This is a genomic window from Chromobacterium sp. IIBBL 290-4 (assembly GCF_024207115.1).
Lineage (GTDB): Bacteria > Pseudomonadota > Gammaproteobacteria > Burkholderiales > Chromobacteriaceae > Chromobacterium.
On sequence record NZ_CP100128.1, the window covers coordinates 2444788 to 2890127 of the forward strand.

441 protein-coding genes, 7 tRNA genes, 3 rRNA genes and 1 pseudogene (2 of these 452 only partly in view) are annotated in these 445340 nt (G+C 62.3%); 267 read left to right on the forward strand and 185 right to left on the reverse strand.

The features are described 5' to 3' along the window. The 4 genes from NKT35_RS11225 to NKT35_RS11240 all read left to right on the forward strand — a co-directional run. A protein-coding gene (locus NKT35_RS11225; protein ID WP_254293804.1) for an IS256 family transposase crosses the window boundary here: on the forward strand, positions 1 to 75 show its end. It extends 1152 nt beyond the left edge of the window; the window shows 75 of its 1227 coding nt (coding positions 1153–1227); its start codon lies off the left edge, out of view; the stop codon is at positions 73 to 75. 256 nt (positions 76 to 331) lie between these two features. Continuing rightward, on the forward strand, positions 332 to 787 hold the full coding sequence (locus tag NKT35_RS11230) for a hypothetical protein (RefSeq protein WP_254301188.1): 456 nt from the start codon (positions 332 to 334) through the stop codon (positions 785 to 787). Between the two features lie 247 nt (positions 788 to 1034). After that, positions 1035 to 2525, forward strand: a complete 1491-nt coding sequence (locus NKT35_RS11235) for an MFS transporter (RefSeq protein ID WP_371926484.1) — start codon at positions 1035 to 1037, stop codon at positions 2523 to 2525. 88 nt (positions 2526 to 2613) lie between these two features. Then, positions 2614 to 3483, forward strand: coding sequence for a GNAT family N-acetyltransferase (locus tag NKT35_RS11240; protein WP_254301190.1), 870 nt, complete (start codon positions 2614 to 2616; stop codon positions 3481 to 3483). 181 nt (positions 3484 to 3664) lie between these two features. On the opposite strand, the gene NKT35_RS11245 is transcribed toward NKT35_RS11240, so the two are convergent. Next, a complete protein-coding gene (locus NKT35_RS11245; RefSeq protein WP_254301191.1) occupies positions 3665 to 4282 on the reverse strand; it encodes a LysE family translocator in 618 nt (205 codons plus the stop codon). Positions 4283 to 4407: 125 nt separating this feature from the next. Between NKT35_RS11245 and NKT35_RS11250 the strand changes: the two genes are divergently transcribed. Next, a complete protein-coding gene (locus tag NKT35_RS11250) occupies positions 4408 to 4887 on the forward strand; it encodes an Lrp/AsnC family transcriptional regulator (protein ID WP_254301192.1) in 480 nt (159 codons plus the stop codon). A 108-nt stretch (positions 4888 to 4995) separates the two neighbouring features. Here NKT35_RS11250 and NKT35_RS11255 read toward each other — a convergent pair whose 3' ends face one another. Then, positions 4996 to 5229, reverse strand: coding sequence for a hypothetical protein (locus NKT35_RS11255; RefSeq protein ID WP_254301193.1), 234 nt, complete (start codon positions 5227 to 5229; stop codon positions 4996 to 4998). Here NKT35_RS11255 and NKT35_RS24175 point away from each other — a divergent pair. Continuing rightward, the gene (locus NKT35_RS24175) at positions 5204 to 5662 is read left to right on the forward strand and encodes a MerR family DNA-binding protein (RefSeq protein ID WP_371926485.1); all 459 of its coding nucleotides are present in this window, start codon (positions 5204 to 5206) and stop codon (positions 5660 to 5662) included. The two genes, NKT35_RS11255 and NKT35_RS24175, sit on opposite strands and share 26 nt — an antisense overlap. On the opposite strand, the gene NKT35_RS11265 is transcribed toward NKT35_RS24175, so the two are convergent. Then, positions 5609 to 6523, reverse strand: coding sequence for a LysR substrate-binding domain-containing protein (locus NKT35_RS11265; RefSeq protein WP_254301195.1), 915 nt, complete (start codon positions 6521 to 6523; stop codon positions 5609 to 5611). The genes NKT35_RS24175 and NKT35_RS11265 overlap by 54 nt on opposite strands. 149 nt (positions 6524 to 6672) lie before the next feature. On the opposite strand from NKT35_RS11265, the gene NKT35_RS11270 reads away from it, so the two are divergent. The 9 genes from NKT35_RS11270 to NKT35_RS11310 all read left to right on the forward strand — a co-directional run bounded on the left by NKT35_RS11270 (position 6673) and on the right by NKT35_RS11310 (position 13877). Beyond that, on the forward strand, positions 6673 to 7236 hold the full coding sequence (locus tag NKT35_RS11270) for a DUF4286 family protein (RefSeq protein ID WP_254301196.1): 564 nt from the start codon (positions 6673 to 6675) through the stop codon (positions 7234 to 7236). A 10-nt stretch (positions 7237 to 7246) separates the two neighbouring features. After that, positions 7247 to 8122, forward strand: a complete 876-nt coding sequence (locus NKT35_RS11275; RefSeq protein ID WP_254301197.1) for an MBL fold metallo-hydrolase — start codon at positions 7247 to 7249, stop codon at positions 8120 to 8122. Between the two features lie 103 nt (positions 8123 to 8225). Further along, complete coding sequence (gene chrA / locus NKT35_RS11280) at positions 8226 to 9410, forward strand: chromate efflux transporter (RefSeq protein ID WP_254301198.1); 1185 nt, start codon at positions 8226 to 8228, stop codon at positions 9408 to 9410. A gap of 186 nt (positions 9411 to 9596) precedes the next feature. After that, positions 9597 to 9968, forward strand: a complete 372-nt coding sequence (locus tag NKT35_RS11285; RefSeq protein ID WP_254301199.1) for a cytochrome b562 — start codon at positions 9597 to 9599, stop codon at positions 9966 to 9968. 12 nt (positions 9969 to 9980) lie between these two features. Then, positions 9981 to 10523 (forward strand): cytochrome b, encoded by a 543-nt coding sequence (locus NKT35_RS11290; protein WP_254301200.1) that lies wholly within the window; start codon positions 9981 to 9983, stop codon positions 10521 to 10523. A gap of 10 nt (positions 10524 to 10533) precedes the next feature. Then, on the forward strand, positions 10534 to 11133 hold the full coding sequence (locus NKT35_RS11295) for an undecaprenyl-diphosphatase (RefSeq protein ID WP_254301201.1): 600 nt from the start codon (positions 10534 to 10536) through the stop codon (positions 11131 to 11133). A gap of 112 nt (positions 11134 to 11245) precedes the next feature. Continuing rightward, positions 11246 to 11464, forward strand: coding sequence for a hypothetical protein (locus NKT35_RS11300; RefSeq protein ID WP_254301202.1), 219 nt, complete (start codon positions 11246 to 11248; stop codon positions 11462 to 11464). Positions 11465 to 11892: 428 nt separating this feature from the next. Continuing rightward, a complete protein-coding gene (locus NKT35_RS11305; protein WP_254301203.1) occupies positions 11893 to 12558 on the forward strand; it encodes a response regulator in 666 nt (221 codons plus the stop codon). Then, positions 12534 to 13877, forward strand: a complete 1344-nt coding sequence (locus NKT35_RS11310; RefSeq protein WP_254301204.1) for an ATP-binding protein — start codon at positions 12534 to 12536, stop codon at positions 13875 to 13877. Before NKT35_RS11305 ends, NKT35_RS11310 begins: the two co-directional genes overlap by 25 nt. Before the next feature lie 83 nt (positions 13878 to 13960). Here the strand turns inward: NKT35_RS11310 and NKT35_RS11315 are convergent, their stop codons facing one another. After that, entirely contained in the window at positions 13961 to 14563 is a 603-nt protein-coding gene (locus tag NKT35_RS11315; RefSeq protein WP_254301206.1) for a c-type cytochrome, read from the reverse strand. Positions 14564 to 14575: 12 nt separating this feature from the next. Further along, complete coding sequence (locus NKT35_RS11320) at positions 14576 to 15898, reverse strand: hypothetical protein (protein WP_254301207.1); 1323 nt, start codon at positions 15896 to 15898, stop codon at positions 14576 to 14578. Between the two features lie 297 nt (positions 15899 to 16195). Between NKT35_RS11320 and NKT35_RS11325 the strand changes: the two genes are divergently transcribed. Both NKT35_RS11325 and cysS read left to right on the forward strand, forming a co-directional pair. After that, entirely contained in the window at positions 16196 to 17227 is a 1032-nt protein-coding gene (locus tag NKT35_RS11325; protein WP_254301209.1) for a patatin-like phospholipase family protein, read from the forward strand. A 189-nt stretch (positions 17228 to 17416) separates the two neighbouring features. Beyond that, entirely contained in the window at positions 17417 to 18799 is a 1383-nt protein-coding gene (gene cysS, locus NKT35_RS11330) for a cysteine--tRNA ligase (protein WP_254301210.1), read from the forward strand. Positions 18800 to 18840: 41 nt separating this feature from the next. Here the strand turns inward: cysS and NKT35_RS11335 are convergent, their stop codons facing one another. Continuing rightward, on the reverse strand, positions 18841 to 19794 hold the full coding sequence (locus tag NKT35_RS11335) for an amidohydrolase family protein (RefSeq protein WP_254301212.1): 954 nt from the start codon (positions 19792 to 19794) through the stop codon (positions 18841 to 18843). A gap of 123 nt (positions 19795 to 19917) precedes the next feature. Between NKT35_RS11335 and NKT35_RS11340 the strand changes: the two genes are divergently transcribed. Further along, a complete protein-coding gene (locus NKT35_RS11340) occupies positions 19918 to 20796 on the forward strand; it encodes a LysR substrate-binding domain-containing protein (RefSeq protein WP_254301214.1) in 879 nt (292 codons plus the stop codon). Here NKT35_RS11340 and NKT35_RS11345 read toward each other — a convergent pair. Together NKT35_RS11345 and NKT35_RS11350 are read right to left on the reverse strand one after the other, a co-directional pair. Then, positions 20793 to 21092 (reverse strand): hypothetical protein, encoded by a 300-nt coding sequence (locus NKT35_RS11345; protein WP_254301215.1) that lies wholly within the window; start codon positions 21090 to 21092, stop codon positions 20793 to 20795. The two genes, NKT35_RS11340 and NKT35_RS11345, sit on opposite strands and share 4 nt — an antisense overlap. A gap of 34 nt (positions 21093 to 21126) precedes the next feature. Continuing rightward, positions 21127 to 21405 carry a hypothetical protein gene (locus NKT35_RS11350; protein WP_254301217.1) on the reverse strand — a complete coding sequence of 93 codons (279 nt, stop codon included), beginning with the start codon at positions 21403 to 21405 and terminating at the stop codon, positions 21127 to 21129. Between the two features lie 316 nt (positions 21406 to 21721). Here NKT35_RS11350 and NKT35_RS11355 point away from each other — a divergent pair, with 316 nt between their 5' ends. After that, positions 21722 to 22870 carry an acyltransferase family protein gene (locus tag NKT35_RS11355; RefSeq protein ID WP_254301219.1) on the forward strand — a complete coding sequence of 383 codons (1149 nt, stop codon included), beginning with the start codon at positions 21722 to 21724 and terminating at the stop codon, positions 22868 to 22870. Here NKT35_RS11355 and nadB read toward each other — a convergent pair. Further along, positions 22867 to 24459: an L-aspartate oxidase gene (gene nadB, locus NKT35_RS11360; RefSeq protein ID WP_254301221.1), complete on the reverse strand. Its 1593-nt coding sequence runs from the start codon at positions 24457 to 24459 to the stop codon at positions 22867 to 22869. The two genes, NKT35_RS11355 and nadB, sit on opposite strands and share 4 nt — an antisense overlap. Positions 24460 to 24893: 434 nt before the next feature. On the opposite strand from nadB, the gene NKT35_RS11365 reads away from it, so the two are divergent. The 6 genes from NKT35_RS11365 (at position 24894) to NKT35_RS11390 (ending at position 30905) form a co-directional block, all read left to right on the forward strand. Then, a 16S ribosomal RNA gene (locus NKT35_RS11365) occupies positions 24894 to 26429 on the forward strand. A gap of 92 nt (positions 26430 to 26521) precedes the next feature. Then, a tRNA-Ile gene (locus NKT35_RS11370) sits at positions 26522 to 26598 on the forward strand. Positions 26599 to 26610: 12 nt separating this feature from the next. Then, positions 26611 to 26686, forward strand: a tRNA-Ala gene (locus NKT35_RS11375). A gap of 258 nt (positions 26687 to 26944) precedes the next feature. Then, a 23S ribosomal RNA gene (locus NKT35_RS11380) occupies positions 26945 to 29836 on the forward strand. Between the two features lie 146 nt (positions 29837 to 29982). Further along, positions 29983 to 30097, forward strand: a 5S ribosomal RNA gene (gene rrf, locus NKT35_RS11385). The 16S, 23S and 5S rRNA genes sit together here with 2 tRNA genes alongside, the layout of an rRNA operon. A 322-nt stretch (positions 30098 to 30419) precedes the next feature. Continuing rightward, positions 30420 to 30905, forward strand: a complete 486-nt coding sequence (locus tag NKT35_RS11390) for a hypothetical protein (RefSeq protein WP_254301224.1) — start codon at positions 30420 to 30422, stop codon at positions 30903 to 30905. 251 nt (positions 30906 to 31156) lie between these two features. Here the strand turns inward: NKT35_RS11390 and NKT35_RS11395 are convergent, their stop codons facing one another. The 7 genes from NKT35_RS11395 to NKT35_RS11425 form a co-directional block, all read right to left on the reverse strand. After that, positions 31157 to 32458, reverse strand: a complete 1302-nt coding sequence (locus NKT35_RS11395) for a UDP-N-acetylglucosamine 1-carboxyvinyltransferase (RefSeq protein WP_254301227.1) — start codon at positions 32456 to 32458, stop codon at positions 31157 to 31159. Between the two features lie 147 nt (positions 32459 to 32605). Beyond that, positions 32606 to 34066 carry an NADP-dependent succinate-semialdehyde dehydrogenase gene (gene gabD / locus NKT35_RS11400; RefSeq protein WP_254301228.1) on the reverse strand — a complete coding sequence of 487 codons (1461 nt, stop codon included), beginning with the start codon at positions 34064 to 34066 and terminating at the stop codon, positions 32606 to 32608. Positions 34067 to 34182: 116 nt separating this feature from the next. Continuing rightward, a complete protein-coding gene (gene gabT, locus NKT35_RS11405) occupies positions 34183 to 35445 on the reverse strand; it encodes a 4-aminobutyrate--2-oxoglutarate transaminase (protein ID WP_254301230.1) in 1263 nt (420 codons plus the stop codon). Between the two features lie 229 nt (positions 35446 to 35674). Further along, entirely contained in the window at positions 35675 to 37021 is a 1347-nt protein-coding gene (locus NKT35_RS11410) for a TolC family outer membrane protein (protein WP_254301231.1), read from the reverse strand. Continuing rightward, a complete protein-coding gene (locus NKT35_RS11415) occupies positions 37021 to 40110 on the reverse strand; it encodes an efflux RND transporter permease subunit (RefSeq protein WP_254301233.1) in 3090 nt (1029 codons plus the stop codon). The genes NKT35_RS11410 and NKT35_RS11415 overlap by 1 nt, the downstream gene beginning before the upstream one ends. Positions 40111 to 40120: 10 nt before the next feature. Beyond that, positions 40121 to 41188 carry an efflux RND transporter periplasmic adaptor subunit gene (locus NKT35_RS11420; protein WP_254301234.1) on the reverse strand — a complete coding sequence of 356 codons (1068 nt, stop codon included), beginning with the start codon at positions 41186 to 41188 and terminating at the stop codon, positions 40121 to 40123. Continuing rightward, positions 41185 to 41847: a TetR/AcrR family transcriptional regulator gene (locus NKT35_RS11425; protein ID WP_254301236.1), complete on the reverse strand. Its 663-nt coding sequence runs from the start codon at positions 41845 to 41847 to the stop codon at positions 41185 to 41187. The genes NKT35_RS11420 and NKT35_RS11425 overlap by 4 nt, the downstream gene beginning before the upstream one ends. Positions 41848 to 42022: 175 nt before the next feature. Here NKT35_RS11425 and argB point away from each other — a divergent pair, with 175 nt between their 5' ends. Beyond that, entirely contained in the window at positions 42023 to 42892 is an 870-nt protein-coding gene (gene argB, locus NKT35_RS11430) for an acetylglutamate kinase (protein ID WP_254301237.1), read from the forward strand. Positions 42893 to 42997: 105 nt separating this feature from the next. Next, positions 42998 to 43432 carry a CBS domain-containing protein gene (locus NKT35_RS11435; protein WP_254301240.1) on the forward strand — a complete coding sequence of 145 codons (435 nt, stop codon included), beginning with the start codon at positions 42998 to 43000 and terminating at the stop codon, positions 43430 to 43432. Between the two features lie 48 nt (positions 43433 to 43480). Here NKT35_RS11435 and NKT35_RS11440 read toward each other — a convergent pair whose 3' ends face one another. Then, the gene (locus NKT35_RS11440; protein WP_254301241.1) at positions 43481 to 44245 is read right to left on the reverse strand and encodes an IclR family transcriptional regulator; all 765 of its coding nucleotides are present in this window, start codon (positions 44243 to 44245) and stop codon (positions 43481 to 43483) included. 132 nt (positions 44246 to 44377) lie between these two features. Here NKT35_RS11440 and NKT35_RS11445 point away from each other — a divergent pair, with 132 nt between their 5' ends. From NKT35_RS11445 to ylqF, 7 genes are all read left to right on the forward strand, one after another. Continuing rightward, on the forward strand, positions 44378 to 45565 hold the full coding sequence (locus NKT35_RS11445; RefSeq protein ID WP_254301243.1) for an acyl-CoA dehydrogenase: 1188 nt from the start codon (positions 44378 to 44380) through the stop codon (positions 45563 to 45565). A gap of 138 nt (positions 45566 to 45703) precedes the next feature. After that, positions 45704 to 46894, forward strand: coding sequence for a CaiB/BaiF CoA transferase family protein (locus NKT35_RS11450; RefSeq protein WP_254301245.1), 1191 nt, complete (start codon positions 45704 to 45706; stop codon positions 46892 to 46894). A gap of 101 nt (positions 46895 to 46995) precedes the next feature. Beyond that, a complete protein-coding gene (locus NKT35_RS11455) occupies positions 46996 to 48615 on the forward strand; it encodes an electron transfer flavoprotein-ubiquinone oxidoreductase (RefSeq protein ID WP_254301377.1) in 1620 nt (539 codons plus the stop codon). Between the two features lie 331 nt (positions 48616 to 48946). Further along, the gene (locus NKT35_RS11460) at positions 48947 to 49486 is read left to right on the forward strand and encodes a hypothetical protein (RefSeq protein ID WP_254301247.1); all 540 of its coding nucleotides are present in this window, start codon (positions 48947 to 48949) and stop codon (positions 49484 to 49486) included. 20 nt (positions 49487 to 49506) lie between these two features. Beyond that, entirely contained in the window at positions 49507 to 49851 is a 345-nt protein-coding gene (locus NKT35_RS11465) for a DUF4870 family protein (protein WP_254301248.1), read from the forward strand. A 208-nt stretch (positions 49852 to 50059) separates the two neighbouring features. Beyond that, a complete protein-coding gene (locus NKT35_RS11470) occupies positions 50060 to 50272 on the forward strand; it encodes a DUF3820 family protein (protein ID WP_103902068.1) in 213 nt (70 codons plus the stop codon). Between the two features lie 2 nt (positions 50273 to 50274). After that, on the forward strand, positions 50275 to 51213 hold the full coding sequence (gene ylqF / locus NKT35_RS11475; protein ID WP_254301249.1) for a ribosome biogenesis GTPase YlqF: 939 nt from the start codon (positions 50275 to 50277) through the stop codon (positions 51211 to 51213). A 73-nt stretch (positions 51214 to 51286) separates the two neighbouring features. Here the strand turns inward: ylqF and NKT35_RS11480 are convergent, their stop codons facing one another. The 3 genes from NKT35_RS11480 to NKT35_RS11490 all read right to left on the reverse strand — a co-directional run bounded on the left by NKT35_RS11480 (position 51287) and on the right by NKT35_RS11490 (position 52827). Continuing rightward, positions 51287 to 51727, reverse strand: coding sequence for a hypothetical protein (locus NKT35_RS11480; protein WP_254301251.1), 441 nt, complete (start codon positions 51725 to 51727; stop codon positions 51287 to 51289). A gap of 115 nt (positions 51728 to 51842) precedes the next feature. Then, positions 51843 to 52283, reverse strand: coding sequence for a Holliday junction resolvase RuvX (gene ruvX, locus NKT35_RS11485; protein WP_254301252.1), 441 nt, complete (start codon positions 52281 to 52283; stop codon positions 51843 to 51845). After that, positions 52267 to 52827 carry a YqgE/AlgH family protein gene (locus NKT35_RS11490; RefSeq protein WP_254301254.1) on the reverse strand — a complete coding sequence of 187 codons (561 nt, stop codon included), beginning with the start codon at positions 52825 to 52827 and terminating at the stop codon, positions 52267 to 52269. The genes ruvX and NKT35_RS11490 overlap by 17 nt, the downstream gene beginning before the upstream one ends. A 138-nt stretch (positions 52828 to 52965) precedes the next feature. On the opposite strand from NKT35_RS11490, the gene smc reads away from it, so the two are divergent. Beyond that, complete coding sequence (gene smc / locus NKT35_RS11495) at positions 52966 to 56454, forward strand: chromosome segregation protein SMC (protein WP_254301256.1); 3489 nt, start codon at positions 52966 to 52968, stop codon at positions 56452 to 56454. A gap of 325 nt (positions 56455 to 56779) precedes the next feature. Further along, positions 56780 to 58159, forward strand: a complete 1380-nt coding sequence (locus NKT35_RS11500) for an MFS transporter (RefSeq protein WP_254301257.1) — start codon at positions 56780 to 56782, stop codon at positions 58157 to 58159. Positions 58160 to 58336: 177 nt separating this feature from the next. Here the strand turns inward: NKT35_RS11500 and NKT35_RS11505 are convergent, their stop codons facing one another. Beyond that, positions 58337 to 58804 (reverse strand): MarR family winged helix-turn-helix transcriptional regulator, encoded by a 468-nt coding sequence (locus NKT35_RS11505; RefSeq protein WP_254301259.1) that lies wholly within the window; start codon positions 58802 to 58804, stop codon positions 58337 to 58339. A gap of 439 nt (positions 58805 to 59243) precedes the next feature. Between NKT35_RS11505 and NKT35_RS11510 the strand changes: the two genes are divergently transcribed. The 5 genes from NKT35_RS11510 (at position 59244) to NKT35_RS11530 (ending at position 65886) form a co-directional block, all read left to right on the forward strand. Next, positions 59244 to 60428, forward strand: coding sequence for a cell division protein ZipA C-terminal FtsZ-binding domain-containing protein (locus NKT35_RS11510; protein ID WP_254301260.1), 1185 nt, complete (start codon positions 59244 to 59246; stop codon positions 60426 to 60428). Between the two features lie 60 nt (positions 60429 to 60488). Continuing rightward, positions 60489 to 62897 carry an NAD-dependent DNA ligase LigA gene (gene ligA / locus NKT35_RS11515; RefSeq protein WP_254301262.1) on the forward strand — a complete coding sequence of 803 codons (2409 nt, stop codon included), beginning with the start codon at positions 60489 to 60491 and terminating at the stop codon, positions 62895 to 62897. 11 nt (positions 62898 to 62908) lie between these two features. Further along, a complete protein-coding gene (locus NKT35_RS11520) occupies positions 62909 to 64342 on the forward strand; it encodes a tetratricopeptide repeat-containing glycosyltransferase family protein (protein WP_254301263.1) in 1434 nt (477 codons plus the stop codon). Positions 64343 to 64411: 69 nt separating this feature from the next. Beyond that, positions 64412 to 65284 carry a UTP--glucose-1-phosphate uridylyltransferase GalU gene (gene galU / locus NKT35_RS11525; RefSeq protein ID WP_254301265.1) on the forward strand — a complete coding sequence of 291 codons (873 nt, stop codon included), beginning with the start codon at positions 64412 to 64414 and terminating at the stop codon, positions 65282 to 65284. Positions 65285 to 65343: 59 nt separating this feature from the next. Beyond that, positions 65344 to 65886, forward strand: a complete 543-nt coding sequence (locus tag NKT35_RS11530) for a hypoxanthine-guanine phosphoribosyltransferase (RefSeq protein WP_254301267.1) — start codon at positions 65344 to 65346, stop codon at positions 65884 to 65886. Between the two features lie 82 nt (positions 65887 to 65968). On the opposite strand, the gene NKT35_RS11535 is transcribed toward NKT35_RS11530, so the two are convergent. From NKT35_RS11535 to NKT35_RS11595, 13 genes are all read right to left on the reverse strand, one after another. Next, entirely contained in the window at positions 65969 to 67117 is a 1149-nt protein-coding gene (locus NKT35_RS11535; protein WP_254301268.1) for a response regulator transcription factor, read from the reverse strand. A 54-nt stretch (positions 67118 to 67171) separates the two neighbouring features. Then, entirely contained in the window at positions 67172 to 70546 is a 3375-nt protein-coding gene (locus NKT35_RS11540) for a PAS domain S-box protein (RefSeq protein ID WP_254301270.1), read from the reverse strand. Between the two features lie 109 nt (positions 70547 to 70655). After that, on the reverse strand, positions 70656 to 71411 hold the full coding sequence (locus NKT35_RS11545) for an ABC transporter ATP-binding protein (RefSeq protein WP_254301272.1): 756 nt from the start codon (positions 71409 to 71411) through the stop codon (positions 70656 to 70658). Position 71412: 1 nt separating this feature from the next. Beyond that, positions 71413 to 72363, reverse strand: a complete 951-nt coding sequence (locus NKT35_RS11550; RefSeq protein WP_254301274.1) for a FecCD family ABC transporter permease — start codon at positions 72361 to 72363, stop codon at positions 71413 to 71415. Continuing rightward, on the reverse strand, positions 72360 to 73151 hold the full coding sequence (locus tag NKT35_RS11555) for a heme/hemin ABC transporter substrate-binding protein (RefSeq protein WP_254301275.1): 792 nt from the start codon (positions 73149 to 73151) through the stop codon (positions 72360 to 72362). The genes NKT35_RS11550 and NKT35_RS11555 overlap by 4 nt, the downstream gene beginning before the upstream one ends. Beyond that, positions 73141 to 74175 carry a hemin-degrading factor gene (locus tag NKT35_RS11560; RefSeq protein WP_254301277.1) on the reverse strand — a complete coding sequence of 345 codons (1035 nt, stop codon included), beginning with the start codon at positions 74173 to 74175 and terminating at the stop codon, positions 73141 to 73143. Before NKT35_RS11560 ends, NKT35_RS11555 begins: the two co-directional genes overlap by 11 nt. A gap of 51 nt (positions 74176 to 74226) precedes the next feature. Further along, positions 74227 to 76356, reverse strand: a complete 2130-nt coding sequence (locus tag NKT35_RS11565; protein WP_254301279.1) for a TonB-dependent hemoglobin/transferrin/lactoferrin family receptor — start codon at positions 76354 to 76356, stop codon at positions 74227 to 74229. Positions 76357 to 76408: 52 nt separating this feature from the next. After that, on the reverse strand, positions 76409 to 76567 hold the full coding sequence (hemP, locus tag NKT35_RS11570; RefSeq protein ID WP_254301281.1) for a hemin uptake protein HemP: 159 nt from the start codon (positions 76565 to 76567) through the stop codon (positions 76409 to 76411). A 292-nt stretch (positions 76568 to 76859) separates the two neighbouring features. After that, on the reverse strand, positions 76860 to 77627 hold the full coding sequence (locus NKT35_RS11575) for an ABC transporter ATP-binding protein (RefSeq protein ID WP_254301287.1): 768 nt from the start codon (positions 77625 to 77627) through the stop codon (positions 76860 to 76862). Continuing rightward, positions 77624 to 78682, reverse strand: a complete 1059-nt coding sequence (locus NKT35_RS11580) for a FecCD family ABC transporter permease (RefSeq protein WP_254301290.1) — start codon at positions 78680 to 78682, stop codon at positions 77624 to 77626. Before NKT35_RS11580 ends, NKT35_RS11575 begins: the two co-directional genes overlap by 4 nt. Continuing rightward, positions 78679 to 79785 carry an ABC transporter substrate-binding protein gene (locus NKT35_RS11585; protein ID WP_254301293.1) on the reverse strand — a complete coding sequence of 369 codons (1107 nt, stop codon included), beginning with the start codon at positions 79783 to 79785 and terminating at the stop codon, positions 78679 to 78681. The genes NKT35_RS11580 and NKT35_RS11585 overlap by 4 nt, the downstream gene beginning before the upstream one ends. A gap of 12 nt (positions 79786 to 79797) precedes the next feature. Beyond that, a complete protein-coding gene (locus tag NKT35_RS11590; RefSeq protein ID WP_254301294.1) occupies positions 79798 to 80085 on the reverse strand; it encodes a DUF2218 domain-containing protein in 288 nt (95 codons plus the stop codon). Between the two features lie 116 nt (positions 80086 to 80201). Beyond that, entirely contained in the window at positions 80202 to 82304 is a 2103-nt protein-coding gene (locus NKT35_RS11595; RefSeq protein WP_254301296.1) for a TonB-dependent receptor domain-containing protein, read from the reverse strand. A gap of 318 nt (positions 82305 to 82622) precedes the next feature. Here NKT35_RS11595 and NKT35_RS11600 point away from each other — a divergent pair, with 318 nt between their 5' ends. From NKT35_RS11600 to NKT35_RS11720, 24 genes are all read left to right on the forward strand, one after another. Continuing rightward, positions 82623 to 83351, forward strand: coding sequence for an S-methyl-5'-thioinosine phosphorylase (locus tag NKT35_RS11600; RefSeq protein WP_254301303.1), 729 nt, complete (start codon positions 82623 to 82625; stop codon positions 83349 to 83351). A 248-nt stretch (positions 83352 to 83599) separates the two neighbouring features. Beyond that, positions 83600 to 84370: a glucose-1-phosphate cytidylyltransferase gene (rfbF, locus tag NKT35_RS11605; protein WP_254301304.1), complete on the forward strand. Its 771-nt coding sequence runs from the start codon at positions 83600 to 83602 to the stop codon at positions 84368 to 84370. Continuing rightward, the gene (gene rfbG / locus NKT35_RS11610; protein WP_254301305.1) at positions 84355 to 85425 is read left to right on the forward strand and encodes a CDP-glucose 4,6-dehydratase; all 1071 of its coding nucleotides are present in this window, start codon (positions 84355 to 84357) and stop codon (positions 85423 to 85425) included. Before rfbF ends, rfbG begins: the two co-directional genes overlap by 16 nt. A gap of 4 nt (positions 85426 to 85429) precedes the next feature. After that, entirely contained in the window at positions 85430 to 86743 is a 1314-nt protein-coding gene (gene rfbH / locus NKT35_RS11615; RefSeq protein WP_254301306.1) for a lipopolysaccharide biosynthesis protein RfbH, read from the forward strand. A 13-nt stretch (positions 86744 to 86756) separates the two neighbouring features. Next, entirely contained in the window at positions 86757 to 88244 is a 1488-nt protein-coding gene (locus NKT35_RS11620; protein WP_254301307.1) for an N-acetylneuraminate synthase family protein, read from the forward strand. A gap of 2 nt (positions 88245 to 88246) precedes the next feature. Then, positions 88247 to 90076, forward strand: coding sequence for a thiamine pyrophosphate-binding protein (locus tag NKT35_RS11625; RefSeq protein ID WP_254301308.1), 1830 nt, complete (start codon positions 88247 to 88249; stop codon positions 90074 to 90076). 3 nt (positions 90077 to 90079) lie between these two features. After that, a complete protein-coding gene (locus tag NKT35_RS11630) occupies positions 90080 to 91234 on the forward strand; it encodes a class I SAM-dependent methyltransferase (RefSeq protein ID WP_254301309.1) in 1155 nt (384 codons plus the stop codon). Further along, complete coding sequence (locus NKT35_RS11635) at positions 91228 to 91821, forward strand: NUDIX hydrolase (RefSeq protein WP_254301310.1); 594 nt, start codon at positions 91228 to 91230, stop codon at positions 91819 to 91821. The genes NKT35_RS11630 and NKT35_RS11635 overlap by 7 nt, the downstream gene beginning before the upstream one ends. 117 nt (positions 91822 to 91938) lie before the next feature. Next, entirely contained in the window at positions 91939 to 93051 is a 1113-nt protein-coding gene (locus tag NKT35_RS11640) for a radical SAM/SPASM domain-containing protein (protein ID WP_254301311.1), read from the forward strand. 39 nt (positions 93052 to 93090) lie between these two features. Then, positions 93091 to 93891 (forward strand): hypothetical protein, encoded by an 801-nt coding sequence (locus NKT35_RS11645; protein WP_254301312.1) that lies wholly within the window; start codon positions 93091 to 93093, stop codon positions 93889 to 93891. 26 nt (positions 93892 to 93917) lie between these two features. Beyond that, positions 93918 to 94970 (forward strand): NAD-dependent epimerase/dehydratase family protein, encoded by a 1053-nt coding sequence (locus NKT35_RS11650; RefSeq protein WP_505190916.1) that lies wholly within the window; start codon positions 93918 to 93920, stop codon positions 94968 to 94970. 75 nt (positions 94971 to 95045) lie between these two features. Further along, positions 95046 to 98588, forward strand: a complete 3543-nt coding sequence (locus tag NKT35_RS11655) for a glycosyltransferase (protein ID WP_254301314.1) — start codon at positions 95046 to 95048, stop codon at positions 98586 to 98588. Positions 98589 to 98744: 156 nt separating this feature from the next. After that, on the forward strand, positions 98745 to 100499 hold the full coding sequence (locus NKT35_RS11660) for a B12-binding domain-containing radical SAM protein (protein WP_254301315.1): 1755 nt from the start codon (positions 98745 to 98747) through the stop codon (positions 100497 to 100499). A 209-nt stretch (positions 100500 to 100708) separates the two neighbouring features. Next, the gene (locus NKT35_RS11665; protein WP_254301316.1) at positions 100709 to 104566 is read left to right on the forward strand and encodes a glycosyltransferase; all 3858 of its coding nucleotides are present in this window, start codon (positions 100709 to 100711) and stop codon (positions 104564 to 104566) included. A 173-nt stretch (positions 104567 to 104739) separates the two neighbouring features. Beyond that, positions 104740 to 105969: a flagellin N-terminal helical domain-containing protein gene (locus tag NKT35_RS24105; RefSeq protein ID WP_305883478.1), complete on the forward strand. Its 1230-nt coding sequence runs from the start codon at positions 104740 to 104742 to the stop codon at positions 105967 to 105969. A gap of 219 nt (positions 105970 to 106188) precedes the next feature. After that, positions 106189 to 107037 (forward strand): flagellin N-terminal helical domain-containing protein, encoded by an 849-nt coding sequence (locus NKT35_RS11680; protein WP_254301317.1) that lies wholly within the window; start codon positions 106189 to 106191, stop codon positions 107035 to 107037. Positions 107038 to 107111: 74 nt separating this feature from the next. Then, positions 107112 to 107537: a flagellar protein FlaG gene (locus NKT35_RS11685; RefSeq protein ID WP_254301318.1), complete on the forward strand. Its 426-nt coding sequence runs from the start codon at positions 107112 to 107114 to the stop codon at positions 107535 to 107537. A gap of 37 nt (positions 107538 to 107574) precedes the next feature. Then, positions 107575 to 108963: a flagellar filament capping protein FliD gene (gene fliD, locus NKT35_RS11690; RefSeq protein ID WP_254301319.1), complete on the forward strand. Its 1389-nt coding sequence runs from the start codon at positions 107575 to 107577 to the stop codon at positions 108961 to 108963. Between the two features lie 86 nt (positions 108964 to 109049). After that, positions 109050 to 109460, forward strand: a complete 411-nt coding sequence (fliS, locus tag NKT35_RS11695) for a flagellar export chaperone FliS (RefSeq protein WP_254301320.1) — start codon at positions 109050 to 109052, stop codon at positions 109458 to 109460. Positions 109461 to 109504: 44 nt separating this feature from the next. After that, a complete protein-coding gene (gene fliT / locus NKT35_RS11700) occupies positions 109505 to 109810 on the forward strand; it encodes a flagellar protein FliT (RefSeq protein ID WP_254301321.1) in 306 nt (101 codons plus the stop codon). A 126-nt stretch (positions 109811 to 109936) separates the two neighbouring features. Beyond that, positions 109937 to 110290 (forward strand): DUF2802 domain-containing protein, encoded by a 354-nt coding sequence (locus NKT35_RS11705; protein ID WP_254301322.1) that lies wholly within the window; start codon positions 109937 to 109939, stop codon positions 110288 to 110290. Further along, positions 110287 to 111327, forward strand: a complete 1041-nt coding sequence (gene fliK / locus NKT35_RS11710; protein WP_254301323.1) for a flagellar hook-length control protein FliK — start codon at positions 110287 to 110289, stop codon at positions 111325 to 111327. Before NKT35_RS11705 ends, fliK begins: the two co-directional genes overlap by 4 nt. Further along, the gene (locus NKT35_RS11715) at positions 111308 to 111646 is read left to right on the forward strand and encodes an EscU/YscU/HrcU family type III secretion system export apparatus switch protein (protein ID WP_254301324.1); all 339 of its coding nucleotides are present in this window, start codon (positions 111308 to 111310) and stop codon (positions 111644 to 111646) included. Before fliK ends, NKT35_RS11715 begins: the two co-directional genes overlap by 20 nt. Positions 111647 to 111716: 70 nt before the next feature. Beyond that, positions 111717 to 112583: an NAD(P)-dependent oxidoreductase gene (locus tag NKT35_RS11720; protein ID WP_254301325.1), complete on the forward strand. Its 867-nt coding sequence runs from the start codon at positions 111717 to 111719 to the stop codon at positions 112581 to 112583. A gap of 56 nt (positions 112584 to 112639) precedes the next feature. Here NKT35_RS11720 and NKT35_RS11725 read toward each other — a convergent pair whose 3' ends face one another. Beyond that, on the reverse strand, positions 112640 to 112909 hold the full coding sequence (locus NKT35_RS11725; RefSeq protein WP_254301326.1) for an HU family DNA-binding protein: 270 nt from the start codon (positions 112907 to 112909) through the stop codon (positions 112640 to 112642). Between the two features lie 289 nt (positions 112910 to 113198). Between NKT35_RS11725 and NKT35_RS24180 the strand changes: the two genes are divergently transcribed. After that, the gene (locus NKT35_RS24180) at positions 113199 to 113405 is read left to right on the forward strand and encodes a DUF3761 domain-containing protein (RefSeq protein WP_505190942.1); all 207 of its coding nucleotides are present in this window, start codon (positions 113199 to 113201) and stop codon (positions 113403 to 113405) included. A 51-nt stretch (positions 113406 to 113456) separates the two neighbouring features. On the opposite strand, the gene NKT35_RS11730 is transcribed toward NKT35_RS24180, so the two are convergent. Beyond that, positions 113457 to 113864 (reverse strand): hypothetical protein, encoded by a 408-nt coding sequence (locus NKT35_RS11730; protein WP_254301327.1) that lies wholly within the window; start codon positions 113862 to 113864, stop codon positions 113457 to 113459. Between the two features lie 355 nt (positions 113865 to 114219). On the opposite strand from NKT35_RS11730, the gene NKT35_RS11735 reads away from it, so the two are divergent. Together NKT35_RS11735 and NKT35_RS11740 are read left to right on the forward strand one after the other, a co-directional pair. Then, entirely contained in the window at positions 114220 to 114510 is a 291-nt protein-coding gene (locus tag NKT35_RS11735; RefSeq protein WP_254293107.1) for a GFA family protein, read from the forward strand. A gap of 400 nt (positions 114511 to 114910) precedes the next feature. Beyond that, positions 114911 to 116575 (forward strand): B12-binding domain-containing radical SAM protein, encoded by a 1665-nt coding sequence (locus NKT35_RS11740; protein WP_254293109.1) that lies wholly within the window; start codon positions 114911 to 114913, stop codon positions 116573 to 116575. Positions 116576 to 117454: 879 nt separating this feature from the next. Here the strand turns inward: NKT35_RS11740 and NKT35_RS11745 are convergent. The 5 genes from NKT35_RS11745 to NKT35_RS11765 all read right to left on the reverse strand — a co-directional run bounded on the left by NKT35_RS11745 (position 117455) and on the right by NKT35_RS11765 (position 119473). Further along, positions 117455 to 117757 carry a BrnA antitoxin family protein gene (locus tag NKT35_RS11745; RefSeq protein WP_254293111.1) on the reverse strand — a complete coding sequence of 101 codons (303 nt, stop codon included), beginning with the start codon at positions 117755 to 117757 and terminating at the stop codon, positions 117455 to 117457. A gap of 10 nt (positions 117758 to 117767) precedes the next feature. Further along, complete coding sequence (locus NKT35_RS11750) at positions 117768 to 118076, reverse strand: BrnT family toxin (protein WP_254293113.1); 309 nt, start codon at positions 118074 to 118076, stop codon at positions 117768 to 117770. A gap of 205 nt (positions 118077 to 118281) precedes the next feature. Further along, positions 118282 to 118623, reverse strand: coding sequence for a hypothetical protein (locus NKT35_RS11755; protein WP_254293115.1), 342 nt, complete (start codon positions 118621 to 118623; stop codon positions 118282 to 118284). Beyond that, on the reverse strand, positions 118620 to 119102 hold the full coding sequence (locus NKT35_RS11760; protein ID WP_254293117.1) for a hypothetical protein: 483 nt from the start codon (positions 119100 to 119102) through the stop codon (positions 118620 to 118622). The genes NKT35_RS11755 and NKT35_RS11760 overlap by 4 nt, the downstream gene beginning before the upstream one ends. Then, complete coding sequence (locus NKT35_RS11765; RefSeq protein ID WP_254293119.1) at positions 119099 to 119473, reverse strand: hypothetical protein; 375 nt, start codon at positions 119471 to 119473, stop codon at positions 119099 to 119101. The genes NKT35_RS11760 and NKT35_RS11765 overlap by 4 nt, the downstream gene beginning before the upstream one ends. Before the next feature lie 491 nt (positions 119474 to 119964). Between NKT35_RS11765 and NKT35_RS24045 the strand changes: the two genes are divergently transcribed. Further along, on the forward strand, positions 119965 to 120243 hold the full coding sequence (locus NKT35_RS24045; protein ID WP_256493448.1) for a type II toxin-antitoxin system RelE/ParE family toxin: 279 nt from the start codon (positions 119965 to 119967) through the stop codon (positions 120241 to 120243). A gap of 12 nt (positions 120244 to 120255) precedes the next feature. Next, on the forward strand, positions 120256 to 120558 hold the full coding sequence (locus NKT35_RS11775; protein ID WP_254293123.1) for a HigA family addiction module antitoxin: 303 nt from the start codon (positions 120256 to 120258) through the stop codon (positions 120556 to 120558). Between the two features lie 1203 nt (positions 120559 to 121761). On the opposite strand, the gene NKT35_RS11780 is transcribed toward NKT35_RS11775, so the two are convergent. The 7 genes from NKT35_RS11780 to NKT35_RS11810 all read right to left on the reverse strand — a co-directional run bounded on the left by NKT35_RS11780 (position 121762) and on the right by NKT35_RS11810 (position 127078). After that, positions 121762 to 122508 carry a plasmid recombination protein gene (locus tag NKT35_RS11780; RefSeq protein WP_254293125.1) on the reverse strand — a complete coding sequence of 249 codons (747 nt, stop codon included), beginning with the start codon at positions 122506 to 122508 and terminating at the stop codon, positions 121762 to 121764. A gap of 103 nt (positions 122509 to 122611) precedes the next feature. After that, positions 122612 to 123325, reverse strand: a complete 714-nt coding sequence (locus tag NKT35_RS11785) for a phage antirepressor N-terminal domain-containing protein (RefSeq protein WP_254293127.1) — start codon at positions 123323 to 123325, stop codon at positions 122612 to 122614. Beyond that, positions 123322 to 123630, reverse strand: a complete 309-nt coding sequence (locus tag NKT35_RS11790) for a helix-turn-helix domain-containing protein (RefSeq protein WP_254293129.1) — start codon at positions 123628 to 123630, stop codon at positions 123322 to 123324. Before NKT35_RS11790 ends, NKT35_RS11785 begins: the two co-directional genes overlap by 4 nt. An 11-nt stretch (positions 123631 to 123641) precedes the next feature. After that, positions 123642 to 123863 (reverse strand): helix-turn-helix transcriptional regulator, encoded by a 222-nt coding sequence (locus NKT35_RS11795; protein ID WP_254293131.1) that lies wholly within the window; start codon positions 123861 to 123863, stop codon positions 123642 to 123644. Positions 123864 to 123945: 82 nt separating this feature from the next. Beyond that, a complete protein-coding gene (locus tag NKT35_RS11800; RefSeq protein WP_254293132.1) occupies positions 123946 to 124599 on the reverse strand; it encodes a hypothetical protein in 654 nt (217 codons plus the stop codon). Between the two features lie 98 nt (positions 124600 to 124697). Then, positions 124698 to 125969, reverse strand: coding sequence for a tyrosine-type recombinase/integrase (locus tag NKT35_RS11805; protein ID WP_254293135.1), 1272 nt, complete (start codon positions 125967 to 125969; stop codon positions 124698 to 124700). 242 nt (positions 125970 to 126211) lie between these two features. Continuing rightward, positions 126212 to 127078 (reverse strand): YicC/YloC family endoribonuclease, encoded by an 867-nt coding sequence (locus NKT35_RS11810; RefSeq protein ID WP_254293137.1) that lies wholly within the window; start codon positions 127076 to 127078, stop codon positions 126212 to 126214. A 97-nt stretch (positions 127079 to 127175) separates the two neighbouring features. Here NKT35_RS11810 and NKT35_RS11815 point away from each other — a divergent pair, with 97 nt between their 5' ends. From NKT35_RS11815 to rph, 3 genes are read left to right on the forward strand one after another with little or no spacing between them, the layout of a single operon-like run. After that, the gene (locus NKT35_RS11815) at positions 127176 to 128150 is read left to right on the forward strand and encodes a serine/threonine protein kinase (protein ID WP_254293139.1); all 975 of its coding nucleotides are present in this window, start codon (positions 127176 to 127178) and stop codon (positions 128148 to 128150) included. After that, entirely contained in the window at positions 128147 to 129028 is an 882-nt protein-coding gene (locus tag NKT35_RS11820; protein WP_254293141.1) for a PP2C family protein-serine/threonine phosphatase, read from the forward strand. Before NKT35_RS11815 ends, NKT35_RS11820 begins: the two co-directional genes overlap by 4 nt. Positions 129029 to 129077: 49 nt before the next feature. Continuing rightward, positions 129078 to 129794, forward strand: a complete 717-nt coding sequence (gene rph / locus NKT35_RS11825) for a ribonuclease PH (RefSeq protein WP_305883427.1) — start codon at positions 129078 to 129080, stop codon at positions 129792 to 129794. A gap of 57 nt (positions 129795 to 129851) precedes the next feature. Here the strand turns inward: rph and NKT35_RS11830 are convergent, their stop codons facing one another. From NKT35_RS11830 to ffh, 14 genes are all read right to left on the reverse strand, one after another. Further along, positions 129852 to 130670, reverse strand: a complete 819-nt coding sequence (locus tag NKT35_RS11830; protein ID WP_254293143.1) for a trypsin-like serine peptidase — start codon at positions 130668 to 130670, stop codon at positions 129852 to 129854. Between the two features lie 91 nt (positions 130671 to 130761). Beyond that, entirely contained in the window at positions 130762 to 131694 is a 933-nt protein-coding gene (locus tag NKT35_RS11835; RefSeq protein WP_254293145.1) for a hypothetical protein, read from the reverse strand. 133 nt (positions 131695 to 131827) lie between these two features. Next, complete coding sequence (gene rstB, locus NKT35_RS11840) at positions 131828 to 133102, reverse strand: two-component system sensor histidine kinase RstB (RefSeq protein ID WP_254293147.1); 1275 nt, start codon at positions 133100 to 133102, stop codon at positions 131828 to 131830. A gap of 6 nt (positions 133103 to 133108) precedes the next feature. After that, entirely contained in the window at positions 133109 to 133825 is a 717-nt protein-coding gene (rstA, locus tag NKT35_RS11845; protein WP_254293149.1) for a two-component system response regulator RstA, read from the reverse strand. A 73-nt stretch (positions 133826 to 133898) separates the two neighbouring features. Next, positions 133899 to 134783 carry a formate dehydrogenase accessory protein FdhE domain-containing protein gene (gene fdhE / locus NKT35_RS11850; protein WP_254293151.1) on the reverse strand — a complete coding sequence of 295 codons (885 nt, stop codon included), beginning with the start codon at positions 134781 to 134783 and terminating at the stop codon, positions 133899 to 133901. Positions 134784 to 135168: 385 nt separating this feature from the next. After that, the gene (locus NKT35_RS11855) at positions 135169 to 135786 is read right to left on the reverse strand and encodes a formate dehydrogenase subunit gamma (RefSeq protein WP_254293153.1); all 618 of its coding nucleotides are present in this window, start codon (positions 135784 to 135786) and stop codon (positions 135169 to 135171) included. Then, a complete protein-coding gene (fdxH, locus tag NKT35_RS11860) occupies positions 135783 to 136673 on the reverse strand; it encodes a formate dehydrogenase subunit beta (protein WP_254293155.1) in 891 nt (296 codons plus the stop codon). Before fdxH ends, NKT35_RS11855 begins: the two co-directional genes overlap by 4 nt. Positions 136674 to 136685: 12 nt before the next feature. After that, positions 136686 to 139742, reverse strand: a complete 3057-nt coding sequence (gene fdnG / locus NKT35_RS11865; protein ID WP_254293157.1) for a formate dehydrogenase-N subunit alpha — start codon at positions 139740 to 139742, stop codon at positions 136686 to 136688. 290 nt (positions 139743 to 140032) lie between these two features. Continuing rightward, positions 140033 to 141457, reverse strand: a complete 1425-nt coding sequence (locus NKT35_RS11870; RefSeq protein WP_254293159.1) for an efflux transporter outer membrane subunit — start codon at positions 141455 to 141457, stop codon at positions 140033 to 140035. A gap of 4 nt (positions 141458 to 141461) precedes the next feature. Beyond that, positions 141462 to 142622, reverse strand: a complete 1161-nt coding sequence (locus NKT35_RS11875; RefSeq protein WP_254293161.1) for an efflux RND transporter periplasmic adaptor subunit — start codon at positions 142620 to 142622, stop codon at positions 141462 to 141464. A 1-nt stretch (position 142623) separates the two neighbouring features. After that, positions 142624 to 145809 carry an efflux RND transporter permease subunit gene (locus tag NKT35_RS11880; RefSeq protein ID WP_254293163.1) on the reverse strand — a complete coding sequence of 1062 codons (3186 nt, stop codon included), beginning with the start codon at positions 145807 to 145809 and terminating at the stop codon, positions 142624 to 142626. A gap of 356 nt (positions 145810 to 146165) precedes the next feature. After that, entirely contained in the window at positions 146166 to 148325 is a 2160-nt protein-coding gene (locus tag NKT35_RS11885) for a hypothetical protein (protein ID WP_505190917.1), read from the reverse strand. 263 nt (positions 148326 to 148588) lie between these two features. Continuing rightward, positions 148589 to 149959 carry an adenylosuccinate lyase gene (purB, locus tag NKT35_RS11890; RefSeq protein WP_254293168.1) on the reverse strand — a complete coding sequence of 457 codons (1371 nt, stop codon included), beginning with the start codon at positions 149957 to 149959 and terminating at the stop codon, positions 148589 to 148591. A gap of 169 nt (positions 149960 to 150128) precedes the next feature. Beyond that, positions 150129 to 151484: a signal recognition particle protein gene (gene ffh, locus NKT35_RS11895; RefSeq protein WP_254293170.1), complete on the reverse strand. Its 1356-nt coding sequence runs from the start codon at positions 151482 to 151484 to the stop codon at positions 150129 to 150131. A 110-nt stretch (positions 151485 to 151594) separates the two neighbouring features. Between ffh and NKT35_RS11900 the strand changes: the two genes are divergently transcribed. The 9 genes from NKT35_RS11900 to yacG all read left to right on the forward strand — a co-directional run bounded on the left by NKT35_RS11900 (position 151595) and on the right by yacG (position 159978). After that, positions 151595 to 152413 carry a cytochrome C assembly family protein gene (locus NKT35_RS11900; RefSeq protein ID WP_254293172.1) on the forward strand — a complete coding sequence of 273 codons (819 nt, stop codon included), beginning with the start codon at positions 151595 to 151597 and terminating at the stop codon, positions 152411 to 152413. Between the two features lie 95 nt (positions 152414 to 152508). Continuing rightward, positions 152509 to 152787 (forward strand): ComEA family DNA-binding protein, encoded by a 279-nt coding sequence (locus NKT35_RS11905; RefSeq protein WP_371926504.1) that lies wholly within the window; start codon positions 152509 to 152511, stop codon positions 152785 to 152787. Positions 152788 to 153169: 382 nt separating this feature from the next. Then, positions 153170 to 154312: a porin gene (locus NKT35_RS11910; RefSeq protein WP_254293176.1), complete on the forward strand. Its 1143-nt coding sequence runs from the start codon at positions 153170 to 153172 to the stop codon at positions 154310 to 154312. 181 nt (positions 154313 to 154493) lie between these two features. After that, entirely contained in the window at positions 154494 to 156200 is a 1707-nt protein-coding gene (pilB, locus tag NKT35_RS11915) for a type IV-A pilus assembly ATPase PilB (protein ID WP_254293178.1), read from the forward strand. Positions 156201 to 156243: 43 nt separating this feature from the next. Beyond that, the gene (locus NKT35_RS11920) at positions 156244 to 157467 is read left to right on the forward strand and encodes a type II secretion system F family protein (RefSeq protein WP_254293180.1); all 1224 of its coding nucleotides are present in this window, start codon (positions 156244 to 156246) and stop codon (positions 157465 to 157467) included. Further along, positions 157467 to 158387: a prepilin peptidase gene (locus NKT35_RS11925; RefSeq protein ID WP_254293182.1), complete on the forward strand. Its 921-nt coding sequence runs from the start codon at positions 157467 to 157469 to the stop codon at positions 158385 to 158387. The genes NKT35_RS11920 and NKT35_RS11925 overlap by 1 nt, the downstream gene beginning before the upstream one ends. After that, a complete protein-coding gene (coaE, locus tag NKT35_RS11930) occupies positions 158372 to 158986 on the forward strand; it encodes a dephospho-CoA kinase (protein ID WP_254293184.1) in 615 nt (204 codons plus the stop codon). The genes NKT35_RS11925 and coaE overlap by 16 nt, the downstream gene beginning before the upstream one ends. Positions 158987 to 159022: 36 nt before the next feature. Beyond that, positions 159023 to 159781 carry a cell division protein ZapD gene (zapD, locus tag NKT35_RS11935; RefSeq protein ID WP_254293186.1) on the forward strand — a complete coding sequence of 253 codons (759 nt, stop codon included), beginning with the start codon at positions 159023 to 159025 and terminating at the stop codon, positions 159779 to 159781. Between the two features lie 5 nt (positions 159782 to 159786). After that, on the forward strand, positions 159787 to 159978 hold the full coding sequence (gene yacG, locus NKT35_RS11940) for a DNA gyrase inhibitor YacG (RefSeq protein ID WP_254293188.1): 192 nt from the start codon (positions 159787 to 159789) through the stop codon (positions 159976 to 159978). Positions 159979 to 160046: 68 nt separating this feature from the next. Here the strand turns inward: yacG and NKT35_RS11945 are convergent, their stop codons facing one another. Then, on the reverse strand, positions 160047 to 161288 hold the full coding sequence (locus tag NKT35_RS11945; protein WP_254293190.1) for an N-acetylmuramoyl-L-alanine amidase: 1242 nt from the start codon (positions 161286 to 161288) through the stop codon (positions 160047 to 160049). Further along, complete coding sequence (gene tsaE / locus NKT35_RS11950) at positions 161246 to 161740, reverse strand: tRNA (adenosine(37)-N6)-threonylcarbamoyltransferase complex ATPase subunit type 1 TsaE (protein WP_254293192.1); 495 nt, start codon at positions 161738 to 161740, stop codon at positions 161246 to 161248. Before tsaE ends, NKT35_RS11945 begins: the two co-directional genes overlap by 43 nt. Between tsaE and queG the strand changes: the two genes are divergently transcribed. Continuing rightward, positions 161739 to 162815 carry a tRNA epoxyqueuosine(34) reductase QueG gene (gene queG, locus NKT35_RS11955; protein WP_254293194.1) on the forward strand — a complete coding sequence of 359 codons (1077 nt, stop codon included), beginning with the start codon at positions 161739 to 161741 and terminating at the stop codon, positions 162813 to 162815. The two genes, tsaE and queG, sit on opposite strands and share 2 nt — an antisense overlap. A gap of 1 nt (position 162816) precedes the next feature. Here queG and NKT35_RS11960 read toward each other — a convergent pair whose 3' ends face one another. Then, positions 162817 to 163233 (reverse strand): MaoC family dehydratase, encoded by a 417-nt coding sequence (locus NKT35_RS11960; protein WP_254293196.1) that lies wholly within the window; start codon positions 163231 to 163233, stop codon positions 162817 to 162819. A 235-nt stretch (positions 163234 to 163468) separates the two neighbouring features. Between NKT35_RS11960 and NKT35_RS11965 the strand changes: the two genes are divergently transcribed. From NKT35_RS11965 to NKT35_RS12060, 20 genes are all read left to right on the forward strand, one after another. After that, positions 163469 to 164218, forward strand: coding sequence for an electron transfer flavoprotein subunit beta/FixA family protein (locus NKT35_RS11965; protein WP_254293198.1), 750 nt, complete (start codon positions 163469 to 163471; stop codon positions 164216 to 164218). 3 nt (positions 164219 to 164221) lie between these two features. After that, on the forward strand, positions 164222 to 165154 hold the full coding sequence (locus tag NKT35_RS11970) for an electron transfer flavoprotein subunit alpha/FixB family protein (RefSeq protein ID WP_254293200.1): 933 nt from the start codon (positions 164222 to 164224) through the stop codon (positions 165152 to 165154). A gap of 153 nt (positions 165155 to 165307) precedes the next feature. Next, complete coding sequence (locus tag NKT35_RS11975; RefSeq protein WP_254293202.1) at positions 165308 to 167089, forward strand: acyl-CoA dehydrogenase; 1782 nt, start codon at positions 165308 to 165310, stop codon at positions 167087 to 167089. A gap of 368 nt (positions 167090 to 167457) precedes the next feature. Next, positions 167458 to 168009: a type II secretion system protein N gene (locus NKT35_RS11980; RefSeq protein ID WP_254293204.1), complete on the forward strand. Its 552-nt coding sequence runs from the start codon at positions 167458 to 167460 to the stop codon at positions 168007 to 168009. A 9-nt stretch (positions 168010 to 168018) separates the two neighbouring features. Continuing rightward, positions 168019 to 170124: a type II secretion system secretin GspD gene (gspD, locus tag NKT35_RS11985; RefSeq protein WP_254293206.1), complete on the forward strand. Its 2106-nt coding sequence runs from the start codon at positions 168019 to 168021 to the stop codon at positions 170122 to 170124. Beyond that, positions 170121 to 171581, forward strand: a complete 1461-nt coding sequence (gene gspE, locus NKT35_RS11990; RefSeq protein ID WP_254293209.1) for a type II secretion system ATPase GspE — start codon at positions 170121 to 170123, stop codon at positions 171579 to 171581. Before gspD ends, gspE begins: the two co-directional genes overlap by 4 nt. Beyond that, complete coding sequence (gene gspF, locus NKT35_RS11995; protein WP_254293211.1) at positions 171581 to 172792, forward strand: type II secretion system inner membrane protein GspF; 1212 nt, start codon at positions 171581 to 171583, stop codon at positions 172790 to 172792. Before gspE ends, gspF begins: the two co-directional genes overlap by 1 nt. A 59-nt stretch (positions 172793 to 172851) precedes the next feature. Continuing rightward, positions 172852 to 173295: a type II secretion system major pseudopilin GspG gene (gspG, locus tag NKT35_RS12000; RefSeq protein WP_254293214.1), complete on the forward strand. Its 444-nt coding sequence runs from the start codon at positions 172852 to 172854 to the stop codon at positions 173293 to 173295. A gap of 18 nt (positions 173296 to 173313) precedes the next feature. Next, entirely contained in the window at positions 173314 to 173790 is a 477-nt protein-coding gene (locus tag NKT35_RS12005) for a prepilin-type N-terminal cleavage/methylation domain-containing protein (protein WP_254293216.1), read from the forward strand. Next, positions 173787 to 174167, forward strand: a complete 381-nt coding sequence (gspI, locus tag NKT35_RS12010) for a type II secretion system minor pseudopilin GspI (RefSeq protein ID WP_254293218.1) — start codon at positions 173787 to 173789, stop codon at positions 174165 to 174167. The genes NKT35_RS12005 and gspI overlap by 4 nt, the downstream gene beginning before the upstream one ends. Beyond that, positions 174164 to 174754, forward strand: a complete 591-nt coding sequence (locus NKT35_RS12015; protein WP_254293220.1) for a type II secretion system protein GspJ — start codon at positions 174164 to 174166, stop codon at positions 174752 to 174754. Before gspI ends, NKT35_RS12015 begins: the two co-directional genes overlap by 4 nt. Continuing rightward, on the forward strand, positions 174751 to 175743 hold the full coding sequence (gspK, locus tag NKT35_RS12020) for a type II secretion system minor pseudopilin GspK (protein ID WP_254293222.1): 993 nt from the start codon (positions 174751 to 174753) through the stop codon (positions 175741 to 175743). Before NKT35_RS12015 ends, gspK begins: the two co-directional genes overlap by 4 nt. A 126-nt stretch (positions 175744 to 175869) precedes the next feature. Next, a complete protein-coding gene (gene gspL, locus NKT35_RS12025) occupies positions 175870 to 177060 on the forward strand; it encodes a type II secretion system protein GspL (RefSeq protein ID WP_254293224.1) in 1191 nt (396 codons plus the stop codon). A 1-nt stretch (position 177061) separates the two neighbouring features. Continuing rightward, positions 177062 to 177571, forward strand: coding sequence for a type II secretion system protein M (locus NKT35_RS12030; protein WP_254293226.1), 510 nt, complete (start codon positions 177062 to 177064; stop codon positions 177569 to 177571). Then, the gene (locus NKT35_RS12035) at positions 177568 to 178317 is read left to right on the forward strand and encodes a type II secretion system protein N (protein WP_254293228.1); all 750 of its coding nucleotides are present in this window, start codon (positions 177568 to 177570) and stop codon (positions 178315 to 178317) included. Before NKT35_RS12030 ends, NKT35_RS12035 begins: the two co-directional genes overlap by 4 nt. Before the next feature lie 203 nt (positions 178318 to 178520). Continuing rightward, positions 178521 to 179648 carry a glutamine-hydrolyzing carbamoyl-phosphate synthase small subunit gene (gene carA / locus NKT35_RS12040; protein ID WP_254293230.1) on the forward strand — a complete coding sequence of 376 codons (1128 nt, stop codon included), beginning with the start codon at positions 178521 to 178523 and terminating at the stop codon, positions 179646 to 179648. Positions 179649 to 179665: 17 nt separating this feature from the next. Then, a complete protein-coding gene (gene leuE, locus NKT35_RS12045) occupies positions 179666 to 180319 on the forward strand; it encodes a leucine efflux protein LeuE (RefSeq protein ID WP_254293232.1) in 654 nt (217 codons plus the stop codon). A 72-nt stretch (positions 180320 to 180391) separates the two neighbouring features. Further along, on the forward strand, positions 180392 to 183601 hold the full coding sequence (gene carB, locus NKT35_RS12050) for a carbamoyl-phosphate synthase large subunit (RefSeq protein WP_254293234.1): 3210 nt from the start codon (positions 180392 to 180394) through the stop codon (positions 183599 to 183601). Positions 183602 to 183744: 143 nt separating this feature from the next. Further along, positions 183745 to 184221, forward strand: a complete 477-nt coding sequence (gene greA, locus NKT35_RS12055; RefSeq protein WP_254293236.1) for a transcription elongation factor GreA — start codon at positions 183745 to 183747, stop codon at positions 184219 to 184221. A gap of 72 nt (positions 184222 to 184293) precedes the next feature. Next, a complete protein-coding gene (locus NKT35_RS12060; RefSeq protein ID WP_254293238.1) occupies positions 184294 to 184722 on the forward strand; it encodes a DUF4149 domain-containing protein in 429 nt (142 codons plus the stop codon). A gap of 238 nt (positions 184723 to 184960) precedes the next feature. On the opposite strand, the gene yhbY is transcribed toward NKT35_RS12060, so the two are convergent. Further along, positions 184961 to 185281: a ribosome assembly RNA-binding protein YhbY gene (gene yhbY, locus NKT35_RS12065; protein ID WP_254293240.1), complete on the reverse strand. Its 321-nt coding sequence runs from the start codon at positions 185279 to 185281 to the stop codon at positions 184961 to 184963. 157 nt (positions 185282 to 185438) lie between these two features. Here yhbY and rlmE point away from each other — a divergent pair, with 157 nt between their 5' ends. The 7 genes from rlmE (at position 185439) to NKT35_RS12100 (ending at position 193721) form a co-directional block, all read left to right on the forward strand. Beyond that, positions 185439 to 186056 carry a 23S rRNA (uridine(2552)-2'-O)-methyltransferase RlmE gene (gene rlmE / locus NKT35_RS12070; protein WP_254293242.1) on the forward strand — a complete coding sequence of 206 codons (618 nt, stop codon included), beginning with the start codon at positions 185439 to 185441 and terminating at the stop codon, positions 186054 to 186056. Positions 186057 to 186136: 80 nt separating this feature from the next. After that, on the forward strand, positions 186137 to 188074 hold the full coding sequence (gene ftsH / locus NKT35_RS12075; RefSeq protein WP_254293244.1) for an ATP-dependent zinc metalloprotease FtsH: 1938 nt from the start codon (positions 186137 to 186139) through the stop codon (positions 188072 to 188074). A gap of 173 nt (positions 188075 to 188247) precedes the next feature. Further along, complete coding sequence (locus NKT35_RS12080) at positions 188248 to 188748, forward strand: DJ-1/PfpI family protein (protein WP_256493449.1); 501 nt, start codon at positions 188248 to 188250, stop codon at positions 188746 to 188748. Beyond that, positions 188745 to 189581: a dihydropteroate synthase gene (folP, locus tag NKT35_RS12085; protein ID WP_254293245.1), complete on the forward strand. Its 837-nt coding sequence runs from the start codon at positions 188745 to 188747 to the stop codon at positions 189579 to 189581. Before NKT35_RS12080 ends, folP begins: the two co-directional genes overlap by 4 nt. A gap of 95 nt (positions 189582 to 189676) precedes the next feature. After that, the gene (gene glmM, locus NKT35_RS12090; protein ID WP_254293246.1) at positions 189677 to 191011 is read left to right on the forward strand and encodes a phosphoglucosamine mutase; all 1335 of its coding nucleotides are present in this window, start codon (positions 189677 to 189679) and stop codon (positions 191009 to 191011) included. Between the two features lie 146 nt (positions 191012 to 191157). Next, entirely contained in the window at positions 191158 to 193152 is a 1995-nt protein-coding gene (locus NKT35_RS12095; protein ID WP_254293247.1) for an ExeM/NucH family extracellular endonuclease, read from the forward strand. After that, complete coding sequence (locus NKT35_RS12100) at positions 193125 to 193721, forward strand: rhomboid family intramembrane serine protease (protein WP_254293249.1); 597 nt, start codon at positions 193125 to 193127, stop codon at positions 193719 to 193721. Before NKT35_RS12095 ends, NKT35_RS12100 begins: the two co-directional genes overlap by 28 nt. On the opposite strand, the gene alr is transcribed toward NKT35_RS12100, so the two are convergent. Beyond that, positions 193663 to 194736 carry an alanine racemase gene (gene alr, locus NKT35_RS12105; RefSeq protein WP_254293251.1) on the reverse strand — a complete coding sequence of 358 codons (1074 nt, stop codon included), beginning with the start codon at positions 194734 to 194736 and terminating at the stop codon, positions 193663 to 193665. The two genes, NKT35_RS12100 and alr, sit on opposite strands and share 59 nt — an antisense overlap. A 113-nt stretch (positions 194737 to 194849) precedes the next feature. Here alr and NKT35_RS12110 point away from each other — a divergent pair, with 113 nt between their 5' ends. After that, complete coding sequence (locus NKT35_RS12110) at positions 194850 to 195467, forward strand: DedA family protein (RefSeq protein WP_254293253.1); 618 nt, start codon at positions 194850 to 194852, stop codon at positions 195465 to 195467. 66 nt (positions 195468 to 195533) lie between these two features. On the opposite strand, the gene NKT35_RS12115 is transcribed toward NKT35_RS12110, so the two are convergent. Next, on the reverse strand, positions 195534 to 195860 hold the full coding sequence (locus NKT35_RS12115) for an FKBP-type peptidyl-prolyl cis-trans isomerase (RefSeq protein WP_254293255.1): 327 nt from the start codon (positions 195858 to 195860) through the stop codon (positions 195534 to 195536). A gap of 139 nt (positions 195861 to 195999) precedes the next feature. Here NKT35_RS12115 and NKT35_RS12120 point away from each other — a divergent pair, with 139 nt between their 5' ends. Together NKT35_RS12120 and NKT35_RS12125 are read left to right on the forward strand one after the other, a co-directional pair. Beyond that, complete coding sequence (locus NKT35_RS12120) at positions 196000 to 196797, forward strand: DUF2189 domain-containing protein (RefSeq protein WP_254293257.1); 798 nt, start codon at positions 196000 to 196002, stop codon at positions 196795 to 196797. Between the two features lie 10 nt (positions 196798 to 196807). Then, positions 196808 to 197758 carry a D-2-hydroxyacid dehydrogenase gene (locus NKT35_RS12125; RefSeq protein WP_254293259.1) on the forward strand — a complete coding sequence of 317 codons (951 nt, stop codon included), beginning with the start codon at positions 196808 to 196810 and terminating at the stop codon, positions 197756 to 197758. 177 nt (positions 197759 to 197935) lie between these two features. Here NKT35_RS12125 and NKT35_RS12130 read toward each other — a convergent pair whose 3' ends face one another. Further along, on the reverse strand, positions 197936 to 198415 hold the full coding sequence (locus NKT35_RS12130; protein WP_254293261.1) for a DUF1841 family protein: 480 nt from the start codon (positions 198413 to 198415) through the stop codon (positions 197936 to 197938). Between the two features lie 122 nt (positions 198416 to 198537). On the opposite strand from NKT35_RS12130, the gene NKT35_RS12135 reads away from it, so the two are divergent. Next, positions 198538 to 199017 (forward strand): glutathione peroxidase, encoded by a 480-nt coding sequence (locus NKT35_RS12135; protein ID WP_254293262.1) that lies wholly within the window; start codon positions 198538 to 198540, stop codon positions 199015 to 199017. A gap of 44 nt (positions 199018 to 199061) precedes the next feature. Here the strand turns inward: NKT35_RS12135 and trmB are convergent, their stop codons facing one another. Further along, complete coding sequence (gene trmB, locus NKT35_RS12140; protein ID WP_254293264.1) at positions 199062 to 199742, reverse strand: tRNA (guanosine(46)-N7)-methyltransferase TrmB; 681 nt, start codon at positions 199740 to 199742, stop codon at positions 199062 to 199064. 37 nt (positions 199743 to 199779) lie between these two features. Continuing rightward, the gene (locus NKT35_RS12145; protein WP_254293266.1) at positions 199780 to 200697 is read right to left on the reverse strand and encodes an SDR family oxidoreductase; all 918 of its coding nucleotides are present in this window, start codon (positions 200695 to 200697) and stop codon (positions 199780 to 199782) included. Positions 200698 to 200735: 38 nt separating this feature from the next. Between NKT35_RS12145 and NKT35_RS12150 the strand changes: the two genes are divergently transcribed. The 6 genes from NKT35_RS12150 to arcC all read left to right on the forward strand — a co-directional run bounded on the left by NKT35_RS12150 (position 200736) and on the right by arcC (position 207570). Then, the gene (locus NKT35_RS12150; RefSeq protein ID WP_254293267.1) at positions 200736 to 201767 is read left to right on the forward strand and encodes a CDP-6-deoxy-delta-3,4-glucoseen reductase; all 1032 of its coding nucleotides are present in this window, start codon (positions 200736 to 200738) and stop codon (positions 201765 to 201767) included. A 173-nt stretch (positions 201768 to 201940) separates the two neighbouring features. After that, positions 201941 to 202072, forward strand: a complete 132-nt coding sequence (locus tag NKT35_RS12155) for a DUF3149 domain-containing protein (RefSeq protein WP_254293269.1) — start codon at positions 201941 to 201943, stop codon at positions 202070 to 202072. Positions 202073 to 202599: 527 nt separating this feature from the next. After that, entirely contained in the window at positions 202600 to 204051 is a 1452-nt protein-coding gene (gene arcD / locus NKT35_RS12160) for an arginine-ornithine antiporter (protein WP_254293271.1), read from the forward strand. Between the two features lie 75 nt (positions 204052 to 204126). After that, a complete protein-coding gene (locus NKT35_RS12165) occupies positions 204127 to 205359 on the forward strand; it encodes an arginine deiminase (protein ID WP_254293273.1) in 1233 nt (410 codons plus the stop codon). A gap of 136 nt (positions 205360 to 205495) precedes the next feature. Next, complete coding sequence (locus tag NKT35_RS12170; RefSeq protein WP_254293275.1) at positions 205496 to 206506, forward strand: ornithine carbamoyltransferase; 1011 nt, start codon at positions 205496 to 205498, stop codon at positions 206504 to 206506. Positions 206507 to 206625: 119 nt separating this feature from the next. Further along, on the forward strand, positions 206626 to 207570 hold the full coding sequence (gene arcC / locus NKT35_RS12175; RefSeq protein WP_254293277.1) for a carbamate kinase: 945 nt from the start codon (positions 206626 to 206628) through the stop codon (positions 207568 to 207570). Between the two features lie 66 nt (positions 207571 to 207636). Here arcC and NKT35_RS12180 read toward each other — a convergent pair whose 3' ends face one another. Both NKT35_RS12180 and NKT35_RS12185 read right to left on the reverse strand, forming a co-directional pair. Continuing rightward, on the reverse strand, positions 207637 to 207843 hold the full coding sequence (locus tag NKT35_RS12180) for a hypothetical protein (RefSeq protein ID WP_254293279.1): 207 nt from the start codon (positions 207841 to 207843) through the stop codon (positions 207637 to 207639). Positions 207844 to 207890: 47 nt separating this feature from the next. Continuing rightward, positions 207891 to 208955, reverse strand: a complete 1065-nt coding sequence (locus tag NKT35_RS12185) for a patatin-like phospholipase family protein (protein ID WP_254293285.1) — start codon at positions 208953 to 208955, stop codon at positions 207891 to 207893. A gap of 271 nt (positions 208956 to 209226) precedes the next feature. Between NKT35_RS12185 and NKT35_RS12190 the strand changes: the two genes are divergently transcribed. From NKT35_RS12190 to NKT35_RS12205, 4 genes are read left to right on the forward strand one after another with little or no spacing between them, the layout of a single operon-like run. Then, positions 209227 to 209568, forward strand: coding sequence for a PadR family transcriptional regulator (locus NKT35_RS12190; protein ID WP_254293287.1), 342 nt, complete (start codon positions 209227 to 209229; stop codon positions 209566 to 209568). Next, positions 209565 to 210671 (forward strand): HAAS signaling domain-containing protein, encoded by a 1107-nt coding sequence (locus NKT35_RS12195; protein ID WP_254293289.1) that lies wholly within the window; start codon positions 209565 to 209567, stop codon positions 210669 to 210671. The genes NKT35_RS12190 and NKT35_RS12195 overlap by 4 nt, the downstream gene beginning before the upstream one ends. A gap of 32 nt (positions 210672 to 210703) precedes the next feature. Continuing rightward, complete coding sequence (locus tag NKT35_RS12200) at positions 210704 to 210997, forward strand: hypothetical protein (protein ID WP_254293291.1); 294 nt, start codon at positions 210704 to 210706, stop codon at positions 210995 to 210997. Between the two features lie 16 nt (positions 210998 to 211013). Then, positions 211014 to 211769 carry a hypothetical protein gene (locus tag NKT35_RS12205; RefSeq protein WP_254293293.1) on the forward strand — a complete coding sequence of 252 codons (756 nt, stop codon included), beginning with the start codon at positions 211014 to 211016 and terminating at the stop codon, positions 211767 to 211769. Positions 211770 to 211885: 116 nt separating this feature from the next. On the opposite strand, the gene NKT35_RS12210 is transcribed toward NKT35_RS12205, so the two are convergent. Both NKT35_RS12210 and NKT35_RS12215 read right to left on the reverse strand, forming a co-directional pair. After that, positions 211886 to 212443 carry an adenine phosphoribosyltransferase gene (locus NKT35_RS12210; RefSeq protein WP_254293295.1) on the reverse strand — a complete coding sequence of 186 codons (558 nt, stop codon included), beginning with the start codon at positions 212441 to 212443 and terminating at the stop codon, positions 211886 to 211888. Positions 212444 to 212557: 114 nt separating this feature from the next. Then, positions 212558 to 213856 carry an NCS2 family permease gene (locus NKT35_RS12215; protein WP_254293297.1) on the reverse strand — a complete coding sequence of 433 codons (1299 nt, stop codon included), beginning with the start codon at positions 213854 to 213856 and terminating at the stop codon, positions 212558 to 212560. A gap of 162 nt (positions 213857 to 214018) precedes the next feature. Between NKT35_RS12215 and gmk the strand changes: the two genes are divergently transcribed. The 12 genes from gmk (at position 214019) to NKT35_RS12275 (ending at position 224305) form a co-directional block, all read left to right on the forward strand. Then, a complete protein-coding gene (gene gmk, locus NKT35_RS12220) occupies positions 214019 to 214654 on the forward strand; it encodes a guanylate kinase (protein ID WP_254293298.1) in 636 nt (211 codons plus the stop codon). Between the two features lie 81 nt (positions 214655 to 214735). Further along, entirely contained in the window at positions 214736 to 214942 is a 207-nt protein-coding gene (gene rpoZ, locus NKT35_RS12225; protein ID WP_071113167.1) for a DNA-directed RNA polymerase subunit omega, read from the forward strand. 19 nt (positions 214943 to 214961) lie between these two features. Continuing rightward, positions 214962 to 217118, forward strand: coding sequence for a RelA/SpoT family protein (locus NKT35_RS12230; protein ID WP_254293300.1), 2157 nt, complete (start codon positions 214962 to 214964; stop codon positions 217116 to 217118). Continuing rightward, entirely contained in the window at positions 217115 to 217324 is a 210-nt protein-coding gene (gene thiS, locus NKT35_RS12235; protein WP_254293302.1) for a sulfur carrier protein ThiS, read from the forward strand. Before NKT35_RS12230 ends, thiS begins: the two co-directional genes overlap by 4 nt. A gap of 46 nt (positions 217325 to 217370) precedes the next feature. Beyond that, positions 217371 to 218165: a thiazole synthase gene (locus NKT35_RS12240; RefSeq protein WP_254301380.1), complete on the forward strand. Its 795-nt coding sequence runs from the start codon at positions 217371 to 217373 to the stop codon at positions 218163 to 218165. Between the two features lie 163 nt (positions 218166 to 218328). Beyond that, on the forward strand, positions 218329 to 218541 hold the full coding sequence (gene rpsU / locus NKT35_RS12245) for a 30S ribosomal protein S21 (RefSeq protein ID WP_043578765.1): 213 nt from the start codon (positions 218329 to 218331) through the stop codon (positions 218539 to 218541). Positions 218542 to 218655: 114 nt separating this feature from the next. Beyond that, a complete protein-coding gene (locus NKT35_RS12250; protein ID WP_254293303.1) occupies positions 218656 to 219102 on the forward strand; it encodes a GatB/YqeY domain-containing protein in 447 nt (148 codons plus the stop codon). 17 nt (positions 219103 to 219119) lie between these two features. Continuing rightward, entirely contained in the window at positions 219120 to 220919 is a 1800-nt protein-coding gene (dnaG, locus tag NKT35_RS12255; protein WP_254293305.1) for a DNA primase, read from the forward strand. Between the two features lie 77 nt (positions 220920 to 220996). Beyond that, positions 220997 to 222922 (forward strand): RNA polymerase sigma factor RpoD, encoded by a 1926-nt coding sequence (gene rpoD / locus NKT35_RS12260; protein ID WP_254293307.1) that lies wholly within the window; start codon positions 220997 to 220999, stop codon positions 222920 to 222922. Positions 222923 to 223014: 92 nt separating this feature from the next. After that, positions 223015 to 223093, forward strand: a tRNA-Ile gene (locus tag NKT35_RS12265). Positions 223094 to 223304: 211 nt separating this feature from the next. Continuing rightward, entirely contained in the window at positions 223305 to 223826 is a 522-nt protein-coding gene (locus NKT35_RS12270; RefSeq protein WP_254293309.1) for an Xre family toxin-antitoxin system antitoxin, read from the forward strand. Next, a complete protein-coding gene (locus tag NKT35_RS12275; protein ID WP_254293311.1) occupies positions 223823 to 224305 on the forward strand; it encodes an RES family NAD+ phosphorylase in 483 nt (160 codons plus the stop codon). The genes NKT35_RS12270 and NKT35_RS12275 overlap by 4 nt, the downstream gene beginning before the upstream one ends. Positions 224306 to 224385: 80 nt before the next feature. Here NKT35_RS12275 and NKT35_RS12280 read toward each other — a convergent pair whose 3' ends face one another. After that, a complete protein-coding gene (locus NKT35_RS12280) occupies positions 224386 to 225372 on the reverse strand; it encodes a zinc-binding dehydrogenase (protein WP_254293313.1) in 987 nt (328 codons plus the stop codon). 104 nt (positions 225373 to 225476) lie between these two features. Between NKT35_RS12280 and NKT35_RS12285 the strand changes: the two genes are divergently transcribed. The 5 genes from NKT35_RS12285 to NKT35_RS12305 all read left to right on the forward strand — a co-directional run bounded on the left by NKT35_RS12285 (position 225477) and on the right by NKT35_RS12305 (position 229554). Beyond that, positions 225477 to 226358: a LysR family transcriptional regulator gene (locus tag NKT35_RS12285; RefSeq protein WP_254293315.1), complete on the forward strand. Its 882-nt coding sequence runs from the start codon at positions 225477 to 225479 to the stop codon at positions 226356 to 226358. A gap of 86 nt (positions 226359 to 226444) precedes the next feature. After that, positions 226445 to 227209, forward strand: a complete 765-nt coding sequence (locus tag NKT35_RS12290) for a DUF1223 domain-containing protein (protein WP_254293317.1) — start codon at positions 226445 to 226447, stop codon at positions 227207 to 227209. A 73-nt stretch (positions 227210 to 227282) separates the two neighbouring features. Beyond that, positions 227283 to 227627, forward strand: coding sequence for a hypothetical protein (locus NKT35_RS12295; protein ID WP_254293319.1), 345 nt, complete (start codon positions 227283 to 227285; stop codon positions 227625 to 227627). 84 nt (positions 227628 to 227711) lie between these two features. After that, positions 227712 to 228632 (forward strand): DUF3667 domain-containing protein, encoded by a 921-nt coding sequence (locus tag NKT35_RS12300; protein ID WP_254293321.1) that lies wholly within the window; start codon positions 227712 to 227714, stop codon positions 228630 to 228632. Positions 228633 to 228837: 205 nt separating this feature from the next. After that, positions 228838 to 229554: a GntR family transcriptional regulator gene (locus tag NKT35_RS12305; RefSeq protein WP_254293323.1), complete on the forward strand. Its 717-nt coding sequence runs from the start codon at positions 228838 to 228840 to the stop codon at positions 229552 to 229554. A gap of 81 nt (positions 229555 to 229635) precedes the next feature. Here the strand turns inward: NKT35_RS12305 and tyrS are convergent, their stop codons facing one another. From tyrS to mltA, 5 genes are all read right to left on the reverse strand, one after another. Next, positions 229636 to 230886 (reverse strand): tyrosine--tRNA ligase, encoded by a 1251-nt coding sequence (gene tyrS / locus NKT35_RS12310; protein ID WP_254293325.1) that lies wholly within the window; start codon positions 230884 to 230886, stop codon positions 229636 to 229638. 141 nt (positions 230887 to 231027) lie between these two features. Continuing rightward, on the reverse strand, positions 231028 to 232257 hold the full coding sequence (locus tag NKT35_RS12315; protein ID WP_254293327.1) for an amino acid permease: 1230 nt from the start codon (positions 232255 to 232257) through the stop codon (positions 231028 to 231030). 125 nt (positions 232258 to 232382) lie between these two features. Then, positions 232383 to 234317: a pyridoxal phosphate-dependent decarboxylase family protein gene (locus tag NKT35_RS12320; protein ID WP_254293329.1), complete on the reverse strand. Its 1935-nt coding sequence runs from the start codon at positions 234315 to 234317 to the stop codon at positions 232383 to 232385. Between the two features lie 45 nt (positions 234318 to 234362). After that, positions 234363 to 235832, reverse strand: coding sequence for an amino acid permease (locus NKT35_RS12325; RefSeq protein ID WP_254293331.1), 1470 nt, complete (start codon positions 235830 to 235832; stop codon positions 234363 to 234365). A gap of 1049 nt (positions 235833 to 236881) precedes the next feature. After that, entirely contained in the window at positions 236882 to 238141 is a 1260-nt protein-coding gene (gene mltA / locus NKT35_RS12330) for a murein transglycosylase A (RefSeq protein WP_254293333.1), read from the reverse strand. Between the two features lie 201 nt (positions 238142 to 238342). Here mltA and NKT35_RS12335 point away from each other — a divergent pair, with 201 nt between their 5' ends. Continuing rightward, on the forward strand, positions 238343 to 238657 hold the full coding sequence (locus tag NKT35_RS12335; RefSeq protein WP_254293335.1) for a BON domain-containing protein: 315 nt from the start codon (positions 238343 to 238345) through the stop codon (positions 238655 to 238657). An 83-nt stretch (positions 238658 to 238740) separates the two neighbouring features. Here the strand turns inward: NKT35_RS12335 and lysA are convergent, their stop codons facing one another. Beyond that, entirely contained in the window at positions 238741 to 240000 is a 1260-nt protein-coding gene (gene lysA / locus NKT35_RS12340) for a diaminopimelate decarboxylase (RefSeq protein ID WP_254293338.1), read from the reverse strand. Between the two features lie 93 nt (positions 240001 to 240093). On the opposite strand from lysA, the gene NKT35_RS12345 reads away from it, so the two are divergent. Continuing rightward, on the forward strand, positions 240094 to 241014 hold the full coding sequence (locus NKT35_RS12345) for a LysR family transcriptional regulator (RefSeq protein ID WP_254293339.1): 921 nt from the start codon (positions 240094 to 240096) through the stop codon (positions 241012 to 241014). A 415-nt stretch (positions 241015 to 241429) separates the two neighbouring features. Next, complete coding sequence (dtpA, locus tag NKT35_RS12350; protein WP_254293341.1) at positions 241430 to 242917, forward strand: dipeptide/tripeptide permease DtpA; 1488 nt, start codon at positions 241430 to 241432, stop codon at positions 242915 to 242917. 46 nt (positions 242918 to 242963) lie between these two features. On the opposite strand, the gene NKT35_RS12355 is transcribed toward dtpA, so the two are convergent. Continuing rightward, complete coding sequence (locus NKT35_RS12355) at positions 242964 to 243656, reverse strand: MOSC domain-containing protein (RefSeq protein ID WP_254293343.1); 693 nt, start codon at positions 243654 to 243656, stop codon at positions 242964 to 242966. After that, the gene (locus tag NKT35_RS12360; RefSeq protein WP_254293345.1) at positions 243653 to 244357 is read right to left on the reverse strand and encodes an alanyl-tRNA editing protein; all 705 of its coding nucleotides are present in this window, start codon (positions 244355 to 244357) and stop codon (positions 243653 to 243655) included. The genes NKT35_RS12355 and NKT35_RS12360 overlap by 4 nt, the downstream gene beginning before the upstream one ends. 154 nt (positions 244358 to 244511) lie before the next feature. Between NKT35_RS12360 and NKT35_RS12365 the strand changes: the two genes are divergently transcribed. Next, positions 244512 to 245189, forward strand: coding sequence for a pseudouridine synthase (locus tag NKT35_RS12365; protein ID WP_254293347.1), 678 nt, complete (start codon positions 244512 to 244514; stop codon positions 245187 to 245189). A 52-nt stretch (positions 245190 to 245241) separates the two neighbouring features. Here NKT35_RS12365 and NKT35_RS12370 read toward each other — a convergent pair whose 3' ends face one another. The 4 genes from NKT35_RS12370 to murJ form a co-directional block, all read right to left on the reverse strand. Beyond that, the gene (locus tag NKT35_RS12370; RefSeq protein WP_254293349.1) at positions 245242 to 245766 is read right to left on the reverse strand and encodes a DUF2165 family protein; all 525 of its coding nucleotides are present in this window, start codon (positions 245764 to 245766) and stop codon (positions 245242 to 245244) included. An 80-nt stretch (positions 245767 to 245846) separates the two neighbouring features. Continuing rightward, the gene (gene queF, locus NKT35_RS12375; protein WP_254293352.1) at positions 245847 to 246686 is read right to left on the reverse strand and encodes an NADPH-dependent 7-cyano-7-deazaguanine reductase QueF; all 840 of its coding nucleotides are present in this window, start codon (positions 246684 to 246686) and stop codon (positions 245847 to 245849) included. Between the two features lie 11 nt (positions 246687 to 246697). Further along, a complete protein-coding gene (locus tag NKT35_RS12380; RefSeq protein WP_254293354.1) occupies positions 246698 to 247456 on the reverse strand; it encodes a CPBP family glutamic-type intramembrane protease in 759 nt (252 codons plus the stop codon). Between the two features lie 2 nt (positions 247457 to 247458). Then, entirely contained in the window at positions 247459 to 248994 is a 1536-nt protein-coding gene (gene murJ, locus NKT35_RS12385; RefSeq protein ID WP_254293356.1) for a murein biosynthesis integral membrane protein MurJ, read from the reverse strand. A gap of 123 nt (positions 248995 to 249117) precedes the next feature. On the opposite strand from murJ, the gene rpsT reads away from it, so the two are divergent. After that, on the forward strand, positions 249118 to 249381 hold the full coding sequence (gene rpsT, locus NKT35_RS12390) for a 30S ribosomal protein S20 (RefSeq protein WP_011137294.1): 264 nt from the start codon (positions 249118 to 249120) through the stop codon (positions 249379 to 249381). A gap of 263 nt (positions 249382 to 249644) precedes the next feature. Here the strand turns inward: rpsT and NKT35_RS12395 are convergent, their stop codons facing one another. The 3 genes from NKT35_RS12395 to fabI are packed head-to-tail and all read right to left on the reverse strand — an operon-like array spanning position 249645 to position 252536. After that, positions 249645 to 250796: an acetate/propionate family kinase gene (locus NKT35_RS12395; protein ID WP_254293358.1), complete on the reverse strand. Its 1152-nt coding sequence runs from the start codon at positions 250794 to 250796 to the stop codon at positions 249645 to 249647. After that, positions 250793 to 251728, reverse strand: coding sequence for a phosphate acetyltransferase (locus NKT35_RS12400; RefSeq protein WP_254293360.1), 936 nt, complete (start codon positions 251726 to 251728; stop codon positions 250793 to 250795). The genes NKT35_RS12395 and NKT35_RS12400 overlap by 4 nt, the downstream gene beginning before the upstream one ends. Before the next feature lie 10 nt (positions 251729 to 251738). Then, a complete protein-coding gene (gene fabI / locus NKT35_RS12405; protein ID WP_254293362.1) occupies positions 251739 to 252536 on the reverse strand; it encodes an enoyl-ACP reductase FabI in 798 nt (265 codons plus the stop codon). A gap of 233 nt (positions 252537 to 252769) precedes the next feature. On the opposite strand from fabI, the gene NKT35_RS12410 reads away from it, so the two are divergent. The 5 genes from NKT35_RS12410 to NKT35_RS12430 all read left to right on the forward strand — a co-directional run bounded on the left by NKT35_RS12410 (position 252770) and on the right by NKT35_RS12430 (position 256919). Then, positions 252770 to 253039 carry an FmdB family zinc ribbon protein gene (locus NKT35_RS12410; protein WP_254293364.1) on the forward strand — a complete coding sequence of 90 codons (270 nt, stop codon included), beginning with the start codon at positions 252770 to 252772 and terminating at the stop codon, positions 253037 to 253039. Then, entirely contained in the window at positions 253039 to 253716 is a 678-nt protein-coding gene (locus tag NKT35_RS12415) for a DUF502 domain-containing protein (protein ID WP_254293365.1), read from the forward strand. The genes NKT35_RS12410 and NKT35_RS12415 overlap by 1 nt, the downstream gene beginning before the upstream one ends. 76 nt (positions 253717 to 253792) lie before the next feature. Then, on the forward strand, positions 253793 to 255586 hold the full coding sequence (aspS, locus tag NKT35_RS12420) for an aspartate--tRNA ligase (protein WP_254293367.1): 1794 nt from the start codon (positions 253793 to 253795) through the stop codon (positions 255584 to 255586). Between the two features lie 220 nt (positions 255587 to 255806). Then, entirely contained in the window at positions 255807 to 256076 is a 270-nt protein-coding gene (locus NKT35_RS12425) for a hypothetical protein (protein ID WP_254293369.1), read from the forward strand. 228 nt (positions 256077 to 256304) lie between these two features. After that, the gene (locus NKT35_RS12430) at positions 256305 to 256919 is read left to right on the forward strand and encodes a peroxiredoxin (protein ID WP_254293371.1); all 615 of its coding nucleotides are present in this window, start codon (positions 256305 to 256307) and stop codon (positions 256917 to 256919) included. Between the two features lie 137 nt (positions 256920 to 257056). Here the strand turns inward: NKT35_RS12430 and NKT35_RS12435 are convergent, their stop codons facing one another. Continuing rightward, complete coding sequence (locus NKT35_RS12435) at positions 257057 to 258316, reverse strand: MFS transporter (protein WP_254293373.1); 1260 nt, start codon at positions 258314 to 258316, stop codon at positions 257057 to 257059. Between the two features lie 100 nt (positions 258317 to 258416). Then, complete coding sequence (locus NKT35_RS12440) at positions 258417 to 259013, reverse strand: arylesterase (protein WP_254293376.1); 597 nt, start codon at positions 259011 to 259013, stop codon at positions 258417 to 258419. Between NKT35_RS12440 and NKT35_RS12445 the strand changes: the two genes are divergently transcribed. The 3 genes from NKT35_RS12445 to NKT35_RS12455 are packed head-to-tail and all read left to right on the forward strand — an operon-like array spanning position 259012 to position 262764. After that, on the forward strand, positions 259012 to 259710 hold the full coding sequence (locus NKT35_RS12445; protein ID WP_254293378.1) for an ABC transporter ATP-binding protein: 699 nt from the start codon (positions 259012 to 259014) through the stop codon (positions 259708 to 259710). The two genes, NKT35_RS12440 and NKT35_RS12445, sit on opposite strands and share 2 nt — an antisense overlap. Continuing rightward, entirely contained in the window at positions 259707 to 262202 is a 2496-nt protein-coding gene (locus tag NKT35_RS12450; RefSeq protein ID WP_254293380.1) for an ABC transporter permease, read from the forward strand. The genes NKT35_RS12445 and NKT35_RS12450 overlap by 4 nt, the downstream gene beginning before the upstream one ends. 37 nt (positions 262203 to 262239) lie before the next feature. Continuing rightward, positions 262240 to 262764 carry a DUF2946 family protein gene (locus tag NKT35_RS12455; protein ID WP_254293382.1) on the forward strand — a complete coding sequence of 175 codons (525 nt, stop codon included), beginning with the start codon at positions 262240 to 262242 and terminating at the stop codon, positions 262762 to 262764. Positions 262765 to 262839: 75 nt separating this feature from the next. Here NKT35_RS12455 and NKT35_RS12460 read toward each other — a convergent pair whose 3' ends face one another. The 7 genes from NKT35_RS12460 to NKT35_RS12490 form a co-directional block, all read right to left on the reverse strand. Continuing rightward, the gene (locus NKT35_RS12460; protein WP_254293384.1) at positions 262840 to 264099 is read right to left on the reverse strand and encodes a CynX/NimT family MFS transporter; all 1260 of its coding nucleotides are present in this window, start codon (positions 264097 to 264099) and stop codon (positions 262840 to 262842) included. Positions 264100 to 264112: 13 nt separating this feature from the next. Then, complete coding sequence (locus NKT35_RS12465) at positions 264113 to 264802, reverse strand: FadR/GntR family transcriptional regulator (protein WP_254293387.1); 690 nt, start codon at positions 264800 to 264802, stop codon at positions 264113 to 264115. Positions 264803 to 264880: 78 nt separating this feature from the next. Then, on the reverse strand, positions 264881 to 266419 hold the full coding sequence (gene fliD, locus NKT35_RS12470; RefSeq protein WP_254293389.1) for a flagellar filament capping protein FliD: 1539 nt from the start codon (positions 266417 to 266419) through the stop codon (positions 264881 to 264883). A 164-nt stretch (positions 266420 to 266583) separates the two neighbouring features. Further along, complete coding sequence (locus NKT35_RS12475) at positions 266584 to 266838, reverse strand: hypothetical protein (protein ID WP_254293391.1); 255 nt, start codon at positions 266836 to 266838, stop codon at positions 266584 to 266586. 38 nt (positions 266839 to 266876) lie between these two features. Beyond that, positions 266877 to 267551, reverse strand: a complete 675-nt coding sequence (gene modB / locus NKT35_RS12480) for a molybdate ABC transporter permease subunit (protein ID WP_254293393.1) — start codon at positions 267549 to 267551, stop codon at positions 266877 to 266879. Further along, positions 267548 to 268303 (reverse strand): molybdate ABC transporter substrate-binding protein, encoded by a 756-nt coding sequence (modA, locus tag NKT35_RS12485; RefSeq protein ID WP_254293395.1) that lies wholly within the window; start codon positions 268301 to 268303, stop codon positions 267548 to 267550. Before modA ends, modB begins: the two co-directional genes overlap by 4 nt. 21 nt (positions 268304 to 268324) lie before the next feature. After that, positions 268325 to 268933: a DUF3313 family protein gene (locus tag NKT35_RS12490; RefSeq protein ID WP_254293397.1), complete on the reverse strand. Its 609-nt coding sequence runs from the start codon at positions 268931 to 268933 to the stop codon at positions 268325 to 268327. 271 nt (positions 268934 to 269204) lie between these two features. On the opposite strand from NKT35_RS12490, the gene mltG reads away from it, so the two are divergent. From mltG to NKT35_RS12525, 7 genes are read left to right on the forward strand one after another with little or no spacing between them, the layout of a single operon-like run. After that, positions 269205 to 270197, forward strand: coding sequence for an endolytic transglycosylase MltG (gene mltG, locus NKT35_RS12495; protein WP_254293399.1), 993 nt, complete (start codon positions 269205 to 269207; stop codon positions 270195 to 270197). Further along, a complete protein-coding gene (tmk, locus tag NKT35_RS12500; protein WP_254293401.1) occupies positions 270194 to 270832 on the forward strand; it encodes a dTMP kinase in 639 nt (212 codons plus the stop codon). The genes mltG and tmk overlap by 4 nt, the downstream gene beginning before the upstream one ends. Beyond that, positions 270832 to 271830 carry a DNA polymerase III subunit delta' gene (locus tag NKT35_RS12505; protein WP_254293403.1) on the forward strand — a complete coding sequence of 333 codons (999 nt, stop codon included), beginning with the start codon at positions 270832 to 270834 and terminating at the stop codon, positions 271828 to 271830. The genes tmk and NKT35_RS12505 overlap by 1 nt, the downstream gene beginning before the upstream one ends. A gap of 60 nt (positions 271831 to 271890) precedes the next feature. Then, positions 271891 to 272268, forward strand: coding sequence for a PilZ domain-containing protein (locus tag NKT35_RS12510; protein WP_254293405.1), 378 nt, complete (start codon positions 271891 to 271893; stop codon positions 272266 to 272268). Between the two features lie 60 nt (positions 272269 to 272328). Beyond that, positions 272329 to 273099 (forward strand): TatD family hydrolase, encoded by a 771-nt coding sequence (locus NKT35_RS12515; protein ID WP_254293407.1) that lies wholly within the window; start codon positions 272329 to 272331, stop codon positions 273097 to 273099. A gap of 13 nt (positions 273100 to 273112) precedes the next feature. Continuing rightward, entirely contained in the window at positions 273113 to 273493 is a 381-nt protein-coding gene (locus tag NKT35_RS12520) for a hypothetical protein (protein ID WP_254293409.1), read from the forward strand. Positions 273494 to 273509: 16 nt separating this feature from the next. Then, positions 273510 to 274286, forward strand: coding sequence for an MBL fold metallo-hydrolase (locus tag NKT35_RS12525; RefSeq protein ID WP_254293411.1), 777 nt, complete (start codon positions 273510 to 273512; stop codon positions 274284 to 274286). A 47-nt stretch (positions 274287 to 274333) separates the two neighbouring features. On the opposite strand, the gene NKT35_RS12530 is transcribed toward NKT35_RS12525, so the two are convergent. From NKT35_RS12530 to NKT35_RS12545, 4 genes are all read right to left on the reverse strand, one after another. Continuing rightward, positions 274334 to 274801 carry a CreA family protein gene (locus NKT35_RS12530; RefSeq protein WP_254293412.1) on the reverse strand — a complete coding sequence of 156 codons (468 nt, stop codon included), beginning with the start codon at positions 274799 to 274801 and terminating at the stop codon, positions 274334 to 274336. 78 nt (positions 274802 to 274879) lie between these two features. Beyond that, a complete protein-coding gene (locus NKT35_RS12535) occupies positions 274880 to 275188 on the reverse strand; it encodes a chorismate mutase (RefSeq protein ID WP_254293414.1) in 309 nt (102 codons plus the stop codon). Positions 275189 to 275201: 13 nt separating this feature from the next. Further along, positions 275202 to 276224 carry a tryptophan--tRNA ligase gene (gene trpS / locus NKT35_RS12540; protein ID WP_254293417.1) on the reverse strand — a complete coding sequence of 341 codons (1023 nt, stop codon included), beginning with the start codon at positions 276222 to 276224 and terminating at the stop codon, positions 275202 to 275204. 225 nt (positions 276225 to 276449) lie between these two features. After that, a complete protein-coding gene (locus NKT35_RS12545) occupies positions 276450 to 276851 on the reverse strand; it encodes a nuclear transport factor 2 family protein (RefSeq protein WP_254293419.1) in 402 nt (133 codons plus the stop codon). 116 nt (positions 276852 to 276967) lie between these two features. Here NKT35_RS12545 and NKT35_RS12550 point away from each other — a divergent pair, with 116 nt between their 5' ends. The 3 genes from NKT35_RS12550 to NKT35_RS12560 all read left to right on the forward strand — a co-directional run bounded on the left by NKT35_RS12550 (position 276968) and on the right by NKT35_RS12560 (position 278424). Beyond that, positions 276968 to 277714, forward strand: coding sequence for an AraC family transcriptional regulator (locus NKT35_RS12550; RefSeq protein WP_254293420.1), 747 nt, complete (start codon positions 276968 to 276970; stop codon positions 277712 to 277714). Next, complete coding sequence (locus NKT35_RS12555; RefSeq protein ID WP_254293422.1) at positions 277715 to 277969, forward strand: hypothetical protein; 255 nt, start codon at positions 277715 to 277717, stop codon at positions 277967 to 277969. It begins immediately after the preceding gene. 107 nt (positions 277970 to 278076) lie between these two features. After that, entirely contained in the window at positions 278077 to 278424 is a 348-nt protein-coding gene (locus NKT35_RS12560; protein ID WP_254301381.1) for a translation initiation factor Sui1, read from the forward strand. On the opposite strand, the gene NKT35_RS12565 is transcribed toward NKT35_RS12560, so the two are convergent. Together NKT35_RS12565 and ppsR are read right to left on the reverse strand one after the other, a co-directional pair. Next, entirely contained in the window at positions 278421 to 279164 is a 744-nt protein-coding gene (locus tag NKT35_RS12565; RefSeq protein ID WP_254293424.1) for a nucleotidyltransferase domain-containing protein, read from the reverse strand. The genes NKT35_RS12560 and NKT35_RS12565 overlap by 4 nt on opposite strands. A gap of 60 nt (positions 279165 to 279224) precedes the next feature. Next, the gene (gene ppsR / locus NKT35_RS12570) at positions 279225 to 280046 is read right to left on the reverse strand and encodes a posphoenolpyruvate synthetase regulatory kinase/phosphorylase PpsR (RefSeq protein ID WP_254293426.1); all 822 of its coding nucleotides are present in this window, start codon (positions 280044 to 280046) and stop codon (positions 279225 to 279227) included. A 283-nt stretch (positions 280047 to 280329) separates the two neighbouring features. Between ppsR and ppsA the strand changes: the two genes are divergently transcribed. Continuing rightward, positions 280330 to 282717, forward strand: a complete 2388-nt coding sequence (ppsA, locus tag NKT35_RS12575; protein ID WP_254293428.1) for a phosphoenolpyruvate synthase — start codon at positions 280330 to 280332, stop codon at positions 282715 to 282717. Positions 282718 to 282793: 76 nt separating this feature from the next. Here the strand turns inward: ppsA and NKT35_RS12580 are convergent, their stop codons facing one another. The 4 genes from NKT35_RS12580 to NKT35_RS24185 all read right to left on the reverse strand — a co-directional run bounded on the left by NKT35_RS12580 (position 282794) and on the right by NKT35_RS24185 (position 288554). Then, entirely contained in the window at positions 282794 to 283468 is a 675-nt protein-coding gene (locus tag NKT35_RS12580) for a thioredoxin domain-containing protein (RefSeq protein WP_254293430.1), read from the reverse strand. Between the two features lie 119 nt (positions 283469 to 283587). Beyond that, positions 283588 to 284913 carry a dicarboxylate/amino acid:cation symporter gene (locus tag NKT35_RS12585; RefSeq protein WP_254293432.1) on the reverse strand — a complete coding sequence of 442 codons (1326 nt, stop codon included), beginning with the start codon at positions 284911 to 284913 and terminating at the stop codon, positions 283588 to 283590. A gap of 143 nt (positions 284914 to 285056) precedes the next feature. Then, positions 285057 to 285659, reverse strand: a complete 603-nt coding sequence (locus tag NKT35_RS12590) for a MarC family protein (RefSeq protein WP_254293433.1) — start codon at positions 285657 to 285659, stop codon at positions 285057 to 285059. Positions 285660 to 285827: 168 nt separating this feature from the next. Continuing rightward, positions 285828 to 288554, reverse strand: coding sequence for a THUMP domain-containing protein (locus NKT35_RS24185; protein ID WP_371926334.1), 2727 nt, complete (start codon positions 288552 to 288554; stop codon positions 285828 to 285830). A gap of 126 nt (positions 288555 to 288680) precedes the next feature. On the opposite strand from NKT35_RS24185, the gene mutY reads away from it, so the two are divergent. The 14 genes from mutY to NKT35_RS12665 all read left to right on the forward strand — a co-directional run bounded on the left by mutY (position 288681) and on the right by NKT35_RS12665 (position 302537). Continuing rightward, the gene (gene mutY / locus NKT35_RS12600) at positions 288681 to 289727 is read left to right on the forward strand and encodes an A/G-specific adenine glycosylase (protein WP_371926336.1); all 1047 of its coding nucleotides are present in this window, start codon (positions 288681 to 288683) and stop codon (positions 289725 to 289727) included. 92 nt (positions 289728 to 289819) lie between these two features. Further along, positions 289820 to 292024 carry a RelA/SpoT family protein gene (locus NKT35_RS12605; protein ID WP_254293435.1) on the forward strand — a complete coding sequence of 735 codons (2205 nt, stop codon included), beginning with the start codon at positions 289820 to 289822 and terminating at the stop codon, positions 292022 to 292024. A gap of 228 nt (positions 292025 to 292252) precedes the next feature. Further along, positions 292253 to 293020 carry a deoxyribose-phosphate aldolase gene (gene deoC, locus NKT35_RS12610; protein ID WP_254293437.1) on the forward strand — a complete coding sequence of 256 codons (768 nt, stop codon included), beginning with the start codon at positions 292253 to 292255 and terminating at the stop codon, positions 293018 to 293020. A gap of 113 nt (positions 293021 to 293133) precedes the next feature. Next, positions 293134 to 294459 carry a thymidine phosphorylase gene (gene deoA / locus NKT35_RS12615; RefSeq protein WP_254293440.1) on the forward strand — a complete coding sequence of 442 codons (1326 nt, stop codon included), beginning with the start codon at positions 293134 to 293136 and terminating at the stop codon, positions 294457 to 294459. Positions 294460 to 294473: 14 nt separating this feature from the next. Then, the gene (locus NKT35_RS12620; protein WP_254293441.1) at positions 294474 to 295691 is read left to right on the forward strand and encodes a phosphopentomutase; all 1218 of its coding nucleotides are present in this window, start codon (positions 294474 to 294476) and stop codon (positions 295689 to 295691) included. 92 nt (positions 295692 to 295783) lie between these two features. Then, positions 295784 to 296494, forward strand: coding sequence for a purine-nucleoside phosphorylase (gene deoD, locus NKT35_RS12625; protein ID WP_254293443.1), 711 nt, complete (start codon positions 295784 to 295786; stop codon positions 296492 to 296494). 386 nt (positions 296495 to 296880) lie between these two features. Continuing rightward, complete coding sequence (gene rplM / locus NKT35_RS12630) at positions 296881 to 297309, forward strand: 50S ribosomal protein L13 (protein ID WP_149297067.1); 429 nt, start codon at positions 296881 to 296883, stop codon at positions 297307 to 297309. Between the two features lie 15 nt (positions 297310 to 297324). Next, positions 297325 to 297717 (forward strand): 30S ribosomal protein S9, encoded by a 393-nt coding sequence (rpsI, locus tag NKT35_RS12635; RefSeq protein WP_254293445.1) that lies wholly within the window; start codon positions 297325 to 297327, stop codon positions 297715 to 297717. Between the two features lie 130 nt (positions 297718 to 297847). Next, complete coding sequence (argC, locus tag NKT35_RS12640; protein ID WP_254293448.1) at positions 297848 to 298876, forward strand: N-acetyl-gamma-glutamyl-phosphate reductase; 1029 nt, start codon at positions 297848 to 297850, stop codon at positions 298874 to 298876. Positions 298877 to 299120: 244 nt separating this feature from the next. Continuing rightward, positions 299121 to 299453, forward strand: a complete 333-nt coding sequence (gene erpA, locus NKT35_RS12645) for an iron-sulfur cluster insertion protein ErpA (protein WP_369816066.1) — start codon at positions 299121 to 299123, stop codon at positions 299451 to 299453. 64 nt (positions 299454 to 299517) lie between these two features. Beyond that, the gene (locus NKT35_RS12650) at positions 299518 to 300375 is read left to right on the forward strand and encodes a CheR family methyltransferase (protein WP_254293450.1); all 858 of its coding nucleotides are present in this window, start codon (positions 299518 to 299520) and stop codon (positions 300373 to 300375) included. 104 nt (positions 300376 to 300479) lie between these two features. Next, positions 300480 to 301736 carry a D-amino acid dehydrogenase gene (locus NKT35_RS12655; RefSeq protein WP_254301384.1) on the forward strand — a complete coding sequence of 419 codons (1257 nt, stop codon included), beginning with the start codon at positions 300480 to 300482 and terminating at the stop codon, positions 301734 to 301736. Between the two features lie 70 nt (positions 301737 to 301806). Then, positions 301807 to 302187, forward strand: a complete 381-nt coding sequence (locus tag NKT35_RS12660; RefSeq protein WP_254301385.1) for a group II truncated hemoglobin — start codon at positions 301807 to 301809, stop codon at positions 302185 to 302187. Positions 302188 to 302255: 68 nt separating this feature from the next. After that, positions 302256 to 302537, forward strand: coding sequence for a hypothetical protein (locus tag NKT35_RS12665; protein ID WP_254293452.1), 282 nt, complete (start codon positions 302256 to 302258; stop codon positions 302535 to 302537). Positions 302538 to 302549: 12 nt separating this feature from the next. Here the strand turns inward: NKT35_RS12665 and folB are convergent, their stop codons facing one another. Next, on the reverse strand, positions 302550 to 302909 hold the full coding sequence (folB, locus tag NKT35_RS12670; RefSeq protein WP_254293454.1) for a dihydroneopterin aldolase: 360 nt from the start codon (positions 302907 to 302909) through the stop codon (positions 302550 to 302552). 84 nt (positions 302910 to 302993) lie between these two features. Here folB and plsY point away from each other — a divergent pair, with 84 nt between their 5' ends. Next, positions 302994 to 303614 carry a glycerol-3-phosphate 1-O-acyltransferase PlsY gene (gene plsY / locus NKT35_RS12675; RefSeq protein ID WP_254293456.1) on the forward strand — a complete coding sequence of 207 codons (621 nt, stop codon included), beginning with the start codon at positions 302994 to 302996 and terminating at the stop codon, positions 303612 to 303614. Positions 303615 to 303682: 68 nt separating this feature from the next. Here plsY and lepB read toward each other — a convergent pair whose 3' ends face one another. After that, positions 303683 to 304351 (reverse strand): signal peptidase I, encoded by a 669-nt coding sequence (lepB, locus tag NKT35_RS12680; protein ID WP_254293458.1) that lies wholly within the window; start codon positions 304349 to 304351, stop codon positions 303683 to 303685. Positions 304352 to 304375: 24 nt separating this feature from the next. Beyond that, positions 304376 to 305335 (reverse strand): histone deacetylase family protein, encoded by a 960-nt coding sequence (locus NKT35_RS12685; RefSeq protein WP_254293461.1) that lies wholly within the window; start codon positions 305333 to 305335, stop codon positions 304376 to 304378. 73 nt (positions 305336 to 305408) lie between these two features. Between NKT35_RS12685 and NKT35_RS12690 the strand changes: the two genes are divergently transcribed. The 3 genes from NKT35_RS12690 to NKT35_RS12700 are packed head-to-tail and all read left to right on the forward strand — an operon-like array spanning position 305409 to position 309161. Beyond that, positions 305409 to 306314: an AAA family ATPase gene (locus NKT35_RS12690; protein ID WP_254293463.1), complete on the forward strand. Its 906-nt coding sequence runs from the start codon at positions 305409 to 305411 to the stop codon at positions 306312 to 306314. Beyond that, a complete protein-coding gene (locus NKT35_RS12695) occupies positions 306298 to 307248 on the forward strand; it encodes a DUF58 domain-containing protein (RefSeq protein ID WP_254293465.1) in 951 nt (316 codons plus the stop codon). The genes NKT35_RS12690 and NKT35_RS12695 overlap by 17 nt, the downstream gene beginning before the upstream one ends. Further along, complete coding sequence (locus NKT35_RS12700; protein ID WP_254293467.1) at positions 307245 to 309161, forward strand: transglutaminase TgpA family protein; 1917 nt, start codon at positions 307245 to 307247, stop codon at positions 309159 to 309161. The genes NKT35_RS12695 and NKT35_RS12700 overlap by 4 nt, the downstream gene beginning before the upstream one ends. Positions 309162 to 309207: 46 nt before the next feature. On the opposite strand, the gene rpoS is transcribed toward NKT35_RS12700, so the two are convergent. From rpoS to nadA, 5 genes are all read right to left on the reverse strand, one after another. Beyond that, entirely contained in the window at positions 309208 to 310161 is a 954-nt protein-coding gene (gene rpoS / locus NKT35_RS12705; protein WP_254293470.1) for an RNA polymerase sigma factor RpoS, read from the reverse strand. A gap of 51 nt (positions 310162 to 310212) precedes the next feature. Continuing rightward, entirely contained in the window at positions 310213 to 311304 is a 1092-nt protein-coding gene (locus NKT35_RS12710; RefSeq protein WP_254293472.1) for a peptidoglycan DD-metalloendopeptidase family protein, read from the reverse strand. A 74-nt stretch (positions 311305 to 311378) separates the two neighbouring features. After that, complete coding sequence (locus NKT35_RS12715; protein WP_254293474.1) at positions 311379 to 312047, reverse strand: protein-L-isoaspartate(D-aspartate) O-methyltransferase; 669 nt, start codon at positions 312045 to 312047, stop codon at positions 311379 to 311381. Then, positions 312032 to 312775 (reverse strand): 5'/3'-nucleotidase SurE, encoded by a 744-nt coding sequence (gene surE, locus NKT35_RS12720; protein ID WP_254293476.1) that lies wholly within the window; start codon positions 312773 to 312775, stop codon positions 312032 to 312034. Before surE ends, NKT35_RS12715 begins: the two co-directional genes overlap by 16 nt. Before the next feature lie 116 nt (positions 312776 to 312891). Further along, positions 312892 to 313809: a quinolinate synthase NadA gene (nadA, locus tag NKT35_RS12725; protein ID WP_254293479.1), complete on the reverse strand. Its 918-nt coding sequence runs from the start codon at positions 313807 to 313809 to the stop codon at positions 312892 to 312894. Positions 313810 to 314005: 196 nt separating this feature from the next. On the opposite strand from nadA, the gene NKT35_RS12730 reads away from it, so the two are divergent. The 8 genes from NKT35_RS12730 (at position 314006) to xerD (ending at position 321143) form a co-directional block, all read left to right on the forward strand. After that, entirely contained in the window at positions 314006 to 315019 is a 1014-nt protein-coding gene (locus NKT35_RS12730; RefSeq protein ID WP_254293481.1) for a cation diffusion facilitator family transporter, read from the forward strand. Next, positions 315016 to 317691: a bifunctional acetate--CoA ligase family protein/GNAT family N-acetyltransferase gene (locus NKT35_RS12735; protein WP_254293483.1), complete on the forward strand. Its 2676-nt coding sequence runs from the start codon at positions 315016 to 315018 to the stop codon at positions 317689 to 317691. Before NKT35_RS12730 ends, NKT35_RS12735 begins: the two co-directional genes overlap by 4 nt. 106 nt (positions 317692 to 317797) lie before the next feature. Next, positions 317798 to 318049 (forward strand): 30S ribosomal protein S16, encoded by a 252-nt coding sequence (gene rpsP, locus NKT35_RS12740; protein WP_254293485.1) that lies wholly within the window; start codon positions 317798 to 317800, stop codon positions 318047 to 318049. 34 nt (positions 318050 to 318083) lie between these two features. Beyond that, complete coding sequence (gene rimM, locus NKT35_RS12745) at positions 318084 to 318593, forward strand: ribosome maturation factor RimM (protein ID WP_254293487.1); 510 nt, start codon at positions 318084 to 318086, stop codon at positions 318591 to 318593. Next, the gene (gene trmD / locus NKT35_RS12750; protein ID WP_254293489.1) at positions 318593 to 319360 is read left to right on the forward strand and encodes a tRNA (guanosine(37)-N1)-methyltransferase TrmD; all 768 of its coding nucleotides are present in this window, start codon (positions 318593 to 318595) and stop codon (positions 319358 to 319360) included. Before rimM ends, trmD begins: the two co-directional genes overlap by 1 nt. Positions 319361 to 319362: 2 nt before the next feature. After that, positions 319363 to 319731, forward strand: a complete 369-nt coding sequence (rplS, locus tag NKT35_RS12755) for a 50S ribosomal protein L19 (protein WP_149297030.1) — start codon at positions 319363 to 319365, stop codon at positions 319729 to 319731. 73 nt (positions 319732 to 319804) lie between these two features. After that, positions 319805 to 320269 (forward strand): methylated-DNA--[protein]-cysteine S-methyltransferase, encoded by a 465-nt coding sequence (locus NKT35_RS12760; protein WP_254293491.1) that lies wholly within the window; start codon positions 319805 to 319807, stop codon positions 320267 to 320269. Beyond that, a complete protein-coding gene (gene xerD, locus NKT35_RS12765; protein WP_254293492.1) occupies positions 320256 to 321143 on the forward strand; it encodes a site-specific tyrosine recombinase XerD in 888 nt (295 codons plus the stop codon). The genes NKT35_RS12760 and xerD overlap by 14 nt, the downstream gene beginning before the upstream one ends. 53 nt (positions 321144 to 321196) lie before the next feature. On the opposite strand, the gene clpA is transcribed toward xerD, so the two are convergent. Together clpA and clpS are read right to left on the reverse strand one after the other, a co-directional pair. Next, positions 321197 to 323476, reverse strand: coding sequence for an ATP-dependent Clp protease ATP-binding subunit ClpA (clpA, locus tag NKT35_RS12770; protein ID WP_254293494.1), 2280 nt, complete (start codon positions 323474 to 323476; stop codon positions 321197 to 321199). After that, positions 323476 to 323784, reverse strand: a complete 309-nt coding sequence (gene clpS / locus NKT35_RS12775) for an ATP-dependent Clp protease adapter ClpS (RefSeq protein WP_043576531.1) — start codon at positions 323782 to 323784, stop codon at positions 323476 to 323478. Before clpS ends, clpA begins: the two co-directional genes overlap by 1 nt. Positions 323785 to 324010: 226 nt before the next feature. Here clpS and NKT35_RS12780 point away from each other — a divergent pair, with 226 nt between their 5' ends. Continuing rightward, the gene (locus NKT35_RS12780) at positions 324011 to 324217 is read left to right on the forward strand and encodes a cold-shock protein (protein ID WP_043576527.1); all 207 of its coding nucleotides are present in this window, start codon (positions 324011 to 324013) and stop codon (positions 324215 to 324217) included. An 89-nt stretch (positions 324218 to 324306) separates the two neighbouring features. On the opposite strand, the gene NKT35_RS12785 is transcribed toward NKT35_RS12780, so the two are convergent. From NKT35_RS12785 to NKT35_RS12795, 3 genes are read right to left on the reverse strand one after another with little or no spacing between them, the layout of a single operon-like run. Then, complete coding sequence (locus NKT35_RS12785) at positions 324307 to 324843, reverse strand: GNAT family N-acetyltransferase (protein WP_254293496.1); 537 nt, start codon at positions 324841 to 324843, stop codon at positions 324307 to 324309. Between the two features lie 9 nt (positions 324844 to 324852). Next, positions 324853 to 325572 carry an MFS transporter gene (locus tag NKT35_RS12790; RefSeq protein WP_254293498.1) on the reverse strand — a complete coding sequence of 240 codons (720 nt, stop codon included), beginning with the start codon at positions 325570 to 325572 and terminating at the stop codon, positions 324853 to 324855. A 6-nt stretch (positions 325573 to 325578) separates the two neighbouring features. Then, positions 325579 to 326073, reverse strand: a complete 495-nt coding sequence (locus tag NKT35_RS12795) for an MFS transporter (RefSeq protein WP_254293500.1) — start codon at positions 326071 to 326073, stop codon at positions 325579 to 325581. Positions 326074 to 326157: 84 nt separating this feature from the next. Between NKT35_RS12795 and NKT35_RS12800 the strand changes: the two genes are divergently transcribed. Further along, the gene (locus NKT35_RS12800; RefSeq protein WP_254293502.1) at positions 326158 to 327045 is read left to right on the forward strand and encodes a LysR family transcriptional regulator; all 888 of its coding nucleotides are present in this window, start codon (positions 326158 to 326160) and stop codon (positions 327043 to 327045) included. An 81-nt stretch (positions 327046 to 327126) separates the two neighbouring features. Here NKT35_RS12800 and NKT35_RS12805 read toward each other — a convergent pair whose 3' ends face one another. Then, the gene (locus NKT35_RS12805; RefSeq protein ID WP_254293504.1) at positions 327127 to 329364 is read right to left on the reverse strand and encodes an NADP-dependent isocitrate dehydrogenase; all 2238 of its coding nucleotides are present in this window, start codon (positions 329362 to 329364) and stop codon (positions 327127 to 327129) included. A 468-nt stretch (positions 329365 to 329832) separates the two neighbouring features. On the opposite strand from NKT35_RS12805, the gene NKT35_RS12810 reads away from it, so the two are divergent. Beyond that, a complete protein-coding gene (locus NKT35_RS12810) occupies positions 329833 to 330510 on the forward strand; it encodes a pseudouridine synthase (protein ID WP_254293506.1) in 678 nt (225 codons plus the stop codon). Positions 330511 to 330604: 94 nt separating this feature from the next. Here NKT35_RS12810 and NKT35_RS12815 read toward each other — a convergent pair whose 3' ends face one another. After that, positions 330605 to 331024 (reverse strand): hypothetical protein, encoded by a 420-nt coding sequence (locus tag NKT35_RS12815; RefSeq protein ID WP_505190918.1) that lies wholly within the window; start codon positions 331022 to 331024, stop codon positions 330605 to 330607. A 63-nt stretch (positions 331025 to 331087) separates the two neighbouring features. Next, positions 331088 to 333628, reverse strand: a complete 2541-nt coding sequence (gene mutS, locus NKT35_RS12820) for a DNA mismatch repair protein MutS (RefSeq protein WP_254293509.1) — start codon at positions 333626 to 333628, stop codon at positions 331088 to 331090. 154 nt (positions 333629 to 333782) lie between these two features. On the opposite strand from mutS, the gene NKT35_RS12825 reads away from it, so the two are divergent. From NKT35_RS12825 to NKT35_RS12870, 10 genes are all read left to right on the forward strand, one after another. Beyond that, positions 333783 to 335045, forward strand: coding sequence for a glycerate kinase type-2 family protein (locus tag NKT35_RS12825; RefSeq protein WP_254293511.1), 1263 nt, complete (start codon positions 333783 to 333785; stop codon positions 335043 to 335045). A gap of 176 nt (positions 335046 to 335221) precedes the next feature. Then, positions 335222 to 335788 carry a GbsR/MarR family transcriptional regulator gene (locus NKT35_RS12830; RefSeq protein ID WP_254293513.1) on the forward strand — a complete coding sequence of 189 codons (567 nt, stop codon included), beginning with the start codon at positions 335222 to 335224 and terminating at the stop codon, positions 335786 to 335788. Positions 335789 to 335791: 3 nt separating this feature from the next. Next, positions 335792 to 337132 carry a cytochrome ubiquinol oxidase subunit I gene (locus NKT35_RS12835; RefSeq protein ID WP_254293515.1) on the forward strand — a complete coding sequence of 447 codons (1341 nt, stop codon included), beginning with the start codon at positions 335792 to 335794 and terminating at the stop codon, positions 337130 to 337132. Next, positions 337129 to 338139, forward strand: coding sequence for a cytochrome d ubiquinol oxidase subunit II (locus NKT35_RS12840; protein ID WP_254293517.1), 1011 nt, complete (start codon positions 337129 to 337131; stop codon positions 338137 to 338139). Before NKT35_RS12835 ends, NKT35_RS12840 begins: the two co-directional genes overlap by 4 nt. 174 nt (positions 338140 to 338313) lie before the next feature. Next, positions 338314 to 339642, forward strand: a complete 1329-nt coding sequence (gene ugpB, locus NKT35_RS12845; RefSeq protein ID WP_254293519.1) for a sn-glycerol-3-phosphate ABC transporter substrate-binding protein UgpB — start codon at positions 338314 to 338316, stop codon at positions 339640 to 339642. 232 nt (positions 339643 to 339874) lie between these two features. Beyond that, positions 339875 to 340756 carry a sn-glycerol-3-phosphate ABC transporter permease UgpA gene (gene ugpA, locus NKT35_RS12850; protein WP_254293521.1) on the forward strand — a complete coding sequence of 294 codons (882 nt, stop codon included), beginning with the start codon at positions 339875 to 339877 and terminating at the stop codon, positions 340754 to 340756. Then, complete coding sequence (gene ugpE / locus NKT35_RS12855; RefSeq protein ID WP_254293523.1) at positions 340756 to 341595, forward strand: sn-glycerol-3-phosphate ABC transporter permease UgpE; 840 nt, start codon at positions 340756 to 340758, stop codon at positions 341593 to 341595. The genes ugpA and ugpE overlap by 1 nt, the downstream gene beginning before the upstream one ends. A gap of 13 nt (positions 341596 to 341608) precedes the next feature. Further along, positions 341609 to 342700 carry a sn-glycerol-3-phosphate import ATP-binding protein UgpC gene (locus NKT35_RS12860; RefSeq protein ID WP_254293525.1) on the forward strand — a complete coding sequence of 364 codons (1092 nt, stop codon included), beginning with the start codon at positions 341609 to 341611 and terminating at the stop codon, positions 342698 to 342700. Beyond that, positions 342684 to 343451 (forward strand): glycerophosphodiester phosphodiesterase, encoded by a 768-nt coding sequence (ugpQ, locus tag NKT35_RS12865; RefSeq protein ID WP_254293527.1) that lies wholly within the window; start codon positions 342684 to 342686, stop codon positions 343449 to 343451. The genes NKT35_RS12860 and ugpQ overlap by 17 nt, the downstream gene beginning before the upstream one ends. Before the next feature lie 22 nt (positions 343452 to 343473). After that, on the forward strand, positions 343474 to 343731 hold the full coding sequence (locus tag NKT35_RS12870) for a SemiSWEET transporter (protein WP_254293528.1): 258 nt from the start codon (positions 343474 to 343476) through the stop codon (positions 343729 to 343731). Between the two features lie 66 nt (positions 343732 to 343797). Here the strand turns inward: NKT35_RS12870 and NKT35_RS12875 are convergent, their stop codons facing one another. Further along, positions 343798 to 345813, reverse strand: a complete 2016-nt coding sequence (locus tag NKT35_RS12875) for a methyl-accepting chemotaxis protein (RefSeq protein ID WP_254293530.1) — start codon at positions 345811 to 345813, stop codon at positions 343798 to 343800. Between the two features lie 221 nt (positions 345814 to 346034). Beyond that, on the reverse strand, positions 346035 to 347441 hold the full coding sequence (gene hemN, locus NKT35_RS12880) for an oxygen-independent coproporphyrinogen III oxidase (RefSeq protein WP_254293532.1): 1407 nt from the start codon (positions 347439 to 347441) through the stop codon (positions 346035 to 346037). Positions 347442 to 347547: 106 nt separating this feature from the next. Here hemN and fnr point away from each other — a divergent pair, with 106 nt between their 5' ends. Continuing rightward, on the forward strand, positions 347548 to 348294 hold the full coding sequence (fnr, locus tag NKT35_RS12885; protein ID WP_254293534.1) for a fumarate/nitrate reduction transcriptional regulator Fnr: 747 nt from the start codon (positions 347548 to 347550) through the stop codon (positions 348292 to 348294). Positions 348295 to 348357: 63 nt separating this feature from the next. On the opposite strand, the gene NKT35_RS12890 is transcribed toward fnr, so the two are convergent. Further along, complete coding sequence (locus NKT35_RS12890; RefSeq protein ID WP_254293536.1) at positions 348358 to 349266, reverse strand: DUF1853 family protein; 909 nt, start codon at positions 349264 to 349266, stop codon at positions 348358 to 348360. Beyond that, positions 349256 to 350020, reverse strand: a complete 765-nt coding sequence (locus NKT35_RS12895) for an RNA methyltransferase (protein ID WP_254293538.1) — start codon at positions 350018 to 350020, stop codon at positions 349256 to 349258. Before NKT35_RS12895 ends, NKT35_RS12890 begins: the two co-directional genes overlap by 11 nt. 145 nt (positions 350021 to 350165) lie before the next feature. Between NKT35_RS12895 and NKT35_RS12900 the strand changes: the two genes are divergently transcribed. The 10 genes from NKT35_RS12900 (at position 350166) to NKT35_RS12945 (ending at position 357470) form a co-directional block, all read left to right on the forward strand. Further along, positions 350166 to 350957, forward strand: a complete 792-nt coding sequence (locus tag NKT35_RS12900) for an inositol monophosphatase family protein (RefSeq protein WP_254293540.1) — start codon at positions 350166 to 350168, stop codon at positions 350955 to 350957. A gap of 140 nt (positions 350958 to 351097) precedes the next feature. Beyond that, a complete protein-coding gene (locus tag NKT35_RS12905) occupies positions 351098 to 352570 on the forward strand; it encodes a multicopper oxidase family protein (protein WP_254293542.1) in 1473 nt (490 codons plus the stop codon). A gap of 48 nt (positions 352571 to 352618) precedes the next feature. Then, the gene (locus NKT35_RS12910) at positions 352619 to 352945 is read left to right on the forward strand and encodes a metal-sensitive transcriptional regulator (RefSeq protein WP_254293544.1); all 327 of its coding nucleotides are present in this window, start codon (positions 352619 to 352621) and stop codon (positions 352943 to 352945) included. Between the two features lie 2 nt (positions 352946 to 352947). Continuing rightward, a complete protein-coding gene (locus NKT35_RS12915; RefSeq protein WP_254293546.1) occupies positions 352948 to 353259 on the forward strand; it encodes a DUF2845 domain-containing protein in 312 nt (103 codons plus the stop codon). 155 nt (positions 353260 to 353414) lie between these two features. Continuing rightward, positions 353415 to 353789 carry a 30S ribosomal protein S6 gene (gene rpsF / locus NKT35_RS12920; RefSeq protein ID WP_254293547.1) on the forward strand — a complete coding sequence of 125 codons (375 nt, stop codon included), beginning with the start codon at positions 353415 to 353417 and terminating at the stop codon, positions 353787 to 353789. 17 nt (positions 353790 to 353806) lie between these two features. Then, positions 353807 to 354106: a primosomal replication protein N gene (gene priB / locus NKT35_RS12925; protein WP_254293549.1), complete on the forward strand. Its 300-nt coding sequence runs from the start codon at positions 353807 to 353809 to the stop codon at positions 354104 to 354106. Between the two features lie 5 nt (positions 354107 to 354111). Beyond that, positions 354112 to 354339, forward strand: coding sequence for a 30S ribosomal protein S18 (gene rpsR / locus NKT35_RS12930; protein WP_011137185.1), 228 nt, complete (start codon positions 354112 to 354114; stop codon positions 354337 to 354339). Positions 354340 to 354358: 19 nt separating this feature from the next. Continuing rightward, entirely contained in the window at positions 354359 to 354808 is a 450-nt protein-coding gene (rplI, locus tag NKT35_RS12935; RefSeq protein ID WP_254293551.1) for a 50S ribosomal protein L9, read from the forward strand. A gap of 305 nt (positions 354809 to 355113) precedes the next feature. Next, on the forward strand, positions 355114 to 356019 hold the full coding sequence (locus NKT35_RS12940; RefSeq protein WP_254293553.1) for a bifunctional helix-turn-helix transcriptional regulator/GNAT family N-acetyltransferase: 906 nt from the start codon (positions 355114 to 355116) through the stop codon (positions 356017 to 356019). A 140-nt stretch (positions 356020 to 356159) separates the two neighbouring features. Next, complete coding sequence (locus NKT35_RS12945; RefSeq protein WP_254293555.1) at positions 356160 to 357470, forward strand: anaerobic C4-dicarboxylate transporter family protein; 1311 nt, start codon at positions 356160 to 356162, stop codon at positions 357468 to 357470. 2 nt (positions 357471 to 357472) lie between these two features. Here NKT35_RS12945 and NKT35_RS12950 read toward each other — a convergent pair whose 3' ends face one another. Next, positions 357473 to 357802 carry a DUF2322 family protein gene (locus NKT35_RS12950; protein ID WP_254293557.1) on the reverse strand — a complete coding sequence of 110 codons (330 nt, stop codon included), beginning with the start codon at positions 357800 to 357802 and terminating at the stop codon, positions 357473 to 357475. Between the two features lie 368 nt (positions 357803 to 358170). Then, positions 358171 to 358722, reverse strand: a complete 552-nt coding sequence (locus NKT35_RS12955; protein WP_254293559.1) for a hydrolase — start codon at positions 358720 to 358722, stop codon at positions 358171 to 358173. A gap of 218 nt (positions 358723 to 358940) precedes the next feature. Here NKT35_RS12955 and NKT35_RS12960 point away from each other — a divergent pair, with 218 nt between their 5' ends. Genes NKT35_RS12960 through NKT35_RS12985 form a run of 6 tightly spaced genes read left to right on the forward strand, consistent with a single transcriptional unit; the run spans position 358941 to position 361986 of the window. Further along, complete coding sequence (locus tag NKT35_RS12960) at positions 358941 to 359465, forward strand: GNAT family N-acetyltransferase (protein ID WP_254293560.1); 525 nt, start codon at positions 358941 to 358943, stop codon at positions 359463 to 359465. Beyond that, positions 359462 to 359974, forward strand: a complete 513-nt coding sequence (locus NKT35_RS12965) for a GNAT family N-acetyltransferase (protein WP_254293562.1) — start codon at positions 359462 to 359464, stop codon at positions 359972 to 359974. The genes NKT35_RS12960 and NKT35_RS12965 overlap by 4 nt, the downstream gene beginning before the upstream one ends. Next, positions 359971 to 360480, forward strand: a complete 510-nt coding sequence (locus tag NKT35_RS12970; protein ID WP_254293564.1) for a GNAT family N-acetyltransferase — start codon at positions 359971 to 359973, stop codon at positions 360478 to 360480. Before NKT35_RS12965 ends, NKT35_RS12970 begins: the two co-directional genes overlap by 4 nt. Further along, a complete protein-coding gene (locus NKT35_RS12975) occupies positions 360477 to 360986 on the forward strand; it encodes a GNAT family N-acetyltransferase (protein ID WP_254293566.1) in 510 nt (169 codons plus the stop codon). Before NKT35_RS12970 ends, NKT35_RS12975 begins: the two co-directional genes overlap by 4 nt. After that, complete coding sequence (locus NKT35_RS12980; RefSeq protein ID WP_254293568.1) at positions 360983 to 361486, forward strand: GNAT family N-acetyltransferase; 504 nt, start codon at positions 360983 to 360985, stop codon at positions 361484 to 361486. Before NKT35_RS12975 ends, NKT35_RS12980 begins: the two co-directional genes overlap by 4 nt. Further along, on the forward strand, positions 361483 to 361986 hold the full coding sequence (locus tag NKT35_RS12985; protein WP_254293570.1) for a GNAT family N-acetyltransferase: 504 nt from the start codon (positions 361483 to 361485) through the stop codon (positions 361984 to 361986). Before NKT35_RS12980 ends, NKT35_RS12985 begins: the two co-directional genes overlap by 4 nt. A gap of 118 nt (positions 361987 to 362104) precedes the next feature. Here NKT35_RS12985 and NKT35_RS12990 read toward each other — a convergent pair whose 3' ends face one another. Continuing rightward, positions 362105 to 362254, reverse strand: a complete 150-nt coding sequence (locus NKT35_RS12990) for a hypothetical protein (protein WP_254293572.1) — start codon at positions 362252 to 362254, stop codon at positions 362105 to 362107. 162 nt (positions 362255 to 362416) lie between these two features. Here NKT35_RS12990 and NKT35_RS12995 point away from each other — a divergent pair, with 162 nt between their 5' ends. Beyond that, positions 362417 to 363316 (forward strand): LysR family transcriptional regulator, encoded by a 900-nt coding sequence (locus NKT35_RS12995; RefSeq protein WP_254293574.1) that lies wholly within the window; start codon positions 362417 to 362419, stop codon positions 363314 to 363316. Positions 363317 to 363360: 44 nt separating this feature from the next. Here NKT35_RS12995 and NKT35_RS13000 read toward each other — a convergent pair whose 3' ends face one another. From NKT35_RS13000 to purM, 12 genes are all read right to left on the reverse strand, one after another. Then, positions 363361 to 363534, reverse strand: a complete 174-nt coding sequence (locus NKT35_RS13000) for a hypothetical protein (RefSeq protein ID WP_254293576.1) — start codon at positions 363532 to 363534, stop codon at positions 363361 to 363363. A 198-nt stretch (positions 363535 to 363732) separates the two neighbouring features. Beyond that, on the reverse strand, positions 363733 to 364974 hold the full coding sequence (locus NKT35_RS13005; RefSeq protein ID WP_254301386.1) for a uracil-xanthine permease family protein: 1242 nt from the start codon (positions 364972 to 364974) through the stop codon (positions 363733 to 363735). Positions 364975 to 365142: 168 nt separating this feature from the next. Next, positions 365143 to 365313 (reverse strand): hypothetical protein, encoded by a 171-nt coding sequence (locus NKT35_RS13010; protein ID WP_254293578.1) that lies wholly within the window; start codon positions 365311 to 365313, stop codon positions 365143 to 365145. A 228-nt stretch (positions 365314 to 365541) separates the two neighbouring features. After that, positions 365542 to 366180 carry a hypothetical protein gene (locus tag NKT35_RS13015; RefSeq protein ID WP_254293580.1) on the reverse strand — a complete coding sequence of 213 codons (639 nt, stop codon included), beginning with the start codon at positions 366178 to 366180 and terminating at the stop codon, positions 365542 to 365544. Further along, positions 366180 to 366665 (reverse strand): GNAT family N-acetyltransferase, encoded by a 486-nt coding sequence (locus NKT35_RS13020; protein ID WP_254293582.1) that lies wholly within the window; start codon positions 366663 to 366665, stop codon positions 366180 to 366182. Before NKT35_RS13020 ends, NKT35_RS13015 begins: the two co-directional genes overlap by 1 nt. 72 nt (positions 366666 to 366737) lie before the next feature. Further along, complete coding sequence (gene upp, locus NKT35_RS13025; RefSeq protein ID WP_254293584.1) at positions 366738 to 367370, reverse strand: uracil phosphoribosyltransferase; 633 nt, start codon at positions 367368 to 367370, stop codon at positions 366738 to 366740. A gap of 238 nt (positions 367371 to 367608) precedes the next feature. After that, entirely contained in the window at positions 367609 to 367920 is a 312-nt protein-coding gene (gene grxD, locus NKT35_RS13030; RefSeq protein ID WP_254293586.1) for a Grx4 family monothiol glutaredoxin, read from the reverse strand. Between the two features lie 69 nt (positions 367921 to 367989). Continuing rightward, complete coding sequence (locus NKT35_RS13035) at positions 367990 to 369357, reverse strand: chloride channel protein (protein ID WP_254293588.1); 1368 nt, start codon at positions 369355 to 369357, stop codon at positions 367990 to 367992. Positions 369358 to 369491: 134 nt separating this feature from the next. After that, positions 369492 to 370745 carry an RsmB/NOP family class I SAM-dependent RNA methyltransferase gene (locus NKT35_RS13040; RefSeq protein ID WP_254301387.1) on the reverse strand — a complete coding sequence of 418 codons (1254 nt, stop codon included), beginning with the start codon at positions 370743 to 370745 and terminating at the stop codon, positions 369492 to 369494. After that, positions 370741 to 371883: a DUF3108 domain-containing protein gene (locus NKT35_RS13045; RefSeq protein WP_254293590.1), complete on the reverse strand. Its 1143-nt coding sequence runs from the start codon at positions 371881 to 371883 to the stop codon at positions 370741 to 370743. Before NKT35_RS13045 ends, NKT35_RS13040 begins: the two co-directional genes overlap by 5 nt. Beyond that, the gene (purN, locus tag NKT35_RS13050; protein ID WP_254293592.1) at positions 371884 to 372525 is read right to left on the reverse strand and encodes a phosphoribosylglycinamide formyltransferase; all 642 of its coding nucleotides are present in this window, start codon (positions 372523 to 372525) and stop codon (positions 371884 to 371886) included. A gap of 94 nt (positions 372526 to 372619) precedes the next feature. Beyond that, positions 372620 to 373657 (reverse strand): phosphoribosylformylglycinamidine cyclo-ligase, encoded by a 1038-nt coding sequence (gene purM / locus NKT35_RS13055; protein WP_254293594.1) that lies wholly within the window; start codon positions 373655 to 373657, stop codon positions 372620 to 372622. A 238-nt stretch (positions 373658 to 373895) separates the two neighbouring features. Here purM and hda point away from each other — a divergent pair, with 238 nt between their 5' ends. The 6 genes and pseudogenes from hda to NKT35_RS13085 all read left to right on the forward strand — a co-directional run bounded on the left by hda (position 373896) and on the right by NKT35_RS13085 (position 378525). Then, the gene (hda, locus tag NKT35_RS13060; protein ID WP_254293596.1) at positions 373896 to 374570 is read left to right on the forward strand and encodes a DnaA regulatory inactivator Hda; all 675 of its coding nucleotides are present in this window, start codon (positions 373896 to 373898) and stop codon (positions 374568 to 374570) included. After that, positions 374567 to 375256: a histidinol-phosphatase gene (locus tag NKT35_RS13065; RefSeq protein WP_254293598.1), complete on the forward strand. Its 690-nt coding sequence runs from the start codon at positions 374567 to 374569 to the stop codon at positions 375254 to 375256. The genes hda and NKT35_RS13065 overlap by 4 nt, the downstream gene beginning before the upstream one ends. A gap of 166 nt (positions 375257 to 375422) precedes the next feature. Beyond that, a pseudogene (locus NKT35_RS13070) lies at positions 375423 to 376298 on the forward strand (ATP-binding protein). A 132-nt stretch (positions 376299 to 376430) separates the two neighbouring features. Then, positions 376431 to 377093, forward strand: a complete 663-nt coding sequence (locus NKT35_RS13075) for a DUF6624 domain-containing protein (RefSeq protein ID WP_254293600.1) — start codon at positions 376431 to 376433, stop codon at positions 377091 to 377093. 68 nt (positions 377094 to 377161) lie between these two features. Then, complete coding sequence (locus NKT35_RS13080; RefSeq protein ID WP_254293602.1) at positions 377162 to 378094, forward strand: Nudix family hydrolase; 933 nt, start codon at positions 377162 to 377164, stop codon at positions 378092 to 378094. Continuing rightward, positions 378091 to 378525: a hypothetical protein gene (locus NKT35_RS13085; protein WP_254293603.1), complete on the forward strand. Its 435-nt coding sequence runs from the start codon at positions 378091 to 378093 to the stop codon at positions 378523 to 378525. Before NKT35_RS13080 ends, NKT35_RS13085 begins: the two co-directional genes overlap by 4 nt. Positions 378526 to 378584: 59 nt before the next feature. Here NKT35_RS13085 and NKT35_RS13090 read toward each other — a convergent pair whose 3' ends face one another. The 3 genes from NKT35_RS13090 to NKT35_RS13100 form a co-directional block, all read right to left on the reverse strand. Next, positions 378585 to 378794, reverse strand: coding sequence for a hypothetical protein (locus NKT35_RS13090; protein WP_254293604.1), 210 nt, complete (start codon positions 378792 to 378794; stop codon positions 378585 to 378587). Between the two features lie 151 nt (positions 378795 to 378945). Continuing rightward, complete coding sequence (ubiA, locus tag NKT35_RS13095) at positions 378946 to 379818, reverse strand: 4-hydroxybenzoate octaprenyltransferase (RefSeq protein ID WP_371926343.1); 873 nt, start codon at positions 379816 to 379818, stop codon at positions 378946 to 378948. Further along, a complete protein-coding gene (locus NKT35_RS13100) occupies positions 379815 to 380339 on the reverse strand; it encodes a chorismate--pyruvate lyase family protein (RefSeq protein ID WP_254293605.1) in 525 nt (174 codons plus the stop codon). The genes ubiA and NKT35_RS13100 overlap by 4 nt, the downstream gene beginning before the upstream one ends. 72 nt (positions 380340 to 380411) lie before the next feature. On the opposite strand from NKT35_RS13100, the gene NKT35_RS13105 reads away from it, so the two are divergent. The 3 genes from NKT35_RS13105 to NKT35_RS13115 all read left to right on the forward strand — a co-directional run bounded on the left by NKT35_RS13105 (position 380412) and on the right by NKT35_RS13115 (position 382021). After that, a complete protein-coding gene (locus tag NKT35_RS13105) occupies positions 380412 to 380786 on the forward strand; it encodes a CidA/LrgA family protein (RefSeq protein ID WP_254293607.1) in 375 nt (124 codons plus the stop codon). Then, positions 380783 to 381499: an LrgB family protein gene (locus NKT35_RS13110; protein ID WP_254293609.1), complete on the forward strand. Its 717-nt coding sequence runs from the start codon at positions 380783 to 380785 to the stop codon at positions 381497 to 381499. The genes NKT35_RS13105 and NKT35_RS13110 overlap by 4 nt, the downstream gene beginning before the upstream one ends. Before the next feature lie 63 nt (positions 381500 to 381562). Continuing rightward, entirely contained in the window at positions 381563 to 382021 is a 459-nt protein-coding gene (locus NKT35_RS13115; RefSeq protein WP_254293611.1) for a SixA phosphatase family protein, read from the forward strand. A gap of 101 nt (positions 382022 to 382122) precedes the next feature. Here the strand turns inward: NKT35_RS13115 and NKT35_RS13120 are convergent, their stop codons facing one another. Then, a complete protein-coding gene (locus NKT35_RS13120) occupies positions 382123 to 383355 on the reverse strand; it encodes a hypothetical protein (RefSeq protein WP_254293613.1) in 1233 nt (410 codons plus the stop codon). Positions 383356 to 383451: 96 nt separating this feature from the next. Here NKT35_RS13120 and NKT35_RS13125 point away from each other — a divergent pair, with 96 nt between their 5' ends. The 3 genes from NKT35_RS13125 to NKT35_RS13135 all read left to right on the forward strand — a co-directional run bounded on the left by NKT35_RS13125 (position 383452) and on the right by NKT35_RS13135 (position 385671). Beyond that, on the forward strand, positions 383452 to 384378 hold the full coding sequence (locus NKT35_RS13125) for a LysR family transcriptional regulator (RefSeq protein WP_254293615.1): 927 nt from the start codon (positions 383452 to 383454) through the stop codon (positions 384376 to 384378). Positions 384379 to 384440: 62 nt separating this feature from the next. Continuing rightward, a complete protein-coding gene (locus tag NKT35_RS13130; protein ID WP_254293617.1) occupies positions 384441 to 385124 on the forward strand; it encodes a transglutaminase-like domain-containing protein in 684 nt (227 codons plus the stop codon). Between the two features lie 34 nt (positions 385125 to 385158). Then, a complete protein-coding gene (locus tag NKT35_RS13135; protein ID WP_254293619.1) occupies positions 385159 to 385671 on the forward strand; it encodes a VOC family protein in 513 nt (170 codons plus the stop codon). Here NKT35_RS13135 and NKT35_RS13140 read toward each other — a convergent pair. The 21 genes from NKT35_RS13140 to glnA all read right to left on the reverse strand — a co-directional run bounded on the left by NKT35_RS13140 (position 385663) and on the right by glnA (position 402509). Then, complete coding sequence (locus NKT35_RS13140) at positions 385663 to 386454, reverse strand: substrate-binding periplasmic protein (protein WP_254293621.1); 792 nt, start codon at positions 386452 to 386454, stop codon at positions 385663 to 385665. The two genes, NKT35_RS13135 and NKT35_RS13140, sit on opposite strands and share 9 nt — an antisense overlap. Before the next feature lie 47 nt (positions 386455 to 386501). Further along, positions 386502 to 387923, reverse strand: a complete 1422-nt coding sequence (gene ntrC, locus NKT35_RS13145) for a nitrogen regulation protein NR(I) (protein ID WP_254293623.1) — start codon at positions 387921 to 387923, stop codon at positions 386502 to 386504. Positions 387924 to 387966: 43 nt separating this feature from the next. Further along, entirely contained in the window at positions 387967 to 389076 is a 1110-nt protein-coding gene (gene glnL / locus NKT35_RS13150) for a nitrogen regulation protein NR(II) (RefSeq protein ID WP_254293626.1), read from the reverse strand. Between the two features lie 93 nt (positions 389077 to 389169). After that, entirely contained in the window at positions 389170 to 389628 is a 459-nt protein-coding gene (locus tag NKT35_RS13155) for a DUF4124 domain-containing protein (protein ID WP_254293627.1), read from the reverse strand. Positions 389629 to 390086: 458 nt separating this feature from the next. Further along, positions 390087 to 390419 carry a hypothetical protein gene (locus NKT35_RS13160; protein ID WP_254293629.1) on the reverse strand — a complete coding sequence of 111 codons (333 nt, stop codon included), beginning with the start codon at positions 390417 to 390419 and terminating at the stop codon, positions 390087 to 390089. A gap of 164 nt (positions 390420 to 390583) precedes the next feature. Then, entirely contained in the window at positions 390584 to 390844 is a 261-nt protein-coding gene (locus NKT35_RS13165; protein WP_254293631.1) for a hypothetical protein, read from the reverse strand. Positions 390845 to 391125: 281 nt separating this feature from the next. After that, positions 391126 to 391491: an HGGxSTG domain-containing protein gene (locus NKT35_RS13170; protein WP_254293633.1), complete on the reverse strand. Its 366-nt coding sequence runs from the start codon at positions 391489 to 391491 to the stop codon at positions 391126 to 391128. Between the two features lie 195 nt (positions 391492 to 391686). Further along, positions 391687 to 391908, reverse strand: a complete 222-nt coding sequence (locus NKT35_RS13175) for a hypothetical protein (protein ID WP_254293635.1) — start codon at positions 391906 to 391908, stop codon at positions 391687 to 391689. A 69-nt stretch (positions 391909 to 391977) separates the two neighbouring features. After that, entirely contained in the window at positions 391978 to 392181 is a 204-nt protein-coding gene (locus NKT35_RS13180) for a hypothetical protein (RefSeq protein ID WP_254293637.1), read from the reverse strand. Positions 392182 to 392721: 540 nt separating this feature from the next. Beyond that, on the reverse strand, positions 392722 to 393063 hold the full coding sequence (locus NKT35_RS13185) for a hypothetical protein (RefSeq protein WP_254293639.1): 342 nt from the start codon (positions 393061 to 393063) through the stop codon (positions 392722 to 392724). A 353-nt stretch (positions 393064 to 393416) separates the two neighbouring features. Next, positions 393417 to 395195 carry a DUF927 domain-containing protein gene (locus NKT35_RS13190; protein ID WP_254293640.1) on the reverse strand — a complete coding sequence of 593 codons (1779 nt, stop codon included), beginning with the start codon at positions 395193 to 395195 and terminating at the stop codon, positions 393417 to 393419. Then, positions 395192 to 396211 (reverse strand): DUF7146 domain-containing protein, encoded by a 1020-nt coding sequence (locus NKT35_RS13195; protein WP_254293642.1) that lies wholly within the window; start codon positions 396209 to 396211, stop codon positions 395192 to 395194. The genes NKT35_RS13190 and NKT35_RS13195 overlap by 4 nt, the downstream gene beginning before the upstream one ends. A 96-nt stretch (positions 396212 to 396307) precedes the next feature. After that, positions 396308 to 396499, reverse strand: a complete 192-nt coding sequence (locus NKT35_RS13200) for a hypothetical protein (RefSeq protein WP_254293644.1) — start codon at positions 396497 to 396499, stop codon at positions 396308 to 396310. Continuing rightward, positions 396496 to 396822, reverse strand: a complete 327-nt coding sequence (locus NKT35_RS13205) for a hypothetical protein (protein WP_254293646.1) — start codon at positions 396820 to 396822, stop codon at positions 396496 to 396498. The genes NKT35_RS13200 and NKT35_RS13205 overlap by 4 nt, the downstream gene beginning before the upstream one ends. 2 nt (positions 396823 to 396824) lie before the next feature. Next, on the reverse strand, positions 396825 to 397277 hold the full coding sequence (locus tag NKT35_RS13210; RefSeq protein ID WP_254293649.1) for a hypothetical protein: 453 nt from the start codon (positions 397275 to 397277) through the stop codon (positions 396825 to 396827). Further along, positions 397274 to 397966, reverse strand: coding sequence for a KilA-N domain-containing protein (locus NKT35_RS13215; RefSeq protein ID WP_254293650.1), 693 nt, complete (start codon positions 397964 to 397966; stop codon positions 397274 to 397276). The genes NKT35_RS13210 and NKT35_RS13215 overlap by 4 nt, the downstream gene beginning before the upstream one ends. Beyond that, positions 397963 to 398268 (reverse strand): helix-turn-helix domain-containing protein, encoded by a 306-nt coding sequence (locus tag NKT35_RS13220; RefSeq protein WP_254293652.1) that lies wholly within the window; start codon positions 398266 to 398268, stop codon positions 397963 to 397965. Before NKT35_RS13220 ends, NKT35_RS13215 begins: the two co-directional genes overlap by 4 nt. Beyond that, positions 398268 to 398498, reverse strand: a complete 231-nt coding sequence (locus NKT35_RS13225) for a helix-turn-helix transcriptional regulator (protein ID WP_254293654.1) — start codon at positions 398496 to 398498, stop codon at positions 398268 to 398270. Before NKT35_RS13225 ends, NKT35_RS13220 begins: the two co-directional genes overlap by 1 nt. Before the next feature lie 391 nt (positions 398499 to 398889). Further along, positions 398890 to 399474 carry a hypothetical protein gene (locus NKT35_RS13230; protein WP_254293656.1) on the reverse strand — a complete coding sequence of 195 codons (585 nt, stop codon included), beginning with the start codon at positions 399472 to 399474 and terminating at the stop codon, positions 398890 to 398892. 97 nt (positions 399475 to 399571) lie between these two features. Then, the gene (locus NKT35_RS13235; protein ID WP_254293658.1) at positions 399572 to 400876 is read right to left on the reverse strand and encodes a tyrosine-type recombinase/integrase; all 1305 of its coding nucleotides are present in this window, start codon (positions 400874 to 400876) and stop codon (positions 399572 to 399574) included. A gap of 214 nt (positions 400877 to 401090) precedes the next feature. Then, a complete protein-coding gene (glnA, locus tag NKT35_RS13240) occupies positions 401091 to 402509 on the reverse strand; it encodes a type I glutamate--ammonia ligase (protein WP_254293659.1) in 1419 nt (472 codons plus the stop codon). Between the two features lie 273 nt (positions 402510 to 402782). Between glnA and NKT35_RS13245 the strand changes: the two genes are divergently transcribed. The 6 genes from NKT35_RS13245 (at position 402783) to NKT35_RS13270 (ending at position 408127) form a co-directional block, all read left to right on the forward strand. Further along, the gene (locus NKT35_RS13245; RefSeq protein WP_254293661.1) at positions 402783 to 403235 is read left to right on the forward strand and encodes a rhodanese-like domain-containing protein; all 453 of its coding nucleotides are present in this window, start codon (positions 402783 to 402785) and stop codon (positions 403233 to 403235) included. Between the two features lie 96 nt (positions 403236 to 403331). Then, positions 403332 to 404153, forward strand: coding sequence for a shikimate dehydrogenase (gene aroE / locus NKT35_RS13250; protein WP_254293663.1), 822 nt, complete (start codon positions 403332 to 403334; stop codon positions 404151 to 404153). Between the two features lie 2 nt (positions 404154 to 404155). Beyond that, positions 404156 to 404842, forward strand: a complete 687-nt coding sequence (gene mtgA, locus NKT35_RS13255; protein ID WP_254293665.1) for a monofunctional biosynthetic peptidoglycan transglycosylase — start codon at positions 404156 to 404158, stop codon at positions 404840 to 404842. 270 nt (positions 404843 to 405112) lie between these two features. Beyond that, positions 405113 to 406546: a magnesium transporter gene (mgtE, locus tag NKT35_RS13260; protein WP_254293667.1), complete on the forward strand. Its 1434-nt coding sequence runs from the start codon at positions 405113 to 405115 to the stop codon at positions 406544 to 406546. A 10-nt stretch (positions 406547 to 406556) separates the two neighbouring features. After that, the gene (prmC, locus tag NKT35_RS13265) at positions 406557 to 407375 is read left to right on the forward strand and encodes a peptide chain release factor N(5)-glutamine methyltransferase (RefSeq protein WP_371926506.1); all 819 of its coding nucleotides are present in this window, start codon (positions 406557 to 406559) and stop codon (positions 407373 to 407375) included. A gap of 5 nt (positions 407376 to 407380) precedes the next feature. After that, a complete protein-coding gene (locus tag NKT35_RS13270) occupies positions 407381 to 408127 on the forward strand; it encodes a phosphatase PAP2 family protein (RefSeq protein WP_254293671.1) in 747 nt (248 codons plus the stop codon). A gap of 64 nt (positions 408128 to 408191) precedes the next feature. Here the strand turns inward: NKT35_RS13270 and NKT35_RS13275 are convergent, their stop codons facing one another. Further along, positions 408192 to 408671, reverse strand: a complete 480-nt coding sequence (locus tag NKT35_RS13275) for an FKBP-type peptidyl-prolyl cis-trans isomerase (protein WP_254293673.1) — start codon at positions 408669 to 408671, stop codon at positions 408192 to 408194. A 141-nt stretch (positions 408672 to 408812) separates the two neighbouring features. Here NKT35_RS13275 and NKT35_RS13280 point away from each other — a divergent pair, with 141 nt between their 5' ends. Beyond that, positions 408813 to 409946, forward strand: coding sequence for a cupin domain-containing protein (locus NKT35_RS13280; RefSeq protein WP_254293674.1), 1134 nt, complete (start codon positions 408813 to 408815; stop codon positions 409944 to 409946). Between the two features lie 719 nt (positions 409947 to 410665). Here the strand turns inward: NKT35_RS13280 and bamC are convergent. Both bamC and dapA read right to left on the reverse strand, forming a co-directional pair. After that, positions 410666 to 411784 (reverse strand): NlpB/DapX family lipoprotein, encoded by a 1119-nt coding sequence (gene bamC / locus NKT35_RS13285; RefSeq protein WP_254293677.1) that lies wholly within the window; start codon positions 411782 to 411784, stop codon positions 410666 to 410668. A 25-nt stretch (positions 411785 to 411809) separates the two neighbouring features. Beyond that, positions 411810 to 412685 carry a 4-hydroxy-tetrahydrodipicolinate synthase gene (gene dapA / locus NKT35_RS13290; protein WP_254293679.1) on the reverse strand — a complete coding sequence of 292 codons (876 nt, stop codon included), beginning with the start codon at positions 412683 to 412685 and terminating at the stop codon, positions 411810 to 411812. A gap of 173 nt (positions 412686 to 412858) precedes the next feature. Between dapA and NKT35_RS13295 the strand changes: the two genes are divergently transcribed. After that, positions 412859 to 414490 carry an ABC-F family ATPase gene (locus NKT35_RS13295; RefSeq protein ID WP_254293681.1) on the forward strand — a complete coding sequence of 544 codons (1632 nt, stop codon included), beginning with the start codon at positions 412859 to 412861 and terminating at the stop codon, positions 414488 to 414490. A gap of 209 nt (positions 414491 to 414699) precedes the next feature. Further along, on the forward strand, positions 414700 to 415440 hold the full coding sequence (fabG, locus tag NKT35_RS13300; RefSeq protein ID WP_254293684.1) for a 3-oxoacyl-ACP reductase FabG: 741 nt from the start codon (positions 414700 to 414702) through the stop codon (positions 415438 to 415440). Between the two features lie 207 nt (positions 415441 to 415647). Here fabG and cysB read toward each other — a convergent pair whose 3' ends face one another. After that, positions 415648 to 416592, reverse strand: a complete 945-nt coding sequence (gene cysB / locus NKT35_RS13305) for an HTH-type transcriptional regulator CysB (protein ID WP_254293686.1) — start codon at positions 416590 to 416592, stop codon at positions 415648 to 415650. 112 nt (positions 416593 to 416704) lie between these two features. On the opposite strand from cysB, the gene NKT35_RS13310 reads away from it, so the two are divergent. The 9 genes from NKT35_RS13310 (at position 416705) to NKT35_RS13350 (ending at position 426372) form a co-directional block, all read left to right on the forward strand. Continuing rightward, complete coding sequence (locus NKT35_RS13310; protein ID WP_254293688.1) at positions 416705 to 417409, forward strand: phosphoadenylyl-sulfate reductase; 705 nt, start codon at positions 416705 to 416707, stop codon at positions 417407 to 417409. 34 nt (positions 417410 to 417443) lie between these two features. Further along, positions 417444 to 419102: a nitrite/sulfite reductase gene (locus NKT35_RS13315; RefSeq protein WP_254293689.1), complete on the forward strand. Its 1659-nt coding sequence runs from the start codon at positions 417444 to 417446 to the stop codon at positions 419100 to 419102. After that, positions 419086 to 419589, forward strand: coding sequence for a DUF934 domain-containing protein (locus NKT35_RS13320; RefSeq protein WP_254293691.1), 504 nt, complete (start codon positions 419086 to 419088; stop codon positions 419587 to 419589). Before NKT35_RS13315 ends, NKT35_RS13320 begins: the two co-directional genes overlap by 17 nt. Before the next feature lie 245 nt (positions 419590 to 419834). Next, positions 419835 to 420521 carry an OmpA family protein gene (locus tag NKT35_RS13325; RefSeq protein ID WP_254293694.1) on the forward strand — a complete coding sequence of 229 codons (687 nt, stop codon included), beginning with the start codon at positions 419835 to 419837 and terminating at the stop codon, positions 420519 to 420521. 131 nt (positions 420522 to 420652) lie between these two features. Then, positions 420653 to 421588: a bifunctional riboflavin kinase/FAD synthetase gene (locus tag NKT35_RS13330; protein WP_254293696.1), complete on the forward strand. Its 936-nt coding sequence runs from the start codon at positions 420653 to 420655 to the stop codon at positions 421586 to 421588. Next, entirely contained in the window at positions 421585 to 424362 is a 2778-nt protein-coding gene (gene ileS, locus NKT35_RS13335; protein ID WP_254293698.1) for an isoleucine--tRNA ligase, read from the forward strand. Before NKT35_RS13330 ends, ileS begins: the two co-directional genes overlap by 4 nt. Before the next feature lie 48 nt (positions 424363 to 424410). Beyond that, positions 424411 to 424911, forward strand: a complete 501-nt coding sequence (gene lspA / locus NKT35_RS13340; protein WP_254293700.1) for a signal peptidase II — start codon at positions 424411 to 424413, stop codon at positions 424909 to 424911. Between the two features lie 92 nt (positions 424912 to 425003). Further along, positions 425004 to 425933 (forward strand): 4-hydroxy-3-methylbut-2-enyl diphosphate reductase, encoded by a 930-nt coding sequence (gene ispH, locus NKT35_RS13345; RefSeq protein ID WP_254293703.1) that lies wholly within the window; start codon positions 425004 to 425006, stop codon positions 425931 to 425933. A gap of 202 nt (positions 425934 to 426135) precedes the next feature. Continuing rightward, positions 426136 to 426372, forward strand: a complete 237-nt coding sequence (locus NKT35_RS13350; protein WP_254293705.1) for a hypothetical protein — start codon at positions 426136 to 426138, stop codon at positions 426370 to 426372. A gap of 264 nt (positions 426373 to 426636) precedes the next feature. On the opposite strand, the gene NKT35_RS13355 is transcribed toward NKT35_RS13350, so the two are convergent. From NKT35_RS13355 to xseA, 4 genes are all read right to left on the reverse strand, one after another. Next, complete coding sequence (locus NKT35_RS13355; protein ID WP_254293707.1) at positions 426637 to 427857, reverse strand: MFS transporter; 1221 nt, start codon at positions 427855 to 427857, stop codon at positions 426637 to 426639. A 364-nt stretch (positions 427858 to 428221) separates the two neighbouring features. After that, positions 428222 to 428416, reverse strand: a complete 195-nt coding sequence (locus NKT35_RS13360; RefSeq protein ID WP_254293709.1) for a hypothetical protein — start codon at positions 428414 to 428416, stop codon at positions 428222 to 428224. 56 nt (positions 428417 to 428472) lie between these two features. Further along, positions 428473 to 428916, reverse strand: a complete 444-nt coding sequence (locus NKT35_RS13365; RefSeq protein WP_254293711.1) for a hypothetical protein — start codon at positions 428914 to 428916, stop codon at positions 428473 to 428475. 343 nt (positions 428917 to 429259) lie between these two features. After that, positions 429260 to 430615, reverse strand: a complete 1356-nt coding sequence (gene xseA / locus NKT35_RS13370) for an exodeoxyribonuclease VII large subunit (RefSeq protein ID WP_254293713.1) — start codon at positions 430613 to 430615, stop codon at positions 429260 to 429262. Between the two features lie 468 nt (positions 430616 to 431083). On the opposite strand from xseA, the gene NKT35_RS13375 reads away from it, so the two are divergent. Further along, the gene (locus NKT35_RS13375; RefSeq protein WP_254293717.1) at positions 431084 to 431587 is read left to right on the forward strand and encodes an O-acetyl-ADP-ribose deacetylase; all 504 of its coding nucleotides are present in this window, start codon (positions 431084 to 431086) and stop codon (positions 431585 to 431587) included. Here the strand turns inward: NKT35_RS13375 and NKT35_RS13380 are convergent. After that, positions 431580 to 432449 carry an ion transporter gene (locus NKT35_RS13380; protein ID WP_254293720.1) on the reverse strand — a complete coding sequence of 290 codons (870 nt, stop codon included), beginning with the start codon at positions 432447 to 432449 and terminating at the stop codon, positions 431580 to 431582. The genes NKT35_RS13375 and NKT35_RS13380 overlap by 8 nt on opposite strands. 167 nt (positions 432450 to 432616) lie before the next feature. Between NKT35_RS13380 and cysK the strand changes: the two genes are divergently transcribed. The 6 genes from cysK to NKT35_RS13410 all read left to right on the forward strand — a co-directional run bounded on the left by cysK (position 432617) and on the right by NKT35_RS13410 (position 436389). Further along, positions 432617 to 433549, forward strand: coding sequence for a cysteine synthase A (gene cysK / locus NKT35_RS13385; protein WP_254293722.1), 933 nt, complete (start codon positions 432617 to 432619; stop codon positions 433547 to 433549). A 122-nt stretch (positions 433550 to 433671) separates the two neighbouring features. Continuing rightward, positions 433672 to 434142 carry a hypothetical protein gene (locus NKT35_RS13390; RefSeq protein WP_254293725.1) on the forward strand — a complete coding sequence of 157 codons (471 nt, stop codon included), beginning with the start codon at positions 433672 to 433674 and terminating at the stop codon, positions 434140 to 434142. Continuing rightward, positions 434143 to 434550: a YchJ family protein gene (locus NKT35_RS13395; protein WP_254293727.1), complete on the forward strand. Its 408-nt coding sequence runs from the start codon at positions 434143 to 434145 to the stop codon at positions 434548 to 434550. It abuts the gene before it with no gap. Positions 434551 to 434644: 94 nt separating this feature from the next. Next, entirely contained in the window at positions 434645 to 435676 is a 1032-nt protein-coding gene (locus tag NKT35_RS13400) for a histone deacetylase family protein (RefSeq protein WP_254293730.1), read from the forward strand. Positions 435677 to 435757: 81 nt separating this feature from the next. Beyond that, entirely contained in the window at positions 435758 to 436039 is a 282-nt protein-coding gene (locus NKT35_RS13405) for a hypothetical protein (RefSeq protein WP_254293732.1), read from the forward strand. Between the two features lie 65 nt (positions 436040 to 436104). Continuing rightward, positions 436105 to 436389, forward strand: coding sequence for a hypothetical protein (locus NKT35_RS13410; RefSeq protein WP_254293735.1), 285 nt, complete (start codon positions 436105 to 436107; stop codon positions 436387 to 436389). A gap of 67 nt (positions 436390 to 436456) precedes the next feature. Here NKT35_RS13410 and NKT35_RS13415 read toward each other — a convergent pair whose 3' ends face one another. Then, positions 436457 to 436939, reverse strand: a complete 483-nt coding sequence (locus NKT35_RS13415) for a glutathione peroxidase (RefSeq protein WP_254293737.1) — start codon at positions 436937 to 436939, stop codon at positions 436457 to 436459. Between the two features lie 362 nt (positions 436940 to 437301). Beyond that, positions 437302 to 437874 carry a dCTP deaminase gene (dcd, locus tag NKT35_RS13420; protein WP_103902941.1) on the reverse strand — a complete coding sequence of 191 codons (573 nt, stop codon included), beginning with the start codon at positions 437872 to 437874 and terminating at the stop codon, positions 437302 to 437304. Between the two features lie 241 nt (positions 437875 to 438115). On the opposite strand from dcd, the gene NKT35_RS13425 reads away from it, so the two are divergent. The 4 genes from NKT35_RS13425 to NKT35_RS13440 all read left to right on the forward strand — a co-directional run bounded on the left by NKT35_RS13425 (position 438116) and on the right by NKT35_RS13440 (position 441756). Beyond that, positions 438116 to 438346: a FeoA family protein gene (locus NKT35_RS13425; protein WP_254293739.1), complete on the forward strand. Its 231-nt coding sequence runs from the start codon at positions 438116 to 438118 to the stop codon at positions 438344 to 438346. Beyond that, positions 438343 to 440112: a ferrous iron transport protein B gene (feoB, locus tag NKT35_RS13430; protein WP_254293741.1), complete on the forward strand. Its 1770-nt coding sequence runs from the start codon at positions 438343 to 438345 to the stop codon at positions 440110 to 440112. Before NKT35_RS13425 ends, feoB begins: the two co-directional genes overlap by 4 nt. A gap of 45 nt (positions 440113 to 440157) precedes the next feature. Next, positions 440158 to 440625 (forward strand): bacterioferritin, encoded by a 468-nt coding sequence (gene bfr, locus NKT35_RS13435; protein WP_254293744.1) that lies wholly within the window; start codon positions 440158 to 440160, stop codon positions 440623 to 440625. Between the two features lie 183 nt (positions 440626 to 440808). Then, complete coding sequence (locus NKT35_RS13440) at positions 440809 to 441756, forward strand: dihydroorotate oxidase (RefSeq protein ID WP_254293746.1); 948 nt, start codon at positions 440809 to 440811, stop codon at positions 441754 to 441756. Positions 441757 to 441759: 3 nt separating this feature from the next. Here the strand turns inward: NKT35_RS13440 and NKT35_RS13445 are convergent, their stop codons facing one another. From NKT35_RS13445 to NKT35_RS13450, 3 genes are all read right to left on the reverse strand, one after another. Next, a complete protein-coding gene (locus NKT35_RS13445) occupies positions 441760 to 442539 on the reverse strand; it encodes a DODA-type extradiol aromatic ring-opening family dioxygenase (protein ID WP_254293750.1) in 780 nt (259 codons plus the stop codon). Between the two features lie 118 nt (positions 442540 to 442657). Beyond that, positions 442658 to 442792: a hypothetical protein gene (locus NKT35_RS24050; protein WP_256493406.1), complete on the reverse strand. Its 135-nt coding sequence runs from the start codon at positions 442790 to 442792 to the stop codon at positions 442658 to 442660. 408 nt (positions 442793 to 443200) lie between these two features. Beyond that, on the reverse strand, positions 443201 to 444190 hold the full coding sequence (locus NKT35_RS13450) for a recombination-associated protein RdgC (RefSeq protein ID WP_254293752.1): 990 nt from the start codon (positions 444188 to 444190) through the stop codon (positions 443201 to 443203). A gap of 93 nt (positions 444191 to 444283) precedes the next feature. Here NKT35_RS13450 and NKT35_RS13455 point away from each other — a divergent pair. From NKT35_RS13455 to NKT35_RS13470, 4 genes are all read left to right on the forward strand, one after another. Then, a tRNA-Pro gene (locus NKT35_RS13455) sits at positions 444284 to 444360 on the forward strand. Positions 444361 to 444428: 68 nt separating this feature from the next. Beyond that, positions 444429 to 444505 (forward strand) — tRNA-Pro (locus tag NKT35_RS13460). Between the two features lie 60 nt (positions 444506 to 444565). Continuing rightward, a tRNA-Thr gene (locus tag NKT35_RS13465) sits at positions 444566 to 444641 on the forward strand. 94 nt (positions 444642 to 444735) lie between these two features. Further along, a tRNA-Pro gene (locus NKT35_RS13470) sits at positions 444736 to 444812 on the forward strand. 361 nt (positions 444813 to 445173) lie between these two features. On the opposite strand, the gene NKT35_RS13475 is transcribed toward NKT35_RS13470, so the two are convergent. Further along, positions 445174 to 445340, reverse strand: partial view of an SPOR domain-containing protein gene (locus NKT35_RS13475; protein WP_254293755.1) — the 3' end only. It continues 661 nt past the right edge of the window; the window shows 167 of its 828 coding nt (coding positions 662–828); its start codon lies off the right edge, out of view; it ends in the stop codon at positions 445174 to 445176.

The following is a 445340-nucleotide window of genomic DNA, read 5'->3' on the forward strand; positions in this document are numbered from 1 at the left end:
ATGCCGATTCGGGATTGGAAGGCAGCGCTGACTCGCTTTACCATTCAGTTCGAGGAACGCATTCCACAGGCGTAACCCAAACCCCGTTTACACAAAAATTCGGACACGCCCCTCACCACCCTTTGCAATACGTGAAATAGATTTTCAGACAGCCGTCCACCATCTTCCCGTATCATCCCAGCTGTTCCCGATTATCACGTGACTACATGGTGGGTTTATCTCTCCCCCCCTCAGGAGCCCCTTCCGCACCCGCATCCAGGCGCAGCGCCGCGGCATCCCGCTGACCCCGGCCTACGCCGGCACGGATCGCGCCAAGCCGACCAGCCTGGGCGTGCAAACCGCCACCGTGGTCGGCCCGGCTGCTCCCGCACCGCGGGCGCAGACCAGACAAAGGGGGGATGGGCTGGAGGATATCCTTTTCACCCGCCGCGACCCGGCCAGCGGCGTATACCAAATCCCCTTCGCCGCTGCGTTGCGCGATGCCCAGACCCGCATGGAAGGCGGCAAGCGGCATTTGCGCGTCAGCGCCGCCGACCTGCAGAATCAGGAATGGATATTGGCCCGCGACAGCCAGGGCGCGTTGCGCGCCTGGTCCGGCATGGCGCTGACCCAGGCCCTGCTGGCCAACCGCCACGATGGCCTGGATAAGGCCTATCTGCAGCCGCAGGACAGCGCTTATTTCTTCTTCGGCTACGCCCGCTTGCAGCTGGATCCCGCCGCCGGCGGATACCGGCCCAGCGTGTACGGCCCCGCCGGCCGGCAAGACGCCGCCTGGCCGCCGCGCTGACGGGTAGCCGGAAGGGCAATGGATATCTGCATCGCTCTTGGCTGGGACACTCATGCAACAGCGCCATGCCCATGGAAGATCACGATATCCCGCTTCAGAATGTCGATGAACATTCTTCTGGAGCCTCGCTCTGCGCATGCGGGCGCTTGCGCGTTTCGAGGATTGCTTGTTTGAGATTTCCGCGGGGAAAAGCATATCTAGTTGACATACTTAATGAGTTTGATTAATCATTCAATAAATCAATTGAATGATATTGGGCGTGCGCCAGGAGGCCTGGCGCCGCTTGGCGGTGAGTCGAACCTATGGAGAAGGAGTCTCTGTGCAAGCGGAAAGTAGCGTGGAACGTAAGTCATTAGCCCTCCGGCAGCAAAGGGCTTTCTTGGCCTTGGCCTGTGTCCAGGCGACCTTGATCTTCACTATCACCTTGATCGCCGTGCCTTTGCCGAGCATAGGGCGCGAGTTCGCTTTGGATACCGCCTCTTTGATCTTGGTGAACGCCGCCTATGGCTTGGCGTTCAGCGGCTTATTGCTGCTTGGCGGTCGTTTGAGCGATCGGTTTGGCGGACGGCGGGTCTTTCGCGCCGGGCTTTTGGCATTCGGCGCGGCCTCGGCAGCGGCTGGGCTGGCATCGGGTCTGGAGATGCTGCTGGCGATGCGCTTCTTGCAAGGCGCGGGCGCGGCCTTGGTTGCGCCCGCGGCCCTATCGCTATTGCGCGGCGTGTTCCCTGAGCCGGCGGATTTCGGACGCGCGATGGCGAGTTGGGGCGGCGTGTCGGTATTGGGCGCTACGGCCGGCACGGTGATTTCCGGCGTGTTGACCAGTTGGTTGTCATGGCGTTGGATGTTTGGCGTGCCGTTTGCGGTGTGTGTCGCGGCGCTGCTGAGCCTGAGAGTTTGGCTGCCCTTTTTCGATGAGGCGCGTAGCGGCGACAGTCTGGACCTGGGCGGCGCGGCCTTGGCCACCGCCGGTATTTCCCTTGCCAGCTATGGCTTGATTTTAAGCGGGGAGGCAGGGTGGCAATCTCCCGGCGTGCTGTCACCGTTGTTGGCGGGCGGGGCGTTTCTGTTCTGCTTTTTCCAGCTTGAGCGTCGCATCGCGTCGCCTTTATTGCCGCCGGGTTTTCTCGCGGAGCCAGGCCGTTTGGCGGGGTTGATCGGCATCTTGCTGGCGGCGGCGAGCATGGGCCTGGTGACATTCCTGCTGTCTTTGTATCTGCAACAGATTAAGGGCTGGACGCCTTTGTGGACGGCGTGGGGGTTTATTCCCTATTTGGCGGCGCTGATTGCAGTCAGCCAGATCGCGGCGCCATGGGCGGCGCGGTTTGGGGCGGCCCGTTTGCTGATCGCGGGCTTGCTGCTCGGCGCTTTGGGCTTGGCATGGCTGGCCGGTTTGGATCGTCAATCTTCCTATGCGGCGGGCGTGTTGCCGGGCCTGCTGCTGTTGCCGGCGGGAACGGCTTTGATGTTCTCCGCTTCCGCGGTGATGGCGACCCGCGATGTGCCGCCAAAGCAGGCGGGCTTGGCGGGCGGTGTGATGAATACGGCGATGGAGTTGGGGCCAACGGCAGGGCTGGCTGCTTTCATGTCGGTTGCCGCAGCCGCGACGGATGCTGTGACGGGTTATGCCTGGGCTTTCGCCGCTGCGGCGGGGACGTTTATCGCGGCGGCTGCGGCGATCGCTCTCTTGCTGAAGGCAAGTCGCGACCAAGCGCGGCGGCTGGCGGCGGAAAACCGTTGATTTGTTGAGAACCGCGATGGCCTGCGGCATGCATGGCTATCGGTCTGCAAGCGGGCGGATGCGCCTGCGGATACTTGTGGAGAACGAGATGATGATGGAAGACAAGCCGTTGACGGCTTGGCATGGCCGACCGGCCAGCCGGGAAGAGTGGCGAATGGCGATGCGTTGGGCGGAGGCCGAGGGTTGGGATTTGGGCCTGGGCGATGCGGACTGCTTTTTCGATGCCGATCCGCATGGTTTCTATCTTGGTTTTGCGGAGGGCAGGGCGGTGGCTTCGGCATCGGCTGTCAATTTGGACGCGGGCTATTGCCATATCGGCCATTACTTGGCGGATCCTGCCTGCCGCGGCAAGGGCTGGGCGAGGCAAACCTGGGCGCTGGCGATGCGGCATGCCGGCGACAGGACTGCGGGTTGCGATGGCATGCCGGCGCAGATCGGCAATTACCAAAAGTGGGGCATGGAGGCGCAGTATCGCACTTTGCGGCTAAGCGGCGTTCCGATTGCCCTTCCTCAGGCTGAGCCAGAGCTGGAGAGCGTCACGGCAGCTGTGCTGGAGTCGGTCGCTGCGTATGACCGGCAATGCGGCGGCGTGCAGCGCCATGCCTTATTGCGGCGCTGGTTTTTGGGGGAGGGGCGGCGCGGATGGCTGAGCCGCGCGGCGGATGGGCGCATCAATGGCCTGTTGGGCTTGCGCGCCTCCAGCGCGGGATACCGGCTGGGGCCGTTCTATGCCGATGAGGATGGGGTCAGGCAAAAGCTGTTTCGCCAGGCGCTGGCCTGCTTGCCCCCTGGCGCGATGCTGACGCTGGATGCGCCTGAAACTGCGGGGGAATTGATAAGGGAGGCCCAGGAGCGCGGGCTGCGCGAAATCTTCCATACCTACCGCATGTATCGGGGCGCCGCGCCGCAGGCCAGGATGGATCGAATCCATGCGATAGCCTCGCTCGAACTGGGCTGAATATTGGCGATGTCCGGCTATCGCGCGATGAAAAATGCGTGCCCGGAATGTGCCTCGCGGCAGTTTGCAGTGCTTGGCTGCCGTCATGGCTGCGAGGGCTTTATCCACGGATAGGGCTGGTGCTCCAGACCATTCGGATGGTGGCCGGTTGTGCGGGCGGCATCGAGTAATCGATCCGGCCTTAGCCGAAGATCAGCCGGCCGGCCATGAGGACGAACACGCCGCCGAGCAAGCTTTTCTGCAATTTGGCGGCAGGGCCGCGGCCCTTCAGGCGGCGGGCCAGGCCGCTGGCGGCGAAAGCGTAAGCGGTGTCGAAGGCCAGCCCCACCGCCACCAGAATCAGGCCAAGCAGCGCGAACTGCGGCAGCATCGCGCCGTGCGCCGGCGAGACGAATTGCGGCAGGAATAGCGCGCAGAACATCAGCGCCTTGGGGTTGAGCAGATTGGTGAGGAAGCCGCGGGCGATCGCGGCGCGGCCGGACTCCGCCGCCGCGGGCGCGTCTTCGGCGGCGGGTTTGGCGCGAATCACCTTCCACGCCAGCCAGAGCAGATAGGCCGCGCCTATCCAGCGCACGGCGTTGAACAGCTGCAGATGGGTCGCCATCAAGGCGGCCAGTCCCAGGCCGGACATCATCACATGCAGAAAGCGCGAGGCGGCGATGCCCAGCGCCGTCAACAAGCCGGTTCCGGCGCCGCGGCTGGCCGAAGTGGCCATCACCAAGGCCATGTCCGGCCCCGGCAAGACGTAAACGGCGACCAAGGCGGCAAGGTATAGCGACAGCACAGATAGGGACAGCATGTCGGGCTCCGGCAAAGGGAAAGGATGCGGCTAGTGTGCTATCGATTAGGTGAAATTGCTTTGCTTTCTTTTATATAAACCGGCTAAATTTTAGAAGACTCTTTTCCAATAAAAGCTATTTGAAAATGAATTCTTCTAAATTAGCGCTGGATGATGTGGATATCGCCCTGATGGACTTGCTGCAGCGGGACGGGCGGCTGTCCAACGCCAAGCTGGCCGAACAGGTGGCGCTGAGCGAAACGCCGTGCTGGCGCCGGCTCAAGCGGCTGGAAGCCGACGGTTATATCGAGGGCTATCAGGCGGTGTTGAGCCGCAAGAAGCTAGGCTATGGCGTATTGGCCTTTGTGCAGGTCAGCCTGGGCAGCCATACCGGTGACGCGCCGCTGGATTTCGAGGACCGGGTGCAGGCCATACCGGAGGTGCTGTCCTGCCATAACCTGACCGGCGAAAGCGATTATCTGCTGCAAGTGGTGGCGGAGGATCTGGAGGCGTTCGGCGTCTTCGTCCGCGATGTGCTGCGCGATCTGCCGGGCGTAGCGTCGATACGCTCCAGTTTGTCGCTGCGCGAGGTGAAGATGTCGGGCCGGCTGCCGCTGGGGGCTTAGGCCCGCTGAATGGCGAATCCTGTCCGCTCCCGCGTCAGGCCGGATCGGCTTGGCTGCGCTGCGCATCCAGCTGCGGTACTGGCGGCTTCGGACCTTGGTGCCCCATTGCTAATGCAGCAGGGCGAGGGCGGGCGCGATGTCGGGCTGCGGGGCCAGGCCCCGGCTGAGGCGGCGCAATTGATGCTTCACCATCGCCATATAGCCTACCGACGCCAGCACCTTGTTTTTCGATGGGATGGCGCGCAGCCGCGGGGCGGCCGCCGCGTCGCCGCGCCAAATGTTGGGCAGCTGCGGGTCTAGCGCCAGCGCGGTGGCCATGCCGGCGACGGCGCTGCGCATCATCCGCGATGCGCAGCGGGCGGGGGTTTCTCTTGATGAGATCAAACAAATCCAGCCGGCGGATATCCGCTCCTGGCAACATGCCGAGTTATTGGCGATGCTTGGCCGCAAGGTGGCGGAGATTGAATCGCAGCAGGCGAGGCTGGCGCACAACAAGGCGCACCTTCAAGACCTTGATCCAATTGATCGAATCCAAACCAGAAGACATGGACTGCGCAGACAACGCCGCCAGGGTGATGGCGAGCATGCGCGGCGCCGACAAACCATAAGTCCGCTCCATATCCGCGTCCTTTGGGGGCTAGCCAGCTCAAGCCTGCTTCCCGCTTGCTGGGTGCTGAAATGTTTTAGCCCGGCGATGGCGGGATGGTCTGGCGCAGCCCGCTTATCCGGACATCGTCATCTTCGTTTCAGCATCCCTCTCGGCCTCCGACCTTAACCAGTCCGCGAAAGCTTGCGCGGGCGCGTCGCACAGCTCGACCGGGCGAGGCAGGACCAGGCAGAACTGTTTGGCCACGCTGGGCGCGGCGGGCCATGGCGCCAGCAGCCGCCCTTGCGCCAACTCCGCCTCCACATACAAGCGCGGCACCAGCGCCACGCCCAGGCCGGCCAAGGCCGCCTCGATCAACATCGCGTGCAGATCGTAACGGGCGCCGGCGGCGGCTTGCGTCAGCGGAATGCCGGTCTCTTGCGCATAGCGCGCCCAGGCCTCGGGGTTTTGCCGGCGGTGCAGGCGCGGCAAGTCATCCAGCGCCCGCTTCGGCGCAGTCTCGGCCAGCCAGTCCGGGTGGCAAACCGGGATGAGGACTTCCTGCACCAGTCTATAGGTGTGCATGCCGGCCCAGGCGGGGTGTTCGAAATGGATGGCGGCGTCGAAGCCGCTGCCGGCCAAGGCGAAGGGCTCCATTCGTTCGGCCAGATTTACCGTGATGTTGGGATGGCGATCATGGAAGCGTTTCAAGCGCGGGATCAGCCAGCGGCTGGCGAAGGTCGGCAGCGCGGCGATATCGATGCTGCCCGCGGCGGCGGCTTGTCCCATCAGGTATTGGCTGTCGCGCTCCAGCCGTTCCAGCGTTTCGCGAACCTGGGCGGCGTAACGCATGCCGTGCGGGGCGAGCCGGACGCGGTTGCCTATGCGCTCGAACAGCGGCAGGCCGAGAAAATCTTCCAGCCGCGCAATCTGGCGGCTGATCGCGCCTTCCGTCAACGCCAGCTCCTCGGCGGCGCGGGCAAAGCTGCCGTGCCGCGCCGCCGCCTCGAAAGCCAGCAGCGCGGCGCTGCTGGGTATTTTGCGCCTCATGGCCGCAGCCTGGCGGTTAGGCCGTTGTCAGCTTGATAAAAAGTCATGAAATCTTGATTTTATATCGTTTTTAATCCATCCAGCATTGCCTCAGCATGAGTGAATGTCAATTGCGGCCGAGCGATGGCCGATCATGAAAGGGCTATGCCATGCTTTATTTTGTCGAATGCAGCTATGCCGACCCCGGCAGCGAGGCGGAATGGAATCGTTTTTACAACGAAGACAAACTGCCCGCGCTGTTGGCGGTGCCTGGTTTTTTGAACTCGCAGCGTTTCCAGGCGGTGGGCCATGATGGCCCGGCCTATCTCGCCATCCATACGCTCGCCGGGCCCGAAACGCTGGATTCGGACGCTTATCGGCGCAATGGCGGCGGCAACTTCGCCAGCTGGCAAACGCATATCTTCGACTGGCGTCGCAATCTTTATCTTGGCGCGCAGGCGCCAGCCATAGGCGAGCGCGATTATCTGGCCATCAGCGAGCAGGGGCCGGAGGCCTTGCTGGCGATGGGTGCGCAGCCGGATGAAATCCAGGCGGCGGGTTTGGAGCGGTCTACGGCATCGCGCTGGCTGGCGGCATGGCGTCCGGTCGAGGGGCAGGGCGCGGCTGACTTGGCGGCGGACCTTAGATTGTACGCGCCGCTCACCGCGCGCTTGTTCCCTGGCCAGTCCCTGGCCCGGCAGACCGGCCTGGCTGCCGACATTTCCGCTGACTGAGGAGAGCGCCATGGGTCTTCCTTGCCGCCAGATTGGCGACTATGCGGTCACCGCGCTCAGCGATGGATATTTGGATTGCGGCTTGGAGTTGCTGAGCCCCATCGATATGGAGGAGGCGGCCAGGATGCAAAGGGCGGCGAATGTGCTTGCCCCCGCCGCCATCCATATCAATTGCTATCTGATTCGCGGCCGAGGCCGTGCCGTGCTGATCGATGCCGGCGCGGGCGGGCGCAAAGGCTGGGGCGGCGAGCTGCCGGTGCGTTTGCGGCAATTGGGCGTTTCTGCGGTGGATATCGACGCGATTTTGCTGACGCATGCGCATCCCGACCATATCGGCGGCTTGCTGGATAGCGCCGGCCAGGCGGCGTTTCCGAACGCCGAGTTGCTGTTGAGCCAGCGCGAGCTTCAGTTCTGGCAGGATGATGGGCAGATGAGCCGCGCCAGCGAGCGGGCGCGCGGCAATTTCCTGATTGCCCGGCAGACATTTGACCGTTACCGGGCCGGGTTGCGAACCTTTCACTCCGGCGAGGTTTGGCCCGGCATTCTGGCGATGCCGCTGGCGGGCCATACCGTGGGCCATACCGGTTTTCTATTGGCTTCCGGCGCGGAAAGCCTGCTGATATGGGGGGGTGTGGTGCATTTCCCCCATATCCAGATCGCCCGCCCCGAGGTTTCCATCGCCTTCGATCAAGATGCCGCCATCGCCGCCGCGATGCGGGCCAAACTGCTGGAGCAAGCCTGCGCGGAGAGTCTGCTGATTGCCGGCATGCATCTGGGCGAGGCCGGGTTCGCCCGCATTCTGCGCGATGGAGGCGGGTTTCGCATCGACTATGAAAACGAGCGGGGCCCGAAGGCGGCAAGCAAGGGGCCGAGCTGGGCGATGTGAGCCATGCAGGGCCTCGCCGCAGTCTGCGAGGCCGCGCCACTGTCGCCGGCTTGGCGGGCGAATTATGATATTCGCCATCAATTAGGATGAGCGAAGCGGAACCATGGCGCATCGGCAAACGGCGGAGCCGTCTGACACCACCTCGATACTTGGCATTTTTTGGATTTTCCTGCGGCTGGGCTGCACCAGCTTTGGCGGTCCGGTCGCCCATCTGGGCTATTTCCGCGAGGCTTTCGTCAACCGCCGCCGCTGGCTGGATGACCAGGCTTATGGCGATCTGGTGTCCTTGAGCCAGTTTTTGCCCGGGCCCGCCAGCAGCCAGGTCGGCATCGGTCTGGGGCTGCTGCGCGGCGGCGTGCCTGGCGCGCTGGCCGCTTGGCTGGGTTTTACCTTGCCTTCGGCTCTGGCGCTGGCGGCGTTCGGCATGGCGGTGACGCATGCCGGGCAAGGCATAGGCGGAATGTGGCTGCATGGTCTCAAGGTGGTGGCGGTCGCCGTGGTGGCGCAGGCTTTGTGGGGGATGGGCAAGAGCTTGTGCCCGGACCAGGAACGGGCCAGCCTGTCGGTAGCCGCGGCCGCCGCCGCGGTTTTCTGGCCTGGCGTCTGGACTCAGATCGCCGTGATTGTCGCCAGCGGCTTGCTGGGTTTTGCCTGGTTTCGCTCGGCGGGCAGCCCATTTCCGGTGCGCTTGAGCAAACGATGGGGGATGGCCGCGCTGGCGCTGTTCGCTTTGATCCTGGCGCTGTCGCCGCTGGCGGCGGCGCGCGGCGGCTATGGCTTGCAGCTGTTCGACAGCTTTTATCGCTCGGGCGCGCTGGTGTTCGGCGGCGGCCATGTGGTGCTGCCCGTTTTGCAGGCCGAGGTGGTGCCGCGCGGCTGGGTCAGCAACGACGCCTTCCTGGCCGGCTACGGCGCGGCGCAGGCGGCGCCGGGGCCGCTGTTCACTTTCGCCGCTTATCTGGGCGCGGTGTCTGGCGGCTGGCTGGGCGCGGCGGCGGCGCTGACGGCGATTTTCCTGCCGGGCTTCTTGTTGATGATAGGCGCCCTGCCTTTGTGGGAGGGCTTGCGCAGGCGCGCCGGCATGCAGCGCGCCATGTTGGGCGTGAACGCCGCGGTGGTGGGGCTGTTGTTGGCCGCTTTTTACCATCCGGTGTGGACCAGCGCCATTTTGTCGTCCGCGGATTTCGCCCTGGCCGCCGCCGCGTTTCTGCTGTTGGCGCTTTGGAAGCTGCCGCCTTGGCTGGTGGTGGCCCTGTGCGCCTTGGCGGCGGGCTTGGGCGTGCATTGAGTCCCGGCCCGTCTTCTGGCGCGCTGCTCTAGCGCCCCTTCATCTTCTTCGCCTATTTCCTCGCTGAGCGTGGATAGCCGCCCGAGCTAAGTCTTCTCTAAGTCAATTTGATTATTCTTTGGTCCAAAGTCTCGCCCTCGCCGCGCATGAATCGTTGGCGGGCGCGAGTCATCCAAGGAGATCGATATGTTTTCATTTGAAAAGCCATGGTGGATTCCAGGCGCGGCGTTATTGATGTTGGCGCTGACCGGGGCGGCACAGGCCGGCGAACTGAAAAGCCTGATGAAGGACATGAAGACGGCGATGAACGGCGCGATGGGCAGCGCGGGGGACGCCGAGTTTTCCAGCTATTTGCAGCGCTTGCGCCTGGATGCGGACCGCGCCGCCAAGCTGCCTTATCCCGACAATCAGACGGATTACCGAGAGGGCATGCGCGCCCTGAGCGCCGATCTGGACAAGGCGGAGCAGTTCGCCAAGGCCGGCGATCTGGCGGCGGCCAAGCGCTCGCTGCAGGCGGCCAACCAGACCAAGAAGCGCTACCACCATCTGCTTAACTGAGTGGAGGACATCATGTCGGAACATGCTCGCTATCCGCTTTCTATGCGTTTGCTGCATTGGCTGCTGGCCTTGCTGGTGTTCTCCAACTTCGCGCTTGCTTGGTTGCTGGAGGATGAAGAGTCGCTGCTGGCCGCGCACAAAATGATAGGCGCCTGGATTTTGCTGCTGGCGGCGGCCAGGCTGGCGAATAAGCTGCGCTTGCGCAAGCGGCTGCCGGCTTCGGTCAATCCGGCCGGATCTTGGTCGTATTGGGCGGAAAAGCTGGCGCACGGCCTGTTGTATCTGTGCTTGCTGGCGGAACCGTTGCTGGGCTGGCTGAAAACCAATGCCGCCGGACACGGCGCGACGCTGTTTCCCGGCTTCGACTTGCCTGCGCTGATGGAGAAGAACCGCCATCTGTCGCATTGGCTTGGCGGCATGCATGAGGTCATGGCCAGCTTGTTGGCCTTGCTGATCGCGCTGCATGTCGCGGCCGCCTTTTGGCATTGGATCAACGGGTCGGGACTGGGCTTGGCCAGGATGCTGCCTATGCCTGGATCAAAACGCGAGATTTGAAAGCGTCTGGATGGATGAGATTAATTACACGATTTTTTTATGGCTCAACGCGCCGGCGGCGCCTTCCGCGTTAGCGGTGGCCTTGGCCAAGTTTTCCGGCGAATACTTGATCTTTCTGCTCCCGCCGCTGTTGCTGGGCTATTGGTTCTGGGGCGGGGCAGGGCCGCGCAAGGCCGTGTTGGAGGCCTTGGCGGCCGCGCTTCTGGCGCTGACGCTCAATCAGTTGATAGGCTGGCTCTGGCCGCAGCCGCGGCCTTTCATGCTGGGCCTGGGGCATTGTTTTCTCGATCATGCCGCCGACGCCTCGTTTCCCAGCGATCATCTGACTTTGTGGTGGTCGGTCGCTTTCAGCTTCTGGCTGGGGCGGACCATGCGCGCGCAGGGCCGCGCGCTCGTCTTGCTGGGTCTGCCGATGGCGTGGGCCAGAATCTATCTGGGCGTGCATTTTCCTCTGGATATGCTGGGCGCGGCGGCTGCGGCTGGATTCAGCGCTTGGATGGCCTATCGACTGGCCTGGCGCTATCTTCCGCCGGTTTATTGCGCCGCTTTGGCGATGGAGCGCCAGTTGCGCAACCGTTTCTCCGCGCTTTCGCGCGCCGCGAAAGAATAGGCTGCGGGCTAAGCTGGCGCTAAGTTTGAGGGGCTAATCTGTAATCAGCCCCAATGGGTTGGGCCGGCCTGGCCGGCATGTCGGACGATGCAGTTTCAATGGAGACAGAACCATGTCTATCGCTCCCATCGCGGCAACGGGGCCGCAAGCTTTGTCCCCCGTGACTTTCCACAATGCGCGGGCCGCCGCGGCCTCTCAAACCGTCTCTGCCGCTAGCGCCCCGGTTCAGGATCAGGTCAGCATCAGCAGCGCAGGGCGAGCCAGGCAGCAGGAGGAGGCGGCCGAGTCCGCCGCCCAAGCCGCGCAAGAGGCTGCCAGCGGGCAAAGCTGAGCGCAGAGTGTCTTGACCTGGCGCGTGCATGCCAGCGCGCGCCGCCGTGGATTCGCGATCGCCGTCTCTCGCCGTTTTCGTCGCGCCATTGCCGGCACCAGGGGGAGCGTCATGTCCTTGTTTCATGGACTGCCCTTGTTTTGGCCGCATCTTCCATTTGCGTCCTGCCTTTCGCGCGGCTGTTTGCGCGGGCATGAGGCGCATCGTTGTTTCTCTGGCTTGCCCTGCTGTTTGCTGCTGATTCTTTTGATCGGCCTGGCTTGCATGGGCGCGACGCTGCTGCGGGCGAGAAATCCTTAATCTTGGCGGAAAGGCGCGTGCCGCGGTCTTGCCTTGCGGGCTGGACGTCAGGATGGCGCTATGCTGTAGGAATAGGCATTGGAACGATGGCGTGGATTGGGCGGCATGCGCCGCCGCAAGGGGATGGCATGAGGGTATTGCTGATAGAAGACGATCCTATGATAGGCGAGGCGGTGGTGTCGGCGCTGCGAGACGCCAGTTACGCGGCCGACTGGGTGCGCGACGGCAAGCGCGCCCTGCTGGCTTTGGAGAATCATGTTTATGACTTGTTATTGCTGGATCTGGGTCTGCCTGGCCGAGATGGCATGGATGTATTGGCTGCCGTGCGTCGAGACGGCAATCCGGTGCCCGTGCTGATCGTCAGCGCCCGCGACGGTTTGGAAGATAGGTTGAAAGGCCTGGATGGCGGCGCGGACGACTATTTGCTCAAGCCTTTTGACATGGCCGAACTGCTGGCGCGGATGCGCGCGGTGGCGCGGCGGAAAGGCGGCCAGAGCGCGGTCTGCATGGGCAACGGCGTGGTGACACTGGACCCGTCCAGCCGCGAAGCCTCGACCACGGAAAGCGGAGCGGTGTTGCTTTCCAATCGCGAGTTCGCCTTGTTGCAGGCGCTGTTGACGCGGCCTGGGGCGATTTTGTCGCGCGGCGAGCTGGAGGAACGCATTTACGGCTGGGGCGAAGAGGTGGAAAGCAATGCGGTGGAGTTTCTGATCCATTCCCTGCGCCGCAAGCTGGGCAGCGCCGTCATCAAGAATGTCCGGGGAATGGGATGGATGGTATCCAAAAACGCTTGAGAGACTCGCTGCAGCTGCGGCTGCTGGTTTCGCTGATCGCCATGATCCTGTTCCTGACCCTGGCGGTGTGCGGCGTGTCGTATTGGTCGGCTTTCAAAGAGGCCAATGATATGCAGGACGGCTTGCTGAATCAGGCGGCCTGGCTGCTGGATCAGGAGCGGGTGCCGCCGGTCGAGACGGCGGCCATGCACCCTGTGGTGGTGGAGAACGAATCCAGAGTGCTGATCCAGTTTCTGGCCGCGCGCCAGGCGTCGGCTGGCCGGCTGCCGTTGTCTCCCGCCTTGCCGGATGGCTTGCAAACTTTGCAATTGAATGGAGAGCCATACCGCGTGCTGATCCGAACGCTGTCCAGCGGGGTGCGGGTAGCGGTGGCGCAAGAGCGGCATATCCGGGACGACATCGCGGCGGACGTGGCGAAGCGCACCGCCTTGCCGCCGTTTTTGCTGCTGCCCTTCATGATCTGGCTGGTGTCGCGGCTGATCAAAAATATGCTGCGGCCGATCAAGGAATTATCCCGGGAGATCGATCTGCGCCAGGTGACGGAGCTGCACTCCGTCGAGGCGCAGCGCTTGCCATTGGAGATCCGTCCCTTCGCGGTGGCGATCAACCGCCTGCTGGATAGGGTGGCGCAGAGTGTGGACAGTCAGCGGCGGTTTCTGGCCGACGCCGCGCATGAGCTGCGTTCGCCGATGACGGCCCTGTCTTTGCAGGCCGAACGCTTGGCGGCTACCGAGCTGCCGGACAATGCGCGCGAACGTTTGACGATTTTGCGCAGCGGCATCGAGCGCAGCCGCCGCTTGTTGAACCAGTTGCTGACGATGGCCAGGGTGCAGACCGGGGGCGCTCGGCAGGACGGCGCGCCGCCGACGGTGTCCATTCAGGCCGTTTTTCGCGGCGTGCTGGAGGATTTGATGCCTTTGGCGGAGGCCAAGGGCATCGATATCGGCGTCGAGGACGGGCGGGATGTGTTGGCCGGCGCTTCGGAGCTGGACTTGACGACCGTGGTGAAGAACCTGGTGGACAACGCCATCCGCTACACGCCGGCGGGCGGCAAAGTCGATTTATCCGCTGGCGTGTCGCCTGATGGCGTTTTTTTTGCCATCGCAGACAATGGCCCGGGCATTCCGGAGAGCGAGCGGGAAAGGGTATTCGATCCTTTCTACCGGATGTTGGGCACCGAACAGCAAGGATCGGGTTTGGGGCTGGCCATTGTCCGGGAGGTGGCGGACCGGCTGGGCGGCAAAGTCGAGCTGGATTGGGCGGAGGCCGCAGCAAGAAAAGGCCTGAGGGTCGAGGTTCGATTCCCGCGCCTTGCATGATGGGCGACGTCGCCGCGTTGTCTGGATAGAGAGGGCGAGACGCCCCGCGGTCGTTGGGCCGCGAGGCGATTGCGCAACAGGGATCAGAGGCTTTGCAGATAGGCGGCCAGGCTGTTCAAGTCGTCTTCGCTGAGGTCATGCACGATGGCCTGCATCGCCACCGCTGCGGGCCGCTGGCTGGTGGAGAACACATGCAGCTGTTTCAGCAGATAGGCCGCATGCTGGCCTGCCAGCCTGGGCGCTTGCTCGGTGCCCTCCGCCTGCGCGCCATGGCAGGCGAAGCAGGCGGGCACGCTGTCGCCCTTGCCTTGCAGAAAGATGGCCTTGCCGGCGGCCAGCTTGGCGGCTTCGCCCGGAGCGGCCGGGTTGGGCTTGGCTTTCTGTGTCGAGAAATAAGCGGCGACGCCGGCGATTTCCGCATCATTCAAGCCGCCCGCCACGCCCCACATATAGTCGTGGGCGGCCTGATCGCTGCGGCTTTGCTCGCGGAACACTTTCAGCTGCTGCTGCAGATAGGCGGCTTGCTGGCCGGCTAAACGCGGAAACAAGGGCGAGACGCTGTTGCCGTCGGCGCCGTGGCAATTGGCGCACCAGCTGCGCGCCAGCGTTTCCGGGTCTCTATCCGCCTGGGCGGCGCTCGTCAGCAGCAGCGCGCCGAATAATCCGATCATCCATAGCGTTTTCATGGCGTTCCCCTGTCAGAAGGCGATCCAGGTGTAGAGGTAGGTGATGTTGTTGTTGCGGGCGTTGCGGCCATTGCCGTCGTAATTGCCGCTGGCGCCCTGGTATTTCAGAAACGCGGTGTATTGCAGGCCCACCCGCCAATTAGGCCGGATCATGTAGTTGAATTCGGCGATGCAGCCATTGGTGTCGGGTTTGCCGGTGACCGGGTAGACGATGTTGTCCGCCGAGCCGTTCTCGGCGAAATACCCCAGCGTCAGCCCGTATTTGCGCTGATACCAGTAGCTGCCCTTGATGCGGAAGGAATTGAGGTCGCTGCTGGGGTTCTGCACATTGACGCCGACTAGGGAGGGATCCCAATCGGTCTTTTCATGGATGTAGGAGGCCTGGGCCGTGAAGACATGGGGATCGGACAGATACTGATACTGCGCGTCCAGCCCGCTATCTCGATAGTGATTAGTCGGGGAGCCTGGGTCGGTCGGGTCGGTGTTGACTTGTGCAGCCAGGCCGAAAGTGCCGATTTCGATTGAATGTTCGCCCCAGTCATGGCTATAGGCGAAGCGCCAGTATGGATTGGTGCCATCCAGCCGGTTGCTCAGCGTCACGCCGTTTTTGAACAACGAGGTGCCGCCCTTGGCGACGCGATAGCCGCCGAGCTCGGCATACCAGGTTTTATTCAAAAATGCGTAGGCGCTGAGACCGGCCACCTGCTGCGCCAGACCGCCTTCGATCAAGGTGGTCGGCGGCGAAATGCCCCAAGCGCCGGTCAGGTGGCTGCTTTGATAGGGGTAGCCGAAGGCCGGTATCGTATTCCAGGCATCTTGCACCGTGGGGTTGTTGTTGAGCGATAGGCCGTAGATCAGGTCCAGATCGCTTTTGGCGATGTGGTCGGTCAGCCGCCAGTCGTTGTTGTCCGCCACGGTGTGGCCGGAAAAGTCCTGCGTGCCGGGATTCTGGTTCAGCGCGTTGAAGGTCCATTGCGAGAACATGCCGACATGGTCGCCGATCTTGCCCGCCACAAACAGGCTACCGCCTTCTATCACCCCGTCGTTTTGCCGCGGATACGCGCCGTCATTGCCCTGGGTGTTGCCGACGTGGGAAACCGAGGCTTGGGCCATGGCCGCCAAGGGAAACAACTTGGTGGTGCCCAGCGTGTAGCCGGACAGCTTGAACAGCCTGCCGTAAGGCGTTAGCTCCGGAAAGCTGACATGGCAGGCGATGCAGGCTTCCCCAGTTTGTCGGGCATAGCTGGGCAGCGCGTGCGCGGCGGTGGACCATAAACCGACCATCAGGGCGGCGAGCCAGCCTGCTGCTTGCAAGATCATTGCGCGTCCTCTCATGACACTCTCCCAAACTGTTCTTGCGACGTTCTTGTTATAGGAAGCGCGGTTTGTTTTGCGCGCATGCGCATGCGAATGCTTGATCCATGCCAAGCCTTGGCTTGTCTGGCGCGCTTTTCCGGCATGGGCGACGATTCTTCATCGACGATGCAAGGCTTGGGCGCATGGACGCTTATCTCGAAACATAGCGGCGGAAACTTAGCCCAGACTGAGCGCCTCGTGATGGCTGGCCTGGCTTCTTGAGATCGTAATGGGGTCGTGACATGATTTGTGCGATGCAGCAATCAAGGAGCGGCCATGCGTAAAACCGATGGACAACAGCCTGTCATCAGCCTGGCTTTGCAGGGCGGCGGCGCGCACGGCGCGTTTACCTGGGGCGTGCTGGACGCTTTGCTGGAGGCGGGAGCGTATCGCTTCGACGGCCTCAGCGGCACCAGCGCGGGCGCGATGAACGCGGTGGCGCTGGCGCATGGCTTGTGTCTGGGCGGCCCGGAGCGGGCGCGCGAGTCGCTGGCGGCTTTCTGGGAGAAAGTGGGCGAGAGCTTGCCGGAAGAAATGATGCGGCCTTTGCCGCTGGGCGCGGACTCCGCCGCGCCGCCCGGTTTGAAGATGGCTTTGCAACTGAGCCAGTGGCTGTCGCCTTATCAGCTCAACCCGCTGGATTACAATCCACTGCGCCGCATCATCGAGTCGCAGTTCGATTTCGAGCGCCTGCGCCGCGCTTCGCCGGTGCAACTGTTCGTGGCGGCCACGCATGCCAACAGCGGGCAGTTGAAGTTGTTCCGCAACGCCGAGCTCAGCGCCGACGCGCTCTTGGCCTCCTCCTGTCTGCCCACGCTGCGGCAGGCGGTGATGATAGACGGCGAGCCGTATTGGGATGGCGGCTTCGCCGCCAATCCCGCGGTGTTTCCTTTGTTCAAGTTCTGCCGCAGCGCGGACATCTTGCTGGTGCTGCTGGCGCCGATGTCGCATGGCGAGACGCCGCGCAGCGCCGAGGAGATACAGAAGCGGGCAACCTTGCTGGGTTTCAACAGCGCTTTTTTGCGCGAGATGCGTTTGTTCGCGCTATTGCAGCAGATGGCGGACGAGCCGGCCTGGTGGCGCGGCGGTTTGGAGCGGCGTTTGCAGGCGACGCGCTTCCATCTGATAGAGGGGCATGATTTGCTGTCCAGCCTGGATGCCTCCAGCCGCGCCTTGGCCTATGGGCCGTTCTTGCTCTGGCTGCGCGACGAGGGAAGGGCGACGGCCAAGCAGTGGCTGGCCGAGCACGGCGGCAAAGTGGGCCGCGCGGCCAGCGCCGACATCCAGCGCTTGTTTTTGCCGGGCTAGGGGTGCGGGATTGACGCTGGCTAGCGCAATCCCTAATATCGTTAGCATGAATAGGAATGAGATGTCCGCCGCCCGCCTGCAACCGTGTTGTCCGACATGGCCGGGGAGCGCGCGCGTCTAGCATCCGCATTCCATCCCTCGGCCGCCGCGTGTTTTCACCCGGCGGCCTTTTTCATGTCCGGAGAAACCATGCAACTGCAACTGTACGATACCTGGCACCGCGCCGTGCGGCCCTTCGCGCCACTCAACGACGACCATGTGGGTTTGTACTGTTGCGGCCCCACGGTGTATGACTACGCCCATATCGGCAATCTGCGCACCTATCTGTTCGAAGACACGCTGCGCCGCGCGCTGGAGCTCAATGGCTACCGGGTGCGGCATGTGGTCAATATCACCGATGTCGGCCATCTGGTGTCGGACGGCGATGACGGAGAGGATAAGATGGAGGCGGGCAGCCGTCGCGCCGGCGGCGAGTCGGCCTGGGATATCGCCGAGCGCTTCACTGCCGCCTTCCAGCAAGATCTGGCCGCGCTGAACGCGCTGCCGCCGACGATCTGGAGCCGGGCGACCGACCATATCGCGGAGCAGATCGAATACGTGGCAGCGCTGGAGCGCAAGGGCTATGTCTACCGCACTTCGGACGGCATGTATTTCGACACCGCGCGGCTGGACGATTACGGCCATCTGGCGCGGCTGGACGCCGCCGGCCTGCAGGCCGGCAACCGGGTGGAGATGGGCGAGAAGCGCAACCCGACCGATTTCTCGCTATGGAAATTCAGCCCTGCCGAACAAAAACGGCAGATGGAATGGGACAGCCCCTGGGGGCGCGGTTTTCCCGGCTGGCATATCGAGTGCTCGGCGATGTCGGCCAAGCACCTGGGGCCGTGGTTCGATATCCATTGCGGCGGCGAAGATCACATCCCGGTCCACCACAGCAACGAGATCGCTCAGAGCCAGGGCTGCCACGGCACCCGCGCCGCCAACTTCTGGATGCATGGTTACTTCCTGCAATTGGACGACGCCAAGATGTCCAAGTCCAGCGGCGACTTCCTGCGGCTGCAGACCTTGATCGACCGCGGTTACGATCCGCTGGCCTACCGTTATCTGAATCTGACCGCGCATTACCGCAAGCAGATGAGCTTCAGCTGGACGGCGCTGGACGGCGCGGCGCAGGCGCTGGACAAGTTGCGGCAGCGCTATGCCGCCTGGCCGGAGGGCGGGGCGGTGCTGGCCGATGTCGCCGCGGCCTTCCGCGCCGAGATCAACCAGGACCTGAACACGCCCAAGGCCTTGGCGCTGGTGTGGGGGCTGGTCAAGGACGAAACGGCCGCCGACGCGGACAAGAAGGCCACTTTGCGCGATTGCGATCGGCTGCTGGGTCTGGATTTGGATAGCTGGCAGCCGCGCGAGGAGGAAACGCCGGCCCAGGTGCGCGAGCTGCTGGCCCGGCGCGAAGCCGCGCGGGCGGCGCGGGACTGGGCCGAGTCAGACGCCCTGCGTGGGGAAATCCTGGCGCTGGGCTATGTGGTGGAAGACGGCCGCGACGGCGCAGCGGCCAAGCTGGCGCGTTGAAGCGGCGCCCGCCGCGAATGGCGAGCGCCGCCGAGCGATATTCAGCCGCGTCGCGCCGCCAGCCGCGGAAACAGCGCCAGCGCGTTGCCGTGATTGATGGCAGAGTGTTCCGCCGGGGCCAGTTCGCTGTAAGCATCCAGCTTGGCGGTGAACGATGCGCCAACCGATGCCGGCGCGTAGGGGTAATCGCTGCCGTACAGGATGCGGCCGACGCCGGCGAAGGCGGTCAGGCTGGGCAGGGCAGCGGGGCCGGAGGACAGCGCGGTGTCGAAGTAGAAGCGCTGGAACAGGCGCAGCAATGCCTCGGTCGATGGAACATCGTTGCGGACGCCTGGGGCCAGTTCGGCGAAACGGTGCGAGGCATAAGGCAGAAAGCCGCCGGCATGGGACAAGATGACATTCACGTCCGGGTGACGAGTCAGCACGCCGTTCAGCACCATCTGCACCGCGGTGCGGGTGGTGTCGAAAGGATAGTCGACCAGCGGTCCGGGCATGCCGGGGATGGTGTCGATGGCGGGCTTGCCCGGATGGATGAATACGGTGGCGCGGCGGCGGTTCAGTTCGGCCCACATTGGCTCGAACGCCGGGTCGCCCAGGTATTGGCCGCCGTAATTGCTGAGCAGCACCACGCCATCCGCTTTCAGCGCGTCGAAGGCATATTCTATTTCCCGCAGCGAGCCCTCAATATCCGGCAACGGCACGGTGGCGAAATTGCCGAAGCGGTCAGGATGCCGCGCCACCAGGCCGGCAGTGTATTCGTTGACGCGGCGGGCCATGTCCAGTTTGGACTGGCCGGGCCAGCCCTGCACGCCGGGCGCGGTCAGCGACAGCACGCCGGTGGCGATGCCCTGGCTGTCCATGAAGTCGATGGCGCTTTGCGGGCTCCACTCCGGGCTTTTCCAGCCGGACGGGTCGCCGCCGTGGGCGGGCAGGGCTTCTGCCCAGAAGGGCGGAACGACGTGTTGGTGGACATCGATGCGTTGGGTGGCGTTCATGGTCTTTCTCCAGATTCATGGCGCCGCGGCGCGGCGTCTGATGCTCAGAGTAGGCGCGCTTGAAAAATCACTCCAATAGATTAAATTTCAAGATTGATCATTTTAAGTGATGAGTTTGAGCGCATGGAACTACGCCATTTACGCTATTTTCTGGCCGTCGCCGACGAGGGGCATTTCGGCCGCGCGGCTGAGAAGCTGCATATCGTCCAGCCGGCGCTGAGCGCCCAGATCCGGGCGCTGGAGGACGAGCTGGGCGTCACCCTGTTCGACCGCAGCACGCGCAAGGTGGAGTTGTCGGACGCCGGACGGATTCTGCTGATCGAGGCGAGGCGCACGGTGGAGCAGGCCGAGCGGGCCAAGAGCGTGATGCGGCGCGCCGTGCGCGGCGAAACCGGCGTGGTGAGGATAGGCTTTGTCGGCAATGCCGTCGTGGCGGGGCGTCTGTCCGATGATTTGCTGGCATTCCATGCGGCCTGGCCGGATGTGGCGGTGGATATGCATGAAATGGCGCCGGCGGCGCAGTTGGAAGCGCTGCTGGCGGGGCGGCTGGATGTCGGCTATTGCCCGCAATTGGGCTATCCGCTGCCCGCCGGCTTGAAGGCTCGCTCAGCGGGCAGCTGGCACTGGGAGGTGGCGATGGGCGGCCAGCACCCTTTGGCCGCGCGCCGCGCCCTGCGGGTGGCCGATTTGCGGGAGCAGCCGTTCATCGTTTATGCCGCCGACAGCGACGATGAAGGCCAGTTGCGGATGTTGCGCCAGTTGCTGGGCTGTGAGCCGCGCATCGCTTATAAGGTGGGCAGCACCATGTCAGTGCTGGCCCTGGCGGCGGCGGGTTTGGGCCTGGCCCTGGTGCCCGCGCCGGTGCGTAAAATAGCGGCGCCTAATCTGGCATACCGCAAATTGGCGGAGCGTTCGCCGCTGGTGTCGGAATTATCGGCGATCAGCCGGGCCGGCGGCGAATGGGGCGCGGCGCGGCGTTATCTGGACATGTTGGATGGCTAAGGCGCGGTTCGCGCTTTGGCTTCGCCCTTTTCTATCACTTGCTGAACATTGAGTCCGCTGGCCAGGGTGAAGAAAGTATGCCAGTTGGTGTGCTTGTCCGAGGTGAAGCGGCTGATAGCGGCGCGCTCGTCATCGCTCAGCAGCACCAGGGTTGAGGCTTTCCAGAAGCCGCTCTTGTTCATGTCGGCGATGTCCATGCCCAGCAGCGAGCTGCGCATGCCCTTGTAAGTTGTGCCGCAGGCCAGGAGCAGCAGCACCATGCCGATGGCGATTTTTTTCCAGATTGTCTTATTCATGGATGTCCCCGTGTTTTTAGCTATATGAATGTAGTTAACGGCCGAGCCCGGCGGAGGATGACTTGGCGCCGGACGCGTCGCCGCTCTTGCCTTGGCGCTTGTCGTTCCAGCGGCGAATGGCGGCGATGCCGATAGGCTTCTTATCCACAGCCCGGCCTATGGCCTGATTTTCCAGGACGCGGCGGCCACGCTTGGTTTCCTCGCCTTGGGCCTGCGAGGCGTCCCGCGTCGACGCGAGCGCGCCTTGCGCAAGCAAAATGGCCATCAGCGCGGCGAGGGCGCTTGATCGTTTCAAGTGGCTGAGTTTCATCATCGGTGTGTTTCCATTTCTTGCGCTTGGGACAAGCCGGCAGGATGCGCGCGGTCGACGCCTGCTGTTTCATTCTAGATGCGTATTTGCCATCTCTCGCCAATACGACGCCTACGCTGCGGAGCGGTTCTGCGGGCTTCACATATCTTTGCAAGCGGGGAGGACTTTGCGAAAAAGCCAGCTGTCGCTTTGCAAAGAGAATGGAGATAGGGGAAGGCCTGGCGCGATGCGGGTTTTGAGCGGCAGGCGAACGGGATGCTGGACGGAGTGGATAATTTTTATTTAAATGGTATTTTTGGTAACTAAGGCCTATCCATTCATGCGAGATTTTCGACGCGACGCCAAGATAGACGTGATACGCGGCGTTTCCATCTTGTTGGTGCTATTCCATCATTTCAATATTGCGTATCGGTTGAAAGACACTTCTCTGGCGGCGGGGCTGGGGTGGGACGCGGTCAAGGCGGTGGCGCGCAACGGCAACTACGGCGTCACCATGTTTTTTGTGGTATCGGGTTTTCTGATCACACGCAACGCCTTGCGGCGCTGGGGCAGCCTGGAGCGCGTCGATGCCGCGATGTTCTATGGCTTGCGCGTCGCTCGCATCCTGCCTTGTTTGGCGCTGCTGTTGGTTTTGGTCAATGGCTTGGCGGCGGCGGGCGTGCCCATTTTTCAAAGCCATACCGAAGCCGGCGCGCCGTTTCCTTACTGGGTAGTGAATCTGGCCAGCCTGACGTTCTGGATGAATGTCTTGATCGCGGCCCAGGGTTGGGTGAATTATCCATTGGGGGTGCTGTGGTCGCTGTCGGTGGAGGAGGTGTTCTACCTGGCCTTCCCCTTGTTGTGCCTGCTGTTGAAGCGGGAATCGCGGCTACTGGTCTTTTGGCTGCTGATCGCGTTGATAGGACCGGCATACCGCTGGATGCATGCGGGGGACGAGGGCGGCTATCTTTATGCTTATTTCGCCAGTTTCGACGGCATCGCGATCGGCTGCCTGACGGCGGTTTTGGCTGAGCGCGGATATCTGCGCCGGCTGGCGCATCCGGCGATTCAAACCATGGTCGTGGCCGCCATGGCGCTGCTCTATTTGAAATGGCCGATCCACGACAGCCATATTTGGGGCGTCAGCCTGATGGCTTTGGGCACGGCTGGCTTATTGGCGGGCGTGGGCGAAGAGCGCAGCGGGGGGCGATGGGGCGCGCCTATGGCCTGGTTGGGGCGGCATAGCTATGAGCTCTATCTGTTCCATTTGATCACGCTGGGTCTGCTGCGCACGGCGTACCCGCCCAAGCTGACTTTGGGCGACGACAAGCTGATTTTGCTGGCGGCGTATTTGGCGCTGTCGATCTTGACGGCGGTGATCGTGGCGCGAGGCTATGCGGAGCCATTGAATCGGCTGGTCCGCCGCGCCTGGGCGCGGCGGTTGGGGGAGAGGCCGGCTCGTCTGGCCGGAGCGGATGCCGTCGATTAAGCTTGCGCGGCGGGAGCGGCCGGCGTCAGCACGGTGTCTTCCGCTTGCGGCAACTGGGCGGGGTAGTCGCGGCTATAGTGCAAGCCGCGGCTTTCCTTGCGCAGCATCGCCGAGCGCACGATCAGCTCCGCGGTCTGCACCAGGTTGCGCAGCTCGATCAGGTCATTGCTGACGTGGAAGTGGCTGTAGTACTCGTCGATCTCGCCTTTGAGCAAGTCTATGCGGTGCAGCGCGCGTTCCAGCCGCTTGCTGGTGCGGACGATGCCGACGTAGTCCCACATCGCGCGGCGCAGTTCATCCCAGTTATGGGAGATCACCACCTCTTCGTCCGGATCGGTTACCCGGCTGTCGTCCCACGCGGGAATCGTCGGCAGCTTGATGGTTTCGGCGGCTTGAATGTCTTCAGCTGCCGCCTTGCCTATCACCAGGCATTCCAGCAGCGAGTTGCTGGCCAAGCGGTTGGCGCCGTGCAAACCGGTATGCGCCACTTCGCCCACCGCGTATAAAGCTTCCACATCGGTGCGGCCGGCCAGGTCGGTGACGATGCCGCCGCAGGTGAAGTGCACCGCCGGCACCACCGGAATCGGCTGCTGGGTGATGTCTATGCCCAGTTCCAGGCAATGGGCGTAGATATTGGGGAAGTGTTCCTTGATGAATTGCGCCGGCTTGTAGGAAATGTCCAGGTAGACGCAGTCCAGCCCGTGCTTCTTCATTTCAAAGTCGATGGCGCGGGCCACCACGTCGCGCGGAGCCAGTTCGCCGCGCGGATCGTGTTGCGGCATGAAGCGGGTGCCGTCCGGCAGCTTCAGAATGCCGCCTTCGCCGCGGACCGCCTCGGTGATCAGGAAAGATTTGGCATGCGGGTGGTACAGGCAGGTCGGATGGAACTGCATGAATTCCATATTGCCGACGCGGCAGCCGGCGCGCCAGCCCATGGCGATGCCGTCGCCGGTGGCGGTATCCGGATTGGTGGTATAGAGGTAAACCTTGCCGGCGCCGCCGGAGGCCAGAATGGTGTGCTGGGCGGCGATGGTGACGATTTCGTCCTTGTTCTTATCCAAGGCGTACACGCCATAAGCGCGCTTGCCGGGCAGGCCGAGCTTCTGCGAAGTGATCAGATCGATCGCTATATAGTGTTCCAGCTCGGTGATGTTCGGATGCGCCTTGATCTTTTGCCCCAAGGTGCTGGTCACCGCCGCGCCGGTGGCATCGGCGGCATGGATGATGCGGCGATGGCTGTGGCCGCCTTCGCGCGTCAGGTGGTAGCCGGTCTGGTGCTCGTCATCGCGGGTGAAGGGCACGCCAAGTTTGATCAGCCAATCGATGGCTTCTTTGGAGTGCTCGACGATGAAGCGGGTGGTGTCTTCGTTGCACAGGCCCGCGCCGGCGATCAGCGTGTCGCGGATGTGATCTTCCACCGAGTCCTCGGTATCCAGCACCGCGGCGATGCCGCCCTGCGCATAGGTGGAGCTGCCTTCCAATAGATCGCGCTTGGTGATCAGGCCGACTTTGCGGGTTTCCGCCAGATGCAGCGCCAGCGTCATCCCCGCCAAGCCGCTGCCGATAATCAAAACATCGAATTTGAGCATATATAGAGTGTCCACGGCAGGCACGTCGCGTGCCAAATGCATGCCAGCGTAGCAGAATCGGCTGGGTGAGCGTAGCGGGGCTTACCGTTGGATGACGAAATTCAAAATACCCCTTGTTCATATATTTAATTGAATCATCGGCTTGCTGCTAGATGGCCGCTGTTTGGCTGGATTTTTGCAATATTTCTCGCAAAAGGTATTGACGACCCCAAGGCTCGGGCGTATAGTTCGCCTCCTCAGCTGACGCAGCGAACGAAACAGCGGAAACGAAACGGTTTCCGAGGTGACGAAAACTGCACCGGCACTGCTCTTTAACAGAACGAATAACCGATAGGTGTAAGTGCTTGGTGAAAGCCAAATACTTGCACTGCAAGAGACAAGAGATACTTGTTTATTTCTTTGAACTTGCGTGCCAGAAAATTTGCTATGAGATTGAACTGAAGAGTTTGATCCTGGCTCAGATTGAACGCTGGCGGCATGCTTTACACATGCAAGTCGAACGGTAACAGGGTGCTTGCACCGCTGACGAGTGGCGAACGGGTGAGTAATGCATCGGAATGTACCGTGTAATGGGGGATAGCTCGGCGAAAGCCGGATTAATACCGCATACGCCCTGAGGGGGAAAGCGGGGGATCGAAAGACCTCGCGTTATACGAGCAGCCGATGTCTGATTAGCTAGTTGGTGAGGTAAGAGCTCACCAAGGCGACGATCAGTAGCGGGTCTGAGAGGATGATCCGCCACACTGGGACTGAGACACGGCCCAGACTCCTACGGGAGGCAGCAGTGGGGAATTTTGGACAATGGGCGCAAGCCTGATCCAGCCATGCCGCGTGTCTGAAGAAGGCCTTCGGGTTGTAAAGGACTTTTGTCAGGGAGGAAATCCCGCTGGTTAATACCTGGCGGGGATGACAGTACCTGAAGAATAAGCACCGGCTAACTACGTGCCAGCAGCCGCGGTAATACGTAGGGTGCAAGCGTTAATCGGAATTACTGGGCGTAAAGCGTGCGCAGGCGGTTGTGCAAGTCTGATGTGAAAGCCCCGGGCTCAACCTGGGAACGGCATTGGAGACTGCACGACTAGAGTGCGTCAGAGGGGGGTAGAATTCCACGTGTAGCAGTGAAATGCGTAGAGATGTGGAGGAATACCGATGGCGAAGGCAGCCCCCTGGGATGACACTGACGCTCATGCACGAAAGCGTGGGGAGCAAACAGGATTAGATACCCTGGTAGTCCACGCCCTAAACGATGTCAACTAGCTGTTGGGGGTTTGAATCCTTGGTAGCGTAGCTAACGCGTGAAGTTGACCGCCTGGGGAGTACGGCCGCAAGGTTAAAACTCAAAGGAATTGACGGGGACCCGCACAAGCGGTGGATGATGTGGATTAATTCGATGCAACGCGAAAAACCTTACCTGCTCTTGACATGTAACGAACTTGGTAGAGATATCTTGGTGCCCGAAAGGGAGCGTTAACACAGGTGCTGCATGGCTGTCGTCAGCTCGTGTCGTGAGATGTTGGGTTAAGTCCCGCAACGAGCGCAACCCTTGTCATTAGTTGCCATCATTTAGTTGGGCACTCTAATGAGACTGCCGGTGACAAACCGGAGGAAGGTGGGGATGACGTCAAGTCCTCATGGCCCTTATGAGCAGGGCTTCACACGTCATACAATGGTCGGTACAGAGGGTTGCCAAGCCGCGAGGTGGAGCTAATCTCAGAAAACCGATCGTAGTCCGGATCGCACTCTGCAACTCGAGTGCGTGAAGTCGGAATCGCTAGTAATCGCAGATCAGCATGCTGCGGTGAATACGTTCCCGGGTCTTGTACACACCGCCCGTCACACCATGGGAGTGAGTTTCACCAGAAGTGGGTAGGCTAACCGTAAGGAGGCCGCTTACCACGGTGGGATTCATGACTGGGGTGAAGTCGTAACAAGGTAGCCGTAGGGGAACCTGCGGCTGGATCACCTCCTTTCTAGAGAAGGCGATTGCCAAGTACTTACAGCCTATCGGTTATTTGTGTTAAGGGCATTGAGGTTGTGGAGTCCACGATCTCTAAAGTCAACTGGGTTTGTAGCTCAGCTGGTTAGAGCACTGTGTTGATAACGCAGGGGTCGTAGGTTCGAGTCCTACCAGACCCACCATTTGACCTGTTTGGGGGATTAGCTCAGTTGGGAGAGCACCTGCTTTGCAAGCAGGGGGTCGTCGGTTCGATCCCGTCATCCTCCACCACTCCAGTGCAAACATAATCACTCTTGAGAGAGTGTGATTTTGTTTGCGTTGAAAATACGCCCGATCTTTAACAAACTGAAGAAGCCGAATATATATAGACGGCGAGATGAAAACATGGAGTTAACTCTTCATGTCGACAGATCGTCATCTTGGGTATTTGATTGTATCTAAGGCTGCGTCGCCATATCAAAAGGGGCGGTGCAGTCGTCGCACAAACACTCTCTATTGTCGCAGTAATTTAGGTTACTGAAATGATAGGGTCAAGCGACTAAGTGCATCTGGTGGATGCCTTGGCGATCATAGGCGATGAAGGACGTGTAAGCCTGCGAAAAGCGCGGGGGAGCTGGCAATAGAGCTTTGATCCCGCGATGTCCGAATGGGGAAACCCACCGTTTAGGCGGTATCCCAGACTGAATACATAGGTCTGCGGAGGCGAACTCAGCGAACTGAAACATCTAAGTAGCTGAAGGAAAAGAAATCAACCGAGATTCCGTAAGTAGTGGCGAGCGAACGCGGAACAGCCTGTATGTGTTATGAGTTGCGTTAGTGGAAGGTTCATGGAAAGGACCGCCGTAGTGGGTGATAGCCCCGTACACGAAAACGCATCGCAAGAACTAGGCATACGACAAGTAGGGCGGGACACGAGAAATCCTGTCTGAAGATGGGGGGACCATCCTCCAAGGCTAAATACTCATGATCGACCGATAGTGAACCAGTACCGTGAGGGAAAGGCGAAAAGAACCCCGGGAGGGGAGTGAAATAGAACCTGAAACCGGATGCATACAAACAGTGGGAGCGGACTTGTTCCGTGACTGCGTACCTTTTGTATAATGGGTCAGCGACTTACATTCAGTGGCAAGCTTAACCGAATAGGGGAGGCGTAGGGAAACCGAGTCCGAATAGGGCGTCTTAGTCGCTGGGTGTAGACCCGAAACCGAGTGATCTATCCATGGCCAGGATGAAGGTGCGGTAACACGCACTGGAGGTCCGAACCCACTAGTGTTGCAAAACTAGGGGATGAGCTGTGGATAGGGGTGAAAGGCTAAACAAACTCGGAGATAGCTGGTTCTCCCCGAAAACTATTTAGGTAGTGCGTCAAGTATCACTTCCGGGGGTAAAGCACTGTTATGGCTAGGGGGTCATTGCGATTTACCAAACCATGGCAAACTCTGAATACCGGAAAGTGCGAGCTTGGCAGACAGACAGTGGGTGCTAACGTCCATTGTCAAGAGGGAAACAACCCAGACCGCCAGCTAAGGTCCCAAATGATCAGTTAAGTGGTAAACGAAGTGGGAAGGCCTAGACAGCCAGGATGTTGGCTTAGAAGCAGCCATCATTTAAAGAAAGCGTAATAGCTCACTGGTCGAGTCGTCCTGCGCGGAAGATGTAACGGGGCTCAAACTGATAACCGAAGCTGCGGATGGGCGCGTAAGCGTCCGTGGTAGGGGAGCGTTCTGTAGGTCTGTGAAGGTGTGTCGAGAGGCATGCTGGAGATATCAGAAGTGCGAATGCTGACATGAGTAGCGATAAAGCGGGTGAAAAGCCCGCTCGCCGAAAGCCCAAGGTTTCCTACGCAACGTTCATCGGCGTAGGGTGAGTCGGCCCCTAAGGCGAGGCTGAAAAGCGTAGTCGATGGGAAACGGGTTAAAATTCCCGTACTTTTGTGTAGTGCGATGTGGGGACGGAGAAGGTTAGGTCAGCAGACTGTTGGAATAGTCTGTTCAAGCCGGTAGGCGTGAGGGGTAGGCAAATCCGCCCTTCTTTAACGCCGAGAAGTGATAACGAGGGTCTACGGACCTGAAGTGACTGATACCACGCTTCCAGGAAAAGCCACTAAGCTTCAGCTACACAAGAACCGTACCGCAAACCGACACAGGTGGGCAGGATGAGAATTCTAAGGCGCTTGAGAGAACTCAGGAGAAGGAACTCGGCAAATTGATACCGTAACTTCGGGAGAAGGTATGCCTGTTGGGGTGTAGTGATTTACTCACGAAGCTTTGACAGGTCGCAGAGAATAGGTGGCTGCGACTGTTTAACAAAAACACAGCACTGTGCCAACACGAAAGTGGACGTATACGGTGTGACGCCTGCCCGGTGCCGGAAGGTTAAGTGATGGGGTGCAAGCTCTTGATCGAAGCCCCGGTAAACGGCGGCCGTAACTATAACGGTCCTAAGGTAGCGAAATTCCTTGTCGGGTAAGTTCCGACCCGCACGAATGGCGTAACGATGGCCACACTGTCTCCTCCTGAGACTCAGCGAAGTTGAAGTGTTTGTGAAGATGCAATCTCCCCGCTGCTAGACGGAAAGACCCCGTGAACCTTTACTGTAGCTTTGCATTGGACTTTGAACAGACTTGTGTAGGATAGGTGGGAGGCTTTGAAGCCAGGACGCTAGTTCTGGTGGAGCCGTCCTTGAAATACCACCCTGGTGTGTTTGAGGTTCTAACCTTGGTCCGTGATCCGGATTGGGGACAGTGCATGGTAGGCAGTTTGACTGGGGCGGTCTCCTCCCAAAGTGTAACGGAGGAGTTCGAAGGTTACCTAGGTACGGTCGGAAATCGTGCTGATAGTGCAATGGCAAAAGGTAGCTTAACTGCGAGACCGACAAGTCGAGCAGGTGCGAAAGCAGGACATAGTGATCCGGTGGTTCTGAATGGAAGGGCCATCGCTCAACGGATAAAAGGTACTCCGGGGATAACAGGCTGATACCGCCCAAGAGTTCACATCGACGGCGGTGTTTGGCACCTCGATGTCGGCTCATCACATCCTGGGGCTGTAGCCGGTCCCAAGGGTATGGCTGTTCGCCATTTAAAGTGGTACGTGAGCTGGGTTCAAAACGTCGTGAGACAGTTTGGTCCCTATCTGCAGTGGGCGTTGGAAGTTTGACGGGGGCTGCTCCTAGTACGAGAGGACCGGAGTGGACGCACCTCTGGTGTACCGGTTGTGACGCCAGTCGCATCGCCGGGTAGCTAAGTGCGGAAGAGATAACCGCTGAAAGCATCTAAGCGGGAAACTTGCCTGAAGATGAGACTTCCCTGGAGGCTTGACCTCCCTGAAGAGTCGTTCGAGACCAGGACGTTGATAGGTCGGGTGTGGAAGCGCTGTGAGGCGTGAAGCTAACCGATACTAATTGCTCGTGAGGCTTGATCCTATCATTTGAGTGGCTTAGCGTACGGATCTTGGATTCGTATGATACTGAGCGACGAGATAGAGTGTGTGCGACACAATTAAATACCGAATATTCAGAATCAGAGAGCTTCTCTGGTTCAGGCTTCTTTAAGTTTGTACAAGTTTATGTCTGGTGGCCTTAGCGAGATGGTCCCACGCCTTCCCATCCCGAACAGGACCGTGAAACATCTTAGCGCCGATGATAGTGTGGCCTTGGCCATGTGAAAGTAGGACACCGCCAGACGCCCCATACCACAAGCCCAGCTCAATCGAGCTGGGCTTTGTGCATTGGCGCGCCGGAAACGCGATGCCTGCCATGCCATTCTCGACGTCCCCGACACTCTCCCAACAAAAAGCCCCGCTGATCCAGCGGGGCTTTTTGCTTATGTGTGGAACGGTGGAGCGTATGCGATATAAGCCATTTTAATTTGATAAAAGTGAAAAGGATTTAGCCTTTGCATAAATATGGAAAGGAATGCAGTTATATATTTATAGGTTTTTTGCACTAATAAAAATGTTTATTTATTTGAATATCATCGGTAATATTCGCACTTTTTTACACTTCCATGAAAAGCGCGTTTCACAAAGTTGTATTCACCTGTTTGGTGGTTTTCAGTACGAATATGGCCTCAGCTCAGGAATATAGTAATTCTATCAATCCAATAGGCAATACCCAGATGGAGGGGAGAATCAATCCATTTCCTAAACTAGAAGTGCATGCCAAAATTGCATCGATCAGCGAGCTGCATGAAGCATGCGGCGTCAGTAAATGGCTATGGGCTTTAGGCGCCTTCTTGCAAGGCTGTACGACTTTTGAGCGAGATATGCATTGGGCGCAAGTTTTAATTGCCAAGCATTCAGCCGCTCGAGATTTGCGTCATGAAGTCAAGCATACGTGCGGTGAGTATCATGGCGATGTGATGCCAAAGTATATAGATGCCTGGAAGCAACGCGTGGCTTGGACTCCAACAGAAAATAATGTTTGCACGCCCGAGTATGAAGAGGCGACTTATCAAAGGTTGTATGTTGAATTGAAGCAGGCGTACTGGTAGAAGTTAATGCTAAATTTAAATGATAAATTGATTTATACGGTGTTAAGTACTGGTGGAATCGAGTTTGATGCGATTATTGTCTGATTTTGTCAGGTGCTCGTCGATCTGGCGGCGATTTCAATTTGAGTGATGGCATGCCGGAGCGTCGACAAGATAGATTGCATGATTGTGGCTAAAGCCGACCCTGCGCAGTCAGTATGCGCGCTGAGGTCGGCTTTAGCCTTTTTTCAGCTTTGAATGATTAATGCCATTTAATCTTCTTCATTTTGCCATTCTATCTGCGCGCCGAGGCTGACCAGATTCTCCACGAAGCGCGGGTGAGCGCGGCGGATGGGCGACGCGTTGAGAATGCGCGAAGTGCCTGGAATGCTGGCGGCGATCATCAACAGCGCGATGGCGACGCGGATGATGTAGGGGCTGTCCACCTCGGCGGGCGTCAATGGCTTGCCGCCGAAAATCACTACGCGGTGCGGATCGGAAATGAAGGCGTGCGCGCCGAATTTGCCCAATTCTGAAGTCCAGCCCAGCGCGCCATCGTAGACTTTGTTCCAGAACAGCATATTGCCTTCCGCCTTTACGCCCAGAGCGATGAAGATGGGCAGCAAGTCTACCGGCAGGTAGGGCCAGGGGGCGGCTTCGATCTTGGGCAGGATATTGGGGGTGAAGGGCTCGACGACTTTCAATTGATCGAAACGGGCGCGCGACCAGCCGTCAGCATGTTCGATGCGGATGCCGAATTTGGCGAAGGTGCGGTCGATCAGCGGGAAGAATTCCGGCGCGCCGTTTTTCACTTCGATATCGCCGCCGCTAATGGCCGACAGCGCCAGGAAAGTGACCACCTCGTGGAAGTCCTCGACAAAGCTGAAGTCGACGCCGTGCAAGCTGTCTACGCCGTGGACGGTGAGCCGGGAGGTGCCGATGCCGTCGATGCGGGCGCCGATGGCGGCCATGAAGCGGCAGAATTCCTGCACGTGCGGTTCCGACGCGGCATTGGTCAGCGTGGCGCTGCCAGCGGCCAACGCCGCGCACATCACGAAGTTTTCGGTGGTGGTGACCGAGGCGTAATCCGGCCAATGGTTGAATGCTTTGAGGCCGTCTGCGGCGCTGACGCGTATGCGCCCAGGCAAGCGGTTGACCGTGGCGCCGAAGCCGGTGAAGACGTCGATATGCGGGTCGATCTCGCGCACGCCCAGTGTGCAGCCTTGCACGTCGTTTTCGATGCGGGCCTCGCCGAAGCGGGCCAGCAGCGGCGGCACCAACATGATGGACGAGCGCATTTCTTCCGGCAGGTGATCATGCTCGGCGTCGAAGCGGGCATCGGCGTGGCTGATGGTCAGCGTGCCATCGGCCAGCTCGCCGTCGATGCGGCTGCCCAAAGCGCGGAACAAAGCCAGAATCTTGCGCACATCGGTGATGTCCGGCACGCCGCGCAGCGTGATGGGCTCGGTGGTCAGCAGCGTGGCGCACAGAATCGGCAGTACGGCGTTTTTGTTGGAGGACGGAGTGATGCGGCCGCGCAATGGCGCGCCGCCTCGGACGAGCAGATGTGGCATGTTAATGGCCTGGTTCTGGGCAAAACCCCATTCTATGCCCAAGCGGATGACGGGTGGGCGCGCTTGTGTGTGGCTTGTGTGCCGATCTGCGGCGGAATGTGAAAAAGGCCACCATCGCGGTGGCCTTGCTCATGGCTTTGCAGCGGTTTAGCGGTCTAATCCGCCCATCAGCACATATTTGATTTCCAGGTAGTCCTCGATGCCGTATTTGGACCCTTCGCGGCCCAGGCCGGACTGTTTGACGCCGCCGAACGGCGCCGCCTCGTTGGACAGCAGGCCGCTGTTGACCGCCACCATGCCGTATTCCAGGCCTTCTGCGACGCGGAAGATGCGGCCGATGTCGCGGGCGTAGAAATAGCTGGCCAGGCCGAATTCGGTGTCGTTGGCCAGGCGGATCGCTTCTTCCTCGGTCTGGAAGCGGAACAGCGGCGCTAGCGGGCCGAAGGTTTCCTCGCGGGCCACTTTCATATTGCTGGTCACGTCGGCGATCAGCGTCGGCTCGAAGAAGGTGTGGCCGAGCGCATGGCGTTTGCCGCCGGCGATCAGCTTGCCGCCCTTGGCCAGCGCGTCCGCGATGTGTTCTTCCACCTTGGCCACGGCGTTGTGGTCGATCAGCGGGCCTTGGCTGACGCCGGCTTCCAGGCCATTGCCCACTTTCAGCGTGGCTACGGCGGCGGCGAACTTGTCGGCGAAGGCGTCGTAGACGCCGTCCTGCACGTAGATGCGGTTGGCGCAGACGCAGGTCTGGCCGGCGTTGCGGTATTTGGAGATCAGCGCGCCTTCCACTGCGGCGTCCAGGTCGGCGTCGTCGAAGACGATGAAGGGCGCGTTGCCGCCCAATTCCATCGATACCTTCTTCACCGTGCCGGCGCACTGGGCGATCAGCTTGCGGCCGACTTCGGTGGAGCCGGTGAACGAGAACTTCTTCACCGTGTCGCTGCCGGTCAGCACCGCGCCGATTTCGCTAGAACCGCCAGTGATGACGGAGAACACGCCCGGCGGGATGCCGGCGCGCTCGGCCAATTCGGCCAGCGCCAGCGCCGATAGCGGCGTCTGGCTGGCCGGGCGGACCACCATGGTGCAGCCGGCGGCCAGCGCCGGGGCGGCCTTGCGGGTGATCATCGCGCTAGGGAAGTTCCACGGCGTGATGGCGGCGGTGACGCCAATCGGCTCCTTGGTCACCAGCACGCGGCGATCGCCGGCAGGTCCCGGCACGATGTCGCCGTAGACGCGCTTGGCTTCTTCGGCGTACCACTCGATGTAGCTGGCGCCGTAGGCGACCTCGCCCTTGGCTTCGGCCAGCGGTTTGCCTTGCTCGGAGGTCAGGATCACGACCAGGTCTTGCTGATGGGCCATGATCAGATCGAACCAGCGGCGCAGGATGACGGCGCGCTCCTTGGCGCTCTTGGCCTTCCAGGCCGGGAAGGCGCGCGCGGCGGCGGCCACCGCGCGTTCGGTTTCGGCTGCGCCCATCTTGGGCACTTGGCCTATGGTCTCGCCGGTGGCCGGATTTTGCACGGCGATGAACTGGCCGCCATCGGCATCCAGCCATTGGCCGTTCAGGTAGCATTGCTGGCGCAGCAGTTTGGCGTCTTGCAGGTTTAGCATGGTCTTGAGTGTCCTTTGGCGGGAGTCGGCGGCGTCGCCCCCTCTCCCCAAGCCCTCTCCCGCGAGGGGAGAGGGGCTATTGAGTTGTTGAGATCGAAAGGCGCTACATGGGCGGCTCAGGCCTTCAGCGCCGCTTCCAGCTTGCCCAGCGCCTCGGCGAAGATGTCGTCTTCAATGGTCAGCGGGAACAGGAAGCGCACCACATTGGCGTAGACGCCGCAGGTCAGCAGGATCAGGCCGTTGGCCAGCGCGTGCTGCTGCACTTTTTTGGCGAAGTCCGGGTCGGGCGTGTGGCTGCCCGGCTGGTTGAACTCGACGGCGATCATCGCGCCCAGGCCGCGCACTTCGGCGATCTGCGGCACGGCGCTCTTCAAACTATTGAGCTTTTCCTTCAGCGCGTCGCCCAGCCTTTGGGCGCGTTCCACCAGCTTCTCGCTTTCAATCACCTCCAGCACGGCGTGCGCGGCGGCGACGGCCAGCGGGTTGCCGGCATATGTGCCGCCCAGGCCACCCGGAGCCGGCGCGTCCATCGCTTCGGCGCGGCCGGTGACAGCGGCCAGCGGAAAGCCGCCTGCCAGAGACTTGGCCATGGTGATCAAGTCCGGCGCGACATCGAAGTGCTCGCTGGCCAGCAACTTGCCGGTGCGGGCGAAACCGGTTTGCACTTCATCGGCGATCAGCAGGATGCCGTGACGGTCGCACAGTTCGCGCAGCGCCTTCACCCAGGCGGCCGGGGCGGCGTAGAAGCCGCCTTCGCCCTGCACCGGTTCGTAAATGATGGCGGCTACGCGCGCCGGGTCGATGTCGAATTTGAACAGCTTTTCGATGCCGGCCAGCGAGTCCTCAATGGAGACTCCGTGCAGCGCGTTCGGATACGGCGCGTGGTAAACATCGCTGGGGAAGGGGCCGAAGCCCAGTTTATACGGCGCCACTTTGCCGGTCAGCGCCATGCCCATCAAGGTGCGGCCGTGGAAGGCGCCGCCAAAGGCGATGATGCCGGCGCGGCCGGTATAAGCGCGCGCGATCTTCACCGCGTTTTCCACAGCCTCGGCACCGGTGCTGAACAGGGCGGTTTTTTTAGCATGCTTGCCCGGCGTCAGCGCGTTCAGTTTCTCGGCCAGGCTGATATAGGATTCGTAGGGGACGACTTGATAGCAGGTATGGCTGAAGCGGGATAACTGTTCCGCAACCGCCGCTTCCACCTTGGGGTGCAGGTGGCCGGTATTCAGCACGCCGATGCCGCCGGCGAAATCGATGTAACGTCGGCCCTCGGTGTCCCATACCTCGGCGTTTTTGGCGCGCTCGGCAAAGAAACCGCACATCACACCCACGCCGCGTGGGGTGGCGTCGGCCTTGCGTTGCATCAGTTGCTGGCTCATCGAAGTCTCCTGGCCGCTCGTGGCGGCGTGTTGGCATGCGGCGCGGCGGATGCCGATCCGGTTGAGAATCATTCTATGAGTGTGTTTAGCAAAAAGCTACACGCAGTGCAAAAAGTTAAACGCTTGTGGCGGGAGCGGGACACTGGAAGGAGGGCCTGAGCGGCGTTCGCGCTCAGGCTGATACAACAGGAATGCGCTTATGCGCCGCAGGGGCAGGCCCTGCGGCAACTCAACGAACGATGACCTGATTGACCTCGGCCAGCGTTTGCGGCTGCAGCTGGCCTGCTGATTGCGCCAGCGCCAGCCGCGCGGTCAGGTAGTTGTACTTGGCGTTGGCCAGGCTGGTCAATGCGGTGTAGTACGACTGTTCGGCCTGCAGCAGGTCGATGCTGGTGCGGATGCCCACTTCTTTGCCTAGCCTGGTGGAGTCCACCTTGCTCTTGGCGGAAACCAGCAATTGTTGCTGCGCGCGCACCAGCGCCGCGCCATTGGTTACGCCTAGAAAGGCTTTGCGCACGTCTTCGCGCACTTGGCGGCGAGTGGACTCCAACTGATCCTGCGCGGCGTCGCGCTGGGCGATGGCCTCCCGGACCAGAGAGTTGATGCCGCCGCCGTTGAACAGCGGGATGTTGACGGTGACGCCGACTTGGCTGCTGCGAGAGTGTTGCTGGCCTGGCAGAGAGACGCCGGGCTGATTGCTGATGCTGTCGTTATACCCTGCGGTGAAGTTGACGGTGGGCAGGTGGCCGCCGCGTTTTTCGGTGACGTTATGCTCGGCCAATTGCAGGCTCTGCTCGGCGTTCTTGATCTTCAAGCTGTTATGCAAGGCGAGGTCGATCCAGGCGTCCAGGCCGGCTGGCTTGGGCGGATCCAGCGGCAGCTGATCGCGCACGGTCTGGATGCCGGTGGGTTCCAGGCCGGTCAGCCGTTTCAGGTTGTTTTCGGCTAACTCCAGATTATTGGCGTCGCTGATCTCTTGCGCGACGGCGCCATCGTAGCCGGCTTGGGCTTCATTGGTGTCGGTGATGGTGGCAGTGCCGACTTCGAAAGCGGTTTTGGCCTGCTGCAACTGGTTCATGAAAGTTTTTTTGCTGGCGCGGGTTGCTGCCAGCGTATCCCGGGCGCGCAGCACGTCGAAATAGGCTTGCGAGATATCCAGGATCAGCTGCTGCTCGGCGGCGTCGAACGCGGTGTCGGCTTGCTCGGTGCCGATGGCGCCTTTCTTGTAGCCGGTGTATTTGCTGACGTCGAACAGGGGTTGCTGCAGGTTCAAGCTATAACCATGAGTTTCGTAGTGCATGTCGGTGATCGGGTTGCCGAATTGATCGACCGAGCTTTTGGGCTGCAGCGGATTGTTATAGGCGTAGTTGCCGGTGGCGCTGACCTGAGGCAGCAATTGGCTACGGCCCTGCACCAGTTTTTCCTGGCCGGCGTCGCGCTGGGCGCGGGATACGGCGAAATCGGCGTTGTAACCCCGCGCGGCCTGCCAGGCGCCGACCAGATCAAAAGCCTGGCTGGGCAAGGCGAAGCCCAGCAAGACGAGGGTGCTCAATACGGTGATGTGCGTGTTCTTCATTATGGATTGCTCGTTATTTTGTCTGTAGTCGATTGCCCGGTTTCATTCCTGCCGACGCGGAACCATTGCGCGTACAAAGCGGGCAGGAACAGCAAGGTCAGCACGGTAGCCACCAGCAAGCCGCCCATGATGGCCACGGCCATCGGTCCCCAGAAGGTGCTGCGGGTCAGCGGGATCATCGCCAGGATGGCGGCTAATGCCGTTAGCATTATGGGCCTAAAGCGACGAATTGTGGAGCCTATGATGGCTTCGAAGCGGTCAATGCCTTCGCGGATGTCATGCTCGATCTGGTCAACCAGGATAACTGAATTGCGCATGATCATGCCGGACAAGGCGATGACCCCCAGCATGGCGACAAAGCCGAAAGGCGCGTGGAACAAGATCAGCGTCAGGGTGACGCCTATCATGCCCAGCGGCGCGGTCAGCACCACCAGCAGGGTGCGCTGGAAGCTTTGCAGCTGCAGCATCAGGAGTGTCAGAACTACAACAATCATCAAGGGCGCGACGGCGGCGATGGCGCGCTGCGACTTGCCGCTCGATTCCAGCACCCCGCCGGTTTCGATGTGGTAGCCCAGCGGCAGCGACCGTTCCAGCGCCTTCAGTTGCGGCTCCAGTTGCATGGAGACGTCCGCGCCCTGCACGCCGTCCACCACATCGGCGCTGACGGTGATGGCGGGCAGTCGGTTGCGGCGCCAGATGATGCCTTCCTCCGGCTCGTAGCTGACGTGGCCGATCTGCGACACCGGCACATAGCGGCCGCTGGCGGCCTGGATCATCAAATTGCCGAGGCCGGCGGCGTTTTTCCGCTCAGCAGGATTCAAGCGGGCGACGATGGCGATGGTCTGGTCGCCTTCGCGGAATTCGCTGACGGCGGAGCCGGAAATCAGCAGCTGCAATTGCTGCGACAACTGCTGGGAGTTGACGCCCAGCGCGCTGGCCTTGTCCTGATCTATGTCTATGCGCAGCGCTTTGACCTGCTCGCCCCAGTTCTGGTTGACGTGCAGGGTGGACGGCTGTTTGCGCATCAACGCTTCCACCTGGTCGGCGATCTTGCGCACTTTGCCGTGATCCGGCCCCATGACGCGGAACTGCACCGGGTAGCCCACCGGCGGGCCGTTTTCCAGGCGGATGACGCGGCCGCGCACTTGCGGGAAATCACTGTCGAAGATTTTCTCCAGCCGCGCCTTCACCTCTTCGCGCACATGCTCGTCGCCAGTCATCACCATCAGCTGGGCATAGTTGATGTGCTGTTGCTGCTGGTCCAGCGGCAGATAGAAGCGCGGGCTGCCGCTGCCGACATAGCTGGTGACGCTGAGCACATTCGGATCGGCGCTGGCCAGCTTTTCCATCTTCTCCACCTGGGCCAGCGTGGCTTGATAGCTGGCGCCGCGCGGCAGCCACATGTCCACCATCAATTCCGGGCGGTTGGAGGAGGGAAAGAATTGCTGCGCGACGAACAGCTTGAATGCCAGCAAGGAGACGACAAAGGCGGCCAGCGTGGCGGCGATCACCGTCTTGCGATGGTCCAGGCACCAGGTCACCACTGTGCGGAAGCGTTGGTAAAACGGCTTTTGATAGACGTCGTGTGCGCCGTCATGTTGAGCGTGCGCGGGCAGCAGTTTATAGCCCAGATAGGGCGTGAACACCACGGCGACGATCCAGGACAGCACCAGCGCGATGCCGACCACGGCGAACAGGCTGAACACGTATTCGCCGGCCATCGATTTGGCCAGGCCCACCGGCAGGAAGGTGGCGGCGGTGATCAGCGTGCCGGTCAGCATGGGGAAGGCGGTGCTGGTATAGGCGTAAGTGGCGGCCTGGAACTTGTTCCAGCCTTGCTCCAGTTTCAGCGCCATCATTTCCACCGCGATGATGGCGTCGTCCACCAGCAGGCCCAGCGCGATGATCAGCGAGCCCAGCGAAATGCGCTGCAGGTCGATATTGAAGAAATACATGGCGAGGAAGGTCATCGCCAGCACCAGCGGGATGGACAGCGCCACCACCACGCCGGTGCGCAGGCCCAGGCTGAAGAAGCTGACCGCCAGCACGATCACCACCGCCTCCACCAGCGAGTGCATGAACTCGTTGACCGCGCTTTTCACCACCTTGGGCTGGTCGGACACCGCGTGGATCTCCACGCCCAGCGGCAGCTTGCTCTTGATGTTGGCGATGGCGGCGTCCAGATTGCCGCCCAGCTTCAGCACATCGCCGCCGCTTTTCATGCTGATGGCCAGCGCCAGCACCGGCTTGCCGTTGAAACGCACGCTGCTGGCTGGCGGGTCGATATAGCCGCGCGACACTGTGGCGATGTCGCCCAGCTTGAAGGTGCGGCCGCCGACGCTCACCGGGGTGGCGGCCACGGCCTCCACGGAATCGTATTTGCCGGTGGGGCGCACCCAGATGCGGTCGCTGGCGGTTTCGTAAGTGCCGGCCGGCGTCATGGCGTTTTGCTGTTGCAGCGCTTGCCAGATGGCGCGGCTGTCCAGGCCCAGCGCCGCCAGTTTGGCGGTGGACAGGTCGACATGGATCTGTTGATCCTGCTTGCCCAGCATCTGCACCTTGGCCACGTCCGGCACGCGCAGCAGCTCGCGCTTGGCCGATTCGGCGTAGCGGCGCAGCTCTTCGTAGCTGAAGCCGTCGCCGCTGAAGGCGTAGATATTGCCGAAGGTGTCGCCGAACTCGTCATTGAAGAACGGCCCCTGCGCGCCGGCGGGCAGGGTGTAGGCGATGTCGCCCAGTTTCTTGCGCACCTGATACCACAGCTGCGGCACGTTCTTGGGCGGCACGTCCTCGCGCAGCGACACCACCATCAGGCTTTCGCCTGGCTTGGTGTAGCTCTGCACGTAGTCGATCTCGCCCATCTCCTGCAGTTTTTCCTCCAGCTTGTCGGTGACCTGCTGTTCCATCTGCTCGGTGCTGGCGCCGGGCCAGTTGGCCTGCACCAGCATGGCCTTGAAAGTGAACTCCGGGTCTTCCTTCTGGCCCAGCTGGGTATAGGCCCACATGCCGGCGAACATCAGCATGATCATCAGGTAGCGCACCAGCGCCTGGTGGCGCAGCGCCCATTCGGACAGATTGAGCTTTTTCATGGTTCTGTCCTTATTGATCCAGCAGCTTGACGCGCTGTTGCTCATGCAGCAGATGCACGCCGGCGGTGGCGATCTTGTCGCCTGGCTGAATGCCGGCGGCGAGGGCTGCGCTGTCGTTGTCGATGGCGACGACGGTGACCGGTTTGCGGCTGACGCGCAGCGTCTGCGCGTCGATCTTCCAGACGTAGTGCTGGCCCTGCAGGTCCAGCAAGGCGGTCAGCGGCACGCTCAATTGCGAGCCGGCGCGGTTGGGCAGCGCCACGGTGGCGGTCATGCCCAGTTGCAGCGCGTGGCTGTCGCCGGCCAATGCGATGCGCGCGGGGTAGGTGCGGGTGGCCGGATCGGCGTCGGCCGCCAGTTCGCGCAGCTTGCCGCTTATCGGCGCGCCGCCTTTCCAGAGCGTCACGCTGAAGCTGCCTGCCTTGCGCATGGCTTCCAACGCGTTTTCCGGCACCTGGATGGCAGCTTCGCGCGCGCCGTCCTGCGACAGCTTGGCCACCGGCTGGCCGGCGGCCACCACCAGGCCGGGCTCGGCCTGCATCTGGCTGATCACGCCGTCCGCGTCGGCGGTCAGCGTGGCGTAGCCGGTCTGATTGCGGCTGGCGTCCAGCGCGGCGCGCGCTTGGCGGACCTTGGCCTGGGCGGCGTTGACGCCGTTTTGCTGTCCATCCACCTGGGCCTGGCTGATGAATTGCTTGGCCAGCAGTTCGCGATAGCGTTTCAGATTGAGCTGCTGCTGGGCAAGGTCAGACTCCGCCGCCGCCAGCTGCGCCTGTTTGGCCGACAGGTCCAGCTGATAGTCGCTGGGGTCCAGGCGCGCTAATGGCTGGCCCTTCTTCACCCTCTCGCCGCTGTTGACCAGCTTGGCCACCACCTTGCCGGCCACGCGGAAGGCGAGCTGGGTTTCGTGGCGGGCGCGGATTTCGCCGGAATAGCTGTCGCCGTTTTGTTGGGCTTTGCCGCCGACGGTCATATAGCGGACCGGGCGGATGTCTTCCGGTGCGGCGGCCTTGTCCTGGCAAGCGGCCAGCGTCAAGGAGCCAAGCAGCGCCAGAGCGAGAGAGGCGGGATATCTCATGATTGCGGATCCAGGGGAGCGGTTTGCATGCCTTGCAACAGCAGGCTCAGCGAGGTTTGCAGGAATTCGAGCGGATTTTGCGTCAAGGAGCTGCAACAACCCGGCACCAGGGCGAAGGAGTGGCCCAGAATCATGGTGCTCAGCATCGGCGCCACCAGCGCGTCGATGGCGTAGTCGAGGTGGACGGGACGGAATTCGCCGCGCGCGATGCCGCGCTCCACGATGTAGCCGAGCAGCTGCCGGGCGGGGTGGATCACCTCTTCGTAGTAGAACAGCGCCAGTTCCGGGAAGTTGGTGGCTTCGGCCACCATCAGCTTGCACAGGCCGGCGGCGCGGGTGGCGCCGATATGGGTCCACCAGTCTTCCAGCGCCAGGAACAGCAACTGGCTGCTGCTGAGGTCTTTCAATTGTTCCAGGTGGGCGCTCATGGCCTGCACCCGGCTGACGATGGTTTCCCGCGCCACCGCCTTGAAGATTTCCTCCTTGTTCTGGAAGTACAGATAAGGCGTGCCCTTGGTGACGCCAGCCGCCTGGGCGATGTCTTCGATCTTGGTGGCGCGGAAGCCTTTTTCGACGAACAAGGTCAGGGCCGCATCCAGAATCTCGCTGGGACGGGCTTCCTTTTTGCGTTGCCAGCGGCTGGAAGGGGTATCGGTCACGATGGTTCCTGAACGGAAATTCATTAATTGGCTGAACTGTAGGCGCATGCCGACAGGCTGGCAATTAATAAATTACTGTTCAGTAAGCGTGGTGATTAAAATGCAACACAGTAATCCGAATCCGCCGGCCAGCCGTTAAGGCCTGGACGGAACGCAAGCTACAAGGAGAGAGAAAGTGGCAATCGACGCAGCCGACAAGGCGAACATCCTGGCCGAGGCGCTGCCTTACATCCGCCAGTTCGCGGGCAAGACCATCGTGATCAAGTACGGCGGCAACGCCATGACCGACGACGAGCTGAAGGAAGGCTTCGCCAAGGATGTGGTGCTGCTCAAGCTGGTGGGCCTGAACCCGGTGGTGGTGCATGGCGGCGGCCCGCAGATCAATGATCTGTTGGCGCGCGTCGGCAAGCAGGGCGAGTTCATCCAGGGCATGCGCGTGACCGACGCCGAAACCATGGATGTGGTGGAAATGGTGCTGGGCGGCCTGGTGAACAAGGAAATCGTGTCGCTGATCAACAAGCACGGCGGCAAGGCGGTGGGCGTCACCGGCAAGGACGGCCATTTCATCCGCGCCCGCAAGCTTTTCCTCAAGACCGATGGCGATGAGGATATCGACATCGGCCAGGTCGGCGAGATCGAGTCCATCGATCCGTCGCTGGTGTCGCTGCTGGACAGCCAGGATTTCATCCCGGTGATCGCGCCCATCGGCGTCGGCGTGGACGGCGAGGCCTACAATATCAACGCCGATCTGGTGGCGGGCAAGCTGGCGGAAACCTTGAAGGCGGAAAAGCTGGTGCTGATGACCAATACGCCGGGCGTGCTGGACAAGCAGGGCCAATTGCTGACCGGGCTGACCGCGCAGCGCATCGACGAGCTGTTCGCAGACGGCACCATCTCCGGCGGCATGCTGCCCAAGATCAGTTCCGCTTTGGACGCGGCCAAGAACGGAGTGAATTCGGTCCACGTCATCGACGGCCGGGTCAAGCACGCGCTGTTGCTGGAGATACTGACCGCCGCCGGCGTAGGCACCATGATCCGCGCCTGAACGCCTGGCCGTGGAGCCTGACGCCGCGGTGTTCTATATTGATGGCATGCCGTGCGGCGTTTTCAAATGAAGAGCGCGGCGGCTCCACGATAAAGGGGAGGCAGCATGCAAACAGTCAGACAATTGCTGGATGGCAAACCCAACCGCGCCCTGGTGTATGTCAGCCCGGACAATACGGTGTTTCAGGCTTTGCAGGTGATGGCGGAAAACGACATCGGCGCGGTGCTGGTGATGGAGTCCGGCGACGTGGTCGGCATCTTTTCCGAGCGCGACTACGCCCGCCGCATTGTGTTGCAGGGCCGGACTTCGGCCGGGACCAAGGTGCGCGACATCATGACCAGCCGCGTGGTCTACGTGACCCCGCTGCAGACGCTGGATCAATGCATGGCCTTGATGACGGAGAAGCGCATCCGCCACCTGCCGGTGATGGAGGATCAGACCGTGCTGGGCATCTTGTCCATCGGCGATTTGGTGCGGGCGACGATAGAGGAGCAGGAGCAGGTGATCAGCCATCTGGTTCACTACATCCAGTCGGCTTGATGCGCCCATCCGTTTCGGCCCGCATCTCGGCGCGGGCCGGACGCCTTCTCAAAGACAGTTCGGCACGATCTGCTGGCGCAAGGACAGCAGCGCGGGGGCGATGGCATCGCGCATCGCCGCGGCGTCGAAGGCGAAAGCCGGTCCGCTGGCATTGAGCGCCATGGCGGGTTGGCCGGGCAGCAGCGAGGGCAGGTGCACGCCTACGGCCATCACGTCCGGTTCGTATTCCCCGAAAGATTCGGTATAACTTCGCGCGGCATAGTCGGCTGCGGCCTGCTCCAGCCTTGTTTCCAGTTGCGGCCAGTCCGCGCCGTACCGTTGCGCCAGCAAGGGCCGCAACGCGTCGCGTTCATGCTGCGGCAGGCCTGCGAAATAGGCGCGGCCGATGGCGGTGGTGGCCAGCGGCACGCGCGAGCCGGTGGTCAGTTGCACCGACACCCGCGCCTGGCTGCGGCAGGTTTCCAGATACACCATGTCGCTGCCGTCGCGCAGGGCCAAGCTGATGGACACGTTGTTGCGCAGCGCGAACTCGAGCATCTTGGGCGCGGCGGCCGCGCGGGCGTCGTAGCCGGCCAGGGCGGTCGATCCCAGCGCCAGCAGCGCCAGTCCCAGGCGGTAGGGGCCGCCATCGCCTTCCGATTGCAGATAGCCGAGTTGAGTCAGGGTGTAGCTCAGCCGCGACACTGTCGATTTGGGCAGGCCGGTGCGGCGGGCCAGTTCTTGATTGGACAAGGCGCCGTCGCCTGGGCGGAACGCCGCCAGCATTTCCAGTCCGCGCGCCAGCGCGGTGACGAATTGGCGGTCTTGTTGCATCTTCTTCCCCATTGAGACAAATAAATTGCCGCATGACGTGCGAATCGCTTTACAAGGCGGCGGCGGAGTGTTTAGTCTATTCTGCATGGTGAAATCTAATTCCGCAATGCGGAACTAAGTGGGAGAAGGCAAATGGCAGCATCCACGCAACGCGCCCCGTTCGCTTGGGAAGACCCCTTGTTGTTGCAGGCGCAACTGAGCGACGACGAGCGCCTGGTGCGGCAAAGCGCGCATGAGTACTGCCAGGAACGCCTGCTGCCGCGGGTGCTGACCGCCAACCGCGAAGAGCGCTTCGACCGCGAAATCATCAACGAGATGGGCGAGCTGGGCTTTTTGGGCTGCACCATAGAAGGCTATGGCTGCGCCGGCCTCAACCATGTTTCCTACGGCCTGGTGGCGCGCGAGGTGGAGCGCGTCGATTCCGGCTACCGTTCGGCCATGAGCGTGCAGTCCAGCTTGGTGATGCATCCGATCTGGGCCTACGGCTCGGAAGCGCAAAAAGACAAATACCTGCCCAAGCTGGCGCGCGGCGAATGGCTGGGTTGTTTCGGCCTGACCGAGCCGGATTCCGGCTCGGACCCGGCCAGCATGAAGACCCGCGCCCGCAAGGTGGACGGCGGTTATCTGTTGTCCGGCAGCAAGATGTGGATCACCAACAGCCCATCCGCCGACGTGTTCGTGGTCTGGGCCAAGGACGACGACGATGAAATCCGCGGCTTCATCCTGGAAAAGGGGATGAAGGGCCTGTCCGCGCCGGCCATCCACGGCAAGTTTTCCTTGCGCGCCTCCATCACCGGCGAAATCGTTATGGACGACGTGCTGGTGCCGGACGAGCAGCTGCTGCCCGGCGTCAAAGGCTTGAAGGGGCCGTTCGGCTGCCTGAACAAGGCGCGCTACGGCATCGCCTGGGGGGCGATGGGCGCGGCCGAATTCTGCTGGCACGCCGCCCGCCAGTACACGCTGGACCGCCAGCAGTTCGGCCGTCCGCTGGCCGCCAATCAGCTGATCCAGCTGAAGCTGGCCAATATGCAGACCGAAATCGCGCTGGGCCTGCAGGCCGCGCTGCAAGTGGGCCGGCTGATGGATCAAGGCCAGGCCGCGCCGGAGATGGTGTCGCTGATCAAGCGCAACAACTGCGGCAAGGCGCTGGACATCGCCCGCCTGGCCCGCGATATGCACGGCGGCAACGGCATCAGCGACGAATTCCATGTGATCCGCCACGTGATGAATCTGGAGGCGGTCAACACTTATGAGGGCACGCACGATGTGCATGCCCTGATTCTGGGCCGAGCCCAGACCGGTATTCAGGCATTTGCCTGATAAGCCGGCGCGGCCGGATGGCCGGCCGCGCCGTTGATTCCTGTCTGTCCTTTGTGGGCCCGGCTTGTCGCCGGGCCGCTTTTTTTCGCGGGATGGGCGGGCGCGTCGAAACCCTGGAGAGAATGGCGGGAGGCTGAGATGGCGGGAGCGTTGGCGGGTATCAAGGTATTGGATCTGAGCCGGGTGCTGGCGGGGCCGTGGGCCAGCCAGTTGCTGGCCGACCTGGGCGCGGACGTGATCAAGATAGAAAAGCCGGGCAGCGGCGACGACACCCGGCAATGGGCGCCGCCCAGCCTGCCGGATGGCCGCTCCGCCTATTATCTGTGCGCCAATCGCGGCAAGCGTTCGCTGACGGTGGATATTACCCAGCCAGCCGGACAGGACATCATCCGAAAGCTGGCGGCCGAGTCCGACGTGCTGCTGGAAAACTACAAAGTGGGCGGGCTGAAAAAGTACGGGCTGGATTACGATAGCCTGGCCGCGCTCAATCCGCGGCTGGTGTATTGCTCGGTCACCGGCTTCGGCCAGACCGGGCCTTATGCCAATCTGGCCGGTTACGACTATATCGTGCAGGGCATGTCCGGGTTGATGAGCATCACCGGCCCAGCCGACGGCGAGCCGCACAAGGTGGGCGTGGCGGTGTCCGACCTGTTCACCGGCCTGTATGCCGCCAATGCGGTGCAGGCGGCCTTGATCGCGCGCGAACGCAGCGGCGCGGGCCAGCATATCGACATGGCCTTGTTTGATTGCTCGCTGGCCATGCTGGCCAATGTGGCGTCCAACTGGCTGATCGGCCGCAGCGTGCCGTCCAGGCTGGGCAACGGCCACGCCAATATCGTACCCTATCAGGTGTTTGCCGCCTCAGATGGCCACTTCATTCTGGCCTGCGGCAACGACAAGCAGTTCGCCGAGGTGTGCCGGCTGATCGGCCAGCCGCAATGGGCGCGCGACGTCCGCTACGCCACCAATCCGCAACGGGTGGCGAACCGGGCGCAGTTGACGCCTTTGCTGGCGATGGCCTTCCGCCATCACGGACGGGATTACTGGCTGGATAAGTTGGATAAGGCCGGCGTGCCCTGCGGGCCGATCAAGGATGTGGCGGAGGCTTTCGCCGATCCGCAGACGCAGGCGCGCGGCATGGAAATCGAGATGCGCGACGCCGCGGGTCATGAAATGCCGCTGGTCGGGTGTCCGATCAAACTTTCCGGCACGCCGGTAGAGTACAATCTGGCCCCTCCCGCTTTGGGCGAACATACTGAGCAGATCTTGCGCGCGTTGGGTTATGCGGAAACAGACATTGTGGCATTGCGCGACAGTGGCACCGTTTAAACGCTTGTTTGATTTTGACGTCTTGCCGTCTTCATAGCATGATGTCAATCAAATCAATAAGTCCCAGCGGGCGCAAAGGAGAAACGGTGCAACGCGAATACATGGAATACGACGTGGTGATCGTCGGCGGCGGCCCTGCGGGCCTGTCCGCGGCGATCCGTCTGAAACAGCTGGCGGAACAGCAGGGCCGCGACATCAGCGTCTGCCTGCTGGAAAAGGGCTCCGAAATCGGCGCCCACATCTTGTCCGGCGCGGTGATCGAAACCGGCGCGCTGAGCGAGCTGCTGCCCAACTGGAAGGAGCTGGACGCGCCGTTGAACACGCCGGCCGGCTCCGATCGTTTCCTGTTGCTGACGGAAACCGAGTCCATCCAGCTGCCGACGCCGCCGCAGATGCATAATCACGGCAACTACATCGTCAGCCTGGGCAATTTCTGCCGCTGGCTGGGACAACAAGCCGAAAACCTGGGCGTGGAAATCTACCCCGGCTTCGCCGCGGCCGAAGTGCTGTATCATGAAGACGGCTCGGTCAAGGGTGTGGCCACCGGTTCGGTCGGCACCGGCAAGAACGGCGAGCTGGAAGGCGAGCCCGGCATGGAGCTGTGGGCCAAGCAGACCATCTTTGCCGAGGGCTGTAGGGGCTCGTTGACCAAGACGCTGTTCGAGCGCTTCAAGCTGCGCGACGGCGCCGATCCGCAAACCTTCGGTATCGGCATCAAGGAATTGTGGGAAGTGCCGGCTGAAAACCATCAGCCCGGCCACATCACCCACACCGTGGGCTGGCCGCTGGATACAGCTACCTATGGCGGCTCCTTCCTCTATCACCTGGAAGACAATCTGGTGGCGGTGGGCTTCGTGGTCGGCCTGGATTACCAGAATCCCTATCTGTCGCCGTTCGAGGAATTTCAGCGCTTCAAGACCCATCCGGCGATCAAGAAGACCTTCGAAGGCGCCCGCCGCATTTCCTACGGCGCGCGCGCGCTGGCCGAAGGCGGCATCCAGAGCCTGCCCAAGCTGACCTTCCCGGGCGGCACGCTGGTGGGCGACACCGCCGGCTTCCTCAATGTGCCCAAGATCAAGGGCACCCACACCGCGATGAAGTCCGCCATGCTGGCGGCCGAGGCCGTGTTCGAGCTGCTGGGCGACGAAGCGCAGGCGCAAGGCGGCGAGGCCAAGGCCTATTCGGCCAAGTTCAAGCAAAGCTGGGTGCACGACGAGCTGTACAAGGTGCGCAATATCCGCCCGTCCTTCCGTTGGGGATTGTGGCCGGCGATGATTTTCTCGGCCATCGATACCTTCCTGTTCCGCGGCCGCGCGCCGTGGACGCTGCACCACAAGCACGCCGACAACGAAACGCTGCGGCCGGCCAGCGAATTCAGCCCGATCCGCTATCCCAAGCCGGATGGCGTGCTGACCTTCGACCGCCTGTCCTCGGTGTTCATCTCCAACGCCAACCACAGCGAAGACCAGCCGCCGCACCTGAAGCTGAAGGATGCCGCGGTGCCTGTCGCCATCAATCTGGCGCAGTACGATGCGCCGGAACAGCGCTACTGCCCGGCCGGCGTGTATGAAATCGTCGGCCAGGACGAAGGCGCGCCGCGGCTGCAGATCAACGCGCAAAACTGCGTGCACTGCAAAACTTGCGATATCAAGGACCCGACCCAGAACATCAACTGGATGACGCCGGAAGGCGGCGGCGGGCCGAACTATCCGAATATGTGATAGCCGTCATCGCGTCGAATCTAGCCGGGCTCCCCTCGCGGGGAATCCGGCTTTTTTCTGATGATCCTCGCCAAGTCTTGCGAAACAATGGCTTGACGGCGGCCGCCATCGTTGGCAGCATGGGGGATATGCAAGCCCGAAATGTTTTTTTCGCCCACGCCTATTATTGGTACCGCCCCTCCCGGCGGCGCCAGGGATAGGCTCGGCTAAGACGTTCCGAGCGCATACCCGACCATGCCGCCGAATCACCGGCGGCATTTGTGTTTTCTGTTTTGCCAAGCACAAGGGTCTCCGGTAGCGGCCAGCTTTTCAAGCCACAGGAGACTGCATCATGACCCCAGACAGCCTAGCCCTTACTCTCGCCCTCAGCGACCACCCGTTCCGCGCGGACCGGCCGCTGTATCCGGTCGCTCTTGCGACCGATGGCGAGTGGCTGGCTTATCGCCCTGGTTCGCCGCATGGCGCGCCGGCGGATGGCTGCCTGTTGGAGTCCTTGTTGCCGGAAATCCGCCAATTGGCGCTGCACATGGCCCTGCGGCGCGGCCTGCCTGCCGGCGACACCCCGGCGCGCATCGCCGAGCCGGCCGATTGGCTGGCGGCGCGGCTGCTGCTGCTGGAGTGGAAGCAACTGGCGGTGGGATTGGCGGATCTGGCTTTGCTGGACGAGGCGAACCGCCGCGCCGCGAGTTTTGCCGAAGCCGCGGGCTGGACGCGAGAGGCCACGCTGCCGGTGTTGTCCGCTCAAGGGCGGGCGCCGGGGTTGTTGCAGGGCTGGAGCGAGACGGCGATGCCGGAGCATGGCATCATCGAAGGCAGCCAGGCGTTCCGCCGCATCGTGGCGGCGCGCTTCGCGGCGCTGTTCGCCCGTTGATATCAACATAAGGAGACGCGATGGAGCTGGAACTGCTGGATGAGGAAGCGCGCAAGCTCAACAATCTGACGCTGGCTGTGTATATCCTGCAAGCCGTCGGTTTGTTGGCAGGCGTCACCGCGCTGGTGGGCGTGATCATCAATTACGTCAAGCGCGACGAGGTGCGCGGCACGCTGTATCAAAGCCATTTCGAATGGCAGATCCGCACCTTCTGGCTGGCGCTGCTGGGCAATGTGATCGGCGGGGTGTTGACCTGGGTGCTGGTCGGTTTCGTGATTTTGTTTGCGGTGTGGGTGTGGTACATCTACCGAGTCGTGAAGGGTTTCCTGTACTTCAACGACCGCAAGCCGATGCCGTTTCAATGAAAAGGCGGGCGCCGAAGCGCCCGCAAACGGCTCTGCGCGAACCGGAAAAAAACGGCCGATGAAGCGTCGGCCCGAATTGCTGTGAGGCCATGCTAAACCGATAAAGGCCGCCGCGCCGCGAAACCCGCGCGCCGCTTGTTCCGCGTCAAGCCTGGCAGCAAGCCGCCGGCTTTGGCACAATGCGCAACCGCCATCTATACCTGCCATCATGCAAGCCGAAGATCTGATCGCCCTCACGACCCGCGCCATGCCTTTTGGCAAACATAAAGGCACGCTGATTTGCGAGCTGCCGGGCAATTATCTCAACTGGTTCGCCCGCGAGGGATTTCCGCCGGGCGAGATCGGCCGTTTGCTGCAATTGATGCAAGAACTCGACCACAACGGTCTGACTTATCTGCTGGACCCGATTAGAAAGCGTTAACAATGGCAATCCAATGGTTTCCCGGCCATATGAACAAGGCGCGCAAGGATGTCGCCGAGCGCCTGAAAGATATCGATGTCGTCATCGAGCTGCTGGATGCCCGCCTGCCGGCCTCCAGCGCCAACCCGATGCTGGCGCGGATGGCCAAGGGCAAGCCGCGGCTGATGATTCTGAACAAGCAGGACCTGGCCGATCCGGCCGCCACCGAGCAATGGCTGGCCTGGTATCGCGCCCGCAAGCAAACCGAGGCGCTGGGCCTGGACGCCGGCGAGCGCGCGCCGGCGCAAAAGCTGATCGCCGCCTGCCGCGCGCTGGCGCCTAACCGCGGCGGCCTGGAAAAGCCGCTGCGGGTGCTGATTTGCGGCATTCCCAATGTCGGCAAGTCCACCTTGATCAACAGCATGTCCAGCCGCAAGATCGCCAAGACCGGCAATATGCCGGGCGTTACCAAGAATGAGCAGCGCATCATCCTGGCCGACGATTTCGAGCTGTACGACACCCCTGGCATGCTGTGGCCGAAGATCGAAGTGGAAGAGGGCGGCTACAATCTGGCCGCCAGCGGCGCGGTAGGCCGCAATGCCATGGATGAGGAAGAGGTGTCGCTGGAGCTGCTGAAATACCTGCTGGTCCATTATCGCGCCGAGCTGGCCGCCCGCTACAAGTTCGACGTGGAAGAGCTGGACGGCGCGCAGGATTGGCAGGCGCTGGAGCTGATCGGCCGCCGCCGCGGCGCGGTGATTTCCGGCGGACGCATCAATATGCAGAAGGCCGCCGAGATCGTGCTGACCGACTTCCGCGACGGCCAGACCGGCCGCATCACGCTGGAGCGCCCGGAGGAGTGGGCGGTGTGGGAGAAGCGCGCCAAGGAAATCGCCGCCCAGCGCGCTGCTGAGCGCGAAGCGCGGATGAAGGAAAAAGAAGGCCGCAAGGGCAGCCGCTGAGCGCGCCATCTATGGCTGTCAAACAAACAGGTCCGGCTTGCCGGACCTGTTTGCTTTGGAGCGTGCGCGCGATTCAGGCGATGATATCGACGATATTGCCGTTGGTGCTGTCGGCCACGGCTTGGCCTGCCAGCGCCGGATTGCTTTGCAGAATGGTCGCCCAATTGCCGTTGAGGCTGGAGGAGGCGCTGCTGGTGGCGCCCAGCGTTTGCGACAGGATTTGCTGATCGGTGCTTTGCGCCGCGGTTTCGCCGCTGCTGGGGCTCAAGGCGCTGCCTTGCAGCGTGCCGGCGGTGGCCATTCCATTAAGCAGTCCCGCCGCATCGTAAGTGCCGGTGTCGGTGCTGCCGCCGCCCAGCAGCACCACGGCGCTGGATTCTTGCGCCAACTGCGCGGCTTGCGCCGCCAAGGCCGCTGTGGCATTGCCGTTTTGCACCACTGGCGACGGCAGGGTGCCGCCGTTCAGCAGTGCCGAACTGGCCATCGAAATTTGCGCTGTCTGGCTGATGGACATGAGGCCTCCCGCTGAAATGCTATCTTCCAGCTGTAGTATCGGCAGGATGGGCCTTGGACTCAATAGCGATTAACAGATTCTTGCAAAACAAGGGCTTAAGGTTTGTGCCGGATGCTTAAACCTCTGTGCCCGGCTGCTCGAACCAGCCGGCCAGAATGGCTTGGGCGGCCACCTGATCCAATGCCGGTTTCTGTTTGCGGCCTTTCTTGACGCCGGCTTCTTCCAGCATTTGCTCGGCGATGACCGAGGTGTAGCGCTCGTCCACCAGCCATACCGGCAGCCCGAAGCGGCCTTTGAGCCGGTTGGCGAAGCGGCGCGACAGCGCGCTCATCTCATGTTCGACGCCGTCCGGGTGCATGGGCAGACCCACCACTAATTGTTGGGGATGCCACTCTTCTATCAATTTGGCGATAGCGGCGAAACGCTCGTCCGTGACAGGCGTGTCTATGGTGGCCAGCGGATGGGGAATGCCGAGCAGCGTCTCCCCGACGGCGACGCCGATGCGGCGCTCGCCGAAATCAAAAGCCAGTGCGCAACCTTCAGGCATGGCCGACATCCGAGGAGAGTAGCGAGGGATCGAAGCCGAGCAGCGCCATGGCCGCGTCGTAGCGGTCTTCGCAGGGCAGTTCGAAGATGATGGCGGGTTCGGCCGGCACCGTCAGCCAGCCGTTGTCGCTGATTTCCTGCTCCAGCTGGCCGGCAGACCAGCCGGCGTAGCCGAGGGAGATCAGCAGCTTCTCCGGCTTGTTGCCTTCGGATACCGCCGCCAGCACGTCCTTGGAGGTGGTCAGCGCGATGTCGTCGGTGACCATCAGGCTGGATTGCCAGTTGCCGGCCGGCTGGTGCAGCACGAAGCCGCGGTCCGGCTGCACCGGTCCGCCGAAGTAAACCACGCCGCTGCGGGTGTCTTCGTCGTCCAGCGGCAGGTCGATCTGATCGAACAGCTGCGCCATGGCGATGCCGGAAGGCTTGTTGATGATCAGGCCCATGGCGCCGTGTTCGCCGTGCTCGCAGAGATAAACCAGCGATTTGGCGAACAGCGGATCGCCCATGCCGGGCATGGCGATCAGGAAATGATTGCTCAGCGATAGAGATTCCATACGGGCATTATGGCACAAGTGTCCTTGCCGCTGGCTAGCCGGCTTGACGACATTTTTCCGCCGGATTCGCGCGCGGCCCCGCAGTTTGCCATGGCCTGATAAAATGAACGGTTTGCTCCCTTTCGCAGCGAGGATGTTTTGCGCCTGACCCATATCAAGCTCGCCGGTTTCAAGTCATTCGTCGACCCCACCAGCATCGCGGTGCCGGGCCAACTGGTGGCGGTGATCGGCCCCAACGGCTGCGGCAAGTCGAATGTGATCGACGCCGTGCGCTGGGTGTTGGGCGAGTCCTCGGCCAAGCAGCTGCGCGGCGAATCCATGCAGGACGTGATCTTCAACGGCTCGTCCTCCCGCAAGCCGGTGTCGCGCGCCTCGGTGGAACTGGTGTTCGACAACGCCGACGGCCAATTGACCGGCCCATGGGGCCAGTACGCCGAAGTGGCGATCAAGCGGGTGCTGACCCGCCAGGGCGAATCCAGCTATTACATCAACAACCAGCAGGTGCGCAGGCGCGACATCACAGACCTGTTCCTCGGCACCGGCGTCGGCGCGCGCGGCTACGCGGTGATCGAGCAGGGCATGATCTCGCGCATCATCGAGGCGCGGCCGGAAGAGCTGCGCGCCTATCTGGAAGAAGCCGCCGGCGTGTCCAAGTACAAGGAGCGCCGCCGCGAGACTGAAAACCGCCTGTCCGACACCCGCGCCAACCTGGAGCGCATCGCCGACTTGCAGCAGGAGCTGGAGCGGCAGGTGGAGCGTTTGTCCGAGCAGGCGGAAGTGGCCGCGCAATACCACGACATGCGCGGCGCGCTGACCCACAAGCAGAACCTGCTGGCGCTGGCGCGGCGCGAAGAGGCCGCCCGCGGCGAGGCGCATGCCCGCGGCGAACTGGCGCGGATCGAAACCGAAGAGGCCGCGCTGGAAGCGGCGGTCACCCATCTGGAAGCCGAACAGGAAACGGTGCGCGAGCAGCATTTCGCCGCCAGCGACGCGGTGCACGAGGCGCAGCAGCATCTGTTTGAAGCCAACGCGCAACTGGCGCGGCTGGAAGAGGCGCAGCGCCACCGTGAGCAAAGCCGGCAAAGGCTGGAGCGCGATCTGCTGTCCGCCCGCGGCGAGCGCCAGCAACTGGCCGACAACCGCCAGCAAGTGGAGGCCGAGCTGGACGACTGGCTGCCGCGGCTGGAAGAGGCGCAGTTGCGGCAGGAAGAAGCGCAGATGGCGCTGGAAGACGGCGCCGACGAACTGCCCACCGCCGAGGCGGGTTTCCGCCAGCTGGACCAGCAACAGGCACAGATGGTCGCGCAGCAGGCCAATCTGACGCGCGAACGCGATCTGTCGCGCCAGAAAATCGAACACTGGCAGCGCGGCATGCAGCAATTGGCCGGCCGCGACGCCGCGCTGACGCGCGAGCTGTCTGATCTGAATTTGCCCGAACATCATGTGCTGGAGGCCGCTCAGCAAGAAGTGGACAAGGCCAAGGCTGCGCTGGACGCGGTGCGGGCGCGGCTGGTGGCGGACGAAGCCAAGCAGGCGGACCTCGCCGCCGAGCGTGAAAAGCTGGATCAGCAATTGTCGGCCAAGCGCACCGAACTGGCGCGCGCCGAAGCCGAAGCCGCCGCGCTGGCGGCCTTGCTGCAGCGCGAAGCGGCGGATGAGCAATTGGCGGCCTGGCTGGACAAGCAAGGCCTGGCCGACGCGCCGCAGCTGTGGCAATCGCTGCAGGTGGACAAGCGTTGGCAGCAGGCTTTGGAAGCGGTGCTGGGCGAGCGCCTGTCCGCGCGCGCCGCCAGCGTGCCGGCCGAGCAGCCCCCGGCGGCGCTGGCTCTGGTGGATGGCAAGCGCGCCGTCGCGGCAGGCTTGCCTGCGCGAAGCTGGCCGGCGCTGTTGGCCGAGGTCAAGGCGCAAGCGCCGTTCGATGCCGCGCTGAGCGACTGGCTGGCTGGCGTTTATCTCGCCGATACGCTGGATGCCGCCTTGGCGCGCCGCGGCGACTTGGTGGCGGGCGAATGCTGGCTGACGCCGGAGGGGCATAGGGTAGATGCTGTCAGCGTGCGTTTTCATGCCGAAGCCAGCGGCGACGGCCTGATGGCGCGCAAGCAGCAATTGGATGAAGCCTCCGCCCGCGCCGACGTTTTGCGGCCGGAAATCGAAGCGATGCAAAAGAAGCGCGACAGCCTGCAAAGCATGGGCAATATGCTGGCCGAGGCGGTGCGCGGCCAGAAGGGCTCGCTGACCCGGCTGGAGGCCGAGCTCAACGCCGCCACGCTGGAACACGTCAAGCTGGACCAGGCGGCGCGCCAGGGCGCGGCGCGCTTGTCGGCCATCGAGGCCGAGCGCGGCCGCATCGCCGAGGAGCGGCTGCACGCCGAGGAAGGCATCGCTGAAGCCGAACTGATGGGCGAAGAGGCGGCGTTGACGCTGGAAGAGCTGGGTCTACAACTGGAAGATGTGCGTCTGGAGCGGCTCAACGCCGAAACGCGGCTGGAATTGGCGCGCAACAAGGCGCGCGACGCCGAGCGCGTGCTGCATGAAATCAAGCTGGCCTTGCATAGCGCCGAGCAGAAAGTCGCCGAGTTGTCGCGCCGCGGCCGCGAGCTGACGGATAGAGACGAGCAATTGCAGGAGCGCTTGGAAACGCTGGCGCTGGAGTCGGAAACGGTGGATGAAACCGTGCCGGAGGAAACGCTGCAACTGGCCTTGGCCGAAAGGGAAACCCGCGACGCGGCGCTGGCGGCGGCGCGCGACCAACTGAACCATCTGACCGAGCGGATGCGCGAAATCAGCCAGCGCCAGCAGGAGGCCAATGCGGCGCTGCCGGCCCTGCGTGAGGCGCGTTCGGACTGGTTGCTCAAGCATCAGGAAGCCAGGCTGGCGATGGAGCGCTTCGCCGAGGAGTTGGCGCAGGCCGAAGCGGACGAAGCCAAGCTGCTGGCGGACCTGAACGAGGGCGTGAAGCCCAACGCGCTGGCGGCCGAAATCGCCCGCCTGGCGCGGGCCTTGGAGGGCTTGGGCGCGGTCAACCTGGCCGCCTTGCAAGAGCTGGACGAGGCGAAGAAGCGCGGCGAGTATCTGCTGAACCAGTCGGCCGACTTGAATCAGGCGATGGAAACCTTGATGGAGGCCATCGCCAAGATAGACGGCGAAACCCGCGACATGCTGCAAACCACTTACGACGCGGTCAACGCCAAGATGCGCGAGTTCTTCCCCACGCTGTTCGGCGGCGGCCGCGCCGAGCTGGTACTGACCGGCGAGGACTTGCTGGACGCCGGCATCCAGATCATCGCCCAGCCGCCGGGCAAGAAGAACAGCACCATCCACTTGCTTTCCGGCGGCGAGAAGGCGCTGACCGCGATGAGCCTGGTGTTCTCCTTGTTCAGCCTGAATCCGGCGCCGTTCTGCCTGCTGGACGAGGTGGACGCGCCGCTGGACGACGCCAATACCAGCCGTTTCTGCGATCTGGTCAAGCAGATGTCGGACCGCACGCAGTTCCTCTATATTTCACACAACCGCCTGACCATGGAGATGGCCGAGCAGTTGGTCGGCGTCACCATGCAGGAGCAAGGCGTCAGCCGCATCGTGGCGGTGGACATCGTCGAAGCGCTGAAGATGCGCGAGACCGCCTAGGTCCGGTGTTGACGCGGCGCAAGGCCGGCCGTGCGCTGCGAATGGCATACTGCGCCGCCTGGAGGCATGGCGGATCAAGCCGCTGGCGTTGCTTGGGATGCATGGTAGGACGGAAGCCCCTGCGGGGCGTTCCGTCGCCAAGCTTGGGTTTGCGTCAGAGACAGGCCGAGTCGATATGGCGGATCACACCGTTGGTACGGCGGTCAGGGCGGATCGCCCCGCTGGCGGGGCATCCGCCCTACGGCGCGGGATGCATGGTAGGGCGGAAGCCCCAGCGGGGCGTTCCGCCGTCAAGCCTGGGTTTGCGCGTGGGTGGAATGGATTCATGACTGTAAGCATCAAGCGTTGGGAGCCGGAAAATCCCATTTTCTGGCTGAGCCGCGGCCGGCGCATCGCCCGCCGCAATTTGTGGCTGTCGGTGTTTTCGCTGCACCTGAACTTCAACATCTGGATGATGTGGAGCATGGTGGTGGTCAATCTGCCGGCCGTGGGTTTCCTGATCTCCGGCCAGCAGCAATTCCTGCTGGTGTCGATACCGCCGCTGGTGGGCGCGCTGATGCGCCTGATTTACTCCTGGGTCTGGAGCTGGGTGGGCGGCGGCTTGTGGCTGGCGATATCCACGTTGCTGTTGCTGTTGCCGGCCTGGGGAGTAGGCCAGGTGGTGCAGGATATTTCTTCGCCATTTTGGAAGCTTTTGCTGGTGGCGGGGCTGTGCGGCGTCGGCGGCGGCGCCAGCGCTTCTCATCTATCCAACACCAGCTTTTTCTTTCCCAAAGCCGAAAAAGGTTTGGCGATGGGCTTGAATGCCGGCCTGGGCAATCTGGGCGTGTCGGTGGCGCAATTGCTGATTCCGTTGTGCATTCTTTATCCTTTGTTCGGCGGGCTGGCGGGGGAGCCCCAGGTGTGGGGGCGCGGCGGCGAGGTGCACTTTGTCTGGCTGCAAAACGCGGCCTATGTCTGGCTGCCCTTGATCGTAGTCATTGCCTTGGCCTGTTATGTCTATGCGCATGATCTGCCCAAGCTGCGCATCACGCCGCATGACCAGCTGGACGCGATGCGCGACGGCCATACCTGGTATATCTGTCTGCTGTACATGGGCAGCTACGGCACCTTTCTTGGTTTTTCCGCGGCCTTCCCCTTGTTGGCGAGAGCGATGTTTCCGCAAGTGGACGCCAGCCCTTTCTTGTTTGTCGGGCCCATGGTCTGCGCGCTGTTCCGGCCCTTGGGCGGATGGCTGGGCGACCGCGTCGGCGGAGGCGTCGCCACGGTGGGCAGCAATCTGCTGATGGCGCTGGCTACGGTGGGGGTCTATCTGAGTTTGCCTGCGGGGCAGAGCGGCGGTTCTTTCTGGTGGTTTCTGGCGATGTTCCAGCTGATTTTTTTCGCCGCCGGCGTGGGCAACGGCTCGTCTTATCAGCTGGCGCCCAAGGTGTTTCTGATTTTGGCCGGCCGCGAGGCGGAGCGGCTGGGCAGCAGCCTTCAGCAAGCCTACCAGCGAGGCGGCCGCCGCGGCGCTTCGGCGATGAGCGTCAGTTCGGTGATGGCGGCTTTCGGCGGTTTTGTCATTCCGAAAGCTTTCGGCTCCTCGCTTAGCTGGTTCGGCAGCTTCGCGCCCGCCTTCGCCATGTTTTTCTTGTTCTATTTATTATGCATGCTGGTGGCTTGGTGGCATTACAGCCGGCCGGGCGCGGCCATGCGTTGCTGACGCCGGTTTAGGACGTGGTAGCCGCTGAGTTGCCAGGCATGTATCCTGATCTTGCGGCACAGCTGGCCGGCAAACGGGGCTGCGGCGAGCGGGGCGGGGCTTATCCCGCTCTGTCGAAGGCGCAGCCTGGCGTTCGCGATGCGGATGGTTTTTCCGCTTGCCGGCGGGCAGGGGCGCTCAGGCCGGTTCGCTTTCCTGTTGCTCCAGCGCGTGGCTGAAACTCGCGCGCAGACGGCCGAGCTCGCTGCAGAAGCCGGTCAGGTCCTGTTCGCCGAACTGTTGGAAGGCGTTGTGCATATAATCGAGGTGTGCCGGGAAGGCGTCGTTGAACAATTGCTGGCCATGCGGGGTCAAAGCGACGAAGACGCTGCGGCGGTCGTTGGGCTGCATGCTGCGGGTGACGATGCCTTTGTCTTCCAGGCGATCCAGCACGCCGGTCAGGGTGCCTTTGGTGATCAGCGTGTGATCGGACAGTTCCTTGCAGTTCATGCCCTGGCTATTGCCCAGCGTGGTCACCACGTCGAACTGGGGCGGGGTGAGGCCCAGGCGGCGGATGTTGAAGCTGGCGAATTGCTCGAAGGCCTGGTAGGTCCGCGACAGTTCGCGTACAACCGGCAGGAAACTGGCTTGTTCGGTTTTTTTCATGTTGGGTGGTCTCCGTGCTGTTCTAAGCAGTGATATGCAAACTAGTACGGCCTGGTGACAGGCTCACCTCCGATTCTGGCACGCTGTTGGAATTTATTCGCCTGTCTGAAATGTCATGTTCATCTAGTCTGGGGCCTGATCTTTTGTCATATTGCACCATGTCTATTTGTGATGAATGAATTTTTGGCGATGGCAAATTAAGCTGGATAATGATGACATCCAAGTGTGACCATGGTTTGTCAAGCGTTTTTGCCATGGTCAAATGGCGCGCAAGGCCGCGCTTTCGTTATAATGGTCGGGAAATGCCCCTTGTATGGGCATCATTGCCGCGCGGTGGAGCGCCGGCGGCAATGGATAAAGATTATGTGGGGACCGGCGAGAACGCCGCGCGAGGGCGCGCCGCCGGATCTCGATTATTCGCCTTAATGCGGACTGGCTGATGAGCGAATTGCAGATTGGTGTGCTGATTTTGGGTGGCGGCGTGATCGCCCTGGTATTTGGCTTCAACATGTTCCAGGAGTGGCGTTTCCGCAAGCGTACGCAGCAAGCGTTCGCGCGGCCGCAGGACGATGTGTTGCTGAATGTCCCCAAGAATAATGTCCGGGATGGCGTGAGAACCGACCGCATGGAGCCCGTGCTGGTCGATACCGCCTTGGATGAGATGGTCGAAGAGGATGAGCCCTTCGAACCCGCCTTGCCGCCGCTTGCCATGACGGCCAAGCCGGCGGCGGAGCCGCGTCTTGAGCCGGCCGACGATGTGCCGGTGGTGGACGAGGAGGACGAAGACGAACTGGCGATGGACTCCGCCGACCACCAGGCGCTGGTGGTGGCCATGCTGGATCCGTCGCTGGATTTCATCGCCGAGGTGGTATTCCATGAGCCGCATGAGCTGGCCGCCATGCCGCGCTTCAATGTGGGCAAGCGCACCCAGCTGATCGGCCGCACCGAGCGCGGCATGTGGAAAGTGGCGGAGGCCTTGCCCGGCACCCGTTACAAGCAGATCAACATCAGCATGCAGATGGTGGACCGCTCCGGCTCGGTCAGCGAGCAAGAGCTGGCGGCCTTCTGCCAGCAGGTTTCGCGTTTCGCCGAGGATCACAACGCGGCGGTGAATTTCCCGCAGCGCCAGCAGAAGCTGGTGGCCGCGCGCGAGCTGGACCGCTTCTGCGCCGATGTGGACGTGCTGATCGGCATCAATATCGTGCCGCAAGCCTCTATAGAAGGCGCCCGCTTGCGCAGCTTCGCCGAGGCCGCAGGTTTGCAATTGGAGCCGGATGGCGCCTTCCATTATCTGGCCGATTCCGGCAATACCCTGTATTCGCTGGTGGCGGCGGACCAGATGCCGTTCACCTTCCACACCTTGCTGGACAAGTCTTTCCCCGCGCTGACCTTGTTGTTCGACGTGCCGCGCGTGGCCGGCGGCGTCGAAGTGTTCGACCGCGCCGTGCATTTCGCGCGCCAATTGGCGCAAGAGTTCGACGCGCAGCTGGTGGACGACAACCGCCGCGTGCTGAGCGATGTCGGTCTGGCCCGCATTCGCGACCAGCTGCTGCATATTTATGGCAGCATGGACGACCGGGGCATCGCGCCGGGCAGCGTCGCCGCCTTGCGGCTGTTCGCCTGAAAAATGATTTAATGATTATGGGGCCGGCACTGCCGGCCCTTTTGCCGTTCGAGACTGACGATGACCGCAAATGAAACCCGCGCCGCCGCGCTGCGCGAGCTATTGAACCGCTACGGCCACGAATATTACGTGTTGGACGCGCCGACGGTGCCCGATGCCGAGTACGACCGTTTGTTCCGCGAATTGCAGGCGCTGGAAGAGGCGCATCCGGAGCTGGCGACAGCGGACTCGCCGACCTCGCGTGTCGGCGGCGCGCCGTTGGCCGAGTTTGACAGCGTCACCCACGCGGTGGCCATGCTGTCCTTGTCCAACGCCTTCTCCGACATGCAGTTGGCCAATGCGGCTGAGCGGCATGCCGAATTGATCCAGTTCGATGAGCGGGTGCGCAAAGGCTTGAACGCGGCCGAGGTCGAGTATGCGACCGAGCCCAAGTTTGACGGCTTGGCCATCTCGCTGCTGTATGAAAACGGGGTGCTGGTTCGCGCCGCCACCCGCGGCGACGGGGTGGCCGGCGAGCAGGTGACGGAGAATGTGCGCACCATCCGCGCCATTCCGCTGAAACTGGACGGCGAAAATCCGCCGGCCTTGCTGGAGGTGCGCGGCGAGGTGCTGATGTTGAAGCGAGATTTCGACAAGCTGAACGCGGATCAAGCGGCGCGCGGCGACAAAACCTTCGCCAATCCGCGCAACGCCGCGGCCGGCAGCCTGCGTCAGCTCGATTCCCGCATCACCGCGCAGCGCCGGCTGTCCTTCTACGCTTACTCCATCGCCCAGGTGGAGGGCGCGGTCTGGCCGGATACGCATGCCGGCGAGATGGCCTGGTTGCAGCGGCTGGGTTTCCCGGTGGTGGAGCAAAGCCTGCGTCCCGTGGTCCTGGGCGTGGCCGGCTTGTCCGCTTATTACGAGGGCGTGTTGTCGCGCCGCGCCGGCCTGCCTTTCGAGATAGACGGCGTGGTTTACAAGGTGAATAGCCGGACGCAGCAGGACGCCTTGGGCTTCGTGTCGCGCGCGCCGCGCTGGGCCATCGCCCATAAATTCCCGGCCGAGGAGGCTTTGACCACGGTAGAAGCCATCGAGGAACAGGTGGGCCGCACCGGCGCCATCACCCCGGTGGCGAGGCTGAAGCCGGTCTTCGTCGGCGGCGTCACTGTCACTAACGCCACGCTGCACAACGAGGACGAAGTGCGGCGCAAGGATGTGCGCGTCGGCGACACCGTGATCGTGCGCCGCGCCGGCGACGTGATTCCGGAAGTGGTGTCGGTGGTGCTGGCGCAGCGGCCGATGCAGTCGGCCGCCGGCGGCGACCTGTTCAGCGCCGGCGAGGCGCCGCAATACCCGGCCTACCGCTTGCCGAGCGCCTGCCCGGTGTGCGGCAGCCATGTGGTGCGCGAAGAGGGCGAAGCCATCGCCCGCTGCTCCGGCGGCTTGTCCTGCCGCGCGCAGCGCAGCCAGGCGATCCAGCATTTCGCCGGCCGCCGCATGATGGATATCGATGGCCTGGGCGAGCGCTATATCGACAAATTGGTCGAATACGATTACGTCAAGGGCGTGGCCGACCTGTACCGGCTGAAGCTGGAAGACCTGCTTGAGATGAAACGCCGCGCCGACGAAGACGAGGGCGCGACGCCGGAGACGGTCAAGGCCGGCAAGGTGGCCAGCAAGTGGGCCGAGAATCTGATCGAAGCGATAGACGCCAGCCGCACTCCGCCCTTGGCGCGCTTGCTGTTCGCGCTGGGCATCCGCCATGTGGGCGAATCCACCGCCAAGACGCTGGCGGACTGGCTGGGCAATATGGCCTTGATCCGCCGCTGCCCGGCGGCCTTGTTCGCCGCCTTGCCCGATATCGGCGCGGTGGTGGCGGAGTCGCTGGCCGATTTCTTCGCCGAGGACAATAACGAAGCCGCGCTGGATGCCCTGCTCGCGGAAGTGAGGCCCGCCGATGAGCATGCGCCGTCTCCCAAGCTGCGCGAGCGTTTGAACGACGCGGCCTTGCTGGCGCGGCTGGCCATCCCCCGCTTGACCGAAGTGCGCAGCCAGCAGTTGGCGGCGCAGCGCAGTCTGGTCTGGCTGGCGCAGTGCGAGCGGCGCGCCTTGTTGGATCTGGAGTTGCCGGCCGAGCTGATCAACGCGCTGGCCGATTGGCTGGATCAGCCGGGTCGCCGGGCGCTTCTGGGCGGCCTCGCCGGCCTGCGCGACGCTATCCTGGCCGATCTGCCGGAGGCCATCGAAGCCGCGGCGCTGCCGCTGGAGGGCAAAACCTTGGTGTTGACCGGCACCTTGCCGACGCTGAGCCGCGACCAAGCCAAGGCGCTGATCGAAGCCGCCGGCGGCAAGGTGTCCGGCAGCGTGTCCAAGAAAACGCATTACGTGGTGGCCGGCGAAGAAGCGGGCAGCAAGCTGGTCAAGGCGCAGGAATTGGGCGTCGCCATTTTGGACGAAGCCGGCTTGCAGGCTTTGCTGGGCAATTAAGGGATAAAGCGATGGCGCTGAAGGCAAAGGGCGTGGGGGATTTCGAAGAAGGCAACCGGCGAGCGGAAGAGGGCGACTGGCTGGGCGCGATCGCCGCGTTCGATCATTGCCTGGCGCGCCAGCCCGATGATTGGCAGGCTTTGGCCAACCGCGCCAATGCCCGTTTGCGCTTGGAAGACAATGCCCGCGCGCTGGACGACTATCTTGCCGCGGCGGCGCTGAATCCGGCATCGGCCAGCATCAAGAACAATCTCGCGGTGCTGTTGAAAGATCTGGGCGAATTGGCGCTGGCGGGCGATCTGCTGTCCGAAGTATTGGCTTTGGAGCCCGCTCATCGGGATGCCTGGAGCAATCTGGGCGTGGTGCGTCAGCACCAGCTGCGTTATCAGGACGCCATCGCCTGTTTTCTCAAGGCGATCGAGCTGGGCGGCGCGACGGCGGGCTTATGCAACAATCTGGGCAATGTCTGCACCAGCGCGTTGCTGCTGGACGATGCGATTTCGGTATTGCAAGGCGGGCTGGAGATGGCGCCGGACGACGCCAATCTGCAATTCAGCTTGTCCATCGCCTTGCTGCTGGCGGGGCGCTATGCCGAAGCCTGGCCATTGTACGAGGCGCGCTGGAGATCGATTCTGCAGCCGCTGCATGCCGGGCCGCGCTGGAACGGAGAGGCTCTGGAAGAACGGACCTTGCTGTTGTGGTCCGAACAGGGCCTGGGCGACAGTTTGCAGATGGCTCGCTTTCTGCCGCGCCTCCGCGCCGAGCATCCTAGAGCGCGCATCCTGTTGGCTTGCCCTGAGACTTTTCATCGCTTGTTCTCCCAGTTCGACGGCATTGAGCTGCTGCCTGTAGAGGCCGAGCCGGCGTATGACTGCCAATTGCCTTTGATGTCTTTGCCTGGGGTCTTGCAGATCACGCTGGAGACGCTGCCGACGGCTGTTTATTTGCGGGCAGTCGAAACCCCGGCGCAGCCTTTGCCCGAAAGCAGCCGCTTGCGAGTCGGGGTGGTGTGGGAGAGCGGACGCTGGGGCGTAGGCATTGCCGATGCCTGGCGGCAGCATAAGTCGGTGCCGCCGGAAAAGTTCGCTGAACTGTGCCGAATTCCGGATGTGGATTACTTTGCCTTGCAGCCCGGGGCCTTGCCTGCTGAACTGGAAGGACTGGTATCGCAACCTTCTATCGGCGATTTTGCCGATACGGCGGCGCTGCTTGAGCAGATGGATCTGCTGATTTGCGTGGATACCGCCGTACTGCATCTGGCTGGGGCGATGGGCAAGCCGGTTTGGGCTTTGCTCAGGGCGGAGAGCGCGCCGTTTTTCCTGGCTCAGGGCGAGCGGGCGCCTTGGTATCCCGCCGTGCGTTTATGGCGCCAGCCTGTGCCTGGGAGCTGGGAGACTGTGCTGCTGGATGTGGCGAAGGCGCTGCGAAACGAGCGCGCTATTTGACCTCTGGTTCAGAAGGGCTAGAATGCGGCCCTGTTCAAACATTGAGCGTGATTTTTTTTCGGGATCGAAATGAAAAAGATTACCAAAGCCGTTTTTCCTGTCGCAGGTTTGGGAACCCGTTTCTTGCCGGCCACCAAGGCCAGCCCGAAAGAAATGCTGCCGGTGGTCGACAAGCCGCTGATCCAGTACGCGGTGGAAGAGGCGATCGCTGCCGGCATGACCGAGCTGATCTTCATCACCGGCCGCAACAAGCGCTCGATCGAGGATCATTTCGACAAGGCCTATGAGCTGGAAACCGAGCTCGAGTACAAGAATAAGCAGAAATTGCTGCAGCTGGTGCAGGAGATCATTCCGCCTTCGGTGTCTTGCATCTATATTCGGCAAACCAAGGCATTAGGCCTGGGACATGCCGTGCTGTGCGCCAAACCGGTGGTGGGCGACGAGCCGTTCGCGGTGATTCTGGCCGATGACCTGATTGAAGGCACGCCGGGCGCGATGGAGCAGATGGTGCGCGTGTTCGATGAAACCCATCTGTCGGTGTTGGGCGTCGAAACCGTGGCGCCGGAGGAGACGGCGTCTTACGGCATCGTCAAGGTTGAGGCCGACGCCAAGGGACGGCAACGGGTTTGCCATATCGTCGAGAAGCCGCGTCCGGAAGAGGCACCGTCCAATCTGGCGGTGGTGGGCCGTTACATCCTGACGCCGCGCATCTTCGACAAGCTGGTCAATACCGGCGCCGGCGCCGGCGGCGAAATTCAGCTGACCGACGGCATCGCCGCCTTGATGCGGGATGAAACCGTGCTGGCTCATCCCTTTACCGGCACCCGTTACGACTGTGGCTCCAAGCTGGGCTATTTGATGGCCACGGTCAACTATGGTTTGAAACATCATGAGGTGGCGGAGGATTTCGCCGCTTTCCTGCGCCAACTGAAGATCGACTGATCGCTTTTATCATCGCGCCGCCTATGAGGCGGCGTTCGCTTGTTTTGTAAGGAGTCAACATGCCTAATATTGCCGAAGCCCGTGGCCTGATCAATAGCTCGGATGTTCTGTTCAGCGCCGAAGAAGTCAGCGCCGCCGTTGACCGCATGGCGGTGGAAATCACTGAGAAACTGGGCGAGGAATATCCTCTGGTTCTGTCGGTGATGGGCGGCGCCGTGGTGTTCACCGGCCAACTGCTGCCGCGTCTGGCTTTCCCGCTGGACTTCGACTACGTGCATGTTTCCCGCTATGGCGACAAGACCCACGGCGGCGAACTGGTATGGAAGCAAGCGCCGAAGGAAGACGTGCGCGACCGCGTGGTGCTGGTGCTGGACGACATCCTCGACGAAGGCCACACCATGGCCGCCATCCGCGACAAGGTGATGGGCATGGGCGCCAAGGCTTTCTACAGCGGCGTGTTCGCCAACAAGCTGATCAGCAAGGAAAAGCCCATGCTGGCGGACTTCGTCGGCCTGGATGTGCCGGACCGCTATGTGTTCGGCTACGGCATGGACGTGCGCGGCGCCTGGCGCAACCTGCCGGCGATCTACGCGCTGAAGTAAGCCCGGCTGGCTGAATGATGCAACCGCGCCGTTTCTGACGGCGCGGTTTTTTATTGCGCAGCGCGTTTTGATCCAGACGCGCTCAACATTGCGATGATTGCTGCGCCAGTTCTCGCAGCCGCTGCAGCGTGTTTTTCAGCTGCCGGTCCGTGCCGACTTGCTGCAGATCCAATTGGCGGATGGCTTCGCCGAATTCGTTCACGGATTGATCGAGCTTGAATTCCTGCTCATCGGTGAGGCCGAATCCTATCGTCAGATGGCGGATTTGCTCGCAGAACAGCAGCACTCTTTCATTGATTTCGGCGTTGAAGCGGAAGTGTTGCGTTTCCAGGGCCGCCAAGGCTTCGGTCATCTCCCGGATGCTGAGCGTCAGGCCCTGCGTTTGCCTCTGCAGCAGCATCTCGTTGCGTATGCTGTGCAAGCGCCGCTCCGCCGAGTCCGCGATGATGGCCAGATGGTCGCGCAGCCGGCCCAGCTTGTCCGGATTGTCCTCCGGCATATTGTGGATCAGCAGGGTCAGGCTGGGGTAGTTGATGCAGATTCGATTCTTGAACGAGAAAATCCGCTCCATCGCCTGCATATTGTCCAGGATGGAGCTGGCCAGCGGAGAGCAGGCTTCGCCGTTCTCGTCCAGGTCCAGCACGCTGTAGTCGGGGCGGCGCAACCGGATGCTGCCGACAAGGTCATAGCCCGCGCGTATGCCTTGCAGCAGGCTGACGGCCAGCGTCTGCTCGGTGGCGCATTCCTGGCTGCGGCGCATGAACTCCAGTACGGTGCCGAGTTCGCCGGCATTGGTCATCGCATCGAAGGCGAAGCTGCGGACGGTGGCGATTTCGCTGCTCAGCTGGTGCCGGTGCTGGCGGGCGCGCTGAGCCAGCTGGATTTTATAGCGCAGCTCCTCGCCGTCTATCGGCTTTTCCAGATAATCGTCGCAGCCGGCATCCATGCCGCACAGCTTGGCCTCGTTGCCGGTGTTGGACGATAGGAACAGGATCTGCATATTGGCGTCGGCCTCGCGCAGATGCCTGCATACCGTGAAGCCATCCATGCCCGGCATCAGCACGTCGCACAAGGCCATCGATGGCGAGGGCGAGGAGTCCAGCGCCTCAAGCGCGGCCTCGCCGGATTCGAAGATCCGCAGCGGCCAGTCCGCGCCTAGCTCATCTTGGATGAACATCCGTTGCAATGGATCATCGTCGATGGCCCAGATGGTGAATTCTTGATTGTCCATGGCTATCCCCGTTTGGCGGTCAGAGTTAGTCGGCCACCGCCAGTCCTGGCGGTTTTATTCGTCGTTTTCATCTATAGCTTGTTCTGCGGGCAGCGGCTGCAGCGCTTGCTTGATCCAGACCAAGGCCTGCCCCATTTGCCCGCTGACGCGCTCGAGCAAGTCGGATAGCTCGCGCGGCGGCGTCTCATGGCAGGCTTTTTCCAGTTTGTTGGCCGCTTCGGCCAATTCGATCGCGCCTATGGTGCTGGCGCCGCCCTTCAAGGTATGCGCCAGGCGTTTCAGTTCGTCCCAGGCCTGCTGGTCCGCGAATTGGCGCATGTCGTGCAGGCCATGGCGCCAATGTTCGGCGAAATGGTCCAATAGCCGGCGGTAGCGCTCCTGGTCGCCGCGCATCCTGGCCAGCGCGCCTGAGGTGTCGAACTGACGCAAGGCCTCCATCAGCAGGATAGGCTGCGTCGACGCCGGCGGGGCCGGCGCGGGAGCGGCGGGCGAGGGCGTTTTGGCGGGGCACCAGCGCGCCAGGGTGAGCCAAAAGGTCTCCAGCTCGATGGGCTTGCTCAAATAATCGTCCATGCCTGCGGCCAATGCCTGGCTGCGGTCTTCCGGCCGCGCGCTGGCGGTCATGGCGATGATGGGCAGCCGGGCGCCGCGAGGCAGGACGCGGATGCGGCGGGTCGCTTCCAATCCATCCATGACGGGCATCTGCATGTCCATCAAGACCAGGTCGTAAGAGTGCGTGGCGACGGCGTCCAAGGCCTCGACGCCATTGACGGCCTCATCCACCTCCGCGCCGGCGTCCTGCAGCAGCTCTCTTGCGTATTGCCGATTGAAGCCGTTGTCCTCCACCAGCAGGACGCGCAGGCCGCGCAGCGAAAACTCGCTCGGTTTCAACATGCCGGGGGTTTCCAGTTGCTGGTCTGATTTTTCCAGGAGCAATTCGATGCGGAACTCCGATCCTTGGCCCACGCTGCTGTCCACGCTGATATTGCCGCGCATGGCCTCCAGCAGTTGACGGCAGATGGCCAAGCCCAGCCCGGTGCCGCCGAAGCGCCGGGTGGTGGAGGCGTCCGCCTGCATGAACTGGTTGAATAGATTGAGCTGGGTCTCGGTGTCCATGCCGATGCCGCTGTCGCGGATGATGAACTCGCAGCGAACGGCGCGGGCGGTTTCCTCCAGATTGCGCAGCTGTAGCGACACATAACCCTGCTCGGTGAATTTGACGGCATTGGACAGCAAGTTGATCAGGATCTGCTTGATCCGCAGCGCATCGCCCAAATACACGCCGCACAGGCTGTCCGGCCAATCGGAAATCAGGCGCAGGCCTTTGCGGTCGGTTTGGGACTCGATCATCGCCAGGCTCTGGCGGCAAATGTCGTCCAGCCGGAACGGGTGGATGTCCAGCGTGAACTTGCCGGAGCGGTACTTGGAGAAGTCCAGGATGTCGTTGATGATGCCGAGCAGAGACTTGGCCGCCTCCCGCACTTTTTGCAAGTAATCCAGCTGTTGCGCATCCAGCGAGGTGCTCAGCGCCAGCTCGGCGAAGCCGATGATGGCATTCATCGGGGTGCGGATTTCATGGCTCATATTGGCGATGAATTCATCTTTGAGCCGATCGGCCGAACGCGCTTCGTTCAAGGCCAGTTCCAGCTCCGTGGTGCGGGCCGCCACCAGTTGGGACAGCCTGGTCTGTTGATCGACCAGGAAGGCCTCGGCTTCCTTTTGCAGGCTGATGTCGCTGATGGTGCCGCGCACCAGCAAGGGCTGGTCGGCGTAGTCGCGTTCGATGACCGCGCCCTTGGTCAATACCCAGCAGTATTGTCCGTTTTGCCGGCGCACCCGGTAGCGGGTTTCGACGAAGGGCGCCATGTCGGACAATAGCGCTCGCAGGCTCTGGTTGCGCGAGGCGACATCATCCGGATGCACCAGCGCGTTCCACAAGCTGGTGGGGCCGTTGACCATTTCCGGCTGATAGCCGAGCAGGGCGAGCCAACTGGGCGAAAAATGGATTTCGCCGGTCAGGACATTGTATTCGTACACGCCCATGCCGGTGGACTCCAGCGCCTCGCGCCAGTGCTGTTCGTTGAGGCGCACGGCTTCGACGGCTTCAACCTGCGCGCTGATGTCGTGCTGTTCGGCGACGAAGTGCGTCAGGAGATTGTGGCTGTCGTAGATGGGCGCCAGCGACATATTGTTCCAGAACCGGGAGCCGTCGCGGCGGGTGCTGCGCATCAGCAAGGAAACCGGCTTGGCGATGGAGATGGCTTGCTCCAACAGGCGCAGCGTGGCGGGGTCGTTGTCTTCATCCTGCCAAAAGCGGCTGCTCTTGCCTTGGATGTCTTCTTTGGCGTAGCCGGTCATGCGGCAGAAGCCGTCATTGACGAAGACGGTCGGCAGTTCCGGCTTGAGGGCGTCGGCGATCAAAAAACCGGTGGACATGGATTCGATGCCGCGCAGCAAGAGGTGGACTTGCTCGTCTGCCGCATGCATGCGCGAGATGTCATGAAATACCATCAAGTTCAGCGGAGGCTCGGCCTCGTCAGGCAGCAAGGGCTGGCAATTGAGCCGCAGCCAGATGCGGTTGCCGTCCGGGCGGAGAAGCGACAGCACTTGCTTGCTTTGCCGGCCCGGCGCGAGTTGTTCGGACAAGGCGATCGGCACGCCGTCTTCGCTCTGGCATTCCTGCCATAGCTTGAAGGCGCCCAATGATTGCAACTCGGCCTCGCCCACGCCGAAAATGCGCGCCGCCGCGGGATTGAGCGCCAGCACCTTGCCTTCGCCGTCATGGATCAGCACTCCTTCCGTCAGCGCGTTGACGACGGCGCGGTAGCGCTTTTCGCTGGTTTGCAAGGCCCGCTCCATCCTGTGCTGCTCGCTTTTATCGGCGATGATGCCGACGAACTGGCGTTTGTTGTCGGCATAGAACTCGCTGGTGGCGAGGTGCAGCGGAAACAATTCCCCGTTCTTGCGTATGCCCTTGGCGTTGATTTCGAAACCGGTGGCCGTTTTTCGCCCGCTTTGCAGATAGCGCTGGATGTATTGGCCGTGTTGGCTGCGATAGGGCTCCGGCATCAGCATGGTGATCGATTGGCCGAAGGTCTCCGCGGCGCTGTAACCGAACATCCTTTCCGCCGCGCGATTGAACAGGCCGATGCTGCCCGCCTCGTCTATGGTGATGAAAGCTTCGGCGGCGTTGTCGATGATGCTGGAAAGATAAGCTTGCTGTTGTTTCAGCTGTTTGACCTGCTGCCGCTGCCGATATAGCCGCCACACGGTGGTGGCCAGCGTGGCCAGCAGGGTGGCCAGCACGGCCAGCTGCAAACTGGTGGACACCTGGCTGGGCGTGGGATTCGCCACAAAAAGCAGGGCCAGGACCAGAGTGAGCGACAAGACGGCCGGCAGCAGCCAGTTGAACAAAGACTGTTTGGTCAAAACGCCCTCCCGTCAGGCGATCCGATATGAGCTTAAGTTAGTTGTAGTCCTTGGCCGGGAGAGCAGTAGGGGGATTTCAGGGAGGAGCAGGGACGGAGCGCAGAGGCGGTCAGGCCGCTTCCGCTTGGCGCTCCGGCAGGCGCAGCGGCCATCGATACACTTTTTCCAGTCTTTCCGGCGTCAGCGTAAGGCGGGGCTGGCCGCAGGCGACGAGCCGGCCTTGCTCCAGCAAGACGGCTTGGTCGGCGTATTCGGCTGCCAGCGCCAGGTCATGCAAGACCTGCACCACGGTTTTGCCTTGGGCCGCCAGCTCGCGCAGTAGCAATTGCAGCTGGTGTTGATGGCGGGGGTCCAGATGGTTGGTCGGCTCATCCAGCAGGATCACCGGCGTTTGCTGCGCCAGCGCGCGGGCGATGGCGGCGCGCTGTTTCTCGCCGCCGGAAAGCTGCTCCAGCCGCGAGCGGGCGTGGCGGTCCATCTCAACAGTGGCCAAGGCCGCGGCGTCGCGGTCGCGCGGCGATGGGCGGGTGAAGGCGCCGAGGAAGGGCATGCGGCCCAGCGCGACGAACTCCTCCACCGTCAGCGGGATGCCGGCTGGCAGATGCTGCGGCACCCAGGCGATGCGGCGGGCGCGCTGCAGCGCGTCCATGCGGCACACGCACTGGCCGTTCAGCCGCACCGCGCCGGCGCTGGGAATCGCCAGCCCGGCCAGCAAGCGCAGCAGCGTGGTCTTGCCTGCGCCGTTAGGCCCCAGCAGCGCGCTGACCTGGCCGGCCGGCAAATCCAGCTGGATATCGCTGAGCAAGGCGCGGCCGGAGACCGCGTAGTCCAGTCCGCGGACTTTCAGGCTGTGGTTGTCAGTCATGTCATGCGCTCCCTTGTTGGCGGCGGAACAGCCAGATGAAAAACGGCGGACCGGCGAAGGCGGCCAGCAGGCCCACCGGCAGGTCCAGCGGCCAGGCGATATTGCGGGCCAGGGTGTCGATGGCCAGCAGAAACAGCGCGCCGGCCCAAGCGGACAGCAAGATCAGCCTGCGGCGGCAGCCGCCGGCCAGCAGGGCCAGGGCGTTCGGTATCAGCATGCCGACGAAGCCAATCACGCCGGACAAGGCCACCGCTCCGCCGGTAGCCAGCGCCGCGCCGACGGCGGCCAGCCGGCGGGTGCGGCGGGTGTCTATGCCCAGAGAGCGGGCGGTTTCCTCGCCCAGCATCAGCGCGTCCAGATCGCGGCCTATGCCCAGCAACAGCATAATGCCCAGCAATGCGGCGGCTAGGCAGGGCCACAGCCGGCCGGGCAGGGCGGAGCCCAGGTTGCCGGCCAGCCAGCTGCTGGCCGAGCGCAGCGTCAAGTCGTCGGACATGAACAGAATCAGCCCGGACAGCGCGCCGCAAAACGCGCCCACCACCAGGCCCATCAGCAACAGTCCGGCCAGGCCGCCCTTGGCCAGCCGGGCCAGCGCCAGAATCAGCCAGGTGGCGACCAGGCCGCCGCCAAAGGCCGCCACCGGCAGCGACAGGCCGGGCAAGCCCAAGGCCAGCACGGCGATGACCGCCAGCGCCGCCCCGCCTGAGGTGCCGATCAAACCGGGATCGGCCAGCGGATTGCGGAACAGCGCCTGCAGCGCCGCGCCGCTGGCCGCCAAGGCCGCGCCCACGGTCAGCGCGGCGGCGACGCGCGGCAGCCGCAACTCGCTGACCAGCGGATCGCTCCAATCCGGCCAGCTCAGGTGGCCGGCGGAGCTGGACAGCGCCAATAAGGGCAGCGCCAGGCTCAAGGCGGCGAGGGAGGGCAGCAGCAGACGGTGCGCCGCGCTCACATCTTCACCATCTGCTCGACCACGGCGGGGCTGCCCAGGCCCACCAGCATGGCCTGCTTGGGCGGCATCAGATAGATGCGGCCTTGCTTGCCGGCCGGCGTGGCGGCGATTTCCGGCCGTTTGGCGAAGGCGTCCTTGCCGCCGTAGACTGCGGCAGTGTGGCTGCCGAGGATGATCACGTCCGGCTTCAGCGCCTGCCAGGCTTCGCGGGTGAGCGGCTTGAAGCCGTTGAGCCCGGCCGCGGCGTTGACGCCGCCGGCGGCGCGGATCAGCGTGTCCGGCGCCGTTTCGGCACCTGCCGCCAGGCTGCCGTCATAGCTCACCAGATAGCGCACCGGCCGGGCGGGCCGCAGGCGCATGCCTTGTTTCCAGTCGGCGGCCAGTTTGGCGGCGGCGGCGTCGCGGCCTAGCAGCTGCCCAACCTTGACGATGGCCTCGGCGAAATCGCGGCCGTCCTCGCGGGCGCTCACCTCTTCGGCGCGCAGCTTCAACTGCTTGAGTTGCGGCCAAAGCGTGGGCGGTTGCGCGGCGGCGCTGCCCAGCACCAGCGTCGGCTTCAGCTTGGCGATGGTTTCGGCGTTCAGGGCGCGGGAGAAACCCACCACCTGCGCCTTGGCCAGCGCGGCTTCCTGGCTGCTGCGGTCGCGGCCCACCACTTCGCCGGCCGCGCCCAGCGCCACCACGATTTCGGCGATGTCCGGCGTCACCACCACCAGCCGCTCCGCCGCCTGGCCAGGCAGGGCGAAGGCGGCCAGCAGCAGGCCGGCGATCCAGGGCTTACGCGACATCGGCTTGCTCCAGCGGCGGCAGTTCGCCCAGCAGTTTCACCCATTCCGCGCGCTCGTGGCGGCCGGGCTTGCGTTCGCCGAAGAAGGTGGCCAGCGATTCGCCCGCCTCGTCGAACAGCTCCAGCGAGGTCACCACGCCGTGGTCGCCCGGCTTGCGGGTGATCCAGGCTTCGGCGATCAGGTCGGCGCGCAGGTGCAGATTGAAGTTTTCGTCCAGCACATTGAGCCAGTCGCCGACTACCTGCACATTGCGGATGACGCCGGTGTGGATCTGGATCATACCCTTATTGCCGGCAAACACCATGATGGGCGTCTCGGTGGCGGCGGCGCGGCGCAGCAGCTGCTCCACCGCGTCTTCGCGCACCCGCCAGGCGTGGCCATCGGGGGCCAGGCGGAAACCCTGGCGGCGCGATACCTGCCAGCGGCGCAGGAAGGGATGGAAGTCGTGCACGTCTTTCAGCTGCAGCCATTCGGCGCGGAAAGCGGCCTGGTCGATGGCCTCGTCCGGCTGATCCGCCGCCGCCGCGTCTTGCGGTTCCGGCGCGATGTCCGCTGCCGGCGCGGCGAAGCGCGCTACCAGCGCGTCGAAGGCGAAGACATCGCTGTGCTCTGTCAGATACACCTTGTGCACCGCCTCGCCGTGGCGGTCGAAGAATTGCAGGCTGCGCTGGACGCCGTGCGGCGTTTCGGCGCGGACGGCGAAGCCATGGCGCCAGTTGAACAGGAAGATGCGCAGGTCGATGACCGGGTTGATCGCCAGTCCCACTTTGCCGTTGAACTCGACATTGGCGTAATCGCCCTTGGTTTCATGAACGCAGGCGTGGTTGCGGGTCAGCGCCATCACCCGGCCCAAACCCTCCAACGCGGCCAGGATGTCCGGCCATTGGGGGGCGAGCGGGGTGGCGGCCGGATCGGCGGCCACCAGTTCGCATTCGCTGACCTTCAAGGCCTGGGCGGCGTCGCGCGCGCGAAGGCGCGGTTGGCTGGCTTTCAGGGTTTGATAGCGTTCCCATAGCTGGCTCATTGATATCTCCTGTGCGAGCGGGCGGCCTGGCCGCCCGCGGGTATGAAGGGTTTAGAACTGGTATTCGACGCTGGCGCTGACGTTGCGGCCCGGCTGGGTGTATTGGTCAATCGGATCGCGGCTGGCGACATTGCGGACGTCGGCGTCTTTCCAATATTTCTTGTCGAGCAGGTTGAACACCCCGGCGCGGACTACCATCTGCTTAGCCGGTTTCCAGTAAGCGGTCAGATCCAGCGTGGCGTAGCCCGGCGCGCCGAATTCGCTGGCCTTGTCGACTTTCTTGGCGGCGACGGCGCGGACCAGGGCTTCGCCGCCGAAGCGGTCAGCGTCGTAGCGCAGGCCCCAGACCGAGGTGAAAGGCGCGACTTCGCGCAGATGGGCGCCATCCTGCAGATTGCGCCCATGGGCATAGGCCAGCGAGGCGCTGGCGCTCCAGCCCGGCGCGAAGCGCCAGCTGGCCTTGGCCTCGGCACCTTTGATGTCGGCGCGGCCGATATTCTGATACTGAGTGGTCATCAGGCCGTTGACCGGCGCCAGCGTCACCAGCGAGATGAAGTCGCGGTAGCGGTTGTAGAAGGTTGTCGCGGCGAGGTCGAAGCTGTCCCATTTGCCCTTCAGCCCCAGCTCTACGCCGCGGCTGGTTTCCGATTTCAGATTGGGATTGGCCAGCACCTGGTAGGACGCGTATTGGCTGCGGTTGACGAAGACCATATTGGCCTGGTCGAACGGCGGCGCGCGGAAGCCGGAGCTCAGTTGGGCAAAGGCGGTGTAGTTGGCTGCGAAGGGCAGGCTGATACCCAACTTCGGCGAGAAGGCCTGATCGCTGAAGGAGGGGACATTCTGCGGATTGGGATTGTTCAGCAGATAAGCCGCGTCCATTTGCGGGTTCATTTTGTAATGGTCCCAGCGCAGCGCCGGCGACACCACCACGCCATTGGCGAACTTGATGTCGTCGCTGACGAATACGCCCAGGCGGTCGGAGCGGCTGTCCGGGAACAGCTTGCTCGGATAGCCCGGCATCAGCGTGGCCGAGTTGTTGGCCGATACGGCGTATTTGCTGCGCGGCCGCGAGGTGTCGCTGCCGCTGATGTCGGCGCCCCACAGCAATTGATGTTGCGCCCCCCAGGCTTGGAAACTTTGCGCAGTATCCAGGCTCAGGCCTACGGTTTTCTGTTCGAAACCGTAGTCGTTCCAGGTGCGGCGGCCATTGGCGACGCCGCTGACGTCCTGGTCGCTGTTTTCCAGCTGTTGGCCGTAAATCTTGACGGTCAGCTCATCCAGCGGGCCGAGCTGCTTCTCTTTCCAGGCCAGGACGCCGCGCGTGCGCTTGGTGTGGTCTTGCGCTTGATTGAACGGCGAACGGGGCGTGGCCTGATTCAGCAGGTCGGTGTCCACCGAGCGTTGATATTGCTCCAGCGTCAGTTCCAGTCGGCGGTTGGCGCCGGCGTTGGCGCCGAACTTGGCCAGGATATTGTCGCTGTAACCGTTCTTGGGGTTGGCTTGGGTGCGGTTGGGACCGATAGCGCCGTTTTCGCCCTGATTTTCCAAAGCATGCGTATTGCGATGGGTGTAGTGCAGCAGCACATCGCCGCGTTCCGATTTGGCGGCGAAAGCGCCGGCCGCGCCCCAGCTGTTATCCGCTGTCGAGCCGAATGTTTTGACGCTGCCGCCCAGGCCTTGCTCCTCCGGAACAAAGTCGTCCGCCGCCAGCGTGCGATAGCCGATGACGCCGCCGATGGCGTCCGAGCCGTACAGGCTGGAGGTGGGGCCTTTGACGATGTCGATGGCGCGCAGCGTTTCCAGCTCGACGAAATCGCGGCCGGATTCGTAGATGCCCTGGCGGCCGCTATACCCTTCCGGCAGCCGCACGCCGTCGATCAGCATTAGGATGCGGTTGCCGTCTATGCCGCGTATGGTCCAGCCGGCGTTGCCGCGGCGGGCCGGATCGGCGGCGACGTCCACGCCCGGTTCGTACTTGGCGGCGTCGGAGATGTCGCGGATCAGCCTGTCGTCCAGCTTGTGGCGCGAGATCACGCTGGCGTTGGGCGCGGTTTCGGCCAGCGGCTTTTCCGTGCGATGGGCGGTGACCTGCACGGTCTCCATTTGCGGGACGCTGTCGGCGAAAGCGGGCCAGGCTGCCGCCAGGCTCAAAACGATGGGGGTGGCACGGAACAGGGCCATGGAATCTCCATTATTGTCTGCCGCTGGCGGGCTTGAGGCCGGCCGCGGTTTGTTATTTGATCAGTATCAGTTTGTCGTTGCGGGTGAGCTGCAGGCGGTAGATCTCGCCCTTGTGCTCGATCCGCACCTCCCGCCCGGCGGCGAACAGCTGGCGGCTGTCCAGTTGCGGCGTCGGCGCCGGGGCGGGGCGGGGAGGGTTTTGCGTGTTCATTATTAAATGATAACCATTATCATTCTCATGATCAAGACTGTGATAAGGCAAAGCGCAGGGGCGGTGTCGGGACGGACGCGCGCTGAATCTTCGGCTGCGCGTTTGCATCCTTCAGCCAAGCCAAGGCCTGGCGCGCTCATGGGCGCCGCGCCTCGCGCGGACAGATTAAGGAAGATGAGGGGATATCGAGCGGCATCTGCCGCCGTCGCCGGGCGTCGTGTTTGCTTTGAATGGCGGCGCGGGATGGGGAGGGGGTCAGGGCTAAGCTTGGGACGCCTAGCCCTGTCTCGGCTTAGACGGCGCGCAGGCCGTCCACCAGCACATGCGGGCGGCCCAGGCTGCAGCGCTCCACCCGCGCTTCCACGCCGTAGACGGCAGCCAGGCTGGCTTGATCTACCACCTGCTCCGGCTGGCCGTTGGCCAGCAGCGCGCCATCCTGCAGCAGCAAGGCGCGCTGGCAGTGCCTGAGGGCGGCGTTCAGATCATGCAGCACGATGACGGTGATCATGCCGCGGCGGGCGGTTTCCTCGCGCAGCAGCGCCATCACGTGGAACTGATGATTCAGGTCCAGCGCCGACAAGGGCTCGTCCAGCAGCAGCACTTGCGGCTCGCGGATCAAGGCCTGGGCGACGCCGGCCAGCTGTCTTTGGCCGCCGGAGAGCTGATCCAGCCGGCGCATCGCCAGCGCTCCTATGCCCAGGCTGTCCAGCAAGGCAAAAGCCGCGCGCTCGTCCGGCGCTTTGCCTGAGGCCGATCCGCCAGCGCGGCCGGCCACCAGCACCGATTCCAGCACCGACAGCGGAATGGCGGGCGGCAGCGCTTGCGGCAGATAGGCGACGCGCGGATCGCGCCGCGCCAGCGGCTGGCCATCCAGCAGCATGTCGCCGCTGGCCGCCTGCAAACCGGCTAGCGCGCGCAGCAGGGTGGATTTGCCGCTGCCGTTGGGGCCGAGCAGCGCGGCCATTTCGCCGGCGCGCAAGGCCGGCGCGTCCAGGCCGCGCAGCACCTGGCGGCGGCCATAAGAAACCGAAAGACGGCGGATGGACAGGACTGGGCTCATGGGCGGCCTCCGTTGCGCAGCACGATGGCGATGAAGAAGGGAATGCCGACCAGCGAGGTGACGATGCCCACCGGCACGATGGCGCCCGCGCTGAGGTGCTTGCCGGCGCAAGACGCCAGCGACAGGATGGCGGCGCCGGTCAGGGCGCTGGCCGGCAGGTAAAAGCGGTGGTCCTCTCCGGCCAGGCGGCGGGCGATGTGCGGCGCGATCAGGCCGATGAAGCCTATGGTGCCGACAAAGGCCACCGCCATGGAGGTGAGCAGGCTGGCGCGCAACAAGGCGCCCAGGCGCAGCCGGCGCACATCCACGCCGAAGCTGGCGGCGCGGTCTTCGCCCAGCCGCAAGGCGGTGAGCTGCCAGGCGCGGGCCAGCGACCAGGGCAGCACCAGGGCGAAGGCGGCGAAGGTGAGGCCGATCTGCGGCCAGGTGGCGCGGCTCAGGCTGCCCATCAGCCAGAACACCAGGTCTTGCAGCGACTCGGCGGTGGAAATGAATTGCAGCAGCGACACCAGCGCGTTGAAGCTGAAGAACAGCGCGATGCCGAACATCACCACGCCGTTGGCCGACATGCGGCCGGCGCGGGACACCAGGTCCAGCAGCAGGGCCGAGCTCAGCGCGAAGACGAAGGCGTTGACCGGCAGCATCCACTCGGCGGGCAGGCCGGGCAGGCTGAGCTTGAGGATCAGCGCCAGCGCCGCGCCCAGCGCCGCGGCCGGCTGCAGGCCCAGCGTGAACGGATCGGCCAGCGGGTTGTGCAGCACGGTCTGCATTTCCGCGCCGGCCAGGCCCAGCGCCAGACCGGCGGCGACGGCGATCAGCGCGGCGGGCAGGCGGATCTGCCAGACGATGACGGCGGTGGCGGGGTCGGCGGTGTCCGGCTGGCGCAGCGTTTGCCACAGCGTTTCCAGGCTGAGCCCGCTGGCGCCGGTGGTGATGTCGAGCAAAGCGCCGGCGGCCAGGATCAGCGACAGGACGAGCAGAACCAGCCATTTGCGCCGCAGCTGGCGGCGATGGTCGGCGGCGACTTGCTGGTAGGATAAGGCGGCCGCGGTCATGGCTTGCCCTTCACCCAGTACACGCCTTGGGGCTCGATGGCCAGGAAGTCGCGGTGCAGTTGCTTCCAGCTGGCCTCGGGGTCGAGCTTGGCGAAGGTTTGCGGTTGCAGCGTCTTGGCGAAGGCTTCCAGCAGCACGATGTGATAGGGCGTGTTGTAGAAATGGTGCCAAGCGCCCAGCGTGCGGCCTTGCCGCACCGCCTTGAGCGCGCCGACTGGGCTGCGCGCGGCGGCTTTCAGCAAGGAAGCGCGCGCCTGGGCCGGCGAGACCGCCGGGCCGAACTGGATGCCGGCGGCGGCGCCCGGTTCGGCGCTGCCGGTGCCGATATACCAGTCCGGCTGCAGCGCCAGCACTTTCTCCATATTGATTTCGCCCAGCGGCGTCGGCAGCAGCGCGTCGCCGATGTTCACGCCGCCGGCGGCGTCCACCAGTTCGCCCAGGCTGCCCTTGCCGGCGCTGGCCACATGCGGGAACGCGCCGGCGCGCAGGTCGAGAAACACCTTGGGTTTCTGAGCGGCGGGAATGGCGCGGCTGGCCTGGCGGATGGCGTCCAGCCTGGTTTGGTAAAAGCGGATGAAGCGCTCGGCCTCGGCTTCGCGTTGCAGCGCCTTGCCCATGATGCGCAGGCTGGGGATGGTGTGCTCCAGCGGCGCGTCGCGGAAATCGACGAACACCACCGGCACCTTGGCCGCCTGCAATTGCTTGACGATGGGGTTGGACACGCCGGGGCCGTGGCCGGACAGGCTGAAGATGGCGATGTCGGGGCGCAGCGTCAGCACTTTTTCGGCATTGACCGAGCTTTCGCTGGTGTTGCCTATCAGCGGGATGCGGTCGATTTCCGGAAAGCGCTTTTTGTATTGGGCGTAGGTTTGCGGGTCCAGCTGGCGGAAGTCGCCTTGCCAGCCGGCCAGCCGCGCCTGCGGGGCTTTGCCCTCCAGCAGCGCCAGCGAGTAGAACAAGCGGCCTTCGCCCAGCAGGATGCGCTGGACCTTGGCCGGCGTCTCCACTTTGCGGCCGGCGATGTCGGTGATGACGGCGGCGCGGGCGGAAAAAGCGCATGCGGCGATAGCGAGCGCGAGCAGGGCGCGGATCAGCGTTTTCATCTTGGCTCCCGCTCAGGCTTCAGCTTGCCAGGCAAGCTTGAGTTCCGGTTGCTTGGCCATCAGCCCCAGGTGCTCGTCCATGATGAATTCGATCTTGGCCAGCTTGTCGGCGGCGTCGGCTTCGCACCACATCGCCAGGGTGTCGTCGGCGCGTTCGATGCGGCACACGCCGATGGGAAACTGGACGTGGGCGCGATGGCTGTCGAAATCCACCGGCACTTTCAGCGCGTAATGCTTGCACAGCTTGTACAGCACCTTGTCGGCATTGGGCGTGGTGAACGAGGCGCGGCTCTGGGGCATGATGTTTTCTCCATTCTTTAAAACGGGACGCGGCAGTTAGCGAACCGCAGGGGTTCGGCAACTGCCGTGCAGGGCTTCCCGCGCCGCTCGCCAGGGGCGGACGGCGCGCGCGGGGCTTAGAACTTGCCGCTCAGGGTCAGCCAATAACGGCGGCCCTCGTCGACCATCCAGTTGCCGTTGAGCGGGCCGACCACATTCGGAACCGAGTTGCCGACGCGGTCATCGATGGCGACGCTGCGGTCGCCGACGTTGAGCACCGCGAAGTTGAGGTCGAAGTGCTTGCTCAGCTTGTAGCTGCCGCCCAGGTCGAAGGTGCTGGAGCCGCCGCGGGTGCGCACGCCGTAGGCGCCGTTGCGGAAGCCGGTGTAATACTGCTTGCCTTCGAAGTTGAGGCGGGTATACAGGCCCAGCTTTTCCATCGGGGTCCAGTCCAGCTTGACGTTGCCGGAATGTTCCGGCGTTTTGTCCAGCGGCATGCCTTCCAGCGACTGGCCGGAGAAGGTGGTGTCCTTGCCGCCGTGGCGCTTGGACTTGGTGTAGGTGTAGTTGCCGGACAGCGACCAGCTAGGCGCGAAGGCCCAGTTGCCGGACAGCTCCAGCCCGTGGATGTTCACCGCGTCTACATTGCCGTAAACATAAACGCGCGACGGCTTGCCCTTGGAGACCAGCTGATTGCTGAACTGGTCGGTGCCATAGCTGACCACTTTGTTCTTGAACTGGTTGTAGAACAGCGTGGCGTTGGCGCTCAGCCCCTTGTTGTCGTCGAAATGCGCGCTGGCCTCGTAGGAGGTGCTTTCCTCCGGTTTCAGGTTGGGGTCGCCGCACAGCAGGCCCACTTCGATCTGCTTGCCGGTGCGCATGCAGAAGCCGGCGGCGCCCTGGCGTATGGTCGGCGCCTTGAAGCCCTTGCCGAAGCCGCCCTTCAGCGTCCATTGCGGGGTGAGCTGTTCCACCAGGTAAACGCGCGGCGTGAAGTGGGTGCCGAAGATGCTGTGATGATCGACGCGGCCGCCGCCGGTCAGTTTCAGGCTGTCGGTGATGTCGTAAGTATCTTCGCCGAACAGTGCCCAGGTATTGATGGTCACCTTGTCCGGGTTGGCCGCGCCCCGGTACTTGAAGCGGGAGGGATCAAACGCTTCTTGCGCTTGCAGGCTGGAGCCGACTTGCTGGCCGATCTGCGAGCCGAGCTTCAGCGTGTGCCTGTCGAGCAGAATGGACAATTGCGCGTCCAGCGTGCTGTTGGTGATCTTCAAATCCTTGCCGTCGTTGACGCCGTTGGTGTCGGAGCTGGACTTGTCGATTTCCTGATACAGGGCCACGCTGGAGCGCAGCGCGCCGTATTTGCCGCTGTGGCTCAGGCTCCAGTGGTCGCGGGTGTCGAGCTGGTCGTATTTGTCGGAGCCGGCGGCCAGCGATTTGCCTGGCGTGGTGGTCTTGCGCAGCGTGTTGTGGCCGGCCTCCAGCGTGATTTCATTGCCGGCGTTCGGGGTGAGGCTCAGCTTGGCGTTGATGTCGCCCACATGGACCGCATCCTTGCCGCCGTCGCGGCTCTTCGGGAAATAGATGCTGTCTTCCGCCTGATTGTTCAGCGCGCCATACAGCTGCAGCGACAACAGGTCCTGTTGCAGCGGGCCGCCCACCCAGAAGCTGCTCTGGCCGGTGTCGCCCTCGTTGGCGTGCTCGGTGATGGTGCCGCCCAGGGTCATGGCGCCGTGCCATTCCTTCAGCGATTTGCGGGTGATGATGTTGATCACGCCGCCCATGGCGTCGGAGCCGTACAGCGAGGACATCGGGCCGCGCACCACTTCAATGCGCTCGATCGCTTCCAGCGGTGGAATCTGGTACTGCTGGAAACCGCCGGTGCCGCGGCTGCGCGCTTCGCGGGTGTTCTGGCGGCGGCCGTCCACCATGATCAGCGTGTATTCGCCGGGCAGGCCGCGGATGGAAATGTCCTTGTCGGCGGGGCCGGAGCCGTTGACGCTGACGCCTTCCAGATTGCGGATGGCGTCGGCCAGATTGGTGAAGGGCTGCTTTTCCAGCTCTTCGCGGGTGATGACGGAGATGCTGGCCGGCGCTTCCTTGATCTTTTGCTCGTAGCCGGTAGCGGTGACCACCACGCGCTCCAGTTCGGACGGCGCTTCGGCTGCGAGGGCGGGTTGGAGAACAGCGCCTAGCGCCAGCGCGCCGGAAAGCGGCAGGATGGATTTGATACAGAGCATGAAGGTGCTTTCACGGAAGTGATTTATCTGGATTCGCCTCATTTTTGGGCGAATTTGAGAATAATTTTCGTTTAATTATGCTTTGAAGATTAATTTTGTGCAAATGAAAATTATTCACATTTGATCTTGTGCAAACGCGGGTCTGGCGCTTGCTCCACGCGCGGATAAAAGATTTCTTAGCACTTATGTCTAAGGCTATCGCCAGGCTTCAGGATTCGGACATAATCAGACTGTAAGACAAGCGCGGCGTCATTCCGTCCGCGCCGATAACAGCATGGCCGCAGGCTGGACGCAGCCGCAGGTCGGGGAGGGACGAATATGTTGGCAATCATAGGCGGCAGCGGGCTGGCCCAGCTGCCCATTCTGGAAGTCACTCACAGGCAGGTTGTGCGCACGCCTTACGGCGATCCTTCCTGCGCGCTCACCTTCGGCAAGCTGGCCGGACAGAACGTGGTGTTCATCGCCCGCCACGGCTACGGGCATTCGCTGGCGCCGCATGAGATCAATTACCGAGCCAATCTCTGGGCGCTGCATAACCAGGGCGTGAAAAGCGTGATCGCCATCGGCACCGTCGGCGGCATTCGGCCCGATATGGCGCCGGGGCGGCTGGTGGTGCCGCACGACATCATCGATTACAGCTGGGGCCGCAAGCACACCTATTTCGAAGGGCCGGAGCGGCCGGTGGTGCATGCCGAGTTCACCTCTCCGTATGACGAAAACCTGCGCGGCCGGTTATTGGATGCGATCAAGCTCTCCGGCATCAGCAGCGCGCGCAATGGCGTTTACGCCTGCACGCAGGGGCCGAGGCTGGAAAGCGCGGCGGAAATCCTCAAGCTGGAGCGGGACGGCGCCGACATCGTCGGCATGACCGGCATGCCGGAGGCGGCGCTGGCGCGGGAGCTGGACTTGTCCTACGCCCACCTGTGCCTGGTGAGCAACTGGGCCGCCGGCAAGGGCCATCAGCGCAAGGTCGAGTTCGATCCCGCCGTGGCGGCCAAGAGCGTGCAGGACTTGATGGATACCTTGGGCGCTTTTTTTAACAGTTGAAAACAGGCGCTTGCGCTGGAGCGGCTTGACCGCTGTCAACCGCGCCGGCGCGCGCCACGTTGAGCAGCGGTCCTGCGCGGAGGCGGGATGCCGCGGCATTTCTCGCTCAAGCCTCCGGTATTTAAGGTCGATAGATACAAACAGCTCTCTCATGAAGGTGGCGCTTATCGATGCCGCACTTCAGGAGAGGCTGCGTAGATCAATGCTGACGCCTATGGAAGTCATGGGCGCGATGAGAGAGACGATCCATGAAAGCTGTGATTTTGGCCGGCGGTTTGGGCACGCGCATCAGCGAAGAATCGCATCTTCGCCCCAAGCCGATGATAGAGATAGGCGGCAAGCCCATCATCTGGCACATCCTGAAGATCTATTCCGCTCATGGCATCAATGACTTCATCATTTGTCTGGGTTACAAGGGGTATGTGATCAAGGAGTATTTCGCCAACTACTTCCTGCATACCTCCGATGTCACGCTGGACTTGAGCAACAACCAGATGCATGTGCATGAGCGCCATGCTGAGCCGTGGCGGGTGACGTTGGTGGATACCGGCGAGAGCACGCAGACCGGCGGCCGTCTGGGGCGGGTGCGCCGCCATCTGGAAAACGAGGAAGACTTCTGCTTCACCTATGGCGACGGCGTCAGCGACATCGATATCACCGCCGCCATCGAATATCACCGCAGCCAGGGCGTGGAAGCCACCGTCACCGCGGTGCACCCGCCGGGACGCTTCGGCGCGCTGGAGATCCGCAATGAGCGGGTGGAGTTCTTCAAGGAAAAACCGCGCGGCGACGGCGGCATGATCAACGGCGGCTTTTTTATTCTGAACCCCTCGGTGCTGGACCTGATAGACGGCGACGACACCATCTGGGAGGCCGAGCCGCTGGAAAACCTGGCCAGCCGCGGCCAATTGGCGGCCTATGAGCACAATGGCTTTTGGCAGCCCATGGATACCTTGCGCGACAAGAATATGCTGGAAGAGCTGTGGCAAAGCGGGGAGGCCCCGTGGAAGCTGTGGTGAATCCCGCCTTCTGGGCGGGGCGGCGCGTATTCCTGACCGGCCATACCGGCTTCAAGGGCGGCTGGCTCAGCCTGTGGTTGAGCGCCATGGGCGCGGAAGTGCATGGTTACTCGCTGGCGCCGGAGCAATCGCCTGCGCTGTTCGAGGCCGCCGATGTGGATAGCCGGACCGCGACGATGCTGGCCGACATCCGCGACGCGGCGGCCCTGGCCGAGGCCGTCCGCTCCTGTCGCCCCTCCATCGTGTTCCATCTCGCCGCCCAGCCGCTGGTGCGGCAAAGCTACGCCGATCCGCTCGCTACGTATTCCACCAATGTGATGGGCACCGCGCATCTGCTGGAGGCGGCACGTCATTGCGCCTCGGTGGAGGCGGTGGTGGCCATCACCACCGACAAGTGTTACGAAAATCATGAGTGGCCGTGGGCCTATCGCGAAAGCGACGCGCTGGGCGGCCATGACCCGTACAGCAGCAGCAAGGCTTGCGCCGAGCTGGTGTGCGCGGCGTATCGCCGCTCCTATCCGGACATGGCCCCCATCGCCACCGCGCGCGCCGGCAATGTGATAGGCGGCGGCGACTGGGCCGCCAACCGGCTGGTGCCCGACCTGCTGGCGGCTTTCGAGCAAGGCCGCTCGCTGGCCATCCGCAACCCCGCCGCCATCCGCCCCTGGCAACATGTGCTGGAGCCGTTGGCCGCTTATCTGCGACTGGCGGAACGGCTGGCGCAAGGGCAGGCCGGCGCGGCCTCGGCCTGGAATTTCGGTCCGGCCGACGACAGCAACCAGCCCGTAGCCTGGGTGGCCGACACCATGGCCCGGTTATGGGGCGGGGCGGCGTCCTGGCACAGGGACGGCGGCGATCATCCGCACGAGGCGCAAATGCTGCGGCTGGACAGCGCCCGCGCCCGCGGCGAACTGGGCTGGAAGCCGCGCTGGCACCTGGAAACCGCTTTGTCCGCCACGCTGGCCTGGCATCGCGCCTGGCGCCGCGGCGATGACATGCAAGACTTCACGCTGGGCCAGATCGCGGCCTATATGCGCGATCCATCGGAGAAATAAAGGCATGACAGACACTACTCGCGAAGCCATCCTCGCTTTGGCGCGGCAGTACGCCGAGGAGCGGTTCGCCGAGACGGCCTTCCGCCCCGGCCAGAGCCCCGTGCCGCCGTCCGGCAAGGTGATAGGCGCGGACGAAATCGCCAATATGGTGGACGCCGCGCTGGACGGCTGGCTGACCACCGGCCGTTTCAACGCGTCCTTTGAGGCGCGACTGGGCGAGTTCATCGGCCTGCCGCACGTGTTGACCGTCAATTCCGGCTCGTCGGCCAATCTGGTGGCCTTCACCGCGCTGACCTCACCCAAGCTGGGCGAGCGCGCGATCCAGCCGGGCGACGAGGTGATCACCGTGGCTGCGGGTTTCCCCACCACGGTCAACCCCATCATCCAGAACGGCGCGGTGCCGGTGTTCGTCGACGTGCAGCTGCCGACTTACAACATCGACGCCGATCTGCTGGAGGCCGCGCTGTCGCCGCGCACCAAGGCCATCATGATTGCCCACACGTTGGGCAACCCCTTCGATCTGGAAAAGGTGGCCGCCTTCGCTAGCAAGCATGGCTTGTGGCTGGTGGAGGACTGCTGCGACGCGCTGGGCTCCACCTTCAAGGGCCAGAAAGTCGGCACTTTCGGCGACATCGGCACGCTCAGCTTCTATCCGGCCCACCACATCACCATGGGCGAGGGCGGCGCGGTGTTCACCCGCGATCCGCAACTGCGGCTGATCATGGAGTCGGTGCGTGATTGGGGGCGCGACTGCTACTGCGCGCCGGGCAAGGACAATACCTGCGGCAAGCGCTTTGGATGGCAATTAGGTCAATTGCCCTGTGGCTATGACCACAAGTACACCTATTCCCATATGGGGTACAACCTGAAGATCAGCGATATGCAGGCGGCCTGCGGCCTGGCTCAGATGGACCGGCTGGAAGGTTTTATCGAGGCGCGCAAGCAGAACTTCGCCTATTTGAGCGAGCGGCTGCAAAGCTGCGCCGAATTCCTGGTGCTGCCGGAGGCGACGCCGGGCGCGGACCCGTCCTGGTTCGGCTTCCCGCTGACGCTGAAGCCGGAGGCGCAGGTCAGCCGCGTCGACCTGCTGCATTACCTGGACCAGCACCGGATCGGCACCCGCTTGCTGTTCGCCGGCAACCTGATCCGGCAGCCCTATATGCAAGGGCGGAATTACCGCTGCGCGACGCCGCTGCCGGTGACCGACCGCATCATGAACGACACCTTCTGGATCGGCCTTTATCCTGGCCTGAGCCGGGAAATGCTGGATTTCACCGTCGAGAAGCTGGAAACCTTCCTCGGCGCCAACTTCGACTAGGGAGAGGCCCACCATGAGCAAGCCGCTATTCATCTTCGAGATGGCCAACAACCACATGGGCAACGTCGAGCACGGCGTCGCGCTGATCCGCGCCATCCGCGAATCCTGCCAGGGCTTCGATTTCGACTTCGGGTTCAAGCTGCAGTACCGCAACCTGGACACCTTCATCCACTCCAGCTTCAAGGGCCGCGACGATGTCAAATACGTCAAGCGCTTCGAGGAGACCCGGCTGCAGCCGGAGCAGATGCAGAAGCTGGTGGCCGAGATGAAGGCCAACGGCTTCAAGGCGATCTGCACGCCGTTCGACGAGGAGTCGGTGGACCTGATCGAAGAACATGGCATCGAGATCATCAAGATCGCCAGCTGTTCGTTCACCGACTGGCCGCTGCTGGAGCGCATCGCCCGCAGCGACAAGCCGGTGGTGGCGTCCACCGCCGGCGCGCGGCGCGAGGACATCGACAAGGTGGTCAGCTTCATGCTGCACCGCGGCAAGGACCTGACCGTCATGCACTGCGTGGCCGAATACCCGACGCCGGACGACCATCTGCACCTGTCGCGGATCAAGGCGCTGCGCCAGCAGTACGCCGGCGTGCGCATCGGCTATTCCACCCACGAAGACCCGGACTTGATGGAGCCCATCATGCTGGCCGTCGCCCAGGGCGCGACGGTGTTCGAGAAGCATGTGGGCCTGCCGACCGACCAGTACGGCATCAACAATTACTCGGCCAATCCGGAGCAGGTCCGCCGCTGGCTGGCCGCCGCCGCGCGCGCGCTGGCCATGCTGGGCGACGGCGAGGACGACGCGGTGTCGGAAACCGAGCAGGCCAGCCTGCGTTCGCTGCGCCGCGGCGTGTTCGCCACCCGCCCGGTCGCTGCCGGCGAGGCGCTGACCGCCGACAACGTCACCTTCGCCTTCCCGCCGGTGGAAGGCCAGCTGACCGCCAACGAGTGGTCTAAGTATGTCCGCTACACCGCCAAGGCGCCGATCGCCGCCGACGCGCCCGTCATGGCCGCCGCGCTGGAGCCGGTGAACCTGCGCGACAAGGTGCAGAAGGCGGTGGAGGCGGTAAAGGCCTTGTTCAAGCGCGGCAAGATCGTGGTGCCGGGCCGCTCCGAGCTGGAAATCTCCCACCATTACGGCATGGAGCGTTTTCATGAATACGGCCTGACCATGGTGACCGTGGTCAACCGCGAATACTGCAAGAAGCTGATCGCGATGCTGCCGGGCCAGACCCACCCGGAGCAGTACCATCACAAGAAGGAAGAAACCTTCATCGTGCTGTACGGCGAGATGACCATCTGGCTGGACGACGAGGAGCGCCAGGCCCAGGCCGGCGACGTGATCACCGTGCAGCGCGGCGTGCGCCACCGTTTCCATTCGCGCAACGGCGTGGTGTTCGAGGAAATCTCGTCCACTCATTACGTTGACGATTCCTACTATACCGACGAGCGGGTCAGCGCCAACAAGGACCGCAAAACCCGCCTGACCTACTGGATGTAAGCATGACAGCAAAGCTTGTCCGCCTGGCGGACTACGTGATGGATTTCCTGGCCGCGCGCGGCGTGCGCCATGTGTTCCTGCTGCCCGGCGGCGGCGCGATGCACCTGAACGACGCGCTGGCGCAGCAGCCTGACATAACAGCCGTGCACTGCCACCACGAGCAGGCCTGCGGCATCGCCGCCGAGGCCTACGGCCGGCTGGCCGAGCGCACCGGCGTGGCCATGGTGACCACCGGCCCCGGCGCCACCAATATCCTGACGCCGGTAGCCGGCGCCTGGATCGAATCGTTGCCCATGCTGGTGATTTCCGGCCAGGTGAAGCGCGCGGATTTATTGCAAGGCAGCGGCCTGCGCCAGAAGGGCGTGCAGGAGGTGGACATCGTGTCCATGGCCAAGCCGGTGACCAAGTACGCCGTCACCGTCACCGATCCGCAGGCCATCCGCCGCCATCTGGAGGAGGCGCTGCATCTGGCGCACAGCAGCCGTCCCGGCCCGGTGTGGCTGGACATTCCGTTGGACGTGCAGGCCGCGCCGATCGACCCCGCCAGCTTGCAGGGCTATCAAGCCGAAACGGAGGCCGCGGAGGCCGGGCCAGGCTATGTCGCCGCCATCGCCGAGCTGTTGAAGCAGGCCGAGCGGCCGTTGATCCTGGCCGGCCACGGCGTGCGCATCGCCGGCGGCGCGGATGCCTTGCGTCGGCTTAGCGAGACGCTGCAGGTGCCGGTGGCCGCCACCTGGAACGCGATGGACCTCGTGCCGTGGGACAGCCCGCTGTGCGCCGGCCGCCCAGGCGTGGTGGCGTTGCGGCCGGGCAATTTCGCGGTGCAGAACTGCGATCTGTTGATCGCCATCGGCAGCCGTCTCGACAACATCCTCACCGCCTACAACCCCAAGGGCTTCGCCCGCGCGGCGCGCAAGGTGGTGGTGGATGTGGACGCCGCCGAGATCGCCAAGCTGGACATGGAGATCGACCTGCCGCTGGTCATGGATGCCAAGGCCTGCTTGGAAGGGCTGCTGGCGGCTGGTGACAGCTTGCCCAAGGCCCGGTGGCAGCCGTGGCTGGACCGTTGCGCCGACTGGAAGCGCCGCTATCCGGTGCAGGACGGCGCGCCGTTCCCGACGAGCGGCCAGATCAGCCACTATCACTTCGTCGAGGCGCTGTCCGACGCCGCGCCGGCGAATACGCTGATCTCCACCGGCAGCTCCGGCCTCGCCGTCGAGGTGTTCTACACCGTGTTCCGCAACAAGCCGGGCCAGCGCGTGTTCCTGACCTCGGGCCTGGGTTCGATGGGTTACGGCCTGCCGGCGGCGATAGGCGCCTGTCTCGGCAACGGTTCCCAGCCGATGATCGCGGTCGAGAGCGACGGCAGCCTGCAGCTGAACCTGCAGGAGCTGGCGACGCTGAAAGCTCTGCAACTGCCGATCCGCCTGTTCATCATGAACAACAACGGTTACGCGTCGATCCGCAACACCCAGCGCAATTATTTCGACAGCCGCTACGTCGGCACCGGGCCGGAGGCCGGCGTGCTGATTCCGGATGCGCTGGACCTGGCCGAGGCTTACGGCCTGCCGGCGGTGCGCATCGAGCGCGTGGAGGATCTGGCAGCGGGCCTGGCCAAGGTGATGGCCCATCCGGGCCCGATACTGTGCGACGTGCGGCTGAACGAGAACGAGACGCTGCAGCCCAAGGCCGCCGCGCTGCCGCAGCCGGACGGCTCGATGCTGTCTATGCCGCTGGAGGACATGTCGCCGTTGCTGCCGCTGGAGACGCTGCGCGCGGAAATGCTGATCCCCTTGCTGCCGGCGTCGGAAGCCGCCAAGCGGGACGTTTGAACGATGGCCGCCGTGATCGATCACTGCCGCATCTGCGCGCAGCCGCTGTTTACCGAGCCTTTGCTGGTGCAGCATGACATGCCGGCCGCGGCCCAGGGCCTCCCGACGGCCGAGCAGCTATCCGCCGATAGCGGCGTGACGCTGGCTTTGCGCCAGTGCGGCGGCTGCGGCCTGGTCCAACTGGACGCCGAACCGGTGCCGTACTGGCGCGACGTGATCCGCGCCGCCGGCATCTCGCCGGACATGCGCGCTTTCCGCCTCAAGCAGTTCGGCGGCTGGCTGGCCGAACACGCCCTGACGGGGCGCAAGGTGCTGGAAGTCGGCTGCGGCCGCGGCGAGTATCTGTCGCTGCTGGCCGAGGCCGGCGCGGACGCCTATGGCATCGAGCATCTGCCGGCATCGGTCGATGCCTGCCATCAAGTCGGCTTGCGGGTGGAGCGAGGCTTTGTTGACGGCCCGGAAACACGGTTGGGGGAAGGCCCGTTCGATGGCTTCATGATCCTGAATTTCCTCGAACACATCCCGACCGCGCAACTGACGCTGCAAGGCATCGCCGCCAATCTGGCCGACGGCGCCATCGGCATGGTGGAGGTGCCCAATTTCGACATGATCATCGAAAAGGGCCTGTTCGCCGAATTCATCCCGGACCATTTGTTTTATTTCACCGAAGGCACGCTGACCCGGCTGCTGGAAGCCAACGGCTTCGAGGTGCTGGAGTGCCGCGCCGAATGGCACGATTACGTGCTGTCCGCCATCGTCAGGAAACGCGCGCCGTTGAACCTGTCCGCGCTGGCCGCTTGTCAGGGAGGACTGCGCGCGTCGTTCGACGACTTCCTGGGCCGTTTCGAGCCCGGCAGAGTGGCGATCTGGGGCGCGGGCCACCAGGCGCTGGCGCTGATCAGCCTGATGGGCATCGCCGGCCGCATCCGCTACGTGCTGGACTCGGCGCCGTTCAAACAGGGCCGCTACACGCCGGCCACCCATCTGCCCATCGTGCCGCCGGCGCGGCTGGACGACGGCGAGGTGGACGCGGTGATCGTGCTGGCGGCCAGCTATTCGGCCGAGGTGGCGCGGCTGATCCGCGAGCGCCACGGCAGCCGCTTCGCGGTGGCGGTGATGGGCGAGGGCGGTTTGCGCGAGGAGAAGGCGGCATGCTGAGCGAGGAACGCCAGGACGGCTCCGCCATCCGCCAAGCGATAGAAACCTTGCGCGAGGCCATAGGCTCGGCGCGCGAGGGCTTGCCGGAGGAGGTGTTCCTGTTCGTCAGCAGCCTGACGCCCATGGTCAATGTCGATCTGCTGATCCGCGACGATGCCGGACGCACGCTGCTGACCTGGCGGCATGACCGTTTCTATGGTCCCGGCTGGCACGTGCCCGGCGGCATCCTCCGCTTCAAGGAGAGCTCCGCCGCGCGCATCGCCGCGGTCGCCGCGCATGAATTGGGGGCGGAGGTGGATTTCGACCCCGTTCCCTTGTGCCGCCATGAACTGGTGAATGCCAGCCGCGATGTGCGCGGCCACTTCATCTCGCTGCTGCATGCCTGCCGGCTGCGCTCGGCGCCGGATGAGCGGAAACGCTTCAATCCCGCCGCGCCCCGGCATGGCGATTGGGCCTGGCATCAGGCGTGCCCGCCGGATTTGATCCCGGTGCACGAGGTGTATCGGGGCTTCATCAATGGAGATTCCATTGCGAGGGGATGCCCTTCGATTCAAGTTTCTGGTAATAATGCCGAAAAGTCTGAATAGAAATGCGCAAACCAACAATCAGACAGAAACATCATTCTGCAAAGCGTCGCTGGCACACTCGAAATAGCTGAATACCCATCCCGCGAGCTGATCCGGCGGGATGGCCTGGAGAAACACATGAATGCTCCGCTGGAAACCACCAACCTGGCCCTGAGCCAGGCTGAGCTTGCCAAGCGCAACGACCTTGCGCTGCGCAAGCCTTACATCGCCGCCAAACTGGCGCGCATAGCGGAAATGGAAGAGAGGGGCGAGATCAGCCCCATCATCCGGCTGGAGAAGAGCTATCTGTGCAATTTCAAGTGCACGCACTGCTCGGCCGAATACTATATGGACCGCCACCTGAAGAACGTGATCAAGGTGGTGGACACCCGCAGCAAGATGGAATACGAAGACATCCGCAACCTGTCGCGGCAGGCGGATGAGCTGGGCCTGGCCCGCTTCGTGATCACCGGCGGCGAGCCGCTGGTGATGAAGGATCTGGACGATGTCGTGGCAGCCATCGATCCGGACAAGCATTATGTGATCGTCGACAGCAATGGCTGGTTCCTCGACCTGGAGCGCGCCAAGCATCTGAAGTCCATCGGCGTGGAAAAGATCCAGATGTCGCTGGACAGCTTCGTCGAACAGGACCATGACAACTTCCGCAACAAGCCCGGCTCCTACAAGCGGGTGATGCGCGCGGTGGACGCCTGCCTGGACGCCGGCCTCAACCTGATCCTGTCCACGGTGCTGGTCAAGGGCCGCGCCAAGACCGAAGAATTCCGCCAGATGTGCGAATACTCCACCGCGCGCGGTTTCGGCCTCTACGTGTCCTACGCCAAGCCCACCGGCTCCTGCACCGAGCATCCGGAATTCGTCATCGACAAGGAAGACGCCGACATCCTGCGCCAGATGGAGAAGGAGTACAACGTCTTCACTCATATGACGCCTTCTTACGGCTCGCACAAGGGTTGCATCACGGTGAAGGGCATCATCACCGTCACCTCCACCATGGAAGTGACGCCGTGCCCGTATATCGACTTCTCCATCGGCAATCTGCGCGAAACCCCGCTGAAGGAAGTGCTGGCGCGCGGCATGCGCAATCCTTGGCTCGGGCCGCACCGGCCGGACTGCCTGATCGGCGAAGACCCCAAGTTCATCAAGATCCATACGGAAAAAACCGCGGGCGCGAAATTCCTGCCGCTGCCGTGGGGGCAGGGCTTCTCCGACGAAGACTCGCTCTACGACTAATCGCGGCGCGCAGCCCAAAACACCGTAAAGGCAATCTCGATGAACGCACCAGACATGATCCAAACCGCGCCGCGTTTCGACGCCCATGGCCGCTGCCTGCCGCATGACGGCACCCAGGCCGCCTGCCATAGCCAGACGCGACGCTACTTCCTGGCCGAGCAGCCGGCCATAGACTATGCCGCCATTTATCGGCGCACGGTCGCCCAGCTGGGCGAAACGGCGGGCGTGGACGCGGCCGAGTTCGAGCGCCGCGCCCGCGGCATCTTCGCGCGGCTGGCCGATGACCCGGCCGCGAGCAATATCCTCAATGGCCCGGCCGTCCCCTTCCTGCTGCCGCAAGCCAGCCACGACGATATCGGCGAGGCACTGGAAAGCCGCTATCTGCCGGCGGTGGGGCGAGGCTTCGCCGAGGCGCTGCCGGAGTATTGTTTCACCAACCACCATAAGGCAGGCCTGTCCGGCAAGCTGACGCCGACAGCCGGCGCGAGACACGAGCGCTTGATCGAGGCCATGCGCCGCGGCCCGGTGGTGGGCGTCTACTTTCCCTGCCTGCTGGAGTATTCGATACCGGCGGCCATAGAGCAGATCGCCGCGCTGCCGGAGTTTTTCCTGCTTGCCGGCGGCTATGACAGCTGCGCCGCCTTCCTCGCCGCGCCCGACCTGCTGCTGCGCAGGAAGGGTTATCCGCCCTTGCTTTGGCTATCCGGGCTGGATGCGGAAAAAGAAGGCTGCGGCTATCACTTCGAGGCGTATGGCTACGATCTGACCTTCAACCGCCGCGTTCATCAAAACATGGCGGCCGAATATTGGGCCAGCGCCCTGGTGGTATTGGCGGAATAAAGCGGATGCGCCCGAACAGCTTGACCATGCGGCCGAGCCGAGAACTGAGTCAGGACCTGGATGCCGCCCTTGGGCGGCAGCCCGACGTGTGGCAGAGCCTGCGCGGCGCGTCGCTGTTCATCAGCGGCGGCACCGGCTGGTTCGGCCGCTGGTTGCTGGAAACCATCGTTCACGCCAATGCCCGGCTGGGCGCAGGCATCCACGTGCTGGCGCTCAGCCGCGACCCGGATGCCTTCGCGCGCCGCGCGCCGCACCTGGCCGCCGATCCGGCCATCCGCTTTCATCGCGGAGATGTGCGCGATTTCGATTTCCCGAGCGGCCATTTCAGCCATTTCCTCCATGCGGCCACCACCTCTGCGCATGAAACGTTCCAGGGCGAAACGCCCTTGGGCAAATTCGACACGCTGGTGACCGGCACCCGCAGGGTGCTGGATTTCGCCGCCGAGGCCGGTCCCGAGCATTTTCTGTTCACCAGCTCCGGCGCGGCCTACGGGACCTCGCCGAGCGGCATGCCGCTGCGGGAGGACGATCCGGTCGCGCCTGACACCATGAATCCGGTCACGGCGCTGGGACAGGCCAAGCGGGCGGCGGAGTTTCTTTGCGCCGCCTACGCCCAGCAGCATGGCTGGCACCTGAGCGTGGCGCGCTGCTTCGCCTTTGTCGGCCCCTTCATGCCGCTGGACATCCATTATGCGATCGGCAATTTCATCCAGTGCGCGCTGCGGCGAGAGCCTATCATCATTCAAGGGGATGGCTCGCCCTTGCGCTCCTATCTGTACATGGGCGATTTGTCGGTCTGGCTGATGGCTTTGCTGCGGCGCAAGGGAGAATCGGCTTTGTTCAATGTCGGTTCGGACGAAGCCATTTCCATCGCCGATCTCGCCTATCTGGTGCGCGACCGTTTGCATCCCGGGGGCGAGGTGAGGATTCTCGGACGTTCTGACGTCAATGTCGGCAATCCGGCGCGAAATCTGTATGTGCCCGATATCGGCCGGGCGCGCGCGGAACTGGGTTTGGAGCCATGGACATCGCTGGCCGACGCCATCCAATTCTCCGCCGATGCGTTTATCTCTTCATGACCTTGCCCGCTTGAAATCGGGCCAGCTTAGCGTTTCTGCCCCGGGCGGGGCGGGACAACATGAAAGCAAGCCACTATGCAGATCGAAAAAAAATTCTACAACGAGAAGCACCGGCCTTATTACATCTGCGCGCCAGGCTTCACCCGGGTGTCCAACGGCGTCCGGGCCATGCACTTGCTGTGCCATTATCTGAACAAATTGGGCGAAGAAGCCTATGTGTTTTCGCCGGAGACCGATCCCAAGCTCAGGACGCCGTATCTGACCCAGGACATCGTGGACAGGCACAAGGAGACTCAGCGTTCGCCCATCGTGGTGTATCCAGAAGTGGTGCACGGCAATCCGCTCAATGCCGCGGCCGTGGTCCGCTACATCCTCAACCACCCGGGTTTGCTGGGCGGCCCAAAGGATTATCCCGAGTCTGACATGCTGGTGTTTTGGCACCAGGATTATGTCGACGCCGCAAAATACGCCGACCCGTCCTTTATATTCATTCCCTCCATCGATACCGGCATTTTCAATAATGACGATAATGCCCATGACGAAAAACGGGATAAGGTGCTGGTGTATCCCGGTCGCTATAAGCAGGCGCAGCGGGATTACCCCGAGCTGTTTCGCGATTCCATAGTCATCACCTACGACTGGCCGCAGAGCCATGAGGAGCTGGCTGCCTTGTTGAGACAGGGCAAGGTGCTGTACACCTTCGCCAATTCGGCCATCATTTCCGAGGCCTTGCTGTGCGGTTGCCCGGTGGTGATCAAAGAGACCGTGTATTCCAAGAAGCCGGAAGAGAGAGCGGGCGTCGCGCTCGGCTTGGCCTTGCCCGGCGCGACTTTTGTCGATACGCCCGACGGCATTGCTGAAGCGCATGGCAAAACAGCGGATTATCAGCAGGTTTATCACCAGTACCAGCTTGAGTTGCTGGCGCAGCTGGAAAGTTTCATCGAAAAATCACAGCTATTGCCCAAAGGCGTGGCGAGCGATGTGGTGTTTCCTTCGTTCAAGCCCCAGGTGGTCGAACGCAGCCCGGAGGAAATCCGTTACGAGGGTTGGCAGCAGGGGCACGCGCTGAATGCCGCCGACGCGCAGCTGCATGCGGAGCGGATGGCGCGCACCTGGACTGGCCAGCCGCGTTTCATCATCATGATGCCGCTGACGGCGGAGCGTCTGGCGGATGCGATCAACACGGTCAATGCGGTATCGCAGCAACTCTACAAGCAATGGCAGCTGATTTTCGTCGCCGATTTCGACGAGCCCAGCGCGGCGTTCCAGAATTCCGAGGTACTGGGCTGGCTGCGGATAGACGACGCCAACGATCCGGCGCAGTTGACTCAGGCTTACGCCGCCGTGCTCGGCGCTTTGCCATGCGATTGGATGGCCATTCTTCCGCCAGGGGCGGAGCTGGCCGGCAATGCGCTGCTGTCGGTGGCGGACTACGCCGCGCTGCATCCGGAGTGGCAGGTGATCTATTCCGACAGCGATACGATGCGGGAGGGCGGCCAGTGCGCCGATCCGGTTTTCCGTCCCGACTTCAATCTGGATTGGCTGCGCGGCAGCGACTATATCGGCCGCAGCGCCTGGTTCCGCCGCGACGCCTTGCAAGAGGCCGGCGCGTTTTCAGGCGCCGGCGCGGATGGTTTCGACGCCTTGCTGCGCATCCATGATCGTTGCGGCGCGGGGGCGGTCGGTCATATCGCCGATATCCTGCTGCATCTGCCCCCCTGCGTGCAGCGAGGCGAAGAGGCTGCGCAGGAGAGGGCGCTGGCCGAGCATCTGGCCCGCGAGGGCGGACAAGGCCGTGTGGCGTCCGGCCTGCTTGGCGGCGTTCGCCGCATCCATTACCCCGCGCCTCAAGCCGCGCGGCTTTCCATCATCGTCTCCGACGAAGGCGAATCTTTCGATCTGTTCGCGTGCATCGATGCCCTGTCCAACGGCTGGGATGGCGTCGATGCAGAAATCCTGGCGGTCTCGGCGCGGGAGACGATCCCCGCCGACGCCGCGAGAGTAGCCTGCGAGCAGGAGGCCACTCGCCGCGAGCGCTATGCGCTGGGCGCGGCCGCCGCCCAGGGAGATTTCCTGCTTTTCCTCGACAGCCGGGTTGAGCTGGCCCAGCCGGACGCGGTGGCTACCTTGTTGAGCTTGGCGGCCAGGCCGCAAGTCGGCGCCGTCGCGCCGCGCTTGCTGCGACCCGACGGCAAGACCATCTGGCGCGGGCCGATCTTGCTGGGGGCGGATGAGGGCGCGGCCACGCTGTTTGACGGCTGCGATGCGCAAGCGCCCGGCCATTTGCGGCGTCAGCAAGTCGAGCATAGTCCAGGCGCGGTCTTGCTGGATTGTTTGCTTATCGCCCGCTCCGTTTATCAGCAGATCGGCGGGGTGGACGCGGCCTGGCCCGATGAGCTCAGCGCGGCGGCGGATTTCAGCCTTAAGCTGCGCGCGGCGGGCTTGCCGCCGTTATGGACGCCTTTCGCGTCCGCGGTGCGCCATGGCGGAAACGACGAGCTAGGCGACGCCGCGGCCTTGCCTTTGCGCTGGCAAGGCCGGTTGGGCCATGACGGGTCTTACAACCGCCATTTGAGCCTGGATAGCCGGCAAGCCTTCCAGATCGATGATGCGTTTCCGGCGGGATGGGATGGCGCGTTTCATGAGCGCAATCGGGTATTGGCGCTGCCGGGCGCGTCGGAGGCCGGCGCGGCCAGAATGTCAGCTCCCTTGCGCAAACTGGCGGAGGAAAGCCAGTGCCAACTGACGATGGCGTCCGCAGGGCAGCGTTTGCCCCGCGAAGGGGAGTTCGAACGCTTGGCGCCGAATACGGTGCTGATGACGGCACGGTTCGAGCCGGAGCAACTGGATAGATTGCGCGGGCTTAAGCAAAGCCGGCCGGATTTGCTGTCGGTATTGCTGGTGGATGGCATGGAGTCCGGCGCCGATATGAGTCCGCGCTATGGCATGGCCTACCTTCAGGCGCTGGCGCGCGAGGCGGATCGGATCATCGTGCCCACCGAGACGCTGCGGCAGCAGCTCGGCGGCTTGGCGGCGGACGTCAGATTGATTCCAAGCGCTTTGGACGAGGCCTGCTGGGAGGGGGTGATTTCGCTGCGCCGCACCGGCAGCCGTCCACGCTTGGGTTGGGTGGGAACGGCGGTGGAGGCTGAGGATTTGCTGCTGCTCAGCGGCGTGATGCTGGCGACGGTCGCCGAGGTGGACTGGATCGTATTGGGCGAATGCCCTGAGGTGATCAAGCCGTATCTGGCGGAATGCCACGCCTATGATCTGGACAGCGAGGGTTTCCCCCGAAAATTGGCCAGCTTGGGCTTGGACCTGGCGGTGCTGCCCAAGGTGGAGGAGGGGGGCGACGAAACCGCTCGCACCCTGCGCATGCTGCAGTTCGGCATATTGGGCATTCCGGTGATCGCCACTGCGATGGGCGAGCTGCGGGCGGGCGAGGCGCCGATTACGCGCGTGAGCCGCGATTTGGCCGATTGGGGGCAGGCGGTGCTGCATTTCGCGCGCGATCCTGAAGCCGCCGCCCAGGCCGGCGACGCCTTGAGCGGCTGGGTGAGGGCGAATCGTCTGTTGAGTCAGCACTTGCCCTCATGGCTGCGGGCAATCAGCCGATAAAGAGTAAGTCGGCCGGCTGCGGGGGCGCAGCCGCTCGGATCACCCAAGCGCGCGGTCTTCGCCGCGGGTTTTATTCAGTTCACAGGATTGCGGATTCATGGCGGGCGAGAGGGGAAGGTTCCCGGCTCTCGCCGGCGATGGATAGTGGAGGGTAGGATGAAGAAACTTTTGCTGGTTGTGCCCATGCACATTTCCTGGGACTCGTTCACCAAGCCTGAGTATTACAATGTGCAATTGACCAAGGCTGACGGGAAGGTCTACAACATCCCCCGAACCGACCTGCCCTTGGGCCCCTTGTCCATTTCGGCGTACCTGAAGAAATTCGTCGATGTCGAGGTCAAGCTGATCGACTTCAACGCCGAGGTCAATGCCCTGGACGCCGTGCCTTTCGATTGCTTCGAGTCCTTGTGCCGTCATTTTTTCCAGCAGGCCGCGGATTTCGCTCCCGACTTTGTCGGCATCTCGTCCTTGTTCAGCCCATCCTTCCCCAACTTCATGGATTGCGGGCGCATGGCGAAGGAAGTTTGGCCGGACAGCATCGTAGTGGGCGGAGGCAATATCCCGACCAACAGCTACGAGCAGATTTACCGCGATATGGGCTGCACCTTTTTCGACGCGCTGTGCTTCGGCGAGGGCGAGAAGCCCATGCTGCACCTGCTGCAGGCGGAGGACGTCCAGGCCTATCTGGCGGGGTCCGAGTCCTGGATCACCCGCCAAAAAGTAGTGGGCGAGATGCTGTTCGCGCCCAAGCACGACTTTATCGACGATCTGGATGAGATCCCCTTCTTCGATTACGACCTGTGCGATCTCGACAAGCACGAGATCAACCAGGTGGTGGCGTCCTATCATAATCTGGATAAAACCCGCGGCTTCCATGTGATGACGTCGCGCGGCTGTCCCTTCCTGTGCACCTTCTGCGCCTCGCACCGCACGCACGGGCGTTCGATGCGCTATCACTCGCTGGAGCGGGTGCGCGAGGACTTCACCCGGCTGACGGAAAAGTACGGCGCGCAGACGGTGATTTTCCAGGATGACCACCTGATGGCCGATTCCGACCGGGTGTACAAGATTCTGGACATCGTCAAATCGTTGAACCTGAATTCGGTGTATCAAAACGGCCTGACCCTGTACGCCTTGGACATGCCCATGCTGCAGGCCTTCTGGGATGCCGGGGTGCGCCATTTGGTGCTGCCGGTGGAAAGCGGCAGCGAGAAGGTGCTGAAAAAGCAGATGCGCAAGCCGTTGAAGATGAAGATCTCCGAACGGGTGGCCAGGGATTGCCGCGAGTTGGGCATCTATACCAACACCAATATCCTGATCGGCATGCCGGGCGAAACCAAGGAAGATCTGGAAGAGGCGCGCCACAATCTGCGCGAGATCGCTTCCAACTGGTTCAATATCGCTTGCGCCAGCCCCATCGTCGGCAGCGAGATCCACGACATCTCCAAGGCCAAGGGCTATATCAAGATCAATGATTTGGGTTCGGACTACCGCACCGCGGTGATCAATACCGAGGACTTCAGCGCCGAGTTTATCCAGGAGTATCAATACTTCATGAACCTGGACCTGAATTTTGTTCACAATTACGACTTGCGCTGCGGCAACTACGCCTGGGCGGAACGCGGGCTGAAGAATGTGTTGCGGCTCAAGAGCGACCACGCTTTCGCCCATTACTATCTGGCCAAGTGCTATCGGGAAAGCGGTCAGGCGGCATTGGCGGAGCAACACTACAGCCAATACCTGGAGTCGATCCAGACGCCGTTCTGGGGCCGCTGGGCCTGGGTTTTCGGCCTGGAGGGCGTGGATCGCGGCCAGTGGTCGCGCGAGCATTACGGCTTGCTGGCCGATATCCTGGACCCGCTTCCCCAGGCGATGCCGTCGGCGGGCGAGCCCATTGCCGCCCAAGCCTGATCGCATCCGCTTACCGCATCGGCAGGCCTTGACCTCGGTCCAGGCCTGTTTTCTTGCGTCATGCGCGGCCATGGCATGCCAAGCCATCTGACTGCTATAGTGGCGCAGACATCGTTTGCCGGCGCGGCCATGCTTTTTTCTGGCCTCGCGACAGATTCGATTCATTCATGTTCTAGCGAGCCGCAGCCATGAAAACACAGGAAATCAACGTGGAATCAAAACAACCTCGCAAACCGCGTATCGGCGTGCTGACACGCGATCTTCAAGACGCCGCCTGTTACAAGCTCCGCCTGGGCGACCCGCTCAGCCTGATGTCGCCGGTGCTGGAGGCCTATCATTACAAGAACCAGGCCGATCACAGTTTCGAGGGCGTTTATCCCTTTGAGGAGGACCAGGACTTTGTCGATACGATGGACATGTTCATCGTCCAACGCTTGTTCCCCTATCCGGAATTCCGGCCCCTGCTGGAGATGATGGTCGAATCCGGCAAGCCCATTGTTTACGAGATCGACGACTGGCTGCTCGACATGTCGGAGCAGCACGTGATGTACGCCATCTGCCAGCCTTCTTTCGAGGGCATCGAGTGGCTGTTGCCCAAGTGCTCGCTGGTGACGGTGTCCACCGAGACCCTGGCTGAGAAAGTCCGGCCTTATAACGACAAGGTTTTCGTCTTTCCCAACTACTTGGCGGCTGACCGTTTGGTGTCGCCGCAGCCGCACAGCGGCCAAGTGACGATAGGTTTTGCCGGCACCAGCACCCACGCCCAGGATGTGGCGATGATCTCATCGGCGCTGCTGCGCATTTACCACGAGTATGCCGGCCAGGTGAAGTTCGTGTTCTGGGGCGATGTGCCGCCGGACTTTGTCGGCATCAAGGATGTGCGCAAGGTGCCGGAATTCGTCACTTATAACGAATACCTGTCCGAACTGGCCAAGCTCAAGATAGACATCGGCATCGCGCCGCTGGCGCAGACAGAGTTCAACGATTACAAATCCGATATCAAGTGGCTGGAGTACGCGGTGGTCGGCGCGGCCGCCGTGGTGTCCGATGTGCCGTCCTATCAGGATTTGAAGGATACGGAATTGGCCGTCGTCGTCCCCAATACCGAAGACGGCTGGATGAGCGGCATCAGCAAACTGATCGATGACCCTGACTTGCGCATGCGGCAAGCAGAAGCCGCGCGCAGGCATGTATTGGAAAATCGCCTGCTGGAAAAGCAGGTGGGCGGTCTGCTGGAAAAATACACAGCATTGCTGCCCGCGCAGCTGAAGCCGCAAGCGCTGACCCAGATGGGCAAGGTGGTGACCTACGCCCTGGCCGAAAACGATGTGGACGGATTGAAGGCCTACCGCAAGTGGGTGAAGCGCCGCCAATTGCGCGAGGTCCATGCCGAACAGCTGGCTGAGCGCATCATGACAGGCTGGAAACATATCCCGACCTTCAATGTGATCATGCTGGCGCCTTCCAGCAGGCTGTCCCGCCTATCGGAAAGCTTCTCCGCGATGGAAAATCTGCTGTACCGGCATTGGCGTTTGCTGGTGATTTCCGATGCGCCGGAGCCGGACCCGATTTTCAGCGCCAGCCCGCAGCTGGGGTGGGTGCAAGTGGCTGAGATGGAGGATGAGCAGCAGATTGCGGCCATGGTCAATGGCATCGTCGCCGATGTGCCAGCCGATTGGGTCATACTATTGCCCGCGGGCGCTCGCTTGCAGCCCAATGCGCTGGCGCGGCTGGGCGAGGAGATACACGCCCATCCCGAATATGGCGCGATTTATACCGACCATGACGTGGTGTCGCCGATGGGCAAGCGCTTCCGGCCGGCCTTTTTGCCGGACTTCTCGCCGGAATACCTGCGTTCCATGGACTATATCAGTTACGCCGTGGCATTCAGCAGCGAAGCTTTGGCCAAGATAGGCGGCATCCGGCCTTATCCGCGCGCGCATTGCTATGACGCCTTGCTGCGCTTGTACGAGGGTTGGGACCGCGCCGCGATCGGCCACGTCGACGATGTGCTGGTGTCCTTGCCCTGGATCGATCCGAAATGGGACAGCCTGGGCAATGCCGCCCGCCGGGTGGCGCTGGAGGATCACGCCAAACGCTGCGGCCTGCCGGTTTCGGTGTCCGACGGCCTGGTGCCGGCGACTTACCATTACGAGTACCAGTTGCTGGCGCAGCCATTGGTATCAGTCATCATTCCGACCAAGGACAAGCTGGAGTGCCTGGCGCCTTGCCTCAACAGCCTGTTCGGCATTACCCGCTATCAGAACTTCGAGGTGCTGATCGTCGATAACGGCTCGGAAGATCCCGAAACCTTCGAATTCTATGAGTTGGTCCAGGCTCAGTATCCAGACCGGGTGCGGATTCTCAGCTACAACGCGCCGTTCAATTTCTCCGCCCAATGCAATCTCGGAGCGCGCGAAGCGCGTGGCGAGTACCTGCTGCTGCTCAACAACGATATTGAAATCATTTTCGCCAACTGGCTGGAGCGCTTGCTGGCGACGGCGCAGCAACCGGGCGTCGGCGCGGTGGGCGCGCGGCTCCTGTATCCGGAAATCGGCCGGGTGCAGCATGCCGGCATCGTGCTGGGCATGCCGGGGGGCATGTATTCGGTGGCGGACCATGTGTTCGAAAGCATGGATTACCTGTTCCCCGGCTATATGAACCGCAGCCTGACCATGCAGAACTATTCCGCCGTCACCGCGGCCTGCCTGCTGGTGGAAAAACAGATTTACGATCTGGTGGAGGGCATGAACGAGGAAGTGTTCCAGGTCTGCTTCAATGACGTGGACTTCTGCCTCAAGGTGCAAGCCCAGGGTTTGCGCAATATCTACAACCCGTTTGTGGTGCTGTATCACCATCACGCCAAGAGCATAGGCCGGGTCACGACGGACCCGCGGCCGGCACTGAAGGCCGCGGTGCGCGAGCGCGAGGAAATGGAGGCCATGCTTGGGCGCTGGCTGCCGGTGATGGCCAACGATCCGGGCTTCAACCGCCATCTATCACTGCGCACGCCGCGGGTGGCCATTGAATCCGACCGCATCGTCGCCTGGGACGCCAAGATGCCGGGCCGCAAGAAGGTGTTGGGCATTCCTGTGCCTGGCGGCAGCGGCGAATATCGTTTGAGCCAGCCTTTGCAAGTGCTGCAAGAGAAGGGCAAGCTGGACGGCGAAATCCACCAGCCCTCTGCCGGCATTCCCACTGTGGTGGAGCTGGCGCGCCAGGCGCCGGATGCGCTGCTGCTGCACACCGGCATCAGCGACTACATCTATGAAACCATGGATGCCTATCGCCGCTATATCCCGGATCTGCGCATTGTGTTTGGCCTGGATGACCTGGTGGGCGGCGTGCCGGAAAAGAGCAGCCTGTACGACCACTGGTCGCGCCATTATCCGGATGCCAAGCAGCGGCTGCGCCGCGTGCTGAAGCTATGCGACGCGGCGGTGGTGTCAACTCAGCCCTTGGCGGACTTCATCCAGAAAATGGTGGGCGAGGTGGCGGTGGTGCCAAACCGGCTGCGCAGAAGCATCTGGGGCGAGCTGAAGTCGGAACGCCGCTTGGGCGACAAGCCGCGCGTGGGTTGGGTAGGCGCGGGCCAGCATCGCGGCGACCTGGAGCTGATCCATGAAGTGATCCGCGCCACCCGCAAGGAAGTGGACTGGGTATTCATGGGCATGTGCCTGCCGCAGTTCCGCCCCTATGTGGCCGAGGTCCACCATGCCGTTACCTTCGCTGATTACGCGGCCAAAGTGGCGAGCCTGAACTTGGATTTGGCGGTGGCGCCGCTGGAGATCAATCCCTTCAACGAAGCCAAAAGCAATCTGCGCCTGCTGGAGTACGGCGTGCTGGGCTGGCCTGTGGTCTGCACCGACATCTATCCCTATCAAACCAATAACGCGCCGGTCTGCCGGGTGCCGAACCGGGCGGAGGCCTGGATCGAAGCGATCCGCGCGCGCGCGAATGATTGGGATGCGTTGGAAAGAGAAGGCGACGCCCTGCGCGGCTGGTTCAACCAGCATTACTGGCTGGAAGACCATTACGAAGACTGGTTCCGCATTCTGCACGGCTAGTCAAAACACCTGTCTATCCAATGGCCCTGCGGGGCCATTTTCTTTTTCTGAATTCTGCTTTAGCAGGATTTTTTGGTAAAAATACCATTTTCATAAGCATTTCCCTTGTTCGGCCGATTTTGCATGCATAGGCACGAATTCATTCCGGCCGTTGGGCCGACAAGGGGAATCACATGGCAATCACCGTCAATACCAACCTGTCCTCGCTGGGCGCCCAGCTGAACCTGAACAATTCCAGCCAGATGCTGAACCAGTCGCTGCAACGGCTGTCCTCCGGCCTGCGCATCAACAGCGCCAAGGACGACGCTGCCGGCATGGCGATTTCGCAGACGCTGAATTCCGCTATCCGCGGCAATAACCAAGCCATTCGCAACGCCAACGATGGCGTATCGGTGGGCCAAACAGCCGAAGGCGCGCTTGGCCAGATCGCCAATAATTTACAGCGCATTCGTGAAATCGCAGTGCAAGCCTCTAACGGCGGCGTTAGCGATCAGAACCGTTCGCAGTTGCAAAATGAAGTGGACCAACTGACGCGTGAAATTTCGCGCTCTATCCAAACCACGGAGTTCAACGGTACCAAGTTGTTGCAAGGTGGCAGCAAGCTGACTTTTCAAGTGGGTTCTAAGGGCCAAGACGATAATAAAATCAGCATTCAGACGACGAATCTGGCACAAGCGGGGATCGATCCCAGCAAGTCGGCAACAGACTTGGCTGCGCTGGCGACGCAGGCCAAAACGGATGCGGCTACGCTTGAAACTAGTTACAAGTCCATTTTTAAAACTGCGCCGACTAATGTAAATGATGCGATCGTAGATACGAACCTGAATACAGGTGTGACGATGCAACGTGCGCAAGAGTTGCAGCGTGGGCAGTTGAACAAGCAGAACGAATATCTGCAGTTGGACATGGCAGCCAAAAGCAAGCTGGTAGACGATGCCGAAGCGACCATTGCCAAAGGGGGGACTGTAGCGAATATTGCAACTTTGCGCGGTGATCGCGATACGGCTAAAGATGCGTTGAGCACTTTTACTAAGAGTAATCCGGCAATCGGTACTTCTAGCGGGCTGAATACCTATAATGACAACCTGTCAGCCACCAAGACTGTGGATATTACCAGCCAAGATGCGGCATCTAAGGCCCTCAGCTTGCTGGATAAGGATATCGCACAGATTTCTGACTTGCGTTCCACTTTTGGCGCGGTGATGAACCGTTTCGATGCCGTGGTCAGCAATCTGAGCAACTACACCCAGAACCTGACCGCTGCCAACAGCCGCATCATGGATGTGGACTTCGCATCGGAAACTGCCAATCTGACCAGAAACCAGATTCTGCAACAGGCCGGCGGCGCCATCCTGAAGCAGTCCAACTCCTTGCCGCAAGCCGCGCTGTCGCTGCTGCAATAAGGCGTTTAAGCATGAGCTCCCCGCGGCCTAGGCTGGCCGCGGAGGCTGGAAAGCGGGATAGGCGAACAATGGAGAAAGCCTGATGAGATAAGGGTTTTGCCGCGATGAGTGAAAGTCAAGTGTGAAAATTCACACTTTGGCTATAAAGTTCGGAATGCGCTCGCCGATAAGCAGTGTAAGCAAGCCTCTTTGCCCACACTGAGTATCAGGAGAGTCATCATGGCCATTACCGTCAACACCAACGTCACATCGCTGCAAGCGCAGATCAACCTCAATAATTCGCAAATGTCGCTGTCGCAATCGCTGCAACGCCTGTCTTCGGGCTTGCGCATCAACAGCGCCAAGGACGACGCCGCGGGCCTGGCGATTTCTCAGACCCTGAGGTCCGCGATCAACGGCAATAACCAAGCCATCAACAATGCCAACGACGGTATTTCCGTTGGGCAGACTGCTGAAGGCGCGTTGGGCCAGATCGCCAACAACCTGCAGCGTATCCGTGAAATCGCGGTGCAGTCCGCCAACGGCTCGGTGAGCAACACTAACCGTTCGCAGCTGCAATCCGAAGTGGACCAGCTGACCCAGGAAATTTCGCGTATCGTGCAAACCACGCAGTTCAACGGCACCCAACTGCTGTCGGGTTCCGCGGTGCTGATGTTCCAAGTCGGTTCGTCCGGCGCCAGCAGCAACCAGGTTTCCATCTCGTCGGTGGACATGACTTCGGCTGGCGTGCTGTGTAGCTACAGCTCCGCGCTGACCGCCACCGGCACGATCAACGTCACCACTCAGTCCGGCGCTTCCGCGATCCTGTCTACACTGGATAGCGACATCGCCGAAATCTCGACGGTGCGTTCCACCTGGGGCTCGGTGCAGAACCGGTTTGACGCGGTGGTAGCCAACCTGCAAAACTATGTGCAGAACCTGACGGCGGCCAATAGCCGTATCGTGGATGTGGACTTCGCGTCGGAAACAGCTAATCTGACGAAGAACCAGATCTTGCAGCAAGCGGGCGCATCGATTCTGAAGCAATCGAACACGCTGCCGCAATCTGCGCTGACACTGCTGCAATAAGTGGTAAATTGATGGTATAGCCAGTCTGCAGCTCCGGTTGGGCAGCCGGAGCTGCATCCGTTGGGAGAACGATCATGCAAATTCCTTCTATCTTGTCGCCGGCCTCTACGGTTGCCGCGACGCCGGTGCCGCGTCAACAATTGGTTGATCTGGCTCAGTCGTCTCCTAATGATCCGAATCAGCCGGTTTCGGCCGATTCGACCCAGGCTGTCGCAGCGGCGGGGCAGAGCCAGCAACAGCAGTCGTCCGCAAATCAGCAACAAAATCAGCAAAGCGTGGCCAAGCAGTTGGAAGAATCGGTCAAGCAGCTGAATAACACCGCTTCGATGTATGACAGTTCCTTGCAGTTTTCCGTCGACAAGGACACCGGCACTACCGTGGTGAAAGTGGTCGACAAGGAAAACAACAAGGTGATCCGCCAGATTCCCTCGGAAGATGCCCTGCGCATCGCCAAGGCGATCGGCGATTTCAAAGGACTCTTGCTGAAGGACAAAGCCTGATCTGTTTGTCCCGATGCGGCTATAACATGGGGATAACATGGCAGCCATTACCAGTTCCGTGGGTGCATTGGATGTACAGGGCATCGTCAGCCAGCTGATGATGATTGAAAGACGGCCGCTGAATGAAAGCCTCAGCCGCTCGGATCAATACAATACGCAGCTCAGCACTGTCGGCAAGCTGAGTTCGTCGCTGTCTGCCTTGCAAACAGCGATGACGGGTTTGTCTTCCGGCCGTTTCCTGCAAGTATTCAAGGCGACGGTCAGCGATGGCTCGATGGGCGCCGTCACGACGACCAGCGGCGGCAGCGCAGGCACCTATCAGATCAATGTCACCAGCCTGGCCACCAACCGCCAGCTGGTGTTTGATCAGGCCGGCGGCGTTAACATCAAAGATCCCAAGGCGGCGCTGGCCGGCGCGCCGAATCAGCTGTCGTTCGAGGTCAACGGCAAAACGCAGACCGTTAAGCTGGCTGATAAGCCGGGTGATCCTGTGAGTTTGCAGACCATCAATGACAAGATTAATTCTGCTGGCGTTGGCGTGAATGCAACCATTGTCCAGAATGTCGTCAAAGGTGACGATGGCAAAAGCACCACGCAATACAAGCTGGTGCTGACGGCAGCCAACTCTGGCACCGACAACGAATTCAAGATCGTCGGCGGCGACAGCGATAATGGCAGCACCTCCGGCGCGACCTTGGCCAAGGTATTGACGCAGAGTCCGACCGGGGTCAAAGAGTCTCAGGATGCGAAGAATGCCGATCTGACAGTGAACGGCGTATCGATTTCCTCTGGCAGCAACAAGGTTTCCAGCGCGATCGCCGGGGTGGATGTCGATCTGTACAAAGCTGGCAGTTTCACGGTATCCATGTCGCCGGACAGCGCCGGGGTGAGCAAGAACCTGCAATCGTTCATCGATGCCTACAATCAGGTCATGAGCGATGTGAGCAGCGCGCGGAAAGGCTCGATGAAGGGCAATGCCTCGGTTCTGGATATTCAGACCAAGCTGGCCCAAGTATTGTCCACGCCGGTGGCAGGGGTGGATCCGGTCAATTCCGTCGCCTATCTGGCGCAGGTGGGTATTTCCTTGCAAAAGGATGGCACCTTGAAGTTGGATCAGACTAAATTCAACGATGCGGTGAAAAAAGACCAGCAAGCGGTGATCAATCTGTTCGGCAATAACGCCAACACTGGTTTCGCGCAACGCTTCAATACCGCGATCAACGACATGTTGGCGCCAAGCGGGGTCATTGAAACCAGCAAAGCATCCATAAATTCGCGAGTGAATACAGAAACCCAGCTGCAAAGCTCTTTGAAATCGCGCTTGGATTCCAAGCAAAATCAGTTGTTGCAGCAATACACATCGTTGAACAAGACGTTGGCGCAAATGCAGGCGGGCTCGAATAGCTTGTTCAATTTGATTAAATAGCAAGATGTAGCTGAATCCTCGCGGGCGCTGGTTGGGAGTCGCGCCCGCATGAAAAGAAACGATGGTGACCCATGCTGAATTCACGGATGCTCAAGCAGTTCAATCAGGCGTATGCAAACGATGCGCTGAAAACTGCGGTCTATGGGGCGAGCCCGGTTGGAATCGTCGTGATGTTGTATGAAGGGGCGATCAAGGCGGTGAGCTCGGCTGGGCTGGCGATTGACGCAGGTCATTTCGAAGAGAAGGCCAGAATGATCACCAAGGCCGTAGATATCCTGGAAGGCCTGAGAATCGCTTTGGATCTTGATGTGGGTTCTGACGCAGCGGTAAACCTCAACGACTTGTATGTCTATATGAAGCTGAGGTTGGCCAAGGCCAGTCTGAAAAATGACAAGGAAATTCTTCAGGAAGTGCGCGAACTATTGGAAACCATCTTGCCGGCCTGGCAACAGGTGGATAGGCCGCAGGCAGCCGCGCAGCCAGAGCAAGGCAGATGAGCGATAGGCCAATGGAAAAGCAGTTTGATGGCAACGCCAAAGGTTTGGCGCAACTGATTGATGCATTGGAGCCCCTGGCCGTCCAGCTGTTGAAACTGGCGGGTGAAAGAGACAGAGTGGCGTTCGCCAAACTGTATGAGCAGCACGAGGGCTACACGCATCAACTGTTGGGCAGGCTTGAGGCGGGCGAGAACAAAAAACTGAGCGCGACGCAACGCGAGGCGCTCAAACGCGTGCTCGGCTTGCGCAGCCAGATCGAGCAGCAGATCGCCCTCTGGGCCGAGCAGTTGAAAAACGATTTGTTGTCCTTGAATCAAAGCTCAAAGCTGATGCGGGAATACAAGGGGTGAGAGGGTGGATGGGCGGTTGCCGCCTTGCGGAATCGTCTCAAATCCCAGGGGTTCGGGCTTGGGTTGCGCGATTTTTCGCCATACACTTAAAGTCCATTGTGGATGTTTACCCGAAGGGAAACCACCATGTCCGGCGTCTTCTTCCCTTACTTGATGGTTGTGCTGTGGCTGCTGTTGGCGGCCTCTTGCGCGTACTTGTATTTCAGGCTGCAAAAGCTTGAAAGCAAGCGCGACAGCCTGACCTCCATGTATCTGGACCAGCAGCAGCAGCAAATCAGCGCGCTGCAGCGAGATGTCGCGCGTCTGCAGTCCAAGCTGGAGCATCATGCTCAGCCGGAGTCTGGCTTGAGCCCTTATAATCAGGCCATAGAAATGATCCGGCAGGGGCTGACGGCCTCTGAAGTCGCCTCGCGTTGCGGCATTTCGCGCAGCGAGGCCGAGCTTATCGTGTCTCTTTATCGCAATAGCCCCACCTCATGATTCCGTCTTTATCCAATACCCTGAGCAATCTGACTCAGGGCTCCGCAGTCAATCTCCCGCGCGGCAATATCGATGCCAGCCAGTTGCTGGAGGCGCTCACCCAGCCGGGTAAACTGCCTTCCTTGATGGTCGGGGAATTATTGACCGCGAAAATCGCGGATCAACTGGGCAACAATCAACTGGCGGTGCTGATCAAGAATGGCTTGTTCACGCTGAGCCTGCCGCCTGGCGTCAACCCTTCCGGCGATTCCCTGAATCTGAAGGTCGTCTCGCTGCAGCCGTCGCTGACCTTCGCCTTGCAGCAAGGCGGCAAGGAGGCGGCGCCGCCGCAAGACGGCTCGGTAGCCGTCAAGTTGAGCACGGCCTCGCGCTACCTGACCTCGCTGTTAAGCGCGGCGGATGACGGCGCGCCAGCCAAACCATTGCAGCTGGATGCTGCTGAGCATCCCCCGGCGCAACTGGCCAAGCAGCTGCAACAGAATGTCAAACAGAGCGGCTTGTTTTATGAATCGCATCTCAAGGATTTCAGCAATGGCCTGCATACCCTGGAGCAGTTGAAACAGGAGCCGCAAGCCAAGTTTTCGCTGACCCAGCAGGCGCTGGATATCGGCCAGAAGCATGATCAAGGGCAAGCACAAGCGCTTAGGCCTCAAGCGCAAGAGCTGGGCAGCCTGGTGCAGCGCCAGCTGGATGGCCTGGAAAACCGCGCGGTGCAGTTTCAGGGTCTGGCTTGGCCTGGACAGCCCATGCAGTTGCAGATCGAACAGGAGAAGCCGCAAAACGAGAGGCAAGGGAGCGGACAGGAGGATATCCCTGTTTGGAATACCAGCCTCTCTCTGGAGCTGCCTGCGCTTGGCGGCTTGGGCGTGCGGGTGAGAATGATAGGCCAGACCGTGCAGGTGTCTTTTCAGGCGGATGAAGACGGCATCGGCGCAATGATCAAACAGCATGCCCAAAAATTGCAGAGCGGCATGGAAGCCGCGGGATTGACCCTGGCCAGCTTGGTAGTGAACCGCAATGAACCAGCAGCAGAATGATGATAAACGCCAATCGGCGGTGGCGTTGTCGTATCAAGAAGGACAGCGTTCGCCGCGGGTAGTGGCCAAAGGCTACGGGCAGATGGCGCAGCGCATCATAGAATGCGCGCAAGACGCCGGCGTATTTGTCCATGATTCGCCGGAGTTAGTGTCGTTGCTGATGCAAGTGGATCTCGACAAACATATCCCTCCAGAGCTGTATCGGGCGGTGGCGGAGATACTGGCCTTTGTTTATTTTCTGGAGCGCCAGGCCGGATCGCCGGACACTCGCTTCGAGGATTGGATGACGGCGCGGAAAACGCCGGCCAATAATCCCTGACCCATGCTGGCGCGCAGCGCCGCAATCCCCTATGCTCAGCCCTTACAGCGCACACAGGGGGAAGATTTCCATGCATATCGGTTATATCGGTCTTGGCATCATGGGGCGTCCTTGCGTCCTCAATCTGCTAGAGGCTGGCCATCAGGTCAGCGTTTGGGCTAGGCGCAAGGAAAGCGCCGCTCCGCTTTTGGACGCGGGCGCGCGCTGGGCGGAAACGCCTGCCGAATTGGCGGCCCAGGTAGAGGTGCTGGTGACCAATGTGTCGGATACCGCGGATGTCGAGGCGGTGCTGCTCGGCGAGAGGGGCGCGATCCATGGCGCCAAGCCAGGCTTGGTGTGCGTTGATATGAGCACCATCGCGCCGAACGGGGCCAGGCGCATCGCGGCGGCGTTGCTGGATAAGGGCATCGATTTTCTGGATTGCCCGGTGTCCGGCGGCGAAGTCGGCGCGGTCAACGGCACGCTCACCATCATGGCGGGCGGCAAAGCGGAAGCGCTGGAAAAAGCCCGCCCGGCATTGCAGGCCATGGGGCAGACCATTACCCATATCGGCGCGAGCGGGGCCGGCCAAGTGGCCAAGGCCTGCAATCAGATCGCCGTGGCGGTGGGGGTGGCGGCGGTGGCGGAGATCGTGAAACTGGCCCGCGCATGCGATGTCGACCCGGCTCCCGTCCGTGCCGCCCTGCTGGGAGGTTTCGCCCAAAGCCGCGTGTTGGATGTGCATGGCCAGCGGATGATAGACGACAATTACGCGCCGGGATTCAAGGCCAAGCTGCATGCCAAGGACATGCATATCGTGCTGGATACGGCGCGGGAGCAGGGCATCAGCCTGCCGGCTGCGGAACGCACCATGACATTGATAGACCAGTTGGTGGCGCAGGGCGATGGCGAGTTGGATTCGTCGGCGATCGCCAAACTGATCTGGCAGCAGAACTAAACAATAAAAAAGCCGCATCCCGATGATGCGGCTTTTTTCATGGATGCGGCGTAGCCTTAGGCGATGCGATCCTTCAGTTGCTTGCTGGCGACGAAGGCCACTTTGCGCTTGGCGGCGATCTGGATGGTTTCGCCAGTCTTGGGGTTGCGGCCGGTGCGGGCGGCGCTTTCCTTCACCTTGAACTTGCCGGCGACGATGCTGAGTTCGCCATTGCTGGCCAGCGTGTCCAGCAACACTTCGTCAAAAGCGGCCAGTACGCGCAGTACGTCGGCTTTGGTCTGGCCGGACTTGTCGGCGAGCAGGGCAATCAGTTCGGCTTTAGTCATGGTGCGTGTCTTTCAGATATCAGCTTAAAGATTCATTTTCCGCGATTTCTCTTAGGGAATAAAGTATATCCGGCATATTTCACTTACAAATTGATTGAAAATGAGCACGGGCGTGGCATTGTCGCCTCAATGATTGCATGGGTGATGAAGTTTTACCTTTCAGGGATAGGCGTTTCCGCCGGTAGCGCTAGAATCCGGCATTTTCCAGGAAACGAATTCGATGTTGGATGCAATGAGAAAGATGGCGGTTTTTGCTGCGCTGGCCTTCAGCGTGGCGTCTCCGGCCGCGATGGCCAGGAAAGTAGCGGGAAGCGCTAACTTGGCGACGCAGGATAGTCCTGCGACACAAGCAGGAGATCGTGCCCACCCGAGCAAGCGCCCCGCCGGCAAACCTGCTCATGCCACGGCTCATTGCCGAGATGGCAGCGATAGCTTCCGCAAGCGTCATCAGGCGCTCTGCTCTCGCCATGGCGGCGTGGCGCAGTGGCATCGCTAGGCCAAAAAAAGGCCCGCGATGGCGCGGGCCTATCATCCGAGAGGATGGTTTTCAGGCAGTGGTGTCTATTTGGGAGCCTACGGTGCCCAGCACATTGGAAGAGGCGCTGCCGGAGCTGCCGGCGCTCTGTTGTTGGCCGCCGCCGCCGTGGTGATGGTGGTGGCCGGCGTGCTGGCTTTGCAAGGTTTGGAATGCCTGTTGGGCCGCTTGCAGATTGCCGCTTTGCAGCGCCTGGCCAAGCTGCGCGAATGGATTGTTGCTATTGCTCTGCGAGCTGGAAGCATTGCCGCTGTTAGGCTGATTGGCGGACAGACTGGAGAAGGCGCTTTGGGCTTGGCTGAGGTTGCCGGATTGCAGTGCCGAAGCCAGCTGCTGGAAATTCTGCTGGTTTTGCTGCCAGTTCGAGGCGCCCTGTGTTTGCCAATTGGAGTTGCCGCTGCCTACGCTGCTGATGCTCATGATGCTTCCTTTCATGCGGTCTGTTCGACCCATTGCTTGCCATGGTTCCCATACTGCAGCGTGAGGTTCACGGTCCGTTGGAGCGATTCGCGGCATCGTCGCTGCTTAAGCTATTTATCGGGGCCATTTTGGCGGTCTTAAGTCACAAACTTTGCTGGCGTTGTTAAGGATTGTTTTGTTAAGTCATTGTCATTCAACGGGTTTTCGGCTTTGTCGACTTCCATCTAAGAGTGAGGGGCATCCGGTGCGGCTAAGCATGCGTTTGGCTTGGACACCGGCAATGTTGCTGGAAGTTCGGCTGCTCGCATCGTAAGGACAGAGCAGTCCTGTTAGCTATTGCGCCAAGATCGGTCAAATGCCGATCTTCCCCAAGCATGGAGCCCGCTGCCATTGCGGAGACGTGATTTTGGAGCGTGCTCTGCCAAACTGGGTGGAGAGCTCAAGGCGCTACGATCGCTCGGTCTGTAAGCGCAAGGGCGAGATTGGCTTCTCCATCCCCTTGTCCGGCTTGCGGATTGTGCAAGGAGCAGCGTGGCTGACGCGGTATCAATTATTCAATATCCGGACCGCCAAGCACTGCTTTGGCAAGGTTTGCGGCATCTACACCCATCACCAGCACCGTTTCGATCCTAATGTCTATGCCTAAACGCGGGCAGCCTTGAGAACATGCATCCCTTCGATCTGGGATTGGCGCCTGTTGCGGATGGCCATCATCATGTGCAGGACAGGCAGAGTGGGGCGGGGCTGAAAAGAGTAAAGCAATGCCAGAGCCTGCAATGTTGTTGCTAAAGTATTAAGTTATTTATGAGCTTGTCGATTTCCATCAAAGTTTCTGCAGGCCTGCCCTGGAGGATGCGATAGTAGAGTGGTGGCAGAGCAGAGCGTCGTAGGCCAGAAGAGTGTGGCGATAGGCAACGATTGAGCTTAAGCAAAGCCGCAGGTGTCCGATAGCAATGCATGGACCAGCGGTCAACCAGGCTTTCCGCGCCGGCATGATGTAATCATACGATCACTATCAATGTGAATAGAGAATAAGCGAGGTTGAAATGTCTTCGAAATGTTTGTTGATTATTCCTCCGAATATTACTTTTGACGCATTCGTCAACCCATCTGCGAATAGCAAGTATTGGACCCATCGCAATGGAAGAAAATATGGAGTACTAATTACAGATGTGCCTTTAGGCGTTTTGACTATCAGCGCGTGGTTGAAAAGTAAGTGTGATGCAGATGTAAGAGTAATCGATTTCAACACGGAAATACATAAAACTTGGGATGATCCGGATGCGCCCTCGTTTCATGATTGGTTTGATAGGGTATTGGCTTCGGTAAAAGAGTCCGGTTTTGATCCGGATGTAATTGGGTTTTCCTCGCTATTCATAACAGGCTATGAGAATCTGTTGGCTTTGGCTGAGACATCAAAACGAATTTTCCCGAAAGCCTTTCGCATTTGTGGCGGTAATTTGCCTACGACGATGTACCGCGAGGTTTTTTCAGATGCGGCGGATGCTTTTGACGCGCTCTGCTTTGGTGAAGGGGAACTGCCTATATCGGAGTTGATGGCAGCGAAAGATAAAAAGGCATACTGCGATAGCTCGATGCAGTGGGTCACCAAAAAGAACTTGGTATTGGGAGGCGTGTATCAGCACAATTTTATTTCTAATCTGGATGAAATTCCTGACTTGGATTATGATTGTATTGATTTAAAGGATTACCATCTAAATCCAACTATCAAGGCCTACACGTCGATAGGCGACAGAACTAATTACATCACCTATATGGGCAGTCGTGGTTGTCCATTTCATTGCACCTTCTGTGCCGCTCATACAGTGCATGGCCGTAAAATGAGAAGCTTTACAATTGAGCGGATTGAGCGGGAGCTAACCGATCTGTGTGATAAGTATTTACCCAATACCTTGGTTATTGAAGATGATATGTTTCTGTGGGATAAGGAGTGGGCGGCTAGCGTACTCAAAATCGCGCAAAAACTGAATCTTGTTTGCTTCTTTCCAAATGCACTGGCCTTGTACGCTTTGGATAGACCTATGTTGGAAGAGCTTTATCGAACCGGTGTGCGGCAGTTGACGCTGGCAGTGGAGTCTGGAAGCGCGCGTGTTCTGAAAGAGGTTATGAAGAAGCCGCTGAAACTGTCCATTACGAATCGTGTGGTGGAGGATTGTCGCGATTTGGGAATCTATACGGATTGCAATATTATCATCGGCATGCCTGGAGAGACCTTGAATGACATTGATGATACTCGTGAGTATCTGAGAACCCTGGATGCCAACTGGTATAGAATCAATGTCGCGACGCCATTGGCCGGGAGCGAGATGTATATCAAGGCTGTTAAAAATGGCGAAATTAAAGGCGATATCCGAATGGCTGGGTATAAAAAGTGTGTGGTAGAGACAAAGGATTTTACGCCAGCCCAGATTGAGTCTGTTGCCTATGATATCAATCTGGAAATGAATTTCTTGAGAAATTCGGATATTAAATATGGCCGATATGAACGAGCTCTCGAAACCTTCAGTAATGTGCTGTTGTTAAGAAACGACCATGCGCTGGCAATGTATAAAGTCATTGAGTGCCGATCTTATCTTGGAATGGATGAAGATAAAGAATTGTTGTCTAAGAAATTGGATGAAATGCTTGAAGGCAGCCCATTCTGGAAGAAATACTTTATTGAGCATGATCTGCGGGCTCCGGCGTATTGATAGCTGTAATAGTTAAACAAATGCCGCCATGCCTGATCGGGCTGGCGGCATTTTATTGAGGCGAAAAATTGTATAAAAAAGCCCCGGCTGGCGGGACTTTTGTAGTTTCGCTGACACGGCGTGAAAGATTACTCGATGTTGAATCTGATTATTGAGTAGAGGCATGAAAGCCTTGTCAGTAATGTATCGAGCTATTCGATGTTTTGCGTTGTGTACACCCATGTGTACACGTTAAAACGGAGTGCTACCTGCAAGGAGGCTATCTCACACCTCCACGGTTGAGGATTGCATTCCCATCAAAAAAGCCCCATCAGGTTAGCGAATGATCCGGCCAAGACGGCTATGGCGGTCCACTGGGCTGCCGTTTGGTTCAGTTTGGCTGCACGGGGACCGACTTCCAAAAGCGCCGATATCCATACCGATTGCTCCATGTCAGCCTCTGGGGGGAGTCTACCTCCTTCATCAAGAATCGGGCGAGGAGCGCATTTGCTAGCTTCTCTCCAGAGCCACGCGGCCCAAAGCCCACTGCCGGCCGATAGTATGGTCAGTGTGAATTGGAACCAATGGAGCATTTCGTTCTCCCGAATGTGGCTTCGATTTAATTATTGCTCCTGTTACGTTGCAATGCACCCACTGCATTATCTGACCTGGCGATTGCATGTGGTGGTTTTGAGGCCCGGCCCGGCGCCGCACCCTCGTTGCTCATTCAGGGTGTTTCACCCTGTTTGGGGTGATTCGCCCCGTTCAGGCCATTTCGGTCTGTTCGTACTGAGTCGGCGCGGTGGTGGACGTAGCCGGATTGCAGCATGTTGGCAGATTCAGAACCTCGAAGGAAAGACACAAAAAAACCCGCCGGGTGGCGGGTTTATGGATTGCTAGTTAGCTACGCTTGGCGGCCAACTCGGTCGCACGATCAATAGCCAACTTGTGCATCTCGTCGTTGACATAGCGGGTCAAAATCTGCCGCGCTAGCGGCTGGTAGCCAATCCCACTGAGCCGCGCCAAGACCTTAAGGTCTTCAATCAGATTGGCTTGTAGCCGAATGGAAATACTTTTGAGTCCAAGTGCATCGTCGATGTCCTGGGCGTGCTGGGCACTAGCCGTCGTTGCATGTTCTGCCGATCTGCCAAGCTCACCAGATTCCCATTGATCTACGTCACCATCAATGTCGAGGTCTGACATGTTCGTTCTCCTACAGCAGAGTCTCTGCGATCCCTGTAACAGCGGTGTACGTCGCAATATCGGCAGCAGCAGCCTCAAAGGCCGTCTTGATGAATGTGCCGCGTGGCGGGTCATACACCACAACAATTTTCAATAAACGCCCTGTGTCCGTACGGGCGAGAAACCACTCTGTCGGCGGGTTAGTTTGATGCACGGCTCGTGTATCTGCAATGTATGGGCCGTTACGGTTGAAAAATGCTTCATCCAGTTCATGCGGTTGGATGTTGTGCTTGGTCCGCAGCTTCGCCTCAATCTTGGGCGACAAGACATAGTGCGCCATGCGTGTTCCTATTGTATATACACGATATCCACAAAAGCAATGCTTGTTTCCGCTCGTAGAAACCCTTTAACCGTAGTCACATGAGCGTCATATCGGCATCAGTACTTCCACTTATCCGGAGACACAAAGACCACGCACGCCAGCAGCAGACAAGCCAAAGCCCCCAGGCGGGGGCTTTGCTGTGGCAGGGTTGCGCAGTCGGCTGTCAGGCAGTTGGCGGCTGCTCGTCGCTGCACTCATCAAACGATGCGGCAATGCTGCCCATCAGGCCAATCCCCCAGCCTGACAACCGTTCTTGATCCGGCGTCAGGTTTGGGGCTTTCAGGCCCAGGCGCAAGAGCAACTGCGTTGCGCAATTATGGATAGTGCCGCATGGGTCTGCTTCATCCGCCACCAGTGCAAAGGCTAGCTCGCCCTCAAGCATGCCAACGATGCGATTCTGCGTTGTCATTGGCTGGGCCAGCATGTCCTGTACCACGTCCGGGCGGATCAATTGGCCAATGGGGTGGAAGGCATTGCCGCCGGCTGGGTCGAATTGAGCTTTCATGTTTGCTCCTCCTCGGGGCGGTCCTGTGCCTCAGCATCGCGCCGCTCTATTACTTCACCAATCTGGCGCAGCGTCTCCGTTGCATAAATGTCAGCCCGCGTTTCTTCGGCCTGGCTGTCTTCAACTGGCTTCGTACCGGATAGCCAGTAATGGCGGGATAGCTGAGAGGTTGCGAGCGCGGCAGCCTCGTTTGCCAAGTCGAGCGTACCGCCCAGCACCCGCAACAGCTTGCCAACTTGCGGAAGCCGTTCGCGCTCGTCGCCGATATCGTCCGGATAGCTGACTAATAGCTGACCAACGACTTGCAGTGCATTGGCAATATCATCTTGAACCAGTTCAGCGGTGCTGAGCGCCATGCCCGCGTCGCGCTCTGACACGGTTGGTTCGACGCATTGGGCTTTATGGTTCCAAGGTGCATTTGCGCTGAGCGCGGCGAGATTCTGGGCCAGGTAGCCAACAAGGTTTCCATCGGTGTTCATAGCGCGTCCTCCTCAAGGTCTTCCACGGCGCAAAACATCCCCGCGAATAGTCCGGTAATCCAGCCGCGCAAACGCTGCTGCTCGATGGTCAGTCCTTGGCGACTGGTCAAGCCCAGGCGCAGCAAAAGCTGCTCTTGGCAACCCTCGATGGTTTCGCGCACGTTGGTAGAGGTTGAGGCGGCCAGAGCATAGGCAAGCTCGCCTTCAATGCCGCCATAGCCGTATGACGCGACAGACGCATCATCGGCGCAGATGGTGCTTTTTAGCCTGCGTTCGCAGGCGATTTGGCCTGCTGCAATGGTCAGTGGATTAGCGATGTCGGCTGCTGGATTACGTGGGGCGCCGCAAATGGGCGTGTTGGTGCCTGGCATGGTGTGCCTCCTTATGAGCTGAGGCCAGCTCCCCCGCTTGCATCGGGGTGGCGGGCGCATGGCAGGGTTTGCAAGACGGCCATAAGGTAACCGCAGCCCGAAGGCTCCCTGCCACGGCCCGCCATAAAACGGGCGCACCTGTGGCGGTGTACGGACGTAAAAAATGCCGCATGGGCGGCTGTCCGCCTTATGGTTCGGGCTTGCATTCCCGGCGCTGGATGAGCCAGCGCACCGGGACTATAGGTCCGAACTTTTGTGTTTGCAAGGTGGAGTTACTTAGACGTGAAGCGATACCGTTCCGCTGATGATAGGTCAATCGGCTGGGCTATGTGGCCGGCTGGTGTTTGCACGTACAGGCTTCCCGCTTTTGGTAAGTGTTCCCGGATATGGGAACCGTTCAAGCTACTGTGATGCGCTACGCATGTGGCTTCGCGTGTCACTATGTCTCAATAAGCTTCCCGTTTACCGGTAAACGGTATATACTGCACGGCATGATCAGATCGTTTAGATGCATCGATACTCAGGCCTTATTTGCTGGTGAGTCCGTTCCTTCTTTGGCCAACATTCGGGCAGTGGCTGAACGGAAATTGCAGATGATTGCCTCTGCCTGTACGGTGGGCTTCCTGCGCTCTCCGCCTGGCAATCGGCTGGAAGCCTTGAAGGGTGACCGAGAGGGGCAATTCAGCATTCGCATCAACGATCAGTGGCGTATCTGTTTTCGCTTTGAAGACGGTGATGCGTTTGATGTTGAAATTGTTGACTACCATTGAGGAGGGTTCGCCATGACCATCAAGAACGGTATGCGCCCCATCCATCCGGGCGAAATTTTACGTGAAGACTATCTGACTCCGCTGAACATGACACCGCATGCGTTGTCCTTGGCGCTGCATATCCCAGCATCTCGGGTAAATGATATTGTCCGCGGGCGCCGCGGCATAACAGTTGATACCGCCATGCGGCTGGCTCGCTACTTTGGTGGCGACGCACAAAGCTGGCTGAACCTGCAGACAGTCTATGAGCTCAAGCAAGCTGCTGGCGCGCTGGAAACAAAGATCAGCCAAGAGATTACGCCACTGACTGCGTAAAAACGTACCCACCAAGACGGCCCGCTACTAGGCGGGCTTCTTTCATTTCAGGCATGTCGTACGGCCAAAGTTGGGGTCTCGAATGGCGTGTAGACTTTACGAATCTAGGCAGGTGACACATGGAGGGTGAGGTTTTGGCATGGTTAATTTTGCAACATTAAAATAAATTAATCTTGCAAGATAACCGGTAAAACTGCGTCTAGAAGCAGCAAAAAGCCACCTAACCGGCGGCTTGCTTAGTTCTGAGGCTGTCGCATGCCGCCTTAGGATTTCTTAGGGATGTGGTGGCTGCCGCCGTGTCCGTCAAACTGAAGTTTTCTGAAGCATTCACTATATTTTTCTGTAGTAGCCGCGTGGTCTGCTTTGCGCGAAACCTTATGATTTCCCAGTAGATTTGCCCCTAGTTTTCCCTAGTAGATCAGTATCTTATGTCACCAAGGCATGACTGCCTGTTTTGCTGATGCCGATTGCTGGCGTTTTAAGGTGCTGCCACGCCGCGCAGAAGATTTAACGTACCCCTTGCGCCATCTAGGGCGGCAAAGGGCATGTGGCGTGGCTTTCTGCGTCATCATCGTCAGATTTCACCTCGCGGCCAGTCCAGATCAACCGCCGCGACGTCCAGTTCCAGCAATTCGACCGGACACGGCGGGTAGCTGGGCAGGGCTGGCCTGCCAGATCGGCGGGAAAATTCGTCCACCAGTTGCCCGTTTTCAGCCGGCTAAACAGGGATTGCATGGGATTGTTTTCGACAAGCAAGGGGTTTTCAGCGCAATGAGGATCAATATTCCGAGCGATGCCCGTAAATTTCACCCTTTTTCGGAACAGTGTTCCTGGCATTGCGTGGGGTTGATTTTGAATAACGGCTATTGCGGTGGTTGGGATGGCTGCAATCCTTGCTGGGCAATGGTTTGCTGGGTTTTCCAACACCAGCAGGCCGCAGGGCGTTCATAGGGTTAGTTTTCATTGCATGGGGTTTGTGTTCGAAATCCCTGGGTATCGTGCGTTGGCCATCAGAGTGGCATCGCATGGGGTTGTTTTCGTACTTAATCAATCCTGACGGGCCGCACCTGCTTGTGGCAGGCACGCGGCCCTGGGCATTCCGCTGCGTCTTCAGTTGGTGGCCGGCTGATTTTGGCTGCTTGCGCCACCCCTTCGAGATGGTGGGCTGAGGCAACCCCTACACTAAAGGTAGGGGTCGCGATTTTAGGCGGCCTCCTTGTCCGCATCGTCAACCCCTATAGGGATTGCCGGTGTCGAGATGGCGACCCCAAATGCCATCGCTAGGCTCTGAAAATCTGGCGCGACTTGCAGCGCTTTGCCCAGCTGGTGTTTTTGGTCGGCGCTTAGCCTCGCGCCCTGGCGGATGACAGCATCAACGATCTGCCGCGCTGCGCTTTTGCGCTCTGCCGCCGGCATCTTGGCCGGTGGGTCGATCCCGAAGCGCTTGCAAACGGCAGCCTGGAAATCGCGCTGCATGCGTGCCATGTCTGGCCGCTTTCCCATAACAACATCGCCTTGCAGGCGCCCATCGCGGATCGGGACGAACAAGTAGTGCGCATGCAGTTCGGCCTCGTCAAAATGCACTACGGCATGCAGCAACGGGCAGTCGTACCAGGACACAAGCCAGTCCTTGGTCGCCTCGAAAAAGGCCACGGGGTCCTCAAGTGGCTGCTTTGGATCAACGACAACCTCAAGCAAGACGATCTGATCTTTGCGCTTGGGCTGGGCGCCAAACATTTCGAGAATGCGCGCATGTGATGCCACGATTTCCTCCGCAGTTTCCGGCCCAGCTATTACGCGATTCAGGTGTACGCGCGCCGGGTCAATCCTGGCCCCAGGCCCGCCCCGCAGCTCGGCTGCGATGCTGCGCGTGTTATGCGCAGCGATGGTCTGCAGGTTCTGATTGGGTCGCTTGCCGTTGATGGCGTGCGCGCTCAGGTACGCAGGCATTCATCCCCCTTGGCATGAGGCAGGCCGCGCCCATGAGGCTGGCCCGTCCTCGTCTGCGGATATGCGGCGGATTAGCCGACTTTGCGGTGGGGTGTGGCCGGCGTCATGCGGACAGTCTCCCGGCATCGTTGGCCGGGATAGCCAGGCGCTGGCGCTGCTCGCTGGCAAATACCTGCAACGCGGCTTTGCGCTCGCTGTAGTCCAGCCCCCTGGCGATCAGTACCGCATCACGGCGGCGCAGATCGGCCAGCAAAGCGAGCTGGTCGGCATTTAGCCCGCTCTCGTCCAGGCGGGCAAAGTTGCCTGTCACGCACCAATTCAGCAGGCAGTGCTCGTTCATGAAGTGGTGCCGCTTGGGCGTCTTGCCATCTAGCAGCATCACGTCACGCATGACATCCGTCATCAGGCGGCCGGCTGCGCGCTTGCTATCCACAGCTAGCACGCGGTAATCCGTCTTCGCTTGGCCTTGGGTGAATGCCTGATTCAGCACCCTGAAACATTCGCGCTGGTAGTGAATCACCTTGTCGCGGACGCCGGCCTTGACCTTGTCCGGGTTTACCTTGAACAGCCAGCCTTGCAAATACTCCGCCGGCAGGCAGAGCATTTGACGTTGCTTTCCGTCTGCGCCAACCATTGCCATCTGGGCAACGATTGAACAAAGAACCGGGTCGCTCATCAACTTGCGATACTGCCGCGCCCAAGACAGGCCCATACCTTCGACAATCGGAAGCATGGCGACGTAGGCCACGCCGTCGCTAATGACGCCCTCCAGCTGCACGCCGGCAAACTCCGCATGCACGACGATGGACTTGCTCATGCGGCCTCCTTCCTGGCGAGTGCAATTAAGCTGTACTCGGCAATGCGCGAATGGCGGCGGCCGTGCTCGTCAAAAATCGTGATAAGCCGCGTGCGAATCAGATTGCCAGCATGGCGTAAATCCATGATGCGCCCGCCGGGGTGCAAGATATTCAGCTCCGTGCGCGCGCGAAATGTGGTGACAGTGCCGGTTTTTAACGCTTCCAGCAGCCTCGCGCATTGCAGCGTGGTGCTGGTGTCGTTAATATCGGCGGTGTGGTTGGCGCTCGTTTCTGCTGCGGCGGGGCGGGCGTTTTTGTTTTCCATCGTCCGCCCCCTTAAGCCGCTTGGCCCAGCTGGTCAAGAAATGCTCGGATTTCCTCCACGCGCCACGCCGTTACCTTCTCGGAGAGTTTTACTGGCGCGGGCATGGTGCCAGCACGGACGCGGCGCCAAATTGTGGAGTCAGACACAGGAAGGATTTTGCGCAGGTCGGCCAGTCGAATGAAACCAGTGACGGGCAGTGCGCCGTAGTGGGGTTGTTTGGGTAGTGTTGCCATGTCTTTGCCTTATATGGCTGTTGGTGACATCACTAACCTATTCAGAAAAGTTAACAGGCGCAGTATATTGGCTCTGTAAAAATCACTTCCAGCTGGGTGGCTTTGTCTTCCCCGTCACTCGCGACGGGCGAGCAGCTTTTTTACTGATGCCACGAACTGCTTTCACTATGAGGGCGCGCTCTATGATTTGCTCAATCCAGCGCTCTTGAATCGGGTCTTCCATTAACTTGTTGAGATAATTTTTTGCTGATGCCACACTAAACCCGTTTTCTGGTGCTATGCGCTTCGCTATGGCATGCTCAGTTTCATAAATGCCAGTTTCCTCCATTTTTATGTAACTTTGCACCCACGCTGCTTGAATCTTGCGCACCTTCTCTCTTGTTTGGGCGTCAGATGGCGTGTGTCCTTTCCCGAACCTCAGAGCTGCTCTAAGTTCTGTAAACAAGTCACTGCCCGATAGACCTTGATTGGATATCACCTTAATGAGGTCTTTGATTAACGGGTCCAACTCGTCCAGAATCATCAGCCTGACCATCTCGGCGTGAAGCCGTTCGAAAACATCAATAGCTATGCTTCCGCCTGGTTCGGGGGTAATTTCCGCTATTACTGCTTGTAAACGCGCCGCGCTCTCTGACTTATCCGTCTCTCGGCGCGCGGCATATGCCCTCAGTAGATAAAGCCCACCCTCTGTCTCCCGGTACTTTGTTAACTCCTCGGCTCCAGCGGTTTTCTTCATGACGCCTCCCTGGCGGTACTCCCTGAATGGATTGCCGCGCCAGGCGGGCAGGGTTTCCCGCTTTTCGATTGGCCGATCTAGGCTCGGCAAAGCTGGTGTCAGGCCGTTTTCTTCCGGCCCTTGGCAATCGGTGTCACGTTGTAGGCTTCGCCCTTATCCAGTGCATTGAGCAGTCCGGCCCATTTATTCAAGGCGTCGCGGCGCTCGTTGAAATAATCATGTCGGTTGTAAACCCCTTCCACGCCGGGGATTTTGTGATTGAGGCAGCGCTCCGCTACCACGGGATCAATGCCCAGCTCTGCAAGGTGGGTGCGCGCGGTACGGCGCAGGTCGTGGATGGTGAAGTCCGCCACGTCCGGCATGTGCGGCTTGACCTTGCCCAGGGCGGTGCCAATGGTGCCCTCGTGGATGTGCGGCACCATGCGGTGCTGCATCTTGCGCGCCGGCAGCAGCCAGCCGCTGGGGCCGGCCAGGTCGAACAGCTGCTGCAGCCATTCTACGGCCAGGGCGGGCAGGGGGATGTCGATAGGCTTGCCGGTTTTGCTGCGCTCGCCGGGCAGGTGCCAGATGCTTGCTGGCAAGTCGAACTCTTCCTTGCGCGCGGCGCACAGCTCCATCTTGCGGACGCACAGCAGCAACAGCAGGCGAATGGAGAGGTCATTCTCTACGCTGAAGCCCTTGGCCAGCCTCATGGCGGAGAATAGCTTGGCCAGTTCGTCGCGGCTCAAGGCACGGTCGCGGGCTTCTTCCTTGCCGCCCGCATCGCCCACGTCAAAGGCGCTGGCCGGGTTGATTTCGATGATGTGGCGCTTGATAGCGTAGTCGAGCATGCGCCTTATCCAGCGCAATACATCGTTGGCAATCGATGGCGCGCCGCGCTTGACGATGCTCTGCAGCATGTCGTCGATGTGGCGGGGCTTGATGTCCTCCACCTTCATCTTGCCCAGCATCGGGGCGATGTCCTTGTCGATCCGGCGCCGCACGATATCAGGGTGCTTCCAGCGGCCAAGGATCATCCGCTCGTAGTACTCGTTCGCCAGCGCCAGCATGGTGATGGCGTTCTTCTCTTCCTCGATTCTGGCAAGCGCCGCGGCCTTGCGCTCCTGCTTCTCGCCGGCTACATCGTAGCCCAGCGCCACGCGGGCGGCCATCTCTCTGGCGGTTTCTCGGGCCTTGGCCAGAGATAGTTCGCTGTACGAGCCAATCACCACGGCGCGAGCCTTGCCAGAGAACTTGTAACGGAAGCGCCAGAACGGGACGGAGTAGCGCGAGGGGAAGCAGAGATAGAGGCCATCGCCATCGGCGCGGGCTTCGAAGTGTTCACCGGCCTTGATCCAGGCCCGGATTTGCATGTCGGTCAGCTTGGCCATGTCGCGTACCTCAAACACAGAGTAGGCCGGAGAACCCCGCGTGGCTGTTCAATCCTCAAAAATCTAAACAGCGGATAGGGCCGTGTACATACTCAACTGACTGGGAAGGCCTGTATGTACACCTGTATGTACACGGTAATTATGCGCTTTGTTGGTGTGGGGTGATACGTGGTGACATGAAAAAAGCCCTGCAGAACAGGACTTTGTGGATTTTTTGACACGTGGTGACGCGTCGTGAAAGATTACTCGATGTTTTGAATCTGTTCCCGCATCTGCTCGATCAGCACCTTCAGTTCCACCGAGGCCTGGGTGGTTTCGGTGGAGACCGATTTGGAGCCCAGTGTGTTGGCTTCGCGGTTCAGTTCTTGCATCAGGAAGTCCAGACGCTTGCCAGATTGGCCGCCGGACTTGAGGATGCGGCGCACCTCGCTCAGGTGGGTGCTCAGGCGCGACAGTTCTTCATCCACGTCTATCTTCTGCGCGAACAGGGCGAACTCCTGCTTCAGGCGGTCGTCGTCGACATTGCCCAGCGCTTCTTGCAGGCGGCCGGACAGCTTGGCCATATAGTTGTCCAGAATCTGCGGCAGCTTGGGCTTGATCGCGGCGACGATGGTTTCCATGCCCTCGATGCGCTCGATCAGCACCGCCTTCAGCTTTTCGCCTTCGCGGCCGCGAGAGGCGTTGAAATCGCCCAGGGCGGTTCGCAGCGCGTCCAGACACAGCTGGTGCAGCACTTCCGGCGCCAACTCATTGCTTTTCAGCACGCCGGGCCAGCGCATCAGTTCGCCGACGGACAGGCCGTGGTTGCCGCCGCATTGTTGTTGCACTTCGCGCGACACTTCCATCAGGCGTGTCAAAAAGGCCTGGTTCAACTCCAGGGTCGGGGCCGTGCTGTCCAGCTGGTTCAGGCCGACGCGGCATTCCAGCTTGCCGCGGGTGACTTTGGCGGCGATCTGTTCGCGCAGTTGCGGTTCAATGATGCGCAATTCTTCCGGCAGCCGCATCTGCACATCCAGATAACGGTGATTGACGGCGCGCACCTCCAGGCTCAACATGCCACCGGGGAATTCCCGGGTGGCGGCGGCAAAGCCGGTCATGCTCAGTATCATGGGGGCTCCTGATTCGTATCCATTTTCAAATGCCGGGCCCGAATTGCTTTGCTAAGCTCAATTCAGGGCCAGTGGACACTATAACAACTGCCATTCAATGACTCAATCCAGCCAGCAAACCGCGTTGCCGGCCGGCTACCGGCTAGCCGAGTACACCATTGTCCGCCAATTGTCGGTTGGCGGCTTCAGCGTGGTTTATTTGGCGCTGGATGATGCCGATCGCAAGTTCGCCATCAAGGAATATCTGCCTCGCAATCTGGCGGAGCGCAATAAGGAAGGCGAGGTGGTGGTGTCGCACGATGTGGACCGCGATGCTTTCAATCTTGGGCTGAAATGTTTTTTTGAAGAAGGCCGGGTGCTGTCCGGCATTTCCCATCCCACCGTGGTAAGGGTGAGCAACTTCTTCCGCGCCAATCATACGGTGTATATGGTGATGGAGTACGCCGACGGCCGCTCGCTGGGGCGCGAGCTGGAGCTGGCGGGAGGGCGGATGGAGGAGAGGCGCATCCGCAACTGGTTCGCGGCTTTGCTGTCCGGCTTGCGCGAGGTGCATAGCCAGCGCTTGCTGCATCTGGACATCAAGCCGGCCAATATTTATCTGCGCCGCAACGGCGTGCCCTTGCTGCTGGACTTCGGCGCGGCCAGGCAAACGCTGTCGCGCCGGGATACGCATTTCGCCGCCATGTACACGCCGGGCTTCGCCGCGCCCGAGCAATACGAGCACGACAGGCCGCTGGGGCCGTGGACCGATATCTATGCCATCGGCGCCTGTCTCTATGTCTGCATGGGCGGCGAAACGCCGCAAAACGCAAAAGACCGGCTGGCGCAAGATGCCTTGGCGCCGGCCTGCAAAGTGTTTAGGCATCACTATTCGGCCGAATTGACCGAGTTATGCGATCGTTGTCTGTCCTTGTCCCCGGACGAGCGGCCCGCCACGGTGCTGGAGGTGCAAAAATGCCTGCAGCAAACCGAATACAGCAAACCCGAAAAGCCGGAAGGCTTGGAGGGCAGCAAGCTGGTGGGCTGGATCAAGGGGCTGAGAGGCGGCCGGCATCGCGAGGGGGCGGAATGAAACTGGCTATCTTTCAGGAAAGCAGGGTGGGGGGGCGCAGCTACAATCAAGACCGCTACGCCATCGCCCATACTCGCGAGGCGGTGATGCTGGTGGTGGCCGATGGCATGGGCGGTCATTTGCGCGGCGAAGTGGCGGCGCAGATCACGGTGGACCTGATCTGCGAGCTGTTCTACCAGCAGGCGACGCCGATTCTGAGCCATCCCAACCGCTTCCTGGTCAATGCGATCAGCTCGGTCCATCAAGTGATATTGGAATACGCGGCCGATCACAGGCTGCCGGATGTGCCCAGCACCACGGTGGTGGTGGCCATTCTGCAGGAAGACAGCCTGTACTGGTGCCATGTAGGCGACTCCCGCCTGTATCTGCTCGATGAACAGGGCCTGCGGGTGCGTTCGCGCGACCACTCTCAGGTGCAGCGGCTGATCGACCAGGGCTTGTTGACCGAAGAGGGCGCCAAGACCCATCCGGAGCGGAACAAGATTTACAACTGCCTGGGTGCGTCCAGCGATCCGGATATCGATATCGGAGAGCGGCAGCAGATCGGGCCGGGCTGTTCCATCCTGTTGTGCACCGATGGTTTATGGTCGCAGGTGCTGGATGGCGAGATGGAGAAAGTGTTCGCCGGCCGGCATGTCAATCAGGTGCTGCCGGCGCTGATCAATGTGGCGGAAAGGCGGGCCGGCGCCGGGGGTGACAATCTCACGGCCATCGGCGTGACCTTGCTGGATGAGGCGGCGGCGTCCAGCGAGCGCGGCGATGTGCTGGACACCGAGGTGACGCCCCCGCATAAAGGCGGCAGGCTGATTTTGGAATCCAATCTGGAAATCATGCATCAGGAAATCTTGGCCAGCCAGGTTCCCGCCAAGAATGCCTAAGCGCCGGGGTATAATCGGCCCCATCTTTTTTCTCCCGTTCAGGAATGCCATGAGACCCTCCCAACGCGATCTCGACGCCATGCGCGTCGTGCGTCTGACCCGTTCTTACACCAAGCATGCCGAAGGTTCGGTGCTGGTGGAGTTTGGCGACACCAAGGTGATTTGCACCGCCAGCGTAGAGGAAACCGTGCCATCCTTCCTCAAGGGCAAGGGCCAAGGCTGGGTCACCGCCGAATACGGCATGCTGCCGCGCTCCACCGGCAGCCGGATGAAGCGCGAATCGGCGGCCGGCAAGCAGACTGGCCGCACCCAGGAAATCCAGCGGCTGATCGGCCGCTCCTTGCGCGCGGTGGTGGATCTGGCCAAGCTGGGCGAGCGGCAGATCGTCATCGACTGCGATGTGATCCAGGCGGATGGCGGCACGCGCACCGCCAGCATCACCGGCGCTTATGTGGCCTTGGCGGATGCCATCGGCGGCCTGATCCGCGCGGGCAAGCTGCAAGCCAGCCCCTTGCGCGATCAGGTGGCCGCGGTGTCGGTGGGCGTTTACCAGGGCAAGCCGGTGCTGGACCTGGACTACCCGGAGGATTCCGGCTGCGAAACCGATATGAATGTGGTGATGACCGGCAGCGGCCGCTTCATCGAGGTGCAGGGCACCGCCGAAGGCGAACCGTTCAGCGAGGAGGAAATGGCCGCCATGCTGGCGCTGGCGCGCAAGGGCATTGCCGAGCTGTTGCAGGCGCAGCGCGAGGCGCTGGCCGGCTAGAGGGGCGGTTCGGATAAGGATGCAGCCCTGTCGATGGCTTTCGGCAGGGCTGTTTTTTTATCGGGTTTCAGCCGCTTTGGCGCGCTGGATGAAGTCGCGCAGGGCCTGGCTGAATATCGGCGCGGAGACGCTGATATTGTCTTCGCGCTTGCGGCGCGATGCCGGCGGCGCAGAGCTTTGCACCGCGACAATGCTGGCCTGGCCCTTGGCGTCGAAGACAAAGATCGGCGAGCCGCTATTGCCTTCCAGCGAATCGCAATGATGGGTCAGGCGGCCATCGCCGTGCAGGCCGGTGGCTTTGCAATTATTGTGGACGCGCAGGTGGCGCTGGTCGTCCACCGGATAGCCGCCCAGGGTCACGGTCCATTTTTTCTCGGTCAGCAGCTTTTTCAATTGCTCGCGGTTGCCGTCGAAAACCGGGATATACCCCTGCTGTTTGCCCAGCGGCGTTTTCAGGCGCACAAAGGCGAAATCGCGCGGCGCGATCTCGGGCGGGATATAGATGCCATCCTTGCGCCGGAGCAGCCCTTTGAGAAAGGCGCGGTCCACGTAAACCTCGGCGATCTGGCTGCGGTCCTCGTATTCGGCGCCCCACAGCCCCACCGTGAAGCTGACGGCCTTGTCCATGCGGCCTTGATCGTTCAGAAAGCAATGTCCCGCCGTCAGCACCACATTGGGCGACACCAGGGTGCCGGTGCAGATATTGCGCGAGCGCGTTTGCAGCTGGCCGACGGCCTGCCAGGGCAAATGATCGGGCTGCACCAGCACGCGGTCGTCTTTGCCGAAGAACAGGATTTTATGTTCGCGGCTCAGGGGCGCGGCGTGGAGGAGGGCGGGAATCAGCGAGAGGCAAAGCGCGAGGCGAGACAGTTTCATGATGGGGCACCTGAAATGACGACGGGGCGCAATGCGCCCCGTTCGATGATGCAACGCCGCTAGCTAAAAAGCCGCGGCGCCGTTGCCTGAATTACTTGGCAGCGGAAGCGGCGGCCTTCTTGGCAGCGTGCTTTTTGTGAGCCTTCTTGGCCGGAGCGGAAGCGTCGGCTTTGGCGGCTTGAGCCTTGGAAGCAACGGCCTTCTTGGCAGCGTGCTTGTGAGCCTTCTTGGCTACCGGAGCGGAAGCGTCGGCCTTGGCGGCTTGAGCCTTGGAGGCTTCAGCTTTCTTGGCGTGCTTCTTGGCGTGGTGCTTGTGAGCCTTCTTGGCTACCGGAGCGGAGGCGTCAGCCTTGGCAGCTTGAGCCTTGGAAGCTACGGCCTTCTTGGCGGCGTGCTTCTTGGCCTTCTTGGCGGCCGGGGCGGAAGCGTCAGCCTTGGCGGCTTGAGCCTTGGAAGCTTCAGCCTTCTTGGCAGCGTGCTTCTTGGCGTGGTGCTTGTGAGCCTTCTTGGCTACCGGAGCGGAAGCGTCAGCCTTGGCAGCTTGAGCCTTGGAAGCTACAGCCTTCTTGGAAGCGTGCTTCTTGGCCTTCTTGGCCTTCGGAGCGGAGGCGTCGGCCTTGGCGGCTTGAGCCTTGGAGGCTACAGCCTTCTTGGCGGCTTGCTTCTTGGCCTTCTTGGCCTTCGGAGCGGATGCGTCAGCCTTGGCAGCTTGAGCCTTGGAGGCTACAGCCTTCTTGGCGGCGTGCTTGTGAGCCTTCTTGGCTACCGGAGCGGAAGCGTCAGCCTTGGCAGCTTGAGCCTTGGAGGCTACAGCCTTCTTGGCGTGGTGCTTGTGAGCCTTCTTGGCTACCGGAGCGGAAGCGTCGGCCTTGGCGGCTTGAGCCTTGGAAGCTACTTTTTTCTTTTCAACTTTCTTGGCCTTGTGGATGGCCGGGGCGGAAGCGGTAGCTTTTTCAGCGGCGAAGCCATTGGCGGACACCAGGCTGAAAGCAGCGGTCAGGGCGAGCAGAGCCAGCTTTTTCATTTACGAAACTCCTAAGTTTCTTGCGATTTGGGTTGAACGGACCCGAAAAAGTCCTTATTCAGGCCGTGATGCTAGCGTTGGCAAGACATAAGCGTCTAGGGGGGGCTTGTATCTCAATGTTACAAAATGTACATCAAGCGGCGGGCCAACTGAAAAGGAAGCGGGCGCCGCCCATAGGCGAACTTTCCACGCGGACTGCGCCGCGGTGGGCGCGGGCGATGCCGGCGACGATGGCGAGGCCCAAGCCATGGCCGCCGGTTTTGCGGCCGCGGCTTTCATCCAGCCGGACGAAGGGGTCGAATACCCGCTCGCGGTCCTCTTCCGGAATGCCGGGGCCGTCGTCGTCGACGATGATGCAGAACTGCTGCTTGTCGATCAAGATATGGGTGGCGACGATGGAGGCGGCATGGCGGCGGGCATTGGACAGCAGATTGTCCAGCGCGCGGGTGATCAAGTGCTCGTCGGCGGTGATGAGAAGCTCCTCGCCGATAGGCTCGATCCAGTGGATTTCCTGCGCCAGCGCCGCCTGGCCGGCGATGCGGTCTCGCGCCCAGGGAATGGCGTTGAAGCTGACCGGCTTCAGCGGCGCTTCGGGGCGATCCAGACGGGCGTGGAACAGCAGCTCTTCCACCAGTTTGTCGATGGCGGTGAGGTCGCGTTCTATCGCCTGGCGTTCCGGAGAATCCTCGTCGCCCTCCAGCAAGGCCAAGCGATAGCGCAGCCGGGCCAGCGGCGTGCGCAGTTCATGAGCCACGGCGTTGGTCAGCGTTTTCTTGCTGTTGATCAGCGTCGCGATATTGTCCGCCATATGGTTGAAGGCGATGCCCAGATGTTGCACGCCGGAGTGCGGCGGCAGGCTGACGCGGGCATTCAGATCGCCGCTGGCCAGCCGGCCAGACGCTCTTTCCAGCGCCACCAGATCGCGCCAGTGCGGCCGCATCCATAGAAACACCGGAATCGCCAGCGACAGCCCCAGCAGGCCGAGCAGGGCATAGTCCACCCACTTGAGCTGGTGCAGGAAGAACAGATAGCGCAAGGGGCCGGCCACCAGCAGGTAGTTGCTGTCCTGCAGCTTTTGCAGGAACAGATACTTGTCCTCCAGCATGACGATCTCGCCGCGGTCCAGCGCCTGCTTGGATTCCTCGTCCAGGATGTAGTTGCTCATCTTCTCCACCTTGACGCGGAAGGTGAAGCCGTAATCGGAATTGGCCAGCGTTTCGCTCCAGCGGTCTTCCGGCACGCCGCGCAGATCGGCCTCGATCAGCGACAGCGTGGTGCGCAGCAGGTCGGACAGATAACGCTCGCCCGGTTCGCTGGAGGCTTGCTTGTACACCATGCCGACCATGATGACCGCCACCAGGAAGCAGGACATCAACAGCAGGTAGAACTGGATGAACAGGCGGCGCATCCGGACTTACTCCCAGCCGGACAGCGAGAACAGATAGCCGCGGTTGCGCACGGTCTTGATGCGGAACGGCTCGCTGGGGTTGTCGCCCAGCTTTTTGCGCAGCCGCGAAATGGCCACGTCTATGCTGCGGTCCAGGCCGTCGTAATCGACGCCGCGCATTTCTTTCAGCAGCAGGTCGCGGTTCAGCGTTTCGCCGGCGTGGCTGGCCAGCAGCCACAGCAGGTCGAAGTCCGAGGTGGACAGCGGAATTTTTTCGCCGCACAAGGTCACGTCGCGGCTGACCGGGTCGATGGACAGCTGGCCGAACACCGCTTTGCGCGAGGACTTTGCCGGCGCGGCCTCGGCGGCGGGCTGCGCCGGGCGCATATTGCGCAATTGCGCGCGCAGGCGGGCCACCAGCACCGAGGGCGGCGTGGTTTTGAGGATGTAGTCGTTGGCGCCCAGTTCCAGGCCCAGGATCTGGTTCATATCGCTGTCCAGCGAGGTCAGCATGATGATGGGGCCGTCGAATTTGGGCCGCAGCTCGCGGCAAATGGTCAGGCCGTCCTTGCCGGGCAGCATGATGTCCAGCAGCACCATATCGGGTTGCTCGCGGGCGATGGTGTCCAGCGCGGTGTCGCCGCGAGGTTCGATCACTACGTCCATTTCGTGGCGATCCAGAAAGTCTCTGATCAGTTCGGCCAGGTCGGCGTCGTCCTCGACGAATACGATGCGGTGGGTCATGCGGGCGTCCATTGCGATAGAAAAGCGGTTTGCCGGCAAGTATCGCTCGCCGGCCGCGCCCGCTCAAGTGTTGCTAGTTCGCGCCGGGCAGAAACAAGGGATTGAAGCCCAGCCGGGCATAGCCCGCTTCGCCGGCCAGCAGGTCAAGCGCCAGGCTGGCCAAATCATCGGCGCCGGCCTCCGCGTCGGCGTCCAGCAGCAGGGAGATCTGCTTGAGCGCGGCATGGCACTCGCCGCAGGCCTCAACTTCTCGCGCGCCGCGCTCCTGGTGTGGCTGCTGGTGGTCGGGCGCGGCGGGAACGTGGTCCTGCGCCGCTAACGAGTAATAGCTGAGATCGCGGCTGTTGCCGCAGGACAGGCAGCGCACCCGGCCCACCGGCCAGGCATGGCTGCACATCGAGCACACCACATAGCGCTGGGCGTGGCCGCTGTCGCCGCGCAGCAGCTGTGAGGCCAACGGCAGGCCGCCGCAGCACGGGCAGCGCGCTTCCTGGCTTTGCGGCTCGGGCAGCGGCCGCTGGCGGATGCTGCGGGTGGCTTGGGCCTGCAGGGCGGCGCCCAGCAGCGGCAGAGCGGCGAACAAGGGGCCCTCCGCCGGATAGTCGCCGTTGAGCAGACGCTCAGCCAGCCGGCTGAGCGCGGCGGCATCCAGCGCCAGCAGGGCATCCAGACTGGTCAGGACGGGGGAGGGCAGCTGCGGCGCCAGCGCCTGGGCCAGTTTTTCCAGCGCGGCCCGCGGATCGAGCCGGGACGCGTCGTGCAGCGCCTGTTGCTGCTCGCAGATGGCGGCGCACAGCCGCAGGAAGCCGGCCATGGCATGGCCATCGGCCAATTGCCGCAGCCGCGCGGCGCGGCGGGCGAAGATGTCGGCCGGCGGCCGCAGCACGGGCTGGCTCATCAGTGGGACGTCGCCGGCGAGAATCTGTTCGGCTGGCAGGATGGGTTGGGTAGGGGTCATGGTTGATTAACTATGTTCATTAGAATGCAGGCTGCTGGGTGGTTGTGCATGTGGGTAGCAAAGACGGCAACAGTTAGACCTGACTCCCCTTTCAGCTCGCGCCGACAAAAAAATGGCTGGCAAGGTTTTAAGACGCCGGTTGTTCGACGCGGCGCGACGGTAGCGCGTACTGCTGAGCGAATCGAAGATTCGCACGCATGTAGTTCCGGCGGCTCCTTGCCAGCCGTTTTTTGTGTCGGGGTTTCGCGGGCTGTTGGGGCGGCCAGGGATTGCCTCTGCGTGCGAATCTTCGATTCGCTCAGCGACAGGGCTGGCCGCTCAGCCCCTGGCCCGTCTGCCGGGCGGAACCGGCACCTAAACATGTCGTCCGCGCAGCGGACACTCGCTATTTCTTCCCCATCATTTCCTTATACCAGCCCGGATGGTGCTTCTTGGCCCAGGCATGGGTGACCACGCCCTCCACCATCGCCCTGATCGTGCCCTTCACCCACAGCGCGGCGTAGACGTGGACGATGATGCTGGCGATCAGCGCGGTGGCCGCCCAGGCGTGCAGCAGCAGCGCCAAGCGGATTACCGGGATGGGAAAGTAAATGGAAAAATACTGGCGCCAGGCGATGATGCCGGTGACCAGCATGGTTCCCACGCATAGGGTCATGATCCAGAACATCGCCTTCTGGCCGCCGTTGTACTTGCCCACTTCCACGGTCTCATGGCCGCGCAGCACGTCCTTCACCGCCAGCATCCACTTGATGTCCTGGCCGTTGATCAGATTGCGCCGCCAGTAACGGAAAAACTGGCGGAAGAAGCCCAGGAACATCAGCACGCCGACGAAGGGGTGCACCATGCGCGCCAGCTGCGGCGTGCCGAACACGCCGGTCAGCCAGAAGAAGGCCGGGTAGAACAGCGCCAGGCCGGACAGCGCCAGCAGCACGAAGCAGATGGCGACGATCCAATGGTTAATCCGCTCCGCCACGCCGTAGCGTTGCAGCAGTTTTTCCTTCATCGCTTGTTCTCCTCGCGGCTTGCCGCCTCGTCTTCTTCGTCATCGGCGCGATTGGGGCCGACGCTGATGTAGTGCAGGAAGCCGAACAGGCCGGCGGCGGCGATGCCTATCGTCGCCAGCGGTTTGAGCCAGCCCTTCCACAGCTGCACGGTGGGGCTGATTTCCGGATTATTGGGCAGGCCGGAATACTGCTCCGGCTTGTCGGCGTGGTGCAGCACGTACATCACATGGGTGCCGCCGACGCCTTGCGGGTCATACAGGCCGGCGTGTTGATAACCGCGCCGCTGCAAGTCCGCTACCCGTTCCGCCGCCACTTCCTTCATGTCTTCCTTGGAGCCGAATTGAATGGCCCCGGTGGGACAGGTTTTGACGCAGGCGGGCTCCAGGCCGACGGCGACGCGGTCCGAGCACAGCGTGCACTTGTAGGCCTTGTTGTCCTCCTTGCTGATGCGCGGAATATTGAAGGGACAGCCGGCGATGCAATAGCCGCAGCCTATGCAGTTTTCCTGGTGGAAATCGACGATGCCGTTGCTGTACTGCACGATGGCGCCCGGCGAGGGACAGGCTTTCAAACAGCCGGGGTCGGCGCAGTGCATGCAGCCGTCCTTGCGGATCAGCCATTCCAGCTTGCCGTTGCTTTCTTCTTCGGCGAAGCGCATCACCGTCCACGCCTTGGCGGACAGGTCGGTGGGGTTGTCGTAGACGCCGATGTTGTGGCCGACTTCCTCGCGGATGTCGTTCCACTCGGAACAGGCCACCTGGCAGGCCTTGCAGCCTATGCAGGTGGAGGTGTCGATCAGCTTCGCCACTTCCAGCGTCTGGCGGACCTTGGGGCTTTCGGTCGGGCTGGCGGAGCGGTGCTTGATGTCCAGGGATTGCAGTGGCATGGCCGGGGCTCCTTATAGTTTTTCCAGTTTGACCAGGAAGGCCTTGTACTCGGGCGTCTGGGTGTTGCAATCGCCGACTGCGGGCGGCAGCGAGTTGGTCAGATAACCCGGCCGCGCCACGCCCTCCCAGCCCCAGTGCAGCGGAATGCCGATCTGGTGCACGGTCTGGCCGTTGACCTTCAACGCCATCAAGCGCTTGGTGACCACCGCCTTGGCTTTGACGAAGCCGCGGTTGGAGCTGACCTTGACCATATCGCCCTGGACGATGCCTTTCTCGCGGGCCAGCGCCTCGCCGATCTCGACGAATTGCTCGGGCTGGGCGATGGCGTTGAGCAGCACCGACTTGGTCCAGAACTGGAAGTGCTCGGTCAGGCGGTAAGTCGTCCCGACGTAGGGGAAATCTTTATGGGTGCCCAGCCGCTTTTTGTCGCTGTCGAACAGCCGCACCGCCGGACTGGAGACAACTTTAGGGTGCAGCGGATTGGTGCCGATGGGGCTTTCCATCGGCTCGTAGTGCTCGGGGAAGGGGCCGTCCACCAGTTTGTCGGCGCAGAACAGCCGGCCCACGCCTTCCGGGTTCATGATGAAGGGCTGCATGCCGGAGTCCGGCGCGGCGTCGATCTTGAAGTCCGGCACGTCCGCGCCCACCCATTTTTCGCCGTTCCAGCTGATCAGCTTGCGTTTCGGGTCCCAAGGCTTGCCAGACGGATCACAGGAGGCGCGGTTGTAGAGGATGCGGCGGTTGGCCGGCCACGACCACGACCAGCCCGGCGTGTTGCCGAGGCCGGTGTCGGTGTTGTCGCGGCGCGCCATCTGGTTGCCGGCCTGGGTCCAACAGCCGGCGAAGATCCAGCAGGCGCTCATGGTGCGGCCATCGTCCTGCAGCACGGCGAAGCCCGGAATCTGCTCGCCCTTCTTCACCAAGGTTTTGCTGGGGTCGGCCGGGTCGGGCAGATCGGCCAGCGCCTTGCCGTTCATCTCCATCGCCAGCTCGCTCGGCGTCGGCGCTTTGGGATTGCGGTAAGGCCAGTTGGTTTTGAGGATGGGCTCGGCCAGCTTGCCGCCTTCCTTGCGGTAGAGCTCGCGCAGCGCGACGAACAATTCGCCGATGATCTCGTTGTCGCCTCTGGCTTCGCCCGGTGGCTCGGCGCCTTTCCAGTGCCATTGCAGCCAGCGCGCGGAATTGACGATGGAGCCGTCTTCTTCGGCGAAACAGGTGGACGGCAGCCGGAACACCGTGGTCTGGATCTTGGAAGGGTCGACGTCGTGCGCCTCGCCGTGGTTCTGCCAGAAGGTGGAGGTTTCGGTGGCGATCGGGTCGATGATCACCATGTACTTGAGCTTGGAGAAGGCCTCGGTCACCTTGGCGGCGTCGGGGAAGCTGGCCAGCGGGTTGAAGCCCTGCACGATGAAGCCGTTCATCTTGCCCTGGTACATCAGCTCGGCCATGTGCAGCACGTCGTACATCTTGTCCCATTTGGGCAGCCAGCCATAGCCCCAGTCATTGTCCTTGCCGGCATTGTCGCCCCACATCCATTTCATCAGGCTGACGAAGAACTTGGGGGTGTTGCTCCAGTAGTTGAACTGGTTTGCCTGCAGGGTCTTGGGCGTGGTCTTGGCCAGATAGCTTGCCAGATCCGGGTGGTCTTTCTCGTTCGGCAGCGTCAGGTAGCCAGGCAACTGGGTGGAAAGCAGCCCCAGGTCGGACAGGCCCTGGATGTTGGAGTGGCCGCGCAGCGCGTTGACGCCGCCGCCGGGCATGCCGATGTTGCCCAGCAGCAATTGGATCATCGCCATGGTGCGGATGTTCTGCGAGCCGGTGGTGTGCTGGGTCCAGCCCAGCGCGTACAGGATGGTGCCGGCCCGGTCCGGGCGGGCGGTTTCGCCCAGCTCCTTGCACACCTGCAAAAAGCCTTCCACCGGCGTGCCGCAGATGGTGTTGACCATTTCCGGCGTGTAGCGCGAGTAGTGCTGCTTCAACAGCTGCCAGACGCAGCGCGGGTGTTGCAGCGTGGGGTCGGTCTTTGCGTAGCCGTCGTCGCCCAGCTCGTAGTTCCAGCTGGCTTTGTCATACTTGCTCTTGGCGGCGTCGAAGCCGGAGAACAGGCCTTCGTCGAAATGGTAGTCGTCGCGGACGATCAGCGCGGCGTTGGTGTAGGCCTTGACGTAGTCCCAGTGGATCTTGTCGTTTTTGATCAGCCAGTTGATCACGCCGCCCAGAAAGGCAATGTCCGAACCGACGCGGATAGGCAGGTAGAGATCGGACACCGAGGCGGTGCGGTTGTAGCGAGGATCCACTACGATCAGCCGGGTGCCGCGGGTCTTCTTCGCCTCTATCGCCCACTTGAAGCCCACCGGGTGGGCCTCGGCGGCGTTGCCGCCCATCACCAGGATGAAGTCGGCGTTCTTGATGTCTACCCAGCTGTTGGTCATCGCGCCGCGGCCGAAGGTGGAGGCCAGGGCCGACACGGTCGGGCCGTGGCAGACTCGGGCCTGGGCGTCGGTGGCGACGATGCCCAGGCTGCGGAGGAATTTCTGCGACAGAATGCCGGTTTCGTTGGAGCCGGCCGAGGCGGTCAGCATCGCCGTAGTCAGCCAGCGGTTGAGCGGCGTGCCGGCGTCGTTTTTCTCTAGGATGTTGGCGTCGCGGTCGTCTTTCATCAGGCGGGCGATGCGGCTGACCGCCTCATCCCAGCTGACGCGTTTCCACTCGCTGCTGCCGGGCTCGCGCACTTCCGGGTATTTCAGCCGCTTGGGGCTGTGGATGAAGTCCAGCAAGCCGGCGCCTTTGGGACAGAGCGAGCCGCGGCTGACCGGGTGGTCCGGGTCGCCTTCGATATGATAAATCTCGCCGCGCGCGTTTTTGGCGCCGTCGCCCAAGCCATACAGGATCAGGCCGCAGCCGACGGAACAGTAGGTACAGGTATTGCGGGTTTCGCGCGCGCCCAATAATTTGAACTGGCGAACTTCGGCCAGCGCCTGCTGCGGCGCGAAGCCCATGGCGACCAGGCTGGAAGCGCCCAGCTGCGCCGCGGTCAGCTTGAACAGCTGACGTCGGGTGACTTGCATCGTCCATCTCCTCCCGGCATCCGAACTCCGAGCGGAGTTGTCAGATATCTAAAATGCCAGATTTTTCCATTTCGCTATTTTTTTATGCTACTCCTATGAGCTGGTAATGACCATGCTCAGGTCGTGGCTTTGTCGCGCCGCGCGCTGTGCCGGGGAGTCTGGCGTGAAGAAAAGAAGGGTCGATGGTGATGAAGGCCAGGCTGCTGCGGCAGGCAAGGCGGCGCTGCGCCTGCCGCCTTGTCCTGTTAGTTGTAGCAGTTTTGTTTTTACTTGCTTAGTCTGATTGGCGACTATTTGCTGGAGGCGGCATTTTGTTGCCAGCCGCCGCCCAGCGCCTTGAGCAGGCTGACCGAAGCGACTAGTTGGCTGCCGCGCAGTTGGACATCGGCCCGATGCGCGCTTAGCTGGGCTTGCTGCGCCGCGGCCAGCGTCAGGCCGCTGTCCAATCCCTCGCGGTGGCGCAATTGGCTGATAGCGTAAGCTTGATCTTGCTGGCGCACGGCTTCGGCTTGCTGGCGGCGCGCATCCTCCAGTCCGTGCAGGGTATTCAGCGCATCCTGGGTTTCCTGCACCGCTTGCAGCACCGTCTGGCGATAGCTGGCCAGCGCGGTGCGGTAGCCGGCTTCGGCGTAGCTTACCGTGGCGCGGGTCTTGCCGTTGTCGAACAGGGTCTGGGTGGCTTGCAGGCCAAGGCCCCAGATCAGGGCCGGCGTCGAGAACAAGCCGGCGAGGCCGGTAGACTCGCTGCCGATATAGGCCGGCGTCAGCGTCAGCTGCGGAAAATAAGCGGCTTTGGCGACGCCGATCTGGGCATTGGCCGCGGCCATGGCGCGCTCGGCGGAGGCGATGTCCGGCCGGCGCTGCAACAGATCGCTGGGCGCGCCGGCAGGGGCGGTGGGCAGGGTCGCGGGCAAGGCGCCGGCCGCCAGCCGGAATGCGGCCGCCGGCGCGCCGCTGAGCGTCGCCAGCAGGTCTTCGCCCGCGCGGCGCTGATTGACCAATAGTTCGCGCTGGGCGCGGCTGGCGGCGACAGCGGCGGCCTGCTGCGACTCGTCGGCCGCCGAGGCCAATCCTTCGCGATGACGGATGCGGGTCAGGTCCAGCACCCGCTGCTGCGCGCCCAGGATGCCGTCCAGCAGCCGGATTTCCTCGTCCTCTTGGCGCAATTGCAGATAGGCGCTGGCCAATTGGGCGGTGAGCAGCAATTCGACATTGGCGCTATCGGCGGCGGCTTGTTCGGCGCTGGCGCGCGCGCTTTCGATATCGCGGCGCACCCGGCCCAGCCAGTCCAGTTCGTAGCTGACGCTGAGCATGGGCTTGAGGTCGCTTTGCACAATGCTGTTGTTACGCGTGCCATAGCTGGACAGCGGGCGGTCGGCGGAGGTGCGGCTGCGGGAATCCGCCACCCCCAGGCTAGCGGATGGCAAGGCGGCCGCGCTGTGGATGCGGCTTTGCGCCTGCGCCTGGTCCAGCTTGGCCAGCGCCAGTTGCAGCGAGGGGCTGTTCTGCAGCGTGGCGGCTTCCAGCCGGTTCAGCTCCTCATCGCCGAACATGCGCCACCAGTCGCGCTTGGCTTGCGCGTCGGCGGGCGCGGCGGGCAGCCAGCCGGCCTCGCTTTTCCATTGCGCCGGCAGTTCGCTGGCGGGACGTTGATAATCGGGGCCGACGGCGCAGCCGGCCAGCGCCGCGATCAGGGGCAGGCTCCATGCTCGCATGTCGTCACGCTCCCTTGGCCATGGGCACGATGGCCACCTTTTGGCCGTCGTAGATCGAGTCCGGCGGATTGATGATGACCTTGTCGTCGGTTTTCAGGCCGGCGCGGATTTCCACTTCGTGGCCAAAGTCGGTGCCGACGGCGACGGTTTGCAGATGAACCTTGCTGTCGGCGCCGACCAGGGCCACGCGGCTGCCCTTGGCGCCGAATTGCAGCGCGTTGGTGGGCAGGGTCAGCGTCTGGCCGCGCGGCAGCTTGAAGGACACGTCTACATACTGGCCGGGCATCAGGCCGTGATCGGCGTTGGCCAGCATCACTTCCACCTGCAGCGTGCGGGTGGCGGCATCCAGCGCGCCGGCGGTGCGGACCACCTTGCCGGACACCGCTTGATCCGGCGCCTCCTGGCGGGTGACCTTCACCGGCGAGCCGATATGGATGGCGGCGGCCTGGCCTTGCGGCACATAGGCGTACAGGTGCAGCTTGTCGATCTGCGCGGTGGCGAACAGCGCTTGCGGCGCGCCGCCGTTGCCGGCGTTGACCAGGCTGCCGGTATCGATATTGCGGCGGGTGACGATGCCGTCGAAAGGCGCGCTCACGCGGGCGAAGTCCTGCAAGTCGCGCAGCCGTTTCAACTCGGCTTCCGTCTGCTTGTAGGCGGTTTCCTTCTCGTCGAATTCCTGCTGCGACACGGCGTCCTGCGCGCGCAGCGTTTTCCAGCGCAGGTAAGCGGTTTTGGCCAGTTCGAAATTGGCCCGCGCTTCCTGCGCTTGCTTGTCGATGTCCGGTATGTCCAGTTCGGCCAGCAGTTCTCCCTTTTTCACCGGCTGGCCGATGTCCTTGTACCAGCGCTTGATATAACCGCTGGTGCGGGCGTAGATCTGCGCCTCGGCCATGCCTTGCAGCGTGGCGGGCAGGGTGAGGGCGGCGTCGCCGCGGCCCTGGCTGGGCAGCACCACATTGACGGAAAGCACGGCGTTGCGCGCGGCTTCCTGTTCCAGCGCCGCGGCTTCGGCATGGCGCATGAACAGCGTGCGGCCCAGGCCGACAGCCAGCAGCGCGACGGCGACGACGGCGGCGATGCGGGCCTTGCGCACCACCGCGCCGCGGCGGACATGGTGCAGATGCAGATCGGGCAGGCCCTGGTGGGCGTGGCGGTGGTCAGTCATGTCATGCGTCCTGTGCGGAAGTCTGGGCGTCATCGGCCGCTTCCGCTTGTTTGCGTTTTTCCAGATAGCGGTGGAAGGTGGCGAACACCACCGGTACGAACAGCAGGGTGGAGACGGTGGCGAACAACAGGCCGCCGATCACGGCGCGGCCCAAGGGCGCGTTCTGCTCGGAACCTTCGCCAATGCCGATGGCCATCGGAATCATGCCTATGATCATCGCCAGCGCGGTCATCAGCACCGGGCGCAGCCGGGTGGCGCCGGCCTCCAGCGCGGCGGACAGCGCGGTCAGCCCTTCATGCATCCGCTGCCGGGCGAAGGAGACCACCAGAATGCTGTTGGCGGTGGCCACGCCCATGGTCATGATGGCGCCGGTCAGCGCCGGCACCGACAAGTCCGTGCCGGTGACGATCAGCATCCAGGCGATGCCGGCCAGCGCGGCGGGCAGGGCGCTGACGATGATGAAGGGGTCCAGCCAGGACTGGAAATTCACCACGATCAGCAGGTAAACCAGCACGATGGCGCCGAGAATGCCGACCCCCAGTCCCAGGTAGGAGGAGCGCATGGTTTCCACCTGGCCGCGCATGCCGATATGGCTGCCCTTGGGCAGATGGGCCTGCTCCTCGTTGATTACCTTCTGGATGTCCGCCGCCACCGAGCCCAGATCGCGGCCGCGCGGGCTGGCGTAGATATCGATGGAGGGCAGGATGTTGTAGCGGGTGACGATGGCGGCTTCGCGGCCGGGGCTGGCCTTAACCAGATTGCCCAGCGTCTGTTCGCCCTTGCCATGGCTGCCCGGCGCGTTGATCGGCAGCTGCATCAGTTGATCCAGGGTGCTGATGCGATACTGCGGCGCCTGCGCCTGCATGGTGTAGACGATGCTGTTGGCCGGATTGAGCCAGAAGGCCGGCTGGGTTTGCTGGCTGCCGGACAAGGGCAGCAGCAGGTTCTGCGCCACGTCGAACGGCGCGATGCCCATGCCCTGCAGGCGGGCGCGGTCCATGTCCAGTTTGATGGATGGCGTGTCCAACCGCTGGTGCACATGCGCGTCTGCCGCGCCGGGGATGGCCTGGATGCGGCTGAGCAGACGGCCGGCGAAGGCGGCGTTTTCCTTCAGGTTCTTGCCGAAAATCTGCACATCGATGGCGGCCGGCGAGCCGAAGTTCAGAATCTGGGTGATGATGTCGGCCGGCTGGAAGAAGAATTCCACGCCGGGGAAGCGAGGCGACAGCTTGCGCGACAGCTCGGCGATGTAGTCGGCGCTGGGCGCGTGGCCGGGCTTCAGCGAAATCAGCACTTCGTCGTCCAGCGTGCCTATGGTGCCGGAGTTGCTGTAGGACAGGTTGATGCCGCTATAGGGCAGGCCGATATTGTCGATCAGCCCGTCCAGGTCCTTGGCCGGGATGATCTGGCGGATGGCCGCGTCCACCTGGTCGGCCAGGATGGCGGTGTCCTCGATGCGGGTGCCGGTGGGCGCGCGCGCATGCAGCTTGATCTGGCCGGTGTCCACCTCGGGGAACAGGTCGCGGCCCAGCAGCAGATACAGTCCGCAAGAGGCCAGGCAGAAGATCAGGAAGCCGGCCATGAACGGCTTGCGGTGGGTGAGCAGATGGCTGAGCAGATGGACATACACTTCGCGCAGGCTTTCAAACCGGGCGTTGAAGCGCTCATGCACATGGTGGATCCAGTGTTCTATCCGGCCGGAGCGATGGCGATGGCCCATCAGCATCAGCGCCAGCGTCGGCACCAGGGTCCGCGACAGCACATAGGATGCCAGCATGGCGAACACCACGGCCTCGGCCATGGGCACGAACAGATAGCGCGCCACGCCTTCCAGAAAGAACATCGGCACGAACACGATGCAGATGCACAAGGTGGAGACGAAGGCCGGCACGGCGATCTCGCCGGCGCCGTCCAGAATGGCGGTGTACAGCGCCGAACCCATGTGCAGGTGGCGCTCGATGTTCTCTATCGTTACCGTGGCGTCGTCCACCAGAATGCCCACCGCCAGCGCCAGGCCGCCCAGCGTCATCACATTGATGGTTTCGCCTATGGCGTGCAGCGCGACGATGGCGGTGAAGATGGACAGCGGGATGGAGACGGCGATGATGGAGGTGGTGCGCCAGTTGCCGAGGAACAGCAGCAGCATCACCGCGGTCAGGACGGCGGCCACCAGCGCTTCATGGATCACGCCCTCCACTGCGGTTTTGACGAACACCGACTGATCGGCCAGCAGGCTGACATGGATGTCCTTGGGCAGCAGCGGCAGCACGCCGGGCAGCTTTTCCTTCAAGTGGTTCACCACGTCCAGCGTGGACGCGCCGCCGTTCTTGTAGATCGACATCATCAGGCCGCGCTGGCCGTTCTGCTTGACGATATTGGTCTGCGGCGAGAAACCGTCGCGCACGTGCGCCACTTCGCGCAGGAACACGGTGGCGCCGTTCGCCGTCTTCACCGGGATGTTGTTCAGCCCGGCGATGCTGTCGGGCGAGCCGTTGAGCGAGACGTTGTACTCGGTGTCGCCAATCTTGGCGGTGCCGGCGGGTAGGGTCAGGTTTTGCGCGTTGACGGCATTGACCACGTCGGCCGGCGTCAAGCCTTTGGCGGCGATGGCATGGGTGTCCAGGTCGACCGACAGCAGCCTTACCTTGCCGCCATAGGGATAGGTGATGGCGATGCCGGGTATGGTCACCAGCTGCGGCCGCATCTGGTTGATCGCCGCGTCGAATACGTCCTGTTCCGACATGGTTTTGCTGGACAGCCCCAATTGCACCACCGGCACGCTGGAGGCGGTGTACTTGATGATCAAGGGCGGCGTGGCGCCGGGCGGCATCTGTTTGACCACCGCCTGCGACACCGACACCACCTGGGCGATGGCGGTCTGGATGTTGACGTTGGGCTGGAAGAAAATCTTGATGATGGCGATGCCGTTCAGCGATTGCGACTCGATATGCTCGATATCGTTGACGGTGGTGGTGAGCGTGCGTTCGTGCGTCTGGGTGATGCGGTCGGCCATCAGTTGCGGCGACAGGCCGCCATAGCCCCAGATCACGCTGATCACCGGAATGTCGATTTCCGGCAGCACGTCCACCGGCGTGCGCATGATCGCCAGTGGGGTGGCCAGCAAGATCAGGATGGCCATCACGATGAAGGTATAGGGCCTTTTCAGGGCCGTTTCGACAATCCACATAGGGTAGGACTTGCCTCTCTTCGGGGTTGCGGCTTGCGCGGCCTGCCGGCGCGAAAGCTTGGGCTAGAAATCTGCTCTTTTTACCAGCGCTTGTTGCAGCTTATGCCAGCAAACGGGCGAGCGAGGAGCGAATCGCAGCGGGAGGCGGGGCGGCTTTGTTAATGATTGCTATGGCAAGCATTTTGACGAGGCCGCGCGCGGGCTGGAGACGTTACTGTGGATTAACTAGGGAGCGGCTATGCCGTTGACAATGATTCTGAGCGCAATGAAAAAATAATCTACTTTACTATCTGGCCTAGTAAAAACCCCGCCGCGCGGAATGCGGGGCGGGGCTGCCAGGCGGGCGCGAGTAAGGCTTAGCCGCGCTTGCGCGCGTAGCTGTTGAGCGACACCACGCGGGTCTTGCCGATGCGGTGGCGGTAGATCTCGCGCAGATAGCACACCGCCTTCTGCACATGCTGGCGCGTGAGGCGGATGTCGTTGATCGACACGAATTTCTTGTTGTCGCGGATCAGCTCGCGGTACTTCTTCTCGTACATCGGCTTGATCGCGAACCAGTTGGTATCGAGAATCTTAGCCGGGTTCTCGTACTCGTTCAGCAGTCGTTCCAACACCGTCTCGTCGAAGTTTTCCGCCGTGATCAGGTCCAGGATGGCGTTGTCCAGGCTGTCGTCGTAACGGTGGTTGCCGTGGGCGAAGCAGCGCTTGATGAAGGACACGATCAGGGTCAGGAAATCGTCGCTGAGGCAGGGGCTCTTGGCCACCAGCGTGGTCAAGGACAGATTGGTGGACGCGCCTATCACCAGCGCGTAGCGCTTCAGCGTGGTGCTGGGGAACAGGTCATTCAAATGCCGTTTCAGCCGGTTCAGGTCCAGATAGGACAGCTTGTAGCCTTTGGGCAGCGACAGGATGGCCACTACCGACGAGCAGTTCTGGAAGAAGAACATCTGATTGAGCTTGTCTGCCGAGTAGCCCGACTGCTTGTATTCCTCCAGCGCCGCGCGGTAGCTGGCGGATTCTATCGGCAGCAGGCTGATGCCTTCGATTGCCTGGGTTTGCTGATTGAAGTGCGGCAGGTCGATGGAGCGGTAGAACAGATCGTCGATATCCAGCTTATTGACGAAACCGTCCGAGCCCAGCGGGTCCGACACCACCGATTCGGCGTAAGCCACCGCCACCGGGCCGGCCAGGCTCATGAACAGATCGTTGGCGTCCAGCCGTATGGTTTCGCCCATGTCGATGCCGGCGCGCAGGAAGTAGTTTTCGTCGTAGTCGCTGGTGACGGCCTGCGCGGTCAGGATGTTGAATATCTGCTGCGAGATGTACTGGTTGGCGTGGCGCTCCATCGCGTTCACGTCCAGGTGCTCGATATTGCCGCCTTCGCTTTCCTCGGCGTAGCGCATGATGTCGTTGGAGATCAGCATCATCGCGTTCCACGGCCGGATGCGGCGCATCACGCTTTCGGCGCCGGCTTCCTCATTGTCGAAGTTGTAGGAGAAGTCCCACTCCTCGGACAGGTATTTGCACAGCAGGCGGCCGGCATTGATGTGCAGCGCTTCCGAGCCTTCGGCATGCTGGCCCGAGATATTGGGCAGGATGCAGATGCCGCTGGTGAAGATGGGCTCGAACACGAAGCCGTAGCCGTCTCCCTCCTGCCCCGGCTTGCCGTCGCCGCGGGTTTCGAAGGTCTTGCTCATATAGGCGTATTGCTGGGCCAGGCCGAATTCCGAAGCCATGCCCGAGCCGGTGCCGCCGCCGGCGCTGAAAATGTAGAAATACAGCCGCGACTGGTTGGCCTTGATGCCGCAGGAGTCGACCAGATAGGAATGGATCAGCGCCCATTCCGGATCGGAGAAGCTGACCGTGTCTTTGTTCAGGATGATCTTGGCCAGATACTGGCCCAGGATGGGGGCGTTGCCGGCGCCGCCAGCATGGACCTCGGCCAGGTCCATGATCTTCATCTTGTTGTAGTTGTTGAGGAAGTCGCCCTGGCCTTGCTCGCCGCGGCGCGAAAAGCGGATGCGGCCCTTGATGTCCTTGTCCAGGTCGCCGAGCATGACCATGGGTTCGATCAGGAACGCGGGTTTGGCGCTCTTGTGCTGCGACAGCAGGTTGCGGCGGATCCAGCGCTTGGGTCGTTGTTCCTGTTCCGGCGTGGTTTTATCGTCGCCGTTGAATTCATTGAGGTAAAACTTGCGCGCGTTGTAGACCAGGGTGGCCACATCCAGAGCGATATTCGAACCGCAGCGGCCCAGTCCTATCAGGCAAACTGAAGGGAAAGGCTTTTCGCTGGGGCCGTCCTGGTCATCTTCGTTCTCGCGTGAGAAGGCGATGCCGCGCAGCGTGTCCAGGTGTTGCAGGATGCGGTTGGTGTCGTGTTCGATGAAAAACTGGTACAGCCCGGGCTGGCTGCGCTCGTTCAGGTTGAGCAACTGTCGGGTAGTCGGCTGCTGAGCGGCGGCGAGTTCGTCATCGGTGGCAGGGGTGTGCTCGGATTGGTCGTACATTGATTGCATGATCATCCATTCTTTCAACAAAGTTCCCTGTTACCGGGAGGTTGTGCTGAAGGCAGTTCACGGTTTCTATCTGCAGCAAGACGTGTTGCGTATTTTTTGGTGTTATTCACACTACATTGTCAGGGGCAATTGCCGTTTTGACCACTAAATTTTGCGTTGCGCTATCCGCATCCGGCTGCTAGTGAGGCTATCTTGACCCAGTTTAGGCAATAAAAAACGCCGCCAGAGGCTGGCGGCGTCGCAAAGGCAGATTTACTGGTTACTTAGACGCGGCGCGCCAGTTCGGCGGCCTTGCCCACGTAGTTGGACGGCGTCATCTCCAGCATGCCGGCCTTGACCGCTTCCGGCAGCTCCAGGCTCTTGATGAAGGCGTGCAGCGTCTCGCGGGTGATGCCGCCCTTGCCGCGGGTCAGCTCTTTGAGCTGCTCGTAAGGATTGGCGATGCCGTGGCGGCGCATCACGGTTTGCACCGGCTCGGCCAACAGTTCCCAGGCGTTGTCCAGTTCGGCGGCGATCTGGGCCGGATTGATTTCCAGCTTGTTCAGGCCCTTCAGGCAGGACTTGAGGCCAAGCAGGGTATAGCCGAAACCGACGCCCATATTGCGCAGCACGGTGGAGTCGGTCAGGTCGCGCTGCCAGCGGGAGATCGGCAGCTTTTCGGCCAGGTGGCCCATGATGGCGTTGGCCATGCCCAGATTGCCTTCGGCGTTCTCGAAGTCGATCGGGTTGACCTTGTGCGGCATGGTGGAGCTGCCCACTTCGTCCTTCTTCACCTTCTGCTTGAAGTAGCCCAGCGAGATATAGCCCCAGATGTCGCGGTTCAGGTCGATCAGGATGGTGTTGACGCGGCTCATCACCTGGTACAGCTCGGCCATGTAGTCGTGCGGCTCGATCTGGATGGTGTAGGGGTTGAAAGTGAGGCCCAGGCCGGTGACGAAGCGGCCGCACAGGCTTTCCCAGTCGATGTCCGGGTAGGCCGCCAGGTGCGCGTTGTAATTGCCGACGGCGCCGTTGATCTTGCCCAGGATTTCCTGGTGCACCAGCTGCTCGCGCTGGCGCTTCAGCCGGTAAACCGTGTTGGCCAATTCCTTGCCCATGGTGGACGGAGTGGCCGGCTGGCCGTGGGTGCGGCACATCATCGGCATGTCGGCGAGCTCATGCGACAGCTTCTGCAGCTTGTGGATGACCTCGTCCAGCGCCGGCAGCAGCACGGTGTTGCGCGCGCTCTTCAGCATCAGCGCGTGGCTGAGGTTGTTGATGTCTTCGGAGGTGCAGGCGAAGTGGATGAACTCGCCGGCGGCCATGACTTCCGGGTTGCCGGACAGCCGTTCCTTCAGCCAGTACTCGATGGCCTTGACGTCGTGATTGGTGCGAACCTCGATGGCCTTCACTTCTTCGCCGTGCTCGACGCTGAAGTTGGCGATCACGTCGTCGATTTCGCGGATGGTGGCGTCGGAGAAGGGTTTGACTTCCTCGATGCCCGGCTCGGCGGCCAGCATCTTCAGCCATTCCAGCTCCACCTTGACGCGGCACTTCATCAGACCGAACTCGGAGAACAGGTTGCGCAGGCCTTCCACCTGGCCGGCGTAGCGGCCATCCAGCGGGGAGAGGGCGGTCAACGTAGTCAGATTCATGCGGGGTATTTCCAAACGTGATTTGCCAAACAGCGGCGGGTTGCAATACAAACAATCCTGGCGACGCGGCCGGCGCGACTCCTTAATCAATGTAGCGCTTTCGCGCCGCATTGCCGGCTTCTTGTCTTCATCTCAAAAGAAACGGGCGACTGGCGCCCGTTGTTTCCGCTTACATGCCGGGCATCATGCCCTTCATGCCGCGCATCATTTTCATCATCCCACCCTTGGACGAGAACTGCTTCATCATTTTCTGCATCTGCTCGAACTGGGCCAGCAGGCGATTCACTTCCTGCACGGTCACGCCGGAGCCGGCGGCGATGCGGCGCTTGCGGCTGGCCTTGATCAATTCGGGCTTGCGGCGCTCGTCCATCGTCATCGAGTTGATAATGCCTTCGATGCGGCGCATCGATTTTTCCGCCTCGGCGCCCTGGATGCCCTTGGCCATCTGGCCGATCTGTCCCGGCATTTTTTCCAGCAGATTGGACATGCCGCCCATTTTCTTCATCTGCTGCATCTGGGCCTTGAAGTCTTCCAGGTCGAAACCCTTGCCGGATTTCAACTTCTTGGCCATCGCCTCGGCTTCTTTGTGATCGATGCCCTTCTGGACTTCCTCAATCAGCGACAGCACGTCGCCCATGCCCAGGATGCGGCTGGCGATGCGGTCCGGGTGGAAGGGCTCGATGGCGGCGACTTTTTCGCCCACGCCGATGAACTTGATAGGCTTGCCGGTGACGTGTCGCACCGACAGCGCGGCGCCGCCGCGCGAATCGCCGTCCATCTTGGTGAGGATGACGCCGGTCAGCGGCAGCGCCTCGTTGAAGGCCTTGGCGGTGTTGACCGCGTCCTGGCCCTGCATCGCGTCCACCACGAACAGCGTTTCCACCGGATTGATGGCGGCATGCAGCGCCTTGATCTCCTCCATCATCGCTTCGTCGATGGCGAGACGGCCGGCAGTGTCGACCATCAGCACGTCGAAGAAATGGCGGCGGGCGTGGTCCAGCGCGGCGCGGGCGATGTCGACCGGCTTTTGCTTCTCGTCGGATGGGAACCATTCCACGCCCACTTGCGAGGCCAGCAGCTTCAGCTGCTCGATGGCGGCGGGACGATAAACGTCGGCCGAGACCACCAGCACCTTCTTCTTCTGGGTTTCCTTCAGCCTTTTGGCCAGTTTGCCGACGGTGGTGGTTTTACCCGCGCCCTGCAGGCCGGCCATCAGCACGATGGCGGGCGGCACGGCGGCCAGGTTGAGCTCGTCGTTCTTCTCGCCCATCAGCTTGACGAGTTCTTCGTTGACGACGCCCACCAGCGCTTGGCCCGGGGTGAGGCTGCCCATCACGTCCTGGCCCAGCGCGCGCTCTTTCACCTGGGCGATGAAGGTTTTGATGACGGGCAGCGCCACGTCGGCTTCCAGCAGCGCCATGCGCACTTCGCGCATCGCGTCCTGGATGTTGGATTCGGTCAGCCGCGCGTTGCCGCGCAGGGTTTTCATCACGCCGGACAGGCGGCTGGTCAGGTTGTCTAGCATGTGCTGTCCTTACTCTCTGCCACCGACACGGCAGCTTGGTGTAGACTCTCAAACTGTCGATTTTACCACGAGCCGCCGGGTCAGCGCCCGGATTTGATGACATAAAAAACATGACCAGCCTCCTGCTCGTTCTCTCGCTGTTCCTGATCCTGTCCTACGGGGCCTTTACCTGGCACTACCTGGCCAATTGGAAGGGCGTGGCCCGCTGGCCACGCAATCCCAGGCTGGAGCATGGCCTGCTTGGCTTGCTGCTCCTGGTGCAGGCCGTGGTGGTGGTGGCGCCGCTCAGCGCCAGCGGCGGTTTGTCGCTGGGGGTGGGGCACGCGCTGGGCGTGATGGTGTGGATCATGCTGATGATCTACTGGACCTGCAGCTTCTTTTATAAAGTGGAAGGGCTGCAGCTGTTCATGATGCCGCTGGCGATGGCTGCGCTGGCCTTCGCCATTGCCTTTCCCGGCCATCATATGGTCAGCGATCTGTCCAATCCGGCTTTCGTGCTGCACATCCTGGTTTCCATGCTGGCCTACAGCCTGTTCGCCATCGGCGCGCTGATCGCGGTGTTGATGCTGATCCTGGAGCGTGCCTTGCACCATAGAAGAGTGTCGATGCTGGCCAAGCAGCTGCCGCCTTTGCTGACGCTGGAAAAAATGATGTTCCAGGTCATCGCGGTGGGCTTTTTGCTGCTGACGCTGACGCTGGTGACGGGCGTGACCTTTTCCGAGGAGGTGTTCGGCAAGGCTGCGGCGCTCACCCACAAAACCGTGTTCAGCGTGCTCTCCTGGCTGATTTTCGCCGCCTTGCTGCTGGGCCGTCGTTTGCGGGGGTGGCGCGGCAAGGTGGCGATCCGTTGGACTCTGGCCGGCTTCCTGTCCCTGATGCTGGCATACGTGGGCAGCAAGGTGGTTTTAGAATTAGTGCTGCAGCGCTAAGGCGCCGCATAAGCGTTTTTCTCTAAAACCGTTTGCAAAGCATCCTCGCAAGGAGTCTTTCCGTGAAAAAACTGCTATCTGTTTTCGCCGCCTTGATGTTGTTGTGCAATTTCGCCCTGGCCGCGGTCAATCTCAATACCGCCACGCAGCAGCAATTGGAAGCGTTGAAGGGCATAGGCCCGGCCAAAGCCAAGGCCATCGTCGATTACCGGACCAAGAACGGCCCGTTCAAAACGGTGGACGATCTGAAGAAAGTCTCCGGCATCGGCGACAAGACGCTGGAAAAGCTGCGCAAGGATTTGGCTGTGAGCGGCGGCGCGCCGGCAGCCGCGCCTGCGGCTAAACCCACGGCCAAGCCTGTGGCAACCAAGTAATACGCTTGCGCGGCATCTGAAGTTGCGGGTCTCTTCACTGTGGTGGAGGGCGCGCAGCGTCTCAAGCAGCTCTGTCGGCTTCGGCCCGCAGGGCTGTTTGTTTATGGTGTAGTCATTTTTGTGTTGTATAAGTGAAACAATTCTGGTTTTGGTGTTGCGTTTTTGCAAATGCGAGGAGTCATATGGAATAAGGGTTTCAGCTGGTTTTGCCGAAATCCTGTTGTTTTTTGGGAGAGTTTTCATAGGAGCGGCCCGCCTAGGCTTTGTTTTTTTGCAACGTCAGTCTTATATTGGCTACAGCGATCGGCGGAACATATCGCCGACACATAAATGTCCGGGCTCAGCCAACAGGACAAAATCAACTGACTTGAAAGGATTTGCAATGAACAAGAAGCTTATCGCCTTGGCATTGGCCGCCCTGCCTGCAGCCGCCATGGCGGACGTGACCATCTACGGCACCATCAAGGCTGGTATCGAAGACAACAAGACCTACAGCTCTTCCTTGGGTCTGGATGGCAATAAAAGCCCGAGAAGCGGCGTCCAAGTCAATGACTGGACCTCCAGCATTGGCTTCAAGGGCAGCGAAGATGTCGGCAATGGCCTGAAGGCGATCTGGCAGGTGGAAAGCCGCTTGCATATGGATGGCACCAACGGCAACAAAAATGCCGCGTCCAGCGATGGCCTTGGCACTCGCGATACTTTCGTCGGTCTGGCCGGCGATTCGTGGGGCAAGGTCCGTTTGGGTCGTCTGTCTGACTATGCCAACTCCGACATGGAACAGGTAGACCCGGGTTCATACAGCGACGAAAGCGTCGGCGGTCTGGGCATGTTCACTCGTCTGGATGGCCGTCATAACAACGCTATCCGTTATGACAGCGCCAACTGGGGCGGTTTCAGCATGGCAGTTCTGTGGGCGCTTGATGAAAACCGCACTACCGTCGCTGGCACTCGCACCAATAACCAGTTCTCCAACATTGGCCTGAGCTACGAAAACTCGGGTTATTTCGGCAAGTACAACTACGGCAGCTGGGGCGATTCGAATCTGGTCGGCGGCAACAAGGACTGGCATCGTTTTGAAGGCGGCTACAACGCCAACAATATCTACTTGGCTTTGGGCTATCAACAAGTCCGCGGTTATGGCTTCAGCCCGTTCTACAATGGCACAGTGGGTACTGCTGTAAACAACGCTGTTGTTAATAACTTGGTAAATAATGGCACTTTTGCCACGACGGCCCAGGCCCAAGCGGCAGTGAATTCCCTCCTGATGAAGACCAAGGAGCTCGCGCTGACTGGTGGCTACACCTTCGGTTCCTTCACGCCTTACCTGTCGTATGTTAAGGGTTACGATGTTTCTCTGAATGGCACCAACATCAACAAGAGCGGCTACGACCAGTTCGTGTTGAGTCTGGATTATGCGCTCTCCAAGCGCACTGACGTGTATACCTCTTACGGGCACGTGAACTGGAAGGCTGACGGCGCTGCTAGCGAAAGCACCTTCGGCCTGGGTCTGATCCACCGCTTCTGATCGTTTCTGGCAACGATGCAAGAGGGCTGCTTTGGCAGCCCTTTTTTATTGAGCCCTGCGCGCGGTCGAAGGTTTGCTCGCTTTGGTATTGCTCCGGGGAAGGGGCGGTATTTCGCATATAATGATGTCAAAGCCTGCGCACGATCGTGACTACAACGTCAAAACGGAACCGGTTTCGCATATGGAAGCTTCGGCAGGGATTTCCGGCCTGGGCAGGGCCCTGATACAACATAACGCGCTGCCTCAGCAAGAGGCGGACGCCATTCAGCGCCATGCCGCGGCCGGCAATGTCAGCTTTGTCGAGCAGCTGATTCTCAGCAAGAAGATGACGGCGCAAGAGATCGCCATGTTCGCTTCGCGCATTTTCGGCTATCCCTTGCTCGATATGTCTTCGCTGGATGTGGATCAGTTGCCCAAGGGCTTGGTGGATGACGATCTGATCGCCAGCCGCCGTTTGCTGCCCTTGCTGAAGCGCGGCAATAAACTGTATATCGGCACTTCTGATCCTACCCAGACTTCGGCCTACCATGCCATTACGTTCAAGACGGGACTGACCGTGGAAATCGTGGTGGTGGAGGACGACAAGCTGTCCAAGGTGCTGGGCCGTTACCAGGACAACTCCACATCGGCGCTGAAGGAGTTGGAAAACGAGGACTTCGGCGATCTCGAATTCGCCGATCCGGATGCGCAGGTCGACTCCGGACCGCAGGTGGAGGTCGATGACGCGCCGGTCGTGAAGTTCATCCACAAGATGCTGCTGGACGCGATCGCCGGCGGCGCGTCCGACATCCATTTTGAGCCCTATGAGAAGTATTACCGCATCCGTTATCGGGTGGATGGCGTCTTGAAAGAGGTGGCGCAGCCGCCGCTATTGTTGAAGGAAAAAATCGCTTCGCGCATCAAGGTGATCTCCAAGCTCGATATTTCGGAAAAGCGCGTGCCGCAGGATGGCCGGCTGAAGCTGGTGTTGTCCAAGAGCCGGGCCATCGATTTCCGGGTCAGCACCTTGCCTACGCTGTTCGGCGAGAAAATCGTGATGCGTATCCTGGACTCGTCGGCCGCTTCTCTGGATATCGAGCAGCTGGGCTTCGAGCCCGAGCAGAAGGCTTTGCTGCTGTCGGCCATCGCCCGGCCTTACGGCATGGTGCTGGTGACCGGGCCTACCGGCAGCGGCAAGACGGTGTCCTTGTATACCTGTTTGAATATCTTGAACAAGCCGGACCTCAACATCGCCACCGCGGAAGACCCGGTGGAAATCAATTTGCCGGGCATCAATCAGGTCAATGTCAATGAAAAGGCCGGCCTGACCTTCGCGTTCGCGTTGAAGGCGTTTCTGCGGCAGGATCCGGATGTGATCATGGTGGGCGAGATCCGCGATTTCGAAACCGCCGACATCGCCATCAAAGCGGCACAGACCGGGCATATGGTGTTCTCCACCCTGCACACCAATAACGCGCCGGCGACGCTGACCCGGATGTTGAATATGGGAGTGGCGCCGTTCAATATCGCCAGTTCGGTGCTGCTGATCATGGCGCAGCGGCTGGCGCGCCGCTTATGCAGCCATTGCAAGAAACCGGTGGAAATTCCCGATGAGGCGCTGTTGCATGCCGGCTTCCGCAAAGAGGAGCTGGATGGCAGCTGGCATCCTTATGGTCCGGTCGGCTGCGAAGAGTGCCGCAACACCGGTTACAAGGGCAGAACCGGGATTTATGAAGTGATGCCGATCAGCGACGCGATGACGCGGCTGATCATGAAGAACGGCACTGCGGTGGATATCGCCGACCTGGCCAAGCAGGAAGGCATGGTCGATTTGCGGCGGGCGGGACTGATCAAGGTGAGGCGAGGCCTTACCTCCTTGGCGGAGATCGAGGCGGTGACCAACGACTGAGGTCGAGAGCATCGCTCAAGCTTGAATAGGGAAGGTTGGATCAATGGCGACACCGGCTGCCAAAAAGGCGAATCCCGGATATATCTGGGAATGGGAAGGCAAGGACCGCGCCGGCAAGGCGATACGGGGGGAGGTGCGGGCCGAGTCGGAAAGCGTGGCCAAAACCCAGTTGCGCCGCCAGGGCATCAACGTCACCAAGATACGCAAGCGCCGCAGCGGTTTCGGCAAGAAAATCACCGAAAAAGACATCACCCTGTTCACGCGCCAGCTGTCCACCATGATGCGCGCCGGCGTGCCCTTATTGCAGGCCTTCGATATTTCGGCCAAGGGGCATGGCAATCCCGCGGTGACGCGGATGCTGCTGGAGGTGAGGGCGGATGTGGAGACCGGCTCGTCGCTGGCGGAGGCGTTCCGCAAAAAACCCTTGTATTTCGACAAGCTGTTTTGCAATCTGATCGCCGCCGGCGAGACCGGCGGGGTGCTGGATAGCCTGCTGGACAAACTGGCCACGTATAAAGAAAAAGTCATGGCGATCAAGGCCAAGATCAAGTCGGCCCTGATTTATCCGACGGCCATCGTGGGCACTGCGTTGGTGATTACCGCGGTGATCATGATTTACGTGATTCCGGCTTTCAAGGATTTGTTTTCCAGTTTCGGCGCCAATTTGCCGGCGCCCACATTGTTTGTGATCTGGCTGTCCGACCAGTTTGTCCATTTTTGGTGGCTGATTTTCGGCAGCATTTTCGGCTCGCTGTTCGCCTTCTTTTACGCATTCAAGCGCACGCCCAAGCTGCAGGAGCAGATGGACAGGCTATTGCTGAGGTTGCCGGTGATAGGCGACATCATCCGCAAGGCCACCATCGCGCGGTGGGCGCGCACGCTGTCCACGCTGTTCGCGGCTGGAGTGCCCTTGGTGGAGGCTCTGGACTCGGTGGGCGGCGCGGCGGGCAATCAGGTGTATGCGGAGGCGACCAAGCGCATCCAGTCCGATGTCAGCGCCGGCTCCAGCCTGAATTTTTCGATGCAGCGCACCGATCTGTTTCCCAATATGGTGCTGCAAATGACCTCGATCGGCGAGGAGTCGGGCTCTCTGGATCAGATGCTGGACAAAGTTGCCGACTTTTATGAAGAAGAAGTGGATAATGCGGTGGCCGCGCTGTCCAGCCTGCTGGAGCCGGCCATCATGGTGATTCTGGGCGTGTTGATCGGCGGCCTGGTGATCGCGATGTACATGCCGATCTTCAAAATGGGACAAGTGGTGGGCTGATGCTGGACGACTTGATTTGGTTGCTGAGCGCGCATACCGGCTATCTTGTCGGCGTGGCCATCGTGCTTGGATTGATGGTGGGCAGCTTTCTCAATGTCGTGATTCATCGCCTGCCTGGCATGCTGGAGCGCGACTTTCTCGCAGACAGCGTGGAGTACCTGGCCGAGCACCAGCGCTTCGAGCCATTGCGCCTGGCCGCGCAGGATGCGGCCAGCGCCATGAGCGGCATGACGGTGGCCAATTTATGGAAGCCGGGATCGCGCTGTCCGGCCTGCGGCGCGCCGGTGCGGCCCTGGCATAATATTCCCATGTTGGGGTTTGTTTTGCTGCGCGGGCGTTGCCGGGACTGCGGGAGCAAAATCAGCCCGCGCTACCCCCTGGTGGAGGCATGGTGCGGAGCGTTGTTCGGATTTCTGGCCTGGGAAATAGGCTGGGGCTGGCCTCTTGCCGGGGCGTTACTATTGACGGCGGCCTTGCTGGCATTGGCCTTTATCGATTTGGACACCGGCCTGCTGCCGGATGATCTGACGCTGCCTTTGTTGTGGGCGGGGCTGTTGTTCAATTTGTTTTCGGGCAGGCTGCCGCTGGCTGACGCTGTGCTGGGCGCGGCATGCGGTTATCTCGCCTTGTGGCTGGTGTTTCATGTATTCAAGCTGCTGACCGGCAAAGAAGGCTTCGGCTACGGCGATTTCAAATTGCTGGCGGCGCTGGGGGCCTGGTTGGGGTGGTCTATGCTGCCTTTGATCATTTTTCTGTCCTCGCTGGTCGGCGCCGCGGCGGGGTTGGCGTGGATGGCATGGTCCAAGGGCAGGCTTGAGCAAAAAATTCCTTTTGGTCCCTATCTGGCCATCGCTGGCTGGATCGCGATGGCCTGGGGCGGGCAAATCATGAATGGATATTTGGCATGGGTATCCCGGTAGTCGGCCTGACCGGCGGCATAGGGTCGGGCAAGAGCGCCGCCGCCGAGCGGTTCGCCGAACTGGGCGTGGCGGTGGTGGATACGGATCTGATCGCTCATCAGTTGACGGGGCCGGGGGGCGCGGCGATGGCCGCCATTGAACGAGAATTCGGTCCGGCCGCCCTGACTGCTCAGGGTGCCTTGAATCGGCCGGCGATGCGGGAGAAGGTGTTTGCCGATCCGGCCAGCAAAAAGAGGCTGGAGGCCATTTTGCATCCCGCCATTCATGCGGAAAGCTTGCGTCAGCTTGAATCGGCGCGGGGAGATTACGCGCTGCTGGTTGTGCCGCTATTGTTCGAAAGCGATCGATACCTGCCGCTATTGGCGCGCACGCTGGTGGTGGACTGCAGTGAAAATACGCAGCTGGAAAGGGTGATGCGCCGCAGCGGACTGTCCGAGGAAGCCGTCCGCGCCATCATGTCGGCGCAGCTTTCCCGGACGGAGCGGCTGCGCCGGGCGGACGATAGCATAGATAATGACGGCAGCTTGGCCGAATTGAGACTTCAAGTCGATGCCAAACACGGTTATTATCTGGCCAATCTTGTCAATGCATTGTTATGAGGCTTGCTGCAAGCCGTGGAGAAGGGCAGATTGGCCGTGATCAGTTTTGAATTTCCTGTCACCGAACGCACCCGTATTCTGCTTCGCCTGGAATATCTATATGGGCGGCTGGCTTTTTTTGTCGGCAAAGACCACGCGCATGACCACCATGCGGCGCTGATGGTGTTGTTCGAGTTGATGGAAACCGCCTCGCGCGCCGATCTGAAGGCGGATTTGCTGCAGGAGCTGGAACGGCAGAAGCAAGTATTGGAAGCGCTGCGCGACAATCCGAACGTGGCGGAGGAAACGCTGGAGGGCGTGCTGGAGGAGATCGAGCACGCCTCCGGCAAGCTGCTGGCCCTGACCGGCAAGTTCGGCCAGAATCTGCGCGAGAATGAATGGCTGATGGCGATCAAGCAGCGCGCGGGCATTCCCGGCGGCACCTGTCAGTTTGACTTGCCGTCCTATCACTTGTGGCAGCAGCGCCCCGCCGACGCCCGCCGTCAGGATCTGCTGCGTTGGGCCGCGCCCCTGATGCCGACCGCCGAGGCCGCTGACATCTTGCTGAGGCTGCTGCGCGACAGCGGCAAAACCCACCATTACGTGGCCCGCAAGGGCGCGTTCCAGCAAATGTCCGGCGGCAAGGTGGTGCAGCTGATCCGCGTCGGCTATGATGACAACCTCGAACTGTTGCCGGAATTGTCCGCCAACAAGTACGCGCTCAATATCCGTTTCGTCAACGCGGTGACCGGCGAAGCCCGGCCCAAGCAGACTGAACAGGATGTCGAGTTCTACCTCACCAATTGCAAGTTTTGAGTTTCATGCCAGATTCTGTCCGCATCGTTCCTTGCCCCACCTGCCGCGCCGAAGTGCGCTGGGAGCCGCAAAGCCGTTATCGTCCCTTTTGCAGCGAGCGCTGCCGCTTGATCGACCTGGGGCAATGGGCCGACGAGAGCTACCGCGTGCCGGCGGCGGAGGAGTCGCCCTCCGGCGATATCCTGCCGCCGCATTGACACCGCGAGAGACGAAAAAAACCGCCAGCCGACTGACTGGCGGTTTTTCTTTATCGCAAGCGCCCTAACTAAGCCCGCGCCGCCAAGGCCGCGCCTTGGGAGAAGTAGCTTTTCACGCCGCTGAAAATGGCGTTGGCCATCTGCTGCTGGAAATCGGCGGTGATCAGCCGCTGCTCTTCGTCCGGATTGGAGATGAAGGCGGTCTCCACCAGGATGGACGGGATGTCCGGCGCCTTCAGCACCGCGAAGCCCGCTTGCTCCACCGCGTTCTTGTGCAGCTTGTTCAAGCCGCCCAGCTGTCCCAATACCGTCTTGCCCAGCTTCAGGCTGTCGTTGATGGTGGCGGTCTGGGTCAGATCCAGCAGCGTGTGCGCCAGATATTTGTCCTTGGTGCCCAGCTTGACGCCGCCGATCAGGTCGGAGTTGTTTTCCGTCTGCGCCAAGGCCTTGGCGAAGGCGCTGGTGGCGCCTTTTTCCGACAGCGCGAACACCGACGAGCCGCGCGCGGCGCGGTTGGGCGCGGCGTCGGCATGGATGGAGACGAACAGGTCGGCGTTGAGCTTGCGCGCCTTGGCCACGCGCACGCCCAGCGGGATGAATACATCGTCGCTGCGCGTCATGTAGGCGCGCATATTGGGTTCCGCGTCGATCAGCTGCTTCAGCTGGTGGCCGATTTTCAGGACCACGTCCTTTTCGCGGTTGCCTTGCAAGCCGATGGCGCCGGGATCTTCGCCGCCGTGGCCCGGGTCCAGCATCACGATGATGGGGCGGCCGCTGTTTTTGGCCTTGGGCTTGATCTGGGCGGGCGGCTGCTCCAGCTTGCCCTTGTTGTAGTCTTGCAAAAGGGCGAGCAGGGGGTCGTCTTGCTGGCCGCTGGCCGGATAAAGGTCCACCACCAGTCTATGCTTGTATTCGGCTACCGGCGCCAGCGTGAAGGCTTGCGGTTTGACGTCGGTTTTCAGCTCCAGCACCAGCCGCACCGTGTCCGGGTCGAACTGTCCGGCGCGCGCAGTGGCGATATAGGGGTCGGCGGCGGCGATCTGGCCGCTGATGTCCTTCAGCACGCCGTTGAGCTGCACGCCTTGCAGGTCTATCACCAGTCGGCTGGGATTGCTCAGGGTGAACTGCTTGTATTGGATGGCCGAACTGCCTTCCAGCGTGATCCGGGTGTAAGTGGACGAGGGCCAGATGCGCAAGGCGACGATCTGGCCGCCATCCGCCCAGCCGCGGGGGCTGACGGAGAGCAGAAAGGTGGCGGCGGCGGCGCCTAGCAGCGCGCGGCGGTTTGGGTCGAAAGTCGATCGAGGCATGACTGTCCGGTTTGCGTCTGAGCGTGAAAATGATAATTGCGACCGTCGCCGGCCACGGCAAGTTCCAGCACGATGTCGGCCATGGGCAGCAGGCCGTCGGCCTTGGCCGGCCATTCCACCAGGCACAGGCTGTCCTGGCCGAAATATTCGCTGAAGCCGGCGTCGTTCCATTCTTCCGGATCGGCGAAACGGTAGAGGTCGAAATGATGAACCTGAAAATCGGCCAGCGGATAGCTTTCCACCAGCGTGTAGGTGGGGCTTTTCACCTTGCCTTTGTGGCCGAGCGCGGCCAGCAGCCCGCGGGTGAACGTGGTCTTGCCGGCGCCCAAGTCGCCCAGCAGATGGACGGTAAGGCCCGGCCGCGCGGCGGCGGCGAAGGCTGCGCCCAGCGCCAGGGTCGCGTTCTCGTCCGGCAGGCTGCCGTCGCGAACGCTGGTATCATCCATCGCCATGACTGAGAATCCTCCTCAAAAACCGGATTATCCCGAATTGTCGCGCCAAATCAAAGCCTGGGCGCGAGAAGCTGGCTTCGCCGAGGCCCGCATCACCCGCGCCGAACTGCCGCCGGAGGCAGAGGCGCGGCTGAATGACTGGCTGGCGGCGGGCTATCACGGCGAGATGGACTATATGGCCCGCCATGGCGCGATGCGGGTGAGGCCCGCCGAATTGGTGCCGGGCACGCTGTCCGTCATCTCGCTGCGCATGAACTACTGGCCCGCCTCCCGTCCCGCGGAGCAGGTGCTGGCCGATGCCTCCCGCGCCTATTTGTCCCGCTACTCGCTGGGCCGCGATTATCACAAGGTGCTGCGCAACCGCTTGCAAAAACTGGCTGAACGCATGGAGTCGGCGATAGGCGCTTTCGGCTATCGGGTGTTTACCGACAGCGCGCCGCTGGCCGAGGTGGCGCTGGCCGCGCAGGCCGGCTTGGGCTGGCGCGGCAAGCATACTTTGCTGTTGACCAAACAACAGGGCTCGCTGTTCTTCCTGGGCGAAATCCTCACCGATTTGCCGCTGCCTCCCGATGAAGCCGAGGACGGGCATTGCGGCCGCTGCACGCGCTGCATGGACGTCTGTCCCACCGGCGCCATCGTCGCGCCGTACACGGTGGATGCCAGGCGCTGCATATCCTACCTGACTATAGAGCTCAAAACCGCCATTCCGCAGCCGCTGAGGCCCTTGATTGGTAACCGAGTGTACGGTTGCGACGACTGCCAGCTGTTCTGCCCGTGGAACCGCTTTTCAGTGGAAACCGGTGAAACCGATTTTGCGGTGCGTCATGGTTTGGACGGCGCGAGTCTGGTAGAACTGTTCGGCTGGAGCGCGGAGGATTTTCGCGAGCGGATGGCCGGCAGCCCGATTTATCGGATCGGCTATCACAAATGGCTGTCGAATCTGGCGGTGGGCCTGGGCAACGCGCCGACCACGGAGGAAGTGGTGGCGGCGCTTAAATCCAGACTGGATTTCCCGGACGAGCTGGTGGCTGAGCCGGTGCGCTGGGCGCTGTCCCGGCACGGCGTGGCGGTCTGAATCAGCCGCGGGAAGGGGCGATCACCAGCGATTCGCCTTCCAGCACCACTTTTTCGCCGACCAGGCAGCGGGTGGACAGGCGCACGCGTTTTTTCTCAGGAAAGAGCTCTTCCACTGTGACGCGGGTGGTCACCGTTTCTCCGATGCGCACCGGCGCTTTGAAGCGGGTGGTTTGCGACAGGTAAACGGTGCCGTAGCCGGGCAGTTGGGTGCCGATCACCCCGGAAATCAGGCTAGCGGTCAGCATGCCGTGAGCGATGCGAGTTTCGAACGGGGTGGTCGCGGCGTAGACCTGGTTCAGGTGAACCGGATTGTTGTCGCCGCTGACGGCGGCGAACAGCAGGATGTCCGCCTCGGTGATGGTCTTGCCGCCTTCGGCGGTTTGGCCGACTGCGAGGTCTTCGAAAAACACGGTCATGACAACTCCACTGGTTATGACAGGGAAATGCCGATTCATTCTGACAGCTTCGGCGTGAAATGCAAAGCCGGGGGAAATGACGTACTATCGTCGCCGAGTTGCATTTTCACCACGCAGGCGGCGCCTGTGTACAAACCAAACGCTCGTTTGAAATTTGCTTGGGGCATAATCAGGCACAGCTGGCCGTTTCTTGCCTTCCGCGTTCGATTAACCCACAGATGTTTGCTGGAGGAATATGAAAGTTCTAGTCGCAGTGAAGCGCGTTGTCGATTACAACGTGAAAGTCCGCGTCAAAGCCGACGGCAGCGACGTTGATATCGCCAACGTCAAGATGTCGATGAACCCCTTCGACGAAATCGCCGTTGAAGAGGCGGTGCGTCTGAAGGAAGCCGGCAAGGCCACTGAAATCATCGCCGTGTCCATGGGCGTGAAGCAGTGCGAGGAAACCCTGCGCACCGCGCTGGCCATGGGCGCCGACCGCGCCATCCTGGTGGAGACCGACGCCGAACTGCAGCCCTTGGCTGTGGCCAAGCTGCTGAAGGCCGTGGCCGACAAGGAACAGCCGCAGCTGGTGATTCTGGGCAAGCAAGCCATCGACGACGACGCCAACCAGACCGGCCAGATGACCGCCGCGCTGCTGGGCTGGGCTCAAGGCACTTTCGCCTCCAAGGTGGACCTGGCCGCGGAAACCGTGGACGTCACCCGCGAAATCGACGGCGGCCTGGAAACCGTCAAGCTGCGTCTGCCGGCGGTGGTGACTTCCGACCTGCGCCTGAACGAGCCGCGCTTCATCAAGCTGCCCAATATCATGGCCGCCAAGAAGAAGCCGCTGGACAAGACCACGCCGGCCGACCTCGCCGTAGACGTCGCTCCGCGCCTGAAAACGCTGAAAGTGGCCGAGCCGGCCAAGCGTTCCGCCGGCATCAAGGTGGCCAACGCCGCCGAATTGGTCGCCAAACTCAAGAACGAAGCAAAGGTGCTGTAAGACATGGCTATTCTCGTTATCGCTGAACACGACAACCAGAGCCTGAAAGCAGGCACCCTGAACACCATCACCGCCGCCGCCAAGCTGGGCGAAGTGCATGTGCTGGTGGCCGGCCACAATGCCGCCGCCGCCGCCGACGCCGCCAAGAGCGTGGCCGGCGTGGCCAAGGTGCTGCTGGCCGACGCCGCCCATTACGCCCATGGCCTGGCGGAAAGCCTGTCCGCGCTGGCGGTGGAGCTGGCCAAGGGCTACAGCCATGTGCTGGCCCCGGCGTCCTCTTTCGGCAAGAACCTGCTGCCGCGCGTGGCCGCTTTGCTGGACGTGGCGCAGATTTCCGAAATCACCGCCATCGAATCGGCCGACACCTTCGTGCGTCCGATCTACGCCGGCAATGTGATGGCTACTGTGCAATCGATGGATCCCATCAAGGTGATCACCGTTCGCGCCACCGCTTTCGACGCGGCCGGCCAGGGCGGCTCCGCCGCGGTGGAAACCATTTCCGCCGGCGCCGACAGCCAATTGGCGGCCTTCGTCGGCCAGGAACTGACCAAGTCCGATCGTCCGGAGCTGGGCTCGGCCAAGGTCATCGTATCCGGCGGCCGCGCGCTGGGTTCGGAGGAGCAGTTCAAGGCGGTGATCGATCCGCTGGCCGACAAGCTGTCCGCCGCCGTGGGCGCTTCCCGCGCCGCCGTGGACGCCGGCTACGCGCCGAACGATTATCAAGTCGGCCAGACCGGCAAGATCGTCGCGCCGCAGCTGTACTTCGCCGTCGGCATTTCCGGCGCGATCCAGCACTTGGCCGGCATGAAGGACTCCAAGGTGATCGTCGCCATCAACAAAGATGAAGAAGCGCCGATCTTCCAGGTGGCCGATTACGGCATCGTCGGCGACTTGTTCACCGTAGTGCCGGAACTGATGGCGGAACTGTCCAAGTAAGCGACAGCCGGGGGCGGGCCGCACGCGCCCCCGACCGAGCAGGCAACATAGCCGCCGGAACCAAAACAGCAGCCGGCGCCTCCCTAAGTGAGCGCCGGTTTTTTATGGCCCGTCCATCGCGGGCCGACGCGAGAGAAACAGAGGAGAAGCGAGATGATTTATCACGCCCCAGTCAAAGACATCCGATTTGTATTGAATGAACTGGCCGAATTGACAGGCATTTGCGGTCTGCCCGGCTATGGCGAATGCTCGGTCGAACTGACCGACGCGGTGCTGGAAGAGGCGGCCAAGTTCGCCGAAGGCGTGCTGGCGCCGATCAACAAGCAGGGCGATCAGGGCGCCAAATGGAAAGACGGCGAAGTGACCGCCGCCCCGGGCTTCAAGGATGCCTGGCAGCAATATGTGGAATCCGGCTGGGTGGGGCTGCGCGCGCCGGAGGAGTACGGCGGCCAGGGCATGCCGGCGCTGGTGGCGGCGGCGGCCGAGGAAATGTGGTGCGCGTCCAATCTGGCGTTCTCCCTGGCCCCCTTGCTGACGCTGGGCGCGGTGGAGGCCATCCACCACCATGCTTCCGACGAGTTGAAGGGCATCTATCTGCCGATGATGTCCAGCGGCCAATGGACCGGCACCATGAACCTGACCGAGCCGCAGGCCGGTTCCGACCTGGCCCAGGTGCGCTCGCGCGCCGTGCCGGCGGCGGATGGCAGCTACCGCATCAGCGGCCAGAAGATCTTCATCACCTGGGGCGAGCACGATATGGCCGAGAACATCGTCCATCTGGTGCTGGCCCGTTTGCCGGACGCGCCTGCCGGCGTGAAGGGCATTTCGCTGTTCATCGTGCCCAAGTTCCTGGTCAACGCCGATGGTTCGCTCGGCGCGCGCAACGATGTGCGTTGCGTGTCGCTGGAGCACAAGCTGGGCATTCACGGCAGCCCTACCGCGGTGATGAGCTTCGGCGACAATGACGGCGCGGTGGGCTATCTGGTGGGCGAGCCCAACAAGGGCCTGAACTACATGTTCACCATGATGAACCACGCCCGCTTGGGCGTGGGCATCGAAGGCATGGCGGTGTCCGAGCGCGCCTATCAAAAGGCGGTGGAGTACGCCCGCGAGCGCGTGCAGAGCCGCGCCGTGGGTTCGCCGGACCCGGCTGGCGTCGCCATCATCCAACATCCGGACGTGCGCCGCATGCTGATGACGATGCGCGCCCAGATTGAGGCGCAGCGCGCGCTGACGTTCTACGCCGCCGCCGCGCTGGATCGCGCCGCCCGCCATCCTGTGCCGGCCGAGGCCGCGCGCAACCAGGCGCTGCTGAACTTCCTGATCCCCATCGTCAAGGGCTGGAACACCGAGCAGGCCAACGAGATCACCAGCCTGGCGGTGCAGGTGCACGGCGGCATGGGCTTCATCGAGGAGACCGGCGTCGCCCAGTACTACCGCGATGCCCGCATCACCGCCATTTACGAAGGCACCACCGGCATCCAGGCGCTGGACCTGATCGGCCGCAAGACGGCGTCCGAGCGCGGCGTCACCGCGCGCGCGCTGCTGGGCGAGGCGCAGTCCACCGTCGCCAAACTGCAAGCCGCTGGTTTCGACAGCATCGCTCGCAATCTGGCGGCCGCTGTCGCCGACGCCGAGCGCTGCGTGGCTTTCATACTGGAAACCTTCGGCAGCCAGCCGCAGCTGGCCGCGGCCGGCTCGGTGCCGTTCCTGAAGCTGATGGGCATCGCTCTGGGCGGCTGGCAGCTGGGCCGCGCCGCGCTGATCGCCAAGGAAAAGCTGCAAGACGCCGATGCCGACGCGGACTTCCTGAATGCCAAGATCGTCACCGCGCGCTTCTTCGCCGAGCACCTGTTGCCGCAGGTTTCCGGCCTGGCCGCCGCCATTCTGTCCGGCGCGGACAGCGCGCTGGCCTTGCCGGAAGAACAGTTTTGACATTGGTTTGACGGTATCGATATGCATCATGAGCGCCACGGCTTTGCCGTGGCGTTTTTTATGCGAAAATGCCGACGTTTTGTCAAAGAATTCGATTGTGACTTGGCTGGCGCGGGCGGCTTTGGCCCGAAGTCGGGAATTTGTAGTGAATATTGCCGTAAAACAAATTTTCCGCTGTCATCAAATCTGTGGCTTGGCTATTGCAAAATACACCTCTTGCTGCTTAATCTAGCGTGCCACAGGTGGGCAGTTGATCAGCATAATTTAAGAAAAACGGGATGCCGATGCTTGAAAAGACAAGGGGAAGACTGAAACCGGGTTTTCGCGGCCTTCCGGCATGGAGCAGGCAATGGCATAAAGGCTTGCCCTTGTTGGCTGCTTTGGCGCTGGCCTATTGGTCAGGCCAGCAGTTGACCGCGCTGCTGTCGCCGTCGGCGCGGGCCTATCGCGCCTTGGCGCCGGCCCAGCCGCAAGCCGCCGCGGCCGCGGCCGCGCAGGCGCACTGGTTTGGCGAGGCGCCGCAGCAGCCGGTCTCCGCGCCGCCGCCTATCCGTCTGATTGGCGTTTACGCGCCGACGATGCCTGGCGTGCAGGGCTTCGCCATCATCGATGAGAACGGCCGGGCCCAGCCTTTGCTGCAGGGCAAGCAGACCGCCGATGGCTGGGAGCTGGTCAAGATCGCGCCGAACGGCGTGACGGTGCGCTCCGGCGGCAATGAGCAATTCGTGCCGCTGCAGTCCAGGGCGGGCGGCGGCGCTGTCGACAACGGCCAGCAGCAACAGGCCGGGCAAGCGCAGCAGTTCAACCAGATTCCCATTCCCCAGCCTGGCGTCGTTCAAGCTCCGCCGCCTGGTCCGCAGACCGCGCCCGACAATCCGCAGCAACCGGCGGTCGAGCCCGCCGCCATGATGCGTCAATAAGAGAACACAATGAGAATTTCGAAACTCGTCGCCGCCCTGGCCCTGGTGTCCAGCTGCCAATTGCTCGCCGCTCCGCAGAACGACAGCGTGATGCTCAACTTCGTCAACGCCGACATCGAGACCGTGGTCAAGGCGATAGGCGAAATCAGCGGCAAAAACTTCATCATCGATCCGCGGGTCAAGGGCACCGTCAATATCGTTTCCAGCCGGCCGGTGCCGCGCGCCTTGTCTTACCAGGTGCTGTTGTCGTCGCTGCGTTTACAGGGCTTCGCCGCGGTGGAGGGCAATGGCGTGGTCAAGATCGTGCCGGAGGCGGACGCCAAGCTGCACGCCAAGGCCAGCAAGGGCATTCCGCGCGGCGACGGCGACCGCTTGATCACCAAGGTGTTCTCGCTGAAGAACAGCAACGCCAATCAGCTGGTGCCGGTGATCCGGCCCATTGTTTCGCCCAACAACACGGTGGCGGCTTATCCGCAATCCAATGCGCTGATCGTCACCGACTACGCCGACAACATCCAGCGCATCGAATCCATCATCGAATCGATTGAAACTGCCGCGGCGGGCGATACGGTGGTGATCCCGGTGTTGTATGGCTCGGCGGTCGAATTAGCCAATACGCTGAACAAATTATTGCAAGAGGGCGGCGATGGCGGCGGCAAGACCACCATCCTGGCCGACCCGCGCTCCAATGTGCTGATGGTCAAGGCCGACGCGCCGGGCAAGATCGGCAAGGTCAAGAGCCTGCTGAAAGTGTTGGACCAACCGAGCCAGGCCGGCTCCAACGTGCGCGTGGTGTATTTGAAGAACGCCGAGGCCGGCAAGGTGGCGCAGACCTTGCGCGCGCTATTGACCGGCGACGCAGGGCCGCTGCAAGGCCGTGTCGCCGTCTCCACCAATGGCAGCAGTTCCGGCAGCAGCGGCTTGGGCACCAGTTCATCGGCGACGGGCACATCCTTGGGCGGCAGCAGCAATGCGACGCCCAACGCCGCGGCGGCGCCGGCCGCCTCCAGTCCCTTGAGCAATGATGCGTCCAGCTCGGGCAACAGCCAATTCGCCAGCGGCAGCGGCTCCATGATTCAGGCGGATCCGACCAACAACGCGCTGATCCTGAACGTGCCGGACACCATGTACCAGAATCTGCGCAATGTGATCGACATGCTGGACAAGCGGCGCGCGCAGGTGCTGGTCGAGGCGCTGGTGGTCGAGATGTCGGCGCAACGCGCCATGGAGCTGGGCGTGCAATGGCAGGCCACCAGCGGCGCGGGCATAGGCGGCACCAATTTCACCAATGGCGTCAATACGCCCTCCATCATTTCCACCATCGGTCCGACTGGCGTTTTCAATCCGGCCGCGCTGGCCAGCTCGGCCGGTTTGAATCTTGGCTGGTTGCGGCACGGCAATTTGGCCGCGCTCGCCAAAGCGCTGGAAACCGAGGCTGGCAGCAATGTCGTCGCCAATCCGTCTTTGCTGGCGATGGACAATGAGAAGGCCAAGATACTGATCGGCCAGGAAGTGCCGGTGCCGACCGGCAGCGTGGCGACGCCGAGCAGCTCCACCGGCGGCACGCCGGTGGTGACCACCAGCTACGACCGCAAGACCATAGGCTTCAATCTGGAAATCACGCCGCAGATTTCCGAGGGCGGCAGCGTGCGGATGAAGATCATGCAGGAAACCGCCAGCCTGCAGCAATCCGATCTGCAGATTCTGAACGTGGGCAGCGACGCAGGGCCGACCACGAACCGGCGAGTATTGGAAACCATCGCCAATGTCGACGACGGCAGCATTCTGGCGATCGGCGGCTTGCTGCAGGATTCGGTGACGGATTCCCAGCAGAAAGTGCCGCTGCTGGGCGACATCCCCTGGCTGGGCGGCTTGTTCCGCTATTCGGTCAAGAATCACAACAAGACCAACCTGATGATTTTCCTCAAGCCCACCATCATCAAGGATGAGCTGGGCGGCCGCGTCATGGCTCAGGATCGTTACCAGTACATTCTGGGCGACATGAAGCAAGAGGCGAAGAAGCTGCCGCTGGACCTGGAATCCGCGCTGAAATCCTTGCCGGAGGGCGGCATCAAATCCAGCCTGGAGCGGGATTTCAAGGCGCAGCCAAAATGAACAAGCCCACCCTGATGCCGCTGTTGGGCTTTCCTTTCGCCCGCGCCAACGGCGTGATCCTGCTGGATGGCGAAAGCGGCCGCCAGCTGTTGCTGCGCGAAGACGCCAAGCCGGCGGCCTGGGCCGAGGCGCTGCGTTTGCATGGCGGCGTGCTGGCTGGCGTGGAGACGCTGAGCGCGGCGCAGTTCGAAAAGCGCCTGTCCGAGCACTACGCCAGCCGCGACGGCGCGGCGGCGGAAATGGTGGACGACATCGGGCAGGACATGGACTTGAACCAGATGGTCGAGTCCTTGCCGACCGTGGAGGACCTGCTGGAAAGCGAGGGCGACGCGCCCATCATCCGCATGATCAACGCGCTGCTCACCCAGGCGCTGCGCGATGGCGCCTCGGACATCCACATCGAAGCCTTCGAAGACCGCTCCACCGTGCGCTTCCGCCTGGACGGCACGCTGCGCGACGTGGTCAGCCCGCACCGCGCGCTGCACGCGGCCATGGTTTCGCGGATCAAGATCATGTCCGGCATGGACATCGCCGAGAAGCGCATTCCGCAGGACGGCCGGATCTCGCTGCGCCTGGGCGGCCGGCCGGTGGATGTGCGGGTGTCGACGCTGCCCACCAGCCACGGCGAGCGGGTGGTGCTGCGTCTCTTGGACAAGGAAAACGCGCGCTTGGATCTGGCCACGCTGGGCATGGCGGCGGACACGCTGGCCTCGGTGGACAAACTGATCAATCAGCCGCACGGCATCCTGCTGGTGACCGGTCCTACCGGTTCCGGCAAAACCACCACGCTGTATGCGGCTTTGTCCCGTCTGGACGCCGGCCACACCAATATCATGACGGTGGAAGACCCGGTGGAATACCACCTGGACGGCGTTGGCCAGACCCAGGTCAATCCCAAAATCGACATGAGCTTCGCCAAAGCGCTGCGGGCCATTCTGCGGCAAGACCCGGACGTGGTGATGATAGGCGAAATTCGCGATCTGGAAACGGCGCAGATCGCGGTGCAGGCGTCGCTGACCGGCCACTTGGTGCTGGCCACGCTGCATACCAACGACGCGGCCAGCGCGGTGACGCGTCTCACCGATATGGGCGTGGAGCCCTTCCTGCTGGCCTCGTCGCTGTTGGGGGTGATGGCGCAGCGCTTGGTGCGCCGCGTCTGCCCGCAGTGCAAGGCGCCGCACCCGGTGCCCTTGGAGGATGAGCCGGAGGTGGTGCACTACCGGCCGGTGGGCTGCCCCGCCTGCGCCGGCTCCGGCTACAAAGGCCGTTACGGCGTGTATGAATTGATGCTGGTGGACGACGCGATGCAGCGGCTGATCCATGACCGCGCCTCCGAGCAGCGCCTGCGCGACCACGCCCAGCGCCACGGCATGCGCAGCCTGCGCGACGACGGCCTGCGCTGGGTCAAGGCCGGCGAGACCAGCCTGGAAGAAATCCTGCGGGTGACGAGAAGCTGATGGCGGCCTTCAAGTACACCGCCTATGACGCGGCCGGCAAAGAGCTCAGCGGTTTGATGGAGGCCGATTCCGCCCGCGCCGCCCGCGTGCAGCTGCGCGAGCGCGGCTTGCTGCCGGTTGCCGTGGAAGGCGTCAACGCCAAAACCGGCGGCGCGGGCAGCAATGCGCTGCGCCGCGGCTTGCCGCGCGCCGAATTGGTGATGCTCACCGAGCAGATGTCCACCTTGCTCAACGCCGGCCTGACCTTGGAAAAAGCGCTGACCGCGGTGACTGAGCAGTCGGAAAACACCCGCACCCGCACGGTGCTGGCGGCGCTGCGCAGCGACATCCTGGAGGGCAAGAGCTTCGCCCAGGCCCTGTCCGCCGCGCCGGGCGTCTTCTCGCCGCTGTACCGCTCCCTGGTGCAGGCCGGCGAGCAGTCCGGCCATCTGGACATGGTGATGTCGCGGTTGTCGGAGTATCTGGACAAGCGCCAGAACACCCAGCAGAAAGTGACGCTGGCGCTGGCCTACCCGGCGGTGGTGACGCTGGTGGCCATTTTGGTGGTGGCCGGTCTGATGAGCTATGTGGTGCCGCAGGTGGTCAGCGTGTTCGCCCAGACCAAGCAGACGCTGCCATTCCTGACGCGCGCGCTGGTGGCGTGCAGCGATTTCCTGCGCCAATGGGGCGTGGTTTTGCTGATTTCCATCGTCGCCGCGGTTTTCCTGATCGTCCGCGCCTTGCGCGCGCCGGCGCTGAAGCGCCGCTTTCATGTGCGGGTGCTCAAGCTGCCGGTGTTCGGCCGCTTGTTCCGCGCGCTCAACACCGCGCGCATGGCCAGCACTTTGTCCATTCTGGTCGGCTCCGGCGTGCCGCTGCTGACGGCGCTGGAAACCGCGCGCGGGCTGATGACCATGCTGCCGATGCAGGACGCGGTGACGGATGCGATGAACAAGGTGCGCGAGGGCGTGTCCTTGTCTCGGGCCTTGAACGCCAGCAAGCAGTTCCCGCCGGTGTTGATTCACCTGATTTCCAGCGGCGAGGCCAGCGGCACGCTGTCGCACATGCTGGACCGCGCCGCCCAGCAGCAGGAGCAGGAGGTGGAGCGCAAGCTGGCCACCTTCACCACGCTGATGGAGCCGCTGCTGATCCTGGTGATGGGCGGCATGGTGCTGATGATCGTGCTGGCCATCATGATGCCCATCATCGACATGAACCAGATGGTGCATTGAGCCCAATTGAATGGAAGCAACCCGGCGGGGTTTCGCCGGATTTTGAAGATGGAGATGCAATGAAACAGATTCAACGCGCCGCCCAACGCGGCTTTACCCTGATCGAAATCATGGTGGTGATCGTCATCCTCGGCGTGCTGGCCGCGCTGGTGGTGCCCAAGGTGATGAGCCGCCCGGACGAGGCGCGCATCGTCGCGGCCAAGCAGGACATCGGCGCCATCAGCCAGGCATTGAAGCTGTACCGCCTGGACAACGGCCGCTATCCGAGCACCGACCAGGGCCTGCAAGCGCTGGTGCAAAAGCCGAGCGCCGCGCCGGAACCGAAAAACTGGAAGCCGGGCGGCTACCTGGAGCGTCTGCCCAAGGACCCGTGGGGCAATCCGTATCAATACGCCAATCCGGGCACCCATGGCGAAATCGACATCTGGAGCTTCGGCGCCGACGGCCAGCCGGGCGGGGAAGGCAATGATGCCGACATAGGCAACTGGGAAAGCGGCAAGTAAGCCGACGGAGCAGTCTGGATGACTTTGCCGGATCGCCAGCGCGGTTTCACGCTGATCGAGGTGATGGTGGTGATGCTGATCATCGGCGTCCTCGCCACCACCGTCACGCTCAGCCTGCGGCCGGACACCCATCGTCTGTTGAATGACGAGGCCTACCGTTTCGCCCGCGTGCTGGAACAGGCGGGCGCCGCCGCGGAAATGGGCGATACGCTGGCCTTGAGCTGGACGGGCAAAGGCTATGCCTTCAGCCGCATGAACGACGACGGCGCCTGGGAGACGGTCAGCGAGGACTTGCTGGCCGAGCATCCCTGGCCGGATGGCATCCAGGGCGAGACGGCCCTGCTGGACGGCAAGCCCTGGCCCAAGGGCAGGCCGGTGTTGCTGTGGCAGGATGGCCGCGCCGCCACGCTGGCGCTGAGCCTGGCGGGGGCGGGCCGTCACCTCACCGTGCTGCAATCGCCGTTGGGGCGGGTCACCGTGGCGGACGGCTCATGAGGCGGCAAGAGGGCTTTACCCTGTTCGAGGTATTGGTCGCGCTCGCCATCATCGCCGTGGCGCTGGGCGCTTTGCTGCGCGCCACCGGCCTTGCCGCCGACAACGCGGAAGGCATGGAGCGGCGGATGCAGGCCAATTGGGAGGCGCAGAACCAGATCGCGATGCTGCAGGCGCTGCGCCAGTTTCCCGAGCCGGGACAGCAGGCCGGGGAGAGCAAGGAAGACGGCGTCGAATGGCGCTGGGAGCGCGATGTCAGCACCACGCCTAACCCCAATTTCCGCAAAGTGGTAGTGCGCATCCTGGCGCCCGGCGCGGGGCATTACGTGCTGGCGGAGATCACCGGCTATCTGAGGCAGCAGCCGGGAGGCGGCGGGTGAGTGCGAAAACACAGCGCGGCATGACGCTGCTGGAAATCCTGGTGGCGATGAGCTTGCTCGCCATCCTGTCAGTGATGGGCTACAAGGCTTTCGGCTCATTGCTCATCGCCCGCGAGCGGCTGATGCAGACCGGGGAGCAATGGGTGGATGCCGCCCGCGCGTTCCGCCGTTTGGAAAGCGACTTGTCCGGCCAGCAGCCCTCGCCGACCAATGGCGACCAAATGCTGGGGGCGATGCTGGGCGCCAGCTCGCTGACGCTGCTGGAGGAGGGCAAAGGGCAATCGCTGGTGCTGGAGTCGGTTTCCGCCCGTTACCCCGGCGGGATGGAGCGCATCAGTTATCAGGCTGGCGAAAAGGGCTTGAGCTGGTCGGCGGGCAGCGGCGGCAGCGGTTCGGAAGCGCCTATCGCCTACACCTTGCTGGGCGCGGGCATGCAGGTTTCCTGGCGGGTGCTGCTGAATGACGGCAGCTGGCAAAACGTGTGGCCCATGGGCGATGGCGCCCAGGGGCGGGTGGCGCGGGCGCTGGAAATGCGGGTGAAGATGCCGGGCGGCAAGCAGGTGCACCGGGTATGGGTGCTGCCATGAGAAAACATCAGTCCGGCATGGCGGTGATCATGGCCTTGCTCATCGTCGCGCTGGCGACGACGGCGGCCAGCCTGGTGCTGTGGCAGCAGGGCCTGTGGTGGCATCAGCTGGAAAACGACAAGAGCCGCGCCCAGCTGCGTTTGGTGGCGGACGCCGGCCTGGGCTGGGCGATGGAGATTTTGCGCTTCAACAACGGACCGGCCGGCAACGGCGTGGTGGCGCTGTCCCAGCTGTGGGCGCAGCCCTTGCCGCAGACCGAGGCGCAGGGCGTGAAGGTCAGCGGCTCGCTCAGCGATCTGCAAGGCCGTTTCAATATCAATTCGCTGGTGGTGAATGGCCAGACCAATGCCGATCAACTGACCTTCTACAAGCGTTTGCTGACCAATCTGCAGCTGCCGAGCAAGCTGTCCGATCCGGTGGTGAAGGCCTTGCGCGGCGGCAAGGGCGAGGATGAGAAGCCGGTCGGCGGCGACGCCGCCGCGGCACCCGCGTCCAGCCATCCCTTGTTGAGGGTGGAAATGCTGCGCTGGCTGCCGGGCTATACCCCGGAGGTGATGGAAAAGCTGCTGCCGCATATCGCGGCGCTGCCGTCCACGGTGAATCAGATCAACGTCAACACCGCCACTGACAAGGTGTTGAAGACGATGCTGCCTGGCGCGGGCGACGGCAATCTGCTGGTGATGCTCAAGCAGCGGCAGAGCAATTATTTCAAGGACGCTGCCGATTTCAAGGCGCGCCTGCCCGCGCCGGGCACGGTCGCCTATCCGGATGGCGGCATCGTGACGGCGTCCAACTATTTCCAGCTCGACAGCAAGTCCAGCTACGGCAAGGCCAAGCTGGCGATGCGGGCGATGATTTACAGCAATCAGAATGTCGTCAGATTGGTCTGGCGGCAGGACGGCAATGATGGCCGCGTGGCGGCCGGCGTGGCGAACGGATCCGCTGCCGCCGAATCGGGCAACGCCGGGCCGATACGCTCGGGCGGCTGATTCGGCAGCTCGGCAATTGAATGCTTATCCCCTGGCTTTGCCCTGCGAGGGGCTCGCCCGCAAGAAGGCGAGGGGCCTGGTTAACTATAGGGATCGTGCAATGGGCGCGGTCCGCGGGAGACAAGAATGACGACGCTGCGACTCTATCTCAGGCCGGGTTGGCCCGATAGCGAGCCCGGCTTGCCCTGGGCCTTGCTGAACGCCCGCGGCGAACCGGCCGCCCAGGGTGACAGCGCGCCGGGCGGCTGGCCTAAGGCCGAGCACTGCGAGCTGGTGTTGCCGGCGGGCCGCACGCTGTTCACCGATGTGAAGCTGCCGGATGCGGTCAAGCAGCCGGCGGCGGCGGTGGTGGGCTTCGCGCTGGAGGAAAGGCTGGGCAACGATCCCGCTGCGAATTTGTACGCCCTGGGCGACAACGGGGCCGATGGCCGCCGCGCCGTGGCGGTGACCGAGGCGGCCTCGGTGCGGCGCGCCGTGGCCATGCTCAAGCAACTGGGCCGCTTGTGCGACCGCATCGTGCCGGAGGAGTGCCTCATGCCGGCGCCGGCGGCGGATGGCTGGAGCGTGACCCGTCTGGCCGACCGCTGGCTGGTGCGCGCGGCCGCGCCGTTCGCCGCCAGCCTGCCGCTGGGCGGCGCGTTGCTGGAGCAGCATTTGTTCGCCTCCTTGATGGCGGCGTCTCCTCCGGCGTCCTTGCGGCTGTCGGGCGTGGACAGCGTGGACGAAGTGCTGAGCCGTTTGCCGGGCTGGCAGGGTGAGGCCAGTCGAGTCGACCGTTACGACTGGCGCAGCGGCCGCCGCCAAGGGGCTTTCGATTTCGCCCAGGGCGAATTGGCGGCCAACCGCCTGTGGCGCGACTGGGCGCCGTCTTTCAAGCGGGCGGGCTGGCTGCTTGGCATGCTGGTGGTCGCCCAATTGGCGCTGACCTTGGGCCAGTCCGGCTGGTACGCCTGGCAGAAGCACAGCCTGTCGCAACGCATCGTCAAAACCGCGACGCCGTGGATAGGCGGCCAGGCTTTGCCGGGCAGTAGCGCGCTGCCGATGCTGCGGGCGGTCGATCGGCTGAGGCTGAGCCACGGCCAGGCGGCGCGGGACGATATGGTCGAGCTGATGGGCGCTTTGGCGGCGGTCGCCGGCCGCGATTTGCAGGTGCGGACGCTGGAGTACGAATCCGGCCGCCTCAAGCTGCAAGTGGCGGATGTGCCGCCGGAAGCGCTGGCGCGCTGGCGCAAGCAGCTGGAAGCCAGGCAGATTCTGCTGGACGCGGTCAGCAGCCAGCCTGGCGCCAAGCAATTGGTGATCGCGCGGGAGCCTTGAGATGCAAGCGTACAAACAACAATTTCTCGAATACTGGAGCCAGCGCAGCGCGCGAGAGCAGCGGCTGCTGACCTTGATGGGCGCGGTGCTGGGCGTGGCCTTTTTGTACCTGGGCGTGTGGGAGCCGGCGCAGGCTTCATTGCAGCGCAATCGCGGCGCGGTGGCCAGGCTGCAGGCCGAGGCTGGCATGGTGGAGTCGCTGGCGGCCGAGGCGGACAAGCTCAAGCGCCAGCCGGCGCAGACGCCGCTGCCGGCCAAGGAACTGATCCCTTTGCTGCAGCAGACGGCCAAGAGCCAGGGCGCGTCGCTGGCCAATTTGCAGTTCAGCCCGGACGGCGAGTCGGGGGTGGATGTCGAAGGCGTGGTCGGCTTTGACGATTGGGTGCGCTATCTGGGGATCTTGTCCGCGCAGCAGCAAGTGCGCGTGGTGAGCGCCAAGGCCGAGGCGCAAGGCGTGCCGGGCCAAGCCAAGGTCAAGGCCCTGCTCATGCATGCGGGAGCGGCGGAATGAAGCGGAAAATCGCCAAGTGGAGTCTGATCGGCCTGGCCGCCTTGGCCGGCCTGGTATCGGCGCTGCCCGCCAACTGGCTGTCGGTCCCGGTGTCGCGCGTCAGCGGCGGGCATTGGGATGTCAGCCAGGCCAAGGGCACGCTGTGGGATGGCGGCGCGCAGCTGGTTTACTTGGGCGCGGGCGGCGAGGTGCAGGCCATGAGCCCCATCGCCTGGCAATGGCAGCCCAAGGCGCTGATGTCCGGCCTGCTGGTATGGCATCTGGACAGCGCCGGCCAGCCGGGCATGCTGCAGCTGGGCTGGGGCAAGCAGGAAGTGAGGGGCCTGGCCTTGTCGCTGCCGATGGCGGCCTTGGCCAATCTGTCCAAGACCTGGCAGGCGGCCAGACTGGGCGGCGAAGTGCAGGTCAATGTGCCGCAGCTGGCTCGCCAGGGGAAGGCGCTCAGCGGCAATGTGCAGCTGGCATGGCGCGGCGCGGCGTCGCCCCTGACTACGGCCTTGCCCTTCGGCAGTTATCAGCTGGACATCGCCGGCACGCCGCAGGGCGCCAGCCTGACGCTGTCCACGCTGGAAGGGCCGCTGATGCTGAACGGCCAGGGCAGCGTGTCGCCGCAGGGCGTGTTCCAGATGGCGGGGAGCGGCGAGAGCCCGCCGGACAAGTACGACGCGCTCAAGCCCTTGATGCTGATGCTGGGCCAGCCCTCCGGCCCGACCGGCATCAACTGGCAGATCAAACCGGGGATGTGACGATTTTTTTGCGAAATCATCATTCGCTTATTGTGCAAACGCAAAACGCGCGGTATTATTGAAAGGTTTAACCAAACGGGACAGGCGAGAGCGCCGCGTCCCGTTATTCACATCAGAATTTCAAAAAAACCACAGCGCGCAAACAAACCGGCACCCGCCGGTTTTTGTCTAAGCGCCGCGGCAAACGCAACAGGAGCCAGCCAGTGTCAAACACCCCCGCAATCCTTGTCTTGGCTGACGGCACGCTTTTTAGAGGTAGTGCTATCGGTGCCGCCGGCCATACGGTCGGCGAGGTGGTATTCAATACTGCCATCACCGGTTATCAGGAAATCCTCACGGATCCTTCCTATACCAGGCAGATCGTCACTCTGACCTATCCCCATATCGGAAACGTCGGCGCGAATTCGGAAGATACCGAATCCCGCGCCGTTTTTGCATCCGGCCTGATCATTCGCGATCTGCCGCTGCTGCACAGCAACTTCCGCGCCGAAGATTCGCTGTCCGATTACCTGAAGAAGCACAATGTCGTCGCCATCGCCGATATCGACACCCGCAAGCTGACTCGCATTCTGCGCGAGAAGGGCGCTCAGGCCGGCTGCATCATGGCCGGCGACATCGACGAGGCCCGCGCGCTGGAACTGGCGCGCGGCTTCGGCTCCATGGCCGGCCAGGATCTGGCCCGCGTGGTGAGCTGCCAGAAGCCTTACGCCTGGACCGAGAAGCAATGGAAGCTGGGCGCCGGTTATCAGATCCAGGCCGCCACCCGTTTCCATGTGGTCGCCTATGACTTCGGCGTCAAGCACAACATCCTGCGCATGCTGGCAGAACGCGGCTGCCAGCTGACCATCGTCCCGGCCCAGACGCCGGCCGCCGATGTGCTGGCGCTCAATCCGCACGGCGTGTTCCTGTCCAACGGCCCCGGCGATCCGGAACCGTGCGACTACGCCATCGCCGCCATCCGCGAGATTCTGGAGACCAAGCTGCCGGTGTTCGGCATCTGCCTGGGCCATCAGCTGTTGGGCCTGGCGACCGGCGCGCAAACGTCCAAAATGAAGTTCGGCCACCACGGCGCCAACCACCCGGTGCAAGACCTGGATTCCGGCCGCGTGATGATCACCAGCCAGAACCACGGCTTCCAGGTGGATGAGACCAGCCTGCCGGCCAATGTCCGCGTCACCCACCGTTCCTTGTTCGACGGCACGGTGCAGGGCATCGCGCTGACCGACCGTCCGGCCTTCTCCTTCCAGGGCCACCCGGAAGCGAGCCCGGGTCCGGAAGACGTCGCCTATCTGTTTGACCGTTTCATCTCGGCGATGGCCGAGCGGCAGTAACTTGGAGTAAGCAGCACATGTTTGGCATTACCGACCTGACCACCTATTTGATAGGCACCTTGATCGTCATCCTGCTGCCCGGCCCGAACATGATGTTCGTGCTGTCGGTGGCGGCGCAGCGCGGGCCGCGCGCCGGCTTCGCCGCCGCCGCCGGCGTGCTGAGCGGCGATTTCACGCTGATGACGCTGGCCGCGCTGGGCGCGGCTGGCCTGTTGCAGGCCAATCCGGCGTTGTTTTCCGTGATCAAGTACATCGGCGGCGCGTATCTGGGCTGGCTGGGCTTCAATATGGTGAAGGGGGCCTTGATGGCTTGGGCGCGCGCGCGCCGCGGCGAAGAGGGCAAGGCGGCGCCGTCGGCGCTGTCCAGCGGCCACCCGTACGGCAAGGCGCTGTTCATCAGCTTGATGAACCCGAAGGCGATTTTATTCTTCGTGTCCTTTTTCGTGCAGTTCGTCGATCCGGCCTATCCGCATCCTGGCCTGACCTTCGCCGCGCTGGGCGCCATCGTGCAGTGCTGCAGCCTGAGTTATATGACGCTGCTGATCCTGGCCGGCAACCGCATGGCCGACGCCTTCCGCCGCCGCCGCAAGCTGTCGGCGGCGCTGGGCGGCTCGGTGGGCGCGGTGTTCGTCGGCTTCGGCGCCAAATTGGCGGCCGCCGGGCTGGGCTAAGCAAACCATGCCGGCCGCGCGAGGGGGTCGCGCGGCCGAACAGAATCGAATTACTGAAATAGAGTCAAAATCATGCCAAAGCGTACCGACATCAAAAGCATTCTGATCATTGGCGCCGGCCCGATCGTCATCGGTCAGGCCTGCGAGTTCGACTACTCCGGCGCCCAGGCTTGCAAGGCGCTGCGCGAGGAGGGCTATAAAGTCATCCTGGTGAACTCCAATCCGGCCACCATCATGACCGATCCGGACATGGCCGACGTGACCTATATCGAGCCCATCAGCTGGCCGGTGGTGGAAAAAATCATCGCCAAGGAGCGTCCGGACGCGATCCTGCCGACCATGGGCGGCCAGACCGCGCTGAACTGCGCGCTGGACCTGGCCAAGCACGGCGTCCTTGAGAAATACAAGGTCGAGCTGATCGGCGCCACCGAAGACGCCATCGACAAGGCCGAAGACCGCGGCCGCTTCAAGGAGGCCATGGCCAAGATCGGCCTGTCCTGCCCGCTGTCTTTTGTCTGTCACACGCTGGAAGAATCGCTGGAAGCGCAGACCAAGGTCGGCTTCCCGACGCTGATCCGCCCGTCCTTCACCATGGGCGGCTCCGGCGGCGGCATCGCCTACAACAAGGAAGAATTCCTGGCGATCTGCGAGCGCGGCTTCGAGGCTTCCCCTACCCATGAGCTGCTGATCGAGCAGTCGGTGCTGGGCTGGAAGGAATACGAGATGGAAGTCGTTCGCGACAAGAACGACAACTGCATCATCATCTGTTCGATCGAAAACTTCGACCCGATGGGCGTGCACACTGGCGATTCCATCACCGTGGCCCCGGCGCAGACGCTGACCGACAAGGAATACCAGATCATGCGCAACGCCTCGCTGGCGGTGCTGCGCGAGATCGGCGTGGATACCGGCGGCTCCAATGTGCAGTTCGCCACCAATCCGGCCACCGGCGAGATGATCGTCATCGAGATGAACCCGCGCGTGAGCCGTTCCTCCGCGCTGGCGTCCAAGGCCACCGGCTTCCCGATCGCCAAGATCGCCGCCAAGCTGGCGGTGGGCTTCACGCTGGACGAGCTGAAGAACGACATCACCGGCGGCGCCACCCCGGCTTCGTTCGAGCCGTCGATCGACTACGTGGTCACCAAGATTCCGCGTTTCGCGTTTGAAAAATTCCCGCAGGCCGACGACCGCCTGACCACCCAGATGAAATCGGTGGGCGAAGTGATGGCCATGGGCCGCACGCTGCAGGAGTCGATGCAGAAAGCGCTGCGCGGTCTGGAGACCGGCTTGTCCGGCTTCGACTCGGTGACCACCGACGAAGCCGCCATCCGCCACGAGCTGGGCGCGCCGGGACCGGAACGCATTCTGTACGTGGCCGACGCCTTCCGCATCGGCATGAGCCGCGACGACATCCACGCCGTCAGCAAGATCGACCCGTGGTTCCTGGCCCAGATTGAGGACATCGTCGGCGAGGAAAAGGCGCTGGCCGGCCGCAAGGTTGAGGACATGGAGTACAGCGAACTGCGCCGCCTGAAGCGCAAGGGCTTCTCCGACCGCCGTCTGGGCGAGCTCTTGGCCACCGACCAGGCCGCCGTGCGCGCCAAGCGCTGGGCGCTGAACCTGCACCCGGTGTACAAGCGCGTGGACACCTGCGCGGCGGAATTCGCCACCAACACCGCCTATATGTACTCGACCTATGAGGAAGAGTGCGAGTCCAACCCGTCCGACCGCAAGAAGGTGATGGTGCTGGGCGGCGGGCCGAACCGCATCGGCCAGGGCATCGAGTTCGACTACTGCTGCGTGCACGCCGCGCTGAGCCTGCGCGAATCCGGTTTCGAGACCATCATGGTCAACTGCAATCCGGAAACCGTGTCCACCGACTACGACACATCCGATCGCCTGTACTTCGAGCCGCTGACGCTGGAAGACGTGCTGGAAATCTGCCGCATCGAGAAGCCGTTCGGCGTCATCGTGCAGTACGGCGGCCAGACCCCGCTGAAGCTGGCGCGCGCCCTGGAAGCCAACGGCGTGCCCATCATCGGCACCACACCGGACATGATCGACGCCGCCGAAGACCGCGAGCGCTTCCAGAAGCTGTTGAACGAGCTGGGCCTGAAGCAGCCGCCGAACCGCACCGCCCGCGCGCCGGCCGAGGCGATGAAGCTGGCCGAAGAAATCGGCTACCCGCTGGTGGTGCGCCCGTCCTACGTGCTGGGCGGCCGCGCGATGGAAATCGTCCACGAGCCGGCTGATCTGGAACGCTATATGCGCGAAGCGGTGAAAGTGTCCAATGACAGCCCGGTGCTGCTGGACCGCTTCCTCAACGACGCCATCGAAGTCGATGTCGACTGCGTGTCCGACGGCGAGCAAGTGGTGATCGGCGGCATCATGCAGCACGTGGAGCAAGCCGGCGTCCACTCCGGCGACTCGGCGTGCTCGCTGCCGCCGTACAGCCTGTTCCCGGCGCTGCAGGATGAAATCCGCCGCCAGACCGAGGCGATGGCGCGCGCGCTGAATGTGGTCGGCCTGATGAATGTGCAGTTCGCCATCCAGGGCGAGACCATCTACGTGCTGGAGGTGAACCCGCGCGCCTCGCGCACCGTGCCTTTCGTTTCCAAGGTGACGTCCGCGCCGCTGGCCAAGATCGCCGCCCGCGCCATGGCCGGCATCAAGCTGGCTGACCAAGGCTTCACCAAGGAAGTGATCCCGCCGTTCTATGCGGTGAAGGAAGCGGTGTTCCCCTTCATCAAGTTCCCGGGCGTCGATACCATCCTGGGGCCGGAAATGAAGTCCACCGGCGAAGTGATGGGCGTCGGCAAGACCTTCGCCGAGGCTTACGTCAAGGCGCAGCTGGGCGCGGGCGACCGCTTGCCCAAGACCGGCAAGGTGTTCCTGTCGGTGCGCGACGGCGACAAGAACGGCGCGGTGGACGTGGCGCGCGAGCTGCAGCGTCTGGGCTTCGGCATCTGCTGCACCCGCGGCACCGCCAAGCATCTGACCGAAGCCGGCCTGATCGTGCAGGTGGTCAACAAGGTGAACGAAGGCCGTCCGCACATCGTCGACATGATCAAGAACGGCGAAGTGGATCTGGTGATCAACACGGTTGATGAGAAGCGCACCGCGATCCAGGACAGCCATTCCATCCGCCGCTCCGCCTTGCAGGCGCGCGTGCCGCAATACACCACGCTGTCCGCCGCCAAGGCGGTATGCGTGGGCATGAAGCACGCCGAGGCCTTCGATGTGTACAGCGTGCAGCAGCTGCACGCGCAGATCGCCGGCTAAGCGGAGCCGCCGCCGGTAGGCTTTGATGCGGAGCCGATTTCTCGGTACAATTCCGCTCAAACCCGCTTGCCCAAGCCGCCGTCCCGTACGGCGGCTTGTGCTTTTGTTGAGGGGCGGACCAACCGCCTGTGGAGAATACTGTAATGACCAAAGTCCCGTTGACTGTACGCGGCGCCGAACTTCTGAAAGAAGAATTGCAACGCCTGAAGAGCGTGGAGCGTCCGTCGGTGATCGAGGCGATCGCCGAAGCCCGCTCCCATGGCGACCTGTCGGAAAACGCCGAATACGACGCCGCCAAGGAGCGCCAGGCGTTTGTCGAAGGCCGCATCGCCGAGCTGGAAGGCAAGCTGTCCAACGCCGTGATCATCAACCCTATCGAGCTGAACGCCGATGGCCGCGTGGTGTTCGGCGCCACCGTCGAGCTGATGGATCTGGAGACGGAAGACAATGTCACCTACCAGATCGTCGGCGATGACGAAGCCGACATCAAGGACGCCAAGGTATCGGTGAACTCGCCGATCGCCCGCGCCCTAATTGGCAAGGAAGCCGGCGACGTGGCCGAAGTAGTGGCCCCGGGCGGCATCCGCGAGTACGAAGTGCTCGACGTCAAATACGTTTGACCAAAACCGGACCGCGCGCGATGCCAAACATCGCGCGTTTTTCATGGGTGGCGTCTGTTGCTGGGGGGAGAGATGGACGGCTTGCGTGCTATTGCCAAGACCTTCTGGATTGGCGGTTTATGGGTGATCGGCCTGATCGTGGCGCCGGTGCTGTTCAAAACGCTGGACTCGGTGACCGCCGGCATGGTGGCGGGACGCTTGTTCGCCGTCATCGCCTGGGTGGGCCTGGTGTGCGGCGTCTACCTCTTGGTGGATCTGGTATGGCGCCATGGCGTGTCCGGGCTGAAGCTGGGCGGCTTCTGGCTCATCGTCGGCATGCTGGCCTGCATCCTGATCAACCAGTTCGGCGTCGCGCCCATCATCGTCACGCTGAAGCAGCAGATGAACCATGCGGCCGAGGGCTTGTTCGGCGGCGGCTTCGCCACCTGGCACGCCATCTCCAGCCTGATCTATCTGGTGCAAAGCTTGTTTGGCCTGGCCTTCATACTGCGCAACGAATGATCCATTTGGATGTCCGTCGTATTCGGCGAGATGATCCGCCGTTTGGATGTCATCGCTTCGCCTTGTGTTGCGCGGCATTGGCGGAACGCCCGGCGAGCAGGGCTTCCGCCCTGCATGAAGCATGATGCAGCGAAGGCAGGCATAAAAAAACGGCGGCTAAAGCCACCGTTTTCGTAGGGCGAATGCCCCGTAGGGGCGATCCGCCAGTATGAGTTTGCCGGGCTTTCGCCCCACATGCTTAGCCCTTCAGGGCCTGCTTGTTCTTCGGCAGCGCGATGCGCTCCTTGTCGCTGGGGCGCCACAGCACCAGCAGCTTGCCGATGTGTTGCACCGGCGCGCAGTCCAGCTGGTCGCAGATCTGCTCGAACATGGCGACGCGGGCTTCGCGGTCGTCGCCCAGCACGCGGACCTTGATCAGTTCATGGGCGTCCAGGCTGATGGCGATTTCGCGGACGACGGACTCGGTCAGGCCATTATTGCCTATCATCACCACCGGGTCGATGCCGTGGGCCAGGCCTTGCAGATACTTGCGCTGGAACGGCTTGAGTTCAATTTTCATGGAAAGACGGATTTCAAAGCAAAACCCGATTCTACTAGAATTTCCCCCCAGGCCCAAAGTTTGGTCCCGAATTAACCGAAAAACAACAGGATAGCGCCATGCGAGGCGGATGGATCGGCTATCCTGAGCATTAAGAAGACAGAAAGCGCGCCCACCGATGGCAAGAAGCAAGAGCAGCAACAGCTGGTTGCAGGAACACGTCAACGATCAATACGTGCAGATGGCGCAGAAAGACGGCTACCGCGCCCGCGCCGCCTACAAATTGCTGGAAATCAACGACAAGGACAAGCTGATCCGTCCCGGCACCGTGCTGGCTGACCTGGGCTCCACGCCCGGCAGCTGGTCGCAGGTGGCCTCGCGCATCGTCGGCGACGCCGGCAAGGTGTTCGCGCTGGACATTTTGCCTATGGACCCGGTTCCGGGTGTGGATTTCATCCAGGGCGACTTCCGCGAGGAAAGTGTCTTGCGCGAGTTCGAACAATTGCTGGGCGGCCGTCCGCTGGACCTTGTAATTTCCGATATGGCGCCCAATATGTCGGGTATGAGCGCCATCGATCAGGCCAGAAGTTTCCTGCTGTGCGAACTGGCTCTGGATTTTGCGCGCGATCATTTGAAACCTGGAGGCCACTTTCTCGTCAAAGTATTTCAGGGAAGCGATTTTCAGGATTATCTCAAGGCCATGCGCGAGCTGTTCTCCGAGGTAGTCACCCGCAAGCCTAAGGCGTCGCGCGACCGTTCCAGCGAAATATATTTGCTGGGCAAGGGTCGCCGCTGACATAAACGGGCGCGCGGCGTACAATCGAAGCCGTTTAAACAAGCAACCAAAAAGTCAGGGCACAGAGGAGTCCGCCACTCGTGAACAATATCGGCAAAAACATCGCCATCTGGGTGATCATCGGCTTGGTGCTGATGACGGTGTTCAATCAGTTCAACAAGCGTCAGGACACCCAGAACCAGCTCGAATACTCGCAGTTCATCAGCAATGTCGAGTCGGGCAAGGTGCAATCCCTGACCATCGAGGGCCATCCGCTGCGCGGCCAGTGGCTGAAGGGCAAATTGTCCGACGGCACCGCGTTCGCCACGTTCGCGCCGTACGATCCGCAACTGGTGGATGACCTGATCAAAAACAATGTGCGCTTCTCGGCCAAGCCGGAAGAAGAGCCGTCCATGCTGATGAGCATCTTCATCAGCTGGTTCCCGATGCTGTTGCTGATCGGCGTGTGGGTGTTCTTCATGCGCCAGATGCAAGGCGGCGGCAAGGGCGGCGCGTTCTCGTTCGGCAAGAGCAAGGCGCGCATGCTGGACCAGGACGCCAACACCGTGGTGTTCGCCGATGTGGCGGGCTGCGACGAGGCCAAGGAAGAAGTGAAGGAAATCGTGGACTACCTGCGCGATCCTTCCCGCTACCAAAGCCTGGGCGGCCGCATCCCGCGCGGCATCCTGCTGGCCGGCTCGCCGGGTACCGGTAAGACGCTGCTGGCCAAGGCCATCGCAGGCGAAGCCAAGGTGCCGTTCTTCAGCATCTCCGGCTCCGACTTCGTGGAAATGTTCGTCGGCGTGGGCGCAGCCCGCGTGCGCGACATGTTCGAGCAAGCCAAGAAGAACTCTCCTTGCATCATCTTCATCGATGAAATCGACGCGGTCGGCCGCCAGCGCGGCGCAGGCCTCGGCGGCGGCAATGATGAGCGCGAGCAAACGCTGAACCAGCTCTTGGTGGAGATGGACGGCTTCGACACCAATTCCACGGTGATCGTGATAGCCGCCACCAACCGTCCGGACGTACTGGACCCGGCGCTGCAGCGTCCGGGCCGCTTCGACCGCCAGGTGGTGGTGCCGTTGCCGGATATCCGCGGCCGCGAGCAAATCCTCAACGTGCACATGCGCAAGGTGCCGATAGCCGCCGACGTCAACGCCGAAGTGATCGCCCGCGGCACGCCGGGCTTCTCCGGCGCGGACCTCGCCAACCTGATCAACGAGGCCGCCCTGTTCGCCGCCCGCCGCAACAAGCGTCTGGTGGACATGGAGGACCTGGAGTCCGCCAAGGACAAGATCATGATGGGCTCCGAGCGCCGCAGCATGGTGATGACCGAGGAAGAGAAGAAGAACACCGCTTACCACGAGTCCGGCCACGCCGTGGTCGCCAAGCTGCTGCCAAAGTCCGATCCGGTGCACAAGGTCACCATCATCCCGCGCGGCCGCGCGCTGGGCGTGACCATGCAGCTGCCGGAGCAAGACCGCTTCACCTATGACCGCCAGTATCTGCTGGATCGTCTGGCCATTCTGTTCGGCGGCCGCATCGCCGAAGAGCTGTTCATGAACCAGATGACCACCGGCGCCGGCAACGACTTCGAGCGCGCGACGCAAATGGCGCGCGACATGGTCACCCGCTACGGCATGTCCGACAAGCTGGGCCCGATGGTGTACGGCGAGAACGAGGGCGAAGTGTTCCTCGGCCGCTCCATCACCACCCACAAGAACGTGTCCGAAGCCACCATGCAGCAAGTGGACGCCGAAATCCGCCGCATCATCGACGAGCAGTACGCGCTGGCGCGCCGCCTGCTGGAAGAGAACCGCGACAAGGTGGAAGCGATGACCGCGGCGCTGCTGGAGTTCGAAACCATAGACGCCGAGCAGATCGACGACATCATGGCAGGCAAGCCGCCGCGTCCGCCGAAGCCGGGTTCCAGCTTCGCCGCCAAGGCGGAGGCCAAGCCGGCCGAGCCGGAGACTCCGGCCGCGGCTTCGGAGGCCCAAGCGCCTTCCGAGCCGTCCGGTCCGGCCCAGGAAGCCTGATCCGTTTCAAATCCACAGCCGGGCAAGCCTTTCAGGGTTTGCCCGGTTTTTTCATACTCGCCATCCATGCCAGCTGCTTCCCCTGCCTGCGCCGTCTTGCTCTATCCAGGCTGCGTCTTCTTTGAAATCGCCTTGCTGCCGAGGAACTGGCCCGGCATGGGCCGGTCTGTTATCTGACGCCCGACGGCGGCCCGCACCGGGCGTCGAATGGCGCGCGCCTGCAGGCTGACGGCGCGTTCCCCGAATTGGAGCGACGCGCATGGCGGGCGGTGCTGGTGCCGGGCGGCGATCCTGGCTCCATCATTCCAGACGGCCTGGCCACGGCAGGCTTGAATGCCGCCCATGCGCAGGGCGCCTTGATCGCGTCTATCTGCGGCGGCAATCTGGTGCTGGCGGCCGCGGGTTTGCTGAAGGACAGGCGGGCGACTCACAATTACACCGCGGACTATGCGGGGCCGGAGACAGCGGCCTTCACCGAGCCATACTGGCGCGGGGTGGACTATCGCCATTGCGATGTGGCGCGGGATGAAAATCTCATCACTGCGATGCCATGGGCTTACGTGGAATGGACGGCGACGGTTCTGGCGGCATTAGGGCTGATGAATGCGGCCGATCGACAGGCATTTATGCGCCGCCATGGTCCGCGGCTGGGCCCAGAAAGAGAATCAATATGAAAACCTTGCTGTGCGGGCGCTATAAGCTCGATTTGTCCCGCCCCCTGGTGATGGGCATCCTCAATGTCACGCCGGACTCGTTTTCCGATGGCGGGCGCTTCAACCGCGCCGACGATGCTTTGGCGAGAGCCGAGGCGATGTTGGCCGAGGGCGCGGACATCCTGGACATCGGAGGCGAATCGACCCGCCCCGGCGCGCCCTTTGTCAGCCCGGAACAGGAAATGGACCGGGTTTTGCCTGTGCTGGAGGCATTGCGCGGCATCGGCGCGCCGCTGTCTTTGGATACCCGCCGCGCCAGCGTGATGCGCGAGGCGGCGCGCTTGGGCGCGGTGGATCTGATCAATGATGTGTCGGCGCTGGAAGACGAGGGCGCTTTGGCGGTGGCGGCGCAAAGCCAGGCCGCCATTTGCCTGATGCACAAGCAAGGCAATCCAGACACCATGCAGGACAAACCGGCCTATGGCGACGTGGTGGCAGAGGTGGCGGAGTATTTGAAACGGCGCGTGCAGCTATGCCTGGATGCTGGCATCGTCCGCGAAAGGCTGCTGGTCGACCCCGGCTTCGGTTTCGGCAAAACGCTGGAGCACAATCTGGCGCTGCTAAAGCGTCTGGATGAAGTGGAGCGCATCGCCGGCGTGCCGCAACTGGTGGGCTTGTCGCGCAAGTCCATGCTGGGCGCGATTACCGGCGAGGAGACGCCTGCCGAGCGGCTGGGCGCCAGCGTGGCGGCGGCGCTGGAGTCGGCGCGGCGCGGCGCGGCGGTGATACGCGTTCACGATGTCAAGGCGACCAGGCAGGCGTTTCAGCTCTGGCAAGCTTTGCGAGAATCTTGATTTGAAACTGGTTTTTCCCCTGGCAGTAATGGCAAAATAGCGCCGATTATTTGAGTCGGCGAGCCTGCCGGCAATCAACGCAGAAGAGAAAAGCGATGGGTCGTAAATATTTTGGCACCGATGGCGTACGCGGCGAAGTCGGCAAGTTTCCGATTAATCCCGAGTTTGTCATGAAATTGGGTTATGCAGCGGGGCGCGTGTTGGTCAGTCATGACAAGGGCCACCGTCCGACAGTTTTGATCGGCAAGGACACCCGGATTTCCGGCTATATGCTGGAGGCGGCGCTGCAGGCGGGTTTTACCGCCGCCGGCGTCAATGTGTTGCTGACCGGCCCCTTGCCGACGCCCGGCATCGCCTATCTGACCCGCGCCTTGCGTTTGGAAGCCGGCGTAGTGATCTCCGCCTCGCATAACCCTTTCCAGGATAACGGCATCAAGTTCTTCGCCGAGGGCGGCAAGAAGCTGGACGACGCCTTGGAGCTGGAAATCGAAGCGATGCTGGATCAGCCCATGGAAACCAATCCTTCGCTGGAGCTGGGCCGCGCCCGCCGCATCGAAGGCGCCGCCGAGCGTTACATCGAGTTCTGCAAGAGCACCTTCCCCAATGAACTCAGCCTCAAGGGGCTGAAGGTGGTGGTGGACTGCGCCAACGGCGCCACCTATCACATCGCTCCCAAGGTGTTCCACGAGCTGGGCGCGGAGGTGATTCAGATCGGTTGCCAGCCGAATGGCTACAACATCAACGACAAGGTCGGCGCGACTTACCCCAAAACGCTGCAATTGGCGGTGTTGGAGCACCAGGCCGATTTCGGCGTCTCGCTGGATGGCGATGGCGACCGGCTGATCATGGTGGACGCGGCTGGGCGCATCTATGACGGCGATCAGCTGATCTACGTGATCGCCAAGGCGCGCGCGGCTTGCGGCGAGCTGAAGGGCGGCGTGGTCGGCACGGTGATGACCAATATGGCGATGGAGCTGGCGCTCAAGCAGCAAGGCGTGCCGTTCGGCCGCGCCAAGGTGGGCGACCGCTACGTGCTGGAGATGCTGCATGCCGACGGCTGGCAAGTCGGCGGCGAAGCCTCCGGCCATATCTTGTGCCTGGACAAGCACAGCACCGGCGACGGCATCATTTCCAGCCTGCAGGTGCTGGCGGCGATTCGCCAACTGGGCAGGACCCTGGCGGAAATCTGCGCCGATTGGCAGCCCTTCCCGCAGACGCTGATCAATGTGCGCCACAATGGCTGCGATTGGAAAAACGCTTCCGCTGCGCCCCTGGCCGAGGCCGAGGCCGCGCTGAATGGCCGCGGCCGCGTAGTGTTGCGCCCGTCCGGCACCGAGCCGGTGGTGCGGGTGATGGTGGAAGCCGACGACAAAGCGCTGGCCGACTCTTGGGCGCAGGCTATCGCCAAGGCGATTGAAAAAGTGGCATAGCATCGTCATATCTTGCATGTTGAAAAATGCCAGGCGCAAGCCTGGCATTTTTTTGTAAATATGCTGTTAAATTAGCCATTTAAAACTTGTTTGTCATGTCGCGATGGATAGAATTGCCGCTCCTTCGTTCCGGATGACAAACAATAATGAACGCAACGCTCAAGCAACTGGCCTCCTGTGCCGGCGTCTCCACCTTGCTGCTCTTGCTGCCGGCGTCCGCCCAGGCGGCATGCGATCTGACTATCAGCCATAAAATCAATCAAGTGCAGGGCGCGGCCCTGAAAAGCCCCTTGCTCAACCAGACGGTGGCCGTGCAAGGCGTGGTCAGCGCCCTGCTGTACGGGAAAGACGGCGCAGTCGGCTTTTTCATGCAGTCGCAAGCGCAGGATCAAGACCAGAACCCCGCCACCTCCGAAGGCATTTACGTCTATGCCGGCAAGGCGGCATTGCCGGCGCTGAAAGCGGGCGATGTGGTCAGCGTCCGCGGCAAGGTGATGGAATTCAGCCGCAAGGGCGAGACCGGCAGCGAAACGCAGTTGCAGCCGGCGACGGCGGGCGATGTGCAGTTGTGCGGCGCTGGCGGCGCGATTCGCCCGGTCGCGCTGATGCTGCCTTTGAGCGGCGATCCGGCGCAGCTGGAGGCGTTGGCGGGGATGGTGGTGTCGTTCGCTCAGCCGCTGTACGTGGTGGACAGCTATGGCTACGGCCGTTACGGCGAGCTGACCCTATCCAGCAGCAAGCGTTTGTGGAATCCCACCCAGCTTTACCGGCCGGGCAGCGCAGAAGCCAGGGCGCTGCAAAAAGCCAACCCCCTGGACAAGCTGATTCTGGACGATGGCAAGACTTGGCCAAACGCCGACGCCTGGCTGCCGGCCCCGGGCGGTTTGGCGGCGAACCGCACCTTGCGGGTGGGCGACCAGTTGCAAGGCGTGCAGGGCATCGTGTCCTATAGCAATGGCGGCTACCGGCTGCAGCCTTACGGCGAACCGGCAGTGATTGCGGGCAATCCGCGTCCGGCGGCGCCAACGCGCGCGGCGGGGCAGGCGCGCGTCGCCAGCTTCAATGTGCTGAATTTCTTCAATGGCGATGGTCTGGGCGGCGGCTTTCCAACGGAGCGCGGCGCGGCCAAGCGCGAAGACTTCCTGCGCCAGAAAGCCAAGATCGTGGCGGCCATCCGCGGCTTGGACGCCGACGTCGTGGGCTTGATGGAGCTGGAGAATGACGGCTTCGGTCCGCAGTCCGCGGTCCAGGAGCTGGTCGCGGCCCTGAATGAAGGGCAGAGCGCGGACAAGCAATATCGTTTCGTCGATCCGGGCCTGGCCAAGGTGGGCACCGATGCGATCACCACCGGCATGCTGTATCGGCCGGCGCGCGCGCAGGCCTTGGGCAAGGCTGAGGCGCTGGCGATAGGCGATACCGGCAAGAACCGGACCAGCCTGGCCCAGACCTTCCAGCTGGATGGCCGCCAACTGACCCTGGTCGTCAATCATCTCAAATCCAAGGGCAGCGCCTGTGATAAGTCCCTGGTGGAAGGCCTGGCGGATATCGATGCCGGCGATGGCCAGGGCAATTGCAATCTGACCCGCGTCGCAGCGGTCAAGGACCTGATGAAATGGAAAAGCCAGCGCAGCCAGTACCCGCAAGCCGGCTTGCTGGTGATGGGCGATATGAACGCCTATGCCAAGGAGGACCCGATCCGCGTGTTTGAAGAAAGCGGTCTGGCCAATCTGTTGGCCCGTTTCCAAAGCGATGCCTATTCCTATGTGTATCAGGGCGAGTCGGGCAATCTGGATCACGCGCTGGCCGATGCGGTGTTGCAAGCCTGGGTGGCCGGCGCGGGTGAATGGCACATCAATGCCGACGAGCCGACCGCGCTGGAGTACGGCAGCGAATTCAAGTCCGCCTCGCAGCAGCAAAATTACTATGCGCCGGATGCCTATCGCTCATCGGACCACGATCCCTTGTACGTCGATTTGACGATGCCGGCGGGGCAAAGCCAGGCGGAGTCCAAGCCCGCGGGCCAGGCGCCGGCGAGTTCGACACCGGCTCCCGCCTCCTCGTCCAGCATCGCCTCGGCTGATTTCGCCTTGCTCGGCATGCTGGGCTTGGCGGGGTGGATCGCCTGGCGCCGCCGTCGTTGATCGCGGCCTTGCGCCGCTGCTGGCCCAGCGCGCTGGCCGCTCTTTTGCCGCTCGCCGCGCCCTGGGGCGAGCGGGCGGCGGATTGGCGCTATGAGCCGGGCCGGATGGATGAATGCTGGCGCTGGTTTGGCAGCAGCTGGGCGCATGCGGACGCGCGGCATGCGCTCTTGAATAGCCTGGCGCTGCTGTTTCTGGCCGGGCTGGGGGGAGGGCGCAGCGCGCGCTGTCTCGGCGGCTTGGCCATCGCTTTGCCCGTGCCCATCGCCGTGCTGCATTCGATGCTGCCCGAGCCGGCGCCTTTTCTGGGCGCGTCCGGCGTGCTGTACGGCTGGTGGGCCGCGGTGGCTTGGCGGGAGCGCGACAGCCCCGCCGGGCGCGCGCTGGCGGTTTTGCTGGCGCTCCGGCTGGCGTGGCAAGGCGTCTGGCCGCAACACGGGCCGAATGGCGAAGCCGTGCTGTGGTCGGCGCATCTCAGCGGCGCCTTGCTGGCCTTATTGTGTTGCGGGCTCGTCAGCCATGGGCGATGCGCGGCACGCGCGGGGCGACCGCGCACATCAGTTCATAGCTGATGGTGCCGGAGGCGGCGGCGACGCGCTCGATCGGCGCATTCGGCCCCCATAGCTCCACCCGGCTGCCGACGCCGGCTTGCGGCAGATGGCTGAGGTCGACCGCCAGCATGTCCATCGACACCCGGCCGACCAGGCCGCTGGCCTGGCCGTCTACGGCGACAGGCGCGCCATTGCCGGCGATGCGCGGGTAGCCGTCGGCATAGCCGCAGGCGACGATGCCTATCCGCATCGGCTGATCGGCGACAAAGCGGCGGCCATAGCCGACGGCATCGCCCGGCTGCAGTCGCTGCACGGCGATGATGTCGGCGGACAGGGCCATGGCGGGTTTCAGGCCGATGTCCGCGCCCACGCTGTCTTCGAACGGCGAGGCGCCGTACAGCACGATGCCGGGACGGCCGACATCGCCATGGGTTTGCGGGTGGCGGAACAGGGCTGCGGAGTTGGCGGCGCTGACGGCCAGGCCGCTGGCGGCGGCGACCGGCGCGAAGCGCGACCACTGTTCCGCTACGCCGTAATCGTCATCGGCGGTGGCGAAATGGGTCATGATCGTGGTGGTTTTCGCCTGCGGCAGCGACTGCAACCGCGCCAAGGCTTCCGGCGCTTCCTCAGGCCGGAAACCCAGCCGATTCATGCCGCTGTTGAGCTTGAGCCAGGTTTCCACCGGCTGTTTCGCGGAACCTTTCGCCAGCCAGGCTATCTGTTGTTGGGAATGGATCGCGCCCGCGATGCGGTAGGCCGCCATCGCCTCGGCTTCCGCCGCGTCGAAGGGACCCTCCAACAAGGCGATGGGCTGGGTGATTCCCGCTTCGCGCAGGCGGACCGCGTCTTCGATATTGAGCAGGGCAAAACCGTCGGCCAGATCGGCCAACGCCTTTGCCGTGTCCAATACGCCATGGCCGTAAGCATCGGCCTTGACGACGGCGAACAGATGGCGGGCCTGGGAGCGGGAGCGGGTGGTTTTGAAGTTGTGGCGGATGGACGGGAGGTCGATTTCCAGCCGGATAGGACGTGTCATGTCAAGAAAGCGTGAACGGTAGGTGTGTTATTATACCCCGCACTTGGACTATTGCCGGGCCGCCGTCCCTTACGATTCGCCATGTTCTTGATCGACGGCAGACGGAACAACAGATGGATACACTGCAGATACTTCTCGATTTTTTCACCGGCTACGGCTATCTGGCTGTTTTCGCGGTGTTGCTGGTGTGCGGTTTCGGCGTGCCGATTCCTGAAGACATCACCCTGGTGGCGGGCGGCGTGATTTCCGGCCTGGGCTATACCAATGTCCATTACATGTTCGTGGTGGGCATGGCGGGCGTGCTGGTCGGCGACGGCTGCATGTTCTTGGCCGGCCGCATTTTCGGCAACAAGGTGCTGCGCTTCAAACCCATCGCCCGCATCCTGACCCAGGAGCGTTTCGAGGCGGTGCAGGAGAAGTTCGAGAAATACGGCAACTGGGTGTTGTTTGTCGCCCGTTTCCTGCCTGGCCTGCGTTCCCCCATTTTCATCACGGCAGGCATGACGCGCCGGGTGCCTTACTGGCGCTTTCTGCTGATGGACGGCTTCGCGGCGTTCATCTCGGTGCCGGTGTGGGTGTATCTGGGCTATTACGGCGCGGCCAACCGCGAGTGGCTGATGACCATGGTGCATAGAGGCCAGGCCGGCATCCTGAGCGTGGTGGCGGTGCTGCTGCTCGTTGTCGGGGCGGTATGGTACAAGCGTCGGCGCGAGTCCTGCGTCAAGAAATAAGGGGCGGAGCCCCAGAAAAAACGGCCTTCGCATGCGAAGGCCGTTTTTTTACGCCAAGCGGGCGGATCAGCCCACTTGCAGCAGTTCCACTTCAAATACCAGGGTGGCGTGCGGCGGGATCACGCCGCCGGCGCCGCGCGCGCCGTAGCCCAGTTCGGAGGGGATGGTCAGCTTGCGCTTGCCGCCCACCTTCATGCCTTGCACGCCCTGATCCCAGCCCTTGATCACATAGCCGGCGCCCAGCGGGAAGCTGAACGGCTGCATGCGGTCCTTGCTGGAGTCGAACTTGGTGCCGTCGGTCAGCCAGCCGGTGTAGTGCACGGTGACTTCTTGGCCGGCGACGGCTTCGGCGCCTTCGCCCACCAACAGTTCTTCAATGATCAATTCGCTCATGCTGTTTCCTTCGCGGATAGGGTTGCAACGCGGCGATTGTAGCAGCAGGCCGGCTGATTTGTGTTTTCCGCTGTGTGGCATATAACGAAATTCAGACCCTGTCGTTTCCCTTTCTTTCCCTATTTCAAGGGGGTGTGCCATGGATGTTCTGCATCATGATCATGATCACGAGACGCCGCAGCTGCGACCGGTGGCGCGCAAGGTGGAACTGTTGCAGCCGCTGCAATGGCTGAAACGGGGCTTTCGCGACTTCCAGAAAGTGCCGGCGGATTGTCTGTTTTACGGCGCTATCTTCGTGCTGATGGGTTATCTGCTGGGTTCCTATGTGGAGCAGGCGCCGGAGCTGGTGATCACCTTCGCCACCATTTTCCTGCTGGCGGGGCCTTTCCTGGCCATCGGCATTTACGACATCGCCAAGCAGATGGAGGCATTCGACGGCCATGGCCGGGTCAAGCTGCTGCACAGCCTGACCGCCTGGCGGGTGAATATGCAGGGTTTCAGCTTGTACGCGGTGCTGTTGGCGGTGCTGGTATTCGGCTGGTTCCGGGTTTCCTTGCTGATGTTCGCGTTGTTTTACGATACCGCGGCCTTGCCCAATCTGAATGAGATCGTGGCCGACGCGTTCAATCCCGATAATTTGCAATTTCTGATCGCCTATATCGCCGTGGGATTCGTGTTCGCCCAGGTGGTGTTCTCGGTCAGCGTGGTGGCCATCCCGCTGTTGCTCGACAAAGAGGTGGACACCATCACCGCGATGATCGCCAGCGTGCAGTCGGTGCTGCGCAATGTGCTGACGATGGGCATCTGGGCCGCTATCATAGTGGCGATGACGGTGGTGGGCTTCGCCACCTATTACCTGGGCCTGATCATCATCATGCCGGTGCTGGCGCTGGCCAGCTGGCATGCTTATCGGGATTTGATCACTTTCGAGAGATGACCGCCGCGCGATGACTTTCAACGTCGTATTTCTGGACCGGGACAGCTTGCCTGTCCCGGTTCCCGTTTTCAGCTTTCCTTCCCACTACTGCGAATATCCCGCTACCTCCGGCGAGCAACTGCTGGAGCATGCGGCGGATGCCGACATCCTGATCAGCAACAAGGTGCCGATAGGCCGCGATGCCTTGGCGCGGCTGCCCAGGCTCAAGCTGATCGCCATCGCGGCCACCGGCTACAACCATATCGATGTCGCAGCCTGCCGCGAGCGCGGCGTGGCGGTGTGCAATATCCGCCACTATGGCGATCACACCGTCGCCGAGCACGCTTTCATGCTGATGATGACATTGCTGAAGAACCTGCCGGCCTATCAGCGCGATGTGGCGGCAGGCGTCTGGAGCCAGGCCAAGCAGTTTTGCCATTTCGGCGCGCCGATTCGCGAAGCGCGCGGCGCGACGCTGGCCATCGTCGGCAGCGGCGGCATAGGCGGCGAATTGGCGCAGATGGCGCGGGCCTTCGGCATGGAGGTGATCTTCGCCGAGCGCAAGGGCGCGGCGCAGGCGCGCGAAGGCAAAGTATTGTTCGAGCAGGCGCTGGCGCGCGCCGATGTGGTGTCGCTGCATTGCCCTTTGAACGATGAGACGCGCGGCATGATCGCGCAAGCCGAATTGATGGCGATGAAGCCGGGCGCCATCTTGATCAACACTGCGCGCGGCGGCCTGGTGGACGAGGCGGATCTGGTGGCGGCGCTGAAATATGGCCAGCTGGGCGGTGCCGGTTTCGACGTGCTGAGCGCGGAGCCGCCAGCGGCCGACAATCCCTTGCTCAAGGCCAGGTTGCCCAATCTGATCGTCACCCCGCACGTGGGGTGGGCCAGCGGCGAGGCGATGGCCAGATTGGCGGCGCAGTTGGCGGGCAATATCGAGGCGTTTGTTCAAGGAGAGCCGCGTAATCTGGTCTCATGAGCGCAAGGGAGCGGCTGGGCTGGGCTGGGCTTGGTGATCTTGTTTAAATTCTTGAAATAGAATTTGATTAATGCGGATTGTTCCACTACGTTTAAATGGCTCGGATGACCGTGGTCATCTCGAGCTGCCCCGCTTGTTCCGCCGTGGCCGGTCTTCCCGCCACGGTTTTTTTCACGCTTAGTCTGGGATGTCGTTTGGATTGACGCGGGCTTGTTCCTCTTCGCCCATGCCCAGCTTGCCGCGCACGCAAGTAATGTAGCGATTGACGTCGGGCCCGCCGCCATAGCGCTGGGCATGCCAGATCATCTCGCCCAGGCACTCCATCAGCTCATGCTGGGCGCGGTGTTCGTCGCCATGGCGCAGCGCCAGCTGGGCGTACAGCGCCCGGATGCCGAAGGGCTGGTCGATGGAGCGCTGCTCTGCGATGGCCACGTGCAAACCCAGGTGCAGGAAGGGATTGGTCTCGCCCATATCCGGCGTCCATTCCTGTTCCATGAAGGTTTCCGGATTTTCCAGGATGGGATGATACTCCGGGTGGTCTATAAGAATGGATAGGACGACTTGCTCCAGGTCGGACAAGGGCTGGCCGGACTTGGACTTGCTCCAGGTGTCGAAAAAGAAACGGCGGGCGTCCTGGCGGCTGGGGTTGAACAACATCGATTGAGACCTCGGGCAAATACGGGCGGATGTCCGGCGCGTGCGCCGCGACCTTCGGGTAAGGACAGGGTCGCAGGCGGCTGCCGTTCCGGGCTGCGGCATTATACGGGAGGGAGCTTGCCATGACCACGCTCTATGATTTCAATGCGCGCCGGCTGGATGGCTCGGAGCAGCCCTTGGAGGCCTACCGCGGCCAGGTAACGCTGTTGGTGAACACCGCCAGCGAGTGCGGCTATACCCGGCAATACGCTGGTCTGCAGGAACTGCATGATTTCTTTGCGGGACAGGGCTTCGCCGTGCTGGGATTTCCCTGCAACCAGTTCGGCGGGCAGGAGCCGGGCGGCGAGACGGAAATCGCCGAGTTTTGCCAAAGCCGCTTCGGCGTGGCCTTTCCCTTGTTCGCCAAGCTCGACGTCAATGGCGACGGCGCGCATCCCTTGTGGCGCTGGCTGACCCAGGCCGATTCGCCGCATCCGCATCCGATCAAATGGAACTTCACCAAATTCCTGATCGATGCCAGGGGGAGGGTAGTGAAACGCTACGAGCCGGCGGTGGAGCCGCATGAGCTGGTTGACGACATCAAGGTTCTGTTGGCGAGATAGCAAAACAAACGGCCCGCATTTGCGGGCCGTGCGTGAGGCAAGATTTACTTGCGGCGGAAGATGACATCCCACACGCCGTGGCCCAGGCGGATGCCGCGGGCTTCGAACTTGGTCAGCGGACGGTAATCCGGGCGCGGCGCGTATTCTTCGGCGGTATTGGCCAGATCGGCGTTGCTCTTCATCACTTCCATGATCTGGATGGCGTAGTCTTCCCAGTCGGTGGCGGCATGGATATAGCCGCCCGGCTTCAGCTTTTTCACCAGCTTTTCCACCAGCGGCGACTGAATCAGCCGGCGCTTGTTGTGGCGTTTCTTGTGCCAGGGATCGGGGAAGAAGATATGCACGCCGTCCAGGCAGCCATCGGGCAGCATATTGTCCAGCACTTCCACCGCGTCATGGCGCATCAGCCGCAGATTGGTCAGCTCTTTTTCCGCGATCAATTTGCACAGATTGCCGACGCCGGGGCCGTGCACCTCGATGCCCAGATAATCCTGATCCGGATTGGCGGCGGCGATTTCGGCGGTGGCGCCGCCCATGCCGAAGCCGATTTCCAGGATTTTAGGCGCGGCGCGGCCGAAAGCCTGTTCCAGATCGATAGCTTCCGGACGGTATTCGATGCCCCATTTGGGCATGCCTTCGTCCATGGCCCGCTGCTGGCCCGAAGAGAGATGGCCCTGACGCAGCACAAAGCTGCGGATCGCGCGTTTGAAAGCCGGATTTTCCATTTTGCTGGCCTGCTGAAAACTCAAAAAAACCGCGATGTTACCGAATCTCGGCCTGGCTTGCGAGTATTGCCTCGCGCCGGCCGGCGTCCTGCGCCAGCGCCGACAGGTAGTCGAGCACGCTGGGCCAGCGCAGGCTGATGCCCAGTTCCCGTTTGACGCGGCTATTGTCCAGCCGGCGCGACTCGGCCAGAAACGACCATTGCGAAGCCGAAATCTGGCTTTGAACCTCGCGTCTGGACAGTTGCGGCGGAATGGGCAAACCCAGCGTCCGGCCCAATGCCCGGTACCACTGGCTGACCGGCAAGGGCAGATCGTCATTGGCATTGTAGACGCGGATGCCGCGGCCGTGGCGAAGCGCCGCCGCGCACATGCGGGCCAGATCATCGGCATGGATGTGATTGCTGACGCTGTCTTCATTGTCGATGATCAGCGGCGCGCCGCTGTGGAAACGCGACAGCGGCAGCCGCTCGTCGGCGTAGATGCCGGGCGCGCGCAGAATGGTCAGCGAGCAAGCGCGGCGGGCGGCGAAACGGCGCAGGCAGGTTTCCGCGTCCAGCCGGCGCTTGGCCCGGGCATTGGCCGGGCGCAGCCGGTCGGTTTCGCGCAGCCATTGACCCTCGGCATCGCCATAAACGCCGCTGGTGCTGATGTAGATCAATTGCTGTGGTATGCTGTCCGCTTTTGTCAACGCGTACAACAACTTGCGGATTCTGAGGTCCTTTTCTCCCGTCAAGGGCGGGGGCGCAGTGATCAGCAAGGCATCGGCCAAGCCCGCCAAACGGCGCAGGGTGTCGGTTTTGTCCAGATCGCCCAAGATAGGCGTCGCGCCGGCTCGACGCCAGGCGGAGGCGGATTCGCTGCCGCGGCATAAGGCTAGCACGCGCCAGCGGCCTAGCAGCAGGGGGAGGGCGCGTCGGGCCACGTCGCCGGCGCCCAGGATGAGTAAAGTACGCATAACGCACATTTTAGCCAGTATTCAGGATTGAAGAACAAATGACTTGCCAGGTGAAGGTGCTCCCCAGCGGGCATACATTCGGCGTGGAAGCGCACGAAACCATTCTTGAAGCCGCGCTTCGCCAGGGCGTGGGCTTGCCTTACGGCTGTCGCGACGGGGCATGCGGCGCCTGCAAGGGCAAAGTGCTGGAGGGCGAAGTCAGCCAGGACGGCTTCCAGGAAAAGGCGCTGAGCTCGGCCGAGCAAGCGCAAGGCATGGCGCTGTTCTGCTGCGCGCGTCCGCAAGGCGACATCAGCATTGAAGCGCGCGAAGTGACCGGCATCGGCGATCTGCAGATCAAGACGCTGCCGTGCCGCGTTGAAAAGATCGAGAAGATCCATGACGTGGCGGTGCTGAAGCTGAAGCTGCCGGTGTCGGAGCGTCTGCAGTTCCACGCCGGCCAATACATCGACATCCTGATGAAGGACGGCAAGAAGCGCAGCTTCTCCATCGCCAACGCGCCGCACGACGATGCTTTCCTGGAGCTGCACATCCGCAATCAGCCCGGCGGCTCGTTCTCGGAATACGTGTTCCATCAGATGAAGGAGCGCGAGATCATGCGCTTCAAGGGGCCGCTGGGTTCGTTCTTCCTGCGCGAAGACTCCGACAAGCCCATCGTGTTCATCGCCAGCGGCACCGGTTTCGCGCCGGTGAAGGGCATCATCGAGCATGCGATCCATCACGGCATCCAGCGGCCGATGGTGTTTTATTGGGGCGCGCGCGCCAAGGCGGATCTGTATATGGCGGACCTGGCCGAGGGCTGGGCGGCGGCCAATCCGAATATCACCTATATTCCGGTGCTGTCGGACGCCTTGCCCGAGGATGAGTGGACCGGTCGCACCGGCTTTGTGCACCAGGCGGTGCTGGAGGACTTCGCCGACCTGTCCGGCCATCAGGTCTATGCCTGCGGCGCGCCGGTGATGGTGGAGGCGGCGCATGGCAGTTTTACCCGCGAGCGCGGTTTGCCGGAAGATGAATTCTTCTCCGACGCCTTTTTCCTGTCCAAGGATATGAGCGGCGCCGCCAAGTAGACAAGCTGCTGATTTGTATACATAAAGCCCCTGGTTGACTGCCAGGGGCTTTTTATTTGTTTTGCATCAATGGTGGCTCCCCAGACCTTTGACCTGGGTCAATTCCATCGTTAACGCCATGGCTATTATGTCATCAGCAAGCGATCAGGGCCGCGGGCCCAGGAGGAGAGACCATGGAATTGCTGTCCCTGTTGCTGTCTGACGATGTCGGCAGAATGAGCCTGATCACCATCGTCGTCACCACGCTGGTGGTGCTCGGCGCTTTGTGGGTGATCTTCAAGAATGTGAACAAGCCGAAGAAGTAGCGGCTTGCCAAGTTTCGGCATTTCCTCTTGATGTGTGTGTTGGCGGATGCGGTGGTGGGCCGTATCCGCATTTTTTTTGCCTGGCGCGGGAGGAACTTCCCGTGAAGGTTTCCAGTCCTTTTTATATGGCAGACAGACTATTTATCTGCGGTTTGCGTGCCATTGTCCTGTTTGTGTCTTTCTAATCAATTGAAAATACAGGTTTTTTCCTGTTTTTTTTGCTCTTGGTCATGGTGGCCGCTACATGCGCAGCCAAGACCTGTCCAAAGATCTAAGCTGAATTTCGTATCGGCGCGGGGACGTTTTTTCCCGATGTTCGGTTCCCTGGCATGACGCCTTGACGCAATCCAGAGTCGCTTCCTTTGCAATCTCCAGAATCGCGTCATAGGCCGCTTGATGTAAGTCAATCGGGCGAACGACTGGCATGGAAGCCCTGAGTTGGCGGGGTATACCATAATTTCAGTTGATAAGAATTTAATAATAAACGTGAGTGATGCTCGGTTTACATCCCAGATCGGAGAATGAAAATGTCCACTGAAACTGCAACCCAAGCCGGCGTAGCCGAGGGCGGATCGCCCCGACTCAAGCTCGGCGCGCTGACGGCGCTGGTCGTCGGCTCGATGATAGGCGGCGGGATTTTCTCGCTGCCGCAGAATATGGCCGCCGGCGCGGGCGCCGGGGCTATCCTGATAGGTTGGGCCATCACCTTTGTCGGCATGTTGGCGCTGGCCTTCGTGTTCCAGATGCTGGCCTCGCGCAAGCCTGAAGTGTCCGGCGGCGTGTATGGCTACGCCAAGGCCGGCTTCGGCGACTACATGGGCTTCAACTCCGCTTGGGGTTACTGGATTTCCGCCTGGATCGGCAACGTTTCCTACTTTGTGGTGATGTTCTCGGCGCTAGGTTTCTGGTTCCCCATCTTCGGAGACGGCAATACGCCTACCGCCATCATCTGCGCCTCCGTCGTGCTGTGGTGTCTGCACTTCCTGGTGTTGCGCGGCGTGCACGGCGCGGCTTTCATCAACACCATCACCACCATCGCCAAACTGGTGCCGCTGGCCTTGTTCATCGTGTTGATCGTGTTCGCTTTCAAGGTGGATACCTTCAACTTTGAATTCTGGGGCAATGCCAAGCTGGGCACGGTGATCGATCAGGTGAAGAGCACCATGCTGGTGACGGTGTGGGTGTTCATCGGCATCGAGGGCGCGTCGATGTTCTCCGGCCGCGCCGAGAGCATGAAGGATGTGGGCAAGGCCACCGTGATCGGCTTCCTGTTGACCATCGCGCTGCTGGTTGCCGTATCGGTGCTGTCGCTGGGCGTGATGAGCCAGGCTGAGCTGGCCGCGCTGAAGAACCCGTCCACCGCCTATGTGCTGCAAAAGGCCTTTGGCCCGCTGGGCGCCAATCTGATGAACGCCGGTCTGGTGATCTCGGTCGGCGGCGCGCTGTTGGCCTGGACCCTGCTGGCCGCCGAAGCGCCTTACCTCGCCGGCAAGGACGGCGTGATGCCCAAGGTGTTCGGCACCCTCAACGCCAACGAATCCCCGGCCGCCTCGCTGTGGCTGACCAACGGCCTGATCCAGCTGTTCCTGCTGATCACCCTGAAGAGCTCAGCCGGTTACCTGGCGCTGCTGTCGCTGGCCACCTCGATGATCCTGATTCCCTACCTGCTGTGCTCCGGCTACTCCTGGCTGGTGGCGCAACGCGGCGAGGGCTATGCCCAGGGCGAAGGCCGCGGCAAGGAACTGGGCACGGCCATCCTGGCTACCGTATACGGCGCCTGGCTGATCTACGCCGCCGGCCCCAAATACCTGTTCCTGTCCATGGTGCTGTACGCCCCGGGCCTGCTGTTCTACCTGTGGGCCAAGAAAGAACAAGGCCAGAAACCGTTCAACGCTATCGAGGCCGTGCTGGCCGCCATCGTGGTGGTGATGGGCGTGATCGCGGTCTACATGCTGGCGACCGGTCAGATCGGTCTGTAAACAAAAGATTTCTGCATCAATCATGGGGGCGGCTCGCCCGTCCCTGAAGTCAAACAAGACTTGAGGAGTAGTGTCATGACCAAGTTTGGTGTTCATTCCGAGTGCGGCAAATTGCGGACCGTGATGGTGTGTCGTCCCGGCCTCGCCCACAAGCGCCTGACCCCGGACAATTGCCACGATCTGCTGTTTGATGATGTGATTTGGGTGGAGCGCGCGCAGAAAGACCACGCTTACATGGTCGAGCAGATGCGCGCCCGCGGCATCGAAGTGATCGAGGTGCACGACGCGCTGGCCAAGGTGCTGGACGACAAGGCCGCCCGCAACTGGATTCTGGATCGCAAGATCAAGGCCGACAATGTGGGCATCGGCATGCTGCAGGATCTGCGCAGCTGGCTGAACGAAATGCCGTCTTCGCAACTGGCCGATCATCTGGTGGGCGGCATCGCCAAGTTCGAACTGCCTTTCGACCCGAAAGGCCTGTTCGGCGGCTATCTGGACCGTTCCGACTTCGTGCTGCCTCCCATCCCCAACAGCCTGTTCCAGCGCGACCCGTCTTGCTGGATCTATGAAGGCGTGACGCTGAACCCGATGTACTGGCCGGCCCGCCGCCAGGAAACGCTGGTGTTGCAGTCCATCTACCAGTTCCACCCCTACTTTGCCGGCAAGGTCAACATCTGGTGGGGCGGCTGCGACAGCGACCACGGCCCGGCCACGCTGGAAGGCGGCGACGTGATGCCTATCGGCAACGGCACCGTGTTGATCGGCATGGGCGAGCGCACCAGCCCGCAAGCGGTGGTGCAAGTGGCCAAGCGCGTATTGCACAAGGAAGGCGGCGCCAAGCGCGTCATCGCCTGCCAGATGCCGAAGTCCCGCGCCGCGATGCACTTGGACACGGTGTTCAGCTTCCTCGACATCGACCTGCTGTCGGTGTTCCCGGATGTGGTGGACGAAATCACCTGCACCAGCATGTATGCAGGCGACCGCGAAGGCGAAATCCGCTTCGAGCGCCATGAGGGCGTGAAGCTGGTGGAAGTGGTGCGCCAGGCGCTGAACCTGAAGGAAATCCGCGTGCTCCAGACCGGCGGCGACGCCTACCAGCGCGAACGCGAACAATGGGACGACGGCAACAACGTGGTGGCGCTGGACCGCCGCGTGGTGGTGGCCTATGACCGCAACACCTACACCAACCGCCTGATGCGCGAGCACGGCGTGGAAGTGATCGAGATTCCGGCTTCCGAGCTGGGCCGCGGCCGCGGCGGCGGCCACTGCATGACCTGCCCGATCATTCGCGACGAAGTGAAGCTGTAAGGCCGTAACGCCCGGCCGGCGATGTCGGCCGGGGCTGAAATACCGAATTCCGTTTATTTGCAAAAATGACAGGTTGACCGCCGGCTCCCCCGGGAGCGACGGCCCGCTTGCCCAGACTCTAATCAGGAGCATCATCATGGCTTTCAATCTGCGCAACCGTAACTTCCTGAAAATGCTGGACTTCACTCCGCGTGAGATCCGTTACCTGCTGGACCTGTCCCGCGACCTGAAGCGCGCCAAGTACACCGGCACCGAACAGCAACACCTGAAGGGCAAGAATGTCGCCCTGATTTTTGAAAAGACCTCCACCCGCACCCGCTGCGCGTTTGAAGTGGCGTGTTTCGATCAAGGCGCCAATGTGTCCTACCTCGGGCCGTCCGGCTCGCAGATCGGCCACAAAGAGTCGATGAAAGACACCGCCCGCGTGCTGGGCCGCATGTACGACGCCATCGAATACCGCGGCTACAGCCAGGACATGGTGGAGCACGAGCTGGCCGCTTACGCCGGCGTGCCGGTCTACAACGGCCTGACCGACGAATTCCACCCGACCCAGATGCTGGCCGACGTGCTGACCATGTGGGAAAACAGCGACAAGCCGATCTCGCAGATCAGCTACACCTACCTCGGCGACGCCCGCAACAATATGGGCAACTCGCTGCTGGTGATCGGCTCCAAGCTGGGCATGGACGTGCGCATCGGCGCGCCTAAGCACCTGTGGCCGACCGATGAGCTGGTGGCCGAGTGCCGCGAAGTGGCCAAGCGCACCGGCGCCCGCATCACGCTGACCGAAGACGCCAAGGAAGCCGTCAAGGGCACCGACTTCATCCACACCGACGTATGGGTGTCGATGGGCGAGCCGGCCGAAGTGTGGGCCGAGCGCATCAAGCTGTTGAAGCCTTTCCAGGTGAACAGCGCGCTGATGGAAGCTTCCGGCAACCCGCGCGTCAAGTTCATGCACTGCCTGCCGGCCTTCCACAACAGCGAAACCAAGGTGGGCAAGGAAATCGCCGCTCAGTATCCGGAGCTGGCTAATGGCATCGAGGTGACCGAAGAGGTGTTCGAGTCCGAAGCTTGCATCGCCTTCGAACAAGCCGAAAACCGCATGCACACCATCAAGGCCATCCTGGTGGCCACGCTGGGCGACTAAAGCTTGCGTGCCGGTCGGGCTGGAAACCGGCCCGACTCAGAAATCACACATCAACCGGCCAAGGCCTCCTGACCGGAGATCTTGGCCGGCGTCGTTGAAAGAATTGGGAAGGAAGATTTATGCGAGTCGTCGTAGCTTTGGGCGGCAATGCCCTGCAACGTCGTGGCGAAGCCATGACCGCCGATAACCAGCGCGCCAATGTGAAAGTGGCCGCCGAGCAACTGGCCGCCGTGACCCGGTTGGGCCACAATCTGGTGATGTGCCACGGCAATGGTCCGCAAGTGGGCCTGCTTGGTCTGCAGAACGATGCCTACGCCCGCCATGTGGACGACAAGGTGACGCCGTATCCGCTGGACGTGCTGGGCGCGCAGACCGAAGGCATGATCGGGTACATGGTGGAGCAGGAACTGGGCAATGTGCTGCCGTTCGAGGTGCCCATCGCCACCATCCTGACCCAGACCGAAGTGGACGCCAACGACCCGGCCTTCAAGAACCCCACCAAGTTCGTCGGCCCGGTTTACTCCAAGGATGAAGCCGAGAAGATGGCGGCGGAAAAGGGCTGGACGGTGAAGGCCGACGGCGAGTACTACCGCCGCGTTGTGCCTAGCCCGAAACCGAAGCGCATCTTCGAAATGCGTCCGATCAAGTGGATGATAGAAAAGGGCGTGGTGGTGATCGCGGCCGGCGGCGGCGGCATCCCCACCATGTATGAAGGCGACAAGCTGGTCGGCGTGGAAGCGGTGATCGACAAAGACTTGGCTTCCGCCTTACTGGCGCGCGAGATCGACGCCGACTACTTCGTCATCGCCACCGACGTGAAGAGCGTATTTGTCGGCTGGGGCACGCCGGAAGCCAAGGCCATCCGCCAGGCGCATCCGGACGAAATGGACAAGCTGGGCTTCGCCGCCGGCTCGATGGGGCCGAAAGTGGAAGCCGCTTGCGAGTTCGCCCGCCTGACCGGCAAGAAGGCCGTCATCGGCGCGCTGGAAGACATAGAACGCATCGTCAAGGGCGAGGCCGGCACGGTGGTCTCTACCGAACAACCGGGCATCAGCTGGTATTGATGGTCGCAATGCTGTAAAGAGCGAGGGCTGCCGATTGGCAGCCCTTTTTTTCATGAGGGAATGGTTTTACTGCGATTTCAGCTGGCGGATCAGCGCCTCCATCTCCTCAGCCGTATGCGCTTTAGCCGCAGGCAGGCCGTCCAGAGGGATCAGTTCCCAGTCTGAAATCGCGTCCGCAGCGTGGCTGAACAAGGGGTGGGCTGCTTGATCTTGCGCATCCGCCGGCGCGGCGGCATCGGTGATCTGATTATTGACCGCGGTGGGTTGAGCCATGGCCGTCTCCTAGGGTGGGTTTCAATTTCGCGCCGCCAAGGCGGCGATCAGGCGGTTTTTTGCAGCTCGTCCGTTTCCAGTCCCAGTTGCCGGCCATAACGCCGGCAGGCGTCTTGCCCCGCCTGGTAGCCGGCTTGATAAAGCCGGGACAGATTGGAAAAGGACCAGTCCATTTCTTCTTGGTGCCCTTCCTGGCTGATATGGGCGTCGAAGCTTATCTTCAGGACTTCGGTGCGCTGGCGGCCGTGGGCGTCGCGATTGTGCAGCGCCTCGAACAACTTGAGATCATCCCGCGCGATGGCGGTCAGCGGCGTGATGATGGATTGCACCCAGGCGTCGTAGAGATCGCGCGGCGGATGCAGCAGCCGCGAGCTGCCCAGCACGTCGAACACCAGGGTGTAGTCGATATGCGGATGGCGCTGGAACAGGTCTTCGAAGTTCAAGGTGTCTATCGCCGCGCCCTCGATGAAGTAGTCGTCCCCCAATGGATAAGGCGGATAGATGAAGGGGAAGGACAGCGCGGCCAGGAAATGCTCATGCGTGACTTCCCGCTTGGTCCAGCACTGCATCTTGCCGCGGCTGATGTTGTAGGCGTTCAGATAGAACTCGGGCTGGAAGTCCCGCAGCTTGGAAAAATCGACCACTTCTTCGATGAAAGGCACGTGCGCGCACAGGCCTTGGCTTTGCGCCGACAGGCTGCTGGGACATAGCGTGGCCATCACTAGCGAGGTCCAGTCCGCCAGCAGCCGCTGCGTCGGTCCCTGGCCGGCTTGCTGTTGTATGGCTTGCAGCAGCGGATTGCGCGCTTGCATGGCTCGCCAAGCGTCGGCTAGCACGCCTGGCTTGTTGAATACCTTGAAATTGACCGGGAACTGCTCGTAGATCGCATCGGAAACGCCTATGCCGGCGAGGCCGGCCAGCGCGGTCAGCGCGTCGGCTTGCCGGGGCGCGGCGTAGAGCAGGCCGACAATGGCGCCGGCGCCGGAGGCCGAGACGATGTCGAACTCGACGCCTGCTTCCAGCAATGCGACCAGCGCGCCGGCCATCAAGGTGGCATTGGGCGCGCCGCCTCCCAGCACCAGCGCGATCGTGGGTTTTCCAGTAGCTGCCATCGATGGGTTCTCCATACGGAAATGCCAGAAGGAACGACAGACACATGGATAAAGTATGGATGGCGCTGGCTATTTTGCAATGCAACAGAGATGGATGCCGGTGTTGCCGAAAAACATCAGCGGCATGGCTTTGTCATTGAGCAATGAAAGATACCTTGCGATACAAGGTATCTTGTCATACAGTTAACTCAGACATCCGGATGCAGCAGTCCAACGGTGTTCCTTGTAATGCAAGGTATCGTGTATTGCCAAGACGGTGAGGAAGACAGCGATGAAGACACAATTGAAAAAGGGCACGCTCGACATGTGCGTCCTGGCGGTGCTGGCGCAGGCCGACAGCTACGCTTACGAGCTGGTCAGCAAGCTTTCCAAGGGCATGGATATCAGCGAAGGCACGATCTATCCGCTGATGCGCAGGCTGCAGAACGAATCCTGGGTCAGCACCTATCTGGTGGAATCGTCATCCGGCCCTTCGCGCAAGTATTACAAGTTGACGGAAGCAGGGCGGCGAGAGCTGGAGACGATGCGGCGGGAGTGGCAGGAGTTTGTGGCCGAAGTGGAAAACGTGCTGCGCGGCGATGCGGCGGCACAGACTGAGGGAGCGCAGCAATGACACGGAAAGCATTCTTGAGCCAATTGGAGCAAGGCCTGTCCGGCCTGAGGCCGGAAACGGTGCGCGAAATCCTGGCCGATTACGAAGAGTATTTCAATGACGCGCTGGCCGATGGCCGCGACGAGGCTGAGGTGGTGGCGGCTTTGGGCAGCCCGCAAAAGCTGGCGCGCGAACTGAGGGCGCAGACGCATTACAAGCAATGGCAGGAGCACCGCTCCTTCAGCAATCTGTCGCGGGTGATCGCGTCCATCGCCGGCTTGGGCGTGCTGAACTTCATCCTGGCGTTGCCGTTCATGATTTACCTGATTTTTCTGTCGGTAGGCTACATCGTGTCGGTCAGCTTTTTGTTCTCCGGCTTGGTGGTGGTGCTGGCCTGGGGCAGCCATGGCTTGTTCGGCTGGCCGCAACTCAGCGATGACGGCTCCGGCTGGTATATCGGCAGCCATGGCGATCATGGCGCGCAAATGGCCTGGCGCAGTGATATGGAGGACCATGCCGGCCAGGTCCGGATTGACGACGGCCTGCTGAAGCTGGAACCGGACGAAGGAGACCGCATAGAACTGCAGACCGTGCAGGGTGACACGCTGCTGATCAGCAAAAAACACGACAAGTTGACCGTCGACGCCAGCCAGCCGACGACGCGCCAGCTGGCCCAGATCGCCGACGGGGAAGTCCGCATCAATGGCGGAGCGATCCAGGCTTTGACTCTGAAAGAGAGCAGCGGCGATGTGTTTACCGCGAAGGTGGACGGCGAGCGCCGGTTGGTCAGGATGAACGCTTCTTCCAGCACCGCCGAAGTCAAGCTGGAAGCCAGCGCTGGCAAGAACAGCTTTGCGGTGAAGGATGGCGACAGCGCTCTGGAAATCACCGACCACAAGATCGCGCTCAAGGATGGCATGGACCATATCCAGATCGAGGCCTTGCCGGGCTTGTCGATCGGCATGAGCGCCCTGGTGGTGGGCTTGGGACTGTTGGCTGCCGGCGCTTTGGGCTTGTTGTTCAGCGTGTGGTTGACCCGCCTGACCTGGCGCGCCCTGGTGGCTTACGTGAAGTATCAGATCGAACTGGTGTCCGGCAAGACTCGCGACAGTGCGGCGGCCTGATCCGAAATTCAAGTGCGATGGGAGTGTGAATCATGAAGAACGATGCCTGCATGCAACATCTGCAACTGACGTTGGTGGAATTGCCGGATGCCGAGTTGCGCAAGATTCTCAACGATTATCGCGGCTACATCCGCGAGGCGGTGTCGGACCGGGCCAGCGAAAACCGTTTGCTGTCGCTGCTGACCGAGACCCGCCAGCTCGCGGCGGCGGCCTTCACTCGCAGACGCATACTGCGCCGCTCCAAAGGACAATTGATGGCGCATGGTCTGGCGTTGTTGGCCGCCGCAGCGGTGAATGCGGCGAGCTATTGGGTATATCTGCACTGACATCTGGAGACATGCGATGAAACGCTGGATTTTGGGAGTGTCGCTATTGGCTTGCGCCGCGCTGGCGCAGGCGGAGGATGTGGACAGCATTGACAAGCTGGTGTTCAAGGGCGATGTGCTGAAGCTGCGGCTGACGACCGAGGCCGCCCCTTACAAGTTGGATCTGGAGAAGACCAACTGGTCGGACGCCGACTGCAAGGTGACGACGACGCGCTTGGGCAGGCAGCTGATTTTCCAGGTTGATCTGGGCAAGAGGCTGGACAGCAAGTGCCGTCTGGCCATCCGCGGCAACGTCAAGCCGGGCAAGCAGGTTGAGACCGATATGGCCGTCTTGGATGCGAGTTTGAAGGGGCAATTCGATCAGGTGCAGATCAAGGCCAAGGCCTTGGATGCCTTGTTGAAGGGAAATTTCCAGGGCGTGAAATTGACGGGCGAGGCGGTCAAGGGCGATGTCAACGGCTCGGTGAGCGAGCTCCGTTTGAAAGGACAAGCGGTCACGCTGGACTTTGAGGGCAAGGCTAAGGCGCTGGATGTCGATGGCCAGGCCTTGAAAACCGATATCAAGCTTTTGGGCGCGCAGCCGGACGCCAATGTTTCGGTCAAGGGGCAAATGGTGAAACTGGATTTCAGCGCCAGCAAGCAGGCGAAGCTGGAGTATCAGGTGAGCGGCGAGGCCAGCAAGGTCAGCAGCGATTGGACTTCCACGCCCGGCGCGCCGTTGAAGCTGACTGTCAGAGGGCAAGCCGTGAAGGTGTCTTTGGATCAGGATTGATTTTGGTTTAACTCCGTGTCTGGTTTGCCCGGCCCTGCGCCGGGCTTTTTTTATCTTCGTCAGCATAAAAAAGGCGCCTTGCGGCGCCGTGATTCGATCCGGATGGACCCAGGGGCTTAGTGGCCCTTGTAGCTGCAGACGGTGAACAGATCCAGGCCGCCGTCGCGCACCAGTTTGCCGCCGCCCAGTTCCGGCAGCTCGATGATGGCGGCCGCTTCCAGCACATCGGCGCCCATGCGCTTGAGCAGCTTGTAGCCGGCCATCATGGTGCCGCCGGTGGCCACCAGATCGTCGATCAGGATCACGCGGTCGCCCGGCTTGCAGGCGTCGGTATGCATTTCCACCGTGGCGTTGCCGTATTCCAGCTCGTATTCCTCTTCCACCGTGGTGAAGGGCAGCTTGCCCTTCTTGCGGATCGGCACGAAGCCCACGTTCAGCTCGTAGGCGAGCACCGAGCCGATGATGAAACCGCGCGCGTCCAGGCCCGCCACCAGATCCACCTTCTCGGTCATGTAGCGATGGACGTAGATGTCGATCAGCATGCGGAAGGTTTTCGGGTTTTGCAGCAGCGGGGTGATGTCGCGGAACATCACGCCCTGGTTCGGCCAGTTCGGCACGGTGCGGATCCAGCCTTTCAGATAGCTGGAGTAGTCGAGATTGCTGAGGTTTTCCATGGCTGTATTGTACTTCGAAATCAAGAGACTGCGCGACTGAAGCGCTTCACCCGGCAGCAAATAAGGCTCGCCGCGAATAGCGGCGAGCCTTGAGGCGAAACGATTATTCCGGTTTTAGTGGAAGAACGCCAGCTTGAACACCCACAAGGCGGCGATCACCAACACCGCCGGCTTCAGATCGGCGAAGCGGCCGGCCAGGATCTTGATCACGGCGTAGCTGATGAAGCCGAAGGCGATGCCGTCGGCGATGGAGAAGGTGAACGGCATCGCAAGCGCGGTCATCACCGCAGGGGCGGATTCGGTCAGATCGTTCCACTCGATTTCCGCCAGGCCGCGCGCCATCAGCACCGCCACGTAGCACAAGGCCGGCGCGGTGGCGTAGGCCGGCACGGTGGCGGCCAGCGGCGACAGCCACAGTGCGGCCAGGAACAGCAGCGCCACCACCACGGCGGTCAGGCCGGTGCGGCCGCCCACGGCGGTGCCGGCGGCGGATTCGATGTAGGCGGTGGTGGACGAGGTGCCCATCACGGCGCCGGCGGTGATGGCGATGGAGTCGGCCATCAGCGCGCGCTTCAGGCGCGGCAGCTTGCCGTCCTTGTCCAGCAGGCCGGCGCGGTGCGACACGCCCACCAGTGTGCCGGTGGTGTCGAACAGATCGACGAAGAAGAATACGAAGATCACGCCGATCAGGCCGGCGTTGAGCGCGCCCTTGATGTCCATGGCCATGAAAGTGGGCGCCATGCTGGGCACCGGGGCGACGATGCCCTTGAACGGCGACAGGCCCATCGCGATGGACAGCACGGTCACCACCAGAATGCCGATGATGATGGAGCCCGGCACCTTGCGGTATTCCAGCGCCACGATCAGGAAGAAGCCCAGGATGGCCAGCAGCGTGGTGGGATTATGGATGTCGCCCAAGGTCAGGTAAGTGGCCGGGTGGGCGGCGATCACGCCGGCGTTCTTCAGCGCGATGATGGCGAGGAACATGCCGACGCCGGCGGAGATGGCGAATTTCAGCGACTGCGGAATGGCGTTGACGATGGCTTCCCGCACCTTGAACAGACTCACCGCCAGAAAGACCAGGCCGGAGATGAAGACCGCGCCGAGGGCGGTTTCCCACGACAGGCCCATGCCCTTGACCACGCTGAAGGTGAAGTAGGCGTTCAGCCCCATGCCCGGCGCCAGCGCGATCGGATAATTGGCCACCAGGCCCATGATGGCGGTGCCGAGCGCGGCCGCCAGGCAGGTGGCGACGAAGACAGCGTTCAGGTCCATGCCAGTGCTCGACAGGATCAGCGGGTTGACCAGCACGATATAGGCCATGGTCAGGAAGGTGGTGAAACCGGCGATGACTTCGGTTTTCACCGTGGTGCCGTGTTCCTTGAGCTTGAACAAGCTTTCCAGCAGTTGCATGACGAGTGGCTCCAGGCGGATTCGCAAGGTATGAAAAACGCGGCATTATCGGCCAGCGGCGTGCAAAATGCCTAAATCTTGATGTGAAAATATGTCTGCGCTTAACAACTGCAAGGCCGCTGTGATATCCTGAAAAATTAATCTTCGGCAAAGATTGCAATCATGAGCAGCCAGTCCATCGGCAATATTTACATCGTGGTGGCGCCCTCCGGCGCCGGCAAGACTTCGCTGGTGGCGGCCTTGCTGCAGGCGGAGCCCAGCGTGGAACTGTCGATCTCCTATAGCACCCGCGCCGCACGCAAGGGCGAGATCGACGGCAAGCATTACCACTTTGTCAGCCGCGAAATCTTCGACGACATGAAGGCGCGCGGCGACTTCCTCGAGTGGGCCGAGGTGTACGGCAATTGCTACGGCACCAGCGCGCCGTGGATCCGCAGCCGCCTCGACGCCGGCCAGGACATCCTGCTGGAAATCGACTGGCAAGGCGCCGAACAGGTGCGCAAGGTGTTTCCGGACGCCATCGGCATCTTCATCGCGCCGCCGTCCATCGAAGAGCTGGAGCGCCGTCTGCGCGGCCGCGACACCGATACCGAAGAGGTGATCCTGCGCCGCCTCGCCTCCGCCCGCGCGGAGATCGACAAGATCGCCGAGTACGACTACATCGTGGTCAACGACGACTTCGAGCGCGCGCGCCAGGATTTGATCAGCATCGTCCGCGCCCGCCGCTTGCGCAGCGCCCCGCAGTGCCGCCGCCTGGCCGACATGTTCCGCCGCATGGGCACCGCCGGCGCGAAGTAAAAATAGTTCCGCCTGAGCTGACTTGCCAAGGCGAAGTTCGATATAGTGAACCCTGTAAACATTATTTAACCGAGAGAAACCATGGCCCGCATTACCGTTGACGACTGCCTGGACCGCATCCAGAACCGTTTTGACCTGACTCTGGCCGCCGCCTACCGCGCGCGCCAAGTGGCTTCCGGCGCCACCTCTTTCGTTGAGCCGGGCCGCCACAAGCCGACCGTGGTCGCCCTGCGCGAAATCGCCGCCGGCCACGTGGGCAAGGAAATCCTCAACCGCGGCAAGGCCTGATAGCGTTACGGAGCAGACGATGGCCACCGGCATTGAGACGGGCATAGACTACAACGCCGTAATCGAATCCGAAGCGGCGGCTTTCTTGGAAAGCGCCGGGCGTTATCTCAAGCCGGAAGACGTCGATCTGCTCAGGCTGGCCTTTCAGGTCAGCCGCGACGCGCATGAAGGGCAAACCCGCAAGAGCGGCGAGCCCTATATCACCCATCCGTTGGCGGTGGCGACCATGCTCACCGACTGGCGGCTGGACGTGCAGGGGCTGGCTGCGGCCTTGCTGCACGACGTGCTGGAAGACACCGGCGTCACCAAGCCGACGCTGATCGAGAAGTTCGGCAAGATCGTCGCCGATCTGGTGGACGGCCTGTCCAAGCTGGAAAGGCTGGAATACCAGACCAAGGAAGACGCCCAGGCGGAAAGCTTCCGCAAAATGGTGCTGGCGATGGCGCGCGACATCCGCGTCATCATCGTCAAGCTGGCGGACCGGCTGCACAATATGCGCACGCTGGATTCGATGCGCGAGGACAAGCGCCGCCGCATCGCGCTGGAAACGCTGGAAATCTACGCCCCCATCGCCAACCGCATCGGCCTGAACAAGGTCTATCGCGAGTTGCAGGACCTGGCGTTCAAACATCTGCATCCGCACCGCTACAGCGTGCTGTCCAAGGCAGTTCGCGCCGCGCGCGGCAATCGCCGCGAAGTGGTGAACAAGATTCTGCAGGCTGTCAGCCAGCGGCTAGTGCAGAGCAATATCGAGGCCACGATCAAGGGCCGCGAAAAGAATTTATACAGCATCTACAAGAAAATGCAGGAGAAGCACCTGTCCTTCTCCGAGGTGCTGGACATCTACGGCTTCCGCGTGGTCGTCAACGACATTCCCAGCTGCTATCTGGCGCTGGGCGCGCTGCACAGCCTATACAAGCCGATTCCCGGCAAATTCAAGGATTACATCGCCATTCCCAAGGGCAATGGCTACCAGAGCCTGCATACCACGCTGTTCGGCCCTTACGGTACGCCGGTGGAGATGCAGATCCGTACCCGCGAAATGCACAGCGTGGCCGAGGCCGGCGTGGCTTCGCACTGGATGTACAAGAGCGGCGATGGCGTCAACACCGCGCAGCAGCGCACCCATCAATGGCTGCAAAAGCTGCTGGACATGCAGGAAGAGAGCGACGACGCGGTCGAGTTCCTCGAGCACATCAAGATCGACCTGTTCCCGGACGAGGTCTACGTGTTCACGCCCAAGGGCAAGATCATGGTGCTGCAGCAGGGTTCCACGCCGGTGGACTTCGCCTATGCGGTGCATACCGACGTCGGCCACCGTTGCATCGCCGCGCGCGTCAATCACGCGCTGGTGCCGCTGCGCTCGGTGCTGCGCAATGGCGATACGGTGGAGATCATCACCTCCACCCAGGCCAAGCCCAACCCATCCTGGCTGGCCTTTGTGCAGAGCGGCCGGGCGCGCTCCGGCATCCGCAATTATCTGAAGAGCCTGCAGCGCGAAGAGGCGGTCACGCTGGGCGAGAAGCTGCTGCGCCAGGCGGTCGGCGCGCTGGCGTCCACGCCGCTGGCGGTCAGCGACGAGCTGCGGGCCGAGTATCTATCCGCCTTCGGCGAAAAATTGAGCGGTTTCGACGACGTGCTGGCCGAGATCGGTACCGGCAAGCTGCTGCCCATCGTGGTGGCGCGCCGCATGCTGGAGCTGGCTGGCGAGCGGCTGGGCGAGGGCGTGCGCGTCGGCCCGATCACCATACGCGGCAACGAGGCCGGCATGGTGCAGCTGTCCAGCTGTTGCCACCCGCTGCCGGGCGACGACATCCTGGGCGTGATCACCAAGGGCCAGGGGCTGGTGATCCACCGCGTCAACTGTCCGAACGCGCGCCGCGCCGATCACGACAAGTTGCTTGAGGTGAACTGGGAGGCGCAGCGCGACCGCATGTTCGGCGTGACGGTGGGCGTGTTGTCGCGCAACGAGCGCGGCGCGCTGGCCGACATCGCCACTGCGATATCGCAGGCGTCCGCCAATATCGAGAGCGCCGACACTCAGGACAGTAGCCGCGACGGCGATGGCCTGTTCAATATCCACTTCCGCCTGCAGGTGGAAGGCGTCGAACATCTGGAACGCGTACTGGGCGCCGTTCGCCAGCTGGCGGTGGTGCAGCGCGTGGAGAGAAGATGAGCCAAATGAATCTGACAATCAACGGCGAGGCGCGCAGCTTCGCTGGCGTAAACACGTTCTCCGAGCTGGTGGCGGAGCTGGGGCTGACGGGCAAGCGCATCGCGATCGAGCGCAACGGCGAAATCGTGCCACGCAGCCGGCATGCCGAAGCGAAGCTTGGCGACGGCGACGTGCTGGAAATCGTGGTGGCGGTCGGCGGCGGTTGAGCCGTTTGCGGTCCGTCGCCTTAACGGATGGAAGGGGAATGAGCAGGTGAACGATCAACTGGTGATAGCGGGCAGAACATTCCGCTCCCGTTTGCTGGTGGGGACCGGCAAATACAGCAGTTTCGAGCAGACGGCCGAGGCATTGGATGCGGCGGGCTGCGAAATCATCACGGCGGCGATCCGTCGGGTGAATCTGGGGCAGAATCCTAACGAGCCGAATTTGCTGGACTTTTTGCCGCAAAACCGGTATAACCTGCTACCCAATACGGCGGGCTGCTATTCCGCCGACGATGCGATTCGCACCTTGCGCCTGGCGCGCGAGTTGCTGGACGACCACCGCTTCGTGAAGCTGGAAGTGCTGGGCGATCCTAATAATCTGTATCCCAACGTCAAAGAAACGCTGAAAGCCGCCGAGGTGCTGGTCGCTGAGGGTTTCGACGTGTTGGTCTATACCTCGGACGATCCCATCATCGCGCGCGAGCTGGAGCAAATCGGCTGCTGCGCGATCATGCCGCTGGCCAGCCTGATTGGCTCGGGGATGGGGATTCTGAATCCGTGGAATCTGCAATTGATTATCGAGCAGTCCAAGGTCCCGGTGATCGTGGATGCCGGCGTCGGCACCGCGTCCGACGCGGCGATCGCGATGGAATTGGGCTGCGACGGCGTGCTGATGAATACGGCGATCGCCGGCGCGCGACATCCGGTATTGATGGCGCGCGCAATGAAACTGGCCGTGGAAGCAGGCCGCGCCGCCTATCTGGCTGGCCGGATGCCGAAGCGTTTTTATAGTGCAACGCCAAGTTCTCCTAGTGAGGGGGTGATTTCTTCCGTCAAGTCGTGACGTTTTTCTGGCTCAAGAGGGCCGCGCCGCAGGCGCAAAACGCCACAAGATGGCCTGACGTCGATCTTTAGACTTTTACAAACCCGACAACATTGCTAAAATGCTGTTTTTACAGGCAGAGGTTTTGTCCTTTGCCCTAAAAGAAATCAAGGACCCTTAAGTAATGCCGAATATTCGCGTTAAAGAGAACGAACCGTTCGAAGTAGCTCTGCGTCGCTTCAAGCGCGCTGTGGAAAAGACTGGTCTGCTGACCGAACTGCGCGCCCGCGAGTTCTACGAAAAGCCGACCACCGAGCGCAAGCGCAAGCACGCTGCCGCGGTTAAGCGCCACTACAAGCGCATCCGCAGCCAAATGCTGCCGCCGAAACTCTACTAAGAGTTTTCAGGCATCAAGCAGGACCGCAGGCCATGCCTGCGGTTTTGCCATTTGTACTTCCGAATTTTCTCTTCGCTGCCGTCTGGCGGCGCCTGAATCCCGAGTGAGCACGACATGAGCCTCAAAGTTCGCATTTCCGACGACATGAAGTCCGCGATGAAAGCCAAGGAAGCCGTCCGCCTGGCCACGATCCGCTTGTTGATGGCTGCCATCAAGCAGAAGGAAGTGGATGAGCGCGTAGAGCTGGACGATGCCGCCATCACTGCCGTGATCGATAAAATGATCAAGCAGCGCCGCGACTCCATCAGCCAGTTCCAGGCCGCTCAGCGTCAGGATCTGGCGGACAAGGAACAGGCCGAAGTGGACGTGCTGTCCGGCTATATGCCGCAGCCGCTCAGCCAGGCGGAAATCGAGGCGCTGATCGCTCAGGCAGTGGCGGATACCGGCGCCGCCGGCATGCAGGACATGGGCAAGGTGATGGGCGCGCTGCGCCCGCAGCTGGCCGGCCGCGCCGATATGGCGCAAGTGTCCGCGCTGATCAAGGCCAAGCTGGCCGCGTAAGCGGCGGGTAATCGGATTTGATTCCGCAGGATTTCATCGATCAACTGCTGTCCCGCGTCGACATCGTCGACGTGGTGGATCGCTACGTCCCCTTGAAGAGGGGCGGCCAGAACTATATGGCCTGCTGCCCCTTTCACAAGGAAAAATCGCCCTCATTTACGGTAAGTCCCAGCAAGCAGTTTTATCACTGCTTTGGTTGCGGCGCGCATGGCTCGGCCATCGGCTTCGTGATGGAGTATCAAGGCATCGGCTTCATCGATGCAGTGAAGATGCTGGCCGAAGGCATAGGCATGCAAGTGCCGAACGAGCGCAGCGCCAATCCGGAGGCCAGCCGCCAAGCGCGTGAAAAGCAGGTGTCGCTGGAGCAGTTGATGCAGCTGGCCAGCGATTATTACCGCCGCGAGCTGAAAACCGCGCCCAATGCCATCGCCTACTGCAAGGGGCGGGGGCTGTCCGGCGAGATCGCCGCCCGCTTCGGTCTGGGTTATGCCCCTGACGGCTGGCAGAACCTGGAGGCGGTGACCGCCAACTACCAGGATGAAAAGCTGGTGGAGGCCGGGTTGGTGATCGTGGCCGAAGACAGCGGCCGCCGTTACGACCGCTTCCGCGATCGTCTGATGTTTCCGATCCGCAATCAGCGCGGCGCCATCGTCGGTTTCGGCGGACGGGTGCTGGGCAAGGGCGAGCCGAAGTATCTGAACTCGCCGGAAACGCCGCTGTTCGAGAAAGGCCGCGAGCTGTACGGCCTGTACGAGGCGCGGCAGGCGATCCGGGATAAAAACCGGGTGCTGGTGGTCGAAGGCTATATGGACGTGGTGGCCCTGGCGCAGTATGGCGTCGGCTACGCGGTGGCTACGCTGGGCACCGCCACCACCGGCGAGCATGTGCGCAAGCTGCTCAAGCATGCCGACCAGATCTACTTCTGTTTCGACGGCGACGCCGCCGGGCAGAAGGCGGCCTGGAGAGCGCTGGAAAACAGCTTGCCGCAGCTGGTGGACGGCAAGTCGCTGAACTTCCTGTTTCTGCCGACCGAGCATGATCCGGACAGTTATGTCCGCGAATTCGGCTCGGATGCGTTTGAGGAAGTGTTGACGCAGCAAAGTCTGCCGCTGTCGGTGTATTTCACCCGCGAGCTGTGCCGCGGCGTCAACCTCGGCACGCCGGAAGGGCAGGCCGAGCTGATCCGCGAAGCCAAGCCGCTGTTGTCGCAAATCGCCGCGCCGGCCTTGGGTTACATGATACGCAAGCGTCTGGCGGAGATGGCCGGCATCGAAGTGGACGAGCTGGACATGCTGACCAGCGGCAAGCCGCGGCCTGAAAAGGAACGCGGCGGCCGGGGTAGCGGCCGGCGAGATTACAAGCTGCCGGCGGAGTCGCAGCGGGTGGTCAACACCACCATGGTGAAGAAGCTGATCAAATGGCTGCTGATGAACCCGCAATGGGCGGGCGACGTCAAGCTGCCGGACAGCCTGGCGCTGTCGGATGAGCTGGCTTGCTTCGCCATGCTGGCGGAGCGGGTGCTGGATCATGGCGAATCGCCGAATACGGCGCAGTTGATAGAGGGCCTGCGCGGCACGCCGCACGAAGGCCTGATCGACAGCGTGCTGCTGCAGGCGATGCAAGATCCGGACGAGTTCGCCGACCCCAGCGACGACGATAGGCAGCTGTTTCAGGACGGCAATGTCCGTCTGCTGAAAATGCTGCATGCGGAGCAGCTGGAGCGGCTAAAACTGAAGGACCGGCACGAAGGACTGACTTCCGAGGAAAAAGTCCTGATGGGCCAGTTGTTGCGGGAAATGTTCTCGTCGCCGAACTAACGGGTTCGGCGGAAAAACTCAAGTGGTTGTGTTATAATCAACTGTTTTTTTCGGCTTTTTTTCAAGCAGGAAGCGAAATGGCGGCCTCTCCCGAAAACCAGAAAGATGTGCAGGAAAGCCAACAGGAGGTGATGAGCCTGGAAGAGCAGCGGAAACGCTTGCGCCAGCTGATCGCCCTGGGCAAAGAGCGTGGGTATCTGACCTACGCCGAAATCAACGACCACCTGCCGGAAGACGTATCGGACGCCGAGCAGATCGAAAACATCGTCACGATGATCGCCGGTCTGGGCATTCAGGTATGCGAAGAGGCGCCGGACGCCGAAACCTTGCTGATGTCCGACGCCACGCCTTCGGTGGCGGATGAAGACGCCGTGGAAGAAGCCGAAGCGGCCCTGTCCTCGGTGGATTCCGAATTCGGCCGCACCACCGACCCGGTGCGCATGTACATGCGCGAAATGGGCTCGGTCGAGCTGTTGACCCGCGAAGGCGAAATCGAAATCGCCAAGCGGATCGAAGACGGCCTCAAATACATGATCCAGGCCATCTCCGCCTGCCCCGGCACCATCGCCGAGGTGCTGGAGCTGATGGAGCGCGTGGCGCGCGATGAAACCCGCGTCGACGAAGTCGTCGACGGCTTCATCGACCTCAACGCCCCGGAAGAGGCGGACATGCCCTTCGCCGAGCCGGAAGACAGCGACGAGCTGTTGGACGAAGAGGACGAAGAGGATGAGGACGAAGAAGGCGTAGAGGGCGAGGCCGATGCCGGCGTCAACCTCGAAGAGCTGAAGCAGCGCGCGCTGGAACACTTCGCCGGCGTGCGCATGCTGTTCGACAAGATGGTCAAGGTATTGCAGGCCAAGGGTTCGCAAAGCAAGGAATACCTGGAGCTGCAAGACGCGATCACCACGGAATTCATGCTGGTGCGCTTCGCCACTCGTCAGGTGGAAAGCCTCTGTGAATCGCTGCGCAGCCGCGTCAATGAGATCCGCACTTACGAGCGCGATATCCAGGACATCTGCGTCAGCCGCGTGCGCATGGAGCGCGCCCACTTCATCAAGGTGTTCCCCGGCAACGAGACCAACCTTGACTGGGTGGAAAACGAGATCGATTCCGGCAAGGCCTGGAGCGAGACGCTGACCCGCTTCAAGCACGCCATCATCGAAAAGCAGACCCGTCTGTCCGATTTGCAGGACAAGGCCATGCTGTCGATCAAGGCGCTGAAGGAAATCAACCGCCAGATGTCGGCCGGCGAGTCCAAGGCGCGCCGCGCCAAGAAGGAAATGATCGAGGCCAACCTGCGTCTCGTGATCTCCATCGCCAAGAAGTACACCAACCGCGGTCTGCAATTCCTGGATCTGATCCAGGAAGGCAACATCGGTCTGATGAAGGCGGTGGACAAGTTCGAATACCGTCGCGGCTACAAGTTCTCGACCTACGCCACCTGGTGGATTCGCCAGGCGATTACCCGCTCCATTGCGGACCAGGCGCGCACCATCCGCATTCCGGTGCACATGATCGAGACCATCAACAAGATGAACCGCATCTCGCGTCAAATCCTGCAGGAAAGCGGCCGCGAGCCGGATCCGGCGGAATTGGCCGAGAAGATGGAGATGCCGGAAGAGAAGATTCGCAAGATCATGAAGATTTCCAAGGAGCCCATCTCCATGGAAACCCCGATCGGCGACGACGACGATTCCCATCTCGGCGACTTCATCGAGGACCAGAACAACCTGGCTCCGTCCGACGCGGCGATGTACTCCAGCCTCAAGGACGCCACCAAGGAAGTGCTGGACACGCTGACTCCGCGCGAGGCCAAGGTCCTGCGCATGCGTTTCGGCATCGACATGAACACCGACCACACGCTGGAAGAAGTGGGCAAGCAGTTCGACGTGACCCGCGAGCGTATCCGTCAGATCGAGGCCAAGGCGCTGCGCAAGCTGCGTCACCCGACTCGTTCCGAACGTCTGCGCAGCTTCCTGGACAATGAGCCGGGCGGCCAGTAAGCGCCACGCTTGAAATGTCTGGAGTCCCCAAGCCGCTTGAATAAAGGGCTTGGGGATTTTTGTTTTCCTCGCTATAATGGCCCTCTCTTTCAGGGCCTCTAGCTCATGCTTGGTTAGAGCAGCGGACTCATAATCCGTTGGTGCGGGGTTCGACTCCCCGGGGGCCCACCAGAATTCAAAAAGCCGCGCGATGCGCGGCTTTTTCATATCCCCTGTCCGCGCAGCTTCGCTTTGCCATATCAGGCGCTATTTGTGCTTCTAATGATTTCCGCATGCCAATTTCCCGCCTGTTGCGTTTCCACGCCAAACGGCGATCACGGCCCATATACAGGATGCAGCTTTCGCTCATTTGATCTATTGTAATGGCTCAAAGGAGCGATTCATGGCGATGCGTCAAGCACATAGGGTTTCTGATCCGCCTGTCAGGGAGTCCAGTCATCCGGAAACAGGCAGTTATTTGCTGGAAAAACCCTCGATTACCCATTTTCTGCGGCTCTATCGGTTGTCGCCTATGGAGCGCATCGATCTGATCCTGCGCGGCGTGCCGGCAGCGGAGGCGAAGGAAGTGGCCAAGCGTATGGATGTGGCGCAGGACGCCATGTTCAAAGTGCTGCGGCTGCCCATCTCTACCGTCAACAAGCGCGCGGCGCGCAATCAGGAGCTCACCATAGAGGAGAGCGAGCGGCTGGTGGGCATGGCATCGTTGATCGGGCAGGTGGAAAGCATGATGGCGGAATCCGGCGAGGCCGAGGATTTCGACGCGGCCAAATGGCTGGGGCAATGGATGGAAACGCCGAATCCTGCCTTGGGTCAGCGCCGGCCGGCGGAATTCCTGTGCACGGCTGAGGGCTTCCGTCTGGTGTCGGATGTGTTGGCTGCGATGCAGAGCGGAGCGTATCTGTGACGCGGCTGGCGTGGCGCATTGCCACGGATACGCCGGATTATTCAGCGGAGGACATGAGCGGAGAGGGCGCCAAGCGCACGGGCGGCCGTTGGAACCGCCGCGGCGGCGCCATGCTCTACAGCGCGGAAAGCCGAGCCTTGGCCTGCCTGGAAACCCTGGCGCATCTGGGGGCAGGCGGCTTGCCCTTGAATCGCTACCTGGTCCGGCTGGAGATTCCCGATGCGGTTTGGGCTCGCGCAGAGCGGGTTTCTCCAGATGATTCCGCGCTGGTGGGCTGGGATGCGCTGCCGGCGGGCCGCGTCAGTCTGGATTATGGCGATGGCTGGCTGCGCGAGTCGCGGTCCGCCCTGCTGCTGGTTCCATCCATCATCGTGGCGGAAGAGTCGAATATCCTGATCAATCCGGCGCATCCGGATGCCGCCGCTATTTGCGCCGTCAAAGTGCGGAAGTGGCAGTACGATGCTCGTCTGGCTGTTTAGCAGCATCCGTCGCTACGAAAACGATACTCGCAAAAGGGAGGCAGGCTTGAAGGTCAAGCTGCCTTATTAAAAACGCCGGTCTAGGCTCCGCCCATTACGACGATTTTTCCGCCTGCCGTTTGCGCGTCCAATAAGCGGTGAGCCGCCTGTATTTCCTCGAACGGGAAAACACGAACCGGTTTCGCCTGTATGGCGCCGCTTTCCGCCCAATCTATGATTTGCTGAAACGGGATATCGCCGAGCGGATATTCTTCGCTGCCGAAAACCAGCGCGCTGGCGAAAAAGCTCAGATGGCGGCCGCTGGGCAGATGGACCATGGGGTCGAAGTCGGCCAGCGGCGCATGGCCGCCCAGAAAGCCAGCCATGCATACGCGGCCGTTTCGTTTAGCCAGCCGCAGCGAGTCCAGCAGGGTGGACGTGCCGACGAGATCGAGTACCTTGTCCACGCTTTGAGCGCCGTTGGCTGACGTGGCGTCGAATAAAGAAGGCGATTCGATCCAGGCTTCGTCCGCGCCCAAGCCCTGCGCGGCCGTCAACCGGGATTCATGCCTGACTGTGGCGATGACTTTGGCGCCGCGCTGTTTGGCCAGCTGCAGCGCGGCTTGACCCAGAGCGGAAAGCGCGCCGCGGATCAGCAGAGTATCGCCGGCTTGCAGCGCCAGATTGTCATGGAGACAAGTCCAGGCGGTGGCGTAGGACTCGGGCAGCGCCGCCAGATGGGCCCAGTCCAATTTGGTGCGGATCGGCACGACATTGCCGGCTGGCGCGCTGACCCATTCCGCGTAGCTGCCATTGCGGCTGCGGCCCATGCCCCCCATCAAGGCGATGACTTTTTGTCCCGGCTGCAATCGTCCGCTGGGATCATATTCCACCTCTCCCGCGCATTCGATGCCGGAGATGGCGGCCACTTCTCCCCACAAGCCCTGGCGGAAATACTGTTCCGCCCGGTTCAGGCCGAAGGCGCGTACCCTTATCAGCACTTCGCCCGTTTTGGCGATAGGCTGGGGAAGGTCTTGGATATGCAAGTGCTCTGGTCCGCCGTACTGTTGTCTCACGATTGCGCGCATGACATCCGCTCCTCTGCGTTAATTTGAAAGTGAGCCCAGTGTAGCGGTACGTTTGTTTTGTAAAAATTTAAAAGATTGGCAAAAGATTGTAAGATTAAATAACAATGGACTTTACATTACATGAGCTGGCCTGCCTGGACGCGGTGCTGAGCGAGGGAAGTTTTCAAGCGGCGGCGCAAAAGCTGCACCGCAGCCACCCCGCCATCCACTCGGCAATCAAACATCTGGAAGAGCGGCTTGGCCTGGTGCTGCTGGACCGTACCCACTATCGCGTTAGGCTGACGCTGGCAGGCGAGGCGTTTCATCGCCATGCCCAGTCGCTGCTGGAGCATGCGGCCGGTCTGAGCGCGGTGTGCGAACAACTGCAAAGAGGCGAAGAAACCGATTTGCGGGTGGTGGTGGGGGATTTGACGCCGACGAGGGAGGCTTTGGGTTCGCTGAAGCGTTTTTTTCAAAACTGGCCGCGCACGCGTCTGCATCTGCATTTCGAGGTGATAGGCGGTCCTTGGGAGCGCCTATTGGCGGAAGAGGCGGATCTGATCATTCATCATATCGATAAATCCGACTCCCGCTTCGAATGGGTGGATCTCATGCCGGTCGAGGTGGTGCCAGTGATCGCGCCCAGCTTGTTGGCTGGCCGATCGCCATTGGCGATGACGCGGGAAATGATGCGGGCGCATGTGCAGGTGATCATCCGCGACTCCGCCCGCGTTCCGGGGCGAGACTATTTCTTGATCCGGGATGCCGCCAGTTGGACCGTGGCGGATCAGCACACCAAGAAAGGTTTGATTCTGGAAGGCATGGGATGGGGCCATATGCCGCTGCATCTGGTTTGCGATGAGCTGGCCAGCGGCGCTTTGCTGTCATTGGAAGGTCAATATTTCCGCCGTTCCCGCCTGGATATTGTCGCGGCTAGGCTGAGCGGCAGGGCGACGGGGCCGGTGGCATCCGCCTTATGGGCGCACTTGTCTGGTGCGAGCGACTGAGCGAATGCCGCGCGTAGCCGTGTCATTTTTTGCTTGTCCGCGCGACTGACTCATGGAAGGTGAGATAGGAGGCGCGACAAATGCGAATGGCGAAGCAAATCATGATTTGGGGCTTGGCGCTAGCCTCGAGCGCGGTGGAGGCGGATGCCGGCGCATGCCGTGCGTCGGCGGAGTCGGACATGGCAAGGCGCGTGGCCCTGCTGGAGCTGTATACCTCGGAAGGCTGCAGCAGCTGTCCGCCTGCCGATGCCTGGCTGCGCGGATTATCGGCTGCGGGATGGGATGGCCGGAAGGTGGCGCCGCTGGCTTTTCATGTCGATTATTGGGATGGCCTGGGCTGGCGCGACCGCTTTGCCGATCCGGCCTATTCGCAAAGACAGCGTTGGCGGGCGGCGCAGGCTGGCAGCGACCTGGTCTACACCCCGCAGGTATTGCTGAATGGCCGGGACTGGCGCGCCTGGGGATATGACAGCCTGCGCGCCTCATTGCCGGCAGGGCGTTCGCCCGTCTCGCTGCGCTTGGACATCCGCGCTGCAGGCGATGGCATTGATGTGGACGCGGTCGTGAAGCGCGAGGCATCGGCTCCATCCCTGCGTTTGATGCTGGCGCTGTATGAGAACGGTCTGCAAAGCCAGGTGGCGGCAGGAGAGAATGCCGGCCGCGCGTTGCGGCATGCCGTGGTGGTGCGCCGGCTGGATGGGCCTTATGCCTTGTCGGGGGCGGCGGCTCTGGGCCGGCATTTGCGTTTCGCTGCCGGGCAGAAGGTGGGGCAGAGCGGCGTCGTCGCCTGGCTTGAGGATGAAAGCGGTCAAGTCTGGCAGGCGGCGATGGCCGCTTGTCCAGGTGGCTGATCAGACAGGGGGCGGTAGAGGATGGCAGCGATGAGGCTAGGCTTAGTGAGCTTATTTTTCCGAAGGAGATGCCATGTTGCCCGCCGAAGCCCGCCATATCATCGAAGCCCTGGCCAGCGGCATAGACCCAATCAGCGGCGAAGCGCTGCCGCAACATGATTTATTCAATCAGCCGGATGTGATCCGGGCTTTGTTTATGGCTGCGCACGCGCTAGAGGCGGCCAAGCCCGCCAGAAGCGCGCCCGGCAATGCGGGCCGAAGCTGGAGCGAGGAGGAAGAGACGCGCTTGCTGCAGGCTTTTGATGAGGGGCGGGAGCTCAAGCAGATCGCCGCCGAGCATGGCCGCAGCCGGGGCGCGATCACGTCGCGGCTGATCCGCTTGGGCAGGCTGTCCGAGGAGGATGCGCAAACCGTCTGATCTGAATGGGGATGTCGGCCTTCATGTTGTTGGCATTGTGTAAATGGCTGGTTAAGATGAGGACTTTCAACTTGCGGATCTGCCATGAGCGCTCAAAAACACTCGACAGCTCCCAGCCATTGCGCCAATTGCGATCAGCCGATCGACAATCAGTATTGCCCGGCATGCGGCCAGAAAACCCATATCGAGATCCCCTCGCTATGGGAATTCATCCATGAATATCTGCACCACTATGTCAGCCTGGAAGGCGCGTTGACGCGCAGTCTGCTCAAGCTCTTGTTTTTGCCGGGCAGCCTGACGGAAGAGTTTTTGAAAGGCAGGCGGCAACGATACGTCAAACCCTTTCAGCTGTATCTCAGCATCAGTTTCATTTTCTTCGTGTTGCTTGGCTTGCTGCAGGGCCCTATTGTTACGCTGGACTCTCCCGGCAAGCGCGCCGGCGAGCATGTCGCCACCCAGGCATCCACTATGCCCCCCGCGAAAGCCAGCGATGCCGATCGCGATTGGTTGGTGGCCGATGCCGACCGCGGCGCCGTGCAAATCACCCAAACCGGCAATGCGCAAGCTGACCGGTGGTTGCAGCGTTGGAGCGAGCATCTGGGGCATACGCTCAAGGCGTTTCGCGAACAGCCGGAACAGGCCAATGCCGAGTTGATGCATTCGCTGCTTGGCCATGCGCCATATGCCTTGTTCTGTCTGATGCCCTTGTTCGCCATCTTGCTATTGTTGACCTATATCGGCCGGCATCGGGTGTACGGCATGCATCTGGTGTTCACGCTGCATTTGCACGCCTGGCTGTTTTTGGTGCTGTGCCTGGGGTTTGTCTGGCCCGCGGGGTGCGGCCTGCTGTTTTTCTTCGGCACGCCCGTCTATCTATGGCTGGGTTTGCGCCGAGTGTATGGTGGAGGCGGTTTTTCGACGGCCATGCGCACGCTGCTGCTGCTGTTTTGCTATAGCTGCCTGGCGCTGATCGGCATGCTGTTGCTGTTGCTGCTGTCTTTGTAAAAAGGCGCTTCGAGCGAATCGGCGCTTGGACGGCATTGACTTTCCAAGTCTTTGATTGGATATATCTAATGCCGTCTGTCATTGTAAATGGCTAGGCCTGAAATGGGGCTGGACGGGCGGAAAATCCGCAACTTTTGCCAAATTGAGGTAGCATTTTCCCCTTTTGGCCCTGATTCCGCGCCACAACCCCTATGGAAAGATCCTGATGTCCCTGTCGGAGAAAGAGCCGGTCGGTGCCAGCGCAACCTTGTCCAGCAAAGTTTTCAACGCCCTGCGGAGGGACATTCTGCTGGGGGTGTACAAGCCTGGACAGAAGCTGTTGCTCAATGAGTTGAAGGCGCGTTACGAGGTGGGCGGCTCGCCCATCCGCGAGGCCTTGCTGCAATTGTCCTGGCACAAATACGTGGTGATGGAGCCGCAGCGCGGTTTCTGGGTGGCGCCGATTTCCCTCGACGAGCTGCGCGACATCCTGTTCGTGCGTCGCGCGCTGGCGGAGCAGGCGGTGCGGCGCTCGCTGGAGCAGGGGGACGAGGCCTGGGAGTTGGCCGTGCTGTCCAGCTATCACCGCCTCAGCCGGATGGATCTGGCCAATCCGGCGGTGGATTTGCAGGATTGGGCGGATCGTCATATGGCTTTCCACCTGGCCATCATCAATGGCGGCCATTCGCCGCTGATCATCGATCTGATGGAGTCCTTGTACAACCGTCTGGAGCGCTATCGCCACATCTGGTTCGATCCGTCCTTGCCCAGCGGGCTGCGTTATAGCGACGAAGGCGAGCATCAGGCCATCATGCAGGCGGTGCTGGCCCGCGACGTGGCGCGGACCATGGAGCTGCTGGATCAGCACTATTCTCATATCATGACCGTGGCGGAAGGGCTGACCGCGGAGTCTTTTCCCAAGCAGGCCAGTCAGGCCGTTTAGGGCCGAAGCATCCGGCGGAGCCAAGCCGCCGTAAGGGCGGCTTGGATGCAGTGCTCAGAGCTCAGGCGGCCCGATGCGGCCTTAGCGAGGCCATACTAACAAGGCGTACTGCTTCTTGCCGCGCTTGATCAGCGTATAAGCGCCGAACAGGCTGCCGTCCCGGCTCAGCTTGTCTTCTATCTGCTCGGCCTTGACGCCGTTGACCGCCACCGCGCCGCTTTGAATAAAGGTGCGCGCTTCGGTTTTGGAGGCCGCCAGGCCGCAAGCCAGCAGCGCGTCCGGCAGCGCCAACTCGCCGCTTGCGCAAGCGTGGTGGGGCAGGCCGTCTTGCGCCAATTGGGCGAAGTCTTCGGCCGACAGCTTGGCGATGTCGTTGGCGAACAGGCATTCGGTGATGCGCTGCGCGGCGGCGAGCGCCGTTTCGCCATGCACCAGCCGCGTCACCTCTTCGGCCAGGATGCGCTGGCCTTCCGGTTTGCCGTCGCGGGCGCGGTCGGCCGCCTCGATGGCGTCGATGGCCTCATTGGACAGGAAGGTGAAGTAGCGCAGGAAGCGGTAAACATCGGCGTCGGCCGCGTTCAGCCAGAACTGGTAGAACTTGTAGGGCGAGCACTTGCTCGGGTCCAGCCATACCGCATTGCCTTCGCTCTTGCCGAACTTGGTGCCGTCGCTATTGGTGATCAGCGGCATGGTCAGGCCGAAAGCCTGAACCTGGTTGACGCGGCGCACCAGGTCGATGCCGGCGGTGATGTTGCCCCACTGGTCCGAGCCGCCGATCTGCAGCCGGCAGCCGTGCTGGCGGTTCAGTTCGACGAAGTCATGGCCCTGCAGCAGGCTGTAGGAAAACTCGGTGAAGGAAATGCCCACGTCGTCGCGGTTGATGCGCTGCTGCACCGACTCCTTCTTGATCATGGCGTTGACCGAGAAATGCTTGCCGATGTCGCGCAGGAAATCGAGCACGGTCATCTGGCCGAACCAGTCGTAGTTATTGGCCATGCGCGCGGCGTTGTCGCCGTCGAAAGACAGGAAGGGCTCCACTTGGTGGCGGATTTTATCCACCCAGCCGGCCACCACGTCGGGCGTGTTCAGCTTGCGCTCGCTGGCCTTGAAGCTGGGGTCGCCTATCATGCCGGTGGCGCCGCCGACCAGCGCGATGGGGCGATGGCCGTCCATCTGGAAGCGCTTGAGCAAGAGCAGCGGCACCAGGTGGCCCAGGTGCAGGCTGTCGGCGGTGGGGTCAAAACCGCAGTACAGGGTGATGTGTTCGCGGGAAAGCAGCTCGTCCAAAGCGGCGGCGTCGGTCACCTGGGAAATCAGGCCCCGCGCTTGCATATCACGGATTAAAGTCGATTGTTTCAATTTTTTACCTCCATTGCATAAGGTGCGACTTAGGCTCCGATAGAAAGTTCCGCCGGAGCCCTCGCGCCTTGATCGACGTCACGAGTGGCTCGCGCGTCCCTATCGTGTCGGGTCTTAGAACACTGGCAGACGGCCTTGCATCACCAGAATCTGGAACAGGATGATCAGCAGGCCGGCGCCGCCTATCGCCCAGTGCAGCGCGCCGCCGCCGCTGACCCGGTAGGCCGGGCTGTAATCGTCCTGGCCGCGCAGCTTGATCAACGCGGACACCGGGAACAGCACCGCCAGAATGGTCAGGAAAATCGCGGCCGCGCCCAGCGCCGTCACAAAGCCCTTGGGGAAGAACAGCGCGAAGATCAGCGGCGGCAGATAGGTCACCAGCGCGGTCTGCAGCCGCTCGCGGGCGGCGTCGCCGCGGCGCAGCGTGCTGGCCATGGCGTCGAACAAGCCCAGCGACACGCATAAATAAGAGGTGAACAGCGCGATCGACGAAAACGCCGACAGCAGCGTAGGCACTTGCGGGTTTTGCACCAGCGCGTGGAATTCGTCCAGGAACATGCCCACCGAGCCCTTATGCGCCGAAATGGCCTGAAAACTGTGGTCGCCGAAGCGCGGCAGGGCGCCCAGGGTATTGAACACCCACAGGGTATAGACGGCGAGCGGAATCAGGCTGCCGGCGATGAACACATTGCGCAGCAGGCGCGGCTTGTCGGCGCCCAGGTATTTGACCATGCTGGGCACGCTGCCGTGAAAGCCGAAGGCGGTGAGGAACATCGGGATGGCGGCCAGCATGTATTTGGCCGAATCGCCGCCGTTGCTGAGATTGCCGCTGGCCACATAGGGCTGGATGGACAGGCTCAGCGCCAGGAAAATCAGGATGTTCAGGCTGAACAGCAGGCGGTTGACCTTGTCCACCGCCGTGGTGCTGGCGAAGACGATCAGGCCGATCAGCACGGTGAAGCCCAGCGAAACCAGCTTGGGCGGCAGCGACAGGCCCAGATAATGGTGCAGATTGGATTCGTAAGTGGAGCCGCCGCCGGAGATATAGGCGGAAGACAGCGCGTACAGCAGCAGCAACAGGCTGGCGTTGATGACATACAGGCCCTTGGGGCCGAACAGGGTCTTGGCGATGACGTCGAAACCGCTGCCTTCGGGGAAGGCCAGGCACACTTCCAGCAGCATCAGGCCGGTATAGGTCATCAGCGCCCAGATCAGCAGCAGGGTCAGGCTGGCGAAGCCGAAGCCCATGCCGGCGGAAACCAGCGGCAGCGCCAACATGCCGGCGCCAAGCATGGTGCCGGAAATCAGCAAGGTGGCGCCCAGCGCCTTGAAATTGACTTGCATGGAAAATCCTCAGCCATCCTTCACGAACAGAAGGATGCGTTCATAGAAACCGGACAAACTCATCGGTGGGATAGGGTCCTGAATTGAAAAGCCGCTCCGGCGGCGAAACCGGAGCGGCAAGGGGTTTAAGCGGCGATGCGGGCGGGCGCGGCCGGCTTTTCCTTATCTTCCATGTCGACGATCTGGGCCAGCTTGGCGGTGAACACGTCCTGCAATTGTTCCCAGTAGGCGTCGAAGTCTTCGGCCTTGCGCAGGAAGTGGGTCATCACCGCGGCGCGCAGAATGTAGACGCTGGCCACCTTGTCCCATTCCTCGCGGCTGAAGCCGCGGCCTTGCACGTAGTGCCACGGGGTGTCGCCGTACTCTTCCACCGTCAGCGAGGTGGACGAGGTCAGGAAGTCGTTGGTGTAGGTGCGGCCCGAAGCGTAGGAGCAGATCTCGTACATCTTCTTGTTCAGGCGGTTGTGGTCTTCCAGGCGGTCGTTGCCGATTTCCTTGAAGGTGAAGTTCACCATATGGAAGTCCGGATGCATGATGGGGCGCACTTCGAACTGGCGCTTGCCGACCGTCAGCGGGCGGGCGCAGGCCAGGCGCTGGGCGAACCAATCGCCAGTGACGATGCCGCGGCCGATCACCTTGCCGTAGCCGGAGATATTGAGCGGCACCAGGCGGTGGGCGGCCCAGACGGCGGCGGCGGTGGCGCCGGCCTTGGAGCCTTCCATGATGGAGGAGCCCAGCACCACCTTGGTGTCGGCGCCGGCTTCTTCATCCACTTCTTCGAACACATAGGCGGCGTGGTAGGAGATCAGGTCGACAATGCGCTTGTCCTTCATGCACACCGCGCCGGCGGCGTACTGGATGTAGCCCACCTTGTGCGGGTCGACGGTGATGGAGTCGGCTTCGGCCATGGCCTTGAAGCCTTCGTACACCGCGCGCTTCGGCCAAGTCACGCCTTCCGGGATGATGTCTTCGGCGCGGTAGCGGGCCACCAGCTTGTCGTAGTCCATGAACTGGTCGTTTTCGTCCAGGAACATGGCGCGCACATAGCCGCCGTAAGCCGCGTCGACATGCACGTAGAAGGACACGCCGTGTTTCTGTTCGCACTCGGCGCGCAGCTTGATCACTTCGTCGACATGGTCGATCGAGCCTTCTTCGGTGGTGCCGACGACCGACACCATCGCCAGGATGGGCTGGCCTTCTTCGATCAGCTTGAAGGTGATCTCGCGCATCTTGGCCACGTCGGTGCGGTAGTTCTCGTCCACCGGCAGCGGCACTACGTGTTCCTGGCCGATGCCCAGCACGTCCATCGCCTTCATCCACGAGTAGTGCTTGGATTGCGGCACCAGGATCTTGCCCAGCGAGCCTTGCTTGATGCCCACGCCGCGGCAGGACAGCGCGCGGATTTCCTCGAAGATGCCGCGCTTTTTCAATTCGTCGGTCAGGTCGAGCACGGCGGACGGCGCCATGTTCAGCAGCTCTTTTTCGCTCTTGCCGGCCACCAGGTCGCGGGCCTTGTCGTGCTGGGCGATGGCCAGCGGCATGGTCTTCAGATTGCGGGCCACCCACATGCCTTCGTAGTTGGCCACGGTGCCGCCGGAGGTGATGTGGCCCCAGGCGCGCTTGACGTCATAGCCGAACATGCGGCACAGGTCGAGGCCGGCTTCCACTTCCAGTTCGGTGGTGGTCGGCGAAGCTTCGTGGGCGCAGTTGTTCGGGTTGTACATCATGGTCATCACGTACGCCAGGTTGGAAACCATCAGCGTGTCGGCGTTCATATGGCCGAGGTAGCGCGGCGAGAACCAGGGCACCGAGGTGTTCTTCAGCTTGGACGACAGCTGGCGCAGGATGCCTTCGGTGCGGTACAGCGTTTGGCGGAAGTCGGTGGCGTGCTGCTCGACCGGGCTCACCAGGGCCGGGTCTTCCGGGTGGAAGTCGGCGCGCCAGTGCAGGTGCTCGGTCACGGCGTATTCCATCATTTCCTTGAAGAACACGCGGTTTTCGGATTTGGGGCCCAGGAACAGGGCGTCGACGTTCAGTCCGGTATTTTGCTTGCTAGTCATTGCTGCAACTTTCTAAATGAAATCTCGGGTTCGAATCGGCCGGGCTTATTTGCCTTCGGCGGAGCGGGCTTTGGCCGCGGGAGAGGTGTTGGGCGCCACGCCGGCCGACACGCGGGCCTGCTTGGCTTTCTGGCCGTAGGCGTACACCAGGAAGGGGATCACCAGCATCACCACCAGGCCGATCAGCTGGAACTGCAGATAGACGCTGCCGGAGCCTTTGAAGCTGCCCGGCGGGATAAAGCCCAGGTAGCCGGCCAGCAAGGAGATGGCGAGGCCGAGGCCGGAGCAGATCCACATGCCGGCATTGCCGCCGGGCACCTTGAAGCTGCGTTCCACATCAGGGCGCTTGTAGCGCAGATAGATGGCGGCCGAGAACATGAACAGATAGGCCACCAGATAGACCAGGCCGGTCAGGCCCATCAACATGAAGTAGAAGTTGTCGACATTGGGCATCACGGTGATCAGGATGCCGACCAGGGTGATGGCGAAGGCCTGGATCAGCACCAGGGTCACCGGCACGCCGTGGGCGTTGGTCTTTTGCAGGAATTGCGGCAGCGCGCCTGAGTCGGCGGTTGCTTGCAGGCCGCGCACCGGGCCGAGCACCCAGGAGTTCACCTGGCCGACCAGGCCGAGGCCGATGCACAAGCCCATGACTGGCGCGAGCCAGCCCATGCCCCATTGATTGAAGTAGAGCTCGAACGCCTGCATCAGGCCGGCGGTCATCGAGATCTTTTCCTTGGGGATGGCGACGAAGATGGCGGCGGAGCCGATCACCGACAGCAACACCATGATCACCGACACCAGGATGATGGCGATCGGATAGTTGCGGCGCGCGTCCTTGATGGAGGAGACATTGGAAGCGGAAACCTCCATGCCCATCACCACGAAGATGAAGCCGATGAACAGGCCCAGCGTGCCGCTGTCGCTGAAGCTGGGCACCAGATTGTTCCAGCTCAAGGACACGTCGGTCATGATGGGGTGGCCGCTGGCCAGATAGGCGATGCCGCAGCCGATCAGCACGATGCCGGGCAGGAACACGCCCAGGCTCACGCAGATGGTGGAAACCCAGCCCAGCGTTTTCACGCCGCGCATATTGACCAGGGTGCAGCCCCACCAGATGCCCGCGATCATGGCCAGCATGTATAGCTTGTTGCTGGCCAGCGCCGGGTCGAACACATAGGCGAAGGTGGCGGCGATCACCATGATGATCGAGGTCATGCCGAACACCATCTGGATCCACTGCATCCAGACGGCGACAAAACCCATGCGCTCGCCGAAGGCTTCGCGCACCCAGATGAACAGGCCGCCGTCTTGCGGCCAGGCGGTGGCGAGCTCGGCGGAAACCAGCGCGGTCGGCACCAGGAACAGCAGGGCGGCGGCCAGCGTCAGGAACAGGGTCATCATGCCAGGCTGTGCGGTCATGGGCAGCGTGCGGACGCTGACCACGACGGCTGCCGTGATCATGACGAAGGTAAAGACGCCGATCTTGGCGGGCGCCTTGTCAGGGGTCGTCATTGCGGAACTCCATCGAGGATTAAAACGAAAGAATTAAAAATTTCGAAAATCGTACATTCGTTCGATGGAATGTTAATTTGACGACAATCAACATCGTAAAAATTGAATATATCGATATGATAATTAAATTTCGAAATTTTTAAGCTAAGAGAACCGGCTGGCAAGGGATGCGGCGGGGAAAGGACTAGGTAAAATTTTTTTTGTGCGAATGATGCCGGGAGGCGGAAAAAAGCGGCGCGAGCGCGCAAATCGGCATGCGGGATGGGTTGTTCGCTTGGCGGAACGCTCCTTGTCGGGCAGAAGCCCACGGTTCACGGCGGCGTTCCGCCGCGATGAGGCTAAGCCTCTGAGAAGCGGTCTCCAATACCCCGTGAGCGGCCAGCCCTCCATGGTTGCCCCATAGAACCATGGCCCGCGCGGATGGTTTAAACGCCAACGCCCAGCGTGGGCAAATCCCCGCCAGCGCATGCAGGAGAGAAACGCGGAGCGGGGATTGCCCACCCTACGTCTTCGGCCCTAGGCAGGGAGCGGTAGGGCGGAAGCCCCTACGGGGCGTTCCGCCGCGATGAGGCCAGTCCCCACGAAGCGTTCCGCCGCGATGAGGCCAAGCCTCTACGAAGCGTCCAATACCCCGCGCAGCGGCCAGCCCCCCATGGTTGCCCCATAGAACCATGGTCCGCGCGGATGGCTTAAACGCCAACGCCCAGCGTGGGCAAATCCCCGCCAACGCATGCATGAGATGATGCGCGGTGAGGGGATTGCCCACCCTACGTCTTCGGCCCTAGGCAGGGAGCGGTAGGGCGGAAGCCCCTACGGGGAGTTCCGCCGCGATGAGGCCAGTCCCCACTAAGCGTTCCGCCGCGATGAGGCTAAGCCTCTGAGAAGCGGTCTCCAATACCCCGTGAGCGGCCAGCCCTCCATGGTTGCCCCATAGAACCATGGCCCGCGCGGATGGCTTAAACGCCAACGCCCAACGTGGGCAAATCCCCGCCAACGCATGCATGAGATGATGCGCGGGGATTGCCCAGCCTAGGCCTTGCGCCGTCGGCTTAGAGCGAATCGCGCGGCGCCAGGCCCTTGGGCAGCAGCAACCACAGATTGCCTTGCTGCTTCATCCGGCCTGCGTACATGCCGGCCTCGGTGCCGAAGCCCCAGAACAGGTCGGCGCGCAGCGCGCCCTTGATGGCGCTGCCGGTGTCTTGCGCGTGAACCAGCCTTTGCAGCGGCTCGGTGGAGTGCGGCCAGGTGGTGGACAGGTAAACCGGCGCGCCCAGCGGGATGTAGCGCGGATCGACGGCGATGCTGTAGCCGCCGGTCAGCGGCACGCCCAGCGCGCCTATCGGGCCGCCGTTGTCGCCCGGCAGCGTCTTGAAGAAGATATAGCTGGGGTTGACCGCCAACAGCTCGTCGCGGCGCTGCGGGTTTTTCGCCAGCCAGTCCTTGATGCCCTGCATGGAGGCGTCGGACAGCTTCATCTCGCCCTTGTCCACCAGCCATTTGCCTATCGACTGGTAGCCATAGCCATTTTGGTCGGCGAAACCGACGTGCAGGAAGCTGCCGTCGTCCAGCTGGATGCGGCCGGAGCCCTGCACTTGCAGGAAGAACAGCTCGACCGGGTCTTCCACCCAGGCGATCACCGGCGCGCTGCCGGCGATGCTGCCTTGATTGATGTCGCCGCGGGTGAAGTAGGGCAACAGGCGCGAGCCGGACAGGCGACCTTTCAGGCGGATGCCGCGCGGGTCGACGGGAAAGTCCGCCGGATTGATCTCGATATTGCCGCCCGCCGCCAACACCAGGCGGCCCGGACCGGCCTGCTTGGCGCGCAGCGTGCCGCGGCCGCGCTGGCTCATCGGCACATCCACGCTCACCATATCGCGCGGCACGCCGTACACCGGCCAGGGCGTGCGCTCGGAGCGGCTCAGGCTGCCGTTGAGCAGCGGTTCGTAGTAGCCGGTGATCAGGCCGCTGTCGCGGCTGCCGTCATTGAGTTTCCAGGCGGTGAAACGGTTTTCGAAGAAACGTCTGGCTGCGTCGCCGTCATTGGCCGCCAGCGTGCCGGCCTCGCGGCAGACTGCGCTCCAGGCGGTTTTTTTCTGCAGTGTCCGGCAGCTTTGTCTCAAACCTTGCAGCGTTTCGCCCAGATTCTGGCTGGACCAGCCCGGCAGGGCCGCGGGCGTGTCGCTGGCGGCGCTGGAGGCGGGATAAGACGGAGTGGCGGGGCGGCTGCCGGTGGGGGCGGTGGAACAACCGGCCAGCGCCGCGAGCGCCAGCCATAGCGGCCAGCTTTTCAGGGAAAGTATCTGCTTCATGCCATCAGGCCCTGCGGCCTTCTCTTCGGTGAGGGTTAGGATTGTAACGCGCCGGCAGGTTATCGCGGCTACGCGCTTGCGAATGATGTGAAGTCATCGAGTTGCAACAAAACGGAAAAGTTTCCCAGCTAACATATCGTCGTTCCGTGTGGTCCGCCGGCCGGATGCCGGTGTTTGTCGCGAGAAATTTGGAGAAAGAAGATGAAACAAGTTGCAAGCCGTACCCTGTTGCTGGCCGCGCTGGCCTTCTCCGGCGCCTTTGCCACCCATGCTTACGCCGAAGGCGCCGCCGCGGTGGCCGAACCGACCGACGAACAGCTGGCTGCGGTTGTGAAGCAGGCGCTGGACGCCGATCCGGAGCTGAAGGCGCTGGATCTGAAGGTGAGCAGCAAGAAGGGCGAAGTGACCATTGAAGGCCAGATGAACGAAGATCAGCAAATGTTCAAGGCCGGCCAGATCGCCGAGCAGGTGCCGGGCGTCAAGTTCGTCATCAACAAGATGGAACAAAAGGGCTGATCCTCCCCGCAGGCGAGGGAATGTGCGAGAAGCCGGACAATGTCCGGCTTCTTCGCATTCGCACGGTGTTGCCGTCTTGAGCGCTAGGCCTCCAGCGCCAGTAGCTCGGCTATGGTCTGGCGGCGGCGGATCTGCCGCGCCTCGCCGCCGTCTATCAGCACCTCGGCCAATAAGGGGCGGCTATTGTAGTTGGACGACATGGTCGCGCCGTAAGCGCCGGTGTCGTGGAACACCATCAAATCGCCCACCTGGGCCGGCGGCAGCGGGCGGGTTTCCACCGTGCCGCCCTCCTGCTGGGTGAACACGTCGCCGGACTCGCACAAGGGGCCGGCCACCACGGTGTCTATCCGGCCGGTCTTTTCCACGCCCTGAGCATCCAGCAGCGTGATGTGGTGATAGCTGCCGTACAGCGAGGGGCGCATCAGGTCGTTGAAGCCGGCGTCCACCAGCACGAAATGGCGGCTGCCCATATTCTTGACCGCGCGCACCTCGGCCAGCAGCGCGCCGGATTCGGCCACCAGGAAACGGCCGGGCTCGATTTCCAGCCGCACCGGATGGCCCAGGCTGGCCTCGATACGCTTGCGCGCCGTGTCCCATAGCTGGAAGTAATGCTGGGTGTCGATGCGGCTGTCGCCGTCGCGGTAGGGGATGGACAGGCCGCCGCCGGCGGAAATGGCTTCGATGTCGCAGCCCAGCCGCGCCACCAGCTCCACCATGGCGCCGCAAACCTGCTCCAGATGGCCGTAGTCGACGCCGGAGCCGATATGCATGTGGATGCCGACCAGCTTCAGTCCGTATTGTTTGATCGCCTGCAGCGCCTCGGCCAGATCGCCGTGCCAGATGCCGTGCTTGCTGTTTTCGCCGCCGGTATTGGTTTTCTGGCTGTGGCCGTGGCCGAAGCCGGGATTGATGCGCAGCCATACCGGATGGCCGGAGGCGGCCTCGCCCAGCTGGCGCAGCATGTCGATGGAGCCGGCGTTGACCGGAATGCCTGCCGAAACCACCTTGGCCAGCGTGGCGCGGTCCAGCACATCGGCGGTGAAAACGATGTCGGACGGCTCCGCGCCGCCGCCTTGATAGCCGGCGGTCAGCGCGCGCTCGATCTCGCCCAGCGACACCGCGTCCACTTTCACCCCCTGTTCCCGCATCAGCCGCAGGATATGGGTGTTGGAGTTGGCTTTCTGCGCATAGCGGATCACGTCGAACGCTTTCAGTTCTGCGATGCGGCTACGTATGGTGTCGGCGTGGTACACCCACAGCGGCGCGCCGTATTGGCGGGCGATGGCGGCGAGCTGGCGTTGGTCGAAGGCGTGCATGGCGAGGCTCCAATAGCGATAGCCCATCTTCGTTCCAATCCACACAAAAATAAAATAGCAATTTGTCGATTAACCTTTCATTTATGATATGGATAAGACATTTTGCGGGGGCTGGGCGCGATGGCGGTCAATTTGCGGCATATCGAGATTTTCCGGGCGGTGATGACCTCCGGCAGCGTCAGCGGCGCGGCGCGGCTGCTGCACACTTCGCAGCCCACCATCAGCCGCGAGCTGGCGCGTTGCGAGCAACTGCTGGGGCTGATCCTGTTCGAGCGCGCCCATGGCCGTTTAAGGCCGACGCAGCAGGCGCTGCAATTGTTCGCCGAGGTGGAGCGCAGCTTCGCCGGCCTGGATCGCATCGTCGCCAGCGCGGCGGCCATCCGCCAGTTCGCCGGCGGCCAGCTGGCCATCGCCAGCCTGCCGGTGTTCGCCCAGTCTTTGTTGCCGGCGGCCTGCGCCGACTTCATCGCCGGCTTTCCCGATGTCGGCGTCGATATCACGCCGCTGGAGTCGCCTTGGCTGGAGGAAGGCTTGTCGGCGCAGCGTTTCGACCTGGGGCTGGCGGAGCAGCCGCAGGCGCCGGCGGGCTGCCAGGCCATGGCCTTGTGGCAAGGGGATGAGCTATGCGTCTTGCCGGCGGGGCATGCGCTGGCGCAGAGGCCGCTGCTGGAAGCGAGCGACTTCGCCGGCTTGTCCTTCATCAGCCTGGCGGCCAGCGACAGTTATCGGCAGCAAGTGGACGCCTGGTTCGCGGCCGAGGGCGTGGCGCGCAAGATGCAGCTGTCCAGCCATAGCGCGGCCTCGGTGTGCGAGATGGTGAAGCTGGGCCTGGGCGTGGCCATCGTCAATCCGCTGAGCGCCTTGTCGGCGGGAGAGGGGCTGATCGTGCGGCGCTTGAGGGTGTCGATTCCTTTTGGCTTGCATTTGGCCCTGCCGCAGTTCCGGCCGGCTTCGCCCTTGCCCTTGAGATTCATCGACGCGCTGCGCGAGCGGGTGTCGAATTTGGACGCGGAGTTGGCGGCGAGACTGAGTTTGGGGTGATGGGTTCCAAATGGCGGGGATTCGCAGCAATATTTCTTAATATTCCGCTTGGTTAATATAATCTTTCCCTGATCTGCGCATTTCATCCCAACAAGTGTTCGTTTTATGGTTTGACGTGGAGATGATTTCTTTGCTTATGGCATATTGTTGCCATGTTTGGCCGCCAAAGATTGACAGCGGGGGCGACTTGCTTCATCAATAGTTAACAAATGCTATCTCGGGATAGAAAAAAGCGGGGATTGTTGCGCTTTCCCATTTGATAGCAATAGCTTGCGTTAATTTCAGTAGTGACCACTGTCTGTCTCACCTTGGCGTGAAGGCGATGGCCTGCGCGTCTAGCGTCTGTCGGCATCGCCATCCTTTGCGGGAGCGCCTCACGGGTCCGCGGCAGTTCTGGAATCACAAGGAACTCATTATGTCTTCGACCGCGCTCAATCCCTTGCGGCAGCCCAAGCCGTTTTATCTGATCTTTTCGATCGAATTCTGGGAACGTTTTGGCTTCTACGGCCTGCAGGGCATCCTGGCTGTTTATCTCGTCAAGGCCCTGGGCCTGCGCGAGGCTGAATCGTTCACGCTGTTTTCCGCCTTCATCGCGCTGGTGTATGGCCTGGTGGCCGTCGGCGGCTGGCTGGGCGACAAGGTGCTGGGCACCCGCCGCACCATTCTGCTGGGCGCGCTGGTGTTGACTGCCGGCTATGCCATGGTGACCGCCTCGGCCGGCAATATCAGCCTGCTGTATCTGGGCATGGGCACCATCGCGGTGGGCAACGGCCTGTTCAAGGCCAACCCGTCCTCGCTGCTGTCCAAGTGTTACGAGGAAAACGATCCCCGCTTGGACGGCGCCTTCACCATGTACTACATGGCGATCAATGTCGGCTCGCTGCTGTCCATGCTGGCCACGCCGTGGCTGGCTGACCAGTTCGGCTACGCCCATGCCTTCGCGCTGTCGGTGGTGGGCATGATGATCACCGTGGTCAACTTCCTGCTGATGCAGGGCTGGGTGAAGGATTACGGTTCCGAAGCCGACTTCCGCACCCCGAAGCTGACGACTTGGCTGGCCGTGCTGGCCGGCGTGGTGGTGGCCTGCGGCGGCGCCGCCTTGCTGCTGAAGCATGAAATCATCGCCAATGTGGTGCTGGGCGTGCTGTCGGCCGGCGTGATCGGCCTCTTCGTCAAGGAAACGCTGCTGCTCAAGGGCTCCGAGCGCAAGAAGATGATCGTGGCCGCCATCCTGATGCTGCAGGCAACCGTGTTCTTCGTGCTGTACAACCAGATGCCGCTGTCGCTGAATTTCTTCGCCATCCACAATACCGAACATAATCTGTTCGGCATCGCGGTGCAGCCGGAGCAGTTCCAGTCGCTGAATCCGTTCTGGATCATGCTGGCCAGCCCCTTGCTCGCCATCTGCTACAACAAGCTGGGCAATCGCCTGCCCATGCCGCACAAGTTCGCCATCGGCATGGTGCTGTGCGCCGGCGCCTTCCTGGTGCTGCCGCTGGGCGCCAAGTACGCCAACGCCCAGGGCATGGTGTCGTCCAACTGGATGGTGCTGAGCTATCTGCTGCAGAGCATTGGCGAGCTGCTGATTTCCGGTCTGGGCCTGGCCATGGTGGCGCAATTGGTGCCGCAGCGCTTGATGGGCTTCATCATGGGCGCCTGGTTCCTCACCTCGGCCGCGTCTTCGGTGATCGCCGGTTGGGTGGCCGGCCTGACCGCCGCGCCGGACAACGTCACCAACCCGCTGGTCACGCTGGAAATCTACAGCCGCGTATTCACCCAGATCGGCGTGGTGACGGGCGGGATCGCGTTGTTGACCATCATCATCGCGCCGTGGCTGCATCGGATGACGCTGGGCGAAAAGCAAGAGCAGCCTGAGCACGAAATGGCGCTGGACGCCCGCTAAGCCAAGCTTGGCAATCCAAAACGGGGACCGCACGGTCCCCGTTTTTTTATCCTTCCAGCCGGCGGCTCCAGTCTTCCAACTGGCCGCTTTCCAGTCTTTTCTCGATCAGCGTTCGCCACGACTCCACCAACGGCAGTTTGGCCGCCTCAAGCAGCAGCTCCCGCTCCAGTCCGCGCTGGTAGAACACTTCGGCCAGCCGCGCCAAGCTCCACTCGGGATGTGGGCGGGCCTGCAGCCGTATATCATCGCCGGCGCCGATCTCGCCGCTTTGCAACACCCGGCAATACCAGCCGGTGCGGCCGCTGTCCTGCAGGCGCTTGGCCATATCGCGCTGGTCCAGGCGATGGTTGAGCTTCCAGCAAGGCTGGCGGCCCTGGGATATCTCCAGCACCGCGGCGCCTATGGCCAACTGGTCGCCCAGGCATAGCGTGCTTTCATCCACGCCCAGGGTGCTGATGTTCTCGCCGAAGGCGCCGGGCTGGCGCAGCACCGGCCGCGCGCCGATGTCTTCGCGCCAGCGGGCGTAGTGTTCGAAGGCGTAAAGGTGCAGCGCCTTGTGCGGGCCGCCGTGAAAACGCGGGTCGCCTTGCTCGTCGCCGTCCAAGCCCAGCTCTCCCGCGTAGACGCGGCCGCTGGCCGGCTGTTTGGCGATGGCGCTGACCGCGCCGGGGCGGACGAAGGGCGCGGCTTTGCCGGTCAGCACCGCCAGCACCGATCCTATGATGGGCGCTTGGCTCATTCCACCAGCTCCAGCACCACGCGCTTGTTGCGCGCGCCTTTGCTTTCTATCTTCTTGACCCTGACTTGGCCCACTTCGCCGGTGCGCGCCAGGTGGGTGCCGCCACAGGGCTGCAAGTCCACGCCCTCGATCTCGATCAGGCGGATTTCCGGCAGATGCAGCGGCGGGGTCACCGACATGGTGCGGATCAGCTCCGGTTGCGCCTGCAGCGCCGCGCCGCTGGTCATCTTCACCGTCACCGGCAGATCGGCCGCCACCAGCCGGTTCAGCTCGGCCTCGATCTGTTCTTTATCCAGCTCCATGCCTTCCGGCAGCGCGAAATCCAGCCGGCCGTGCTCCGCAGTCATATTGCCGCCGGTGACGCCGGCCTTGATCACAATCCCCAGCAAATGCATGCAGGTGTGGATGCGCATATGGCGGTAGCGGCGCTCCCAGTCCAGCTCCAGCGTCACCTCGGCTCCCGGCGCCAGGCGGGCGTCGCCTTCGGTTTGATGCAGGATGACGCGGGATTCGCGGTCGCGGCGGGTGTCGGCGATGCGCAGCGTCGATCCGTCCGCCAAGGTCAGCGTGGCGCTGTCGCCCGGCTGGCCGCCGCCCAGCGGATAGCACAGCGTGTCCTCCAGCGCGAGGCCGGCATCGTCGTGGCTCAGCACGCGGGTGATGAGGCGGGTTTGATAAGGATCTTGATAAAACTGTTCCATGGCGATGCGTCCTTGTTTGCTCTTGTTATGACAGATTGATGGCGCGGGTGGATATTTTCAAGTGACAACAGTGCGGACAATCGACGGTAACAGCTTGTAGTCCAAGGCCTTAGCGCCGATAATCGCCGCCAATCGATTTTCAAAGCCGTTAGCCATGCAAAGACATAATCTCGAACACTACAATCCGCCGCCGGACATAGGCCTCAACGTGGTCTACGTCGACGACTGCATGCTGGTGCTGGACAAGCCCAGCGGCCTGCTGTCGGTGCCGGGGCGCGGCGACGACAAGGCGGATTGCCTGATCAGCCGCGCGCAAAAGGTGTACCCGGACGCGCTGACCGTGCACCGCTTGGACATGGACACCTCCGGCCTGGTGGTGATGGGCCGCGGCCCGGAAATGCAGCGCGCGCTGTCCATCGCCTTCATGGACCGCAAGGTGAAGAAGCGCTATATCGCGGTGGTGGAAGGCATCGTCGAGAGCAATAGCGGCACCATAGACCTGCCGCTGATCATAGACTGGCCGAACCGGCCGCGGCAGAAGGTGGACTTCAACGAGGGCAAGGAAGCCATCACCCGTTACCGCGTGATGTTGCGCGACACCACCCGCAATGTCAGCCGGATGGAGCTGGACCCGCAGACCGGCCGCGCCCATCAGCTGCGCATGCACATGCTGCATCTGGAAGCCGGCCACCCCATTCTCGGCGACAACATCTATGCGTCGCCGGAGGTTTTGGCCAAGGCCGACCGGCTGCTGCTGCACGCTTCGCGCTTGGTATTGCGCCATCCGGTGACGTTTGAAGAGATGGAGTTCGAGGCCGCTGCGCCGTTCTGATCTTCCGGATAGGCTCGCTAAAACCGCATCGTTGCGCGACGATGCGGTTTTTTTACGCGGCAGGCGCTTCCGGCTGGTTCACATAGATCAAGGCCAGCAGCGCGATGCCGCTGAAAGCGTAGGCGCTGAATTGGCCGTTCCATTGATTGGCCCACATGGCGAAATATTCTCCGCCTATCACCGCGAAGCCGGTATGCCATACCAATATGGCCAGCGTCGCGCCCAGCGTGAAGCAGGCTTTGCCGCGGGCGAGCCAGATGCGGCGCGCCGGGCGGCATGCGGCCAGCAGCATCGCGCCGCCGGCCGCGCACAGCAGGCCGGTGGCCAGTTCGCCGGCGATGATGGCGGCGTAGGCCAGCCGCTGGATGGTTTCGCTGTGGATGGCACGGCCGCGCAAGGCTTCGCCATGGAACCAGGGCTGCATGCTGTCCATGCTCAGCACGTGGCGGACGAATTGCCAGTTGGAGTCGTAGTCCAGCAGATTGCCGCCGGCGACCATCAGGCCGAATAGGCCGATGGAGAGGGCGAGCAGGCCTTTGCTCAGCAGTTGGACGGCGCGGTGGGAGAGGAAGGGCATGATGCGCTTTCATTTTATTGGTATGAAAGCGCATCATGGGCAATGCTGTTGGGTATGCGCAAGCGCATGGTCCCTCGGTTTTATTGGCGGGCGGCGCGGATATTGTCTTGCGGCGCGGATTCCGCATTGCTGCGCCAGGGGTTGATGTCCAGGCCGCCGCGGCGGGTGTAGCGGGCGTAGACGGTGAGCTCGGTCGGCGCGCAGGCGCGCAGCACGTCGACGAAGATGCGCTCCACGCATTGCTCGTGGAATTCATTGTGCCGGCGGAAGCCTATCAGATATCTCAGCAACGCTTCGCGGTCGATTTTCGGGCCGGTGTAGCGTATCTGCACGCTGCCCCAATCCGGCTGGCCGGTGACCAGGCAGTTGGACTTCAGCAGATTGCTGCACAGCGTCTCGCTGACGATGTCGGCGGCGTCTGCCTTCAAGATCTCGGGGCAGGGCGCGTAGTTGTCCACCTCGATGTCCAGATCGTCTATATATTCGCCGGCCAGCTCTGCCACCCGTTCGGCGGCGAAGGCCTGCGGCAGCAGGATGGCAACCGAAACCTCCGCGCCGGCGGCGGCGGACAGATCGCGCGCCAGCTGGTCGGAGAGGGCGTCCACGCTGTCCATGCGGGTCTGGTTGTAGCTGTTCAGATACAGCTTGAACGATTTGGATTCGATCAAGCGGGGGCTGGCGGCCGGAATGCGGAAGGTGGCGATGCCGACTTGCGGCTTGCCTTTGGCGTTCAGCCAGGACAGCTCGAAGCCGGTCCAGATGTCCACGCCGGCAAACGGCAGCGCGGCCTCATCCACGCCTATCTCGTCGCGCTTGGTCTGGCGCGCGATCGGGAACAGCAGGCTGGGATCGTATTGATCCTGGTAGCTGACGGTTTTGCCCAGCGGCGAATGTTCGGGAGTGGTGGCATGCGTGTTCATGATGGTTTCCTTTACAGCAGACCCTTGCGCCACAGCGCCATCAGGTCCATGGTCAGCGCCACGCTGCAATGCAGCGCCACGCCCAGCCAGATTGATTTATAGCGGTAGCTGAGCAAGCCCAGCGCCGCGCCGGCTATGATGGCGGCCAGGCTTTCCAGCGCGGGTTTTTCGAAATGGATCATGCAATAAGGAATGATCATCACGAACACGGCCAGCCAGCCCAGCCTGGGCTTGAGCCCGTGCACCATATAGCCGCGGAAGAAAAACTCCAGCGCGGCGAATTGGGCGAAATACAACATCTCCCACAGCAGCCAGTGCGGCCACAGCGTTTCTCCCGGACTCAAGCGGAAGAAAGGATAGACGGCGAGAAAGCCGGGCTGCGCCGATGCCCACCATACCAGCGGCAGCATCAAGCCGTAGAACAGCGGAAACAGTTTCAGGTCGGCGCGCAGCGTGGCGCGGTCCGGCATGGCGATGCCATAGTCGGCCAGCTTGCCGCCTTTCAGCCGGATGTGCAGCAGCGGCAGCGCGACATAGCCGGCGATGCTGGCCAGCGCCCAATAGGCGACGCGGAACAGCTCGGTATGCGGATTATGCACCACGGCGGCGCGGAACCAATCGGCCGCCTGCGGCAAGGCCAGGGCCAGTGTTTGCAGCATCCAGTAGCGGTTGGCCGGATATTGCAGCCAGACCATGCACAGGCTGCTGACCAGCAATACGGTCAAAGCCTGGCGTTCGGCCTGGGGCATGGCCTTGAGCGCTTGGCGCATGCTCAATGCTCGCGGCGCATGAATTGGCGCGGACGGAAGCCCAGCGCGAAGAGCACGGCGAAATAGACCAGCGCGCCTATGATTACCAGCAGCAGCAGCCACAGCACGCGTTGCCAGGCGTGGCCGTGCCAGTCTATCGGCAGCAGCCATTGCGCGGCCAGCAGCGAAGCGGCCATGGCGGCGATGGCGGTGGCCAGCTTGGACAGGAAGCTCTTCCAGCCGCTTTCCGGCTGGTAGATGCCGCGTCTTTGCAGCGTGTACAGCAGCAGGCCGGCATTGATGCAGGAGGCCAGGCCGATGGACAGCGCCAGGCCGGCATGCTTGAGCGGGAAGACGAAGACCAGGTTCATGAGCTGGGTGGAGACCAAGGTCATCAGCGCGATGCGCACCGGGGTTTTGATGTCCTGGCGGGCATAGAAGCCGGGCGCCAGCACTTTCACCAGAATCAGGCCCAAGAGGCCGAAGGAGTAAGCGATCACCGCCTGCTGCGACATCAGCGCGTCATGCGCGGTGAACTTGCCGTACATGAACATGGTGTAGAGCAGCGGCCCGGACAGCAGGCCCAGGCCGACGGTGGCCGGCACCGCCAGCAGCAGCGACAGGCGTATGCCCCAGTCCAGCAGCACGCTGAATTCGGCTTCGGATTTGCTGGCCGCGTGTTTGGACAGCGAAGGCAGCAAGATGGTGCCGAGCGCCACGCCCAGCACGCCGGAGGGGAACTCCATCAGCCGGTCGGCGTAATACATCCACGACACGCTGCCGGTGGGCAGGAAGGAGGCGAAGGTGGAGTTGATCAGCAAGGAGATCTGCGCCACCGACACGCCGAAAATGGCCGGCCCCATCTGCTTGATCACCCGCCATACCGCCGGATCGCGGAAGGCCAGGGTAGGTTTGGCCAGCATGCCTATCTGCTTCAGGAAGGGCAGCTGCCACACCAGCTGGATCAGGCCGCCGACGAACACCGCCCAGGCCATCGCCATGATGGGAGGATGGAAGTAGTGGGTGAAGGCCAGCGCGAACACGATGAAGCTGACGTTCAGAAAGGTGGGCGTGAAGGCCGGGATGGAAAACTTGCCCCAGCTGTTCAGCACGCTGCCGGTCATCGAGGACAGCGAAATGAAAAAGATATAGGGAAACGACACCCGCAGAATGTCGGCGAACAGGGCCGCCTTGGCCGGCTCGCGGTAGAAGCCCGGCGCCGAAATCCACATGATGGCGGGGGCGGCCAGCATGCCTATCGCCGTCACCAGCAGCAGCACCGAACCCAGCACGCCGGTCACCTTGGCGACGAATTCGCGGGTTTCCTCATGGGTTTTGTTTTGCTTGTATTCGCCGAGAATGGGCACGAAAGCCTGTGAAAACGCGCCTTCGGCGAACAGGCGGCGCAGCATATTGGGTATCTTGAATGCGGCGTTGAAAGCGTCGGCGGCCATGCCGGCGCCGAAAATGCGGGCGACCAGCGTGTCGCGGACCAGGCCGAGCACGCGGGAAACCATGGTCATGCTGCTGACTGCAGCCAGGGCCTTGAGCAGATTCATTGCTTTATTGGTGTCAGGGGCGTTGAGCAAGCCCGCTAGTTTACGCTGGCGGGATTCCTGTTGCAAAACCTGTGTTTAGGGCTTAGAATCGCGGGTTTCAGATTCCGCTATCAGGAGAGATTCATGGCTAACAGCGCACAAGCTCGCAAGCGTGCACGCACAGCCCTTAAGCAGCGCGCGCACAACGCCAGCCTGCGTACTGCGTTCCGTACCGCAGTTAAGAAAGTGCTCAAGGCTATCGAAGCCGGTGACAAGGCCGCCGCTCGCGTGGTGTTCCAAGCTTCCGAAAAAGTCATCGACCGCATCGCTGACAAGGGCGTGTTCCACAAGAACAAGGCTGCTCGTCATAAGAGCCGTCTGTCCGCCCAGATCAAGGCTATGGCCTAATCGATCGACAGCCCAGGCTGCAAGAATACGCAAAGGCTCCGCAATCGCGGGGCCTTTTGTGTTTTTGGCGCGCCTGCGCATGGGATGCTTAGAAGCAGAGGGTAGGGGTCTGGCCGCTGCGGCAAGGCGGCAGGGGATCCAGCTGCGGGCATGCTCGCCTCTGGCATCGGCCGATTTCCCGGCTTATCGACAGATGGCTGAATCGGCTGGCAACGGGGCGGCCGAAGAAACCCCTCCTCTTGTTGCGGAGGAGGGGTGATGGCTTACAGCAGGCGCGCGGCCTGGCGCGCCATTTCGCCCTCTTCGTCGGTGGGCAGCGCATAGGCCGGCAGGCGGCTGTTCTGCGTGGTGAGGCGACGGGAGTGCGCAAGATTGGCGGCATGGTCCAGCTCGAAGCCCAGCCAGGCCAGCTGCTGCAGAATCCGGCCGCGCACCTCGGCCGAGTGCTCGCCGATGCCTGCGGTGAAGATTACCGCGTCCAGGCCCCTGAGCGCGCCGGCCAGGCTGGCCACCTCGCGCGCGGCGCGATAGCAGAACAGCTCCACCGCCTCGCGCGCGGCCGGCAATTCGCTATCCAGCAGTTCGCGCATATCGGCCGATACGCCCGATACGCCCAGCAGGCCGGAATTCTTGTACAGCTCGCGCCGCACATCCTTGACGCCCATGCCTTCATGCTCTTGCCAGTACAGGATCACTTCCGGGTCGATATAGCCGGGGCGGCTGCCCATCATCAGGCCGTCCACCGCCGAGAAGCCCATGCTGGAGGCGATGCTCTTGCCCGATTCGATGGCGCAGGCGCTGGCGCCGTTGCCCAGGTGGCAGACCACCACCTTGCCGTGGGCCAGATTCAACTCCGGCAGCCGGCGGGAGATGGCGGCGTAGGAGAGGCCATGGAAGCCATAGCGGCGCACGCCTTCATCGTGCCAGTGGCGGGCGATGCCGAAACGGGTGGCCACTTCCGGCTGGCTGGCGTGGAAGGCGGTGTCGAAGCAGGCGATCTGCGGCAGCCTGTCGTCCAGTTCCTGAAACGCGTCCACCACCTCCAGGCTCACCGGCTGATGCAGCGGCGCCAGCGGAATGTACTCATCCAGCGCCGCCCGCGCCGCGGCGTCGATGCGGATGGGCTCATGGTAGCGCTTGCCGCCGTGCACCACGCGGTGAACCACGGCGCGCACTTGCAGCTGCTGGTCGGCCAGGCTGTTCAGCACCGCGGCCAGGGCCGCTTGATGGGAGGCGTCGTCCAGCGGCCTTTCGGTTTGCGGCTGGCCTCTGGCGTCGGACAGCTGCAGCTTCGCCTCTTTGCTGCCGAAACGGTCCACCATGCCGCGCGCCAGCAGCGTCTGGCCATCGGCGGAGAAGGCGCGGAACTTCAGCGTGGACGAGCCGGCGTTGATGGCCAGCAGGCAGGGCGTCATGCGCGGCCTCCTTTGGCGCGGCGCTGGTGCGCCAGCAGGCAGGCGATGGCGCTGGAGGCCAGGCGGCCGCTGGCGTCGTCGGCGCGGCTGGTCAGCACCATGGGCACGCGCGCGCCCATCACGATGCCGGCCGAGGCGGCCTGGGCCAGGTAGGTGAGCTGCTTGCCCAGCATATTGCCGGCTTCCAGGTCCGGCACCAGCAAGATGTCCGGATCGCCGGCCACCGCCGAGACGATGCCCTTGCTCTGGGCGGCTTCCTTGGAGATGGCGTTGTCGAAGGCCAGCGGGCCGTCGAGGATGGCGCCGGTGATCTGGCCGCGCTCGGCCATTTTGCACAGCGCGGCGGCGTCCAGGGTGGAGCGCATGTCGGGATTGATGGTTTCCACCGCCGCCAGGATGGCCACCTTGGGTTGCTGGATGCCCAGCGCGTGGGTCAGGTCGATGGCGTTCTGACAGATGTCGCGCTTGGTGATCAGGTCCGGCTCGATATTGACCGCGGCATCGGTGATGAATAGATAGCGCGGGTAGCTGTCCACCTTCATGATCCAGACGTGGCTGATGCGGCGGTCGGTGCGGATGCCGGTGTCGCGGGCCAGCGCGGCGCTCATGAATTCGTCGGTGTGCAGGCTGCCCTTCATCAGGATGTCGGCGTAGCCGTCGCGCACCAGCTGCACCGCATGCTCGGCGGCGGCGTGGCTGTGCTCGACGTCTATGCATTCAAAACGTTTGAGGTCGATGTCCAGCTCATCGGCTGTTTTCTGCAGCTTGGATTGCGGCGCCACCAGTATCGGCGTGGCGATGCCGTTGTCGGCGGCCTCCACGGCGCCGAGCAGCGATTCGCGGCTGCAAGGGTGGGCGACAGCCATCGGCAGCGCACCCAGCGCGCGGGCTTGTTGCAGGATGTCGTCGAATGCGTGGGTATCGTGGTTCATCGCTTGCTCCTTACGCCTTGATGTGATGGCCGCCGTCAACGTAGATGGTCTGGCCGGTCAGGCCGCTGGCGGCGTTGGAAATCAGGAAGGCGCAGGTCATGCCCACTTCCTCGATGTCGACCAGGCGGTTCTGCGGCGCGCGGGCGATGGCGTCCTCTATCAATTGGTCGAAATGGGCGATGCCGGAGGCGGCGCGCGTTTTCAGCGGGCCGGGGGAGACAGCGTGCACGCGGATGCGCTTGGGGCCCAGATCGTTGGCCAGATAACGGCTGACGCTTTCCAGCGCCGCCTTCACCGGACCCATGATGTTGTAGTTTTCCACCACCTTGTCGGCGCCGTAATAGCTCATGGTGATCAGGCTGCCGCCGTTTTTCATCAGCGGCTCGGCCAGGCGCGCCATTTCGATGAATGAATAGCAGGAAACGTGCATCGCCTGCTGGAAGCCCTTCAGCGAGCAATCGGCGACGCGGCCGTGCAGGTCTTCGGCCGGGCAGTAGGCGATGGAGTGGATGATGAAATCCAGGCTGCCCCACTGTTTCTCGATTTCCGCGAACACATGCTCCAATTGGCCCGGCTGCTCCACGTCCAGCGGCAGCACCACGCTGGCCTGCAGCTTTTCAGCCAGCGGGCGCACGTATTTTTCGGCCTTCTCGTTGAGGTAGGTGACCGCGCATTGCGCGCCCAATTGGTGCAATACGCTGGCGCAGCCATAGGCGATGCTGTTCTCGTTGGCGATGCCGACGATCAGGCCGCGTTTGCCGGCGAGGATGTTGCGAATGCTTTCCATCTGACCTTCTTGGTAAACCATTTGGACCTCCGGGATAGCGTTGCAGAACCGTGTTGCGGAAAAATGATGTAAAAGTGCTTTTTGTATTGTCGTTTCAGTCGGATATAATCAGGGGTTTGCGGCCGCGCTTGAGTTTGCGCTCCGGTGGCCGCATCTATACTGTCAATCCTGTGTACAGTTTAGTTCCAGGGGTGGTGCAGTGCAGCAAATATGCTTATTATGCCATTGTGGTTATCTGGCGGGAAAGTAAAGCTATGCCGATCTATGAATATCGTTGCGGCGCCTGTGGCGTCGCCAAGGAACATCTGCAAAAACTGAGCGACGCGCCGGTTGCGGCCTGTCCGGCCTGCGGCAGCGCGGATTACCAGAAGCAGCTGTCCGCCGCGGGTTTCCAGCTGAAGGGCTCGGGCTGGTATGCCACCGACTTCAAGGGCGGCGGCAGCGCTTCATCCAGCTCGTCCAGCGAAAGTTCCTCTTCCGGCGGCCATAGTTGCGGCACCGGCTCCTGCGGCGGCTGCCACTGATGTCGGTGTCTCCCAAGATCAAGATGACGCTGAAGGGCTATCTGATCGCCGGCCTGCTGATCTGGCTGCCGCTGGCGATCACCTTGTGGGTGCTCAATCTCATCATCGGCTCGCTGGACCAGACGCTGACGCTGCTGCCGACCGAATGGCGTCCGGAAAGCCTGTTCGGCGTGCATGTGCCCGGCATGGGCGTGGTGTTCGCCGTATTGGTGGTGATGGGCACCGGCATGCTGGCCGCCAATGTGCTGGGCCGCCGCCTGGTGGAGTTCTGGCATGGCGCGCTGTCGCGCACGCCGGTAGTGAGTTCAATTTACAACAGCGTGAAGCAAGTGAGCGACACGCTGCTGTCCGATTCCGGCAATGCGTTCAAGAACGCGCTGCTGGTGCGCTGGCCGCATCAAAACGCCTGGTGCGTGGCCTTCCAGACCGGCACGCCGGCCGAGGAGATCCTGCGTCACGCCGATGACGGCGAGGAGCTGGTCAGCGTGTATGTGCCGACCACGCCTAACCCGACGTCCGGCTATTTCATCGTGGTGCCGCGCAGCGATACCCGCGAGTTGAATATGAGCGTCGACGAGGCGCTCAAGTACGTCATTTCCATGGGCGTGGTCGTGCCGAACCCGCCGCCGCAGGCTCAGCGTCCGCGTCTGAACGACGAACATAATCGGCAGGGCTAGACCGCCACCCTGTCTAGCCCGAACACGCCGTCTCCCCAAGCGGGAGCTTCAAAGATTCAATAAAAAGGTTTAAGCAATGCGTACCGATTACTGCGGACTTATCGACAAGAAATACCTCGGTCAAACCGTGACCGTCAAAGGCTGGGCACACCGTCGCCGCGACCACGGCGGCGTGATCTTCATCGACCTGCGCGACCGCGAAGGCCTGGTGCAGGTGGTGATCGATCCGGACACCCCGGAAGCGTTCAAGCTGGCTGACAGCAGCCGCGGCGAGTACGTGCTGTCCATCAGCGGCATCGTGCGCGAGCGCCCGGCCGGCACCGCCAACAGCAAGATGATCTCCGGCGAGATCGAAATCCTGGCCAAGGAAATCGAAATCCTGAACGCCGCGGCCACGCCGCCGTTCCAGATCGACGACGAGAACCTGTCGGAAAACGTCCGCCTGACCAACCGCGTGATCGACCTGCGCCGCCCGGCGATGCAGAAGAACCTGCGCCTGCGCTACAAGGTGGCGATGGGCGTGCGCAACCATCTGGACAAGCAGGGCTTCATCGACATCGAAACCCCGATGCTGACCCGCTCCACCCCGGAAGGCGCCCGCGACTACCTGGTGCCGTCCCGCGTGCATCCGGGCGAGTTCTTCGCGCTGCCGCAATCGCCGCAGCTGTTCAAGCAGCTGCTGATGGTGGCCGGCTTCGACCGCTACTACCAGATCACCAAGTGCTTCCGCGACGAAGACCTGCGCGCCGACCGCCAGCCTGAATTCACCCAGATCGATATCGAGACCTCGTTCCTGAACGAGGACCAGATCATGGACATCACCGAGACCATGACCAAGGAGATCTTCAGCGACGTGCTGGGCGTGACGCTGCCGACCTTCCCGCGCATGACCTATGGCGACGCGATGTTCTACTACGGCTCCGACAAGCCCGATATGCGCGTTTCGCTGAAGTTCACCGAGCTGACCGACGTGATGAAGTCGGAAGAGTTCAAGGTGTTCCGCGGCGCCGCCGACATGGCCAATGGCCGCGTGGTGGCCCTGCGCGTGCCGAACGGCTCGTCGTTCAGCCGCAAGGAAATCGACGACTACACCCAGTTCGTCGCCATCTACGGCGCCAAGGGCCTGGCCTACATCAAGGTCAACGACGCGAGCAAGCCGAACGAAGAGGGCCTGCAATCCCCGATCGTGAAGTTCCTGTCCGCCGACGGCCTGAAGGAAATCATCGAGCGCACCGGCGCGCAAAACGGCGACATCATCTTCTTCGGCGCCGACAAGGCCAAGGTGGTGAACGAGGCGATCGGCGCGCTGCGCATCAAGATCGGCCACGAGCACGGCCTGGACAACGGCTACTTCGTCAAGGAATGGCGTCCGCTGTGGGTGGTGGACTTCCCGATGTTCGAGCACGACGAGGAAGCCGACCGCTGGACCGCCTGCCACCATCCGTTCACCAGCCCGAAGCCGGGCCACGAGGACCTGATGGAAACCGATCCGGCCAACTGCCTGGCCCGCGCCTACGACATGGTGCTGAACGGTTGGGAAATCGGCGGCGGCTCGATCCGTATCCACCGCGCCGAGATCCAGGAGAAGGTGTTCGGCGCGCTGAAGATCAGCCCGGAAGAGCAACAGAACAAGTTCGGCTTCCTGCTGGACAACCTGAAGTTCGGCGCGCCCCCGCACGGCGGCCTGGCTTTCGGCCTGGACCGTCTGGTGACGCTGATGTGCGGCGCGGAATCCATCCGCGACGTGATCGCCTTCCCCAAGACCCAGCGCGCCCAGTGCCTGCTGACCAACGCGCCGAACGCGGTGGACGACAAGCAGCTGCGCGAGTTGAATCTGCGCCTGCGCCAAAAGGCCGAGCCGACCGCCTGATCACGGTAGGGCGGATGCCCCTGCGGGGCGATCCGCCGCTATTCGGAGATTGGATGGCGGAACGCCGGCGGAGCCGGCTTCCTCCCTGCGGGGCGAAATGTGGCTAAAGCCTGATCAAGAACGGACAGCGAGCTGTCCGTTTTTTTTGCGCCTTGAATTATCTATGTACATGTGTAAAATAAAAATGTACGTAGGTACGTTGATGCAAATGGAGAGCAAGATGGCGCAAGCAAGCGAAACGAAAGACATCCTGGTGGAGCGGACCCAGACCGGGGTCAAGATCGAGAAACGCATTCTCAAAGTGCTGAAAGGCATGGCGGAATATCACGACATTTCCTTGGGCGACTTGCTGGAGGGCATTGTGTTGCATGCTTTCGACGGCAAGACGCCGTTCGGCGAGGAGTCGCTGGCCAAGATCCGCCAGCTGAAGGAAGTGTACGGCCTGGATCTGGATGCCAGCCACAGCCACCACTTGCGCGAAAAGAACTGAATCCGCGCGGACTTGAAACTTCGGCCGCCCGCCGCCATCTGACAAAAGTCGGCTGGCTGCATGCGGCGGCGATGTGTCAGACGAAGCGATTGCAAAACTTTATCGTCACGATATCGATTTACAATTTGCCGGGCCGGAGCAGCTGTTTTATAAAGCCTCGCATCCCGCGACGTTGTTCGAAGCCCGAAGGAACAGCGTTGTCATATCAAGACCTTTAAGGAGATAACCATGGCCGTACTCGTTGGCAAGCAAGCCCCGTTCTTCGCAGGTGAAAAGACTTTCTCCGCCGTGCTGGGCAATGGCGAGATCGTTGACAACTACTCCTTCAAGCAGGCCACTGCCGGCAAGTACGCCGTAGTGTTCTTCTACCCGCTGGACTTCACCTTCGTCTGCCCGTCCGAGCTGATCGCTTTCGATCACCGCCTGGCTGACTTCAAGGCCAAGAACGTGGAAGTGATCGGCGTGTCCATCGACAGCCAGTTCACCCACGCCGCATGGCGCAACACCCCGGTGGAAAAGGGCGGCATCGGCCAAGTCGGCTACACCCTGGTGGCTGACATCCAGCACGAGCTGTGCAAGGCTTTCGACGTTGAAGCCGACGGCGGCGTGGCTTTCCGCGGCTCCTTCCTGATCGACAAGTCCGGCGTGGTGCAGCACCAAGTGGTGAACAACCTGCCGCTGGGCCGCAATGTCGACGAAATGCTGCGCATGGTTGACGCGCTGCAATTCACCGAAGAGCACGGCGAAGTGTGCCCGGCTGGCTGGAACAAGGGCAAGAAGGGCATGAAGCCGTCCGCTGAAGGCGTGGCTTCCTACCTGGCTGAAAACGCCAAGGACCTGTAATCCGCGTCTAGAACCGGATTCAGTCCAGCACCCCGCCCGCGCAAGCCGGCGGGGTGTTGTTTTATCGGTTCTTGCTTTGCAAAGTCAGGCGCGCCGGGCTGGTCAGGCATGCCGGCGGCGCCGCGTCGAGGAGTGCTTCAGGCTTGCTTGGCCGAGCCGGCATTCAGCGGGTGCGGATGGGATGGCCGCAGGATGGCGCGCAACGGAGCGTGTTGCAGCGCCGCGCTCAGGGCGCAGGCCGCCGCGCATAGCCACCACAGCAGCGGACCGCCGACATGGCCGTACAGAAAGGTGCCGAGCGCGGGCGCGATCAGCGTGCGGCCGCTCCAGACCGCGTTGTAGAGGCCGAGGTAGCTGCCGCGCAGCCGGCCTTCCGAACGATGCATCACCAGCAGGGAGTAGGTGGGAGACAACAACAGCTCACCCAAGGTCAGCGTGAACATCATCAGGATGGCCCAGGCGGGCCCCTGGCCCGCATTCAGCCACAAAAAACCGCAGCCGGTCAGCAAGGCGCCCAGCTGAATGCAGCGCGCCACGCCCCAGCGCAAGACGCGGCGGCTGATCGGAATTTGCAGCCCGACCACCATCAGGCCGTTGAGGGTGAACAGATAGCCTATCCATTGGGGGCCTAGCTGATAATGTTCACGCAGGAACAGCCCCAGCGTCACATACATCTGATCGAACACCAGCGTGACCAGGATCATCGAGGCGATGACCCGCAGAAAGGGCTTGTCGCGCCAAGGGCCGGGCAGGTCGGCGTCTTCCCCTATCCTCTGGCTTGGGCGCAAGCGCGTTTGCTCGCCCAGCCGCAGATAAGACCAGGTCATCCAGACGGCGGCCAGCAGCGTCCCGCTGGCGTTGGCGACGTAAATCCATTGATAGCCCCAGACGGCGATGAAGCCAGCGGTGACACCGGCGATGGCGACGCCCAGATTGAAGGCCACCCGCAGCATGCCTTGCGCCACCGGGCGTTGCTGCGGGGTGCAGGGCTCGAGCGCCAGCCGCTGGTTGATGGGCTTGAAGCCGCCATCAGCCATGCCGGAAACCACCAGCAGCGGCATGAACAGCCATACCGGCAGCTGCAAGGCCAATAGCAGCATGCACAGGCCGGACAGGCTCAGCGCCAGCACCGCCAGCTTGCGGCTGTCGAAGCGGTCGGTCAGGCTGCCGCCCTTGAAGGCGCCGGTGAGCGTGCCCATGCCGTAGAAAGCCATCAGCAGGCCAATCTGGCTGTAGGGAAGCTGATAGTTTTCCCTGAGGTAGAGCGGCAAAAACAGCTTGGACATGCCGCCCACATTATTGATGAAGCTGCATAGCACCTGGATGTAGACGCTGATGGGCAGGCCGCGGTAGGGTAGGAGAAGCTTGCTGATTCTGGATGTGGAACAAGGAGGCATGGGCAGGGTGGCGGGCCGCCTGGGGCGGCCGAAACGACAGGGTTATGCTGGTGGGCTATTATTCGATGGCGAAGGGTTGATGGTCAATTGGTCTGCCGTTTTATTTCAGCGGCAGCTTGGCTTTCACCGTCCGCATCATCGCCGCCTGCTTTTCCGCGCGCGGGTGCAGTCCGTCTGGCTGAAAGGCGGAGAGATCGCCGGCGAAGCCCTCCACCAGGAGAGGGACGAAGGCCAGTTGATTGCCGCGGGCCAGATCGCTGTAGGCGGCGCGGAACTCGGCGCCGTAACGGGGGCCATAGTTGGGTGGCAGCGCCATGCCTACCAGCAGCACCTTGATCTTGCGCGCCTTGGCCAGATTTATCATCTGTTGCAGATTATGGCGCATAGCGGACATGGGCAGGCCGCGCAGGCCGTCGTTGGCGCCCAGCTCCAGCACCAGCACGTCAGGCTTGTGGCTGGCGAGCGCCTCAGGCAGCCGCGACAGGCCGCCGGCGCTGGTTTCGCCGGAGACGCTGGCGTTGATCACCCGGTGGCGGGGCGCCAAGTCTTTGGCCAGCAGCGACACCCAGCCTTGATCGGGCGCGAGGCCGTAGCCGGCGGACAGGCTGTCGCCGAACACCAGCACCGTCGCGGCGAAGGCGGGCAGCTGCCACAGCAGCAACAAGGGGAAGAGCATCTTGCAAACGATAGAACGCATGACGAATCCAGTAAAAAAGACGGCGGTTTTGGCCGCCACCGAGTTGGCTAAACAAGTGCATTTCCGCGGCGATGTGCTGCACATCCTGCGCAGCGCCACGCTGACCTTATACCCGGGCGAGAGCGCCGCCATCGTCGGCACCTCTGGCTCGGGCAAGTCCACGCTGTTGTCGCTGCTGGCGGGGCTGGATCACCCCAGCGACGGCGAAGTGGCCTTGTTCGGCAAGCCGCTGTCCCGCCTGAGCGAAGACGCGCGCGCGCTGCTGCGCCGCGACAAAGTGGGTTTCGTGTTCCAGAACTTCCAGCTGTTGCCGCAATTGACCGCGCTGGAAAACGTCATGCTGCCATTGGAACTGGCCGGGCGCAACGACGCGCGCGAAGCGGCGCGCCACATGCTGGAGCGGGTGGGCTTGTCCGCCCGGCTGGGCCATTATCCGCGCCACTTGTCCGGCGGCGAGCAGCAGCGCGTGGCGCTGGCGCGCGCCTTCGTCATCCAGCCCGGCCTGTTGTTCGCCGACGAGCCGACCGGCAATCTCGATCCGCAGACCGGCCGCCAGATCATCGATCTGCTGTTCCAGCTCAATGCCGAGCAGGGCACCGCGCTGGTGCTGGTGACGCACGACAATGAGCTGGCCAGCCGCTGCGACGCCATCTACCGGCTGGTGGACGGCAAATTGAACGGAGCGCGACTGGAATGACGCTGCGCGGACGCTTCAATCTGGTATGGCGCTTCATCCGCCGCGAGCTGGTGGCGGGCGAGCTGACCATACTCGGCCTGGCTCTGCTGGTGGCGGTGGCGGCGATGAGCAGCGTGGCTTTCTTTTCCGACCGGGTGGAGAAGGCGCTGACTACCCAGGCCGCCCAGCTGTTGGCTGCGGATCTGGTGCTGTCCGGCAATGCGCCGGCGCCGGATGCCGTCCGCGCGGAGGCCTCGCGCCGCGGCTTGGCCATGGCCGACAGCATCAGTTTCCCATCCATGGTATTTGCCGGCGGCCAGGCGGCCCTGGCGCAGTACAAAGCCGTCAGCTCCGGCTATCCCCTGCGCGGCGAAACCTCGGTGCAAAGGCCGGATGGCAGCGAGGACAGCGGCCGTCTGCAGCCCGCCCCCGGCACGGCCTGGGCCGACGCCAAGCTGATCAGCCGGCTCAAGCTGAAGCTGGGCGACGAGATCGGCGTCGGCGACGCCCATCTGAAGCTGGCTGGCGTGATCGTGCGCGAGCCGGATGGCACCATGGATGTCTACAACTTCATTCCCCGCTTGATGTTCAATAGCGCGGACCTTCCCGCGACCGGCCTGGTGCAGGAGGGCAGCCGCATCCGCTGGCGGCTGCTGTTCGCCGGCGAAGACCGCAAGGTGGCCGCCTTCCGCGGCTGGTTGGCCAAGCATAGGCCGGCCGGCAGCCGGCTGGAGGACGTGGAGAAAATGCGTCCGGAAATCCGCGCCAGCCTGGAGCGCGCGCGGCGTTTCCTAGGCCTGACCGCGATGCTGACGGTGGCGCTGGCGGCGTCCGCCGTCGCGCTGGTAGTGCGCCGCTATCTGCAGCGCCATTGGCAGCAAGTGGCGGTGCTGCGCTGCCTGGGGCTGACCTCGGGCGAGGTGCTGGGCCTGTTCGTGTCCTTGTTCCTGCTGCTGGGGGCGCTGGCCGGCGCGGTGGGCACCCTGGCCGGTTTCGGCGTGCAAATGGGCTTGATGCAGCTGTTCAGCGGCTATGTGGGCGAGCTGTTGCCCGATCCGGGCTGGCAGCCTTGGCTGATCGGGCCATTTGCCGCCATGCTGCTGCTGGCGGGCTTGGCCATGCCGCCCTTGATGGCGGTGCGCGAGGTGTCGCCCTCCGCGGTGTTGCGGGATGAGCTGGCGCCGACCGGGCAGGGCGTGATCGCGCCGATATTGGCATTGGCGACATTGCTGGGGCTGGCCTCCTGGCAGGTGGGCGAGCTGGAACTGGCCGGCTGGCTGCTGGCGGGCATGCTGGGTTTCCTGGCCTTGTCCGGCGGCCTGGCCATGGGCCTGGTGCTGGCGATGCGCAAGCTGCCGCGCGGCGGCAAGGTGGGCTGGCGCTTCGGCATCGCCAATCTGGCGCGGCGGCGCTGGCTGGCGGTGCTGCAGATCGCGTCTTTGTCGGTGGGCCTGATGGCGTTGTTGACGCTGACGGTGGTGCGCGATGATCTGATCGCCGCCTGGCAGCGCAGCGTGCCGGCCGATGCGCCCAACAAATTCCTGATCAATATCCAGGCCAATCAACTGGATGAGGTGCGCGATGCCTTCGCCGTAGCCGGACGGACTGCGCCGGAGATGTCGCCGATGACGCGCGCCCGGCTGATCGCCATCAATGAACAGCCGCTGCGGCCCAATAGCTACGGCGACGAAGAGGCGCGTCGCTTGGCCGGCCGCGAATTCAATCTGTCCTGGCGGCAAACGCCGCCGCCGGGCAATCGCATCGTATCCGGCCGCTGGTGGGAGGAGGGCAAGCGGGTGAAGCCGCAGTTCTCGCTGGAGCGGGGCATGGCGGACCGGCTGGGCATAAGGGTGGGCGATTCGCTGGCCTTCGATCTGGCCGGCACCACCTTCCGCGCCAAGGTGACCAGCCTGCGCGAAGTGCCGTGGGATAGTTTCAGGGTCAACTTCTTCGTGATCGGCACGCCGAATCAATTCCGCCAGCAGCCGGCCAGCTGGATCACCAGCTTCCGGCTGGAGCCGGCCGACGAGGCCTTCGCCAACCAGTTGGTGCAGCGCTTCCCCAATGTGACGGTGATCGATGTCGGCAGCATTCTGGCCGAGGTGCGCGCCATGGTGGACAAGCTGACCCGCGGCATCGAAGCGATGTTCCTGCTGGCCTTGGCGGCCGGCGTGCTGGTGTTGTGGGCCTCGCTCACCGCCACGCGCGATGAGCGGCTGTCGGACATCGGGCTGATGCGGGCGCTGGGCGCTTCGCGCAAGCAGGTGCGCAGCGTGGTGCTGGCCGAGCTGGTGTGGCTGGGCGCGGTATCGGGGCTGCTGGCGGGCTTGGGCGCGATGGGCCTGGGCGTGCTGGCCTCGGTCAAGCTGTTTTCGCTGCCGATTTTGATCAATTTGTGGTTGCTGCCGCTGGGCGTGGCGGGCGGCGTGACCGTGGTGACGCTGACCGGCTGGCCGCTGGTGGGCAAGGTGACGCGCGCGCCGCCGTTGACGGTGTTGCGGACGATAAGCTAGACGCCCGAGGCAGAGGGCGCGAACAAGGAGTGTCGAGATGGATGCGATAGTGTTGGCGGCGATGGCCAAATGGCCCAATGTGCCGGCGGTGTTCGGCTGGCTGCGCCTGGACGCGCGCGGACAGTGGTGGATCAAGGACGAGCGCTTGCAGCATGAGGGGATGGTTGAGTTCTTCAACCGCAATTACAGCCGCGACGGCCAGGGGCGCTGCTATGTGCAGAACGGCCCGCAGAAAGTGTATGTGCAGCTGGACGCCGCGCCATTGGCGGCCAGGCGCACGCTCAAGGGCTGGAGCACCGTGCCCTACGATGACGACGTGCCGGCCCGCGCGGCCTGGCTGACGCCGGACGGCATGTTGTTCATCGAGATAGGCGGCGAGCTGGCGGTGGTGGACGACCGCGACCTGCCGGCCTTGCTGGAGGAGGCTTTGCCGGATTGGGAAGGCGATATGGCGGCGCTGCCGGAGCGTTTGAAGGTCGGGGAGGCCGATTTGCCTTTGGTCCAGGCGGCCCAGGGCGATTTGTTGAAGCGATACGGCATCATCGCCAAGCCCAAGGGTTGAGTCTGGCTGTCGAATTTATAGGGGGGATCCGGAATGGACGGGCCGCGCGAAATGGCGCGGCCCGTTTTTGCGTCCTTACATCTGCGTGGCTCTGACGCCCACCAGCCGTTTGCGGCCGGCCAGCATGCCGACGGTGAATGCGGCGGCGGCGATCAGGCAGAACAGCAGCGCCAGCGGCCAGGCGGCGTGGCTATGGCCGCGGATGATGCCGATGGCGAAGGGGCCGAGCGAGGCCAGCATATAGCCTATGCCTTGGGCCATGCCGGACAGGTGGGCCGCCACGTGTTGATCCGGCGAGCGATGCGCCAGCAGGCTCAGCGCGGTGCTGAACAGGCCGCCCTGGCCGAAGCCCAGCAGCGCGGCCCACAGCAGCAGGCTGTCGGTGGGCGCGTACAGCATGCCCAACAGACCGATGATCACCATGGACAGCGTGGCGACGATGGGCGGACGTTGATCGCGGCAGCGATGCGCCAGGATGGGCACCAGCAACGATGCCGGCACCTGCACCATGGTGGACCAGGACAACATCAGGCCGCCTTGCATGGCGGTGAGGCCGCGATCCATCAGGATGGACGGCAGCCAGCCGAACACGATGTAGGCTAGCGACGACTGCAGTCCCATGAACAAGGTGACTTGCCAGGCCAGCGGATCGCGCAGAATGCCGCGAACCTGCCAATGGCCTTGCGCAGCGGCATGGCGGGTATGGATCTGCGGCCACCACACGGCCAGGGCCAACGCGGCGGGCATGGCCCAGATAGCCAGGGCGGGGCGCCAGCTGTGGTCCAGCAGTTCCGCCAGCGGCACGGTGAAGCCGGCGGCCATGGCCGCGCCCGCGCACAGCGCCATGGTGTAGACGCCGGTCATCAGGCCGGCGCGGCTGGCGAAGTCGCGTTTGACGATGCCGGGCAGCAGCACGCCGATCACGCCGATGGCGGCGCCGGCCAGCGCCGAGCCGGCGTACAGGCCGGCCATGCCCAGTTGTGTGCGCAATACGGTGCCGATAGCCAGCACGACCAGCACCAGCGCGATGGTTTTTTCACTGCCCAGACGGCGCGCCAGATGCGGCGCCAGCGGGCCGAAGATGCCCAGGCAGGCTACCGGCAGCGTGGTGAGCAGGCCGGCCAGCGCCGGCGTCAGGCCCATGTCGCGGCTGACCATGCCCAGCACCGGCGCCATGCTGGACAGGGCCGGGCGCAGGTTGAGGCCGACCAGCACCAGGCCGAGCAGCAGCAAGGCGGTGCGCGCGCGCTGGCTGGAAAGCGCCGCGGGCGGCGTGTCGTCATCGATCAGCAATTCGTCGGCGATGGGCGTATTGCGGTTGGCGGGTTCTTGCATGGTGTGTCCTTTGTTATTTTCGTGTTTTCAGCAACTGGTCCAGCTCCTGCAACAGCGGGCGGGTGATGGCGGCGGCGGCCTGGCCGGCGGCCTCGGGCTGGCGAGCGAGGATGGCGTGGAAGATGGCTTCGTGGGCGGCGAAGTCCGGATCGGGCAGCGCCTCGTCTTGAATGGCGTCCTGCACGCTCTGGCGGACGGCGTCGGAGAAATAGCGATACAGTCCGGCCAGGGCCTGGTTGCCGCAGGCGTCGGCGATGGCGACGTGGAAAACGATGTCGCGCTGGGCGTAATTTTCCGGCGTATCGCTGGCGGGGTCGCCCCTGAGCTGCTCCAGGGCCGCGGCGATGCGCGACAGCTCGCCATCGTCGGCGCGCTCCGCGGCCAGTCGGGCAGCGCTTTCTTCCAGCAGGCAGCGCACTTCCAGGTGCTCGCGCAAGCTGGCGCGGCTTATCGTCCGCATCGCTTCGCCCGGGTTGATGACGGCGCGCACATACGTGCCATCGCCCTGGCGCACTTCCAGCAGGCCGGCGTAGAGCAGCACGCGTATGGCTTCGCGCACGGTATTGCGGCTGATGCCTAGTTCTTCGGCCAACTCCGGTTCGGTCGGCATCTTGCAGCCTACCGGCCAGCGGCCGGCGGCCAATTGCTGTCCCAGGCTTTCCAGCGCGATATCGACCAGCGAGCGTTTGACGACGGGATTCATCGTGGGTTCTCTAAACATCCAATCATCCGATGAATTTTACGCCAAAAATTCTAGCTGCGCAAAAAATAAGCAGAGGAGTCAGGCGGTGGCGGAGAAGGCGCCGCTGGCGGAAATGCCAAGTCCTTGTCCCACCAGCATGGCATCCAGGGAGTAAGGCGCGCCCAAGGAGTACACCAGCGCATACATCGCCAGCCCGCTGATCTGCTGCGCCGACAGCGCCGAGTTGCTGGACGGGTAGCTCAGCAGATTCTGCAGATTGTAGGGGAAAGTGTTGGGGATGATGGGCTGGTTGCTGGCAAGCTGGTTGGTCCGCTGCTGCTTGAGCAGCGCGTTGGTTTGATTGATCAGGGTGCCGTTGCCATAGGTGGTGTAGCTGTTGGAGAGCGAGTTCAAGGCCTGGGCCGCGGTATACAGCAGATTGACCGCGCCGCTGGAGTCGCCGTTGTAGGCGGCCTGCAGCGAGCTGACATTCACGGTCAGGCTGCCGCCCAGGCCATATTGGCTGGGCGATTGATAATTGAGGCCGATCTGGCTCAGGCTGCTCAATAGCGAGCTGCCGTTGCTGAAGCTGCTTTGCGCTTCTTGGTTGAGCAACTGCGGCACCATGGCGGCGATGGGATCATTGCTGGCGATGGTCTGGTTGTTCAACAGGCCGTTGATGCCGCTTTGCGCGGTGTTGAAGGCGCTGGCCAGCGATTGGGCATTGCTGTTGAGCAGGTTGAAGTCGACATTGACCGCGATATTGCTGCTGCCGGTTGCCAGCAGATTAGCCGACGCGCCATAGCCCAGCGAGATGCCGAAATTGCTGGCGTTGGAGCCGGATACGCCGTTGATGGTGTAACTGGCGTTTTGCGCGCTCTGGCTTTGGGTCAGGTTCTGGCCGCTGCCTATGGCCAGAGTCTGGTCGAAAGCCAGCCGCGACAGGCCGCTTTGATCGGTATTGTTGCCGTCATTGTCGCTGACCGAGATGCGGAAGTTATTGCTGGCGCCGGTTTTGGCGCCGCTGATTTGCAGCTGATAGGCGCCGGAGCTGTTCTGGATCACATTGGCCACCACGCCGGCGCCGGCGCCGTTGATGGCGCTGGCGATGCCCGATAGCGTGCCGTTGGTGATGCTGATCGTCACCGGCGTGTCGTTGGCGGTGAAGCTGCTGGCCGAGGTGGAGCTGGTATAGGCGTAGCTGCCGGTGGTGATGGTCAGGCTGCCGGTGCCGACCGAGGTGCTGCCGCTATCGGGCAGAGTAAAGCTGCTGGTGGCGCTCTGCGCCTGGGCCAGTTGCGAAATCGTCAGCTGGTAGTTGGCGCTGAGCGCGCCGGATGCGGTGCTGACGCTGGCCACTGCAGGATTGCTGCTGGAGGCGGTGATGCCGTTAAGCTGATTGGTCGGCGAGTAAATCTGCTGCAGGCTGCTCTCAAAGGTATTGAGGATGGACATCAGCTGGCCCAGCGTGGACAGCTGCACCTGTATCGGGTCTGCCGCGCTGGAGGAGGATGCGCTTGTCGAGCTGCTGCCGGCGCTGGAGCCCAGCAGCAAGCCGCTCGACAATAAACCGCTCAAGTTTGGCAGCAAGCTGTCGAAAGACGAGAGAGCGGAGGAGTATCCGGACAGAGAGTTCATCGCAAACACGTGCAGGCCGTACTTTTCTCAAGCATAGCCCATGGCGCGCAAGTTGTTGGCGAGGCAGGCCTTTTTTCAAAGGCGATTGTTTCATTGTGTTGCGCTGCGGCAGATGGAAAAAAGGCATGGCTTGAGGCCATGCCTTTGGACGAGAGCGGCGCGGCTTACTTGGCCATCGCGTCTTTCACGCATTTCTTGGTGAAGCTTTGCTTGGCGGCGCCGGCCAGTTTCTTGTCGGCGGCCTTGGCGTCACAGCCGGTTTGAGCGGCGGCGGTGTCTTTCTCGCACTTTTTCAGAAAGCTTTGCTTGGCGGCGCCGGCCAGCTTCTTCTCCGCGGCCTTGGCGTCGCAGGCGGCGTCGGCGAAGGCCAGATTGGCGCTGAACAGGGCGAGCGCGGCGATCATCAGCGATTTGCGCATGTTTCGATTCTCCAGTTTGTTTGGCCCTTGCGGGCGGGTCAGTCGTTTTTCTTTTGCCGGGCGTTGAGCCAATACACAGCGGTCAGCGCCGCCAGCGAAAATAGCAGCAACATCAAGGCCAGCTGGCCGGCGCCGTCGTAATTGGCCTGCTCCACCTGATTGTACAGCGCGATCGATATCACCCGTGTTTCACCTTCGATATTGCCGCCTATCATCAGCACGACGCCGAACTCGCCCACGGTATGGGCAAAGCCCAGGCAGGCGGCGCTGAGCACGCCGCTGCGGCAGGAGGGCAGGATGATGTGGCGCATCCGTTGCCAGCGGTTGGCGCCCAGAATCAGCGCGCCTTCCAGCTCTTCCTGGCGCACTGCGCGGAAGCTGGTCAACAACGGTTGCAGCACGAAGGGAAACGAGTAAAACACCGAGGCGACGACCAGGCCGTAAAAGGTGAAAGCCAGCCCCGGCAGGTTCAGCGCGGCGGTGAGCTTGCCCACCGGGCCGTGCGGGCCGAAGGCCAGCAGCAGATAGAAGCCCAGCACGGTCGGCGGCAACACCAGCGGCAGCATGGCGGCGGCTTCGATTATCGGCGTCCATCTGGAGCGGCTGCGCGCCATCGCCCAGGCAAGGGGAATGCATAGCGTCAGCAACAAGGCGGTGCTGACGCCGGCCAGCTTGAGCGTCAGCGCGATGGCGGCGAGATCCTGCGGCGTCACGGTTTGAAGCGGTAGCCTGCCTGGCTCATCAGCGCGCGCGCCTGCTCGCCCTTGAGGAAGGCCATCAAGGCGCTTGCGGCCGGGGTGGCCTTGATCTGCAGCGCGTCCTGGCGGATGGGTTGATGCAGTTTTTCCGGCACCAGCCAGTAGCGGTTATGAATGCCTTGCTCCAGCAGCTGGGACAGGGCGACAAAGGCGAAATCGGCGCCGCCGACCTCGGCGAATTGCATGGTCTGGCCGATATTGTCGCCGGTCAGTAGTTTGGGTTTGACCGCGGCCTCCAGTTTGAGCGCGGCCAGCGTTTCCATCGCGGCGCGGCCATAGGGGGCGGTGGCCGGGTTGGCGACGGCCAGCTTGTTGAAATTGCCCTGGCGCAGCGCCGCTTCGCCCGCGTCGTCGCGCTTCTTGCTCCATAGCGCCAGCTGGCCGTAGGCATAGGTGAACTGGCTGGCAGGCAGGCCTACGCCGGCTTTCGCCAGTTCGGTAGGGCGTTCGTCGTCGGCCGACAGGAACACCTCGAACGGCGCGCCCTGGCGGATTTGCGCCGCCAGCTTGCCGGAGGCGCCGGCGCTGGCGCGGATGTCATGGCCGCTGGCGGCCTTGAAGGCGACGGCGATCTTGTCCAGCGTCTGCTGAAAATTGCTGGCCACCGCCACATTGACGGTATCTGCTTGGACAAGAGGCGACAAGAGTAGGCACAACAGGGCAAGGCGCAGGCGCATGATGACGCTCTCCAGTGATCGTTTCGTCATTATGCCGCCAAAAACGCCATGCTAGCCAGCCATCGCCGCTTGTTCGAATTGCAGCAGACGCAGCCAGTCGCAGCTGAGCAAATCCGCCCAGCCGCTGGGCGCGCCGTCCGTTTGCAGCGCTTCCGCCGCGCGCAAGGTGACGCCGCCGCCCAGCAAGCGGCCGCTTACCGAATCTTCCAATTGCAGAATGCTGGCCACGTGGTCCAAATACGGCGCGATGCCGCGAACCAGCGGCGATAGCGATTGCGCCGGTCTTTGCGGCGGCAGATAGCTGGCTTGGCGGGTGATGCGGCCCTGGCGGCTGCGCAAGGCCAGCCGCATGCTGGCGACCCCGGGCCCCGCCTCGTCCGCCAGCGGCAGGTCGGGCAGCCAGGCGCGCAGCAGCGTCTGCAGGCGCAGGCTGAGCGGGCTGCCCGGCGCGGTGGCGGCCAATTGCCAGCGTCCGTCCTGCTGCTGATCCAGCAGCCAGACCGGCTCAAGCAACACGGCGCGGTAGGGCGCGAGAGATTGGGCCGAGCCGGCATAGATGAATTGATGGCTGCGGCCGGCTTGGCTGAACGCTTGCGGCGGCGGCGCGCCGGCAGGCTCGTGGGCGCGGGCCACCCGGCAAAGTTCGCTCCAGGCTACCAACGCGCATCCTAGGTTGAAGAAGGGTTTCATCTACAATGGCGTCCATTGGGTATGAGGTGATGCCGCATCGCGGCGGCCGCCCGGCGGGTGACGCGCGCAGGGTGGTTCCATTCTGGAAAATAGGCAAAATCAGGCGAAGCGCTTTTGACCGGGCGCAAACAATCTTGAGCGGGCGCGCGGCGTCCTGTCATGTTGGCCAGGCGGCTTGCTGGTATGATGCGGCCTTCGCCGGCGCGCGCGTCGGTTTGGCACACCTTTTGAAGCGTATCGAATGAAGAAACTTTCCGGCTTCCTGTTGTTGATCCTGCTGGCCGCGGCCGGCTGGCTGGCCTGGGCGATCCTGATGCCGGTATCGCTGCCGGATGGCGGTTACAAATTGCTGGTCGGCCCCAATCGCACCATGCGGCAGATCGCGCATACCCTGGAAGACGACGGCGCCATCCGCAATCGCCAACTGATGGTGGCGCTGGCGCGCGCGTCCGGCGCGGATCGCAAAGTCAAAGCCGGCCTGTATCGTTTCGAGGGCGGACAGTCGATGCTGGATATCCTGAACCGCCTGATCCAGGGCCATCCCGACGAAGCCAGCCTGACCGCGATAGAAGGCTGGACCTTCCGCCAGCTGCGCCAGGCCTTGAACAAGCATCCCGACGTGAAGCATGACGCCGCGCAGATGAGCGACGCCGAGCTGATGCGCCAGCTGGGCGTGCCGAACGCCAGCCCGGAAGGACTGTTCTTCCCCAGCACCTATCTGTTCACGCCGGGCGTGTCCGACATGGATCTCTACCGCCAGGCCTTCGCCACCATGCAGCAGCAGCTGGAAGCGGCCTGGGCCGCGCGCAAGGCCGATCTGCCGGTGCATACGCCGTATGAATTGCTGATTCTGGCCAGCCTGGTGGAAAAGGAAACGGCCAGCGACGGCGATCGTCCCATGGTGGCGGCGGTATTCGTCAACCGCTTGAAGAAGGGCATGCGGCTGCAGACCGATCCCTCGGTGATCTATGGCATGGGCAGCCAATACCAGGGCAATATCGGCAAGGCCGACCTGCGCCGCGATACGCCGTACAATACCTATACTCGCGCCGGCCTGACGCCGACGCCGATCGCGCTGCCGAGCAAGGCGTCGCTGATCGCGGCCGCGCAGCCGGCCGATACCGACGCGCTGTATTTCGTCGCCCGCGGCGACGGCAGCTCGCAGTTTTCCAGCACCCTGGAGCAGCATAACCAGGCGGTGCGCAAATATATTCTGAAGAAAGGCCAGTCATGAGCGACGCCAAACCACGCGGCCGTTTCCTCACTCTGGAGGGCATAGACGGCGCCGGCAAGAGCACTCATCTTTCCTTTATCCGCGATTGGCTGGCCCATCATGACGTCCAGGCGGTGTTCACCCGCGAGCCGGGCGGCACGCCCTTGGGCGAGAAAATACGCGAATTGCTGCTGTCGCCGGATACCCGCGCCTCGCTGGACGCCGAAACGCTGCTCGCCTTCGCCGCCCGCCAGCAGCACATCGCCGATGTGATAGAGCCGGCGCTGGCGTCTGGCCAATGGCTGGTGTCCGACCGTTTCACCGATTCGACCTACGCCTTTCAAGGCGGCGGCCGCGGCGTGCCTTTCGAGCGCATCCGCGCGTTGGAAGAGTGGGTGCAGCGCGGCTTGCAGCCAGATCTGACCCTGTTGTTCGACTTGCCGCTGGAAGTGGCGGCCGAGCGCATGTCCGGCAGCCGCGTGCTGGATCGTTTCGAGCAAGAGGCGTCCGATTTCCATCAGCGCGTGCGCGAGGCTTATCTCAAACGCGCCGAGGCGGAGCCGCATCGCTTCGCGGTGCTGGATTCCAGCCGCAGCATCGCGGCCATCCAGGATGACATCGCGCGCCATCTGGGCAAGCTGCTGGAGACGCGCTGATGTTGTACCCGTGGCAGAACGAAGACTGGGCGCGGCTGAATGCCGAGCGCGAGCGGATGCCGGGCGCCTGGCTGCTGACCGGCCAGGCCGGCATAGGCAAGCTCGCCTTCGCCCAGCATCTGGCGCAGTCGCTGCTGTGCGAAAGCCCCGAGGCGGGCCATCAGCCCTGCGGCCATTGCCAGGGCTGCCGCTGGCTGCAAAGCGGCACCCATCCGGATTTCCGCCGCCTGTCGCCGTTCGCCGACGAAGCCGAGGACGAGGGCAAGGAAGCCAAGACCACGCGCAAGCTGCCGCAGATCAAAATCGAGGCGGTGCGCGAGGTGATCGACTTCGCCCACCTGACCGCCCACCGAGCCGGCAAGCGGGTGATCCTGGTGGAGCCGGCGGAAAACCTGAACCTGGCCGCCGCCAACGCGCTGCTGAAAATTCTGGAAGAGCCGCCGGAAGCGGTGCTGTTCCTGCTGGTATCCCATGCGCCGCAGCGCCTCTTGCCCACCATCCGCAGCCGTTGCCGCCAATTCGCCCTGTCCCGCCCGCGCGAGGATGCCGCTCTGGCCTGGCTGAAGGAGCAGGGCATCGCCAATGCCGAGGTGGAGCTGGCGCACAACGGCGGCGTGCCCTTGTTCGACCATGACCCGGAGCTGGCCGCGCTGCGCGCGCAGTTCGTCAAGGGGCTGGGCCAGCCCAGCTTCGCCGGCATGCTGCAACTGGCCGAGCTGATGGACAAGAACAAGCAACTGTCGTTGCTGGAGCCGCTGTCCTGGCTGCAGAAATGGCTGCATGACCTGGCGGCTTTGGGCCTGGCCGGCCGCATCCGCTATTATCCAGATCAGGAGCGCGCTTTGGCGTCGCTAGCGGCCCGCAGCCATCCTATCCGGCTGATGGAGTGCCAGAAGAGCCTGACCGAGTTGATGCCGTTCGCGCAGCACACCTTGAATGTCCGCCTGCAGCTGGAGGCGGTGCTGATGGCTTATCTGAAGATTTTCGCCGGCGGCTGAGCGAAGGGCCGCGGCGCCGGCTAATCTTGCTTTGGCGGTGTTTGATAAAGGGCGTTGCGCATGGATGCACAGAATACCCGGCCCGATCCGGCCAATCCCAACCGCCCCGGCGTGTTGTCCTTGCACATCAAGGAGCGCAGCGCCTTGTTTGCCGCCTATATGCCTTTTGTGCGCAATGGCGGCATTTTCATTCCCACCAACCGCGAAATGCAGTTGGGCGAGGAAGTGTTCCTGCTGCTGACGCTGATGGACGATCCGCAACGGATCGCGGTGCAGGCCAAGGTGGTGTGGATCACCCCGGGCGGCGCCAACAACAGCCGGGTGCAGGGCGTGGGCGTGGAGTTTGTTTCCGGAGAGGCCGGCAAGCAGGCCAAGGACAAGATAGAGGCGCTGCTGGGCGGGGTGCTCAACTCCAGCCGTCCGACCCATACCATGTGAGGAGGAGGGCCGCCTCGTGGTATCCTGTCGCTTGATTCTTGTTTTCCCCATCCGCCGACCATGCTGATCGATTCCCACTGCCATATCAATTTCCCCGACCTGGCCGAGCGCCTGCCCGAAGTGCTGGCCAATATGCGCGACAACCAGGTGACTCACGCCCTGGTGATAGGCGTGAGCCGTCCCAAATACCCGCAGGTATTGGCGCTGGCGGAAGCGCATCCGCATTTGTACGCCACCGTGGGCGTGCACCCGGACGACCCGGAGGCCGAGGAATACAGCGAAGACGAGCTGGTGGCGTTCGCCGCCCATCCGCGGGTGGTGGGAATCGGCGAAACCGGCCTGGACTATCACTGGTGCAAGGGGGATCTGGCCTGGCAGCACGAGCGGTTCCGCACCCATATCCGCGCCGCCAAACGCGTCGGCCTGCCGCTGGTGATCCACACCCGGGAATCCGCCGCCGACACCATCCGCATCATGCAGGAAGAGCATGCCGAACAATGCGGCGGCGTGATGCATTGCTTTACCGAAACCTGGGAAGTGGCGGAGGCGGCCTTGGCGCTGGGCTTCTATATTTCCTTCTCCGGCGTGGTGACTTTCAAGAACGCCAAGCAAGTGCAGGAAGTGGCGCAGAAGGTGCCGCTGGATAGAATGCTGATCGAAACCGATTCGCCTTATCTGGCGCCGGTGCCGCATCGCGGCAAGCTGAACGAGCCGGCCTATGTGCGCCATGTGGCGGCCTTTATCGCCGAGCTGCGCGGCATTTCGCTGGACGAGGTGGCCGCGGCCACCACCGAAAACTTCTTCCGCCTGTTCGCCAAGGCCCAACCCTGAGCCGGGAGCCCTTATGCGCGCCGCTCGCTTCGCCCTGATCGCCCTGCTGTGGGCGAGTTCGATTTTCGCCAACTGCGTCAATCTCAATGGCCGCAGCTATTGCGCGCCGCCGGGCGGGCAGGCGCTGGTGCATCAGGGGCAGGCGTATTGCGGCGTCGGCGCTTGCCGCGGCGACGCTTTCGGCAATGTGTTCTGTTCGCCCTATCCCGGCGGCGACGTGATTTTCGCCAAGGGCTCGTTCTATGCCGGCCGCGGCTTGTGCCTGCTGGCCGGCGACGGCAGCGCGCAATGTTCGGCGCAGCCGGGCGGCAATTGCGCGCTGGCGAATGGAAACGTAGTGTGCGATGGCGGCAATATGGCCGAGCCGGCGGTGCGCGCCGGTTTTTGCCAATAAGCGTAGAGGGAGCGTTGTGGACAAGCTAGAAGTCACCATCCTGGGCTGCGGCTCCAGTTCCGGCACGCCGGCGATAGGCTGCGGCTGCGCCACCTGCCTGTCGGACGAGCCGCGCAATAAGCGCACCCGCGCCAGCGCTTATGTGAAGGTGGGCGAAACCGGCTTCTTGATCGACACCGGTCCGGATTTGCGGCAGCAAGCCTTGCGCGAGGGCGTGCGGCAACTGGACGCGGTGCTGTACACCCACCCGCATGCCGACCATCTGAACGGCATCGATGATCTGCGCGCCTTCTGCTATCTGAAGAAAGGCCCGGTGGCGCTGTACGGCAACGACTTCACCATGTCCAATATCCGCGAGCGCTTCGGCTATGCCTTGCTGGCGCCGTCCAAGATGTGGGACAAGCCGGTGCTGCTGCCGGAAACGGTGCATGGCCCGTTCGAGCACCAGGGCGTCAAGCTGACGCCGATTCCGCTGTTGCACGGCAGCTGGCCCTGCCTGGGCTGGCGCATCGGCAATATGGCCTGGCTGACCGATCTGTCAGCTATTCCGGACAGCAGCCTGCCCTTGCTGGAGGGGCTGGAGCTGCTGTTTCTCGATTGCCTGAACACCGATCCCTATCCTTCGCATCTGTCGGTGGCCGAGTCGTTCGACTGGGCGGCCAGGATAGGCGCCCGCCGCACGGTGCTGATCCATATGACCCACAAGCTGGAATACCATGCGCTGCAGGCGCAATGCCCGCCCGGCGTGGAGGTGGGTTACGATGGCTGGCGCGGCGAACTGCTGATGGCATGATGCTCGTCATTTCATAAAAAATGATTGAGATCAATAACTTGCTGTTTTCAGTTTTTCAGCGGGATCTTTTGATCCATCACCGGCACCGCGGTGATGGCATTGTCCGGACTGCCGTCCACCAGCTTGTCGGAATAAGTGAGATAGGTCAGCACATTGCGTTTGGCGTCGACGATGCGCACCACCCGCACATGCTTGAATACAAACGACGCGCCTTCCTTGAACACTTGCGCCTGTTTGGGAATGGGGCCGGCGAAGCGGATGGGGCCAACCTGGCGGCAGGCCACCGAGAAACGCGACGGGTCTTTGGCCAGTCCCAGCGCGCCGGAATAACCGCCGGTGCGGGCGCGCGACACATAGCAGGCCACGCCTTGCACGCCGGGGTCGTCAAAGGCCTCGACTATCACCTTGTCGTTGGGGCTGAGCAGCTTGAAGGTGGTGGAGACCTCGCCGACTTCTTCGGCATGGATGAACGGAGCGGCCAGCAGGCAGGCCAGCAACGGCGCGAATGTCTTCATTGCGGATTCCTTGTGGGAGTCTAAGGCCGCCAGCAGGCGGCCATGATGTTGGAATTGTAGGGAAGCCGGCCGCGCCGCTCAATCGCTGTTTGCGTATCGCTCCCGGTAGGCCTGCAATTCGTCGGCGACGAAATGGGTGATCATGGTGCGGTAGATGGCGGCAGTCAGCGTCGCGTCGGCGCCCAGCTCGCCCGCTAGCCGCTCCACCCGCCGCATCACCTGATCCACTCGCTTGCCGCCCTCCACCTCGCTGCGGCTCTGCTTGAAGCGCGCCGCCTGGCGCACGTAAATGCCGCGCTCGGCGATCAAGGCCACCAGGGCCTGATCGATGCGGTCTATCTGCTCGCGTACTTCGGGCAGGCTCTGGCATTGATAGATATGTTCCATGTCGCCGCTCCGCTCAGTAGTAGTTCAGGCCCATCGCGGCCTTCACTTCGGCCAGGGTGCGCGCGGCCACGTCGCGGGCGCGGCGGGTGCCGGTTTTCAGCATTTCCAGCACGGCGGCCGGATCTTGCGCGTAGTGTTCGCGGCGCGCGCGTATCGGCGCCAGCAGCTCCTGCAGGCAGTCTTCCAGATGCTTCTTGATCACGCTATCGCCCAGGCCGCCGCGCTGGTATTGGGCTTTCAGGTCCGCCACCAGCGCCTGGTCGGGGTGGAAGACGTCCAGATAGGTGAAGACCACATTGCCTTCCACCTGGCCGGGATCGGCCACGCGCAGGTGGTTCGGGTCGGTGTACATCATTTTCACCGCCTGGCGGATGTCGTCCGGGCTGGCGGACAGGGTGAGGGTGTTGCCCAGCGACTTGGACATCTTGGCCTTGCCGTCTATGCCGGGCAGCCGGGAGCCCACTTCCGGCACCACCGCCTTGGCCTCCACCAGCACGGCCTGGTCCACGCTGGCGTTGAAGCGGCGCACGATCTCGTTGGTCTGTTCTATCATCGGGATCTGGTCTTCGCCCACCGGCACGATGGTGGCCTTGAAGGCGGTGATGTCGGCGGCCTGGGCGGCGGGGTAGGTCAGGAAGCCGGCCGGGATGTCGCGCTCGTAGCCGCGCTGCTTGATCTCGTCCTTGATGGTGGGATTGCGTTCCAGCCGCGCCACCGTCACCAGATTGAGATAGTAGGAGGCCAGCTCGGTCAGTTCCGGCACCAGGCTCTGAATGAAGATGGTGCTCTTGGCCGGGTCGATGCCGACGGCCAGATAGTCCAGCGCCACTTGCAGCACGTTGTCGCGCACCTTCAGGTAGTTGCCCATATTGTCGGTCAGCGCCTGGGCATCGGCCAGCAGCAGGAATTGCGCGCAGCGCTCCTGCAGAATGACGCGATTGCGCAGCGAGCCGACATAATGGCCCAGGTGCAGCTGGCCGGTGGTGCGGTCGCCGGTGAGGATGATGTCTTGCGAGTTGATGCTGTCCAGATTCATTTCGATCTCCACGGTTGGAATGAGGAGACCGGCAGGGCGGACTGGGGGAGGTGCGGCTAAAAACAAACCCGGTGCGCCTTGTCGGCAGCCTCCGGGTTTTTTGCGTGCGCGTTCGCCGGTGCCGCCTAGGAGAGGCGCCACCACCAAAAACGGATTGCGAAAGCGGGTGCGGTAGTCATGCCTTTATCTCACCACGCGGGCGGCGTTGCCGTCAAGCCCCGCGCATCAGTGCCGCGAACCCAGGTCGCTATCGGCGGCGTGGCCCTCCAGCTGGCGAGTCAATTCGTCGCAAGCGGCGATTCTGCCGTCGCGGATGGAAAAGTGGGCCAGCACCTGGAACAGCGGCGTGTCGCCATTTTTCTTGAAAACGCGCACCAGGTGGTGGGTCAGCACGCTGTCGCCGTCCTGGGCGACGGCCAGAAATTCTACCTGCATTTTCTCCACCACTTCGCGCTGCTTGAGCAAGTGGGCTTGGAAGCTTGCCAGGTCCAGTTCGCGGCCGTCCACGCATTGGCGGTAGTCGTCGCTCATATAGCGGCGGATGGATGCTTCGTCGTTGCGGCCGGCTTCGATCAGATCGGCAAACATGCCGCGGACCAGGGCGAGGGGATCGGTGGTGGTTTGCATGGACAGTCTCCAGAATGTGGCGCGGTAGGCGCCGTTGCGATGGAGACACTTTAAGCGCTTTACCTTTTGATTCGATATCGTCAAAATTTCATTTAATGTCTTTATCGGATCAATCTATGCCGGACTTGCCTTTCCGTTGCCGCGCATTGCGCGCGGTGTCTTCAGACGGCGCGCATCGTCATGCGCATGAATTGGGGCAACTGATCTTTCTGCGGCGCGGCGCCATGTTGTGCCAAAGCGCCTCATTGCGCTGGCTATTGGCTGCGGGGCAGATAGGCTGGATTCCCGCCGGCGTGGAGCATAGCGCGGAGCAGGTGTCCGATTTGGACGGCGTGGCGGCCTATGTGGACAGCGGCGTGTTCGCTCAGTTGCCGCCGCATGTGCTGATCGCGCCGGCATCGCGTTTGCTGGGGCCTTTGCTGGAGCGGCAGCTGGCTTACGAGGCGGAGCCGTGGGAGGGGCGGCGGAGGCGGCTGGCCGAGGTGATTGTCGATGAGCTGCTGCAGCTGGAGGGATTGCCGCAACAGCTGCCTTTGCCGGAGGAGCCGCGTTTGCGCAGGCTGTGCCTGCAAGCGCTGGGCGCTTTGGATAAGGCGTGGGCGCTGGATGATCTGGCTACGGCGCATGGTTTCTCGCGCGCCACGCTGACACGGGCCTTTGCCCGCCATACCGGTTTGTCTTTTGGCCGCTGGCTGAGCCAGGCGCGTATGCTGGCGGCGGCGCAGGCGCTCAACGCGGGCCGGGAGGCCGGCGCGGTGGCTTTAGAGGTAGGCTTCCAGTCGTTCAGCGCTTTTTGCGCCGCGTTTCGACGTCATCACGGCGTGTCGCCGGGTGAATTCCAGCGTGCTCAGATAACGGCTTGAATGCTGCTCGGTCGCCATTTGCGAAGCCGCCAGCGTTTGCGGCTGCTGCAGCGCGCGGCGGTACAGCATTTCGGCGAATTCGCGCTGCGGGTCGGAGCCGGCGCGGCTCTCATCCACGCCGCCCACCCTTTGCGCGGCCGAAACCAAGCGCAGCGGCAGGTAGAATGGGAGATGCGGGTCCGGGATGTTCATGATAGGCGCTGGCGTGAAAATTACCAATTTAGAGAGCGCGTGATTGCTGTTGTTCTCGAATAAACAAATTTTTTACAAATAAACAATGGGATGGCGTTTGGCGTGCGCATGCCCAGCTGGCATGGGTGTGAATGTGCCGGCGAGGAAAGGAAGGGAAAGCAGTGGCGAAGATGAATGCAGGCGGTTTGGTGTACTCGACCGAGCATGGCCGGATGTGCCCGGTTTGCCGGCAAGCGCTGGCGCAATGCGAATGCGGCAAAGCGGCCGCGCCGGCGGGAGACGGCATCGCGCGGGTGTCGCGTGAAACCAAGGGCCGCGGCGGCAAGGCGGTGACGGTGGTGAAGGGCCTGCCCCTGGTTGGCGAGGCATTGGCCAAGCTGGGCAAGCAGCTCAGAACCCGCTGCGGCAGCGGCGGCACGGTCAAGGATGGAGTATTGGAGATTCAGGGCGACCACGTGGAAATCGTGCTCGCCGAGCTGATCAAGCTGGGATACAAAACCAAAAAGGCTGGCGGCTAGGAGAATACCGGCTCGCTGCGCCATGCTTCTGGCGCGGCGAGTTGATGGCCGGCAAACAGCCAGCCGCCATCCGTTTGCAAAGTCTGCTCGGCCAAGGCGATCAAGGCGGCGGTTTCCCCTTGGCCGAACGCTTGCTCGAAGGCGGCGCAGTAATGGTCGGCATAGTCGGAATCCAGCTGCGCCAGCCGGCGGGGCAGGGTTTTGCCTTTGGCCGACCACTGATTGCGGCTGCGTAGATAATGATTGGCCAGGGCCGGATAAAGCTGCGCCAGCGCGGCGTTGAGCGTGTGCCGGGTGGCTGGCGCGCGGATGTCGTCGATGATGTCGGTGATGGCGTAGCGCGAGGCGCGCCGCGCCGCATCGTCCCAAGCAGGAGGGCCGCGCTTGAGCGCGGCTTGCGCCATGGCTTTGGCTTGCTTGGCCAGCGCTTCATCGCCGGCGATCAGCAGGCCTTCGCTGACCATGGAGGCGAGCGAAGGGAGGCCGGAGGGCGCGTCTACTTGATCGAAGAAATACTGCAAGGTATGGAGATCGTGGGCGAAGGCCTCCATCGGCCAGTTTTGCTCGAGCAACGATTCGCGCCAGGCGGCGGACAGATGGCGATGGATCACCACGAGGTCGATATCGGAGGTGGCGGTGGCCTGGCCGCGCGCGATGGAGCCGGCCATCAGCACGCAGGCGGCGTCGGGAAAGCGGCGGTCAGCCACCTGTTTGGCGACGAATTCGGGAGCGGGGCGCATGCAGATTTCTTTTTATGAAAAAGACATATTGCATGCGCCCCCGGCCAGCGGCAAGCCGGATTAGAACTTACGGCCCAGCGCAGCCTTGTGCATGATGGTGGAGGCGATCTCTTCGATCGACTTGTGCGTGGTGCTGATGAAGGGCACGCCGTGGTGGCGGAACATCGATTCCGCCTCGTTCACCTCGCGGCGGCAGTTGTCCATGCTGGCGTATTTGGAGTCCGGGCGGCGCTCCGAGCGGATGTGGTGCAGGCGATTGGGATCGATGGTCAGACCGAACATCTTGCTCATGAAGGGCAGCAGGATCTTGGGCAGGGTCGGGCTGCCCAGATCTTCCGGCGTCAGCGGATAGTTGGCGGCGCGGATGCCGTATTGCAGCGCCAGGTACAGGCAGGTCGGCGTTTTGCCCGAGCGGGACACGCCTACCAGGATCACATCAGCCTCGTCCAGGTCTTTCAGCTTCACGCCGTCGTCGTGGTTCAGCGAGAAGTTCACCGCCTCGATGCGGTGATCGTATTTCTCTTCGTTGACCATGCCGTGTGCCTTGCCCACCGACAGCGAAGCCTTGTGGCCCAGTTCCAGCTCCAGGTGGCCGATGAAGCTTTCGAAGAAATCGATCAGGATCACATTGCTCAGCCTGAGCGCCTCGCGGACTTCCGGATTGACGATGCTGGTGAACACCAGCGGGCGCAGGTGGTCTTTCTCCGCCACTTCGGAAATGCGCTGCGCCAGCGTCTGCGCTTTTTCCACCGTATCGACGAAGGGCACGGTTTCGCGCTGGAATTCCAGCGCATCGAACTGGGTCAACAGCGTGTGGCCGAGCGATTCGGCGGTGATGCCGGTGCGGTCGGAAATGAAGAAGGCGGAACGGCGGTGGGACATGAAACACCTTGCGAGTTGAGGTTTGTTACCAGAGGAAGTGTATACCGGCTGGATGGCTGACGATACCGCTTAAGTTTGCAACAAATTCTTAATGTAATCACGCCGCTACATGACATTTAAATATTTTGTCTGATGTTTTTAAATCTAAGCGCTTGATTGTTTGGGGTGGTCCGGATGGCTTGTCGCAAAAAATCTTGTGCGCTGCAAAAGTTGCTACGCAATTCGCACGTAATTCGGCTAGAATGCGGCCCATCGTCCCAATCCCAACACAGGAAGTGAAGTGATGGCTGAGAACTACGTCATCTGGTTCGAGAAACTGCGCATGACCGACGTGGAAGAGGTAGGCGGCAAGAACGCCTCTCTTGGTGAAATGATCAGCCAATTGGCTGACTCCGGCGTGCGTGTTCCGGGTGGTTTCGCGACGACCGCGCAAGCCTACCGCGATTTCCTTCAGCACAACGGCCTGGCGGACAAGATCAACGCCGCGCTGGCCAAGCTGGATATCGACGACGTCAGCGAGCTGGCCCGCGTCGGCAAGGAAATCCGCCAGTGGATCATCGATACCCCGTTCCCCGCCAAGCTGGATGCCGACATCAAGGAAGCCTGGGACAAGATGGTGGCCGACGCCGGCGGCGCCGACATCTCCGTAGCAGTCCGTTCTTCCGCCACCGCGGAAGACCTCCCCGATGCATCGTTCGCAGGCCAGCAAGAAACCTTCCTGAATATCCGCGGCCTTGACAACGTCAAGGATGCGATGAAGCACGTCTTCGCCTCGCTGTACAATGACCGCGCCATCTCCTACCGCGTGCACAAGGGCTTCGCCCACGACGTGGTGGCCTTGTCCGCCGGCGTGCAGCGCATGGTGCGCTCCGACAGCGGCGCGGCCGGCGTGATGTTCACCATCGACACAGAATCCGGCTTTGAAGACGTGGTGTTCATCACCGCTTCTTACGGCCTGGGCGAAACCGTGGTGCAGGGCGCCGTGAACCCGGACGAGTTCTACGTGCACAAGCCGACCCTGAAGGCCGGCCGCCCGGCAGTGCTGCGCAAGACCATGGGCTCCAAGCTGATCAAGATGGAGTTCACCGACGCCTCGCAAGCCGGCCGCTCGGTCAAGACCGTGGACGTGGAGCCTGAGCTGCGCAAGCAGTTCTCCATTACCGACGCTGAAGTGGCCGAACTGGCCCACTACGCGCTGATCATTGAAAAACACTACGGCCGCCCGATGGACATCGAGTGGGGCCGCGACGGCCTGGATGGCAAGCTGTACATCCTGCAAGCGCGTCCGGAAACCGTTAAGTCGCAGGAAGACCGCAAGGACACCCTGCGCCGCTACCGCCTGAACAGCAAGTCCGAGATACTGTGCGAAGGCCGCGCCATCGGCCAGAAGATCGGCCAGGGCGTGGTGCGCACCATCAAGGACGCGTCCGAAATGGACCGCGTCAAGCCGGGCGATGTGCTGGTGACCGACATGACCGACCCGGATTGGGAACCGGTGATGAAGCGCGCCGCCGCCATCGTGACCAACCGCGGCGGCCGCACCTGCCACGCGGCGATCATCGCGCGCGAGCTGGGCATTCCGGCCGTAGTCGGCTGCGGCGATGCCACCGCTGTGCTGAAGGAAGGCATGCAGGTCACCGTGTCCTGCGCCGAAGGCGACACCGGCAACATCTACGACGGCCTGCTGGACGTGGAAATCATCGATCTGGAACTGGACAAGATGCCCAAGGCGCCGGTCAAGATCATGATGAACGTCGGCAATCCGGAACTGGCGTTCGACTTCGCCCAGCTGCCGAACGAAGGCGTGGGTCTGGCGCGGATGGAATTCGTCATCAACCGCCAGATCGGCATCCACCCGAAGGCGCTGCTGGAACTGGACAAGCAAACGCCGGAACTGAAGGCCGTGATCGCCGACCGCATCGCCGGCTACGCCAGCCCGGTGGACTTCTACGTCGACAAGATCGCCGAAGGCGTGTCCACGCTGGCCGCGGCTTTCTACCCGAAAAAGGTCATCGTGCGCATGTCGGACTTCAAGTCCAACGAGTACGCCAACCTGATCGGCGGCAATCTGTACGAGCCGCATGAAGAAAACCCGATGATCGGCTTCCGCGGCGCCGCGCGCTACGTGGCCGAATCGTTCCGCGACTGTTTCGAGCTGGAATGCCGCGCCATCAAGAAGGTGCGCGACGTGATGGGCCTGACCAACGTGGAAGTGATGATCCCGTTTGTCCGCACCCTGTCCGAAGCTGAGAAAGTGGTCGAGATCCTGGCCGAAAACGGCCTGAAGCGCGGCGAAAACGGCCTGCGCCTGATCATGATGTGCGAACTGCCGGCCAACGCCGTGCTGGCCGAGCAATTCCTGCAGCACTTCGATGGCTTCTCTATCGGCTCCAACGACATGACCCAGCTGACGCTGGGCGTGGACCGCGACTCCGGCGGCCCGATCGCCAGCACCTTCGACGAGCGCAACGAGGCGGTGAAGGCGATGTTGCACATGTCCATCCAGGCTTGCCGCAAGCTGGGCAAGTACGTGGGCATCTGCGGCCAAGGCCCGTCCGACCATCCGGACTTCGCCAAGTGGCTGGTGGAAGAGGGCATCGAAACCGTGTCGCTGAACCCGGACACCGTGGTGGAAACCTGGCTCTACCTGGCCAAGGAACTGAACAGCTAAGGCTGTCGGTCATCCATCAGGCAAAAAAACCGCCCGGCAACGGGCGGTTTTTCTTTGCTCGGTGGCGATAGGGCGTTCAGCGTCCCTCTTCGCCGGGCTTCGGTTCGATCTGTTCCCTTGCCAATTGCACCTGCTTGGCCTTTTCCAATAGCCGCGCGGTGCTTTTTTCGCGCTCGGCCTCTTCCATGATGCGCACGGCCTCGGCTTCCCGTTCCGCCTCCAGCGCTTTTTGCTCGCCCTCGTACAGCAAGGCATTGATGGCGTCGAAATTGAAGAAGTCGCGGGTGTTGGCCAGGCGCTCGGAATAATGGACAACGTTGCCGGCATCGGCCAGCAGAATGGACGGGGCGGTGTAGCCGCTGAGCGGAATCTCGGTGATCAGCACGCCATAGTGCTTGTGGAAGTCGCGTCCGCGCAAGGTGGACAGCAGCGCCACATTGGGCAGGCCATGCTCATGCCGGGCCCGCGCCAGCGAAGACGGCGAATCGACAGTGATGACGATCAGTTTCAGATGCGGCCAACGGTCGAGAAAACGGCGGGTCTCGCGCAGCAGATACAGGCCGCCATGTTCGTCCTCGTCCACCGACAGCAGGGTCAGGATCAACTTGGGGGTGTGGGAGAAGCCCTCCAGCGGCGCGTCGCGCTTCTGATCGTCCACCAGCATGAAGCTGGGCAAGTAATCGCCCTTGCGCGGAAAGTCGCCGATCACCGGCAGCATGTCGTCGCCGTATTGCACCCAGAAATCGCTCATGCTTCAGCCCCTCCTTATGATTTCATCGTGGACGAGGCTCGGACAATTGCAAGCAATCTGTTCTAAATACAACGAAAAACCCGCCGGTTGGCGGGTTTTGTGTTTCGAATAAAACGCAATCAACTCGATTGCAGCGCGGGTTGCAAGACGACATCCGGTTCCTTGCGCGGCGGCTTGGGCGGCTCGCCGCCGTTCAGCACCTGGTTCATCCTTTCCACGTCCAGCGCCTTTTCCCACTTGGCGATCACCACGGTGGCCACGCCGTTGCCGATCAGATTGGTGATGGCGCGCGCTTCGGACATGAAGCGGTCTATGCCTATCAGCAGCGCCAGGCCTTCCACCGGCAACTTGCCGCCCAGCGTGGCCAGCGTGGCCGCCAGCGTGATAAAGCCGCCGCCGGTTACAGCCGCCGCGCCCTTGGAGGTGAGCAGCAGCACGCCGATGATGGCCAGCTCCTCGCCCAGCGTCAGGTTCACATTGGTGGCCTGGGCGATGAAGATCGCCGCCATGGTCAGGTAGATGGAGGTGCCGTCCAGGTTGAAGGAATAGCCGGTAGGCACCACCATGCCGACCACCGGCTTGGAACAGCCCAGGTTTTCCATCTTCTTCATGATGCCGGGCAGGGCGGATTCAGACGAAGAGGTGCCCAGCACCAGCAGAATCTCTTCCTTGATATAGGCCAGGAACTTGATCAGGCTGAAGCCTGAGAAGCGGGCTATCGTGCCCAGCACGATGAAGACGAAGGCGAAGCAGGTCAGGTAGACGCAGGCCATCAGGAAGCCCAGCTGCTTCAGCGAGCCGATGCCGTACTTGCCTATGGTGAAGGCCATCGCGCCGAAAGCGCCGATCGGGGCCAGCTTCATCAGCATATTGATCACGCCGAACAGCGCATGCGAGAACTCGTCCAGGATGTGGACGATGGTCTTGCCGTTGTCGCCCATCTTGGTCAATGCCAGGCCCAGCAGCACCGAGAAGGTCAGCACCTGCAGGATTTCGCCGCTGGCGAAAGCGCCGACCACGGTGTCCGGAATGATGTGCAGCAGGAAGTCCACCGTGTTCATTTCCTTGGCGCCGGCGGTGAACTTGGCGATGTCCTTGGAGTGCAGCGTGTGCGGGTCGATATTGAGGCCTGCGCCCGGCTGCAGCAGGTTGACCACGATCAGGCCTATCACCAGCGCGAGGGTGGTGACGGCTTCGAAGTAGAACAGCGCCTTGATGCCGACGCGGCCGACTTCCTTCATATCGCCCATTTTGGCGATGCCGACCACGACGGTGGCGAAGATGATGGGCGCGATCATCATCTTGATCAGCTTGATGAAGGCGTCGCCCAGCGGTTTCATTTTGGCGCCGAGGTCCGGCATGAACGCGCCGAGCATGACGCCCAGCGTGATGGCGATCAGCACCTGCACATAGAGGCGCGAAAAGAAGGGGGTCTTGGTTTGCATGGTTCTCCCGACTGGCGTTGGTTGCTTCGGATGCGGACTCTTCTTGGTCCATTCGCATACGATGCTAACAACAGTCGCCAGCCGGGGGCATAGGCGATATCCCTATCCGGGATAACCCTGATGGCTTATCTGGAATGAATATCTCAGTGCAGCTGCTTCAGGTAGGAAGCGAAGCCGCTGAGCAGCATCTCCACCGAAATGGCGGTCAGCACCAGGCCCATCAAGCGCTCCAGCGCGGTGATGGCCTGCTCGCCCAGCAGCTTTTGCAAGCGGTTGGAGAACAGGAAAACCACCGTGGTAACCAGCATGCAGATGGTCAGCGCGCCCATCCACTCCAGCATGCGGCCCGGTTCGCGTGTGGACAGCAGCAGCACGGTGGCCATCGCCGACGGGCCGGCTATCAGCGGGATGGCGATGGGCACGATGAAGGGCTCGCCGCTCATTTTGTCGCCGCCGAACACGCTGCCTTCGCCGGGGAAGATCATCTTGATGGCGATCAGGAACAGGATCACGCCGCCGGCGATGCGCATCGATTCGTCGGTCAGGTGCATCAGGTCCAGGAAATTGCGGCCGAACAGCATGAACACGGTCAGCACCAGGAAGGCGATCAGGCACTCGCGATACACCACGCGCTTGCGGCGTTCCGGCTTGACTTGCTTCAAGGCGGAGATGAACAGCGGAATATTGCCCAGCGGATCGGTGATCAGGATCAGCAGGATGGTGGCGGACAGGAAGGAGGTTTGCATGGGTGTTGCCAAGTGGGTGGAGCAGCCGGCGATTATCGCATGGGGATGAAATGCCGGCGAGCGCCGATGCGACTGAAAATTATCAGTTTTTATGCGCTTCTATGCCAAAAGGCAAACAAAAACCGCCCGGCGCGAGCGGGGCGGTTGGTTTGGGCTGGCTAACGACGATTATTGTTCGTCGCCACCGATTTCCTCATCGGCGGCCTCGCCGTCCTTCTGCTTGCGCGCGCTGCCTTCCACCATATTGATGACGAACAAGCGGCATTGCAGCGAGCCGTTGAACAGCGGCGTGCGGCGCTTGGGCGCCAGGCGGATCAACTTGCCCAGGCGCAGGTCGCCGCTGAACAGGCAGGCGGTCCAGCCGGCGAAGTGGGCCTTCAGCCAGTCGCCCAGCTCCGGATACCATTCGGCCAGTTGGTCCTGCTCTTCCAGACGCACGCCATAGGGCGGGTTGGTGACGATCAGGCCGTGTTCGGCGTGCGGGCGGGTGGCGGTCACGTCGGCGGCGGTCAGCTCGACCAGGCCAGCCAGGCCGGCGCGTTCCAGATTGTCGCGGGCGATATTGATCATCGCCTGCGAGCGGTCGGAGCCGTGGATGGCCAGCTTGGCGGCCGGCTGTTCCGCCTGGCGGGCATCCAGCTGCAGTCTTTCCCAGTTGGCGGAATCGAAGCTGGACAGCAGTTCAAAGCCGAAGCGGCGGTTGCGGCCGGGGGCGCGCTTCAGCGCGATGTCGGCGGCTTCTACCAGGATGGTGCCGCTGCCGCACATCGGGTCCAGCAGCGCTTGGCTGCCGTCGTAGCCGGCCAGCAGCAACAGGCCGGCGGCCAGGTTTTCGCGCAGCGGGGCCTCGCCGGTTTCTTCGCGCCAGCCGCGCTTGAACAGCGGCTCGCCGCTGGTGTCCAGGTAAATGGTGGCTTCGTCTGCGCTCAGGAAGACATTGACGCGGACGTCGGGGCTGCGGGTGTCCACATTCGGGCGGCCCAGCTGCGCCTGGCGGAAGCGGTCGCAGATCGCGTCCTTCACCATCAGGCCTACGTAGTCCAGGCTCTTGACGCGGGCGCCGATGCCGTCGGCCTTCAGCTTGATGGTGCGCGACACTTCAAACCAGCGCGGCCAGTCCACGCTCATCGCCAGACGGTAGATGTCCTGTTCGACGCGGTAGCCGCCGTGGGCCAGGCGCAGCAGGATGCGGCTGGCGGTGCGGCAGTGCAGGTTGGCCGCCATCATCAGGCGGGCGTCGCCGCTGAAGGCCACGCCGCCGTCTGCCGGGGCGATGTCGGCTGCGCCTAGCGCCAGCAATTCGTCGGCCAGCACTTGCTCCAGGCCGCGTGGGCAGGGAGCGAACAGCGCCAGTTTGCTGTCCAGGCGGCTGGTGACGGTGCGTTCGACGCGCGGCGCGTGCTCGTGGGAGCGCTCCTCATGCTGCGGACGCTCGAAGGCGCGCTGCTCGAAGCGGCGCTGCGGATTATCCAGGCGATGCGAGTCGCCCAGCGGCTTCAGGCCGCGGTCTTCGCGCTGGAAGCCGCCGCGGTCATTGTCTTCGCGCTTGCCGAACAGCTTGCGCGGAGCGTTTTCGTCGCGCGGTTCGCGGTTCTCGCGCGGAGCTCGGTCCTGCCATTGCGGTTTGTCGTCGCGGCGGAAGCGGTTGTCGCGCTCGCCGTCTTCACGCTTGTTGAACATCTGGCGCGGAGCCTGCTCGTCGCGCGGTTCGCGCGGGGCACGGTCTTGCCATTGCGGCTTGTCGTCGCGGCGGAAGCGGTTGTCGCGTTCGCCGCCTTCGCGCTGGCCGAACAGCTTGCGCGGGGCGTTTTCATCGCGCGGCTCGCGGTTCTCGCGCGGGGCGCGGTCCTGCCATTGCGGCTTGTCGTCGCGCTGGAAGCGGTTGTCGCGTTCGTCGCCCTCGCGCTTGCCGAACAGCTTGCGCGGGGCGTTGTCATCCTGGTGTTCGCGATCCTGTCGCGGCGCGCGGTCCTGCCATTGCGGCTTGTCGTCGCGGCGGAAGCGGTTGTCGCGCTCGCCGTCCTCGCGCTTGCCGAACGGCCTGCGCGGGGCGTTTTCATCGCGCGGCTCGCGGTTCTCGCGCGGGGCGCGGTCTTGCCATTGCGGTTTGTCGTCGCGTTGGAAGCGATTGTCGCGCTCGCCTTCGGCGCGCGGCTTGAACTGGCGCGGCGGCGCGTCTTCGGTGTGCAGCGGCTTGCGGCCGGACGGGCCGCGGTCGCGGCTGTAGCGCTTGTCCTGGCCTTCGGCGCGCGGCGCGCGGTCTTCGCCTTCCGGCAACGGCTTGCGGTTGGACGGGCCGCGGTCGCGATCATAACGGCGTTCGCCGTCGCGCTGTTCGAAGCGGGGTTTGTTGTCGCGCGGCTGCCATTCTTTGCGCTCGCCGTCGCGCTGTTCGAAGCGGGGCTTGTTGTCGCGCGGCTGCCATTCTTTGCGCTCGCCGTCGCGCTGTTCGAAGCGGGGCTTGTTGTCGCGTGGCTGCCATTCTTTGCGTTCGCCGTCGCGCTTGTCGAAGCGGGGCTTGTTGTCGCGCGGTTTCCACTCCTGGCGCTCGCCGTCGCGGTTAAAGCGTTTGTCCTGGCCCTCCGGACGCGGGCCGGATTCGAAACGGCGCTCGTCCTGGCGCGGCTTCCAGCCCGGCTTGCCGCCTTCGCGCGGCGCTTGGCCTTCATCCTGGCGCGGCGGGCGCTTGTCGAAGCGTTGATCATTGCGGCGTTCCTGCCAGTCCGGCTTGCCTACGCCCGGACGCGGGCCGGAGTAAGGCGCGCGCGGCTTGTCGGCGCGAGGAGGCTGCTCGCCGTCCCGCGGGGGCTGGCCGGCCGGCGAGTTGGCCGCGCGTTCACGGCTGGTTAAATCGCGGCGCAGGTTGGCGCGTTGGCGGGAGCGGAAACTGGACATTGAAACGACCTCGAATGATCAAACTTTATAAGTAATCCTTTAATTTTAACGCAATTATCGTCCGCCTGCTTGGTGGCGCAGAGGCTTTCCGTTACCATAACCGGTTCGATTCAGCGATGGAATGCGATGTTGCGCAGCAGTTTCGCCACCCGCTTGGTGGCCTGGCAAAGGCGGCACGGCCGCCACGACCTGCCGTGGCAGGTCAAGGACCCGTATCGGGTGTGGCTGTCCGAGATCATGCTGCAGCAGACTCAGGTCAAGAGCGTGCTCGACTATTACCCGCGCTTCCTGGCGCGTTTCCCGGATGTGGCGGCGCTGGCCGCCGCGCCGGTGGACGACGTGCTGGCGCAGTGGAGCGGCCTGGGCTATTACAGCCGCGCCCGCAATCTGCACAAGGCGGCGCGCATGGTGATGGACGAGTTCGGCGGGGCGTTTCCGGCCGAGCGCGAGCGGCTCGAGCGGCTGCCCGGCGTGGGGCGTTCCACTGCGGCGGCGATTTCGGCCTTCGCCTTTGGGCGGCGCGAGACTATTCTGGACGGCAATGTCAAACGGGTGCTGGCGCGTTGTTTCGGCATAGACGGTTTCCCCGGCGACAAGGCGATAGAAAAACGCATGTGGGCGCTGGCCGAGGAAATACTGCCGGCGCAGGCCGCCGATATCGGCCCCTATGTGCAAGGCCTGATGGACTTGGGCGCGACGGTGTGCGGCCGCGGCAAGCCCGCCTGTACTGCCTGTCCGATGGTGGATGGCTGCGCGGCGGCGCGCGAGGGGCGCACCGGCGAGCTGCCGACACCCAGGCCGAAAAAAACGGTGCCGACGCGGCAGACGGTGATGTTGCTGGCGCGGCATGGCGACAAAGTCTGGCTGGAGCGCCGTCCGCCGACCGGCATCTGGGGCGGCTTGTTGTCCTTGCCGGAGTTCGCCAGCACATTCGAGATTGACGACTGGCTGCGGCAAGCGGGCGAGGGCGACATGCTGCCCGCCTGGCCGGAGTTGGAACATGTATTTACCCATTTTCGCCTGATCATCACGCCGCAACCGGTGCGTCTGGACCAGTTGCAAGCGCGAGGCGTGGCCGAGGCCGATGGCCAGTGGCTGAAGATCGATCAGGCGGTGGATGCCGGCGTGCCTGCGCCGGTGAGGCGCCTGCTGCTCAGGCTGGCGTCGGATTGACGAGGGCGGGCGAGGGCCCGCCTATTGTGGCAAATGGCCGGTCGCGCGCCGGCTTACAATAGAAGACGGCTGGTCCGTCCTGATAGACAGATATGGTTTCCGTAGTCCGCACCGTTGCCGATACCCTGGCCGACGCCGCCGATCCGGCGCGCTGGCTGGAGCGCTTGTCCGCCGCCTATCCCGCCGAAGACGGCCGGATGTTGGCGCGCGCCTTCGAGGCTGCCCGCGAACTGTACAAGGGCAAGACTGTTTCCTCCACTGGCGAAGACCTGTTCAACCACGCGGTGGCCGCCGCCGCCATTGTGGCCGACCTGCACCTGCTGCCCGACGCCATCGCGGCGACGCTGCTGTTCGCCGTGCCCGATCACAAGCCGGAATGGCAACTGTGGGTGACGGAAACCTTCAACGCCACCATCGCCATGCTGGTGGATGGCGTAGGCGGCGTGCGCCGCATCACCGAATTCGCCCGCATCGACAAGATGGCCACGCCGGAGGACTGCGCGCGCCAGGCCGAGACCATGCGCAAGATGCTGCTGGCGATGGTGGCGGACATCCGCGTGGTGCTGATCAAGCTGGCTTGGCGCACCCAGACCATGCATTACCTGGCCAATGTGCAGGACGAGGCGACGCGCCGCCGCATCGGCAGCGAGACGCTGGAGCTGTTCGCGCCCTTGGCCAACCGCCTGGGCGTGTGGCAGATCAAGTGGGAGCTGGAGGATCTGGGCCTCAGGCATACCGAGCCGGATACCTACAAGAAGATCGCCAAACTGCTGGATGAGCGCCGGCTGGAGCGCATCGACTATATCGAGCGGGTGCTGGACATCCTGCGCGAAGAATTGAAGAAAGCAGGGGTCAAGGCCGAAGTGGCCGGCCGGCCCAAGCACATCTATTCCATCTGGAAAAAGATGAAAAAGAAAAAGCTCGACTTCTCCGAGCTTTACGACATCCGCGCGGTGCGCATCCTGGTGGACAAGCTGCCGGACTGCTACACCGCGCTCGGCATCATCCACGGCATGTGGCAGCCGATACGCGGCGAATTCGACGACTACATCTCCCATCCCAAGGCCAATAACTACCGCAGCCTGCACACCGCGGTGGTGGGGCCGGAGGACAAGGCGCTGGAGGTGCAGATCCGCACCTTCGAGATGCACGAGCACGCCGAGTTCGGCGTGGCGGCGCATTGGCGCTACAAAGAGGGCGGCAAGGGCGACGCGGCCTACGAGGAGAAGATCTCCTGGCTGCGCCAGCTGCTGGATTGGCGCGAGGAAATGTCGGACCGCGAAGGCCTGGCCGAAGCCTTCAAGACCGAGCTGTTCGCCGACACCATCTATGTGCTGACGCCGCAGGGCAAGGTGCTGGCGCTGCCGCAGGGCGCCACGCCGATCGACTTCGCTTACGCCATCCACTCCGGCCTGGGCAACCGCTGCCGCGGCGCCAAGGTGGAAGGGCAGATCGTGCCGCTGTCCACGCCGCTGCAGAACGGGCAGCGGGTGGAGGTGCTGGTGGCCAAGGAGGGCGGGCCGTCGGTCAACTGGCTGCACGACGGCTGGGTGAAGAGCCACCGCGCCATCTCCAAGATCCGCCAGTACATCCGGCTGCAAAACGCCGACACGGTGCGCGAAACCGGCAAGGCCTTGTTCGAGCGCGAACTCGCGCGCCGTCCGCATATCCAACCCAATTTGCTGCAGTTGGCGGAGAAGCTGGGCTACGACAAGCTGGAAGAAGTCTACGGCGCGCTGGGCCACGGCGAGCTGACCACCCGTTCGGTGGCCAACGCCATCACCAGCCTGGCGCCGCCGCCGGCGGTGGATGTATTGCCGGAAAGCCTGGTTCGGGCCAGCAAGGGCGGGCCGGACGCCGGCGGCGTGCTGATCGAGGGCGTGGACAATCTGATGACGGTGCTGGCCAAGTGCTGCAAGCCGGCGCCGCCCGACCAGGTGATGGGTTTCGTCACCAAGGGGCGCGGCATTTCCATCCACCGCAGCAGCTGCCTGACTTTGAAGAAACTGTCGCAGGAAGTGCCGGAGCGCTTGATCGCGGCGGAGTGGGGCGAGCTGAAAAACAGCGTATTCCCTATCGACATCGAAGTGATGTCGCAGGACCGCCCCGGCTTGCTGCGCGACATTTCCGATGTGCTGTCGCGCGAAAAGCTCAACCTGATAGGCGTGAACACGCTGTCGCGCGATCTGAAGAGCCGTTTGCGGCTGACGGTGGAGGTGCGCCAGGTGCAGGATATCAGCCGCGTGTTGTCGCGGATGATGGAATTGTCCGGCGTGCAAGAAGCGCGCCGTATTTAGCGAATGAAACGACAAACCGGCTAGGAGGTCCGCCAGTCGGGCTTTTTAGCCGGTTTTGCTTTTGGCGGGGCGCTCCGCGGGCGCGGTGCGATTTGCGTTTAAGCAAGTTCGGGTGATCCGCAATTTGCTTTCACGTGAAGAAATTTTCATAATCCCATCCATACATCGGGCCAACATGCCGTCATGTCGATCGCTGTGGCCCAGGGTGAAATCCGAGAGAGAACGACCATGTCTGCACTGATTGAAGCCGCGCGCCGCGCGCTGTCCCTGATGGACCTGACCACGCTGAACGACGACGACACCGACGCCAAGGTGATCGCCCTGTGCCAGAAGGCCAAGAGCCAGGACGGCACGGTGGCCGCCGTTTGCGTGTTCCCGCGCTTCGTGCCGATCGCCAAGAAAACGCTGCGCGAAGCCGGTTGCCCGGAAGTGCTGGTGGCCACCGTCACCAACTTCCCGCACGGCAATGACGATGTCGCCATCGCCGTGGCCGAGACGCGCGCCGCCATCGCTTACGGCGCGGACGAAGTGGACGTGGTGTTCCCGTATCGCGCGCTGATGGCCGGCAATGGCGATATCGGCTTCGAACTGGTCAAGGCCTGCAAAGAGGCCTGCGGCGACAAGCTGCTGAAGGTGATCATCGAAAGCGGCGAGCTGAAAGACGCGGCGCGGATCCGCGCGGCCAGCGAAATCTCCATCCGCGCCGGCGCCGACTTCATCAAGACCTCCACCGGCAAAGTGCCGGTGAACGCCACGCTGGAAGCGGCCGACGTGATGCTGAACGTGATCAAGGAGCAGGGCGGCAAGTGCGGCTTCAAGGCTGCCGGCGGCGTGAAGAGCGCAGCCGAAGCCAAACAGTATCTGGAACTGGCCGGCGGCCTGCTGGGCGACGACTGGGTCAAGGCCGAGCATTTCCGCTTCGGCGCCTCCAGCCTGCTGGCCAATCTGCAGATCGAGATCGCCGGCGGCGTAGCCAAGCAGACCAGCGGCTACTGATCGGAAGTTAAGAATTCGCGGGGTTACCGCACTCTGGCCGGGCGATTTCCCGGCCGCATCGCCCGTTGCCGTTTTATTCTGCAGCGCAATGGGTTTCAGGCAGGGAGAATGCCATGTTTTTGCCGCAGGAAATCATTCGCAAGAAACGCGACGGCGTGCTGCTGTCGCAACAGGACATCCAACAGTTTGTCGCCGGCATCACCGACAACAGCGTGGCGGACAGCCAGATCGCCGCTTTGGCGATGGCTATCTATTTCAACGGCATGGAGCTGGAAGAGAACGTGCACCTGGCGCTGGCCATGCGCGATTCCGGCCGCCGCATGCACTGGAAAGACCTGAACCTGCCCGGTCCCATCGTCGACAAGCACTCCACCGGCGGCGTAGGCGACGTGGTGTCGCTGATGCTCGGGCCGATGGTGGCCGCCTGCGGCGGCTTCGTGCCGATGATTTCCGGCCGCGGCCTGGGACACACCGGCGGCACGCTGGACAAGCTCTCCGCCGTGCCCGGCTATAACCCGTTCCCGGATCCGGAGCTGTTCCGCAAGGTGGTGAAGGAAGTGGGCGTGGCCATCATCGGCCAGACGTCCGACCTGGCGCCGGCCGACCGCCGCTTCTACGCCACCCGCGACGTGACCGCCACCGTGGAATCGATCGCGCTGATCACCGCCTCCATCCTGTCCAAGAAGCTGGCGGCGGGCCTGGACGTGCTGGTGATGGACGTGAAGGCCGGCAGCGGCGCCTTCATGCCGACCATGCAGAAGTCCATCGAACTGGCCGAGCGCATCGTCAAGGTGGGCAACGGCGCCGGCGTGGCCACTACCGCGCTGATCACCGAAATGAGCCAGCCTTTGGCCTCCACCGCCGGCAACAGCATCGAAACCCGCGAAGCGGTGCGTTATCTGAAGGGCGACGAGCGCAACCCGCGCCTGCATGAAGTGACCATGGCGCTGTGCGCGCAAATGCTGATCGGCGGCAAGCTGGCCAGCGACGAGGCCGATGCCCGCGCCAAGCTGCAAGCGGGCCTGGATTCCGGCCGCGCCGCCGAGATCTTCGGCCGCATGGTGACCGCCTTGGGCGGCCCGGCCGACTTCCTGGAAAACTACGACCGCCATCTGGCGCCGGCGCCCATCGTGCGTCCGGTATACGCCGACAAGGCGGGTTATGTGGGCGCGATGGATACCCGCGGCATCGGCATGGCCGTGTGCGCGCTGGGCGGCGGCCGCCGTTTGGCCACCGATGTGCTGGACTTCCGCGTAGGACTGTCGCAGTTCGTCGAACTGGGTCAGAATATCAGCAAGGAAACCCCGCTGATGATGATCCACGCCGCCGACGAGGCGAGCTTCGAAGACGCGGCGCGCCGCGTCAAGGCCGCCATCCGCATCGACGAGGCCGCGCCGTCCGAGCTGCCTATGGTGTATCAGATCATCCGCGGCGCATAAGGCCGGGAGCGAGCATGAAACGCGCAATTATCATTATTTTGGATTCGCTGGGCATAGGCGCGGCAGCCGACGCGCCGAAGTTCGGCGACGCCGGCAGCAACACGCTGGGCCACATCGCGATGGAGGCGGCCGCCGGCCGCGCAGACATCGGCCGCAACGGCGCGCTGAATCTGCCTAATCTGTCCAAGATGGGCCTGGGCCACGCCTGCCAGCTGTCGTCCGGCTACTTCCCGGAAGGGATGGACCCGGCGGCGCCGCTGGCGGCCTACGGCTACGCCCGCGAAATCTCCAGCGGCAAGGACACGCCGTCCGGCCACTGGGAAATCGCCGGCGTGCCGGTCTTGTTCGACTGGGGCTATTTCAGCGATCACGACAACAGTTTCCCGCAGGAACTGCTGGACGCCATCGTCGAGAAGGCCGGTCTGCCGGGCTATCTGGGCAATTGCCACGCTTCCGGCACCGAGATTCTGGACCGGCTGGGCGAGGAGCATATGAAGACCGGCAAGCCGATCTTCTATACCTCGGCCGACTCGGTGTTCCAGATCGCCTGCCATGAAGAGACCTACGGCCTGGATAAGCTCTACGAGCTGTGCAAGATCACCCGCGAGCTGCTGGAGCCGTACAATATCGGCCGCGTGATCGCGCGCCCCTTTGTCGGCGAAGGCAAGGGCAAGTTCGCCCGCACCGGCAACCGCAAGGACCTGGCGGTGGAGCCGCCGGCGACGACGGTGCTGGAAAAGCTGGCCCTGGCAGGCGGCGATGTGGTGTCGATAGGCAAGATCGCCGACATCTACGCCCATGTCGGCATCACCCACAAGCACAAGGCCACCGGCTTTGACCAGCTGTGGGACGCCACGCTGACCGCCATGCATCAGCATCAGGACAAGCCCGCCATCATCATGGCCAACTTCGTCGATTTCGACTCCAGCTACGGCCATCGCCGCAATACCGCAGGCTACGCCGCGGCGCTGGAAGAGTTCGACGCCCGTTTGCCGGAAGTGATGAATGCCTTGGGCGAGGACGACATTTTGATTTTGTCGGCCGACCACGGCTGCGATCCGACCTGGCAAGGCACCGACCACACCCGCGAGCATATCCCGGTGCTGTGTTACGGCAAGAAGGTCAAGGCGGGCCCGCTGGGCGAGCGCGCCACCTTCGCCGACATCGGCCAGAGCGTAGCCAGCCATCTGGGCTTGCCCAAGATGGATTACGGCGCATCCTTCCTGGATTGACGCCGCCCAGCCGGGCCGCATCGGCCCGGCATCGCGATTTTTCCGCTCGCCAACGCCGGGCGGATCGAGAATCAATTAAGAGGAGACCTTGAATGGCAACCCCGCACATCAACGCCAAAGACGGCGCCTTCGCTGAAACCGTACTGATGCCGGGCGACCCGCTGCGCGCGCAGCTGATCGCCGAAACCTTCCTGGAAGGCGCCGAGCTGGTGACCAATGTCCGCAACATCTTAGGCTACACCGGCACCTACAAGGGCAAGCGCCTGTCGGTGATGGCGCACGGCATGGGCATTCCGTCCGCCAGCATCTACACCACCGAGCTGATCAAGGACTACGGCGTCAAGAACATCATCCGCATCGGCTCCTGCGGCGCGGTGACGCCGGACATCAAGCTGCGCGAGCTGTTCATCGCCATGGGCGCGTCCACCGATAGCAAGGTGAACCGCATGCGCTTCCACGATCACGACTACGCCGCCATCGCCGACTACACTCTGCTGCGCACCCTGGTGGACACCGCGGCCGAGCAGGGCAAGAAAGTGACTGTCGGCAATGTGTTCTCCGCCGATCTGTTCTACGGCGTGCAGCCGAACATGTTGGACGTGCTGGCAAAGATGCAGGTCAATGTTATCGAGATGGAGTTGGCCGGCATTTACGCCGTGGCCGCTCAATACGGCGCGCGCGCGGCCGGCATTTTGACCGTGTCCGACATTATCCCGACCGGCGAAGCCACCAGCGCCGAAGAGCGCCAGACCTCTTTCCGCGACATGATGGAAGTGGCGCTGGATGCCGCGATCAAGCTGTAATGCGCTGATTTTCCGGTGAAACGACGCGCCGCCATGGGCGGCGTGTTGTTTTTTCGGCCTGGCGCGGCGCGCGTGTGGCGTAAAGCCTACGGCGTCATACTGCACTGCACAAAAACTACTTGCCTAATCCCGATGGTATACCGATAATCGGTATTGCATCAGGGCGTTACGCAATGTGGCGTCTCTGGTGTTGTCTCCTCCATCCTCCTTCTAAGGTGGAACTTGGCGCAACACGCAACAGCGTTGCGCTTTTTTTTTGGGTCATTTCCGGCCTGAATCCGCCCGTTTGCCGCGCTGTGGAAATCTGTTGTCGCACAAGGGTTTGACAGCAGGGCGGCCACTGCACTAGAATCCGTAACTTTCAAGAATTACGATGGAAGAGTTCCATGAAGACCTTTTCTGCCAAGCCGCATGAGGTAAAGCGCGAATGGTACGTGGTCGACGCCGCCGACAAGGTGCTGGGTCGCCTGGCTGCCGAAATCGCCCGCCGTCTGCGTGGCAAACACAAGCCGGAATTCACTCCGCACGTTGACACCGGTGACTTCATCGTTGTGGTGAACGTCGAGAAGCTGCGCGTGACCGGCACCAAGGCACAAGACAAGAAGTACTACCGTCACTCCGGTTACCCGGGCGGCATCTACGAACGCACCTTCACCGAACTGCAAAACCAGTTCCCGGAGCGCGTTCTGGAAAAAGCCGTGAAAGGCATGCTGCCTAAGGGTCCGCTGGGCTACGCCATGATCAAGAAGCTCAAGGTGTACTCTGGTTCCGAGCACCCGCACGCCGCCCAACAGCCCAAAGTGCTGGAAATCTGATTTTAAGGCTTAACAATGAACGGTAAATACTACTACGGCACTGGCCGTCGCAAGAGCTCCGTTGCTCGCGTGTTCATGCAAAAGGGTTCCGGCCAAATCATCGTTAACGGCAAGCCGGTTGACGAATATTTCGCCCGTGAAACCGGTCGCATGGTTATCCGCCAGCCGCTGGCCCTGACCGAAAACCTCGAATCCTTCGACATCAAGGTGAACGTGGTTGGCGGTGGTGAAACCGGCCAAGCCGGCGCGATCCGTCACGGCATCACCCGCGCTCTGATCGACTTCGACGCAGCCCTGAAGGCTGCTCTGTCCGCCGCTGGTTACGTAACCCGCGACGCTCGCGAAGTTGAGCGTAAGAAGGTCGGTCTGCGCAAAGCACGCCGCGCCAAGCAGTTCTCCAAGCGTTAATCGCAAGGATTCTGCAAAGAACAAAACCGCCTGGTTCGCCCGGCGGTTTTTTCTATTTGTATGCTTGCCGCTACAGCGCAGTCTGCCTAAAATGTCGCCTTTGCGACATTTTTTTATATAAAGGCTAGCCATGATCAAGGTTGGGATCGTTGGGGGCACCGGCTACACCGGTGTCGAGTTGCTGCGTTTGCTGGCCAAGCACCCGCAGGCGCGCGTGACGGCGGTGACGTCGCGCAAGGATGCGGGCATTCGCGTCGACGAAATGTTCCCCAGCTTGCGCGGCCGCATCGATCTAGCCTTTGCCACGCCTGACGAAGCGCGCCTGGCCGAGTGCGATGTGGTGTTCTTCGCCACGCCCAACGGCATTGCCATGCAGGATGCCGTCGCGCTGCTGGATGCCGGCGTGCGGGTGATAGACCTGGCGGCCGACTTCCGCATCAAGGATGTGTTCGAGTGGGAGAAATGGTACGGCATGCCGCATGCCTCGCCGCACCTGGTGGCCGATGCCGTCTACGGCCTGCCGGAAGTGAACCGCGAAGCCATTCGCGGCGCGCGTCTGGTGGCTAATCCGGGCTGCTATCCCACCGCGGTGCAATTGGGCTTTCTGCCGCTGATCGAGGCGGGCGTGGTGGATGGCTCCAGCCTGATCGCCGACTGCAAATCCGGCGTATCCGGCGCGGGCCGCAAGGGCGAGATCGGCGCCTTGCTGGCGGAGGCCGGCGATTCCTTCAAAGCCTACGGCGTGGCTGGCCATCGCCATCTGCCGGAAATCCGCCAGGGTTTGGCCCATATCGGCGGCAAGCCGGTGGGCCTGACCTTTGTGCCGCACCTGACGCCGATGATACGCGGCATCCATGCCACGCTGTACGCGCGCCTGACCAAGGATGTGGACCTGCAGCAGCTGTTCGAAAGCCGCTACGCCAAGGAAGGCTTCGTCGATGTGCTGCCGGCCGGCAGCCATCCGGAAACGCGCTCGGTGCGAGGCGCCAATCTGTGCCGCATCGCGGTGCATAAGCCGCAGGGCGGCGATACGATCGTGGTGCTGTCGGTGATAGACAATCTGGTCAAGGGCGCGGCCGGCCAGGCGGTGCAGAACATGAACCTGATGTTCGGCCTGCCGGAGCTGGATGGCCTGGATGTCGTGCCCTTGATGCCGTAAATCCGTCGATCAATGGCCGTGGCTGTGGCAAAACGCGTAGGGCGATCCGCCGATGCGGGCTTGGCATGATGATTGTACGAGAGTGAGACGGATCGCCCCTGCCGGGGCATCCGCCCTACGACAATTGTGCCTAGGGGCTTGAAGGCTCGCCATCCGCCCCGATATCCGACTAAAATGGTGGGTGAATGGCCGCGACCGGCCCGATTGAAATACGAGGTTACACATGACTGAAGCTGCTACCGAAATGCCATGCCCGATCAACTTCACCGACAGCGCTTGTGCCAAGGTGCAGGATCTGATCGCGGAAGAGGGTAATCCCGATCTGAAGCTGCGCGTGTTCGTTACCGGCGGCGGTTGTTCCGGTTTCCAGTACGGTTTCACTTTCGATGAAATCGCCAATGAAGACGACACCGCCATCGAGCGCCAAGGCGTGACCTTCCTGGTCGATCCGATGAGCTACCAATACCTGGTCGGCGCCGAGATCGACTATCAGGAAAGCCTGGAAGGCTCCCAGTTCGTGATCCGCAATCCGAACGCCACCACTACTTGCGGTTGTGGTTCTTCGTTCTCGGTGTGATACTGAGCGAAGGTAAGAACCAGGCCCGGGCACTTGCCCGGGCCTTTTTGCTGGAAATCACGACATGAACAAACTGCCGCCAGTGGTATTGCCGAAGATAGAATTCAATCGCGAATTCGCTTTCACTGACGCCGACTTCGAACGCATTCGCAAGTTGATTTACAAGGAGGCGGGGATTTCCCTGAATCCGTCCAAGAAGGACATGGTGTACGGCCGGCTGGTGCGCCGCATCCGCGAGCTCAAGCTGCCGGGTTTCGCCGCCTATGTCGATTTCCTGGAGTCGATAGGCGGCAAGCGCGAGTTCGAGCAATTCGTCAACGCGCTGACTACCAACCTGACCTTCTTCTTCCGCGAAGAGCACCACTTTCCCATCCTGGCCGAGCATCTGAAGAAAAAGGCTGCGGCGGGCGGCGAGCTGTCCATCTGGTGCGCGGCTTCGTCCACCGGCGAGGAACCGTATTCGCTGGCCATCACCGCGCTGGAGTCCTTCCCCGGCATGTCGCGGCCCAATATCACGGTGCTGGCCACCGATCTGGATACCAGCGTGCTGGAAACCGGCCGCAAGGGCATTTATCCGGCGGACAAGATCGCGCGTCTGCCGGCGGGCCATGCGGTCAAGTATTTCGACAAGCTGCCGGACGGCAGCTACCAGGCCAAGCCGGCGCTGCGCAATATGATCACTTTCCAGCGTCTGAATCTGGTGGAGGGCAACTGGTCGGTGCGCAAGCAGTTTGACGCCATCTTCTGCCGCAATGTGATGATTTATTTCGATCGCGATACCCAGTTCGGCGTGCTCAAGCGCTTCGCGCCCTTGCTCAAGCCGGATGGCTTGCTGTTTGTCGGCCATTCCGAAAATTTCTATTTCGCTTCCGATTATTTCCATTTGCGCGGCAAAACCGTGTACGAACACGCCAAGAAGTAGCCATTTGTCTGACAAAACAGTCGCGCGCGGCGCGATTTGTCATTAACATCACGGCTGAAACGGGCAAGCGCGTCTTGCCCGTTGTCTTGTCTGATGGAGGCATGATGCGAGTGGCAGTACTCGGAGCCGGCGTGGTGGGCGTATCCACCGCTTGGTTCCTGGCCAGAATGGGGCATGAGGTGGTGGTGCTGGAGCGCGCCAGCGGCGCGGCGAGGGAGACCAGCTTCGCCAATGGCGGCCAGTTATCGGTCAGCCAGTCAGAGCCGTGGGCGAATCCGCGGGCGCCGTGGCAGGTGCTGCGCTGGCTGTTTCGCGCCGACGCGCCGCTGCTGTTCCGGCCGCGGCTGGACCCGGCGCAATGGCGCTGGATGGCGGATTTTCTGCAGGAATGCCTGCCGGGGCGCGAGCGCCGCAATATGAAGCAAATGGTGGCGCTGGGCATGTATAGCCGCGACGCCATGCGGCAATTGCGCGAAGAAACAGGCATCACCTATCGCCGCCTCGCGCGCGGCATTTTGACCCTTCATTACGATGTCTGCCAGTTGCGGCATGCCGAGCGCGCCGCCGCCGCCATGCGCGGGCAGGGCGTCGACAAGCGGATGCTGACGCCGGGGCAGGTGCTGGAGCTGGAGCCCGCGCTGGGGCCCGCGCTGCCGCACCTCTGCGGCGCCAGTTGGTGTCCGGACGACGAATCTGGCGATGTGCACTTGTTTACCCGCAGCCTGTCGGAGTCCGCCGCGGGTCTGGGAGTCGAGTTCCGCTTCAATACCCGCATCAATGCTTTGGAAATGGCTGATGGCGCGGTGTCTGGCGTGTCGGTCACCGCCGAGGACGGCAGTTATCAGCGCGTGACCGCCGACGCGTATGTCCTGGCGCTGGGCAGCCATTCTCCATTGCTGACAGGGCCGCTGGGCCTGCGCTTGCCTATCTACCCCGCCAAGGGTTATTCGGCGACGGTTCCGGTGAAAAGCATTGCGGCCGCGCCCATGGTCAGCATTACCGACGAAGCGCACAAGGTGGTATTCAGCCGGCTGGGAGATGAACTGCGCATTGCCGGAACGGCGGAGCTGTCCGGCTATTCCTCCAGCCTGAACCAGGTCCGCTGCCAGGCTTTGATCCGGCGGGGACAGGCTTTGTTTCCCGATGCTTGCGATTGGGAGGCTGCCCGCTTTTGGAGCGGTTTGCGGCCGGCTACGCCGGGCAATGTGCCCTTGATCGGCAACAGCGGAATCGGACGCTTGTACCTGAACACCGGGCACGGCACCTTGGGCTGGACCGAGGGGGCGGGTTCGGGCAAGGCGCTGGCGGAGTTGATCAGCGGCAGGCGGCCGCAATTGGATTTCGCGTTCTACGGCGCTTGAGCCGTCGAGCGGATCACGCAAATACAGGCTGGCCGGAATGGCCGGCGTTTGGAGCAGAGAATTGAGCGAAGTGCAGGAAATGACGCCCTATCAGTTGATGGGCGGAGAAGGCGTGGTGCGTTGGTTGACGGACCGGTTTTACGACATCATGGATAGCGAACCGGCGGTGAAGGCGCTGCGCGATATGCATCCGGCGGACTTGTCCGGATCGCGGCAGAAGCTATTCATGTTCCTGTCCGGCTGGCTGGGCGGGCCGTCGCTGTATATGGAGGCTTTCGGCCATCCGCGTTTGCGCATGCGCCACATGCCGTTCGCGGTTGATGAAACGGCGCGCGACCAGTGGATGTTGTGCATGCGGCAGGCGGTGAGCGAACTGCTTGTGGAGGAGTGGCTGAAGGAGAAGCTGCTGGAGGCCTTTTACAATACTGCGGATTTCATGCGCAACCGCTAGCCGCCATAGACCGGCTTGACGCCGTCCCGCACTGGTCCATGATGAAAGTATCAGGACAGGGGACGGACATGAAGCTGGGTCTGTTGATATGGGCGCTATTGAGCGCGGGCTGCGCGGTGGCGGCGTGCATGCCCAGAGCCATCATGTGCGCCTCCCCCAGGGATGCGGAAGTCAAGCGGCAGGACTTGACCCCGCAAGGCATAGACTTGGGGCCATTCCGACTGGAGCAAGACCCGGAAAGCCATGCATTGCGGCTGGCCCCGGCGCTGGATCTGGGCAAGCACACCCATCTTTCGGTCAAGATGCACAACAAGGACGTGGGACTGAAACTGAAGTTCAATACCGATTAAGCGCCACGTCTGTCAGTGCGGGCGATGTCCTCGCTCGATCTGCACGCCTACCCTTTTTACGCCAGGCAGAATCCCCAGCTTGGTGACGGCCACCCTGACCCAGGGCGCGCCGAACTCTTCCCTCACCATTTTGGCGATATGCTCCGCCAGCGCCTCGATCAGCAAAAAGTGCTGTTCGGCCAGCGATTGGCGCAGCCTTTCCACCACCACGCCGTAATGGATGGTGTCGCCGATATTGTCGCTATGGCAGGGCGTGTCGCTGGGGATGCCGATTTCCAGGTCGATTTCTATGGTCTGGGCTGCCTTGCGTTCCCAGTCGTAGACACCGATTACGGTGTCGGCGCGCACTTCGCGCAGGAATATGATGTCCATCTTGTGTCTGGAGGTTGGGGTTTGCCGCCCGATACCGTAAAATCCGAAGCCTCCTATTCTAATCTAAACGGATACCGCATCACCATGACCACGACTGCATTCGCCTTCGTTCTGGCGGCCTATCTGATCGGCTCGCTGTCTTTCGCCGTGATCGTCAGTAAGGCGATGGGTATGGACGACCCGCGCAGCTACGGTTCGGGCAATCCCGGCGCCACCAATGTGCTGCGCACCGGCAAGAAGCTGGCTGCTGCCTTGACCTTGCTTGGCGATGGCGTCAAAGGCTGGGTCGCTGTGGCCTTGGCATCCTGGCTTGGGCCGCGCTTCGGCCTGGGCGAGCAGGGCATCGCGCTGTGCGCGCTAGCTGTGCTGTTTGGCCATATGTGGCCGGTGTTTTTCGGCTTCAAGGGCGGCAAGGGCGTGGCCACCGCCGTCGGCATTCTGTTCGGCATCAATGTCTGGCTGGCGCTGGCGGCTTTGGCTACCTGGCTGTTTGTGGCCTTTGTGCTGAAGATATCGTCGCTGTCCGCCATCATCGCCTGCTTGCTGGTGCCGGTATACGCCTTTTTCATCCTCGGGCCGCATAGCGTGTTCTTCGGCACCTGCGTCGTCATCGCCTTCGTGGTGGTGCATCGCCACAAGTCCAATTTGATCAAACTGATGAGCGGACAGGAAGACAAAATAGGCGGCAAAAGCGACGCCAGCTGACGCGTATGGTCCGCAAAACGAAAAAGCCGTTCTTGTTGAAGAACGGCTTTTTGTTTGGCTGGCGAGGCTCAGTGGAAGTCGCTGGCGAAGCGTTCCCAGCGGGGCATCCAGTCGGCGGTGATGTCGGCGGAGGCGATGACGCCGACCGCGCGGCCTATCAGCAGTTCGCGCGGCACCATGCCGATGTAGCGGGAGTCGGCGCTGTTGTCGCGATTGTCTCCCAGCATCATGTATTGCCCGGCCGGCACCTTGAGCGGGCCGAAGCTGCTGCGGGCCTTGACGCCATCCAGCCATTGCACGCGGTGCGGCGGCAGCACGCCGCTTTCTTGCAGCCGCAGCGCCGGCAGCGTCACGTTGTCCGCCACGGTTTCATTGAGCTGCTGCAGAGGCTGGTAATGCGCGGCGCGGCCATTGATGACCAGCTCCTCCTTGCGCATTTCCACGGTGTCGCCCGGTACTGCCACTAGCCGCTTGATCAGGTGCTTGCCGTCTTGCGGCGAGTAGAAGGTGACGATGTCGCCGCGTTGCGGCTCGCCGGTGCGATGCAGGATGACATTGGTCAGCGGTAGCTTCAGATCGTAGGCCAGCCGGTTCACCAGCACCACGTCGCCTTCCAGCAAGGTAGGGCGCATCGAGCCGGATGGAATTGGGTTCCAGTCCGCCACCGCGGTGCGAAATAGACCGAATACCAGCAGAAAGATCAGGAAACCGCGGTTGTTTTGCAGCCAGTTCTTCATCTTCGTCCTTTAACGAGGTGGCGCTCAGCCATCGGAAAGCACACGGATATGCGCGGCCACGCTGCGGCCCAGCGCCGATAAATCATAGCCGCCCTCCAGCACCGACACCACGCGGCCGGCGCAGTATTGATCGGCGATCTGCATCAGATGGCGGGTCACCCATTCGTAGTCGGACTCGGTCAGGCCCAGCGAGCCCATGTCTTCCTCGCGGTGGGCGTCGAAACCGGCCGAGATGAACAGAATCTGCGGCTGGAATTCGTGCAGCTGCGGCAGCCAGATGTTTTCCACCACCTCGCGGAATTCGCGTCCGCCGCTGCCGGCCTTCATCGGCACATTGTGCATGTTCGGCCCCATGGGCTCGTCGCCGCGGTAGGGGTAGAAGGGGTGCTGGAAGATGGACACCATCATCACCCGCGGGTCGTCGTGCAGGATTTCCTCGGTGCCGTTGCCGTGGTGGACGTCGAAATCGATCACCGCTACCCGCTCGAAGCGGTAATGCGCCAGCGCGTGGGTGACGCCGATGGCGACGTTGTTGAAGAAGCAAAAGCCCATGGCCTTGTCGCTTTCGGCGTGGTGGCCGGGCGGACGGATGGCGCAGAAGGCGTTGGGCGCCTTGTCTTCCGCCACCATCTCCACCGCCTTCACCACCGCGCCGGCGGCGCGCCGGGCGGCCTTGAGCGTGCCGGGCGACATGGCGGTGTCCGGGTCTACCCGGAAGGTGCCGACGCTGGGCGAGCAGGATTCCAGATATTCGACGTAGCGCGGCGGGTGCACGCGCGCCAGCTGCTCATAGCTGACTTCCGGCGCCTCCACCTGCTGCAGGCTGTCGAAGATTTGCGAGGCCATCAGTTGGTCGCGGATGGCGGTCAGCCGTTCGGGGCACTCCGGGTGCCCCACCCCCATATTGTGATGCAGACACTCGGTGTGAGTGACGTAGGCGGTCAGCCCGTTGCGCTGCAGCCGGTTTTTCAGCCAAGTGAACACGAACGCTCCCTGATGCTTACAATGGGATAGTGCTTATGTGATTTTGATAAATACTGCGCGCATGCGAGGTGAAATGCAATCCGTCGCTCTGGCTTACCGGCAGTTGAACACGCTGATACTAGGCAAACCGCAGGCGATTCGGCTGGCTTTCGCCTGCCTGATCGCTCGCGGGCATTTATTGATCGACGATCTGCCGGGCGTGGGCAAAACCACGCTGGCGCATGGCCTGGCCGCGGTGATGGGGCTGGAGTATCGCCGAGTGCAGTTCACCAGCGATCTGTTGCCGGCCGACATCGTCGGCGTCAGCATCTATCAGCGCGACAGCGGCCGCTTCGAGCTGCACAAGGGGCCGGTGTTCACCCAGGTGCTGCTGGCCGATGAGATCAATCGCGCCTCGCCCAAGGTGCAATCGGCCTTGCTGGAGGCCATGGAGGAGCGGCAGGTGTCGATAGACGGCGAGTCGCACGCGCTGCCTTCGCCGTTTTTCGTCATCGCCACCCAGAACCCGACCGAGCAGATGGGCACCTTTCCGCTGCCGGAATCGCAGCTGGATCGCTTCCTGATGCGGATCTCGCTCGGTTATCCGCCGCGCGAGGCCGAGCGCGCGCTGTTGATGGGCGAGGACAGGCGCAGCTTGCTGGAGCGGCTGAAGCCTGCCATGCAAGCGGGAGCCATGCTGGAGCTGCAAGGCAGGGCCACGGCGGTGATCGTCAGCCCGGCCTTGGCCGAGTATGTGCTGCTTCTGCTGGAGGCCACCCGCTCGCCGGGGCGATTTGTCGCCGGACTCAGTCCGCGCGCGGGCCAGGCGCTGATCGCCGCCGCCCGTGGCTGGGCCATGCTGAGCGGGCGCGATCATCTGTTGCCGGAGGATGTGAAGGCGATTTTCCTGCCGGTGGCGGCGCACAGGCTGCAATCCGCGGATGGTTCGGATGTCGCGTCCGCGCTGGAAAGGCTGCTGGCCAATGTTCCGGTTCCGTAAGCGGCTGGAGGGCTGGCTGCTGTCGCGCTTGCCGCAGGAGGCGCGCTGCGAGTTGTCGCAGCGGCGGATATATCTGTTGCCTACCCGCTTTGGCCTGTTGTTGACGGGCGTGGCCTGCGCCGTCTGGGTGGGGGCGCTCAATTACCAGGTCAGCCTCGCCTACGCACTGGCGTTCTGGATTGCCGGATTGCTGCTGGTGGCCGTATTGATGGCTTATCGCCAACTCTCGGGCTTGACGGTGGAGGCGGAGGCCGGCGCGGCGGTTTTCGCCGGCGACGAGTGCCGGTTCGGCTTGCGAGTGGAGAATCCTTCTTCTTTGCCCCGTCTGCTGCAATGGCATGCCTTGCCGGATCCCTTGGCGCGGCAAAGCCGGCTGATCCCCGCCCATGGAGACATTCGGCTGGAGTTGGCCTGGCCTTCCTCGAGCCGCGGCTGGCTGCCGCTGCCGGCCTGCGTGCTGGAGAGCGAGGCGCCGTTCGGCTTGATCCGCGCCTGGGCGGTGCTGCGCTTGAGCTGCCGCACGCTGGTCTATCCCGCCTTGTTGCCGGATGCGGAGCGCGGCGTTTCCTCCGGAGAGGAGGGCGCGGGGGGGCCTGCGTCGCCGGAAGGGGATGATTACTCCCATCTGGACGTCTATCGCCATGGCGACGCGCCGCGACAGATCGCCTGGAAAGTGCTGGCGCGGCGCGACCTGTTGACGAGCAAGCGTTTTGTCGGCGAGAGCGGCGCGCGGGAGCTCAGAATCAGCTGGCGCGATTATGGACCCGAGTGCGACCTGGAGCGCCGCTTGTCGCATCTGGCCTGGCGCGTGGAGATGTGCGAGCGGCGCGGGTGCCGTTATCGCTTGAGTCTGCCGGATGTCGAGATCGGTCCGACGCCGGGGCAGCGTGAGCAGGCGCTGGCGGCACTGGCCTTGTTTGGCGAGCGGCGATGAGCCTGGCGCCGGAAAGCCGCGGCTGGCCGATACTGCTGGCTTTGAGCTGGACGGTGCTGCCCTTGTTCTGGCATCTGCCGCCTTGGCTACCCGCGCTGGCGTTGTTGGCATTCGCGGCGAGAGCTTGGCTGGCGTTCCAGCACGCGGCCATGCCGGGACGCAAGCTGTTGCTGCCGGCGCTGCTGCTTGGCGGCGTCGGATTGTGGCTCAGCCTGGGCGTGCTGGTGGGGCGGGAGGGCGGCGTGGCGCTGCTGGTGTTGCTGATCGCGTTCAAAGGGTTTGAAACCGCCTCCTTGCGCGATTGGCGCGTGCTGCTGGCCTTGGGCTTTTTCCTGGCGGCCATGCCCCTGTTGTTCGATCAATCGCCGTTGATGGCCGTGTGGCTGGCGGTTTGCGTGCTGCTGCTGACCTGGGCCGCCGCAGTGCTGGCCGGATCGCCGCCCCGGGGCAGCTTGCGCAACGCGCTGCAGGCCTTGGCGCTGTCTCTGCCGCTGATGCTGATATTGTTTGTGTTCATGCCCCGGTTGCCTGAGCCGCTGTGGAGCATGCCCGGGAAAGACAATGTCGCGAGCAGCGGCCTGGGCGACGATATGGAGCCGGGCAGCATAGGCAGGATGATTTTGAACCGGGACCCCGCTTTCAGCGTGGTGTTTGCCGGCGAAGCGCCGCGTCAGGACCAGCTGTATTGGCGTGTGCTGCTGCTGGATGACTTCGATGGCCGCCGCTGGCTGAGCGTAGGCGGACACTGGGCCGAGAAGGCGACGATGGCAGGGGGGCGGCCGCTGCGCTACAGCCTGACTTTGCGGGCCGACAAAGGGAGGGTGCCGGTTCTGGATGTACCGTCCGTCGCGGCCGCCGACACGCATCTGGAGGCTGGAGCTTTGCTCAGGCAAGACCGCAAGCATGATGAGCTGAGCCGCTATCAGCCGATCAGCCTGGTGGGCGGGCATTACCTGGTCCAGTTGGGGCGGGAGGAGGCGTTTTATTTGCGCTTGCCGCCCGGCAATCCGCGCAGCCGCGAATTGGCCAGGCAACTGGCGATGCGATCGGGAGGCGGGGCGCGGCTGGTGGCGGAAATCCTGCAGTTTCTGCGGCTGGGCGGTTTCCGCTACACCTTGCAGCCGCCCGTGCTCGGCGATCAGCAGATCGATCAATTCCTGTTTTCCACCCGGCAGGGTTTTTGCGAACACTATGCTTCCGCCTTTGTATTCCTGGCGCGCGCCGGGGGATTGCCGGCGCGGGTGGTGGCCGGATATCAGGGCGGCGAGTTCAACCCGCTGGGGCAGTTTTGGCTGGTGCGCTCGTCCGACGCGCATGCCTGGGCCGAGATATGGCTGGATGGCCGCTGGCTGCGGGTGGACCCCACGGCGGCGGTGTCGCCGGACCGGGTGGAGCAGGGCGCGGATCAGGCTTTGCCGGCGCTGCGCGCCGAGGGCGTGGCCGGCATGGCCTTGCCGCCGGTTTGGCTGCGCGGTTTGCGCAATCGCTGGCAGGCGGCCAATTTCGCCTGGCAGCAATGGGTGGTCGGCTATGACGCGGACCGGCAGAAGGGGTTGTTTCGCCGCTTGAAACTAGGGGACAGGGTGGATGGCGGCAGCGTATTGCGCGGTTTATTGGCCGGACTGCTGTTATCCTCGCTGCCCATATTGTTCTGGTGGCGCGGGCGGACGAGAGTCGAGCCCTTGACTCAAGGCTGGCGGGCCTTGCGAAACACATTGCAAAAGCGCGGCGTGATCGCGTCGCCGTCGATGGGGCCGGTGGAGGTGTTGAAAGCGGCGCGCGGCTTGCCTAAGGATGACTACCGCCGCCTGCAGGCGTTGATCAGGGAATATATCGAACTGCGCTACCGCTGCGCGGAGGCAAACCCAGGCAAGGCCAGGGATTGGATGCGGCGGGCCAGGCGCTGGAAATAGAAAGGGCCCGGCGTTAGGGGTAACCGGACCCTCTCGTCAAAACGTCTTACAGCAAGAAATCGCGGGAGATGCCTTTGCGGCGCAAGATGCGGCGCAGCTGTTCCAACCCTTCGATCTGGATTTGGCGCACCCGCTCGCGGGTGAGGCTCAGCGAGGCGGCCAATTCTTCCAGCGTGCAGATCTCATAGCCATTGAGGCCGTAGCGGCGCTCGATCACCAGCCGCTGTTTTTCGTTCAGCTGGCTCAGCCAGTCGTGCACGAACATTTCCAGCTGGCTGTTGTGCAGTTGCAGCTCAGGCTCTTCGTGCTGCTCGTCGGGGATGGATTCGCCTATCGACAGCATAGGATCGATGTCCAGCGGCGCATCCAGCGAGGCCATGCGCTCGTTCAGGTTCAGCACCTTGCGCACATCCTCCACCGGCTTGCCGACCAGGTGGGCGATCTCTTCCACGCTGGGCTCGCGGCCGATCTGGCTTTCCAGGTGGCGCGAGGCGCGCAGATAGACGTTCAGCTCCTTGATCACGTGCACCGGCAGGCGGATGGTGCGCGACTGGTTCATGATCGCCCGCTCTATGCTCTGGCGTATCCACCAGGTGGCGTAGGTGGAGAAGCGGAAGCCGCGCTCCGGGTCGAACTTTTCCAGCGCGTGCATCAGGCCGATATTGCCTTCTTCGATCAGATCCAGCAGGGCCAGGCCGCGGTTGATGTAGTGCTTGGCGATGTTCACCACCAGGCGCAGATTGTGCTCGATCATTTTCTGACGAGCTTCAAACTCTCCCGCCACCACTCTGCGCGCCAGGGCCAGCTCTTCCTGAGGCGTCAGCAAGGCATTGTTGCCGATGTCGTTCAGGTAGATCTGGGTGACGTCGGCGACAACTTCCTCGGGTTGCGTCGAGCCGCTTTCCACGCTTTCATCGGTTTCGGCCTCGCTGGCGGTTTCCTCGCCAGCCTCCTCTTCGAGCATTTCATTCTCGTCCAGGATGTCGATTTCGTTGCTCATCTCTCTACCCCCGTCGCTGTCTGGTCCGGCGGGGGCGAGAACGCCTACCCGCTAGGACTTGTGTTCAAGATATTGCATCGGATCCACCGGTTTGCCGAAACGGCGGATCTCGAAGTGCAGCTTGACTTGGTCGGCATCGGTATTGCCCATTTCGGCAATCTTCTGCCCTTTCTTGACAGTCTGTCCCTCTTTTACCAGCAATTGGCTGTTATGAGCGTAAGCCGACAGGAAGGTCTTGTTGTGCTTGATGATGATCAGCTTGCCGTAGCCGCGAAGCCCGGCGCCGCTGTACACCACCTTGCCCTCTCCCGCCGCGAGCACCGGCTGGCCCATGCGCCCGCTGATTTCAATGCCTTTGTTGCTGTCCGAGTAGCCCTTGATGACCTTGCCTTCCGTCGGCCAGTTCCAGGCTACCGCATCTTCCTCCTGCTTGGCCGGCTCGCTGGCGGCCGGCTTGCTGCTTGGGGCCGCCGGCTGAGCTGCGCTGGCTTCTTGCTTCTTGGCCGGAGCGGGAGCAACCGTTTCCGCCGCCGGCGACTGCGTTTGAGCGTTGTTATGGTTCTGGCGTCCCTCGCTCTGAGCCGCCAGGTCTTTCGCCGCGTCGCTGCCGTAAGGCAGTTTCAGCGCCTTGGGGTACGTCTTGACCGTCGCCGCGCCGCCGGTATTGGCCGGCGCGCCGCTTGCCGCCGCTGCCTGGGCAGGTTTGGCTGCCGGGGCGGTTTCCGTCGCCGCCGGCGTCGAGTCCGAACCCGGCGGCGTGAGCCGCAGCACCTGTCCGACCTTGATGCCGGTGTCGGGCAGATTGTTCCAGGCCGCTACATCCTTGTACTTCAAGCCGTGGTTCAGCGAAATCCGGAACAGGTTGTCGCCGGGTTTCACCACATAAGTCTGTTCGCCTGGCGACGGCTGGCTATCGCCCAGGGGCTTGGCCTGCAGGTTGCCATGGCTTTGATAGGGCGTAGCCACGGTGGCGCCGCTGGGCTGGGCCGCTGCCGCTTGAGGCGCCGGCGCGGGCTGAGCCGGACGGCTCGCCGCGGCGCTTTCCACCGGAGCGGCTTGTTGAACCATGGAGCTGCAACCGGCCAGGCTCACGCCCAGCGAGGCGGCTAATATATACGCATAGCTGCAATGCATTTTTAGCATGTTTTTTTGTCGAAACTGTGAAGTCGGTGTTTTGCTTGATTGTTAGACAGGTGAACTGTTGCGTTTTCGCAGTTTTAACCGCGGCCATTCAATAAGGGCACAAACTTAACGGGGTCCAGCCTGCTCTTCTGAATACCTTGCGCGGTTTTCTCGATCAACCATAAATGTTGCTCGGACTCGCCCAGCGGCAGCACCAGCTTGCCGCCTTCGGCCAGCTGCTCTACCAGAGCGGCTGGCACGGCACGCGCCGCGGCGGCGATCAGTATGCCGTCGAAAGGCGCGGCTTCCGGCAGGCCGAGATAACCGTCGCCATGCACCAAGCGGGCATGCACCAGCTTGGCGGCGCGCAAATTCTTCCTTGCTTGGTCCAAAATGGCGCCCAAGCGTTCCATCGAGTAGACCTCCGCGCCGGTTTTGAGCAGCACGGCGGTTTGATAACCGCAGCCGGTGCCGATTTCCAGGATCTTGCCGGGCTGGCGGCCCTGAATCAGCAACTCGGTCATCCGCGCCACGGTCAGCGGCTGCGAGATGGTCTGGCCATGGCCTATGGGCAGCGACACATCGTCATAGGCGCGCGTGGCCAGCGCCTGGTCGACGAACAAGTGGCGCGGCACCTCGAACATGGCGGTCAGCACTCTTTCATCGCTGACGCCGTGTTGGCGCAAGCGCTCGGTCATGCGCCGGCGCGTGCGCTCGGAAAGCATGCCGTAGGCCTGGTCCTGAGGGGTCAGCGGCGCAGCCATGTGGAAATCCTGTCCAATTGCCCGTAGGCGGTCAAGTCCAGCATCAGCGGAGTGACGGAAACCTGTCCCGCCGCGACGCAGCCGAAGTCGGTGTCAGGCCCGGCATCCTGCACCGCGCCGACCGGCCCTACCCAGTATATCGTCTCGCCGCGCGGATTCTTGGATTGGATGACCGGCTGGGCCGCATGCCGCCGCCCCAGGCGGGTGACGCGGATGTCGCCCAGCGTTTCCGGCGGGGCGTCCGGCACATTGACGTTCAGCAGCACGGCTTGCGCAAACGGTTCCGCTTGGCAGCGCTCCACCAATTGCTCCACCACTTTGCCGGCGCTGGCGAAATGCCGGCCGCTGTGGCCCGCCAGAGAAACGGCGATGGACGGTATGCCCAGCATGAAGCCCTCGGTCGCCGCCGCCACGGTGCCGGAATACAAGGTGTCGTCGCCCATATTGGGACCGTGGTTGATGCCGGTGAAGATCATGTCCGGCTTGAAATCCAATAGGCCGGTCACCGCCAGGTGCACGCAGTCGGTGGGCGTGCCGTTGACGTAGTAAAAGCCGTTGGCCGCTTGGCGCGCGGTCAGCGGACGGTCCAGCGTCAGCGAGTTGCTGGCGCCGCTGCGGTCCTGTTCGGGCGCCACCACCACCACATCGCCGTAGCGCGCCAGCGTTTGCGCCAGCATGGCCAGGCCCGGCGCCGAATATCCGTCGTCATTGCTCAACAGAAACTTCATGTAAGGTCTTTCCCTCGATAGCCGGGTGATTGTAGCGCCGCCAGCGTGACAGCGAATAGGGCAATAGTTTCATAGGCCGTAAAAAAACCCGCGGGGGGCGGGTTTTCGGCCTATCGTCAGGCGTAGTAGCGTTTGCTGAACTCCAGCATGCGCTCGATCGGCACGCGGGCCGCGTCCATCTGCTCCGGGGTCAGATAGTCGATCTCCAGGCCCTGGCCTTGCTGGGCGCGTTTGACCGCCTCGATGGTGTTCATCTTCATGTACGGACAGGAGTTGCATTGGCAGCCGGCGTAGATCGGCGCCTGGCGCAGGTCGAGATCCGGACGGGCCAGCCCCATGTTGTACAGGATGCCGTCTTCGGTGGCGACGAAGATCACCGCCTTGGGATCGCCCTGGTAGGCCTTCACCCAATTGAGCATGCCGGAGGTGGAGCCGACGTAATCGGCCTTCTTCAATACCGGCAACGGGCTTTCCGGGTGGGCGATCAGGTATTTCCCGCCCTGGACGGCGGCGAAGGCTTCTTCCAGCGCCGCCTCATTGAACTTGTCGTGCACTTCGCACACGGCCGACCACAGCGGCATGTCGTAGCCGTATTGATCGTTCAGATAGCCGCCCATATTGCGGTCGGGCGAGAAGATCACCTTCTTACCTTCGGCGTACAGGTGGGCGATGATGTCGTCCACATTGCGGCTGGTGACGATCCAGTCGGACACGGCTTTGTGCTCGGCGCTGGAGTTGATGTAGGACACGTGCACATGGTCCGAGTAGCGCTTGCGCCACTGAATCAGCTCGGCGACGTTGGTCTGGGTGACCAGCGAGCAGGTGGAGCCGGCGTCAGGCAGGATGACCGTGGCCTCCGGATTGAGGATCTTGGCGGTTTCCGCCATGAAGCGGACGCCGGCGAACACGATGATGTCCGCCTGGGCCTCCTTGGCGTACAGCGACAATTCCAGGCTATCGCCCACTTTGTCCGCCATCTGCTGGATTTCAGGCTGGGTATAGTAATGGGCGAGGGTGACGACGCGTTTCGTCATGATCAGTTTGCTCCTGCCTGATTCGGGCGCGTTGCGCTCGGCGGCTTGCATGGTGCGGCGCAATAAACGTTTGTTGCGAAATAGTAAAGGTTAGCAATATTGTAAAGACTGCGCTACTGGCCAGCGAGGCGCGAGCGGGATTTCTTGGTCTGGTGCAGCGCAAAATGCACATGTCGCTTGTTTGTCGGAGGTCAAAATGACGTCCAGGTTCCATCTGCATGATGAGAGCGGCGCGGAAGATTGCGCGCACGACGACGAACATGACTTCAATCATGGCCATTTGCACCCGCATGCAGGGCCGAGCGCGCGGGCCGGCCGCCGGCTGAGCAGCCGCTCGCTGGCCCAGGTGACGGCGCTGACGCTGGTGTTCGCCGTGGTGGAGCTGCTGGGCGGCTGGTGGAGCGGGTCATTGGCGCTGCTGTCCGACGCCGGCCACATGTTGACTGATTCGCTGTCCTTATTATTGGCGTTGTGGGTGTCGCATATTGGCCACCGTCCGGCCAATGAGAGGCTGTCGTTCGGCCACGGCCGCGCCGAAGTGCTGGGCGCCTTGGTGAATAGCCTGCTGCTGTTCGGGCTGTCCATCGTCATCGTGATCGAGGCGGCGTCCAGGCTGGCGCGGCCGCATCCGGTCAACGGCTTGGGGTTGTTGTGGATCGCGGCGGCGGGCTTGGCGGTCAATGCGCTGGCCGCCTGGCTGCTTAGCCGCGGCGCGCACAGCCTGAACAGCCGCGCGGCGCTATGGCATGTGCTGGGCGATCTGCTGGGCTCGGTGGCTGCGATCGCATCAGGTGCGGTAATCTGGCGGACGGGATGGCTGATGGTGGATCCGCTGTTGTCCATCCTGGTGGCCCTGTTATTGCTTGCCGCGGCTTGGCGCTTGATTCGCCAGGCCGGGCTGGTGCTGATGGAGGGCGTGCCGCGGCATCTCGACTACAACCGGATAGGCGCGGCGCTGGCCGCCATCGCCGGCGTCCGCTCGGTGCATGATCTGCATGTCTGGACCATGTCGGCGGAGCGGGTGGCCTTGTCGGCGCATTTGCGGATTGCGGCCCCGCAGGATTGGCCGCGCATTCTGGCGGCGTGCCAGCGCATGCTGTCGCGCGATTTCAGCATCGATCACGTAACCTTGCAGGCGGAATGGCCGCCAGCCGCGCCGGCGGGCAAGCCGGTGCCTATTGATATCGTTTCCGAGGACAAGTATCCATGAGGCCGCATTATCTGACCCCGCTGTTTTCTCCTCGCCATGTCGCCGTGGTCGGCGCCAGCGACCGGCCCGGCTCCATCGGCCAGGCGGTGTTCGCCAATCTGCTGGCCAGCGCTTTCCAGGGCAAGCTGTTTCCGGTGAATCTGAACCATAAGGTGGTGGGCGGCATTCCAGCGGTGTCCTCGGTGCGGCAGATAGACGGGCCGGTGGACCTGGCGGTGGTGGTGACGGCGATCCGCAGCCTGCCGGCCATCGTCAAGGATTGCGGCAAGAAGGGCGTCAAGGCGGTGTTGCTGGCCAAGGAGTTTTCCGACAGCGAGCAGTTGGAGCAGGAGCTGATCAACGAGGCCTTGTCCATCGCCCGCCACTTCGGCATCCGCATCCTCGGCCCCAATGTGCTGGGCCTGATGCGGCCGGTGGCCGGCTTCAACGCCAGCAACTACAGCGGCAAGGTGAGGCCGGGCAATCTGGCGCTGGTGTCGGAGTCGTCCGCCTTGTGCGCGGCGATGCTGGACTGGGCGGACAGCAAGGAAATCGGCTTCTCCAGCGTGATCTCGCTGGGCGGCGCGCTGGATGTCGGTTTCGGCGAGATTCTGGATTACCTGGTGGCCGACAACGCCACCCAGGGCATTCTGTTGCATGTACACCACATTCACGATTCGCGCCGCTTTATGTCGGCGCTGCGCGCCGCCGCCCGCACCAAGCCGGTGGTGGTGATCAAGTCCGGCCGTTTCGAAAGCGATGACAACGGCCGCACCCATGCCGGCAATCTGGTGGCCAGCGGCGATGTGTTCGACGCCGCCTTGTCCCGCGCCGGCGTGCTGCGGGTGTCGTCCATCTCGCAGCTGTTCACCGCCGCCAAGGTGCTGGCCGCCAATTACCGGGTGGGCGGACGACGCTTGGCCATCGTCTCCAACGGCTTCGGTCCCGGGCTGCTGGCGGCGGACAGCGCGGTGGACAACGGCGTGGAGCTGGCCAAGCTCGGCGATGAAACCATGAAGCTGCTGGACAGCGTGCTGCCGCGCAACTGGTCGCATGCCAATCCCTTGGACATCATCGGCGACGCCAGCCCGATGCGTTTCCGCACCGCGGTGAAGGCCTGCGTCGACGATGCCGGCGTGGACGGCGTGATGGTGGTGTTCACGCCGCAGGCGGGTACTGATCATCTGACTACGGCGCAATTGATGATAGGGCTGCAGCGCGAGACCTCCAAGCCGCTGTTCCTGTCCTGGCTGGGCGACGCCAAGGTGTCGGAAAGCCGCGAGCTGTTCGACAAGGCCAAGTGCGCGCACTTCCGGGCGCCGGAGTACGGCATCGAGGTGTTCCGCCATCTGGCGGCCTATCAGCGCAATCAGCAGTTGCTGCTGCAGACGCCGGGTCCGCTGGAAGGCAAGCGCGACGAGGCCGACATCGGCGCCGCGCGCAAGGTGATAGACGCCGCGCTGGCCGAAGGCCGCACCATTTTGTCCGAGCGCGAATCCAAGCAGGTGCTGGCGGCCTTTCATATCCCGGTGAATCCGACCACGCTGGCGCGCACCGCCGACCAGGCGGCCCGCCAGGCGGAGAAGATAGGTTATCCGGTGGTGCTGAAGATAGACTCGCCCGACATCATCTATAAGTCGGATGTCGGCGGCGTTGAGCTGAATATCAGCAACGAAACGACGCTGCGCAGCGCCTTCGACGGCATCATTTCCCGCGCGAGGCATGCGCGGCCGGATGCGCGCATCGATGGCGTCTCGGTGCAGCCCATGCGCAAACGCCGCTTCGCCCGCGAGGTGATCGTCGGCGTGGCGCGCGACGCTGCCTTCGGTCCGGTGATCACCTTCGGCGCCGGCGGCATCGCGGTGGAGGTGATGCATGACCTGGCGCTGGCCTTGCCGCCGCTGAATGATTATCTGGTCGACAATATGATAGGCCAGACCCGCATCGGCCAGCTGCTCGGACCGTTCAAGAACCTGCCGCCGGTCGATATCGACGAATTGCGTCATGTGCTGCTGCAGGTATCGGAAATGGTGTGCGAGCTGCCGCAATTGCGAGAGATGGATATCAACCCGCTGGTGGCCGACGAACAGGGCGTCATCGCGCTGGACGCCCGCATCATCGTTGAGCCCGCGCGCCGCGACCTGAAGCGTTACGGCCACATGGCCATCATGCCTTACCCCAGCCATATGGTGATATGCGCCAAGCTGCATGACGGCACGCCGGTGATGATCCGGCCGATCCGGCCGGAAGACGCCGAGATGCAGCAGGCCTTCGTCCGCAATCTCTCGGAAGAAAGCCGATATAACCGCTACCTTTCCAGCATCAAGCAATTGTCGCAAAGCATGCTGGTCCGCTTCACCCAGCTCGACTACGACCGCGAGATGGCGTTGGCGATGACGCGCGAAGGCGACGGGGGCGAGGAGATGCTGGCGGTGGCGCGTTTCATCACCGATCCGGACAACGAAGCCTGCGAGTTCGCGCTGGAAGTGGCGGATAGTTGGCAGGGGCGCGGCATCGGCAATTTGCTGATGCAGGCGCTGTTCGACGCGGCGCGCGAGCAGGGCTTGAAGCTGATGCGCGGCGAAGTCCTGGCCGGCAACAAGGGCATGTTGAAACTGATGCATAAACTGGGGTTTAGCGTCGAGCCGCACCCTGAAGACAGGGCCTTGACGCTGGTGCTGAAGCCCTTGTAGGCGGCGGCTCTGACACAGTTTTGCATTAAGCGCTTGCAAGATAAGGGAAATCTGCCCTAAAATCGTGGGCTTTTCTATATCCAGTTTTTTTCAAGGACAATCGACAATGGTAGTGATTCGTCTGGCACGCGGCGGCGCCAAGAACCGTCCGTTCTACAACATCGTGGTGACCGATTCCCGCAACCGTCGTGACGGTCGCTTCATCGAGCGCGTTGGCTTCTACAACCCGGTAGCCAACGAAAAGCAAGAACGCGTCCGCTTCACCATGGACCGTCTGAACTACTGGGTAGGCGTTGGCGCTCAGCTGTCCGACTCCGTTGCCAAGCTGCTGAAAGAGCAGAAGGCCGTAGCCGCTTAATTCGGCTATCCAAACTCAAGACGGAATTGGGCGCATGCGCGACGAAGATCTGGTAGTGATGGGCTTTGTGCGCGGCGCCTTCGGCATCAAGGGCTGGGTGAAAATCCATGCCGATACCGAATACGCTGACAGTCTGTTCGATTACCCGACCTGGTGGTTGGGCAAGAACGGCAGCTGGAAGCCATATGCATTCGAAAACGGCGCGGTTCAGCCCAAGGCCCTGGCGGCCAAGCTGGAAGGCGTCGAAGATCGCGACGGCGCGGAAGCGTTGCGCGGCTCGCAGATCGCGATTCCGCGCAGCGAGTTGCCGGAGGCCGGCGACGACGAATATTACTGGGCCGACCTGATCGGCCTGGTCGTCGTCAACCAGCAAGGCGAAACGCTCGGCAAGGTGGACAACCTGCTTGAGACGGGCGCCAACGATGTGCTGGTGGTCAAGGGCGACGATGGTCAGCAAAGGCTGATCCCCTTCGTCGGACAGTATGTGCTGGACGTGGTGCGAGCCGAGGGCCGCATTCTGGTGGACTGGGGTCTGGATTACTGATGCAGATCGACGCGGTAACGCTGTTCCCGGAGATGTTCGATTCGATCGCCCGTTTTGGCGTCAGCCAGCGGGCGCTTGATTTGGGCCTGTGGCATTTCCATGCCTGGAATCCGCGTGATTTCACCCACGACAATTATCGTCGGGTGGATGACCGGCCTTATGGCGGCGGTCCCGGCATGGTGATGCAGATCGAGCCCTTGGAAAAGGCGCTCGCCGCCGCGCGAGCGCGTCAGCGCGAAGCCGGCGTGGAGCGTTCGCACGTGGTGTACCTGTCGCCGCAAGGCAAACAGTTAAGCCATGCCAAGGCGGAAGAGCTGTCGCAAAAGCCGGGCCTGATCCTGCTGTGCGGCCGCTACGAAGGCATAGACGAGCGCTTGATCGCCACCGAGGTCGACGAGGAAATCTCCATCGGCGACTATGTGCTGTCCGGCGGCGAGCTGGCGGCGATGGTGGTGACGGATGCTGTGGTCAGGCTGCTGCCGGGCGCGCTCAATGACGCGCAATCGGCGTACGAAGACTCATTTGTGGATGGTCTGTTGGACTGTCCGCATTATACCCGACCCGAAGAGTATCGAGGCATGCGGGTGCCGGACGTGCTGTTGTCCGGTAATCATGCCCTGATCGCCAAATGGCGGCTGAAGCAGTCGCTGGGGCGCACGTGGAAACGTCGTCCCGAGCTGCTGAAAGACCGCATTTTGACAAAACAGGAATCTCGGCTGCTGGCGGAGTACCAGCAGGAACAAGATATCCAGAACAAATCGGAGTAATCATGAATCTGATTCAAAAACTCGAGCAAGAAGAAATCGCACGCCTGGGCAAGACCCTGCCGGAATTCGCCCCGGGCGACACCGTAGTGGTGCAAGTTAAGGTAAAGGAAGGCAACCGCGAGCGTCTGCAGGCTTACGAAGGCGTGGTAATCGCCAAGCGTAACCGCGGCCTGAACAGCGCTTTCACCGTGCGCAAGATGTCCGCCGGCGAAGGTGTTGAGCGTACCTTCCAAACTTACTCCCCGCTGGTGGCTTCCGTTGAAGTGAAGCGTCGCGGTGACGTTCGTCGCGCCAAGCTGTACTACCTGCGCGGCCGCACCGGCAAGTCCGCACGCATCAAGGAAAAGCTGCCGGCTCGCAAGCAGGGTTAATCCTGTCGGCGACCGCCGCTATCATCAAAGCGCAAGGCCTGGCCTTGCGCTTTTTTCATTTCAAGGGGGTGCGATGGGTTTCAGCGCCGTGATCGCCGCGCCGTTCGGCCGGTTGGGCATGCAGTGCCGCGACGGTGAATTGATAAGGCTAGACTTCATGCCGGCGGACGCGCCGCTGGCGCCGCCCGCCTCAGGCAGCCTGGAGGCGGAGGTGGCGCGCCAGCTGGATGCATATTACGCCGACCCTCGCCATGTCTTCGCCTTGCCTTATCGCCTGCATGGCACGCCTTACCAGTTGAAGGTGTGGGAGCAAATCGCCGCCATTCCCTGCGGCGAGACGCGCCGCTATCTGGATATCTCGCAAACGCTGGCCTCTTCGCCGCGGGCCGTCGGCGGCGCTTGCGGACGCAATCCCATTCCCCTCATCGTGCCCTGCCACCGCGTGGTGGCGAGCGCCGGCCTGGGCGGCTTCAACCAGTCCAGCGGCGATGGCACGCTCAACATCAAGAAATGGCTGCTGCGGCATGAGCTCGGATAAAGACAGCATCGACGCCTTCCTGGACCAGCTATGGCTGTCCGATGGCTTGTCGCAGAATACGCTGGCGGCCTACCGGCGCGACTTGTCCAAGCTGGCGGCGCGGCTGGCCGAGCGGGGCGCGGCGCTGGAGAGCGCCGGACAGCAAGATCTGGAGCGCGCGCTGCTGCTGGGCGTGGACAGCGAAAAGCCGGCCACCCGGGCCCGGCTGACGTCGGCCTTGCGCCGCTACTATCAGCATCTGACGCAAAGCGGGATCCGGCAGGATGACCCCAGCGCCAGGCTGGTGTCTCCCAAGCAAGGGCAACGGCTGCCTAAATCGCTATCCGAGAAGGATGTGGAGGCGCTGCTGGATGCGCCGGATGTGTCCACGCCGCTGGGAATGCGCGATCGGGCCATGCTGGAAGTGCTGTACGCCAGCGGACTGCGGGTGTCGGAACTGGTGGGGCTGACGCTCAGCCAGCTGAATTTGCTGGATGGCGTGGTCAAGACCATAGGCAAGGGCAGCAAGGAGCGGCTGGTGCCCTTGGGCGAGATAGCCCAGGATTGGCTGCTGCGTTATTTCAAGGAGGCGAGGCCATTGCTATTGGCCGGACATCCCTGCGACGAGGTATTCGTCACCCAGCGCAAGGCCGGCATGACGCGGCAGATGGCTTGGCATTTGATCTCGCAATACGCCGGCCGCCTGGGCTTGGCCAAGGTCAGTCCGCACGTGCTGCGCCATGCCTTCGCCACCCATCTGGTCAATCACGGCGCGGATCTGCGGGTGGTGCAGCTGCTATTGGGCCACTCCGATATTTCCACCACGCAGATCTACACCCATGTCGCGCGCGAACGCTTGAAGCAGCTGCACGCCAAGCATCATCCGCGCGGCTGAGGCCGCAAAGAAAACGCCCGCTTGCGCGGGCGTCGTCGACTGGAGTTTAGGGATCAGGCCGGTTCGGTGGCCAGCGCGCCTTGGTCGAACTTCAGCTCCACCTTGTCGTCGATCACCGTCACCGTCACCTCGCCGCCGGATACCAGGCGGCCGAACAACAGCTCGTCCGCCAGCGCCTTGCGCAGCGTGTCCTGGATCAGCCGCGCCATCGGGCGGGCGCCCATCAGCGGGTCGAAGCCGTTCTTCGCCAGGTAGCGGCGCAGCTCGTCGGTGAAGTGGATGTCGACATGCTTCTCCGACAATTGCTGTTCCAGCTGCATCAGGAACTTGTCCACCACCTGCAGGATGATCTGCTCGTCCAGCATGCCGAACGGGATGATGGCGTCCAGACGGTTGCGGAACTCGGGGCTGAACATCTTCTTGATGTCGCCCATCTCGTCGCCGGCGGCCTTGGTCTGGGTGAAGCCCAGCGTCGGCTTGGACAGCGATTCCGCGCCCGCGTTGGTGGTCATGATCAGCACCACGTTGCGGAAATCCGCCTTGCGGCCGTTGTTGTCGGTCAGGGTGCCGTGGTCCATCACCTGCAGCAGCACGTTGTAGATGTCCGGATGCGCTTTTTCGATCTCATCCAGCAGCACCACCGCGTACGGATGCTTGTTGATGGCCTCGGTCAACTGGCCGCCCTGTTCGAAGCCGACATAGCCCGGAGGCGCGCCGATCAAGCGCGACACCGCATGGCGCTCCATATACTCGGACATGTCGAAGCGGATCAGCTCGACGCCGAGAATGTAGGCCAGTTGGCGCGCCAGCTCGGTTTTGCCGACGCCGGTCGGGCCGGAGAACAGGAAGGAGCCGATAGGCTTCTGCGGGTTGCCCAGGCCGGAGCGCGTCATCTTGATCGCGCTGGACAGGCCTTCGATCGCCTTCTCCTGGCCGAACACCACGTTCTTCAGATCGCGCTCCAGGTTCTTCAGCACGTTCTTGTCGTCGCTGGAGACCGTCTTGGGCGGAATGCGGGCGATCTTGGCGACGATCTCTTCGATCTCCGACTTGTTGATCACCTTCTTCTGCCTGGACTTGGGCAGGATCTTCTGCGCCGCGCCGGCTTCGTCGATCACGTCGATGGCCTTGTCCGGCAGATGGCGGTCGTTGATGTAGCGCGCCGACAGCTCTGCCGCGGTGGACAGCGCCGACTGCGTGTACTTGACGCCATGGTGGGCCTCGAAGCGGGATTTCAGGCCCTTGAGGATTTCCACCGTCTGCTCGACCGTCGGCTCGGTGACGTCTATCTTCTGGAAGCGGCGCGACAGCGCGTTGTCTTTTTCGAAGATGCCGCGGTATTCGTTGTACGTCGTGGCGCCTATGCAACGCAGGCTGCCGTTCGAAAGGGCAGGCTTGAGCAGGTTGGACGCGTCCAGCGTGCCGCCGGAGGCCGCACCGGCGCCGATCAGCGTGTGGATCTCGTCAATGAACAAGATCGCGTTGCTGTCGTCGGTGAGCTGCTTGATCACCGCCTTCAGCCGCTGCTCGAAATCGCCGCGGTACTTGGTGCCGGCCAGCAGGGCGCCCATGTCCAGCGCGTAGACGGTGGATTTGGACAGGATTTCCGGCACTTCTCCGCCCACGATGCGGCGCGCCAGGCCCTCCGCGATGGCGGTTTTGCCGACGCCTGCCTCGCCCACCAGCAGCGGGTTGTTCTTGCGGCGGCGGCACAGGATCTGCACCGTGCGTTCCAGCTCATGCTCGCGGCCGATCAAGGGGTCGATCTTGCCGTCGCGGGCCATCTGGTTGAGGTTCTGGGTGTAGTTCTCCAGCGCCCCGCCCGGACCGGTGGTCTGCTCCTCGCTCTCCGCGTCGTTGTTGCTGTTGTCGCGCGGCTCTTGCGGCGGCTGCTGCGACCGCTGCTTGGTGATGCCGTGCGAGATGAAGTTGACGACATCCAGCCGCGAAATGCCTTGCTGGTGCAGGTAATACACCGCGTGCGAGTCCTTTTCGCCGAAGATGGCGACCAGGATGTTGGCGCCGGACACTTCCTTCTTGCCCGACGACTGCACGTGGAGGATGGCGCGTTGAATCACGCGCTGGAAGCCAAGCGTAGGCTGGGTTTCGACTTCGGCCTCGCCGGGCACGGTGGGCGTGTGCTCGTCGATGAAGTCGGTCAGCTGCTTCTTGAGTTGGTCGATATTGGCGCCGCAGGCCCGCAGGACTTCTGCGGCCGACGGGTTGTCGGTCATCGCGAGCAGCAGATGCTCCACGCTGATGAACTCGTGGCGCTTGCGCCGTGCGTCCATGAACGCCATGTGCAGGCTTACTTCAAGCTCCTGGGCAATCATCAGTTTTCCTCCATTACGCACTGAAGCGGATGCTGATGCGCTTTCGCATATTGCAACACCTGCTCGACCTTCGTTGCAGCCACGTCTTTGGTATAAACGCCACACACGCCGTGACCTTGCGTGTGGACTTGCAGCATGATGTGGGTGGCCTTCTCTCGGTTCATGTGGAAGAACTGCTGGAGAACCTGCACCACGAAGTCCATCGGGGTAAAATCATCGTTCAATAACAACACCTTATACATCGGGGGTGGGTTTTCCCTAACCCGTGACGCCTCAAGCTGGGCATCGTCTTTGACCGAGGTGGACATGTCGACTTTCATGGAAACGGTGCCTTACTTCAATTTTGGTTCCCCCTGACTTTTTTTCAAGGGGGCGCAACAGACGGCAATCACTTGACGGCGCAGCCTGGTATGCGTAGAAATGCAGCTGGTGCTTGGCTTAAGCGGTTGGCATCTTTCGCTGAAACGGAATTGTCAAACTATATTAAGCTCTAAGTTGGTCGGCTTCACCAGCCTTTTTTCGCAAGGAAGTTACATGGCATTTGGTACCGTGAAGTGGTTCAATGACGCAAAAGGCTTCGGCTTTATTACTCCGGACGAAGGTGGCGAGGATCTGTTCGCTCACTTCTCGGCCATCAACATGCAAGGCTTCAAGACCCTGAAAGAGGGTCAGCGTGTAAGCTTTGAAGTGGTGTCCGGTCCGAAGGGCAAGCAAGCGTCTAATATCCAGAACGCTGCTTAAGCATTGTTCTGCTTCAGTCCCGCCGTGTGGTGGGCTGTTGGTCGCATTCCCAAAAAGCCCGCCTATGGCGGGCTTTTCATTTTCCGGCTTTAGGCGCGACTCAGATAATCGGCTTGAGTCAATTCAAAAACAAGCGAGGGTGGGCGGTCTTCCACGTCGCGCAGCTGCGCGATCTGTCGAAAGCCTTGCTTTTCCAGCACGTGGATTGACGCCAGGTTGGCAGGCCTGACCTTGCCATAGATTGAAGGCGCATTGAGCCGCTCGAAGGCGCAGTCCAAGGCGGCGCGGGCGGTTTCGCTGGCGTAACCTTTGCCCCAGGCTGCCGTGGCGAAACGATAGCCGAGGTTCAATTTGAGTTCGCCGTTGTAATCCATGTAAGACAGCCCGCCAAATCCGATGACCTCTGCAGGCGAGTCCAGTTTTGCAACAGCCCATTGGCCGATGCCGTCCTGATCCCATCCTTTTAGCCAGGCTGCCATTTTTTCTGCGGCATAGAGCCTTGAAGGGTAGGGGCCGTTGGGATTGTAGAGATTGGTCGCTGGATCGCCATAGATGGCGAACAGGCTGTCAATATCGTCAAGCGTCGGTCTGCGCAGCAGCAGCCTTGCGGTGGTCAAATGCGGCATGAGGGTCTTTCAGATGCGCGACAGCGCGGTTGCGGAAGATTCAGAAGGGCCGAGAAGCTGCGGTTTGAACACGGTTCGTAGACGCAGCAATGTGAGCGCGCCTATGGCCCCAAGCGCAAGCCATGGGAGCGAAGGGGCGGAGAGCGTATGGGCGAGGTCCGCCAAGGCTCCGCCTATCAGGTAGCCGCTGGCGCCGCCGATGGCCTGGCCCAGCCTGCCGGCGCCGATGTAGCGCGCGCGGGCGTGGGGTTTGGCCAAACTCATCAGCTGGCCCTCGCGGGCAGGCTCGACGGCCAGCGCGCCAAGCATGAACAAGGCGGCGCAGCTCAGCGTGGCGATGGCGCTATGCCAAAGCGGAATCAGCAGCAGGGACAAGGTGATCAAGGCCAGCCCGCCGCAGATGCACCGCTCCCGGCTCCAGCGGCGTTCCAAATAGCGGGTCAGCGGGTAGGCCAACAGCAGCATCATGGCGGTCTGCTCCGCGTACAGCCAGCCGGCCGCGCTCGCGCTGCCGGTTTGCTGCTGCAAGGACAGCGGGAGCAGCATCAGCATCTGCACCATCAGGATGTAATAGCCGCTATAGCTCAACACCAGGGCAAGAAATGCCCGATCGCGCCAGACCGAAGGGCCGGCCGCGGCGCTTTGCCGGGCAGGGCGGGTGGCGCGATACGCCGGCAGCAGCGCGGCGTTGGCCGCGCATGCCAGCATGAACGCGAGCATGCCGGCCATGCCTATTCAGTAAAAGCCCCAGTCCAGCAGCAAGCTGCCGGCCCAGGCGCCGCCGGCCGCGCTCAGGTTTTCTGTTGTCATCAGCCAGGCGAAGAAACGTTCGCGACGGCTGGGCGGCAACAGCCGCGCCAACAATGCGCCGCGGGCAGGTTCGAACAGCGCGCCGCCGACGCCGGCAAGCAGGCAGCTAGCTAACAAGGCGCCGATGTTTTCCGCATGGGCCAGCAGGGCGAAGCTGGCGGCCCGCAAGACCAGCCCGCTCAGTATGGCTGGTTTGGCGCCGAAGCGATCGGCCAGGCCGCCGCCCAGCCAACTCAAGCCTTGCTGGCAAAACTGGCGTCCGCCCAAGGCGCAGCCCACCCATAGCGCGGGCCAGTGCAATTGGCCGACGAAGTGGCTGCTGATCAGCGGAAAAGCCAGGTAGAAACCAAATGAAACCAGAGTATTGTCCAACAGCAGAATGCATTGGCCCATACGGCGGGCCTGGGTCATGTTTGTCATATCGCCTCCATCGCCGGGCGATTCTGATGCGGTTTTGATATTATCGAAACCGGCTATTGATTATTTTTGGTATCAGCAATTTTTATGTCTATTTCTCTGGATGATTTGTCCTTGCTATTGGATGCGGCGCAGCTGGGCAGTTTCAGCCAGGCGGCGGCCAAGCGCGGCTGGACTCAGCCGCAGGCCAGCCAGCGCATCGCGCAGCTGGAAACTTTATTGGGCGCGAAGCTGTTCAATCGCCACCGCCGCGGGGCCGAGCCCACTGCCGCTTGCCTGGCTTACTTGCCGGCGGCTCGGACCGCGCTGGAGGCCTTGGCCGAAGGGCGCGAGCGGATGCGGGTGGGGGAGGGTTTGCCTAAATTGAAGCTGGCGTCGCTGCCGTCCTTGGCCGGGGTGATTTTCGGCCCCTTATTGCGCAAGCTGGCCGCCGCGCCTCTGGAAATTCATTGCGATACCGACCATTCGCCGCAGATTCTGCAGCAAGTGCTGTCCGGCGCGCTGGACATCGGTTTTTTATTGCAAAGGCCCAGTACCGGCGGCATTGAGCAGGAAGTGCTGGGCGATGCGCCCATCGTGGCGGTGGCAGGCGCTTCGCATCCCCTGGCCGACGCGCGAGGCGTGACCTTGGCGCAGATTGCCGCCTATCCGTTGGCGCCGCAGCGCTGGGGCGAAGCGGCGGAGGATCTGGTCCGGCGTTTGCGGCCTTTGCGGCAATCGGCCAGCCCTATCCATTTATTGCAACCGGCGGCGGCGGCGCGGGATCTGGCGCTATGGCATGGCTATATCGCGTTTGTGCCGCGCTTGGCGGTAAGGGAAGAGCTGAGCCAGGGATTGCTCAAGGAGTTGGATCTGGCTGAGCCGGAGCTGGGCCGCTGGCGGGTGGTGATGGCCTGGCGCGGCGGCAAGCGGCGCGATGAAGCCAAGGGCAGGGTGCTGGAAGCGGCTAGGGAGCTGGCGCGGGAATGGCGTTGAATGGCTTGCCTCCACGGCAGGGCGGCGCAATGAAAAAAGCCTCCGGATCGCTCCGGAGGCTTTGTCCATGCCCGTCGACGCTTAGGCGCGCACGGCGGCGATGGCGGCGTTGAAGGTGGCGCTCGGGCGCATCACCGCGCTGCACTTGGCGGCGTCCGGCAGGTAGTAGCCGCCGATGTCGGCCGCCTTGCCCTGCACGGCCTTCAGTTCGGCCAGGATGGCCTGCTCGTTGTCGGCCAGTTGCTTGGCGACGGGGGCGAAGCGGGCTTGCAGTTCCTTGTCCTCGCTCTGCTCGGCCAGCGCCTGGGCCCAGTACTGCGACAGGTAGAACTGGCTGCCGCGGTTGTCCAGCTCGCCGGTGCGGCGCGATGGGGACTTGTTCTCGTCCAAGAGCTTGCCGGTGGCCAGGTCCAGCGTCTTGGCCAGGATCTTGGCCTTGGCGTTGCCGGTCTTGATGCCCAGGTCTTCCAGCGATACCGCCAGCGCCAGGAATTCGCCCAGGCTGTCCCAACGCAGGTGGTTTTCTTCCAGCAGCTGCTGCACGTGCTTGGGCGCGGAGCCGCCGGCGCCGGTTTCGTACATGCCGCCGCCCGCCATCAGCGGCACGATGGACAGCATCTTGGCCGAGGTGCCCAGTTCCATGATAGGGAACAGGTCGGTCAGGTAGTCGCGCAGGATGTTGCCGGTGACCGAGATGGTGTCCAGGCCGCGGGCCACGCGCTCCAGGGTGAAGCGCATCGCGCGCACTTGCGACATGATGTGGATGTCCAGGCCGCTGGTGTCGTAATCCTTCAGGTAGGTCTGCACCTTCTTGATCAGCTCGTTTTCATGCGGACGGTACGGGTCCAGCCAGAACACCGCCGGCATGCCGGAGTTGCGGGCGCGGGTTACGGCCAGCTTCACCCAGTCGCGGATCGGCGCGTCCTTGACCTGGCACATGCGCCAGATGTCGCCGGCTTCCACGTTCTGGCTCAGCAGCACTTCGCCGGTGGCGAGGTCAACGATGTTGGCGACGCCGTCTTCCTGGATTTCAAAAGTCTTGTCGTGCGAACCGTACTCTTCCGCCTTTTGCGCCATCAGGCCGACGTTGGGCACGGTGCCCATGGTTTTCGGATCGAAGTTGCCGTGCCATTTGCAGAAGTTGATCATCTCCTGGTAGATGCGGGCGAAGGTCGATTCCGGCATCACGGCCTTGCAGTCGTAAGGCTTGCCATCGGCGCCCCACATCTTGCCGCCAGCGCGGATCATCGCCGGCATCGAGGCGTCGACGATCACGTCGTTCGGCGAATGGAAGTTGGTGATGCCCTTGGCGGAGTCCACCATCGCCAGGCGCGGGCGGTGCTCCTGGCAGGCGTGCAGGTCGCGGATGATTTCTTCGCGCTTGGAGGCCGGCAGCGTTTCGATTTTTTCGTACAGCGTGGCCATGCCGTTGTTGACGTTGATGCCTAGCTCGTCAAACAGCTTGCCGTGCTTCTCGAACGCGTCCTTGTAGTAGATCTTGACGCAGTGGCCGAATACGATGGGGTGGGACACCTTCATCATGGTGGCCTTCACGTGCAGGGAGAACAGGATGCCGGATTCGCGGCAGTCTTCCATTTCCTGCTCGTAGAAGTCGCATAGCGCCTTCTTGCTCATGAACATCGAGTCGATGATCTCGCCGTCTTGCAGCGCGACCTTGGGCTTGAGCACGATGGTCTGGCCGCTCTTGGTGGTGAGCTCCATCTTGACGTCGCGGGCCTTGTCCAGCGTGATGGACTTTTCGCCGTGGTAGAAGTCGCCATGGTGCATGTGCGAACAGTGGGTCTGCGACCACTGCTTCCATTCGCCCATCGAGTGCGGATGCTTCTTGGCGTAGTTCTTCACCGCCAGCGGCGCGCGGCGGTCGGAGTTGCCTTCGCGCAGCACCGGGTTCACGGCGGAGCCCAGGCATTTGGCGTAGCGGTCCTTGATGGCCTTCTCGGCGTCGTTGGCCGGGTTTTCCGGGTAGTCCGGAATCGGGTAGCCCTTGGCTTGCAGTTCCTTGACGCAAGCGATCAGCTGAGCCACGGAGGCGCTGATATTGGGCAGCTTGATGATGTTGGCTTCCGGCTGCAGCGTCAGCTTGCCGAGTTCGGCCAGGGTGTTGGGGACTTTCTGCGCGTCGCTCAGATAGTCGGGAAATTCAGCCAGTACGCGGGAGGCTACGGAGATGTCGGCGGTGTCGACCGTGATGCCGGCGGAACCCGCGAAGGCCTGGACGATGGGCAGGAAGGAACTGGTGGCCAGCGCCGGCGCTTCATCGGTGAGGGTGTAGATGATTTTCGATTGTTCTGCAGGCATGACTCTATCTCCATGTTGATCTTGTGATGACAGAACGATTGCTCGGCCAGGCCCTGTCCGGGCAGACCGCTTCTCGCTGCTGACCGCAGTTGCGGGCGGCGGGAAGGGTTTGGGCGGGCGAAACCTCGCCGGCCCCGGCGGCTTGCTGGCAATTTTCAAATGCGAATTATACCTCTCCTCATTCGCCTGGATCGCATCGCAACTGAACTTTTTATGCGTTATAACTGTTTGATGCCGTTTCGGATGCGAATTATTCCGCTCGGCCCGCCAAGCAAAGCCTATTGATGGCATGCTCGCCGCGCCCCGGAGGCTGTAGATGATCGATTGTCCGACAGCCATCGCGCGGAAACATTTGCGATAGTAAGCCGTTTGCCGCGCAGCGTCCATCCGCAGGCAGGCGAGAAGACGCGGACTGAACGGGCCGCTCTTGCTATCATTCGCTTCATGACTTTTTCCGCAGCGCCCTCCATGTCCCAGCTCATCTTGCTCAACAAGCCCTATGGCGTGATCTGCCAGTTTTCCGACCATCCCACGCACCCGACGCTGAAGTCCTGCGTGTCTTTGCCAGGCGTTTATCCGGCTGGTCGCTTGGACACCGACAGCGAAGGTTTGTTGCTGTTGACCGGGGATGGGAACTTGCAGCACCGCATCGCCGATCCGCGTTGGAAGCTGCCCAAGACTTACTGGGTGCAGGTGGAGGGCGAGCCTAAGGAGGAGCAACTGGACATGCTGCGCCGCGGCGTGGACCTGGGCGATTTCACCACCTTGCCCGCCCAGGTGCGGCGCATAGAAACGCCGGCATTGTGGCCGCGCAATCCGCCGGTGCGGTTTCGAAAAACCGTGCCGGATTGCTGGCTGGAAATCATCATCAGCGAAGGCAAAAATCGCCAAGTGCGCAGGATGACGGCCAAGGCCGGCCTGCCCACCTTGCGGCTGGTGCGCGTGGCCATCGGGCCATGGACGCTGGATGGACTGCAGCCGGGCGAGTTGCGCCAATTGGAGGTGAGGCCGGAGGATTTGCCGCGGGTTTCGCCAGCGAAGCGTTCCGGCAAGCCTGCCAGTAGGCCGCAGCCGCAAGATCGCGCAGTGGGGGGCAAAGGCGGCAAGGCGCCGACGTTCCGCTTCGCGCGCAATAAAAAGGCTTAAAGCCGGGCGCGGAAATGATAAAGGGGAAGCCTAGGCTCCCCCCTGTTTTTGGCCGCCTGAGCGAGCCGATCCAAGATTCACGGAATGCGTTGGTTTAGTGTTGTTCCTCGAAATACGCGATCGGACCTGCGCTGGTCAGGCCGATATGGAAGTTCGAGCTTTCCGAAAACACCTCGCCGGCGCTTTCCGCCGCGCGCACCAGCTCGAACAAGACTTCCACTTCCTTGAACTTCCGGGCCAATATCAAATTGCCGTCCAGCCAGTTGTGGATTTCATCCGCATGCGGGTGCGCATTTTCCAGTTTGAGCTGGAAGTGTTCGCCGCTGATCAGGCTGATGGCAGGCGGCATGCTGATATCGAACTGTTGCAACTCCTTCTGCGCAAGCTCGGCGAAGCGGGAAAGCTCCTGGTTGGCCTTTTCGCGGATAGCTGAAAGGGCGATCGTTCCATCGTCCTCGAACTGGCCCAGCAACTGGCTCAGGCTCGTGGAGACGGAGGCGGTTTCAAGCGACATCATCTGCTCCTTTTCGAAAGTTACCATTTAGTAATAATAGGTAATGTTTCAGGATGAAGCTGATCAATCGGCCAGTTTTTTCAGTTCGAACAAAATTTCCAGCGCCTGGCGGGGGGTCAGCTCGTCGGGGTCGACCTCGCGTAGACGGTCGATGGCTGGATTAAGTTCCGCTTCGACAGTCTGCACTGGCTGGGCGAACAGGTCCGGCTGCACCCGCGCGGCCGACTGGTTTTCCAGATCCGCCAGATGGCGGCGCGCCTCGCGTATCACCTTGCCCGGCACGCCGGCCAACTGCGCCACCGCCAGACCGTAGCTCTGGCTGGCCGGGCCGTCCTCCACGTGGTGCAGGAACACGATGCGGTCCTTGTGCTCCACGGCAGACAGGTGCACGTTGGCCACCGCCGGATATTCGCCGGCCAGCGTGGTCAGCTCGAAATAGTGGGTGGCGAACAAAGTATAGGCGCGGTTCTTTTCAATCAAGGCGCGGGCGATGGCCCAGGCCAGCGCCAGGCCGTCGAAAGTGGACGTCCCGCGGCCTACTTCGTCCATCAGCACCAGCGAGTGCTCGCTGGCGTTGTTGAGGATGTTGGCGGTTTCGGTCATTTCCACCATGAAGGTGGAGCGGCCGCCGGCCAGGTCGTCAGACGCGCCGATGCGGGTGAAGATGCGGTCGATCGGGCCGATCACCGCCGAGTCGGCCGGCACGAAGCTGCCGACGTGGGCCAGCAGCGTGATCAGCGCGTTCTGCCGCATATAAGTGGATTTACCGCCCATGTTCGGACCGGTGATCAAGAGCAGCTTGCGCTCGACGGACAGCTTGGTGTCGTTGGCGATGAAGCGCTCCACTTCCGCCTCCACCACCGGGTGGCGGCCGGCGACGATGTCGAGCTTGGGCTCGGGCACGAACTGCGGCTCGGCGTAATTGCCGATGGCGGCGCGCTGGGCGAAGGCGGACAGCACGTCGAGCGCAGCCACCGCCTGGGCGATCAGCTTCAGCTCGGCGATGTGCGGCGCCAGCTCGTCCAGCAGCGTCTCGTACAGCTGCTTTTCCAACGCCAGCGCGCGGTCCTGCGCGGTCAGCGCCTTGTCCTCGAATTCCTTCAGCTCCGGCGTGATGTAGCGCTCGGCGTTTTTCAGCGTCTGGCGGCGGCGGTAGTCGTCCGGCACTTTGTCCGACTGCGCCTTGGACACCTCGATGTAGAAGCCGTGCACGCGGTTGAATTCCACTTTCAGCGTGGTGATGCCGGTGCGCTCTTTCTCGCGCGCTTCCAGCTTCAGCAGGAAGTCGCCGCAGTCGGTTTGAATGGCGCGCAACTCATCCAGCGTCGGACTGAAACCGTTGTTGATCACGCCGCCGTCGCGCAGGAAGGTGGCCGGCTCCGGCAGGATGGACGCCGCCAACATCTTTTGCACCGGCGAGTCGACCGGCAGCACGCCGGCGAGCTCGTTCAGCAGCTCGGAATCCAGCGAGGCCGCCAGCGCCTTGACGCCGGCCAGCGCCGTCAGCGAGTCCCGCAGCGCCGACAGGTCGCGCGGGCGGGCCGAGCGCAGCGCCACCCGCGAGGTGATGCGTTCGATGTCGGACACCTGGTCCAGTTCCGCGTGCACGTCCTGGTAACGCGCCAGCAGCGCGCGCACCGCGCCGTGGCGGCGGGCCAGCTTGCCGTGGTTGCGCATCGGGTGGTGCAGCCAGTGGCCGAGCAGGCGGCTGCCCATGCTGGTGGCGCAGGTGTCGAGCAGCGACGCTAGCGTCGGCGAGGATTCGCCGCGTATGGTTTCGGTCAGCTCCAGATTGCGGCGGGTGGCGGCGTCCATGCGGATCAGCTCGCCGGCTTCCTCCACCGACAGCGCGGCGATGTGGGCCGGGTTCACGCCCTGGGTGGATTTCACGTACTCCAGCAGCGCGCCGGCCGCGCCGACGGCCACCGGCAGCGTGTCGGCGCCGAAGCCGGCCAGGTCGCGGGTGCCGAAGTGGCGGGTCAGCGCCAGCTTGGACGATTCGATGTCGAACTGCCACGGCGGCAGCTTTTTCTTCGGCATCGAGATGCCTTCAAAGGCGGCGAGGCCGGTGTCGTCCGGGATCACCAGCTCGGCCGGCTTCAGCCGCTCCAGCTCGCTGGACAGATCCTCCACATCGGCCTGCATCACCTTGAATTCGCCGCTGGCCAAGGACAGCCAGGCCAGGCCCAGCACGCCTTTCACCATATTGACGGCCAGCACCAGGTTGTCGCGCTTGTCGTCCAGCAGCGCCGCGTCGGTCAGCGTGCCCGGCGTGACGATGCGCACCACCTTGCGTTCCACCGGGCCCTTGGCCAGGGCGGGGTCGCCGATCTGCTCGGCGATGGCCACCGACTCGCCCATCTTCACCAGCCGCGCCAGATAGCCCTCGGCGGCGTGGTAGGGGATGCCGGCCATCTTGATCGGCACGCCGGCGCTGGCGCCGCGCGCGGTCAGGGTGATGTCCAAGAGGCGAGCCGCCTTTTCCGCATCCTCGTAGAACAGCTCATAGAAGTCGCCCATGCGATAGAACAGCAGTTTGTCTGCGTGGTCGCGCTTGAGGGCGAAATATTGGGCCATCATCGGAGTATGTTGGGGCGTGCTCATCGGGTATCGGGCTCTGCTTTTGGTCTGTACTGGAAAAATGCGTAACGCCCCGTGGGCGGGGCGTTGGAATCGCCGCCATTCTAACGCGCGGCAACGGGGGTGTCAGCCGCCGCGCGCTGCTGCACAATGAAATGAAAACCACAAGGAGAAGACCATGTCCCGACTGTCGCCGCAGCAGGTATTGCGCCGTTTGTTCGATGTCGCAGTGGAAAGCGTCAAGCCCGAGCGTTTGCTGGACCATTTGCCGCCGCCGCCCCAAGGCCGTACCGTGGTCATCGGCGCTGGCAAGGCCGCGGCGGAGATGGCGCGGGTGCTGGAGGAGGGTTGGGCTGGCGACTTGTCCGGCGTGGTGGTGACGCGCTATGGCCACGCGGCGCCGACACGGCGCGTGGAGGTGCTGGAGGCTTCGCATCCGGTGCCGGACGAGGCCGGCTGCCAAGCGGCCAAACGCATTCTGCAGGCGGTTCAGGGGCTGAGCGAAGACGATCTGGTGATCTGTCTGCTGTCCGGCGGCGGCTCGGCTCTGCTGGCACTGCCGGCCGCTGGAATCAGCCTGGCGGACAAGCAGGAGCTCAGCCGGCAGTTGCTGGCCTGCGGCGCCGGCATTGATGAGATGAACACGGTGCGCAAGCATCTGTCCGCGATCAAGGGCGGGCGGCTGGCGTTGGCTTGCGCGCCGGCCAAACTGGTCACGCTGGCCATTTCCGATGTAGTGGGCGACGATCCGGCGGTGATCGCCTCTGGTCCGACGGTAGCGGACCCAAGCAGCTATGCCGACGCGCGCGCGGTGATCGCCAAGTATGGTTTGACCTTGCCGCCGGCGGTGGCGGCGCTGTTGGCGGCCGAGCGGGATGAAACGCCCAAGCCGGGCGACGCCAGGCTCGCTCATGCGGAGTACACCCTCATCGCCACGCCGCAACTGGCTTTGCGCGCGGCGGAGACGGAGGCGCGGAGGCTGGGCTACGACGTGTTGCTGCTGGGCGACAGCATAGAAGGCGAGGCGCGCGAGGTGGCCAAGGTTCATGCCGGCATCGCCCGGCAGATCGCCATGCATGACAGCCCGGTCGCCCGGCCGGCGGTGATTCTGTCCGGCGGCGAAACCACGGTCACGTTGAAAGGGCGGGGCAGGGGCGGCCGCAACAGCGAGTTTCTGCTGGCGCTGGCCATCGCCCTGAATGGCTTGCAGGGCGCTTACGCCTTGGCGGCCGACACCGATGGCATCGACGGCAGCGAGGATAACGCCGGGGCCTTTATCGCGCCGGACACCCTGGCGCGCGCGCTGGCCTTGGGCGTGCGCGCGTCGGAGCGCTTGGCCGATAACGACGGCCACGGGTTTTTTTCAGCTTTGGGCGATCTCTTGGTCACCGGGCCGACGCAGACCAACGTCAACGATTTCCGGGCCATCCTGTTGCTCTGAGCCGGGGCGTCTCCCATCTTCATAAGCCACGCTGCCGCGTGGCTTTTTTCATGCCGATTTTGCTATGACTAAAGGGTCAAGCAACCAGATCAAAACCTGTCCGTATTGACTGGGGAAAGATGATCAACTTATGATTCATATCAAACTTTCAGAAATTACTGAAAATTGAGAAGATCATGAACACACCACCGTTAGTCCAGGCCTTTGTGCTCCATTTCGGCGAGATGGGCAGCCGCTGGGGCATCAATCGCACCGTCGGCCAGATCTACGCCTTGCTTTACGTTTCCCCCAAACCGCTCAACGCCGACGAGATCGGCGAAGCCATAGGCTGTTCCCGCTCCAATGTCAGCATGGGTTTGAAAGAGCTGCAGTCGTGGCGCTTGGTCAAGCTGCAGCACTTCCCGGGCGATCGCCGCGAGTACTTCTCCACGCCGGAAGATGTCTGGCAAATCTTCAAAACCCTGGCCGAAGAGCGCAAGAAGCGCGAGGTGGAGCCCACGCTGACCATGCTGCGCGGCGCCATCATGGAGAACCCGGCCAGCGAGGAGGAGCGCCACGCCCAGGAGCGGATGAAGCAGATGTACCAGCTGATCGAGCTGGTCACCACCTGGTTTTCCGATATTCAGCATATGGACGTGGAAACCTTGCAGCGGCTGATGAAGCTGGGCTCCCAGGTGCAGAAAGTGCTGCAGTTCACCCAGTCGCTGTCGCGGCTGGGCCATCGCGAAGAAGAAAAGGAGTAAGCCATGGAGCTCGATCCCGTCACGCTGGCGCGCATCCAGTTCGCCACCAATATTTCCTTCCACATCCTGTTCCCCACCATCAATATCGCCATGGCCTGGGTGCTGCTGTTCTTCAAGCTGCGCTTCCGCCAGACCGGCGAGCAGGGCTGGATGGACGCCTATATGTTCTGGGTGAAGATCTTCGCGCTGTCCTTCGCGCTGGGCGTGGTGTCCGGCGTGACCATGAGCTTCCAGTTCGGCACCAACTGGCCGGGCTATATGCAGACGGTGGGCAATATCGCCGGCCCGCTGCTGGCCTATGAAATCCTGACCGCGTTTTTCCTAGAGGCGGGCTTTCTCGGCATCATGCTGTTCGGCCGTTCGCGGGTGCCGGAAAAGGTGCATACGCTGGCGACCTTGCTGGTGGCCGGTGGCAACACCTTGTCGGCGTTCTGGATCATCGCGCTGAATTCCTGGATGCAGACGCCGACCGGTTTCGTGATGCGCGACGGCCGCGCCCATGTGCTCAGCTGGCTGGAGGTGATCTTCAATCCGTCCATGCCCTATCGGCTGACTCATATGCTGCTGGCCTCCGGCCTGACGGTGGCCTTCCTGATCGCCGGCTTGTCCGCCTATCGCTATCTGCGCGGAGAGCGCGGCCGCGGCGTGATGGCGGCATTGAAGACCGGCGTGTTCCTGGCGGCGCTGCTGATCCCGCTACAGATGTTCGTCGGCGATATGCATGGCCTCAATACCTTGAAGCATCAGCCGGCCAAACTGGCGGCGATAGAAGGCATCTGGCATACCGAGAAGGATGTGCCGCTGCTGCTGTTCGCGCTGCCCAACGCCGAAACCCGCAGCAACGATTACGCCATCGGCGTGCCGCAGCTGGGCAGCCTGATCCTCACTCACCAGTGGGGCGGCGAGATCAAGGGTTTGAACGAGTTTGCGCAGCATCCGCCGGTGGCCAAGGTGTTCTGGAGTTTCCGCGTGATGGTGGGCATGGGCATGCTGATGCTGCTGGCCTCCTGGCTGGGCGCCTGGCAGTTGAAGAAGCGCGGCGAGCTGCATCCCATGCTGGCGCGTTTGCTGTTGTGGATGACCTTTTCCGGCTGGATCGCCACTTTGGCGGGCTGGTTTGTCACCGAGATCGGCCGCCAGCCCTGGCTGGTGACCGGGGTGCTGACCACCGCCCAGGCGGCGGGACGGGCGACCGGGCCGATGTTGTTCACCTCTTTGACGACCTATCTGGCCTTGTACGCTTTCTTGCTGGCGGCTTATATCTCGGTGTTGTTCCATCTCGCCCGCAAGGCGCGCGCGCATGACGCGGCGAGCGCAACCCAATTGAAGGAGAAACTGGCATGAGCGAAGCATTCTACCTGCCGGCGATTTTCGCCGGGCTGATGGCGCTGGCGATGCTGGTGTATGTGATCCTGGATGGCTTCGACCTTGGCGTCGGCATTTTGCTGCCCTTGGCCGGCGAGGAAGAGAAGGACCTGATGGTGAGTTCGATCGGGCCATTCTGGGACGCCAACGAAACCTGGCTGGTGCTGGGCGCCGGCTTGCTGCTGGTGGCTTTCCCGGTGGCGCATGGCGTGGTGTTCGGCGCGCTGTATCTGCCGGTGCTGGCCATGTTGGTGGGCTTGATCCTGCGCGGCGTGGCTTTCGACTTCCGCGTCAAGGCGCAGGATCCGCACAAGCCGTGGTGGAACGCGGCTTTCGCCGGCGGCTCGATGTTGGCGGCCTTGGCGCAGGGCGTGATGCTGGGCCGCTTTCTGACCGGCTTCGCCGAAGGCGGGCTGGCCTGGGGCTTCGCGCTGGTGGTCGGCGCCGGTCTGGCCTTGGCTTATGCGCTGCTGGGCGCTTGCTGGCTGGTGATGAAAACCCATGGCGCGCTGCAGGCCAAAGCTATCGTTTGGGCGGAGTATGCCTTGTACGGCGCGGGCATGGCGGTACTGGCGGTGTCGGTGGTGACGCCGCTGGCCAATCCCGGCATCGCCGCCAAGTGGTTCGCGCTGCCGCAGTTCTTGCTGCTGCTGCCTTTGCCCCTGGGTTCGCTCGCCATGTTTGGCTTGCTGTGGCTGAGCCTGCCGCGGCTGGCGCGCAGGCAGGCGACGGGCAACGACGCCTTCTGCTGGCTGCCGTTCGCGCTCAGCTGCGGCATTGTGCTGCTGGCTTTCTGGGGCTTGGCGTACAGCGTGTTTCCGGAAATGGTGATTGGCCGCATGACCATCTGGCAGGCGGCGGCGGATCCGGAGGCCTTGTGGGTGATTCTGTGGGGCGCGGTGGTGGTGCTGCCTTGCATCATCGCTTATACAGCGTTTGCTTATCGAGTGTTTTGGGGCAAAGCGGACAAGCTAAGCTACCAATAGTTTGATATCAAAGTAAAAAAAGCGCGCCGATTCGGCGCGTTTTTTTTGCTTAGTTTTTCCATTTGGCATCTTGATGCAAATTTTACGTCATATTATTGTAACGATCTTGTCATGTAGCGCGGCCAAAATCCGCCGCGTGAATGCAAGCCGCCATAACGATAATTGGAGAAGCCGATGTCCCGCGCCCTGTCTCGCGCCACCCGCCGCGCAGCCGCTCTTGTCCCCCTGATGCTGACCATGAGCCTGTCGGCTCAGGCCGCCACCGAAATCCAGTTCTGGCACTCCATGGACGGCGCGCTGGGAGATCGCGTCAACGCCATCGCCGCCCAGTTCAACGCCAGTCAGAAAGATTACAAGATCACGCCGGTGTACAAAGGCCAATACGATGAATCGCTGGCCGCCGCCATCGCCGCTTATCGCAGCGGCAACGCGCCGGCCATCGTGCAGGTGTTCGAAGTGGGCACCGCCACGATGATCCAGGCCAAGAAGGCGATCAAGCCGGTGTATCAAGTGATGGCGGACGCCGGCGAGAAGCTGGACGAGAAGGCCTTCATCCCGGCCGTGGCCAGCTACTACTCCGACGCCAAGACCGGACACCTGCTGTCCTTGCCGTTCAACAGCTCCACCCCGGTGCTGTACTACAACAAGGATGCCTTCAAGAAAGCTGGCCTGGCGGACGCGCCGCCCAAGACCTGGCCGGAACTGGCCGCCGCCGCCGCCAAGCTGAAAGCCTCCGGCATGCGCTGCGGCTACAGCACCGGCTGGCAAGGCTGGGTGCAGCTGGAAAACTACAGCGCCTGGCATAGCCTGCCGTTCGCCAGCCTGGACAACGGCTTCGGCGGCACCGGCGCCACGCTGCAGTTCAACGGCCCGACCCAGGTCAAGCACATCGAGTTCCTGGCCAAGATGGCCAAGGACGGCACTTTCAGCTACGCCGGCCGCAAGGACGAGGCCACGCTGAAGTTCTACAGCGGCGAATGCGGCATCATGACCGGCAGCTCCGGCTCGCTGGCCAACATCCGCAAGAACGCCAAGTTCAACTTCGGCATGGGCATGATGCCTTATGACCCGGCAGTGAAGGGCGCGCCGCAAAACGCCTTGATCGGCGGCGCCAGCCTGTGGGTGATGGGCGGCAAGAGCCCGGCCGAATACAAGGGCGTGGCCAAGTTCTTCAAAATGGTGACGAGCCCCGAGGTGATGGCCAAGTGGCACCAGGACACCGGCTACCTGCCGGTGGTGACCGCCGCCTACGAGCTGTCGCGCAAGCAGGGTTTTTATGACAAGAATCCGGGCGCGGACATCGCCACCAAGCAAATGCAGAACAAACCGCCCAAGTCTTACACCCGCGGCCTGCGTCTGGGCTATATGCCGCAAATCCGCGGCGTGATGGACGAGGAGCTGGAAGAAGTGTGGAGCGGCAAGAAAACCGCCAAGCAGGCGCTGGACAATGCCGTGCTGCGCGGCAACGATTTGCTGCGCCGCTTCGAAAAAACCGCCAACTGATTCTGAACTGCGAACGGGCAAGCCATCTGGCCGCCCTTCCTTCTGCGGCAAGGTGCTTCTCGCCTTCTTGAAGGCGAGGCTCCCTTGCCGGGCAAGGACGGGGGCTAATGGAAAGGCTGCGGGCGCGGCTGTTTATCTGAAGAGGCCCGGCTTGGCCGGGCCCTGTGGAACGGCCCCATTTGCTTAGCCTGCAGCCTGATTCCAGCCCGTTTTGTTTCTCTAGAGCGCACGCATGCAAAACCGGATTCATTTTTCCCAGCGCTGGCTGGGCCTGGCCTTGATGGCGCCGCAATTGGCCATCACGCTGGTGTTCTTTTTGTGGCCGGCGCTGGAAGCCTTGTGGCAATCGTTTCAGCAGCAAGACCCGTTCGGCCTGGGCAGCCAGTTCGTCGGCCTGGCCAATTTCAGCCAGCTGTTCCACGATCCGTTCTATCTGGGCACGGTACAGACTACGCTGCTGTTCAGCGCCTTGGTGACGCTGCTGGGCACCGGCAGCGCGCTGATCCTGGCGGTGATGGCCAACCAGATCACGCGCGGCCGCCGCGTCTACCAGACCATTCTGATCGCGCCATACGCCATCGCGCCGTCGGTGGTGGCGGTGCTGTGGCTGTTCCTGTTCAACCCCAGTCTGGGCTGGATCAGCTATTTGCTGCGCGGCATGGGCTATGAGTGGAACCACGCGCTCAACGGCGGCCAGGCCTTGCTGCTGGTGGTGCTGGCCTCGGCCTGGAAGCAGATCAGCTACAACTTCCTGTTCTTCTACGCCGGCCTGCAGGCGATACCGGCATCGTTGATCGAAGCGGCGGCGATAGACGGCGCCGGGCCGCTGCGCCGCTTCCGCGACCTGGTGTTTCCGCTGCTGTCGCCGACCAGTTTCTTCCTGCTGGTGGTCAACCTGGTGTACGCCTTCTTCGACACCTTCGCGGTGATAGACGCCGCCACCGGCGGCGGACCGGGCAAGTCCACCGAAACCATGATCCTCAAAGTGTATCTGGAAGGCTTCAAGGGCCTGGACCTGGGCAGCTCGGCCGCGCAGTCGGTGGTGCTGATGCTCGTGGTCGGCTTGCTGACGCTGATCCAGTTCCGTTACGTGGAAAGAAAGGTGCAGTACTGATGGTGGAGAATCGCAAAGGCCTGGACCTGTTCTGCCACGCGATGCTGATCGCGGGCGCGCTGGTGGTGGCCTTCCCCTTGTATCTGATGTTCGTCGCGGCCAGCCAGGACGCGGATCAAGTGACGCGCGTGCCGCTGTCGCTGCTGCCGGGCAGCCAGCTGTGGGCCAACCTTTCCACGGTGCTGTGGAGCGTCGGCGGCGGCTTGGCCGTGCCGCTGGCCACCACCTTGTGGAACAGTTTCGTGATGGCGATGCTGATCGCGGTCGGCAAGATTTTCATCTCCTTCCTGTCCGCCTACGCCATCGTTTATTTCCGCTTTCCCTTCCGTAAAACCGGCTTCGCGCTGATTTTCGCCACCTTGATGCTGCCGGTGGAAGTGCGGATTTTCCCGACGGTGGAAGTGGTGACCCAGATGGGGCTGATCAACAGCTATACCGGCCTGACCCTGCCCTTGATCGCCTCCGCCACCGCCACCTTTTTGCTGCGCCAGTTCTTCATGACCCTGCCCAAGGAGCTGATGGAGGCGGCGCGGGTGGACGGCGCCGGGCCGATCCGCTTCATGATCGATGTGGTGCTGCCCTTGTCGCGCACCAATCTCGCGGCCTTGTTCGTGATCACCTTCATCTATGGCTGGAACCAATATCTGTGGCCGCTGCTGGTGACCCACGATTCCGGCATGTCCACAGCGGTGATCGCGATCAAGGGCATGCTGGGCGAGGGCGCGGTGCAATGGCATCTGGTGATGGCGGCCGCCTTGCTGACCCTGCTGCCGCCGCTGGCGGTGGTGATAGGCATGCAGCGCTGGTTCGTCAAGGGCCTGGTGGACAACGAGAAATAAGAAAGAGCGCCAAATGGCCAAGCTGACTTTAAGCAATATCCGCAAGCAATATCCGGGTGGCGAACGCCGGGTATTGGAAGACATTTCGGTAGACATCGCCGACGGCGAGTTCGTGGTCATCGTCGGCCCGTCCGGCTGCGGCAAGTCCACCTTGCTGCGCATGGTGGCCGGGCTGGAAAGCACCGAGGAGGGCGAGATCCGCATCGGCGAGCGCCTGGTCAACCTGCTGGAAGCCAAGGATCGAGACATCGCCATGGTGTTCCAGAACTATGCCCTCTATCCGCACATGACGGTGGCGGAGAACATGGGCTACGCGCTCAAGCTCAAAGGCTTGAGCAAGGCCGAGATCATGGAGCGGGTGCTGAAAGTGGCCACGGTGCTGGAGCTGGACAAGCTGCTGTCCCGCACGCCGCGCGAGCTGTCCGGCGGCCAGCGCCAGCGCGTGGCCATGGGCCGCGCCATCGTGCGCGAGCCGGCGGTGTTCCTGTTCGACGAGCCGCTGTCCAATCTGGACGCCAAGCTGCGCGGCCAGATGCGGCTGGAAATCCAGCGCCTGCATCGCCGCCTGGCCACCACCAGCCTGTACGTCACCCACGACCAGGTGGAGGCGATGACGCTGGCCGACCGCGTCATCGTGCTGAACAAGGGCCATGTGGAGCAGATAGGCGCGCCGGACGAGATTTACGACCGGCCAGCCACCACCTTCGTCGCCACCTTCATGGGCTCGCCGGGGATGAATCTGTTCGACGCCGCCGTGGATGGTGAGGGCAGCCGCCTGCAACTGGGCGACGGCGTGTCTTTGCCATTGGCCGCGGCGAATCCGGCGCTGGCCGGCCGCAAACTGACAGTGGGCATCCGCCCCGAGCATCTGCGCCTGGCCGGCGATGGCGAAGCGTCGTTGAGCCTGCGGGTGGACAGCATAGAGATGCTGGGCGCCGATAATTATGTCTACGGCCTGCTGGCCGGGCAGAATGTGGTGGCGCGGCTGGCCCATGGCCACCGGCCCGAGCCGGGCAGCCGGCTGGAAGTGACGGTGCGGCCGGAGTGGCTGCACCTGTTTGACGCGGAAACACAAGGGAGAATCGCATATGCCGCAGCAGAATAAGCAAGCCTGGCCGTATCCAGAGGCGGTCGCCCACCGCGGCGGCGGCACGCTGGCGCCGGAAAACACCATCGCCGGCTTCCGCGAAGGCGTGCGTTACGGCTATCGCGGAGCCGAGTGCGACGTCAAGCTGTCGGCCGACAATGTCTGCTTCCTGCTGCACGACGACACCGTGGACCGCACCAGCAACGGCAAGGGCGAGGCCAAGCTGAAAACCATGGCCGAGCTGTCGCAACTGGACGCCGGCGGCTGGAAAGGCGCGGCCTATGCCGGCGAAGCGCTGCCGACGCTGGACAATGTGGCGGCCTATTGCCGGGCGCAGAACATGCTGCTGAATATCGAAATCAAGCCCTGCCCGGGACGTTTCGAGGAGACCGGCCGCATCGTCGCGCAGGAAACGGCGCGGCTGTGGCAGGGCGCGCTTGTGCTGCCGCTGCTGTCTTCGTTCGAGATAGACGCGCTGCGCGCCGCCAAGGCCGCCGTGCCGGCGCTGCCGCGCGCCTTCCTGTGCGAGGAGCTTCCGGCCGATTGGCGCGCCATTCTGGAGGAGCTGGACTGCGTGGCCTTGCACTGCGACCATAAAACGCTGACCGAGGCGCTGGCGCGCGAGGTCAAGCAGGCTGGCTATCAGCTGCTGTGCTACACCGTCAACGAGCTGGCGCGCGCCAAGACGCTGCGCGAGTGGGGCGTGGACAGCGTCTGCACCGACCGCGTCGATCTGTTGGCGCCGCAGCGACCCTTATTGGAGCAATAAGCGAAACAATATGAATGGGCAAATGATTGAATGGCTGGGCCTGCTGGCGGGCTGTCTGACTACGATCTCTTTCTTGCCGCAGGTGCTGCGGGTGTGGCGCACGCGGTCGGTGGACGACATCTCGCTGGGCATGTATCTGCTGTTCGTCGCCGGCGTCGCCTTGTGGCTGACTTATGGTTTGCTGTCGCACGCGCTGCCGGTGATCGTCGCCAATGGCGTGACGCTGGTGTTGTCCGGCTCGGTGCTGGCGATGAAGCTGCGTTACCGCCGGCGGGGCTAGCCAAGCCGGCTGATGGAATGCAAAATCCGCTGCGAGCCAGCGGGTTTTGTTTTGTCGAGCGGGCGCTCAGACGGTGAAGCGGGTAGCCACGCCCATCAGCCGTTGCGAGATCGACTGCAGCTCGCTGGCGGTGGCGACGCTGTCCTTTACCGCCTGGGTGTTCTGCTCGGACATTCTCGACACCTGCTCCACATTCTGCGCCAGCAATTGGCTGGCCGAGCTTTGCTCCTGCAGCGAGGTCATGATCTGGGTGATGCTGCTGGTCACATCCTCCACGCAATGGCGGATATTGTGCATGCTGTCGCCGGCCGCCTGGGTGCGTTGCTGCCCGGCCATGATGGCTTGCATGCCCACTTGCATGCTGCTGGTGCCTTTCTGCGCCGCGTTCTGGATGGCGCAGACGATGGTGCTGATCTCGGTGGTGGACAAGGCGGTGCGCTCCGCCAGTTTTCTCACCTCGTCGGCCACCACGGCGAAGCCGCGGCCCATTTCGCCGGCGCGGGCCGCTTCGATGGCGGCGTTCAGCGCCAAGAGATTGGTCTGGTCGGCCACGTCGCGGATCACATCGACGATGCCGGCGATGGTTTGCGATTGCTGGCTCAAATCGTTGATGGTGTCCGATACCGACGACACGTCGCGGACGATGCCGTCCATGCTGGCCGAGGTGGCGTCTATCACCTTGTCGCCGTCGTCGGACTGGTCCGCGGCGTTGCGCGACAGCTTGCGGGCATGCTCGGACTGTTCGGCGCTGACCGACAGGCTGGTGCTCAGCTCTTCTATCGAAGCCGCCATGCTGGAGGCCGCCTCATGCTGCCGGGCGCTGCTGTCGGCTATGCTTTGCGAGCTCTGCGCCATCTCGTCCGCGGCCTGGTTCACTTCGCGCGCGGTTTCCACCATTTGCGAGACGGTGTCCCTGAGCTGGCTGCGCATCTGGCTGATCGTGGCCAGCAAGCTGCTTTCATCCCTGTCGCGCAGCTCTATCCGCGTGTCCAGCCGCCCGGAGGCGATTTGCGCCACCACTTCCTGCACATAGAAGGGCTCGCCGCCCAGCTGCAGGGTGATGGACAGATACAGCTGATGGAACAGGAAGATGGCGGCCAGCATGGCGATGACGCCGATGACGATATAGCGGTTGCGCTGTCCGGCGATGCGGTCTATCCGCTCCTGCAAGAGCTGGTCCAGCTGCTTCAGGCCGACGGCGATATAGGCGGAAACGGCTTGCGCGCTTTGCGCGCTATGGCCGGAAATTTTCAGGCCGCTGGCGCCGGTTTTGCCGGCTACGGCGTCATCGATGGATGCGCCGTGGCTTTTCTGGATGTCGGCCAACTGCGCGCCAAGCGGCGCCAGCTCATTCTTCAAGGCGCTGTTGTAAGCCACCGCTTTGCCGATGTCGCTGGCCAGGCCGTCGCTCATCTCCGCTATCAGCGGCCGCAGCTCGACCAGGCGGTCGCGCTGGGCGGGATCCAGGGCTTGGTTGGCCGAAGGCAGCGCGGCGATGGCGTTGGCTTCGCCTATGTGCGAGATCAGCGTGGTGAGCTTGCTGGTGGCGGCATCCATCAAATAATAGCTGTCGATGTCGGGGTCCAGCGTCAGGTTGGAGTTGTCGCTGATCACGCCGATCAGATTGTTCAGCTTGTCGCTGAAGTCGCCGTAGGCGGCGATGCGTTGCGCCGCTTTCTGGGCGCCGCCCTGCCGCAGTTTGTCCCATGAGGCGCTGGCGTCTTTCCAGGCGCTGTCGCTGGCGAGGTCGGCGCCGATCTTGTCATTGGCCGCTTTCAGCGCCTGCCATTGCGATTCCAGCTGCTGGGCCGCGGCCGGCAGGGCGCTTTTGGCCTGGGCGTCGCCCAGCGCGGCCAGCACGGCGGTTTCCTGAGTTTGCTGGTTTTGCGCCAGCAGGCCGGTCAGGGGCTGCATATAAGCCACGCCGACCCTTTCCTTGGCGGTGGACTCGATATTGTCCTGATTGCTGCGATACAGGCCGTATACCAGATAAAGCAGCGCGATGGCGATAACCAGGCCGATCAGGGCGAAACGCTTGGGGTAGCTAAGGCGCTGCATCAGGCGGACGATGGGGGTGGTCATGGCAGGCTCCTTCCAGCGGCTAGTCCTTCGCCGCAACCGGAATGATGCGAAGCAAGGTGATTCGCTATTCACTGTATGAGTGAATTTGCTTAAGGCAAGAGAAAATCATATCGCGCCGGATAATGGCGAATTTTTGCCATATTCCGGTAGAACGCGCGCGGAGCGGCCAAGTGAAGGCGGGAAGGCGCCAGCCGGCGGGAAGGCCGGCTGGCTGGGGAGGCTTAGATCGTTTTGGAGTAGCGCGCGTGGGTTTGGCGCTCGCGCAGATGGCGATCGAATAGCATGGCGATATTGCGGATCAGGAAGCGGCCTTTGGGCATCACCATCAGGAAGTCGCCGTCGAAGTCGAGCAGGCCTTCTTGCTGGAATTCGCGGATCTTGGGCATCTCGGCGGCGAAGTACTGCGCGAAATTGATGCCGTGGATTTCCTCAAGCGCCTCCACCGACAAGGCGAACCGGCACATCAGGCTCTGGATGATGGTTCTGCGCAACACATCGTCGCTATCCAGCGTCAGGCCCCTGGCCACCGGCAAACGGCCTTGGTCGAGCGCGGCGTAATAGTCTTCCAGCGTTTTTTCATTCTGGCTGTAACAGGAGCCGACCTTGCCGATGGAGGACACGCCGAAACCCAGCATGTCGCAGTCGGCATGCGTGGAGTAGCCCTGGAAATTGCGCTGCAGCCGGCCCTGGCGGAGCGCTACGGCCAATTCGTCGTCCGGTTTGGCGAAGTGATCCATGCCGATGAAGACATAGCCGGCATCGGTCAGCATCTTCACCGCGTCTTGCAGGATATCCAGCTTGACCGAGGTAGAGGGCAGCTCCGACTCATTGATGCGCCGCTGCGGCATGAACACGGTGGGCAAGTGAGCGTAGTTGTACAGCGCCAGGCGATCCGGAGAGAGGTTGAGCGCGGTTTCCAAGGTCTGCAGCATGCTGTCGCGGGTTTGCAGCGGCAAGCCGTAAATCAGGTCCAGGCTGACCGATTTGATCCCGGCTTCGCGGCCCGCTTCAATCACCTGGCGGGTCTCTTCCTCGCTTTGCACCCGGTTCACAGCCAGCTGCACTTCGGGGTTGAAATCCTGCACGCCGACGCTGATTCGGTTGAAGCCATATTCTGCCAGCCGGAACATGGTTTCACGTTCTACCTTGCGCGGATCTATCTCAATGGAATATTCTCCGTCACTCATGAATTCGAAATGGGTCTTCAGAATGCCCATTAGTCTTTCGAGCTGAGCGTCGGACAAAAAGGTGGGCGTGCCGCCGCCAAAGTGCAGCTGGATGGCCTTTTCCCTGCCGCCCAGTTGTTCGGCGACCAGCGAGATTTCCTTCTCCAGGTAGTCCAGGTAGCGGTCGGCTTTGGACTTGTCTTTGGTGATGATTTTGTTGCAGGCGCAGTAGTAACAAACGGTGTTGCAAAATGGTATATGAGCGTATAGTGATACGGGTCGGCGGTTAGCGCCAATCTGTCTCTGTTTCAGCTTGTTTTGATAATCGTCAGGGGTAAAACCCGGCAGAAATCGATCCGCAGTCGGGTAGGACGTGTATCGTGGCCCCGATCCTTCGAGACGCTCGATCAGTTGTCGATCGAACTCGAAATGCGCGGGAGAAAAAGGATGGGTGGTTTTCATGTCGTTTTCAGATGGAAAAACTTCTGGTGGACTGGTAAATTTGCGGAAAACTTGTGAATTCCGTATTGATAAGGGTCAAGCTTCACCAGCTTGCAGCAACCAAAGCATGTCAGAACACAATCATTCCACTTTGCAAACGCTGAAAATTTCCTGCTCCAGCTGCAGCTTGCGCGAGCTCTGCTTGCCGGTAGGCTTGAACCGCGAGGAAATGAGTCAGCTCGATACCGTCATCCGCCAGAGCCGCAGGCTCAAGCGCGGCGAATACCTGTTCCGCAGCGGCGAAGGCTTCAAATCGCTGTTCGCCATCCGCACCGGCTTCTTCAAAACCTGCGTGGCGAGCCAGGACGGCCGCGAGCAGGTGACGGGTTTCCTGATGTCCGGCGAGCTGATGGGTCTGGATGGCATTTCCACCAGCAACCACAGCTGCGACGCCATCGCGCTGGAGGACAGCGAAGTCTGCGAGCTGCCGTTCAGCCGCATGGAAAACCTGAGCCGGGACATCCCCAGCCTGCAGCACCATTTCTATCGCCTGATGAGCCGCGAGATCGTCCGCGATCAAAACGTGATGCTTCTGCTCGGCAACATGAAGGCGGAAGAGCGCATCGCCGCCTTCCTGCTCAATCTGTCGCAGCGCTTGTCTACCCGAGGTTTCGCCGCCAACGATTTCATCCTGCGCATGAGCCGGGAAGAGATCGGCAGCTTCCTCGGCCTGAAGCTGGAAACGGTCAGCCGCACGCTGTCCAAGTTCCAGCAGCAGGGCTGGATCACTGTCGACCACAAGCACATCCAGCTGGTCAAGGTGGACGATCTGAAGAACCTGATCTCCGGCTGCATGCACGCGGGCGGGCACTAAACGCCCGATTGGCCGTGTAGCCAGGAAAAGCAGGCTGAGAAGCCTGCTTTTTTTACGTCTGGCTCAGGCGAGGGCGGCGTCGATGCGGGCCTGCAGCGCGGCCAAGCGCGAGGGATCGGGCCAGCCGGGCGGCGTGATGAAGCCGCGCGCGACTTCTTCCCATTGGCCGTCCGCGCGCTCACGCAGCTCCGCGACCAATTGCGGCGCGGCTTGCTCGGCCAGCATGCGGCGCAGTGTGGCCTGATCCTGGGTTTGCTGCGCGGGCAACAAGGCGGGCGAGAGCCAGCGCAGCTTGGGCAGCCAGGCCCAGCGGGCCTCAGGCTGGTTCTGAGGCCAGGCGGTGTCCAGCGGCGCATGCCAGCCGGTCGGGCCTTGGCGGGCAAGGCGGGGCGTGTCGCTGGGATGGAAAGTCCAGCCGGTGAGGCGGGCCATCGACGCGCAGTCCGCAAAGCCTGCCGGCAGCGTGGTTTTGCCATCCGGCTGGCGAGCCAATGCCAACTGTGTGGTTATTTTGGTCGCTTTCATGGCCCAGGCGTCATGCAGGCTGGGGCCGACGCGGGAGGCGGGCGACTCATCCAGTTGCAGGTAGAATTTGCTGGCGGTTTCCAGGTGCAGCGCTTCGCCGTCCAGCCGCAGCAGGAAGTCGAATTCGCCTAGGGTGCGCCGCTCTCTGGATATGACTTTCAGATTTTCGGCGACCCATTCGATGTGCGGCGTCAGGCGAAACCAGAAGGAAAAAAGCTGCTCGGCATATTTTCCCAGGCGGGTGGCGGGCCGGGCGGCCAGCCAGGTTTCCAGTTCGAGCGGATTGTCATCCAGCCGCCTCAGCAAATCCACGCCGTTTGGACCAAGCAGGCGGGCGGGCTCGATGTCCGCGCCGCAGCGCCAGGGGGAGGGCGAGGCGAGCAGGAAAGCCAAATCGCGCACCGCAGGGCGCGCGAAGTCGGCCAGGTCTAGCAGATCAGTTTTCATCCTTTTTCAGGCTGCCGTCCGCCGTTCTTTGAACTTGCTTGTAGAAGCCGCGCAGGATGTCGATTTCCTCGCGCAGCACGCCGGCGCGGTTGAACAGCGCGCGCATGCGGCGCATCAGCCGCTCGCTGTTGCGGCGCTTGAAGTAGCCGATGTCTTCCATGGCCTGGCCCAGGTGGCCGCACATGCCTTCCACCTCGCTTTGGGTGGCCGCTTCGCCCTCGGCGCGCAGGTATTCCACGTCCACCTCGGTATGGCTGAACAGCTCATAGGTCATCACCTGCACCGCCATCGCCAGGTTCAGCGAGAAGTAGTCAGGGTTGCCGGGGATGGTCACCAGGCGGTTGCATTGTTCCACTTCCTCGATCGACAGGCCGAAGGTTTCGTTGCCGAACACCAGGGCCACCTGTTCGCCTTCGTGGGCGCGGGCGATCAGTTCCGGCGTGGTTTGGCGCGGGGTGGACAGCGGCGTGGTCAGTTCGCGGCGGCGGCTGGTCAGCGCGCAGGCGACGGTGACGTCGGCCAATGCCTCTTGCAGCGAGCCGACCACGGTGGCGCGCTCCAGCAGGTCCACCGCGCCGGAGGCCAGGGCATTGGCTTCGTCGCTGGGAAACGCCTTGGGTTCAACCAGATACAGGCGGCTCAAACCCATGGTTTTCATGGCGCGGGCGGCCGATCCGATATTGCCCGGATGGTTGGGTCTGGCCAGCACCACGCGGATGTTTTTCAGAAAATCAGGTACTTGGGGTTTATTCATTGGCGTTTTCACATTAAAATAGCGGGCAAATACCAAAAGCCCGCGCCCAAGCGTCGGGTTTTTTTGTTCCTTAACCCAAATTGTTACCGGCGGGTGTCGCGTCATCGACGGACGCCCGCCCATTGTTCAAGTGTAGAGGCCGTCAATGCATCCGATGCTCAATGTCGCGGTTAAAGCCGCTCGTCGCGCTGGCAACGTTATCCAGCGCGCGTCGCTTAACCTCGATACCATTCGCGTAGAGAAGAAAAAGCACAATGACTTTGTGACCGAGGTGGATCGCGCTGCCGAAGAAGCGATCATCAACACCATTCTCGAAGCCTATCCGAAGCACGCGATTCTAGCAGAAGAGTCCGGCGCCAAAGGCATCGGTTCTTCCGAATACGAATGGATCATCGATCCCATCGACGGCACCACCAACTTCCTGCACGGCCACCAGCAGTACGGCATCTCCATCGCGCTGGCGCACAAAGGCCAGGTTCAGCAAGCCGTGGTGTATGACCCGAGCCGCAACGACCTGTTCACCGCCTCGCGCGGCGTGGGCTCCTTCCTCAACGACCGCCGCATCCGCGTGTCCAAGCGCTTCATGATGAACGAGTGCGTGATCTCCACCGGTTTCCCGGTGTCCGATCAGAGCTATATCGATCAATACCTGGGCATGCTGAAAGACGTGATCGGCAAGACCGCCGGCGTGCGTCGCGAAGGCGCCGCCGCGCTGGACCTGTGCAATGTGGCTTGCGGCCGCGTGGAAGGTTTCTTCGAATTGAACCTGAAGCCGTGGGACATCGCGGCCGGCAGCCTGATCGTTCAGGAAGCGGGCGGCATCGTCACCGACTTCACCGGCGAGCAAGGCTGGCTGGAATCCGGCGACATCGTGGCCGCCAGCCCGAAGGTGCTGGCTCAGCTGCTGCAGCTGCTGGCGCCGCACGTTTCCAAGTAAACGGCAAACCTCTAAAAAACGGCATGTCCATATGGGCATGCCGTTTTTTTTGGTCTCGCGTAGGCAAATGACGGAACTGTTGCGCGCGGCGGCGCTCTAGGTTCAGTATACCCATAAGGGGTATCTTAATGGAGCGTGAAATGCAACGTCGTCGATTGATGCAATGGGGCGCCGCGCTGGCGCTGTCTCCTTGGCTGGTCCGGTCTGCGCAGGCTTCAGCTGCGCACGCGATGCAGGCCGACGCGGCGGCGGATATGCCGCAGGCTGCTGCGCTGGGGCTGCCGCGCGGCGGCGAGCTGCCGGAGCTGGTTTCGCTGCCCTTGGAGCTCAAGGATGGCGCGCTGAATGGCTGCCTGGCCGCCGCGCCGCTCAATCTGCCCTTATTGCCCGGCGGCAAGGCGACGACATTCTGGGCTTACAACGATTCGGTGCCGGGGCCGGCGATCGCGTTGCGCGAAGGAGACAATTTGCGCATCCGTTTCGACAACCATTTGCCGCAGCCGACCACGGTGCACTGGCATGGCCTGCCCATACCGGCCGATCAGGACGGCAATCCGCATGACGCGGTGGCGCCGGGCGCCAGCCGCGAGTATCGCTTCGATCTGCCAAAAGGCAGCGCCGGCACGTATTGGTATCACCCGCATCCGCATGGCCATACGGCAGAGCAAGTCTATCGAGGCTTGGCCGGCGTGTTCGTGGTGAGGAGTCTGGATGATCCGCTGGCGCATCTGCCGGAGCGCTGGCTGGTGCTGTCCGACCTGAAGCTGGACGCGCAAGGCCAGATCGCGGGCAATAGCGACGCGGATAAGATGGATGGCCGCGAGGGGCAGTTCGTGCTGGTCAACGGCGCTTGGCAGCCGAAGTTGACCCTGGGAGTGGGGGAGAGGCAGCGCTGGCGGATCTGGAACGCGACCAGCGCCCGCGTGTTGAAGCTGGCCTTGCCTGCACATGAAGTGTGGCTGGTGGGGACGGATGGCGGCTTGATCGAAAAGCCGCGCCGCATCGACTACCTGCTGTTGCCGCCCGGCGCCCGCGCCGAGCTGGCGGTGACCGGCCGCTTTGCCGCGGGCAAGCCGGCGGGCTTGCTGGCTTTGCCGTATGCGCGCGGCAAGATGATGGGGCCGGAGCAGGATGCAAGCTTGCCTATCCTGGATATCGCGCCCTCTGCAGCGCTCAAGACCGCCGCGTTGCCGGCCAGGCTGCGCAAGATCGCGCCGCTGGGCAAGCCCGCGGCGCGGCGGCTGGTGGTGTTCAGCGAAGACATGGCCAATCCGGCGGCGATGTTCCTGATCAACGGCAAAACCTTCGACATGGATCGGATGGATTTCATAGGCCGGGTCGGGGCGGTGGAAGAGTGGGAAATCGATAACCGCGCCGACATGGATCATCCCTTCCATCTGCATGGCACGCAGTTTCAGGTGACGGCGCGGCACGACGGCAAAGGCTGGAAGCAGGAACCGTATCTTGCCTGGCGCGATGTGGTGAATGTGCCGCCGGAGCAGAAGGTGAGGCTGCGCTTCCGGCAGGATCTGCCGGGGCCGCGCATGTTCCACTGCCACATTCTGGAACATGAAGACGCCGGGATGATGGGCACGCTGGATGTCCGTGCCTAGGCTGGCCGAATCGACGATAATGCCTGGATTGTTCTTACGGATGCCATCATGAGCGAAAACCGCGACTCGACCCAAGAGTGTTGCCACGAGCCCCTGCCCGCCGAGCGCACCGTGGTGCAGCCCGGCAAGGCGGCCTTGCTGAAGCGCCTGGCGCGGATCGAGGGCCAGGTGCGCGGCATCAGCGGCATGATCGAATCCGACCGCTACTGCGTGGACGTGCTGACCCAGGTGGCGGCGGTCAAGTCGGCGATGGACGCCGTGGCGCTGCAGTTGCTGGAAAATCACATGAAAGGCTGCGTGGCCCGCGCCATGCAGCAGGGCGACGCCACCGGCATGGTGACGGAATTGATCGATGTGGTGAAAAAGGTGCGATAGACATGAGAACGATGAAGTTCTTGCTGCTGGCCGGCGCGCTGCTGGCCGGCGCCGCGCAAGCCGCGCCCATTCCGTTCGAGGTGTTCATCCGGCTGCACAAGGGCATGCAGGAGGCCGAGGTGTTGGCCAAGGCCGGCGCGCCGGATGTCACGAGCGACGGCGCGCAAACGCGCAGCCAGAGCAACAACGGCACGGTGACGGTGAGTGCCTCGCGCGTGTTGACCTGGCAGGCGGGCGGCGATGTGCCCTACACCACGACGGTGACGCTGCAAAACGGCGTGGTCACCGACATCAAACGCAGCAAGAAGTTGTAAATTCGCCGCGGCCAAGACGCGGCGGCGGCGATACCCGCAAAATACATGGCGTAAAGTTTGCCTAAGCCTGGCAAAGTGCGTAGAATGCTGCGGTTTACTACCTTGCCTTTTGCAACCGCATGGCAAAAGGCTACGAATAGCCAAAAGGAGTTCACATGCGCCATTACGAAATCGTGTTCATCGTGCACCCGGACCAGTCCGAACAGGTCCCGGCCATGATCGAACGCTACAAGGGTATGGTTCTGGCCGCCGAAGGCAAGATCCACCGTCTGGAAGACTGGGGCCGCCGTCAACTGGCTTACCCGATCCAGAAGCTGCACAAAGCTCACTACGTTCTGATGAACGTTGAGTGCCAGTCGGAAACCCTGGCTGAGATCGAGCACGCCTTCAAGTTCAACGACGCTGTTCTGCGTCACCTCAGCATCAAGCTGGACCGCGCCATCACCGACGCGTCCCCGATGATGAAGGACGAAAAGGCCAAGAACCTGCTGGACGCCCAGCCGGCTGCTGAGGTTGAAGCTTCCGCCTAATCGGCGAAGTTTGAATCTTGCAGAACCGCCTAGTACTGACCGTCACGGTCGATCGCGTTGATGCGCTGAGATACACGCCCGCCGGCTTGCCGGTGCTGGAAATGTGGCTCAAGCATCAATCCCGGCAAAGCGCCGGGGGCTTCGAGCGTGATGTGGCCTGCGATATCCAGGCCGTGTGGGTGGGTGAGGATGCCCGAAAAAACGCCGGGAAACTGGCGGGGCAGGTGATGAATGTCACCGGATTCCTGGCTCAGCGCAGTTTGCGCAATCCGCGCTTGGTACTGAACATAGAATACGTTGAATTTGTAAAAGGTTAGTCAAAATGGCTCGTCAACTCTTCAAGCGCAAGAAGTTCTGCCGCTTCACGGCAGAAGGCATCAAGGAAATCGACTACAAGTCCGTTGATCTCCTGAAAGATTTCATCGCCGAAAACGGCAAAATCATCCCGGCTCGCATTACCGGCACCAAGGCTCGTTACCAGCGTCAGCTGACCACCGCTATCAAGCGTGCTCGCTTCCTGGCTTTCCTGCCGTACACCGACCAGCACTAAACCGGGAAAGGAACTAGAGATGCAAATCATCCTGCTCGAAAAAGTTGCCAACCTGGGTCAACTGGGTGACGTGGTGAACGTGAAGAACGGCTTCGCCCGCAACTTCCTGATCCCGCAAGGCAAAGCCAAGCGCGCTACTGAAGCCAACCTGAAAGAGTTCGACGCTCGCCGCGCCGAACTGGAAGCCAAGCAAGCCGAAATCCTGGCCGACGCCAAGGTTCGCGCTGAGAAGCTGAACGAAGCTGTGATCACCATCGCTCAAAAGGCGGGTGTTGACGGTCGTCTGTTCGGCTCCGTGACCAACGTTGACGTCGCTGAAGCGGTTACCGCTTTCGGCGTTGAAGTCAAGCGTCACGAAGTTCGCCTGCCGAACGGCCCGTTCAAGGCCATCGGCGAATACGACATCGAGATCGCCCTGCACCACGACGTGGTTGCTCCGATCAAGGTTGTTGTGGTCGGCGAAGCTTAATTCCTGCTTCAGGAATCTTCGAGAAAAAGCCCGCTTCGGCGGGCTTTTTCTTTGGCTGCGACGGAGTGGATGGGTTGGGTTCTACTGGACCCGGCGCAACCGGACCTTGCGGGCGCTGGCTGTTTCGGCAGCCTTGCCATGGATCCCCAATCCGCCGCCCCTGCCTTGGAGAAGGCGAGAGGGAATGCGTCTGCAGTCCAAGAAAGGCCCGCTTTCGCGGGCTTTTTCGCGTTCATCGTCAATTCAGTTGCGATGCGCAACCATCTGCGATATGGTTGCGTATCGCAACTGAATGACAAGCAGCCATGAATGAACGCGAATTGCGCGCGCTGTCGCGCGATATGGTCCGAGAACTGGGCATGCTGTCCAGCCATTGCGGCGCGGTGGAGCTGACGCCGGTTGAGGCGCATCTGCTGATCGAGTTGGAGAGCGGCCCGGCCAGCAATCAGCAATTGGCGGACCGCCTGCGAGTGGACAAATCCAATAGCAGCCGGCCGCTGCAGCGTTTGTACGAGCGCGGCTTGGTGGTCTGGCGCGCCGATCCGGCCGATGGCCGCAGCAAGCTGGCGGCCTTGACCGAGGAGGGATGCAGTTGGCTGAGGTGGCTGCATGCGGCCATGGACGCCGATATGGCCAGAGTGCTGGCGCAACTGGACGAGGCGGAGCGGCTGAGGCTGGAGGATGGGCTGAGCTTGTTCCGCCGCGCCCTGCGCCATGCGGATAGCCAGCAGGGTTACACCATCCGCCCGCTGGCCTTGGCGGACAATGGCCCTTTGGCGGCGCTGATTCGCAAAGTGTCGGCCGAGTATCGCCTGGGCGAAGGCTGCAGCGTCCATGATCCGCAATTGGACGCGCTGTTCCAGGTCTACAACCGGGTCGATTCCCGTTATCTGGCCATCATCGCGCCGGATGGCCGGCTGCTGGGCGGCGGCGGCATCGCGCCCTTGGCGGGCGGCGGCAAGGGCGTGTGCGAGCTGCAGAAAATGTATTTTGATCCCGACTTGCGCGGCAAGGGCTTGGGGCGGCGCGTGTTGCGGCTGCTGCTGGCCAAGGCCAGGGCGCTGGGCTACCGGCAGTGTTATCTGGAAACCACGTCGGCCTTGGCTGAGGCGACGGCGCTGTACCGGGCGGAAGGCTTTGTCCAATTGGATGCGCGCTGGGGCGCTACCGGCCATGGCGGCTGCGAAATCTGCATGGCGCGCGATCTTTAGCGCGCCACGGCGTCTATGGGCTGGGGCGTGGGAGGGACTTTGCCTGCGGTGGATAACGCATAAGCAGCTGCTGATCTTGGACAACTCCGCGGCTGGCCAATACTGAGACAATCAAGCTCAGACATATTGGGAGCCGCATCATGGTTTACCTGCAACTTTTAGTGGTGCTGGGCGCCATTTTTCTCGGCGTGCGGATGGGCGGCATAGGCTTGGGCGTCACCGGCGGCGCCGGGCTGTTCATCCTGACTTTCGTCTTCGGCCTCAAACCCGGCCACGCGCCTATCGACGTGATCCTGATCATCATCTCGGTGATCACCGCCTCGGCGGCGCTGCAATCGGCCAAGGGGCTGGATTATATGGTGGATGTGGCGGCGCGCTTCTTGCGGCGCAATCCGCGCCATATCGTGCTGCTGGCCCCCTTGGTGGGCTGGCTGTCCACCTTCCTGGCCGGCACCGGCTTCATCGCGCTGGCGCTGATGCCCATCGTGGTGGAGGTGGCGGAGAAGACCGGCATCCGGCCGGAGCGGCCGCTGGCCGGGCTGACGGTGGCATCGCAAAACGCCATCGTCGCCTGCCCGGTCTCGGCCGCCACAGTGGCGCTGGCCACGGTATTGGCGCCGCATGGCGTGGCGCTGACCGACATCATCATGATCAGCATTCCCGCCACGCTGATAGGCGCGCTGGCCGGCAGCCTGGTGATGATGCGCTACGGCCGCGAGCTGGCCGATGATCCGGTCTATCAACAACGACTGGCTTCGGGCAGCATCGCGCGTCCGCAAGCTTCATCCGCCGCCGATTTGCCGCGCGCGGCGGCTTGGTCGGTGTATGGCTTTCTGTTCACCGTGGGCTTGATCGTGCTGCTGGCGGCCATGCCGCAACTGCGTCCGGCCTGGCAAGGCGCCAAGGGCATGGAGCCGGTAGCGATGGTGGATGTGATCCAGATGTGCATGCTGAGCTATTCCGCGCTGGCGGTGCTGCTGTGCAAGGCGGATCTGCAGGCCATGGTATCCGGCAGCATGTTCCGCTCCGGCGCGGTGGCGGCGGTCACCATCCTGGGCGCGGCCTGGATGAGCGATACCTTCATCCAAGCCAATTTGCCGCTGTTCCAGCACAATATCGTCAGCATCATCCATCAGGCGCCGTGGCTGTTCGCCTTCGCCGTGTTCACCATGGCGGTGATCCTGTTCAGCCAGGGCGCCACCACCAAGGTGATGATGCCGCTGGGCGTGTCGCTGGGGCTGGCGGCGCCAACCTTGATCGCTATCTATCCGGCGGTAGTGGGCGTGTATGTGCTGCCTAGCTATCCCAGTTTGATCGCGGCGGTGGAGATGGATTACACCGGCACCACCCGCATCGGCCGCTGGGTGTTCAATCACAGCTTCATCCTGCCGGGGCTGGTGACCACATCGGTCTCCATCGCCGCCGGTTTCGCGCTGATGGCCTTGCGCTGAGTTTAGTCTTCGCTGCTTAGCACCACGCGGGCGCGCAGTCCGGGCGCGCCTTGCTCGGCGATGGCGAGCAGGCGGTCGATATTGGGATGGCTGCCGGGATGGGCGCGGGCCGCGGCGGTGTGCTCGGCGAACAGTTCCAGGCCTTCGCGCGCGGCTTTGCGGTCGATATGGCCGTGGCGTTTCACCAGCGCATGGTAAACGCGCAAGGAACCGGCAGTGCCGGGACGGTTTTCCAGCCGGTGCAGCGCTTCGCCTTCCGCGCTGAGCAGCACGATGGCGTCTATGCCGTCGGTGGCGGGCAAAATGGACAGCTGATCCTGGAACGAAGTCATGAACATTCTCCTTGTTATGGGTTTGCCAGCATTAGAATAAGGGCGAAACATGACAGTTCCAGTATCAATCTTTCAGTTGGGTCACAGGAAAGATTAATTTCTGTTTCAAACTGGTGCAGATTTTATGAAAACGCACCATATTGGTGCGTTTCTGATTAAGATTATCGAATCGAACGTTTGAAAAATAAGGGTTTTCCCTTGCTGCAGAACTGGCACGCTGTTTGCTTTATATGAGTCAAGCTAGTGAGCAGGGTCGCAAGACTCGCGCGCCAGTCTGCAAAGGAGAGGAAGAGAGCGGCACAGCCGCCTTTGGACGGGGTTGTCGAAGAGGTAAGCTTCGACAGCCCCGCTTCATTTTCCGCCGCCGCTTACGGTTGCTCTCCCAGGAGATAACGCTGGCTCATCTGCTTGAAGTGCTCGCCGCCTGATTTTTCCAGCAATTCGAACAACACCATTTCGCGGCTGACGATGACCGCGCCGGCCGCGCGCATTCTGGCAATCGCCAGTTCGATATCCTGCGGCTTGCGGCTGGAGATCGCATCCGCGACGACGAAAACCTGCTTGCCGCGCGCCAGCAAACCCAGCACCGTTTGCAGCACGCAGACGTGCGCCTCCATGCCGCAGACGATGATCTGCTTTTTCTCGGTCAGCGCAGTCGGCAGGCAATCGGCGTCGACGCAAGAGAAATGCAGCTTATCCACCGTCAAGGCTTGCGGAGCGGCTTCGCGCAGCTCGGCCGCGGTGCCGCCCAGGCCCTTGGGGTATTGCTCGGAAAACACGATGGGCAATTCGTGGTCGCGCGCCACGCCGGTCAGCCATAGGCTGCGCGCCAGCAGCCCGGCGGCGTCGTGCACCGCCGGCAGCAGCTTGTCCTGGATGTCCACCACCAGCAGCCCGGCATCCTGTCTGCGCATCAACATGGATTTCTCTCCCAGCTCAAAAAACTCAGCTTAACGGCAAAGCGGCGCGCAAGCACGCCGGTCAATGTATTTGGCATGAGTCTGTGGCATTTGCCGTGAAACCGCTGCGGAATTCATTTCAATTAAAAATATATTGCAATGCAAAATAATTATTTGGCATGATGGTCTGCCGGGCCTAGCGGCGATCCCGCCCGCGCCCACCAACTCTGGAGAGCATCATGTCCCAAGCCCATTCCTACGCCATCCGCGCCTGCGAGCCTTCCGACGCCGCCGCCGTCCACCGCATCAAGACCCAAGCCGGCGTGTATCCCGGCACCTTGCAGCTGCCCTACCAGCCGCTATCCGCCACCGAAAAGCAGCTATTGGAGCAGCCCGCGAATGTTCATGCGTTGGTCGCCTGTAATGAGGCGGGCGAAGTGGTGGGCTGGGGCGGTCTGGTGGGCAATGACAGGCCGCGCACCCGCCATGCGGCCAGCTTGTTCATGCTGGTGGATCAGGATTGGCAGGGCAGGGGCGTGGGTTCCGCCTTGTTGCGGGCGGTGATCGATCTGGCCGACAACTGGCTGGGGCTGATCCGCATCGAATTGAAAGTGGTGCATGACAATCACCCGGCCATCGCGCTGTACGAAAAATTCGGCTTCGAGTACGAAGGGCGGCTCAAGGCCGAAACGCTGCGCGCCGGCAAGCTGGAGGATGTGCTGATGATGTCGCGTCTGCATTGGCCAAGGAGGGCGGAATCATGAACGGCATCTCCATACGCCATGCCGAAGCGGAAGATGCCGAGGCCATCCATGCAATGATGAGCGATGTCCGCACCTTCGGCGACATGCTGGGTTTGCCTTACCCCTCTTTGCATGCCCGGCGGCAAAAGATGGCTAAGCGCGATGCCTCGCGCATCGACTTGCTGGCGATCTCGCCGACAGGCGAGCTGGCGGGCTTGGTGATGCTGTTGCCGTATGGCAAGCCCAGACTGCCGGGCGCGGCGGAGCTGGGAGTCGGCGTGTCCGCCAAGTGGCAGAGCCAAGGCATAGGCAAGCTGTTGATGAAAGAGGCGCTGGCCATGGCCGATAACTGGCTGGGCTTGCGCCGGCTTGAGCTGACCGTGTTCGCCGATAACCATCGCGCGCAGGTTTTATACCGCCAATTCGGTTTCGAGGAAGAAGCCAGGCTGCGCGCCTACGCCCTGCGCGACGGCGAGTATCGCGATGTGTTGGCGATGGCGCGGCTGCGGCCGGAAGGGGGCGCGGCATGAAAGACTTCCGAATCCGCAATGTGGAGGCCAGCGATGCGGCCGCTTTGCGCGAGCTGATGGCTGATGAGGGAGTGGTGCGCAATACCCTGCAATTGCCGAATCCCTCGCTGCGCCATTGGCAGAAAAACATACAGCATTTGCTGGCCGAAGGCTGTCATCAACTGGCGTGTGTGGATGCGGCAGGCCGCTTGTTAGGCCATGGCGGCTTGAGCCGCTTTCCCGAAGCGGGCAAGCGGCATTGCCTCGCCCTGGGCATGGCGGTGGGCAAAGAGCATCGCGGCCAAGGGGTGGGCAGCGCGCTGATGGTGGCCTTGATGGACCTGGCGGACAACTGGCTGGGCGCGCGGCGCATCGAACTGACGGTCTACCCCGACAATGCGGCAGGCATCGCCTTGTATCGCAAGTTCGGATTTGAGCTGGAAGGCCGGCTGCGCGCCGTGGCGCTGCGCGACGGCGAGTACCAGGATGTGTTGGCGATGGCGCGGCTGAAGGAGGGCTGGGCATGAACGATTATCTGATCCGGCATGCCGAGCCCGGCGATGCGGCCGCCTTGCGCGAGCTGATGGCCGACCCGCTCAGCTACGGCAATACCTTGCAGCTGCCCTATCCATCGTTGCGGCATTGGGAGAAAGAGGCGCAGCGCCAGCCTAGCGACGATAGCTGTCAATTGGTGTGCGAAACCCGCGCAGGCGAGCTGTTGGGCAGCGCCGGTTTATGGCGTTTCGAGGGGGCGCGCAAGCGGCATGGCGCGGCCCTGGCCATCACGGTGCAGCGCGGATATCGGGGCCAGGGCGTCGGCACCGCCTTGATGGCGGCGCTGCTGGATACGGCCGATAACTGGATGGGTCTGCTGCGGATCGAGCTGTGGGTGTATCCGGACAATGCCGCCGCCATCGCGCTGTATCGCAAGTTTGGTTTTGAGATGGAGGGCCGGCTCCGCGGCTATGCCTTGCGCGACGGCGCTTATCACGACGCTTTGGCGATGGCGCGGCTGAAGGAGGGGCTGGCATGAGCGGCTATCTGACCCGGCATGCCGAGCTTGCCGATGCGGCGGAGCTGCGCGAGCTGATGGCCGACCCACTCAGCTACGGCAACACTTTGCAGCTGCCCTACGCGTCCTTGCATTTCTGGACAGGGGAAACGCAACGCCGGCAAGGCCATGGCCGGTGCCAGCTGGTATGCGAATCCCGCGCTGGCGAGCTGTTGGGCCATGCCGGCTTGTGGCGTTTCGAAGGCGCGCGCCGGCAGCATGGCGCGGGCCTGGGCATCACGGTGAAACGCGAATGCCGCGGCCAGGGCGTCGGCACCGCCTTGATGGCGGCGCTGCTGGATCTGGCGGACAACTGGATGGGGCTGCAGCGCATCGAGTTGGGCGTGTATCCGGACAACGCCGCCGCCATCGCGCTCTACCGCAAGTTCGGTTTCGAGACCGAGGCCAGGCTGCGCGCCCATTCTCTGCGCAACGGCGAGTATTGGGACAGCCTGATCATGGCGCGGAGGGTGGGGGCATGATAGCGGGCCGCATCCGCCATTTGGCGCTGGGCGATGCGGCCGCGCTGCATGCCATCATCGCCGATGAGAGCGTGTATCGCGACACCTTGCTATTGCCCTATCCCTCCCTGGCAAGGCTGCGGGACAATTTGCCCAAGTTGTTGCAAGCCGACGACTGCCACCTGATTTACGAATCGGCGAGCGGCCAAGTGCTGGGACGCGCCGGATTGGGCCTTGCCGCCAAGTCTTCACATTGGAATCAGGCTGAGCTGTCCATCATCGTGCATCCGGATTGGCAGGGGCGCGGCATCGGCAGCCGGCTGGTGGCGGAGCTGATGGACGTGGCAGACAGCTGGATGGGTTTGCGGAGGATTGTCCTGAAGGTTTATGCCGACAACCATCGCGCCATCGCGCTTTACCGCAAGTTCGGTTTTGTCGAAGAGGCGCGCTTGCGGGCGGCGTCGTTTCGCGATGGCGCGTATTGCGATGAGTTGATCATGGCGAGGGTGAGAGCAGTTTAAGCTTGAGTTGTTCTGCGCTGCCTTAGGCTGGCTAGGCCCCCGGCATTGGGCGCTGGCAGGCAATGAAAAAGCCGCGCGTTCCTGCTGGAGCGCGCGGCTTTTCATTGGCCGGAGGCGATTACTTCTGCGCCGGCGCCGATTGGGTTTGCAGCTGGGCGTTCATGCGGTCGCGCATGGACTTCATATTGTCGTAGCCGTCGCTGCCGGCCAGGGCGGCGGCGGATACCAGGCTCAGGAACAGGGCGGCGATGGTGGTCTTCTTCAGCATTTCAAACTTCCTTTCGGTGTGTGGGCAGGCATCAAAAATGTTGATATTCATTTGTCTTGATGCACTGCGCTGTTGATGGAATGCATTCTATTTCGATTACTTTGGCGATAAAATCGGAAAGATACGAGCAATTCATTCAATAAAATTGAATAAGGAGTGAGCGTGAAGCTGACGCTGGAGGCATTGCAGGCGCTGGACGCCATCGATCAGCACGGCAGTTTCGCCGCGGCGGCGGAGGCGTTGTACAAAGTGCCTTCGGCGCTGACCTATACCATCCAGAAGCTGGAGCAGGGGCTGGGCGTGGCGATTTTCGACCGCAGCGGCCACAGGGCCCGGCTTACGCCGGCCGGCGAGCGCTTGCTGAAAGACGGGCGCCATTTGCTGGACGCGGCCCGTCAGTTGGAGCTGCGCGTCAGCAAGCAGGCGCAAGGTTGGGAGGACACGCTGCGCATCGTGGTGGGGGACTTGATCGACTTCGAGCAGCTGCTGCCCTGCATCGCCGACTTTGATCAGACCGAATCGGCGACGCGCTTGTATTTCATCCGCGAGAGCTTTGGCGGCATCTGGGACGCTTTGTATGACGACCGAGCCGATCTGGTGATAGGCGCGCCCAATCAGCCGCCGCCGGGCGATTATTTCACTCGCAATATCGGCGACTACCATTTCGTGCTGGTCACCTCGCCGCGCCATCCATTGTCTCAGGCGGCGGAGCCGGTGCCGCCGCATGTGCTGCGCCGCTATCGCGCGGTGGCGGTGGGGGATACTTCCAGACGTTTGCCGGCGCGCACCGGCGGCTTGCTGGAAGGCCAGCAGGTGCTGACTGTGCACAGCAGCCGCGCCAAACTGCAAGCGATTCTGGCGGGTCTGGGCAGCGGCCATCTGCCGCGGGCGATAGTGCGGCCTTATCTGGAAAGCGGCGAACTGGTGGCGAAGGAAGAGGAAGAGGGTGGCAGTTTTCCGCCCATGTGTTTTGCCTGGAAGCAGGAGCAGCCGGGGCGCGCCTTGCAGTGGTTCATCCAGCGTCTGGAACGGGCGGTGGCGGAGGGAGAACTGACGGTTTAGCCGCGCGTCCGCCGCGATGGGCCGCAGGCGCGCGGTCCGATCCGCTACATGGAGGGCATGGAATTGACTTGCGGCACCATGGGCGCGGCTTGTTGATGCAGTTGGGCGTTCATTCTTCCCCGCATCGCCCACATATTGGTCAGGCCGTCGCTGCCGGCGCTGGCCGCGGCGGAGAGGAAGAGCAGAATGAGTGTGCTGGCAATGATGGGTTTCAACATGGCTTTTTCCTTATCGCAAGTCTGGAAATAGGCCGCGTCAAGCCGCTGTGGGCAGATGAAGCTGGGTTGGGCAGCAGTTTGGCTCCGGTCGATCGGCGCCGCGCCGGGAGGCATGGCGCTGATAGACAGTGTAGGACGTGTCAGGCGGGTTGACAGGGAGACATTGTAAATGATTTTGAAAATCAACCCGCCTGCGGTTTAGATGTCCTGGCCTTCGACTATGCCTTCATGGCCGCCGGCATGGCGCGGCAGGATCAGGTTCAGGATGATGGCCAGCAAGGAGCACAGGCCCACGCCGGACAGCGCGAAATCGCCCAGCTTCAGCGTCAGGCCGCCGATGCCGGCGGTCAGCACCACCGAGATGATCACCAGATTGCGCGGCAGCATCAGATCCACCTTGGCCTCGATCAGCGTTTTCAGGCCGATGGAGGCGATGGTGCCGAACAACAGCACCATGATGCCGCCCATCACCGGCATCGGGATCGATTGCAGCAGCGCGTTGAATTTGCCGAAGAAGGCCATGCAGATGGCGAACGCCGCCGCCCAGGTCATCGTCACCGGATTGAAGTTGCGGGTGATCATCACCGCGCCGGTCACTTCGGCGTAAGTGGTCACCGGCGGGCCGCCGATCAGGCCGGCCACGCACACGCCCAGGCCGTCGCCGGCCAGCGTGCGGTGCAGGCCCGGCGTTTTGGTGTAATCCTTGCCGGTTACGCCGCCTATCGCCATCACGCCGCCGATGTGCTCGATGGCCGGGGCGATGGCCACCGGCAGCATGAAAGCGGCCGCGGCCCAGTTGATTTCCGGGCTATGGAAAGCGGGCGCGGCGAACCACGGCGCGGCGGCCAGCTTGGCGAAATCCACCACGCCCAGGAAGGCTGCGGCGACATAGCCGACGATGACGCCGGCCAGAATCGGCACCAGCTTGAACATGCCGCGGGCGTAGATGGAAACGATGATGGTGGTGGCCAGCGAAATCGCCGCCAGGATCAGCGAGGTCTCATAGGGCAGCACCTGCTTGCCGCCAGCCTGGCCCATGGCCATGCCGGAGGCGGCGGTGGCGACCGACAGGCCGATGATCATGATCACCGGGCCGATCACAACCGGCGGCAGCAGCTTGTTCACCAACTCCATGCCGCGCCAGCGCACGATGGCGGCGAACACGAAATACATGAAGCCGGCGGCGAATAGGCCGAACATGGTCGCGCCCTGGCCCCAGGTGTGGATGGAATAGATGATGGGGCCGATGAAGGCGAAGGACGAGCCGAGGAAGATCGGCACCTGGCGGCCGGTGCAGATCTGGAACAGCAGGGTGCCGATGCCGGCGCCCAGCAGCGCCATCGCCGGGTTCAGGCCAGTGAGCAGCGGCACCAGCACCAGCGCGCCGAAGGCGACGAACAGGATCTGGGCGCCGGACACCGCCAGCTTCAGTTGTTGCATCATGATGGTTGTTTCCTTGTGGTGATTCTATTTCAAACTGTTTCGCAGATTTTGAGCGCGACATCGCGGCGGGGCGGCTGGCGTATCCCCTCTCCCCCGGCCCCTCTCCCGGGGGAGAGGGGGGGGATGAATCGCATGGAAGCGCTTGCCTGGCGCCCTGCGGCGCCCTTATCCTTTCTGCTTCTGCTTCTGCTTCTGCTTCTGCTTCTGCTTCTGCTTCTGCTTCTGCTTCTGCTTCTGCTTCTGCTTCTGCTTCTGCTTCTGCTTCTGCTTCTGCTTCTGCTTCTGCTTCTGCTTCTGCTTCTTCTGCTTCTGCTTCTGCTTCTGCTTCCGCCTCAAAGCCCCTCTCCCCTCGTGGGAGAAGGGTTGGGGAGAGGGGGCTGCGCCGAGCAATGCGCCACCGTCAGAGTCAGTGTGTCGCGTATGTCATCCGACATACTGGTGGCGGTAGACGCTTGTTGCGCGGGTTGGCGCCATGCGCCGCAGCCGCGGAACCATATCGTTCATCATCAACGTCCCGGATGACTCCTTAACGCCTTTCTCCCCTTGCGGCGGAGCGAGGGGCTGCTACACCGTGCAATACATCACTGCCTGCGCCAGCACATTGTCCACGTCGGCCGCCACGCTGCTGTGGCGGCGGAAGTCCAGCACCATGTCCTGCACCGCGCGGTAGCATTCGTAGTTGGGCCGGGATTGGTAATGCAGCTCCACGCCCAGCCGCGCCGCCACCTTTTTCACCGTTGTCGGCTTGATGCAGACATGGGCCTGCGGATCGAAGCAGGCCAGGAAGCAGCTGACGATGGGCCATTTGGCCGCATTGGCCTTGGGATCCATCCGCGCCATCGCCAGCGTGTCCACATAGGCGGCGAAGCTGTCCGGACCAAAATCGTGCAAGACATCGCGCAGCGCCTGCACGAAGGGCAGGTTCAGGTCGCGGTTGTCCATGTAGTTGCGGAAGGCGATTTTCTCGAAGGTGCTGACCGTGGTAGCCAGCGAGATGATCTGGCGGCAGGCGTGGGTGGTATCGGCCAGCTTGCCGCTGGCGAGGGCGGCATCCAGCTTGTCGCGGGTCAGCTCGCTCTGGCACAGCGCCTCGGCTTTGGCGTAGCTTTTGTGTTTGCGCGCCAAAGCCTGCCAATCCGGATCCTGGAAACCGCCGGGAAAGCGGATGAGAAAGTCGGCGTCTATCGCGGCGTAACGGTCCATCACTGCGCGTCTCCTGTCAGCGGTTTGCTCATGATCTGCGATTGAGGGGTCAGGCCTTGGCGGAGGTACAGGGCATGGGCGCCCTGGTTGAAATCCATGACTTCCAGCCTCAGCTCGTCGGCATGCTGCTGACGGCCCCAGTCTTCAGCGGCCGATATCAGCCGCGAACCTAGGCCCTGGCGTTGATGAGCCTCGTCCACCACGATGGTGCCGAGACGGCAAATGCGCCTGGCTTGCAAGAATGGCATGGGCGGCGGCATCTGCAGCGTCAGCGTGGCAAACGCCAGTATCTGGCCTTCCCGCTCCGCCAGCAGCATCACGCGATCCTCGCCCTCCATCCTGTCGCGCCAGAACGCGAGCTCGGCTTCGGCGTCCACATCGCCGCGGAACAGTTCCGGCATGGCCAAGTGATGCTGGCGGTTGATCTGCGCCGCCAGCCTGCAGACGGCGTCCAGGTCTTGCTCGTCGGCCTTGCGTATCAGCATGGGGCTATCCTTGGTTTGCAAAAAAGCCGCCGGCTGCGTAAGCAACGGGCGGCTGATCGGGATGCATGGCGCTTAGGCCTGCTTGGTGCCGAAGATTTTGTCGCCGGCGTCGCCGAGGCCGGGGATGATGTAGCCGTGCTCGTTCAGATGGCTGTCCAGCGAAGCGGCGTAGATCTGCACGTCCGGGTGGGCGTCATTGACGATCTTCACGCCTTCCGGCGCGGCCACCATCACCACGGCCTTGATGGTTTTGCAGCCATTGCGCTTGAGCAGGTCGATGGTGGCGACCAGCGAGCCGCCGGTGGCCAGCATCGGGTCGATGATGATGGCGATGCGCTCGTCCAGGTTGCCGACGAATTTTTCAAAGTAGGACACCGGCTCCAGCGTTTCCTCGTTGCGGGCCAGGCCCACCACGCTGATCTTGGCCGACGGCACCAGATCCAACACGCCGTCCAGCATGCCGATGCCGGCGCGCAGAATGGGAACGACGGTGACTTTCTTGCCCTTGATCTGCTTGACGTCGATCTTGCCGCACCAGCCATCGATGGTGACGCTTTCCAGTTCGAAATCGCGGGTGGCTTCGTAGGCGAGCAGGCGCGCCAGCTCCTGAGTCAACTGGCGGAACTTCATGGTGCTGGTGTCGGCTTCGCGCAACAGGCCCAGTTTGTGCTGTACCAGCGGGTGATCAACGATGGTGATGTTCAATTTCGGCTCCCTACCTTGGCAAAAAGCTGCTTGCCGGGGGCGGCAAACAGCTTTCATCTACATATGACAGCGGCAGCCGCAAGGCTGCCGATGGGCGGTATGGGGCGGTATTCTAACGCGTCCCGGCGTGCAAAATCCACCACGAAAATCTCCATGTGGACAAAAATGCCGCTGGCTTGGCCATTTGGGCTGTCGCTTCTGCGGCAAAAAGCCCAGCGCTGGGCTGGGCTTGGGGTGCTTACAGGTCTTTCAGCAGATCCTGCAGTTCGCCGTTCTGGAACATCTCGTACATGATGTCCGAACCGCCGACGAACTCGCCCTTCACGTACAGCTGCGGAATGGTCGGCCAGTTGGAGAAATCCTTGATGCCCTGGCGGATGTCCGGATCGCGCAGCACGTCCACGGTCAGGAAGTTTTCCACGCCGCAGGCTTTCAGGATTTGCACCGCGCGGGAGGAGAAGCCGCACTGCGGGAACTGGGCGGAGCCCTTCATGAACAGCACAACCGGATTTTCGGTGACGGTTTGCTGGAGATCTTGCTGAATCGACATGTCTTGCAATCCTATGGTTGGGCCGGCGGTCAGCCCGCCGCGAATACCCGATGTTTTCAATAGGTTATTTTACGTGCGGCTAGTTGACTGGTCAATTTGCTCCATCCTGGCGCGCCATTGCGGCAAAAACAGTTTGACCTGGCCCTCATACAAGGCGCGGCGCGTTACCAGCCGCGACACCGAGGCGGCCAGCAGCGCGGTGGCCATCAGCGGAATCAGCATCGCCGACGAATCGGTCATTTCCATCACGATGACGAAGCCGGTCATAGGCGCGCGCGTCATGCCGGCGAAGAAACCCACCATGCCCAGCAGCACCACCATGGCCTGCGGCAAAAAGGGCAGCAGCTGGGACATATTGAGGCCGAAGCCGGCGCCCACTGCCAGCGAGGGCGCGAACATGCCGCCGGGCACCGCGCTGATGTGGCTGATGAACATGGTGATCAGCTTGAGCACGCCGTAATCCTGCAAGCCGGCGCCATGGCCTTCGATGATGTCGCGGGCGCGGAAATAGCCGGTGCCGAAAGTGCTGCCGTCGCCGAGGATGCCTATCACCGCCAGCGCCAGGCCGCAGCCGGCGGCGAAGCGTATCGGGTAGCGGCCGCGCCAGCCGTGCAGCGGGCCGGGCAGCCGCTTGGACAGCCTGAGCATCAAGCGGCAGGCCAGGCCGCCGATGATGCCGCCGATGACGCCGCACAAGGGCACCGCCAGCCAGGCTTGCTTGCTCTCCATCGCCACATGCACCACGCCGAAATAGCTGTAGTTGCCGTTGATGGCGAAAGTGGTGAGACCGGCGACGATGACTGACAGCAGAATGGTGGAGCCGGCGCGCATGTCGAAGATGCGGCCCATTTCTTCGATGGCGAACATGATGCCGGCTAGCGGCGCGTTGAAGGCCGCGGCCACGCCGGCGGCCGCGCCTGCCAGGATGAAGCTGCGCGCCGCGCCCTCGTGCCGCTGGGCGGCCTTGCGGTTGAGCGAGTATTTGATCGCCGCGCCTACCTGGACGATGGGGCCTTCATAGCCGAAGGTGGCGCCGGAGCCGATGCCTATCAGCGTCAGCACGATCTTGCCGACGGCTGCGCGCAGGGTGAAGCAGTATTCGCGCAGTTTTTCCATGCCCGGCTCCAGCGCGGCGATGGATTGCGGAATGCCGCCGCCGGCGGAGCCGGGGAAGAAGCGCTGCATGATCCAGATCGCCAGCGCGAGGCCGGCCGGGGTGATCAGCAGGCTCCAGTAGGGCGAGGCGTCATAGGCCTTGAAAAACAGGTCATGCGACCAATGGCTGCCCAGCGCGAACACATAAGCCACCAGGCCGATCAGGATGGCCGCGATCCACACCGGCACCTGCCGTCGCCATTGCGCGGCCGAAAGGTAGAAATAGCGGAGTTGGCGCTGCATGCGCAGCCGCTTGGCGTGGAAGGGGAGATAGTCCTGCATCGGCGCGAGCTTTCCGGGTCACGGCTCCATCGGAGCTTTGTATTAATTACTGCTAATATACAGAAAATGACCGCGGAATGCGAGCGCGGCCCGTCGCCGATGGCGAACGGGCCGCTGCGCTGATGCTGTCTGGATTAGCCGGCGCTGCGTTCCAGCACGGCGGCGAAGAAGCCGTCGGTGTTGTGCAGATGCGGTTTCATCTCCAGATAGTCGCCGCACTGCAGCGGAATCTTCTGCTCGGCCAGCACCTCATCCATCTTCACCAGGCGGAAATCGGCGTGCTCGGCCAGGAAAGCCTGGACGATGGCCTGATTTTCCTGCGGCAGCAGGCTGCAGGTGGCGTACACCAGACGGCCGCCGCTCTTCACCAGCCGCGAGGCGGAGGCGAGGATGGAGGCTTGCTTGGCGTTCAGCTCGGCCACGCTGTCCGGGCTTTGGCGGAATTTCAGGTCCGGGTTGCGGCGCAGCGTGCCCAGGCCGGAGCAGGGCGCGTCCACCAGCACGCGGTCGGCCTTGCCAGCCAGGCGTTTCACTTTGGCGTCGTTCTCGTGCGCCAGCAATTGCGGGTGCACATTGGACAGGCCGGAGCGGGCTTGGCGCGGCTTGAAGTTGGCGAGGCGCTTTTCAGATACATCAAACGCATACAGGCGGCCGCTGGATGACATCATCGCGCCCAACAGCAGCGTTTTGCCGCCGGCGCCGGCGCAGAAGTCCACCACCATTTCGCCGCGGCGGGCGCCGGTGATCAGGCCGAGCAACTGGCTGCCTTCGTCTTGCACTTCAAAGACGCCGGCCTTGAACAGCTCGTGGCGGGACAGCGCCGGCTTGTCTTTCAGGCGGATGCCGATCGGCGAGTAAGGCGTCGGCGAGCAGGCGATGCCTTCGGCGTTGAGGCGGTCCAGCAGCTCTTCGCGCTTCATCTTCAGCGTGTTGACGCGCAGGTCCAGCGGCGCCATCGACATCAGGCCCTGGCCCAGCGCTTCCACCTCTGCCGGCGCTTGCTCGCCCAGGCGCTCGATCACCCATTGCGGCAGCTCGGCACGGATTTCCAGGCTGTCTTCCAGCGACTTGCCCTTGATGGTGCCCAGCCACTCGCGCTCGCCGGCGCTGGTGGAATCGGACAGCTCTTTGACGTTCATTTTGTTGAACTTCATCAGCGCCACCAGCGCCAGGCGGCGCGGCGTGGCCTTGTCCGGCGCGATCAGGGCACGCAGCTGGATCAGCCGGCGCAGCGCGCCGAAAGCGGTTTCGGCGATCAGGTGGCGGTCGGCGCTGCCCAGTTTGTTGTGCTCGCGGAAATAGGCCGACAGCACCGCGTCGGCGGGGCGGTCGAAGCGGGTCATCTGGCCGATGACGGTTTCCAGGTGTTTCAGTTGGCTATGGCTAATGTGCATTCTTGTTCCGTATCGTCGGTTGCGGCGGCAGTTCCCACTGCCGCTTGCCGTTTACTTCCACGCGGATCGCTTTCAGTTCGATCCGCTTGTCCTTGTCGGCGCGCAGGATGCGCACCGGCAGATTGGCGAAATCCGGCGCCAGCCAGAACTCGGTGACGTCGCCGTCGCCTTCCGCTCTGAACACGATGACGCGCATTTTGCCGTCGCCGGTGTCGTAATCGAAAGCGCCCGCGGGCGCCATCGGGTATTGGTAAATCTTTTTGGCCGTGGTGATCTGCACCGGCGCGCGGCCCAGATCGCCGCCTTTCAGCGCCAGCTGGAAGGCCAGGCTGAACGCGTCTTGCGCGCCCGGCTTCAGCGGCTCTTGTTTGCTGGCGCCGCCGCCGTAACGCAGCAGCCCGGCGGCGTAGTCGAAGCGGGCTTCCTCTTTCAGATCGCCGCCGCGGAACGATTCCAGGCTGTCCGGCTTCAGGCCGCTTTTGTCTATCTGACCTTGTGAAAGATAGCGCAGCTTGGGGCCGATGAAAGGATTGACTGAAATATCCAGCCGGTACTGCCCAGCCTCGCGCTGCCAATTCAGATCGCCGAAGCCCACCATGGCGCTGTTCCAGTAGCCCTGGTAACGGATTTTCGCCGTGGCCGGGAAGCTGCTCAGCGCGGCGTCCGGGTGGACAAAGCCTTTGTCCGCCTCATGGTCGGCGGGCGCTTGCGGCGCCGGCGCGCTGGCTTCCGGATGGCGGCGCATCGCTTGTGCCGGGGCCGAAGCGATTTCCGCCGCCGGCTCGGAACTGGCCTTGGCTGGCTGGGCCGCGGTTTCTTCCACAGGGGCGGAGGCGGCTTGTTTTTCCTCCGCCGGCTGCGAGGCGGCGGCCTTGCGCTTGGGCTTAGGTTTGGCCGTCGGCTTGGCCTGGGTTTCGGACACCGGCACCAGGTTGACGCCGGCGCTGGCCGGCGGCGCTTTATGCGCCGGCTCGTCCAGCTTCAAGGCCTGCATCTTGACGTCGATCTTTTCCAGCTTGGGTTCTTCGGCCGGCTGCAGGCTGATTTCAGGCAGCACGTCGGAGCCCAGCAGCGCGAGGTGCAGGGCTAGCGACAGAAACAGCGTGATCAACAGCAGACGGCGTCGAGACATTTAAACCTTGTTGGATGGCGCGGGAGACAGCAGGGCGCGGGCGGCATCGGGGCCGCTGGCCACCTTGCCGTCCACAATGGCGATTTCGCCGGCGGCGAAGCGGCGCACCGCTTCGGGATAAAGCTGATGTTCCAGCTTCAGCACGCGTTCGGCCAGGCTGTCCGGGGTATCGTCGTCCAACACGTTGACTACGCCTTGGGCGACGATGGGGCCGTGGTCCAGCTCGGCAGTGACGAAGTGTACCGTGCATCCGGCCAATTTGCAGCCCATTTCCAGCGCGCGCTCATGGGTATGCAGGCCGGGGAAGGCCGGCAGCAGCGAGGGGTGGATGTTGAGCATGCGGCCCTCGTAGCGGCGGGTGAAGCCGGGGGTGAGGATGCGCATGAAGCCGGCCAGCACCACCAGGTCGGGCTGATGCGCTTCTATGGCTTCGGCCAGCGCGGCGTCGAAAGCCTCGCGGCTGGCATAGGCCTTGTGGTCCAGCGCCACGGCGGCGATGCCGCGTTCGGCCGCCCAGGCGAGGCCGGCTGCGTCCGGGCGGTTGGCGATCACCGCGGCGACGCGCGCGCCGGGAATGGCGGCGTTCACGATGGCCTGCATATTGGAGCCGCGGCCGGAAATCAGGATGACGATGTTTTTCATATGCCGATGTTTATCGATATTCGCTTTGGCATGCGCCAAAAAACAAGCGCCGCCGGCGGGGCCAGCGGCGCGTTCAGCTTGCTGCGGCTCAGCCTCAGGCGATCTGGGTCTGGTGCTCGTCGCCGACGCGGGCGCGCACCTGGCCGATGCGGTACACCGCTTCGCCGGCTTCGCGCAGCAGTTCGGCCGCTTGTTCAGCGTGCTCCGGCGCCACCACCACCACCATGCCGATGCCGCAGTTGAAGGTGCGGTACATCTCCTGGATGTCCACATTGCCTTCGCGCTGCAGCCATTGGAACAGCTTGGGCAGCGGCCAGCTGGAAGCGTCGATCTGCGCCACCGTGCCTTCCGGCAGCACGCGCGGCGTGTTCTCGGTGATGCCGCCGCCGGTGATGTGGGCCATGCCCTTGACCGGCAGCGTTTCGATCAGCTTGAGCAGCGGCTTCACATAAATGCGGGTCGGGGCGATGACGGCGTCGCGCAGCGATTTGTCGCCTTCGAACGGCGCGTCCAGATCCGGCTGGGCGCGTTCGATGATCTTGCGCACCAGGCTGTAGCCGTTGGAGTGCGCGCCGTTGGAGCCCAGGCCCAGCACGACGTCGCCGGGGACGATGCCGCGGCCGCTGATGACCTTGCTCTTCTCCACCACGCCGACGGCGAAGCCCGCCAGGTCGTATTCGCCCGGCACATACATGCCCGGCATTTCGGCGGTTTCGCCGCCTGTCAGCGCGCAGCCGGCTTGTTCGCAGCCGGCTGCGATGCCCTTGATCACCTCGGTGGCCTGCGCCACGTCCAGCTTGCCGCAGGCGAAGTAGTCGAGGAAAAACAGCGGCTCGGCGCCTTGCACCAGGATGTCGTTGACGCTCATGGCGACCAGGTCGATGCCCACGGTGTCGTGGCGGTTCCAGTCGAAAGCCAGCTTGAGCTTGGTGCCCACTCCGTCGGTGCCGGAAACCAGCACCGGCTCCTGGTACTTCTTGGAGATTTCCACCAGTGCGCCGAAACCGCCTATGCCGCCGAGCACTTCCGGGCGCATGGTGCGCTTGGCATAAGGCTTGATGTTTTCGACCAGCGCGTCGCCGGCGTCGATGTCTACGCCGGCATCACGGTAACTGAGGGACGTGGTGTTCAAGATATTCTCGCTTTCTGCAAACTTGAAATATTTTTACATCAAGCTTTCGCCGGTGCGAAAGCACTGTATTTTAACTGAAAAATGGCAAAAAGGCTGCGGAATCGGACGGCTTGCGGCAATGGAAATCCGACAATTCCAAAGTCATGAATATTGTTGGGAAAAAAGGCGGTTTCATCATCGCCTCGTATCGGCGTAAAATCGGGATATTGATGTCAGAACACAGCGCAGCACCGTAAACTTGGACCAGCTCGTACTCGATCTCACGCCTACGCCGCTGCCGGCCTTCGATAATTTCCTGGCCGAGCGCAATCGCGAGGTGATCACCGCCCTGACCGCCACCGAAGGCGAACGCTTCATTTATCTATGGGGCGAGCCCGGCTGCGGCAAAACGCACCTGCTGCAGGCGTGGATCGCCCACGCCGAGCGCTTGGGGCGCGCCGCCATCTACCTGGACGGCAAGGACGGCCATCTGCCGGACTTCGCGCGCGAAGCCAGCTTCATCGCGGTCGATCACGTGGACGACCTGGCGCCGGACGACCAGATCATGCTGTTCTCCTTCTACAACTCCCTGAAGGAGGGCGGCGAGGGAAGGCTGCTGATGGCCGGCCGCAAGCCGCCGGTGGCCCTGTCGGTGCGCGACGACTTGCGCACCCGCCTGGGCTGGGGCCTGGTGCTGGAGGTGAAAGCCTTGTCCGACGACGACAAGCTGGCCGCCTTGCGCAGCCACGCCGCCAACCGCCAGCTGTCGATTCCCGACGATGTGTACCGCTACCTGCTGACGCACTGGCGGCGAGACCTGTCCAGCCTGATCAGCATGATAGACATGCTGGACCGCTATTCGCTGGCGCTGCGGCGCCCGATCACCGTGCCGCTGGTGAAAAACATTTTGCAAACCGCCCCCTCGGAATCATGAGCACATCCACCGCCAAACGCAGGCTCGCCCTGTTCGACCTCGACCACACCCTGATCGCCGGCGACTCCGACTTCGAATGGCCGCGCTTTCTGATCAAGCGCGGCATTCTGGACGCCGCCGAATACGACGCGCGCAACACCTATTTCTACAGCCAGTACCAGAACGGCACGCTGGACATGAACGAGTATCTGGCGTTCATCCTGGCGCCGCTGACGCGTTTCTCGCGCCCTGAGCTGGACGAGCTGCACGCGGATTACCTGGCCAACCACATCAAGCCGCTGATCCCGAACAAGGCGCGCGAGCGCCTGGCCGCCCACCGCGCCGAGGGCGACGAGATCGTCATCATCACTGCGACCAACCGCTTCATCACCGGCCCGATCGCCCGCGAACTGGGCGTGGAGCACCTGATTGCCATCGAGTTGGAAGAAGACGGCGCAGGAAACTTCACAGGCCGTCCGACCGGCGTGCTGAGCTTCAAGGAAGGCAAGATCACCCGCATCGAGCAGTGGCTGGCCGAACGCGGCGAGAGCTGGGACAGTTATGCCGAGAGCTTCTTCTACAGCGACTCGCACAATGACCTGCCCTTGATGAAGCTGGTGGACCATCCGGTGGCGGTGGACGCCGACGACAAGCTGCGCGCCTATGCCGAAGAGCACGGCTGGCCGGTGATCTCGCTGCGCGACTGAGCTTTTCCGGCTGTTTGTAAAGCGTAGGGCGGGCAGGCCACTGGCCTTGCCCGCGCTTTTTTTATGAGCAAGCCCGCGGTGGAGGCGTCTCGCCCCCGCTGTTATCGATGATGCGGGCAAGGCCTTCCGCCTGCCCGCCCTACAGAACTGCGGAAGGAGAGGTCAAATGGATGCCCTACAGGATTTCTTGCGCCGCGCCGAGGCGGCGCTGGCCCGGATCGAACCGATGCTGCCGCCGCCGCGGCGCGAGCCGGACTGGAGCGCCCAGGCTTTCCGCTGGCATCGCCAGGGCTTGGCCGGCTGGCTGTAGGCGGTGCGCGAGCCGCACGCGGTGGACATGGACAAGCTGGCCTGCGTGGACGCGCAGCGCGATCAACTGCTGGCCAATACCCGCCAGTTCGTCGCCGGCTTGCCGGCCAATAATGCCTTGTTGACCGGCGCGCGCGGCACCGGCAAGTCCTCGCTGGTGAAGGCCTTGCTGCCTTTGTTCGGCCAGCAGGGCTTGCGGCTGATCGAGATAGACCGCGAGCATCTGGCCGACCTGCCGCAATTGGTGGAGTTGCTGGCCGGCCGCAAGGAGCGCTTCATCCTGTATTGCGACGATTTGTCTTTCGAGCAAGGCGACGCCGGCTACAAAGCCTTGAAGAGCGCCTTGGATGGCGGCCTCTCGCGCCGCTGCGACAATCTGCTGGTGTATGCCACTTCCAATCGCCGCCATTTATTGCCCGAGCAGATGAGCGAAAACCGCGAAGGCCGGCTCCACGATGGCGAAATCCATCCCGGCGAAGCGGTGGAAGAGAAAATCTCGCTATCCGACCGCTTCGGCCTGTGGCTGTCGTTCTATCCCTTCGATCAAGATGCCTATCTGGCGGCGGTGAAAGCATGGCTTGGGCATTTCGGCATCAAATACGGCGGCAAGGCGGAGCGCGCGGCGCTGCAGTGGAGCTTGTCGCGCGGCAGCCGTTCCGGCCGGGTGGCCTGGCAGTTCGCCTGCCAATGGGCCGGCAGCGAGGGGCTGGCTAAGCTTGCGAAAAAGAAGTAGTTCGAGTTTTTGATATGGCAGAGAGGTTTACTTCTGGCAGGCGCGCTGTTTTTACTCAAGTGTGACGGCAAAATGCGATGAAACCTTGTGTTAAGCTCGTTGTCATATTTGTTTGGGCGAAAGTTAAGTCATATGAAGCGTTTAGCGCTCATCATCACGCTGAGTATTCCTTTTTCCGCTCAGGCTGCCTGCGATTGGCAAGGCATAGGCCGGCAGCTGCGCGATACGGTGGCGACGGATCAGGGCAAGCGCACCGAGATGATGCGATACGAGGAAGCGGCGCGCGCCAAAGGCGCCAAACCGGATCCCGCCAAGCTTGAGGCAATGTGGAAGGAGCAGGAGGCGTCCGATCAGGCTAACCAGCGCATGTTGGATGAGGTGACGGCGCGTTGCGGCTGGCCCAGGACGCCGGATGTCGACAAGCCCGCGGTGCATGCCGCGTTCATGATCTTGCAGCACGCCAGCACGGATCCCAAAGATATCGAATATCGCCGCCGTTATTGGCCCATGCTGCAGGAGTCGCAGCGTCGCGGCGATCTGGATGCTTCCGTGCTGGCCTTGTTCGAAGACCGCATGCTGCTGCAAGAGGGCAAGCCGCAGAAATACGGCACTCAGGTGGATGCGCATGAGGGCGTGACGGTGAGCCAGCCTTTGCAGGACCCGGCGAGGCTGGACGAGCGGCGCAAAGCCGTCGGTTTGCCGCCCATCTGCCAATACCTGCAACTTTTCACGGCGCTGGGCGGCGCGATCCGCTATCCAGCCTGTTCGCAAGCCGGCGCTTCATCCAGGCCTTGAGCGCCAGGCTGGCTGCGCGGCCGGCAAACTGATATGGTTGCCGCCTGCGCAAACCGAAACAGATTGGCATGAGCGACAAGATCATCGAAGTGGTGGCCGGCGCCTTGATGCGGCCGAATGGCGAATTCATGCTGGGCAGCCGCCCGGCGGGCAAACCCTATGCCGGCTACTGGGAGTTTCCCGGCGGCAAGGTGGAGCCGGGCGAGACGCCCTGGCAGGCGTTGCAGCGGGAATTCGCCGAGGAAATGGGCATCGTGCTGACAGCCGCCACGCCCTGGCTGACCAAAACCCACCATTACGAGCACGCCTCGGTGCATTTGCGCTTTTTCCGCATCTGGGCCTGGGAGGGCGAGCCGCAGCCGCACGAAGGGCAAGCTTTCGCCTGGCAGCAGCCGGGAAGCTATACGGTCGAGCCCATGTTGCCTGCCAATTTTCCCATTCTCAAGTCGCTGGAGCTGCCGGATGTCTATGCGATCAGCTGCGCGCACGAGATAGGCGAAGCGGCGCAGCTGGAGGCCTTGGCGAGTAAGAAACCCCCGCTGGTGCAGGTGCGCGAGCCGGCGATGAGCCGCGAACAATTGGCGGAGTTTGTGTCCCGCGCGGCAGCCATCGTGCATGGCTACGGCGGCAAGCTGGTGGTCAACGCCGATCCGGCCTGGCTAAGCGGCTGGTCGGTGGATGGCGTGCACCTGAGCGGCGCGCGGCTGCATGCCTTGAGCGAGCGGCCCGATTTCGCCTGGGTGGGCGCGTCCGCTCACCAGGCGGCCGATTTGGCCAAGGCAGGCGAAATGGGGCTGGATTACGCTTTGCTTGGCCATGTGGCCGCCACCGCCAGCCATCCCGGCGAAGCGCCGCTGGGCTGGGCGGGTTTCGCCGCCATGCTGGCGGGCGAGGTGCCGCTGCCGGTTTACGCCCTGGGCGGCATGAGCCTGGCCGATCTGCAAACGGCGCGAGAGCATGGCGCGCATGGCGTGGCCCTGATGCGGGGGGCTTGGCGGTGACTAAGCAACAGCGCAAGTGGCTGCTCATCGCGGTGGCTTTGCTGGTGTTCGGCGCCATCAAGTTCGGCCTGATTTACTGGTATCTGCGGCACAAGCCCAAAGCGCCGGCGGCGCAGACCTTGTCCTGCGACATCGTCAAGACCGCTTGCGTTTTGCCCGGCGGCGGCCGTTTGAGCTTTGTCTCCGCGCCGGCGCATGGGCAGCCGTTCGAGGTGCGTCTGAACGGCGTGGAGGCGCTTGAGGCGCCAACGGCTGACTTTTCTATGCCGGACATGGACATGGGTTTCAACCGCTACACCTTCATCAAGGATGGCGACGGCTGGAAAGCCAAGGTCACCTTGCCGATGTGCGTCAGCGGCAGCCGCGCCTGGCGGCTGGAGCTGAAGTCCGGCGCTGGCCATTATCAGGTGCCGTTCTCGGTCGTCCGCTGATAGCGGCCGCATGAAAAAAGCTCCCGGACGGGAGCTTTTTTTCGCTGGCTGGCGCCGGCTTACTTGGCGGCGGAAGCGGCCTTGTGGTGCTTCTGCTTTTCATGCGCGGCGCCGGAAGCGTGCTTCTTGTGCGATTTCTTGTGATGCTGCTTCTTGTGCTCGGCCTTGTGTTCAACCTTCTTTTCAGCGGCCGGAGCGGAAGCGGCCGGGGCAGCGAAGGCGGAAGTGGCGAAAGCGGCAGCGATCAGAGCGGTCAGCAGTTTTTTCATGATGTTCACCTTCCTGTGTGACTTTTTGGTATAAGCGCGCCAGGGCGCGGTCGGGGGTAGCCCAACCCTGTTAAGAGCAGGGTCGGCGGCGAAGGTTCATGAAAAATCGCTGAAAAATGAGTAATTTATTGTAAATGTCATGCGCAGCCGTTTACACCAGATAGCTCAGCGCCACGCCGGCGAACACCACCGCGCCGACGCGGTTGTTGTCCAGAAAGGCCTTGAAGCACAGCGCGCGATCGCGGTTCTTGATGTCGCGGTATTGCAGGCCGATCAACGCCACGGCAATGGCCAGTCCTGCGTAGTAGGGCCAGGCCAGCGCCAGGTGGACGCCGATGGCGGCCATCATGGCCAGAAACAGGCCATGGCAGATCATCACGCCGGCCACATCGTAGTCGCCCATGGTGATGGCCGAGGTTTTGATGCCCAGTTTCAGGTCATCCGGCTTGTCGCTGATGGCGTAGGCGGTGTCGTAGGCGACCACCCAGCACAGATTGGCCAGCAGCAGGACCCAGGCCAGCAGCGGGACCTGCCCGGTTTCGGCGGCGAAGCCCATGGGGATGCCGAAGGAGAAGGCAATGCCCAGCACCGCTTGCGGCATCGGGAAAAAGCGCTTGGTGAAGGGGTAGCTGGCCGCTACCAGCAGCGCCGGCACGCTCAGCAGCTTGGTCAGCAGGTTCAGCGGCAGCACCAGCAGGAAAGACAGAACGGCGAGGAAGGCCGCCAGCAGAAGCGCTTCCTTTTGGCTGACCGCGCCGCGGGCGAAGGGACGCTGCTTGGTGCGGTCTACGTGGGCGTCGAAGTCGCGGTCGGCGTAATCGTTGATCACGCAGCCGGCCGAGCGCATCAGGAAGGTGCCCAGGCAGAAGATGGCGATGACCGGCAGATGCGGCTTGCCGCCGGTGGCCATCCACAGCGCCCACAGCGTGGGCCATAGCAGCAGCAGGGTGCCGATGGGCTTGTCCCAGCGCATCAGCTGCTGGTAGTTGTCGTAGCGGTCGCGGAGCGTGGCGAGCGAAATCACAGGAAATCCTTCAGCGCGGGCAAAAACAGTTCGGTCAGCAATAGCGGGGCGTCATTGAGCAGAAAGCGGCAACGGCGCGCCGGATACGCCGCGCCGGCCTCGATGGCGGCGGCGGAGCGGGCCAGCGGGTGGCCGCTTGCCAGCATTTGGTATAGCAGCGGCTCGCGGCGCAATTCAGGCAGCTCGCCAAACAGGGTCAGCCCCAGGGAGCGGCTGCCGCGCGCCAACACAGGCAGCCAGGCGGGGCAGTCGCGATGGATGGCGCTGCGGGCGTACACCACCGGCACGTCGTTCAGCGTCAGCGCCACATGGCGGGCATACACCGGCGCGCCGGCAGGCAGGCCCAGCAGGACGGCTTCGTCGGGCTGGGTTTGGCTCGCGCCTTGCTCCAGCACCTGGACGGCGAAGCGGTGGCCGCCGGCTTGCAGCCGCAAGCTCAGCGAGGCGGGTTCGGTCAGGCAGTCCAGAACGGAGGCGGGCAGATCGGGCGGCGCGGCGCGCCAGGGGGCTTTGTTAACCATGGCGCGCATTATGCCAAAAGCGGGCGGCGCTTGTCGCCTGCGCCGTATCGCCGAAGGTGTCTTGACGTTATCATGATGCGGTGCGCGATGGCGGGGGATGGCATGCTGGACCTGATGTTGTGGCTGCTGGGATATCAATTGCTGGGCGAGGTTGTGGTGCGGCTGTTGGGCTGGCCCTTGCCGGGGCCGGTGCTGGGCTTGCTGCTGCTGTTCGCCACGCTGTGGCTGCGCCGCTCGGTGCCGGCCACCTTGCAGCGCGAGACGCCGCGCTTCCTCGGCCATATGTCGCTGCTGTTCATTCCGGCCGGCGGCGCGCTGATGGCCTACGGGCCGCTGCTGCGCTCGCATGGCTGGCAGTTGGCGCTGATCCTGCTGGCTTCCACGCTCGCCACCTTGCTGATCACGGCCCTGGCGCTCAAGCTGCTGCTGCGCGGGAGGCATAAATGAACCCTGCCATTGTCAAAGCGGTGCTGGATTCGCCCTTGAGCGGCGTGTTCGTCACGCTGCTGGCCTATCGTCTCGCCTTGGCGGCCAATCGCCGCTGCCATGGCCATCCGTTATCCAATCCGGTGTTGATCGGCGTGCTGCTGGTATTGCTGTGGCTGTGGCTCAGCGGCAGCAGCTATGCGCAATACATGAATGGCGCGCGTTTTATCCAATTGATGCTGGGACCGGCCACGGTGGCGCTGGCGGTGCCGTTGTACGGCAATCTGGCCCGGCTGAAACGGGCGGCGCTGCCCCTGCTGCTCAGCATCGGGATAGGCGGCGCGGCGGGCATGGTCAGCGCGGCGGGTTTGGGCTGGTGGCTGGGCCTGGAGCAGCCGGTGCTGGTGTCGCTGGCCACCCGGGCGGTGACCACGCCCATCGCCATGAGCCTGGCCGGCGGCCTGGGCGGCGTGCCGGAGCTGGCGGCGATGTTCGTCATCGTGTCCGGCATTCTGGGCGCGGTGCTGGCGCCGCCTTTGTTCAGGCTGATCGGCTGGCACGACGACATGCTGCTGGGCGTGGCCACCGGCGTGACCGCGCATGGCATAGGCACGGCGCGGGTGTTCCATCTGTCGGAAACCGCCGGCGCTTTCGCCGGATTGGCGATGGGGCTGAACGGCGTTTTCACCGCCATGCTGCTGCCATGGCTGGTGCGCGCGCTTGGCCTCGGTTAGCATGCGGGGTCGCGGCGGTTTTGAGGTGAAGACAATCCGCCGCAGCGTAACAAGGAGAACGATATGGATTTGATTTTATGGCGCCACGCCGAAGCCGAGGACGGCGCGGATGATTTGGCACGCGCGCTGACCCGGCGCGGACAGCAACACGCCAGCCGCATGGCGTCCTGGCTGCGCGACCGGCTGCCGGACAATTATGTTTTGCTGGCTTCGGAAGCCAAGCGCTCGCAGCAGACGGCGGCCTATCTGGCCAAGAGTTACACCGTGCTGCCGGAGTTGAACCCCGGCGCGGCCGTGGAAGAGGTGCTGGAGGCGGTGGCTTGGCCCCATGCCGACAAGACGGTGGTCCTGGTGGGGCATCAGCCTTATATCGGCTGGCTGGCGGCGCGCTTGCTGGCGGAGCAGCAGCAGATGTGGAGCGTGAAGAAGGGCTCGGTATGGTGGCTGAACCATAGAGAGCGCCATGGTTATGAACAGGTCAGGCTAAAGCTGATGCTGACGCCGGGGATGCTGGAACCGTGAGCCCAGACCCCGCCCCTTATCCCAGTCCGACGCCCCGCCTTGCCGGGGCGTCTTCTTTTTGCGCTGTGGGCAGCGTGTCGCGCCAATGCCCTCGCCATCCCTCAATCCGCTCGGGCTTCGCCTCCTGCCGGGCCGGCAATGTCTGCGCCCCATGCCCTGATATCGATTGCGTCGTCCTGCTGGCATCGCTGCGAATGGACATAGTCGCTGCCGGCAAGTTCGCATGCGACGGCGTCGCGGCCCTGTTCCAGACCTCGCTTCAGCGTGCGCAGCTCGTTCAGCTTTTGCACCGAGAACGCGAGCCGGTTTTTCAGATCCTGGTCCAGCGCGGTTTCCGCCGCGGCGTCGAAAGGACTGTGCAGCAGCGAGCAGCTGGATGATAGCCACAGTCTATCGCCCAGCGGTTTGGCCAAGGTCTGCAATTGCGCAAGCCTGGCCGACAGATCGGCGCGCCAGATATTGCGGCCGTCGATGACGCCGGCGGAAAGCACCTTGTCCGCCGGATAATCGGGCAGGAAGGCGGCGATCTGCACCGGCGCGCGGACCAGATCCAGGTGCAGGCCGGCCACCGGCAGCGCCTTCAGCAGCGCGGCGCGCCCGGACACGTCGCCGAAATAGCTCGCCAGCAGCAATTTGGGCGCGTCCTGGGCCAGTTGAGCGTAAGTCGGCGCGAAGGCGTCCAGCCAGTCGGGCTCCAGGTCCTGGGCCAGGATGGGGTCATCTATCTGCGCCCACGCCACGCCGGCCTGGCGCAGCGCTGCCAGTAGATCGCGATAGGCGGCGACCAGGCCCGGCAGCAGCGCGAGCGCATCGAAGGCCTCGCCCTTGGCCTTGCCCAGCCGCAGCAGGCTGAGCGGGCCCAACAACACCGGCTTGGCGGCGATGCCCAGCGCCTGCGCTTCTTTGCACTGCGCCAGCAGCCGTTGCGGCTGGGCCGCAAAAGCCGTGCCGGCATGCCACTCCGGCACCAGATAGCGGTAGTCGGTGTCGAACCATTGCGCCGTCTCCAGCGCCGGTTGTCGCGTGTTGCCGCGCGCCAGCTCGAAATACTGCGCGGTGGTCAGCGCGGCGGCGTCAAAACCGAAGCGGGCCGGCGCGGCGCCGACTAGCAGCTGGGCATCCAGCACGTGGTCGTACAGCGAAAAATCGCCGACCGGGCTCAAGTCTATGCCCGCGCCTTTTTGCAGCAGCCAATGCTTTTGGCGCAGTTCTTTGGCGCCTTGCAGCAGCGCGGCTTCATCGATTTCGCCTTGCCAGTAGTTTTCTTGCAGCGTTTGCAGCTCGCGTTTGGCGCCGATACGGGGAAAACCAGGCAGGTGGGTGAGGTGGGGCATGTCGCAGATTCCTGTCTGTTCGGGATGGAACAAGCATCCGTCATCATGGTGTATGATTCAAACTCATTATTTTGCCGTTCAACATGAATGAAATCGATGATGTCGACTTTGGAATTGCGGCATTTAAGAAGCCTGCTGGCCTTGGCTGACAGCGGCAGCGTGTCGCAGGCGGCGCAACGCTTGTTCCTGACGCAATCGGCGCTGTCGCATCAGCTCAAGCAGCTGGAGGCCGGGTATGGCCTGGCCCTGTTCGAACGCAAAACCCAGCCCTTGCGCTTTACGCCGGCGGGGGAGCGGCTGTTGTCGCTCGCCCGCGAGCTGACGGCCAAGGTGGCGGCGGCCGAGCGCGATCTGGCTAGGCTGCGTCAGGGCGAGGCCGGCGAGATCCGGGTGGCGGTGGAATGCCATACCTGTTTCGACTGGCTGATGCCGGCGATGGACGCCTTCCGGCAAAATTGGCCGGCGGTGGAGCTGGACATCGTATCGGGTTTTCATGCCGATCCGGTGGGGCTGCTGATCAGCGGCCGCGCCGACCTGGCCATCGTGTCCGAGGCCGAAGTGCAGGACGGCGTCGTCCACCTGCCCTTGTTCGCTTACGAGATGGTGGCCATCGCCGCGCGCGACCACCCCTTGGCGGCCAAGCCGGTGTGGCAGGCGCAGGACTTCGCCGCTGAAACGCTGATCCATTACCCGGTGGCGGACGAAATGCTGGACCTGCTGCGCAAGGTGCTGAAGCCGGCAGGGGTGGACCCGGCGCGGCGCACCGCAGAGTTGACCATCGCCATCATCCAGCTGGTGGCCAGCCGGCGCGGGGTGGCGGCGCTGCCATATTGGACGGTGCAGCCTTATCTGGAGCGCGGCTATGTGGTGGCGCGCCAAGTGGGCGATCCCGGCCTGCGCAGCGAGCTGTATGCCGCGATACGCGTCGACGATGCCGAGCGCGCCTACATGCTGGATTTCGCGCAGACGGTGCGGGACAGCAGCTTCGCCACCTTGCCCGGCCTGTCAGCGCTGACTGGCTGAGGGGGCTGGCGCAGCGGGGCGGTATTCATTCAGAATATCGCCTCCGGCGAATGGGAGGGGGAATGGAACACACGACGCTGGCGGATGTGCTGGAGCAGGTCCGCCGCCAGGCTTTGCCCGTGGACGACCGCGAATACTGCGTCGCGCTGCATGATTTCGTGCGCGAACGCATCCAGTTCGGCTTTACCAGCGGATTCGAAACGGTGACGCCGCTGCGCACCTTGGCCTTGGGCCGCGGCCATTGCAACGCTCAGGCCGATTTATTGTGCGCCTTGCTGCGCGAGGCGGGTTTCGAGGCGGCCCTGCGTTTTGTCGCGCTGGACAAGCGGGTGTTGCGCCACGCGGTGCCGCTGCCGGTGTGGCTATGTCTGCCGCAGCGGCTGTTTCATGCGGTGACGCGCTTGCGCCTGGATGGCGGCTGGCGGCATATCGACAGCTATATTTTCGATCGTCGCGGTTTCGAGCGGCAGCGGCAGCGCTTGTTCCTGGCCGGTTTGCCCCAGGGTTATGGCCTGGGGCGGGCGGCGGTCTGCGAATGGGATGGCCGCGGCGACGCGTTTTCCCAGGCCATCGCCGCCGATCTGCGGCCGGACGATCCGGTCTACGCCGCCTTGGCGGAGGCTGTGGCGGCCAAGGCCGGCAACAACCGCTTGCTGGGCATCCATTTCAACCATTGGCTAAGTCTGGCCCCAGCGCGAGCGAAACGCTGGGGCGAAGGATATCTGAACCGCTGCCTGGAGGCGTGAGCCGCCAGCGCGGCGTTTGCGTAGAGGAATCAAGATGGGCATCAAGAGATTGAACCATGCCGTGCTGTATGTCAGCGATGTGGCTGAGAGCGCGGCGTTTTACCGCGATGTGCTGGGTTTTCGGCCCAAGGAGGGCATGGTGTCGGAGCGGGCGGTATTCGCCCAGGCCGCGCATTCGGACAATGATCACGATCTGGCGCTGTTCAGCGTCAATTTGGGCCAGCAGCGTTCCGGGCCGTTCAGCCCGCGCGGCGAGGCGCCGGATCCGCATCAGCCCAAGGCCGGGCTTTACCATCTGGCCTGGGAGGTGGATACGCTGCTGGAGCTGAAGCGCATCCGCGACGAGCTGGCCAGCCAGGGGCGATTGGGCATGGAGGAGGATCACGGCGCGCACAAGAGCGTGTACGGCAACGATCCGGACGGCCTGCTGTTTGAAGTGGCGTGGTTTCCGCCCGAAGGCTGGCATGCAGACGGCCATGCGCCGGCAGAGGATGGCGCGCTGGATTGGGATAAGGAATTGGCCCGCGACGCGGCCTGGTCAAGGTGAGGAGGCGCGCTCCGGCAGGTAGCGTTCTCTAAGCTTGGGAAGCTGCCGCCACAAACAGGCGGTGGTTTCCGGATGGCGCGCGGCGAAGTCGCGGCTGAACACCCAGTAATAGGTCTTGCCTTTCAAGGGCGGAGACAGGCGGCGGATTTTCAATTCCGGGTGGTGGCGCAGATACAGGTCGCCCGCCAGCTGATGCAGCGCGTAGGCGTCGATGCGGCCGGCTTGCAGTTTGGCGAAGTTGTCCGGGATGCCGTGGCTTTCCTCCACCGGCAGGCCCCGCGCCAGCAGGTCCTGGCCTATGGACCAGCCTTGGTTGATGCCCACCGCGGTTTGCAGGCCGCTCAGATAATGGCCGTCCCAGCGCAGCGGCGAATCCTTGCGCACATAGAAGGCGTAATCGAAGGTGGCCATGCGGTAGGCGGGGTCGGCCTGGCCCTTGCGCAAGGGATAGGCCATCCGATCGGCGCGCTCGGCTTTGTAGGAGAGCAGCAGCGCGCTGTCTATCCGGCCCAGGCTCAAGTTTTGCACGATGCGCTCGCCGGGCAGCCGTTGGAAATCGCCTGCTTGACCGCAATGCGCCAGCGACTGCCGCGCCAGCTCGATCGCCCGGCCGCGCGGAGGCGCGTCGGGCGAGGGGTCTTCAATCACATAGGGGCTGGTGAGCGCATCGCTGACGGCGATTCTCAGTGGAGGCGCGGCCAGCGCCGACATGGGGCTCAGCCAAGCCAGCGCAAGCAACAATCGCGGCATCGATGGCAGGTAGAAGGCGGCAATGGCGCGCATTCTATCAGCATCTAATTAAAATAACGGTCTTATATAGAATTGATTGGTTAATAATTGTCGAGCGCCGCGCCGGTCTCCAGTCCCAATTCCTGAATTTTGCGCGTCAGCGTATTGCGGCCCCAGCCTAGCAGATGGGCGGCCTCCACTTTGCGGCCGCCGGTATGCGCCAGGCTGGAGCGGATGCAGGCGCTTTCAAAGCGGCGTGTCAGATCATCGGCGATGCCGGTTTCGCCGGCGCGCAGGCGGCGGCTGATCTCTTCCATCAAGGGCATTTCCCAATCCAGCTCGTCCAGGCCCGCAGTCAGGATGGACGGACCCTCGCGCAGCTCCGGCGGCAGATCGGCGATTTCCACCGTCTGCCCCGGCGCCATCACGCAAATCCATTGGCACAGGTTTTCCAGTTCGCGCACATTGCCGGTGAAGGCGCTGCGCTGGATCAGCGACATCGCCGCCTCGGACAGCCGCTTGGGCTCCACGCCCAGCTGGGAGGCGCTCTTGGCCAGGAAGTGCTTGGCCAGCAAGGGGATGTCCTCGCGCCTTTCCCGCAACGGCGGCAGCCGCAGCCGGATCACGTTCAGGCGGTGGAACAAGTCTTCGCGGAACAGGCCGTCGCGGACCCGCTGTTCCAGATTCTGATGGGTGGCGGCGATCACCCGCACATTGGCCTTGATCGGCGTATGGCCGCCGACGCGGTAGAACTGGCCGTCCGACAGCACGCGCAGCAGCCGGGTTTGCAGCTCGGTGGGCATGTCGCCGATTTCATCCAGGAACAGCGTGCCGCCCTCGGCTTCTTCAAAACGGCCGCGCCGGGTGGCCAGCGCGCCGGTGAAGGCACCTTTCTCGTGGCCGAACAGTTCCGATTCCAGCAGGTCCTTGGGAATGGCGGCGGTGTTGAGCGCGATGAAAGGCTTGCCGGCGCGCACCGAATGGCGGTGCAGCGCCTCGGCCACGCGCTCCTTGCCGGTGCCGGATTCGCCAGTGATCAGCACGGTGACGTTGGATTGCGCCAGCCGGCCGATGGCGCGGAACACGTCCTGCATCGCCGGGGCCTGGCCCAGCAGCACCGGTATCGCTTCCAGACTGTCGCCGCCTTCGGCCTGCGGCTGGTTTTCCGCCAGCGCGCGTTCGATCAGCAGCACCGCCTGATCGATGTCGAAGGGCTTGGGCAGGTATTCGAAGGCGCCGCCCTGGAAGGCCGACACGGCTGAGTCCAGGTCGGAGTGGGCGGTCATGATGATGACCGGCAGCTGCGGGTGCTCTTGCTTGACCTTGGCCAGGAACTTCAAGCCGTCGGTGCCAGGCATGCGGATGTCGGAGATGATGGCTTGCGGAATGTCGTCGTACAGCGCGTTCAGCGCGTCGTCGGCGCTGGCGAAGCTGGAAAAGCCGATGCCGGCGCGGGTCATCGCCTTTTCCAGCACCCAGCGTATCGCCTTGTCGTCATCGATGATCCAGACGGGTTGGGCCATGATGGTTCTCCTCGCGTTCTTTATTATCGTTTCGGTTGCGTTGTCAGCCGCCGCTTTCCAGGTGGAAGGGCAGCAGCACGGTGAAGCAGGTCTGGCCGGGGCGGGATTCGAACTCTATGCTGCCGCCGTGCTGGTGGACGAAAGCTTGCGCCAGCGTCAGCCCCAAGCCGGTGCCCTCGGCGCGGCCGGTGACCAAGGGATAGAAGATGTGATCCTTGATCTCGTCCGGAATGCCGGGGCCGTTGTCTATGATTTGCAGCTTGAGCGCCAGCTGGTGGCGCTTGCGGGCCAGCGTGATCTGGCGCGCCACCCGGGTGCGCAGCGTGATCTGCCCTTGGCCGCGCATCGCCTGCACCGCGTTGTTGACGATATTGAGCACCACCTGGATCAGCTGCTCCTTGTCGGCTGACAGCATGGGCAGGCTGGTGTCGTAATCGCGGATCACCGCCAGGCTGTGCGGATGCTGGGCCAGGGCGATGCTGCGCACCCGCTCCAGAACCTCGTGGATGTTGATCTGGCTGCGGGTATGGCTGCGATGCGGCGCCAGCAGCCGGTCCACCAGGGTTTGCAGCCGCAGCGCCTCCTCGGTGATGACCTCGGTGTATTCCTTCAGCTCCGGCCGGTCGGCCAGTTCGTGTTCCAGCAACTGCGCCGCGCCGCGTATGCCGCCCAGCGGGTTCTTGATTTCATGCGCCAGGTTGCGGATCAGCTCACGGTTGGCCTGGTGCTGCAGCAGCAGCCTTTCTTCGTTGGCGATCTTCAGTTGCTGGTCCAGCGGGCGCAATTCGATCAGCGCCAGCTGGCCATCGACATCGACCGGGGTGATGGACAGCGTGACGTGCAAGGCGGCGTCATTGTGCTGCGGCTTCAGTTCCAGATCGTGTTCGATATAACTGGCGCCCTGGCCCAGGGCGGTGTCCAGCGCCTGGCGCAGGGCGGGGCAGGGGTGGAACAGCTCGGTCAGGCTATGGCGCAGCAGCTCCCGGCTGCCCAGCGCCAGCAGGTTTTCGCAGGCGGGGTTGACGAATTGCAGCGAGGCGTTGGCGTCGCAGATCAGGACCGGCGTGTCTAATAATTCCAGTCCGGCAAAGCTGGGAGTCGGCATCGGCATCCGCGGGTTGTCCAGAATGAAGGGCTTGGCCTGATACAGCAATAAACGCGCCAGCTTTGCACGGCCGCAATGACGGCGGGAAGCGAGCGGCGCAGGCCAAGGCTGGACTTATTTTGCACCAATATGGTGCATTTGTCAGGGCTGGCCCAGCTCGTCCTTCAGCGCCGCGACGTTTTTCTCGCGGTCGGTGACTTCATCCTGCAGTTTTTTCACCCGGTCCAGGTACTTCTGGTAATTGCGGGCCTCGTCGCCCAGCCGGGTGGCTTTGCCGTCGGCCAGCGCTTTTTGCGCGGCCGCTAGGGCTTTCTGCTCATTGGCGAGTTCGGTTTCCAATATCTTGCGCCTGCCGTTGTCGCGCTGCTTTTGCGTATCGGCGTCGACGCTGGGATAGCTGCCTGATGCGGCCGGCTTGCCGACCGAGCTGCCGGCCTTGCGGCCCGGGTAGCTGGAGATGGGGTTGAGCGTGATCGGCTGCGCCCCGCGGATGGGCACATTGGTGTAGGTGACGTTGCCGTTGGCGTCGACATACTTGTAGATGGTGGCCGCCTGGGCAAGCCCGCAGCAAAACAGGATCAGGAAGGCAAGTGTCTTCATTGTCGGAAACGGGGTGGGTGCCCTTGCATGATAAGCCCAATCGACGGCGGCGTCATGAAGCGAATGGCCGGGAAATGAAAAACGGCAGCCTGGGCTGCCGTCTTGAGGTCGAGAATCCGAAAGGATTCAGCGAGTAGTACACGATGCCATTAAAACCAATGCTTTCGCCCTGCATCAAGCAAAACAGGGGACAAAACAGGGGACAGCCAGAGCCTGCTAGGGGGTAATTTGAGCGGATGCACCGTCTTGGTGCGGGTTTTCGCGGCTGCTCTGCGATGGCGCATCGCATGGGGTTAATGCCACACGCGACCACGCGGCCGGCTCAGACCGCCAGCAGCTCATTCATGGGGTTGGTTTTCGCAAACGCACTCGAACGGCACTCGCGCCCCCTGGCGCCCATACATCAGAGCATTGCATGGGATTGTTTTCGCAGTCGTTCATGGGGTTGATTTCGCAAATCAGCCGATCAGGTGATTGATGGCCGTCTGAGCGGCGTCGATTCCGTCCACCTTGAAGGGCATGTGCTGCGTTTCCTGCCGGAGCTGGTCAAGGATGGCTTGGGCCTTCAGGGCGTGATACTGGCGAACGGACTTCAGCGACGCGGCCTGGGCGTGCTCGATGTGCTCGTTGATGGCGATGAAGTGCGATTCAGCCACGCGCGCCGGCGTGTCCTGGCCATGCCGCAGCGGGACAACATAGTCCGGCTCACGGTAGATGACGATGCGGTCGCGCGGCCGGGCCAGTTGGGCGACGATGCCCAGCACGATGAAGATGATGAAGATAATCGACATTCGATCAGCATAGCACCGGCGCCGGCTTCAGTCTGCTGCTGGGCTGTCCACGGCCTATCCGTCGAGTGCTCTAATTCTGCGGATCTGCAGAATAAGCGCCTGTTTGCGCCTGCGGGACGGCTAGAAGGTGGGGCGCGTTGGCGGCGCTGAATGCTTACTTTTGCTTACCGGGCGGCTGTTCGTCGCCGGCGGCCCGGTGTCAGGTTTTGACAGGTCTCTGCGGCATGCTTGGCTTCATCGTTTTTCGTCGCCTCGCGCGCCACTCCATCGCCCAAAATGCTAACAATTACTAACATCTCATGGGGTTTGCTTGTGCCGCGACTGACACCATCATTTACCATCGCCCGCAGCGCCACTGCATCGCCCCAGATGCCAACAATTGCCAACCTCTTGGCCTGCCCTGTTGCCTTGGCATCGCCGGGCATGCCGCCTTAGGATTTCTTAGGGATGTGATGGCGGCCGCTTCGCCCGGCAAACTGTAGTTTTCTCTAGTCTTCATGGGGTCCGCTTCGCGCGCGCCTTATGATTTCCTAGTAGACCAGTGCTGTTTGCTTCGCGCGAACCTTATCATTTCTTATCAGCCTCGTGCGGTTGCGCCCTCCGCGAAACCCTAGCAATTTCTAGCATTTCACGGGGTTTCGCTCCAGGCGCTGACGTTATAAAGCGTTATCGCTCTCAGGCCGCAAGGTCAACATTTCTCAACACGTCATGGGGTTTGCTTGCGCTTCGGCGTGGTGCCGTTCTGCGCGGCCCGCCTCTTGCCTTCCTTGGTGCGCGGCCCGGTGGAAAGCCCGCCATGCAGCTTGCAGCGGCCGTTGCCGTAAATCGAGGTGAGCTTGCAGGGCGTGCCAGCTCTCGTCTTCGCGCCGCATGTCAGCCCCCTGCACTCCTCAGGGTAAGGCGGGGTGTCCGGCAGCACGGGCCGCGGCAGGAATTTGCCCGTCTCCTCGAAATATCGGTCAAAGCGGCGACAGTGCTTCGCCATCAGCCGTTCCCGCTCCCTGGTGATCCGGTCATGCTCGGCGTTGTAGGCTTTCAGCAGCCGCCGGCGCTCGTCGTCGTTCGTGGCCATCTTCCCGACGCCTCCATGGGGTTTGTTTTGGAAATGGCGGCGGCGTCCCAAACTGAGGCCCTGTAATTCTTATGCGGGGTCACTCCGGCCGCCTCGCTCTCTCCTCTGTCCCAAACTGAAGGTCTCGGAGATCCGGCGCCGGCAAATGGGAAAAGCCCGCGCGCGGCGGGCCTTGAGCGCTGCTTGCCCTGGTGGTCAGCCAAACGTACCGGCGGCGGCCAGCTCCCCGCTGGGCAGCTCGTACACGGTAAAGCCACGCTGTAGGCCGGCCACGTCCTCTTGCAGATCCGGGCGCGGGATGGCGCCGGTCTTCGCGCGCCAGCTGGTCAAGTCCTGATGCTCCTTTGATACGCTGGTGCCGGTGGCTTTGAAGCGGCTGAGGTTGCCGCCCTTGGCGATCTTTGCGATTCCGATCATGTGATTTCCTTTGCGGGTGTTTGAGGCCCGGCCACCTGGCTGAGCCTTACGATTTCTTACGGTGGGTGGCTATGCTTGCCTCGGCGCGGCCGGCGGAATGTCGATTGTCAGCGAGCGAACGCCTATGCGCTGCATGGCCCGAATGGCGGCCTCGGCGGTGACGAACTGGCGCGGCTGGCCATTGGCCTTGCGGTAGGCGTCGCCTTGCAACTGGACTTGGTAATAACCGGGGAAGCCGGTCAAGGTGGCGGTGCGGTCTTGGGTCTGGGTCATGGCATAGTGTGATGTTATAACATAACAATCGCAGTTTAGCAGAATGTGGATTTCAAAGAAAAGAGGCGCGATGCGGGTCGCGCCTGGTGGGGGTGAGCTGGTGGTGATGCCAGCCGCTGGCCGGGCTGGCTTTCTGGGATCGCGTATATATAGCGAAAACATGCGGGAACAGCGGGAACGCGGGAGCAAGACTTGCAAGTCATTGAAAATAAAGAAATATGATATTCCCGCTCTGTTCCCGCTTAGGGTGTTTTGTTCCCGCCTACTGTCGCCTGGCTGGCGATGTGTTCCCGCCTTGTTCCCGCTCTGTTCCCGCATTTTGGCGGGGTGCGGGAACAGGCAGAACCCTTGCCTGGCGAGGCTTACAGGCGGATTTTGTGGGGCTGTTCCCGCGTTCCCGCCTGTTTGCATGATTTCCTACACGTGCGCGCGCACAAGCTGGCCGCCGTTTCGGTCAAAACATACGATTTCGTATCTTCAGCACCGAAACCGGAAATCCGGTTTTCGCTGCCATCGCCCAGGGCATGATTGGCCGGCCCGTCAGCCCTCTTGCATGCGTCGTTCAATCATCGCCGCGACAGTGTGCTGTCCTACCGCGTTCACGGCTTTGTCCAGGGCCGGCAGCAGCCGGCGCGCATCACGCGGGCCGCACAGCAGCATGGTTTCCAGATACTCGGCTTGCGGATAGTGATTGGAGCGCATCAGGGCCACGAAATCTTCAATCACGCCCTTGGCCTTGCTGATGGTGGCGGGGCTGTTGTCCTCGTCGTCCAGGAAGCCCGCCGTAATCAGCAGCATGGCCGGCAGGCTCAGTTGTACTTCGCCGTCAGGGGCGCCAGGTATCGGGCGGATATGGTCGCGTGGGTTGAATGGCTTGGTCATGTTGTTTCCTTGGGATCGTGCATATATAAGCAAAAAAGTGCTGGAACAGCTGGAACACTGGAACAATGAGTGTAAGACGATGATTTTAAATGAATAATCTGTTCCAGCTTTGTTCCAGACTACTTGTTTTGTTCCAGCTTTTTACCCGCCTAGGCTCTGTTTTGTTCCAGCCCTGTTCCAGCTGTGTTCCAGCTTTTTGGATGGGCGCTGGAACAAATGAACCCTTGTCAGATAAGGCTTTCGAGGGTGTTTGGGGGGCTTGTTCCAGCGTTCCAGCGCTTTTTGCATGTTTCCTACACATGCGCGCGGTTGCGCGTACTGGTCTCGAAATCTACATCGCGCGCATGGGGCAATCAGCCGGCCAGGTCGTCGGCGGGCTCGTTTGCGGCCTCCAGGTCTACGGGAATCATCAAGAAGTACCATCCGCCTTTCGGGTGCGAAGGCGTCCGGTGCTTGCTGGTATGGCTGCCACTGGAGCGCTTGATCATCCCCACGTCTACCAAAGCCTTGCATGCCTTGTTGCGGTCAAACCCTGCGATGACTTCAGCATCAAACACGCCAGGCAGCACCAGATATTCCGGCTCGCCGTCTCTGGAGTACCGCCGATAACCCGCTAGATTTGACACGCGTGGCAGCTCATCTGGGGCGGGCAGCGCGATGAAGCGAGCAAGGCCATTAACCTCAAGAAATAGACTGGCTTGCCGTGCAATGGCCTTGTCCTCATGCTTGCCGGCGCCGTTGATGGCCAGCCACTCGCGGGAAATGCGCCGCATGGCCTCGCACCCCACACCAGCCGCCCAGCCGGTCAGCCCGCTCTCTGTCGCCAGCTCCAGCGCCACCGCCAGGACGGCGAAACGGGTAGCAATGCGGCGGGCCTGGCCAACAGCGCCGGCGGGCAAGGCGTCGCGCCATGCCGCCATGGCTTCGCGCAGCCGTGCGGCGATCTCGCAGCGATGGGCGGTTACATGCGCAATGAACGCGCGGCCAGCCGTTCCATGGTGGGCGATAGCGGCGTCTTTGATGGCCTCCGCCAGTTGGCCGGGTGTGTCATGCTCATGCAGGCATTCGAACGCGCCATAGCCGGCGCCAGCGTCCGCAGGAATGCTTGCCAGGCGGGTTTCCTGGCCTGCCTTCACCTGCCTGCCGTTGCCGCTGAGGAATTGGCCGAGCGGATGCTCGCCGGTGGACAGCGCCAGCACGCGCCAGCGCGGCATCTGCCGGTTCCCGCCTTCCTTCGCGCCTTGCGCCTTGCCTACGCCGTTGAACAGGCGATAGCTGGCCATGCTGACGGCGTCCGGGCTGCCCTGGCCGACTTCGTCCAGCACCATCAGGCCGTCATTGCGCGCGGCGGCGCTATTGGCCAGCGCCAGCGGGGTGGCGTCCCAATTCAAGACCTGCAAGTCAGGATGGCCCCAAACCGAGCCGGCCATGCGCGCCACGGTGGTTTTGCCGTCGCCGCTGTCGCCAAACAGGTGGAAGCCGCCCGACTCCAGATCCACCAAGCTGGCCAGCGGCGCGGCAAAGGCGCAGCCCAGCGCCAGCATGCAGCGGCTGTTGCCGGCAGCGAGGCGGGCCACGTTGTCGCGCCAGCTGCCGACGTCGCCCGCGGCCTGGTACGCCTCGGCGCTGCTGAGGTCGCCATTGTAGAAAACCGGCTGCTTGGGCTGCCCCAGCACCTCGCCAGACGGCAGGATGTACGCGCCATGCTGCCAGCCGCCGCGCTCGGTGACGCGGTGCAAGGTGTTGTCGCCATCGGTTTGCAGGTATTCCGCCAGCCGCTCTTGCAGGCCTCGGCGCGAGGAGATGGCCAGGCCGGCATCCCGCAGCATTGCCCAGCCTTCACGCTCGCCCGCCAGGCGCAGCGGAAAGGCCACGCGTCGAGGCGTGCCGCTGCCACGGCTGCGCCAGGACAGAATGCGATATTGCCGGCCGGTTTCGTCTTCGCCTCGGCCGATCAGCTCCAGGCGGTCGCAGAGGGTGACAGGCGGCAGCTCGGACAGCTCGCCGGTTTCTGCGTTGCGCTTCACGTCGATGAACTGCACGGCGTCGTGGGTGACTTGGTAGCGCGGGCGCAGCGTGAACTTGCCCGCCTCCAGCGCGTTTTGCAGGGCTTCCAGATCGTTCTTGCTCATTGCGGCTTCCTTGTTGCGGTCAGTACGTCCAGCCAGTCAGCGCCGGGCGTGCTTGGTGTCAGAATGCGGACTTCGCGGCCTTCGCTCACTAGACGGCGCGCAAGCGCTTCTGCTGCCTTCTGGCCGGTTTGGCTGGCGTCGTTGTCGGCCATGATAAAAACCTCGCCAGCGGCGTCAGGAATGGCGGCATTGGCCATTCCCCAAGCACTCACGGCCGCCCAGCAGGGCATGCGGCTGCCAAGGGCCACGGCTAGCGCGGTTTCGATGCCTTCTGCCAGCGCCAGCCGGCCATCCTCCGGAGGCTGCAGACGGATCGCCGCGCCGCGCATGTCGCCTTCGCGGCCGGCCATCAGCTTCTTGACCTTGAGCGTTTCGCCGCTGGTTGGGTGGCGGATGTCAGCCTTGCCGCCGGCGTCGTTCAGGTAGGTGCGATGCAGCGCCACCAGCGCGCCGGATGGCGACGACACCGCGCCCAGCATGGCCGGGAGGTGGCCCAGCAGCACCGGCCGGCCAGCCACCTCAGCCCAATAGGGCAGGGAGGGATGATGGCGCAACGCATCGGGGAAAGGCTCCAGCACCAGCCCGCGGCCGGCCAGGTAGCGCGCCACGGGATCGCCGGCGGTGATGGGGTGGGCCTCTTGCCACAGGCGGGCGACGGCGGCCCGCTGGTCTTTTTGGCGTTTTGCCGGCGTTTGAGCGGGTTTTGGCCGTTCGGGTAGGGGATGGCTGCTGTCGATGCCCAAGGTGCCAGCCACGGCGCGCGCAGCGGCCAGGAAGTCGCAGCCAAGCCAGTGCTGCACCAGCGCGAAGCCGTCGCCGCCCTGGTTATCGATGCCGCGGCAGACAAAACGGCCGCTGCCCTTGTCGATCCACTGAAATCTGTCAGTGCCTCCGCAGGCCGGGCAAGGCTGATTGCGGCGCCGCGCCAGCACCTCGGCGGAGATGCCCAGGGCGGTCAGAATATCCGGCCATCGCCCAACTGCCTGCCGCCGTATTTCGTCGATGTTCAATCGCATGAATGCCTCTCGTGGACGTGAGGAGGCCCGCGCCCGGAATCGTGTCCGTTCGTTGGTCTGGGCCGCCCCATCGTCAAATTGATTTACACGGAATGGTTATGCTGCGAGTACAGCCGGCTGAGGCTTGGCGCATTGCGCGGCCTTCTGGTGGACCTCATTGGCGGCAGCTTCGGCGGCTTCAAACTTCGCCATCATCGCGGCCGCATCGCCAAAATGCGTAAACTCAACGCTTCCATCGTCGAACTTCACCAGTGAAATGCTGGCAATGATCTGCTTTCCTTGGCTCATGCTTGCGACTCCCTTTCAGCGGCTTGCAGTTCGACTGTTGTAGCAATCTCGCCGTATTCCCGCTCAGTAAAGCAGGCGACCTCGCCCAGCAAGCGCAGGGTGTGGCCCATGTGCTGCAAGACGGCGTTTTCTACGCCTGAATTGACTTCGCCGTAGTTAATCACCAACTCGCCCAACACGGTAAGGCTTACGGCGACATCGCCTTGCAAAACCGCAAGATGACTGGCGCCCAAGGTGCAAAGCGCGGAATCAGCGGTGCGGTTCTTGAACGCCTGGTGATTGTCGGCGAGGAACGCGAGGGAGTTTTCGAGGTAGGCGGCCATGATTAGCGCACCTCCTGAACGGAAAAGCCGGCGCCGGCCGGCAGGATCAGGGCGCGGCGGCCTTGCGAAACCAGCAGGCGAGCGAGTGCAGCGGCTTCGGACTTGGTGGGAGTCGTGGCAATGGTTATGGCGTACAGGGGAAGGGCGCGTATAGCGCGCAGGATGAGGCTAGACATGGTGTATGTCTCCTTGATGAGCGTTAAGCCCAACTCCTCGCCGCCAAGCGGGGAGGCAGGCACGTGGAAGGGTTGGCGGACCGGCATCAAGGACCCGGCGCGTGCGAGCACGCCCCAACCACGGCCCGCCAAAGAAGGCGCACCAATGGTGGTACGGACGGACGTAAAAATAGCCGCTAGGCGGCTGTCCGCCTTGATGTTCGGGCCGCCAAGCCCGGCGCTGATGAGCAGCGCACGGCCATTATGTCCCGCAGGGCATGTGGTGGCAAGGGGCGTCATGCTGAAATCCTCCCCGCAACATCATTGGCCGGGATGGCAAGGCGCTGGCGCTGCTCAGTGGCGAACGCCTGCAGGGCGGCTTTGCGTTCGTCGTAGCCCTTGCCTGCGCCCAGCAGCACGGCGTCTTGACGTTCCAGCAGCTCCAGTAGACGCAGCTCTGGCACGCTGAGCGCGTCCCGGTCGATGGGTGAGAACCGGCCGGAAAACGCCCAATTGATCAGCCTGGCTTCATTGGCGTAGTGGTGTGCGGTGCTGCCTTTGCCGATGGCCTGGCGGTGCAGGTTCACCATGTCGCATAACAGCCGGTGATTGCTGGCGGCGGCCACACGGGCGGCGCTCCAGTCGTCAGGCTTGGTCTGTCCACGGATCAGGGCGTCTATCTGCTCGTCGCACCAGATTGCGAAGTCCATATCCAGCCATTGAGCGAACCGCACTGCCAATTTCGGATGAAGCCAAGTGCCTTGAGCGTTACCAGATTTTCCGGTATCGCCCCCGCGCTTGGTCTTGAAAAAGGGGATTTCCCCATATTTGCGCGTGAGTGCTTCCAGGTACTTTCCCGTTTCAGGCAGTGAAAGCCAGTCATTCGGGCGCTTCCCATATTTTGCCGCCGCAGTCGTCGCATTGAACCAGCCATCAGCGGTGAACTGCATCGCCTGGCCGTTGAAATCGGCTTGAATGAGCTTGGTCATGCGGCCTCCTCATCGTCGGCAAAGAAGCCAGGGCGCGGCCATGCAGGCGTGCCAAGCACATATTGAGCGACGCCACGGCGAACGCGGCCGCGATAGAGGATTTCCGGGTGAATAATCGACAATATGTTGAAGCCCATTTCGCGCAGTTCATGGATGCGCGCGGCGGCTTCAGGTATCGAAAACTCGCCTGTCAGCGTCAGGCTGTAAAGCGGTACGCTGCGATAGCCATATTCTCGGATGATCTGCATCACCTCGGCGCGCTGGCCGGTGAGCGTGGGCGGCTTGCGGTCTTGGTAAGTCATCACGCCGCCTCCCGACTAGCTGCTATGCGGGACTCTAGCCAAGCATCAATTTCATGCTCAAGCCAGCCCACGGCGCCAGCTCGCGCGCCAAGCTGGATCTGCTTGGGGAAGGTGGGGTCATAGCGGGGGGATTTAGGGTTCAGCCGATCATAGATCCATTGCCGGCTGACGTTCAGACGCTGTTCTAATTGCTTGCGTCGGATGAGTGCTTGTTTGATTTGCTCGGCCATCACTTGCCCTCCTTGGGCTTGTCCTGAACTGTTGGGGGCATTCTGTCAGGGCCAGGCTCGCTAATGGCCGAATGGGCTTTCTGAAAACCGAGCAAAAATAGACTGGTGCTCTTTCGGTTTTCTCTCTAGTAAATACAGGGGGTTTGAGAGGAATTGTAAGAGATTCTGTTCCGCAGATTTGATGTGATTCAGGTAAATTTGCCTTTAGAGACGTAAAGACACGTAAAGACACGTAGAGAAGCGTATATGCGCGCTGTGAGAGGCCGTGTTCTGCAGAGAACATGCTTTCCGTATCGGTACGTTGCGGTACGTTGCGGTACGTCGCGGTACGTCTATGCCCAGAAAGCCGAATGATGAAAAAAGCCGGCACTTGCCGGCTGTGTCTTGGTTACTACTTTTTGGTCTGATGCTGAGGCAAGATCGATGCGGCTTCTCGCAGCCATTTTCTTAGGGTCTCATCGTCAATAGACAATCCAGCCCTTTCAATGTCTTCACGCATAGCAGATAGGTGTGGGTTTCTCTTGGCTGATGGATCATATGAATAAATGGAAATTGCCCATCCAATCACGATTTTAAACAGACTGTCGCGCTCAAGTTTCCGCAATTCAACATCGGCATGCTCGCCTTCTGAATTGGTGCTTGCTGATTTGTTGCGGTACCATTTTCGAGCGACTTCTAGCACAAGTTCATCTATTTCAATTTGCTTTTCATCGGCCATTTGAAAATAGGCAGCTGGGTGGAGTTTGCCATTGTAGTAGTTGACTCCAAGGTGGCTCCAGTCTGCGCGCTTAAATACTTGGCAAAGCCTTGCAACTTCTTGAAATTCTTCTGGGATTAGATCAATGCTTGTCCCTATGTTGATGCCTAAGCCTTTCATTGCCTCTGGGTGAAGGCCAAGGAAAATTAATGCAGCTTCCTTGGTGGTCCATTCGTCATACTTTAGCCAGTGCTCAATAGTTTTTTGGTCAATGTTCATGCGTACCCTCTACGCCCCCTAGTGAAATTGGATGCCGCGCCAGGCGGGTAGGGTTTCCCGCTTTTCGATTGGCCGATCTAGGCGCGGCAAAACTGTGTCAGGCGATCTTGCGGAATGTCGCCTGAAGTACGGTCTTCTCGTTCATGATCAAGTCAAGGAAATCAGCCCAAGACTGAAGCATTGCCAAGCGCTGTTCTTTGTATTGCGCGTGGGCGTAGACGCCGGCAATGCCTGGGATTGCGTGACTGAGTGCAGCTTCGACAACTTCCGGCATGTGGCCCATCTCGCGCAGGTGGGTGGATGCAGTGTGCCGATGATCGTGAATCGTGCAGTCCTCAATAGCGGCCGCCGTGATGGCCGCGGCATGGGCTCCGTTTAGGTTGTTGCCATGCATCGGGCGGAGCTTGTTGCTTGGCATTGGCATAACCCACTCACTCCCGCCGCCCAAGCGCTTCAGCTCTTGCAGCATTTCGATGGCCTGCTTGGGCAAGAAAACACGATGTTCCCGCCTTGCCTTCATTCTCCCGGCGGGGATGAGCCATTCGCCTGCCTCTAGATCAAACTCGCTCCAGTTGGCCGAAACCAATTCATTCTTGCGCAGCGCCAGCATCAGCAGCAGATGCAGCGCCAGCTTATAACCACGGTAGCAATCGGCCTGATAAAGCCCAACGAGGTAGCGCCTGATTTCATGCGCCTTGAGCCAGCGGGTGCGCTTGCCTTTGGTCCCGATCCGGGCGGGCTTAATCAGCTTTGCAGGGTTGTGTTTGCACCAAAGATGTTCAGCTGCGTAGTCCAGAATGCGGGAGGCCCAGCCGTGGGCATGCAAAGCCGCTTGTACGCCTCTGCGCTCGCGGACATCCAGCAGCAAATCACGGATGGCAGGCACGTCTATATCTTCAAGCGCCATGTCCCCAAGCTTGGGGAGAAGGTGGAGCCGGGCAGGGGAGAAGCCCTTATCAGGGTGCTTCCAATTGTGATCCACCCATTCGGCTTTGTAGCGGCTTGCGGCCTCGGCAAAGGTCATGCGCTGGGCTCTGGCTGCGGCTTCCTCTTCAGCGGTTACCGCCTTGGCCTTTTGCTCGTTCGCTTCGTCAACCTCAGCCAGGGCTCTGCCTTCAAGGATCATCCGCTTTGCGTCGGCATACTCCAGGGCCTCTTCGGGATGCCGGCCCTTCTGGATCAGGACTCGCACGGCCTCCAGCAGCTTGCGGGCTTCCGCAAGGCCGTACTCTGGATAGTTGCCGATGCTGAACTTGATCTTTCTGCCTTCCAGCCGGCCTTCGTAGCGCCATAGCTTCGTTCCCTTGGCGCGGACAACCAGAGACAGGCCGCCGCCATCGCTTAGCTGGTAGTCGGCGCCGGTAGGCTTGGCATTCCTGCATTCCTTATCGGTCAGCGGCATGATTTGTCCCCTGTTTTCCCTGATTAATCCAGTGTCATCAGGGGTCATTGTAGATCCAGGGGACAAAACAGGGGACAAAATCTTCTGCTCTGCTAGGCACTCGTCGGAACGCTTAGGACAAAGAAAACCCGCATAGCCTTGAGCCGTGCGGGTTTCATGTTTTTTGTCAGAACCGTTCGGAACGCTTGTGAACGGCTCGGACTGTGGTTTTTTATTACAGCGAGTAGTACATCGCGAATTCCACCGGGTGGGTGGTCATGCGGGCCAGGTTCACTTCCTGCATCTTCAGGTCGATGTAGGCGTCGATCCATTCGTTGGAGAACACGCCGCCGCGGGTCAGGAACTCGCGGTCCTTGTCCAGGGCCGCCAGCGCTTCGTCCAGCGAGGCGCAAACGGTCGGGATCAGCTTGTCTTCTTCCGGCGGCAGATCGTACAGGTTCTTGTCCGCGGCATCGCCCGGGTGGATCTTGTTCTGGATGCCGTCCAGGCCGGCCATCAGCAGCGCGGAGAAGCACAGGTAGGGGTTGGCCAACGGATCCGGGAAGCGCGCTTCGATGCGGCGAGCCTTGGGGCTGGCCACGTGCGGGATGCGGATGGAAGCCGAACGGTTCTTGGCGGAGTAAGCCAGCTTCACCGGCGCCTCGTAGTGCGGAACCAGACGCTTGTAGGAGTTGGTGCCCGGGTTGGTGATGGCGTTCAGCGCCTTGGCGTGCTTGATGATGCCGCCGATGTAGTACAGGGCGGTATCGGACAGGCCGGCGTAGCCTTCGCCCGCGAACAGGTTCTGGCCGTCTTTCCAGATGGACTGGTGCACGTGCATGCCGGAGCCGTTGTCGCCGACGATGGGTTTCGGCATGAAGGTGGCGGTCTTGCCGTAGCTGTGGGCCACGTTGTGCACCACGTACTTCAGGATCTGGGTCCAGTCGGCGCGCTGGGTCAGCGTGCTGAACTTGGTGCCGATTTCGTTCTGGCCGGCGGTGGCCACTTCGTGGTGGTGCACTTCAACCGGGATGCCCAGTTCTTCCAGCAGCAGCACCATGGCGGAGCGGATGTCTTGCGAGGAATCCACCGGCGGCACCGGGAAGTAGCCGCCCTTGATGCCCGGACGGTGGCCCATATTGCCGCCTTCGAATTCTTCAGCCGAGGCCCAGGCCGCTTCTTCAGCCTTGATCTTGACGAAGCAGCCGGACATGTCGGCGCCCCAGGTGATGCTGTCGAAAATGAAGAATTCCGGCTCCGGGCCGAAGTAGGCGGTATCGCCCACGCCGGATGCCTTCAGGTAGGCTTCAGCGCGCTTGGCGATGGAGCGCGGGTCGCGGTCGTAGCCCTTGCCGTCGGCCGGGTCGATCACGTCGCAGTGCATGAATACGGTCGGCTCGTCGAAGAACGGGTCGACGCGGGCGGTAGCCGGGTCGGCGATCAGCAGCATGTCGGAGGCCTGGATGCCTTTCCAGCCGGCGATGGACGAGCCATCGAAAGCGTGGCCGTGTTCGAACCAGGCGTCGGCGTCTTCCAGCAGCACATGGGCCGGGATGGAGACGTGCTGTTCTTTGCCGCGGGTATCGGTAAAGCGCAGATCGACAAATTTGACGTCGTTTTCTTGGATCAGTTTGACTACGTCGGCTACTGCCATGGTTTATCTCCTGAAAGGCAACGTGCACCCAAGGGCAAGTGCGAAAAAATCGGTACGCCTCGGCTTAAGCAGGAAGCGTGCCAGCTCCAAAAACGCTGCTGCTGCATTGTGTCATAGCCGCTTTGGCTTATCCAGCCGCTTTGGGTGCGGCATTGTGAACCAATATGGTGCTGTCTGAATATCTATGCACCAATTGTGTGCAATTTGCCAGCCGCCGCGGGCAGGCAGATAATCGATGGCATAAGGCTGACAACTTGTTGCGGGAGAAAAACCATGAGCAAACTCAATCAGATTTTGCAAACCGCCCATCAGCGCGCAGAGCAGCTGGGCCTGCCGTATAGCGGCGCGGTGCTGCCGGACGAGGCTTATGAACTGTTGCAAATCTTGCCCAAGGCGGTGTTGCTGGATGTGCGCAGCCATGCGGAGTGGCAGTTTGTCGGCACCGTGCCGGACGCGGTCAATATAGAGTGGAAAAGTTTCCCCGGCATGACGCTCAATCCCCATTTCCTGGCGCAGCTGACGCATCAGATTGACCCGGAGGCGGTGTTGCTGGTGATGTGCCGTTCCGGCGCGCGCTCCGATCAGGTGGCGCGTCTCGCGGCGGAAAATGGCTATAGCGAGGTGTACAACGTGCTGGAAGGCTTCGAGGGCGATCTGGACGCCCGCGGCCACCGCAACTCGGTGGGCGGCTGGCGCCAGCGGGGCCTGCCCTGGGTGCAAGGCTGAGCGGGATTGACGGCGGCGGTTGAAGTTTGCGCCGTAACGCGGCAAAGTGTTGCCTGAATCCGCCGCCACGCGGCGCACAATTTTGGAAAGCCGACCATGACCGACCGTTACGCCGTTATCGGCAACCCCATTTCGCATAGCCAGTCGCCGTTCATCCATGAAGAATTCGCCCGCGCCACCGGGCAGGACATCAGCTATGAAAAGCTGTTCGCCGATATCGGCAAGTTCAACGAGGTGGTGGGCGATTTCGTCGCCCATGGCGGCAAGGGGCTCAATATCACGCTGCCGTTCAAGGGCGACGCTTATCGCTACGCTCACGAACTGACCGAGCGCGCCCGCGCGGCCGAGGCGGTCAACACGCTTGCCTTCCGCGAAGGCAAGATCTATGGCGACAACACCGACGGCGTCGGCCTGGTGCGCGACATCGTGGAAAACCTCGATTACCCGATCCAGGGCCAGCGCGTGCTGATCCTGGGCGCCGGCGGCGCGGTGCGCGGCGTGCTGGAGCCCATCCTGGAGCAAAAGCCGGCCAGCCTGACCGTGGCCAACCGCACGGTGATCAAAGCCGAGTCGCTGGCGCACCACTTCGCCCGCTACGGCAAGGTGGAGGCGGTCGGCTATGACGCGCTGGAAGGCCGCAGCTTCGACATTATCATCAACGCCACCTCCACCAGCCTGAACAATGAAATGCCGCCGCTGCCGCATGGCGTGTTCACGGCCCGGACGCTGGCTTACGACATGGTGTACAGCAGCGGCCTGACGCCTTTCCTGCAACGCGCGCAAGGCGAAAACGCCGGCATGCTGGCCGATGGCCTGGGCATGCTGGTGGAGCAGGCGGCGGAATCGTTCGCCATCTGGCGCGGCGTGCAGCCGGACACCCGCAAGGTCACCAATATGCTGAGAGAAGTGCTGGCTTAAGCATGACGCGTTGGATACTGAAAATCCTGGCGGCCCTCGCGGCCGCCTTTCTGCTGTATAACCTGTGGGTCTTAGGCCATATCCTGTATTGGCGCGACCATAATCCCGACGCCAGCTCCTTCATGACCGAGCAGCTGGCCAAGCTGAAGCAGGATGATCCCGACGCGGAACTGAGCCATAAGTGGGTGCCTTACGACAAGATTTCGCCCAATTTGAAGCGGGCCCTGATCGCGGCGGAAGACGCCAAGTTCGTCGATCATGAAGGTTTCGATTGGGACGGCATTGAGGCGGCTTTCGAAAAGAACCTGAAGAAAGGCCATATCGTCGCCGGCGGCTCCACCATCAGCCAGCAATTGGCCAAGAACCTGTTCCTGTCCAGCGGCAAGACGCCCTGGCGCAAGCTGGAGGAGGCGCTGATCACGGTGATGCTGGAAAAGACCATGGACAAGCGCCGCATCTTCGAGATCTATCTGAATGTGATCGAGTGGGGCAGCGGGGTGTTCGGCGCGGAGGCGGCGTCGCGCCATTACTTCCGCACCAGCGCCTCCAGGCTATCCAGCGGCCAGGCGGCCAAGCTGGCGGCCATGGTGCCCAATCCGCGCTATTACGACGATCACCGCAACGCGCCGGGCCTGGCCAAGAAAACCCGCATCATCCAACGGCGGATGGGCTACGCCGATCTGCCATAGCGATGGAATGAACGGGCGGCCTTGGCCGCCTGTTTCGCATTTCCCCGGGCGCGTCTCGCGGCGCAATCGATCTTCCAGGCCGCGGCTTGGAGCGCTTTGTTCTGCCATGTTACAATCCCGGCCGTTATTTTTATTGTCGCGCCGATGGCGCGGCGAAACCGCATGGACTTGCCCAGTTACCCCGCGATTCCACTCCGCCTTACCCCTAACGAATAATTCCCGCCTCAGACTGTCAGCCTGCCTGCGCCCTCTGGGCGGAAGGAGACATGCATGACGGTTGCCTTCAAGCAACAATCGATCGATCGTCTGCAAGAAAGCCTGGTCCACGTCCAGCGCCTGATCGAACGTCAGCGCCAGCTGGAGCAGCAGGCCGCGCGCCCCGAGGCCGGGGCTGCCGATGACGCGCCGCTGCAGCAGAATCTGCTTGAGCTGCGGCAGCGATTGGCGCAGCTGCATCCGGCCGACATCGCCCATATTCTTGAAGCTTTGCCGCTGGAAGACCGCCTCCTGGCCTGGGATCTGACCGAGGGCGAGCGCGAGGGCGCGGTGCTGTTGGAAGTGTCCGACGCGGTGCGCGAATCGCTGATCGAGGTGATGGACCCGGACGAGCTGGTCGCCGCCTTGGTGGAGCTGGATGCCGACGAGCTGGCCGAACTGGCGCCGGATCTGCCGCGCCAGGTGGTGTACGAGGCGATGGGGCGGCTGGACGAGGAAGAGCGCGGCCAGTTGCAGGCGGTGCTGTCTTACGAGGACGACCGCGTCGGCGCGCTGATGGACTTCGAGCTGGTGAAGATCCGCGCCGACGTCAGCTGCGAAGTGGTGCTGCGTTATCTGCGCCGCTTTGACGAGCTGCCGCGCCAGACCGACAAGATTTTCGTCATCGACGACGCCGGCTGCCTGAAAGGCGTGCTGTCGGTGCGCAAGCTGCTGGTGTCCGACCCCGAGGCCGAAGTGGCCGATGTGATGGCCACCGAGGTGGTGAGTTTCCAGCCGGACGAAGCGGCGGTGGATGCCGCCCAGGCCTTCGAGCGTTATGACCTGGTCAGCGCGCCGGTGGTGGACCGCCGCGGCATGCTGCTGGGCCGCTTGACCGTGGACGCCATGGTGGACGTGATCCGCGAGGAATCGGACAGCGAGGTGTTGAACCTGGCCGGTTTGAAGGAAGAGGAAGACTTGTTCGCCTCGGTGATGGATTCGGTGAAAAACCGCTGGTCCTGGCTGGCCATCAATCTGTGCACCGCCTTCTTCGCCTCGCGGGTGATAGGCGCTTTCGAGCATTCCATCGCCCAGTTGGTGGCGCTGGCGGCCTTGATGCCCATCGTGGCCGGTATAGGCGGCAATTCCGGCAATCAGACCATCACCATGATCGTGCGCGCCCTGGCCATGGGCCAGATGCAGCTTGGCCAGGCTGGCCGCTTGTGGCGCAAGGAGCTGGGCGTCAGCATCATCAATGGCATGGTGTGGGGCAGCGTGATAGGCGTGATCGCCTGGCTGTTGTACGGCAGCGTGTCCCTGGGGCTGGTGATGCTGGCGGCGATGACGCTTAACCTGATGCTGGCCGCCACCATGGGGGTGATGATTCCGACCTTGATGCAGAAGCTGGGCAAGGATCCGGCGCTGGGCTCCAGCGTGCTGATCACCGCCTGCACCGATTCCGGCGGATTTTTGATTTTCCTGGGGCTGGCCACTCTTTTCCTATTGTAAGAACGCGATGCTGACCATAGAACAGGCGCTGCGGCGCCATGCTTTACCGAGGCTGGAAAGCCGGATGCTGCTGATGCATGCCTGGCCGGGACTGAGCCATGCGGCCATTATCGGCTATCCCGAGCGCGAGCTGCCGCAAGAGGCGGTCGCTGTTTTCGAGACGCTGGCCGAGCGCCGCCTGGCCGGCGAGCCCATGGCCTATCTATTGGGATCGCGCGAATTCTTCGGCCGCGATTTCCGGGTGAGTCCGGCGGTGCTGATCCCGCGTCCGGAAACCGAGCATTTGATCGAGCTGGCCTTGGCGCGGCTGGATAGAAGCCAAGCGGCGCGCGTGGTGGACCTGGGCACCGGCAGCGGCATCATCGCCGCCACGCTGGCGCTGGAGGCGCCTGCTTGGCGGGTGAGCGCGGTGGATGTGTCGGCCGAGGCGCTGCAAGTGGCCGCGGCCAATGCCCAGGCCTTGGGCGCGGCGGTGGCGTTTCATCACGGCAGCTGGTTCGATCCGCTGGCCGCGGACGCGCGTTTCGATTTGATCGCCTCCAATCCGCCTTATATCGAGCGCGAAGATCATCATCTGGACGAAGGCGATCTGCGCTTCGAACCGCGCGGCGCGCTGACCGACGAGGCCGATGGCCTGTCCTGCCTGCGTGAAATCGCCGCCGGCGCGCCGGCGCGTTTGCATGCCGGCGGCTGGCTGATGGTGGAGCACGGCTACGATCAGGGCGAGGCGGTGCGAAGCCTGTTCGCCGCCACGGGCTTGCTCGAGGTGGAAACCATCCGCGACCTGGCCGGACAGGACCGCATCACCGTCGGCCGCAAGGCGGGATGAGGGTTGTGAGCATATTGCGGCGCTTCTGGCCGGCGGCATGGATGCTGGCTGCCTGCGCGGCGCTGGCTTGGCGGCAGGATTGGAATCGCGAGCTGTTTTTGTTGCTGCATCAGGCCAGCCATATTGTGGCGGCGCCGCTGTGGCGCTTCGCCAGCGTGTTCGGCGACTGGCTGACTGTGTTTTCGCTGATGCTGTATCTGTCCTGGCGCGATCCGCGCCGTTTGCCGGCGATGTTGATCGGCAGCGCGCTGGCCGTGTTGTTGGCTATCGGCCTGAAGGCCGGTTTTGCCATGCCCAGGCCGCCGCTGGTGCTGCCGCCGGGCAGCTTCGATTTGCTGGACCGTTTGCCGGGCAGCGGTTCTTTTCCTTCCGGGCATGCGATGGCGGCGGCGGCATTGGCGACCTTCGCCGCGCGCGGCATGGCCTGCGGCCGCGCGGCGGTCTGGGCGGCCCTGGCGGGCATCGTAATGCTGTCTCGCATCGCCATCGGCGTGCACTGGCCGCTGGACTTGCTGGCAGGCGCTTTGCTGGGCTGGGGATCGATGGCGATGGCGCTGCGCTGGGCCTGGCCGCAAGGCTGGCCGCGCGATGTGACGCGCACGCTGCAATTGATTTTATTGGTGACGCTGGCTGGCGGCGTCGCCTGGCTGCTGGGGCATAGAGGCGTGTTCGCCGAATACTGGCTGCGGGTGGGCATCGCCTCGGCCTCGATGTTGGCCGGTTTCTGGCGCGCGTCGAGGCTTGGGCATTAGATAAAACAAAAGCGAGCCCGCAGGCTCGCTTTCTACTATCCACCGCGGCGGAGGCCGCCGGGGATCAGTGGTGGTGGCCGTGTTCGCCGTGGGCGTGGCCGTGGCTGATTTCGTCAGCGGAGGCGGCGCGCACTTCGACCACCTTGGCGGCGAAGCGGATGCTTTGGCCGGCCAGCGGGTGGTTGGCGTCGACCACGGCCTTGCCGTCGGCGATGTCGGTGACGCGGAACAGCAGCAGTTCGCCGGTTTCCGGATCGTCGGCTTCGAAGACCATGCCGATTTCGACGTCAGCCGGGAACACTTCCAGGTCTTCCACGCGGATCAGCTCTTCTTCCGGATCGCCGAAAGCGTCGTCGGCCGTCAGCTTCACGTCGACGGATTCGCCAACGTTCTTGCCTTCCAGCGCCTCTTCCACCAGCGGGAAGATGCCATCGTAGCCGCCATGCAGGTAGCTGATCGGCTCTTCGGTCTTGTCGAGCAAGTTGTTGTCTACGTCGAACATCTCGTAGTGGAGCGTGACGATGGTGTTTTTGGCGATTTGCATGAGATGGATATCCGTGATGGATGGTGAAAAAACTTGACAGGGGCTGCCCGCAGGGTGTTCCTTCCACCGCAAGAGCAGACCGTTTTAGCGTCTGGCCGTATTGTAAACCATAGATGGGCCGCGAGGTCCGTAAAAAGCGTTATGAACACCACAAACTTGCTGGGCGGCATGCCGCCCGAACAATTCCTGGCCGAATACTGGCACAAGAAGCCGCTGCTGATCCGCGGCGCGCTGACCGATGTCGGGCCGCATGTCGATTTTTCGGTGTTGTCGGAGCTGGCGCAGCGCGACGACGCCGAGTCCCGCCTGATCGAATACAAGCAGGGCAAATGGCATCTGGAGCGCGGCCCGTTCCGCGCTTCGCGCTTCCGCCGGCTGGCGGAGACCGACTGGACCATCCTGGTGCAGGGGGTGAATCAGCTGTTGCCGCATATCGACGAGATTTTGTGGCGTTTCAACTTCATCCCTTATGCCAGGCTCGACGATCTGATGATCAGCTATGCTCCTCCTGGCGGCACGGTCGGCCCGCACTTCGACGCCTACGATGTGTTCCTGCTGCAAGTGGGCGGCAAGAAGCGCTGGCAGATCTCGTCGCAGCGGGACGACGATTTCATCGAGGACGCGCCGATCCGCGTGCTGAAGGATTTCCGGATGGAGCAGGAGTTCGTGCTGGAGCATGGCGACATGTTGTATCTGCCGCCGCACTGCGCGCACTACGGCGTGGCTCTGGAGCCGGGCATGACTTACTCGATCGGTTTCCGCGCGCCGCCGGCGCAGGAGCTGGCGACGCAGTTTCTGGTGTACTTGCAGGACCGGCTGTGCCTGGATGGCGTGTATGCGGACCCGGATTTGAAATTGCAGCCGGATCCGGCCCGCATCGGCGACGAGATGATAGAGCAGGTCGCCGAGCATCTGTCCAAGATACGTTGGGACAAGGATACGGTTTGCGATTTCCTCGGCCATTATCTGACCGAACCTAAGGCGCATGTATTCTATGACGCGCCTGAAGACGAGCTGGATGAGGACGAGTTCGAGGAGGCTGTGGCGGAAGCCGGCGTGGCGCTGGATCGCAAGAGCCAGATTCTGTTCTGCGACGCCTGCGTGTATTGCAACGGCGAAAAGATCGAACACGAAGCGGAAGACTTCGACGCCTGGCGTCATTTCGGCAACGCGCGCAGTCTGCCAAAAGGGAAATATTCCGGCGCTATGCTGTCCGCGCTATACGAAGGTTACCTGTCAGGTTATTGGCATCTTGGCGATAATGTAGCAGAATAACAACAGATCGAGTTCTTGTATCCGGAAAGCAACGGAGGATGCGGCTCAAATGCGGGGTTAAACGCTCGTTTTTGCGTTTGCGTTCGCGCTTGTGCGGCAATGGTCGGCGATGTGTTTTTTTTAGAATTTTGCCCTCTATACAGCGTTTTTTTTCGTGATACAATTTGCTCACTGATGGATTTTCAGTCGCCCGGCTTTTCTATTGAGACCGTGCGATGACTGACGTCTTGTTCAACTTATCCTCAAAGGTAAAGAAAAAATGAAACAGTCGCTCCTCGTTGCTGCCCTGCTGGCCGTAGCCCTGTCCGCTTGCGGTAAGAAAGAAGCTCCGGCTGAAGCTTCCGCTCCGGCTGCTGAAGCTTCCGCTCCGGCCGCTTCCGCTCCGGCCGCTGAAGCTTCCGCTCCGGCAGCTTCCGCTCCGGCTGCTGACGCTTCCGCTCCGGCTGCTTCCGCTGCTAAGTAATTCGCAGCAAGCAACAGCAAAAAAACCGGCTCCGGCCGGTTTTTTTGTGCCCGTCGTTTGGCGATTCATTACGACGAGTTGTAAATTTGGTGGAAAAACCACAGAATTTATTGTGGAATACAAAACGTTACATTTTGCGGGAGCAAGGACTTTCCGGCTTTAATCGGCGGCAGGTTTGCCGTGAAAACCAAATGATTCGCGCATAAAAAACAGCCCGCAAATGCGGGCTGTTGTATTTCCAGAATGGGGTGTTGCTTTATTGCAGTTCGGTTTGCAATTTGCCCAGCGCGGCTTTGACGAAGTCGTCGGCCAGCGGCTTGCCTTGCTTGTCCTGAATTTGCAGCGTGGTGGCGTTGGCGTTCTGCTCCAGCAGCTTGATGCGGTATTCCTGCTCGCCCGGCTTGACCGTTTTGCCGTCGCTGCTCTTCCAGAAGGCCAGGCTGGACCAGAAGCCGCCGCCCTCGTCCTTGCTGTCGGTCTCGCCCTTGGCCGGTTTCACGAAGTACACGCCTTGCGAACGGTCGCGGTCGGTGACGATCAGGCCGACGCGGTCCAGCGCCAGGCCTACGCGGCGCCAGGCGCGGTCGAAGCCGTCGTTCAGCTGCAGTTGGCCGTCCACGATGGGATCTTGCGGCTTGGCCGGCTTGGCCAGCGTCTGCTGCACCTGCGCCTTGGCTTTGTCTTCGGTCATGCCCAGACGGATCATGAAGCGGCCCAGCAGTTCGGCTTCCAGATTGGGGTCGGTCGGGCGCGCCTGCCAGATGGTGTTGGTCTTGCTGTTGTCGGCGTAGACCTCTTCCATGCCGCGGTGCGAGAAGTACACCTCGGTGCCTTGCGGCGTGTTTTCCAGGCGGATGCGGAACTTGTCGCGCTCGCCGGTGGAGTAGACGCTGCCGAGGCCGACGGTTTCCAGCAGTTTGCGCAGGCCGTCGTTCGGCAGCTTGGCGCGATTTTCCGCCCAGTCGGTTTCCATGATGCCGACGCCGGGATCTTCGGTTTTGATCACGAAGCCGTTTTCCTGCCAGAAGGCTTTCAGCACCGGCCACAGTTCAGCGGCTTTCTTATTGCCTACCAGCAGCCAGCGTTGCGTGCCGGCGCGCTCCATTTTGACGTTGTCGATTTGATTCAGCGCGACAGGCGAGGCGGCCGCGGCGGTTTGCGCATCGGCGTCTGCGGTGGTGACGCCGCCGGGCAAGTTGAACTTGTTCTGGATTTGCGGCGTGGTCAGGTCGGGCGGAACTTCCAGTCCGGCAACGGTCTTGGCCGGCGCATCGGACTTGTAGTCCAGCGGTTTGTTAAGCGGGGCTTGGGTGCTGCTGCAGGCGGCCAAGGTGCCGGCTGCCAGCAAAATAGCGGCGGACGCGCTGAATTTCATGCGGACTCCCAGAGTGCAGGGTGACTCAGATTACTTCGGCTTGTTTGAGGGCCGCTTCTACGGCCGGCAGGGCGGCTTCGTTGAGCGGGGTGAGCGGCAGTCGGATGCCTGCGGGGATGCCCAGCATCCGCGTCAGGGCCCACTTGGCCGGAATCGGGTTCGGTTCAATGAACAACTGTTTGTGCAGGCCTTGCAACTTGTCGTTGATGGCGCGCGCCTGGTGGGTTTCGCCGGCGATGGAGGCTTTGCACAGTTCGCTCATTTGCTTGGGGGCGATGTTGGCGGTGACCGAAATCACGCCGTGGCCGCCGCACAGCATGAAGGCCATGCCGGTGGCGTCGTCGCCGGAATACAACGCGAAATCCTTGGGCGCGCGCAGCGCCAGATCGCAGGCGCGGCCGATGTCGCCGGTGGCGTCCTTCAGACCGACGATGTTCGGGTGTTCGGCCAGGCGCAGCGCGGTGACGTTGCTCATGTCCGCCACGGTGCGGCCGGGCACGTTATAAAGGATGACCGGCAGCGGGCTCGCGTCGGCGATGGCCTTGAAGTGTTGGTAAATGCCTTCCTGGGTCGGCTTGTTGTAGTAGGGCACTACGGACAAGACCATGTCGGCGCCGGCGTCGGCCGAGCGTTGGCCCAGATCGATGGCCTCGCTGGTGGCGTTGCCGCCTGCGCCGGCGATGACTTTGACGCGGCCGGCGGCGTATTTGACTACGGCGGCCACGACTTCGATGTGTTCTTCGACCGACAGGGTCGCCGATTCGCCGGTGGTGCCGACGGCGACGATGCCGGAGGTGCCATTCTCGATATGGAATTCAACCAATCGTTGCAACGCCGAAAAGTCCACCGCGCCATCGCTGGCCATCGGTGTCACAAGCGCTACCAAGCTGCCGGTAAGCATAGTTCTGCCTATCTGGAATAAGGATTTACAAGCTCATGATTGTAGCGGAATTCGTCTGGCTGGCAAAAGTTAGCGGCAAAGCGGGGCGGAAGGGCTCGGGAAATGGCGGCCGATGTGCTAGAATCCTACGTTTTTCCGATACTTACGGCTAGCTGGCTGAAGGATCCTCAAGCGTGATTACCACAAGCAATATTACGATGCAGTTTGGCGTGAAACCTTTGTTCGAGAAGGTGACCGTCAAATTCGGCGAAGGCAACCGTTACGGCCTGATCGGCGCCAACGGTTCCGGCAAATCCACTTTCATGAAAATCCTGGGTGGCGACCTGGAGCAGACCGCGGGCGAAGTCGCCATCGAGAATGGCCTGCGCCTGGGTAAGCTGCGTCAGGACCAGTTCGGTTACGAAGACCAGCGCGTGATCGACGTGGTGATGATGGGCCACACCGAGATGTGGGCGGCGATGAGCGAACGCGACGCCATCTACGCCAACCTGGAAGCCACCGAAGACGATTACATGCGCGCGGCCGACTTGGAAGCCAAGTTCGCCGAGTACGACGGCTACACCGCCGAGGCGCGCGCAGGCGAGCTCTTGATGGGCGTCGGCATCCCGGTGGAACAGCATTTCGGTCCGATGAGCGAAGTGGCCCCGGGCTGGAAGCTGCGGGTGCTGCTCGCTCAGGCGCTGTTCTCCAACCCGGACATCCTGCTGTTGGACGAACCGACCAACAACCTGGACATCAACACCATCCGCTGGCTGGAACATGTGCTTAATGAGCGCAACGCCACCATGATCATCATTTCGCACGACCGCCACTTCCTGAACTCGGTGTGCACCCACATGGCGGACTTGGACTACAACACCATCCGCATCTACCCGGGCAACTACGACGACTATATGATCGCGTCGGCTCAGGCAAGGGAGCGCCAGCTGTCGTCCAACAGCAAGGCCAAGGAGCGCATCCAGGAACTGCAGGAGTTCGTGGCCCGCTTCTCCGCCAACAAGTCCAAGGCCCGCCAGGCGACTTCGCGCCTGAAGCAGGTGGACAAGCTGAAGTCCGAGATGGTGGAAGTGAAGCCGTCCAGCCGCCAGAACCCGTTCATCCGCTTCGAGATGGATGACAAGTTCAAGCTGCATCGCCAGGCGGTGGAGGTGGAGGGCTTGAACAAGGCTTACGACCCCAAGGTGCTCTTCAAGGATCTGAACCTGATCCTGGAAGCCGGCGCGCGCCTGGCCGTCATCGGCCCCAACGGCGCGGGCAAAACCTCGCTGGTCAAGCTGCTGGCCGGCGCTTTCGAGCAGGCTTACGCGGAAGGCCTGACCGCGGACCGCGGCTCGATCAAATGGGCGGAAAAAGCCCAGATCGGCTACTTCGCCCAGGACCATGAGGCTGACTTCGACAGCGATTGGACGTTGACCGAATGGATGCGCCAATGGGGCCAGGAAGGCGACGACGAGCAGGTGATCCGCGGCACGCTGGGCCGCCTGCTGTTCGGCGGCGACGAAGTGGGCAAGCCGGTGCGCGTGCTGTCCGGCGGCGAAAAGGGCCGCATGCTGTACGGCAAGCTGATTCTGCAAAAGCCGAACGTGATGATCATGGACGAGCCGACCAACCACATGGACATGGAATCGATCGAATCCCTGAACATGGCCTTGGAAAAGTACAAGGGCACCTTGATCTTCGTATCCCACGACCGCCAGTTCGTGAGCAGCCTGGCTACCCACGTGCTGGAACTGGACGGCAAGGGCGGTTACGACTACTACACCGGCAACTATGAAGACTACCTGGCCAGCAAGGGCCTGGAATAATCCGGTTACGGCCTGTTTCGGGCCGTAACTTTACCAGCGGGAGGGCGTGCGCTATATTGCAGCGCACAAACTCCCGCTTTTTTTATGCGCTTTCGGGCGCGATAACAATAATCAGGGACCGGGCCGGGAAGGCCGATGTGGGAGACCATGGCGCTCATCCGTCCTGGAGAACTGATGAGATCTGCAAAGCAGTGAGAGAAGGAAATATCATGCGTTTGAAAGGGAAAGTATCCATCATCACCGGCTCTGCCAGCGGCATCGGCAAAGCGACCGCAGAGAAGTTCGTCAAAGAGGGTGCCATCGTCGCGGTGTGCGATCTCAACCTGGAAGCCGTCAACGCCGTGGTCGACGAGCTGAAGGCGCTGGGCGGCGAGGCTTACGGTTACAAGGTGGATGTGACCAATAAGGGGCAGATCGCCGAAATGGTCGCCGACTTGAAAAACCGTTGCGGCCGCATCGATGTGCTGGTCAACAATGCCGGCATCGTGCAGGACGCGCAACTGATCAAGATGACGGAAGATCAGTTCGACAAGGTGATCGACATCAACCTGAAGGGCGTCTACAACTGTGCCCGCGCCGTGGTGGACACCATGGTGGAGCAGGGCGGCGGCGTGATCCTGAACGCGTCCTCGGTGGTGGGCGTTTATGGCAACTTCGGCCAGACCAACTACGCCGCGGCCAAGTTCGGCGTGATCGGCTTCGTCAAGACCTGGTCCAAGGAATTGGGCAAGAAGGGCATCCGCGCCAACGCCGTATGTCCGGGCTTCGTGGCCACGCCGATTCTGAAGGCGATGCCGGAAAAAGTGCTGCAGGCGATGGAAGAAAAGGTGCCGATGCGCCGCATGGCCGATCCGGCCGAAATCGCCAACGTCTATGCCTTCCTGGCGTCGGACGAAGCCAGCTACATCAATGGCGCCGCCATCGAAGTGACCGGCGGCCTGACGCTGTAAGCGGCGATCACGCTCGATGCAAAACGCCCCGGATGCCGGGGCGTTTTGCATGGCGGAAAGGCTTTTCTCGCCTTCTTGATGGCGAGGCGCCCTGGCAGGGCAAGGGCGGAGGGACGCTATGGGCAGGCTGTGGACGCCGCCAACTGGGTGGCGAGGCCAGGCTTTGCGCGGCATCGCCCCCGATTATCTTGTCTCAGCCTGGTCCGATCATTCGTCCAGATCGCCATCGTAAGCCAGCAGGGCGGAATCCACCTCGCGCCGGTGCAGGTGGGGCGCGAACAGCTCGATGAAGGTGTAGGCGAAGCCACGCAGATAGGCGTCCTTGCGAATGCCGATCTTGGTGGTGGACGGGTCGAACAGGTGGCCGACGTCGATGGATACCAGGTTTTGATCGCGCTCCGGCTCGAAGGCCATGCTGGCGATGATGCCTATGCCCAGGCCCAGCGAAACATAGGTCTTGATCACATCGGTGTCGATGGCGGTCAGCACCACATTGGGCGTCAGCCCCTGGTCGGAGAAGGCCTTGTTGATCTTGGAGCGGCCGGCGAAGGCAAAGTCGTAAGTGACGATCGGATGATCGGCGATGTCGGCCAGCGTGATTTCGCGCCCCAGCTCCGTCAAGGGATGATTCTTGGGCACCACCACCGAGCGGTTCCACTCGTAGCAGGGCAGCATCGCCAGTTCCTTGTACAGGGAAATGCCTTCGGTGGCGATGGCGAGATCGGCCTCGCCGGATACCACCATCTCGCAAATCTGGGTGGGACTGCCTTGCTTCAGCGACAGGCGCACTTTGGGATAGCGGCGCACGAATTCCGCGATGGCTTGCGGCAGCGCGTAACGGGCTTGGGTGTGGGTGGTGGCGATGGTGAGGGCGCCCTCGGATTCTCGGGAGAATTCATCGCCGACGCGCTTCAGGTTCTGTGCTTCGCGCAGGATGCGTTCAGAGATGCGCAGCACTTCCTTGCCGGGCTCGGATACCGACACCACGCGCTTGCCATTGCGGATGAATACCTGGATGCCCAGCTCGTCTTCCAGCAGGCGGATCTGCTTGGAAATGCCTGGTTGTGATGTGTGCAGTTTTTCAGCGGCCTCGGAGACATTCAATCCCTGCTTGGCCACTTCCACCAAATATCTGAGTTGTTGTAATTTCATGTCAGGGGTCTGTCCTCTATAAAACCTGCAGTCATTAAATACTAACACAATATTCTTTTAGGTTTATAAGCCCTTTGATTAGGATAGGCTCGAACCATCCTCGGAGCGCTTGATGAGCCTGGAGTCCAAATTGGCCGCCGCCACGGCCTTGCTGCAAACCATCGCCGATGAACATCCCGACGCCGTGCTGGCTAATAGCTACGGCGCCGAAGACATGGTGTTGACCGACCTGATCGCCAGGCTGAATTTGCCCTTGCAAAGCTTTAGCCTGGATACTGGCCGTCTGCCGGCGGAAACCTATGAGCTGATGCAGCAGGTGGCCGAGCGCTATCCCGGCCATCCGGTCAGGGTGTACTTCCCTGACACTGCCGCCACCGAGCAATATGTCAGCCTGCATGGCGTCAATGGCTTTTACCAAAGCGTGGAAGCGCGCAAGTCCTGTTGCGCCGTGCGCAAGCTGGAACCGCTGAAGCGCGCGCTGTCCGGACGCGCCGCCTGGATCACCGGCCTGCGCCGCCAGCAATCGCCGACGCGGCAGGATCTGGCCGAGCGGGAGTTCGACGCCGATAACGGCCTGCTGAAATTCAGCCCGCTGTTGGAGTGGACCGAAGCCGAGGTCTGGCAATATCTGCGTGAAAATGAAGTGCCTTATAACGCCTTGCACGACCGGCACTACCCATCCATAGGCTGCGCGCCCTGTACGCGGGCCATCAGCGTGGGCGAGGACATCCGCGCCGGCCGCTGGTGGTGGGAAAACCCGGAAACCAAGGAGTGCGGGCTGCATGCCAAGGCCAGCCCGCTCAAGCGCCCCGTCTGACCCGCCGCCATCGGCTTATCTGCAGGAATCTAAAATGTATCGATATGATGAAGTCGATCATCGCCTGGTGCGCGAGCGCGTCGACCAGTTCCGCGACCAGACCCGCCGTTTTCTGGCGGGAGAGCTGACCGAGGACGAATTCCGCCCTTTGCGGCTGATGAATGGCTTGTATGTGCAGCGCCACGCGCCCATGCTGCGGGTGGCCATACCCTATGGCCATTTGCGCAGCATCCAGCTGCGCAAGCTGGCCGATATCGCGCGCCGCTATGACAGGGGCTATGGCCATCTCACCACCCGGCAGAATATTCAATTCAACTGGCCGGAGCTGGCCAAGGTGCCGGACATTCTGGAAGAGCTGTCGACGGTGGAGATGCATGCGATCCAGACCTCCGGCAACTGCGTGCGCAACACCACGACCGACGCCTTCGCCGGCGTGGCGGCCGATGAGTTGTTCGATCCGCGGCCGTATTGCGAAATCATTCGCCAGTGGAGCACGCTGCATCCGGAATTCACCTTCCTGCCGCGCAAGTTCAAAATCGCCGTTTCGGGCAGCGTCGAAGACCGCGCTGCCACCATGGTTCACGACATCGGCCTGCATGTCAGCCGCAACGCGGCCGGCGAGTCCGGCTTCAAGGTGATCGTCGGCGGCGGCCTGGGCCGCACGCCGATGGTGGGCGAAGTGATACGCGAATTCCTGCCCCGCCAGCATCTGCTGACCTATCTGGACGCGGTGCTGCGGGTGTACAACCGCTTCGGCCGCCGCGACAACAAATACAAGGCGCGGATCAAGATTTTGGTCAAGGCCATGACGCGCGAAGGTTTCGCCGCCAAGGTGGAAGACGAATGGCTGCACCTGAAAGATGGCCCGGCCACGCTGCGCGAAGAAGATGTCGAGCACTACGCCAGCTTCTTCGGTGATCCGGAATATGCGGCCTTGGCCGATAATCCCGCGGAACTGACCGAGGCGTTGGCGGCAGACAAGGCCTTCGCCCGCTGGTATGAGCGCAATACCAAGCCTCATCGCCACCCGGGGTATCGTTCGGTGGTGCTGTCCCTGAAAGAAACCGGCGCGCCGCCCGGCGATATCGGCGCGGAGCAGATGGAAGCCGCCGCGGAGTGGGCGGATCGCTTCGGCTTTGGCGAACTGCGCGTGGCGCATGAGCAAAACCTGGTCTTGCCGGATGTGGCGCAAAAGGATTTGCACGCCTTGTGGCTGGAGGCGCGCGCGCAAAGAATGGCTACGCCGAATATCGGCCTGTTGACCGACATCATCAGCTGTCCGGGCGGCGACTTCTGCGCGCTGGCCAATGCGCGTTCGATTCCGGTGGCCAACGCCATCCAGAAAACCTTTGACGATCTGGATTATTTGTACGATCTGGGCGATATCGCCTGTAATTTCTCAGGCTGCATGAACGCCTGCGGCCATCACCACATCGGCAACATCGGCATACTCGGCGTCGATAAGAATGGCGAGGAGTGGTATCAGATCACCTTGGGCGGCAGCCAGGGCAGCGATACCGCCATCGGCAAGGTGATCGGCCCGTCTTTCGCCCAGGCGGACGTGCCCGCGGCTTTCGCTAAAATCATGCAGGTCTACTTGGAGCGGCGTCTACTTGGCGAGCGCTTTATCGAAACGCTGCGCCGAGTGGGCGTGGAGCCTTTCAAGGAGAGGGTCTATGCCCCAGTTCATTAAGGATGGCCGCGTTCAGGCGGATGAGTGGCTTTTGTTGCGGCAGGATGAGCAAGGCGCGTTGCCGGATGCGCCGGTGGAGGCAAGGCTGATCGTGCCGATGGCCGCTTGGCTGGCGGATGCGTCCGGCTGGCAGTCGCGCGCGGGGCAGGTCGGCGTCTGGCTGGCGCCGGATGACGATCCCGCCGCATTGTCGCCTTACTTGGCGGTTTTGCCGGTCATCGCCATTGATTTTCCGGCCTTTACCGATGGACGGGGGTATAGCCAGGGACGGCTGTTGCGCGAACGTTATGGATTCTCTGGAGAACTTCGGGCGATAGGCGATGTCTGGTCTGATGTGATTCGGCCATTATGGCTGGTGGGTTTCGACGCATTCGCGATCAAAGACGGCAAAACTTGGGTTGGCGAGGATTGTTATAACACTTTTAGTGAAAACTATCAGGTGACATATCGCCAACCGGTCCCACTGTTTCGCCGACGCGTCACATGATGGTAATGTGTCGCGAGTGAGATACAGTGATGAATAAAATTAGTGAAATGTGATGCATTTATGCAACGAAAGCAGGGGGTCGCGTTGCATAGCGTGTTGACACGGGGTTGCCGCATTTCTATAGTGCGGGTTAACTGCATCAACACAGCATGTAGCCATCTCTGATGTTTGCAGTCAACTTGTTTCGCGTGGTCTTTGCGTCAGCCCGCATTGCTACCCATTTTATAGATTGAAGAGGGAATAACATGACTAAACAGCTGAAACTGAGCGCACTGGTTGCCGCCCTGTTGGTTTCTGCTAGCGCTTTTGCTGCCAAACCGGGTTATGCCGTTGACCAATCCACTGACGCAGTGACCCGCAATAGCTACGGCGAATGCTGGAAGACCACCTACTTCGACAAGGCCAAGGACGGCCTGGTTGAGTGTGGCGACCGCGAAGCCGCCAAGCCGGCTCCGGTAGTGGAAGCGCCGAAGACTGTTCTGGTTGCCCAGAAGGAAAAGGTTACCCTGTCCGCCAAGGTTCTGTTCGACTTCAACAAGACCGTGCTGCGTCCGGATGCCAAGAACGAACTGGATCCGCTGGTTGCCAAGCTGAAGGCCCACGCTGGCCAAGGCCACCTGAACGGCGTTGAAATCGACGGTTACACCGACTTCCTGGGTTCTGACAAGCTGAACAACGCTCTGTCCCAGAAGCGCGCTGACGCTGTGAAGGCTTACTTTGTTGACGCTGGTGTGCCGGCTGAGAAGGTAACCGCCGTTGGCAAGGGCAAGGCTGAAGCCAAGATGACCGACGAGTGTAAGGCCAAGTTCCCGAAATACGTGAAGAACAAGAAGCAAAACGCCGAAATCAAGGCTTGCATCGAGTCTGATCGTCGCGTGGAACTGACCATCGACGCAGTCAAGGAAACCATGATCGAAAAGAAAGCCAACTAAGCTTTCCTTTCGCATGAAAGAGCCTCGCAGCGATGCGAGGCTTTTTTGTTTTTGGAGAGGCGGATAACGGCTGGACGCTATTGACCGTGCGCGGCTACAATCGAAGGTTTCAGGATGTGTGAAGACCGCAAATGCAGGTATTTCTTGGGGATCCTAGCCGTTTCGGCCTGCCGGGCTGCGCGTTGACCATCGGCAATTTCGATGGCGTGCACCAGGGGCATAGACGCATGTTGCAGCGCTTGCGGCAGGAAGCCGCAGGCCGGGGCTTGCCGACCGCCGTGCTGACGTTCGAGCCGCATCCGCGCGAGTTCTTTTCCCGCGCCAATCCGCCCGCGCGCTTGTCCACCTTGCGCGACAAGCTGGTGGAGCTGGAGGAGTCGGGGCTGGTGGATTACGTGTTCGTATTCCGCTTCAACCATAGCTTCTCGAAAATGACGGCGTCGGAATTCATCGAGCGAGTGCTGGTCAAGGATTTGAAAACGCGCTACCTGCTGATTGGCGATGATTTCCAGTTTGGCACGGCCAGGCAAGGGAATTTCGAGTTGCTGGCTTCCTGTCCGCATTTCGTCACCGAGGCGATGCCGTCGGTGCTGGTGCAGGGCGAGCGCGCTTCCAGCACCTTGGTGCGGCAAAAGCTGGCGGCCGGCGATCTGGAGGCGGCCAACGCTTTGCTGGGCGATATCTACCGCTTGTCCGGCAAGGTGATGCACGGCAAGAAGCTCGGGCGTACCATAGGCTTTCCCACGGCCAACATTCATTTGCCGCATTTGAAGCCGGCCTTGCAAGGCGTGTTCGTGGTGCAGGCGGATACGCCGTTCGGCCGTTTGGGCGGCGTGGCCAGCCTGGGTTTGAACCCGACGGTCAGCGATACGCCGGATTACAAGCTGGAAGTGCATTTGTTTGATTTTTCCGGCGATCTGTACGGCAAGCGGCTGACGGTGCGCTTCCTGAAAAAATTGCGCGATGAAGCGCGCTATGATGATTTGGCGACGTTGGTGGCGCAGATTGAACGCGACGCGGCCAGCGCCAAGACCTATTTGACAAGTTTGCAGCGAGAGCAGGCATGAGCATCGATTATCGTAAAACCGTAAACCTGCTGGATACACCCTTCGCCATGCGCGGGGATCTGGCCAAACGCGAACCGGCCTGGGTCAAGAGCTGGCAAGAAGAGAAGCGCTACGAAAAGCTGCGCAAATTGTCGGCCGGCCGTCCCAAGTTCATCCTGCATGACGGCCCGCCGTACGCCAATAACGACATTCACCTTGGCCATGCGGTCAACAAGGTGTTGAAGGACATCATCGTCCGCTCCAAGACGCTGGCCGGCTTCGACGCGCCTTACGTGCCGGGCTGGGACTGCCACGGCCTGCCGATCGAGCTGATGGTGGAAAAGCTGCATGGCAAGGACATCCCGGCGGCCAAGTTCCGCGAGCTGTGCCGCGAATACGCCAAGGAGCAGGTGGCGCGCCAGAAGAAGGGCTTCATCCGCCTGGGCGTGCTGGGCGATTGGGACAATCCCTATCTGACCATGGACTTCAAGACCGAGGCCGACATCGTCCGCACCCTCGGCAAGATCCATGAAAACGGCTATCTGACCAAGGGCGAGAAGCCGGTGCACTGGTGCATCGAGTGCGGCTCGTCGCTGGCCGAAGCCGAAGTGGAATACGAAGACAAGGTGTCGCCGGCGATCGACGTCGGCTTCAAGGTGATCGACGCCGACAAGGCCAGCGCCGCCTTCGGCGCCGACGCGAATGGCGCGATGGCGGTGATCTGGACCACCACGCCGTGGACGCTGCCGGCCAACCAGGCGGTCGCCGCCGGCGCCAACCTGGATTACCAGTTGGTCGATACCCCCAAGGGCAAGCTGATCCTCGGCAAGGACCTGGTCGAGTCGGCGATGAAGCGCTACGGCGTGGAAGACTTCCGCGTGCTGGGCGAAGCCAAGGGCGAGGCGCTGGAGCTGATCCAGCTGCAACACCCGTTCTACAGCCGCCAAGTGCCGGTGATCCTGGGCGACCACGTCACCACCGACGCGGGCACCGGCCTGGTGCACACCGCGCCGGCTCACGGTCTGGAAGACTTCCAGGCCGGCCTGCAGTACAAGCTGCCGATCGCCAATCCGGTGGCCGATGACGGCCGCTACAAGAGCACGACCGAGATTTTCGCCGGCATGCTGGTATGGGACGCCAATCCGCGCGTGATCGAAACGCTGGAAGCACACGGCGCGCTGGTGCACAAGGCCAAGCTGGAGCACAGCTACCCGCACTGCTGGCGCCATAAAACGCCCATCATCTTCCGCGCCACGCCGCAATGGTTCATCAGCATGGACCGCCAGGCCAATGGCGGCGAGACGCTGCGCGAAATCAGCCAGCGCGCGGTGGACGCCACCGAGTTCTTCCCCGCCTGGGGCCGCGCCCGCCTGGACGCGATGATCAAGAACAGCCCCGACTGGTGCGTATCGCGCCAGCGCAACTGGGGCGTGCCGATGACCTTCTTCATCCACAAGGAGTCGGGCGAGCTGCATCCGCGCTCGGCGCAATTGCTGGAGGAAGTGGCGCTGCGCATCGAGCAGCAGGGCATCGAAGCCTGGTTCAGCCTGGACGCCAAGGAGCTGCTGGGCGACGAGGCCGAGCAATACCGCAAGCTGACCGACACGCTGGACGTATGGTTCGATTCCGGCGCCACCCACTTCGCGGTGCTGAAGCAGCGCCCGGAGCTGGCCTGGCCGGCTGATCTGTACCTGGAAGGCTCGGACCAGCACCGCGGCTGGTTCCAGTCGTCCTTGAAGACCGGCTGCGCCACCATCGGCCGCGCGCCGTACAAGCAATTGTTGACCCACGGCTTCACCGTGGACGACAAGGGCTACAAGATGTCCAAGTCCAAGGGCAACGGCATCGATCCGGAAGAAATATGCGGCACGCTGGGCGCGGACATCCTGCGCTTGTGGGTGGCCAGCGCCGACTACTCCGGCGACATGTCGCTGTCGCAGGAAATCCTGAAGCGCACTACCGAGAGCTACCGCCGCCTGCGCAACACCATCCGTTTCCTGCTGGCCAATCTGTCGGACTTTGATCCGATCGAACACGCCGTGCCGGTGGCCAAGATGGTGGAGATGGACCAATACGCGCTGCTGCGCGCGCGCCAGGTGCAAGAGAAGGTCGTGGGCGAGCTTTACTCCCGCTACGCCTTCCACCATGTGGTGCAGGAAGTGGTCGGCTATTGTTCCGAGGACTTGGGCGCCTTCTATCTGGACGTGATCAAGGACCGCCTGTACACCACCAAGGCCGACAGCCACGCTCGCCGCAGCGCCCAGACCGCGCTCTATCACATCACCCGCAGCCTGTTGCTGATGGTGGCGCCTATCCTGTGCTTCACCGCCGACGAGGCCTGGAATGTGCTGGTGGATAGCGAAGAAGAGTCGACGCTGTATCACATCTGGCACGAATTCCCGGCGCAGGCCGCCGAGCGCGAGGATGCGCTGGCGATCAAGTGGCAAGCCATCCGCGAGCTGCGGGCCGCCGCCAACAAGCAGATCGAAGAGCTGCGCAGCGCCGACAAGCTGGGCTCCTCGCTGCAGGCTGAACTGGAGATCGCGGCCCCGGCCGAACTGGCCCGCGCTTTGCTGAGCCTGGGCGACGAGCTCAAGTTCGTGCTGATCGTGTCCAAGGTGGCGGTGAGCGAAGCGGCTGAACTGGCTATCCGCGTGACGCCGTCGACGCATGAGAAGTGCGATCGCTGCTGGCATTACCGCACCGACGTCGGCAGCCATGCCGGCCATGGCGCGGTGTGCGGCCGCTGCGTGGACAACCTTGACGGCCAGGGCGAGCAGCGCCTGCATGCCTGATCCATCCGGGGCCGCAAGGCGGCCCCGGTGTTGAATGGAAAGCTATAGATGGATTCTGCAATGACGATGCCGGGCGCAGGGCGCTGGATGAAATGGTTTGTGCTGGCGGCCCTGGTGGTGGTGCTGGACCAGGTCAGCAAGCTGTATTTCAACGGCAATTTCCAGTATGCGGAAGTGCGTTCGGTGATAGAGGGCTTTTTCAGCTTCACCTTGATTTACAATTCCGGCGCAGCCTTCAGTTTTCTGCACGATGCGGGCGGTTGGCAAAAGTATTTATTCACCTTGCTGGCCTTTGCCGTGTCGGGCTGGCTGGGCTGGAACATCGTCAAGGGGCGCTTTAGCGGCCTGATGAATCTGGCCGCCGCCTTCATCATCGGCGGCGCGCTGGGCAATGTGATAGACCGTTTGGCCTATGGCCATGTGATCGACTTCATCATGGTGCACTACTACAACCAGTGGTACTACCCGGCTTTTAATCTTGCGGATTCCTTCATCTGCGTCGGCGCGGCGCTGATGGTGCTGGACAGCCTGAAAAAGCCGACGCCTTGAGCGGACGGTGATTGGATTCAAAGCAATGGCCCGCGGCGCGGGCCATTCGTGCATGCGCAGGGCAAAACCCTGGACAGATTAAGGAAATACAGATGACGAAGACCATCATGCTTGCCAACCCGCGCGGCTTCTGCGCCGGCGTGGATAGGGCCATCGCCATCGTCGAGCGCGCCATCGAGCTATACGGCGCGCCCATCTATGTCCGCCATGAAGTGGTGCACAACCGCTTTGTGGTGGAAGACCTGCGCAATAAGGGCGCGGTGTTCATCGAAGAGCTGAAGGACGTGCCGGCCGGCAGCACGCTGGTCTATTCCGCCCATGGCGTGCCCTTGTCGGTGCGCGCCGAGGCGGAGGCGTTGGGATTGAACGTGTTCGACGCCACCTGTCCGCTGGTCACCAAGGTGCATGTCGAGGTGAAGCGGATGAACAAGGCCGGCATGGAAATCGTCATGATCGGCCATGCGGGCCATCCCGAGGTGGAAGGCACCATGGGGCAGGTCGGTTCCGGCATGTATCTGGTGCAGACCGTGGACGACGTGGCGACGCTGGAGGTGAGGCATCCGGAACAGCTGTCCTATGTCAGCCAAACGACTTTGTCGGTTGATGAGACGCGCGACATCATCGCCGCGCTCAAGGAGCGCTTTCCGGCCATTCATAGCCCCAAGAAAGACGATATCTGCTACGCCACGCAGAACCGCCAGGATGCGGTGAAGCAGTTGGCTGAGCAGTGCGATATCGTGGTGGTGGTCGGCTCGCCCAATAGCTCGAACTCCAACCGCCTGCGCGAAGTGGCGGCGTTGAAGGGCGTGGACGCCTATATGGTGGACCAGGCCGAATTATTGGAACCGGACTGGTTCGTCGGCAAGACCCGTGTCGGGGTGACGGCCGGCGCCAGCGCGCCGGAGGTGCTGGTGCAGGCGGTGATCGATCGCATCAAGGCATTCGATGTCAGCCATGTGACGGAATTGCCCGGCGTGGAAGAGAATACGGTCTTCGCTTTGCCGCCGGCGCTGCGCTCCTGAGCAGAGCGCCGTGACGTGAACAGGCCGCCCGTTTGAGGCGGCCTTTGCGTATGCGCAGAGTGTTGGCGCGGACCATGGGGCGAGGAGCGCGCGGCAAGGCTAAAGGGGGCCATTTACAGGGTGGGATTGTTTGAATAGGATAATGGAATAAGGCAAGACTGCGTGCGCCGACGCCAATCTTTTTCCATAGGATGAACACCATATGAAGCTCATTAAAATAGTCTTGCCGCTATTGGTCTTGCTGATATCCGGCTGCGCCGCGGCGCCTTCCGGCGATAAGCAAAGCGAAGAGGATCAAAATTGGCAAGTGCCGGCGTATTCCTTAGGCAGCAATATCGCGCGTCACAGCGACAGCAGAACGACCACGCTTACCGATGGCGCCCAGCAGGAGCTATTTGATCAAATTCGGCATGCCAGCCCGACGACGCCCAGTAAATAGTCTAAAGCGTTAGCATTATCCCAAAAGACGGCGGCGCGCCTTGCGCCGCCGTCTTCATTTCTATTCTATCGCTGGTTTGGGGCTCATCCATGCCATGTTTGGCTTGATCTCGCCTTGGGTCGATCCGCCAAGGCGGACCATTTCACATGGCTCAAGTCGTGGCGCGGTTTTGAACCGGCTTAGCCGCTCGCGGGCGGTTCACGCCTGAACTGTCGATTGAACGCGCGGCGGATGTCCGCATTCCGCGAGCGGCTTGCTGAATTGTCAGTCGCAGGACGGCTGGCGTGTCGCATCGTCGCGCGGGCTAACGGCCGGAGAAAGCCGCGAGCGCCATAGCACGGCGGCGCTTAGCGATAAGCCGCTGCCGCTGCAAAGCAGCAAAGCGGTTTGACTGCCAATTTCATCGGCCAGCAAGCCTGCTGCTGCGGCGCTCAAGGCAGCCACCCAAACTTGCCGCCGATAGCTGCAAGCGCTGGCGGCGGCAATCTGCGCCGCGTCAAACCGCCGCAGCAGGCCATGCCAGCCCAGGCAGAACACCACATTGCTCAGCACATGGGCCAGGAAAACCAGGATCAGCGCCGCACTCAGCCATGGCAGGACCGCTGCCATTTGATAGCAGCCGACGAAACCGGCCAGGCACAGCAGAATCAGGCGCAGCGGCTGGTTTTGCAGCTGCCGCTCGCGGATCAGCAGCGGGCCGCATAGTTGGCCAAGGCTGCGGGCGAATAATAGCGCCAGCACGGTTTGCTGCGGCGAGGATGCATGAGGCGTCAGCGTGGGCAGCAAGGCCATGGCCGGCGCGCCGACCGCCGTCAGCGCAGGCAACAGCAGCAGACTGCCGCGCTGCGCGCTATCTAGCTGCGGCGGCAGCGCCTGAACGGGTGCTTGCGCTCCGGTTTCGCTGCGCAGGGCGGGCAAGCGGCAGAGCAGGGCGATGGCCAGCGCGTAGCTGCCGGCATTCAGCAGCAACAGCAGGCTGTCGTCGATGCGCCCCTCCAGCCAGACGCCAATGCCTATGCCGAGCAACACATGGCAGGCGAAGACCAGCGTATCGATAAAGGCCGCGGCGGCCAGCTCGTTTTCTGCCAATTTTGCTTTGCTGTAATGGCTGATGGCGGGCAAGGCCAGTCCTGCGGCCAAGGAGGAGACGGATTCCGCCAACTGCAAGACGGGAATGGACTGCCAGTGCAGGCCAAGGGCCGGCAGGATCAGGCCTATCAAGCCTATTGCCTTGGCCAGCATCAGCGCATGGCGGCAATCGGCGCGGCGCAGCAGTTTTTCCCCCAGTTTGCTGCCCGCTAAGCCGGGGGCGGAGGACAAGATAAAGGCCAGCGCGAACGATGAGGGCGAGGCCTGCAGTCGGCTGAGCGCCGCGAAAACGACGATGAAGGTGAGGCCGCTGCCGATGGAGCTGAGCGCCAGCGCGCCGCAGAACAGGCGCAGCCAAGCATGGCGGCGCAAGGCCTGCCGGAAAATCAGGAACATGATGTGTCCTTCCAAGAGGTTTCGGAATTCAAAAATGGTCGAAACGCGTCTGGCCGGACATCACATGGGTGGGGGTCTCAATCTTAAAAAGCGCTTAGGCCGGGCATGGCTGATGCCTGGCGTTCAATTGCGGCGGTGATCAAGGGGGCGTTTCCGCTTTGCCTATCGGGCACGCCATGCCGCCTGTACGGCTTGGCTGGCTGTCGAGGCGGTACGATGGCATTCACTAGCCGGCAGGCGCAACGGCGCTGCGGAACATGCGATCTATATTATTTTTCCGCGGCAAACTTGTAAATATATGGATGTCATTTTGCGGCGCGAAAGCCGGCGCGCCTCAAGCATGCCGGCTTGCTGCGCGTTTAGCTTACTGCTGGACTGGCGCGAAGCCGGTGGTGCGCGGCGGCGGCGGGGCGAAACCGGTGGTCGGGCCATAGGTGGTTTTGCCGCCGGAGACGCCTTGCACTTCGTCGTCGCTCAAGCGCGCCATGCGAGCCAGCGCCAAGCTTTGCTCCAATTGCGCGTCGAGTTGATCGGCTGCGATGGTTTGACACTTCTTCATGCTGCTTTCCTTTCATTGTCAGAGGGGTGAAAAATCCGGAATGCCGCGTCCGCCGTCTAGTTGGCGGCGGGGGTGGGGGGGATGCGGGCTTGGGCGATGACCTCATCGGGATTCATGTCCATCGACACCACCTGCGGGCAGCGCTCACAGGCGTTGCGGCCATGTTGGTCCCACCAGACGCATCGCGGGCGAATGGCGCAATAGGCCAATTGTTCGACCACAGGCGGCGCGGTCTCGACGATCCGGTTAGCCAGCGTGCATTGCGAGCTGCCTTTGTCGTGATGGAGGCAGTCTTGCTGGGCGCAGAGGCCTGCGGTGCGGAAGATCTCTTCTGGCGCGATCTCGCCCAAGCGGCTGCGGTCGATGCTTTCGACCGGCACAATCTGTTTCAGATACATCACCCGTCGTTGTTCGGCGCTGCCGCCCACCATGCCGAACACCATGGTGCCGTTGCTGCCGAAGGCCGAGCTGGGGCAGAGCTTGTCTTTGTCCTGATTCATGGGCTCATTCCTGCCTGCGAGATAATTCAGCTGCGCGGCGCGCGTTCTGAGGTCGATGCCGTGAGCGCTTGCAGCCGTTTGTCATATGGTTCGCGATTCATGCCTGGATAGGCTGGGATTTGTTGCTACAACTAAATAGCTATCAAAATAAAGCAATAAAATTTCAATTAATTAAAATATCAAGCAATATGTATGATGTGTCGCTGCTGTTGCGAATAATGACAAATGGAAATAATAGAGTCAAATATATTGATAGTTTGGGAAGGAATAAGGCGGGACGTGTTGCGCGGGGGAGACGGCGGCAGACGCCAGCGTTCAGCTAGCGCCTGCGGATTGGGAGGACTTAGAAGGGCAGTTCAGGCTGGGCGCCGCTGGGGTGCTCAATGCGCGCCACGGCATCGCCTTGCGCCAGGCGCAGCGTCACTTTTTCGTGATTCAGCAATTCCGCGGGATTCTTCACCGCTTGGCCGTTTTGCTTTTGCACGATGGCGTAACCGCGCGCCAGCACGGCCTCTGGGTTGAGGGCGGTCAAGGTGGCGGCGAGTTGCGCCAGTTGTTGCCCGCGGCGCTCCAGCAGGCGGTCGCGCGCGCGCTCCAGCCTGCTTTGCTGGGCTTGCAGCATCTGGGCGTGCGCCGCGGTGTCGGGCAGATGGCGGCTGAGTTTGGTGTTGGCCAGTTGCAGACGCCAGCGGCCTTGTTCGAAGGCGGCGTATACCCTTTGCCGCAGCCGGCTTTCCAGCGCCTGCAGCTTCTCGCGCTGAGCCTGCAGCTTGGCGCCGGGGTGGGTCAGGCGGCGCGAGAGGAAATCAAGCCGCTGGCTTTTGTCGGTCAGCAAGCGTCCCAGCGCACGCTCCAGCGTGCGCTTGGCCTGTTCCAGCTGCATCGCCAAGTGCTCGCGGTTGGGCGACACCAGTTCCGCGGCGGCAGTGGGTGTCGGCGCGCGGCGGTCGGCGACGAAGTCGCAAATGGTGAAGTCGGTTTCGTGGCCGACGCCGCTGACGGTGGGGATGGGGCTGTCGGCCACGGCGCGGGCGACCACCTCCTCGTTGAACGACCACAAGTCCTCGATGCTGCCCCCGCCGCGGCAGACGATCAACACTTCCACCTCGCGTCTTTCGCCAGCCAGGCGGATGGCGTTGGCGATTTGCTGCGCCGAGCCCTCGCCCTGGACCTGGGCGGGATAGAGTATCAGCGGGATGCCGGGCATGCGGCGGCGCAAGGTGCTGACCACATCGCGCAGCGCGGCGGCGGCCGGCGAGGTGACGATGCCGATGGCGGCGGGGTGGCTGGGCAGCTCGCGCTTGCGCGCGGTGTCGAACAAACCTTCCGCCTGCAGCTTGGCTTTCAGCTTCTCGAATGCTTCGAACAGGCGTCCCAGGCCGGCGGCGCGCATATCGGCGACATTGATCTGAAAATCGCCGCGTGCCTCGTACAAGGTGACCTGGCCGCGCAGCTCCACCTGCATGCCCTCGCGCAGGCGGAACGGCAGCAAGGACAGCTTGTGGCGGAACATCACGCAGCGCACCTGGGCGCCGCCATCCTTCAGCGAGAAGTAGCCGTGGCCGGAGGCGGCCAGCGTCAGGTTGGAGATTTCGCCGCCTATCCAAACCGGCGGAATGCCGGCTTCCAGCAGGTCGCGGGCCATGCGATTGAGCGAAGAGACGCTGATGACATCTCGATTGCGATCAAGGAAATCCATTCTTGTCAAGTGATCCACAAGGCGCTTCTGGAGCAATTATTCGATGCCCGGCCTGGCGCGAGGTCGGACGGAGTGTTCGGTATCAGATTTAAAAATCAATAAAATCAGCGGCTTACTTATTGTTGGACACAGGGTTTAATTTCAATGGAAGCCTTGACTGACGGGCTTCTCAGGCAGCTGTGCACCGACTTGTCAACAAAGTTATCCACAGTTCGGCCCGGGTTGCCGGGATAAGCAAGCCCGGCGCGGGATTCGGTAAATATGCCTGCTGCAATTCTCGTTTGGCATTGTTGTGCCGCAGCACTCGTGGAGTAAGCACTTGCTATTTGCGACGCAACATGAAATTTTCATGACAATCTGCCCCGGCCATGACTTGCCGCGGCGGTAGCTACGCTGCGGCCAGGCTGCATGATAACAAGCGACGGCCATCGTATCATCGACGAAGCGCGTAAAAATGAGGAGCGGAACATGGAGCTGCGCTGTTTGCAGGGCGATATCACCTTGTTGAGCGTCGATGCCATCGTCAATGCCGCCAATAACAGCCTGCTCGGCGGCGGCGGGGTGGATGGGGCGATACACCGGGCGGCGGGGCCGGAATTGTTGGCCGCGTGCCGGGTATTGGGCGGTTGTCCCACTGGCGAAGCCAAGCTGACGCCAGGCTTCAATCTGCCGGCGCGTTTTGTGATTCATACCGTGGGCCCGGTTTGGCAGGGCGGCGGCCAGAGAGAAGCTGCACTGCTGGCAGCCTGCTATCGCAACAGCCTGGCGCTGGCCGCCCGCCACCAGTTGGCAAGCATCGCTTTCCCCGCCATCAGTTGCGGCGTATACGGCTACCCCCTGGCAGAGGCTTGCGCGCTGGCGGTGGCGGAAGTGCGCGGCTGGTTGGCCAGCCAGCCGCATGCCTTGCGCGAGGTGAGCTTCGTCGCTTTCGATGCCGCGGTTTTGGCGGCCTATCGCCGGGAAGTCAGCTGACCTCGCCCTTGGACGGCCGCGGCAGTTGTCCGCCGCAATGCTTGCAGAAGCGGGCATCCCAATCATGGCCTTCGGTGAAGCAGTGCGGGCACAGGCGGGTGGCGGAGCGGTTGTCGGGCATGGGGTCGGGAACGCTGCGGGCGATTTCCGCGCTGACAATGCCGGTGGGCACCGCGATGATGCCGTAGCCGGTGATCATCACCAGGCTGGCCAGCGCCTGTCCCAGCGGCGTTTTCGGGGTGATGTCGCCGAAGCCGACTGTGGTCAGCGTGACGATGGCCCAGTAGATGCTGATCGGAATGCTGGTGAAACCGTGCTCGGGGCCTTCAATCACATACATCAGCGTGCCCAGCACGATCACCAGCAGAATGACGGTGACCAGGAACACGGTGATCTTGCGGCGGCTGGCGAGCAGCGCTTTTTGCAGTTGCGCGGCCTCGCCGAGGTGGCGGCTGAGCTTGAGGATGCGGAACATCCTGAGCAGTCGCAGGATGCGGATGTCGGCCAGAAAGCGGCTTTCCGGGATGAACAACCCCAGGTACAGCGGCAGGATGGACAGCAGATCGATGATGCCGAAAAAGCTTTTCATATAGCGCAGCGGCTTGTGCACGCAGATCAGCCGCAGGGCGTATTCGATGGTGAACAGAATGGTGAACAGCCAGTCCAATACGGTCAGCAGCGTGCCGTAGCGCTGGCGGATGGACGCCACGCTTTCCAGCATCACGCAGGCGACGGACACCAGAATGGCGATGGTCAGTGCCAGGTCGAACAGGCGGCCGGCGCGGGTGTCCGCCTCGTAAATGACGATGTACAGCTTGCGGCGCCAGCCGGACAGCGGAATGAGGTTTTCCTGGGTAGGCATGGGAATCGGGTTCAGGTTTCTTTTGACTATAACAAAGCCGGTTAGAGCGACGGCCTGGCATTTGGTTTGCAGGATATAAGCAAACAATATTAGGTTCGAGCAAGGGCTTTGATTATGATGTCGAGGAATATCGAGACAGTCATTGTCGGTTCATAAGGAATAAGACTATGCGCATCGCCAACACCATCACCGATTTGATCGGCAACACCCCGCTGGTCAAACTCAATCGCGTCACCGAAGGTGCCGGCGCCACCGTGGTGGCCAAGCTGGAGTTCTTCAACCCGGCGCACAGCGTGAAGGACCGCATCGCGGTGGCGATGCTGGATGCGGCCGAAAAGGCCGGCAAGATCAAGCCGGACACGGTGATCGTGGAGCCGACCTCAGGCAATACCGGCATCGGCCTGGCTATGGTGTGCGCGGCGCGCGGCTACAAGCTGGTGATCACCATGCCGGAAACCATGAGCAAGGAACGCCGCCAGCTGCTGAAAGCTTACGGCGCCGAGCTGATCCTGACGCCGGGGCCGGAAGGCATGGGCGGAGCCATCGCCAAGGCCAAGGCGCTGGTGGAGGACTATCCGGAAACCTACTTCATGCCGCAGCAGTTCGAGAATCCGGCCAATCCGGAAATCCACCGCAACACCACGGCTGAAGAAGTGTGGAACGATACCGACGGCAAGGTGGATATCTTTGTGGCCGGCGTGGGCACCGGCGGCACCATCACCGGCGTGGGCGAAGTGCTGAAGGCGCGCAAGCCCGGCGTGCAGATTGTCGCGGTGGAGCCGGACGCGTCGCCGGTGCTGTCCGGCGGCCCCAAGGGTCCGCACCCCATCCAGGGCATAGGCGCGGGCTTTGTGCCGGCTATCCTGAATACCGAGGTTTACGACGAAATCATCCGCGTCAAAAATGAGGACGCGCTGCAAACTGCCCGCGATGTCGCCACCAAGGAAGGCGTGCTGGTGGGGATTTCCTCCGGCGCGGCGGTATGGTCGGCGATTCAGCTGGCCAAGCGCCCGGAAAACGCCGGCAAGCTGATCGTGGTGGTGATTCCGTCTTTCGGCGAGCGCTATCTGTCCACGGCGCTGTTCGAGCATCTGGCTTGATCATCGCCTGCCGCATGCACCAAGAACCCGGCCGCGCGCCGGGTTTTTTGTCGTCATCGGTCACGGAGCGTCAGACATTGGCCATTGACGGCGCAAGGGCGGGGCGGGCTACAATGGCCGCCATGAAAAGACCGCTAATCGTGTTTTCTCTGTTGGGATCGTTGACGGCATGCAGCGCGCTGCAGCAATTGGGCGCGCCGGTCCATGCCGGCAGCGAGGCCGCCCGTCCCGCGCCCGCCGCGCCGGTCAAGGCCAAGAGCAAGGTGGACCTGCTGCTGGCCGAGGCCAATAGCCTGGCCGACAAGGTCAAGTCGGGCGAATTGACGCGCACCGCCGCGGCCGATCAGCTGGGCGCCGCGCGGCTGCGCATCGCCGGCGGCAATCCGGTCGACAATGACAACTTCGCCGTCTATCGGCAGTTGACCGTGGACCGGGAGGCCGGGCGCATAGACTCCGATGCTTTCCGCGCCAAACTGGAAGCGCATTTGCGCGAGTGGATGCGGCGCTGGCCCAAATACGCCCCCAAGCCGGCCGATCCGGCGTTTACCAATTTCCTGCTTAAGTTGTACGGCCTGCCGCCTTTAGGTTACTGAATGAAGTCCAAGAAACAAGCGAATACCGCCTGCCCTTGCGGCGGCGAGAGCCTGGCCGCCTGCTGCGGCCGTTATCATCATCCCGACGCGCCGCCGGCGCCGACTGCCCAAGCCTTGATGCGCGCGCGCTACAGCGCCTTCGCGCTGGGGCTGGAAGACTATCTGCTGGCCACCTGGCACCCCTCCACCCGGCCGGAAAAGCTGGACCTGGAGGAAGATGCCGGGGTGGTGAAATGGATAGGCTTGGAAATTCTCCGTTGCGAAGCGGGGCTGGAAGGCGACAGCGAAGGCGCGGTGGAATTCGTCGCCCGCTGGAAAGTGGGCGGCAAGGCAGAGCGGATGCGCGAAACCAGCCGCTTTGTCCGCGAAGACGGGCGCTGGTATTACCTGTCCGGCCAGCTGGCCTGACCCGCGCTTGTCCTGGCGCAAGTTTGCGCCTATCTCTGTTTGACCCTGAGCGGAGGATGGCGGGAGCATAAGGTTTTCCATGGCGGGAAAAATCATGCTCACCGTTTACTCCGATTCCCACCGTCTGCAGCATGGCAAGGCCGAGCTGATCGACGGCACCCTCAAGCCCTGCTTTGAAACCCCTTCGCGCGCCGATATGGTGCTGGCCGCCGTGCGCGAGCGCGATGTCGGCGATGTCATCCACCCGCGCCGTCATGGCGTGGAACCGATTTTGCGCGTCCATGACGCCGCTTATGTCGAGTTTCTGCAAACCGCTTGGCAGCGCTGGAGCGCCATGGGCCGCGACTACGACGCGCTGCCCAAGATGTGGCAGATCCGCCGCCTGCGCGAGGCCATTCCCGAGCATGTGGAAGGCCAGCTTTGCTATTACTCGATGGACTGCGGCACGCCGCTGACCGCCGGCACCTGGGAGGCGATCACCGCGGCCGCGGATTGCGCGCTGACCGGCGCGGACCGCTTGGTGGGCGGCGAGCGGGCGGTGTTCGCGCTGACCCGGCCGCCGGGCCACCACGCGGCGCGGGATTACTGCGGCGGCTATTGCTTCTTCAACAACGCCGCCATCGCCGCGCAGTCATTGCGCGACCACGGCTGCCGCAAGGTGGCGGTGCTGGATGTCGATTACCACCACGGCAACGGCACGCAAGATATCTTCTATCAGCGCTCCGATGTCTTGTTCCTGTCCATCCATGGCGATCCGCGCACCGAATACCCCTTCTTCCTGGGCTTTGCCGACGAAAAGGGCGAAGGCGAGGGGCTGGGCTACAACTTCAATTTCCCCCTGGCTGCGGGCGCTTGCGTCAGCACCTGGTTTGTCGCGCTCGATTGCGCGCTGGAGCAGATCGGCCGTTTCGGCGCTGATGCGCTGGTGGTGTCGCTGGGCGTGGACACCTTCCGCGGCGATCCCATTTCCCGCTTCCAACTGGATTCGCCCGACTTCGTCACCCTGGGCGCGCGGCTGGCGGGACTGAAGCTGCCTACGCTGTTTTGCCTGGAAGGGGGCTATGCCGTCGATCCAATCGGCACCAATGTGGCCAATGTTTTGGCCGGTTTCGAGGCGCGCGGCTAGCGGAGAATTTTGTTGCGGGGTGGTCTATCCTCAAAGAGTCTTTCGCCGTTTCGGCGGCGGAGCGAAACGTGGAGAAGTCAGATGGGGAAGAGCGTGGACAATTTGTTGTTTGGGCTGGGCAGGCCGCTGCCGCCGTTCGACGGCATGGCGGAGTCGGCCAGGAAAAATGTAGCGGCGGCCTTGTCGGGAGAGCAGGCGCTGGAGTTATTGGCGCTGGCCTCGGTTTTCGAGGAGCGCGGCGAGGCGTTGGCCGGCAGATTGCTGGGCGCGGCGATAGCCGATGCCTGGGAGGCGCTGGATGATGCGCAGATGCTGAAGGCTACCCAAGCCTGCAGAAGGATCTTGGGAGGCACCCGGCATTAGCGGGCAGAGGACTTTGCGCATGGCGTGCGCAAAGGGAGTCGGAACGCGACAGGGAGGATATTCGCATGGGCTTGGCCTTGAAAACCTTGTTGTCGGAACTGGAGGATCAGAGGGCTGGAAATCCGGACGTGGTGGCGGTGCTGGCGCTGGAGCAGGTGCGCACGCTGGTGGTGCCGCTGGATTTGACCGCTTGCCGCGAGCTGCGGGTGCTCGCGCATGTGTTCAATGGAGATCAAGCCGAGCTGGCGGCCGCGGTATTGCGCGCGGCGCTGATCGATATCCAGGAGCACCTGGGTCAGGATCTCGATGATCTGGCGTCGGTGGCGAGAAAGCATATCGACGCTTGCTGATGGCGGCGCAAGCCGCAGAGTGCCGCGATGGCGGCGAAAGAGCCGGGCGATGATGTCCCGGCTCTTGTCATTTTTGCCTCAGCAAAGCCTCTATCCGCGCCGCCAGTTTTTCCGGCCGGGTGAAGGGCGAGAAGCGGGCGACGACGCGGCCCTGGCCATCCACCAGAAACTTGGTGAAGTTCCAGCGTATGGCTTGCCCCAGCCAGCCTGGTTTTTGCTGCTTCAGATAGCGCCACAGCGGCGCGGCGGCCTCGCCGTTGACGTCGATCTTGTCGGCCATGGCGAAATCCACGCCGTAGTTTTTCTGGCAGAAGGCGCCGATCTCGGCGCTGCCGCCCGGCTCCTGCTGGCCGAATTGGTTGCAGGGAAAGCCTATCACCACCAGGCCCTGGCCGGCGAAGCGCTGGTGCAGCGCCTCCAGGCCGGCGTATTGCGGGGTGAAGCCGCAGCGGCTGGCGGTATTGACCAGCAGCATCACCTTGCCCTGATAGGCATCCATCTTTTGCTCGCCGCCATCCAGGCGGCGGAAGCTGAAATCGTAAACGCTCATGGCGAGCCATCATTCGCGGGAAAAGCCTTGGATGATGGCGGCAATGGCCGGGCCTGGCAAGCGCGCCAGGACGCAGTTTTCGCAATGAGAGGGGAGGCGGCGGAATGCTGCCGCGGGCGCAAACATGCGAGCCTGAGCTGGCGAGGCGAAATAAAAAGGGGGCGCAGCGGCAAGGGGGAACCGCGACGCCCCAAGAAGAAACAGCTTGCTGTGCAAAGGGTCGGCATAACCGGGAAGTCAGCTAACCCTTTGTTTATCCTAGAACAGATGCCGCGAATTGCGAGTGGGATTTTCTCGCGTTGCGGAAACAAAACAGGATGGCCTGGGCCATCCTGCGGGTAGAGCGCGGCGGGCGCTGAAGATCAGGGGCGGGGCAGGGTGACGCCAACCTGGCCCTGGTATTTGCCGGCGCGGTCTTTATAGGACACATCGCAGACTTCGTCCGACTCGAAGAACAACACCTGGGCGACGCCTTCGTTGGCGTAGATCTTGGCCGGCAGCGGCGTGGTGTTGGAGAATTCCAGCGTCACATAGCCTTCCCATTCCGGTTCGAAGGGCGTGACGTTGACGATGATGCCGCAGCGGGCGTAGGTGGATTTGCCCAGGCAGACGGTCAGCACGCTGCGCGGAATGCGGAAATATTCCACGGTGCGCGCCAGCGCGAAGCTGTTGGGCGGAATGATGCAGTAGCCCTTGCCCGACACTTCCACAAAGGAGTTCGGGTCGAAGCTCTTGGGATCGACGATGGTGCTGTTGATATTGGTGAACACCTTGAATTCGTCGGCGCAGCGGATATCGTAGCCATAGCTGGAGGTGCCGTAGGAAATCAGCTTCTGGCCGTCGGCGGCCATTTTCACTTGGTTGGCCTCGAACGGCTCGATCATGCCCTGTTCGGCCGCCATCCGGCGGATCCACTTGTCCGATTTGATGCTCATAGTTTTTGGCCCGTTTGTCGATATTGCAATGGCTGCGATTTTAACCGCTTAGCCTCATGTTGGGGGGCTGAAATTGTCCTCCGCGTGCTGATTGCTCGCAGGCCTATCCCATTTTCCGGCATCATCACCGGTTTGCGTCAGGTCAAACCCTTATCGGATTGCGGCAATTTGCCGCAGGAGCCGGGAAGGGGCTGCGATATACTAATGCAAACTATTCGCATTATCTTGGGATTTCAACGATATGCTGTCTCTGGATCGATTTCCTAGCGGCGCCGCCGGCGTCGTGGACCGGCTGGAATTGGCTGACGAGGCCTTTCGCCGCGTCGCCGCTTTCGGCTTGGTGCCGGGCTGCCGTTTTCATCTGCGCCGCGCCGCGCCATGGGGCGGCCCCTTGTTGCTGGAGGTGGGGGCCACCCGTTTCCTGCTGCGTCGCAGCCTGGCCCGCCATATCCAGGTGAGGGCCGAAGCATGAAGCGTTTCGCCCTGATAGGCTTGCCCAATACCGGCAAGTCGACTTTGTTCAACCGTTTGACCGGCATGTCGCAGCGGGTGGGCAACTGGCCCGGCCTGACCGTGGAGCTGATCAGCTCGCGCCTGCTGCTGGGCGGCAAGATGGTGGAGCTGATCGATCTGCCCGGCGTCAACGACTTGACCGGTTACACCGACGACGAGGCGGTGGTGCGCGATGTGCTGCTGTCCAGCGCCTTCGACGGTGCGGTGCTGGTGCTCAACGCCAGCCAGCTGGACCGTCAGCTGCCGCTGGCGCTGCAGGTGATCGCCAGCGGCCTGCCTTGCCTGGTGGCATTGAATATGGCCGACGAGGCCAAGCTGCTGGGCGTGACGGTGGATGCCGACGCGCTGGCGGAGCGGCTGCAGGCGCCGGTGGCGCTGGTGTCGGCCAAGCGCATGGAGGGCTGGCCCAAGCTGATGGCCGCGCTGAACCAGTTGGCCGCCCAGACCGGCCCGGCCGTGCATGCCCAGCTGGAGCGCGTGCCGGAGGCGCAGCGCGCCATCGATCTGGCGCGCCGCAAACTGGACGGCTGCTGGCGCTTGCCGCCGGTGCTGCCGACCTTGATGACGGAAAAGGTGGACCGCTGGTTGCTGGATCCCTGGCTGGGCTTGCCTTTGTTCTTCGCCTTCATGGCCTTGCTGTTCAATCTGACCTATCAAATCGGCACGCCGCTGCAGGACGCGGTGGGCGGCGGGCTGGATTGGATCAAGGATCACGCCTTGTCGCCGGTCGTCAGCGCGTTGCCGCCGATTTTGCAGAGCCTGATGGTGGATGGCATCTGGCAGGGCGTGGCCACGGTGCTGACTTTCGCGCCCATCTTGTTCGTGTTCTTCGTGCTGATGGCCATGGTGGAAGACAGCGGCTATCTGGCGCGCGCGGCTTTTCTCACCGATGCGATGATGGCCAGACTGGGGCTGGATGGCCGCGGCTTTGTGATGCAGTTGATGGGTTTCGGCTGCAATGTGCCGGCGATACTGGGCACGCGGGTGATGCGCGAACGCAAGCAGCGGCTGTTGACCATGCTGGTGATTCCGTTTTCCTTATGCTCGGCCCGTTTGCAGGTGGTGGTGTTCTTTTCCGGCATCCTGTTCAGTAAAACCGTTGCGCCGTGGGTGGTGTCCGGCCTGTATCTGATGACCTTTGTCGCCGCCATCATCACCGCCTGGGTGTTCAAGCGCCGTTACCGCGGCGACGAGGCATTCTTGCTGGAAGTGCCGCCTTATCGCTTGCCCGGCGCGCGCCATATGCTGACTCGGGCGGTGGGCGAGGTCAGCGCCTTTCTGCGGCTGGCTTCCACCTTTATCCTGGCCGGCGTGGTGATGGTGTGGCTGCTGACCCATATTCCAGCCGGGCATGACAAGACCCTGGCCTATGTGTTGGGCGAGGCGCTGTCGCCGGTGCTGGACCCGATAGGCATCCGCGCCGAGCTGGCCGTGGCCTTGCTGTTCGGCTTCATCGCCAAGGAGATTCTGCTGGGCAGCCTGGCGGTGATCTATGGCGTGTCCGAGGCTGGTTTGGGCGGCGTCTTGGCGCAGCATCTGGACTGGGTGTCGGCGATGAGCTTCCTGATCTTCACGCTGGTGTATGTGCCTTGCCTGTCCACGGTGGCGGCGATGCACCGCGAGTCCAAGAGCTGGCGTTTCACCGCGATGTCGGTGGCTTGGTCGGTGCTGCTGGCTTGGGTTTTGTCGTTTGCCTTCTACCAGGGCGTGCATCTGCTGCGCTGAGCGCCTAGAATGACGCTTTGAATACCCATAACAACAGGACCTATCATGCAAGGCGATCCGAAAACCCTGTCGTTGCTCAATGATCTTCTGGCCGAGGAGCTGTCCGCAGCCGATCAGTATTTCATCCATGCCGAGATGTACAAGGACATGGGTTTGCACAAGCTGTTCGAAAGAATAGACCACGAGCGCGAGGATGAGCTGGAGCATGCGCGCACGCTGATCGCCCGCACTTTGTTTCTGCAAGGCAAGCCCAATGTGGCGCGCCGCGTGCCCATCGAGGTGGGCGAGGACGTGCCGGCCATGCTGAAGGCCGACCTGGAGGTGGAGTACCGCGTCGGCGCCTTGTTGAAAGAAGTGATCGCTCATTGCGAAAGCGTGCGCGACTACGTCACCCGAGACGGGCTGATGGTGCTGTTGGAAGAAACCGAAAACGATCATGCCCACTGGCTGGAGCAGCAGTTGAAGCTGATCGAGCTGATGGGCGTGGAGAACTACCAGCAGTCGCAGATGTAAGCTGGGTTGGTTTAGGATGGTTTGTCGAATGCCCGGCCTGGCGCCGGGCATTTTCATTGAGCGGGCCGAGAGAGGGGCGCGGCCCCGCCGGTGGCATTCGCATCAAGCTTGACCCCGCTCAGCGCGGCGCGCGGCTATTGCCTTGATAATGCGGCGGATTTCAATTCCAACCGGAGCGCCGCGATGTACGAGCATCACTCAACCGATTTATCCGTCACCTGGCTGGGGCAGACCATGCCGGGCTGCCTTTACAATGCCTCGGGCGTGTGGTGTCGGGAAGAGAGTGAGTTGGAGGCGGTGCGCCAGTCGGCCGCCGCGGTGATCAGCAAGAGCGCCACGCTGGCGCCGCGCGAAGGCAACCCCGAGCCGCGCTATTGCCAGACGCCGCTAGGCAGCATCAACTCCATGGGCTTGCCCAACCGCGGCTTTGCATACTATCTGGATTACGCGCGCCGCTACGATTACCTCTGCGGCAAACCTTTGTTCTTGTCCCTGTCCGGCATGACGCTGGAGGACAATTGCGAGATGTTGCGGGTTTTGTCGGAACAGGGCTTGCCGGCTATCCCCGAGGTGAATCTGTCCTGCCCCAATGTGCCGGGCAAGCCGCAGCTGGGCTATGACTTCGCCGCCACGGCGGCGGCGCTGGACGCTTTTGATCGAGCTTATTCCGGCCTGTATGGAGTCAAGCTGCCGCCGTATTTCGATCCTGCCCATTTTTCTGCGATGGCCGACATTCTCAATCGCCACCCGCGTTTGGCTTTCGTCACCTGCATCAACTCCATCGGCAATGGTTTGGTCGTCGATGTCGAGAGCGAATCGGTGGCGATCAAGCCCAAAGACGGCTTGGGCGGTTTGGGCGGCGACTATGTGCTGCCGACGGCGCTGGCCAATGTGCGCGAGTTCCATCGCTTGTTGCCGGGCAAGGAGGTGGTGGGCTGCGGCGGGGTGAAAAGCGGCCGTGAAGCCTTCATGCATATTCTGGCCGGCGCGCGCGCGGTGCAGGTCGGCACTTGCCTGTATCACGAAGGCCCGGCGGCCTTTGCCCGCATCGCCGCGGAGCTGGCGCAATTGATGCGGGACAAAGGCTATCGTTCGCTGGATGATTTCCGCGGCAAGCTGCGCGTCTTGTAAGGCTTAATCGAACCGCCAGCAGGCCATGGACAGCGAGCCCGCTCGCCAGTCGTCATGCAGCTTGACGGGCACGGCGTTTTCGTCGGCCGCGCCCAGCGCCGCCAGCAGCGGGTTGAAATGCTCGTCGCTGGGGTGATTGTCGCGGGCATGCGGCGCAAGCTGCAGCCAATTGACGATATCGCCGTGGCGTCTTTCGAGCAGCGCCTGATCCATCCAGCCCGCGAAGGCCGTGGCCCAGGGTTGGGGCGCGCTGCCTTCGGGGCTGAGATTCCATAAATTATGCGTATAGCTGCCGCTGCCCAGGATCAGCACGTTCTCATCGCGCAAGGGCCGCAGGGCGCGGCCTAGCGCGTAATGCTCCGCGGCGCTGGCTCTGTGGCGCAGCGAGATCATCACCACGGGGATGTCGGCCTGCGGATACATCAGCAGCAGCGGCGTCCACATGCCGTGGTCAAGCGGCCGTTCGGCCGTGGTCGACGCGCGCAGGCCGGCGGACGCCAGCAAGCCGGAAACCTGCGCGGCCAGCGCCTGATCCGTGGCGGCGGGATAGAGCAAGGTGCGCAACACCGGCGGGAAGCCGCCGAAGTCATACAGCGTGCCGGGATGCGCCTGCTGGTTGACGGTGAAGGCGTGAGTTTCCCAGTGCGCCGAGAGGATGATGATGGCGCGGGGCCTGGGCCAGTCTTGGCCGAGTTGTTTCAGAAAGCGGCGGGTGGGGCTGTCTTCAATCGGCAGCGTGGGCGCGCCGTGGGAGATGAACAGAGCGGCTTGTCGAATGCTCATGATCGTGTGCCTGTGTAGGGGATGGCAACAGCTTACGCCGCGATCATGGTTAAAAAAATGCCGGTTTGCTTACTTAATTGTTTCTTATTATTCAATAGTTGGCCGATTCCGCCTGTGGTCAGGCCAGACTTTGCCGGGCCAGCAGGAGCAGGCCAAGCAGGAAAATGGCCAGGCCTAACCAAAAACGCGGACGACGCGTGGACCGGGTTGGCGTTGCGCGGCGGGCGGCGTGAAACGGGCTGCTGGTTTGCATGGGATCGCTCCTCTTGGTGATGGTTTAATATTGATAATGATTCTCATTTTAATCAAGGGATAAATGAAACCCATGGCGCATCTTTGTTCCGCGGCCCGCGCAGAGCAGGGCCATCATGGTTCATCGGGCCTTGCTAAGGCGGATGAAACGGCGATCAGGCAGCTCCGAGGCTACGTCTATTGCATCCAGGCGAAGCTGGACCACATGTCTATCAAGGCATCGCGCCAGTGCTTGCTCATGATGAGGCTCCGGTTATGGCATGAAAACAGTGTCCGTCTTTTTGAGGGCGCTGTTAAATTTATTGTTTAAAACTCATGGGTTTAATTTCACTATCGAAGGGCGCAGGTCGGAGGCGAGGACGTAAAAAAACCCGGCAGGGCCGGGTTGGGCGTGCGCTTGTTTGGGTGTTTAATCCCAAGGCACGTCGACGGAGCCGCCGGCATCAGCCGGGGCGTTGCTTGGCGCGGCTGCGGCAGGGGCGGCCGGGCTGGCGGCTTGGCTTTCTTCCAGGCCGCCCAGCGCTTCGACGAGGGCGTCCACCAGTTCGCCCAACTCCTCGCTCATCAGCAGGAAGGTGGCTTCGAACAAGCTTTCCCTATCGTCGCCGGCCTGGCTGGCTTCGTCCTGCAGCACGTCCAGGAACTGGATGCGCTTCAACTGCAGCGTGTCGGTGAGCTGGAAACGGATCTTCTCGTTCCAGATCAGGCCCAGCTTGGTGGCTTGCTTGCCGGTGGCGATGTGTTGGCGGATTTCATCGCTGGTCAGGTCGATGCGGCTGCAGCGAACGATGGCGCCGTTTTCGCTGCTGTCTTTCAACTCGCAATCGGCATCCAGCTCGAAACCGCCGGGCGCCTCGCCGGCGGCCAGCCAATCGGTCATGGCGGTATGCGGCGCCAGCTTGGTGCGCGGCAGCGCGGCCGGGAAAGGCGGCAGCGCTTCGCGCAGCTTGGACACCAGGGCTTCCGCCTTGGCGGACGCGCCGGAGTCCACCATCAGCCAGCCGCGCTGCAAGTCCATATAGGCTTGGGTGCGGCCGCTGCGGACAAAGGCGCGCGGCAGCAGGTCGTCGGTCACCTGTTCCTTCAGCGCCAGCTTTTCCTTGCGGCCCACCTTGCGCAGCTCTTTATCCTCGATCTCCTGCACCTTCATGTCGACGAAGTCGCGGATCACTGAGGCCGGCAGAACTTTGTCTTCGCGGCGCAGCGCCACCATCAGGCTGCCGCGGCCTGCGTGCAGCGGCGCGCCCAGGTGTGAGGCGGGCGGAACCCAGCCTTCACTGAACCAGTCCAGGCCCATGCAGGGCTGGAACGGACGCTTTTCCAATGCCGACAACAGCTTATCGGCGGAGATGGCATTTTTTTCAGTCAAACGATAAAAAGATAGTTGCCTAAACCACATATTTGTTCCATAATGCGCGTCCTCTGAAGCCGCTAATTGTACCGCAGCAAGCGATGCAGCAGCAGCTTTTTCAGACAAGCAGTGATTGGTCGTCGGAGTGTAGCTTAGCCTGGTAGAGCGCTACGTTCGGGACGTAGAGGCCGGAGGTTCGAATCCTCTCACTCCGACCAGTTCCTTCCTTGTCAGAAAAGAGAGATTGAGGTAAATTAGCTTATCCCTTTTTTTGGGATCGGGTAATCGGAGTGTAGCTTAGCCTGGTAGAGCGCTACGTTCGGGACGTAGAGGCCGGAGGTTCGAATCCTCTCACTCCGACCAGAATTTAAAGCCTTGATTTTTCTTGATTGGAGAGTCAAGGCTTTTTTGACGGTTTGGTTTGCCGGTATAGCTCAGTTGGTAGAGCAGCGCATTCGTAATGCGAAGGTCGGGGGTTCGACTCCTCTTACCGGCACCATTAATAAAAGGCTGGCTTAGGCTTGGCCTTTTTGTTTTCCGGCTGGTTTTAATTTGGGCCGAAAAACCATTGCGATTCAATTCGCAATAAAAATCGGAGTGTAGCTTAGCCTGGTAGAGCGCTACGTTCGGGACGTAGAGGCCGGAGGTTCGAATCCTCTCACTCCGACCAGTTTTAATTGAGTTGTTTTAGAGTTGCATGGTTTTGCTTGCTGTATTGGAAAGCCGGAAGATTTAAAAAAGTTCAAAATCTTCTTGCAACAAAAAAACAATTCAAGTATAGTTCGTTTCTCTCGGTTGGCTGAGAAGCCTGATTCGAGATAGTGTTGGCGGTTAGCTCAGTTGGTAGAGCATCGGATTTTGATTCCGAGGGTCACAGGTTCGAACCCTGTATCGCCTGCCAGATTCAGAAAAAAGCCCTGTGCGAAAGCGCAGGGCTTTTTTCATTGTTTTTGACGCGAGCTTGCGTTTGTTGATTGGATTAAAAAAAGCACCGCGGGTTTGCGGTGCTTTTTTCTTGTCGGCTTGCTGGCTTATTGCGTGGCGAGCAGCGGCGAGTAGCCTAGTTCGCGCAGCTTTTTCATGGCTTCTTCCGCTTCCGCGCGCGATTTGAATGGGCCGACTTGCACCTTGGTGACGGTGTGGGCGGCGATGCCGTGTTTTTGCAGCTCCTTCACCAGTTTTTGCGCGTTGCCGACGC

What these genes read in the sequence shown, in the direction of transcription:
- NKT35_RS11660 (WP_254301315.1), top strand. Translation starts at nt 98,745, where the DNA reads ATGAAGAAACTTTTGCTGGTTGTGCCCATGCACATTTCCTGGGACTCG.
- ppsA (WP_254293428.1), top strand. Translation starts at nt 280,330, where the DNA reads ATGGCTGAGAACTACGTCATCTGGTTCGAGAAACTGCGCATGACCGAC.
- NKT35_RS12120 (WP_254293257.1), top strand. Translation starts at nt 196,000, where the DNA reads ATGGATGTTCTGCATCATGATCATGATCACGAGACGCCGCAGCTGCGA.
- ileS (WP_254293698.1), top strand. Translation starts at nt 421,585, where the DNA reads ATGAGCATCGATTATCGTAAAACCGTAAACCTGCTGGATACACCCTTC.
- NKT35_RS11565 (WP_254301279.1), bottom strand. Translation starts at nt 76,356, where the DNA reads ATGGCCCTGTTCCGTGCCACCCCCATCGTTTTGAGCCTGGCGGCAGCC.
- NKT35_RS11785 (WP_254293127.1), bottom strand. Translation starts at nt 123,325, where the DNA reads ATGAGCAAGTCCATCGTCGTGCATGCGGAGTTTGCCGGCGTGCAGCTG.
- purN (WP_254293592.1), bottom strand. Translation starts at nt 372,525, where the DNA reads ATGAAAAACATCGTCATCCTGATTTCCGGCCGCGGCTCCAATATGCAG.
- NKT35_RS11310 (WP_254301204.1), top strand. Translation starts at nt 12,534, where the DNA reads ATGGATGGTATCCAAAAACGCTTGAGAGACTCGCTGCAGCTGCGGCTG.
- NKT35_RS11335 (WP_254301212.1), bottom strand. Translation starts at nt 19,794, where the DNA reads ATGAACGCCACCCAACGCATCGATGTCCACCAACACGTCGTTCCGCCC.
- NKT35_RS11560 (WP_254301277.1), bottom strand. Translation starts at nt 74,175, where the DNA reads ATGAGCCAGCTATGGGAACGCTATCAAACCCTGAAAGCCAGCCAACCG.
- NKT35_RS12415 (WP_254293365.1), top strand. Translation starts at nt 253,039, where the DNA reads ATGTCGGTGTCTCCCAAGATCAAGATGACGCTGAAGGGCTATCTGATC.
- dtpA (WP_254293341.1), top strand. Translation starts at nt 241,430, where the DNA reads ATGTCTTCGACCGCGCTCAATCCCTTGCGGCAGCCCAAGCCGTTTTAT.
- rplI (WP_254293551.1), top strand. Translation starts at nt 354,359, where the DNA reads ATGCAAATCATCCTGCTCGAAAAAGTTGCCAACCTGGGTCAACTGGGT.
- NKT35_RS11295 (WP_254301201.1), top strand. Translation starts at nt 10,534, where the DNA reads ATGGATGAGATTAATTACACGATTTTTTTATGGCTCAACGCGCCGGCG.
- NKT35_RS11575 (WP_254301287.1), bottom strand. Translation starts at nt 77,627, where the DNA reads ATGAGCCCAGTCCTGTCCATCCGCCGTCTTTCGGTTTCTTATGGCCGC.
- NKT35_RS12955 (WP_254293559.1), bottom strand. Translation starts at nt 358,722, where the DNA reads ATGTTGATGCGCAGACAGGATGCCGGGCTGCTGGTGGTGGACATCCAG.
- NKT35_RS12795 (WP_254293500.1), bottom strand. Translation starts at nt 326,073, where the DNA reads ATGACAAACATGACCCAGGCCCGCCGTATGGGCCAATGCATTCTGCTG.
- NKT35_RS13380 (WP_254293720.1), bottom strand. Translation starts at nt 432,449, where the DNA reads ATGCCTACCCAGGAAAACCTCATTCCGCTGTCCGGCTGGCGCCGCAAG.
- NKT35_RS13425 (WP_254293739.1), top strand. Translation starts at nt 438,116, where the DNA reads ATGCTGTCTCTGGATCGATTTCCTAGCGGCGCCGCCGGCGTCGTGGAC.
- NKT35_RS12505 (WP_254293403.1), top strand. Translation starts at nt 270,832, where the DNA reads ATGTTGTACCCGTGGCAGAACGAAGACTGGGCGCGGCTGAATGCCGAG.
- gmk (WP_254293298.1), top strand. Translation starts at nt 214,019, where the DNA reads ATGAGCAGCCAGTCCATCGGCAATATTTACATCGTGGTGGCGCCCTCC.
- nadA (WP_254293479.1), bottom strand. Translation starts at nt 313,809, where the DNA reads ATGACGAAACGCGTCGTCACCCTCGCCCATTACTATACCCAGCCTGAA.
- ispH (WP_254293703.1), top strand. Translation starts at nt 425,004, where the DNA reads ATGACGAAGACCATCATGCTTGCCAACCCGCGCGGCTTCTGCGCCGGC.
- NKT35_RS13395 (WP_254293727.1), top strand. Translation starts at nt 434,143, where the DNA reads ATGAAGTCCAAGAAACAAGCGAATACCGCCTGCCCTTGCGGCGGCGAG.
- NKT35_RS11830 (WP_254293143.1), bottom strand. Translation starts at nt 130,670, where the DNA reads ATGAAACTGTCTCGCCTCGCGCTTTGCCTCTCGCTGATTCCCGCCCTC.
- NKT35_RS11490 (WP_254301254.1), bottom strand. Translation starts at nt 52,827, where the DNA reads ATGGAATCTCTATCGCTGAGCAATCATTTCCTGATCGCCATGCCCGGC.
- NKT35_RS11820 (WP_254293141.1), top strand. Translation starts at nt 128,147, where the DNA reads ATGAAACTGGCTATCTTTCAGGAAAGCAGGGTGGGGGGGCGCAGCTAC.
- NKT35_RS13125 (WP_254293615.1), top strand. Translation starts at nt 383,452, where the DNA reads ATGATGTCGACTTTGGAATTGCGGCATTTAAGAAGCCTGCTGGCCTTG.
- NKT35_RS12285 (WP_254293315.1), top strand. Translation starts at nt 225,477, where the DNA reads ATGGACTTTACATTACATGAGCTGGCCTGCCTGGACGCGGTGCTGAGC.
- NKT35_RS13115 (WP_254293611.1), top strand. Translation starts at nt 381,563, where the DNA reads ATGGATTTGATTTTATGGCGCCACGCCGAAGCCGAGGACGGCGCGGAT.
- NKT35_RS13220 (WP_254293652.1), bottom strand. Translation starts at nt 398,268, where the DNA reads ATGACTTACCAAGACCGCAAGCCGCCCACGCTCACCGGCCAGCGCGCC.
- NKT35_RS11630 (WP_254301309.1), top strand. Translation starts at nt 90,080, where the DNA reads ATGGCCGCCGTGATCGATCACTGCCGCATCTGCGCGCAGCCGCTGTTT.
- NKT35_RS12400 (WP_254293360.1), bottom strand. Translation starts at nt 251,728, where the DNA reads ATGAACCACGATACCCACGCATTCGACGACATCCTGCAACAAGCCCGC.
- coaE (WP_254293184.1), top strand. Translation starts at nt 158,372, where the DNA reads ATGGGTATCCCGGTAGTCGGCCTGACCGGCGGCATAGGGTCGGGCAAG.
- NKT35_RS11530 (WP_254301267.1), top strand. Translation starts at nt 65,344, where the DNA reads ATGCCTAATATTGCCGAAGCCCGTGGCCTGATCAATAGCTCGGATGTT.
- NKT35_RS13200 (WP_254293644.1), bottom strand. Translation starts at nt 396,499, where the DNA reads ATGAGCCAAGGAAAGCAGATCATTGCCAGCATTTCACTGGTGAAGTTC.
- glnA (WP_254293659.1), bottom strand. Translation starts at nt 402,509, where the DNA reads ATGGCAGTAGCCGACGTAGTCAAACTGATCCAAGAAAACGACGTCAAA.
- tmk (WP_254293401.1), top strand. Translation starts at nt 270,194, where the DNA reads ATGAGCGACGCCAAACCACGCGGCCGTTTCCTCACTCTGGAGGGCATA.
- NKT35_RS11305 (WP_254301203.1), top strand. Translation starts at nt 11,893, where the DNA reads ATGAGGGTATTGCTGATAGAAGACGATCCTATGATAGGCGAGGCGGTG.
- NKT35_RS11970 (WP_254293200.1), top strand. Translation starts at nt 164,222, where the DNA reads ATGGCTATTCTCGTTATCGCTGAACACGACAACCAGAGCCTGAAAGCA.
- fabG (WP_254293684.1), top strand. Translation starts at nt 414,700, where the DNA reads ATGCGTTTGAAAGGGAAAGTATCCATCATCACCGGCTCTGCCAGCGGC.
- NKT35_RS11835 (WP_254293145.1), bottom strand. Translation starts at nt 131,694, where the DNA reads ATGAAAAAGCTGGCTCTGCTCGCCCTGACCGCTGCTTTCAGCCTGGTG.
- NKT35_RS11455 (WP_254301377.1), top strand. Translation starts at nt 46,996, where the DNA reads ATGGAATACGACGTGGTGATCGTCGGCGGCGGCCCTGCGGGCCTGTCC.
- NKT35_RS11815 (WP_254293139.1), top strand. Translation starts at nt 127,176, where the DNA reads ATGACTCAATCCAGCCAGCAAACCGCGTTGCCGGCCGGCTACCGGCTA.
- NKT35_RS13045 (WP_254293590.1), bottom strand. Translation starts at nt 371,883, where the DNA reads ATGTCTCGACGCCGTCTGCTGTTGATCACGCTGTTTCTGTCGCTAGCC.
- NKT35_RS11635 (WP_254301310.1), top strand. Translation starts at nt 91,228, where the DNA reads ATGCTGAGCGAGGAACGCCAGGACGGCTCCGCCATCCGCCAAGCGATA.
- NKT35_RS11775 (WP_254293123.1), top strand. Translation starts at nt 120,256, where the DNA reads ATGACCATCAAGAACGGTATGCGCCCCATCCATCCGGGCGAAATTTTA.
- NKT35_RS13105 (WP_254293607.1), top strand. Translation starts at nt 380,412, where the DNA reads ATGATGCGGTGCGCGATGGCGGGGGATGGCATGCTGGACCTGATGTTG.
- chrA (WP_254301198.1), top strand. Translation starts at nt 8,226, where the DNA reads ATGGCGCATCGGCAAACGGCGGAGCCGTCTGACACCACCTCGATACTT.
- hemP (WP_254301281.1), bottom strand. Translation starts at nt 76,567, where the DNA reads ATGAACACGCAAAACCCTCCCCGCCCCGCCCCGGCGCCGACGCCGCAA.
- dcd (WP_103902941.1), bottom strand. Translation starts at nt 437,874, where the DNA reads ATGAGCATCAAATCGGACAAGTGGATCCGCCGGATGGCGGCCGAACAG.
- NKT35_RS11790 (WP_254293129.1), bottom strand. Translation starts at nt 123,630, where the DNA reads ATGGAAAACAAAAACGCCCGCCCCGCCGCAGCAGAAACGAGCGCCAAC.
- NKT35_RS13415 (WP_254293737.1), bottom strand. Translation starts at nt 436,939, where the DNA reads ATGAGCGTTTACGATTTCAGCTTCCGCCGCCTGGATGGCGGCGAGCAA.
- rpoZ (WP_071113167.1), top strand. Translation starts at nt 214,736, where the DNA reads ATGGCCCGCATTACCGTTGACGACTGCCTGGACCGCATCCAGAACCGT.
- rplM (WP_149297067.1), top strand. Translation starts at nt 296,881, where the DNA reads ATGAAGACCTTTTCTGCCAAGCCGCATGAGGTAAAGCGCGAATGGTAC.
- NKT35_RS12655 (WP_254301384.1), top strand. Translation starts at nt 300,480, where the DNA reads ATGCGAGTGGCAGTACTCGGAGCCGGCGTGGTGGGCGTATCCACCGCT.
- NKT35_RS12980 (WP_254293568.1), top strand. Translation starts at nt 360,983, where the DNA reads ATGAGCGGCTATCTGACCCGGCATGCCGAGCTTGCCGATGCGGCGGAG.
- gspL (WP_254293224.1), top strand. Translation starts at nt 175,870, where the DNA reads ATGACGACGCTGCGACTCTATCTCAGGCCGGGTTGGCCCGATAGCGAG.
- NKT35_RS11505 (WP_254301259.1), bottom strand. Translation starts at nt 58,804, where the DNA reads ATGAAAAAAACCGAACAAGCCAGTTTCCTGCCGGTTGTACGCGAACTG.
- NKT35_RS12730 (WP_254293481.1), top strand. Translation starts at nt 314,006, where the DNA reads ATGACGTCCAGGTTCCATCTGCATGATGAGAGCGGCGCGGAAGATTGC.
- NKT35_RS11595 (WP_254301296.1), bottom strand. Translation starts at nt 82,304, where the DNA reads ATGCTCTGTATCAAATCCATCCTGCCGCTTTCCGGCGCGCTGGCGCTA.
- NKT35_RS13325 (WP_254293694.1), top strand. Translation starts at nt 419,835, where the DNA reads ATGACTAAACAGCTGAAACTGAGCGCACTGGTTGCCGCCCTGTTGGTT.
- NKT35_RS11905 (WP_371926504.1), top strand. Translation starts at nt 152,509, where the DNA reads ATGTTGTTGTGCAATTTCGCCCTGGCCGCGGTCAATCTCAATACCGCC.
- NKT35_RS13165 (WP_254293631.1), bottom strand. Translation starts at nt 390,844, where the DNA reads ATGCCCGGCGATGCCAAGGCAACAGGGCAGGCCAAGAGGTTGGCAATT.
- pilB (WP_254293178.1), top strand. Translation starts at nt 154,494, where the DNA reads ATGGAAGCTTCGGCAGGGATTTCCGGCCTGGGCAGGGCCCTGATACAA.
- NKT35_RS13020 (WP_254293582.1), bottom strand. Translation starts at nt 366,665, where the DNA reads ATGCTGATACGCAAGGCCGACGAGCAAGACCTGGACGCCGTCTGCAGG.
- NKT35_RS12915 (WP_254293546.1), top strand. Translation starts at nt 352,948, where the DNA reads ATGAGAACGATGAAGTTCTTGCTGCTGGCCGGCGCGCTGCTGGCCGGC.
- fdhE (WP_254293151.1), bottom strand. Translation starts at nt 134,783, where the DNA reads ATGACCCCTACCCAACCCATCCTGCCAGCCGAACAGATTCTCGCCGGC.
- fliD (WP_254301319.1), top strand. Translation starts at nt 107,575, where the DNA reads ATGGCAGCCATTACCAGTTCCGTGGGTGCATTGGATGTACAGGGCATC.
- NKT35_RS13365 (WP_254293711.1), bottom strand. Translation starts at nt 428,916, where the DNA reads ATGAATCAGGACAAAGACAAGCTCTGCCCCAGCTCGGCCTTCGGCAGC.
- NKT35_RS12095 (WP_254293247.1), top strand. Translation starts at nt 191,158, where the DNA reads ATGAACGCAACGCTCAAGCAACTGGCCTCCTGTGCCGGCGTCTCCACC.
- rimM (WP_254293487.1), top strand. Translation starts at nt 318,084, where the DNA reads ATGCGCGACGAAGATCTGGTAGTGATGGGCTTTGTGCGCGGCGCCTTC.
- NKT35_RS11290 (WP_254301200.1), top strand. Translation starts at nt 9,981, where the DNA reads ATGTCGGAACATGCTCGCTATCCGCTTTCTATGCGTTTGCTGCATTGG.
- trmB (WP_254293264.1), bottom strand. Translation starts at nt 199,742, where the DNA reads ATGGAAAATCCGGCTTTCAAACGCGCGATCCGCAGCTTTGTGCTGCGT.
- rpsP (WP_254293485.1), top strand. Translation starts at nt 317,798, where the DNA reads ATGGTAGTGATTCGTCTGGCACGCGGCGGCGCCAAGAACCGTCCGTTC.
- NKT35_RS11275 (WP_254301197.1), top strand. Translation starts at nt 7,247, where the DNA reads ATGGGTCTTCCTTGCCGCCAGATTGGCGACTATGCGGTCACCGCGCTC.
- carB (WP_254293234.1), top strand. Translation starts at nt 180,392, where the DNA reads ATGCCAAAGCGTACCGACATCAAAAGCATTCTGATCATTGGCGCCGGC.
- argC (WP_254293448.1), top strand. Translation starts at nt 297,848, where the DNA reads ATGATCAAGGTTGGGATCGTTGGGGGCACCGGCTACACCGGTGTCGAG.
- NKT35_RS12410 (WP_254293364.1), top strand. Translation starts at nt 252,770, where the DNA reads ATGCCGATCTATGAATATCGTTGCGGCGCCTGTGGCGTCGCCAAGGAA.
- lysA (WP_254293338.1), bottom strand. Translation starts at nt 240,000, where the DNA reads ATGGGCTATCGCTATTGGAGCCTCGCCATGCACGCCTTCGACCAACGC.
- NKT35_RS11415 (WP_254301233.1), bottom strand. Translation starts at nt 40,110, where the DNA reads ATGAAAAAGCTCAATCTGTCCGAATGGGCGCTGCGCCACCAGGCGCTG.
- NKT35_RS12830 (WP_254293513.1), top strand. Translation starts at nt 335,222, where the DNA reads ATGAACACACCACCGTTAGTCCAGGCCTTTGTGCTCCATTTCGGCGAG.
- NKT35_RS13235 (WP_254293658.1), bottom strand. Translation starts at nt 400,876, where the DNA reads ATGCCGCTGACCGATAAGGAATGCAGGAATGCCAAGCCTACCGGCGCC.
- NKT35_RS12115 (WP_254293255.1), bottom strand. Translation starts at nt 195,860, where the DNA reads ATGAGCGAATTGATCATTGAAGAACTGTTGGTGGGCGAAGGCGCCGAA.
- NKT35_RS12590 (WP_254293433.1), bottom strand. Translation starts at nt 285,659, where the DNA reads ATGCAAACCTCCTTCCTGTCCGCCACCATCCTGCTGATCCTGATCACC.
- NKT35_RS13280 (WP_254293674.1), top strand. Translation starts at nt 408,813, where the DNA reads ATGAACACCACAAACTTGCTGGGCGGCATGCCGCCCGAACAATTCCTG.
- xseA (WP_254293713.1), bottom strand. Translation starts at nt 430,615, where the DNA reads ATGGATTTCCTTGATCGCAATCGAGATGTCATCAGCGTCTCTTCGCTC.
- NKT35_RS12900 (WP_254293540.1), top strand. Translation starts at nt 350,166, where the DNA reads ATGCATCCGATGCTCAATGTCGCGGTTAAAGCCGCTCGTCGCGCTGGC.
- fdxH (WP_254293155.1), bottom strand. Translation starts at nt 136,673, where the DNA reads ATGCCACTGCAATCCCTGGACATCAAGCACCGCTCCGCCAGCCCGACC.
- rpsT (WP_011137294.1), top strand. Translation starts at nt 249,118, where the DNA reads ATGGCTAACAGCGCACAAGCTCGCAAGCGTGCACGCACAGCCCTTAAG.
- NKT35_RS13140 (WP_254293621.1), bottom strand. Translation starts at nt 386,454, where the DNA reads ATGCGCGCCATTGCCGCCTTCTACCTGCCATCGATGCCGCGATTGTTG.
- NKT35_RS11685 (WP_254301318.1), top strand. Translation starts at nt 107,112, where the DNA reads ATGCAAATTCCTTCTATCTTGTCGCCGGCCTCTACGGTTGCCGCGACG.
- NKT35_RS12150 (WP_254293267.1), top strand. Translation starts at nt 200,736, where the DNA reads ATGACTTGCCAGGTGAAGGTGCTCCCCAGCGGGCATACATTCGGCGTG.
- NKT35_RS12970 (WP_254293564.1), top strand. Translation starts at nt 359,971, where the DNA reads ATGAAAGACTTCCGAATCCGCAATGTGGAGGCCAGCGATGCGGCCGCT.
- rstA (WP_254293149.1), bottom strand. Translation starts at nt 133,825, where the DNA reads ATGACCCACCGCATCGTATTCGTCGAGGACGACGCCGACCTGGCCGAA.
- deoA (WP_254293440.1), top strand. Translation starts at nt 293,134, where the DNA reads ATGTTTTTGCCGCAGGAAATCATTCGCAAGAAACGCGACGGCGTGCTG.
- NKT35_RS11795 (WP_254293131.1), bottom strand. Translation starts at nt 123,863, where the DNA reads ATGGCAACACTACCCAAACAACCCCACTACGGCGCACTGCCCGTCACT.
- gspD (WP_254293206.1), top strand. Translation starts at nt 168,019, where the DNA reads ATGAGAATTTCGAAACTCGTCGCCGCCCTGGCCCTGGTGTCCAGCTGC.
- folB (WP_254293454.1), bottom strand. Translation starts at nt 302,909, where the DNA reads ATGGACATCATATTCCTGCGCGAAGTGCGCGCCGACACCGTAATCGGT.
- NKT35_RS12940 (WP_254293553.1), top strand. Translation starts at nt 355,114, where the DNA reads ATGAATGAACGCGAATTGCGCGCGCTGTCGCGCGATATGGTCCGAGAA.
- NKT35_RS12620 (WP_254293441.1), top strand. Translation starts at nt 294,474, where the DNA reads ATGAAACGCGCAATTATCATTATTTTGGATTCGCTGGGCATAGGCGCG.
- NKT35_RS11655 (WP_254301314.1), top strand. Translation starts at nt 95,046, where the DNA reads ATGCAGATCGAAAAAAAATTCTACAACGAGAAGCACCGGCCTTATTAC.
- NKT35_RS11805 (WP_254293135.1), bottom strand. Translation starts at nt 125,969, where the DNA reads ATGGCCAAGCTGACCGACATGCAAATCCGGGCCTGGATCAAGGCCGGT.
- NKT35_RS11600 (WP_254301303.1), top strand. Translation starts at nt 82,623, where the DNA reads ATGTTGGCAATCATAGGCGGCAGCGGGCTGGCCCAGCTGCCCATTCTG.
- rplS (WP_149297030.1), top strand. Translation starts at nt 319,363, where the DNA reads ATGAATCTGATTCAAAAACTCGAGCAAGAAGAAATCGCACGCCTGGGC.
- NKT35_RS12805 (WP_254293504.1), bottom strand. Translation starts at nt 329,364, where the DNA reads ATGCCTGCAGAACAATCGAAAATCATCTACACCCTCACCGATGAAGCG.
- NKT35_RS11780 (WP_254293125.1), bottom strand. Translation starts at nt 122,508, where the DNA reads ATGCCTGCGTACCTGAGCGCGCACGCCATCAACGGCAAGCGACCCAAT.
- NKT35_RS12965 (WP_254293562.1), top strand. Translation starts at nt 359,462, where the DNA reads ATGAACGGCATCTCCATACGCCATGCCGAAGCGGAAGATGCCGAGGCC.
- NKT35_RS12580 (WP_254293430.1), bottom strand. Translation starts at nt 283,468, where the DNA reads ATGAGCGATTTCTGGGTGCAATACGGCGACGACATGCTGCCGGTGATC.
- NKT35_RS11440 (WP_254301241.1), bottom strand. Translation starts at nt 44,245, where the DNA reads ATGCAACAAGACCGCCAATTCGTCACCGCGCTGGCGCGCGGACTGGAA.
- feoB (WP_254293741.1), top strand. Translation starts at nt 438,343, where the DNA reads ATGAAGCGTTTCGCCCTGATAGGCTTGCCCAATACCGGCAAGTCGACT.
- NKT35_RS11755 (WP_254293115.1), bottom strand. Translation starts at nt 118,623, where the DNA reads ATGAAAGCTCAATTCGACCCAGCCGGCGGCAATGCCTTCCACCCCATT.
- NKT35_RS11745 (WP_254293111.1), bottom strand. Translation starts at nt 117,757, where the DNA reads ATGTCAGACCTCGACATTGATGGTGACGTAGATCAATGGGAATCTGGT.
- gabD (WP_254301228.1), bottom strand. Translation starts at nt 34,066, where the DNA reads ATGCTAAACCTGCAAGACGCCAAACTGCTGCGCCAGCAATGCTACCTG.
- NKT35_RS11510 (WP_254301260.1), top strand. Translation starts at nt 59,244, where the DNA reads ATGAGCGAATTGCAGATTGGTGTGCTGATTTTGGGTGGCGGCGTGATC.
- cysK (WP_254293722.1), top strand. Translation starts at nt 432,617, where the DNA reads ATGCGCATCGCCAACACCATCACCGATTTGATCGGCAACACCCCGCTG.
- NKT35_RS13120 (WP_254293613.1), bottom strand. Translation starts at nt 383,355, where the DNA reads ATGCCCCACCTCACCCACCTGCCTGGTTTTCCCCGTATCGGCGCCAAA.
- NKT35_RS11920 (WP_254293180.1), top strand. Translation starts at nt 156,244, where the DNA reads ATGGCGACACCGGCTGCCAAAAAGGCGAATCCCGGATATATCTGGGAA.
- rfbH (WP_254301306.1), top strand. Translation starts at nt 85,430, where the DNA reads ATGACAGACACTACTCGCGAAGCCATCCTCGCTTTGGCGCGGCAGTAC.
- deoD (WP_254293443.1), top strand. Translation starts at nt 295,784, where the DNA reads ATGGCAACCCCGCACATCAACGCCAAAGACGGCGCCTTCGCTGAAACC.
- NKT35_RS13315 (WP_254293689.1), top strand. Translation starts at nt 417,444, where the DNA reads ATGTATCGATATGATGAAGTCGATCATCGCCTGGTGCGCGAGCGCGTC.
- arcD (WP_254293271.1), top strand. Translation starts at nt 202,600, where the DNA reads ATGTCCACTGAAACTGCAACCCAAGCCGGCGTAGCCGAGGGCGGATCG.
- gabT (WP_254301230.1), bottom strand. Translation starts at nt 35,445, where the DNA reads ATGAGCCAGCAACTGATGCAACGCAAGGCCGACGCCACCCCACGCGGC.
- NKT35_RS13375 (WP_254293717.1), top strand. Translation starts at nt 431,084, where the DNA reads ATGGAGCTGCGCTGTTTGCAGGGCGATATCACCTTGTTGAGCGTCGAT.
- NKT35_RS13445 (WP_254293750.1), bottom strand. Translation starts at nt 442,539, where the DNA reads ATGAGCATTCGACAAGCCGCTCTGTTCATCTCCCACGGCGCGCCCACG.
- purB (WP_254293168.1), bottom strand. Translation starts at nt 149,959, where the DNA reads ATGAATCTGACTACGTTGACCGCCCTCTCCCCGCTGGATGGCCGCTAC.
- NKT35_RS11975 (WP_254293202.1), top strand. Translation starts at nt 165,308, where the DNA reads ATGATTTATCACGCCCCAGTCAAAGACATCCGATTTGTATTGAATGAA.
- NKT35_RS11545 (WP_254301272.1), bottom strand. Translation starts at nt 71,411, where the DNA reads ATGACTGACAACCACAGCCTGAAAGTCCGCGGACTGGACTACGCGGTC.
- lepB (WP_254293458.1), bottom strand. Translation starts at nt 304,351, where the DNA reads ATGAAGAACTGGCTGCAAAACAACCGCGGTTTCCTGATCTTTCTGCTG.
- ffh (WP_254293170.1), bottom strand. Translation starts at nt 151,484, where the DNA reads ATGCTAGACAACCTGACCAGCCGCCTGTCCGGCGTGATGAAAACCCTG.
- clpA (WP_254293494.1), bottom strand. Translation starts at nt 323,476, where the DNA reads ATGATTGCCCAGGAGCTTGAAGTAAGCCTGCACATGGCGTTCATGGAC.
- NKT35_RS12875 (WP_254293530.1), bottom strand. Translation starts at nt 345,813, where the DNA reads ATGACCACCCCCATCGTCCGCCTGATGCAGCGCCTTAGCTACCCCAAG.
- NKT35_RS11705 (WP_254301322.1), top strand. Translation starts at nt 109,937, where the DNA reads ATGTCCGGCGTCTTCTTCCCTTACTTGATGGTTGTGCTGTGGCTGCTG.
- rfbF (WP_254301304.1), top strand. Translation starts at nt 83,600, where the DNA reads ATGAAAGCTGTGATTTTGGCCGGCGGTTTGGGCACGCGCATCAGCGAA.
- dapA (WP_254293679.1), bottom strand. Translation starts at nt 412,685, where the DNA reads ATGCTTACCGGCAGCTTGGTAGCGCTTGTGACACCGATGGCCAGCGAT.
- NKT35_RS11255 (WP_254301193.1), bottom strand. Translation starts at nt 5,229, where the DNA reads ATGATGCGCAGCGCCGTCGCCGGCATGGCCACCGCGCTGGCGCTAGAC.
- NKT35_RS12665 (WP_254293452.1), top strand. Translation starts at nt 302,256, where the DNA reads ATGAAGCTGGGTCTGTTGATATGGGCGCTATTGAGCGCGGGCTGCGCG.
- NKT35_RS12030 (WP_254293226.1), top strand. Translation starts at nt 177,062, where the DNA reads ATGCAAGCGTACAAACAACAATTTCTCGAATACTGGAGCCAGCGCAGC.
- NKT35_RS13005 (WP_254301386.1), bottom strand. Translation starts at nt 364,974, where the DNA reads ATGCAACAACTGAAGCTGGCGGTGTCCGGCGCCCAGATCCTGTTCGTC.
- NKT35_RS24175 (WP_371926485.1), top strand. Translation starts at nt 5,204, where the DNA reads ATGCCGGCGACGGCGCTGCGCATCATCCGCGATGCGCAGCGGGCGGGG.
- mutY (WP_371926336.1), top strand. Translation starts at nt 288,681, where the DNA reads ATGTTGCGCAGCAGTTTCGCCACCCGCTTGGTGGCCTGGCAAAGGCGG.
- NKT35_RS12295 (WP_254293319.1), top strand. Translation starts at nt 227,283, where the DNA reads ATGTTGCCCGCCGAAGCCCGCCATATCATCGAAGCCCTGGCCAGCGGC.
- NKT35_RS11245 (WP_254301191.1), bottom strand. Translation starts at nt 4,282, where the DNA reads ATGCTGTCCCTATCTGTGCTGTCGCTATACCTTGCCGCCTTGGTCGCC.
- NKT35_RS12005 (WP_254293216.1), top strand. Translation starts at nt 173,314, where the DNA reads ATGACTTTGCCGGATCGCCAGCGCGGTTTCACGCTGATCGAGGTGATG.
- fliD (WP_254293389.1), bottom strand. Translation starts at nt 266,419, where the DNA reads ATGAACTCTCTGTCCGGATACTCCTCCGCTCTCTCGTCTTTCGACAGC.
- NKT35_RS12985 (WP_254293570.1), top strand. Translation starts at nt 361,483, where the DNA reads ATGATAGCGGGCCGCATCCGCCATTTGGCGCTGGGCGATGCGGCCGCG.
- mltA (WP_254293333.1), bottom strand. Translation starts at nt 238,141, where the DNA reads ATGAAGCAGATACTTTCCCTGAAAAGCTGGCCGCTATGGCTGGCGCTC.
- NKT35_RS11465 (WP_254301248.1), top strand. Translation starts at nt 49,507, where the DNA reads ATGGAGCTGGAACTGCTGGATGAGGAAGCGCGCAAGCTCAACAATCTG.
- NKT35_RS11445 (WP_254301243.1), top strand. Translation starts at nt 44,378, where the DNA reads ATGGCAGCATCCACGCAACGCGCCCCGTTCGCTTGGGAAGACCCCTTG.
- NKT35_RS11350 (WP_254301217.1), bottom strand. Translation starts at nt 21,405, where the DNA reads ATGATGAAACTCAGCCACTTGAAACGATCAAGCGCCCTCGCCGCGCTG.
- trmD (WP_254293489.1), top strand. Translation starts at nt 318,593, where the DNA reads ATGCAGATCGACGCGGTAACGCTGTTCCCGGAGATGTTCGATTCGATC.
- NKT35_RS12325 (WP_254293331.1), bottom strand. Translation starts at nt 235,832, where the DNA reads ATGACGACCCCTGACAAGGCGCCCGCCAAGATCGGCGTCTTTACCTTC.
- erpA (WP_369816066.1), top strand. Translation starts at nt 299,121, where the DNA reads ATGCCATGCCCGATCAACTTCACCGACAGCGCTTGTGCCAAGGTGCAG.
- ugpQ (WP_254293527.1), top strand. Translation starts at nt 342,684, where the DNA reads ATGCCGCAGCAGAATAAGCAAGCCTGGCCGTATCCAGAGGCGGTCGCC.
- NKT35_RS11235 (WP_371926484.1), top strand. Translation starts at nt 1,035, where the DNA reads ATGATATTGGGCGTGCGCCAGGAGGCCTGGCGCCGCTTGGCGGTGAGT.
- NKT35_RS11735 (WP_254293107.1), top strand. Translation starts at nt 114,220, where the DNA reads ATGCCGATCTTCCCCAAGCATGGAGCCCGCTGCCATTGCGGAGACGTG.
- NKT35_RS11875 (WP_254293161.1), bottom strand. Translation starts at nt 142,622, where the DNA reads ATGACTGACCACCGCCACGCCCACCAGGGCCTGCCCGATCTGCATCTG.
- NKT35_RS12205 (WP_254293293.1), top strand. Translation starts at nt 211,014, where the DNA reads ATGAAACGCTGGATTTTGGGAGTGTCGCTATTGGCTTGCGCCGCGCTG.
- NKT35_RS12840 (WP_254293517.1), top strand. Translation starts at nt 337,129, where the DNA reads ATGAGCGAAGCATTCTACCTGCCGGCGATTTTCGCCGGGCTGATGGCG.
- NKT35_RS12945 (WP_254293555.1), top strand. Translation starts at nt 356,160, where the DNA reads ATGGTTTACCTGCAACTTTTAGTGGTGCTGGGCGCCATTTTTCTCGGC.
- ppsR (WP_254293426.1), bottom strand. Translation starts at nt 280,046, where the DNA reads ATGTCCCACCGCCGTTCCGCCTTCTTCATTTCCGACCGCACCGGCATC.
- plsY (WP_254293456.1), top strand. Translation starts at nt 302,994, where the DNA reads ATGACCACGACTGCATTCGCCTTCGTTCTGGCGGCCTATCTGATCGGC.
- surE (WP_254293476.1), bottom strand. Translation starts at nt 312,775, where the DNA reads ATGAAGTTTCTGTTGAGCAATGACGACGGATATTCGGCGCCGGGCCTG.
- NKT35_RS12425 (WP_254293369.1), top strand. Translation starts at nt 255,807, where the DNA reads ATGGCGCAAGCAAGCGAAACGAAAGACATCCTGGTGGAGCGGACCCAG.
- NKT35_RS11395 (WP_254301227.1), bottom strand. Translation starts at nt 32,458, where the DNA reads ATGCCACATCTGCTCGTCCGAGGCGGCGCGCCATTGCGCGGCCGCATC.
- NKT35_RS12435 (WP_254293373.1), bottom strand. Translation starts at nt 258,316, where the DNA reads ATGCCTCCTTGTTCCACATCCAGAATCAGCAAGCTTCTCCTACCCTAC.
- NKT35_RS13155 (WP_254293627.1), bottom strand. Translation starts at nt 389,628, where the DNA reads ATGAAGACACTTGCCTTCCTGATCCTGTTTTGCTGCGGGCTTGCCCAG.
- modA (WP_254293395.1), bottom strand. Translation starts at nt 268,303, where the DNA reads ATGACGAAACGATCACTGGAGAGCGTCATCATGCGCCTGCGCCTTGCC.
- NKT35_RS12695 (WP_254293465.1), top strand. Translation starts at nt 306,298, where the DNA reads ATGTTCCGGTTCCGTAAGCGGCTGGAGGGCTGGCTGCTGTCGCGCTTG.
- NKT35_RS11925 (WP_254293182.1), top strand. Translation starts at nt 157,467, where the DNA reads ATGCTGGACGACTTGATTTGGTTGCTGAGCGCGCATACCGGCTATCTT.
- NKT35_RS12990 (WP_254293572.1), bottom strand. Translation starts at nt 362,254, where the DNA reads ATGCTGAAGAAGACCACCATCGCCGCCCTGTTCCTGAGCCTGGTATCC.
- NKT35_RS24045 (WP_256493448.1), top strand. Translation starts at nt 119,965, where the DNA reads ATGATCAGATCGTTTAGATGCATCGATACTCAGGCCTTATTTGCTGGT.
- NKT35_RS13015 (WP_254293580.1), bottom strand. Translation starts at nt 366,180, where the DNA reads ATGGACCGTTACGCCGCGATAGACGCCGACTTTCTCATCCGCTTTCCC.
- NKT35_RS13130 (WP_254293617.1), top strand. Translation starts at nt 384,441, where the DNA reads ATGGAACACACGACGCTGGCGGATGTGCTGGAGCAGGTCCGCCGCCAG.
- NKT35_RS13210 (WP_254293649.1), bottom strand. Translation starts at nt 397,277, where the DNA reads ATGACGCCCCTTGCCACCACATGCCCTGCGGGACATAATGGCCGTGCG.
- NKT35_RS13450 (WP_254293752.1), bottom strand. Translation starts at nt 444,190, where the DNA reads ATGTGGTTTAGGCAACTATCTTTTTATCGTTTGACTGAAAAAAATGCC.
- NKT35_RS12810 (WP_254293506.1), top strand. Translation starts at nt 329,833, where the DNA reads ATGTCCCAGCTCATCTTGCTCAACAAGCCCTATGGCGTGATCTGCCAG.
- NKT35_RS13225 (WP_254293654.1), bottom strand. Translation starts at nt 398,498, where the DNA reads ATGGCCGAGCAAATCAAACAAGCACTCATCCGACGCAAGCAATTAGAA.
- NKT35_RS11855 (WP_254293153.1), bottom strand. Translation starts at nt 135,786, where the DNA reads ATGAAGGAAAAACTGCTGCAACGCTACGGCGTGGCGGAGCGGATTAAC.
- NKT35_RS12715 (WP_254293474.1), bottom strand. Translation starts at nt 312,047, where the DNA reads ATGGCTGCGCCGCTGACCCCTCAGGACCAGGCCTACGGCATGCTTTCC.
- tsaE (WP_254293192.1), bottom strand. Translation starts at nt 161,740, where the DNA reads ATGGCGATGGATGATACCAGCGTTCGCGACGGCAGCCTGCCGGACGAG.
- NKT35_RS12475 (WP_254293391.1), bottom strand. Translation starts at nt 266,838, where the DNA reads ATGCGCAAATCGCTGATGATCGCCGCGCTCGCCCTGTTCAGCGCCAAT.
- arcC (WP_254293277.1), top strand. Translation starts at nt 206,626, where the DNA reads ATGCGAGTCGTCGTAGCTTTGGGCGGCAATGCCCTGCAACGTCGTGGC.
- NKT35_RS12440 (WP_254293376.1), bottom strand. Translation starts at nt 259,013, where the DNA reads ATGCGTTCTATCGTTTGCAAGATGCTCTTCCCCTTGTTGCTGCTGTGG.
- NKT35_RS12790 (WP_254293498.1), bottom strand. Translation starts at nt 325,572, where the DNA reads ATGGCCGGCATGCTCGCGTTCATGCTGGCATGCGCGGCCAACGCCGCG.
- grxD (WP_254293586.1), bottom strand. Translation starts at nt 367,920, where the DNA reads ATGTCGATTCAGCAAGATCTCCAGCAAACCGTCACCGAAAATCCGGTT.
- NKT35_RS12395 (WP_254293358.1), bottom strand. Translation starts at nt 250,796, where the DNA reads ATGACGCCCTGCCTGCTGGCCATCAACGCCGGCTCGTCCACGCTGAAG.
- rpsI (WP_254293445.1), top strand. Translation starts at nt 297,325, where the DNA reads ATGAACGGTAAATACTACTACGGCACTGGCCGTCGCAAGAGCTCCGTT.
- NKT35_RS11910 (WP_254293176.1), top strand. Translation starts at nt 153,170, where the DNA reads ATGAACAAGAAGCTTATCGCCTTGGCATTGGCCGCCCTGCCTGCAGCC.
- NKT35_RS12170 (WP_254293275.1), top strand. Translation starts at nt 205,496, where the DNA reads ATGGCTTTCAATCTGCGCAACCGTAACTTCCTGAAAATGCTGGACTTC.
- NKT35_RS11650 (WP_505190916.1), top strand. Translation starts at nt 93,918, where the DNA reads ATGCGGCCGAGCCGAGAACTGAGTCAGGACCTGGATGCCGCCCTTGGG.
- NKT35_RS12365 (WP_254293347.1), top strand. Translation starts at nt 244,512, where the DNA reads ATGCAAAGACATAATCTCGAACACTACAATCCGCCGCCGGACATAGGC.
- ugpE (WP_254293523.1), top strand. Translation starts at nt 340,756, where the DNA reads ATGGTGGAGAATCGCAAAGGCCTGGACCTGTTCTGCCACGCGATGCTG.
- NKT35_RS12460 (WP_254293384.1), bottom strand. Translation starts at nt 264,099, where the DNA reads ATGCAAGAACCCGCCAACCGCAATACGCCCATCGCCGACGAATTGCTG.
- NKT35_RS11300 (WP_254301202.1), top strand. Translation starts at nt 11,246, where the DNA reads ATGTCTATCGCTCCCATCGCGGCAACGGGGCCGCAAGCTTTGTCCCCC.
- NKT35_RS12345 (WP_254293339.1), top strand. Translation starts at nt 240,094, where the DNA reads ATGGCGGTCAATTTGCGGCATATCGAGATTTTCCGGGCGGTGATGACC.
- mtgA (WP_254293665.1), top strand. Translation starts at nt 404,156, where the DNA reads ATGACGCGTTGGATACTGAAAATCCTGGCGGCCCTCGCGGCCGCCTTT.
- NKT35_RS11945 (WP_254293190.1), bottom strand. Translation starts at nt 161,288, where the DNA reads ATGCCTCGATCGACTTTCGACCCAAACCGCCGCGCGCTGCTAGGCGCC.
- NKT35_RS12185 (WP_254293285.1), bottom strand. Translation starts at nt 208,955, where the DNA reads ATGGCAGCTACTGGAAAACCCACGATCGCGCTGGTGCTGGGAGGCGGC.
- hemN (WP_254293532.1), bottom strand. Translation starts at nt 347,441, where the DNA reads ATGAAAACCACCCATCCTTTTTCTCCCGCGCATTTCGAGTTCGATCGA.
- NKT35_RS11585 (WP_254301293.1), bottom strand. Translation starts at nt 79,785, where the DNA reads ATGAAAACGCTGATCCGCGCCCTGCTCGCGCTCGCTATCGCCGCATGC.
- queF (WP_254293352.1), bottom strand. Translation starts at nt 246,686, where the DNA reads ATGAACACGCATGCCACCACTCCCGAACATTCGCCGCTGGGCAAAACC.
- NKT35_RS12510 (WP_254293405.1), top strand. Translation starts at nt 271,891, where the DNA reads ATGGATGCACAGAATACCCGGCCCGATCCGGCCAATCCCAACCGCCCC.
- NKT35_RS12130 (WP_254293261.1), bottom strand. Translation starts at nt 198,415, where the DNA reads ATGTTGTTCAACCCCAGCCGCCAGGACGCCCGCCGTTTCTTTTTCGAC.
- NKT35_RS13075 (WP_254293600.1), top strand. Translation starts at nt 376,431, where the DNA reads ATGAAGCGTTTAGCGCTCATCATCACGCTGAGTATTCCTTTTTCCGCT.
- NKT35_RS12335 (WP_254293335.1), top strand. Translation starts at nt 238,343, where the DNA reads ATGAAACAAGTTGCAAGCCGTACCCTGTTGCTGGCCGCGCTGGCCTTC.
- NKT35_RS11535 (WP_254301268.1), bottom strand. Translation starts at nt 67,117, where the DNA reads ATGGACAATCAAGAATTCACCATCTGGGCCATCGACGATGATCCATTG.
- NKT35_RS12530 (WP_254293412.1), bottom strand. Translation starts at nt 274,801, where the DNA reads ATGAAGACATTCGCGCCGTTGCTGGCCTGCCTGCTGGCCGCTCCGTTC.
- NKT35_RS12815 (WP_505190918.1), bottom strand. Translation starts at nt 331,024, where the DNA reads ATGTCGCTTGAAACCGCCTCCGTCTCCACGAGCCTGAGCCAGTTGCTG.
- NKT35_RS11760 (WP_254293117.1), bottom strand. Translation starts at nt 119,102, where the DNA reads ATGAACACCGATGGAAACCTTGTTGGCTACCTGGCCCAGAATCTCGCC.
- NKT35_RS11960 (WP_254293196.1), bottom strand. Translation starts at nt 163,233, where the DNA reads ATGACCGTGTTTTTCGAAGACCTCGCAGTCGGCCAAACCGCCGAAGGC.
- aspS (WP_254293367.1), top strand. Translation starts at nt 253,793, where the DNA reads ATGCGTACCGATTACTGCGGACTTATCGACAAGAAATACCTCGGTCAA.
- NKT35_RS13135 (WP_254293619.1), top strand. Translation starts at nt 385,159, where the DNA reads ATGGGCATCAAGAGATTGAACCATGCCGTGCTGTATGTCAGCGATGTG.
- NKT35_RS12585 (WP_254293432.1), bottom strand. Translation starts at nt 284,913, where the DNA reads ATGCAAACCAAGACCCCCTTCTTTTCGCGCCTCTATGTGCAGGTGCTG.
- cysS (WP_254301210.1), top strand. Translation starts at nt 17,417, where the DNA reads ATGCAACTGCAACTGTACGATACCTGGCACCGCGCCGTGCGGCCCTTC.
- yhbY (WP_254293240.1), bottom strand. Translation starts at nt 185,281, where the DNA reads ATGAAAATTGAACTCAAGCCGTTCCAGCGCAAGTATCTGCAAGGCCTG.
- ntrC (WP_254293623.1), bottom strand. Translation starts at nt 387,923, where the DNA reads ATGGCCCAACCCGTCTGGATCATCGATGACGACAAGGCGATACGCTGG.
- NKT35_RS11500 (WP_254301257.1), top strand. Translation starts at nt 56,780, where the DNA reads ATGACTGTAAGCATCAAGCGTTGGGAGCCGGAAAATCCCATTTTCTGG.
- ugpB (WP_254293519.1), top strand. Translation starts at nt 338,314, where the DNA reads ATGTCCCGCGCCCTGTCTCGCGCCACCCGCCGCGCAGCCGCTCTTGTC.
- NKT35_RS12210 (WP_254293295.1), bottom strand. Translation starts at nt 212,443, where the DNA reads ATGGAAAACCTCAGCAATCTCGACTACTCCAGCTATCTGAAAGGCTGG.
- NKT35_RS13410 (WP_254293735.1), top strand. Translation starts at nt 436,105, where the DNA reads ATGGGCTTGGCCTTGAAAACCTTGTTGTCGGAACTGGAGGATCAGAGG.
- NKT35_RS12230 (WP_254293300.1), top strand. Translation starts at nt 214,962, where the DNA reads ATGGCCACCGGCATTGAGACGGGCATAGACTACAACGCCGTAATCGAA.
- NKT35_RS12860 (WP_254293525.1), top strand. Translation starts at nt 341,609, where the DNA reads ATGGCCAAGCTGACTTTAAGCAATATCCGCAAGCAATATCCGGGTGGC.
- NKT35_RS12950 (WP_254293557.1), bottom strand. Translation starts at nt 357,802, where the DNA reads ATGACTTCGTTCCAGGATCAGCTGTCCATTTTGCCCGCCACCGACGGC.
- fliS (WP_254301320.1), top strand. Translation starts at nt 109,050, where the DNA reads ATGCTCAAGCAGTTCAATCAGGCGTATGCAAACGATGCGCTGAAAACT.
- xerD (WP_254293492.1), top strand. Translation starts at nt 320,256, where the DNA reads ATGAGCTCGGATAAAGACAGCATCGACGCCTTCCTGGACCAGCTATGG.
- NKT35_RS11240 (WP_254301190.1), top strand. Translation starts at nt 2,614, where the DNA reads ATGATGATGGAAGACAAGCCGTTGACGGCTTGGCATGGCCGACCGGCC.
- NKT35_RS13310 (WP_254293688.1), top strand. Translation starts at nt 416,705, where the DNA reads ATGAGCCTGGAGTCCAAATTGGCCGCCGCCACGGCCTTGCTGCAAACC.
- NKT35_RS12785 (WP_254293496.1), bottom strand. Translation starts at nt 324,843, where the DNA reads ATGCCGCATTTGACCACCGCAAGGCTGCTGCTGCGCAGACCGACGCTT.
- NKT35_RS13185 (WP_254293639.1), bottom strand. Translation starts at nt 393,063, where the DNA reads ATGACCAAGCCATTCAACCCACGCGACCATATCCGCCCGATACCTGGC.
- thiS (WP_254293302.1), top strand. Translation starts at nt 217,115, where the DNA reads ATGAGCCAAATGAATCTGACAATCAACGGCGAGGCGCGCAGCTTCGCT.
- NKT35_RS12870 (WP_254293528.1), top strand. Translation starts at nt 343,474, where the DNA reads ATGATTGAATGGCTGGGCCTGCTGGCGGGCTGTCTGACTACGATCTCT.
- rph (WP_305883427.1), top strand. Translation starts at nt 129,078, where the DNA reads ATGAGACCCTCCCAACGCGATCTCGACGCCATGCGCGTCGTGCGTCTG.
- NKT35_RS11555 (WP_254301275.1), bottom strand. Translation starts at nt 73,151, where the DNA reads ATGTCGCGTAAGCCCTGGATCGCCGGCCTGCTGCTGGCCGCCTTCGCC.
- NKT35_RS11320 (WP_254301207.1), bottom strand. Translation starts at nt 15,898, where the DNA reads ATGAGAGGACGCGCAATGATCTTGCAAGCAGCAGGCTGGCTCGCCGCC.
- NKT35_RS13350 (WP_254293705.1), top strand. Translation starts at nt 426,136, where the DNA reads ATGAAGCTCATTAAAATAGTCTTGCCGCTATTGGTCTTGCTGATATCC.
- NKT35_RS13160 (WP_254293629.1), bottom strand. Translation starts at nt 390,419, where the DNA reads ATGTCGATTATCTTCATCATCTTCATCGTGCTGGGCATCGTCGCCCAA.
- rstB (WP_254293147.1), bottom strand. Translation starts at nt 133,102, where the DNA reads ATGCGCCGCCTGTTCATCCAGTTCTACCTGCTGTTGATGTCCTGCTTC.
- NKT35_RS12560 (WP_254301381.1), top strand. Translation starts at nt 278,077, where the DNA reads ATGAATGCAGGCGGTTTGGTGTACTCGACCGAGCATGGCCGGATGTGC.
- NKT35_RS12890 (WP_254293536.1), bottom strand. Translation starts at nt 349,266, where the DNA reads ATGAAAACTGATCTGCTAGACCTGGCCGACTTCGCGCGCCCTGCGGTG.
- ruvX (WP_254301252.1), bottom strand. Translation starts at nt 52,283, where the DNA reads ATGTCGGCCATGCCTGAAGGTTGCGCACTGGCTTTTGATTTCGGCGAG.
- NKT35_RS11620 (WP_254301307.1), top strand. Translation starts at nt 86,757, where the DNA reads ATGAGCAAGCCGCTATTCATCTTCGAGATGGCCAACAACCACATGGGC.
- NKT35_RS12320 (WP_254293329.1), bottom strand. Translation starts at nt 234,317, where the DNA reads ATGACTAGCAAGCAAAATACCGGACTGAACGTCGACGCCCTGTTCCTG.
- NKT35_RS11250 (WP_254301192.1), top strand. Translation starts at nt 4,408, where the DNA reads ATGAATTCTTCTAAATTAGCGCTGGATGATGTGGATATCGCCCTGATG.
- NKT35_RS12145 (WP_254293266.1), bottom strand. Translation starts at nt 200,697, where the DNA reads ATGCGTACTTTACTCATCCTGGGCGCCGGCGACGTGGCCCGACGCGCC.
- deoC (WP_254293437.1), top strand. Translation starts at nt 292,253, where the DNA reads ATGTCTGCACTGATTGAAGCCGCGCGCCGCGCGCTGTCCCTGATGGAC.
- NKT35_RS12835 (WP_254293515.1), top strand. Translation starts at nt 335,792, where the DNA reads ATGGAGCTCGATCCCGTCACGCTGGCGCGCATCCAGTTCGCCACCAAT.
- ugpA (WP_254293521.1), top strand. Translation starts at nt 339,875, where the DNA reads ATGCAAAACCGGATTCATTTTTCCCAGCGCTGGCTGGGCCTGGCCTTG.
- gspF (WP_254293211.1), top strand. Translation starts at nt 171,581, where the DNA reads ATGGCGGCCTTCAAGTACACCGCCTATGACGCGGCCGGCAAAGAGCTC.
- NKT35_RS11265 (WP_254301195.1), bottom strand. Translation starts at nt 6,523, where the DNA reads ATGAGGCGCAAAATACCCAGCAGCGCCGCGCTGCTGGCTTTCGAGGCG.
- NKT35_RS13175 (WP_254293635.1), bottom strand. Translation starts at nt 391,908, where the DNA reads ATGATCGGAATCGCAAAGATCGCCAAGGGCGGCAACCTCAGCCGCTTC.
- rlmE (WP_254293242.1), top strand. Translation starts at nt 185,439, where the DNA reads ATGGCAAGAAGCAAGAGCAGCAACAGCTGGTTGCAGGAACACGTCAAC.
- mutS (WP_254293509.1), bottom strand. Translation starts at nt 333,628, where the DNA reads ATGAGCACGCCCCAACATACTCCGATGATGGCCCAATATTTCGCCCTC.
- greA (WP_254293236.1), top strand. Translation starts at nt 183,745, where the DNA reads ATGACCAAAGTCCCGTTGACTGTACGCGGCGCCGAACTTCTGAAAGAA.
- NKT35_RS12700 (WP_254293467.1), top strand. Translation starts at nt 307,245, where the DNA reads ATGAGCCTGGCGCCGGAAAGCCGCGGCTGGCCGATACTGCTGGCTTTG.
- NKT35_RS12605 (WP_254293435.1), top strand. Translation starts at nt 289,820, where the DNA reads ATGGTTTCCGTAGTCCGCACCGTTGCCGATACCCTGGCCGACGCCGCC.
- gspG (WP_254293214.1), top strand. Translation starts at nt 172,852, where the DNA reads ATGAAACAGATTCAACGCGCCGCCCAACGCGGCTTTACCCTGATCGAA.
- NKT35_RS11340 (WP_254301214.1), top strand. Translation starts at nt 19,918, where the DNA reads ATGGAACTACGCCATTTACGCTATTTTCTGGCCGTCGCCGACGAGGGG.
- NKT35_RS12565 (WP_254293424.1), bottom strand. Translation starts at nt 279,164, where the DNA reads ATGCGCCCCGCTCCCGAATTCGTCGCCAAACAGGTGGCTGACCGCCGC.
- NKT35_RS13320 (WP_254293691.1), top strand. Translation starts at nt 419,086, where the DNA reads ATGCCCCAGTTCATTAAGGATGGCCGCGTTCAGGCGGATGAGTGGCTT.
- NKT35_RS12465 (WP_254293387.1), bottom strand. Translation starts at nt 264,802, where the DNA reads ATGAATCCCGTCGTCAAACGCTCGCTGGTCGATATCGCGCTGGAAAGC.
- NKT35_RS11730 (WP_254301327.1), bottom strand. Translation starts at nt 113,864, where the DNA reads ATGAGCATCAGCAGCGTAGGCAGCGGCAACTCCAATTGGCAAACACAG.
- queG (WP_254293194.1), top strand. Translation starts at nt 161,739, where the DNA reads ATGACTGAGAATCCTCCTCAAAAACCGGATTATCCCGAATTGTCGCGC.
- NKT35_RS12910 (WP_254293544.1), top strand. Translation starts at nt 352,619, where the DNA reads ATGAGCGAAAACCGCGACTCGACCCAAGAGTGTTGCCACGAGCCCCTG.
- aroE (WP_254293663.1), top strand. Translation starts at nt 403,332, where the DNA reads ATGACCGACCGTTACGCCGTTATCGGCAACCCCATTTCGCATAGCCAG.
- NKT35_RS11800 (WP_254293132.1), bottom strand. Translation starts at nt 124,599, where the DNA reads ATGAAGAAAACCGCTGGAGCCGAGGAGTTAACAAAGTACCGGGAGACA.
- NKT35_RS11640 (WP_254301311.1), top strand. Translation starts at nt 91,939, where the DNA reads ATGAATGCTCCGCTGGAAACCACCAACCTGGCCCTGAGCCAGGCTGAG.
- NKT35_RS11450 (WP_254301245.1), top strand. Translation starts at nt 45,704, where the DNA reads ATGGCGGGAGCGTTGGCGGGTATCAAGGTATTGGATCTGAGCCGGGTG.
- NKT35_RS11720 (WP_254301325.1), top strand. Translation starts at nt 111,717, where the DNA reads ATGCATATCGGTTATATCGGTCTTGGCATCATGGGGCGTCCTTGCGTC.
- NKT35_RS12315 (WP_254293327.1), bottom strand. Translation starts at nt 232,257, where the DNA reads ATGCAAGTCAATTTCAAGGCGCTGGGCGCCACCTTGCTGATTTCCGGC.
- NKT35_RS13190 (WP_254293640.1), bottom strand. Translation starts at nt 395,195, where the DNA reads ATGAGCAAGAACGATCTGGAAGCCCTGCAAAACGCGCTGGAGGCGGGC.
- NKT35_RS13090 (WP_254293604.1), bottom strand. Translation starts at nt 378,794, where the DNA reads ATGAAAAAACTGCTGACCGCTCTGATCGCTGCCGCTTTCGCCACTTCC.
- NKT35_RS12905 (WP_254293542.1), top strand. Translation starts at nt 351,098, where the DNA reads ATGCAACGTCGTCGATTGATGCAATGGGGCGCCGCGCTGGCGCTGTCT.
- NKT35_RS11390 (WP_254301224.1), top strand. Translation starts at nt 30,420, where the DNA reads ATGAAAAGCGCGTTTCACAAAGTTGTATTCACCTGTTTGGTGGTTTTC.
- NKT35_RS12895 (WP_254293538.1), bottom strand. Translation starts at nt 350,020, where the DNA reads ATGAATAAACCCCAAGTACCTGATTTTCTGAAAAACATCCGCGTGGTG.
- NKT35_RS13000 (WP_254293576.1), bottom strand. Translation starts at nt 363,534, where the DNA reads ATGTTGAAACCCATCATTGCCAGCACACTCATTCTGCTCTTCCTCTCC.
- trpS (WP_254293417.1), bottom strand. Translation starts at nt 276,224, where the DNA reads ATGAATCTGGACAGCATCAACTCGCAAGACATCATCCTCACCGGCGAC.
- alr (WP_254293251.1), bottom strand. Translation starts at nt 194,736, where the DNA reads ATGACACGTCCTATCCGGCTGGAAATCGACCTCCCGTCCATCCGCCAC.
- NKT35_RS11345 (WP_254301215.1), bottom strand. Translation starts at nt 21,092, where the DNA reads ATGAATAAGACAATCTGGAAAAAAATCGCCATCGGCATGGTGCTGCTG.
- NKT35_RS11420 (WP_254301234.1), bottom strand. Translation starts at nt 41,188, where the DNA reads ATGAGATATCCCGCCTCTCTCGCTCTGGCGCTGCTTGGCTCCTTGACG.
- NKT35_RS12125 (WP_254293259.1), top strand. Translation starts at nt 196,808, where the DNA reads ATGACTTTCAACGTCGTATTTCTGGACCGGGACAGCTTGCCTGTCCCG.
- NKT35_RS12190 (WP_254293287.1), top strand. Translation starts at nt 209,227, where the DNA reads ATGAAGACACAATTGAAAAAGGGCACGCTCGACATGTGCGTCCTGGCG.
- NKT35_RS11715 (WP_254301324.1), top strand. Translation starts at nt 111,308, where the DNA reads ATGAACCAGCAGCAGAATGATGATAAACGCCAATCGGCGGTGGCGTTG.
- NKT35_RS13215 (WP_254293650.1), bottom strand. Translation starts at nt 397,966, where the DNA reads ATGACCAAGCTCATTCAAGCCGATTTCAACGGCCAGGCGATGCAGTTC.
- fliK (WP_254301323.1), top strand. Translation starts at nt 110,287, where the DNA reads ATGATTCCGTCTTTATCCAATACCCTGAGCAATCTGACTCAGGGCTCC.
- NKT35_RS11880 (WP_254293163.1), bottom strand. Translation starts at nt 145,809, where the DNA reads ATGTGGATTGTCGAAACGGCCCTGAAAAGGCCCTATACCTTCATCGTG.
- NKT35_RS13355 (WP_254293707.1), bottom strand. Translation starts at nt 427,857, where the DNA reads ATGTTCCTGATTTTCCGGCAGGCCTTGCGCCGCCATGCTTGGCTGCGC.
- galU (WP_254301265.1), top strand. Translation starts at nt 64,412, where the DNA reads ATGAAAAAGATTACCAAAGCCGTTTTTCCTGTCGCAGGTTTGGGAACC.
- NKT35_RS12555 (WP_254293422.1), top strand. Translation starts at nt 277,715, where the DNA reads ATGCTGCTCGGTCGCCATTTGCGAAGCCGCCAGCGTTTGCGGCTGCTG.
- NKT35_RS12060 (WP_254293238.1), top strand. Translation starts at nt 184,294, where the DNA reads ATGGACGGCTTGCGTGCTATTGCCAAGACCTTCTGGATTGGCGGTTTA.
- clpS (WP_043576531.1), bottom strand. Translation starts at nt 323,784, where the DNA reads ATGTCCACCTCGGTCAAAGACGATGCCCAGCTTGAGGCGTCACGGGTT.
- NKT35_RS12690 (WP_254293463.1), top strand. Translation starts at nt 305,409, where the DNA reads ATGCAATCCGTCGCTCTGGCTTACCGGCAGTTGAACACGCTGATACTA.
- NKT35_RS12195 (WP_254293289.1), top strand. Translation starts at nt 209,565, where the DNA reads ATGACACGGAAAGCATTCTTGAGCCAATTGGAGCAAGGCCTGTCCGGC.
- NKT35_RS12165 (WP_254293273.1), top strand. Translation starts at nt 204,127, where the DNA reads ATGACCAAGTTTGGTGTTCATTCCGAGTGCGGCAAATTGCGGACCGTG.
- NKT35_RS13110 (WP_254293609.1), top strand. Translation starts at nt 380,783, where the DNA reads ATGAACCCTGCCATTGTCAAAGCGGTGCTGGATTCGCCCTTGAGCGGC.
- folP (WP_254293245.1), top strand. Translation starts at nt 188,745, where the DNA reads ATGAAAACCTTGCTGTGCGGGCGCTATAAGCTCGATTTGTCCCGCCCC.
- lspA (WP_254293700.1), top strand. Translation starts at nt 424,411, where the DNA reads ATGGATTCTGCAATGACGATGCCGGGCGCAGGGCGCTGGATGAAATGG.
- NKT35_RS12305 (WP_254293323.1), top strand. Translation starts at nt 228,838, where the DNA reads ATGTCCCTGTCGGAGAAAGAGCCGGTCGGTGCCAGCGCAACCTTGTCC.
- NKT35_RS12545 (WP_254293419.1), bottom strand. Translation starts at nt 276,851, where the DNA reads ATGCAAACCACCACCGATCCCCTCGCCCTGGTCCGCGGCATGTTTGCC.
- NKT35_RS12300 (WP_254293321.1), top strand. Translation starts at nt 227,712, where the DNA reads ATGAGCGCTCAAAAACACTCGACAGCTCCCAGCCATTGCGCCAATTGC.
- bamC (WP_254293677.1), bottom strand. Translation starts at nt 411,784, where the DNA reads ATGAAATTCAGCGCGTCCGCCGCTATTTTGCTGGCAGCCGGCACCTTG.
- NKT35_RS12290 (WP_254293317.1), top strand. Translation starts at nt 226,445, where the DNA reads ATGGCGAAGCAAATCATGATTTGGGGCTTGGCGCTAGCCTCGAGCGCG.
- NKT35_RS11460 (WP_254301247.1), top strand. Translation starts at nt 48,947, where the DNA reads ATGACCCCAGACAGCCTAGCCCTTACTCTCGCCCTCAGCGACCACCCG.
- fabI (WP_254293362.1), bottom strand. Translation starts at nt 252,536, where the DNA reads ATGGTTTACCAAGAAGGTCAGATGGAAAGCATTCGCAACATCCTCGCC.
- nadB (WP_254301221.1), bottom strand. Translation starts at nt 24,459, where the DNA reads ATGCTCAAATTCGATGTTTTGATTATCGGCAGCGGCTTGGCGGGGATG.
- NKT35_RS11810 (WP_254293137.1), bottom strand. Translation starts at nt 127,078, where the DNA reads ATGATACTGAGCATGACCGGCTTTGCCGCCGCCACCCGGGAATTCCCC.
- yacG (WP_254293188.1), top strand. Translation starts at nt 159,787, where the DNA reads ATGCCAGATTCTGTCCGCATCGTTCCTTGCCCCACCTGCCGCGCCGAA.
- NKT35_RS12215 (WP_254293297.1), bottom strand. Translation starts at nt 213,856, where the DNA reads ATGCAACTGCTGGAAAGCTTGTTCAAGCTCAAGGAACACGGCACCACG.
- NKT35_RS13180 (WP_254293637.1), bottom strand. Translation starts at nt 392,181, where the DNA reads ATGACCCAGACCCAAGACCGCACCGCCACCTTGACCGGCTTCCCCGGT.
- NKT35_RS12360 (WP_254293345.1), bottom strand. Translation starts at nt 244,357, where the DNA reads ATGGAACAGTTTTATCAAGATCCTTATCAAACCCGCCTCATCACCCGC.
- NKT35_RS12450 (WP_254293380.1), top strand. Translation starts at nt 259,707, where the DNA reads ATGACGCTGCGCGGACGCTTCAATCTGGTATGGCGCTTCATCCGCCGC.
- NKT35_RS13080 (WP_254293602.1), top strand. Translation starts at nt 377,162, where the DNA reads ATGAGCGACAAGATCATCGAAGTGGTGGCCGGCGCCTTGATGCGGCCG.
- cysB (WP_254293686.1), bottom strand. Translation starts at nt 416,592, where the DNA reads ATGAAATTACAACAACTCAGATATTTGGTGGAAGTGGCCAAGCAGGGA.
- NKT35_RS13330 (WP_254293696.1), top strand. Translation starts at nt 420,653, where the DNA reads ATGCAGGTATTTCTTGGGGATCCTAGCCGTTTCGGCCTGCCGGGCTGC.
- gspE (WP_254293209.1), top strand. Translation starts at nt 170,121, where the DNA reads ATGAACAAGCCCACCCTGATGCCGCTGTTGGGCTTTCCTTTCGCCCGC.
- NKT35_RS12270 (WP_254293309.1), top strand. Translation starts at nt 223,305, where the DNA reads ATGGCGATGCGTCAAGCACATAGGGTTTCTGATCCGCCTGTCAGGGAG.
- NKT35_RS11285 (WP_254301199.1), top strand. Translation starts at nt 9,597, where the DNA reads ATGTTTTCATTTGAAAAGCCATGGTGGATTCCAGGCGCGGCGTTATTG.
- NKT35_RS13360 (WP_254293709.1), bottom strand. Translation starts at nt 428,416, where the DNA reads ATGAAGAAGTGTCAAACCATCGCAGCCGATCAACTCGACGCGCAATTG.
- NKT35_RS13390 (WP_254293725.1), top strand. Translation starts at nt 433,672, where the DNA reads ATGAAAAGACCGCTAATCGTGTTTTCTCTGTTGGGATCGTTGACGGCA.
- NKT35_RS12380 (WP_254293354.1), bottom strand. Translation starts at nt 247,456, where the DNA reads ATGCGCCAAGCGCTCAAGGCCATGCCCCAGGCCGAACGCCAGGCTTTG.
- NKT35_RS11435 (WP_254301240.1), top strand. Translation starts at nt 42,998, where the DNA reads ATGCAAACAGTCAGACAATTGCTGGATGGCAAACCCAACCGCGCCCTG.
- NKT35_RS13065 (WP_254293598.1), top strand. Translation starts at nt 374,567, where the DNA reads ATGAGCACATCCACCGCCAAACGCAGGCTCGCCCTGTTCGACCTCGAC.
- NKT35_RS24105 (WP_305883478.1), top strand. Translation starts at nt 104,740, where the DNA reads ATGGCAATCACCGTCAATACCAACCTGTCCTCGCTGGGCGCCCAGCTG.
- ligA (WP_254301262.1), top strand. Translation starts at nt 60,489, where the DNA reads ATGACCGCAAATGAAACCCGCGCCGCCGCGCTGCGCGAGCTATTGAAC.
- NKT35_RS12155 (WP_254293269.1), top strand. Translation starts at nt 201,941, where the DNA reads ATGGAATTGCTGTCCCTGTTGCTGTCTGACGATGTCGGCAGAATGAGC.
- NKT35_RS12550 (WP_254293420.1), top strand. Translation starts at nt 276,968, where the DNA reads ATGCCGGACTTGCCTTTCCGTTGCCGCGCATTGCGCGCGGTGTCTTCA.
- NKT35_RS11870 (WP_254293159.1), bottom strand. Translation starts at nt 141,457, where the DNA reads ATGCGAGCATGGAGCCTGCCCCTGATCGCGGCGCTGGCCGGCTGCGCC.
- NKT35_RS11885 (WP_505190917.1), bottom strand. Translation starts at nt 148,325, where the DNA reads ATGCAATCAATGTACGACCAATCCGAGCACACCCCTGCCACCGATGAC.
- murJ (WP_254293356.1), bottom strand. Translation starts at nt 248,994, where the DNA reads ATGAATCTGCTCAAGGCCCTGGCTGCAGTCAGCAGCATGACCATGGTT.
- NKT35_RS11750 (WP_254293113.1), bottom strand. Translation starts at nt 118,076, where the DNA reads ATGGCGCACTATGTCTTGTCGCCCAAGATTGAGGCGAAGCTGCGGACC.
- NKT35_RS11965 (WP_254293198.1), top strand. Translation starts at nt 163,469, where the DNA reads ATGAAAGTTCTAGTCGCAGTGAAGCGCGTTGTCGATTACAACGTGAAA.
- NKT35_RS12975 (WP_254293566.1), top strand. Translation starts at nt 360,477, where the DNA reads ATGAACGATTATCTGATCCGGCATGCCGAGCCCGGCGATGCGGCCGCC.
- NKT35_RS13440 (WP_254293746.1), top strand. Translation starts at nt 440,809, where the DNA reads ATGTACGAGCATCACTCAACCGATTTATCCGTCACCTGGCTGGGGCAG.
- NKT35_RS12760 (WP_254293491.1), top strand. Translation starts at nt 319,805, where the DNA reads ATGGGTTTCAGCGCCGTGATCGCCGCGCCGTTCGGCCGGTTGGGCATG.
- NKT35_RS13245 (WP_254293661.1), top strand. Translation starts at nt 402,783, where the DNA reads ATGAGCAAACTCAATCAGATTTTGCAAACCGCCCATCAGCGCGCAGAG.
- gspK (WP_254293222.1), top strand. Translation starts at nt 174,751, where the DNA reads ATGAGAAAACATCAGTCCGGCATGGCGGTGATCATGGCCTTGCTCATC.
- NKT35_RS12515 (WP_254293407.1), top strand. Translation starts at nt 272,329, where the DNA reads ATGCTGATCGATTCCCACTGCCATATCAATTTCCCCGACCTGGCCGAG.
- NKT35_RS13035 (WP_254293588.1), bottom strand. Translation starts at nt 369,357, where the DNA reads ATGCAGGACTATCTCCCCTTCCACGCCAAGCGGCTGCGCATGCAGCGC.
- bfr (WP_254293744.1), top strand. Translation starts at nt 440,158, where the DNA reads ATGCAAGGCGATCCGAAAACCCTGTCGTTGCTCAATGATCTTCTGGCC.
- ylqF (WP_254301249.1), top strand. Translation starts at nt 50,275, where the DNA reads ATGGCAATCCAATGGTTTCCCGGCCATATGAACAAGGCGCGCAAGGAT.
- leuE (WP_254293232.1), top strand. Translation starts at nt 179,666, where the DNA reads ATGTTTGGCATTACCGACCTGACCACCTATTTGATAGGCACCTTGATC.
- NKT35_RS11625 (WP_254301308.1), top strand. Translation starts at nt 88,247, where the DNA reads ATGACAGCAAAGCTTGTCCGCCTGGCGGACTACGTGATGGATTTCCTG.
- NKT35_RS13195 (WP_254293642.1), bottom strand. Translation starts at nt 396,211, where the DNA reads ATGCGATTGAACATCGACGAAATACGGCGGCAGGCAGTTGGGCGATGG.
- NKT35_RS11590 (WP_254301294.1), bottom strand. Translation starts at nt 80,085, where the DNA reads ATGCCCCAGAGCCGCGCCTCGTTCACCACGCCCAATGCCGACAAGGTG.
- NKT35_RS12535 (WP_254293414.1), bottom strand. Translation starts at nt 275,188, where the DNA reads ATGGAACATATCTATCAATGCCAGAGCCTGCCCGAAGTACGCGAGCAG.
- rpsU (WP_043578765.1), top strand. Translation starts at nt 218,329, where the DNA reads ATGCCGAATATTCGCGTTAAAGAGAACGAACCGTTCGAAGTAGCTCTG.
- tyrS (WP_254293325.1), bottom strand. Translation starts at nt 230,886, where the DNA reads ATGCAAGCGCGGGGCCTGATTTCCCAGGTGACCGACGCCGCCGCTTTG.
- NKT35_RS12445 (WP_254293378.1), top strand. Translation starts at nt 259,012, where the DNA reads ATGACGAATCCAGTAAAAAAGACGGCGGTTTTGGCCGCCACCGAGTTG.
- NKT35_RS11725 (WP_254301326.1), bottom strand. Translation starts at nt 112,909, where the DNA reads ATGACTAAAGCCGAACTGATTGCCCTGCTCGCCGACAAGTCCGGCCAG.
- NKT35_RS24180 (WP_505190942.1), top strand. Translation starts at nt 113,199, where the DNA reads ATGGCCAGGAAAGTAGCGGGAAGCGCTAACTTGGCGACGCAGGATAGT.
- NKT35_RS11355 (WP_254301219.1), top strand. Translation starts at nt 21,722, where the DNA reads ATGCGAGATTTTCGACGCGACGCCAAGATAGACGTGATACGCGGCGTT.
- NKT35_RS13205 (WP_254293646.1), bottom strand. Translation starts at nt 396,822, where the DNA reads ATGGCCGCCTACCTCGAAAACTCCCTCGCGTTCCTCGCCGACAATCAC.
- NKT35_RS12800 (WP_254293502.1), top strand. Translation starts at nt 326,158, where the DNA reads ATGTCTATTTCTCTGGATGATTTGTCCTTGCTATTGGATGCGGCGCAG.
- NKT35_RS13275 (WP_254293673.1), bottom strand. Translation starts at nt 408,671, where the DNA reads ATGCAAATCGCCAAAAACACCATCGTCACGCTCCACTACGAGATGTTC.
- NKT35_RS11765 (WP_254293119.1), bottom strand. Translation starts at nt 119,473, where the DNA reads ATGCCAGGCACCAACACGCCCATTTGCGGCGCCCCACGTAATCCAGCA.
- NKT35_RS12710 (WP_254293472.1), bottom strand. Translation starts at nt 311,304, where the DNA reads ATGCTAAAAATGCATTGCAGCTATGCGTATATATTAGCCGCCTCGCTG.
- NKT35_RS13230 (WP_254293656.1), bottom strand. Translation starts at nt 399,474, where the DNA reads ATGAACATTGACCAAAAAACTATTGAGCACTGGCTAAAGTATGACGAA.
- NKT35_RS12200 (WP_254293291.1), top strand. Translation starts at nt 210,704, where the DNA reads ATGAAGAACGATGCCTGCATGCAACATCTGCAACTGACGTTGGTGGAA.
- NKT35_RS12135 (WP_254293262.1), top strand. Translation starts at nt 198,538, where the DNA reads ATGACCACGCTCTATGATTTCAATGCGCGCCGGCTGGATGGCTCGGAG.
- NKT35_RS11520 (WP_254301263.1), top strand. Translation starts at nt 62,909, where the DNA reads ATGGCGCTGAAGGCAAAGGGCGTGGGGGATTTCGAAGAAGGCAACCGG.
- gspI (WP_254293218.1), top strand. Translation starts at nt 173,787, where the DNA reads ATGAGGCGGCAAGAGGGCTTTACCCTGTTCGAGGTATTGGTCGCGCTC.
- NKT35_RS13405 (WP_254293732.1), top strand. Translation starts at nt 435,758, where the DNA reads ATGGGGAAGAGCGTGGACAATTTGTTGTTTGGGCTGGGCAGGCCGCTG.
- NKT35_RS11900 (WP_254293172.1), top strand. Translation starts at nt 151,595, where the DNA reads ATGACCAGCCTCCTGCTCGTTCTCTCGCTGTTCCTGATCCTGTCCTAC.
- NKT35_RS12455 (WP_254293382.1), top strand. Translation starts at nt 262,240, where the DNA reads ATGGATGCGATAGTGTTGGCGGCGATGGCCAAATGGCCCAATGTGCCG.
- NKT35_RS11740 (WP_254293109.1), top strand. Translation starts at nt 114,911, where the DNA reads ATGTCTTCGAAATGTTTGTTGATTATTCCTCCGAATATTACTTTTGAC.
- NKT35_RS11315 (WP_254301206.1), bottom strand. Translation starts at nt 14,563, where the DNA reads ATGAAAACGCTATGGATGATCGGATTATTCGGCGCGCTGCTGCTGACG.
- NKT35_RS24185 (WP_371926334.1), bottom strand. Translation starts at nt 288,554, where the DNA reads ATGTCCAGTTTCCGCTCCCGCCAACGCGCCAACCTGCGCCGCGATTTA.
- fnr (WP_254293534.1), top strand. Translation starts at nt 347,548, where the DNA reads ATGTCAGAACACAATCATTCCACTTTGCAAACGCTGAAAATTTCCTGC.
- NKT35_RS11410 (WP_254301231.1), bottom strand. Translation starts at nt 37,021, where the DNA reads ATGAAGAACACGCACATCACCGTATTGAGCACCCTCGTCTTGCTGGGC.
- NKT35_RS12650 (WP_254293450.1), top strand. Translation starts at nt 299,518, where the DNA reads ATGAACAAACTGCCGCCAGTGGTATTGCCGAAGATAGAATTCAATCGC.
- NKT35_RS11645 (WP_254301312.1), top strand. Translation starts at nt 93,091, where the DNA reads ATGAACGCACCAGACATGATCCAAACCGCGCCGCGTTTCGACGCCCAT.
- NKT35_RS13400 (WP_254293730.1), top strand. Translation starts at nt 434,645, where the DNA reads ATGCTCACCGTTTACTCCGATTCCCACCGTCTGCAGCATGGCAAGGCC.
- fdnG (WP_254293157.1), bottom strand. Translation starts at nt 139,742, where the DNA reads ATGCAAGTCACCCGACGTCAGCTGTTCAAGCTGACCGCGGCGCAGCTG.
- NKT35_RS12250 (WP_254293303.1), top strand. Translation starts at nt 218,656, where the DNA reads ATGAGCCTCAAAGTTCGCATTTCCGACGACATGAAGTCCGCGATGAAA.
- mgtE (WP_254293667.1), top strand. Translation starts at nt 405,113, where the DNA reads ATGACGGTTGCCTTCAAGCAACAATCGATCGATCGTCTGCAAGAAAGC.
- NKT35_RS12735 (WP_254293483.1), top strand. Translation starts at nt 315,016, where the DNA reads ATGAGGCCGCATTATCTGACCCCGCTGTTTTCTCCTCGCCATGTCGCC.
- NKT35_RS13170 (WP_254293633.1), bottom strand. Translation starts at nt 391,491, where the DNA reads ATGGCCACGAACGACGACGAGCGCCGGCGGCTGCTGAAAGCCTACAAC.
- NKT35_RS11270 (WP_254301196.1), top strand. Translation starts at nt 6,673, where the DNA reads ATGCTTTATTTTGTCGAATGCAGCTATGCCGACCCCGGCAGCGAGGCG.
- NKT35_RS24050 (WP_256493406.1), bottom strand. Translation starts at nt 442,792, where the DNA reads ATGCAAACCAGCAGCCCGTTTCACGCCGCCCGCCGCGCAACGCCAACC.
- NKT35_RS12960 (WP_254293560.1), top strand. Translation starts at nt 358,941, where the DNA reads ATGTCCCAAGCCCATTCCTACGCCATCCGCGCCTGCGAGCCTTCCGAC.
- NKT35_RS13100 (WP_254293605.1), bottom strand. Translation starts at nt 380,339, where the DNA reads ATGGTTAACAAAGCCCCCTGGCGCGCCGCGCCGCCCGATCTGCCCGCC.
- NKT35_RS12780 (WP_043576527.1), top strand. Translation starts at nt 324,011, where the DNA reads ATGGCATTTGGTACCGTGAAGTGGTTCAATGACGCAAAAGGCTTCGGC.
- NKT35_RS11680 (WP_254301317.1), top strand. Translation starts at nt 106,189, where the DNA reads ATGGCCATTACCGTCAACACCAACGTCACATCGCTGCAAGCGCAGATC.
- NKT35_RS11580 (WP_254301290.1), bottom strand. Translation starts at nt 78,682, where the DNA reads ATGACCGCGGCCGCCTTATCCTACCAGCAAGTCGCCGCCGACCATCGC.
- NKT35_RS12430 (WP_254293371.1), top strand. Translation starts at nt 256,305, where the DNA reads ATGGCCGTACTCGTTGGCAAGCAAGCCCCGTTCTTCGCAGGTGAAAAG.
- NKT35_RS11325 (WP_254301209.1), top strand. Translation starts at nt 16,196, where the DNA reads ATGCGTAAAACCGATGGACAACAGCCTGTCATCAGCCTGGCTTTGCAG.
- NKT35_RS12110 (WP_254293253.1), top strand. Translation starts at nt 194,850, where the DNA reads ATGGATACACTGCAGATACTTCTCGATTTTTTCACCGGCTACGGCTAT.
- NKT35_RS12520 (WP_254293409.1), top strand. Translation starts at nt 273,113, where the DNA reads ATGCGCGCCGCTCGCTTCGCCCTGATCGCCCTGCTGTGGGCGAGTTCG.
- NKT35_RS12355 (WP_254293343.1), bottom strand. Translation starts at nt 243,656, where the DNA reads ATGAGCCAAGCGCCCATCATAGGATCGGTGCTGGCGGTGCTGACCGGC.
- NKT35_RS12180 (WP_254293279.1), bottom strand. Translation starts at nt 207,843, where the DNA reads ATGGCTCAACCCACCGCGGTCAATAATCAGATCACCGATGCCGCCGCG.
- NKT35_RS12825 (WP_254293511.1), top strand. Translation starts at nt 333,783, where the DNA reads ATGTCCCGACTGTCGCCGCAGCAGGTATTGCGCCGTTTGTTCGATGTC.
- NKT35_RS12370 (WP_254293349.1), bottom strand. Translation starts at nt 245,766, where the DNA reads ATGCCCTTCCTCTCCCACCGCGCCGTCCAACTGCTGAGCAAAGGCCTG.
- rpsR (WP_011137185.1), top strand. Translation starts at nt 354,112, where the DNA reads ATGGCTCGTCAACTCTTCAAGCGCAAGAAGTTCTGCCGCTTCACGGCA.
- NKT35_RS12280 (WP_254293313.1), bottom strand. Translation starts at nt 225,372, where the DNA reads ATGCGCGCAATCGTGAGACAACAGTACGGCGGACCAGAGCACTTGCAT.
- rpoS (WP_254293470.1), bottom strand. Translation starts at nt 310,161, where the DNA reads ATGAGCAACGAAATCGACATCCTGGACGAGAATGAAATGCTCGAAGAG.
- rpoD (WP_254293307.1), top strand. Translation starts at nt 220,997, where the DNA reads ATGGCGGCCTCTCCCGAAAACCAGAAAGATGTGCAGGAAAGCCAACAG.
- rpsF (WP_254293547.1), top strand. Translation starts at nt 353,415, where the DNA reads ATGCGCCATTACGAAATCGTGTTCATCGTGCACCCGGACCAGTCCGAA.
- NKT35_RS11470 (WP_103902068.1), top strand. Translation starts at nt 50,060, where the DNA reads ATGCAAGCCGAAGATCTGATCGCCCTCACGACCCGCGCCATGCCTTTT.
- glmM (WP_254293246.1), top strand. Translation starts at nt 189,677, where the DNA reads ATGGGTCGTAAATATTTTGGCACCGATGGCGTACGCGGCGAAGTCGGC.
- NKT35_RS12035 (WP_254293228.1), top strand. Translation starts at nt 177,568, where the DNA reads ATGAAGCGGAAAATCGCCAAGTGGAGTCTGATCGGCCTGGCCGCCTTG.
- NKT35_RS11480 (WP_254301251.1), bottom strand. Translation starts at nt 51,727, where the DNA reads ATGTCCATCAGCCAGACAGCGCAAATTTCGATGGCCAGTTCGGCACTG.
- mltG (WP_254293399.1), top strand. Translation starts at nt 269,205, where the DNA reads ATGAAGAAACTTTCCGGCTTCCTGTTGTTGATCCTGCTGGCCGCGGCC.